411 protein-coding genes, 3 tRNA genes, 1 other RNA gene and 6 pseudogenes are annotated in these 450,975 nt (G+C 43.5%); 188 read left to right on the top strand and 233 right to left on the bottom strand.

Going from position 1 to position 450,975, the window contains the following annotated elements; genetic code table 11:
* Positions 1 to 654: 654 nt before the first annotated feature.
* The 12 genes from BLT07_RS12015 to BLT07_RS11960 all read left to right on the top strand — a co-directional run bounded on the left by BLT07_RS12015 (position 655) and on the right by BLT07_RS11960 (position 12,577).
* Positions 655 to 942 (top strand): helix-turn-helix domain-containing protein, encoded by a 288-nt coding sequence (locus BLT07_RS12015; protein ID WP_091868953.1) that lies wholly within the window; start codon positions 655 to 657, stop codon positions 940 to 942.
* A 161-nt stretch (positions 943 to 1,103) separates the two neighbouring features.
* Positions 1,104 to 1,343, top strand: coding sequence for a hypothetical protein (locus BLT07_RS12010; protein ID WP_175455324.1), 240 nt, complete (start codon positions 1,104 to 1,106; stop codon positions 1,341 to 1,343).
* A 22-nt stretch (positions 1,344 to 1,365) separates the two neighbouring features.
* Positions 1,366 to 1,818, top strand: coding sequence for a helix-turn-helix domain-containing protein (locus BLT07_RS12005; RefSeq protein WP_091868952.1), 453 nt, complete (start codon positions 1,366 to 1,368; stop codon positions 1,816 to 1,818).
* Positions 1,819 to 1,823: 5 nt separating this feature from the next.
* Positions 1,824 to 2,486: a P-loop NTPase family protein gene (locus BLT07_RS12000; protein ID WP_139205141.1), complete on the top strand. Its 663-nt coding sequence runs from the start codon at positions 1,824 to 1,826 to the stop codon at positions 2,484 to 2,486.
* 389 nt (positions 2,487 to 2,875) lie between these two features.
* Positions 2,876 to 3,445, top strand: coding sequence for a BfmA/BtgA family mobilization protein (locus BLT07_RS11995; RefSeq protein WP_091868948.1), 570 nt, complete (start codon positions 2,876 to 2,878; stop codon positions 3,443 to 3,445).
* Positions 3,446 to 3,766: 321 nt separating this feature from the next.
* A complete protein-coding gene (locus BLT07_RS11990) occupies positions 3,767 to 5,407 on the top strand; it encodes a type I restriction-modification system subunit M (protein ID WP_091868947.1) in 1,641 nt (546 codons plus the stop codon).
* A gap of 75 nt (positions 5,408 to 5,482) precedes the next feature.
* Positions 5,483 to 5,707, top strand: coding sequence for a virulence RhuM family protein (locus tag BLT07_RS21025; protein WP_175455323.1), 225 nt, complete (start codon positions 5,483 to 5,485; stop codon positions 5,705 to 5,707).
* An 86-nt stretch (positions 5,708 to 5,793) separates the two neighbouring features.
* Positions 5,794 to 6,678, top strand: coding sequence for a virulence RhuM family protein/type II toxin-antitoxin system death-on-curing family toxin (rhuM, locus tag BLT07_RS11980; protein ID WP_245726529.1), 885 nt, complete (start codon positions 5,794 to 5,796; stop codon positions 6,676 to 6,678).
* A 138-nt stretch (positions 6,679 to 6,816) separates the two neighbouring features.
* A complete protein-coding gene (locus BLT07_RS21645; RefSeq protein WP_091868944.1) occupies positions 6,817 to 7,281 on the top strand; it encodes a GIY-YIG nuclease family protein in 465 nt (154 codons plus the stop codon).
* 81 nt (positions 7,282 to 7,362) lie between these two features.
* On the top strand, positions 7,363 to 8,568 hold the full coding sequence (locus BLT07_RS11970; protein ID WP_091868942.1) for a restriction endonuclease subunit S: 1,206 nt from the start codon (positions 7,363 to 7,365) through the stop codon (positions 8,566 to 8,568).
* On the top strand, positions 8,565 to 11,567 hold the full coding sequence (locus BLT07_RS11965; protein ID WP_091868940.1) for a type I restriction endonuclease subunit R: 3,003 nt from the start codon (positions 8,565 to 8,567) through the stop codon (positions 11,565 to 11,567). The genes BLT07_RS11970 and BLT07_RS11965 overlap by 4 nt, the downstream gene beginning before the upstream one ends.
* A gap of 170 nt (positions 11,568 to 11,737) precedes the next feature.
* Positions 11,738 to 12,577 carry a GIY-YIG nuclease family protein gene (locus tag BLT07_RS11960; RefSeq protein ID WP_091868938.1) on the top strand — a complete coding sequence of 280 codons (840 nt, stop codon included), beginning with the start codon at positions 11,738 to 11,740 and terminating at the stop codon, positions 12,575 to 12,577.
* Between the two features lie 305 nt (positions 12,578 to 12,882).
* Here the strand turns inward: BLT07_RS11960 and BLT07_RS11955 are convergent, their stop codons facing one another.
* The 6 genes from BLT07_RS11955 to ssrA form a co-directional block, all read right to left on the bottom strand.
* Entirely contained in the window at positions 12,883 to 13,827 is a 945-nt protein-coding gene (locus BLT07_RS11955) for a HipA domain-containing protein (protein WP_091868936.1), read from the bottom strand.
* Positions 13,828 to 13,980: 153 nt separating this feature from the next.
* Positions 13,981 to 14,301 carry a HipA N-terminal domain-containing protein gene (locus tag BLT07_RS11950; protein WP_091868934.1) on the bottom strand — a complete coding sequence of 107 codons (321 nt, stop codon included), beginning with the start codon at positions 14,299 to 14,301 and terminating at the stop codon, positions 13,981 to 13,983.
* Positions 14,273 to 14,515: a helix-turn-helix domain-containing protein gene (locus BLT07_RS11945; protein ID WP_091868932.1), complete on the bottom strand. Its 243-nt coding sequence runs from the start codon at positions 14,513 to 14,515 to the stop codon at positions 14,273 to 14,275. The genes BLT07_RS11950 and BLT07_RS11945 overlap by 29 nt, the downstream gene beginning before the upstream one ends.
* A 149-nt stretch (positions 14,516 to 14,664) precedes the next feature.
* On the bottom strand, positions 14,665 to 15,474 hold the full coding sequence (locus BLT07_RS11940; RefSeq protein WP_091868930.1) for an endonuclease/exonuclease/phosphatase family protein: 810 nt from the start codon (positions 15,472 to 15,474) through the stop codon (positions 14,665 to 14,667).
* A 273-nt stretch (positions 15,475 to 15,747) separates the two neighbouring features.
* Complete coding sequence (locus BLT07_RS11935; protein ID WP_091868928.1) at positions 15,748 to 16,980, bottom strand: site-specific integrase; 1,233 nt, start codon at positions 16,978 to 16,980, stop codon at positions 15,748 to 15,750.
* 234 nt (positions 16,981 to 17,214) lie between these two features.
* Positions 17,215 to 17,614, bottom strand: a transfer-messenger RNA (tmRNA) gene (gene ssrA, locus BLT07_RS11930).
* Positions 17,615 to 17,742: 128 nt separating this feature from the next.
* Between ssrA and BLT07_RS11925 the strand changes: the two genes are divergently transcribed.
* Complete coding sequence (locus BLT07_RS11925; RefSeq protein ID WP_091868926.1) at positions 17,743 to 18,948, top strand: NAD(P)-dependent oxidoreductase; 1,206 nt, start codon at positions 17,743 to 17,745, stop codon at positions 18,946 to 18,948.
* Between the two features lie 11 nt (positions 18,949 to 18,959).
* Here BLT07_RS11925 and BLT07_RS11920 read toward each other — a convergent pair whose 3' ends face one another.
* From BLT07_RS11920 to kdsA, 3 genes are all read right to left on the bottom strand, one after another.
* Positions 18,960 to 20,078 (bottom strand): Sb-PDE family phosphodiesterase, encoded by a 1,119-nt coding sequence (locus BLT07_RS11920; RefSeq protein WP_091869028.1) that lies wholly within the window; start codon positions 20,076 to 20,078, stop codon positions 18,960 to 18,962.
* A 104-nt stretch (positions 20,079 to 20,182) separates the two neighbouring features.
* Positions 20,183 to 21,787, bottom strand: a complete 1,605-nt coding sequence (locus BLT07_RS11915; protein WP_091868925.1) for a sulfatase family protein — start codon at positions 21,785 to 21,787, stop codon at positions 20,183 to 20,185.
* Between the two features lie 272 nt (positions 21,788 to 22,059).
* A complete protein-coding gene (gene kdsA / locus BLT07_RS11910) occupies positions 22,060 to 22,881 on the bottom strand; it encodes a 3-deoxy-8-phosphooctulonate synthase (protein WP_091868923.1) in 822 nt (273 codons plus the stop codon).
* A gap of 75 nt (positions 22,882 to 22,956) precedes the next feature.
* Between kdsA and BLT07_RS11905 the strand changes: the two genes are divergently transcribed.
* On the top strand, positions 22,957 to 23,547 hold the full coding sequence (locus tag BLT07_RS11905) for a hypothetical protein (RefSeq protein ID WP_091868922.1): 591 nt from the start codon (positions 22,957 to 22,959) through the stop codon (positions 23,545 to 23,547).
* 268 nt (positions 23,548 to 23,815) lie between these two features.
* A complete protein-coding gene (gene typA, locus BLT07_RS11900; protein ID WP_091868920.1) occupies positions 23,816 to 25,615 on the top strand; it encodes a translational GTPase TypA in 1,800 nt (599 codons plus the stop codon).
* Between the two features lie 112 nt (positions 25,616 to 25,727).
* Here typA and ppgK read toward each other — a convergent pair whose 3' ends face one another.
* From ppgK to BLT07_RS11885, 3 genes are all read right to left on the bottom strand, one after another.
* Positions 25,728 to 26,477, bottom strand: coding sequence for a polyphosphate--glucose phosphotransferase (gene ppgK / locus BLT07_RS11895; RefSeq protein ID WP_091868918.1), 750 nt, complete (start codon positions 26,475 to 26,477; stop codon positions 25,728 to 25,730).
* 71 nt (positions 26,478 to 26,548) lie between these two features.
* The gene (locus tag BLT07_RS11890) at positions 26,549 to 28,030 is read right to left on the bottom strand and encodes a sulfatase (RefSeq protein ID WP_091868916.1); all 1,482 of its coding nucleotides are present in this window, start codon (positions 28,028 to 28,030) and stop codon (positions 26,549 to 26,551) included.
* A 169-nt stretch (positions 28,031 to 28,199) separates the two neighbouring features.
* Positions 28,200 to 29,015 carry an NUDIX hydrolase gene (locus BLT07_RS11885; protein ID WP_091868914.1) on the bottom strand — a complete coding sequence of 272 codons (816 nt, stop codon included), beginning with the start codon at positions 29,013 to 29,015 and terminating at the stop codon, positions 28,200 to 28,202.
* A gap of 402 nt (positions 29,016 to 29,417) precedes the next feature.
* Between BLT07_RS11885 and BLT07_RS11880 the strand changes: the two genes are divergently transcribed.
* Positions 29,418 to 29,606, top strand: a complete 189-nt coding sequence (locus BLT07_RS11880) for a DUF2188 domain-containing protein (RefSeq protein WP_091868912.1) — start codon at positions 29,418 to 29,420, stop codon at positions 29,604 to 29,606.
* A 28-nt stretch (positions 29,607 to 29,634) separates the two neighbouring features.
* Here the strand turns inward: BLT07_RS11880 and BLT07_RS11875 are convergent, their stop codons facing one another.
* Positions 29,635 to 30,375 (bottom strand): slipin family protein, encoded by a 741-nt coding sequence (locus BLT07_RS11875; protein WP_091868910.1) that lies wholly within the window; start codon positions 30,373 to 30,375, stop codon positions 29,635 to 29,637.
* Between the two features lie 141 nt (positions 30,376 to 30,516).
* Positions 30,517 to 31,200 (bottom strand): cell division ATP-binding protein FtsE, encoded by a 684-nt coding sequence (locus tag BLT07_RS11870; protein WP_091868908.1) that lies wholly within the window; start codon positions 31,198 to 31,200, stop codon positions 30,517 to 30,519.
* A gap of 257 nt (positions 31,201 to 31,457) precedes the next feature.
* On the opposite strand from BLT07_RS11870, the gene BLT07_RS11865 reads away from it, so the two are divergent.
* From BLT07_RS11865 to BLT07_RS21375, 3 genes are all read left to right on the top strand, one after another.
* Positions 31,458 to 34,478, top strand: coding sequence for a tetratricopeptide repeat protein (locus BLT07_RS11865; RefSeq protein ID WP_091868907.1), 3,021 nt, complete (start codon positions 31,458 to 31,460; stop codon positions 34,476 to 34,478).
* Between the two features lie 50 nt (positions 34,479 to 34,528).
* Positions 34,529 to 36,295 (top strand): porin family protein, encoded by a 1,767-nt coding sequence (locus BLT07_RS11860; protein WP_091868906.1) that lies wholly within the window; start codon positions 34,529 to 34,531, stop codon positions 36,293 to 36,295.
* Between the two features lie 116 nt (positions 36,296 to 36,411).
* On the top strand, positions 36,412 to 37,908 hold the full coding sequence (locus tag BLT07_RS21375; RefSeq protein WP_245726528.1) for a hypothetical protein: 1,497 nt from the start codon (positions 36,412 to 36,414) through the stop codon (positions 37,906 to 37,908).
* Positions 37,909 to 37,971: 63 nt separating this feature from the next.
* Here BLT07_RS21375 and BLT07_RS11850 read toward each other — a convergent pair whose 3' ends face one another.
* Entirely contained in the window at positions 37,972 to 38,760 is a 789-nt protein-coding gene (locus BLT07_RS11850; RefSeq protein WP_091868905.1) for an NIPSNAP family protein, read from the bottom strand.
* A 203-nt stretch (positions 38,761 to 38,963) separates the two neighbouring features.
* Between BLT07_RS11850 and BLT07_RS11845 the strand changes: the two genes are divergently transcribed.
* The 3 genes from BLT07_RS11845 (at position 38,964) to BLT07_RS11835 (ending at position 42,005) form a co-directional block, all read left to right on the top strand.
* On the top strand, positions 38,964 to 39,725 hold the full coding sequence (locus BLT07_RS11845) for an NYN domain-containing protein (RefSeq protein WP_091868903.1): 762 nt from the start codon (positions 38,964 to 38,966) through the stop codon (positions 39,723 to 39,725).
* Positions 39,726 to 39,845: 120 nt separating this feature from the next.
* Positions 39,846 to 40,268: a hypothetical protein gene (locus BLT07_RS11840; protein ID WP_139205140.1), complete on the top strand. Its 423-nt coding sequence runs from the start codon at positions 39,846 to 39,848 to the stop codon at positions 40,266 to 40,268.
* Positions 40,269 to 40,385: 117 nt separating this feature from the next.
* A complete protein-coding gene (locus BLT07_RS11835; protein ID WP_091868899.1) occupies positions 40,386 to 42,005 on the top strand; it encodes an amidohydrolase in 1,620 nt (539 codons plus the stop codon).
* 178 nt (positions 42,006 to 42,183) lie between these two features.
* On the opposite strand, the gene BLT07_RS11830 is transcribed toward BLT07_RS11835, so the two are convergent.
* A complete protein-coding gene (locus BLT07_RS11830; RefSeq protein ID WP_091868898.1) occupies positions 42,184 to 42,729 on the bottom strand; it encodes a DUF2911 domain-containing protein in 546 nt (181 codons plus the stop codon).
* Between the two features lie 283 nt (positions 42,730 to 43,012).
* Between BLT07_RS11830 and asnB the strand changes: the two genes are divergently transcribed.
* Together asnB and gyrB are read left to right on the top strand one after the other, a co-directional pair.
* Positions 43,013 to 44,683 (top strand): asparagine synthase B, encoded by a 1,671-nt coding sequence (gene asnB, locus BLT07_RS11825; protein WP_091868896.1) that lies wholly within the window; start codon positions 43,013 to 43,015, stop codon positions 44,681 to 44,683.
* Between the two features lie 126 nt (positions 44,684 to 44,809).
* A complete protein-coding gene (gyrB, locus tag BLT07_RS11820) occupies positions 44,810 to 46,828 on the top strand; it encodes a DNA topoisomerase (ATP-hydrolyzing) subunit B (RefSeq protein WP_091868895.1) in 2,019 nt (672 codons plus the stop codon).
* A 117-nt stretch (positions 46,829 to 46,945) separates the two neighbouring features.
* On the opposite strand, the gene BLT07_RS11815 is transcribed toward gyrB, so the two are convergent.
* A complete protein-coding gene (locus BLT07_RS11815) occupies positions 46,946 to 47,320 on the bottom strand; it encodes a hypothetical protein (protein WP_175455322.1) in 375 nt (124 codons plus the stop codon).
* Positions 47,321 to 47,589: 269 nt separating this feature from the next.
* Between BLT07_RS11815 and BLT07_RS11810 the strand changes: the two genes are divergently transcribed.
* Both BLT07_RS11810 and secDF read left to right on the top strand, forming a co-directional pair.
* Complete coding sequence (locus BLT07_RS11810) at positions 47,590 to 48,516, top strand: malate dehydrogenase (RefSeq protein WP_091868893.1); 927 nt, start codon at positions 47,590 to 47,592, stop codon at positions 48,514 to 48,516.
* Positions 48,517 to 48,837: 321 nt separating this feature from the next.
* On the top strand, positions 48,838 to 51,828 hold the full coding sequence (gene secDF, locus BLT07_RS11800; protein ID WP_091868890.1) for a protein translocase subunit SecDF: 2,991 nt from the start codon (positions 48,838 to 48,840) through the stop codon (positions 51,826 to 51,828).
* Positions 51,829 to 52,161: 333 nt separating this feature from the next.
* Here secDF and BLT07_RS11795 read toward each other — a convergent pair whose 3' ends face one another.
* From BLT07_RS11795 to folE, 6 genes are all read right to left on the bottom strand, one after another.
* Positions 52,162 to 53,397, bottom strand: coding sequence for an ATP-binding cassette domain-containing protein (locus BLT07_RS11795; protein ID WP_091868888.1), 1,236 nt, complete (start codon positions 53,395 to 53,397; stop codon positions 52,162 to 52,164).
* A gap of 239 nt (positions 53,398 to 53,636) precedes the next feature.
* Positions 53,637 to 54,119, bottom strand: a complete 483-nt coding sequence (locus BLT07_RS11785; protein WP_091868884.1) for a DUF192 domain-containing protein — start codon at positions 54,117 to 54,119, stop codon at positions 53,637 to 53,639.
* A gap of 159 nt (positions 54,120 to 54,278) precedes the next feature.
* Entirely contained in the window at positions 54,279 to 55,244 is a 966-nt protein-coding gene (gene lgt / locus BLT07_RS11780; protein WP_091868882.1) for a prolipoprotein diacylglyceryl transferase, read from the bottom strand.
* Positions 55,245 to 55,395: 151 nt separating this feature from the next.
* On the bottom strand, positions 55,396 to 55,617 hold the full coding sequence (yidD, locus tag BLT07_RS11775; protein WP_091868880.1) for a membrane protein insertion efficiency factor YidD: 222 nt from the start codon (positions 55,615 to 55,617) through the stop codon (positions 55,396 to 55,398).
* Positions 55,618 to 55,645: 28 nt separating this feature from the next.
* Positions 55,646 to 57,127 (bottom strand): cysteine--tRNA ligase, encoded by a 1,482-nt coding sequence (cysS, locus tag BLT07_RS11770; RefSeq protein ID WP_091868878.1) that lies wholly within the window; start codon positions 57,125 to 57,127, stop codon positions 55,646 to 55,648.
* 15 nt (positions 57,128 to 57,142) lie between these two features.
* Positions 57,143 to 57,823: a GTP cyclohydrolase I FolE gene (gene folE, locus BLT07_RS11765; protein WP_091868876.1), complete on the bottom strand. Its 681-nt coding sequence runs from the start codon at positions 57,821 to 57,823 to the stop codon at positions 57,143 to 57,145.
* Positions 57,824 to 58,098: 275 nt separating this feature from the next.
* Between folE and BLT07_RS11760 the strand changes: the two genes are divergently transcribed.
* Positions 58,099 to 59,535 carry a T9SS type B sorting domain-containing protein gene (locus BLT07_RS11760; protein ID WP_091868874.1) on the top strand — a complete coding sequence of 479 codons (1,437 nt, stop codon included), beginning with the start codon at positions 58,099 to 58,101 and terminating at the stop codon, positions 59,533 to 59,535.
* 82 nt (positions 59,536 to 59,617) lie between these two features.
* Here the strand turns inward: BLT07_RS11760 and BLT07_RS11755 are convergent, their stop codons facing one another.
* Complete coding sequence (locus BLT07_RS11755) at positions 59,618 to 61,135, bottom strand: OmpP1/FadL family transporter (protein ID WP_091868872.1); 1,518 nt, start codon at positions 61,133 to 61,135, stop codon at positions 59,618 to 59,620.
* A gap of 116 nt (positions 61,136 to 61,251) precedes the next feature.
* Positions 61,252 to 62,580 carry a hypothetical protein gene (locus BLT07_RS20755; RefSeq protein ID WP_139205139.1) on the bottom strand — a complete coding sequence of 443 codons (1,329 nt, stop codon included), beginning with the start codon at positions 62,578 to 62,580 and terminating at the stop codon, positions 61,252 to 61,254.
* Between the two features lie 93 nt (positions 62,581 to 62,673).
* On the opposite strand from BLT07_RS20755, the gene proS reads away from it, so the two are divergent.
* The 4 genes from proS to rpsT all read left to right on the top strand — a co-directional run bounded on the left by proS (position 62,674) and on the right by rpsT (position 64,888).
* Positions 62,674 to 64,149: a proline--tRNA ligase gene (gene proS / locus BLT07_RS11740; protein ID WP_091868865.1), complete on the top strand. Its 1,476-nt coding sequence runs from the start codon at positions 62,674 to 62,676 to the stop codon at positions 64,147 to 64,149.
* 156 nt (positions 64,150 to 64,305) lie between these two features.
* Positions 64,306 to 64,377, top strand: a tRNA-Glu gene (locus BLT07_RS11735).
* Positions 64,378 to 64,461: 84 nt separating this feature from the next.
* Positions 64,462 to 64,533 (top strand) — tRNA-Glu (locus tag BLT07_RS11730).
* A 103-nt stretch (positions 64,534 to 64,636) separates the two neighbouring features.
* The gene (gene rpsT / locus BLT07_RS11725; protein ID WP_091868863.1) at positions 64,637 to 64,888 is read left to right on the top strand and encodes a 30S ribosomal protein S20; all 252 of its coding nucleotides are present in this window, start codon (positions 64,637 to 64,639) and stop codon (positions 64,886 to 64,888) included.
* A 102-nt stretch (positions 64,889 to 64,990) separates the two neighbouring features.
* Here the strand turns inward: rpsT and BLT07_RS11720 are convergent, their stop codons facing one another.
* The 5 genes from BLT07_RS11720 to rho form a co-directional block, all read right to left on the bottom strand.
* Entirely contained in the window at positions 64,991 to 66,190 is a 1,200-nt protein-coding gene (locus BLT07_RS11720) for a glutamate-5-semialdehyde dehydrogenase (RefSeq protein ID WP_091868861.1), read from the bottom strand.
* A 38-nt stretch (positions 66,191 to 66,228) separates the two neighbouring features.
* Complete coding sequence (proB, locus tag BLT07_RS11715) at positions 66,229 to 66,999, bottom strand: glutamate 5-kinase (RefSeq protein ID WP_091868859.1); 771 nt, start codon at positions 66,997 to 66,999, stop codon at positions 66,229 to 66,231.
* Between the two features lies 1 nt (position 67,000).
* Positions 67,001 to 67,807 (bottom strand): pyrroline-5-carboxylate reductase, encoded by an 807-nt coding sequence (gene proC / locus BLT07_RS11710; protein WP_091868858.1) that lies wholly within the window; start codon positions 67,805 to 67,807, stop codon positions 67,001 to 67,003.
* Positions 67,808 to 68,886: 1,079 nt separating this feature from the next.
* A complete protein-coding gene (locus BLT07_RS11700; RefSeq protein ID WP_091868854.1) occupies positions 68,887 to 69,636 on the bottom strand; it encodes a hypothetical protein in 750 nt (249 codons plus the stop codon).
* Between the two features lie 418 nt (positions 69,637 to 70,054).
* The gene (rho, locus tag BLT07_RS11695; protein WP_091868852.1) at positions 70,055 to 71,704 is read right to left on the bottom strand and encodes a transcription termination factor Rho; all 1,650 of its coding nucleotides are present in this window, start codon (positions 71,702 to 71,704) and stop codon (positions 70,055 to 70,057) included.
* Between the two features lie 194 nt (positions 71,705 to 71,898).
* Here rho and BLT07_RS11690 point away from each other — a divergent pair, with 194 nt between their 5' ends.
* The 3 genes from BLT07_RS11690 to BLT07_RS21575 all read left to right on the top strand — a co-directional run bounded on the left by BLT07_RS11690 (position 71,899) and on the right by BLT07_RS21575 (position 73,553).
* Positions 71,899 to 72,309 carry a DUF4293 domain-containing protein gene (locus BLT07_RS11690; protein WP_091868850.1) on the top strand — a complete coding sequence of 137 codons (411 nt, stop codon included), beginning with the start codon at positions 71,899 to 71,901 and terminating at the stop codon, positions 72,307 to 72,309.
* Positions 72,310 to 72,477: 168 nt separating this feature from the next.
* Positions 72,478 to 73,296, top strand: coding sequence for an SDR family oxidoreductase (locus BLT07_RS11685; protein WP_091868848.1), 819 nt, complete (start codon positions 72,478 to 72,480; stop codon positions 73,294 to 73,296).
* 128 nt (positions 73,297 to 73,424) lie between these two features.
* Positions 73,425 to 73,553, top strand: coding sequence for a hypothetical protein (locus tag BLT07_RS21575; protein ID WP_262503249.1), 129 nt, complete (start codon positions 73,425 to 73,427; stop codon positions 73,551 to 73,553).
* A 69-nt stretch (positions 73,554 to 73,622) separates the two neighbouring features.
* On the opposite strand, the gene BLT07_RS11680 is transcribed toward BLT07_RS21575, so the two are convergent.
* Positions 73,623 to 74,123, bottom strand: coding sequence for a metallophosphoesterase family protein (locus tag BLT07_RS11680; RefSeq protein ID WP_091868846.1), 501 nt, complete (start codon positions 74,121 to 74,123; stop codon positions 73,623 to 73,625).
* Between the two features lie 160 nt (positions 74,124 to 74,283).
* Between BLT07_RS11680 and truA the strand changes: the two genes are divergently transcribed.
* Together truA and BLT07_RS11670 are read left to right on the top strand one after the other, a co-directional pair.
* Positions 74,284 to 75,036 carry a tRNA pseudouridine(38-40) synthase TruA gene (gene truA, locus BLT07_RS11675; RefSeq protein WP_091868844.1) on the top strand — a complete coding sequence of 251 codons (753 nt, stop codon included), beginning with the start codon at positions 74,284 to 74,286 and terminating at the stop codon, positions 75,034 to 75,036.
* Positions 75,029 to 76,798, top strand: a complete 1,770-nt coding sequence (locus BLT07_RS11670; protein ID WP_091868842.1) for an ABC transporter ATP-binding protein — start codon at positions 75,029 to 75,031, stop codon at positions 76,796 to 76,798. Before truA ends, BLT07_RS11670 begins: the two co-directional genes overlap by 8 nt.
* Here the strand turns inward: BLT07_RS11670 and BLT07_RS11665 are convergent.
* Positions 76,795 to 77,583 carry a diadenylate cyclase gene (locus tag BLT07_RS11665; protein ID WP_091868840.1) on the bottom strand — a complete coding sequence of 263 codons (789 nt, stop codon included), beginning with the start codon at positions 77,581 to 77,583 and terminating at the stop codon, positions 76,795 to 76,797. The genes BLT07_RS11670 and BLT07_RS11665 overlap by 4 nt on opposite strands.
* Positions 77,584 to 77,697: 114 nt before the next feature.
* Positions 77,698 to 78,531, bottom strand: coding sequence for a dihydropteroate synthase (gene folP, locus BLT07_RS11660; protein ID WP_091869023.1), 834 nt, complete (start codon positions 78,529 to 78,531; stop codon positions 77,698 to 77,700).
* Positions 78,532 to 78,626: 95 nt separating this feature from the next.
* Between folP and BLT07_RS11655 the strand changes: the two genes are divergently transcribed.
* The 5 genes from BLT07_RS11655 to BLT07_RS11635 all read left to right on the top strand — a co-directional run bounded on the left by BLT07_RS11655 (position 78,627) and on the right by BLT07_RS11635 (position 82,423).
* Positions 78,627 to 79,163: a DUF1599 domain-containing protein gene (locus BLT07_RS11655; RefSeq protein WP_091868838.1), complete on the top strand. Its 537-nt coding sequence runs from the start codon at positions 78,627 to 78,629 to the stop codon at positions 79,161 to 79,163.
* A gap of 107 nt (positions 79,164 to 79,270) precedes the next feature.
* Positions 79,271 to 80,365, top strand: coding sequence for a BT_3928 family protein (locus BLT07_RS11650; protein WP_091868837.1), 1,095 nt, complete (start codon positions 79,271 to 79,273; stop codon positions 80,363 to 80,365).
* Between the two features lie 144 nt (positions 80,366 to 80,509).
* Positions 80,510 to 81,259 carry a triose-phosphate isomerase gene (gene tpiA, locus BLT07_RS11645; RefSeq protein WP_091869021.1) on the top strand — a complete coding sequence of 250 codons (750 nt, stop codon included), beginning with the start codon at positions 80,510 to 80,512 and terminating at the stop codon, positions 81,257 to 81,259.
* Between the two features lie 33 nt (positions 81,260 to 81,292).
* The gene (prmA, locus tag BLT07_RS11640) at positions 81,293 to 82,123 is read left to right on the top strand and encodes a 50S ribosomal protein L11 methyltransferase (protein ID WP_091868835.1); all 831 of its coding nucleotides are present in this window, start codon (positions 81,293 to 81,295) and stop codon (positions 82,121 to 82,123) included.
* A 24-nt stretch (positions 82,124 to 82,147) separates the two neighbouring features.
* Complete coding sequence (locus BLT07_RS11635) at positions 82,148 to 82,423, top strand: ATP-dependent Clp protease adaptor ClpS (protein WP_091868834.1); 276 nt, start codon at positions 82,148 to 82,150, stop codon at positions 82,421 to 82,423.
* A gap of 127 nt (positions 82,424 to 82,550) precedes the next feature.
* Here the strand turns inward: BLT07_RS11635 and BLT07_RS11630 are convergent, their stop codons facing one another.
* The 5 genes from BLT07_RS11630 to hisC all read right to left on the bottom strand — a co-directional run bounded on the left by BLT07_RS11630 (position 82,551) and on the right by hisC (position 88,461).
* Positions 82,551 to 83,450, bottom strand: a complete 900-nt coding sequence (locus BLT07_RS11630) for a flavin reductase family protein (protein WP_091868832.1) — start codon at positions 83,448 to 83,450, stop codon at positions 82,551 to 82,553.
* A gap of 180 nt (positions 83,451 to 83,630) precedes the next feature.
* The gene (gene fahA / locus BLT07_RS11625) at positions 83,631 to 84,869 is read right to left on the bottom strand and encodes a fumarylacetoacetase (RefSeq protein ID WP_217633318.1); all 1,239 of its coding nucleotides are present in this window, start codon (positions 84,867 to 84,869) and stop codon (positions 83,631 to 83,633) included.
* Between the two features lie 79 nt (positions 84,870 to 84,948).
* On the bottom strand, positions 84,949 to 86,109 hold the full coding sequence (gene hppD, locus BLT07_RS11620) for a 4-hydroxyphenylpyruvate dioxygenase (protein ID WP_091868828.1): 1,161 nt from the start codon (positions 86,107 to 86,109) through the stop codon (positions 84,949 to 84,951).
* Between the two features lie 92 nt (positions 86,110 to 86,201).
* Positions 86,202 to 87,368, bottom strand: coding sequence for a homogentisate 1,2-dioxygenase (locus tag BLT07_RS11615; protein ID WP_091868826.1), 1,167 nt, complete (start codon positions 87,366 to 87,368; stop codon positions 86,202 to 86,204).
* Positions 87,361 to 88,461 carry a histidinol-phosphate transaminase gene (gene hisC / locus BLT07_RS11610; protein ID WP_091868824.1) on the bottom strand — a complete coding sequence of 367 codons (1,101 nt, stop codon included), beginning with the start codon at positions 88,459 to 88,461 and terminating at the stop codon, positions 87,361 to 87,363. Before hisC ends, BLT07_RS11615 begins: the two co-directional genes overlap by 8 nt.
* A gap of 151 nt (positions 88,462 to 88,612) precedes the next feature.
* Here hisC and BLT07_RS11605 point away from each other — a divergent pair, with 151 nt between their 5' ends.
* The gene (locus tag BLT07_RS11605; protein ID WP_091868823.1) at positions 88,613 to 89,101 is read left to right on the top strand and encodes an Lrp/AsnC family transcriptional regulator; all 489 of its coding nucleotides are present in this window, start codon (positions 88,613 to 88,615) and stop codon (positions 89,099 to 89,101) included.
* A gap of 240 nt (positions 89,102 to 89,341) precedes the next feature.
* On the opposite strand, the gene BLT07_RS11600 is transcribed toward BLT07_RS11605, so the two are convergent.
* Entirely contained in the window at positions 89,342 to 90,202 is an 861-nt protein-coding gene (locus tag BLT07_RS11600; RefSeq protein WP_091868821.1) for an MBL fold metallo-hydrolase, read from the bottom strand.
* Between the two features lie 362 nt (positions 90,203 to 90,564).
* Positions 90,565 to 92,961, bottom strand: coding sequence for an ABC transporter permease (locus BLT07_RS11595; protein ID WP_091868819.1), 2,397 nt, complete (start codon positions 92,959 to 92,961; stop codon positions 90,565 to 90,567).
* Between the two features lie 315 nt (positions 92,962 to 93,276).
* On the opposite strand from BLT07_RS11595, the gene BLT07_RS11590 reads away from it, so the two are divergent.
* Positions 93,277 to 93,780, top strand: coding sequence for a hypothetical protein (locus BLT07_RS11590; protein WP_175455321.1), 504 nt, complete (start codon positions 93,277 to 93,279; stop codon positions 93,778 to 93,780).
* A gap of 87 nt (positions 93,781 to 93,867) precedes the next feature.
* On the top strand, positions 93,868 to 95,853 hold the full coding sequence (locus BLT07_RS11585; RefSeq protein ID WP_091868817.1) for an amylo-alpha-1,6-glucosidase: 1,986 nt from the start codon (positions 93,868 to 93,870) through the stop codon (positions 95,851 to 95,853).
* A 268-nt stretch (positions 95,854 to 96,121) separates the two neighbouring features.
* Here the strand turns inward: BLT07_RS11585 and BLT07_RS11580 are convergent, their stop codons facing one another.
* From BLT07_RS11580 to BLT07_RS11565, 4 genes are all read right to left on the bottom strand, one after another.
* Complete coding sequence (locus BLT07_RS11580) at positions 96,122 to 96,661, bottom strand: tyrosine-type recombinase/integrase (RefSeq protein ID WP_175455320.1); 540 nt, start codon at positions 96,659 to 96,661, stop codon at positions 96,122 to 96,124.
* Positions 96,662 to 96,663: 2 nt separating this feature from the next.
* On the bottom strand, positions 96,664 to 96,996 hold the full coding sequence (locus BLT07_RS11575; protein ID WP_139205138.1) for a hypothetical protein: 333 nt from the start codon (positions 96,994 to 96,996) through the stop codon (positions 96,664 to 96,666).
* A gap of 311 nt (positions 96,997 to 97,307) precedes the next feature.
* On the bottom strand, positions 97,308 to 97,643 hold the full coding sequence (locus BLT07_RS11570; protein ID WP_091868812.1) for a hypothetical protein: 336 nt from the start codon (positions 97,641 to 97,643) through the stop codon (positions 97,308 to 97,310).
* 26 nt (positions 97,644 to 97,669) lie between these two features.
* A tRNA-Arg gene (locus BLT07_RS11565) sits at positions 97,670 to 97,743 on the bottom strand.
* Positions 97,744 to 97,818: 75 nt separating this feature from the next.
* On the opposite strand from BLT07_RS11565, the gene BLT07_RS11560 reads away from it, so the two are divergent.
* Both BLT07_RS11560 and BLT07_RS11550 read left to right on the top strand, forming a co-directional pair.
* On the top strand, positions 97,819 to 98,331 hold the full coding sequence (locus BLT07_RS11560; protein ID WP_091868811.1) for an adenine phosphoribosyltransferase: 513 nt from the start codon (positions 97,819 to 97,821) through the stop codon (positions 98,329 to 98,331).
* Between the two features lie 778 nt (positions 98,332 to 99,109).
* Positions 99,110 to 100,048, top strand: coding sequence for a calcium/sodium antiporter (locus BLT07_RS11550; RefSeq protein WP_091869017.1), 939 nt, complete (start codon positions 99,110 to 99,112; stop codon positions 100,046 to 100,048).
* A gap of 18 nt (positions 100,049 to 100,066) precedes the next feature.
* Here the strand turns inward: BLT07_RS11550 and BLT07_RS11545 are convergent, their stop codons facing one another.
* Positions 100,067 to 100,753 (bottom strand): hypothetical protein, encoded by a 687-nt coding sequence (locus tag BLT07_RS11545; protein WP_091868809.1) that lies wholly within the window; start codon positions 100,751 to 100,753, stop codon positions 100,067 to 100,069.
* 152 nt (positions 100,754 to 100,905) lie between these two features.
* Between BLT07_RS11545 and BLT07_RS11540 the strand changes: the two genes are divergently transcribed.
* Complete coding sequence (locus BLT07_RS11540) at positions 100,906 to 103,815, top strand: PEP/pyruvate-binding domain-containing protein (RefSeq protein WP_091868807.1); 2,910 nt, start codon at positions 100,906 to 100,908, stop codon at positions 103,813 to 103,815.
* Complete coding sequence (locus tag BLT07_RS11535) at positions 103,815 to 105,074, top strand: serine hydrolase (protein ID WP_091868805.1); 1,260 nt, start codon at positions 103,815 to 103,817, stop codon at positions 105,072 to 105,074. Before BLT07_RS11540 ends, BLT07_RS11535 begins: the two co-directional genes overlap by 1 nt.
* Here BLT07_RS11535 and BLT07_RS11530 read toward each other — a convergent pair.
* From BLT07_RS11530 to htpG, 3 genes are all read right to left on the bottom strand, one after another.
* Positions 105,061 to 107,880, bottom strand: a complete 2,820-nt coding sequence (locus BLT07_RS11530) for an Npt1/Npt2 family nucleotide transporter (RefSeq protein WP_091868803.1) — start codon at positions 107,878 to 107,880, stop codon at positions 105,061 to 105,063. The two genes, BLT07_RS11535 and BLT07_RS11530, sit on opposite strands and share 14 nt — an antisense overlap.
* A gap of 42 nt (positions 107,881 to 107,922) precedes the next feature.
* Entirely contained in the window at positions 107,923 to 108,840 is a 918-nt protein-coding gene (locus BLT07_RS11525; RefSeq protein WP_091868801.1) for a serine hydrolase, read from the bottom strand.
* Between the two features lie 299 nt (positions 108,841 to 109,139).
* Complete coding sequence (gene htpG / locus BLT07_RS11520) at positions 109,140 to 111,029, bottom strand: molecular chaperone HtpG (RefSeq protein ID WP_091868800.1); 1,890 nt, start codon at positions 111,027 to 111,029, stop codon at positions 109,140 to 109,142.
* Between the two features lie 414 nt (positions 111,030 to 111,443).
* Here htpG and BLT07_RS11515 point away from each other — a divergent pair, with 414 nt between their 5' ends.
* The 4 genes from BLT07_RS11515 (at position 111,444) to BLT07_RS11500 (ending at position 115,047) form a co-directional block, all read left to right on the top strand.
* Positions 111,444 to 112,109, top strand: a complete 666-nt coding sequence (locus BLT07_RS11515; protein ID WP_091868798.1) for a TetR family transcriptional regulator C-terminal domain-containing protein — start codon at positions 111,444 to 111,446, stop codon at positions 112,107 to 112,109.
* A 17-nt stretch (positions 112,110 to 112,126) separates the two neighbouring features.
* Positions 112,127 to 113,440, top strand: coding sequence for an ABC1 kinase family protein (locus BLT07_RS11510; protein ID WP_091868796.1), 1,314 nt, complete (start codon positions 112,127 to 112,129; stop codon positions 113,438 to 113,440).
* Between the two features lie 173 nt (positions 113,441 to 113,613).
* The gene (locus BLT07_RS11505) at positions 113,614 to 114,621 is read left to right on the top strand and encodes a 3-oxoacyl-ACP synthase III family protein (RefSeq protein WP_091868794.1); all 1,008 of its coding nucleotides are present in this window, start codon (positions 113,614 to 113,616) and stop codon (positions 114,619 to 114,621) included.
* 66 nt (positions 114,622 to 114,687) lie between these two features.
* Positions 114,688 to 115,047 (top strand): CoA-binding protein, encoded by a 360-nt coding sequence (locus BLT07_RS11500; RefSeq protein ID WP_091868792.1) that lies wholly within the window; start codon positions 114,688 to 114,690, stop codon positions 115,045 to 115,047.
* A gap of 115 nt (positions 115,048 to 115,162) precedes the next feature.
* On the opposite strand, the gene BLT07_RS11495 is transcribed toward BLT07_RS11500, so the two are convergent.
* Positions 115,163 to 116,629 (bottom strand): sodium:solute symporter, encoded by a 1,467-nt coding sequence (locus BLT07_RS11495; protein WP_245726527.1) that lies wholly within the window; start codon positions 116,627 to 116,629, stop codon positions 115,163 to 115,165.
* A 502-nt stretch (positions 116,630 to 117,131) separates the two neighbouring features.
* On the opposite strand from BLT07_RS11495, the gene BLT07_RS11490 reads away from it, so the two are divergent.
* The 7 genes from BLT07_RS11490 (at position 117,132) to BLT07_RS11460 (ending at position 126,127) form a co-directional block, all read left to right on the top strand.
* Entirely contained in the window at positions 117,132 to 120,278 is a 3,147-nt protein-coding gene (locus tag BLT07_RS11490; protein WP_091868790.1) for a SusC/RagA family TonB-linked outer membrane protein, read from the top strand.
* 30 nt (positions 120,279 to 120,308) lie between these two features.
* On the top strand, positions 120,309 to 121,844 hold the full coding sequence (locus BLT07_RS11485; protein ID WP_091868788.1) for a RagB/SusD family nutrient uptake outer membrane protein: 1,536 nt from the start codon (positions 120,309 to 120,311) through the stop codon (positions 121,842 to 121,844).
* 228 nt (positions 121,845 to 122,072) lie between these two features.
* Positions 122,073 to 122,693 (top strand): recombination mediator RecR, encoded by a 621-nt coding sequence (gene recR, locus BLT07_RS11480; RefSeq protein WP_091868786.1) that lies wholly within the window; start codon positions 122,073 to 122,075, stop codon positions 122,691 to 122,693.
* Between the two features lie 50 nt (positions 122,694 to 122,743).
* Positions 122,744 to 122,995, top strand: coding sequence for a type II toxin-antitoxin system ParD family antitoxin (locus tag BLT07_RS11475; RefSeq protein ID WP_091868784.1), 252 nt, complete (start codon positions 122,744 to 122,746; stop codon positions 122,993 to 122,995).
* Positions 122,988 to 123,287 carry a type II toxin-antitoxin system RelE/ParE family toxin gene (locus BLT07_RS11470; RefSeq protein ID WP_091868783.1) on the top strand — a complete coding sequence of 100 codons (300 nt, stop codon included), beginning with the start codon at positions 122,988 to 122,990 and terminating at the stop codon, positions 123,285 to 123,287. The genes BLT07_RS11475 and BLT07_RS11470 overlap by 8 nt, the downstream gene beginning before the upstream one ends.
* Before the next feature lie 72 nt (positions 123,288 to 123,359).
* Complete coding sequence (locus tag BLT07_RS11465) at positions 123,360 to 124,772, top strand: dihydrolipoamide acetyltransferase family protein (protein ID WP_091868781.1); 1,413 nt, start codon at positions 123,360 to 123,362, stop codon at positions 124,770 to 124,772.
* A gap of 83 nt (positions 124,773 to 124,855) precedes the next feature.
* Entirely contained in the window at positions 124,856 to 126,127 is a 1,272-nt protein-coding gene (locus BLT07_RS11460; RefSeq protein WP_091868779.1) for a DUF481 domain-containing protein, read from the top strand.
* Between the two features lie 21 nt (positions 126,128 to 126,148).
* Here the strand turns inward: BLT07_RS11460 and BLT07_RS11455 are convergent, their stop codons facing one another.
* Positions 126,149 to 126,562, bottom strand: coding sequence for a response regulator (locus BLT07_RS11455; protein WP_091868777.1), 414 nt, complete (start codon positions 126,560 to 126,562; stop codon positions 126,149 to 126,151).
* A 201-nt stretch (positions 126,563 to 126,763) separates the two neighbouring features.
* Between BLT07_RS11455 and BLT07_RS11450 the strand changes: the two genes are divergently transcribed.
* The 14 genes from BLT07_RS11450 to BLT07_RS11385 all read left to right on the top strand — a co-directional run bounded on the left by BLT07_RS11450 (position 126,764) and on the right by BLT07_RS11385 (position 141,493).
* Complete coding sequence (locus BLT07_RS11450) at positions 126,764 to 130,114, top strand: chemotaxis protein CheB (RefSeq protein ID WP_091868775.1); 3,351 nt, start codon at positions 126,764 to 126,766, stop codon at positions 130,112 to 130,114.
* 51 nt (positions 130,115 to 130,165) lie between these two features.
* Complete coding sequence (locus tag BLT07_RS11445; RefSeq protein WP_091868773.1) at positions 130,166 to 130,942, top strand: 3'-5' exonuclease; 777 nt, start codon at positions 130,166 to 130,168, stop codon at positions 130,940 to 130,942.
* 72 nt (positions 130,943 to 131,014) lie between these two features.
* The gene (locus BLT07_RS11440; RefSeq protein ID WP_091868771.1) at positions 131,015 to 131,626 is read left to right on the top strand and encodes a fumarylacetoacetate hydrolase family protein; all 612 of its coding nucleotides are present in this window, start codon (positions 131,015 to 131,017) and stop codon (positions 131,624 to 131,626) included.
* 48 nt (positions 131,627 to 131,674) lie between these two features.
* The gene (locus tag BLT07_RS11435; protein WP_091868769.1) at positions 131,675 to 132,013 is read left to right on the top strand and encodes an Hpt domain-containing protein; all 339 of its coding nucleotides are present in this window, start codon (positions 131,675 to 131,677) and stop codon (positions 132,011 to 132,013) included.
* Complete coding sequence (locus BLT07_RS11430) at positions 132,013 to 133,263, top strand: competence/damage-inducible protein A (RefSeq protein WP_091868768.1); 1,251 nt, start codon at positions 132,013 to 132,015, stop codon at positions 133,261 to 133,263. Before BLT07_RS11435 ends, BLT07_RS11430 begins: the two co-directional genes overlap by 1 nt.
* 229 nt (positions 133,264 to 133,492) lie before the next feature.
* Positions 133,493 to 133,738: a 50S ribosomal protein L28 gene (gene rpmB, locus BLT07_RS11425; protein ID WP_091868766.1), complete on the top strand. Its 246-nt coding sequence runs from the start codon at positions 133,493 to 133,495 to the stop codon at positions 133,736 to 133,738.
* A gap of 12 nt (positions 133,739 to 133,750) precedes the next feature.
* On the top strand, positions 133,751 to 133,933 hold the full coding sequence (rpmG, locus tag BLT07_RS11420) for a 50S ribosomal protein L33 (protein WP_091868764.1): 183 nt from the start codon (positions 133,751 to 133,753) through the stop codon (positions 133,931 to 133,933).
* Positions 133,934 to 133,943: 10 nt separating this feature from the next.
* Positions 133,944 to 134,096, top strand: coding sequence for a DUF4295 domain-containing protein (locus BLT07_RS11415; RefSeq protein ID WP_091868762.1), 153 nt, complete (start codon positions 133,944 to 133,946; stop codon positions 134,094 to 134,096).
* Between the two features lie 105 nt (positions 134,097 to 134,201).
* Positions 134,202 to 135,155, top strand: a complete 954-nt coding sequence (ftsY, locus tag BLT07_RS11410; RefSeq protein ID WP_091868760.1) for a signal recognition particle-docking protein FtsY — start codon at positions 134,202 to 134,204, stop codon at positions 135,153 to 135,155.
* A 3-nt stretch (positions 135,156 to 135,158) separates the two neighbouring features.
* Positions 135,159 to 136,841, top strand: a complete 1,683-nt coding sequence (locus tag BLT07_RS11405; RefSeq protein ID WP_091868758.1) for an amidase family protein — start codon at positions 135,159 to 135,161, stop codon at positions 136,839 to 136,841.
* 176 nt (positions 136,842 to 137,017) lie between these two features.
* Positions 137,018 to 138,397: a 30S ribosomal protein S12 methylthiotransferase RimO gene (gene rimO / locus BLT07_RS11400; RefSeq protein WP_091868756.1), complete on the top strand. Its 1,380-nt coding sequence runs from the start codon at positions 137,018 to 137,020 to the stop codon at positions 138,395 to 138,397.
* Positions 138,398 to 138,450: 53 nt separating this feature from the next.
* On the top strand, positions 138,451 to 139,458 hold the full coding sequence (locus BLT07_RS11395) for a sugar kinase (protein ID WP_091868754.1): 1,008 nt from the start codon (positions 138,451 to 138,453) through the stop codon (positions 139,456 to 139,458).
* Positions 139,455 to 140,096, top strand: a complete 642-nt coding sequence (locus BLT07_RS11390) for a bifunctional 4-hydroxy-2-oxoglutarate aldolase/2-dehydro-3-deoxy-phosphogluconate aldolase (RefSeq protein WP_091868752.1) — start codon at positions 139,455 to 139,457, stop codon at positions 140,094 to 140,096. Before BLT07_RS11395 ends, BLT07_RS11390 begins: the two co-directional genes overlap by 4 nt.
* Before the next feature lie 398 nt (positions 140,097 to 140,494).
* Positions 140,495 to 141,493: an SMP-30/gluconolactonase/LRE family protein gene (locus tag BLT07_RS11385; protein WP_091868751.1), complete on the top strand. Its 999-nt coding sequence runs from the start codon at positions 140,495 to 140,497 to the stop codon at positions 141,491 to 141,493.
* 94 nt (positions 141,494 to 141,587) lie between these two features.
* Here BLT07_RS11385 and BLT07_RS11380 read toward each other — a convergent pair whose 3' ends face one another.
* Positions 141,588 to 144,050, bottom strand: a complete 2,463-nt coding sequence (locus tag BLT07_RS11380; RefSeq protein WP_091868750.1) for a M14 family metallopeptidase — start codon at positions 144,048 to 144,050, stop codon at positions 141,588 to 141,590.
* Between the two features lie 198 nt (positions 144,051 to 144,248).
* On the opposite strand from BLT07_RS11380, the gene bshC reads away from it, so the two are divergent.
* Positions 144,249 to 145,850, top strand: coding sequence for a bacillithiol biosynthesis cysteine-adding enzyme BshC (gene bshC, locus BLT07_RS11375; protein ID WP_091868748.1), 1,602 nt, complete (start codon positions 144,249 to 144,251; stop codon positions 145,848 to 145,850).
* 66 nt (positions 145,851 to 145,916) lie between these two features.
* Positions 145,917 to 147,287: a pyridoxal phosphate-dependent decarboxylase family protein gene (locus tag BLT07_RS11370; protein ID WP_091869013.1), complete on the top strand. Its 1,371-nt coding sequence runs from the start codon at positions 145,917 to 145,919 to the stop codon at positions 147,285 to 147,287.
* A 145-nt stretch (positions 147,288 to 147,432) separates the two neighbouring features.
* On the opposite strand, the gene BLT07_RS11365 is transcribed toward BLT07_RS11370, so the two are convergent.
* The 4 genes from BLT07_RS11365 to BLT07_RS11350 all read right to left on the bottom strand — a co-directional run bounded on the left by BLT07_RS11365 (position 147,433) and on the right by BLT07_RS11350 (position 153,589).
* Positions 147,433 to 148,485 (bottom strand): hypothetical protein, encoded by a 1,053-nt coding sequence (locus BLT07_RS11365; RefSeq protein ID WP_139205137.1) that lies wholly within the window; start codon positions 148,483 to 148,485, stop codon positions 147,433 to 147,435.
* Positions 148,486 to 148,540: 55 nt separating this feature from the next.
* Positions 148,541 to 150,940 (bottom strand): DUF4280 domain-containing protein, encoded by a 2,400-nt coding sequence (locus BLT07_RS11360; RefSeq protein WP_091868744.1) that lies wholly within the window; start codon positions 150,938 to 150,940, stop codon positions 148,541 to 148,543.
* Between the two features lie 51 nt (positions 150,941 to 150,991).
* Positions 150,992 to 152,785, bottom strand: a complete 1,794-nt coding sequence (locus tag BLT07_RS11355; protein ID WP_091868742.1) for a type VI secretion system Vgr family protein — start codon at positions 152,783 to 152,785, stop codon at positions 150,992 to 150,994.
* Positions 152,786 to 153,043: 258 nt separating this feature from the next.
* A complete protein-coding gene (locus tag BLT07_RS11350) occupies positions 153,044 to 153,589 on the bottom strand; it encodes a pyridoxamine 5'-phosphate oxidase family protein (RefSeq protein WP_091868740.1) in 546 nt (181 codons plus the stop codon).
* 970 nt (positions 153,590 to 154,559) lie between these two features.
* Between BLT07_RS11350 and guaA the strand changes: the two genes are divergently transcribed.
* Genes guaA through BLT07_RS11325 form a run of 4 tightly spaced genes read left to right on the top strand, consistent with a single transcriptional unit; the run spans position 154,560 to position 159,261 of the window.
* Positions 154,560 to 156,092: a glutamine-hydrolyzing GMP synthase gene (guaA, locus tag BLT07_RS11340; protein ID WP_091868736.1), complete on the top strand. Its 1,533-nt coding sequence runs from the start codon at positions 154,560 to 154,562 to the stop codon at positions 156,090 to 156,092.
* Positions 156,093 to 156,142: 50 nt separating this feature from the next.
* Entirely contained in the window at positions 156,143 to 158,323 is a 2,181-nt protein-coding gene (locus tag BLT07_RS11335; RefSeq protein WP_091868734.1) for an amino acid ABC transporter substrate-binding protein, read from the top strand.
* A gap of 12 nt (positions 158,324 to 158,335) precedes the next feature.
* Positions 158,336 to 158,740, top strand: coding sequence for an OsmC family protein (locus tag BLT07_RS11330; RefSeq protein ID WP_091868731.1), 405 nt, complete (start codon positions 158,336 to 158,338; stop codon positions 158,738 to 158,740).
* A gap of 8 nt (positions 158,741 to 158,748) precedes the next feature.
* A complete protein-coding gene (locus tag BLT07_RS11325) occupies positions 158,749 to 159,261 on the top strand; it encodes a DUF922 domain-containing protein (RefSeq protein ID WP_245726526.1) in 513 nt (170 codons plus the stop codon).
* Positions 159,262 to 159,413: 152 nt separating this feature from the next.
* On the opposite strand, the gene BLT07_RS11320 is transcribed toward BLT07_RS11325, so the two are convergent.
* A complete protein-coding gene (locus BLT07_RS11320) occupies positions 159,414 to 159,965 on the bottom strand; it encodes a hypothetical protein (protein ID WP_091868729.1) in 552 nt (183 codons plus the stop codon).
* Between the two features lie 103 nt (positions 159,966 to 160,068).
* Entirely contained in the window at positions 160,069 to 160,938 is an 870-nt protein-coding gene (locus tag BLT07_RS11315; RefSeq protein ID WP_091868727.1) for a hydroxypyruvate isomerase family protein, read from the bottom strand.
* A gap of 72 nt (positions 160,939 to 161,010) precedes the next feature.
* On the opposite strand from BLT07_RS11315, the gene BLT07_RS11310 reads away from it, so the two are divergent.
* The 3 genes from BLT07_RS11310 (at position 161,011) to yidC (ending at position 164,950) form a co-directional block, all read left to right on the top strand.
* Entirely contained in the window at positions 161,011 to 161,253 is a 243-nt protein-coding gene (locus BLT07_RS11310; protein WP_091868725.1) for a DUF3820 family protein, read from the top strand.
* Between the two features lie 47 nt (positions 161,254 to 161,300).
* Positions 161,301 to 162,938 carry a CTP synthase gene (locus tag BLT07_RS11305; RefSeq protein ID WP_091868723.1) on the top strand — a complete coding sequence of 546 codons (1,638 nt, stop codon included), beginning with the start codon at positions 161,301 to 161,303 and terminating at the stop codon, positions 162,936 to 162,938.
* A gap of 158 nt (positions 162,939 to 163,096) precedes the next feature.
* Positions 163,097 to 164,950 (top strand): membrane protein insertase YidC, encoded by a 1,854-nt coding sequence (gene yidC, locus BLT07_RS11300; RefSeq protein ID WP_091868721.1) that lies wholly within the window; start codon positions 163,097 to 163,099, stop codon positions 164,948 to 164,950.
* A gap of 511 nt (positions 164,951 to 165,461) precedes the next feature.
* On the opposite strand, the gene BLT07_RS21730 is transcribed toward yidC, so the two are convergent.
* Positions 165,462 to 165,599 (bottom strand): fasciclin domain-containing protein, encoded by a 138-nt coding sequence (locus BLT07_RS21730; RefSeq protein ID WP_217633314.1) that lies wholly within the window; start codon positions 165,597 to 165,599, stop codon positions 165,462 to 165,464.
* Positions 165,600 to 165,975: 376 nt separating this feature from the next.
* Positions 165,976 to 167,385 (bottom strand): fasciclin domain-containing protein, encoded by a 1,410-nt coding sequence (locus tag BLT07_RS11290; protein WP_091869009.1) that lies wholly within the window; start codon positions 167,383 to 167,385, stop codon positions 165,976 to 165,978.
* Between the two features lie 294 nt (positions 167,386 to 167,679).
* Here BLT07_RS11290 and mnmA point away from each other — a divergent pair, with 294 nt between their 5' ends.
* Both mnmA and BLT07_RS11280 read left to right on the top strand, forming a co-directional pair.
* Complete coding sequence (mnmA, locus tag BLT07_RS11285) at positions 167,680 to 168,870, top strand: tRNA 2-thiouridine(34) synthase MnmA (RefSeq protein ID WP_091868717.1); 1,191 nt, start codon at positions 167,680 to 167,682, stop codon at positions 168,868 to 168,870.
* 96 nt (positions 168,871 to 168,966) lie between these two features.
* On the top strand, positions 168,967 to 169,908 hold the full coding sequence (locus BLT07_RS11280; RefSeq protein WP_091868715.1) for an NAD(P)H-dependent flavin oxidoreductase: 942 nt from the start codon (positions 168,967 to 168,969) through the stop codon (positions 169,906 to 169,908).
* Between the two features lie 139 nt (positions 169,909 to 170,047).
* Here BLT07_RS11280 and BLT07_RS11275 read toward each other — a convergent pair whose 3' ends face one another.
* From BLT07_RS11275 to BLT07_RS11250, 6 genes are all read right to left on the bottom strand, one after another.
* Entirely contained in the window at positions 170,048 to 170,926 is an 879-nt protein-coding gene (locus tag BLT07_RS11275; RefSeq protein ID WP_091868713.1) for a sugar phosphate isomerase/epimerase family protein, read from the bottom strand.
* A gap of 321 nt (positions 170,927 to 171,247) precedes the next feature.
* Complete coding sequence (locus BLT07_RS11270) at positions 171,248 to 171,790, bottom strand: ferritin (RefSeq protein WP_091868711.1); 543 nt, start codon at positions 171,788 to 171,790, stop codon at positions 171,248 to 171,250.
* Between the two features lie 315 nt (positions 171,791 to 172,105).
* Positions 172,106 to 173,509, bottom strand: coding sequence for a TolC family protein (locus BLT07_RS11265; protein WP_317040755.1), 1,404 nt, complete (start codon positions 173,507 to 173,509; stop codon positions 172,106 to 172,108).
* Positions 173,506 to 174,855 carry an HlyD family secretion protein gene (locus BLT07_RS11260; RefSeq protein WP_091868710.1) on the bottom strand — a complete coding sequence of 450 codons (1,350 nt, stop codon included), beginning with the start codon at positions 174,853 to 174,855 and terminating at the stop codon, positions 173,506 to 173,508. Before BLT07_RS11260 ends, BLT07_RS11265 begins: the two co-directional genes overlap by 4 nt.
* 3 nt (positions 174,856 to 174,858) lie before the next feature.
* Positions 174,859 to 176,523, bottom strand: coding sequence for a peptidase domain-containing ABC transporter (locus BLT07_RS11255; RefSeq protein WP_091868708.1), 1,665 nt, complete (start codon positions 176,521 to 176,523; stop codon positions 174,859 to 174,861).
* Complete coding sequence (locus BLT07_RS11250) at positions 176,516 to 177,202, bottom strand: TetR/AcrR family transcriptional regulator (RefSeq protein WP_091868705.1); 687 nt, start codon at positions 177,200 to 177,202, stop codon at positions 176,516 to 176,518. Before BLT07_RS11250 ends, BLT07_RS11255 begins: the two co-directional genes overlap by 8 nt.
* Before the next feature lie 210 nt (positions 177,203 to 177,412).
* Here BLT07_RS11250 and BLT07_RS11245 point away from each other — a divergent pair, with 210 nt between their 5' ends.
* Together BLT07_RS11245 and BLT07_RS11240 are read left to right on the top strand one after the other, a co-directional pair.
* On the top strand, positions 177,413 to 177,784 hold the full coding sequence (locus BLT07_RS11245) for a hypothetical protein (RefSeq protein ID WP_245726525.1): 372 nt from the start codon (positions 177,413 to 177,415) through the stop codon (positions 177,782 to 177,784).
* Positions 177,785 to 177,834: 50 nt separating this feature from the next.
* Positions 177,835 to 178,452: an MCP four helix bundle domain-containing protein gene (locus BLT07_RS11240; protein ID WP_091868703.1), complete on the top strand. Its 618-nt coding sequence runs from the start codon at positions 177,835 to 177,837 to the stop codon at positions 178,450 to 178,452.
* A 60-nt stretch (positions 178,453 to 178,512) separates the two neighbouring features.
* Here the strand turns inward: BLT07_RS11240 and BLT07_RS11235 are convergent, their stop codons facing one another.
* The 7 genes from BLT07_RS11235 to BLT07_RS11205 form a co-directional block, all read right to left on the bottom strand.
* On the bottom strand, positions 178,513 to 180,987 hold the full coding sequence (locus tag BLT07_RS11235; RefSeq protein WP_091868701.1) for a TonB-dependent receptor: 2,475 nt from the start codon (positions 180,985 to 180,987) through the stop codon (positions 178,513 to 178,515).
* Positions 180,988 to 181,071: 84 nt separating this feature from the next.
* Positions 181,072 to 181,881, bottom strand: coding sequence for an AraC family transcriptional regulator (locus BLT07_RS11230; RefSeq protein ID WP_091868699.1), 810 nt, complete (start codon positions 181,879 to 181,881; stop codon positions 181,072 to 181,074).
* 507 nt (positions 181,882 to 182,388) lie between these two features.
* Entirely contained in the window at positions 182,389 to 184,356 is a 1,968-nt protein-coding gene (locus BLT07_RS11225; RefSeq protein ID WP_091869003.1) for a heavy metal translocating P-type ATPase, read from the bottom strand.
* 19 nt (positions 184,357 to 184,375) lie between these two features.
* The gene (locus tag BLT07_RS11220) at positions 184,376 to 185,581 is read right to left on the bottom strand and encodes an efflux RND transporter periplasmic adaptor subunit (protein WP_091868697.1); all 1,206 of its coding nucleotides are present in this window, start codon (positions 185,579 to 185,581) and stop codon (positions 184,376 to 184,378) included.
* Positions 185,582 to 185,584: 3 nt separating this feature from the next.
* Positions 185,585 to 189,928, bottom strand: coding sequence for a CusA/CzcA family heavy metal efflux RND transporter (locus BLT07_RS11215; protein ID WP_091868695.1), 4,344 nt, complete (start codon positions 189,926 to 189,928; stop codon positions 185,585 to 185,587).
* 147 nt (positions 189,929 to 190,075) lie between these two features.
* On the bottom strand, positions 190,076 to 190,387 hold the full coding sequence (locus tag BLT07_RS21725; protein WP_394331313.1) for a DUF6660 family protein: 312 nt from the start codon (positions 190,385 to 190,387) through the stop codon (positions 190,076 to 190,078).
* Between the two features lie 35 nt (positions 190,388 to 190,422).
* Complete coding sequence (locus tag BLT07_RS11205) at positions 190,423 to 191,346, bottom strand: LysR family transcriptional regulator (RefSeq protein ID WP_091868691.1); 924 nt, start codon at positions 191,344 to 191,346, stop codon at positions 190,423 to 190,425.
* 116 nt (positions 191,347 to 191,462) lie between these two features.
* Between BLT07_RS11205 and BLT07_RS11200 the strand changes: the two genes are divergently transcribed.
* The 3 genes from BLT07_RS11200 to BLT07_RS11190 all read left to right on the top strand — a co-directional run bounded on the left by BLT07_RS11200 (position 191,463) and on the right by BLT07_RS11190 (position 195,742).
* A complete protein-coding gene (locus BLT07_RS11200; protein WP_091868689.1) occupies positions 191,463 to 191,774 on the top strand; it encodes a hypothetical protein in 312 nt (103 codons plus the stop codon).
* A gap of 87 nt (positions 191,775 to 191,861) precedes the next feature.
* Entirely contained in the window at positions 191,862 to 193,346 is a 1,485-nt protein-coding gene (locus tag BLT07_RS11195) for a proton-conducting transporter transmembrane domain-containing protein (protein WP_091868687.1), read from the top strand.
* The gene (locus BLT07_RS11190; protein WP_091868685.1) at positions 193,346 to 195,742 is read left to right on the top strand and encodes a DUF2309 domain-containing protein; all 2,397 of its coding nucleotides are present in this window, start codon (positions 193,346 to 193,348) and stop codon (positions 195,740 to 195,742) included. Before BLT07_RS11195 ends, BLT07_RS11190 begins: the two co-directional genes overlap by 1 nt.
* Positions 195,743 to 196,014: 272 nt before the next feature.
* On the opposite strand, the gene BLT07_RS11185 is transcribed toward BLT07_RS11190, so the two are convergent.
* Entirely contained in the window at positions 196,015 to 196,668 is a 654-nt protein-coding gene (locus tag BLT07_RS11185; protein WP_091868683.1) for a metal-dependent transcriptional regulator, read from the bottom strand.
* Positions 196,669 to 196,829: 161 nt separating this feature from the next.
* Here BLT07_RS11185 and BLT07_RS11180 point away from each other — a divergent pair, with 161 nt between their 5' ends.
* A complete protein-coding gene (locus tag BLT07_RS11180; RefSeq protein ID WP_091868680.1) occupies positions 196,830 to 198,695 on the top strand; it encodes an Nramp family divalent metal transporter in 1,866 nt (621 codons plus the stop codon).
* On the opposite strand, the gene BLT07_RS11175 is transcribed toward BLT07_RS11180, so the two are convergent.
* The 5 genes from BLT07_RS11175 to BLT07_RS11155 all read right to left on the bottom strand — a co-directional run bounded on the left by BLT07_RS11175 (position 198,692) and on the right by BLT07_RS11155 (position 201,950).
* Complete coding sequence (locus BLT07_RS11175) at positions 198,692 to 198,904, bottom strand: hypothetical protein (RefSeq protein ID WP_139205136.1); 213 nt, start codon at positions 198,902 to 198,904, stop codon at positions 198,692 to 198,694. The genes BLT07_RS11180 and BLT07_RS11175 overlap by 4 nt on opposite strands.
* Before the next feature lie 75 nt (positions 198,905 to 198,979).
* On the bottom strand, positions 198,980 to 200,143 hold the full coding sequence (locus BLT07_RS11170) for an MFS transporter (RefSeq protein WP_091868676.1): 1,164 nt from the start codon (positions 200,141 to 200,143) through the stop codon (positions 198,980 to 198,982).
* A gap of 74 nt (positions 200,144 to 200,217) precedes the next feature.
* On the bottom strand, positions 200,218 to 200,430 hold the full coding sequence (locus tag BLT07_RS11165) for a hydroxyisourate hydrolase (protein ID WP_091868674.1): 213 nt from the start codon (positions 200,428 to 200,430) through the stop codon (positions 200,218 to 200,220).
* A 145-nt stretch (positions 200,431 to 200,575) separates the two neighbouring features.
* Positions 200,576 to 201,355, bottom strand: a complete 780-nt coding sequence (locus tag BLT07_RS11160; RefSeq protein ID WP_091868671.1) for a TrkA C-terminal domain-containing protein — start codon at positions 201,353 to 201,355, stop codon at positions 200,576 to 200,578.
* A gap of 82 nt (positions 201,356 to 201,437) precedes the next feature.
* Complete coding sequence (locus tag BLT07_RS11155; protein WP_091868669.1) at positions 201,438 to 201,950, bottom strand: DUF3124 domain-containing protein; 513 nt, start codon at positions 201,948 to 201,950, stop codon at positions 201,438 to 201,440.
* A gap of 126 nt (positions 201,951 to 202,076) precedes the next feature.
* Between BLT07_RS11155 and BLT07_RS11150 the strand changes: the two genes are divergently transcribed.
* On the top strand, positions 202,077 to 202,586 hold the full coding sequence (locus BLT07_RS11150) for a GreA/GreB family elongation factor (RefSeq protein ID WP_091868668.1): 510 nt from the start codon (positions 202,077 to 202,079) through the stop codon (positions 202,584 to 202,586).
* An 82-nt stretch (positions 202,587 to 202,668) separates the two neighbouring features.
* Here the strand turns inward: BLT07_RS11150 and BLT07_RS11145 are convergent, their stop codons facing one another.
* Positions 202,669 to 203,376, bottom strand: coding sequence for a hypothetical protein (locus BLT07_RS11145; RefSeq protein WP_245726524.1), 708 nt, complete (start codon positions 203,374 to 203,376; stop codon positions 202,669 to 202,671).
* Between the two features lie 344 nt (positions 203,377 to 203,720).
* Between BLT07_RS11145 and BLT07_RS11140 the strand changes: the two genes are divergently transcribed.
* Positions 203,721 to 204,776 carry a sugar-transfer associated ATP-grasp domain-containing protein gene (locus tag BLT07_RS11140; protein WP_091868666.1) on the top strand — a complete coding sequence of 352 codons (1,056 nt, stop codon included), beginning with the start codon at positions 203,721 to 203,723 and terminating at the stop codon, positions 204,774 to 204,776.
* 36 nt (positions 204,777 to 204,812) lie between these two features.
* Here BLT07_RS11140 and BLT07_RS11135 read toward each other — a convergent pair whose 3' ends face one another.
* The 4 genes from BLT07_RS11135 to BLT07_RS11125 form a co-directional block, all read right to left on the bottom strand.
* Positions 204,813 to 205,655, bottom strand: a complete 843-nt coding sequence (locus BLT07_RS11135) for a universal stress protein (RefSeq protein ID WP_091868664.1) — start codon at positions 205,653 to 205,655, stop codon at positions 204,813 to 204,815.
* Between the two features lie 78 nt (positions 205,656 to 205,733).
* Positions 205,734 to 205,934 (bottom strand): helix-turn-helix domain-containing protein, encoded by a 201-nt coding sequence (locus tag BLT07_RS21640; protein ID WP_317040760.1) that lies wholly within the window; start codon positions 205,932 to 205,934, stop codon positions 205,734 to 205,736.
* A gap of 30 nt (positions 205,935 to 205,964) precedes the next feature.
* Positions 205,965 to 206,510, bottom strand: coding sequence for a Crp/Fnr family transcriptional regulator (locus BLT07_RS21635; protein WP_317040754.1), 546 nt, complete (start codon positions 206,508 to 206,510; stop codon positions 205,965 to 205,967).
* Positions 206,511 to 206,632: 122 nt separating this feature from the next.
* Positions 206,633 to 206,956 carry a sensor histidine kinase gene (locus tag BLT07_RS11125; RefSeq protein ID WP_262503251.1) on the bottom strand — a complete coding sequence of 108 codons (324 nt, stop codon included), beginning with the start codon at positions 206,954 to 206,956 and terminating at the stop codon, positions 206,633 to 206,635.
* 232 nt (positions 206,957 to 207,188) lie between these two features.
* Here BLT07_RS11125 and BLT07_RS11120 point away from each other — a divergent pair, with 232 nt between their 5' ends.
* Both BLT07_RS11120 and BLT07_RS11115 read left to right on the top strand, forming a co-directional pair.
* On the top strand, positions 207,189 to 208,598 hold the full coding sequence (locus tag BLT07_RS11120; protein WP_091868660.1) for an MBL fold metallo-hydrolase: 1,410 nt from the start codon (positions 207,189 to 207,191) through the stop codon (positions 208,596 to 208,598).
* A gap of 38 nt (positions 208,599 to 208,636) precedes the next feature.
* Positions 208,637 to 209,008, top strand: a complete 372-nt coding sequence (locus BLT07_RS11115; RefSeq protein WP_091868658.1) for a rhodanese-like domain-containing protein — start codon at positions 208,637 to 208,639, stop codon at positions 209,006 to 209,008.
* 30 nt (positions 209,009 to 209,038) lie between these two features.
* Here BLT07_RS11115 and BLT07_RS11110 read toward each other — a convergent pair.
* Positions 209,039 to 209,683 (bottom strand): annotated as a pseudogene (locus BLT07_RS11110) (sterol desaturase family protein); the annotation flags it as partial.
* Positions 209,684 to 209,835: 152 nt separating this feature from the next.
* Entirely contained in the window at positions 209,836 to 211,161 is a 1,326-nt protein-coding gene (locus tag BLT07_RS11105; protein ID WP_091868656.1) for an ATP-dependent 6-phosphofructokinase, read from the bottom strand.
* 345 nt (positions 211,162 to 211,506) lie between these two features.
* On the opposite strand from BLT07_RS11105, the gene BLT07_RS11100 reads away from it, so the two are divergent.
* Together BLT07_RS11100 and BLT07_RS11095 are read left to right on the top strand one after the other, a co-directional pair.
* Complete coding sequence (locus tag BLT07_RS11100) at positions 211,507 to 212,229, top strand: energy transducer TonB (RefSeq protein ID WP_091868654.1); 723 nt, start codon at positions 211,507 to 211,509, stop codon at positions 212,227 to 212,229.
* Positions 212,230 to 212,268: 39 nt separating this feature from the next.
* Positions 212,269 to 214,536, top strand: a complete 2,268-nt coding sequence (locus BLT07_RS11095; RefSeq protein ID WP_091868999.1) for an inorganic phosphate transporter — start codon at positions 212,269 to 212,271, stop codon at positions 214,534 to 214,536.
* Positions 214,537 to 214,548: 12 nt separating this feature from the next.
* Here the strand turns inward: BLT07_RS11095 and BLT07_RS11090 are convergent, their stop codons facing one another.
* The 9 genes and pseudogenes from BLT07_RS11090 to BLT07_RS11055 form a co-directional block, all read right to left on the bottom strand.
* Positions 214,549 to 216,339, bottom strand: a complete 1,791-nt coding sequence (locus BLT07_RS11090; protein ID WP_091868652.1) for a Na/Pi cotransporter family protein — start codon at positions 216,337 to 216,339, stop codon at positions 214,549 to 214,551.
* A 249-nt stretch (positions 216,340 to 216,588) separates the two neighbouring features.
* Entirely contained in the window at positions 216,589 to 217,389 is an 801-nt protein-coding gene (gene ppk2, locus BLT07_RS11085) for a polyphosphate kinase 2 (RefSeq protein WP_091868998.1), read from the bottom strand.
* Positions 217,390 to 217,689: 300 nt separating this feature from the next.
* Positions 217,690 to 217,776, bottom strand: a pseudogene (locus BLT07_RS21365) (transcriptional regulator); the annotation flags it as partial.
* 130 nt (positions 217,777 to 217,906) lie between these two features.
* Complete coding sequence (locus BLT07_RS11080; protein ID WP_091868650.1) at positions 217,907 to 218,713, bottom strand: universal stress protein; 807 nt, start codon at positions 218,711 to 218,713, stop codon at positions 217,907 to 217,909.
* 165 nt (positions 218,714 to 218,878) lie between these two features.
* The gene (locus BLT07_RS11075; RefSeq protein WP_091868648.1) at positions 218,879 to 219,625 is read right to left on the bottom strand and encodes a succinate dehydrogenase/fumarate reductase iron-sulfur subunit; all 747 of its coding nucleotides are present in this window, start codon (positions 219,623 to 219,625) and stop codon (positions 218,879 to 218,881) included.
* Positions 219,626 to 219,732: 107 nt separating this feature from the next.
* Entirely contained in the window at positions 219,733 to 221,736 is a 2,004-nt protein-coding gene (locus BLT07_RS11070) for a fumarate reductase/succinate dehydrogenase flavoprotein subunit (RefSeq protein WP_091868646.1), read from the bottom strand.
* Positions 221,737 to 221,752: 16 nt separating this feature from the next.
* Entirely contained in the window at positions 221,753 to 223,387 is a 1,635-nt protein-coding gene (gene pckA / locus BLT07_RS11065) for a phosphoenolpyruvate carboxykinase (ATP) (protein ID WP_091868996.1), read from the bottom strand.
* Positions 223,388 to 223,464: 77 nt separating this feature from the next.
* The gene (locus tag BLT07_RS11060; protein WP_091868643.1) at positions 223,465 to 224,250 is read right to left on the bottom strand and encodes a universal stress protein; all 786 of its coding nucleotides are present in this window, start codon (positions 224,248 to 224,250) and stop codon (positions 223,465 to 223,467) included.
* A gap of 198 nt (positions 224,251 to 224,448) precedes the next feature.
* Positions 224,449 to 225,027 carry an HdeD family acid-resistance protein gene (locus tag BLT07_RS11055; protein ID WP_091868641.1) on the bottom strand — a complete coding sequence of 193 codons (579 nt, stop codon included), beginning with the start codon at positions 225,025 to 225,027 and terminating at the stop codon, positions 224,449 to 224,451.
* A 322-nt stretch (positions 225,028 to 225,349) separates the two neighbouring features.
* On the opposite strand from BLT07_RS11055, the gene BLT07_RS11050 reads away from it, so the two are divergent.
* The 19 genes from BLT07_RS11050 to BLT07_RS10965 all read left to right on the top strand — a co-directional run bounded on the left by BLT07_RS11050 (position 225,350) and on the right by BLT07_RS10965 (position 243,008).
* The gene (locus BLT07_RS11050; RefSeq protein ID WP_091868994.1) at positions 225,350 to 226,402 is read left to right on the top strand and encodes a response regulator; all 1,053 of its coding nucleotides are present in this window, start codon (positions 225,350 to 225,352) and stop codon (positions 226,400 to 226,402) included.
* 149 nt (positions 226,403 to 226,551) lie between these two features.
* Positions 226,552 to 227,187, top strand: coding sequence for a universal stress protein (locus BLT07_RS11045; protein ID WP_245726522.1), 636 nt, complete (start codon positions 226,552 to 226,554; stop codon positions 227,185 to 227,187).
* A gap of 9 nt (positions 227,188 to 227,196) precedes the next feature.
* The gene (locus BLT07_RS21360; RefSeq protein WP_245726521.1) at positions 227,197 to 227,391 is read left to right on the top strand and encodes a hypothetical protein; all 195 of its coding nucleotides are present in this window, start codon (positions 227,197 to 227,199) and stop codon (positions 227,389 to 227,391) included.
* A 247-nt stretch (positions 227,392 to 227,638) separates the two neighbouring features.
* Positions 227,639 to 228,484 carry a universal stress protein gene (locus BLT07_RS11040; protein ID WP_091868639.1) on the top strand — a complete coding sequence of 282 codons (846 nt, stop codon included), beginning with the start codon at positions 227,639 to 227,641 and terminating at the stop codon, positions 228,482 to 228,484.
* A gap of 114 nt (positions 228,485 to 228,598) precedes the next feature.
* Positions 228,599 to 228,802 carry a hypothetical protein gene (locus BLT07_RS11035; RefSeq protein WP_245726520.1) on the top strand — a complete coding sequence of 68 codons (204 nt, stop codon included), beginning with the start codon at positions 228,599 to 228,601 and terminating at the stop codon, positions 228,800 to 228,802.
* An 8-nt stretch (positions 228,803 to 228,810) separates the two neighbouring features.
* A complete protein-coding gene (locus tag BLT07_RS11030) occupies positions 228,811 to 229,656 on the top strand; it encodes a universal stress protein (protein WP_091868638.1) in 846 nt (281 codons plus the stop codon).
* A 226-nt stretch (positions 229,657 to 229,882) separates the two neighbouring features.
* The gene (gene hemN, locus BLT07_RS11025) at positions 229,883 to 231,244 is read left to right on the top strand and encodes an oxygen-independent coproporphyrinogen III oxidase (protein ID WP_091868636.1); all 1,362 of its coding nucleotides are present in this window, start codon (positions 229,883 to 229,885) and stop codon (positions 231,242 to 231,244) included.
* 149 nt (positions 231,245 to 231,393) lie between these two features.
* The gene (locus BLT07_RS11020; protein ID WP_317040753.1) at positions 231,394 to 232,221 is read left to right on the top strand and encodes a universal stress protein; all 828 of its coding nucleotides are present in this window, start codon (positions 231,394 to 231,396) and stop codon (positions 232,219 to 232,221) included.
* Between the two features lie 121 nt (positions 232,222 to 232,342).
* On the top strand, positions 232,343 to 232,720 hold the full coding sequence (locus tag BLT07_RS11015) for a hypothetical protein (protein ID WP_139205135.1): 378 nt from the start codon (positions 232,343 to 232,345) through the stop codon (positions 232,718 to 232,720).
* 114 nt (positions 232,721 to 232,834) lie between these two features.
* On the top strand, positions 232,835 to 234,904 hold the full coding sequence (locus BLT07_RS11010; protein WP_245726519.1) for a TonB-dependent receptor: 2,070 nt from the start codon (positions 232,835 to 232,837) through the stop codon (positions 234,902 to 234,904).
* A gap of 114 nt (positions 234,905 to 235,018) precedes the next feature.
* Positions 235,019 to 235,873 (top strand): hypothetical protein, encoded by an 855-nt coding sequence (locus BLT07_RS11005; protein WP_091868630.1) that lies wholly within the window; start codon positions 235,019 to 235,021, stop codon positions 235,871 to 235,873.
* Between the two features lie 257 nt (positions 235,874 to 236,130).
* The gene (locus BLT07_RS11000; RefSeq protein ID WP_091868628.1) at positions 236,131 to 236,637 is read left to right on the top strand and encodes a c-type cytochrome; all 507 of its coding nucleotides are present in this window, start codon (positions 236,131 to 236,133) and stop codon (positions 236,635 to 236,637) included.
* 51 nt (positions 236,638 to 236,688) lie between these two features.
* Positions 236,689 to 238,644 (top strand): Sec-dependent nitrous-oxide reductase, encoded by a 1,956-nt coding sequence (nosZ, locus tag BLT07_RS10995; protein WP_091868627.1) that lies wholly within the window; start codon positions 236,689 to 236,691, stop codon positions 238,642 to 238,644.
* 157 nt (positions 238,645 to 238,801) lie between these two features.
* Positions 238,802 to 239,413: a hypothetical protein gene (locus BLT07_RS10990; protein WP_091868625.1), complete on the top strand. Its 612-nt coding sequence runs from the start codon at positions 238,802 to 238,804 to the stop codon at positions 239,411 to 239,413.
* Positions 239,414 to 239,472: 59 nt separating this feature from the next.
* A complete protein-coding gene (locus BLT07_RS10985) occupies positions 239,473 to 239,907 on the top strand; it encodes a nitrous oxide reductase accessory protein NosL (protein ID WP_091868623.1) in 435 nt (144 codons plus the stop codon).
* Positions 239,908 to 239,917: 10 nt separating this feature from the next.
* The gene (locus BLT07_RS10980) at positions 239,918 to 240,142 is read left to right on the top strand and encodes a hypothetical protein (RefSeq protein WP_091868621.1); all 225 of its coding nucleotides are present in this window, start codon (positions 239,918 to 239,920) and stop codon (positions 240,140 to 240,142) included.
* 46 nt (positions 240,143 to 240,188) lie between these two features.
* Positions 240,189 to 241,460 (top strand): nitrous oxide reductase family maturation protein NosD, encoded by a 1,272-nt coding sequence (locus BLT07_RS10975; RefSeq protein WP_091868619.1) that lies wholly within the window; start codon positions 240,189 to 240,191, stop codon positions 241,458 to 241,460.
* 62 nt (positions 241,461 to 241,522) lie between these two features.
* Positions 241,523 to 242,233 carry an ABC transporter ATP-binding protein gene (locus BLT07_RS10970; protein WP_091868617.1) on the top strand — a complete coding sequence of 237 codons (711 nt, stop codon included), beginning with the start codon at positions 241,523 to 241,525 and terminating at the stop codon, positions 242,231 to 242,233.
* Positions 242,226 to 243,008 (top strand): ABC transporter permease, encoded by a 783-nt coding sequence (locus BLT07_RS10965; protein WP_091868615.1) that lies wholly within the window; start codon positions 242,226 to 242,228, stop codon positions 243,006 to 243,008. Before BLT07_RS10970 ends, BLT07_RS10965 begins: the two co-directional genes overlap by 8 nt.
* A 340-nt stretch (positions 243,009 to 243,348) precedes the next feature.
* Here the strand turns inward: BLT07_RS10965 and BLT07_RS10960 are convergent, their stop codons facing one another.
* The 4 genes from BLT07_RS10960 to nirK form a co-directional block, all read right to left on the bottom strand.
* Positions 243,349 to 245,901 (bottom strand): adenosylcobalamin-dependent ribonucleoside-diphosphate reductase, encoded by a 2,553-nt coding sequence (locus BLT07_RS10960; protein WP_091868614.1) that lies wholly within the window; start codon positions 245,899 to 245,901, stop codon positions 243,349 to 243,351.
* Positions 245,902 to 246,184: 283 nt separating this feature from the next.
* A complete protein-coding gene (locus BLT07_RS10955; RefSeq protein ID WP_091868612.1) occupies positions 246,185 to 246,889 on the bottom strand; it encodes an SCO family protein in 705 nt (234 codons plus the stop codon).
* Between the two features lie 6 nt (positions 246,890 to 246,895).
* Complete coding sequence (locus BLT07_RS10950; RefSeq protein ID WP_245726518.1) at positions 246,896 to 247,672, bottom strand: formylglycine-generating enzyme family protein; 777 nt, start codon at positions 247,670 to 247,672, stop codon at positions 246,896 to 246,898.
* Between the two features lie 10 nt (positions 247,673 to 247,682).
* Positions 247,683 to 249,140, bottom strand: coding sequence for a copper-containing nitrite reductase (nirK, locus tag BLT07_RS10945; RefSeq protein ID WP_091868610.1), 1,458 nt, complete (start codon positions 249,138 to 249,140; stop codon positions 247,683 to 247,685).
* A gap of 470 nt (positions 249,141 to 249,610) precedes the next feature.
* Between nirK and BLT07_RS10935 the strand changes: the two genes are divergently transcribed.
* Complete coding sequence (locus tag BLT07_RS10935; RefSeq protein WP_091868606.1) at positions 249,611 to 250,819, top strand: hypothetical protein; 1,209 nt, start codon at positions 249,611 to 249,613, stop codon at positions 250,817 to 250,819.
* Here the strand turns inward: BLT07_RS10935 and BLT07_RS10930 are convergent.
* From BLT07_RS10930 to BLT07_RS21630, 3 genes are read right to left on the bottom strand one after another with little or no spacing between them, the layout of a single operon-like run.
* Positions 250,810 to 251,142: a 2Fe-2S iron-sulfur cluster-binding protein gene (locus BLT07_RS10930; protein ID WP_091868604.1), complete on the bottom strand. Its 333-nt coding sequence runs from the start codon at positions 251,140 to 251,142 to the stop codon at positions 250,810 to 250,812. The two genes, BLT07_RS10935 and BLT07_RS10930, sit on opposite strands and share 10 nt — an antisense overlap.
* Before the next feature lie 33 nt (positions 251,143 to 251,175).
* Positions 251,176 to 251,457, bottom strand: coding sequence for a hypothetical protein (locus tag BLT07_RS10925; protein WP_245726517.1), 282 nt, complete (start codon positions 251,455 to 251,457; stop codon positions 251,176 to 251,178).
* Positions 251,458 to 251,476: 19 nt separating this feature from the next.
* Positions 251,477 to 252,259: a hemerythrin domain-containing protein gene (locus BLT07_RS21630; protein ID WP_317040751.1), complete on the bottom strand. Its 783-nt coding sequence runs from the start codon at positions 252,257 to 252,259 to the stop codon at positions 251,477 to 251,479.
* A gap of 58 nt (positions 252,260 to 252,317) precedes the next feature.
* Here BLT07_RS21630 and BLT07_RS21020 point away from each other — a divergent pair, with 58 nt between their 5' ends.
* Entirely contained in the window at positions 252,318 to 252,455 is a 138-nt protein-coding gene (locus BLT07_RS21020; RefSeq protein ID WP_175455319.1) for a hypothetical protein, read from the top strand.
* A 10-nt stretch (positions 252,456 to 252,465) separates the two neighbouring features.
* Here BLT07_RS21020 and BLT07_RS10910 read toward each other — a convergent pair whose 3' ends face one another.
* The 11 genes from BLT07_RS10910 to BLT07_RS10860 all read right to left on the bottom strand — a co-directional run bounded on the left by BLT07_RS10910 (position 252,466) and on the right by BLT07_RS10860 (position 262,666).
* A complete protein-coding gene (locus BLT07_RS10910; protein WP_091868600.1) occupies positions 252,466 to 252,813 on the bottom strand; it encodes a DUF488 domain-containing protein in 348 nt (115 codons plus the stop codon).
* A 4-nt stretch (positions 252,814 to 252,817) separates the two neighbouring features.
* Entirely contained in the window at positions 252,818 to 253,168 is a 351-nt protein-coding gene (locus tag BLT07_RS10905) for a cupin domain-containing protein (protein ID WP_091868598.1), read from the bottom strand.
* Positions 253,169 to 253,233: 65 nt separating this feature from the next.
* Complete coding sequence (gene acnA / locus BLT07_RS10900) at positions 253,234 to 256,029, bottom strand: aconitate hydratase AcnA (protein ID WP_091868986.1); 2,796 nt, start codon at positions 256,027 to 256,029, stop codon at positions 253,234 to 253,236.
* A 136-nt stretch (positions 256,030 to 256,165) separates the two neighbouring features.
* Positions 256,166 to 256,891: an iron-sulfur cluster repair di-iron protein gene (ric, locus tag BLT07_RS10895; RefSeq protein WP_091868596.1), complete on the bottom strand. Its 726-nt coding sequence runs from the start codon at positions 256,889 to 256,891 to the stop codon at positions 256,166 to 256,168.
* A gap of 7 nt (positions 256,892 to 256,898) precedes the next feature.
* Positions 256,899 to 257,192 carry a cupin domain-containing protein gene (locus tag BLT07_RS10890; protein WP_091868594.1) on the bottom strand — a complete coding sequence of 98 codons (294 nt, stop codon included), beginning with the start codon at positions 257,190 to 257,192 and terminating at the stop codon, positions 256,899 to 256,901.
* Between the two features lie 331 nt (positions 257,193 to 257,523).
* Positions 257,524 to 258,429, bottom strand: a complete 906-nt coding sequence (locus tag BLT07_RS10885; protein ID WP_091868593.1) for a tryptophan 2,3-dioxygenase family protein — start codon at positions 258,427 to 258,429, stop codon at positions 257,524 to 257,526.
* Positions 258,430 to 258,648: 219 nt separating this feature from the next.
* Positions 258,649 to 259,071, bottom strand: coding sequence for a cytochrome C (locus tag BLT07_RS10880; RefSeq protein WP_091868591.1), 423 nt, complete (start codon positions 259,069 to 259,071; stop codon positions 258,649 to 258,651).
* On the bottom strand, positions 259,061 to 259,345 hold the full coding sequence (locus BLT07_RS10875; RefSeq protein WP_091868589.1) for a hypothetical protein: 285 nt from the start codon (positions 259,343 to 259,345) through the stop codon (positions 259,061 to 259,063). The genes BLT07_RS10880 and BLT07_RS10875 overlap by 11 nt, the downstream gene beginning before the upstream one ends.
* Before the next feature lie 10 nt (positions 259,346 to 259,355).
* Positions 259,356 to 260,369, bottom strand: a complete 1,014-nt coding sequence (locus BLT07_RS10870; protein WP_091868587.1) for a cbb3-type cytochrome c oxidase subunit II — start codon at positions 260,367 to 260,369, stop codon at positions 259,356 to 259,358.
* A gap of 12 nt (positions 260,370 to 260,381) precedes the next feature.
* Positions 260,382 to 262,130, bottom strand: coding sequence for a cbb3-type cytochrome c oxidase subunit I (locus BLT07_RS10865; protein ID WP_245726530.1), 1,749 nt, complete (start codon positions 262,128 to 262,130; stop codon positions 260,382 to 260,384).
* A gap of 101 nt (positions 262,131 to 262,231) precedes the next feature.
* Entirely contained in the window at positions 262,232 to 262,666 is a 435-nt protein-coding gene (locus BLT07_RS10860) for an RrF2 family transcriptional regulator (RefSeq protein ID WP_091868585.1), read from the bottom strand.
* A gap of 139 nt (positions 262,667 to 262,805) precedes the next feature.
* Here BLT07_RS10860 and BLT07_RS10855 point away from each other — a divergent pair, with 139 nt between their 5' ends.
* The 4 genes from BLT07_RS10855 (at position 262,806) to BLT07_RS10840 (ending at position 265,097) form a co-directional block, all read left to right on the top strand.
* The gene (locus tag BLT07_RS10855) at positions 262,806 to 263,012 is read left to right on the top strand and encodes a hypervirulence associated TUDOR domain-containing protein (RefSeq protein WP_091868583.1); all 207 of its coding nucleotides are present in this window, start codon (positions 262,806 to 262,808) and stop codon (positions 263,010 to 263,012) included.
* Between the two features lie 52 nt (positions 263,013 to 263,064).
* Positions 263,065 to 263,655 (top strand): Crp/Fnr family transcriptional regulator, encoded by a 591-nt coding sequence (locus BLT07_RS10850; protein ID WP_091868581.1) that lies wholly within the window; start codon positions 263,065 to 263,067, stop codon positions 263,653 to 263,655.
* Positions 263,656 to 263,724: 69 nt separating this feature from the next.
* Positions 263,725 to 264,603 (top strand): pirin family protein, encoded by an 879-nt coding sequence (locus BLT07_RS10845; RefSeq protein ID WP_091868579.1) that lies wholly within the window; start codon positions 263,725 to 263,727, stop codon positions 264,601 to 264,603.
* 29 nt (positions 264,604 to 264,632) lie between these two features.
* The gene (locus BLT07_RS10840; RefSeq protein ID WP_091868577.1) at positions 264,633 to 265,097 is read left to right on the top strand and encodes a type ISP restriction/modification enzyme; all 465 of its coding nucleotides are present in this window, start codon (positions 264,633 to 264,635) and stop codon (positions 265,095 to 265,097) included.
* Positions 265,098 to 265,212: 115 nt separating this feature from the next.
* Here the strand turns inward: BLT07_RS10840 and BLT07_RS10835 are convergent, their stop codons facing one another.
* The 10 genes from BLT07_RS10835 to BLT07_RS10790 all read right to left on the bottom strand — a co-directional run bounded on the left by BLT07_RS10835 (position 265,213) and on the right by BLT07_RS10790 (position 275,398).
* Positions 265,213 to 265,602, bottom strand: a complete 390-nt coding sequence (locus BLT07_RS10835) for a group III truncated hemoglobin (protein ID WP_091868574.1) — start codon at positions 265,600 to 265,602, stop codon at positions 265,213 to 265,215.
* Positions 265,603 to 265,623: 21 nt separating this feature from the next.
* Positions 265,624 to 266,136: a GTP-binding protein gene (locus tag BLT07_RS10830; RefSeq protein WP_175455318.1), complete on the bottom strand. Its 513-nt coding sequence runs from the start codon at positions 266,134 to 266,136 to the stop codon at positions 265,624 to 265,626.
* 27 nt (positions 266,137 to 266,163) lie between these two features.
* Positions 266,164 to 266,868, bottom strand: coding sequence for a sulfite exporter TauE/SafE family protein (locus BLT07_RS10825; RefSeq protein ID WP_091868572.1), 705 nt, complete (start codon positions 266,866 to 266,868; stop codon positions 266,164 to 266,166).
* An 88-nt stretch (positions 266,869 to 266,956) separates the two neighbouring features.
* Positions 266,957 to 267,400 (bottom strand): FixH family protein, encoded by a 444-nt coding sequence (locus BLT07_RS10820; protein ID WP_091868570.1) that lies wholly within the window; start codon positions 267,398 to 267,400, stop codon positions 266,957 to 266,959.
* Between the two features lie 101 nt (positions 267,401 to 267,501).
* A complete protein-coding gene (gene ccoG, locus BLT07_RS10815; protein ID WP_091868980.1) occupies positions 267,502 to 268,920 on the bottom strand; it encodes a cytochrome c oxidase accessory protein CcoG in 1,419 nt (472 codons plus the stop codon).
* A 172-nt stretch (positions 268,921 to 269,092) separates the two neighbouring features.
* A complete protein-coding gene (locus tag BLT07_RS10810) occupies positions 269,093 to 269,998 on the bottom strand; it encodes a cbb3-type cytochrome c oxidase N-terminal domain-containing protein (RefSeq protein ID WP_091868568.1) in 906 nt (301 codons plus the stop codon).
* 44 nt (positions 269,999 to 270,042) lie between these two features.
* Complete coding sequence (locus tag BLT07_RS10805; RefSeq protein WP_091868566.1) at positions 270,043 to 270,213, bottom strand: CcoQ/FixQ family Cbb3-type cytochrome c oxidase assembly chaperone; 171 nt, start codon at positions 270,211 to 270,213, stop codon at positions 270,043 to 270,045.
* A gap of 122 nt (positions 270,214 to 270,335) precedes the next feature.
* Positions 270,336 to 272,534, bottom strand: coding sequence for a cytochrome-c oxidase, cbb3-type subunit I (ccoN, locus tag BLT07_RS10800; RefSeq protein WP_091868565.1), 2,199 nt, complete (start codon positions 272,532 to 272,534; stop codon positions 270,336 to 270,338).
* A gap of 94 nt (positions 272,535 to 272,628) precedes the next feature.
* Complete coding sequence (ccoS, locus tag BLT07_RS10795; RefSeq protein WP_091868563.1) at positions 272,629 to 272,874, bottom strand: cbb3-type cytochrome oxidase assembly protein CcoS; 246 nt, start codon at positions 272,872 to 272,874, stop codon at positions 272,629 to 272,631.
* 127 nt (positions 272,875 to 273,001) lie between these two features.
* Positions 273,002 to 275,398: a heavy metal translocating P-type ATPase gene (locus tag BLT07_RS10790; RefSeq protein ID WP_091868562.1), complete on the bottom strand. Its 2,397-nt coding sequence runs from the start codon at positions 275,396 to 275,398 to the stop codon at positions 273,002 to 273,004.
* Between the two features lie 119 nt (positions 275,399 to 275,517).
* Between BLT07_RS10790 and BLT07_RS10785 the strand changes: the two genes are divergently transcribed.
* Both BLT07_RS10785 and BLT07_RS10780 read left to right on the top strand, forming a co-directional pair.
* Positions 275,518 to 276,219 (top strand): Crp/Fnr family transcriptional regulator, encoded by a 702-nt coding sequence (locus BLT07_RS10785; RefSeq protein ID WP_245726516.1) that lies wholly within the window; start codon positions 275,518 to 275,520, stop codon positions 276,217 to 276,219.
* Positions 276,220 to 276,411: 192 nt separating this feature from the next.
* A complete protein-coding gene (locus BLT07_RS10780; RefSeq protein WP_091868560.1) occupies positions 276,412 to 277,314 on the top strand; it encodes a universal stress protein in 903 nt (300 codons plus the stop codon).
* Positions 277,315 to 277,466: 152 nt separating this feature from the next.
* Here BLT07_RS10780 and BLT07_RS10775 read toward each other — a convergent pair whose 3' ends face one another.
* Positions 277,467 to 277,691, bottom strand: a complete 225-nt coding sequence (locus BLT07_RS10775; RefSeq protein ID WP_091868559.1) for a hypothetical protein — start codon at positions 277,689 to 277,691, stop codon at positions 277,467 to 277,469.
* Between the two features lie 418 nt (positions 277,692 to 278,109).
* Here BLT07_RS10775 and BLT07_RS21015 point away from each other — a divergent pair, with 418 nt between their 5' ends.
* Complete coding sequence (locus tag BLT07_RS21015; RefSeq protein ID WP_175455317.1) at positions 278,110 to 278,253, top strand: hypothetical protein; 144 nt, start codon at positions 278,110 to 278,112, stop codon at positions 278,251 to 278,253.
* A 301-nt stretch (positions 278,254 to 278,554) separates the two neighbouring features.
* On the opposite strand, the gene tal is transcribed toward BLT07_RS21015, so the two are convergent.
* Entirely contained in the window at positions 278,555 to 279,649 is a 1,095-nt protein-coding gene (gene tal, locus BLT07_RS10770; protein WP_091868557.1) for a transaldolase, read from the bottom strand.
* Positions 279,650 to 279,923: 274 nt separating this feature from the next.
* Here tal and BLT07_RS10765 point away from each other — a divergent pair, with 274 nt between their 5' ends.
* A complete protein-coding gene (locus BLT07_RS10765) occupies positions 279,924 to 281,387 on the top strand; it encodes a Gfo/Idh/MocA family protein (RefSeq protein WP_091868555.1) in 1,464 nt (487 codons plus the stop codon).
* Positions 281,388 to 281,582: 195 nt separating this feature from the next.
* Here the strand turns inward: BLT07_RS10765 and BLT07_RS10760 are convergent, their stop codons facing one another.
* A complete protein-coding gene (locus BLT07_RS10760) occupies positions 281,583 to 282,320 on the bottom strand; it encodes a DUF3891 family protein (RefSeq protein ID WP_091868553.1) in 738 nt (245 codons plus the stop codon).
* 136 nt (positions 282,321 to 282,456) lie between these two features.
* On the opposite strand from BLT07_RS10760, the gene BLT07_RS10755 reads away from it, so the two are divergent.
* Entirely contained in the window at positions 282,457 to 283,734 is a 1,278-nt protein-coding gene (locus tag BLT07_RS10755; protein ID WP_245726515.1) for an APC family permease, read from the top strand.
* Positions 283,724 to 284,488 (top strand): DUF4397 domain-containing protein, encoded by a 765-nt coding sequence (locus BLT07_RS10750; RefSeq protein ID WP_091868551.1) that lies wholly within the window; start codon positions 283,724 to 283,726, stop codon positions 284,486 to 284,488. The genes BLT07_RS10755 and BLT07_RS10750 overlap by 11 nt, the downstream gene beginning before the upstream one ends.
* A gap of 194 nt (positions 284,489 to 284,682) precedes the next feature.
* Here BLT07_RS10750 and BLT07_RS10745 read toward each other — a convergent pair whose 3' ends face one another.
* The 8 genes from BLT07_RS10745 to BLT07_RS10710 form a co-directional block, all read right to left on the bottom strand.
* Positions 284,683 to 286,452 (bottom strand): SLC13 family permease, encoded by a 1,770-nt coding sequence (locus BLT07_RS10745; protein ID WP_091868549.1) that lies wholly within the window; start codon positions 286,450 to 286,452, stop codon positions 284,683 to 284,685.
* A 166-nt stretch (positions 286,453 to 286,618) separates the two neighbouring features.
* Positions 286,619 to 286,960, bottom strand: a complete 342-nt coding sequence (locus BLT07_RS10740; RefSeq protein WP_091868548.1) for a YtxH domain-containing protein — start codon at positions 286,958 to 286,960, stop codon at positions 286,619 to 286,621.
* Positions 286,961 to 287,123: 163 nt separating this feature from the next.
* Positions 287,124 to 287,465, bottom strand: coding sequence for a DMT family transporter (locus BLT07_RS10735; protein ID WP_091868546.1), 342 nt, complete (start codon positions 287,463 to 287,465; stop codon positions 287,124 to 287,126).
* Between the two features lie 19 nt (positions 287,466 to 287,484).
* On the bottom strand, positions 287,485 to 288,669 hold the full coding sequence (locus tag BLT07_RS10730) for an acetate/propionate family kinase (protein ID WP_091868544.1): 1,185 nt from the start codon (positions 288,667 to 288,669) through the stop codon (positions 287,485 to 287,487).
* Between the two features lie 88 nt (positions 288,670 to 288,757).
* Positions 288,758 to 290,851 carry a phosphate acetyltransferase gene (gene pta / locus BLT07_RS10725; RefSeq protein ID WP_091868542.1) on the bottom strand — a complete coding sequence of 698 codons (2,094 nt, stop codon included), beginning with the start codon at positions 290,849 to 290,851 and terminating at the stop codon, positions 288,758 to 288,760.
* A gap of 102 nt (positions 290,852 to 290,953) precedes the next feature.
* Complete coding sequence (locus BLT07_RS10720) at positions 290,954 to 291,715, bottom strand: sterol desaturase family protein (RefSeq protein WP_245726514.1); 762 nt, start codon at positions 291,713 to 291,715, stop codon at positions 290,954 to 290,956.
* A gap of 60 nt (positions 291,716 to 291,775) precedes the next feature.
* On the bottom strand, positions 291,776 to 293,266 hold the full coding sequence (locus BLT07_RS10715) for an acyl-CoA dehydrogenase family protein (protein ID WP_091868538.1): 1,491 nt from the start codon (positions 293,264 to 293,266) through the stop codon (positions 291,776 to 291,778).
* A gap of 565 nt (positions 293,267 to 293,831) precedes the next feature.
* Complete coding sequence (locus BLT07_RS10710; RefSeq protein ID WP_245726513.1) at positions 293,832 to 294,629, bottom strand: acetyltransferase; 798 nt, start codon at positions 294,627 to 294,629, stop codon at positions 293,832 to 293,834.
* 235 nt (positions 294,630 to 294,864) lie between these two features.
* Here BLT07_RS10710 and BLT07_RS10705 point away from each other — a divergent pair, with 235 nt between their 5' ends.
* From BLT07_RS10705 to BLT07_RS10700, 3 genes are all read left to right on the top strand, one after another.
* Positions 294,865 to 295,911, top strand: a complete 1,047-nt coding sequence (locus tag BLT07_RS10705) for a helix-turn-helix domain-containing protein (RefSeq protein ID WP_091868536.1) — start codon at positions 294,865 to 294,867, stop codon at positions 295,909 to 295,911.
* 145 nt (positions 295,912 to 296,056) lie between these two features.
* The gene (locus tag BLT07_RS20745; RefSeq protein ID WP_139205134.1) at positions 296,057 to 296,212 is read left to right on the top strand and encodes a lmo0937 family membrane protein; all 156 of its coding nucleotides are present in this window, start codon (positions 296,057 to 296,059) and stop codon (positions 296,210 to 296,212) included.
* Between the two features lie 234 nt (positions 296,213 to 296,446).
* On the top strand, positions 296,447 to 296,674 hold the full coding sequence (locus tag BLT07_RS10700; protein ID WP_091868534.1) for a hypothetical protein: 228 nt from the start codon (positions 296,447 to 296,449) through the stop codon (positions 296,672 to 296,674).
* Positions 296,675 to 296,996: 322 nt separating this feature from the next.
* Here BLT07_RS10700 and BLT07_RS10695 read toward each other — a convergent pair whose 3' ends face one another.
* The 5 genes from BLT07_RS10695 to BLT07_RS10675 form a co-directional block, all read right to left on the bottom strand.
* Positions 296,997 to 297,374: a cupin domain-containing protein gene (locus tag BLT07_RS10695; protein WP_091868533.1), complete on the bottom strand. Its 378-nt coding sequence runs from the start codon at positions 297,372 to 297,374 to the stop codon at positions 296,997 to 296,999.
* Positions 297,375 to 297,399: 25 nt separating this feature from the next.
* Entirely contained in the window at positions 297,400 to 298,788 is a 1,389-nt protein-coding gene (locus BLT07_RS10690; RefSeq protein WP_091868531.1) for an FAD-binding oxidoreductase, read from the bottom strand.
* Positions 298,789 to 298,889: 101 nt separating this feature from the next.
* Positions 298,890 to 300,017, bottom strand: a complete 1,128-nt coding sequence (locus tag BLT07_RS10685; RefSeq protein WP_091868529.1) for a nickel-binding protein — start codon at positions 300,015 to 300,017, stop codon at positions 298,890 to 298,892.
* Between the two features lie 319 nt (positions 300,018 to 300,336).
* On the bottom strand, positions 300,337 to 302,493 hold the full coding sequence (locus BLT07_RS10680; protein ID WP_245726512.1) for an ATP-binding protein: 2,157 nt from the start codon (positions 302,491 to 302,493) through the stop codon (positions 300,337 to 300,339).
* Between the two features lie 51 nt (positions 302,494 to 302,544).
* Positions 302,545 to 302,991, bottom strand: a complete 447-nt coding sequence (locus BLT07_RS10675; RefSeq protein ID WP_091868525.1) for a response regulator — start codon at positions 302,989 to 302,991, stop codon at positions 302,545 to 302,547.
* A 284-nt stretch (positions 302,992 to 303,275) separates the two neighbouring features.
* On the opposite strand from BLT07_RS10675, the gene BLT07_RS10670 reads away from it, so the two are divergent.
* The 3 genes and pseudogenes from BLT07_RS10670 to BLT07_RS10660 all read left to right on the top strand — a co-directional run bounded on the left by BLT07_RS10670 (position 303,276) and on the right by BLT07_RS10660 (position 305,143).
* Complete coding sequence (locus tag BLT07_RS10670; RefSeq protein WP_091868523.1) at positions 303,276 to 303,599, top strand: hypothetical protein; 324 nt, start codon at positions 303,276 to 303,278, stop codon at positions 303,597 to 303,599.
* Positions 303,572 to 304,012, top strand: a pseudogene (locus BLT07_RS10665) (glycoside hydrolase family 88 protein); the annotation flags it as partial. The gene BLT07_RS10670 and the pseudogene BLT07_RS10665, both read left to right, overlap by 28 nt.
* A 666-nt stretch (positions 304,013 to 304,678) precedes the next feature.
* The gene (locus tag BLT07_RS10660; RefSeq protein WP_091868520.1) at positions 304,679 to 305,143 is read left to right on the top strand and encodes an Hsp20/alpha crystallin family protein; all 465 of its coding nucleotides are present in this window, start codon (positions 304,679 to 304,681) and stop codon (positions 305,141 to 305,143) included.
* A gap of 188 nt (positions 305,144 to 305,331) precedes the next feature.
* Here BLT07_RS10660 and BLT07_RS10655 read toward each other — a convergent pair whose 3' ends face one another.
* Entirely contained in the window at positions 305,332 to 306,165 is an 834-nt protein-coding gene (locus tag BLT07_RS10655; RefSeq protein WP_091868519.1) for a patatin-like phospholipase family protein, read from the bottom strand.
* A 220-nt stretch (positions 306,166 to 306,385) separates the two neighbouring features.
* Here BLT07_RS10655 and BLT07_RS10650 point away from each other — a divergent pair, with 220 nt between their 5' ends.
* Together BLT07_RS10650 and BLT07_RS10645 are read left to right on the top strand one after the other, a co-directional pair.
* Entirely contained in the window at positions 306,386 to 307,159 is a 774-nt protein-coding gene (locus BLT07_RS10650) for a sigma-70 RNA polymerase sigma factor region 4 domain-containing protein (protein WP_091868517.1), read from the top strand.
* Positions 307,160 to 307,170: 11 nt separating this feature from the next.
* The gene (locus tag BLT07_RS10645; protein ID WP_091868515.1) at positions 307,171 to 307,569 is read left to right on the top strand and encodes a hypothetical protein; all 399 of its coding nucleotides are present in this window, start codon (positions 307,171 to 307,173) and stop codon (positions 307,567 to 307,569) included.
* Positions 307,570 to 307,697: 128 nt separating this feature from the next.
* On the opposite strand, the gene BLT07_RS10640 is transcribed toward BLT07_RS10645, so the two are convergent.
* The 4 genes from BLT07_RS10640 to BLT07_RS10625 form a co-directional block, all read right to left on the bottom strand.
* Positions 307,698 to 308,462: an exodeoxyribonuclease III gene (locus BLT07_RS10640; protein ID WP_091868513.1), complete on the bottom strand. Its 765-nt coding sequence runs from the start codon at positions 308,460 to 308,462 to the stop codon at positions 307,698 to 307,700.
* Between the two features lie 163 nt (positions 308,463 to 308,625).
* On the bottom strand, positions 308,626 to 311,130 hold the full coding sequence (locus BLT07_RS10635) for a cation-translocating P-type ATPase (RefSeq protein WP_091868511.1): 2,505 nt from the start codon (positions 311,128 to 311,130) through the stop codon (positions 308,626 to 308,628).
* A gap of 281 nt (positions 311,131 to 311,411) precedes the next feature.
* Positions 311,412 to 311,804: a hypothetical protein gene (locus tag BLT07_RS10630; protein ID WP_091868509.1), complete on the bottom strand. Its 393-nt coding sequence runs from the start codon at positions 311,802 to 311,804 to the stop codon at positions 311,412 to 311,414.
* A 29-nt stretch (positions 311,805 to 311,833) separates the two neighbouring features.
* A complete protein-coding gene (locus BLT07_RS10625) occupies positions 311,834 to 312,217 on the bottom strand; it encodes a carboxymuconolactone decarboxylase family protein (protein ID WP_245726511.1) in 384 nt (127 codons plus the stop codon).
* 747 nt (positions 312,218 to 312,964) lie between these two features.
* On the opposite strand from BLT07_RS10625, the gene BLT07_RS10615 reads away from it, so the two are divergent.
* The 19 genes from BLT07_RS10615 (at position 312,965) to BLT07_RS10525 (ending at position 331,521) form a co-directional block, all read left to right on the top strand.
* On the top strand, positions 312,965 to 313,567 hold the full coding sequence (locus BLT07_RS10615; protein ID WP_091868505.1) for a TetR/AcrR family transcriptional regulator: 603 nt from the start codon (positions 312,965 to 312,967) through the stop codon (positions 313,565 to 313,567).
* Between the two features lie 62 nt (positions 313,568 to 313,629).
* Positions 313,630 to 314,904 (top strand): TolC family protein, encoded by a 1,275-nt coding sequence (locus BLT07_RS10610; protein ID WP_091868970.1) that lies wholly within the window; start codon positions 313,630 to 313,632, stop codon positions 314,902 to 314,904.
* 21 nt (positions 314,905 to 314,925) lie between these two features.
* A complete protein-coding gene (locus BLT07_RS10605) occupies positions 314,926 to 315,813 on the top strand; it encodes an HlyD family secretion protein (RefSeq protein ID WP_091868503.1) in 888 nt (295 codons plus the stop codon).
* A gap of 51 nt (positions 315,814 to 315,864) precedes the next feature.
* Positions 315,865 to 316,353 (top strand): hypothetical protein, encoded by a 489-nt coding sequence (locus BLT07_RS10600; RefSeq protein ID WP_091868501.1) that lies wholly within the window; start codon positions 315,865 to 315,867, stop codon positions 316,351 to 316,353.
* A 7-nt stretch (positions 316,354 to 316,360) separates the two neighbouring features.
* The gene (locus tag BLT07_RS10595) at positions 316,361 to 316,819 is read left to right on the top strand and encodes an OsmC family protein (protein ID WP_091868969.1); all 459 of its coding nucleotides are present in this window, start codon (positions 316,361 to 316,363) and stop codon (positions 316,817 to 316,819) included.
* Positions 316,820 to 316,825: 6 nt separating this feature from the next.
* The gene (locus BLT07_RS10590; protein ID WP_091868499.1) at positions 316,826 to 317,728 is read left to right on the top strand and encodes an ABC transporter ATP-binding protein; all 903 of its coding nucleotides are present in this window, start codon (positions 316,826 to 316,828) and stop codon (positions 317,726 to 317,728) included.
* Positions 317,725 to 318,459, top strand: a complete 735-nt coding sequence (locus tag BLT07_RS10585; protein ID WP_091868497.1) for an ABC transporter ATP-binding protein — start codon at positions 317,725 to 317,727, stop codon at positions 318,457 to 318,459. The genes BLT07_RS10590 and BLT07_RS10585 overlap by 4 nt, the downstream gene beginning before the upstream one ends.
* Before the next feature lie 149 nt (positions 318,460 to 318,608).
* Entirely contained in the window at positions 318,609 to 319,715 is a 1,107-nt protein-coding gene (locus BLT07_RS10580; RefSeq protein WP_091868496.1) for an ABC transporter permease, read from the top strand.
* Positions 319,716 to 319,826: 111 nt separating this feature from the next.
* Complete coding sequence (locus BLT07_RS10575) at positions 319,827 to 320,948, top strand: ABC transporter permease (protein WP_091868494.1); 1,122 nt, start codon at positions 319,827 to 319,829, stop codon at positions 320,946 to 320,948.
* The gene (locus BLT07_RS10570; protein WP_091868492.1) at positions 320,948 to 321,712 is read left to right on the top strand and encodes an LOG family protein; all 765 of its coding nucleotides are present in this window, start codon (positions 320,948 to 320,950) and stop codon (positions 321,710 to 321,712) included. The genes BLT07_RS10575 and BLT07_RS10570 overlap by 1 nt, the downstream gene beginning before the upstream one ends.
* Positions 321,709 to 322,116, top strand: a complete 408-nt coding sequence (locus tag BLT07_RS10565; protein WP_091868490.1) for a hypothetical protein — start codon at positions 321,709 to 321,711, stop codon at positions 322,114 to 322,116. The genes BLT07_RS10570 and BLT07_RS10565 overlap by 4 nt, the downstream gene beginning before the upstream one ends.
* Before the next feature lie 49 nt (positions 322,117 to 322,165).
* Entirely contained in the window at positions 322,166 to 322,354 is a 189-nt protein-coding gene (locus BLT07_RS10560) for a hypothetical protein (protein ID WP_091868488.1), read from the top strand.
* A 171-nt stretch (positions 322,355 to 322,525) separates the two neighbouring features.
* Positions 322,526 to 322,819 (top strand): hypothetical protein, encoded by a 294-nt coding sequence (locus BLT07_RS10555; protein WP_091868486.1) that lies wholly within the window; start codon positions 322,526 to 322,528, stop codon positions 322,817 to 322,819.
* A gap of 94 nt (positions 322,820 to 322,913) precedes the next feature.
* Positions 322,914 to 323,582: a response regulator transcription factor gene (locus tag BLT07_RS10550; protein WP_091868484.1), complete on the top strand. Its 669-nt coding sequence runs from the start codon at positions 322,914 to 322,916 to the stop codon at positions 323,580 to 323,582.
* Positions 323,579 to 324,952 carry a sensor histidine kinase gene (locus BLT07_RS10545; RefSeq protein WP_091868482.1) on the top strand — a complete coding sequence of 458 codons (1,374 nt, stop codon included), beginning with the start codon at positions 323,579 to 323,581 and terminating at the stop codon, positions 324,950 to 324,952. Before BLT07_RS10550 ends, BLT07_RS10545 begins: the two co-directional genes overlap by 4 nt.
* A 293-nt stretch (positions 324,953 to 325,245) precedes the next feature.
* On the top strand, positions 325,246 to 329,580 hold the full coding sequence (locus BLT07_RS10540) for a CusA/CzcA family heavy metal efflux RND transporter (RefSeq protein WP_091868480.1): 4,335 nt from the start codon (positions 325,246 to 325,248) through the stop codon (positions 329,578 to 329,580).
* 2 nt (positions 329,581 to 329,582) lie between these two features.
* A complete protein-coding gene (locus BLT07_RS10535; protein ID WP_091868478.1) occupies positions 329,583 to 330,746 on the top strand; it encodes an efflux RND transporter periplasmic adaptor subunit in 1,164 nt (387 codons plus the stop codon).
* Positions 330,747 to 330,797: 51 nt separating this feature from the next.
* Positions 330,798 to 331,286, top strand: coding sequence for a hypothetical protein (locus BLT07_RS10530; RefSeq protein WP_091868476.1), 489 nt, complete (start codon positions 330,798 to 330,800; stop codon positions 331,284 to 331,286).
* The gene (locus BLT07_RS10525; protein ID WP_091868472.1) at positions 331,267 to 331,521 is read left to right on the top strand and encodes a hypothetical protein; all 255 of its coding nucleotides are present in this window, start codon (positions 331,267 to 331,269) and stop codon (positions 331,519 to 331,521) included. The genes BLT07_RS10530 and BLT07_RS10525 overlap by 20 nt, the downstream gene beginning before the upstream one ends.
* A gap of 118 nt (positions 331,522 to 331,639) precedes the next feature.
* On the opposite strand, the gene trhA is transcribed toward BLT07_RS10525, so the two are convergent.
* Positions 331,640 to 332,278, bottom strand: a complete 639-nt coding sequence (gene trhA, locus BLT07_RS10520; protein WP_091868470.1) for a PAQR family membrane homeostasis protein TrhA — start codon at positions 332,276 to 332,278, stop codon at positions 331,640 to 331,642.
* A 155-nt stretch (positions 332,279 to 332,433) separates the two neighbouring features.
* Between trhA and BLT07_RS10515 the strand changes: the two genes are divergently transcribed.
* Positions 332,434 to 333,303 (top strand): universal stress protein, encoded by an 870-nt coding sequence (locus BLT07_RS10515; RefSeq protein WP_091868469.1) that lies wholly within the window; start codon positions 332,434 to 332,436, stop codon positions 333,301 to 333,303.
* Positions 333,304 to 333,688: 385 nt separating this feature from the next.
* The gene (locus BLT07_RS10510) at positions 333,689 to 333,871 is read left to right on the top strand and encodes a hypothetical protein (protein ID WP_091868468.1); all 183 of its coding nucleotides are present in this window, start codon (positions 333,689 to 333,691) and stop codon (positions 333,869 to 333,871) included.
* Between the two features lie 301 nt (positions 333,872 to 334,172).
* On the opposite strand, the gene BLT07_RS10505 is transcribed toward BLT07_RS10510, so the two are convergent.
* The 4 genes from BLT07_RS10505 to ppsA all read right to left on the bottom strand — a co-directional run bounded on the left by BLT07_RS10505 (position 334,173) and on the right by ppsA (position 338,614).
* Positions 334,173 to 334,562 (bottom strand): DUF302 domain-containing protein, encoded by a 390-nt coding sequence (locus BLT07_RS10505; protein WP_091868466.1) that lies wholly within the window; start codon positions 334,560 to 334,562, stop codon positions 334,173 to 334,175.
* 953 nt (positions 334,563 to 335,515) lie between these two features.
* A complete protein-coding gene (locus BLT07_RS10500) occupies positions 335,516 to 335,908 on the bottom strand; it encodes a SpoIIAA family protein (protein ID WP_091868967.1) in 393 nt (130 codons plus the stop codon).
* A gap of 124 nt (positions 335,909 to 336,032) precedes the next feature.
* On the bottom strand, positions 336,033 to 336,194 hold the full coding sequence (locus tag BLT07_RS21010; RefSeq protein WP_175455316.1) for a hypothetical protein: 162 nt from the start codon (positions 336,192 to 336,194) through the stop codon (positions 336,033 to 336,035).
* Between the two features lie 11 nt (positions 336,195 to 336,205).
* Positions 336,206 to 338,614, bottom strand: coding sequence for a phosphoenolpyruvate synthase (ppsA, locus tag BLT07_RS10495; protein ID WP_091868464.1), 2,409 nt, complete (start codon positions 338,612 to 338,614; stop codon positions 336,206 to 336,208).
* A 329-nt stretch (positions 338,615 to 338,943) separates the two neighbouring features.
* On the opposite strand from ppsA, the gene atpD reads away from it, so the two are divergent.
* From atpD to BLT07_RS10450, 9 genes are read left to right on the top strand one after another with little or no spacing between them, the layout of a single operon-like run.
* Entirely contained in the window at positions 338,944 to 340,410 is a 1,467-nt protein-coding gene (atpD, locus tag BLT07_RS10490) for a F0F1 ATP synthase subunit beta (protein ID WP_091868462.1), read from the top strand.
* Between the two features lie 21 nt (positions 340,411 to 340,431).
* Entirely contained in the window at positions 340,432 to 340,824 is a 393-nt protein-coding gene (locus BLT07_RS10485) for a F0F1 ATP synthase subunit epsilon (protein ID WP_245726510.1), read from the top strand.
* 1 nt (position 340,825) lies between these two features.
* Positions 340,826 to 341,152 (top strand): AtpZ/AtpI family protein, encoded by a 327-nt coding sequence (locus BLT07_RS10480; protein ID WP_091868460.1) that lies wholly within the window; start codon positions 340,826 to 340,828, stop codon positions 341,150 to 341,152.
* On the top strand, positions 341,145 to 341,447 hold the full coding sequence (locus BLT07_RS10475; protein WP_091868458.1) for an ATP synthase subunit I: 303 nt from the start codon (positions 341,145 to 341,147) through the stop codon (positions 341,445 to 341,447). Before BLT07_RS10480 ends, BLT07_RS10475 begins: the two co-directional genes overlap by 8 nt.
* Position 341,448: 1 nt before the next feature.
* Positions 341,449 to 342,150 (top strand): F0F1 ATP synthase subunit A, encoded by a 702-nt coding sequence (locus BLT07_RS10470; RefSeq protein ID WP_091868456.1) that lies wholly within the window; start codon positions 341,449 to 341,451, stop codon positions 342,148 to 342,150.
* A gap of 50 nt (positions 342,151 to 342,200) precedes the next feature.
* Positions 342,201 to 342,470, top strand: a complete 270-nt coding sequence (locus BLT07_RS10465) for a F0F1 ATP synthase subunit C (RefSeq protein ID WP_091868454.1) — start codon at positions 342,201 to 342,203, stop codon at positions 342,468 to 342,470.
* 6 nt (positions 342,471 to 342,476) lie between these two features.
* On the top strand, positions 342,477 to 343,256 hold the full coding sequence (locus BLT07_RS10460; RefSeq protein ID WP_091868453.1) for a F0F1 ATP synthase subunit delta: 780 nt from the start codon (positions 342,477 to 342,479) through the stop codon (positions 343,254 to 343,256).
* A gap of 1 nt (position 343,257) precedes the next feature.
* Positions 343,258 to 344,808, top strand: a complete 1,551-nt coding sequence (locus BLT07_RS10455) for an alternate F1F0 ATPase, F1 subunit alpha (protein WP_091868451.1) — start codon at positions 343,258 to 343,260, stop codon at positions 344,806 to 344,808.
* Entirely contained in the window at positions 344,808 to 345,695 is an 888-nt protein-coding gene (locus BLT07_RS10450) for a F0F1 ATP synthase subunit gamma (protein WP_091868449.1), read from the top strand. The genes BLT07_RS10455 and BLT07_RS10450 overlap by 1 nt, the downstream gene beginning before the upstream one ends.
* A gap of 148 nt (positions 345,696 to 345,843) precedes the next feature.
* On the opposite strand, the gene BLT07_RS10445 is transcribed toward BLT07_RS10450, so the two are convergent.
* The 6 genes from BLT07_RS10445 to BLT07_RS10420 form a co-directional block, all read right to left on the bottom strand.
* A complete protein-coding gene (locus tag BLT07_RS10445; RefSeq protein ID WP_091868447.1) occupies positions 345,844 to 346,296 on the bottom strand; it encodes a pyridoxamine 5'-phosphate oxidase family protein in 453 nt (150 codons plus the stop codon).
* A gap of 208 nt (positions 346,297 to 346,504) precedes the next feature.
* Complete coding sequence (glgP, locus tag BLT07_RS10440; RefSeq protein ID WP_217633316.1) at positions 346,505 to 348,205, bottom strand: alpha-glucan family phosphorylase; 1,701 nt, start codon at positions 348,203 to 348,205, stop codon at positions 346,505 to 346,507.
* Between the two features lie 214 nt (positions 348,206 to 348,419).
* The gene (cls, locus tag BLT07_RS10435; protein WP_245726508.1) at positions 348,420 to 349,889 is read right to left on the bottom strand and encodes a cardiolipin synthase; all 1,470 of its coding nucleotides are present in this window, start codon (positions 349,887 to 349,889) and stop codon (positions 348,420 to 348,422) included.
* 35 nt (positions 349,890 to 349,924) lie between these two features.
* Positions 349,925 to 350,599, bottom strand: a complete 675-nt coding sequence (locus tag BLT07_RS10430) for an ABC transporter ATP-binding protein (RefSeq protein ID WP_091868445.1) — start codon at positions 350,597 to 350,599, stop codon at positions 349,925 to 349,927.
* A gap of 178 nt (positions 350,600 to 350,777) precedes the next feature.
* Positions 350,778 to 352,040 carry an ABC transporter permease gene (locus BLT07_RS10425; protein WP_091868443.1) on the bottom strand — a complete coding sequence of 421 codons (1,263 nt, stop codon included), beginning with the start codon at positions 352,038 to 352,040 and terminating at the stop codon, positions 350,778 to 350,780.
* A complete protein-coding gene (locus BLT07_RS10420) occupies positions 352,037 to 353,119 on the bottom strand; it encodes an efflux RND transporter periplasmic adaptor subunit (RefSeq protein ID WP_245726507.1) in 1,083 nt (360 codons plus the stop codon). The genes BLT07_RS10425 and BLT07_RS10420 overlap by 4 nt, the downstream gene beginning before the upstream one ends.
* A gap of 377 nt (positions 353,120 to 353,496) precedes the next feature.
* Here BLT07_RS10420 and BLT07_RS10415 point away from each other — a divergent pair, with 377 nt between their 5' ends.
* The gene (locus BLT07_RS10415) at positions 353,497 to 353,697 is read left to right on the top strand and encodes a hypothetical protein (RefSeq protein ID WP_091868439.1); all 201 of its coding nucleotides are present in this window, start codon (positions 353,497 to 353,499) and stop codon (positions 353,695 to 353,697) included.
* Between the two features lie 110 nt (positions 353,698 to 353,807).
* Here BLT07_RS10415 and BLT07_RS10410 read toward each other — a convergent pair whose 3' ends face one another.
* The 13 genes and pseudogenes from BLT07_RS10410 to BLT07_RS21350 all read right to left on the bottom strand — a co-directional run bounded on the left by BLT07_RS10410 (position 353,808) and on the right by BLT07_RS21350 (position 364,226).
* The gene (locus BLT07_RS10410) at positions 353,808 to 354,014 is read right to left on the bottom strand and encodes a YgaP family membrane protein (protein ID WP_091868438.1); all 207 of its coding nucleotides are present in this window, start codon (positions 354,012 to 354,014) and stop codon (positions 353,808 to 353,810) included.
* A 19-nt stretch (positions 354,015 to 354,033) separates the two neighbouring features.
* On the bottom strand, positions 354,034 to 354,339 hold the full coding sequence (locus BLT07_RS10405; RefSeq protein WP_091868436.1) for a hypothetical protein: 306 nt from the start codon (positions 354,337 to 354,339) through the stop codon (positions 354,034 to 354,036).
* Between the two features lie 61 nt (positions 354,340 to 354,400).
* On the bottom strand, positions 354,401 to 357,631 hold the full coding sequence (locus tag BLT07_RS10400) for an efflux RND transporter permease subunit (protein WP_091868434.1): 3,231 nt from the start codon (positions 357,629 to 357,631) through the stop codon (positions 354,401 to 354,403).
* A 239-nt stretch (positions 357,632 to 357,870) separates the two neighbouring features.
* On the bottom strand, positions 357,871 to 358,953 hold the full coding sequence (locus tag BLT07_RS10395; protein ID WP_091868432.1) for an efflux RND transporter periplasmic adaptor subunit: 1,083 nt from the start codon (positions 358,951 to 358,953) through the stop codon (positions 357,871 to 357,873).
* 84 nt (positions 358,954 to 359,037) lie between these two features.
* Positions 359,038 to 360,336 carry a TolC family protein gene (locus BLT07_RS10390; protein ID WP_091868430.1) on the bottom strand — a complete coding sequence of 433 codons (1,299 nt, stop codon included), beginning with the start codon at positions 360,334 to 360,336 and terminating at the stop codon, positions 359,038 to 359,040.
* Between the two features lie 189 nt (positions 360,337 to 360,525).
* Positions 360,526 to 360,720: a DUF6132 family protein gene (locus BLT07_RS10385; RefSeq protein WP_091868428.1), complete on the bottom strand. Its 195-nt coding sequence runs from the start codon at positions 360,718 to 360,720 to the stop codon at positions 360,526 to 360,528.
* Positions 360,717 to 360,854 carry a hypothetical protein gene (locus BLT07_RS21005; protein WP_175455301.1) on the bottom strand — a complete coding sequence of 46 codons (138 nt, stop codon included), beginning with the start codon at positions 360,852 to 360,854 and terminating at the stop codon, positions 360,717 to 360,719. The genes BLT07_RS10385 and BLT07_RS21005 overlap by 4 nt, the downstream gene beginning before the upstream one ends.
* A gap of 59 nt (positions 360,855 to 360,913) precedes the next feature.
* Positions 360,914 to 360,994, bottom strand: coding sequence for a YgaP family membrane protein (locus BLT07_RS21625; protein WP_394331314.1), 81 nt, complete (start codon positions 360,992 to 360,994; stop codon positions 360,914 to 360,916).
* Between the two features lie 107 nt (positions 360,995 to 361,101).
* Entirely contained in the window at positions 361,102 to 362,097 is a 996-nt protein-coding gene (locus BLT07_RS10375; protein WP_091868424.1) for a Tll0287-like domain-containing protein, read from the bottom strand.
* Between the two features lie 254 nt (positions 362,098 to 362,351).
* Positions 362,352 to 362,682 (bottom strand): annotated as a pseudogene (locus BLT07_RS21355) (TSUP family transporter); the annotation flags it as partial.
* Between the two features lie 191 nt (positions 362,683 to 362,873).
* Positions 362,874 to 363,512: a Crp/Fnr family transcriptional regulator gene (locus BLT07_RS10365; RefSeq protein ID WP_091868422.1), complete on the bottom strand. Its 639-nt coding sequence runs from the start codon at positions 363,510 to 363,512 to the stop codon at positions 362,874 to 362,876.
* Between the two features lie 66 nt (positions 363,513 to 363,578).
* Positions 363,579 to 363,758, bottom strand: coding sequence for a hypothetical protein (locus BLT07_RS10360; RefSeq protein ID WP_091868420.1), 180 nt, complete (start codon positions 363,756 to 363,758; stop codon positions 363,579 to 363,581).
* Positions 363,759 to 364,226 (bottom strand): annotated as a pseudogene (locus BLT07_RS21350) (universal stress protein). It abuts the gene before it with no gap.
* 134 nt (positions 364,227 to 364,360) lie between these two features.
* On the opposite strand from BLT07_RS21350, the gene BLT07_RS10345 reads away from it, so the two are divergent.
* The gene (locus tag BLT07_RS10345) at positions 364,361 to 365,317 is read left to right on the top strand and encodes an ROK family protein (RefSeq protein WP_091868414.1); all 957 of its coding nucleotides are present in this window, start codon (positions 364,361 to 364,363) and stop codon (positions 365,315 to 365,317) included.
* Between the two features lie 27 nt (positions 365,318 to 365,344).
* Here BLT07_RS10345 and BLT07_RS21720 read toward each other — a convergent pair.
* The 8 genes and pseudogenes from BLT07_RS21720 to BLT07_RS20985 all read right to left on the bottom strand — a co-directional run.
* A pseudogene (locus tag BLT07_RS21720) lies at positions 365,345 to 365,452 on the bottom strand (mechanosensitive ion channel family protein); the annotation flags it as partial.
* A 70-nt stretch (positions 365,453 to 365,522) separates the two neighbouring features.
* Entirely contained in the window at positions 365,523 to 366,362 is an 840-nt protein-coding gene (locus BLT07_RS10340; protein WP_091868412.1) for a universal stress protein, read from the bottom strand.
* 67 nt (positions 366,363 to 366,429) lie between these two features.
* The gene (locus BLT07_RS10335) at positions 366,430 to 367,278 is read right to left on the bottom strand and encodes a universal stress protein (protein ID WP_175455313.1); all 849 of its coding nucleotides are present in this window, start codon (positions 367,276 to 367,278) and stop codon (positions 366,430 to 366,432) included.
* A gap of 10 nt (positions 367,279 to 367,288) precedes the next feature.
* Positions 367,289 to 367,567: a hypothetical protein gene (locus BLT07_RS10330; protein WP_175455312.1), complete on the bottom strand. Its 279-nt coding sequence runs from the start codon at positions 367,565 to 367,567 to the stop codon at positions 367,289 to 367,291.
* Positions 367,568 to 367,654: 87 nt separating this feature from the next.
* Complete coding sequence (locus tag BLT07_RS10325; protein ID WP_091868408.1) at positions 367,655 to 368,494, bottom strand: universal stress protein; 840 nt, start codon at positions 368,492 to 368,494, stop codon at positions 367,655 to 367,657.
* 207 nt (positions 368,495 to 368,701) lie between these two features.
* On the bottom strand, positions 368,702 to 368,842 hold the full coding sequence (locus BLT07_RS20995; protein ID WP_175455311.1) for a hypothetical protein: 141 nt from the start codon (positions 368,840 to 368,842) through the stop codon (positions 368,702 to 368,704).
* Positions 368,843 to 368,908: 66 nt separating this feature from the next.
* On the bottom strand, positions 368,909 to 369,073 hold the full coding sequence (locus BLT07_RS20990; protein WP_175455310.1) for a hypothetical protein: 165 nt from the start codon (positions 369,071 to 369,073) through the stop codon (positions 368,909 to 368,911).
* Complete coding sequence (locus tag BLT07_RS20985; protein WP_175455309.1) at positions 369,066 to 369,242, bottom strand: hypothetical protein; 177 nt, start codon at positions 369,240 to 369,242, stop codon at positions 369,066 to 369,068. The genes BLT07_RS20990 and BLT07_RS20985 overlap by 8 nt, the downstream gene beginning before the upstream one ends.
* A 195-nt stretch (positions 369,243 to 369,437) precedes the next feature.
* Between BLT07_RS20985 and BLT07_RS10315 the strand changes: the two genes are divergently transcribed.
* Entirely contained in the window at positions 369,438 to 369,746 is a 309-nt protein-coding gene (locus tag BLT07_RS10315) for a hypothetical protein (protein ID WP_091868404.1), read from the top strand.
* Here the strand turns inward: BLT07_RS10315 and BLT07_RS10310 are convergent.
* Genes BLT07_RS10310 through BLT07_RS10290 form a run of 6 tightly spaced genes read right to left on the bottom strand, consistent with a single transcriptional unit; the run spans position 369,733 to position 373,144 of the window.
* A complete protein-coding gene (locus tag BLT07_RS10310) occupies positions 369,733 to 370,593 on the bottom strand; it encodes a universal stress protein (protein WP_091868402.1) in 861 nt (286 codons plus the stop codon). The two genes, BLT07_RS10315 and BLT07_RS10310, sit on opposite strands and share 14 nt — an antisense overlap.
* 32 nt (positions 370,594 to 370,625) lie before the next feature.
* Positions 370,626 to 371,474 carry a universal stress protein gene (locus BLT07_RS10305; protein WP_091868400.1) on the bottom strand — a complete coding sequence of 283 codons (849 nt, stop codon included), beginning with the start codon at positions 371,472 to 371,474 and terminating at the stop codon, positions 370,626 to 370,628.
* A gap of 3 nt (positions 371,475 to 371,477) precedes the next feature.
* The gene (locus BLT07_RS10300; protein WP_091868399.1) at positions 371,478 to 372,335 is read right to left on the bottom strand and encodes a universal stress protein; all 858 of its coding nucleotides are present in this window, start codon (positions 372,333 to 372,335) and stop codon (positions 371,478 to 371,480) included.
* A 10-nt stretch (positions 372,336 to 372,345) separates the two neighbouring features.
* Positions 372,346 to 372,495: a universal stress protein gene (locus BLT07_RS20730; RefSeq protein ID WP_175455308.1), complete on the bottom strand. Its 150-nt coding sequence runs from the start codon at positions 372,493 to 372,495 to the stop codon at positions 372,346 to 372,348.
* Complete coding sequence (locus BLT07_RS10295; RefSeq protein ID WP_091868397.1) at positions 372,492 to 372,845, bottom strand: adenine nucleotide alpha hydrolase family protein; 354 nt, start codon at positions 372,843 to 372,845, stop codon at positions 372,492 to 372,494. Before BLT07_RS10295 ends, BLT07_RS20730 begins: the two co-directional genes overlap by 4 nt.
* Entirely contained in the window at positions 372,842 to 373,144 is a 303-nt protein-coding gene (locus BLT07_RS10290; protein WP_091868395.1) for a cation-transporting P-type ATPase, read from the bottom strand. Before BLT07_RS10290 ends, BLT07_RS10295 begins: the two co-directional genes overlap by 4 nt.
* Positions 373,145 to 373,289: 145 nt before the next feature.
* On the opposite strand from BLT07_RS10290, the gene BLT07_RS10285 reads away from it, so the two are divergent.
* Together BLT07_RS10285 and BLT07_RS10280 are read left to right on the top strand one after the other, a co-directional pair.
* Positions 373,290 to 373,754 (top strand): Hsp20/alpha crystallin family protein, encoded by a 465-nt coding sequence (locus BLT07_RS10285; protein ID WP_091868394.1) that lies wholly within the window; start codon positions 373,290 to 373,292, stop codon positions 373,752 to 373,754.
* Positions 373,755 to 373,910: 156 nt separating this feature from the next.
* The gene (locus BLT07_RS10280) at positions 373,911 to 376,577 is read left to right on the top strand and encodes a cation-translocating P-type ATPase (protein WP_091868392.1); all 2,667 of its coding nucleotides are present in this window, start codon (positions 373,911 to 373,913) and stop codon (positions 376,575 to 376,577) included.
* 2 nt (positions 376,578 to 376,579) lie between these two features.
* Here BLT07_RS10280 and BLT07_RS10275 read toward each other — a convergent pair whose 3' ends face one another.
* Positions 376,580 to 377,224, bottom strand: a complete 645-nt coding sequence (locus BLT07_RS10275) for a YceI family protein (protein ID WP_091868390.1) — start codon at positions 377,222 to 377,224, stop codon at positions 376,580 to 376,582.
* 474 nt (positions 377,225 to 377,698) lie between these two features.
* Between BLT07_RS10275 and BLT07_RS10270 the strand changes: the two genes are divergently transcribed.
* The 3 genes from BLT07_RS10270 to BLT07_RS10260 all read left to right on the top strand — a co-directional run bounded on the left by BLT07_RS10270 (position 377,699) and on the right by BLT07_RS10260 (position 381,321).
* Positions 377,699 to 380,101: a PAS domain S-box protein gene (locus BLT07_RS10270; protein ID WP_091868389.1), complete on the top strand. Its 2,403-nt coding sequence runs from the start codon at positions 377,699 to 377,701 to the stop codon at positions 380,099 to 380,101.
* Between the two features lie 171 nt (positions 380,102 to 380,272).
* A complete protein-coding gene (locus tag BLT07_RS10265) occupies positions 380,273 to 380,488 on the top strand; it encodes a helix-turn-helix domain-containing protein (RefSeq protein WP_091868388.1) in 216 nt (71 codons plus the stop codon).
* 329 nt (positions 380,489 to 380,817) lie between these two features.
* Complete coding sequence (locus BLT07_RS10260) at positions 380,818 to 381,321, top strand: hypothetical protein (protein ID WP_091868386.1); 504 nt, start codon at positions 380,818 to 380,820, stop codon at positions 381,319 to 381,321.
* A 539-nt stretch (positions 381,322 to 381,860) separates the two neighbouring features.
* On the opposite strand, the gene BLT07_RS10255 is transcribed toward BLT07_RS10260, so the two are convergent.
* Positions 381,861 to 382,529: a BON domain-containing protein gene (locus tag BLT07_RS10255; protein WP_091868384.1), complete on the bottom strand. Its 669-nt coding sequence runs from the start codon at positions 382,527 to 382,529 to the stop codon at positions 381,861 to 381,863.
* 257 nt (positions 382,530 to 382,786) lie between these two features.
* Here BLT07_RS10255 and BLT07_RS20980 point away from each other — a divergent pair, with 257 nt between their 5' ends.
* Genes BLT07_RS20980 through BLT07_RS10240 form a run of 3 tightly spaced genes read left to right on the top strand, consistent with a single transcriptional unit; the run spans position 382,787 to position 383,781 of the window.
* Complete coding sequence (locus tag BLT07_RS20980) at positions 382,787 to 382,945, top strand: hypothetical protein (RefSeq protein WP_175455307.1); 159 nt, start codon at positions 382,787 to 382,789, stop codon at positions 382,943 to 382,945.
* A 25-nt stretch (positions 382,946 to 382,970) separates the two neighbouring features.
* The gene (locus BLT07_RS10245) at positions 382,971 to 383,369 is read left to right on the top strand and encodes a hypothetical protein (RefSeq protein ID WP_091868380.1); all 399 of its coding nucleotides are present in this window, start codon (positions 382,971 to 382,973) and stop codon (positions 383,367 to 383,369) included.
* Positions 383,370 to 383,424: 55 nt separating this feature from the next.
* Complete coding sequence (locus tag BLT07_RS10240; RefSeq protein ID WP_091868378.1) at positions 383,425 to 383,781, top strand: hypothetical protein; 357 nt, start codon at positions 383,425 to 383,427, stop codon at positions 383,779 to 383,781.
* 25 nt (positions 383,782 to 383,806) lie between these two features.
* Here BLT07_RS10240 and BLT07_RS10235 read toward each other — a convergent pair whose 3' ends face one another.
* Both BLT07_RS10235 and BLT07_RS21715 read right to left on the bottom strand, forming a co-directional pair.
* On the bottom strand, positions 383,807 to 384,043 hold the full coding sequence (locus tag BLT07_RS10235; RefSeq protein ID WP_091868376.1) for an exonuclease/endonuclease/phosphatase family protein: 237 nt from the start codon (positions 384,041 to 384,043) through the stop codon (positions 383,807 to 383,809).
* Between the two features lie 342 nt (positions 384,044 to 384,385).
* The gene (locus BLT07_RS21715) at positions 384,386 to 384,613 is read right to left on the bottom strand and encodes a BON domain-containing protein (protein WP_091868374.1); all 228 of its coding nucleotides are present in this window, start codon (positions 384,611 to 384,613) and stop codon (positions 384,386 to 384,388) included.
* On the opposite strand from BLT07_RS21715, the gene BLT07_RS20975 reads away from it, so the two are divergent.
* Entirely contained in the window at positions 384,587 to 384,781 is a 195-nt protein-coding gene (locus BLT07_RS20975; RefSeq protein WP_175455300.1) for a hypothetical protein, read from the top strand. The two genes, BLT07_RS21715 and BLT07_RS20975, sit on opposite strands and share 27 nt — an antisense overlap.
* A 320-nt stretch (positions 384,782 to 385,101) precedes the next feature.
* Here BLT07_RS20975 and BLT07_RS10225 read toward each other — a convergent pair whose 3' ends face one another.
* Positions 385,102 to 385,515: a universal stress protein gene (locus BLT07_RS10225; RefSeq protein ID WP_091868373.1), complete on the bottom strand. Its 414-nt coding sequence runs from the start codon at positions 385,513 to 385,515 to the stop codon at positions 385,102 to 385,104.
* 477 nt (positions 385,516 to 385,992) lie between these two features.
* On the opposite strand from BLT07_RS10225, the gene BLT07_RS10220 reads away from it, so the two are divergent.
* From BLT07_RS10220 to BLT07_RS10195, 7 genes are all read left to right on the top strand, one after another.
* Entirely contained in the window at positions 385,993 to 386,451 is a 459-nt protein-coding gene (locus BLT07_RS10220; protein ID WP_091868371.1) for a hypothetical protein, read from the top strand.
* A gap of 2 nt (positions 386,452 to 386,453) precedes the next feature.
* Positions 386,454 to 386,591 (top strand): hypothetical protein, encoded by a 138-nt coding sequence (locus tag BLT07_RS10215; RefSeq protein ID WP_245726505.1) that lies wholly within the window; start codon positions 386,454 to 386,456, stop codon positions 386,589 to 386,591.
* Positions 386,592 to 386,665: 74 nt separating this feature from the next.
* Complete coding sequence (locus BLT07_RS10210; protein WP_091868369.1) at positions 386,666 to 387,175, top strand: hypothetical protein; 510 nt, start codon at positions 386,666 to 386,668, stop codon at positions 387,173 to 387,175.
* 8 nt (positions 387,176 to 387,183) lie between these two features.
* Entirely contained in the window at positions 387,184 to 387,801 is a 618-nt protein-coding gene (locus BLT07_RS10205) for a CDP-alcohol phosphatidyltransferase family protein (protein ID WP_091868368.1), read from the top strand.
* A gap of 131 nt (positions 387,802 to 387,932) precedes the next feature.
* A complete protein-coding gene (locus BLT07_RS21570; protein WP_262503245.1) occupies positions 387,933 to 388,067 on the top strand; it encodes a hypothetical protein in 135 nt (44 codons plus the stop codon).
* 84 nt (positions 388,068 to 388,151) lie between these two features.
* Positions 388,152 to 388,679: a P-loop nucleotide/nucleoside kinase family protein gene (locus BLT07_RS10200; protein WP_139205133.1), complete on the top strand. Its 528-nt coding sequence runs from the start codon at positions 388,152 to 388,154 to the stop codon at positions 388,677 to 388,679.
* Positions 388,660 to 389,676: a hypothetical protein gene (locus tag BLT07_RS10195; RefSeq protein ID WP_091868366.1), complete on the top strand. Its 1,017-nt coding sequence runs from the start codon at positions 388,660 to 388,662 to the stop codon at positions 389,674 to 389,676. The genes BLT07_RS10200 and BLT07_RS10195 overlap by 20 nt, the downstream gene beginning before the upstream one ends.
* A 322-nt stretch (positions 389,677 to 389,998) precedes the next feature.
* Here the strand turns inward: BLT07_RS10195 and BLT07_RS10190 are convergent, their stop codons facing one another.
* The 14 genes from BLT07_RS10190 to BLT07_RS10135 all read right to left on the bottom strand — a co-directional run bounded on the left by BLT07_RS10190 (position 389,999) and on the right by BLT07_RS10135 (position 401,574).
* Positions 389,999 to 390,991, bottom strand: a complete 993-nt coding sequence (locus BLT07_RS10190; RefSeq protein WP_091868364.1) for an MlaD family protein — start codon at positions 390,989 to 390,991, stop codon at positions 389,999 to 390,001.
* A 4-nt stretch (positions 390,992 to 390,995) separates the two neighbouring features.
* Positions 390,996 to 391,796 (bottom strand): ABC transporter ATP-binding protein, encoded by an 801-nt coding sequence (locus tag BLT07_RS10185; protein WP_091868361.1) that lies wholly within the window; start codon positions 391,794 to 391,796, stop codon positions 390,996 to 390,998.
* Positions 391,793 to 392,563, bottom strand: a complete 771-nt coding sequence (locus BLT07_RS10180) for an MlaE family ABC transporter permease (RefSeq protein ID WP_091868360.1) — start codon at positions 392,561 to 392,563, stop codon at positions 391,793 to 391,795. Before BLT07_RS10180 ends, BLT07_RS10185 begins: the two co-directional genes overlap by 4 nt.
* A 410-nt stretch (positions 392,564 to 392,973) precedes the next feature.
* On the bottom strand, positions 392,974 to 393,417 hold the full coding sequence (locus BLT07_RS10175; protein ID WP_091868358.1) for a hypothetical protein: 444 nt from the start codon (positions 393,415 to 393,417) through the stop codon (positions 392,974 to 392,976).
* A gap of 86 nt (positions 393,418 to 393,503) precedes the next feature.
* Positions 393,504 to 394,790 (bottom strand): MgtC/SapB family protein, encoded by a 1,287-nt coding sequence (locus BLT07_RS10170; protein WP_091868356.1) that lies wholly within the window; start codon positions 394,788 to 394,790, stop codon positions 393,504 to 393,506.
* A gap of 82 nt (positions 394,791 to 394,872) precedes the next feature.
* Entirely contained in the window at positions 394,873 to 395,949 is a 1,077-nt protein-coding gene (gene glk / locus BLT07_RS10165; protein ID WP_091868354.1) for a glucokinase, read from the bottom strand.
* Between the two features lie 12 nt (positions 395,950 to 395,961).
* On the bottom strand, positions 395,962 to 397,062 hold the full coding sequence (locus BLT07_RS10160) for a class I fructose-bisphosphate aldolase (RefSeq protein ID WP_245726504.1): 1,101 nt from the start codon (positions 397,060 to 397,062) through the stop codon (positions 395,962 to 395,964).
* A complete protein-coding gene (locus tag BLT07_RS10155; protein ID WP_091868350.1) occupies positions 397,020 to 397,979 on the bottom strand; it encodes a 1-phosphofructokinase family hexose kinase in 960 nt (319 codons plus the stop codon). The genes BLT07_RS10160 and BLT07_RS10155 overlap by 43 nt, the downstream gene beginning before the upstream one ends.
* A gap of 21 nt (positions 397,980 to 398,000) precedes the next feature.
* Positions 398,001 to 398,690 (bottom strand): 2,3-bisphosphoglycerate-dependent phosphoglycerate mutase, encoded by a 690-nt coding sequence (locus BLT07_RS10150; RefSeq protein WP_091868348.1) that lies wholly within the window; start codon positions 398,688 to 398,690, stop codon positions 398,001 to 398,003.
* Between the two features lie 184 nt (positions 398,691 to 398,874).
* Positions 398,875 to 399,369 carry an NUDIX domain-containing protein gene (locus BLT07_RS10145; protein WP_217633313.1) on the bottom strand — a complete coding sequence of 165 codons (495 nt, stop codon included), beginning with the start codon at positions 399,367 to 399,369 and terminating at the stop codon, positions 398,875 to 398,877.
* On the bottom strand, positions 399,366 to 399,539 hold the full coding sequence (locus BLT07_RS21620; protein WP_317040758.1) for a hypothetical protein: 174 nt from the start codon (positions 399,537 to 399,539) through the stop codon (positions 399,366 to 399,368). Before BLT07_RS21620 ends, BLT07_RS10145 begins: the two co-directional genes overlap by 4 nt.
* 67 nt (positions 399,540 to 399,606) lie before the next feature.
* Positions 399,607 to 399,798: a putative PEP-binding protein gene (locus BLT07_RS21340; RefSeq protein WP_245726503.1), complete on the bottom strand. Its 192-nt coding sequence runs from the start codon at positions 399,796 to 399,798 to the stop codon at positions 399,607 to 399,609.
* Between the two features lie 207 nt (positions 399,799 to 400,005).
* The gene (locus BLT07_RS21335) at positions 400,006 to 400,677 is read right to left on the bottom strand and encodes a BON domain-containing protein (RefSeq protein WP_175455306.1); all 672 of its coding nucleotides are present in this window, start codon (positions 400,675 to 400,677) and stop codon (positions 400,006 to 400,008) included.
* Positions 400,678 to 400,905: 228 nt separating this feature from the next.
* Positions 400,906 to 401,574, bottom strand: a complete 669-nt coding sequence (locus BLT07_RS10135; protein ID WP_091868346.1) for a BON domain-containing protein — start codon at positions 401,572 to 401,574, stop codon at positions 400,906 to 400,908.
* 464 nt (positions 401,575 to 402,038) lie between these two features.
* Here BLT07_RS10135 and BLT07_RS10125 point away from each other — a divergent pair, with 464 nt between their 5' ends.
* From BLT07_RS10125 to BLT07_RS21560, 3 genes are all read left to right on the top strand, one after another.
* On the top strand, positions 402,039 to 402,464 hold the full coding sequence (locus BLT07_RS10125) for an arsenate reductase family protein (RefSeq protein ID WP_245726502.1): 426 nt from the start codon (positions 402,039 to 402,041) through the stop codon (positions 402,462 to 402,464).
* A 328-nt stretch (positions 402,465 to 402,792) separates the two neighbouring features.
* Positions 402,793 to 403,149, top strand: a complete 357-nt coding sequence (locus BLT07_RS21565; RefSeq protein ID WP_262503244.1) for a phosphoribosyltransferase family protein — start codon at positions 402,793 to 402,795, stop codon at positions 403,147 to 403,149.
* A gap of 4 nt (positions 403,150 to 403,153) precedes the next feature.
* Positions 403,154 to 403,432, top strand: coding sequence for a phosphoribosyltransferase family protein (locus tag BLT07_RS21560; protein WP_262503243.1), 279 nt, complete (start codon positions 403,154 to 403,156; stop codon positions 403,430 to 403,432).
* On the opposite strand, the gene BLT07_RS10110 is transcribed toward BLT07_RS21560, so the two are convergent.
* The 27 genes from BLT07_RS10110 to BLT07_RS09980 form a co-directional block, all read right to left on the bottom strand.
* Positions 403,429 to 404,088 (bottom strand): BON domain-containing protein, encoded by a 660-nt coding sequence (locus tag BLT07_RS10110; RefSeq protein ID WP_091868337.1) that lies wholly within the window; start codon positions 404,086 to 404,088, stop codon positions 403,429 to 403,431. The two genes, BLT07_RS21560 and BLT07_RS10110, sit on opposite strands and share 4 nt — an antisense overlap.
* A 288-nt stretch (positions 404,089 to 404,376) precedes the next feature.
* A complete protein-coding gene (locus BLT07_RS10105; RefSeq protein ID WP_317040757.1) occupies positions 404,377 to 404,565 on the bottom strand; it encodes an SHOCT domain-containing protein in 189 nt (62 codons plus the stop codon).
* A gap of 111 nt (positions 404,566 to 404,676) precedes the next feature.
* Positions 404,677 to 405,135 (bottom strand): hypothetical protein, encoded by a 459-nt coding sequence (locus BLT07_RS10100; protein WP_091868335.1) that lies wholly within the window; start codon positions 405,133 to 405,135, stop codon positions 404,677 to 404,679.
* 578 nt (positions 405,136 to 405,713) lie between these two features.
* Positions 405,714 to 407,198 carry a sulfatase-like hydrolase/transferase gene (locus BLT07_RS10095; RefSeq protein WP_245726501.1) on the bottom strand — a complete coding sequence of 495 codons (1,485 nt, stop codon included), beginning with the start codon at positions 407,196 to 407,198 and terminating at the stop codon, positions 405,714 to 405,716.
* 53 nt (positions 407,199 to 407,251) lie between these two features.
* Entirely contained in the window at positions 407,252 to 408,919 is a 1,668-nt protein-coding gene (locus BLT07_RS10090) for a sulfatase (protein ID WP_091868331.1), read from the bottom strand.
* Between the two features lie 41 nt (positions 408,920 to 408,960).
* On the bottom strand, positions 408,961 to 410,391 hold the full coding sequence (locus BLT07_RS10085) for a family 16 glycosylhydrolase (RefSeq protein ID WP_091868329.1): 1,431 nt from the start codon (positions 410,389 to 410,391) through the stop codon (positions 408,961 to 408,963).
* Positions 410,388 to 411,965, bottom strand: coding sequence for an MFS transporter (locus BLT07_RS10080; RefSeq protein ID WP_091868328.1), 1,578 nt, complete (start codon positions 411,963 to 411,965; stop codon positions 410,388 to 410,390). Before BLT07_RS10080 ends, BLT07_RS10085 begins: the two co-directional genes overlap by 4 nt.
* A 48-nt stretch (positions 411,966 to 412,013) precedes the next feature.
* Positions 412,014 to 413,984, bottom strand: coding sequence for a glycoside hydrolase family 127 protein (locus BLT07_RS10075; protein ID WP_091868326.1), 1,971 nt, complete (start codon positions 413,982 to 413,984; stop codon positions 412,014 to 412,016).
* Positions 413,985 to 413,996: 12 nt separating this feature from the next.
* Positions 413,997 to 415,430, bottom strand: a complete 1,434-nt coding sequence (locus tag BLT07_RS10070; protein ID WP_091868324.1) for a sulfatase — start codon at positions 415,428 to 415,430, stop codon at positions 413,997 to 413,999.
* Positions 415,431 to 415,583: 153 nt separating this feature from the next.
* A complete protein-coding gene (locus tag BLT07_RS10065; protein ID WP_091868322.1) occupies positions 415,584 to 417,680 on the bottom strand; it encodes a hypothetical protein in 2,097 nt (698 codons plus the stop codon).
* A gap of 98 nt (positions 417,681 to 417,778) precedes the next feature.
* Positions 417,779 to 418,420, bottom strand: coding sequence for a bifunctional 4-hydroxy-2-oxoglutarate aldolase/2-dehydro-3-deoxy-phosphogluconate aldolase (locus BLT07_RS10060; protein ID WP_091868320.1), 642 nt, complete (start codon positions 418,418 to 418,420; stop codon positions 417,779 to 417,781).
* Positions 418,413 to 419,363, bottom strand: coding sequence for a 2-dehydro-3-deoxygalactonokinase (locus BLT07_RS10055; RefSeq protein WP_091868318.1), 951 nt, complete (start codon positions 419,361 to 419,363; stop codon positions 418,413 to 418,415). Before BLT07_RS10055 ends, BLT07_RS10060 begins: the two co-directional genes overlap by 8 nt.
* The gene (locus tag BLT07_RS10050; protein ID WP_091868316.1) at positions 419,360 to 420,814 is read right to left on the bottom strand and encodes an aldehyde dehydrogenase family protein; all 1,455 of its coding nucleotides are present in this window, start codon (positions 420,812 to 420,814) and stop codon (positions 419,360 to 419,362) included. The genes BLT07_RS10055 and BLT07_RS10050 overlap by 4 nt, the downstream gene beginning before the upstream one ends.
* Complete coding sequence (locus BLT07_RS10045) at positions 420,786 to 421,955, bottom strand: mandelate racemase/muconate lactonizing enzyme family protein (RefSeq protein ID WP_091868312.1); 1,170 nt, start codon at positions 421,953 to 421,955, stop codon at positions 420,786 to 420,788. The genes BLT07_RS10050 and BLT07_RS10045 overlap by 29 nt, the downstream gene beginning before the upstream one ends.
* Positions 421,956 to 422,119: 164 nt before the next feature.
* A complete protein-coding gene (locus tag BLT07_RS10040; protein ID WP_091868310.1) occupies positions 422,120 to 423,421 on the bottom strand; it encodes a GntP family permease in 1,302 nt (433 codons plus the stop codon).
* A 255-nt stretch (positions 423,422 to 423,676) separates the two neighbouring features.
* On the bottom strand, positions 423,677 to 424,495 hold the full coding sequence (locus BLT07_RS10035; RefSeq protein WP_245726500.1) for an AraC family transcriptional regulator: 819 nt from the start codon (positions 424,493 to 424,495) through the stop codon (positions 423,677 to 423,679).
* A 104-nt stretch (positions 424,496 to 424,599) separates the two neighbouring features.
* Positions 424,600 to 424,938 carry an enolase-like domain-containing protein gene (locus BLT07_RS10030; protein ID WP_175455305.1) on the bottom strand — a complete coding sequence of 113 codons (339 nt, stop codon included), beginning with the start codon at positions 424,936 to 424,938 and terminating at the stop codon, positions 424,600 to 424,602.
* Positions 424,939 to 425,125: 187 nt separating this feature from the next.
* Positions 425,126 to 426,940 (bottom strand): DUF5060 domain-containing protein, encoded by a 1,815-nt coding sequence (locus BLT07_RS10025; RefSeq protein WP_091868308.1) that lies wholly within the window; start codon positions 426,938 to 426,940, stop codon positions 425,126 to 425,128.
* A 156-nt stretch (positions 426,941 to 427,096) separates the two neighbouring features.
* On the bottom strand, positions 427,097 to 428,119 hold the full coding sequence (locus tag BLT07_RS10020) for an L-rhamnose/proton symporter RhaT (protein WP_091868306.1): 1,023 nt from the start codon (positions 428,117 to 428,119) through the stop codon (positions 427,097 to 427,099).
* Between the two features lie 61 nt (positions 428,120 to 428,180).
* Positions 428,181 to 429,272, bottom strand: a complete 1,092-nt coding sequence (locus BLT07_RS10015) for a mandelate racemase/muconate lactonizing enzyme family protein (RefSeq protein WP_091868304.1) — start codon at positions 429,270 to 429,272, stop codon at positions 428,181 to 428,183.
* The gene (gene aldA / locus BLT07_RS10010; protein ID WP_091868302.1) at positions 429,273 to 430,727 is read right to left on the bottom strand and encodes an aldehyde dehydrogenase; all 1,455 of its coding nucleotides are present in this window, start codon (positions 430,725 to 430,727) and stop codon (positions 429,273 to 429,275) included.
* Positions 430,728 to 430,898: 171 nt separating this feature from the next.
* Positions 430,899 to 431,663: an SDR family oxidoreductase gene (locus tag BLT07_RS10005; protein ID WP_175455325.1), complete on the bottom strand. Its 765-nt coding sequence runs from the start codon at positions 431,661 to 431,663 to the stop codon at positions 430,899 to 430,901.
* 79 nt (positions 431,664 to 431,742) lie between these two features.
* Complete coding sequence (locus BLT07_RS10000; protein ID WP_245726499.1) at positions 431,743 to 432,933, bottom strand: glycoside hydrolase family 117 protein; 1,191 nt, start codon at positions 432,931 to 432,933, stop codon at positions 431,743 to 431,745.
* Between the two features lie 21 nt (positions 432,934 to 432,954).
* On the bottom strand, positions 432,955 to 433,971 hold the full coding sequence (locus BLT07_RS09995) for a zinc-dependent alcohol dehydrogenase (protein WP_091868297.1): 1,017 nt from the start codon (positions 433,969 to 433,971) through the stop codon (positions 432,955 to 432,957).
* Between the two features lie 18 nt (positions 433,972 to 433,989).
* Positions 433,990 to 435,129 (bottom strand): glycoside hydrolase family 117 protein, encoded by a 1,140-nt coding sequence (locus BLT07_RS09990; protein ID WP_245726498.1) that lies wholly within the window; start codon positions 435,127 to 435,129, stop codon positions 433,990 to 433,992.
* 226 nt (positions 435,130 to 435,355) lie between these two features.
* Entirely contained in the window at positions 435,356 to 437,002 is a 1,647-nt protein-coding gene (locus BLT07_RS09985; RefSeq protein ID WP_091868293.1) for a tetratricopeptide repeat protein, read from the bottom strand.
* 3 nt (positions 437,003 to 437,005) lie between these two features.
* Positions 437,006 to 440,377, bottom strand: coding sequence for a VCBS repeat-containing protein (locus tag BLT07_RS09980; protein ID WP_245726497.1), 3,372 nt, complete (start codon positions 440,375 to 440,377; stop codon positions 437,006 to 437,008).
* Positions 440,378 to 440,728: 351 nt separating this feature from the next.
* Here BLT07_RS09980 and BLT07_RS09975 point away from each other — a divergent pair, with 351 nt between their 5' ends.
* On the top strand, positions 440,729 to 441,313 hold the full coding sequence (locus tag BLT07_RS09975; RefSeq protein WP_091868291.1) for a transglycosylase domain-containing protein: 585 nt from the start codon (positions 440,729 to 440,731) through the stop codon (positions 441,311 to 441,313).
* A gap of 7 nt (positions 441,314 to 441,320) precedes the next feature.
* On the opposite strand, the gene BLT07_RS09970 is transcribed toward BLT07_RS09975, so the two are convergent.
* From BLT07_RS09970 to BLT07_RS09940, 6 genes are all read right to left on the bottom strand, one after another.
* The gene (locus BLT07_RS09970; protein ID WP_175455304.1) at positions 441,321 to 442,586 is read right to left on the bottom strand and encodes an FG-GAP repeat domain-containing protein; all 1,266 of its coding nucleotides are present in this window, start codon (positions 442,584 to 442,586) and stop codon (positions 441,321 to 441,323) included.
* Between the two features lie 515 nt (positions 442,587 to 443,101).
* Entirely contained in the window at positions 443,102 to 444,730 is a 1,629-nt protein-coding gene (locus tag BLT07_RS09965) for a RagB/SusD family nutrient uptake outer membrane protein (RefSeq protein WP_175455303.1), read from the bottom strand.
* Between the two features lie 31 nt (positions 444,731 to 444,761).
* A complete protein-coding gene (locus tag BLT07_RS09960) occupies positions 444,762 to 447,770 on the bottom strand; it encodes a SusC/RagA family TonB-linked outer membrane protein (RefSeq protein WP_175455302.1) in 3,009 nt (1,002 codons plus the stop codon).
* Between the two features lie 785 nt (positions 447,771 to 448,555).
* Positions 448,556 to 449,338 carry a carbohydrate-binding family 9-like protein gene (locus BLT07_RS09950; RefSeq protein WP_091868281.1) on the bottom strand — a complete coding sequence of 261 codons (783 nt, stop codon included), beginning with the start codon at positions 449,336 to 449,338 and terminating at the stop codon, positions 448,556 to 448,558.
* Between the two features lie 135 nt (positions 449,339 to 449,473).
* Positions 449,474 to 449,716, bottom strand: a complete 243-nt coding sequence (locus BLT07_RS09945; protein ID WP_091868279.1) for a beta-propeller fold lactonase family protein — start codon at positions 449,714 to 449,716, stop codon at positions 449,474 to 449,476.
* Positions 449,717 to 449,775: 59 nt separating this feature from the next.
* On the bottom strand, positions 449,776 to 450,975 hold a 1,200-nt coding region (locus BLT07_RS09940), incomplete at its 5' end, for an MFS transporter (RefSeq protein WP_139205132.1).

Raw genomic sequence — 450,975 nt, 5'->3', positions numbered from 1 at the left:
ATAGTTCTTTTTGCCTTGCATACCTTGAATTTACGGATTTCCGCGCATTGGTGAAAGCAAAAATTGATGTTTATCGGAGTTGTGCAACAGCCACGAATGTTTTATGGAATCAATGTGAGTACATTAAGCTATCCCATCTTCCCATAAGTAGTTCTTTTTAGATGTTTACTATCTATACGATACGGGAGTTAAGGAAGATATAAATTCATTTGTCCAAATTCTTGGTTTCCCAATAAATGAGGCAAAGTAATTAAAACCCACGATTATTTAGACTTTAACAAGTTAGTCGTTTTCCAGACTTAATGGGCCGTCTATTTTTTTACTTTCCTATTCGTAGGGCCATCAAATGGCTTCAAATATTAATTTCAGTTTACGATTGTTGATAACTCCGTAATTTCCAGTTTAATCATTATTTGGTCATCATTTATTTTGGTGCTATTTGGTATCAAATGGAAGCATATATAATTACTGGTTCGCAATCCCAATATTATTAATACGATTTTGGTTCAATTTATTGTATGTCAGTTATTTGTGAATAAATATCCAAGTATATTCTTCCGTCCGTTCAACTATTTTGATACCTTTATCCCGACACTTTATTGAAGGAAAACAAAAGCGCTTTTGTTCATTTCGTAACCCTAAAAAAGAAACAAAATGGACAATTTTTTGATACTTGAACGACTGGACCGTCTGGAAAGGTTGATCACCGCCAACAAGGAGGTACTGACCTTCGAGGAGACCTGTGACTACACGGAAATCTCGAGAAGCTACCTTTATAAGCTTACTGCTGCAGGACATATCCCGCATTCAAAACCCAATGGGAAACTGATTTTTTTCGAAAAGAAGAAAATCGTCCACTGGCTACTGCGCAACGGACGCCAATCCCCGCAGGAAATACAGGCCGAAGCTCCGGCTCATACTATGCGAAACGTCAAGGGGTAGATTACCCATTGACGGAGCCACTACTTTCCTAACTCTTGACCGAGGGCACGCCTCTGGCATAAAACAGAATTTCATGAAAAAGATACCCTATTTAAGGGTGGGCACCGCCTATTATAAGCTGGTACACGCGCCCATTATCGCGGGACATTAACGAAATACTGTTGCATTGGAACATCGAAACCATCCGCCGGGACCATGGCAAGGACTACCTGGCCAAGGTGCCGAAGAACGACGGCTTTACCTGCATTTCGAGCCATATCGATTACAGGAAGGAGTACAAAGGGTTCTACAACACCTATTCCCAGTTGACCGCAGGGCCATTGGAAGGAAGGATAGATATTTCGCTAACCGTGGTCAGATGTCGAGGAAAAGGCAAACGCACACTCGAGAAAACATCATAACGGCACCAAATAATCTAAAGCTATGAAAGCCGCCGATAGAAATTTTCAGGGCATATGGATTCCCAAGATAATCTACTTGAATACCGAAGTAAATTGGTACGCCAAGATTTTGTTCTTGGAAATACACAGCTTTACGGAAAACGCAAAGGAATGTTATATGTCGAACGGATATATCTCTTCGTTCCTGAATATCTCCGAACGGCAGGTTTCCCGATATATTTCTGAACTGAAGACAGTTGGCTGGATCGAGGAAATGGCCTTCGACGGGAGAAAAAGATATCTCAGAAGTATACTCCAGTTCAGTTTCCGTACGGTCGACCCAGATCGGACAGTTGTGTCTGGTCTGCATAGACGATCTTGTCGTAGCAGCGATGACAATAGTGTCCACCATAATAAACCAGTTACAAAACAAAATATAAAATCATCTACTTCTTTAAAAGAAAAATCTAAAAATCGAAGTTTAATATTAGAATGAGGGACATGAAAAAGGAATGGTCAAAATGGTCGGTAAAAACAAACGCAATAAAAGGGACGTTATGCGAACCCGATATTTTCAAAAAGGTGTTTTTCAGGGAGGCCCAGGAACATTATGCAAAATATGACTTTGACTTCGAGGTGGATAGTTCCAATAAAAATTTTCTGGGGCATTTCTGCAGGTATTGGAACCGGGATAAGGCCTTTGAGGTCATGGAAAATATTTCCTTGCAAAAAGGTATAATGGTCTTTGGTTCCTATGGTACGGGAAAAACATCAAGTTTTCGGATTATCCAAAACCTTTCCAAACATTATCAGGTACGTGAACTGTGGTTTCCAGCGATTTCGACCCAAGAAGTAGTTTCCAAGTTCAATGTTGAACGGAACAAGGAGGACGTAATCCAATACTATTCCAAAGGTGTTTTTCTGTTCGATGACCTGGGAGCCGAGATGGCCGGAAACAACATTTACCAGTACGGGAAAGAGGAAGTGTTCGTCCGCATTCTGCTTAATCGATACCGGAACTTTGAAGATCAAGGAACAAAGACCCATATCACGACGAACCTGGACCTGGGCCAAATCGAGAACCGGTACGGCAGGCAGATGGCGGACCGGTTTATCCAAATGTTCAATTTATTGAAATTGGATGGCCCGAGCAGAAGGAAATAATCGGGAAACCTATTATAGTGCCTACTTAGGAACGCAGGATTTTCAAGCCATGAAAGAAAGGTATTCTTGGCGAAGTGAAACGAAGAAAAGAATAGCAAGAGGGTAACGGGCTAACGCCCCGTTACGTTTTGCAAACATTTGATTTTCAATGAATTGTAAAATATTTCTTTTTGAGGTTTATGCTAAATTTGCGTCAAACGCCCCGAACGCCCCTGAAACACTGGAAAAATTTACAGTAACCAATTTTATCATATAAAATAGTCCATCGATTAAAATACTGTAATTCAATGGATTGTATAAAATTGCAAAACTCTCAAGATTTTATGATTAGGATAAATTTGACCAAAAACCCCCTGAAAGGCCTATAAGCACTATAAATTATTACTGTAATGGAAACAAAGACCACGCAAAAAAGTACTTTTTCGGCCATAAGTATTAACCGGATAACAGCGGAGCGATTTCGTGCCTATTCCAAGACCGTTTCCAGATCGCATTCAGAAACAATCGATACGATGATCGACTTTTTCGAAAAAGCGAAGATTTCACCAAAAAGCGAGGTGATGATCAGTTTCATCAAATTCCAAAATTACCTGATAGGACGATATGATTATATAGAAGAACTGTTACGCACAATGGACAGGGAGCACATAAAACCGACACATGATATGCTCAAAAGTCTTTTCGATGGAACTGCACTCAAAAAAAAGCAGCAACCCTTGCTTCTGGATAAGGCCTCTATCCAAATGACCAGGGAGGAATGGAACATGGAAGAAGGAAAAGTTTCTTTCAACAAGTACCATAGCGTCATAATGGCTAGGGGCAATGACCGACGGATTTTTTCGAAAATGCTAGATAGTATTGTCAAAGTAGAACCCACATTTGGAAAGCCCTATTTCAAAGTGGAAATAGAAGAAACTGAACTGGACGGAATTCGGCAGGAACTTACAGGGAGGGAATAAATTGATATTCCATAAGCATAAGCAAGATGCGCCCTATGGAATTTTTGCTTCACGCTAATCTGCCGGAATCGCTACAAAAATTCCACAGGATCCATGCGCAGGTAAGTATGGTAAGATTTGGGAGGGGAAATAACCCTATCTCCGGGAGTTACTGTATTTCGACAATGACAAGATTTTTTCAACGAGCTAGTGAACTAAACAACATCATAAAAAGTGAATTCCAAATTTCCTTATGGTATATATAGAAAGTAGTCCTATTTTTACAAAACCCTCTTATCTTACCATATACAGCAAATCCTATAAAACCAAACCAACTAGTACATGACTAAAAAGAAAACCGCCAAAGCGGATATCGATTTTGAAAAGGAACTTTGGGATGCCGCCAACGAACTACGCGGTGCCGTTTCTGAAAACAACTACAAAAACTACATTTTACCCCTTGTATTCCTAAAGCACCTGAGCGAACGCTTTGATATCGTTCACGATGAGCTTCAGGATATTCTCAACGAACCTTCTTCGGAATACTACACAACGGATAAAGCGGAAAAGGAATATGTACTGGCCGACCCCGACGAGTACCGGGCCCGCAACACCTTTGTCATACCCAAGACCGCTTCTTGGCAATACCTAAAGGACAATGCCGAGCAAGACGATATCAAGGTTAAGGTGGACGATGCTTTTGACGTGATCCAAGAACTGCTTACGACATACAACCCACAGTTGGTCAACTTGCTGCCCCGTATTTTTGTAAAAAGCGAGCTTTCCGCCAAACAGACCGGCGGCATTATCAACCTACTCTCGCATCCCAAGTTCTCCGAGAAAGAGAACCCGGAGAGCGATATCCTCGGACGCATTTATGAATACTATATCGGCCGTTTTGCCATGGCCGAAGGCTCCGGTGCAGGGCAATTCTTTACGCCGGGTAGTATCGTCCGTTTATTGGTCGAGCTTCTGGAACCTTACAAAGGACGGATTTTTGATCCCGCGTGCGGTAGTGGCGGTATGTTCGTACAGTCACTGAAATTTATCCGGGAACATGGCGGCGATAAAAGTGATATTTCCATATACGGACAAGAAATGACCGCGCAGACCTTGCGGCTCTGCCTGATGAACCTTCTTTTGCGCAATCTTTCCTTTGACATAAAGCTGGGAAACTCCCTTCTCGATGATAAATTCCCGGAACTAAAGGCCGATTTTGTCATTGCCAACCCGCCTTTCAATGTGAGCAATTGGCACCCTGAAGATCTGCCCGAAAACGACCCTCGCCTTTTTGGTCCACGGGAAGAATTTACTACGGATGGCAGTGCCAATTATATGTGGATGCAGACTTTCTGGAACCACTTGAGCGATATCGGTACCGCGGGAATCGTCATGGCCAACGGGGCCATGACCTCCAACACCAGAGGCGAAAAGAACGTCCGCCAGCACATGGTGGACAATGGCATGATCGATGCCATTGTGCGCCTTCCGGACAAGTTGTTTTTAACAACGGGCATTCCCGCCTGCCTCTTTATACTTAGCAAAAACCGGGATGGCAAGGACGGCGAACACCGCGAGCGAATGAAGGAAATCCTCTTTTTGGATGCTGCCAAAATGGGCAGCATGGCCAGCCGAAAACTACGTGTATTCTCGGACGAGGATATTTCAAAAATAGCGGACACCTATCACAACTGGCGCATCGACCCTTCTGTCACTTCGAGCCTTTCGATTCCGCGCAAGACAGGCTCCGTCGAGAAACCATACGAAGACATAGACGGCTTCTGCAAGGCGGCCATCCTAGAAGAAGTACAAAAACAGGATTATAAACTGACCCCCGGTATCTATGTAGGCACGGAGGCCGAAGAAGATGACGGTATTCCCTTTGAAGAAAAAATGGAGGACCTGAAAGCTACGTTGGTAGAACAGTTTGAAAAGGGAGAAGAATTAAAAAAGCAGATTTTGGCAAATTTTGAGAAACTATAGAATGCGGTGTTCAAAGATGAATTAAATAGGGAAGCCACTGTCGCAAAATAGGCGATAGTTTTGAATCGAAAGTATATGAGTGAAATACTGATATATAAAGCCAAGAACGACCAAATTGAAGTATCCGTTCAATTTGAAAAGGATACCGTTTGGCTAAATCGAAATCAACTCTCCGAACTTTTTAATAGAGATGTAAAAACTATTGGTAAACATATCAACAATGTTTTTAAGGAAGGTGAATTGGAAAGAAATCCAGTTGTCGCAAAATTTGCGACAACAATTTTTGAATTGATTAAATGAATAAAGGACAAATACTAATATATGGGGATAAACCCACCATTGAAATACGTTTGGAAAACAATACCATTTGGCTAAACCAGAAGCAAATGTCAGAATTGTTCGATAAAGATAGTGACACCATTGGTTTACATCTTAAAAATATCTTTAAAACCAAAGAGCTAAATAAAAAGGCAACTACCGAGAAATACTCGGTAGTTCAAACCGAAGGAAGTAGACAGGTCGAACGAGATATTCTGTTTTACAACTTGGATGCCATAATTTCAGTTGGCTATCGCGTTAATTCTAAACAGGGTACCCAATTTCGGATATGGGCAAATAAGATATTAAAAGATTATTTGGTCAACGGGTATGCCATCAACGAAAAACGCCTGGCCCAAAAAGAACAAGAAGTACGGGTATTAAAAGACGGTATTCATATCTTGACCAGAAGCGTAAGCAAAGTCATAGAAGAAAAAGCAGCAAGGGAAGACCTGTTGGAAACCTTTGCCAAGGGTTTAAGTTTATTGGATGATTACGACCACGAACAACTGGATGAAAAAGGCCTAACCAAAACAAAGGCCCGTTACCCAAGTTTAGAAGACTATCAAAAACTTATTGCCCGAATGCTGACCGAATTTGATTCAGCGGTATTCGGCAAAGAAAAGGATAAGGGCTTTCAAAGTTCCATAGCGCAAATTGAAAAAGGCTTCGGAGCAGATGATTTTTATCCTACGCTAGAAGAGAAAGCGGCAACGCTATTATATTTAGTAGTTAAGAACCATTCCTTTGTAGATGGCAATAAACGCATTGCGGCAGCGTGTTTTCTAAAGTTTTTGGAACGGAACGACCAACTTTTTACAACGGCAGGGCAACCGATACTTAGCAACGATACTTTGGCAAGCCTGACCCTTTTTATCGCTGCAAGCAAACCAGAGGAAATGGAAACCGTAAAGCGGTTGGTCATTAGTGTATTAAATAGGAACAAAACATAATCGAACCATAGCAACAGGGACTTCGAGTGACTCAGCCCTATAAGAACCAAATAGTAAAGGATAATCAAAACGAAAAAGGTAGGAGGCTGAGGGCGACCGAGCGATAGCGAAGGAAGCACTCTAAGCCCCGGCACAGCAATGGCAAAAGGATGCACCTATATACTAGAATGTTCCAACGGAAGCTACTATTCGGGAAGCACTAAGAATTTGGAAAAACGCCTGCAACAACACCAAAATGGTGAAGGCGCCAACCATACCAAAAAAAGGTTGCCCGTAAAGTTGGTATATGTGGAAGAATTCTCTAGAATTGACGAAGCCTTTTACCGGGAAAAACAAATACAGGGATGGAACCGTAAAAAAAAGGAAGCATTGATCAACGGTGAACATAACAAATTGCCCGAGCTTTCGTTGGCATATCGGGATATTGTCGCTTCGGGGGCATCGGGGACTTCGACAGCCCCCGAAGCTTCCGAGAAACATTTGAACACGGGGGCTTCGAGAACCTCAGCCCCCGAGAACCTTTCGAGCACGGGGACTTCGAGGATACTTCGACAGGCTCAGTGTGACACCCAAGCCCCCGAAGAACCAAATAGTAAAGGATAATCAGAACTAAAAAGGTAGGAGGCTGAGGGCGACCGAGCGATAGCGAAGGAAGCACTCGAAGCCCCGGAAAACAAAAACCAAATGCCCGAAAACTGGAAGACATATAAGCTTGGGGATCTTATATCAATCAGAGGTGGATTCTCTTATAAAGGAAAATATATCGGATCAGGAGACTCACTCCTCCTTGGAATGGGCTGTGTGTCTAATTCTAAAAGATTTCTAATTTCTGGAGCAAGACCCTATTCAGGTGACTGCCGTTCCGTTTTCTTTTTAAACCCAGGGGATATGGTTTTGGCTACGCGACAGCAATCAGACAATTTGCCAATTATCGGACTGCCTGCTATTGTTCCACAAGAATTTGAGGAGAAATCCGTTATAGGGGGCACGAACTTATTTCTGGTAAAGAATGAATCTGAGATTGACAACAGATTTCTTTATTGGTTGTTAAAAAGTCCGATGTATAAAAGGCATATGAAATCCGTCTCCAGCGGAACCACCGTAAGGATGATTACAAAGGATGCTGTGGAGTTATTTGAATTCGATTGTCCACCAAAGGAAGAAAGATTGGCCATTTCCAATTTCCTATGGCAGATTGATGACAAAATCGAAAACACTTTGGCCATGAACAAGACCCTGGAAGCCATGGCCATGGCCCTCTATAAACACTGGTTCGTAGACTTCGGGCCTTTTCAAGACGGCAACTTTGTCGACTCTGAACTAGGCTTGATTCCGGAGGGGTGGGAGGTGAAAGAGCTGCACCAACTTTCGAGATTTCGAAATGGTAAAGGATTGAAAAAAGAGCTAAAAGATGACTCAGGTCTGTACAATGTATTTGGCTCAAATGGAATTATTGGAAAGACTAACGAAACTATGTTTAATACCCCTGTTGTCGCAATCGGGAGAGTTGGTGCGAATTATGGTGAAGTACATTATTCAACAGACCCCTGCTGGATTTCTGATAATGCTGTTACTGTTCAACCTTCAGAACCTATAAATATATGGTGGTTGATTCAAACATTGAGATTAATTGATTATAGTCAATTTGCTGCTGGTTCTGCTCAGCCTTTAATAACTCAAGGTGCTATTAAGGAAGTCAAATATCCAATTCCACCTGACGAAATGTTTAAATCATATGCATCTAAAATTTCACCTTATTTCCTACAAATTCAAAATAATAATTCAGTAAACCTAACCCTCACCAATCTCCGCGACACCCTTCTCCCCAAGCTCGTCAGTGGAGAAGTCCGCGTAAAAGATATCGAGAAAACAGTAAGTGAAGTCTTATGAGCAGCATGGCCGAACATACCGTACAGAACGCCGCCATAGAATGGTTGGAAGATCTGGGCTATACACATATCACTGGCAACGTCCTGCAACGTGACCTAAAGAAGGTAGTGCTGGATACCGAGCTGCACAACTTTCTTACGCGAACCTATCCCGATGTTCCCAAAGGAGCCATTAACGAGGCTTTAGCCCAGTTTACCCAACACGAGGGTATGGATGTCGCCTACCGCAACCGGGACTTCCACCGTAAGCTGACCCAAGGCATCGATATCAGCTGGAAAGATGCGCAAGGCAACGAAAAGGCCAAGCATTTGTATCCCATCGACTATAAAAATCCCGATCGGAACAGTTTTATCTGCGCTGACGAGGTCAAGATCATCGGTAAGAACAGCCGCAGAACGGACCTGCTCATTTTTATCAATGGCCTTCCGCTGATTGTCTTCGAATTCAAGAACCAATTCGATGCCGAAGTGGGAGTGGACAATGCCCACCGCCAAATCGAAAATTATGTATTGGACATTCCGCAACTTTTCGACCATAACGCCCTTTGCATCATATCTGACGGCCGCGAGACCTTACATGGTATGTTCAGTTCGTCCATGGAATGGTTCGCCCCTTGGAAAAGCTTGGCCGGTGACGATATCCAACAAAATGAGGCCCTGCAATTAGAGACGTTGTTGCACGGTCTCTTCCCCAAGGCCACCCTTCTTAATTACTTACAGCACTTTATATTCCACGAAGACCATAACGGCAAAATCATTAAAAAAGGCGCAAAGTATCATCAGTACTGGGGCGTCAACAAAGCCGTGGAAAATGCTTTGGAACATATCAAACCTCACGGAGACGGCCGGCTCGGGGTCATCTGGCATACCCAAGGGTCGGGCAAGAGTATCAGCATGGCCATTCTTACGGGCATCTTGAGACAGCTTCCGGAAATGAAAAACCCGACCATCGTGATCCAGGTGGATCGCTCCGATCTGGATCAACAGCTCTATGAGAATTTTGTACTCGCCAAAGATTTGGTGGGCGATGTGCAGCACGCCGAGAACACGAATGAACTGCGCCAACTGCTCGGTTCCGATGGGGGAGGGGTAATTTTTACGACCATCGAAAAATTCCGGTTGAAAGATTTAGAAACAGGGAAAGAAGAGGTGCATCCGGTCCTGAGCGAACGTTATAACCTGATCGTGATGGCCGATGAGGCACACCGTACCCAATATGGTTTCGAAAGTGGGGGCTTTGCACAGAACATCCGGAGGGCCTTGCCCAATGCTTCCTTTATCGGTTTTACGGGAACTCCCGTTGACGGCAAAGATGCGGATACGCAATTGGTCTTTGGCCCCACCATCCACACCTATGACATCAAACAAGCGGTAGACGATGGTGCCACAGTGCCCATCTACTACGAACCAAAGATGGTCCCGCTCAACATTAAAGCGGAGTTCGACCAAGAGCTCGAAGAAGTACGGGAAACGGAAGAGGATAAGACCATAGGGGTATGGGCCGCCATTGAAGATGCGGCCGGTGCCAAAGATCGGGTCGATCGTGTAGCCAAAGACATCCTCGAACACTTCAATGCCCGGATCGAAACCTTAGACGGTAAGGCCATGATTGTCTGTATGAGCCGTAGGAACTGCGTAAAAATGTACGATGCCCTTACCGCTTTGGAAGACTGCCCCGAAGTTGCCGTGATCATGACCAGTAATCCGGGCAAAGATCCTGTGGCCTGGAATGCGCACATGCGTACCAAGGAAAACATGGAGGCCATCAAAAAACGCTTTCGCAATGCGGAGGATCCCTTGAAAATAGTCATCGTCCGCGACATGTGGCTCACGGGTTTCGATGCTCCTTGTGCCCACACTATGTATGTGGACAAAATTATGAAAGGCCACAACCTGATGCAGGCCATCGCACGGGTCAACCGCGTTTTTCAAGACAAACCGAACGGCTTGGTGGTGGACTTTATCGGTATCTCCGGCTTTCTCGCCGCGGCCACCAAAAAATATACGGGAAGTGGTGGTGCCGGCAAACCCACCATTGACATGGACGCGGCTGTGGAACTCTGTATCGAACAATTGGGCACGGTAAAAAGCCTCATGAGTGGTTTCGAATTGGAAGACATCAATGCCATGAGTGCATCCGAACGGATGAAATGGTCGAACGAAATGGTCAACGGCCTACTCAAAAACGATCAGGACACCGATGCTTTTTTGCATGAAGAACGAAAGCTTACCGAGTTGGTCGCCATGACCCACTCCGATAAACGCATCTGGGAGATTCAGGAAGAAGTGGGCATCATCCAAAAGATTCGGGCGGTCATCCGCAAGATCAAATATCCACCTGGGAAGTCCCGCGAAAAGAACGAGCGTATCAAAGATTTGATCAGTAAATCCTTGGAATCCCACTCCATCGTTGATTTGGCCAAAATGTATGATTTAGATAAGATTGATATTTCCATCGTAGATGATTCCTTTCAGGCCATAGTGAAGGAGAAAGGAGGCGAAAACATCAAAGTGGAACTGCTTCGGCGTATTATCAACGATGAGTTGAAAGTGCGGATGCAGAAGAACATCAAAAAGGGCCGTAAGCTCAAGGAAGAACTGGAGAAGGTTTTGGGCAAATACCACAAAAACAGTTTAGATAGTATCGCGGCTATCAAACACTTGCTGGACATCGCCAACGAGTTCAAGGAAGACGATAAGCGAACCAAAGAACTCGGATTGACGGAAGATGAATTGGCCTTTTACGACTTGCTTTCTGCCAATAGCGCCCTACTGAACGAAGCGGGACCGATTCAAGATTTGGTCCATACGGTCGTAGCTTCCGTAAAGAAAAACCTGCAACTCGATTGGACCAAGAAAGAGAATGCCCGGGCTGCCATCCGTCTAGCGGTAAAAAAAGAACTCCGGGGAAAAGTCCCCTTCTCGGAATTGGATAAGCTATTAAAAGAAGTCATCGAACAGGCCGAAGGGCAGTATTCGGAGTGGCCGTTGATGGGATAATAGGAATAATGTCTGGGCCAATTTTTTAACGATCAAGTTTTTTAAGCTTTGAACCAAATGGCAGGGTGAGTATTTGTTGGTTTATATTGTTGACAGGAGTAAGGCTACAACAGTAGATATCAGGGCCAATATTAAAATTCTATGAAACCTATCTAAAAAATTTGTCATAAATGCCAAGACCACAAACCATTCAAATTTTCCTCCCTGACGGTACACCGACTAGTATCCGTGAAGCTGAATTGACAAATCGATTAGTTAAGGCTGTCTTATTCCCAAGAAATAAATTGCAAGAAGTAGCAAAGCGTGAGTTAGTTCATTTTACAGGGGTCTATTTCTTGTTTGGTGCTAAAGAAGATGCTGCAAAACCTGTTGTTTATATTGGAGAAGGTGAGGATTGTTATAAACGAATACTTAACCATAATCGTATAAAAGATTTCTGGACTTACTGTATAGTGATAACCACCAAAACTAATGAATATACCAAAACCGATGTAAAATTTTTGGAACATTACAGTATTCAAATTGCCACTCAAATTGATAGATATCATTTGGATAACGACACGGGTTCAAGAAAGACTTCTCTGCCGGAAAGCCGCGAATATGACTTATTGGATAATTTTGATACCGCCAAAATACTCTTGGCTACCCTTGGCTATCCCATCTTTGAGGAAAAGAGAAAGCCGCAACAAACCAAAGAGATCTTTTTTTGCCAACGCGGTACGATAAAGGCAATAGGGGAGCTGGTTGATGAAGGTTTTTTAGTATATAAAGGAAGTCAAAGCGAGATTATTAATAGAAAAGGCATATCGACCTGGATTTTGAATCTACGTGAAAAATTAATAGCAGAAAGTGTATTACAAGAACAGGATGGTGTATTAATTTTCACATCAGACTATATTTTCAATTCTCCAAGTGCTGCAGCAGCAACCGTTCTAGCCAGTGCGGCCAATGGCTGGAAACGCTGGAAGGATAACCAGGGTAAAACACTCGATGAATTAAAAAGGGCTTAAGCCTACTTTAAGAATTGATTAACGTGATTTCAGGCTTGATGATGAAAATGACGTTCAAACAAATTGGCGTATTCCCAGTACCATCCCATCCATGACACAAACCATTTTATATCTCATATTTTAGTATATTTGAGACACAAAATAATTTGTGTAGCATACATAAGACACAACCATGAATCCGTATCAACCTAAAGAACTCCCGTTAAAAGATATTGCCTGGGATCAGCTTATAGACTCTACTTTTTTATTAATAAGCTTTGCATAATGCTGCGTAGTACTTAGCCCACTACTTTCAAGCGTCACTACTAATGCAACTGTAGCTGCTTCATTTTGGTATGTATTAAAACACCTAGATTCTCTTTGCTATCTTCCTTTAAAAAACTAGTATGGATTAAAGTTGTCCATTTGCTTGTACCTTCTGCAATTCGTCTCCAAAGATTTTCAATCGCTTTTTTTGGGATATGCGCTCTGATCATGGCGGTATCAAAATCGGTTTGGGTTAATTTTCTTTTTTTTCCATTCAGCGTAAGTGCCAATTCCTCGGGGTCATCAGGCAGTAACAATTGTGCCGAAATCATATCGTAAGCAGGGCTAAGTGCATGTGTTATTCCATTATAGGAAATCAATGAGAAATTTTTCAGGTGCATGTCGTTATTCCCAATCAAAAAAGAAACGATGACTTGTTCGTAAAATCGTACTACATCAAATAATGGGTTTTGCGCATAGTTGATAATAGCTTTCGCAATCTGCTCGTAGGAGCCTCTGTACTTGTGTTCGGTTAGGCGTTCTGTGAATTGGCAAGCATCTTCGATGGCAAATTTGTTATCCTTTGCATCTCGGTCTATTCTTCGGGTCAGGTAAGCCAAATGCCCATCCTTCAATGGTATCAACAAAAAAGGTACAGTATCGATACCACATGCCTGCGCCAGTAGCATAGATAAGGCCTCTGTTTCCGGCATTTGTGGATATTCGGAAAAAGGTGGTTTTAAAATGTACCTACCGTTTAATGCACCACCAATAGTTAATCTGGAATTGCTTTCTTGGGTAAAGCCCAGTGAAAGTTTCGGTTGTACTCCGGTTACAATGATACGTTGGGCTACATTTTCTCTGGCCAGTTCCTCGATTTGTGAAAGTTCGTAATCCAATTCAAGTACAGGTGTGTCTTCTTGCCAAAATGCCTTTAGGCAATCCGGATGATATGTCGCCTCTTCCGAGGTAAGTGGTTTTTGACATGCTAGGCAGTTACTCATTTTTCCAATATATCAGTTTGACCATAAAATTGCCTACCGAAAACAAAATTGCTTTTTTGTTCTATGCCGCCGTGAATGATTTGCATAGCCTGAGCTAAGGAAATCTTGAAGAAGAAAATAGAACGGAAAATGAATGCGTTTGAATGGGTCATTTTATGGTCTAAGTGGTATTATACTTATGTTGCCGATACAGTCTTTACAGGTGGCCAGTAGAAGTCCCATACGGTCACGAGCATTTAGTTTCCAATTTTTTTGGGCAATATCCAGTAACCATCCTTCTGGAATCAATCCATCGAAAAAGGGAAATAAAAAAACGGAATGAAAAACTTCCTCTTGCAACGGCAATGTCAAGGAAACTGGAACTGCATTTGCCAACAATAGGTATTCCGAGGAGTAGGTAAAATGATAGCCCTCCTCATCTTCTGTCAAGATGCCTGCTAAGTCTCTATTTACCCAAATCTCGCCTTGTCGCATGACTTATCGGTGTTGGGGTTAATTCGTGGCCAAAGAACAATAAGACTTGATTGATTTTGTCCGTCATCAAGTTGGATTTTCCTTGCTCCAATTCACGTACAAATCGAAGTCCGACTCCAGTTGTGTCTGAAAGCTCAACTTGAGTAAGGTTAAGCTCTTTCCTTCTTTTTCGAGTAAATTGAGCGATAGGATTATGTCTATTCCACTCTTTCATTAGTATACCTTTTCGGGTACAATATAGGCGAAATAAATCAAATTATACCTTTTTGGGTATAAAATGTCGATTTTAATATAAATTATACCTGAAAGGGTGTAATTATTAGGGAAGGCTACAGCACCTTCTGTTTTTTTAGATTTCTCCGATTACAAACTGAATTCAAAAAACACAGGCAAATGGTCTGAGAGCATTCGGGCATTAGTCAAATTTTCACAGAGCATAACAAAATCCGAGGCGCTTCCCTGTAACTTAAGAATGTCGTGGGAATAGAAAATATTGTCAATTGCATAGTTTAAGTAATTGTTTTTGTCACATGATAATTTAAGGGTGGTTCTTTGGTTGGACACCGCAGCCCTAAAACCCAAATTTTTTAGATTATCAAAGACTGGTTCTTTTTCATCGACATTAAAATCCCCCACCAGTAATAAAGGCGTGTGCCTATAGGATTTCTTTAAATAGTCCGTTATCACGGCTATTTCCGATTCCGGATTTTTATCGTGTGGCCGTGAGTGAAAATTGATTACAGATAGTTTTCTGCTATTCTTATAAAAATCGATAAAAAAAGGTTCGCGATCTACCAACGAGTCTAATTCACTGATAAGGTTACCTCTTTTTTTAACCTTGATACGGCTAGTTTTCCAAAGAAAAGCGTAGCGTTCGGTTGCGTATTTAGGACTTTTGGTAGGATTGCTGACGACATAGTCCCATTTACTCCCTTTTCTATTAAGTATATCGGCAAGATGTGCAACGGCCTGTGCACCCCCGGGTCCCGCTACGACTTCTTGAAGGGCAACAATATCTACATCTCTTACAATATCGGCTATTCGGTCCAGTTCCTCTGTATTTTTGGTCTTGCCGAAATCCCGAATGTTCCAAGAGATAAAACTGATGTTATCTTGAGAGAATGTGAAAAAATGAATGAGGAAAAGGAAAAGAAATAGTTTGTTTTTAAGCATAAATGGGCTGTTCTTGAGGGATGATGACTAAAATAGATTTGCTCTTCGACTATTTGTAAACATCTCAAAATCCAAAATATTGTGATATTTTTATCTCAATTACAATTGTACAGGTCAGGGGTGTGGGGATTTTGCCAACTGAAAAAATTTAAACGAGTTCTATACCAATGACAAGTGTTGCGAAATATTTATATATAATTTTTGGCTGCTTTTTAGAGGTTTCTTCATAGTCTTCATTTTCGATTAAATGAAAATTTGAAATGTATCCTTTCATTAAAATTTCTTAACTTTCATCTCCGCCAACTTCCCCCTCAAAATCGCCATGTCCTCCTCAACTTTGGAATCAATAATCTTGGCATAATGCTGCGTGGTCCGCAAATTCTTATGCCCCAACATTTTCCCAACCGTTTCAATGGGCACGCCATTGGTCAAAGTAACCGTAGTAGCAAAGGTATGGCGGGCTAGGTGGGTGGTGAGGTTCTTTTTGATATCGCAGCGGTCTGCAATTTCTTTAAGATAGGCATTGGATTTCTGATTGCTCAGTACTGGTATGACACAATCTTTATTAACCACTTTGGGGTGAGCTTTATATTTTTCGATAATGGCCACCGCAGTTGGTAACAACGGAATTGTAAAACCCGTATCCGTTTTAGATCGTTTTGATTTTATATAAAAACTACCATCTTCGTTTTGGTGAATTTCTTCTGGCTTTAGGGTCTTAACATCTACATAGGCTAAACCGGTAAAGCAACAAAGCACAAACATATCCCGAACGATGCCTAGGCGCTCTCCGTCAATGTATTTGTCAATTAGACGCTGTAACTCTTCTTTGGAGAGAAACTCACGTTCTACGGTCTTGAATTGCACTTTATAGTTATAGAAAGGGTCTTTGGTAAGCCAATCATTGGCAACGGCAATCCGAACTATTTTTTTAAAGTTGTTGACGTACTTTAATGCGGAGTTATGATTACAGGCCTTTGTTACCTTTAAAAAATACTCAAAGCCTTTGATAAACTTTAAATCGACGTCCCTTACCGGAATATCTTTTTTTCGATATTCAGATTGAAGGTACTCGGAAATATGACTTTTGGTGGTGTGATATCGCTTCCAAGTACCCAGAGCGAATTCAATTCCCACCAATTTTTCCATTTGCTGGTTGTGTTCACCAAAGAGCTGTACAAGCATTTTGATTTTCTCTCCTTTGCCTACATAAAGATTTTTTATGTCCGATGAGTTGAAGGGTCTGTCTTCGTCAACAAGTCGCGCATGAATTTTGTTTATTTTGTTTCGAACAGCATCCAAATACGAATTCAGTTCGTTCGCCTCGAGGTTCGTTCCCCGCATTTTCCCCGTCCGAGCACTCCATTTTTCGGGGTCGACTTTACGTGAAATACTTAGTTCGCTCCTTTTTCCGTTTACGGTCAATCGTAAGTATATCGGGACTTTCACATCTTTTTCGAAGTGTTTTCCCTTTAGATAAAATAGCTGTGAGAAAGAATGGCTCATTTTAGGTATCTTTTTAACACTAATAAAAGTACAAAAAAGAAAAATACCATTTTTATAATTAACATATTTTCAGTTAATTACATCGAAATCGGTGAGTGTTTTTTAAGATAAAAAGTACTCACCGAATATGTGACTTTTTATTTGATATCAAATGGATTCAAATGAATACAAAATAAATAAAAAACCCTGTGAATCATACGATTACAGGGTTTTTGATTTGTTTTGGTACTGTTTCAGTGGAGCCGGAGGGATTCGAACCCTCGTCCAAACAAGCAATTACAATGCTTTCTACGTGCTTAGTTTCCGATTGGTTTTCGATGCACGCCTGACCGGAAACGGCCTAACGTACACTTAGCTTCTTTAAGTTTTGGTGGCAGCGCCAAAGCGAACGCTACCCTTGTGTTGACTTTTATGGTGCCCCGAAATGAACCGCCGTCAACAAGGGCTGTTCAGGGACATCTCGCTTTCCGACCTTGTCGGAACGAGGCATAATCCTACTATAATTCGGATTACGCGGCAAGAGCGTAATTAGATTCGCCAATTAAAAGTGTGAAGTATGATATTTACGAGCTGTACCCCAGCGCTCGGCATGCTTACATTGCCATTGGTCTCGCTGTCAAAACCAGTCGGCCCCGTAAAAGGACTGCAAAGTTAATCAAATTCCCCGTTCTACATAAATTTATCGAACAGAGAACTTGTCCAAACCCACATTTCGAGGTACTTTTAGGGTAAATAATGTGACGAAAACAAATAATCCCTTCAATGAAATTCGGAATCATCCGCGAACGCAAAAACCCACCCGACAGACGTGTGGTACTCTCCCCGAAAGCCTGTCAAAAAGTACTTTCGACACACAGAAATGCCGAAATTATCGTCGAGCCTTCCCCTATTCGCACCTATACCGATGCGGAGTATAGGGCAGCGGGAATAGTCGTCGGCCCGAAAATGGAGGATTGCGATGTGCTATTAGGAGTAAAAGAGGTGCCCATCGATGACCTCATCCCGAATAAAAAATACTTCTTTTTCTCCCATACCATCAAAAAACAGCCCTATAACCGAGAACTGCTACGCGCGATATTGGATAAAAATATCGAGCTCTACGATCACGAGGTCATCACCAATGCCAAAGAACAGCGCCTTGTCGCTTTTGGAAGATACGCCGGCATCGTTGGTGCCTACAATGGCTTTCGAGCCTACGGTCTCAAATATGACCTTTTCAAATTGCCAAAGGCGGAAAAGCTTCCGAATCAAACGGCACTAATCGATGCCCTTAAAAAAGTACCCTTACCAAATATCAAAATCCTGTTGACAGGTAGAGGCAGAGTGGGGAATGGTTCGCGGGAAATGCTCGACGGTATGGGCATGCGACGGGTCAATGTAGCCGCTTACCTGTCCGAAGAGTTCAAAGAACCGGTCTACTGCCAAATCGATGCCGGTGAATACAATAAGCGTAAAGACGGCGTTCGCGGCAACAAGGCGGACTTCTTTCAAAATCCCGGGGAATATAAATCTGATTTCTATCGCTTCGCCGAAGTAACCGATTTTTATATTGCCGGACATTTTTATGGGCAGGGCGCACCCTATCTGTTTACACGCGAAGATGCCAAGCAGACGGATTTTAAAATAAAGGTCGTGGCCGATGTGAGCTGCGACATCGATGGGCCGGTTGCTAGTACCATTCGGCCCTCGACGATTGCCGACCCTATTTATGGCTACGATCCCAAAAAGGAAAAGGAAACTAATTTCAAAAACAAATCTGCCATTGCCGTAATGGCTGTGGATAACCTGCCCTGTGAACTACCCCGCGATGCGAGCGAGGGCTTTGGCGAAGCTTTCTTAAAAAACGTGATTCCCGCTTTTTTCAATGGGGATAAGGATGGCGTACTCCACCGAGCACGCATGACGCAAAACGGGAAGCTGACCGAGCGGTATTCGTATTTGCAGGATTATGTTGACGGGAAGGAGTAGGTAGTGGTCGTCTAATTTATCCGAACCTCCCATTCAACCACTGGCTGTACCTTAGGCGCGGTAAAACAACCTAAGGCCTTCAACTTAAGAGTAATGGAGGACTTTTTCTCCAAGGTCTTGATCTGCAAAGTTTCCGTCTCCCCAGCGGGGATTTCGAATACGGGTGAACTGTCATAAAAAGTAAACTCCATTTGGTTTTCGAAAAGCAGATCGCTACTTGAAACGTTCTTCAGTTCAACTTCTAAAACTTGGGTCTTGGGGAGATATTCCGCCTTGACGACTTCGATACTGGCTTGAAGTAAAGGTGTAAGAAACTCTTCCTTGCCAACTAGCAGGTCGTTGTAGACCGCCACGGTACGGCCTGCAAAGAGGGCTTCCCGAAGACTTTCGATGCTTTTATTTTTGGCGAATACCAGGGTTATCGGGCGGTGGTTTCCTTTTTCGGTGTAGTCCCAATCGATTAGGCCGTGAATGTCGCTGGTGCCCATTATGGTCAGGTTTTGCTCTAAGGCCAAGGTCAAGGCCTCCTGAGAATAATCAACCGAATTTATGACTTCGATACCATGCAGTTCCCCATTTTTAATACGGGCTTTTTGAAAATCGCTTAAAACGGGCAGACCTTTCGGACGTTGTGCATGCCAGGCCGGATGGTTCCAGAATACAAAAGCATCCTGTTTTTTTGCAGCGACAAAGGCGGCTTCGGGCTCGTCCTGTACCAATGGGTTTGCATCGGTAATAAATAGGGCGTTGCTGTGGCCAACAGGTTCGGAACGGGTAATTTCCGAGCCATGGACGATTAGCAATCCGTGTTCTTCTGCCTCATCCATAGCTTTGGCCAGTTCAAAGGAACGATTGCGGTCGGGGTGGGGAATATCTTCCTTATGGGGCTGGTATTCCAAATGTTCGGTCAGGGAAATGGCATCCAGGTTTTCGCGTATAGCTTCTTGTACCCTAATTGTGGGCCAAACGCTCCCATCCGAAAACACGGTGTGCTGGTGTAGATCGGTCTTGAGTGTTCGGTATCCCTCGATATCGGGATAATTGAGCGGTTGGGCTCCGGTGTGGGAATGTTCTTGGGCAATGCAGATTGCACAAGAAAATAACGAAAATAAGAGGCTCAAAAGCTTCATGGTCTGTGGTTTTACCAAAAATAGTGATTTTAGGGGCTCAATATCGACAAGGATCAAACGATTTGGTTAATAGAAGAACTTCTCATGTATCTACCCATTCCCAATCACTCAATCAAGCCTTTATCCTTATAAATGTCGATATATTGTTCGCTTAGGGCATCCGAATCCTTATATTTTTCTCGGATGGAGGTCAGCTTTTCCTTCATTTGGGCAAGGGTTTCCGCGTAGGTGGGGTCGTCGTACACATTGTTCATTTCCAGGGGGTCTTTTTTGCGGTCGTAGAGTTCCCATTCGTCGACATCATAATAGAAATGGATGAGTTTAAAATTCTTTGTCGCGATGCCATAATGCCTTTTTACGGCGTGTTCGGCTGGGTACTCGTAATAGTGATAATAGACGGCATCCCTGTCCCATTTTTCCGTTTCGCCTTTGAGCAGGGGCATGAGGCTTTCCCCTTGCATATCATCGGGCGCTTTCACACCGGCGACCTCCAAAAAGGTCTGGGCGAAATCGAGGTTCTGTACCAACTCCTCAGAGGTGGTTTTGGGGGTTATCACATGCGGCCACCGGATCAGCAAAGGCGTTTTGAACGATTCGTCGTACATAAACCGTTTGTCGAACCAACCGTGTTCGCCGAGATAGAAACCTTGGTCAGAGGTATAGACGACTAGGGTATTTTCTGTGAGACCTTCTTCGTCTAGGTAGTCCAACAGCCGTCCGACGTTTTCATCTACGGCGGCTATCGTACCCAAATAGTCCTGCATATAACGCTGGTATTTCCAGACCATTAAGGTGGAGTCGTTCATGCCCGGATATCGTTTTTTGAAGTCCTCGTTGATCGGGCCGTAAACGGAATCCCAAGAAGCGCGTTGTTCCGGGGTCATTCGTTCGATCGGGTTATAGAGTTCCCGGTCATCGATGTTCAGGGCTTTGACGATTTCGGGATATACCTTATTATCGTAATTGTAGGTCATGTGTTTGAGGATGTTCATTTCGGCCGTCGCAGCTGCTGTACCTCGGTTCGCATAATCGTCGAAAAGTGTTTCTGGAAGCGGGAAGGTTTTTTTCGTAAACTCGGTATAATGCCTTTTTGCGGGAAGCCATGAGCGATGGGGTGCTTTGTGCAGGTACATTAATAGGAAGGGTTTTGTAGTGTCCCTCCGCTTTTCCATCCAGTCCAAAGTAAGATCGGTCGTAATATCGGTCACATAGCCCTGAATGGTCGTATCGCCTTTTTGGGTAATAAACTTGGGATTGTAATAGTCCCCCTGTCCCGGAAGGATTTTAAACTCATCAAATCCCTTGGGATTATTACCAAAATGCAGTTTCCCGAACATGGCCGTCTGGTAGCCCGCTTTTTGTAAAATCTGCGGAAAGGTCACATTGGTCGTATCGAAAGGGGTAAGGTTATCGATCTTTCCATTGATATGGCTGTGTTTTCCAGTGAGGATGACCGCACGGGAGGGTGCGCAAATCGAATTGGTCACGCTGGCATTGGTGAAAAGTATCCCTTCATTGGCGATCCGGTCGATATTGGGCGTTTGAATCAGTTTGTCGCTGTACGCACTAATGGCCTGATATGCGTGATCGTCGGACATGATAAAGACAATATTCGGGCGTTTGGTTTCTTTTTCGTTGGATTTTTCATCCGTACAGGAGAAAATGGAAAGCAGTAGAATTAGGGATAGCAGGTTAAAACCGGATTTCATTTAGGATAGTTTTTCGTTAAACATCCAAATTAGTGAAAAAGTTTAGGAGTTTAGAGGTTTATGACTTTATAAAAGGGATGCAGTGCTATTTGAGGCTTATCGAATGAAATGAAGCAAAAAACTCAAGCTTTGTATCCATTACATGATAAGGGTTCAAACCTGGCCTTCGAGGGCTTCAAATTCAGTGAATAGCACACTTTGAACAGCTACACCATGGCGATTGAATTCCTGTACCGAGCGTAGTCATACGTTAAATGTTCTGGGTAGGTTCTCTATTTCAGCTGGTTCACTGTATTCCGTAGCGCGGTCAAATTCGTCAACAATGATTCCAATCGGTCCAAATGCAACATATTCGCCCCATCACTTTTAGCGTTGGCGGGGTCAAAATGGGTCTCTATAAAAATACCGTCGACCCCGGCGGCAATACCCGCCCTTGCCATGGTGTTAATGAGTTCGGGGCGGCCGCCGGTGACTCCCGAAGACTGGTTGGGCTGTTGTAGCGAATGGGTGACATCCAAGACCACAGGGGCATAGTGTTTCATAGTGGGCACGCCCCTGAAATCAACAATCATATCCTGATAGCCGAACATGGTCCCCCGGTCGGTGATACACACTTGTTCGTTACCGGAATCGGTCACTTTGATCACGGCGTGCTTCATGCTTTCGGGACTCATAAACTGTCCCTTTTTAAGGTTGACCACTTTTCCCGTTTCGGCGGCGGCTACCACTAAATCCGTCTGACGCACCAGAAAAGCTGGGATCTGGAGTACATCCACATATTCCGCGGCCATGGCGGCATCGGAAGCTTCATGGATATCCGTCACGGTCGGTACGTCAAAGGTCTCGGATACCTTCCGTAAAATCTTCAACGCCTTTTCATCCCCGATACCCATAAAGGAATCCACACGGCTGCGGTTGGCCTTTTTAAAACTTCCCTTAAAAATATAGGGAATTTTTAATGCGTCCGTTACTTTGACGATATGCTCCGCTATTCGCAAGGCCATGTCTTCGCCTTCGATGGCACAGGGTCCGGAAAGGAGAAAGAAGTTATTGCTATCGGCATGTTTAAGTTTGGGGATAAGCGAAAGGTCCATATCTTAAATTTTCGTCAAATATACTCCAAAACTGTGATTTAGTATTTAGATTCGGTGTATACCAAACCGCTTCAGATGAAAAAATCAACGCTGTTCATCATGTGCTCTTTCGTTCTGCTTGCTTATTCGAATGTATTTGGGCAAGATGAGCAAAGAACAAAAACCTTCGATCTTATTAATTTAGAACGCCATCAATTCAAGTTCGATCTGCTCTCTCCCGGATTGAGTTACGAATTGGGACTTTTCAAAAACCAAAGTGTCTCGACAAGTTTGGGATTGGGACTCGCCACGTATCAAGAAGGATACGCCTATGGTTTGGCGATGAACAATCGATACCGTTATTATCATAATTTCAACCGACGGATCGACAAGGGCAAGAACGTTTCTGGTAATTCGGGAAATTATATCGCCGCGGCACAGGCCATTTTCTTTTCCCAGGTTCGGATAAAGACCAATATTGAAGGACCGAGCGATTTCAACTTGGGTTTTTATGGAATGGTATATGGCATCCAAAGAACCTATCCGAAAGGCTTCAATTTTAATGTGGAATTAGGTGCTGGCTATTATCGTGGCGACGGCATACCCTCAGGTTACGGACCGCTTTTTGGCCTCAACTTTGGATGGGTGGCGACTAATCGAAAATCTAGAAAGCCGACTTTCGAATAATCTGTACCATTTTCCTGAAATTACTGAAAGTTTCAGACCGCGGATACGGTATACCGTGTAGGCTCGTGCCATCATTTCTATAACCTTTAAATGCCTTGGGTTCATTGGCTGCTAACCCATCGGAGGTAAAATTATCCCCCTAAAAATCAGTAAAATAAAAATAATACGGCTTTAGTCGAATCAACTAAAATTAGCCGTATCTTTGCACGCCCGAAATAAAGACCTATTTCATTACATAGAAGAGGCAGAAATAAATTAAAAAATACAAATGTCAACTACAAAGAACATCGCCATTATTGCCCACGTAGACCACGGTAAGACTACCTTGGTCGATAAGATTATGTACCACTGCCATCTTTTTCGCGACAACGAAAATACGGGCGATTTAATTCTGGACAATAATGATCTCGAACGGGAGCGCGGTATTACCATTACTTCTAAAAACGTTTCCGTAGTCTATAAAGATACCAAGATCAATATCATCGATACCCCTGGTCACGCCGATTTTGGGGGTGAGGTCGAACGTGTTTTGAACATGGCCGATGGAGTGCTTTTGTTGGTCGATGCCTTTGAAGGCCCGATGCCACAGACGCGTTTTGTTTTGCAGAAAGCTATTGATTTGGGATTAAAACCCTGTGTGGTCATCAATAAAGTGGACAAAGAAAATTGTACGCCCGAAGAGGTGCACGAAAAAGTATTCGACCTCATGTACGAGCTAGGGGCAGAGGAGTGGCAGTTGGATTTTCCCACGGTCTACGGTTCCGCCAAGAACAACTGGATGAGCGACGACTGGAAAAACGAGACCGACAATATTGAACCTTTACTGGATATGGTCATCGAACAAATTCCAACTTTCGAACCCAAAGAAGGAAATACCCAAATGCTTATTACGTCTTTGGACTTTTCATCGTTTACCGGGCGAATCGCGATTGGAAGATTACAACGCGGCAGCTTGAAGGAAGGCCAGCAGATTTCTCTGGTAAAAAGGGATGGTAGCATCGTAAAATCGAAAATCAAGGAATTGTTTACGTTCGAAGGGTTAGGCCGTAAAAAAGTGCAGGAAGTGGTCACGGGCGATATCTGCGCCATTGTCGGTCTTGAAGGTTTCGATATCGGTGATACTATTGCGGATCTCGAAAATCCGGAGGGTCTTAAAACTATCGCCATCGACGAGCCTACGATGAGCATGTTGTTCACGATCAATGATAGTCCGTTTTTCGGACAGGATGGTAAATTCGTTACCTCCCGCCACATAAAGGAGCGGTTGGAGCGAGAGCTTGAGAAGAATTTGGCCCTAAGAGTCAACCCGACGGATAGTGCGGATAAGTTTTTGGTGTTCGGTCGGGGCGTTTTGCATTTGTCCGTATTGATCGAGACCATGCGTCGCGAGGGCTATGAAATGCAAATAGGTCAGCCACAGGTTATCATTAAAGAAATCGATGGCGTCAAATGTGAGCCTATTGAAGCATTGACCATAGACTTGCCAGAGGAAGTTTCCGGGAAGGCCGTGGAAATGGTATCCATACGAAAAGGCGAAATGACCAGTATGGTAGCTAAAGGCCAACGCATGATCTGCGAGTTCTTAATTCCTTCTCGAGGAATTATAGGCCTACGTAACCAATTGTTAACCGCTACTGCCGGTGAAGCTATCATGGCACACCGCTTCTTGGAGTACCAACCGATGAAAGGCGATATTCCACAGCGTCAGAACGGTTCATTGGTTTCGATGGAAAAAGGAAAAGCAATTCCCTATTCCATTGACAAGCTACAAGATCGGGGTAAGTTTTTTGTCGATCCGGGCGAGGATATTTATGAAGGTCAGGTTATCGGAGAGAATTCTCGTGGCGATGATATGACCGTCAATATCACCAAGACCAAAAAAATGTCCAACGTACGTTCTTCAGGAGCTGATGACAAGGCAAAAATAGTTCCTGCCATCAAATTCTCTTTGGAAGAAGCCTTGGAGTATATTCAGAAAGATGAATATGTCGAGGTGACGCCAAAACATTTGCGACTTCGAAAAATTTATTTGACGGAGAATGATCGTAAACGAAATAAGATTGCTTAGACTTTTTTAAGTTAGTTTTCCGAAGAGTCTAATTATTTGATAATACAAAAGCCCTAATCGATATTTTATCGATTAGGGCTTTTTTAATAGATATATCCGGTCTTTCCGTGAATCAGTCCATTGGAATTTTATGGATGGCCGCTGCCGCTGCGCCTATAATACCCGCATGGTTTTGAAGTTCTGCAGGCTTTACAGGCGTATCGATAGTGATATATTTCTTGAATTCATCAAAATCCTTTGAAGTACCGCCGCCCAAAAGAATAAGGTCGGGCGCAACGATCAAATCGACATATTTAAGGAATTTGTTGAAACGCTTGCCCCATTTTTTATAGGATAGTCCCTCACGCTCCTTGGCAGAAGCGGCCGCCCAAAGTTCGATTTTTTTGTATTTTTTATAGGGCATCTGTCCCAATTCGAAATTAGGAATCAGTTTTCCATCGTAAAAAGCGCCACTGCCCAGTCCGGTTCCAATAGTAATCATGATCACTAAACCTTCTACTCCTTTTCCGATACCGTATTCCATGGAAGCATAACCGGCAATATCGGCATCGTTGACCACCGTAAAATCGAGTCCCGTTTTTTCTTCGAACAATTCCTCGATATTGACTCCCAGCCAACTCTCATCTAGGTTTCCTGAGGATTTGCAGATGCCTTTTTTGATGACGGTAGGAAAGCCGCAGCCCACTTTTCCCTTGTAATCAAAGTGTTTGACGATTTCGGCGATGACCTCCGCCATCTCTTCCGGTTTCCGAGATTCGGGGGTGGGAATACGGTACCGTTCCGAAATCATCTCACCGGTTTCAATATTTACAATACCTCCTTTCATGCCGGAACCGCCGACGTCAATACCAAGAACTTCCATTTATATCTGTTAAATTTTAGGAAGGTAAAATACGAAAAGTTTTGATGGTAGGGTAATGTTTTCTGATAGTTCTATTCCCTATCATACAGTCCCGTGTTCCCTTTTTCCAAAATCGGCATAAGTTGATCTACGATTTCCGGCCGTTCGCTGGCAACATTTCTATCTTCTGGGTTATCACTCGTGTGGTCGTAAAGTTCAATAACCGGTTCTTCGTCCCTAAAATATTTCGTCAATCTGTAATCCCGCGTTCGCAGGGTAATGCCGTTTTTGAAATACCCGTACGCTTTTCCCTGATCTTTCAAATTGTCCGAGACCATTAGTGGCAGTAAGCTTTTACCATCGATTTTATGGTTTAAGGGAATGTCGGACAGTTCCAAAAGGGTAGGGTAGAGGTCAACACTTTCTACGATGGCATCTACATTTTTGTGCCGATGTTCGGCGAAGGGTGTTTTAATGATCAAGGTGCTTTTCAGGGCGTTTTCGAGGAGAGTATGCTTGCCCCAGACCCGTTGATCTCCCAGATGCCAGCCGTGGTCGCCCCATATAACGACAATAGTGTTTTCATCCAATTCCAATCTTTTGAGTTCTTGCAGCAATTTTCCGATTTGCGTATCGATATAGCTTATGGAGGCTAGATAGCCGTGCCGTAATTTTTTGGCGTAGGCTTCGGAAACGGAGGCGTCTAAACCGGCCTTTTCGTCTCCTAGGGCGTATTGGTTGAACTCCCCGCTTTCGTGCAGGCTTGCCCGATTGATGTTTTCTGGGATTCCTGGATTGTCGGACACCGGAATCTCTGCCCGATCGTAAAGATCCCAATATTTTTTGGGAGCGTTGAAGGGCAGATGGGGCTTAAAGAATCCAACGCCCATGAAAAAGGGTTCTTCGTTATTCTTAAGTTCTTTTAATTTGGATATGGCTAGGTTAGCGGTCAGGCCATCCGGATACCCCTCATCTTCTACCTCCCCCGCTTCATAGGGCTTGACCTGTTTGTTGAGGCTCTGCCGATTTTCGCCGTTGGCATAGGCAAAGAAGGCGTTCCATCCGGTCTCCCATTTTCCGGCATTGAAAAGCAGTTCGCTCCAGCTATACGGCAGTTCCCTTTTGTCGGATACCGGTTCCTCGTATCCGTAGACATAACCATCCGCGGAATGGCTTATTTTTCCGATGCCGACCGTGTGATAGCCTGCTTGTTTAAACCGATGGATAAACGTTTCGGGAATGGAATCCTCAGCCTTTCCCGAAAGTTCTTCCACAATTGCGTTATTTGATAAATGGATGCGTTTAAAGGGACGGTATCCGGTTAGAAGCGCATGCCTTGAAGCCCCACAAGTAGGCACCTGAGCATAGTGATGGGTAAAAAGCACCCCTTCCGAGGCTAGAGCATCCAAATTAGGGGACTTGGCAATGCTGCCGTAAGCGCCCAATTCGGTGCGAAGGTCGTCAACGGCAATAAAGAGGATATTGGGGCGGACCTTCTTTTCGGATGGGGTATTTTCATCCTTACATCCCAATACCAGCAAAAACAGCAGTACAAAGCGAAAATAATATAACATAATCCTTGTTTTTTTCTGTGGACCTCTTCATTCTGTGAACCTTTGCACCATCTCAATATATTTCCGTGGAATTCGCTTTCGCTCTTACAGCCTAAAGGCCAATGAAGAAGTAATTCACGGGTAACCGCAAACCTGCCTCCCACCGAGGCAGGGATTCACGGGGATACTGTTATTCCAATTGTCTCTTTTCCCTCAAAAAATCAAAAATCAGCATATCGACTTCCGAGACCATGTGCCTATCCTTATAATTGAGCCAAACCATTTCCGCTATTTCCATAGCCGGTTGCAATTCCCCTTTGTAGGATGCCGCGTAGGAAGTCTTCTGCACTAAGACACCTGGTTTATGGCCGTCTGCCTGTGCCTCGAAAATTCCTATAAAGTACAAGCTTGAAATTTCGATATCTACGCCCAGCTTTTCCTTGATTTCCCGAAATAGCGCCTTTGCATCGCCTTCACCGGGCTCACGTTTGCCACCGGGAATATTATAGTTGCCACGGCCCTCGGTGCGGGTCATCAAAATACGGCCGTCCACGATATGGATCCACGCCAATTTGTCGATAATCTGATCGGAAGGTTCTATGTAATAATCTATGGAGTTCAGCGAATGGTTCGGGTCGATAACATCAAGAAGTTTATCGATCCAGTTGCCGAATCCGGTCAAAGTGCCGAGTTTTTTGTTCCGCCCCAAGGCGCTGGAAATGGTCTCGTCGCGGTTTCCGAAATTATAGCGTCCCTTTTTGACCCAAAGCGTGTTCAACAGGTGCTGCATCATAACGTTACCTAACTGGTCTACCGAAATGGCGATTTTCAGTAGATATTCGCCTATTCCCTTAAATCCCTTTCTGAAAAGGCTACGGAAAAACCCATATAAAAAACCCAGTGGCCCTGTAACTGCCAACAGCACAATGGAAATTAAAAACAGTAGCACCCCGATAAACGGATTCACTTTTTTATCGGCTTTATAGACGCGTTTTTTTTTGATCATAGGCCACTGGATCGAGAAATGCAAACCAAGCCTTCAAAGCTATGGAATAATTATTCTAAAAATAAAGGTATCAGTTGTTAAACGATTTAACTTGAAATTCGAAGTTTGCTTAGGCAAAGGATATAGGTATTTTCAATCACGATTATTGTCCCATAAAAGGATACTTTACGAACTTTTGACAAACACCGTTCTACGCGACACTCTGGCTAAAGATTCTGCGTTATGGGAAAAATGTACCGTAGAATGGCCGTATCGGTTGCAGAGACGGTTTGTGAGTAAGATATCGACTAGAGTTGGCTTTTTTTTATAGAGCCTTCAGGAGAACCTTTAAATATGTTACCATCTTCGCTATTGGGCTACAAGAAGGGAATATCCGATTAAAATAAATTGTAACTTATCGCTATGGATAAAACGGGTAAATGGACTTTTGAAGGCTTTAGCCCCCGATTGGATAAATTAGATTCGCGAATCAGGGAAAAGGCCATTGAAATTGCGAATGGTTTATTGGAAACTGAAGATATTTCGGAAGCAGCGGCCATCGAACAAGGAATCGTTCGGGCCGAGCAATGGTTTTATGACCTCGAGGCCTAAGGGCGGTCGAAAGGATTGTAACCGGCTCTTACTCTTTTTTAGGGTTTCTGGGCAAAACTTCTTCGGGGAACGGAAAAAGAATGGTAGAGTTCTTTTCGGCGGCTATGTTCGCCAAGGTCTGGTAGAGCCTTAATTTTATGGCGGAAGGGGACTGGTCTATCAGTTTACCCGCTTCAAGTAATTTTCCTGCGGCCTGTTCCTCGGCAAGGGCCAAGATGATTTGTGCCCTTCTTGAACGTTCTGCTTCGGCTTGGTTGGCCATCATCCGCTTCATGTTTTCAGGCAATTGTATGTCCTTGATCTTGACATCTATGATATCGATGCCCCAGACCACGGTTTCCTGCATCACTATTTCTTTGATATTATTGCCCATTTCTTCGCGTTTGCTCAAAATGGTATCCAATTCTACCTTTCCGCAAACATCCCGGAGTGCCGCTTGGGACAATTGTGTGATTGCAAACCGGTATTCCTCTACTTCCAAGACCGCTTTTTCAGGATCCAATATTTTAAAGAAAACCACCCCGTCGATACTGCAGGGCACATTGTCTTCCGTCATTACCTCTTGTGAGACAATGTTGATGGTTATTACACGGATATCTACGCTCTGTACCGTTTCTACTAAAGGAATAATCCATCTAAGACCGGGCTGCAAGGTTTTGATATACTTTCCGAACCTGAACTTTAATGCCCTTTTGTATTCAAAAATAATGCGGATCCCGGAAAGCAGAAACAATACGAAAAGAACTCCTAAAACGAACAATGGATACATAATAGATGGATTTTAGTTTGGCGGGCTAACACTATCAAATACCGCCTTAGGAAAGGTACGGATATTTAAGGTAGAAGACAAAATATTAACGTCAGCTTAGTTACTTTTAAACGCTGATAGTGAAGAAATTATCACTCTGGTTCAGACAGCCCTTTGCACCACTTCAAAAATCTTGTTCCCATCACACTTCAAGGTCTTCGACGGATATTTTAAGATTAGCGCATAATCATGGGTGGCCATCAAAATGGTGCGGCCCGATTTATGGATTTCCTGTAGTACTTTCATGACCTCTACACTTGTCTGCGGATCGAGGTTCCCGGTAGGTTCATCGGCCAAGATCAATTCAGGGTCGTTGAGCAGCGCGCGGGCGATAGCAACACGTTGCTGCTCGCCGCCGGAAAGTTCGTGTGGGAACTTAAAGCCCTTGGTCTTCATACCGACCTTGCCGAGCACATCTTCGATTTGGAGGGCCATTTTATGAGTGTCTTTCCATCCCGTAGCCTTTAAAACGAAGGCCATATTATTGTTGATGTTCCGGTCGGGGAGTAGCTTGAAATCCTGAAAAACGATACCGAGCTTTCGGCGTAGAAAGGGAATATCTTTTTCCCGGAGTTTGGTCAGATCGAATTCCACAATACTTCCCGTACCCTGCTTTAGTGGAAGATCACCGTAGAGCGTCTTCATAAAACTGCTTTTTCCGCTGCCCGTTTTTCCGATCAGGTAAACAAATTCCCCTTTCCTGACGTCTAGATTAACCTCGTTCAGCACTAGACTTTCCTTTTGGAAGATGGCGGCGTCTTTAAGTTCTAGGATGGTTTCGGACATATTTAATAATCAATTAGCATTAATTCTTCCTTCAAAAGTAATACTCTTTTTTTCTTTGCACCTGAAAAACAATGTGCCATTCGTTAAATGCCATTCGTTAAACGCTTTTCGCTAAGCGCGATTTCACACTAATACTGGCGAAAGGTGTTTTTCGAAAAGCGAAAAGCGCACCGCGGATATACTTAGATGCAATATTCGCCGTTATTAAAATTAATTAAGGTAATCCTATTCTCGGCTTAACGTATCACTTGGACACTATGTTAAAAAAAATCACCGCTTTCCTCCCTATTTTCTTGGGAATCGTCGTTACGGGCGTATCCCAAGAGACCAAAATCTATACCCACGATCAGAAAAACTATCAAGATGCCCTGGCGCTCTATAACAACGAGCAGTACCAGGCGGCACAATCTATTTTTTCGAAGGTCAAGGAGAATACCGATAATTTAGAGACCAAAGCTAATAGCGCTTATTTCGAAGCCAATGCCGCCGTTCGCCTGAACCAATTGGGCGCGGATCGCCTGATGGAAAGTTTTGTGGAAAATTATCCGACCTCCACCAAGCGCAACTCCGCTTTTGTCGATGTGGCGGAGTACTATTTCGAGACCGGAAAATACCCCTATGCCTTGAAGTGGTACAATAAAGTGGACCAAAAGGCCCTTTCCCGTGGGGAGATGGACAAGTTCAATTTCAATTACGGCTATTCCCTTTTTTCCTCCGGGAAGCAAAAGGAAGCGGAAAGCTATTTGCAAAAGGTCGAAAATTCCCCGAAATACGGTTCACAGTCCAAATATTACCAAGGGTATATCGCGTATCAACAAGATGATTACGATGAGGCCAACCGACGTTTCGATCAAATCAAGGATCCCGAGATTTTGGAAGAGAAGATGGACTACTATCAAGCGGATATGAATTTTAAGCTTGGTAAATTCGACGAAGCGATTGCCTTGGCGAAAAAGCAGATGGCCAAAAATGACCGGAAAGAGAAGTCCGAATTGAGCAAAATCATCGGTGAGAGCTATTTCAATATGGCGCAGTATGCGAACGCCATTCCCTATCTACAGGATTACACGGGAAAAAAAGGCAAGTTCAGCAATACGGATTATTATTTATTGGGATATTCCTTCTACAAGCAGGGCGATTATACCAACGCCGTGCAGCAGTTCAACAAGATTATCGACGGTAAGAACAGTGTCTCCCAGAATGCGTATTATCATTTGGCGGAATGCTATTTGAAATTGGATAAAAAACAGGAAGCGCTAAATGCCTTCCGAAATGCATCCCAAATGGATTTTTCCCCTGAAATTAAAAAGGATGCCGACCTGAACTACGCGCGGTTGAGCTATGAGATCGGTAATCCCTATGAACCCGTCCCAAAAGTAATTTCCGACTATCTGGCCAAATATCCCAACGAACAGCACACGCAAGAGATGCAGGAATTGTTGGTGGATTCGTACATCACGTCGAAGAATTTCGAGGGCGCTATGGAACTTTTGGAAAATAATCCAAAATACGCCAGCAAGGCCACCTATCAGAAAGTGGCCTACTATCGTGGTATAGAACTGTTCATGGACGGCGATTACGCCGCAGCGACGAACAATTTCAAAAAATCGTTAGACAGTGCCGAAGACGCTCTGTTTAAAGCGCGCGCCAATTATTGGAAAGCGGAATCGGAGTATCTCTTGAACCGTTTCGACGATGCGTTGGTCGACTACATCCAATTCCAGCAAAATCCCATGGCGAAATCCACAGCCGAAAATAAGGAGCTAGATTATAATTTGGCCTACACCTATTTCAAATTGAAGGACTATGACAATGCCATAGCGTATTTCAACAATTCCACAAGTAAGGGAGGCGAGGATGCCCAAAAAATGTACGATGCGTATCTGCGTTTGGGCGATAGCTATTTTGTGACGAGCAAATACTGGCCGGCCATCGAAACTTACAATAAGGCTTTGGCGCTTACGGGTACAGACAAGGCCTATGCCGCCTTTCAAAAGGCCATCAGTTACGGCTTCGTCGATCGGCGCGACACCAAGATCGAGGAACTGCGCACGTTCGCATCGGCATATCCGAATTCGAGTTTGCGAGATGATGCCCTTTTCGAACTGGCGAACACCTTGATTTCCGCCGGAAAAGAGCAACAGGGCCTTCAGGCTTACGATAACCTGAGGCGCGAGTATGGTACTAGTCCGCTTGTACCTCAGGCCATGATACGCCAAGGACTGGTACACTACAATTCGAACCGAAGTGAGCAGGCGTTGGGGGAATTTAGGTCCGTCGTACGTGATTTCCCGAATACCCAGGAAGCGATTCAAGCCGTTTCTACCGCAAAATTGATTTATGTTGATTTAGGCCGGGTGGACGAGTACGCCGCTTGGGTCGAGAACCTCGATTTCGTGGAAGTCACCGATAGGGAACTGGACAATGCCACTTTCGAATCCGCCGACAAGCAGAATATGGAGGGTAAAAAGGATGCAGCCATCAAAGGCTATGAAAACTATATCAAGCAATTCCCGAACGGGGTCAATGCGGTGAAGTCACATTTCAACTTGGCACAACTGTATTTCGGTAGGGGACAAAAAGATAAAGCGCTACCACAATACAAATATGTAGCCGAGAAATCCGGTGGCGAATACGCCGAGCAGTCCCTGACCCGGGTCTGTGAAATCTACATTGGAAAAGATGATTATGTGACGGCCATTCCGTTTTTAGAGCGCTTGGAAAATCAGGCGGATATTCAGCAGAATCGCGTTTTTGCACAGTCCAATCTGATGAAGGGTTATTATGAGCAGAAAAATTACGAGAAGACCTTGGCCTATGCAGATAAGGTTTTGGCCGTGCCGACCATTGACAACCGTATCAAGAGCGATGCCCAGATTATGATTGCCCGCGCTGCGATTGAAACCGATGATGAGGCCAAAGCGGAAAGCGCCTATCAAGACGTGCTGAAAATCGCAACCGGAGGCACCGCTGCCGAAGCCCTATACTATGATGCCTATTTTAAGAACAAGGCGCAAGATTTTGAGGCATCGAACGCCTCCGTTCAAAAATTAGCGAAAGATTATTCCAGCTATAAGGAATGGGGCGGAAAAGGCCTGGTCATCATGGCCAAGAACTTTTATGCTTTGGGCGATGCCTATCAAGCCACCTATATATTGGATAACGTGACGACCAATTTCAGCCAATATACCGAACTGGTCTCCGAAGCGAAAGCCGAGCTGGCGATTATCAAATCTAAGGAAGCGAAGAGCAATTCGTCGATTCGAACGGATAATTAGATTTGAGACCTACAGAAGTAAAGAACACGGAAAATAGAACAACACTTCATATGCATAAAAACATAAAACTACTACTGATCCTAATTTTCGGATTTTCGCAGATCACCTTCGCCCAAGATGACGAAAACGATGAGGAAACCGATGATATCGGCACGGAATCCATAACGGTAACGAAAGCGTATACACCCACGATTTCCGATGCGTTTAAGATAAAATCAGTTCCGACCTTGAACGATTCCATAGTCCTCCAGAAGAAAAATATAGAATACAGTATCTTTTCGGTACCGGTGGCCTCGACTTTTGCGCCTGCGAAGGGTACTGCCACGGCCGTCAAAAAAACACCGCCGCCCTTGCTGTACAATTCGTACGCCTCTGCAGGTGGTGGAAACCCCGCCAATTTTATGGCCAAATTTTATACGAGCCGTGCCATTGATCGGGAATCCGGATATACCGTGGGGCTGGACCACAATTCTTCCCGTGGCGACCTTAAAGGGGTAGCCCTGGATAATGTGTACTCCAACACTAAATTGGATGGTGCTTACGTTAAACGGGATCGCGATTTCGATTGGGGGTTTGATATGGGCGCCCAGCATCAGCTTTACAATTGGTATGGAATTCCTGATGGGGTCTTTACCGAAGAAGTGGTCAATTCCATTGAAGAACGCCAAAATTATTTTATGGCCGAAGCGGGAGCCCATATCAATGTTCAGGATTCGTATTTCGAAAATGCGGAACTGCAATACCGCCGTTTTTGGGATGCCATAAAATCGGGCGAGAACCGTGCGATATTTAAAACGGGCTTTGCTTTTCCCGTGGCCGATGAGTCCTTCGGCATAAAGGCAAAAGTGGATTTTGTCAACGGCACTTTTGAAAATTCCGGCCTTAACGACGCGACCAATGCTATTGGTATCAAGTACAGCCATTTGCAAGCCGGTCTGAACCCGAATTTGACCTTGCTGAACGAAGATTTTTCCCTGAATCTGGGCGTCAACTTGGTCTACGGTATAGATATGGAGAACAATGACGGCAATTTTTATATTTATCCCGCGGTGACGGCATCCTATCGGCTGCTTGATCAATTGGCGATTGTCTACGGGGGCGTAAAAGGCGGGCTTCAACAGAACTCCTATTACGGTTTTGCAGAAAGCAATCCCTATGTATCCCCAACCTTGAACATTATCCCTACCGACACCAAATACGACGGCTATCTCGGCTTAAAGGGCCAACTGCTACCGACTCTGAGCTACAACATAAAAGCCTCTTACACAGCAGAAGATCGCAGTCCCCTTTTCAAATTGAATCCGCAGAACACCTTCCGCAACGATGAAAAAGGCTATTATTACGGCAATTCGTTCGAGGTATTCTATGACGATATCAAGACCGTTGGCGTATTCGGAGAACTGAACGTTGACGTGAACCGCAACTTTACGCTGGGAGTTAATGCGGAGTATTACAACTATTCCACTGAAACCGATAATCCGGCGTGGAACCGTCCCGATTTGAAAGGTTCGCTATTTATGGATTATCAGATCGGCGAAAAATGGTATGCCGGGGCGAACCTGTTTTTTATAGGCGAGCGAAAGGATGTCGCCACGATAGCCGATCAGACGGGAATTCCCTCGAATTTTGCGGCGGAAATTGTTACTTTAGACAGTTTCTTCGATGCCAATGCCCACCTAGGCTACCGTTGGAACAAGCAACTTTCCATTTTTGTGAAAGCGGCCAATATTGCCAACAACAACTACCAGCATTGGTCCAATTATCCGGTTCAGGGCTTGCAGATTTTGGGAGGTTTAACCTACAAGTTCGACCTTTAACACGAAGCTTAAAAAATCCAATCCGCTAAACGAGTTTCCCCGTATATCATCAGTAACTATACCCCATTTTCATGGGTATTCCCTACTTTTGCAAAGTCTTGAAAAAAATAGTTGCTATGCTATATTTTATGCTGAACCCTTTCAACCGTGTTTTTAATGGTTTGGGATATTTCAAAAATTTTACGGCAAAGAAAAGTATCGGTTTCTTAATCATAGTATTAGCTTTGGCTTTTGTAGGCTGTAAATCCGACAGTACCGAAACCGATCCCATCATCGATGTCGACACCGATGGCGATGGTATTTCGGATACAGACGAAGTATTGAACGGCAGCAATAAGAACAATCCCTGCGACCCGAAACTGGCTTCCGGATATTCCGGTTACGATAAGGCCAATACGATTTGGTTAGGAGCGGATTGCGATACGGATGGGATAACGAACGCCCAAGAACTGGTGGACGGCTCCGACCCGTTCGTCGATGAACTAAAGGATGGGGATGGCGATGGTATTCCCGATTTCCAAGAAATCGTAGCCGGCACGGATAAAGATAGTGCCTGTGACCCCGTTCAGAACGAGGATTATACGGGCTATGACGCATCCAGTTCGATATGGGCGAATTCCGATTGCGATGGCGACGGCGTGAGCAACGGCGATGAGGTCGCTGCCAATACCAATCCCTACCTTGAGGACTTGGAAGAGATGGTTTTTGCCAAGGCGGAATTCCTTCCCACATTATCCGAAGTGCAATTGTTCAGGGGAAATCCTTCCGAATTAGTAGTCAGTAGTACCACGCTCGAGTACAGTCTGATTACCCCCTTGTATTCCGACTATGCCCATAAATTCAGAACCATATCCCTTCCCGAGGGAACGCAGATGACCTATAATGGGGAAGGTCTTTTGGAGTTTCCTGATAACACGGTCATTAGCAAGACCTTTTATTATTTTAGGGACGAACGCGATCCATCTCTCGGAAAAAAACTGATAGAGACCCGTCTGCTTATAAAAAAGGATGGGGTCTGGAACTTGGGCAACTACCTGTGGAACGACGAACAGAATGAGGCCTTTCTTGGTACTGCCGGCCCTATCGTACCTGTTCAATGGGTCGATATGTCGGGCAATAACCGATCGGCAGATTATCAGGTGCCCAACGCCTTTGCCTGTGTACAGTGCCATAATAAAAGTGATACCACTATACCTATAGGGCCCAAGGCACGGAATCTGAATTTTACGTTCAACGGAAAAAACCAGCTGCAGAATTTTGTGGATCTGGGATTACTTGCGGATGCCCCTGAAATGACCCAAATAGAGACAACCCCAGATTGGTCGGACAACTCTTTGAGTTTGGAAGAGCGCACCCGGGCGTATATGGATATCAACTGCGCCCACTGTCATCAACCCGGCGGCCAGCATGATGCCAGCATCGCCGATCGCCCTGATTTAAGGTACGAAACCTCGTTTGAAGCCAGCCATATTTCCGATTTTGGCGAAGATATCAAAAACCGGGTAGGTACACCCCCCGGCCTTGGTACGTACTCGATGCCCCAGTTGGGCGCCACTCAATTGCACACTGAAGGCGTGGCCTTGATACAGGCGTATATCGATTCGTTGGAGTAATACCTGATCAATGGTATGGAATGCTTCCGAAGCGGCAAGGAAGCAGAATAGAAGCTTTCGTGATTAGTAATCCGAATACTCCGTAGGATAAAGAAACAGTTTATCCGCTTTGTTCACATTGTTCTGGTATTTAGGATCGGTAGAAAGTTCGCCCCATTTTTCCGACCCAAAAAAAGATTCCCAAACGGCATCCCGCTTTTCCATATTCGGATACGTGGTCATATACATGAGGTTTGGCATTCGATCTCCCGAAAGTACTTCCGCATAGAAAACGGCATTGGCGCCCACCGATTCAAAAAGTTCTATTTCACCGCCCTTGATGAACATGTCTACTTTGTTTTGATACTTCGCCTCCGTCGGCGATTCGTAGCTGCGCAGTTCGTAGACTCGGTCTTTTCTATCCCCTTGTACTTCGGAAGGTTTCATTTGGGGCATTCCGGTAAAGGCACGCATCAAGACTGAGTTGATACGCTCGTACGGCGGCTCGTCAGATTTGGCATTAATATAGTCCGACCCAGCAGCGATGTACGCCTTGTCCTGCGCCAACATATCGTCCAAAGTTTCGAACTGTTCAAAAGAAGCAAAGGGAATCAGGACAAAAATTTTATTGGCAGTCAAGAAGTTGTTGGGGCGATACTTGAACACGCCCACCTTCTCGATTCCGGCACGTTTTAAGGCTGGTAAGTAGGCATCCTTTAAATAGGAATCCATTACGCTGTCCTGCTTTTCATTTTGAAGGGTGTAGGTCTTTAACTGGTAGTATTCCCGTTTTTGATCTTGGGAATACCCGTCCGTGGCGAAAGCGGAAATTAAGATAAGGGTCAGAAACAAAACAAGCGGATGTTTTTTCATAGAGATTTCGATTGGTACCTCCCAAACTTAGCGAACTTCTGGCATATAAACACAATTGTTAGTTGATTTTTCTATTTAAAGCATCCTATCAAAACAAATTCCACGTAAATTGCAGCCCGTCAATATCAACCATAAATTGGCAAGCCACTAGTTCATTAATCCAAAAGCTCACTGATTTTTAATCCACTAACTCCTCATCCCAAATGGACCTAAACCTAGCAGTACTCATAGACGGCGACAACATCCCTTCCGCCTATGTCAAAGAAATGATGGAAGAGATCGCCAAATACGGTAACCCGACCATCAAGCGTATATATGGGGATTGGACGAACCCGCGATTGGGCAAGTGGAAAAACATCCTCTTGGAAAATGCCATCACGCCCATTCAGCAGTACGGCTACACACAGGGAAAGAATGCGACAGATTCGGCCATGATCATCGATGCGATGGATATTCTGTATTCCGGAAAGGTGAACGGGTTCTGCATTGTAAGCAGCGACAGTGATTTTACACGCTTGGCGACACGGCTTAGGGAAGCGGGCATGCAGGTGTATGGTATTGGCGAAAAGAAAACGCCCAATCCGTTTATCGTGGCCTGTGATCGGTTTATCTATATCGAGATATTGAAAAAGCCGGAAAGCCCTACTTCCACTGATTCGAAAGACACAGCTACCTCAAAAAGTGGTGTTGAAAAAATAACGCCTAAAGACCTTCGGTTTATTGCCACGACCATTGACGATGTGTCCGACGACGATGGTTGGGCCTTTTTGGGCGATGTGGGCAGTCTTTTGCAAAAAAAACAGCCCAATTTTGATTCGCGGAACTACGGCTTCCAAAAATTGACGCCGTTGCTTTCGTCCATTCCCCATTTCGAGATTGAGCGGCGGGAAGATTCAAAGGGCCGAAAGAAACTGGTCTATGTGAAAATCAAGGAAAAGCAGCGTAGCGGCCGAAACAAAAAATAGAGCGGGTATATTCATAAGGGGGTATACGAAAATCCGAATTTTCATAGTACCTACCCTTTAGGCAGAAACTAGTATATTTACAAGACGAATAAAAAGTAAATACTTTCAACTATGAACATTATGAAGCAAACCATAATCAAAAAACAAATAGCCCTATTTATTGCCATACTATGTCTTCTTGCGGTATCACCAGTGATGGCCATTTCGCAGCATACGACAGATACCTCTTCCAGTCTACTCGCCGATAAGTTCGTCGGCGGCTGGAGCTATACCGTTGAAGGCGCGCCCGAAGGCTATAAAAAAGGACTTCTGGTCATCGTTAAAGAAGGCGATAGTTATAAAGTGCAAGTGCAGACCGGCGGGGGTACAATTTTGGGGGATAACGTAAAGGTTAGTGGCAGCACCATCAGTTTCGACGTCATGGTCGAGGGCGGTAAAGTCGCCGTAAGCTTGACCGCTAAGGGTGCTACGATAACCGGTAAAAGCACCTCTTCGGAAGGTTCTTATACCATTAAAGGTGAGAAAACCATTTCGATGGATTGATTGATAGCTGTCAAAATGGATTCTAATTCTAAAGGCCGGAAAAAATAATTATTTTATCCTTTCGGCGCATGTGCTTTGGCAACCCGGTAGGGATGGCAAGCGGTAAAGCTCCAAGAAATGAAAAAGATACTGCCCCTATTTTTACTTTTTCTTACCGGTTGCGAATACGTAAAGGACAAAGTGGACCTTGTCATTGTAAACGCCAATATCTATACCGTGGATGAAGGCTTTTCAAAAGCGGAGGCCTTTGCTGTCCATAAAGGAAAATTTATTGCGGTCGGTACCACAGAAGAAATACGTGACCAATATACTAGCGACCAATTGGTCGACGCCGATGGGCGCACCATCACACCCGGACTCATCGATGCCCATTGCCATTTCTATGGTTTAGGTCTTAACCAACAGGTGGTCGACCTTAGGGGTACTACAAGTTTCGAAGAGGTATTGGAGCGTGTGGTACAATTCCAACGCAAAAATCCCAAGGATTTTATTTTGGGCCGGGGATGGGATCAGAACGATTGGGAAAATAAAGAGTATCCTACCCGAAAAGAACTCGATGCACTTTTTCCAGATACCCCTGTGGTACTCCGTCGTATCGATGGGCATGCCATGCTGGTCAACAAAGTTGCGCTGGATTCTGCGGGCATCGACTGGAGCACCAAAGTCGATGGCGGGGAAATTGTCAAGGGAGCCATGGGCAGCATTACCGGGGTGCTGATCGACAACCCCATGCAGCTTATCGGTTCCATTACTCCCGGGCCTGACCTTGAAGCCAGGGTCGAGGCCTTAAAGGATGCCGAACGCATTTGTCTGAACCACGGGCTGACCACGGTCAACGATGCGGGGCTTGACCGCTCTACCATCGAACTTATCGACAGCCTGCAGCAGGCGGGTGAACTTTCCATACGGGTATATGCCATGGTGAGCAATACTCCTGAAAACGTAAATCATTATATCTATAAAGGTCCGATCAAGACCGACCGCTTGAACGTTCGCTCCATAAAAGTATACGCCGACGGGGCTCTGGGATCAAGGGGTGCCTATCTCAAGAAACCGTATTCCGACAAATGGGACCATCATGGTGCCATGGTCACGCCCATCGAAGACATCGAGGATCTGGCTAGGCGACTTGCCATTTCGGAATATCAGATGAACACCCATGCCATTGGAGATTCCGCCAATGCTGTGGTGCTGCGGACCTATAAAAATGTTCTAAAAGATAGTTCCGACCGCCGTTGGAAGGTAGAGCATGCACAGGTCATCGATTCCGTCGATTTTAAATATTTCGGAAAAAATATAATCCCTTCCGTACAGCCCACCCACGCTACTAGCGACATGTATTGGGCAGAAGATCGTTTGGGCGAAGAGCGGATGAAAGGGGCCTACGCGTTTAAAAAACTGTTGGACCAAGCTGGAATTATCGCCTTGGGCACCGATTTTCCCGTGGAAGATGTGAGTCCGTTCCTGACCTTCTATGCCGCTGTCACCCGAAAAGATCTTGAAGGAAATCCCAAAGAGGGATTTCAGATGAAGGACGCCCTAACCCGTGAGGAAGCCTTAAAGGGAATGACCATTTGGGCCGCCTTTTCCAACTTCGAAGAAGATGAAAAAGGAAGTATCGAAGTAGGTAAGTTCGCCGATTTCGTTATCTACGACAAAGATATGATGAAGGTACCGGTACAAGAGATTCCTACGATTATGGCCGAGCAGACTTTTGTGAATGGGGTTACGCGCTAGAATTAGCCGCAAAAATAAACTGATCGGCAAGGAGAATGAGCGAGGCACAAGTTATACATGTAGGTCTAACCCGAATCGGTTACGGACCTACAAGATAACCCTTTCTACAGCGCAGGGCCAGAACAAAAAAAACCGACGCCAAAGACGCCGGTTTTCCGATTATAGGTGTTTCAGGAAATTACATTTTCATCATGATCGGCACAGCGACACGTGTCTTGTCCCATCCCATGACCATTTGGGCACCCCCGTCAACCTCTTTAAAGGCGATGGAGAATTCTTCCAAGGACTTGCCATCGGAACTGCTCGGAACCTTGACCCGGGCAACATCGGCACCTTCGTCATAGGAAAAAGCACCCCATTGGTTGAGGTTTTTGTTCAGGGCAACGGTCCACTCTCCTTGCCCGGGTATAGTGAAAAGTGAATAGGTACCCGCCTTGATATCCTTTCCGCCGAAATTGACATCGCTATAGAACGTAATTTCCGGCGCCTCGTTGGCACCGGTTCGCCAAACCTTTCCTTCAGGGGCAAGTTCTTGCATAGACCTTCCTTTGAGTTGGGGTCTGCTGTAAACGATGCGAATCGTTTTATTCGCTTCTTTATAACTGGTTGGGAAAGCCGCCATATCCATAGGGCTCTTATCCAATCCGCTAAATTCCTGTGCATAGGCCTCCGTCGAAAAGGCCAATGTGAATACCATAAAGGTGATAATAGATACTTTTTTCATAGTTGTGTTTGATTCACCCTGAATTCATTTCCGGGTCATTAAATTATTAAATTTTATTCCTGCTAAATCTAATTGGATTTCCCCATTTTCTATACTAAAAACTCGTTAAATTTCACGCTTCTTACAAATCATTCCAAAATATCGTATTCAAAGTTACTATGGGTTACAAATTTCTATAATAAGAAATGAATAATGGATGATTAGTAATTAATAATAGAGTATGGGTTTGATATCAGAAGCATAAACAACATCTTTGCCTAGAAATTAAAATAAATAAAAAGTCATGTGTGGAATTGTATGTGCATTCGATATAAAACAAAGTAGTGAGGTCTTACGGCCACAACTCTTGGAAATGTCAAAAAAAGTAAGGCACCGTGGTCCGGATTGGAGCGGAATCTTTGCCGATGAAAAGGCGTTAATGGCCCATGAACGTCTGGCCATTGTGGATCCGGCTTCCGGAAAGCAGCCTTTGTTCAGTCCGGACAAAAAGTTGGTCCTTGCCGCGAACGGTGAAATTTATAACCACAGGGAATTGCGAAGGCAGTTCGAGGGCAACTATGATTTTCAAACGGAATCCGATTGTGAGGTCATTCTCGCCTTGTACCAGAAAAAAGGAGCTGATTTTCTCGATGAGATGAACGGTATCTTCGGTTTTGCCATTTACGATACCGAAAAAGAGGAATATTTCATTGCCCGTGATCACATGGGTATCATCCCATTATATATAGGATGGGATAAGCACGGTACCTTTTACGTGGCTTCTGAATTGAAGGCTTTGGAAGGCACCTGTACCAAAATCCAGCTTTTTCCTCCGGGACATTATATGCACAGTAGCGATGGGGAATTTAAAAAATGGTATTCAAGAGATTGGATGGAATATGATGCCGTAAAAGATAACGAGACCAGTATACAGGAAATTAAAGAAGCCTTGGAAGCCGCCGTGCACCGTCAGCTGATGTCCGATGTGCCTTATGGGGTGTTACTTTCCGGTGGATTGGATTCTTCCGTCACCTCGGCCATTGCCAAAAAATATGCCCAAAAGCGTATCGAATCCGATGATACTGCGGATGCCTGGTGGCCGCAATTGCACTCCTTTTCCGTAGGCTTGGAGGGTTCGCCCGATTTGGCCGCGGCACAAAAAGTGGCCGATCACATCGGCACAGTGCACCACGAAATCAAGTTCACGATACAAGAAGGTCTGGACGCTATAAAGGATGTCGTCTACAACTTGGAAACCTATGATATCACCACGATCCGCGCTTCAACACCGATGTATTTGATGGCGCGCGTCATCAAATCCATGGGTATAAAAATGGTACTTTCCGGAGAGGGTGCGGACGAGCTTTTCGGGGGATATCTGTATTTTCACAAGGCCCCGAACGATAAGGAATTCCATGAAGAGACCGTACGGAAGTTGAGTAAGCTACACATGTACGATTGCCTGCGGGCCAACAAATCCTTGGCCGCTTGGGGCATCGAAGGCCGCGTACCCTTTTTGGACAAGGAGTTTATGGACGTTGCCATGCGCATCAATCCGAAGGACAAATTAATCAACGGGGAGCGTATGGAAAAATGGGTCGTGCGGAAGGCTTTTGAGGATATGCTGCCCGAAAGTGTGGCCTGGCGCCAAAAAGAGCAGTTCTCCGACGGTGTGGGCTACAGTTGGATAGACACCTTAAAAGAGGTCGTCAAAGAAGAAGTGTCCGATGAGCAAATGGCCAGCGCCAAGTTTCGCTATCCTTTACAGACCCCGACCTCAAAAGAAGAATACTACTACCGTTCGATTTTTGAATCGCATTTCCCCTCTGACGCCGCTGCCTTATGCGTACCTCAGGAAGCCTCGGTAGCCTGTAGTACACAGATTGCGCTGGAATGGGACGAAGCTTTTAAGAATATGAACGACCCATCGGGTAGGGCAGTGGCCAAAGTGCATGCCGATGCCTATGAGAAATAGCTACTTTTTCCACATTTTTTGTTGATAACTTCGAAGCTATTCGATATCCCAAAACCCTATGTTTCATAGGGTTTTGCGTATATTTGTAGGATTGCAGAATTTAGTGTGAAACAACCTTAAAATCCTATGAGCGAAGAACCGAATAACGAAGAAGAGTTGAACGAAGAAAATGGTTCCGGACAAGAGCCCCAAGAAATTTCCGATAGGAACGAAATTATACTACCCAAAGAATATTCCGCAGATAGCATTCAGGCCCTTGAGGGCATGGAACACGTGCGCATGCGCCCTTCGATGTATATCGGTGACGTAGGCGTTCGCGGTTTGCACCATTTGGTCTACGAGGTGGTCGATAACTCCATCGATGAGGCCATGGGCGGACATTGTGACACCATCAGTGTCATTATTAATGAGGATAATTCGATTACCACACGTGATAACGGCCGTGGTATCCCAGTTGACCTACATAAAAAAGAAGGGATTTCCGCCCTTGAAGTGGTTATGACCAAAATCGGGGCCGGCGGTAAATTCGATAAGGATTCCTATAAGGTTTCCGGTGGATTGCACGGTGTCGGGGTATCCGTTGTCAACGCACTTTCCGATAACCTGAAAGCAACGGTCTATCGCGATGGTAAAATTTGGGAGCAGGAGTATTCAAGGGGAAAGTCCCTATATCCCGTAAAAAGTGTGGGTGAGACCACCGAAAGAGGTACGGAAGTCACTTTCCATCCCGATACGGATATTTTCAAACAGACCATAGAGTATAGTTACGAAACCCTTTCCAATCGTATGCGCGAACTCTCCTTTTTGAACAAAGGTGTCACCATTACGATAACCGACCGGCGTCAAAAGGAAGATGATGGCGAATTTGTTTCCGAAGTTTTTTATTCCGATGAAGGTCTAAAGGAATTCATCCGGTTTTTAGATGCTACCCGAAATCCCTTAATAAAGGAAGTCATCGCGATGGAAGGGGAAAAGAACGATATTCCCGTCGAGGTCGCCATGATCTATAACGATAGCTATGTTGAAAATTTGCATTCCTATGTCAACAATATCAATACCCACGAAGGCGGAACCCACCTTTCGGGTTTTAGAAGGGGATTGACGACTACCCTGAAAAAATATGCCGATGCCTCTGGTATGCTTGATAAATTAAAATTCGAGGTACAGGGCGATGATTTTAGGGAGGGCCTTACTGCCATCGTATCCGTGAAAGTAGGGGAGCCCCAATTCGAGGGCCAGACCAAAACGAAATTGGGCAACCGCGAAGTGTCCTCGGCGGTCAGCCAAGCCGTTTCGGAGATGTTGACCAATTATTTGGAGGAACATCCCGATGATGCCAAGGTCATCGTACAAAAAGTGATTTTAGCGGCGCAGGCACGGCATGCGGCCACGAAGGCCCGCGAAATGGTACAGCGAAAAACGGTGATGAGCATCGGGGGACTGCCTGGAAAACTCTCCGATTGCTCCGATCAAGATCCCGTCAATTGCGAGGTGTTTCTCGTGGAGGGAGATTCCGCGGGCGGTACTGCAAAAATGGGACGCGACCGAAAGTTTCAGGCCATTCTTCCCTTACGGGGAAAAATATTGAACGTCGAAAAGGCCATGACCCACAAGGTCTTCGAAAACGAGGAAATCAAGAACATCTATACGGCCCTGGGCGTGACCATCGGTACCGAAGAGGACAGCAAGGCCCTCAACCTCGATAAGCTACGCTATCACAAGGTAGTCATCATGTGTGATGCCGATGTCGATGGTAGCCATATCGAAACCTTGATCCTGACCTTCTTTTTCCGCTATATGCGCGAATTGGTGGAAGGCGGACATGTGTATATCGCTACTCCGCCCCTTTATTTGGTCAAAAAGGGAGCCAAAAAACGCTACGCCTGGTCTGACAAAGAGCGCGACGAGATTGCTGACAGTTACAGCGGCGGCGTCAGCATACAGCGCTACAAAGGTTTGGGGGAAATGAACGCCGAACAATTATGGGACACCACCATGGACCCCGATTTCCGGATCTTGCGCCAGATTACCATTGATAACGCTACCGAAACCGATCGCGTTTTCAGCATGTTGATGGGTGACGAGGTACCCCCACGAAGGGAGTTTATCGAGAAAAATGCAAAGTATGCGAATATTGATGCGTAGGTAAGCCAATTCGTTTACTTTCAAAAGATAGGAATTTAAAAAGCCGAGGTCTAAATGACCTCGGCTTTTAGCGTATTTGAAAATTAGGACTTGACTAGGGTCCTGTGTAAAGTAATGTTATTCTCTTGTGGCCATGACATTTCCTTCGGTATCGGCAAGCATCGAAGCATCATCGCCACTTTGCATGGATACTGTTTCTTCTTCCATATCGGTGCCGGGATACGTAATGGTATAGGCGTCGTTTTCATATGTCCAACGAAAATCCGTTTTGAAGGTGATGCTGCCATTGGTTTTTTGATGGTACCGACCCAAATAGGCATCGTTAAAAATCCATTCTTGTCGAAGGGTCTTTTTTTTTGCAGCCGTTGTAGCTTCCGACACTTCCACATCGGACCAAATCCCGATGATGGGATTGTTGTTTTCGGGAATTCGGGAACAGTTACTGGCCAAAACGATACCGATAATGGCCAATAGGGAAAAAAGCTTTTTCACTGTGCAGGTTTTTTGGGGATTTGGACATTCATATGAAAAGAACGCCTAACAGCCGTCCGCTATTGCTTAAATTCGATGTATGGTTCGTAGGTTGGACCATTATTCGTTGAACGGTAAATTTCTTTAACAACTGCTGCAGTTCATCGAACAGCATTTAAAATCTGAAAACAGAATTATGGGCATTTCATCGGACTTTTAGAAGGAGAATGATTATTTTTGGAAACCTCGATTTTAAATAATCAGTTCATTAATAACTATAACTCATACACATGAAAGTAACCGTAGTAGGGGCAGGAGCCGTAGGCGCAAGTTGCGCGGAGTATATTGCCATCAAGAATTTTGCGGCCGAGGTCGTTTTGTTGGATATCAAGGAAGGCTACGCCGAAGGTAAGGCCATGGACTTGATGCAGACCGCATCGTTGAACGGGTTCGATACGAAAATCACTGGCGTTACCGATGACTATTCCAAAACGGCAGATAGTGCCATTGCCGTAATCACCTCTGGTATCCCCAGAAAACCGGGTATGACCCGAGAGGAATTGATCGGAATCAATGCGGGCATAGTAAAGACTGTCGCCTCGAATCTTGTAAAGTATTCTCCCGACGTTACCCTGATCGTAGTGAGCAATCCTATGGATACGATGACGTATCTGGTTCATAAGACAACCGGACTTCCTAAAAACAAGATTATCGGCATGGGCGGCGCTCTTGATAGTGCTCGTTTTAAGTATCGATTGGCGGAAGCCATGGAGGCGCCGATATCGGATATCGACGGTATGGTCATTGGTGGACATAGCGATACGGGAATGGTGCCGCTCACCTCGCACGCGACCCGAAATAGTATTAAGGTATCTGAATTTTTGTCGGAAGACCGTTTACAGCAAGTGGCCGAAGATACGAAAGTAGGCGGGGCGACCTTGACCAAGCTTTTAGGTACTAGTGCCTGGTATGCGCCCGGGGCGGCGGTGTCCGGCTTGGTACAGGCCATTGCCTGCGACCAAAAGAAACTATTTCCCTGTTCCACCCTATTGGAAGGGGAATACGATCTTGACGATATCTGTATCGGTGTACCCGTGATTTTGGGCCGCGGGGGTATCGAAAAAATCGTCACTATCCCACTTAGCGATGCCGAGAAAGCTAAAATGCAGGAAAGTGCGGAAGGGGTTAAAAAAACCAACGCACTTCTAGAGCTGTGACAAGTTAACATCCTTTATAGTCAATACCCTTTAAAATCATTATCCTTTAAAGGTAACATCCTTTTAAAATAACATCCGCAAAAGAAGCAATTCGCTGCGGATGTTTTCATTTTCAACCCTTGCTGTTTCCCTGTATAGCTAGATTTTTTCGAGATGCTTGGCATGAGTCCTGCTTCTAATGGCAGATTCACCGCGCTTGTCAAAGTGCAGCGGTCTATGATTTTTCCTTTGCAATAACTCCCGAATATATTGCCCAATCCGTTTGGAAAATCCATATATTTGCACGCTGTAAGAAAAAGTACCCACAAATTTACACAACCAATGCAAAATAAAGGACTTATAAAGCTTTTCGCCCTTTTGTTCGGGCTAGTGAGCATCTATCAATTATCCTACACATTTATCGGCGACAAGTTTGAAAGCGATGCCAAAACCTACGCTATTAATAGCGTTCCGGAAAGTGAGGAAGATTATGTAACCAAGCGGCAAGAACTGGAAACCCGGTATTTGGACTCCATCGGAGACCAGACCGTTTTTGGGTTTACGAACTACAACGAGGCCAAGAAAAAGGAGCTTAATAAAGGGCTCGATCTTAAAGGAGGTATCAACGTTACCCTGCAGATTTCTGTAAAGGATATTTTAAAGGGATTGGCTAACGGCTCTAAAAATCCCGTTTTCAACAAGGCTTTGGCCGATGCGGATGCGGCTTCTAAAAATAGTGATGATACCTATGTAGAGCTGTTTTTCGAGGCGTGGGACAAGATCAAAGGCGATAGCAAATTGGCCTCCCCCGATATTTTTGCCAATAAGAGCCTGAGTAGTGAAATTAACTTTCAAATGGGCGATGAAGAGGTCAAGCCTATCATCCGAAGAAAAATCGATGAATCCGTGGTGTCCGCTTTTGAGGTATTGCGTGAGCGTATTGACGGTTTCGGGGTGACCCAGCCTAATATTCAGCGGGAGGGCAATTCAGGTCGAATTTTGGTCGAACTACCAGGTGCCCGGGATATTGCCCGTGCACAAGACCTGCTTTCAAGTACGGCGGAATTGGAGTTTTGGGAAACCTATCAGCCAACTAACCAAGAATTACAAGGCTTCTTTTTTCAGGCCAATGAAAAGTTGAAATCAATGGTCGACACTACGGCCACGCAACAAAAGCCTGCGAAGCAAGAATCCGAGCTTGATTCCCTATTGTCCGACGTATCCCAAGATTCCTTGGATGTCGCACCTGGGCAGAACCCGCTTTTTGACAAATTTCAGCTCGGCCAGACCGGAAGTTATGCCGTAGGTCTTGCGGCAGTGCAAGATACAGCGGAAGTCGGTGCATTGCTAAGAAAAAGGGAAATCCGCAGATTGCTTCCGGCAAGCCTGCAATTCGTAAAATTTCTATGGGAACGACCTTCGGAAGGTTCCGAGGTCGCCTCGCTATTCGCCGTAAAATCCAATAGGGAAGGTACCCCGCGTATGGGCGGTGATGTGGTGACCGATGCCAGGGACGAATTTCAAAATGGACGGCCCATCGTGACCATGGCCATGAATACCCGCGGTGCCAAGGAGTGGGAAAAGCTCACCGGAGATTCCTTCAATAATCAAACCGGTATCGCTATTGTTTTAGATAATAAAGTGTATACTGCGCCAGGTGCAAGGGGCGTCATATCAGGTGGTAGAACTGAAATAACCGGTTCTTTCACGGTCAACGAGACCAAAGATATCGCCAACGTACTGCGCGCCGGTAAATTACCAGCTTCGGCAGATATCATACAGTCGGAAGTTGTTGGTCCGTCGCTAGGTCAGGAGGCTATTGATAGCGGATTTACGTCCTTCGCCATCGCCATGATTTTCGTATTACTTTGGATGATTTTTTATTATGGTAAGGCGGGTGTTTTTGCTGACATTGCCCTCTTGTTGAACATCCTTTTAATATTCGGGGTGTTGACCAGTTTGGGCGCCGTGCTTACGCTGCCCGGTATCGCCGGTATCGTCTTGACCATTGGTATGTCGGTAGATGCCAACGTACTTATCTTTGAACGGATCAAAGAGGAGCTGGCCAAGGGCAAAGGAAAATCCCAAGCGGTCGCCGACGGTTTCGGCAATGCGCTTTCTTCTATTTTGGATGCAAACATTACCACGGGACTAACCGCGATAATCCTTTTCGTATTCGGATCGGGGCCTATAAAAGGTTTCGCGACTACTTTGATTATTGGTATACTAACTTCGCTGTTCACCGCCATCTTTATCACACGTTTATTGGTAGACTGGTATATCGGCGGAAAATCAAAGCGGTTGGATTTCTCTACGGCCATCACCAAGAACTTGTTTAAGAACGTCAACATCGACTTCTTGAGTAAAAGAAAGATTGCCTACGTATTCTCCCTAATCATGTTGGCTATTGCCGTATTCTCGTTGGCGACCAATGGCTTGCAGCAAGGTGTTGACTTTGTAGGCGGTCGTTCGTACCAAGTGCGTTTCGAGAAAATAGTGAACCCCTCTGAAATCGCTTCGGAACTGAACGATGTTTTCGGTAGCGGTACCAATGTCAAGACGTTTGGCGATGCGAACCAGATAAAGATTACTACGCCATACAAGGTCGATGTGGAAGGTATTGAAGTGGACAATGAAATTCAGTCCAAACTCTTTAATGCGCTACAAAAATACTTGCCCGATGGCACTAGCCTACAGGATTTTAAAGTGGGAAGCAGTGGAAAGTCGATCGGTATCCTACAATCGATAAAAGTCGGTCCTACGATTGCTGACGACATTAAGAACAATGCGTTTTTGGCCATTATTGGATCTTTGGCCGTAGTGTTCTTTTATTTATTGCTGCGTTTTAGAAAGTGGCAGTTTTCCCTTGGGGCAGTAGTTGCGGTTTTTCACGATGTGGTAATCGTATTGGGTATCTTCTCATTGTTCGGAACGGTAATGCCCTTTAATATGGAAATCGATCAGGCCTTCATTGCCGCAATACTAACCGTAATCGGATATTCGTTGAACGATACCGTGATCGTCTTCGACCGTATTCGTGAAATCGTGGCTGAAAAGGGATGGCGTGCCGGTGAGAACACGAATTTAGCCTTGAACAGTACGTTGGGTAGAACCTTGAATACCTCGTTGACCACTTTGTTCGTTTTGATAGCCATATTCATTTTCGGTGGCGAATCGTTGCGCGGTTTTATGTTCGCTATGATTGTGGGTATTGTCGTAGGTACCTATTCTTCGCTTTTCATTGCGACTCCGGTCATGTACGATACCTTGACGAGCGCGACCAAGATAGGGGCCACCAAGAAAGTAGAATCGAAAAAAGCGGTAAAGTCATAGCATATCAAAAGGGCATTAGATTTTTATAATCCGTTGGAACTCATATAAAATAGGGGCTGATAATTTTCAGTCCCTATTTTTTATGACCCGATTGAGTGTTGTGTCGGTTAAGCCGCCGTTATTTTTTACCAGATTTAGGCAAAAAATTATTGCATAATCGTAGCTACGGAGTCATTTTTAAAGCAGAACTGGTGAAAAAGAACAAGGCTTGGACCGGCTAAGGCAGGCTTAACACAACACTAGATAATGGCTCAGATCTTTTCCCTCAAAGCTTGCATTTTCATATGATTTTTGTGAACGATATCCTATTTCCGCTTTTATAACTTTCAGTAGCTACAATTTTTGGCCTATGGATCCTTCTTTCGTCATTTCCAACTGATAGATATGGTGGGGTTCGAGTCCCGGTTCTTTGCGGTGGGATACAAAAATAGTAGTGGTTTCACTTTCCTTGGCGAATTTGTTGACCAGGGCTACGAAGAGTGCTGCGCTAGTATCGTCGAGACCGGCGGTGGGCTCGTCCAAGATGAGTAGGGGCGGATGTTTGATCATAGCCCTGACGCACATAACCAAGCGCTTTTGTCCCATGGAGAGGTCATGGTAAAGCAAATCCTTGATTTGCCATAGGCCTATCAACTGTAACCACGCTTTGGCGAGTCGCAATTGTACTTCGGTCGGTTTAATATACAGCCCAATAGAATCGGTAAGTCCGGATATGATCATATGCTCGACGGAATGGTAGCCCGTAAACTTGTCCGTCATCGAGGGTGTGAAATAGCCTATCTTTTTTTTAATGTCCCAGACACTCTCGCCACTGCCTTTTTTACGGCCGAAAATATAGAGTTCCTGTCCGTAGCCTTTCGGGTTTTCGCCCGTTATCATGGAGAGGATTGTGGTTTTTCCGCTTCCATTTTTTCCGCGGAGCTCCCAAAAATCACCTTTTTTTATAGTCCAAGCTATATCTTTTAAAACAGATTTATTGCCATAGCAAACATTCACTTTTTTAAGTGCTATCAAGACATCCCCATCAAAATCCATGGGATGTAAAGGAGGGGGGATTTCTTGCTCGAATTGATTTATTGCCCCGAGATTTAAAAGTGCTTTTTCATTGTCAATACAAACCAATTGTTCTCCTTCGAGTTGTGCAAAGTTTTCAATGAAGGGTAAAAGGTCTAATTTTCTACTAGCTAGCTGTACGATTACTATTTTCTGGGAAACCGCTTCCAATCGGATTTTGAGTTCCGCTTGCGTGTCATTGTCCAGATTGTCGAAAGGATTGTCCAAAACAATGAAATCACAATCTGAGGATAGGATGTATTTGAGCAAGGCTTTTTTCTGTTCGCCGCTGGACATTGATTTTAAGGATTGCTCCGTATCCGAAGTCAATATTTTAATACCGTGGCGATCTTCTTCGTCGATATACCGCTCTATCGCAATTTTTGAATATAGAGCACCCTTGGCACCCTGTAGACCTTGAAAATTTTCTGGTGGATTTCCCTGTAAAAGTAAATCGATGAGGTAGCCTTTTTTCGAAGTGTTGTCGAGAAAAATGGCCCAGTGTTCTAGCTTCATAAGAGGCGGCTTAAAAAGGCGTTTATGCCACCCAAGTTTTTTTCGTAGGGTTCGAAAACCCTTTCAAATTGCTGATGACAATCTTTTTCAGGGTTTTCGGGCCATCCTTTCCAAAATTCTGAACTTCTGGGGTTTTGGTGAAAAGGTAGCCAATCATGATCGTGTGAGGTAAGAAGCTTTCTGAACATTAAAGGCTGCGTTTCTTCGCCAGATAGAATTAGGTTCATGGAGATTTACCGTTATTGATACGAAATGCTGTCCCCGACTTTCAGCCCCCACTCTGACACCAATCCCGCATTGACCTCCAATACATATTTTACCGGCACTTTTGATGACAGGCTTGTTTCATTCAAGGGTTGCGCGTTCTGCTGAAAACTAGCCACGCTCATGTCGCTTTTGATAAAGATGAGATCCAGGGCGAACTCCGTGTTCTTCATATAAAAAGAATGCATGGCCTGATTTGGAAAAACGAATAGCATGCCTTGGTCGTCTTGCATTCCTTGACGGTACATGAGTCCCGTTTCGGTCTCGTAGTCGTTATCGGCGATTTCGATGCTCAATTTGCTCAACACCGAATCGGTTTTGGCCTTGAAAAGGGTCAGCTCACCTTCCTTTTTAAAGGCTATCGGTTCGGTCTTGATGACTTTTTTAGGTTCATCTTTACAGGAATGGAGCAAAATAGCTCCCACAAAAAAACAACATACTAATTTGAGCAATCTCATGGCAATAAAAAATTTATGGGTTTAGAAAAGGTTGACCATTAATTCTAATTGAGTTCAAAATCACAACAGTCGACCATTCCATTTTTAGCGCTAAAAATAAACCCAAAGTAGGGCCTGAACGAAGTCAAAGGGTTCCCAAAGAATGCCTACTATCTTGTACTATCTACTGCCTACTGAATTGGGTTTGAACATAAAATAAAGGCCGATCAAGATAAATGGAATACTTAACCATTGCCCTGTTGATAAAAGGCCTAGTGATTCTTCGAAACCACCTTGGCTTTTTTTGACGAATTCTACAAAGAACCTAATGGTCCATAGTAACACCAGAAACAGGCCGAACAAGAATCCTCGGTTGTTCTTTTTGTCGGTTTTCCAATAGAGAAAATATAGGATAATGAATACAAAAATATAAGCGACCCCTTCATACAATTGCGCAGGATGACGATAGGGGATATCTGCCAGATATTGCGAAAACTGCGGATTATTTTCTATAGCATCATAAGCGGCATTTACCGTTTTTTCTTTAGTGATCGCCAATGCCTTTGCGGGATGCATATCATCGGAATCTCGGATAAACTTTACAGCAAAAGCGGAAGAAGCATCGGTTATCTTTCCGTTGATCTCGGAATTGAAGAAATTCCCCAACCGTACACAGAAAGCCCCTATTGCAAAGGGAATCACCATACGGTCTAACAACCATACCATCGTAAAGCCTTGATGTTTTCTGGTATATAGGTATACTCCGATAATAACGCCAATAATGGCGCCGTGGCTTGCTAGGCCTGTGAAGCCGGTGAACTCATAGCCGTTGATAAACCCGAACAGCGCACTGTCGGCACTTTCGCGGATCGGGAGTAAAATCTCCAATAAATGATTTTGATAATAAGGCCAATCGTAGAAGATAACATGGCCCAAACGCGCGCCGAGCATAGTGGCGAGCACCGTATAAATAAAAAGGGAATCGAGTTGCTCGACCGTTTTTTTCTCGTTGAGGAAAATCCGTTTCATGATAGCCCAGCCCAGCGCAAAGGCGACAATCCATAAAAGGTTGTAATATTTAATCTGTATCGGGCCGAGCGTAAAAAGCGTTTCGTTCGGATTCCAAATAATTCCCAAGAAATACATGTGGTTCAGTTTTGAAGCGGCTAAGATACAAAAATGGGTTTGGGGTTTGGCGTTTTTCCGTTTGTTGTTTTTAAGTAGCTGAAGGAGGAAGGGAGTGCGGGATATTATGATTTAAATAAATCTATTTGAATTTGTCTTTGATATTTACATTTTATGGTACCGGGTCGTACCCGTCACCGCCCCATGGGTTGCAACTTAATATTCTTTTCAGGGAAAGCCATCCGCCTTTAAAAAGTCCGTATTTTTTTAGAGCTTCCAAGGTGTATTTCGAACAGGTGGGGGAGTAGCGGCAGGTAGCAGGCGTGTAGGGAGAAATCGCGACCTGATAGAACCGGATCAAAAGAACGAAAGGGGCTATCAGAATTTTTTTCATTGTTGCGTGTTCTTTGAGGAACTGACGTTCAACTCACACTAAAAGTCGTTCCTTCCTTACCATCTTTCAGTTGAATGCCCAGTTCCGCCAATTGGTCGCGAATCTTATCGGAGGTAGCGAAATCTTTGTTCTCCCGAGCTTCTTTTCGGAATTGGATCAACATTTCGACCGCGCCGGAAAGTTTTTCGATATCTGCTGCATTCCCCGCCTTCTGTTCAAGGCCGAGTACATCGAAAACAAAGTTGTTTACGGTATGCTGCAGGGCTTCCTTGTCCGTTGCGGTAATACTTTCCTTTCCTTCCTTGATCAGATTGATATGGCGGACGGCCTCAAAAAGGTGGGCGATGAGAATCGGCGTATTGAAATCGTCGTTCATGGCATCGTAGCACTGCTGCTCCCATGCCTTGACATCAAAATCACTTTTGTTATCGGTTTTCAGTCCACTTATCGCATCAAAGGCTTCCATCAATTTGGTAAAGCCTTTTTCGGAGGCTAGAAGCGCATCGTCGCTCAGGTCCAAAATACTGGCATAATGCGCCTGCATCATAAAGAACCTTACTACCGATGGCGAAAACGGCTTGCTAAGCAATTCATTTTCACCGGTAAAAATTTCACCGGGCAGAATATTATTGCCCGTAGATTTGGCCATTTTCTTTCCGTTCATGGTCAGCATATTGGCATGCATCCAATAGCGGACCGGCGATTGGCCGTAACTGGCTTCCGCCTGGGCAATCTCGCATTCGTGGTGCGGGAATTTCAGGTCCATTCCTCCGCCGTGAATGTCAAAGGTCTCCCCCAGATATTTGGTGCTCATCACGGTACATTCCAAATGCCATCCGGGGAAACCGTCGCCCCATGGCGATGGCCAGCGCATAATATGCTGGGTTTCGGCCTTTTTCCATAGGGCAAAATCCTGTGGACTTTTCTTATCGTCCTGGGCGGTGAGCTCGCGGGTGTTGGCAATCATATCCTCTAACTTCCTACCGCTTAATTTTCCGTATTCGTGGGTCTTGCTGAATTTCGCGACATCGAAATATACGGAGCCGTTGGCTTCATAAGCATATCCCTTTTCAAAAATATCCTTGATAATCTCTATCTGTTCTATAATATGTCCCGTGGCGGTAGGTTCGATGCTGGGGGGCAAAAGATTGAATTTTTCCAGCGTATTATGAAAGTCAAGGGTATACCGCTGCACGACTTCCATGGGCTCCAATTGTTCTAAACGGGCCTTTTTGGCAATTTTGTCCTCACCGTCTTCCGCATCGTCTACCATGTGTCCGGCATCGGTAATATTGCGTACGTAGCGCACTTTATAGCCTAAATGTTTGAAATACCTAAAAATCATGTCGAAAGACATAAAAGTACGGCAGTTGCCGAGATGCACGTTGCTATAGACGGTAGGGCCGCAGACGTACATGCCGATGTGGCCTTCGTTCAACGCTTCAAAAACTTCTTTTTTGCCCGAAAGGGAATTATGGATTTTTATGGATTGGTTTTGGTAGGCTTGCATATTGGACGAAGAGGTTTAGAAATTGGTATCTAAATTAATATAATCCAAAAACTCCCGGCGAACCTCCTCATTTTTGAATTTTCCGCCATATTCTGCGGTGACCGTACTGCTTTCGATATCGCGAATGCCCCTTGAATTAACGCAAAGGTGTTTAGCGTCGATGACACAGGCCACATCGTCTGTGTCCAGAACTTGCTGAAGCTCGCGTACGATCTGTATGTTCAAACGTTCCTGTACCTGCGGGCGTTTCGCGAAATAATCAACGATACGGTTCATTTTTGATAGTCCGACTACGGTTCCGTTGGAAATGTAGGCGATGTGGGCTTTGCCAACGATGGGCAACAGATGGTGCTCGCAGGTGGAGTAGAGGGTAATGTTCTTTTCCACCAACATCTCGCCATATTTATACTTGTTGGCAAAGGTCGACGATTTGGGTTTTCTGTCCGGATGTAATCCTCCGAAAATTTCTTGGACGAACATTTTGGCCACCCGATCCGGTGTACCTTTTAAGCTGTCATCTTCAAGATCAAGGCCTAAAGTCATCATGATTTCCTGCACATTACCGCGAATACGCGCTATTTTTTCAGAATCCTCCAAAACGAAGGCATCCCCACGCAGAGGGGTTTCTTCCGATGCGGAGGCATGGTCGTCACCCATTTCTTCGTACTGCTTTTCTAAAGTGTTGTCTATTTTCATAAGTATCCTAAACTAAAGCCTTTTTAAAATTCGCATTCTATCAGCTGTAAAACGGATGCAAAGATATGCATAATATGGCACTTTATGCGCCCTGAGCACCTTTACGCAGCATAAATTGATGTTAACCGAAAAGCAGTATATTTTTTTCTCTGCCCAACGACCCACTCTAAACTCCCTTCCTTCCTGTCATCGATTAACTGCCAATTTTCCCCGTTGAAACATACTAAACAGGGTCTTAAATAGTTATAGATAAAAGCATTTTTAGCCTGACTCTTATGCGACCTACTTTATATGCATTCTGTGCCCTATTCCTGCTCTTTAGTTTGGGAATACACGCACAAAATTCCCCCGATTGCCGAACCGCTATCCCCGTATGTGCCGATGCGCCTATCATGGGTTATGCCGATGGTAGCGGGGATATCGATGATTTTGATCCAGAGGTAATTCGGTTATATGATTGTCTTGAGAAAGGTAGTGTCAGTTCTGCCAACATCGAAAATAATGCGTCATGGTTTGTCTTTCGTGCCGGTACGGGCGGGCAGGTCGGTTTTGATATCGAGGCTTTGCCGGTCGGTGGTTCGGGCACCCCGACGGCAGAGTGGGATTTTATCGTCTTTGGTCCGGATCCCGATTGTAGTGCGATCAGTAACGGGACGGCACCTGTGGCCGCCTGTAATTACGAGGTCAACAACACCAACTTTACGGGTATCGGGGTGAATCCCGTAAGCGGACAGGAAGGCGGTGTTTTTGTGGATGATGTTACGGAAGGGAATAACAATACCTACGCCCCATGGTTGGAGGTTTTGTCAGGGGAAATGTATTACATCCTTATAAATAATTACAATACCAATTTCGATGACGAGGCCGAACATTTTATGCTCACGTTTACCGGTAGTTCGGTGGATGCGGATCAGAACAGTGCTTTGGACTGTACCTTAAGGGACGAGTTTTTAGGATTGGATATCGTGGCTTGCGAAGGCGACCCCGATATTCACTTGAGCGCACTGAATTCTCCTGCGGGACCTGATATTCTAAACGTTACCTGGTCTGTCGACTACGATGACGATGGTACAATCGATGCGCCGTTGGATTCGAGCCCCTCAGCTACTGAAATTATCGTAGCCAGCCCCAATACGGGACGCTATTTTGTCGACATCACTACTAGTTTTGGACAGGTGACCGATGATATCTTAATTACTTTTTTTGGTATTCCCGTATTAGATAGGGTCGAACTTTTAAATTCCAACCTCTCCTTGAATCCGGATAGGAACACTATCGAATTTTTTGTGGATGGCGACGGGGCTTACGAATATGCCGTCAATGGTGGTGATTTTCAAGATGACCCTGTTTTCAATGACGTGCCACCGGGAATCAACACGGTCATCATCAATGATAAAAATGGATGTGGCAGTACCGATCCGCTAGAATTTTTGGTCGTCGGTTATCCAAAATTCTTTACCCCGAACAGCGACGGCGCGAACGACTCTTGGAACATCAGGGGTATAGAAACCTTGACCGATCCCTCGGTATTGGTTTTCGACCGATACGGAAAGTTCCTGGCGCAGTTGGGAATCAATTCGGATTGGGACGGTACCTTCAACGGTTCTCCGCTACCTTCTTCCGACTATTGGTTTCGATTGGAGTATGGAGGACAAGAGGATGGGGTGTTGGTTGCGAAATCGACACAGACGCATTTTACGTTGAAGCGCTGATTTCACTAAGCGCTGAACGCGTTTCGCCTTATTTTTAAAGCGAAAGGTGTCAGCGAATGGTGTCAAGCGAATCGCGCGCTCCCTAGAAGTTTAAGGTATATCCCAAACTATACGTCATATTGATTTTGTTAACGACGGCAGGCGTGTTGATTCCGGTCTCTGCTAAATAGCGAAGTACGTCTTGCTCCATACGATTAACTGCAAAATCCAATCGGCTTCCACCGAAGTTAAAACCGAGTCCCCCCGAAATACCGTTGAGATCGCCTATGATGTTTCCATCTGCATACGGACTTTGCTCGTAGCGGTATCCAGCCCGTAAGCTGAGCCTTTCGATTCGGTATTCACCACCGACCCTAAAGGAAGAAACCGCGCCTAGTCTCTCCGAAATAAAAGAATTTTCAGAGGCGAAAACAGCATCGCTGGTAGGGCGTAATTCGGCCTTCGAGAAGTCCTGATAACTATAATCGAAACTTAGAAGTCCGTTTTGGCCGAACACAGCGGCAATACTTCCTGTCAATTTACCGGGGGTCTTGATTTGGTAGTCAAAGATGGTTGTGCCCAAAAAAGGTGATCCATCGATTAAATCTCCCCTATTGCGATAATTTGAACTGATGCGTTGCGCCACGTTATCCGTCAATCGGTACCAGGTCGGTGATTGATAACTTGCGCCCAGTCGTATAAAGTCGTTCAACTTTCCAATGGCACCTAAACCTAAAGAGAATCCGCTACCTTCGGTCTGTAACAAATTTTCAAAAGTAGTTCTACGTACCTCGGAATTGGTATCCGAATACTCCTCTTGATAGCGGTTCAGCCTATCGAACAACACATTGTGAAAATTCAAGGAAGCACCGAATTGGAGGAAATCGCCATATTGTGTGGCCGCGTTCACGGTAAACTTACTGTTTTGTCCTGATACCGTCTGGCGAAAATTCTGCGAAAGATTGTTGTAATCTGCATTTGAAATATACGTAGTTTCATTCGGATCATCGGGATTTGTAGGATCGATAATACCGGCCTGAAAACCAAGAAATGCCTGTTGCGCGGGGTATCCAAGACCATCAGTGGCGCCTATGTCCAAATAGGCATCGTTCAAAGTTTCATTGTCCTGTGTTTTTATATCCTCGGCCAAGATCCCATCCGCAAAATCCAGGAAATAAGTATCGATACCCTCGTTGCTTAAGCCAGACACATAGATACGGTCGTCAAAATTTTGCACCATATCATAATTGAAGGCAGCGGATATCTTTTTCCATCTAGCATCAGGGTCTTTCGACTTAAAAATCATAGCGCCACCCACCTGATTGATGTCCAATGAATTCGAATTTTCGTTGGTTTGAATTCCTTGATAGTCCGCTTTGGCGCGACGATCAAAATAGGTGCCTGTAAATGTAAATAGGCTATTATTGAAGACCGCACTACCGGCCGGGTTGGTGCTCAGTGCCGAAAGGTCGCCCCCCAAGGCTCCGAAAGCGCCGCCCATACCTTGAAAGCGGGCCGTTCCCTGAAGGTTCTCGTTGCTGTACCGCAGCACATCATCGATGTTCTGGGCACTTGAAATAGCGCATGCGGATAACGCGATGAAAGTCAAAAGTCTTTTCATTCTAAGCAATTTTTAAATCAATTTTGGATTTGTTTATAAAGGCATGACTCGGCAATTATCATCGACCATTCATTCAAATTTGAAACTTGACCCCTATGGACGAGATGATTCTTATTCTAATTGCCTCTTCTTCCACCCGATGAAGAAGAGCGCGACGAACCGCTAGAGCTTCTAGAGGAACTTCCTGAACTTCTAACGCTGCCCGACGAGCTTCTTGAACTACTTCCAGAACTTCTGTAGCTACTACTAGGACTCGAACTGCGACTACTTGATGACCGATAGCTGCTATTATTGCTATTACTTCGTGGCGAAGAACTTCGGTAAGTGCTACTACTCCTCTGGGTTCTTGTGCCCGAGCTGCGGTACGTTGAACTTCTGGGGGTCGCGCTTGAACTGCTTCTATAGGTGCCATTGGGCGAAGCACTTCTAGCGGTTTGACTACTTCTCGAAGAACGATTGTAGTTAGGGGCAGCCCGCGTACTTCTGCTTGTGCGGTACGATCGATTCTGGTCAACACCTACAGTTCTTCTCGATGTGGCCGAGCTATTTCTGTCACCGCTATAGCTTCGCGAGCTTCGTGCGGCAGAGCTTCTATTGGTACTTGCCCTTGCACTACCCGTATTATATCGTGGCGTTGATCTGTTCCGATTGACGTTCGAACTGCTATTTGAAGCATATCTTGAAGTACCTCCCGTAATGGAATTGGTGTTGCGGTAGTAGCCCCTGCGCGTTGAATTGTAAGCATAGCTTCTCTGTCCGTAATTGGTGTTGAAACCATAGTATCGGTTGTTGTAACCGCGGTAGTAGCCAAAAGGCGGGCACCAAGTGCCGTAGCCTCCGTACCCATAGCCACCATAATACCCTGCATATCCACCATAGCCATAATAACCACCGCCCCAGCCCCATGGGCTATAGCGGTATCTCCATGGGTTGTAATAACCGCCACCCCATCCGAAGCCATACCCGCCCCAGCCATACGAGTTGTAAAGCCAAGGTGAACCAAAGCCGAAGCCACCGAAGCCCCAGCTATTGTCATATACATTGATGGTAACGCCGGTGGAATTATCTCCCCAACCGGCATAGCCGGCATAGTCGTTACCGTTGTCGTAATAATCGGTCAATTGGCCTTGCGGAACACTGTCGTTTTCCATTTCGGAGTCGCTACTATACGAGTTGATATCTGTAAAGATTTCGCCATCTAGCATCTCTTCATATTGCGCGGCCTGCTGTCCGAAATAGTTCGTATAAGCCTCATTGCCGGTTTCTTGCTTTTTCGCTTCTTTTCGCTGGGGTCTTTCAGCAGTGACTTGATTGTCACTGGAGTAAATACCATCGTTGTCGTAATAGGAAGCGGACTGATATGATCCACAAGAGGCCAATACGATGCCCGAGAGTGCGAAAAGGGCCGAAATACGGATTTTTGGAACGGGTATAGAATATATCATAGCAGTAATTTTATTGTTGAACTTAGTAAAAATAAGTAGTTTTACCCAATTATTTTAGTTAATAAGAGCAAGATTTATGCCAAACTACAACACATGGGTAAAAGGTTAACGAAGCGAAACGAAGATTATTCCAAATGGTACAACGAATTAGTGGTAGGAGCCGATCTCGCCGAGAATTCCGGGGTTAGGGGCTGTATGGTCATTAAACCTTATGGTTTTGCCATTTGGGAAAAAATGCAGGCGGAATTGGACAGGATGTTCAAGGAAACGGGGCATGAAAATGCCTATTTTCCGTTGTTTATCCCCAAATCCTATTTGAGCAAAGAGGCCAGTCACGTAGAAGGTTTTGCCAAGGAATGTGCGGTCGTCACCCACTATCGGCTGAAAAATGCAGAGGATGGCAGCGGTATTATCGTAGATCCGGATGCCAAGCTCGAAGAAGAACTCATCGTAAGGCCTACTTCGGAAACCATTATTTGGGATACGTATCGAAGATGGATACAGTCGTACCGCGACCTACCCCTGTTGATCAATCAATGGGCCAATGTTGTGCGATGGGAAATGCGCACGCGACTGTTTCTCCGTACCGCGGAGTTCCTTTGGCAAGAGGGCCATACGGCACATGCTACTGAGCCGGAAGCTATTGAAGAGGCCGAAAAGATCATGAACCTGTATGCTGATTTTGCCGAGAACCACATGGCCATGCCGGTAATTAAGGGGTTAAAAACAGAAAGCGAACGTTTTGCCGGTGCGGTCGAAACTTATTGTATAGAAGGAATGATGCAAGACGGTAAGGCATTGCAGGCCGGTACATCCCATTTTCTAGGCCAAAACTTTGCCAAGGCGTTCGATGTGAAATTCGCCACCAAAGAAGGTAAACAAGAATACGTTTGGGCTACCTCTTGGGGCGTTTCGACGCGATTGGTGGGCGCCCTGATCATGACGCACAGCGATGACAACGGATTGGTGCTGCCGCCCAAGCTGGCGCCGATACAGGTAGTCATTATTCCTATCTATAAAGGATTGGAACAGTTGGATGCCATATCCGAAAAAATAAAGCCTCTAGTGAAGGAGCTTCGGTCAAAGGGAATTTCGGTTAAATTCGATAATCGGGATACCCATAAACCAGGATTTAAATTCAACGAGTATGAATTGAAAGGCGTACCCGTGCGCTTGGCCGTCGGACAGCGTGATCTTGAAAACGGCACCTATGAAGTCGCCCGAAGGGATACCCTGACGAAGGAAGTCGTGCCCATGGATGGGGTAGTTGCCAAAATTGAATTTTTATTGGAGGATATCCAAAAAAACATCTATCAAAAGGCGCGCGATTTTAGGGATACCCATATTACAAAAGTGGATACCTATGAGGAATTCAAAACCATACTTGAGGAAAAAGGCGGATTCATTTCCGCACATTGGGACGGGACCCTGGAAACCGAAAACCGTATCAAGGATGAGACCAAGGCCACTATCCGTTGTATTCCCATAGATGACGAACGGGAAGCAGGCCTTTGTATGGTCACCGGAAAACGGTCGGAAAGACGGGTGTTGTTCGCGAAAGCGTACTAAACCGACCACAATTCCGAAAAATATTTGAGAGGTCTTGCGATAGTGAAAAATAATTGTATTTTTGCATCCGCAATTACAGGTACGAAGTTAGAAGTACGACGAACGAGGTATGGTTTTTTATTTCGCATCACGTATTTCTAACTTCGTTTCTTGATTGGCCCGTTCGTCTAGGGGTTAGGACGCCAGGTTTTCATCCTGGTAACAGGGGTTCGATTCCCCTACGGGCTACTGGAACAAGGTAAGAGTGCAGCGTTAAGAATTATGAAGTGTACCAACTAATAGCTCTTGACTCTAGACTCATAACCAGCGAAAGGCCCGTTCGTCTAGGGGTTAGGACGCCAGGTTTTCATCCTGGTAACAGGGGTTCGATTCCCCTACGGGCTACTATAAACAAGTTAGGGTTATAAGTTGTGTGTTGTGAATTGATCGTTGTTAATTTCACACCGGAGAAACGAATGACCAAGTAACGCAATAACTATTAAATAAGATGGCAAATCACAAGTCGGCTTTAAAACGAATCAGAAGAAACGAAGCGGTACGTCTTCGCAACCGGTATCAGCATAAAACTGCGCGTAACGCAATCAAGAAATTGCGCGGGGCGGAGAAGAAGGAAGATGCATCGGCCTTGTTGCCAAGTGTCTACAGTATGATCGATCGTTTGGCAAAGCGCAATATCATCCATGACAACAAAGCGGCGAACTTAAAGAGCAAGTTGGCCAAGCACGTCGCGGCTTTATAGTCAAGAGAATAATTTTGAATATATAGAAAAGCCCCAACGGATAAATTCCGTTGGGGCTTTTTCAGTTGGGGTTAGGTGAACTGATTTTGTAGTGTCACCAGACTAAACCCTCACTTGGCCATCGCCGTATACATAGTATTTGTTGGTGACCAATTGTTCGAGGCCCAACGGACCGCGATGGTGCAGCTTGTCGGTACTTATGGCCAGTTCCGCGCCTACTCCCATGGCACCGCCATCAGTAAACCGGGTGGAAGCGTTATGGTAAACAGCGGCCGAATCGACTTGTTCCATGAATTTTACGGCCGCATCTTTGTCCGATGTCATGATGGATGTCGAATGTCCCCCGGAATAGGTATTTATCTTTTCGATAGCATCCTCCAGACCATCTACGGTACCAATGCAACATTTCATGGCCAAGAATTCTTCCTTCCATACCGACTCATCGGTAATGATGGATCTTTCCCCTAATACGGAACCTGTTTTTTCATCCACTAAAATGGATACTCCATTTTTGGTTAAAAAGGTATCCAATTCTTTTAGTTTTTCGGGATAATCGGGAATAGCGCTATCGATCAGAATTTTGTCCAATGCGTTACAGGCCGATATTTTTTGGGTTTTGGCATTGAGGATGACATTCAGGCTTTTTTTCCAGTCTGCAGTGGCATCCACATATAAAAAATTATTACCACGTCCACTCACCAGCACGGCGCATTGCGCGTGTTCTTTTACGAAGGCAATCAGTCTTTCACCGCCGCGGGGTACAATAAGATCCAATTTTTCGGGCGGATTTTTCAAAAATGCCTGCGTTTGTTTCCGATCCATAATGAGCAGTCGAATCCAATCCGTATCCAATCCGTTTTCCTCCAAGGCGCGATGCCAGCAGGCTTCGAGAACCTTATTACTATGATAGGCTTCTTTCCCTCCTTTTAAAAGTATTTTATTGTTCGCCTTAAAAGCCAGCACGGCAGCTTCGATAGTAACATCGGGCCGAGATTCGTAAATAATCATAATGGTGCCGAAAGGGGCGGTCTTGTTCTTGATCTCGAGTCCGTTTTCCAATGTGCGATTGGATTTTAATTTACCGACCGGATCTTCCTGACCCATCACTTCTTTCACCGATGCGATCATGTCATCTACTTTTTTGTCGGTAACGACGAGCCGATCATAAAGCGCTTGGTCGTCTTTTTTGAAAAGATCCAAATCCTTTTTATTGGCTTCCACTATTTTGTTCCGATCTTTATCCAAAATCGAAATCATCGATTTCAAAACGTTATTTTTTATTTCAGTATCCAGTATTTTCATGTCTTTTGTTATTTTTAAAATTATACTCCGACATCCTCTTACGCCATTATTCGAGTACCCACCTTTTTGCCTTCCACGATATCGAGTATAATATTATCCCGTTTTCCGTTGGCGATAAAGGTAGGAATGTTTTTCGCGGCGGTCTGCTTGGCGATACTAAGTTTCGAGCCCATACCGCCACGGCCTTCGGCCTCTCCTTTTTTGACTTCTTTGACATATTTCTCCACATTTTCGTCGACACCGACGTTTTCTATAACTTCGGTATGTTCATCATCGGGGTGCCCTGTGTAGAGACCGTCGATATCAGTAAGGATAATGAATTTGTCGGCTTTGATCAGCTCTGCGACCAAACTTGCCAGTTCATCATTATCGCTGAACATTGAATTGGTCACTGAAACTGCGTCGTCTTCATTGGCGATGGGCACGATTCCTTCGGACATCAATCCCTCGTAACAATTGATCATGTTTTCACGGTGTATCCCGGGGTTGAAGTCCCTTTTAGTAGCAAGTACTTGGGCACATTTCATTCCGTAATCCCGAAAAATGTTATAGTACAGCCGCATCATACGGGGCTGACCCGTGGCCGAATATACCTGTCTGCGAATGGTTTTGTCCTTAATTTGACAATCTCCCATGACTTCCATGCCGGCGATTACCGAACCAGAAGAAACCAAGACCACCATGATATCGTTTTCGTACAATTCGGCGATTTGTTTGACCAATCTTTTTAAAATGGGTCGCACGATCCGATTATCCTTGTTGGTCATTACGTTCGTGCCGACCTTAATTACTACTCTTTGCTTGTACATATTATTTTTCTTTACCAAGTTCTACGGCCCTGTTGAATGCCGCATACGCGGCTTCTTCAATGAGGTCCTTAACATTATTGTCATCCATAGAATCGAGTGCTGCCCGGGTAGTGCCGCCTTTCGATGCCACTTTATCCATCCAGGAATTGGGCGAAAGATCGGACTGGTTGAACAGTTCGACCGCGCCTTCAAAAGTCTGGCTGACCAGTACTTTGGAGTCATTTTTAGAAAAGCCCATTTTTAAGGCAGCCTCCATCATGCTGTGCATAAAATAAAAAACGTAGGCCGGTCCGCTTCCGGAAATGCCGGTAGAGGCGTCGATATAGTTTTCCGATTGCACGCGAATGGATTTCCCGGTCGTGTCCAATAGGTTTTCTACGGTCAGTAATTCGATACGGCTAATTTCATCCGAAGCCATATACGATGTTATCCCTTTTCCGACCTGTGCCGGTAAATTGGGCATGGCCCGAACCACTTTCTGGATACCCAAGGCATTTTTCATAGCAGCGATCGTAATTCCTGCCATAATTGAAATAATAATTTGCCCCGGATTGATCAGTGATTTCATCTTAGCAAAAAGATCTGCGCTGTGGTACGGTTTTACGGCAATAAAAATTAAATCGGCCTCTGGAAGGCAATCCTCCATATTATCAAATACATCGAAATGGGAAATTTTTTGAAGGGATAGAATTTTTTCGGGAGAGTTGTCCAAAATCATCACGTTCTTTTTCTTAAGCAGTTTCGATTTTGACATGGCCTCGGCATAGGTCAATCCCATATTGCCAGCTCCTATAACTAATACTTTCATTTTAAGTTTTTTAGGTTTTGTTACTTATTCAACACCTAATGGAACAATAACCGTACGAAAACCCGGAAAACAGGATAAAGTTTGCTATTTTCTTTGGCGAAATATATGATTTTCAATCCAATGAGCGCTTAGCACCTATTACTAAGTGTTTAAGCCAGAATAGGCGTCTTTTATAAATGAAGATGGATAATCTAAAGATTTGCTGTTATAAGGCAATACCCTGTAATATTGTCGATTTTGGACTGCAATACTGTCAGGGATGAAAGCAAATTGCATTCCTATTTTCGAAATTCAAGTACTCAAAAAAAAGCCCCACGCAAATTTCAATGGATATTTTTACATTTCGACAGCTCTGCTAAGGGGTCGCCTCATTCGAATGAATCCAACAATAAAGAGTATGTACATTGCAAATATAAGGATCAGATGTATGCTGCGTATCCAAGGACTTTCGCTGAATCCATATATGAATTTAAAGAACCAGAAAATTTTTATGGGAAGATATCCGATATAAAATAGGGTAAGTCCCAGACTCATCCAGAAAAGAAAGTTTTGTTTAATTATAAATTGCTGTGGAAGCGAAATAAAATACCGTAGATAAGAAATGGTACAATATAACAAGAAGCATCCGCCTACCAGATAAGTCAAGGTTTGTGAATCGGATGCAAAACTTTGTAAAAATACATTGATGATGCAGGATGTTAAAAAAATTAGGGCCGCATACCGAATGTTTCTTAGAAAGCTGTGATCCTTTGAAAAAGACCAAAAGACATAATAATAGTACAGATATGAAATAATAGTGTACAGATTGTAAATAATACTATTATCCGCCAGGTCGCTGAAAATTAACGCTATATTTTCATCAGATATTATTAAAGCGCCAAGCAACTCATTTAAAAAGGTGTAAAGAAATAGTATGGGTACAAAGCGTAACGGGGTATCGAAATAGTTAGGATACCGCCATAATGCGACCGCAAGAGTAATGGCATAAAGTGGAATGTATCCCATCTCCAGTATCGTACGCATTAGGCTTTCCTCCATGATATTTAGCTATAATGAGGGTGTTCTAGGGCCACTATCGATTATCTGGGAGGATTTCGACTGCCTTCATTGCCTATCACACTCTGCTCCGCAAAAAAGAGAGATGGCGTGGGCGTATTGGTCCAATTCGGTAATAGGCTGGCCTCATTCGTATTCTTTGGAGTTTCTAGACTGCTTGTCGGGGCCGGTTTATTTGCCCTTACGAAAGAATCGGAAAGTAAATAAGGTCTTGGTTTGCCCTCTTGTCCCTCATCCGAAATATAATAGGCAGATTCATTCCCATCTATAGCGATGGTCGGCACGAACATTACCGTATTTCTTTTTTGCTTGTCGAAATCTGGATTATCTGCGGAGTAGTTCGCAAAGTAAATGCGTATGGTCGATATATCGGCACCTGCTTTTTTAGTCTCTTGTTCTATAAATTTTAAGTACTTTTTGAATTCATCATATTTATAATAGGTGTATTGCACAGGTACAAATCCTTTTTCGTCCGCTTGCATACCCGCCTTATCTTCTTCTTTTTTGCCTTGCTTATATTGAGGGTTTCGAGAAAGGGAGTCGCCTATTTTTCTGCCGTTATCTTCATAAATTTTAATGATTTTACCGCGATATTCGCTGTAATTATCGAACTGTGTTTTCGCTTGATTGTCGGAAATGATTATGTCTTTGACATCATCCGCAGTGACAACACTCTCCTTAGCCGATTTATCAAAACCATCACAACCGACAATCCCAAATAATAGAATTAGGGCCATAGCAAATTTGAATACGAACTTTTGAGCATTTTTCATAACATACGATTTTAAGGTTAGATTTTAATATACTAAGGCTACCTGCGGGGGACGGGCAGGTTCGGGGGAACCAAAAATCGGGGGAAGAAATTTGTCTACGTGGTAAATATATTTGAAAATAACGAAAATGTCATGACAAATCGTAAAGAATCGATTTACAATTTAAAGAGAAATACCGGTTTTCAGGAAGTAGGGTTTTCAAACCTGCTTTTGGAAACAACAGGCACTCGCCAATCACATAATGGATAAAATGGAATATGGTAATACTACGATACTACATGGGTGAATAACTAATGCTATTTGTGTTCGATATCTGCCCCAAAAAATCCCAAACTCCCAACCGAGCGGTTTGGAATTTGGGATTTGGCACCTCGATTGCACTCGGGGTGATACCTTTAGGCTTAGCCGCAACAGCGGTCTATTGGTTCATCGTCAACAAGAACTCCTCGTTATTCTTGGTCTGTTTAATGCGTTGTTCAATGAATTCCATCGCTTCTACCGGATTCATATCCGCCAAGTATTTGCGAAGGATCCACATGCGCTGAATAGTATTGTCATCCAACAAAAGGTCGTCTCTTCGTGTACTTGAAGAAGTAAGGTCGATGGCAGGGAAAATTCTTCGATTCGAGATCTTACGGTCGAGTTGAAGTTCCATATTGCCAGTTCCCTTGAATTCCTCAAAAATAACTTCGTCCATTTTTGAGCCGGTATCGGTCAATGCCGTAGCTATGATGGTCAGTGAACCGCCACCCTCGATATTCCGGGCAGCTCCGAAGAAACGTTTCGGTTTGTGCAGGGCATTGGCGTCCACACCACCGCTCAATACTTTTCCGGAAGCGGGCTGTACCGTGTTATATGCTCTCGCCAAACGGGTGATGGAATCTAATAGAATGACCACATCGTGGCCACATTCCACCAATCGCTTGGCCTTCTCTAAAACGATATTGGCCACGCGCACATGTTCGGTAGCTTCCTTGTCGAAGGTAGAGGCGACCACTTCACCACGTACGTTTCGCTGCATATCGGTAACCTCCTCCGGGCGTTCATCGATCAATAATATAATCTGGAACACCTCGGGGTGATTGGCCGCGATGGCATTGGCAATGGCTTTCAACAGCATGGTCTTTCCCGTTTTTGGTTGGGAAACGATCATGCCCCTTTGGCCTTTTCCAATGGGGGAGAACAAATCTATAATCCGTGTGGAAATATTGCTTTGACGATCGGCAAGATTAAATTTTTGTTGTGGAAACAACGGGGTCAAATGCTCAAAGGAAACGCGATCGCGCACAATTTGTGGGTCGATTCCGTTGATCTTATTGACCTTGATAAGCGGAAAATATTTCTCGCCTTCTTTCGGCGGGCGAACATTACCCAAAACCGTATCCCCGGTCTTCAAGCCGAACAAACGAATCTGCGACTGCGATACGTAAATGTCATCGGGCGATGAGAGGTAGTTATAATCCGAAGAACGTAAAAAGCCGTAGCCGTCTTGCATAATATCAAGAACCCCTTCGCTTTCAATAATACTGTCGAATTCGAATTCCGGCGCTTTATAACGGTTCTTCAGATCTTTATCGTAGTTACTTTTATCGTAACTGCTTTTCTGATGCCGCGGATTTTTATTAGGGGTGTTCTGGCTCTTGTGGTTCGAGTTGTCTTTTTGATCTTTCTTGGCCGAAGGGGCCTTTGCATTCTGTGGACGCGGTCTTGGCTTTTTGATTTCCTTTGTTGCCGTATCCGAATTCTTGGAGTCTTTTGCATCCCTAGAATCCTTAGAGGAAGGCTTCGGGGAAGCATTGGACGAACTTTTGTCGGTATCTTCCTTAGTTGTTTTTGCCTTCGGTGCCCGTGGTTTAGGTTTCGGCTTCGGTTTCGGCTGATTCGCTTTCTCGGTATTATCCGCAGAAGCGACTTCCGAGGTGATTTTTGGATTAGACGCCTGTAGGTCTAGAATCTGGTAGACCAGGTCCAATTTTTTCTGGGTCCTGTATTTGGGAACATTAAGGGTCTTAGCTATTTCCTGAAGCTCAGGCAGCTTTTTTGCTTTTAAATCTGAAATTTCAAACATTAAGTATGATATAAATTAAGTGTCTAAATAAGAATAACAAGAAGTGAATATTCGATTGGATGTTATGCAGGAAAGATTTCCGTTGAGGTAAGTGTTGTAACCTATAACGTTACAATATTACAAATTATTTTCAATACCTCGACGTTTTTTTTCAAAAAGCCTGTATTTTTGTCCGTCGTAACCTAATTCGTTCCATGATCCAAAGAATTCAGACCGTTTATTTGTTTTTCGTGATGCTCATCTCGGGTATACTGCCGTTTTGGGTAAACCTATGGTCCGATGCCGACGGAACCGCTATCTTTGCAAAGAACGATATTTTGGTTTCAGGTGCTTTTTATTTATCGGCATTTTTGGCCTTAATCGCCATAGTTATTTACAAGAAAAGAAAAAATCAGTTTGTGCTGAACAGGCTGAACCTCATATTGAATCTTTTTTTATTGGGATTTTTCGTTTACCGATCGCTAAATCTATCTGGAGAGACCACGGTCTCGGAGAAGGGTATTGGGATGCTGATTCCTATTATTTCTATCGTTTTGTTGGTTCTTGCCAATAGGGCCATCAAGAAGGATGAAGATCTCGTGAAATCTGTGGATCGTCTACGATAAGACCAACATCTACTTAGTAGTATTAGTGTGTATGGCCCGGGGGTAGTTTCCCGGGCCTTTTTTGAATGCATTTGCCGAAAATTTTGTTCCAAACGGATATTCCAGCTATAGGATGATTTTTTTATATACATTTATGGAATAGGAAATAAAAAATAGGAAACAGGAAACATGCAGAAACCGAATAAACGACTAGAAAATCAGACCTGTATCATAACAGGTGCCAGTTCAGGTATCGGGAAGGCAGTGGCCAAGGCGATGGGCACGGAGGGTGCAAACATAGTTGTCAATTATCATAGCGGTGCGGCCGAAGCTGAGGAAGTCGCCGATTGGATATCCAAACATTCCGATTGTGGCGAGGCGATCGTTTTTAAATGCGATGTCAGCAAGGAGGATGATGTAGAGGCCATGTTCAAAAAGACCATATCCCATTTTGGCACCGTGGATGTATGTGTCGCCAACGCTGGTATTCAAATCGACCACCCTCTGCATGAAATGCCGCTAGATGCCTGGCAGAAGGTGTTGGATGTGAACTTAACGGGACAGTTTTTGTGCGCCCGTGAATCCATCAGGGAATTCTTGAAAAGGGGGATGCGCAAAGAGATATCCAAATCATTGGGTAAAATTATCCACATGAGTTCGGTGCATGAGGTGATTCCGTGGGCGGGCCATGCCAACTATGCGGCGACCAAAGGCGCCTTGACCATGTTGATGCAAAGTATTTGTCAGGAGTACGGATCACAAAAAATACGCTGCAACAGTATTGCTCCCGGTGCGGTAAAAACAGATATCAATAAAGAGGTGTGGAGTACCAAGGAAGGTGCCGAGGACATGTTGAAATTAATTCCGTACAAGCGCATCGGGGTGCCCGAAGATATCGGTAGCGTGGCCAGTTGGCTAGCATCAGACGAGTCCGAATACATTAACGGCACTACGATTTTTGTGGATGGGGGAATGACTTGCTATCCCGGTTTTACGACTAATGGTTAGTTTTTGGGCATTCGACATAGGTAATATCATCCGATATCGTTTTAGTGAAAAACCAAGTGAAAAAGAACAAGGCTTGGGCCGCCTAAACAGGGGTAACACCACACTGAATTAAACTTTAAATTGAGAAAATGAAAAAAATACTACGAGCCTTATTGGCCGGCTGGGGCGCTAAAAAGTTAAGCGGTGGAAAATGTGGCTGTTTTGCCCTGATTGCATTCATTGTGCTGTATTGGTTATTAGGCTATGTGTTCAACTAACACCAATATAACCTGCTATAGGGCAGTTCTTTTTGGTATTTTTTTGTTCCCTTCCTTTCATATGGTGTCTCACCCGCCCCGCTTTCCGAGTTCTACAATCTCCAGATCTTTGATCTCCTTCCCATCGATAACGAAACGCAACATGGTCCGAACTTGGTGAAAACCATGCTTGCCACAGGCACCGGGATTCATGTGCAAGACGCCTAGTTTTTTGTCCCACATCACCTTAAGAATATGGGAATGGCCGCATATAAAAAGTTTAGGCGTATTTTCTCCGATCAAGTCTTTTGCACGGGAATTGTATTTTGGAGGATAGCCTCCGATATGAGTCATCAGAACATCGACCTCCTCGCATTTGAATCGGTTGTTCAGAGGAAATTCCATTTGAATGTCCTTATTATCAATATTTCCATAAACGGCTCGGACCGGCTTTATTTTTTGAAGGACATCGGTCACGGCCAAGCTTCCGATATCGCCCGCATGCCATATCTCATCCGCTTGACGGACATATTTGAGGATATTTTCGTCCATGTGGGAGTGGGTATCGGAGAGGAGTAAGATTCGGGTCATTCTTTAAATATGAGTTATAAGTTAAGGAGTGGCTAATAAATTGTACCATTGGCACGATGTCCGTAAAATCCTTTATTCCAATTCAAACATCGAGCATCGGGCATCGAGCATCCAACCAATCTTCAGTATCTTTGCATTTCCACAAAACTAAAGAATCGATTTGAGATACTTCATCCAATTTTCCTACTTCGGGAAACTCTACCATGGCTGGCAAAAACAGCCCAATGCGATAACGGTGCAGCAGGTGCTGGATGAAGCTTTATCCACACTTTTAAGAAGGCCTATCGAAACGGTAGGGGCGGGGCGCACCGATACGGGGGTACATGCCAAACAGATGTTCGCCCATTTCGAAGCAGAAACAATAAAAAAGCAGGCAAATCTGGTGTACCGCTTGAACGCTTTGCTTCCCGAAGCCATTGCGGTCGGGCAGATCTTCGAAGTATCTGATAATGCCCATGCCCGATTCGATGCCGTTCAACGAACATACGAATATTGGGTAGTTCAAGAAAAAAATCCCTTTTATTCCGACCATGCCCACTATATAAAACATCCTTTGGATGTACAACGAATGAACGAAGGGGCAGCAGTGCTATTTGAGTATAAGGATTTCGAATGCTTTTCAAAGTCGAACACCGATGTCAAGACCTATCTTTGTACCATTAAAAAGGCCGTTTGGGAAGTGAAAAGCGACAAGCTGGTCTTCACTATAACCGCCGACCGCTTTTTACGCAATATGGTGCGGGCCATTGTCGGCACCTTGTTGGAGGTCGGTCATGGCAAACGCACGGTCGTTGATGTTAAAAGGATTATAAATAGTAAGGACCGGTCGCAAGCAGGCACATCAGTACCCGCAAAAGGCTTATATTTGACCTCGGTTCGATACCCCGATGAGATTTTAGAAAAGCATGGATAATAAGGATACCGGAAAAGCATTCGATCTACGACTCTTCAACCGCTTGTTGGAAAAGACACGCCCTTATCGATTGACATTCTATGGCGTCGCCTTGGCCGCCATACTTTTGTCCGTCTTTGCGGTGCTGACTCCCATTATCTTGCAGCAGATTATCGACGATGCCATAAAGCAGGCCAACGCCGATAAATTGCTATACATGACTTTGGCCATGCTCGGGGTACTTCTGGGCCAAGTGGTCAGTCAGTTGGGCTTTAATTACTACGCCAATTGGTTGGGCGAATCGGTCATTAAAGATATTCGGGTCAACCTTTTTCAGCACATGTTGGGCTTTCGCATGAAGTATTTTGACAACTCGTCCTTGGGGGTGCTTGTCACTAGGGCCGTGGCCGATATGCAGCGGATCGGAGAAATCTTCAGTCAGGGCTTCTTTCAAATCGTAGCCGATTTGCTCAAAATGTTCGTTGCCGCTGGCGTAATGCTTTACATGAATTGGAGATTGGCTTTGATCGTGTTCGTGCTTCTTCCTATAATTATGTATGCCACCCGACAGTTCCAAAAGGCGATGAAAGTTGCCTTTACTGAGGTCAGGGCACAGGTCTCCAACCTGAATTCCTTTGTACAGGAGCGTATCACGGGCATGAAAATCGTACAGTTGTTCACCCGTGAAAAAATCGAGAGCGACAAATTTAGGTCCATCAATGAAAAGCACCAGAACGCTTGGCTGAAAACGGTGTGGTACAACTCCATCTTTTTTCCTATTGCCGAAATCGTTTCTTCCATTGCCGTAGGGCTTATCGTTTGGTATGGCGGTCTGCTGAACGTCTCCAACTTGGCCCGGGAGGATTTCGGAACCATTTTTGCCTTCATTCTGCTGATCGACATGCTCTTCCGCCCCTTGCGGCAGATCGCCGATAAGTTCAATACCCTACAAATGGGTATGGTCGCGGCCAATCGGGTATTCCGTATTTTGGATACCGATAGTAATATACAGGATGTCGGTACCGTAGATAAGGAAGAAGTTCGTGGCCATATCAAGTTTACGGACGTCCATTTCGGATATCTGGAGGATGAGGAAGTCCTTCACGGAATCTCTTTCGAGGTAAAAGCTGGGGAGACCGTTGCCATAGTAGGAGCCACGGGTGCAGGAAAATCTACGATTATCAACTTGCTCAGCCGATTCTACGAAATCAATTCCGGATGCATCGAAGTAGACGGGGTCGATATCAAGGATTTTAAATTGACCTCCTTACGTTCCCATATTGCCGTGGTATTACAGGATGTTTTTCTGTTCGCCGACACCATTGCGAACAATATTTCCCTTAAAGACCCATCTATTAGTTTGGAAAGTATTGAAACCGCTGCCAAAGAGATTTTGGTCGATGAATTCATCGTCAGTCTTCCCGGTGGATACCAATACAACGTCAAGGAGAGGGGCTCCATGCTTTCAAGTGGACAGCGCCAATTGATCGCTTTTTTACGCGCCTACGTTAGCAATCCCAGTATTTTAGTGCTTGATGAAGCCACTTCTTCAGTGGATACCTATTCCGAACAGTTGATTCAACGCGCCACGGAAAAAATCACCGAAGGCCGCACGAGCATCATCATCGCCCACCGGCTGGCCACCATCAAAAAAGCCGACCGAATCATCGTCATGGATGCCGGAAAAATCGTAGAGACCGGCACGCACAAAGAGCTGCTTAAACAAGGCGGATACTACAGTAATCTTTATGAGGCGCAATTTTTGGCCGAGGAAGTAGCTTAATCTATTAAATCATCTTTCAACATAGAAGTCAGTTCCTTCGGCCCCTCATAGTCGACAAATTCCCCATTTTTAATGTACGAGATATTTCCCGTCTCTTCGCTAACTACCAGAACCAGTGCATCGGTTTTTTCGCTGATGCCGACCGCCGCCCTGTGGCGAAGGCCAAAGCGAAGAGGAATGTTGCGTTCGTTCGACACGGGCAAAATAGCCCGTGTTGCTACGATATAATTATTTTGGATGATGGCGGCCCCATCGTGCAGGGTACTGTTCTTGAAAAAAATACTTTCAATAATCGGTTGGTTGACCTCGATATACATTTGATCTCCCGAAGACTTTACGAAATCCAGCGAATTGTTTCGTTCTATCACGATAATAGCACCGGTCTTGGTCATGCTCATTTTCTCACAGGCCGAAATAATGGCGTCGACATTGACACTTGTGCCGATGCTTTCGGTTTTTAAAAATTTAAAGTGCTTGAGAAAATTTCGTTTGTTGGCGAAATTGGTAGAACCGACCATCAAAAGAAACTTACGGATCTCTTGCTGGAACACGATGATCAAGGCAATAAGTCCGACCTGCATAAAACCGCCGACCATGCTGCTGATCATCTCCATATCGAGTAGTTCGGTAAGCTTCCAAAAGGCCCAAATGATGACAATTCCGATAAATATATTGATAGCGACGGAACCGCGTACCAATTTGTAGATGTAGTATAGAAGAATGGCTACCAAGATAATGTCAAGGACATCGGTAATACGAAACTCAAGAAAATCAAGAAAATCCAATCCGTAGGGGTTTTTGTAAATTTAGGAAAAAGTTTATACTTCGACTGCGCTCAGCACAGGGGAGTTTATAGGTTTAGAACAAAAAGATTTTATGTCTCTGTAACTCAATACTGCCTACCATCGCATCTCTATCAATCGTTCTGCAAGTGTAATACATTCCATGGCTTCCTTGACATCATGAACCCGCAAAATAGTGGCCCCCTTCATGAGCGCAGCCATATTCAGGGCGGTTGTGCCGTTCAGCGCGTTTTCAGGGGTCGTATCCAAGACATTATAAATCATCGACTTTCTACTGAGTCCTACCAAGATGGGTAGGTCCACGTTTTGAAACAGGGCCAATTTTGAAAGCAGTTCATAGTTCTGTTCCAGGGTTTTGGCAAATCCGAATCCGGGATCGACGATAATATCAATAATACCGAGCTTTCTGGCTTGTGCGATGCGTTCGGAAAAATACTTTAGGATATCGACCAAAATATTTTCGTACTCGGTCTGCTTTTGCATGGTTTTCGGTGTGCCCCGCATATGCATCATACTATAAGGTACTTGGTGCTTTGCGATGATTGCGAGCATTTTTTCGTCCAGCTTTCCTGCGGAGATATCGTTGATCAAGGCCCCACCGGCTTCTAGACATTTTTCGGCCACCTTGCTTCTATAGGTGTCTATGGACAGAATGATTTCTGGAAATGCTTTGAGCAGCATTCCGACTATTGGAAGAATCCTGTTCAACTCGCCATCCTCTGAAACGGAATCCGCGCCCGGCCGTGAACTGTAGGCCCCCACATCGATAAAAGTAGCGCCCTCGTTCAACATCTTTTCGGTTTGGGACAAAATCGATTTTTCATCCTTGTATTTCCCCCCATCATAAAAGGAATCCGGAGTGATATTCAAAACGCCCATTACCTTGGGATGGGTCAGGTCGATGAGGTGGCCTTTGCAATTGATGGTCATAAATGATTTGGACATGACTTGATTAACAAACATTAAAACACGAACTTTGGCCGGTTCGGGAAAACGGACGAAATTTAAGCAATCCAAATTCATTTATGCAAAATACTTCCGGGCAATACGATGCGATGATGGAGATTTGTCGGGAGCTCTTCCAAAAAAAGATGGGAGATTACGGCAGCGCTTGGCGTATTCTGAGACTTCCTTCGTTGACCGATCAGATTTTTATCAAGGCACAGCGCATACGAGGTTTGCAGGAAAACAAGGTCCGTAAAGTGGATGAAGACGAGCGTTCGGAGTTTATCGGTATTATCAACTATTCCATTATGGCCCTTATCCAATTGGAAAAAGGCGTTGCCGAACAGCCCGACCTTTCTACCAAAGAGGCCATCCAGCTCTATGAAAAGCACGCAGCTGCCACAAAAGCTTTGATGGAAAACAAGAACCACGATTACGGCGAAGCCTGGCGCGATATGCGGGTCAGCTCGTTAACGGATCTGATTCTTCAAAAGTTGTTGCGGGTAAAACAGATTGAAAATAATAAAGGCAAGACTTCCGTTAGTGAAGGGGTCGATGCCAATTATCAGGATATGGTGAATTACGCGGTTTTTGCACTAATACATTTGAAAAGTTGATGAGTTTATGAGATTAGGGGTTTACACAGCCATGAAAAATCCGGTAGCACCCCACAAACTTATAAATCGTATAAACCCATAAACTATTCAGTAGGAATTTTAAAACAATGAAGTACATAGTAAACATAAGCAGAATCTTAGTCGGCATTCTTTTCATAATCAGCGGCCTGATCAAACTGAACGATCCCGTTGGTTTTTCGTTCAAACTTGGGGAATACTTTAGTCAAGGCGTGCTCGACCTTCCATTCTTGGAGCCGTATGCGCTGGCCATTTCCCTTTTTGTAGTCATTTTTGAAGTCCTGTTAGGCGTCATCCTCTTATTGGGTTTTCGGGTTAAATTTACGGTGTGGAGCCTTTTAATAATGATTGTCGGCTTTACGTTCCTGACCTTTTATTCCGCCTATTTTAACAAGGTCACCGATTGCGGCTGCTTTGGGGATGCCATCAAATTAACCCCATGGGAATCGTTTACCAAGGATCTTATTCTGCTGGTATTGATTATTATTTTATTTGTTGGTAGAAGATTCATAACGCCCTTGTTCCGATCGAATACGATTCGGGTCATCACCTTGGTCGCCGTTGTATTTTGCGTTGTATATGGTTACTATGTGCTCAACCATCTGCCCGTCATAGACTTCCGACCCTATAAGATCGGTGCCAATATCGAGGATGGAATGACCGTTCCGGAAGATGCGCCGAAACCGATTTACGATTATGCGTGGCGATTTGAGGTAGACGGCGAGGAGAAAATAATCGTGACCCAAGGGGATTACCCATCCGTTGACGGTGAGTTTATCGATGTGGAAACTACAGAGGTACAAAAGGGATATGAGCCGCCCGTTCACGATTTTACAATTGAACAGGAAGGTGAAGATTTTGCCCTTTCACTGTTGCAGGAGCCAAAATTGGTCATGGTTATCGCCTATGACTTGGCAAAGACCAATGAAGATATCTATTCGGAGGTAAAGAAAATAACGGACGTTGCCTTGAAGAAAGGGTATACCGTAATCGGGATGTCCGCTTCAAACGACCAGCAAACCTCAAAACTGATAAAAGATCATAAGCTGGACTTTGAATTTTACTTTACCGATGAGACTACCTTGAAAACGATAGTACGTTCCAATCCGGGAGCGTTGGTCTTGGAAAAAGGAACGATACGACAAAAAGTACACTACAACGATTTGGATGAACTGGAATTTTAACGAAAGTCGCTGCGAACCTATTCGCCATATACTGTAAAGCTTTGTAAATTCACAAAATAGTAATTTTATAGGATTTATAAAGAGTCTCAGATTAGCCTAAAGACGAGGCAAGGGATGCAGGAAGAAAACTTAAACACACAAAAAATGAGAAGTAAGATAGTAGCAGGAAACTGGAAAATGAACAAAAATTCGGCCGAAACCGAGGCGTTGCTCACTGAACTGGCCGCAAAATTACCGGACACCCAGGCAGAGGTCATGGTCGCCCCGACATTTGTGAACCTACAGTCGGCCGTTAAGCAATTGGAATCCTCGACCATAGAGGTGATTGCCCAGAACATGCATTTCGGTGAAAGCGGTGCCTACACCGGGGAAATCTCCGCCGATATGTTGTTGGATATCGGTATCGATACCGTTATCATCGGCCACTCCGAACGACGGGCCTATTTTGGGGAAACCGATGAAATTTTGGCCAAAAAAGTAAAAACCGCCTTAAAAAAGAATATGCGCGTCATGTTCTGTTTCGGCGAGGAACTCGATGATCGAAAATCCGAAAACCATTTTAATGTCGTAGAAACCCAGTTAAAAAACGCCCTTTTTTCTTTGGATGCGTCAGCATGGACATCCATTATATTGGCCTACGAACCGGTTTGGGCCATTGGTACTGGAGAGACCGCATCACCAGAACAGGCGCAGGAAATGCACGCTTTTATTCGCAAGACCATTACCGACGCGTATGATACTTCAATCGCTACTAATGTGTCTATTCTATATGGTGGAAGTGTAAAACCAGCCAATGCCGAAGAGATTTTCTCAAAACCCGATGTCGATGGCGGACTCATCGGTGGGGCATCCTTGGTAGCGGATGATTTTGTTGCCATTATTGAGGCAATTTGATTGCCCGCAATCTTTAAAATTCAACGAGAAACCTTGTCCACCTATATCGAATATAGCTTCCAAATTAAACCTTTGCAACCCGCATCCGACATTCTGATCGCAGAACTTGGCGAGGCGGGTTTCGAAAGTTTTGTAGAGAACGACGAGGGTATTCTAGCCTATATCCAAAAAGAGGAATGGAATAAACAGATCTTGGAAACGATCCGGATTTTACAAAGTGCCCAATTCGATATCTCACATACTTTCAAGGAAATCGCCCAAGAGAATTGGAACGAGACTTGGGAGCACAATTTCAATCCCATCCAAATCGACAATCGATGTGCCGTGCGTGCCCCTTTTCATACGAAATTCGATGTGGATTACGATATCGTTATCGAACCCAAAATGAGCTTTGGCACCGGCCATCATGAAACCACCCACATGATGCTGCAATTCATTTTAGACCATGATTTCCGAGGGAAATCCGTTTTGGATATGGGCAGTGGTACCGGCGTACTTGCCATTCTTGCTGCCATGAAAGGTGCGGCACATGTCGATGCCATCGATATCGATAATTGGTGCTATCTCAATGCCATGGAAAATGTAGCAAGAAACGATTGTTCGCAAATCAATGTTTACGAAGGGGACGCGAGCTTGCTGGGCAATATAAAATATGATTGTATATTGGCCAATATCAACCGGAATATTTTAGTGGGGGATATCCCTATTTATATCCAAAATCTAAGGGAAAACGGAACGCTTTATGTCAGTGGATTTTATGCGGAAGACCTCCCCATACTATCCAAAAAATGCGCGGAAAATGGACTCAAATTCGAAAAAAACCTCCAAAAGAACCATTGGGTTGCCGTAAAATATGTATTTTAGGGTATTCAAGGAAAATAATTTGTCATGAGTACGAGAGAGAAAGTATTGGAAGAAGTTCTTCTTAAGGAAGAAACGGTAAAACATAACGAAATTGTTGTTTTTAACGATGACGTCAACACCTTCGACCACGTGATCGAAACCCTTATGGATGTTTGCGAGCATACGCCCGAACAGGCTGAGCAATGCTCCCTAATTGTACATTATAATGGTAAGTGCACGGTCAAGACCGGGGAATATAAGGATTTGGAGCCCCGGTGCAGCGGACTTTTGCGCGCAGGTTTGAGTGCGGAGATTGTTTGAACTTCCTTTGTGGGAGTGTTATTTAAACGCTGTCCCCTTGGCATGAACCTGTAAATTAAGCGCTGTTCTTTAACGAGCCCTAATTTACCCACACTAAGAAACAGAGTATCAGTATCTCTGATAACGGTTATAATCCGTCGGAGAAAAGTGTTTTAAGCGCAAAATCTAAATTACCTTTTTGGAGATACCCTTTAGCAGTCTTGTGCAATTGCGCGATTTTTTCATCCTTGCCGCGTATCTTTAGAATTTGAGCAATACTGGATTTTTTTTGGAATTCATCTAGGTCTTCTTCGGAAGGCTTTTTTTCTGCATTGCCCAACCTGCCTATATCGTTTCCGGAAAATATATCCGTTTTAAAAATATGTTTTGGTAATTGATCCACCCCAATGCCCTTGTTCCGAATGGGTTTGGGTATTTCAAATAGGGACTGTTCCGTAACCCGGGTATACCAATTCGCTCCCATTCTGGCCACGTGATCCAGTTTTTTCGTTTCTAATCCCTTATTCCCGTCCAAGTATTTATTATCGATATGAATATATACTACTCTTGAAATAAGTAGATTGCCAGCACCTCCTTCATTTCCTAGTTCGACAATATTATCTACTACGCATTCAAAGGAAACCGGAGATTCCTTAACACGGGGCGGCCTCACTTTAATGGAGTCAATCGGGGTCAATCCCGATTTACTGAATTCATTGACGCCTTTGTCATATTCGGTACTTGCCAATGACATTTGCTCGACCATGGGATAGTTGACGGTATTGATAACAACTTCTTTTACTTCCCGAATATTCTCAAGGGTATGCTTTATAGTATTGTCCCTAACTCTTCGGACCGGGGAAAAAATCAAAATAGGAGGATTGGCACTGAAGACATTAAAAAAACTAAAGGGACTTAAATTTACGACCCCTTCTTTGTCTATTGTACTCGCGAAAGCTATGGGTCTTGGCGCAATGGCCGTTGTTAGCAGTTGATAGATTTCTGATGTACCAATTTCACTGACATCTATTGAAGTGATTTCGTTCATACTTTTTATGTGCTATTTTTTGGGAAAATCCCCGCTTTACTACTGTTTTGAAGTCCGCTATACGCTATACGCTTTACGCCTTTTGCCCTGCGCTTTACGCATTGTGCAATACGCAAAAAGAGTTTCGAAGGATTTGCGGATACCGCTTGGCCGGCCTCCCGATTTTTAGGTAAAAGTAGTTTAATTTAAAGCGGGCAATACCTGTGCCCTTACTTCACCAAATCCGACTCTGATGTTGTCTTTTTTACAATACCCTCTTAGGATTACCGTATCAAAATCTTCAATAAATTTTCTTTCTTCACCATTGGATAAGATAATGGGTTTTTGTCCGCCCCATGCCAATTCCAACATAGACCCGTAAGAATTCGCCTCTTTTCCACTGATAGTTCCTGATGCTAGCACATCGCCAACCTTCATGTTACATCCGTTGCAGGTATGATGGGCTAATTGTTGCGCCATATTCCAGTACATATATTTGAAATTGGATCTACTCACGATGTTTTCTTCACCATTCTTTGGCTTAATGCCCACTTCTAAATGAATATCGTAATTTTTTTGACCGCTATAGGTAAGATACGGTAATACTTCGGGTTCTTGTTCGGGACCTTGGACTTTAAAAGGCTCCAAAGCTTCTAAAGTAACTATCCAAGGAGAAATTGAGGACGCAAAATTTTTTCCTAAAAATGGCCCCAAGGGAACATACTCCCATTTTTGGATATCCCTAGCCGACCAATCGTTAAATAGCACTTTCCCAAAAATGTAATCCTCTGCATCCGAGGTTGTAATGGATTCTCCCATTCGGGAATTCTTGCCAATAATAAAGCCCATTTCTAATTCAAAATCCACTTTCGAAGAAGCTTGAAAAACCGGGGCTTTAGTATCGGGCAACAACACCTGACCTTTTGGCCTGTAAATATTTTGACCGCTGACCACGATTGAGGAAGCCCTTCCATGATAGCCAACAGGTAGGTGCTTCCAGTTAGGTAATAGCGCATTTTCAGGGTCCCTGAACATTTTTCCCACGTTAGTGGCATGCTCGATACTAGAGTAAAAATCGGTATAATCCCCTATACGAACGGGAAGATGCATGTGGGCTTCGGATTGGGGCACCAAAACTTGTGTTTGATCAAGTAACGAGGAATTTTTATCGGACAATAAGTCCTGTACCTTTAATCTGACCGCAGTGTTGACCGGTTTGCCAAGATTAATAAAATCGTTCAGATAAGTGGTAACAAAAGTTTTCTTATCTACTTTTAAATCCTCGAAATGCCCTAGTTCCGCAATAGCAGATACATCAACGATTTGGTCACCAATAGCGATGCCAATTTTTTTGTTGCCGTTTCCAACCGAGAAAATTCCAAAGGGAAGATTGTATATGCTGAAATCCGAATCTTTAGGAATGTCTACCCATGAAGTAATTTTTCTGGCCATGTTATTACTTTTCAAAATAGCCTGATTTTTATTTCAGGATTAACTTTTAATTAGAAAAAGTCCGTGTTTACAAAGTACCTCGACTGGCTTGTTCCCGTTCTATCGCCTCAAATAGCGCTTTGAAATTTCCTACTCCAAATGACTGCGCACCCTTGCGTTGAATGACTTCAAAAAACATAGTGGGCCTATCGACTATGGTCTTTGTGAAAATTTGTAATAGATATCCTTCTTCATCCCTATCGATTAAAATCCCATGCTTTTTTAATACCTCTACATCTTCATCGATTTCGCCTACACGTTCCAATAAATCGTCATAGTACTCCTCAGGAACATATAAAAACTCTACGCCTCTATCCCGCATCGCAGAAACGGTGGCTACAATATCATCTGTGGCAACCGCAATATGCTGAACTCCGGGGCCATTATTAAAGTCCAAATATTCTTCTATTTGAGACTTCTTTTTCCCTTCGGCAGGTTCGTTGATAGGGAATTTGACCCTGCCATTGCCATTACTCATTACTTTACTCATCAAAGCCGTATAATCGGTAGATATATCATCATCGGTGAAGGAAACAATTTGGGCAAAACCCATCACTTTACCATAAAATTTACACCATTGTCTCATTTCGTTCCACCCAACATTGCCCACGATATGGTCAACAAATTTTAATCCTACCGGGGCTGGGTTGTAGTGGGATTCCCATTTTCTATATCCGGGCAAGAAAATACCGTTGTAATTGTTACGTTCTACAAAAATATGGACGGTTTTGCCATAGGTGTAAATACCGGAACGAATCACGTACCCGTTTTCATCGGCTGTCTTAGTGGGCTGCATGAAGGGTTTGGCACCTCTCTTCGTAGTTTCTTCGAATGCTTTTGTCGCATCATCGACCCCAAGCGCCACTATTTTTACCCCATCACCATGTATATTGATATGGGCATTGATAGGTCCGTCTTTTTGAAGGGGAGTGGTCAATACCAAGCGTATATTATCCTGTCTTAAAACATAGGAGACCCGGTCTTTTATTCCTGTTTCCAAACCTGAATAGGCTTCCGATTGAAAGCCTAATGCCGTTTTGTAGAAATGAGCGGTCTGTTTTGCGTTGCCAACATACAATTCTATATAATCCGTTCCGTTCAAGGGAAGAAAATCTTCAGCTTCCTCAAATATTTTGTGTAATCCGTACTCGGTATTCTGTAAATCTTTTAAATGCTTTATGCCTGCCATAACTTGTGTTATTTAAGTGTCAATGCTTTCATCGAAACAAGAGGGGTGATACTCCCCAGTATCAATATTGATTACGTTCTCTTAGTTGAAGGTCAATGGTTTTCATCTAACCATGAGGTGTGATAATCCCCGGTATCAATAGTAATTGCTTCCTCCGTAACCATCAACGGCTTAAAGGTATCCACCATCACCGCCAACTCCTGGGTTTCCGTTTGTCCGATACTGCGTTCCATTGCCCCGGGGTGCGGCCCATGGGGAATACCTGCCGGATGCAAGGTAATCTGACCGATTTCGATGTTGTTTCTGCTCATAAAATCCCCATCCACGTAATACAAGACCTCGTCAGAATCGATATTGCTATGATTGTACGGCGCAGGTATCGATTGCGGATGATAATCATACAATCTAGGAACAAATGAACATATGACAAAGGCGCTGGTTTCAAAGGTTTGATGTACCGGGGGCGGTTGGTGGATTCTACCCGTTATCGGCTCAAAATCATGGATGGAAAGTGAATAGGGATAATTATATCCGTCCCAACCGACCACGCTAAAGGGATGGCCTGCATAGATATATTCATGTATCATATCCTGTTTTTTTACTTTTAAAAGGAAATCCCCCTTATCCGTAAAAGTTTCCAATTCACTGGGCGGATGCATATCCCGTTCACAAAATGGGGAATGCTCCAAATGCTGCCCGAACCAGTTGCGATAGCGTTTTGGCGTATAAATAGGATGCTTGGATTCTACAATAAACAGTCGATTATCTTCGGTATCAAAATCCAGTTGATAAATTATCCCTCTGGGAATAACGAGATAATCACCATATTTAAAATCGATATTTCCCAAAAACGTTCTCAGTTTGCCGGTCCCCCTATGCACAAACAGGACTTCATCCGAATCCGTATTCTTATAAAAATAATCCCGCAACGATTTTTTGGGCGCTGCTAAGGCAATATAACAATCGCTGTTGGCCAGTATAATTTTCCTGCTTTCCAAATAATCGTCCGTCGCGGCGATGTCAAAGCCTTTTAAGCTCATGGCTTTCATATTCTTCTCCACCGCTATTTTAGGCGCTACTCTATACGATTTCAATATTTCTTTGACTTGTGTCGGGCGATGCGTATGGTATAGCAGTGATGACATCCCTTCAAAACCAATGGTTCCGAATAATTCCTCGTAATAAAAATCACCGGAATCGTTCTTGAATATGGTATGTCTTTTATGGGGTATTTCTCCCAAGGTATGATATCTAGGCATAGGAATACGTTTTATGAATGGTCGCTATTAAGGCTCGATTGGCTTCGTGGGTACCGATGGTAATCCGAATGCCATTTGGGGCTCCGAATTTATCACAAGGTCTAACCATTATTCCTTCTGACAGCATTTGAGTAGTAAAGTCCTTTATGTTTGGCGCTATAAAAATAAAATTGGTCTGGCTGGGCCAATAGGTTATATCCAATGCATCGAATTCAGTATACAGCCATTTTTTTTCCGTTCGGATCAGATCAACCGTTTGTTTTAAGTGCTCCTTGTCCTTTAAGGCAGCAATCCCCGCGACCATCGAAAGGGTGTTGATTATAAAGGGTCTCTTTATATTTTCGATATATGAAATAATCTGCGGCGTAGAAATTCCATAGCCCAATCGTATCCCTGCCAAGCCGTATGCTTTTGAAAAACTATGAATGCCGATTACATTTTTCTTCTCTTTAATATAATCGTAAGCTCTTGGATAATCAGGGGCATCGACAAAGTGAAAATACACTTCATCATAAACCACGATAACATCTTCCGGTAAATTATCTATTAAAAAATCGATATCCTTCTTACCGGTATAAGTCCCAGTTGGATTGTTGGGATTTGTAATAAAAACAAGCCTGGTATTTTTGGTAACGGCCTTTAATATCGCATCGACGTTCAGGGTATAATCATCTGAATTTAAGGGAACATTTACAACTTTACTTCCCTCGTTTTCAATCATACTTTCATAGGCCACAAAGGTAGGATGACTGATAATACATTCTAACCCGGGACTTAAAAAGGCTCGGGTGATCAGTTCTAAGGTTTCAATACCACTATTCGCCGTTACGATATTTTCCGGAGTCAGATGAGGGTAGGTTTCACAAATAGCGTTCTTCAATAAATGGTCATCCCTAAACTTGTATTCATGTATATCTTGAAGGCTATTAATAATAGCCTGTTGTGCCAGAGGGGAAGGGCCCAGTGCATTTTCATTGGAAGATAGTTTCCATATCTTGCTGATATCCCTATCGGCAAGTACCTCTTCCCTGGTAATGCCACCGGCATAATCCTTCTTTTTGACGTATGACTTAAAGACTGTTTCCGTATCCATTCCTATAAAATTACTGTATAAACCCGACCTTATATATGTTTTCACTATTGATAGATTAAATTTTGGTTATATTCGCTAATAAATAGATGATATCTGTTTTTATAATCTATTTTTTGGTAGCGATTAGTTATCCGGCAAATAATTTAACTGTATGAAGAATGAATTGGATACTACGGACATTAGGATTTTAGAGTTGCTGCAAGAGAATTCTAAAATGACCGCGAAGCAAATTGGTGAGCGGTTGAACCTTTCCCAAACCCCCATATTCGAAAGAATTAAAAAATTGGAGAGGGAAGGGTATATAAAAAATTATATGGCCGTCTTGAACGAACGAAAATTGGGCTTAAAGCAAACCGTTTTTATAGGAATTACCCTAAAAGGCCATACCCGCAGCTACTTGGAAAAATTTCTTAAAAAGGTCAGTGATTTCCCCGAGGTTTTGGAGTGCTACCAGGTGGCAGGAAATTATGATTTCATACTCAAGGTGATTCTAGAGGATATTGAGGGATATCAGGTATTTGTTGAAACCAAACTATCCTTAATTTCTGAATTAAACACCGTTAACAGTTATATTGCCATTAAAAAAGGGAAGCAAACCAATAGGCTCGATTTAGGGTTTTTAAAGGATTCCGTTAAATAATAAATAAAAAGAATTGTTCATCCGGCGTTCTAAATCTATTAATCAACTCATTGAGAGGTTTTGCTTGGAACCAAGAATATTGGCTTTTGAGGTCAGATGAAGTCATTTTTTAATGGCATCGCAGGGCTACGGTTTTCAAAAATGCAGAAATAAAGCCTCCAAGGTGATATGCGTAGGTAAAAGTAAAAGTTTAAATGAGTTCACTGTGAAACTGCAGTAGTTGAACATTCAAACAATCTCTTAATCCGCCGACGTATAAATAAATTCCACGATTTTGTCCGCGTTGATAAAACCTTGTCCGTGGGTAGCGTCCCATTCTTTCGATAGGCCCATTTTTTGGGTCTTTTCCAACGAATTTCCTTCATCCCTTGCTTTCTTGACACGCTCGCGTAGCGTAATCAAAACGTTTTTATAATCCTCTAAATCCGCTTTTGAGGACATCTTTCCGTGACCGGGAATTATTTGGGTCGTGTCATCGACGATACCCAGGGCCATAGTTACGTTCGATATCAGGCCGTCGATATCGCCGCCCGAATCGATATCGATATAAGGGTAACGACCGCTGAAAAAATTGTCGCCCATGTGAATTACATTATCCTCCGGAAAATAATAATAGGTATCCCCATCGGTATGTGCGGGGTTGACAGACATAGCATGCAGACTTTTGCCATTGCCTAAATACAGGGTCATTTTATCGTTAAAAGTTACGACCGGAAGTGCCTTCGTAGGACTGGGCTCGTCACCGGTTTCCATTCTATTGCGCACATTGTCATGGGCAAAGATCATGGCTCCCGCATTGCCTAAATTTTCGTTTCCACCGGTATGATCTCCGTGAAAATGCGTATTGAGTACAAATTTGATGGGTTTATCGGTGATTGTTTTCACATGGGTTGCGATTTTTTCGGTCAGTGGACCAAACTGGTCGTCGATGAGGTAAGCGGCATCATCACCGATCGCAAGACCTATATTTCCTCCCGCACCGAATAGCGTATAGATGTTGTCGGTAAGTTTTTCGGAGGTAATCTGCACATCGCTAAAGTCATCTTGGGCGGTGAGGAAGGTTACCATACTGCAACAGATAAGAATGCTAATTTTTTTCATTTCGACTCTATTTTTTTTTGAAAGGTATGCAAATACTATGGATATTTTTTCGAAAACTAGGATAGCCAAGGGCTATGTCGTTGGTCGCAGGTGGTCGCTCGTCGGATGAAATAGGGGAGTGAGCTCGATTTTTCTTTCCATGGATGCTTGATGGATGCCTTTTATTCTTTGGATACATTACCTGAACCAGAAACTTTGCTATCCAATTTTTTCGGATTGCCGCGGTATCGGATATTCCCCAAACCGGAAACCTTTGATGTAAGCGGTTCGTTTACAGTGATTTCGACTTCTGATGTTCTTTCGGATGTTCCGCCAATCGATTTTTAGGTTGTTTTTAAACAGGGTTCTTGTTTTTGCATAGATTATTCCGTCCGCAAACTTTTTACGGGATTGGCCATCGCCGCATTTATGGCCTGAAAACTTACGGTAAGCAAAGCAATGGCAACGGCGATTCCGCCGGACAGCAAAAACATCCACCACTTCAGTTCTATGCGGTAGGCAAAATCCTGTAACCATCGATCCATAATGAACCACCCAATAGGGAAAGCGATCAGGGCCGCGATGGCGACCAGTTTACCGAAATCCTTGCTCAACATAACGGTCACCGAGCTTATAGATGCCCCCAGTACTTTTCGCACACCGATTTCCTTTTTGCGCTGTGCGGCTATAAATAGTACTAAACCCAACAGACCAAAACAGGAAATGAGAAACGCTAGAATGGTAAAGATCAACGACAATTTTTCCTGCTTTTGTACAGCAAGGTATTGCCGGTTGAAATTGTCATCCAGAAAATGGACGTCCGCTTGGTTGTCGGGGTCGAATTTGTCGAAGGTGTTTTTTACAAAGGCGATACCGGCCGCGGCTTGGCTTTTTGCGATTTTTACGTATAGATTGTCCCGTTCCCCATCTTCGGGGGGCATTAGCATCACCATGGGCTCGATTTTATGCAGTAGCGAAGTGGAGTGGAAATCCTTAGCCACACCGATAACCTGGCGGTACACTGTGCTGTCGTTTCCTGTTTTATATTGCACTTTTTTTCCGATGGCATCCGAATAGCCGAGCGCTTCCATCTGGGTTTGGTTAATGATCACGGCACCATCCTTGTCCGTTGGCATATCCTTTGAAAAATTCCTTCCCTGTATCAATTCCATACCGTTGGTCGGTAGGAAATCCTCATCCATATAAAGAAAATTCGCCACTTGGGGCGTTTCCTGTACTTGACCGTTCACCTCAAAATTGAAACCAACTTTACCGATGTAACCCGTACCCATAGGATTACCGGCCGTTGCCGCACTTTCGACAAACGGACTTTTCAAGAGTGCCTCTTTAAATGCCTCGATCTCGCTGCGTAATTTCATATTATCGATATGGGATATCAGTATCTGCTCTTTATCGAAGCCCAGGTCTTTTTGGGAAACATACTGCATTTGCCGGTATATAATATAGGAGCCGCTGATCAGGCAGACCGTGATAACAAACTGTACCACCACCAACGATTTACGTAAGACAACGCTTGAGCGCATATTCCCCAGTTGCCCTTTGAGGGATGGAATCATCTTGAACCGGGACAGAAACAAGGCGGGATAACTTCCGCTGAGAACTCCTGTCAACGCCGTAAAAACCAGAATTGCCCCGATGGTGTTTACGATACCAAAACGCCAAAGGCCCAACTCTTTTTCGGCGAGTTCGTTAAAAAACGGGAGGGTCAATTGCACCAGAATATAGGCGACTACCGCAGCGATAAAGGTGACCAACAAGGCTTCGGAAATAAACAGTCCTATCAGGTGGGTTTTTCCGGAGCCTACCACTTTCCGAATCCCGATTTCCTTTACCCGCATGGTTGATCGGGCCGTAGAAAGATTCATGTAATTGATTACTGCGATCAACAAGACGAGCAGGCCGATTACAATAAACATATAGACTCGACTTAAGCTCCCGTTGCTGCTCAGTTCATAGTCCAAATCGGAATTTAGATGAATGTCGGTCAGCGGCTGTAGTTCCATTTGAAAATCAGTAACACCCATCTGTTGGGCAATATCTTTTTCGAGTGGGAGAAGCTTGTTTTCCAGGGATTTGATAGCGGTTCCCTTTTTTAATAGGATGTAGGTATATAGGAATATATCGTCCCAATTTTCACTTTTAAGATCATCCTTTTTAAAAGAACGGATGCCACTGAACTGTAGATGTGAATTTGGTGGCATATCGGGGATAACGCCGGTTACCTTGACCGGATATTTTCCGCTGCCGAAACCTATGGTCTCGTTAATGGCTCGAGAAGGGTCGGCAAACAATTTAAGAGCAAGGCTCTCGGTAATGACAATAGATCCCGGCTCGACCAAGGCGGTATTTGCGTCGCCGTACAAAAAGGGATGGTCGAATAGTCTGAAGAAGGAATTTTCCGCAAAACAGATGTCATCTTGCTTTATGGTATTATTCTCGTAGTGCATGACATCACCAGCCTCGATACCGATCCGTACGGCATCTTCCACTTCCGGAAAGTCCCTTTTCAAAGTCGATGCGTACGGGGGGGATGTTACGGCCATGTCAAAATTTCCGTCCTCCCAATTCGCATGTTGGGCGATTCTGTAAATACGCTCCGCATTGGAAAAGGATCGCTCATAGCTGAGTTCATCGGCGACATACAAAGCGATCAGCCAAAAAGCCGCTAGCCCGATGGCCATACCACCGATATTCAGAAGGCTGTAGCCAATGTGGCGTTTTATGTTGCGCCAAGCGATTTTCAGGTTGTTTTTTAGCATGTTCTATGGTTTTTTGACGATTATATCGTTTCGATCCACTCCATACCTTTTTTACGGAAATGGCGGTCAAAGATTAAGATGAGATAAAAATTCTACACCTATATCTATGCCAAAAACATAAATATCTTTTAATTAGACGATTAGGATTATTTGGAGTTTATATACATTTGAGAAGTGTAAAATAAATGTACAGGGTATGTCAAATATATGGACATAGGTTCGGCGACTTAATTGTTAAGGATTAGGTAAATAGAGGGAATTTTGATTTGTTTTGTACAGGTTTGAGAAGTATTAAGACTTTATATAAATATCGATTTGGAACAGGCCGATGGTACCGCATGGATGGCCATGTACTCCTTGAACATGCTTCAGATTGCGCTCGAAATTTCCATGGAAGACCCGACCTATGAGGATATGTGTACCAAATTCTTCAAGCATTTCGTGTACATCGCCTCCTCGCCAAATCGAATGGGAGATGATTGGCAAGACAGTTGGGACGAGGAAGAAGGCTTCTTTTACGATATTTTGGTGCTTCCCAATGATAATTATGTGCCGATTAAGGTACGATCACTGGTAGGCCTAATGACGCTGAACGCCGTACTGGTCTTGGAAAAGGCCAAACTTAGTAAGCTAAAAGGCTTTACCCGCGGCCTGAAATGGTTTAGAAATTATCGAGAAAAAAATGGATTGTACCAGATTGGTATCGGGATCCGCATTTTAAAGGCCTTATCCTGTTCTATGAATATTTTCATAGCGATAATGGCCGCGGGGTATGGGCTAGCCATCAAACGGGTTGGATTGGCTGTGTGGCTCAAATGATAGATGAATCATGCTGGATGTAAGTCTGGCCTGCTTTCCTATCCAGAGATGAACAGGGAAAACTATAGTGCTTAAATTTTAGAAGATATGAATCTGGCAAAAGAGAATATAGACACGTTATTCAACAAAGAATGGCTCGAAACCAACGGGATAGGCGGCTATGCTTCCTCTTCTATCATTGGGGCGAATACCCGAAAATACCACGGATTGTTGGTCGCTTCATTGAATCCTCCGACCGACAGAAGGGTACTGGTATCGAAAGTTGAGGAACGGATTATTGAAGAAAAGGCTACCCATGATATATCGGTAAACCAATATCCCGGTACCATTTATCCCCAAGGCCATCACTATTTAAAATCCTTTGAACGAAAACCGATTTCCACTTGGATCTATGAGGGCAAAAATTGGAAGCTTCAAAAGCAGATTTTTATGGTGCCCCAAAGCAACACTACGGTGGTCGTTTATAAAAACATTGGAGGTTTGGAATTCGATATCGAATTACACCCTCTTTTGGCCAACAAGGACTACCATTCCAATTTTCGAGAAAACGACTTCGATTTTTATTACGAATCCGGCAAGTCCGATATCAAAGTATATGCCTATCCCTACAGTACACCTTTGTTCCTGAATTGGTCGAAGGGAAAATTTACCGAGCATAGGGCGTGGTATAAGAATATTGAACTGCCCAAGGAACAATATAGGGGCCAAGATTCTGTAGAGGATTATTATCGTATCGGGTACGTTACCACTTCCCTAAAAAAGAATCAAAGTATATCATTGTTGATGACCACAGACGGGAATATGGTAGGCAAAAGTCTGTCCGGTCTTCAAAAGAAAAAGGTAAATCGGGTCAATTCATTAGAGGATAAGAATATAAAACATACGTTTTACAATGACCTATTGGTGTCGGGAAACCAATTTCTGGCCCATAGGGCCTCCACTGAATCCAAAACCATTATTGCCGGCTACCATTGGTTTACCGATTGGGGAAGGGATACCATGATCGCCATGAGGGGCCTGACCATCGCTACGGGGAATCAGGAAACATCAAAGTCTATCCTATCCACTTTTCTTAAATATCTCGACGAGGGTATGCTGCCGAACCGTTTTCCCGATTATGAGGGCCAGGACGTGGAATACAATACCATCGATGCCACTTTGTGGTTGTTCGTGGCCATGTACGAATACCATCAAAAATTTGGGGATATGACGTTTGTAGAGGATAACCTAAAAGCTTTGGAAAGCGTACTCCTGTTCCATGTCAACGGTACGCGCTTCAACATTCATTTGACCGAAGCGGGTTTTATCTGCGGAGGTCAGGAAAGTTGGCAGCTTACATGGATGGATGCCAAAGTCGGCGATTATGTGGTTACACCGAGAGAGGGATGTCCGGTTGAAATAAATGCCTTATGGTACAACGCCATGTGCATTTATGACCATTTCTGCGGGGGATGCGACATTAAACTTCATCAACGGATAAAGGAAGCTAAAGAAAAATTCCAACAAAATTTTGAAAAAAAGTTCCTTAACAAGCATGGCTATTTATACGATGTGCTGACTTCAAATGGAGATGCCGATGCGAGTTTCCGTCCCAATCAGATCTATGCGGTCAGCCTTCCCTTCTCCGTGCTAAGCAAAACCCAAGAAAAGAAAATCGTTAAACTTGTCGGCGATAAGCTATTGACAGACTATGGTCTGCGAACATTAGAAAAGGAAAATCCCCTCTTTATAGGGCACTATGGTGGAAACCAATGGGAAAGGGACGTTGCCTATCACATGGGTACGGTCTGGCCCTTTTTGTTGATGGAGTATTGGCAGGCCTATTTAAGGGTCAACGATTTTTCCGAAAAGGCCAAGTTGCAGGTCGTAAAGGCATTGAAGCCTTTGGAAAAACATTTCTACGAATCCGAGGGCATTCATTGTATCTCCGAAATTTTTGATGGGGAAAATCCCAAGGCTGGGCGCGGATGTATTCAGCAGGCCTGGTCCGTAGCCGCCCTGGTAAAATTATATACAGAACACCAACTTTATAAAGTCAAAACAATAAAAACCAGAAAAATCCCTGCGCAGTGAATGCATATATCAAAGACAGCCCACCGATTTTCCAAAGATCGACACCCCCCAGATGATCGAGGTGGATCGATTGATGATGGAAGAGTATCATATTGACCTGATCCAAATGATGGACGCTCTCTCACCATTCTTACCCAAGAACTTTTTTTGGTGGAGATGTAGAACCAAAAAATATTGTAGTAATGGCGGGAACAGTGGGTAATGGTGGTGAACACCTCCAATTAGAAATAAATATTACAAAATGATAGGGATAGATTATACGTAGCCTTTAAAACCCCACATCCGAATTTTTCGCCACTTTTAAAAGCCGCTTTTTTGCCAGTAGGTCGTAATGTTCGTCGTTCATCTTACTTGATTTGTGGCCGTTGATATTCGCCGCAAGTTCCTTTCCGTGTTCGTTAATTATCATTGTCGTGTGCAGATGTTTCAAAGAATAGAAATCCGCCGTAATACCTAGTTTGTCCTTAATATGGCGTTTCCAAAGCCTCGAAATCTGATCTCTATCCATCCGCTCTGCGCCGGGTACGAGCCTTGAAGAAAATAAGTAGTCGGTTTTCGCTTTGGCCATTTCCATAATCTCGATCCAAAAGATTAGCGCGTTGTTACTTAAAGCCCTCATTTCTTCCGAATAAACGTCGCCCTTTAATACCGTAATCTTGAAAACCCGCGCCTTTAGGTTTAAACCTTTTTTTTGTACTCCCAGCAATTCCATGGTACGGCATCCCGAATGAAAGAAGATTTCTATAAAGCGATAATAATCGTATTTCTTTTGCCTTAGCGTTTCCTTTACCTTGGCGACCTCCTCCACGCTCAGGGATTCCCGGATTTTCTTGATTGTCTTTTTCTTTGGAATACTTGCGACCGGGTTGTATACCGGTTTTGATTGGATTGGTTTTCGAGAATGGCGCGGACGTGCTTGCGCTTTATTTCTGAAATCTTGAAAAAATCATACCTAAGTTGGATTGCGGACAAAAGGAAATACTTTTTAGCGGACTTGATTTCCGTTAACGTCTTGGGCGCAAGTTCAATTTTATCGTACGCCGAATCAATGGCGTTGTAAAGTGGTGTATCCGGTTCGATCTCGTAAACTATTGGCGCGGACGGCGGATTGTATTTTCCCGTAATAGGTTTGTATCCTTCCACGCGCAACATTTGCAATTCACATCGATAATCGATTGCACCGGCTTTCTTCTTTCTTCCAAGTCCTTTATGCGGTTCATACCCTTGACGACCATATATTTCCCGTTGGGGTATCTATCCTTAAATAATGGATCCCTAAAATAGTATTGAACGTACCAAGGTTTTTTGGTTGATGCTTTGGAGGTTTTCCAGTTTGTAGGTTTAAGGGTTGGTTTGCTGCAATTGCAGCCGTTCGGTAATAGTATCATAATATGCTAACGTTTTTATTATTTTACCGATTTTCAGATGAGGGCTAACATTAAAAAAACCCCTGTTTAAGGGGCTTTCCAGGCCGTGATCCTGACAAGATTACCTTCGGTGTTCTTGGGGGCATCAAAGCTGCAAATGGTAAACCACGGGCTATCGCCGTGGTTCTCCGTTTTGTTCCAATGCTTTAAGCTGTCGCTTAGCATTTCCACAAAACAAAGAACCACGCCCAAAAAGGGGCGTGGTTTACCGAGTGTCGTGATCCTGACAAGATTACCTTCGGTGTTCTTGGGGGCATCAAAGCTGCAAATGGTAAACCACGGGCTATCGCCGTGGTTCTCCGTTTTGTTCCAATGCTTTAAGCTATCGCTTAGCATTTCCACAAAACAAAGAACCACGCCCAAAAAGGGGCGTGGTTTACCGAGTGTCGTGATCCTGACAAGATTCGAACTTGTAACCTTCTGATTCGTAGTCAGATGCGCTATCCAGTTGCGCCACAGGACCAATATTGTATTTTATTTCAGGCGGGTGCAAATATATTTCTTTTTAAATTTACCGCAAAATAACCGAGCCGTTTAAATGAACCTAAAATCCTTCATCCGCGATATCCCCGATTTTCCATCCAAAGGCATCATCTTCAAAGACATCACACCGCTACTAAAAGACCCCGCCGCCATGAAGCTAGCGATGGATGCACTGCTTGATTTGGTAGGGAATCAAAAAATAGACAAAGTTGTTGGCATGGAAAGCCGTGGTTTCTTTTTCGGTCCACTTTTAGCTTTGAATCTAAACGCCGGTTTTGTCCCCGTTCGCAAACCCGATAAGCTACCTGCTGAAAAGATCAGTGTCATCTATGACCTTGAATATGGCACCGACACTTTGGAAATACATAAGGATGCCATTCAAAAAGGAGATAAAGTGTTGATTCACGATGATGTGCTGGCCACCGGTGGCACGGCTAAAGCTACCTGTGAGCTGGTCGAACGTTTGGGGGGCGAAATCGTTCAGTGTAATTTTTTGATGGTACTCGATTTTTTAAATGGTGAGGAGAAACTTCGAGCGTACGAGATACGGACTTTGATTCACTATTAAAATAGTGTCGGAAAGCGGCTAACCTAATGCGTTCGTAGTCACATAATAACGCCAGCCGATAATAGCCATCTGAAATGTGGACGCGCTCGAAAGATTTAATTGCCTTTTGGTGTAGGAGGGTAGAACCGCCTTGTTCACTTTTGCCAAAAACCGAAAGAAAGCCTTTTTCATCCCATTGAAATCGACACAAATATAGCGAAATAGCTTTTGTTTTATCAACCTTAAAGGCATTTGGCCACGATGAGTCCGGCTAGGATGATGTCATGCCCGTATCATAATCAGTGATGCCATTAGCAATACCAAAAATTTAGCAATTGTAATCATAGTGCTCTGTTTTTAGAGTTTGTCCGCTATACTATCCAAAAGAATGCTATAAAGGCATGAGTAAATACTACTCGATAATCGGTTATTCAATCAAGATATATAAAAGAAATAGTCACCTCCTAATACGGGGATGCGATTTAATGGATTTGAATAGGATAGTATAAACAAAAAGATGATTTATATTCTTATTTTTCAATACCTGCCTTGGATAAAGTAATAAATAGAAGTAAAAAAGCATATTTAAGGTTTCAATATGTAATAATTGAAGGGGGTTTTCGAAGGTTTTTTAAATTGTCTAGGGGGGTTTTTAGAAGAAAAGTGCGGTTTTTTGGTATTTCCATCATTTTGGGATGGCTTCCCCCATTTGTGAAAAGGCAAAATCGAGCTTCTCTAAAAGAATCCCATAAATTTAAAATCTTCACATATATTTGTGCAAGTTCCCACATACCATTCCATGCAAAATCTTCTTTTTATAGTTCTCGGTCTTGTTCTTTTGATAGCAGGCGGCAACTGGCTTTTAAAATCCGCCGTGGCACTTTCGCTGCGCTTGAACATCCCCAAGATTGTCATCGGTATGACGGTGGTTTCCTTTGCCACATCGGCACCGGAGCTTATTGTAAGCATAAAATCCGCTTTAGATGGTTTTCCCGATTTGGCCTTGGGCAACGTGGTAGGCTCCAACATCGCCAATTTAGGACTCGTTTTGGGAATTACGACCCTATTGGGAAGCATCGAAGTCCAGCGTAGTTTTTACACGACGGATTGGCCTGTAATGATGCTGGCATCTCTCCTGTTTTTCGGATTTATCTATTTTGATGGGGAATTGGTGCAATACGAGGGTATCATCATGGTGGGCGCCCTATTTTTATTTTTGGTCTATCTGCTGCGATTCCAAAAACAGGCGGTCGTCGATGAAATGCCTGAAGACGATGTACCACTGCCGCTATGGAAGACGATGCTATTTTTGGGTATTGGGGGCGTTGCGCTCTGGGGCGGATCAGAACTTCTGATTGACGGTGCCGTAGGTCTGGCTACGGTTTACGGCGTCAGCGAACGGGTTATTGGCGTGACGGTAGTATCAGTAGGCACCAGTATACCCGAATTGGCGGCCTCGGTCATAGCGCTCATCAAAAAGGAAAAAGCCATTTCTTTAGGCAACCTGATCGGATCGAATATTTTTAACCTTTTGGCCGTTCTCGGTATTGCTTCCATCATAACCCCCATCCGTGTAATGGACCAAGGATTATTAAGCAGCGATATTTTTTGGATGCTCGGTATCTCGTTCATGATTCTTCCGTTAGTGTTCATCCCAAAAGGTCTCCGGCTCAATTGGCGTGATGGGCTGCTACTGGTCGCAGTATATGTGACTTTTGTATACTTTACGATTACCTGAACCACCCTTTGTAGAATATTAATCTTCCTCTGTTTCAAGGGTAGCATCAAAAGATTCCGCAAATTTAAGATCGTTGAACCAGTAGGTTGACGAAATGATTTCGAAAACTTGGTGGTTATCCGTAGGGGATTCTTTGGTATACTGCCAGATAATATCTTTAGCATCCTTAAAATCACCACCTTTTAATTCTTCATCAAAAAGTCGGTTGATCAACGTGTTTTTGGGCATTCCCTGTACTAAAAGTCGAATAAGGCCGGTTTCGGTATCCTTTTCAAATATTTCCATGCCCGTTTTTTCTTTGGATGTCACCTTCATTTTAAACCGCACCGCTTCCGGATGGGGAAATTTACCGTTGTACGCCTTGTATAAAAGCTGTGTCGCATTAAAAAATTCCTCGTGCATGGAAAGTTCGGCGTACTCTTCCCACACTTTTTCAGTTTCCATTTCATGGGATAGATTATCGATTTGGCCCTGGTTGAGACGTTCGCCGAAAACGTATGCCAAAACTAGCTTCGCCGCTTCATCAGGTTCGTTGTCGGAAATGGAAAGCAGGCACATCTCCTTTAATTCCTGTGAAGAAAGATCCGAAGTATCTCCGTATTCCGCGGTATCCAACAATTTTTTATAATCCTCGTCGTTCCATGCGTGGGGAAGTTCTTCAATGGTTTGGAATTTTATCGGTTCTATAGTATACTGTAGTTTCATATTTTGATAGGATTTTCTTTAAAGGATTTATTGATAGATAGGAATATAGCTAAAAGGATTTATGAAAGCTGTCTCATTCGATTATTTAATTTCCTATATAATTTGGCAGTACTTTTGATAACTGCAACCAAAATCATCCTATAAAATCTAAAATGACCAAATTTATCCTACTAGTGCTTACCGTATTGTTTTTTTCTACTGCCGCGATGGGCCAAAACAAAATCGACAACGCTCAATTGATAGCCCGGATTGCTTTCTATAAAAATGACATTCGGGGTCCTTATAAAGATATCCGCTGGTTTTGTACCGATGGAAGCGTTCGCGCTCCTAAAGATCCCTGTCCGTCTGAAATCGGACCGGGTGTACAACATGCCCGCTATAAAGACGATGTGGAAGCAATCGCAAAGGACTACCATATTTATTTGGGGCAACTTTTGGCCTACACGGATGCACCCGATTTCTGGGATGCAAAAAATGACCATTCCCGTTTAAAACAATATCAATTGGATAAATACCTGCGTTTGGTCGACAGCGGCTGGATCAATCAAAAGAGTCAATTTTACCGTGGTGCCGTACAGTCCGAAGATGAAGAGGCATGGGGAATCGCTTTTTATAAATGGATGCTACCTCAGGACGAAGTCCTAGCGGAGCGCTATTTTTTAGTTCGCCAGTCTTTAAAGGATGTACCCCACAGCGGTGACGACAATCTCGCACAGCGGATGCGGAGCGAATCAAAGGTCATTTCAGATGCCTACTTGCCCTTTATGGATTTACGTGTAAAAATCCACGGCCAACCGGAAGCCGCGGATATCGAAAAAGTAAAGGCGTTCCAAAAAAAGAACAGCGCCAAATTGATGGCTGCCCAGAATAAACAATTCGAAGGACTTATAGCTACAATGACAGATTTTTTCAGCCCAATAGACATCAAAAAGTTGGGCCAAAAAGCGGATTTGCTAAGAGGAACTCCCTTAGGAAAGACTTTGGATGATTTTATCGGCAAACATTCCGTCGCAACAAAATCTTCTGAATTGATTACCGCAACAGCGCAGGTATTGCTGGACATCCGAAAAGGGATTGGGGAAGAGAAACGCCCCATGGCCCGATTGCAATTGCTGGACATCTCGCTGAAACTGGAGGAAATCCTTTTCAAAAATGCTTCAAAATGGCAACCGGAAACGCTTAAGGAGCAGTTGCAAAAAATTCAGGCTCTAACTACCGCTGCGGCCGGAGCAGGTTATCTGGAGCTGTGGGAATACGAACAGATTCAGAACACTTTGAACACTTCGGATACCGAGAAAATGACCTTGGCCGAATTGAACCGCATTCTCGAAACCGCCCGCGGAGCAGTAGAGTGGAGCGCCGCCATGGTCAAAGCCAATTATCAGGATATCGTAGATGTTTACACCGGTTTTGAACCCAAAGCCTACGGTTTTATTGACGACCGTATCCGAGGTTCGATAGCCTTACATCTTGGAAAAAGCGTTGGCGAACTCGGAGATTTTATCGCCAAAGAATCTGACCTCACCAACAAGGTCATGGACATCTCCAACCAAAGTAACATACGCGGACTAAACCCCGGCTATGCCTTTGGGGAACTGGTCGTGGTCGCCAGTTCGCCCGATGATATTGAGGTGTCCTCCGACAAAATATATATTTTCATGCGTTCGCCCGCTGATTTAAAGCCCATTGCCGGCATCGCCACCGTGGCCGAAGGCAACATGGTCTCGCACGTACAATTGTTGGCGCGAAATCTGGGAATCCCTAACGCCGCCTTATCCGATGAAAACCTACAAAGCCTTAAAAAGTACGATGGCCAACGCGTGTTCTACGCCGTTTCGAACAAAGGAAACGTCATCCTAAAACCGGAAGCCCAAATGACCGCCCAAGAGCGGGACCTATTCGCAAAAAAAGAACGGAACACCGAAAAAATAGAAGTCCCCATCGCCAAAATCCGGCTGGACAATACCGATGTCCTAAACCTCCGCAGCGTCGACGCTAGCGATTCCGGTCAACTATGTGGCCCGAAAGCCGCGAATTTGGGGCAGCTGAAAAAGATGTTCCCCGACAAGGTAGTCGAAGGCTTGGTCATCCCCTTCGGTATTTTTCGGCAGCACATGGATCAGTCAATGCCCGGGCAATCTGTTTCCTATTGGAAATTTCTAAATACTATGTTCGCCGAAGCCGAAAAAATGCGCACCCAGAACATACCCGAACCCGAAGTAGAAAACTTCCAGCTGAGGCAGTTGGAAACCCTTCGCGCGGCCATCGCAAAAATGCCCCTAAAAGCGGATTTCATAGCCGAACTTGAAAAGGATTTTAACTCCATTTTAGGAAAAAGCTTAGGTGAAGTCCCCGTTTTCCTGCGCAGCGACACCAACATGGAAGATCTAAAAGATTTCACCGGTGCCGGACTCAACCTCACCAAATTCAACGTAGTCGATAAAGAAGCCATCATCACCGGAATTAAGGAAGTTTGGGCCTCGCCCTACACCGAACGCAGCTTTAAATGGCGTCAGAAATATCTGTTGAACCCCGAAAACGTTTTCCCATCCATTTTGGTGATTCCCAGCGTCGATGTCGATTATTCGGGGGTCTTAATTACCAAAGGTATTAACAGCGGCAATGAAAAAGACCTCACTATCGCCTTTAGCCGAGGTGCCGGCGGTGCCGTAGACGGGCAATCCGCCGAAACCTACACTATATATGACGATGGCGGCTATCGATTGTTGGCCCCCGCTCGTGAAACCTTCTATAACAATTTACCTGCTACTGGCGGCACCGGAAAAAAAATAGCAACCTTTGAAAAACCCGTGCTAAACGAAAAGAACATCGACGAGATTCGCGATTTTGCCAACACCATCCGCAAGACGCTTCCCAAAGAGACAAAATCCGATTATAAGGGTGCCTATGATGTAGAGCTTGGATTTCAAAACAACAAACTGTGGCTGTTTCAAATTCGGCCGTTCGTAGAAAACAAAAAGGCCCTAAGTTCCGCGTATTTGGAGTCGATTACGCCGAAAATCGATACCAAAAAGGAAATTTCACTTTTAAAAGAACTGTAATGAAAAAAACACTCGCCTTCTTGTTTTTGGTTGCTTTCTGCTCTGCATTCTCCGTAGTGAATTATTATCCCATAGACGGCTACGAAAAAACCGGCATCAAACGCCTAAAACGCCTAGAATTAATTAAAACTGGCGAAATCGTGGAAAAAACCGCTTTGCCGGCGGGCGCCATGAAGTCCTACTATGAAATCAAGCTCAACCTGCTCCCAAGGGCAGCAGACAGCGCAGCCGCCTTGATGACCATCGACGAAGACTTCCAAAAAGAAATCAATAGCCTTTTCAGGGGCTTGGACAAAAGCTATTCCCTGACCGTACTCGATATTTCCGATGTCAATAATATCCGATATGCCGAGCGAAACGAGAAGGCGGGCTACCAGCCAGGCAGCGTCGGCAAACTGGCCGTACTTAACGGACTTTTTACGCAACTAGCCAGAATCTATCCCGATTCCTTCGAAAAACGTACGGAACTATTAAAGAACAAATCCGTCAAAGCGGGTGTATGGGGCCTGACCGATGAACATACCATTCCCATTTACAACATTGAAAAAAACACATTGGTCAAACGGCAGGTCATTGCCAGCGACGTTTTTTCGCTCTACGAATGGGCAGATCATATGCTATCGGTCAGCAACAACGGAGCGGCAAGTATTGTATGGCGCGAAGTCTTGCTGATGGCTGCTTTTAAAGAAAAATATCCCAATCTGACCCAAGAAGAAGCAGATGCCTATTTCAAGGAAACCCCCAAAAAAGAGCTGACCGATCTCGGCAACGACGTCGTTAACCTCCCCTTACGCGATTTAGGAATAACCGCCGACGAATGGCGACTGGGCAGCTTCTTTACCAGAGGCGCCAACACCTTTGTAGGCGACAAAGGTGGTAGTATCGGGTCTCCATTGGGCCTGATGAAATTCTTGGTGCAATTGGAACAGGGAAAAGTAGTCGACGAACAGAGCAGCTTAGAAATGAAGCGCCTAATGTACATGACCGACCGCCGTATCCGTTATGCGCAATCACCCGCCTTGAAAGAAGCCGCCGTGTACTTCAAATCCGGCAGTCTCTACAAATGCGACCGTAGCAAAGGCGAGGCCTGCGAAAAATATATGGGTAATGTCACCAATTTCATGAACTCCGTTGCCATTGTAGAGCACCCGAACAATTGCACCTATATGGTTGTGCTAATGACCAACGTACTCCGTAAAAACTCCGCCAGTGATCATATGTATCTGGCGGGGAGTATCGATAAGATTATCCGGAATTAAGAATGCCCTCCCAAGCCTCTTGGGCAAACGTTCGCAGTTTAAGATCATCGTTTTTAATAAATTTCATGACAAGCGGTACATATTTCTCATCCTTTTGATGCTTTATCAGATACAGCACGGCGAGTTTTAGCTTTAGGTCGTTGCCATTCAGTAGTAGCTCGAAACACTCCATTTCCGTAGGTACTTTGTGTTTGATTTTTTGCAAAACTTCATCCGATGAGGTATCTAATGCAGATTCTTCGATGATGGGTAAAAGGGTGCTTTTCAGGTCCCCCGTAAGCAGATTGTCCAAAAATTCTATGGCGTTGGTTCGAGCTTCCTGTTTGTCGCTCAACAGGCCTTCATAGGCGATTTCGATGTCATTTTGGGCATAACGGAGTCCCAATAATTTAAAAATGCGCTCCAGCCCGGCATCCAGTCGGCGTTCTAGTAATTCCAACAGACTGGTGCGGGCGTCCAGCTCCTCCTCGCTGATTTCTTTTTTGGATTTTGTCCGATTTCTATAGGATATAATAATTTGGGTATGCATGGCAGAAAGGGTACGATGGTGCAGTTTGCATTCCTCATAGATCAAGGCGACAATCCTGTACTTGTCGAATTTGAGTCCCGAATGGTTTTTTCGGATTTCACTTAAGGCCCTTATACTTTCCAATCGCATGGACAAATCGCTATCTTCTATCAATTGGAACAGGCAGCGTACCGTTTCCTGAGAGGGAAAGTTTTGTAGCGTAGCGGGAATAAAGCGACAAGTTTCAAGGGGCGCTAGCCGTTCTAGCGCAATTTTGGTAAGTAAGGGAACCATCGTCCTCCCGTAACCTAACAGGGCTTCGATGACCTGTTTCCGGAATTTTTTCTGCGGCAATAATGAAATCAAATCCGGAATAAAGCAATCATCTTTGGCAAGGCCCGCTGCGAAAATGGCCGATGCTACGATTTCTGGATTTTCATCCTCAAAATATGGGTTCACAAAAGAAAAGTAACCAGGGATATTGGCCGCCCCGATAGTTTTTAAAAGGGACTTTAAAGTAGCTATTTCCTCTTTTCCGTCTGTAACTTTAGTGATTTGGTATTGGATGCGGTAATGAAGATTGTATGTACTTTTTAAGACCTCATCGTTTCTCGATTCCTTGGCCAAACAGTACAGGGCGGCGTTGGAAATATGGTTATTTTCGTTATCCAAATATCGGTCAAATACCAGCGAACTGTCCTTCTCGGCATGCAGCAACAGATATTCCAAAGTGGCAAGGGTCAGGCCTTCATCCTCGGATTTTAAAAGCGGGTTGACATTGGATACCATGGTCGACGTATTCAGAAAATAAAGATTTTGGATAGCCGCCGTTCTAACTTTTGTCGAAGGATGGTCCAATAGGAGCTGCACATCCTCTTGAAACCGCTTATCGTTAATTTCCATTAATTTACCCAGCATAAAAAGAATCTGTTCCTCAGAACCTGTCCGGAATACATTTCGCATGCCTTTTACCACCGATACTTTTTTTGCCATCGGTTTTGCAGCTCGTTCATTGCGTTCGGTCAGCTCTTCCAAATTACTCCGAAAAGTCTTATAATACTCCTGGCGCACCTTAAGGATGAAAAATACCCAAACCCCGACCAATCCTATAATGATGGCCGCAATATAATAGGAAGGCAAATCAAGGCCCTTCACCACGAAAATCAATAGGAAACCGGCAAGTCCCGTGGCTACACTATCCACTACCACATCGATAAATGACTTGGTCCTGTTCTTTAAATCAAAGGGAAGCGGTAACGATAAAAGTTCCGATGCACTTTTATGCACGGACTGTTTGAGCACACCGTCCATAGCCTTGATGACGATTACGGCGGAAAGTTCGGGAAGGATAAAAAAGAACATACTGCCCGCAAAAATACCGATGGGCAGCAATAGAAGCGAAAAACCTACCCCCCAGATGCCAACGATACGATGGGTGAAAAATAATTGGATGGTCAGGGAGAGCAGATTAAAGGTCGAGAACCAAAAGGCGAAAAAGGAGGTTAGCTCATCGGGGTCAGGTATAGCTGCGGAGGCAAAATCGCTAAAGAGATAGTCTACCAATTTGGCGGTCAAGACGCTGACCGTAACTATGCACGCGATATAGGTCAGGTGTTTGGATTTTATAATCAACTGCCAAGGTCTTTCAGCAGCATTTGGCATCCGTTTGGGGCGTTTCTGTTTTCCGAGTTTTTTAATACTGGAATTCCAAATTTTTTGCAACAACGGGATGCAGCATAAGAGAAGCGTTGCCGCGAGAAAAATCAGGTTATCGGTACCAATGATAGGGGCAAGGAGGGAGGTGAGATATCCCCCGAAAATCCCCCCCAAAATCGCGCCCGATCCGATGAATCCGAAAAGTCGTTTGGCTTCCCTCACCGTATAGACCAAATTGGCCAATACCCAGAATTGCGAGGCGGACAAAACCGCATAGAGGGCCACCCATACATAGAATAAATACAGCAACCAGCCGCCTACCCAGTTAAATTTCAAGAGCAATCCAAAACTGATCAAGACGATGGTAGAACCGAAAATAGTGAACTTGATGATTCGGTTTAGTGGAAACCGGGTCAACGCTCGGGAATAGAAGAACGAACTACCGATGGCCGTTACTGCGACCGCCAAAAATGCAAAGGGCAGCTGCTCGACGCCCAATTCCGATAGAAAAAGTGCGTTTATCGTAGGCTTGATGATCATCAGCACCGCAATGACCAAAAATATATAGGAGAGCATGTAAAAGGAAATCCGGAATTCCCCTTCACGGACATCGAATGTTTTTTGAATTAGGTTACGGAGCATTGATTAAAGGTTGACTTTGGCTATCTAAGAACTCATACTATCCTATTTTGTTGCCAAAGTTGTATCCTTTTTTAAGACCCTTTCAATTGGCCGTACCAAATCCCGAATTATCTGTTCCCCATTGGCATCATCAACAAGGGCAACGATAATATAGCGCCTATCCGGATTTTCGCCCCACACCAAAATAGAATCCGAATGATAGGTACGCCAAGAACCGGACTTGCGGAATAATCTGGCTTTGGGCGCAATCTGGTCTAACGTGTTCACAAACTTATGGTGTAATTCTGGATTTTCAAGTGCGGCCAACATTTCTTTCGAACGCTTTTCGTTGACCAGTTTTCCATTGGCCAACAAATAATAGAATCGGCACACTTGGGTGACCGAGGCCGCGTGGCTTAAATGTTTCAAGGGCTCACGGTTCGTAGTGCCCCCACTGCCATAACGTTTGCCGACCCAAAGTCCGCCTCCTTTTTCCTCATCGTAGAAATCATATTTGGGGTCGGTCATAACGGCCTCCAATTTATCGTAGCCCACGCGGTCGATCATACGCGTCGCGGCTTCGTTGTTCGATTTGCTAATCATAAGGCGCATGTCCTTCTTCACCTCGGGCGTTTCTTCGAGTTCCCCTTTGTCAATGGCATCGGTTGCCGCCAAAAGAATGGCGATTTTGGGAAGGCTGGCGGCATACATCATGTAGCTACCGTTCACTCGTGCAAAACGAGGTATTTCGGGATTGCTCAAATCAACGATGCCCACTGCCATTTTCTTTTGGGCAATCAGGGTGGCCCAATCCGCATGGCTGTTCAGTTCCTGTTCAAAACGGATCTGAAGCGAACTATCCAGTAATTGCCGCAGGGGTTTGATTTGCGTATCGTCAATTTGTATGGGAAGGTCATCTTGCGCGGATAAGTAGGTCGCGAAAATAAAACAAAAAATCAATAGAAAAAGATTGGGTTTCATGAATCAGATTTGGCTTTACGTTAATATCAAAGGTATACTATCCACTGATTCGTAGGGTGTTAAATTTTAGGATGTGCTGTTTAACGACAAGCTGAACAAAGTCCATGTGCTACTCTATTTTCTACATATGAAAAGTGTTAATTCTTTTGGGAATAAGTAATTTTTTTTAGCAGTAAGTGTACGAAAAACCGCCTTTCCTAAATTTCATTCAAGGAAAGGCGGTTTTTAACGCTGTTCATAAAATTCCCACAAAAGTTCACGCTTAGCGTAGATAAAATGCGGGAATGACCAAAAATTGATTATTTCACCATTTCGTAACTACGCTTGATAAAATTGGTCAATTCTTTACCTTTCAACAGCCCCTTTGAGAGCCGCGCCAAATCAACGGATTGATTGATTAAACGCTCCCGCTTTTTGGCGGTCTTGGTGTTTAAGATTTCACCGACCAACTCGTGATTGGTGTTGACTACCAGGTTGTACATCTCCGGCATACTGCCCATACCCATAATACCGCCGCCACCGGTCCGCTGCATTTCTTTCATGCGGCGCATAAACTCCGGTTCGGTGATGATGAAGGGCGAGGCGTCACTGTCCATAGCCTCGAGCTGAACCGTGTAGCTTTTATTTTCAATGGCTTCCTCTAAATTCGCCTTCAGCCGATCCTTTTCCTCTTCGGAGAGTTTACTGATGGCCGTATCCTCTTTTTTAATGAGGATGTCGATAGGGTCGGCATCGACACGGGCGAAGGAAATCTTCTCCTTAGAGCCTTCCAGTTTTTGTATCAAGTGCCCGATGATGGGGGAATCCAACAATAAAACTTCATATCCTTTGGCCTTGGCCGCTTCTATATAACTGTGCTGCGCCTCTTTGTCCGAAGCATAGAGGATGACCAGTTTTTCGTCTTTATCGGTTTGATTGGACTTAATTTTCTCCTTAAGCTCGTCAAAGGTGAAATACTTTCCGTCTACCGTGGGGTACAATGCGAATTTGTCCGATTTCTCAAAGAATTTATCCTCCGAAAGCATTCCATATTCGATCACGATCTTGATATCGTTCCATTTCTTCTCATAATCTTCCCGATTGTCTTTGACGAGGGAATTCAGTTTATCGGCCACTTTGCGAGTGATGTACGAGGCTATTTTTTTGACCGCGCCATCCGCTTGAAGATAAGAACGCGATACGTTCAATGGAATATCCGGTGAATCGATAACACCACGTAGCATCGTCAGGAATTCAGGCACGATGCCTTCGACATTATCCGTCACGAACACTTGGTTCTGGTAGAGTTGTATCTTATCTTTTTGGATGTTGAGATCATTCGTCAATTTCGGGAAATATAAAATGCCCGTTAAATTAAATGGATAATCTACATTCAGATGGATGTGAAACAAAGGATCTTCAAACTGCATGGGATAGAGTTCGCGGTAGAATTCCTTATAATCGGTATCCTCGAGATCGGCGGGCTGTTTCGTCCACGCCGGGTTGGGATTGTTTATGATATTATCGACTTCCTTGGTGGGAGCCTTATCCTCTTTTTTAGCGTCTTCGGGCTTTGGAAGGGTTTCCGTTTTCATGCCGAACTTGATGGGTATCGGCATGAACTTGTTGTACTTCCGCAAAAGGGTAGTAATTCGATTGTCCTCTAAAAACTCGGTAGAATCTTCTGCGATATGGAGAATGATTTCGGTACCGCGATTCTTTTTCTTTCCTTTTTTCAAGGTGAAATTGGGCGATCCGTCACAGCTCCAGTGCACTGCTTCGGAATCTTCCTTATAACTTTTGGTGAGGATTTCCACTTTTTCGGCCACCATAAAAGCGGAATAGAACCCGAGTCCGAAATGTCCGATGATTCCTGAATCCTTGGCACCATCTTCATACTTGTTCAAAAATTCCTCAGCACCGGAAAAGGCGATGTCATTGATGTATTTTTTGACCTCTTCCTCGGTCATCCCTATTCCCTGATCGGTGATGTGGATTTTTTTATTTTCCTTATCGACTTTGACCTCTATAATAGGATGACCGTACTCCACTTTCGCCTCACCGATAGCGGCGAGGTGTTTCAATTTGAGCGTCGCGTCCGTTCCGTTTGAAATTAGTTCCCGAAGAAAGATTTCGTGATCGCTGTATAAAAATTTCTTAATCAGCGGAAAAATATTTTCCACCGAAACGTTGATTTTACCTGTAGCCATAAAAATATATTTTTTTATGAATGGTCAAAAAAAGTACCATAGCCTATTATAGTGACAAACTGACACTTATTTCATGGTGAATAGCATCCTTCGTAATAACCCTAAGAAAAGTTTAACATTTTTTTGTTTAAACTATTATTGAAATGATTAAACATTTATATATCTTTGACTCGATTATGAAAGAATTGCTATGAGAAAGAGATTAGGTCATAATCATGTTTTGATTATTTATTGGTTAGGTTGTTTGAAAACGTGTCTTCACTTGGAGGCACGTTTTTATTAGCATCCTATTCTGAAACACGGTTATTTCGTAATCCGTTAACACAGTTTGCCGTAGATAACCTGTAAATTTACTCATCATTAATTTATCTCGAAGCCTATTCCCAAGGAATTGATAAACTATAGCATTTATATATGGCCACAAAGACGAAAGTAAAAGCGAAAAAAGTTACCGAAGACGACATCATTGGTATGTATATGAATTATGTTTTGGAACATGAAGCGATTCCTAAGTCCATTTACAAGTTTTGCAAGACGAATGGCATAGAGGAAACCGATTTCTATGGATTTTTCGGTTCGGTAGAAGGTATTCAAAAAGCGATTTGGAGCAAATTTTATACGAATACGGAAGCCTTGCTACTTAAGAACAAGGAGTATGTGGGTTTTTCCAACAAAGATAAGATGCTCACTTTCTTTTATACCTTTTTCGAAATGTTAACCTTGAATCGAAGTTATGTTCTCTTTGCGTTAAAGGAAGATGGCGGAATGATGAAGAACATGAAGCAGTTAAAAGGTTTACGAAGTCATATCAAAGGTTTCGCCACCGATTTGATCGACGATGGAAATGCCGACAAAAATTCAAAGCTTACCCAACATAACCCTAGCCTCTTCTCAGAGGGAGCATGGTTGCAGTTTCTGTTCGTGCTTAAATTCTGGATGAACGACTCGTCCGCTGCTTTTGAAAAGACGGACATCGTTATCGAGAAATCCATCAACACGGTTTTTGACGTCTTCGATAACACCCCATTGGAGAATATCATCGATCTAGGAAAGTTTCTTTATAAAGAGACCTTTGCTTAAACCCTGAACACCTTTCAATGAAAACCCTCGACAAGATACCTACCGGAAAAATCGAACGCGCCAGTAAATTGGTTACAACTGGTGCCAAGATCGGTGGAAATTATCTGAAATATTACGGAAAAAGACTGGTCAATCCCGAATTGAACAAAGACCAGCTTAACGAAGACAATGCCGGTGATATTTATGACGGACTCAAAACCCTGAAAGGTAGCGCGCTCAAAGTGGCCCAGATGTTGAGCATGGAGAAAAATCTTTTGCCGCGGGCGTATGTCGAGAAGTTTTCCCTTTCACAGTTTTCCGTTCCACCACTTTCCGCACCCTTGGTACGCAAGACTTTCAAGAAATATCTTGGTAAATATCCCGAAGATCTTTTTGATACGTTCGAAAGCGATTCTATAAACGCTGCAAGTATCGGGCAAGTGCACAAAGCGACAAAAGACGGGAAGGAATTGGCCGTGAAAATACAATATCCTGGCGTGGCTGAAAGTATCAGTAGCGATCTCGCTTTAGTGAAACCGATCGCCATCAGAATGTTTAACCTAAAGGGAAAAGATTCGGACAAATATTTTAAGGAAATAGAGAATAAGCTGGTCGAGGAGACCAATTACATCCTCGAACTAAAACAAAGTGTAGAGATTACGGAAAGCTGCAGTATCATTCCGAATTTGGATTTCCCGAAATACTATGAACAGTTATCCAGTGAGCGTATCATTACGATGGATTGGATGCACGGGCAACACCTCAGCGAATTCGCAAAAACGGATTTCTCACAAGAACTGGGCAACCAATTAGGTCAAACGCTATGGGATTTCTATATGTTCCAAATACATGGCTTACGCAAGGTACATGCCGACCCGCATCCCGGTAATTTTTTGGTCAGTGAAGAGGAGACCTTGATCGCTATCGACTTTGGCTGTATTAAAGCGGTACCCGACGAATTTTACGTGCCTTATTTCGAATTGGCAAAAAAGGAGAGTATAGAAAACGATACTATATTTACCGAAAAGATGTACGAATTGGAAATCTTGACCTCAACTGATTCCCCCGAAGAACTCCAATTCTTCAAGGCACTCTTTAAGGAAATGCTAACCCTTTTTACTTCGCCGTTTAATGAAGCACAATTCGATTTCGGTGCCAATGATTTTTGGACTAAAATTGCGGACCTGAGCGAACGTTACGCTAAAGACAGCCAGATTCGGAAAATGAACGGGAACCGAGGTTCCAAACATTTCTTATATATGAACCGAACCTTTTTCGGGCTCTATAATTTACTGCACGACCTGAAAGCACAGGTAGAGGTGAACGATTATAAGAAATATCTTTCCCTTTAAGTATATGGTTATTTCGGATTAGGGATTCTTTTCCCAAAAGTTGCTGTCAATTTCTGCCATCCTGTCGTTCTGAAATAGCTTAAATAAGCTGCTTTGTAATTCATGTCCATCAAATTGATTACTTTAGTTTCTTCCCTTTAATCGAATAGCATACTAATTCAAGAACCACTATCATGTACAACTCAAAAATTACCGGATTAGGGTATTACGTGCCCGAAAACGTTGTGACCAACGACGATTTGGCTAAAATCATGGATACCAACGATGCATGGATTCAGGAACGTACCGGAATCAAAGAGCGCCGACACGTCATCAAGGGAGATGACACCACCACTTCGATGGGCGTAAAAGCGGCAAAAATCGCCATTGAACGCGCGGGAATCGACAAAGAGGATATTGATTTTATCGTTTTTGCGACTTTGAGTCCGGATTATTATTTCCCCGGTCCCGGGGTGCTCGTTCAGCGCGATCTGGGCATCAAGACCGTAGGGGCACTCGATGTCAGAAATCAGTGCTCGGGTTTTATTTATGCCCTATCCGTAGCCGATCAATATATCAAGAGCGGGATGTACAAAAATGTATTGGTCATAGGATCTGAGCTACACTCCCATGGATTGGATATGAGTACTAGGGGCAGGTCCGTTTCCGTTATTTTTGGCGATGGGGCGGGGGCAGCCATTTTAAGTAGGGAAGAAGATAATGCTAAAGGAATCTTATCGACCCATCTGCATTCCGAGGGGCAGCATGCCGAAGAACTTTCGCTCATTGCACCGGGAATGGGCAAACGTTGGGTCACCGATATTATTGCCGATAATGATGCCGATGACGAATCATACTACCCGTATATGAACGGACAGTTCGTTTTTAAGAACGCGGTCGTACGGTTCAGTGAGGTGATTATAGAAGGACTGAAATCCAACGATCTGCAAGCGTCCGATATTGATCTTTTGGTGCCGCATCAAGCCAATCTCCGTATTTCGCAGTTCATTCAGAAAAAATTTAAACTTGGCGATGATCAGGTCTTCAACAATATAATGAAATACGGAAATACTACGGCAGCATCTATTCCCATTGCCCTAACCGAAGCTTGGGAGACCGGCAAAGTTAAGGATGGTGATTTGGTGGTTCTGGCCGCGTTCGGAAGTGGGTTCACGTGGGGCAGTGCTATTATTAGATGGTAAGAACAGAAGGAGTTTATAAGTTTAGAAGTTTATTTTTTTGAACATCGAGCACCCGGCATTTAATATATGAAAAAAACACTTGTTCTTGGAGCTTCCCTAAAACCGGAGCGGTACAGTAACCTGGCGGTAAATCGACTTTTGGATAAAGGAATAAAAACGGAAGCTTTCGGTTTACGGGTGGGTACAATACGAGAGGTCGATATTAAGACCGATTTCGAGGATTTCCAGGATATTCACACCGTTACCTTATATATAGGTAAAAAACACCAATCGGAATACATCAATAAAATACTACAGCTGCAGCCGGAACGCGTCATTTTCAATCCCGGTACGGAAAATCCCGAACTGTATGAAATCCTTAAAAAAAATGGGATAGAAGTCGAAGTGGCCTGTACCTTGGTGCTCTTGGGTACGGGGCAATACTGAATACTAGTTCGAGCATTAAGTATCAAGGTTAAGAAAGTTAGCGGTTTATTGGTTTATAAGTCTAGCAAAAACATCTTATTTAACTATTAACTATTAACTATTAACTATTCGCTATTCACGATTCAATAATCACTTTCCTTCGTATCAACAGCAATCCTAAAATCGTCAAAGTACCATTTACCGCAATACTGATAAACCCGAAATTAAAATCGAATTTTGAAGCACAGTACCAGCTCAGAAAATAGGTAAGAACGGGAGCGGAGATACATACCATAGGAACAAATCTATCCTTGGTTTTTACAGTCGTAAACATCCCGAAGAGAAAAAGGCCCAATAAAGGTCCGTAGGTATATCCGGCTACATTGAAAATCAAGGAAATCACATCCCCACGGCTTTCCGAAAAGGCCATAATGATGAGGAACAGCACTACTGAAAACCCGATCAACACCCAATTTTTATACTTCTTCTTTTCGTTTCCCGTTTTTTTAGAAATATCCAAAAAATCGTAAGTAAATGATGTGGTAAGCGCTGTTAAGGCAGAATCCACACTTGAAAACGATGCGGCGATTATCCCCAGTAAAAAACTTATTCCTGCAACTAGCCCCAAATGGTTCAGGGCGAGTGCGGGAAAGAGGGTGTCGGTATCCAAAAACTGTCCTTCTGGGCCAACGGGCAAGGTGATGCCATTATTTTCGGCATAGATGTAAAGTAAAACGCCCAGCCCCAAGAATAGAAACTGTGTTGCGGCCAAGATCATACTATAGGTCAAGGTATTCTTTTGGGCATCCCATTGATTTTTACAGGTCAAGGTCTTTTGCATCATGTTCTGGTCCAGTCCCATCATGGCAATGGCGATTAAGATACCCGCGATAAACTGTTTATAGAAGTTGTTCCCCGATTGTCCATCCCAACTAAATACCTGAAAATATTCATGTTCGGTCACCGCTCGAATCGATCCTGCAAATGACAGGTCGAGCGATTGTGTTATGCTATAAATGGTCACGACGGCCCCAGTTATGAGAAACATGGTCTGCATGGTATCCGTCCAAACAATAGTCTTGATACCGGTTTTGTTGGTGTATAGCCAGACCAGCAACAAGATGATGATAACCGTTATAAAGAAGGGTATGCCAACCCTATCGAAAAAGGCGAACTGCAGTATTTTCGCAGCTAACAACAGCCGTAATGCCGCCCCGAAAGATTGGGAAATCAAGAAAATAAGGGAGCCGGTCTTATACGTATATCTTCCGAAACGTTCGTTCAGGTACGAATAGATCGATACCAATCGCATACGATAATATAAGGGTACCAGTACAAATGTGATGAATAGATAGCCGACCACGTTCCCCAATACGAATTGAAAGAAAAACAGGAAGTTATTGCCTACCATGCCCGGTACGGACACGAAAGTTACGCCCGACAACCCTGCACCGACCATACCGAAGGCCACCAAGAACCAAGGCGACTCGCGATCTCCGGTAAAAAACGATTCGTCGCTACTGTTTCGGGAGGTAAAATACGATATGACCATCAATAAGATGAAGTAGGCAGCGATAACGGAAAAGACTAAGTATAGGCTCACAGGGTTGGTGTTTGGTGGGTCGAAGTTAAGGAAATGCATATAAATGCAATTCATAATTTTTAGAATGTAATCTTCGAAAAGAAGACGTCGAGTAAGAAGCTAGGTATTTCTCTTAAAATTTATTTAAGATTGCTATACTTAAAAAGAGGGTTTGGAAGTAAGGCGTAGCGGTATATGTAAAGTGTAATCCTTTTCTGTATAAATTACTTTTTGACGGAGAAAAGATACAAATTAACTGTAATTTAACATTATTTTAGTATTACTATATCGATTTCGAACTACTTTCATGCTGTTAAATTATGTTAAGCATTTGCTTGAAGGATGTACATTCTGAAAATCAGGGCTTTGATTAAAAAGCTTTGCGATTCCCCGCAATTTTGTTGATTACTTGACCACCAAAAGCGCTATTTAGCTTTTTGGGAAAGTTATGCGAGAATAGATTTTACGGGACCAACAATTATTTAAGCGATGCCTATGCTAACACTAACTTAAAACCATAACCATGAAGAGAACACTTATGAAAAGTTTGTTCTTGGTCGGGGCATTTTTATGCTTTGGCCTCGCGAAAGGACAAACAGTAAACGGAACAGTTTCCGATGGAACGGGCCCCTTGCCCGGCGCGAACGTTTTAGTAAAAGGCACCACGAACGGTACACAAACCGATTTTGACGGTAATTATGCCTTAAACAATGTAGATGATGATGCCACTTTGGTCATTAGTTATATCGGGTATAAGACATTGAATATTTCCGTTGACGGCAAGTCCCAGATAAACGCAACGCTCGAAGAAGACGCCGCCCAATTGGATGAGGTGGTGCTCATCGGCTATGGTAGTTCAAGAAAATCCGATCTTACCGGTGCGGTCGGGCAGGTCGGTACCGAAGAGCTGCAAGAAAGGCCGGCCCAATCGCTGAATCAGGCACTGGCAGGTAGGTTGGCAGGCGTAAAGGTCAACACGACCTCAGGTCGTCCGGGCGGCAAGACCAATGTACGGATCAGAGGTTTTAGCTCGATTAATTCGTCGAACAACCCACTTTATGTCGTCGATGGGGTGCAACTACCGCAAGGTAACTTGGACCAGTACAGTTCGGCAATCGATTTTTTGAATCCTAACGACGTCGTATCCATAGAAGTACTCAAGGATGCTTCCTCAACTGCTATCTATGGCGCCAGGGGCGCCAACGGTGTTATTTTGGTAACGACCAAAAGAGGCCAGGCCGGTCAGGGTAGGATAACCTATAATGTCGAATATAATGTTAAGGAATATGGTCCAAATCTGGCCGATGTACTCAATGCCGAAGAATATGCACAGGTAGAACAGACATCTTGGGAAAATACCCAAAAATTCGATCCCGAAGGTTGGGCCGCGGGAAATTATGCGCAATACGAACCCCGATTAAAAAGGCAAGATCCCCTAATAGCCCCATTGTTCGATAGCGATGGAAATGCAATTTATGATACAGATTGGCCTCGCCAGATACAGCAGCACAGACTTTCACAGAACCATCAATTGGGCTTTTCCGGAGGCAACGAAAGAACCACCTACGCCATCTCGTTAGGAATCAACGACGAACAGGGACTTCTCACGAACACCTATCAAAAACGCTATTCGGGCCGTTTTTCCATTGATGACCAAATCAAGGATTGGGTCAAGATCGGAGGTTCTTTAAGTTACAACTATCAGACCGAAAATCTGGCCGATACCAATGACCAAGTACCGCGTAGGATGGTGGAGGATTTCCCGTTCCTGCCCGTTCGCTACCCGGCCGGCCATCCGAGAGAGGGGCTTTTCGCCGATAATAGGGATTACCCCTTTGCAGAAGGTACCTATAGTTCCGTTCACCGGTTAGACGGACAAGAGTATATCTTGAATACCCAAACCGCTACCGGAAGTGTCTATTCAAACGTCAATTTTACGAAAGACCTTGAGATGCGAACCGTAGTCGCTGCCAATGTCATTACACAAGAAAATCCCGAATTCCGTGATGGAACACTGGCAGGCAACACTCAAGCCTTTGCTTCTATAAGTAGTAATAGAGAAATGTTCTGGTCCATCGAGAATTATTTCACCTATACCAAGGAAATCAACGAAAATAATTCGTTGAACGCATTACTGGGCCTATCTTGGCAACAATCGAATTCCCTTTACGTAAATGCGCAGTCAAATAACTTTCCAACAGATTATTTAGGATATAATAATTTGGGAGCAGGTTCGGATAATTTAGGAGTCAATTCAAGCGCACAGCGGGAAGCACTGAATTCCTATTTCGGTAGACTTAACTATAACCTGTACGGTAAATACTTGTTCACGTTGACCGGAAGGGCCGACGGTTCATCAAAATTCGGTGATAACAACAAATTTTCCTTTTTCCCTTCTGCGGCCTTTGCTTGGCGGGTATCCGATGAGAACTTCTTGAAAGACAGCCAAACTATATCAAATTTAAAGCTAAGAACCAGTTATGGTTTAACGGGTAACTCAGAGATACCTCCCTATGCATCACTTTCCCTACTCGGTTCCGGTTATCAGACCATTTGGGGAGGAAACCGTGTGGGAGGTACAGGATTGAACCGGTTGGCGAACCCGGATCTGAAATGGGAAAAAACGGCTCAATATGATTTAGGCATTGAACTTGGTCTTTTCGATAACCGTATAAGTATAGAGACCGATGTGTATTACAGAAAGACCACCGATATGCTGCTTGATGCGCCCGTACCACAATCCAGCGGGTATGCGACCATACGAAGAAATGTAGGTTCTATGGAAAATAAGGGACTCGAGATTTCGTTGAATACTCGAAATATTGTCACCGATGATTTTCTTTGGAATACTTCCTTTAATATTTCGATGAATCGGAACAAAGTGCTTTCGTTGGCTACACCATCTGATATTTTCGGAGTAGGGGGCCCCGGTATTACCAATGAGACGAACATCATACGTATCGGCGAGCCCGTCGGGGCATTCTGGGGTCTTACCCGTTTGGGAACTTGGAATACGGACGAGGCCGAGGAAGCCGCCAGTTTTGTAAGCTATCGAAACGGCCTCACCCTATTGCCGGGGGATATCAAGTACAAAGATTTCAATAACGATAAAATCATCAACGATGAGGACAGAAGCATCATCGGAAACGGTTATCCAACGGCCGAGGGAAGCTTCATAAATAGCATAACCTATAAGGGAATTGATTTCACCCTAGATCTCCAATATTCATGGGGTAACGATGTTATGGATATGAACACGCACTCCAGCGAGGATAGACAGGCACTTGCTAATAGCTATCGAACGGTACTGAATGCATGGACGCCCGATAATCAAGATACCCCGATAGCCCAGGTTCGTGATACCCGTGCCGGTTATGTAACTAACGTAGATACGCATTGGGTCAAAGATGGCTCTTTTCTACGGGGTAGAAACCTTATGGTTGGTTACTCGTTCAATCAGCAATTGCTTGACCGCCTATACCTCAATAAACTTAGGATTTATGCCTCGACCCAAAACTTCTTTTTATTGACCGATGAAGAACTTATTGGTGACCCCGAGGTTATACCCATTCGTGGGGGGGCGGGAAACAATGTATTTTCACAAGGAATGAAATGGCATGAGTACCCGAGATCTACCACTTTTGTGATAGGATTGCAAGTGGGCATTTAATTATAAGTTAACATTAAAAGTATAGAGATCATGAAAAATAATATAAGACAACATATAAACAAGATTCTAGGCTTGTCGGTGCTGCTGATAAGCACTGTGGGTTGTTCCGATTTTTTGGACGAACAGGATCCTTCGAACTTGCAACCCGAAAGCTTCTACACCACGGCTACGCATGCACAGGCCGCCATTGCTGCTGTCTATGCCGAAGCTAGGTTTGTCGGCGATGGTGCCGGTATTTTTTCTTCCAACTGGCAATTTTTAATGGCCCCAACGGGTACCACTACCACGGAGACCGCCCAAAATTCAGATTTAAACAATCTGTACTCCCTTTCTTTCGATGCCAATACACTTCACGTCAGAAACTGGTGGGGAGGTATTTATCAGGTCATTGCCAATGCCAATTTGGTATTGGAGAATGTTCCGGGAATCGATATGGATGAAGCGGAAAAAAACAGGATTTTGAGCGAGGCGAAATTTCTTCGCGCTTGGGCCTATTTCTATGCCGTCAGAATTTGGGGCGATGTGCCCTTGATAACGCTTCCACAAAGTGCCACTTCCGAAGATTTTTCCCCGGTAAGGGCACCCCAACAAGAGGTTTACGGCCTTATTCTTACTGACTTGACCGAAGCCGAAAATGGTGGTCTCCCTTGGACGGATGAAAGTGGAAGAGTTGGTCAGGCGGCGGTCAAAACCTTATTGGCCAAAGTATATTTGACTATGGCCGGCCAGCCGCTCAACGAAACGGGGCGCTATGCCGATGCCGCCGCAAAAGCGAAAGAAGTCATTGACAATGCCGGCCCTCTTCGCCTTTTTGATACCTATGGCGAATTGCATGACGAAAGCCTCAATAATACGGGAGAGCATATTTTCAGCTTACAGTATAATGATTTGGTCGCTAGTAACCCTATGGGCAATATGTACCCCAATTTTCAACCGGTAACCTACCGTGGGCCTTCCGGAACGGGCAGCACCATCCCCGATATCGATTTCTACAATTCCTATGATGATGCCGATTTGAGAAAGGTAAATCGAGAAGGCTGGTTCTACAGCAGTTACTATCGCGATGGTACCGGGGAACTATTCGATTTAGGAAAACCGTATATTTTTAAATATTTTAACCGCACCGCAGATGGTACCGAAGGTGTTCCCGGTACAGCTAAGGATAATTTGAATCTCATGATTTTCCGCTATGCCGAAGTACTCTTGATTTACGCGGAAGCGGAAAACGAAGTGAACGGACCTACTCAAGGCGCATGGGACGCTTTGAAAGCCATACGTGACCGTGCCACTCTCGATACGCCAGCTTTGGGTACGTTTAACGCACAATCATTCCGAGAGGCCGTATGGACGGAGCGGTGGCATGAGCTCGCTTTCGAAATGAAAGCTTGGTTCGATATGGTACGATTGCGACAAGTCTATAATGTTTCTACAGGCGGCTTTGATGCCTTTGTCGGTCATGTAAACCTAAACTCGGATCAGCCTTTGCAAGAGAAACACCTATTGTTTCCACTGCCTGAACAGGAAATTATCAATAGTCCGAATTTAACGCAGAACCCCGGTTACTAAGGTTTGAGGAACTTCGTTTAAATTCGTTTTATGTGAGTTAGCTGAAAAGCGGGGCATCGCCCCGCTTTTTTTGTATATGGTTTGATATATTCTTTAATATACCTCAGTGGTTTCGTTTTTAGTCCACCTGCAGACTTCTAAGGATGTCTTTTTTTTCCAATCGTACATTTTTTAAACCCTCTGGTGAATGTATTCGATAATTGCCGTAAAATCGTAAATTTGCGGAATATGGAATTCTCTTCAAAACTCCTGGAAAACGCCGTCTACGAAATGTCGCAGCTGCCGGGTATCGGTAAGCGTACCGCATTGCGTTTGGTGCTGCACTTGTTAAAGCAGCCTGAAGACCAAACCTCGAAATTGTCCGTTGCGTTGGATACCGTAAGAAAGGATATAAAGTTTTGCGCCAACTGTCATAATATTTCGGATGTTGACATTTGCGAGATCTGTGCCAGTCCCAAACGAGATAGGACTTTGGTCTGTGTCGTCGAGGATATCCGCGATGTGATGGCCATTGAAAATACGAGTCAATACAGAGGACTATACCATGTTTTGGGAGGAAAAATTTCCCCGATGGAAGGTATCGGTCCACATGACCTGACCATTTCTTCTTTGATTAAAAAGGCCAAGGAGGGCGAGATAAAAGAACTTATTTTTGCACTAAGTTCTACCATGGAAGGGGATACGACCAATTTCTATATCTTTAAGCAGTTGGATGGTCTTGATATCAACACCTCGACCATCGCCCGGGGCATTGCCGTAGGCGACGAGCTTGAATATGCCGATGAGGTCACGTTAGGACGGAGTATTTTGAACCGGATTCCTTTTGAGGGGTCATTGAAAGCGAACTGAACTTGATTGATTTACCAATTTTTGGTATATTTGGATAAAACAAGATTTTAATGAGCAAAAACACTTCTATATCACTGGGCAACTATTTCGACCAATTTATCAGTAATCGTATTTCGGAAGGAAGATTTAAAAATGTCAGCGAAGTCGTACGTGCGGGTTTACGGCTTTTAGAGGAAGAGGAGAGAAAAGTTAACGCTCTTCGGACGGCCATCCAAGAGGGAATTGACAGCGGAAGTGCATACGATTTCGACCCGAAAGAACATTTAAAATCGTTAAAAGCAAAAAAAAGGTCGAATGGCTGAATATAATTTGACTAATAAAGCGGTTGAAGATTTGGATAAAATATGGAACTATACTTTTGATCGGTGGTCTGAAAAACAGGCTGATGACTATTATGATATGTTGATTGCCAGTTGTCAAAAACTGGCACAGAATACAAGTCTGGGTAGAAACTACAACGGGATAACCGAAAATTTATTCGGACTAAGGACCAACAGACATATTATCTTCTATAGGATTATCGCAGAAGAGGAAATTGAGGTAGAACGGATATTATACGAACGAATGGATTTGGAAAGTACAATCCTGGAATAGATTTGCCGTGGACTAACCGTTACCGATCAGGGTTTGAAAAAACTCCGATAATTTAACAGATTACAAAAAAAAATGTCAAAATTCGAACTGAAATTACCGCGAATGGGGGAGAGTGTTGCCGAGGCGACCTTGACGACTTGGTTAAAGGAAGTAGGCGATACCATAGAACTCGACGAACCCATTTTTGAGATTGCTACCGACAAAGTCGATAGTGAAGTGCCTAGTGAAGTGGAAGGCGTTTTGGTAGAAAAATGCTTTGAGGTAGATGATATTGTCAAGGTAGGCCAGACCGTCGCGGTAATCGAGATTGCAGGAGAGGGTTCCGGTATGTCGGAAACAGGGAAAAAAAGTTCTCAAAATTCGGATATTGAAAATTCGGGCGAACAGGCTGCCACCCAAGTCGAGGAAACGATGAAAATTGCTAAGGAAACCGCAAAAGCTTCGGTAGGGCATCCTGAAAAATCGCATCAGGAAACCAGTATGGCTTCGGGCGCACTGCCCGAGAAATCCTATCAAGAATCCGAACGTTTTTATTCCCCCTTGGTCAAAAATATTGCCAAACAGGAAGGAATTTCTGTGGCTGAGCTGGATACGATTTCCGGTTCGGGAATGGAAGGCCGGGTCACCAAGAACGATATTTTGGAGTATGTGGCGAACGGCAAAAAAGATTCGAACAAACGGCAAAATGATATTCCGAAGAAAGAGGAGGTTCCCCAGCCCGAAAAAACAAGCGCTTTCAATGAAACGCAACCGATTTCGACCGTGTCCTCTTCCGACGGACATGAGGTCATCGAAATGAACCGAATGGGCAAGTTGATTGCGAAGCACATGGTTGAAAGCGTTTCCACTTCGGCTCATGTTCAAAGTTTTGTCGAGGTCGACGTGACCCATATCGTGAACTGGCGCAACAAGGTAAAAACCGAATTTGAGAAACGGGAGGGAGAAAAACTGACATACACGCCCATTTTTATGGAAGCCGTCGCCAAAGCCCTAAAGAAATATCCCATGATGAATATTTCTGTGGAGGGTACCACAGTCATCAAAAAGAAGAATATCAATATCGGTATGGCCGCCGCTTTGCCCAACGGCAACCTTATCGTACCGGTCATTAAAAATGCCGACCAATTGAACCTGGTCGGGATGGCAAAAGTGGTCAACGACTTGGCATCACGCGCCAGGGAAAATCGTTTAAAACCCGATGAGGTGCAAGACGGCACGTATACCGTTACCAATGTAGGTACCTTTGGCAGTGTTTTCGGTACGCCCATCATCAACCAGCCCCAAGTAGGGATTCTGGCTTTGGGAGCCATCCGAAAGCTACCGTCGGTTATCGAGACCAAAGCCGGTGATTTTATCGGCATCCGTAGTAAAATGTATCTCTCCCACAGTTATGATCACCGAGTCGTTAACGGGGCACTTGGCAGTATGTTCGTCAAGGCAGTAGCTGATTATTTGGAGGCTTGGGACCTTGATCGGGAAGTTTAATGGGTAACAAAACGGTCTCTTAAAAAATCGAAAACATTTTTTCCTTAGTTTTGCCCCTACCTTTAAAGTTTTCCAAACCACACATGACAAAAAGATGTACAGCACTTTCCTTAGAAAATAGAGGGAAATTGCTCTATTTATTTCTATTGCTACTCCCATTACTCGCTTTTTCACAGGAAACTGAAAGTGAAAAGAAGGCGCCAATGCGCTTGTACATCGATTGCAACTGTGACAAGAACTATTTGCGCCAAGAAATACAGTATGTAGGTCACGTTCGCGATCAATCACAGGCCAATATAAATCTTTTCATTTATGATATTGCCAACGGTAGTGGTGGCCGGAAATATAATCTGGAGTTCGAGGGCAAAGACGATTATAAGGATATTTTTGGAAAGTTGACCTATGACACGACCGCGAGCATGACCAGTGACGAGGTCAGAAAGGGATTGCTGGAAAAAGTGCAGTCCGGACTTTTGAAATACGTGCTCGAATCAGGTCTGGCCGATCAAGTAACCTACACAGTCAACAATGATGGAACTGGAGAGGTTCAGGAAGTCGATTTTACCGACCCGTGGAACAATTGGATTTTTGAAGTGTATGCCTCCGCCGAACTCGATAAGGAATCGAGCCGTAAGGAATTCGAGTACCGAGCCGGTTTCGAGAGCGATCATGTGACCGAAAAATGGCGTATACGCACCGATTTGGGCCTGTACCAAGCGAACAGCGAATTCGAACGGGAAGGGGAGACCTTTACCAGCGAAAGATACCGGTACTCGGGCAATGGCAGTATCGTCAGAAGCCTGTCGGACCACTGGTCCACCGGAATCTTTGCGGGTGCCCGCCACGATACCTTTACCAACCTCGATTTTCGCTATTATTTTGAACCCGCTCTCGAATACAACATTTTTCCCTATCGGGAGGTGCTGCGCCGGGAGATTACCTTGGCCTATAAAATAGGGTACCTTCACAACGATTATATCGAACAGACCATTTTCGGTAAATTCGAAGAAGGCGTTTTCAGCCATTCCTTAAACGTTCAGGTTCGCTATCGGCAACCTTGGGGCAACGTATCCGCCCAGTTACTGGGCTCGACCTTTTTGAACGATTTCAGCAAGAACAGGTTCCGTGTCAACAGCAGTCTATCGGTGAGGGTATTTAAAGGGCTTTCGGTTCGGTTCTCGGGCAGGTTCGAAATCATACGGGACCAGATCAACTTACCCGGTGGGGATGCCTCTATCGAAGATGTGCTGCTACAGCAAAAGCAGATCGCTACCGATTTCGAGCTGGGCTTTAGTGTAGGGTTGAGCTATACTTTTGGATCGGCTTTCAATAATATAATCAATACGCGATTGTAGTTTATAAAATTATCCACTACCCTAATTAGATTTCTCAAAGGAACCAACCATCTGCAAAGCTTTCTCTATTCCCGTCTTTATCTGGTCGAAGGTGGACGACTTGGTCATAAAATGGACGGCGCCGAGCTCTAAGGTTTCCTCCATGTCTTTATGGTGTGAAGAAGTGGTGGAGATGATAACGGGGATGTTTTTTAGTTCCCTGTCTTTCTTAAGCTCCCTAAGGCAAGTCTTCCCGTCCATTCGGGGCATATTCAAGTCGAGAAAAATTAGGTCGGGCAATTTCGTTTTGCCCTTGCGTAATTTTTGTAAAGCTTCTTCACCGTTCGTGGCGGTTATGCAAGCACAGGAGGCGTCGACTTCCTTAACCGCCTCACAAAAGAATTCCATGTCGTCTTCGTCATCGTCGACAATCATGATTTTTTTGGTTGTTGTCATTCGTTCAGTGGCATATTTAATGGAAAGATAGTAGATATTTTAAATTTTGATACCCATACCGGTCAAATATTTTTCCGTTTGAGAACAGCTATCCTCTTTATTTGTCTAAATTTAACGCAAATACTACTTTTGTATTATCAAATACCTAACAATAGGTAACCTACGATCTGAACCGGTTACGATACTCGGAACCTCCTGAAAATGACGATAGCTGCATCTTCCAAAAACTTCCCGATAGTCGGTATCGGTGCTTCGGCCGGGGGTATCGATTCGTTTAAAAAGTTTTTGGGGGCCGTTCCGGAGAAATCCGGGATGGCCTTTATTTTGGTGCAGCACCTTTCCCCTACGCACGAGAGCATCTTGCCCGAGATTTTATCCCATGCAACGAAGATTCCCGTTCATGAAATAACGGACGATTGCAAAATCGAGCCGAATCATATCTATGTCATTCCGGAGAACAAGATGCTGAAGGTCACCGACCATTCCTTAAAGTTATTGCCCAGGGAACAGGATACCCATCAAATGCCGATCGATGTATTTTTTACTTCCCTCGCACAGGTGCACAAAGCCTTGGCCATTGGGGTAGTGCTATCCGGCACCGCCCGCGACGGTACGGTAGGGCTCAGGAATATTCAGGAACAAGGCGGCATTGCCTTTGCCGAAGATCCCGACCGGGCCGCATGGCCGGGTATGCCCCAAAGTGCTATCGATGCGGGGGTAGTCGATTTTGTGCTTCCTGCGGAAGAAATCCCCGCTAAATTACAAGAGGTACTTTTCTCATACGCCAATGGCAATGGGGCGACCGAATATGAAGAAGATGTCGATAATCTGGACAAGACCCCATCCCACCAAAGTGCGATCAAGAAAATCCTTTCCCTTATCCTTCGTAACAATGGTGTGGACTTCAACTACTACAAAAAACCGACAATACTCCGCCGGATAGACCGTAGAATGGCCATCAATCAAATGGCCAAATATGAGGACTATCTCGACTTCCTTAGGGAAAACCGCGTCGAGCAGGAAGCTCTTTTTCAAGATCTGCTTATCAAGGTGACCTCGTTTTTCCGGGATGCCGAAGTTTTCGACGAACTTTGCGATACCGTGTTTCCCAAACTTTTGGAAAATCGGGCGAGTGACGACCCGATTCGTATCTGGGTTGCGGGCTGTGCGACCGGCGAGGAGGTCTATTCGCTGGCCATTTGTCTTTTCGAAGCTATGGGCGGCATTGGCGAAGGGGTGGAACACCCTCGTGCCAAAATCCAATTGTTCGCGACCGACCTTTCTGAAATTGCTATCAAAAAGGCGAGGGCCGGTGTATTTCGCACCTCGGAACTGGAAGCGGTATCGGAAAGCCAGCTCAACAGCTATTTTACGAAGACCGACGGCAGTTATCGGGTCAAAAAAGTGGTTCGCGACACCATCGTGTTCGCCGTACATAATTTTTTAAAGGATCCCCCTTTTTCAAAGGTAGACCTGATCAGCTGTCGCAATGTTTTCATTTATCTGGATCCATTTCTTCAGAAAAAGGCGTTGACCACCTTTCATTATGCCCTGAATGAAAATGGGCACTTGCTCTTGGGCATATCGGAAACCCCCGGAAAAGAGACGGATCTTTTCGCGCCTTTTTCAAAAAAAACAAAGCTATTCTCACGAAAGCAAGGTACCGGACGTTTTTTGCAAACTGCCCAAAACCCGGTAAAGCGCGAAAAAGTACCCAACGAAAAAAAGACCGCTTTGCCGGCCAATACCCGAACGGACTTCAAAAAAAGTGCCGAGTCGGTGCTGATTTCCAAATATAGTCCCGCGAGCGTTATCGTCGATGAACACCTAGCCGTGGTCAATATCGATGGCGATGTTGCACCTTTTTTGATCCATACTTCCGGCAAGCCCTCCCACGACCTGCTCAAACTGGCCCGAAAAGAACTCGCATTCGAACTGCGCAATGCGTTGTACAAGGCCAAGGCATCGAAAGAAACGGTGATCAAGGAGAGCATCCCCTTTAGTTATAATGGACAACAGTACGCAACTACGCTTGAAATTGTACCCCTTACCGATATTGTTGAACCGCATTATCTCATCCTATTTCAGAATAAATCCCCGAACACTTCCGTATTCGAAACGTTGGGCAAGAAGTTGAAGTCCACCTTTTCATCCTCCGAAAAAAACCAGTTGCAGCAGCGCAATACGGCCCTTGAAAGAGAGCTGGAACAAGTGCGCGAAGACGTAAGGGACATTACCGAGGAACAGGAGGCCCATAACGAAGAGCTACAGAGCGCGAACGAAGAACTGCTGAGCAGCAACGAAGAGATGCAGAGCCTCAACGAAGAGCTGGAGACGTCCAAGGAAGAAGTGCAATCGACCAACGAGGAGCTGATCGTGGTCAACCGCGAACTGATCGAAAAACAGGACGAGCTCAACGACACCCTCGATTTTTTGGATGCGGTGATCGCGACGGTACGAGAACCTTTTTTGGTACTCGAAAATGATTTTCGTGTGAACAAAGCGAATACCTCCTTCTTCCAACACTTCGGAGTCGGTGAATCGGAGATCGATGGCAAATCGTTCTTTGAGATACAGAATCAGCAATGGAACGACGGGCGATTGCGCGACCTACTCGAAAAAGTGCTGCCCCAGCATAAATGGATTGCCGAAGAAGAAATTATGTTGAAGAACGATTCCGAGGAGAATCGGATATTTTTGTTTAATGCCCGCGAAATTATTCGTAAAAAAGAGGATAGAGCGCTTATTTTACTGTCCATAGAGGATATTACCTCTAAAAAGAAAATAGAAAACGACCTTAAAACCAGTGTCAGCGAACTCCGCAAGACCAACGAACAACTGGATCGGTATGTGCATCTGGCCAGCCATGACTTGCAGGAGCCCCTTCGAAAAATCATGATATTTTCAGATCGGTTGATGGGCAGGGGCCATATCACGGATGAGGTCGATAAGACCATTATCGATAAAATAGAAAATGCCGCCCAACGCATGTCCGGCCTGGTCAAGGGCCTGCTCGATTATTCGCGGGTGGCGCACCATGGAGATTTGTTCGAGCCCATCGATCTGAACATGATTGTCGACGATATTCTTTCCGATTTTGAATTGCTTATTGAAGAAAAGGGGACCAAGGTAACGGTGGAAAAAATGTCCGAAATAGAGGCTATTCCCCTTCAAATCGGCCAATTGCTCCACAACTTGATCGGCAACGCCCTAAAATTCTCAAAAAAGGATGTCGTTCCGGAAGTACGGATTACCTCACGGCCCTTTGCCCAAGGGAAAACAGGCGACTTCCCTTCGCTATCATCGTCCCGATCATACATAGAACTGATTGTAAGCGATAACGGTATCGGTTTTAATCCCAAATACCAAGAGCAGATATTCATGATATTTCAACGCCTTCGCCAATCGCGGGAACACAAGGGTAGTGGTATCGGTCTCTCATTGGTCAAAAAAATTATCGAGAACCACAAGGGGGCCGTCTATACAGTCTCGGAAGAAGGTCAGGGTGCGGAGTTTCACGTGATTTTACCTCTAGTGCAGCCGGAGCGATAAAGTTTGTCAAAACTTCTCCAAACCGTATCTTTGTCCTAAACAACCCCAAACATGCATTTAAACCTCACCCGCCCTATCTGTTTTTTTGACCTCGAGACTACGGGTACGAATATTGCCAAAGACCGTATCGTCGAGATTTCTATATTGAAAGTGCATCCTAACGGCACTAGTGAAAGCAAGACCTGGCTCGTGAATCCGGGGATGCAAATTCCCGATGATATCATCGCCATCCATGGCATTTCCAACGAAAAAGTGGCGAACGAACCTAGTTTTGCAGTACTTTCCAAGGAAATTTATGGGATGATAAAGGATTGCGATCTAGGCGGCTTCAACTCCGACCGCTTCGATATTCCCCTTTTGGTAGAGGAAATGCTGCGTGCCGAGGTTGATTTCGATATGAAGAACATGGTCTCCATCGATGTGCAGACCATTTTCCATAAAATGGAAAAGCGTACGCTTGGCGCAGCTTATAAGTTTTACTGTGACAAAGAACTGACCGATGCCCACAGTGCCGAGGCCGATACGAATGCGACCTACGAGGTTTTGCTGTCCCAATTGGACCGGTATCCCGAACTGGAAAACAACGTCAAAAAACTGGCCGAATTTTCTACCCACCGCCAATTCGCCGATTTCGCGGGCTTTTTGGGCTATGACGAAGACGGAATAGAAATCTTTTCCTTCGGAAAGCACAAAGGCAAAAAAATACTCGACGTGTTGGAAAAAGAACCCGGGTATTTCGGATGGATGCTGAACGCCGATTTTCCGTTGTATACAAAAAAGGTTTTGACACAGATAAAACTGAGTCAGTTAAACAACAAGCTTGGGTGAAAAGTTGGGCAGAATCAAACCCTAAACCCATAAAGCTGCACGGGTGCATTGATTTATAAAAAAGGTTACCGAATGAAACTAATTTGCATCGGTCGTAACTACGCGGACCACATTAAAGAATTGAAAAACGAGCGGCCTGATGCCCCTGTCGTTTTTATAAAGCCCGACTCCGCCATATTGCCGAAGGATCAGAATTTCTATATTCCCGAATTTACCAATGACGTACACTATGAGGTCGAGGTACTTGTGAAAATCAAGAAAGTCGGAAAGCATATCGACGCGAAGTTCGCTCATACCTATTATGACGAAGTCGGACTGGGCATTGATTTTACCGCCCGCGACCTTCAATCCAAGTTAAAGGAAAAAGGGCTGCCTTGGGAAAAAGCAAAAGGATTCGACGGCGCCGCGGTCATTGGTAAGTGGTTACCCAAATCAGCGTTTAAAGATTTGAACTCCCTCGATTTTTCGTTAGAAAAAAACGGAGAGGAAGTACAAAAAGGCAATACCAAACTAATGCTCTGGAAAATTGACGAACTTGTAGCCTACGTATCCCAATTTTTTATGTTGAAAAAGGGTGATATTTTATTTACCGGTACGCCATCCGGTGTTGGCAAAATCATTACAAATGATTACCTTGTTGGCGTTTTAGAGGGAAATGAAATGTTCTCGGTCAGCGTGAAATAATTCCTTTTAAGTAGAAAACACCAAACACAATCCAAATAAACCTACTAGATGATTTACAATCTCGATAAAATAAATGAAATGGCCGAGGGCGATGAAGATTTCGTCAACTCCGTGATTTCCGTTTTTTTAGAGGAAGTGCCCCAAGACCTTGAGGACTTGGAAATCGCCTTAAATCAAAAAAATCACGAACAAGCCTACCAATTGGCACATAAAATCAAGCCGAACGTAGATTTGTTAGGGATGGAGCAGACCCGTGCAGCGGCGTTGGAAATTGAGACCTTGGGAAAACAAGGAGCGGACATATCGGCGATGGAAAAACTATTTCAGATGCTCAAAAAAGATATCTATCAGGTCGTCGGCGAGCTTAAGAATGATTTTCACCTGTAATGTACGCAGAGATAATCACCATAGGCGATGAGATTCTCATTGGCCAGATTGTGGACACCAATTCCGCATTTATCGCGAAAGAATTGACCAAAATTGGAGTATCGGTCTATCAAATCACGTCCGTACAAGATGATAGGGAGCATATTCTTCAGGCCCTTGAAGATGCCAAAAAGCGGGTAAGCGTCGTTATCGTAACCGGTGGTCTGGGCCCGACCAAAGACGATATTACAAAACATGTTTTTTGCGAATTCTTCGATGACACTTTGGTCGAAGACCCCGATGTTTTGGCACATGTAGAACATCTTTTTAAAAAATATATCACGTCGACCCCCATTTCCGATATCAACAGAAAACAGGCTATGGTGCCCTCAAAGGCGACCGTACTAAAAAACGAGTATGGTACCGCTCCAGGAATGTGGATGCTATCTGGTGAAACGGCCTTTGTGTCGCTTCCCGGCGTGCCTTTCGAGATGAAAAATTTGATAACGAATGCGGTCATCCCAAAAATTACCGAGCAATTCAAGCGTCCTTTTATCCTTCATAGAACTTTAGTCACTTATGGTCTGGGCGAAAGTGCGATTGCAGATAAAATAGAGGATTGGGAGAATGGCCTTCCATCCTATGTAAAATTGGCCTATTTGCCCAGTTTGGGAAGGGTAAGGTTACGGTTGACGGCCAAAGGCGCTGATCGAAAAGTATTGGAAGATACCATTGAAAGCGAGTTTGAAAAGTTGAATCCTCTGATTGGTGACATTATATATGGTATAGAGGATGAGGAAACGCTCGAGGAAGTCGTCGCTAAACTGCTTACCAAAAGGAAGATGACCCTGGCTACCGCGGAAAGTTGTACCGGGGGAAGAATAGCACAGCAATTGACGGCCTTGTCCGGTGCTTCGGCCTACTTTAAGGGTAGCGTTGTAAGCTATGCCACGGAGACTAAGGTAGATGTTTTGCAAGTATCCGGCGCAATGATCGAAAAGCATTCCGTGGTGAGCGCCGAGGTCGCCAAAGCCATGGCAGAAAATGTAAAAAAACTTTTGAAAACCGATTTTGCCATAGCTACTACGGGAAACGCCGGTCCCACAAAAGGAGATTCCGATGCCGAAATCGGCACGGTATATATTGCCATTGCCTCCCCAAAAGGTCTTTTCGCCGAGAAATTCAATATGGGCAATCATCGGGAACGGATTATCCAAAAGACGGTGAACAAGGCGCTTGAGATGCTGCAGAAAGAAGTTGAACTCGTTTAGACCTTTTGTTTTACCTGCGAATATCACATTTTGAGGCCATATTTCCCCATTTTTAATCACCGTAGCCCTGCTATGCTGCTAAAAAATGACTTCATCTGGCCACAAAAGCCGATATTCTCGGTTCCAAACAAAAGATCTAAATGAGTTCATTCTAAAAATGTAAACTATTGTTTTGTCCATCCATAAAAATGATATAAATTTGCACCCTGTTTAAAGAAAAATCAGCGCAATGTCAAAAGTTTGTGAAATTACGGGAAAGAGAGCCATGTTCGGTAACAACGTATCGTTCTCCATCAACAAGACCAGAAGAAGGTTCAACGTGAATCTTTCCAAGAAACGTTTTTATCTTCCAGAGGAAGACCGTTGGGTCGTTTTGAAGGTATCTGCAAAGGCATTGAAAATCATCAATAAAAGAGGTATCTCCGCTGTTATCAAGGAAGCAAGGGCACAGGGATTTGTAAAAAAATCCGCTTAAATATACTAGAAGATGGCAAAAAAAGGCAACAGAGTACAGGTAATTTTGGAATGTACCGAACATAAAGAGTCCGGTCAGCCGGGTACTTCACGTTACATTACGACCAAGAACAAAAAGAATACGCCGGGAAGGATGGAAATTAAAAAATTCAATCCGATCTTGAAGAAGATGACGGTTCATAAAGAAATAAAATAAGTACTACACCATGGCAAAGAAGACGGTAGCAACCTTACAGACAAGTTCAAAAAGATTGACCAAGGCCATTAAAATGGTCAAGTCGCCCAAAAGTGGGGCTTATATTTTCGTGGAATCGGTTATGGCCCCCGAAATGGTCAACGAATGGTTGTCCAAACATTAAATTGTATATTTAATACTATATAAAGCTCCAACCGATAGGTTGGGGCTTTTTTTGTGGACTTGACTTCTACTTTCTTATCTTTGGAACAATCAATCTAGTGTATCCATGAGCCTATTTAAGAATATTTTTTCTTCTCAAAAAAAAGAAACCCTTGATAAGGGACTTGAAAAGTCCAAGTACTCCTTTTTCTCAAAGCTTGGCAAAGCCGTTGCCGGAAAGTCCAAGGTAGACGATGATGTACTCGATAATTTGGAGGAAGTGTTGGTCACCTCGGATGTGGGGGTGAACACCACCCTAAAAATCATTGAACGTATCGAGGCCCGTGTTTCCAAGGATAAATATATGGGCACGGATGAGCTCAACGCGATTCTTCGCGAAGAGATTGCCGGCCTGCTTTCAGAGACCAATTCCGGGGAAGCCACGGACTATGATATTCCTAGGGATAAAAAACCCTACGTGATTATGGTGGTCGGCGTTAATGGCGTGGGTAAAACGACCACGATAGGTAAATTGGCCTATCAATTCAAAAAACAGGGACTTAAGGTAGTTTTAGGTGCCGCAGATACATTTCGCGCGGCAGCCATCGATCAATTACAGGTTTGGGCAGATAGGGTAGAGGTGCCCCTCGTAAAACAGAAAATGGGCAGCGATCCGGCTTCGGTAGCGTTCGATACGCTCAGCTCCGCGGTTAAACAAAATGCCGATGTGGTCATTATTGACACCGCAGGACGGTTGCACAACAAGGTAAACCTGATGAACGAGCTGACGAAAGTCAAAAGAGTCATGCAAAAAGTGGTAGACGATACGCCTCACGAGGTATTATTGGTGCTTGACGGATCAACGGGACAAAATGCGTTTGAGCAAGCTAAGCAATTCACCAAGGCGACGGAAGTCACAGCGCTGGCCGTCACAAAACTGGACGGAACCGCAAAAGGCGGAGTCGTCATCGGTATATCCGACCAGTTCCAGATTCCCGTGAAGTACATTGGGGTAGGGGAAGGGGTCGAAGATTTGCAGGTGTTCAATAAATATGAGTTCGTCGATTCTTTTTTCGGATAAAATATGCTTAAAAAAATTCTTTGCGTTACCGGTATTGCCCTATGTCTTTTTTCTTGTCACGAGGATAAAAAGGAAGCTGCGGCCGATGTCGTTCTCTGGAAACCCTACAACGATTCCGCCGAAGTGATCGCCAATCAAGATCATGAAATCGAACGGATGCGTTACAAACTGATTCAATCGAAAGTGTTGGATAAAAACGAGGTTTTCCGGCCCCTGTACGCTGAGGTTTCCAAATTTGATGATGAGGCGTATGAAGCGCTAAAGCCTTTGGTTTTGGAACAGGATATCCCCACGCTACAATCGCACATTGCATCCGGTAAGTTAAGTTACGAACGGCTTGTATTGTTTTATCTCTTCAGGATGTATAGGTATGAGCTGGATAATGAAACGACCTTGAACACCATTTTGGCCCTGAACGAAAATGTCGTTACCGAGGCACGAAAATGCGATGCCGCTGTAGTGGTGAATCCCAACGAAAAACGCCATCCTATTTTCGGGATGCCCATTTTATTAAAGGATAATATCGGGGCTTCGGGGATGAAAACCAGTGCCGGATCGATTGCTTTGATGGATAATACCACCGATGATTCTTTTATCGCCCAACGACTGAAAAAGAACGGGGCATTGATTTTAGGCAAGGTCAACCTGAGTGAATGGGCCTATTTTTTATGCGAGGGATGTCCCGTAGGCTATAGCGCCGTTGGCGGACAGACCCTTAACCCTTATGGGAGACGGGTTTTTGAAACGGGCGGTTCCAGTGCCGGTAGCGGCACCTCGGTCGCTGCCAATTATGCCGTGGCCGCGGTAGGTACAGAGACTTCCGGTTCAATTTTATCCCCTAGCAGTCAAAACTCGGTCGTGGGACTCAAACCTACGGTAGGACTTTTGAGCCGAACCGGCATCGTGCCCATTTCCAGTACCTTGGATACACCGGGGCCCATGACCAAAAATGTCACGGACAACGCCATCTTACTTTCCGCTATGACCGGTAAAGATGATACGGATTCTAAATCGGTAGCTGCGGATATCGATTACTTGAAATCCGTTACCGAAAGCACTTCATTAAAAGGTAAACGCTTTGGGGCTATGGTTACCCTTATAAAGGAAGATTCCATTTATAAAAGCACCGTTCAAAATATGAGGGAAGCGGGAGCGGAAATTATCGAATTCACACCTCCAGAGGTCAATATGGATGGTTTTCTAAGTATCTTGAACGTTGATATGCGCAATGACCTTCCAAAATATATCAAGACTCAAGTGAAAAATAAGCAAGCGGTTGAAATCCAGTCGATTGAGGACGCCATTGTCTTTAACGCTGCCGATTCCTTGACCCGTATTCCCTACGGACAGTCGCTGTTCGAAGGAATAATGGCTGATTCAACCACGGCCGAAGGTTTGGATAAAATCAAATCCACCTTAGAAAAAAACGGACGTTCGTTTTTTGATACGGCGCTAGATGAATACAATCTAGATGCCATCCTATCTATCAATAATTACCATGCCGGGTATGCAGCCGTCGCGAAATATCCGGCGCTAACAGTACCGATGGGGTATACGATAGATGGGGAGCCGATCGGTTTGACCTTTATCGCCAAATCGTTTCATGAAGAAAAATTACTACAGCTAGGAAAGGCCTTTGAAGAGGCTACCCACATACGAAGAATGCCATCGAGGTATTCGAATTGATATCGTTGCTAGTGTTCATTATTTTGAAAATTCTTTAAAGTTCCCCTTTCGGGCTTGCACGATAATTTCATGTTGATGTAGCTAGGTTTCGATAGCGATGCTATTGTCCGTTAATAAGATGGCGATTGTTCTAACGACCCGGTATTTATCGTATTTTTGCATCCCAATAAAAATGTATGCGTACAAAATCCCTCAAAACAAATAAAATCAACGTAGTCACTTTGGGCTGTTCCAAAAATGTGTACGACTCCGAAGTGCTCATGGGGCAATTGCGGGCCAACGATAAAGAAGTGGTGCATGAAGAGGAAGGTAACGTGGTGGTCATCAATACCTGTGGATTTATTGCCAATGCCAAGGAAGAAAGTGTCAATACTATTTTGGAGTACGTTCAAAAAAAGGAAGCCGGCGAGGTCGACAAGGTTTTTGTAACCGGATGCCTGAGCGAACGCTATAAGCCGGATCTGCAAAAGGAGATTCCTGATGTGGACGCGTATTTCGGCACCAGTGAACTGCCGAATTTGTTAGAGGCCTTGGGCGCCGATTACAAGCATGAGCTGATTGGCGAGCGTTTAACTACGACTCCAAAAAATTACGCCTATTTGAAAATTGCCGAGGGCTGTGACCGGCCCTGTTCCTTTTGTGCGATTCCCCTGATGAGGGGCAAGCACAGAAGCAAGCCGATTGAAGACCTGGTAAGCGAAGCTGAAAAACTAGCTGCAAACGGCGTTAAAGAATTAATTTTGATTGCGCAAGATCTTACCTACTACGGACTTGATCTTTACAAAAAACGGAACCTTGCCGAACTACTTGAAAACCTGGTCAAGGTAGAGGGTATCGAATGGATACGATTACATTATGCCTTCCCCACAGGTTTCCCGATGGATGTTTTAGACGTGATGAAGCGGCAGCCTAAAGTTTGTAATTATATTGATATTCCCCTACAACATATTTCCGATAGCATCTTAAAAAGTATGCGCCGGGGTACAACGGAGGCGAAGACTACCCAGTTGTTGAAAGAATTTAGGGCGGCAGTACCTGAAATGACAATCCGTACTACGCTGATCGTTGGATATCCCGGCGAGACCGAGGCCGATTTTCTGACCTTGAAAAATTGGGTGACGGCAATGCGGTTCGAGCGGTTGGGCTGTTTTACCTATAGCCATGAGGAAGATACGCATGCGTATCATTTAACCGATGATGTACCCGAAGAAATCAAGCAAGAGCGTGCCAACGAAATCATGGAAATCCAGTCCCAAATCTCATGGGAACTCAATCAAGAGAAAATAGGAAAGACTTTCCGTTGTATCATCGACCGAAAGGAAGGCAATTATTTCATCGGCCGTACGGAATTCGATTCTCCCGATGTCGATAACGAGGTGCTTATTGATGCTTCTAAATTCTACGTGAAGCAGGGGGAATTCACCGATATCAAAATCACCGAGGCTGCCGATTTCGACCTGTATGGAGAGCCTTGCGCGAATCTAAAACCGGAAGCCGGGCCTGAGCGACATCAAAGAAAACGCAAAGAAGTCGTAAGGTTTGCAAAGAATTCATAACAGGTTCCGCACTTTACTTTTTTTCCTTACTTTAGAGGAAAATCAACCAGTCAATGTCCTTTTCCACTTTTGGTGAAATCATGCTACGGCTTGTTCCCACGGGTCAGGCCGACCGGCTTAGTACCACGTCGTTATTTGCTGTAGATTACGCCGGATCTGAATCTAATGTGGCCGTATCTTTGGCCTGTTTGGGAAACAATGTCCAGTTTATCAGTAAGTTACCTGATAATCCAATGGGCCAGGCCGCTCGGCAATCCCTCGACCGGTTCCATGTATCCACCGAAAATATTCTCGAAGGAGGCCATCGAATAGGCACTTACTTTATCGAGCTGGGTAGTTCTATCCGCCCCTCGCGGGTGGTTTACGATAGGGCCGAATCGGCAATAGCTGGCATAAAAGAGGGGGAGTTCGATTGGGAGCATATCCTTAAAAATCAAAAATGGCTGCATGTTTCGGGAATCACGCCTGCCTTGTCGAAACAATGCGCGGAAGAATGCCTTTTGGCAGTACAAACAGCCGAAGAAATGGGGGTAAAGGTCAGTTTTGACCTGAACTATCGAAGAAGCCTTTGGGAAAATTCCGATACCGCAAAAACGATTTTTAATCGGATTTTGCAACATACCGATTTGGTTTTCGGTAACATTGGCGTACTAAAAGATGTATATGGTTTGACCTTCAACGGCAACAATCACACCGACCAGACCCTCGACGCCCTCCGAAAGGCAAGACATGTGTTTGGGGTAAAGCAGCTAGCGTTTACCATCCGTGATCACAGCTCCGCTTCGGTAAACCAAGTGGGAGGGGCCTTTATTTCAGGGGATGAACCCATAATTTCAAATACGTATTCCATCGAAATTACAGATCGCTTTGGTACCGGAGATGCTTTTGCAGCGGGTTTTCTGCATGCATTGGGGAACGGCTGGCATCAACAAAAAGCTATCGATTTCGCTACGGCCGCCTTTGCATTAAAACATACGATGATTGGTGATATCCATACCAGTAGCGAACAGGAGATCAATTCGATAGTCGAAGGAAATATTTCGGGACACGTCATACGATGATTATAAAACAAGACATAATCGACCGCATCCTCTCCGCTAAGTTGATTTCCATCATCAGGTTGAGGGAACAGGCTTCGGTAGCGCGGACGGTAGATGCGCTAGTGGCGGGTGGAATACAGGTTTTGGAGATTACGACCAATACCCCGGGTTTTGCCGAAGCGATCGAAAAAGCACGCAAGCATCATCCAGACGTCCTGATCGGGGCCGGAACGGTAGTTACCTCCGATTTGGCGAAACAGGCGATTGCAGGCGGAGCGCAATTTTTGGTGACTCCAAATACAAACAAAACAGTGGCGGAAGTAGGCAATGCTAACGGTATACCTGTATTGATGGGCGCCATGAGTCCTACCGAGGTCGCCGATGCGCTGGTCTATGGCGCCGATATTATAAAACTGTTTCCAGCGGGGGACTTGGGAATTTCATATTTTAAATCCCTCAAAGGTCCTTTTGACTCCGCTTCCTTTTTTGCGGTCGGGGGCGTTGACGAAAGCAATATGCGGGATTGGTTCGAAGCGGGTATCGATGGGGTAGGACTGGGAAGCAGTCTGGTCAAAAGCAATGTTACAACGGAGGCGGACTTTAAAAAGATTACCGCAATCGCAGAAAAATTCTTAAAACTCATCCCCAACGACCGATAAGCGATTTACACATAGAACTCATTTAGGGGTATTGTTTGGAACCGAGAATATCGGCTTTTGAGGTCAGATGAAGTCATTTTTTAATAGCATAGCAGGGCTACGGTTTTCAAAAATGAGGAAATATGGCCTCAAAATGTGATATTCGTAGGTAAAAGAAAAAGTCTAAATGAGTTCATAGAAAAAGTAGAGATATAAAGGTGCCGCCACGCGGGTTGTTCCTGTAAATAACCAATAAAAATGAAATCGTCGGTCGAAGAGAACCAAAGTTCGAGGGCAAGGCGGTCACGTTCGAAACCTGCGTCAATGAACTTTGACCTTAGCCTGTCGGCGATGACCATAATACTCCTGATCACTCCGACCGTGAATCAGTTTTTTAGCCAACAAAAAAAAGCAAAACAATGATGAAGTCCATCCTATTTTTAGCTTGTGCGGCGGTATCGGTCACGGTAGCTTCCCAAGAAAAGAAACATCAATTTTCCATTGAGATTTTGGAAGACGAGGCCCTCGAGCGTATCGACCCGAACGCTGAAATCGAGGTTATCGGTCAGGGATTTACATGGACGGAAGGTCCTTTGTGGATTGCCAATGGTGATTATCTGCTTTTTTCGGATATCCCAAACAACAAAGTATTTAAAATTGATGCCAAGGGAAAGACTTCCGAATACTTATATCCTTCGGGATATCTGGGCAAAGGTTCCTACGGTAATGAACCGGGTTCGAACGGACTTTTGCTGAGTCCCGATGGAGCCCTCGTACTTCTACAACACGGTGAACGTCGAGTAGTACAAATGAAAACTGCGGTCAACGATCCTAAACCCGAATACAAAACATGGGTCGACAATTACGAAGGTAAACGATTCAACAGTCCGAATGATGGAGTTTTTGATGCCGACGGCAACCTTTATTTCACAGACCCGCCTTATGGCCTGCCCAGACAAATGGATGACCCGACCAAGGAACTTGATTTTCAGGGGGTTTATTGTCTTAAAAAGACAGGGGAACTTATTTTGGTCGATACCCTAACGCGCCCGAACGGTATTGCCCTTTCTCCCGACGGCTCCCAATTGTATGTAGCGGTATCCGACCCGGAACATGCGGTGTGGTACCAGTACGATGTCACGAATCCCGGAAAAACGGTAAACAAGCAGTTATTCTTCGATGTCACCGATCGGATCGGTGAAGAAGGCCAACAAGGGCTTCCCGATGGAATGAAGATGCACTCAAAAGGTTATCTGTTCGCAACCGGCCCCGGCGGACTTTGGATATTCAACCTACAGGCCAAACCCATCGCGAGAATCCATACCGGCGAAGCGACTTCCAATTGTGCGTTTACCGCCGACCAAAAGACGCTTTTTATTACCGCGGACGATTATGTTCTGAAAGTAGGGTTGAAGTAATTTTTCTTTCTTTTTGATATTAATAGGTGTTTTCAAAATCCTATTTCTAGCTATACCAGTTTTGAGTTCCTGCAAGTAAAATCGCTTCTTCACCCTATTCCACCATAAAAAGGGCATTGGCAAAAAGCAGCTTCCCGCTTTCCCAAAAGCCGCGAAAGAGCGGGTTGTCGACCATATAAATGACCTGTCCGTCGCCGTGCGCTTCGACCCCGAATATGAGGGTGTCGCCAATTTTCTTCCGGGCCTCGCTTCCGGCAAATCCGGCAACGGGCTTGGTACTCTCAGCTTCCAAATAGACCACATTGCCCTCTTTTAAATACGCGTAAGCATTATCGCCTAATTTTAGGCTGAAATAGGTGTCGTCGTACCCAAACGCCAACGGATGCGTCGAATCTACCTTGGCCTTAAAAATAGCCCCGGTAATAGCGCTTTTGATCCGTTCACGTTCGTTATCCTCGTGCGGCTGTAGGTTGGTCGTACTATCTTTTTCCATTTCCTTGGCCTTGATCTTGAATCCGTTTTCGCCGGAAAGTCCTTTTAGGGCGTCGCCCATAGCAATCAATTTACCGCCGTTGCCTACCCATTCCTTGAGGTGCGTCAGTCTATCGGCATCCATAAAATCTTCATACCCCTCGCCATCGGGTAAAATAAGTACATCATACTCCGAAAGGTCGACTCTGGCCATATATTCCGTATCGATTACAGCTACTGGATAATGCAGCTGCTGTTCAAAGAAATGCCAGATTTCCCCAAATTGTAAGGTGGATGTCGGTTCTCCGGATAACACGGCTATCTTGTTATCACGAATCAGGGCAACGGCACTAGATCCGAAATCTTTTCCACCTTCGACGAAACCGGTGTTGGTAGCGTTCAATAGGATATGGTGCTTGGAAGCGATTTCGGAAAGATTTTTCAGAAAATCCAATCGGTTCTTATTATCGGCACGGGTGATGATCAAACTGCCTCGATCGTAGTCGACACCGTCCATCGTAAATGGTTTTTTGGCATAGCGTACCAGAATATCATTTTGCTGCAGTTCCGCTAAAAATTGCGCGTCGTTAAAACTGTTCCAATCGGTCAGGAAGGCATAGGCCTCCTCTGACAGTTTGGATGTCTTGACCCCGTTGTCAGATTTTCTATTTACTAATGTGGCATCCGTTTTATTTTCCGAAGCCACGGCATTAAGGCCATACGCATACGGTAGCGACCATGCGGTAATGTCGTACGTGAGTGAATCGCTGAGCATCGCGTTCGGCTCGAAAAGGACTTTGACCAAAGTGCCTTTTTTCTGTTCGGATGAAACCACGAGGCTATTTTCGGAGGTCTTTACGCTTTCATTTTTTTCGGTCAAATAGTTATATCCTTTGACGCTTCCATCTTTGCCCCATCCATATTCGATTTCATGTTGGTCCAAAAGATGGGTAAGGGCATCGATTTTGTCCTCATCCCCATTAAGCACATAACTTTTGTATTTATAATCCTTAGCCTGATAGAATTTTTTGAATTCAGTGTTCAATCTTTCGGCATTTTTCGAGGAAATTTCCACGGTCGATATTCCCGTGGTAAAGTGGTGCGCGATTCTATCCTTTAAGGTCAACGTGTCTCCGGTATTGGTTTCAATGGCCAAGCCGGCCTCGCCGCTACCGCCCTGTTCGTAGGTCATACCGATACTGCCGTTATAGGTCGGGAAGGTATCGCCATAACTGGGATAAAGAAGATCAAAAATTTCTTTGGTAAAATAAAACCAACCCTTGGCATCGAAATATTTGGCGTGGTTCTTACCGACGGTCACCTGAAATTCCCGCTGAAAATCGGTAATGACCTCGTGAAAAGGTTCCGCTGCCGGAGCAAAATAATATGGGGCATCAATACCCTGTTCGTGGAAATCGACGTGTACATGCGGTAACCATTGGTTGAACATTTTGATACGCTGTTGACTTTCAATCTGCGTCAGCCAGGCCCAATCGCGGTTGAGGTCGAACATATAATGATTGGCGCGGCCGTTCAGCCAAGGCTCGTGATGTTCCTTACTATTGGGGTCGGCGTTGTTCGGCGTATTTCTGTACTGATTGTACCAATTAACGTAACGCTCTCGCCCATCGGGGTTTACGCAGGGATCCATAAGCACGACCGTATTTTTGAGATAATCGCTTTTTTCGGTCAGCAGGGTGTAGACCGTCTGCATCGAGGCTTCGGTACTCACACTTTCGTTGCCGTGTACGTTATAACTCAGCCAAACGATGACTTTAGACGGATTTCCTTTGCCTTCGGTCGTTGCGATATGGGCTTTGCGGATGTTTTCAAGGTCGGAAATATTTTCTTTGGACGAGATGTAGGCCAATAGCAACGGCCGGCGTTCATTCGTCTGTCCGTATTCTTGTAGTTGCACTCGATCGGATGCCGCATGCGCCAAATATTCATAGTAGTCGACCACCTGATCATGCCGCGTAAACTGTGTGCCAAGCTCATAACCTAAAAATTCCGAAGGCGATTTAAGGTCTTGGGCAGTGGTCAAGAAGGATAGGGAAATTGTAATTATGAGTAAAAAGTGCTTCATATTCACATAGATTATTCGGATATCCTTTTCCTGTTCAAACAAATACAAATCAGCAATAGGGCAATGGAAAGGATTGTAAATCTAAGGATTATTAACCAACATCAACTCTAAATTCTACTATCGGCCGCAAATTGGGGCCAAAGTAATTAACGTATTTTTAGCAATCCTCCAAATTGAAGAGTTTTATATTTACCATCTATGAATATCGACCATCTTCCTTTCGACCGGACCGGTTATTTTACCGAATTTATCTGCGATTATCTTGCCGATAAACCAACTATTAGAAACCTTTACAATAGCTATCCGAAGTTGGAAAACTTTGAAGCACGAATTGCTGAAAAAGCGACCCACTTTCCTGATGCCAACCGCGAAATCCTGTACAAAACGTTACGGGCTCAATATAAGAATGTTGCCCTAAGTAGTGAAACGGAAAGCCACCTCAAAAAACTCAAGGAGCCGATTACTTTTACCGTCGTCACCGGCCATCAGCTAAACCTGTTCACCGGGCCGATGTATTTTCTCTACAAGATCATTTCGACCATTAACTTGACCAAGGATCTGAAAAAGGCCTATCCCAAGTACAATTTTGTACCTATATATTGGATGGCCACAGAGGACCACGATTTCGAGGAAATCAACTTTTTTAATTTCAAGGGAAAAAAACTGCAGTGGAACCGGAAAGCCTCCGGAGCGGTAGGTCATATGAAGACCGATGGATTAGCCGATGTTTTCGAAGCCTTTGCCAATGCCTTGGGAACCAGCAACAATGCCGAACAGTTGAAGGAACTTTTTCGGAATGCCTATCTCGAGCACGCTACGCTCACGGATGCTACCCGATATCTCGCCAACGAACTCTTCGGGGCATACGGGTTGGTGATTCTTGATGGGGATGATACAAATCTGAAAGAGCAATTGATTCCCTACGCCCAAAAAGATATTTTCGAGAGCGTATCTTATAAAAAAGTTTCAGAAACCGTTTCTAAAATTGAGGGGCTACCCGAAAAGTATGGTATTCAGGTCAACCCCAGGGAGATTAATTATTTTTACTTAAAGGATGGCCTTCGCGAACGCATTATCGAACAGGAAGGTACCTATTTTATCGACAATAGCGAACTCCGGTTTTCAAAGGATGAACTAGTGGCGGAACTAGAGCAGCATCCAGAACGTTTTTCACCGAACGTTATCGCCCGTCCGCTGTATCAGGAAGTCATTTTGCCCAATCTCTGCTATATTGGCGGCGGCGGCGAAATTGCGTATTGGCTCGAATTGAAATCCATGTTCGAGGCTATGGACGTACCCTTTCCCGTGCTGCTGCTACGAAATTCCGCCTTGGTCATCACAGAAAAGCAAAGTAAGAAACTACAAAAGATGAACCTTTCGGTAGCCGATATTTTTCTTAGGCAGAGCAGTTTTATTAACAAAAAAATCCGTGAAATCTCCAACATTGATATCGATTTCACGCCGCAGAAAGCGCTTTTGGAAGACCAGTTCAAAGCGCTCTACGACATGGCCGAGCAAACGGACAAGTCCTTCCTGGGCGCTGTAAAAGCCCAAGAGGTCAAACAAAAAAAGGGACTCGACAACCTCGAAAAGCGTTTGCTACGGGCCCAAAAACGAAAGCTCGAAGACCAAGTACGTCGCATGACCGAAATTCAGAACGCCCTCTTCCCCGGTCAATCCTTACAGGAACGCAACCTCAACTTCTCCGAACTTTATTTGGAGTTGGGGGAGGAATTGATTCCCACCTTGATGAAGGCTCTGGAACCTTTACGGTTGGAGTTTACGGTATTGGAATTTTAGGGTTTATAGAAATACTAAATAAAAGGAACAATGTCAAAGCATCCTACGTCGGAAAAAACAATATCCATGCATAATATTGATATGGAATTGATTGAAATGACGTTGGATGTCATGAAATACGCCATTCACCGTATTACCAATACCTCGTTGGAACTGGGCAGTCCCAAAAAAGAGGAAGAGCTCAGAAGGTTGGTAGGCGAGACCATAACTGATAGGGGTATCGGCGGCGAAAACGCGTTCCAACTTTTTAAGGATGTACTGATCAAAGCGACCGTGCCCATAGATCACCCCAGACATTTGGCTTTCGTACCCGCCGCCCCGACCCGTGCGGCAATCATGTTCGACCTTGTCACTGCGGCATCCAGTATCCACGGTGCCTATTGGATGGAAGGTGCCGGGGGTATTTTCTGCGAGAACGAGGCCATGAAATGGTTGGTGTCGCTCACGGGACTACCCAAACCTGCTTTCGGCGTCTTTACCAGTGGTGGCACGGCGGCCAATCTTTCGGCATTGGTAGCTGCACGGGAGTACTGGCGAAAAAATCCTGAACATCAAAATATAAAAGGACTCATCATTACTTCTGTTGGTGCCCACTCTTCCGTAAAGGCCATGGCAAAGGTCATCGATGTCGATTTATGGCTAGTCGAAACCGAAGATGCGATGTCGGGAGAGGCACTTCGAAGCGTTTTGAAAACTTTGGATGCCCAGCAAAGAAAGCGCCTTTTCGCAGTGGTCGGTACGGGCGGTACCACCAATGCTGGTATTATCGACGACCTTTCGGGAATCGCGGAAATATGCGAAACTGAAAAGTTGTGGTTCCACGTAGATGCCGCTTATGGTGGGGGTGCTTTGGCCGCCGATTCCGTTAGGCATCTGTTCAACGGTATCGAAAGAGCCGATAGTATTACTATAGATCCCCATAAATGGTTGTTTTCACCCTACGATTGCGGGGCGGTCATCTATAAAGATCCCCAACTGGCCAAGGAGGCCCACTCCCAAGAAGGCTCGTATCTTGATATTTTTAAGGATGAAGGCGCCCATGGTTTTAATCCTTCGGATTATCAGATTCAGTTGACGCGCCGCGTGCGGGGTATGCCCTTATGGTTTTCATTGGCCATGCATGGCACCGACAAATATAAATGGGCCGTTGAACAAGGTATTTTGTTGGCGAATTTAGCGGGTAGGCTTATAGAAGCAAACCCTGTCGTAGAACTTGTGCGCGAACCCAGTCTCTCGTGTGTACTTTTCCGACGCAAGGGCTGGACCCCCGACGACTATCGCGACTGGACCTATAAAAACCAGCGCGAGGGCTTTGCGCTTGTGACCCCAACGAAATGGAAACAAGGTGGTGCCTATGAGACCGTGGCGCGGTTTTGCTTTATAAATCCCGATACTACGGAGGAAGATATTGTTGCTATTTTGGGGACTATGGGGTAGGGGGTTACTTATCGATTATACAAAACACTCCCATTAAGCCAGATATTTCAATAATCCTGATGAAGTTTACAAAATCCTGTTGGTTACTGCATTTTGGTGCAATCAGTCGTTTTTTGTCCTCAAGAGCAACGCTTTGAAAATTATATTACCCCTTTTGCTCCATCTTCCAATTTTTATACTCTTCCGTTTCTTCAGACTTTAAAATATAGGGTTGTCCCTGTAACATATCACCGTACGAAATACTTTTGTAACGGCGGTCGGGCTGTTGTGCATCGCGAGGGCGAATCACATACATTCCACCCACCTGCTCGGGGAAAAGCTTTTCTGGCTTTTGTACGATAAATAGTACATCATTTCGACCGCCGTAGGCGGCGGGGATTTGGTAGAGTTTTAGGTCGGGATCTTCGAAGTCGCTGTACCGTTTTATTCTTAGCGTATCGCCCAAGGGCATGTACACTTCGAGATACCACCAACCTGCGGAATAACCACGTTTTACCAGACCGAATTTCTCTTCAGTGTAAAAGGTAGATTTATAATCTATCATTTTTATCAGACTGGTGTCTCTTTCTTTAGAACTTTTGTGATACCATATCGGGGCTAGATTTTCAAGTTCCAGCATGCGTGGTGGTTGTTCTTGTTTTGGGGGATAATTTTTTACAAAAGCATCGTTTACTAAATCTAAATTGTATTTGATGAAATACCATTCTTTATCAATCTTTAGGAAATAATTCCAAGAGGATTCGTATACATAGGATGCTTTATCATATACTTCTTTGAATTTTGCTAACCATTTTGCAGGATTTTCCTCGTCCGCTTTAAACGCATAAGGATCATTAATTTCCTCGTTGGAAAACGGATCTATATATCTATGTTTAATAGTATCACCATCTATAATCCAATTCGAATAGAAATCGAATCCATGCATAGAACCATCCTTCTCTATTTCAGCATTTGTAATTCCTTCACCAGTTATATCCCCCAGAATTGATGTTTTTACTCTATTGGATATGAATTTTTCTTTATCTGTAGGGTTTGTTTTTCCGTAAATGACAGCTTGTTTACTATGAGTATCAAGTTCAATTTTTTTGACTTCGAATTTTTTGTCGAATATTTCAACTATTTCATAATTTTCACTCCCTGCATGTTTATGGGTTTCCTGAAATAATGAATGGGCAACATTTGGTTTTTCAGGTTTCATTTTGCAGTTGGTTAAGACTAGAACTATGCTTATGAGAAATATGTTCTTCATTAACTCATTTTTTTAAAAATTGTTTTGTTTTGGTGACTGGGGTATTATCCCGTGTAATTTGGTTTTTTTTTAGCAACTCAACTTCTTCATCCGTGTGGCCTTCTCTGCGCAGTGATTTTTCAGTATGCCCGAACTTTTTTATTAAATTGTTGATTTTACCTTGTTCTCTATCAGTAAAGACTGGTTCTTCATATATTCTTTTTACCGCATCTGCATCTTTTTCAACATAGGCTTTGATAACGTTATTGATATAGGCTGTATCTGCTATGTTTGTTTTAATAACTCTATTTTTGAGTTTTCCTTCGATATCATCTTTTTCTTTGACCCGTTTTTGTTCGGGTGTTTTTTCTGAACCATCATCTACCCGATAAAACTTTCTCTCCCCAACCTTCTTAATCCGTTCCCAAATATTCTCATTCCCCAACCCATCCTCAAAATCCTTAGTCTTTAATATTTTATCGTTTAGGAGCAATCCAACGGGACTAAAATGCGCGTATAGATCTGCATGCTGTATACGACCATAATGGTACAACATTCTTTTGTGCCACAACGATAAGTTTAATTTTCTTCCCGCAAGATAAGGTGCGAAAAGGTCTTTCCACGTAAAGTGGTCCTCTTTCAATAGCTTTTTATAAGTAGCAAAAGCATTGCCCCAGTCCATGGCGATACTGCGGTAGTCCCCCCACTCCTTCAACTCTTCCTCGCCGGTCTTCTCGTTTATTTCCACCTCTATACGCGGTATGGCGGCATAGGGCGGTATAACCAGCTGGCCATTTTCCAAAGAAATGACCTCCTTTCCTTGTTCACCGGTATAATACTCTGGAATATCGACATTATGTGAGTAGAGTTCCAAACTAAATGTCGAAGTATCTCTTTTGGGATTACAGGCACTATCGATTTCGGGGATGTCACCATCCCTAATAACAAGGTCACCACGGTCGTTGGCAAAGGTAAACTGGACCGAACGCTCTTTTAAGGCGCCAAAATCGCTAATGGCCTGTAGATGTTCGTAAATTCCGCGTTTATTGCGAAGCTTATGGTACTCGGGACTAAAGAGTTCCGACAGGGCGTTGCTAAATTTGGCATGTACCCGTTTATCTTTTTTTAAAAAGGGGGATAAGGCGGCCCCGTCCCAAAAATCCTTGTCCACTCCATAGTACTTAACTTTGGTCTCAATAAATTTTTCATATTCCTCTTCCCAAAGGTTTTGCGGCTGGTGTACTCCAAGAAATATCAGGTTTAGCGGAATCTCGTCCCAGCCCAGTTCTTTGGCGTATTTCATGGCTCCCAGTGCAAAACCTACTCCCGGGGCGTTTCCTTGGCTGTGCATGACTATGGTGAGAGGTTTATAGGCGGGGGAATAGCTTTCGATGTACGTAACTTTTTCCTTGGTCTCGTCGACCTCTTTCTTGGAGATTATGCCCCATTGGTAATTTGCCCAATGATACCCTTGGGCGATGCCGTGGTCAAGACGGTGTGCGGCATTGGATCCCAAACCGTGCGATCCGTTTAGAAAATGCTGGTTACTGCCCGCATTGAAATGGTCGGCGTAGGTCTGGGAGCCCATAAATTTATTCGAAAATAAATTCCAATAGCCCCAGAATAATTCTTTCGTCTCTTTTTGGGTCAACAAGGATATCGGTTTGGCTTCTACGGGAATATCGATGGATTTCGACCCATCTTTGATTCTTGGTATCTTTACGTCGATATTGGGTAAAAAGGGAACTAACGGCGACATGGTCATGGGAAAGTTAAGCTGCGCATCCTCAAATTCAATTGTTGGATAGTGAACGGTAAACGCTTTGTCAATTCGGTCGGCCTCTATTTCATCACAGGTCATGTTGTCGGTTTCCTCATTTTCCCTTGATAATTGCAGATCCTGTGGGTTAGTTTTGTCATTCTCGTCAGCATTTAGACCTCTGTATCTTAAAGATTCATGCCCATCGGTGTCATTGTCGAACAGCGCGTTCATTACGCCACCCAAAGAGGAACTAAAGTATCCATTGGCAAAGATAATTTCCCCTTTCAGTTCGGCATATTTTTCGTCGAGTTCGCTTTCTTTTTTTCCGCTACCCACCAATTTCTGACCGACATCCTTTATAGTAACGAGACCCCCCTTCTCACAGGGCACCTTCGAATTCGCCATTAAAAAGGTCTTGTCGCCCATGGTGGAGCCCTTGCTCGTTTGTTGCCATTCTTTGAACACCGGAGAACAGGGTGGGTTGGGCGAAGAACAGGTACAGGAGCCAAAAAATGGGGGTTTCGGTATCTTATCTTCGCATGTAGCTTTTAACTTACCGCCGATTTTCACCTTTTGTTGAGAGGTTACAATCATCTCCCCAGGTGTCGTACCCAAGGTACATTCCAGTATTGCGCCTTCTACAACGTAGTCTCTTCTTGCCATGGTTTTTTAAAGGTTAAGTTTTTTATAGGGATTTAGTTTTCTGTAATTAGCCTAATCGCCATAATCGACCGCATCCTTGCTTTGTAGTGTTAACTTCCCGGTGCTATCGATCAACATCTCACCTCGTGTGGTCGTTAATAGGCTTTCGCCCGAAACCTGTTCCAGTCTTTTGCCGATATTGATTTCTTTATCGTCAAAAACTCTTTCAGTACTGTTTTTTGTATCCAGCTCATAGGTTTTCTTGATGGATTCCTTCTTGTTTCCTCCAATCTCAACATCCATATCCTCCTGCACATTAAAACGAACATTCTTCGCATTGAATTCCATATTGCCCAACGCTGTAAAGACCATTTTACCTTCGGAGGTTTTAATATGGATGCTATTGTTGTTTTTGTCCTTAATAGTTATCATCTCGCCGCCTTCCGTATCGTTCAGCTCTATGGTGTGCCCGCTCCTTGTCCGTATCGCCTTGATATTGTTCTGCCCATCCGCAAACCCGCTCTTAGCGGAAGCGTTGAAACCGCCGCCGATCACGTACGGTTTTTCCGGGTTGCCCCCCTCGAAGCCGACCAGAACCTCCTCGCCCTTTTCGGGCACGAAGTAAAAGCCCCTACCGCTTCCGGCGTAGGGGGTCGATGTCTTTATCCACGGGGTGGACTGCGAAATCTCCAGCTGCCACGGGAATTGTACCTTGACACGGCCCAGTCCTTCGGGGTCCGCGTTGTCGAGTACCAGCCCGCGCTGGTCGGCGCAGTTGGGGGCCAAGAAACCGTTGGAATACGGAGGATGGTCGGTATCCGCCGGCACGGCCTCGAAACGGTTTTGGTAATGGCCGCTGTGGTCGAAGCTGTGAACGATTTTTGTAATGTCGTAGTTGCCGAAAGTGTGTTTTTCGGTGGCGTCGGTAAAATTGAAGCCTTCAAGAGCGAGTATATCGGCGACCCGGAGATTTACGAGCTCGGAAATCCCCGTGGCGGCCACCATGCCGGCCGCCGCCGCCAGCACGCTTACTTTGGTGGCCCTGTCCATACCCATCTGCCGGCTGTACTCGTGTTGGCCAACGGTGTAGTCGTAGTTCCCTTTTTTGTCAAAGACGAAATCTGATTCCTCCTTTACCTGGCCGAAATAGGGGTGGCCCGAATTCGCCCCGAACGATGACGATGGGGTCTGCAGTAGCTCGTCGCCCATCCAGTCGTGGCCGCTGACCCCGAAGCGCTGTTCGCGCAGGTTCGTGGAGAGGTTTAAAGCCGTTACTTCGACGCCGTAGGTGCCGGCTATCTGTTTGCTGCCGCTGCGACCGATGCAGTAGTCCTGTCCGTTATGGTAGAACCAAAGACCGTATTTCCGGCAGAGCCTTTGCAGGAATGATAGGTCGCTCTCGTTATACTGAACAGTATAGGGCAGGGCGATGTCGGTACCTTCGCCCATAATAGCTTTCAATATTTCCTTGGAATGCCCCTTGAGCGTATCGGAGGCCACATGAGAAAGAGGCGTGCCCTGTTCATAGCTTAGGCATTGTACCGAATTTGCCAGAAGTACGGATGGCCCGTGGCCGGAAACGACAATCGTGCCGGCTGCGGCGGCTCCCTTCTGCAAGTCTACAGAGGTGATTAGCCCGGTATACTCCATGGCACCGTTGTCGAGCCCGATATACATACGCTTGCCTATAAATCCGATGGCGTTGTCCATCAGCGTGCCGGCATAGGTCTCGGTGGCGTTGGCGGGAAAGGAGATGCTGAAGACGCTGTGCCCTCCAACGGATTGTTCAACGGTGGCGCTATAGCCGTGCTTGGTAAGGAAATCCTTGCCGTTCAAAATGAGCTTGGGGATAATAATTTTTGACATGGGGATTGTAGGTTAAATAGAGTTGCTGGCTGTAGATTACAGGTTTGGGATTGTAATTTGGATTTTACAAGCCTTAAAAACCCAACGCTTAAATGTGGTAGTTTGGTATACCTAGAAGTTGGATGGAAGGTTTTTTCGTTCAAAAACCCAAAATCGGAAAAGGGACAATGAATTCCTAACCCCAAATGATAAAAGGGTTTTGTATATGCCGACAGAGAAATGGGGCCGTAGAAAGCGGGAATTTCATATCGAAGCACCCTAGGGCACCAAAAACTTGCCATCCCATTCCCCATCCTCCTTGGAAAAGAGTATGCGCAAATGGTTCGGCCGTTTCAATTTGAGATACTCGATTTTAAAAGGATCGATTTCTACAATGGCGAAATAATTCTTATCCTCCAGATAGTGCACGGTATCAGGGTTCGAAATGGGGCTTCCGGGGGCTGAGGTAGTGGTATAATCTTTTCTGCTCGCCGGCTGTACCCCGCTCCAATATTTTTTCAGTTGCTCGACGTCAGAGACTAGTGTTGCCCTGCCCTCGATTCTCAACTGTACTAATTTTTGGGGATGGTAGCACAAAAGGCTTACGCTATTGTTTTCTTTGATATGGCTGATTTTTTTGGAACGCCTATCCGTATAAAAAACTAATTTTAAATCTTCGGAAACCTGTCTCAACACTATGGTGCGCAATCTTGCAGTAGTACCTAGCCCCACTGTGCCCAAGGTACAATACCGAAAAGGGTGGCCTTTTTTAGAGGTTCCTTTTTTCAGTTCATCTTCTATTTCTTGAAAGAAAGCGTCGGTCATTGTTCGCATATGATTTATATAAAGATACAGAAAATAAGTCCACATGCTGAACGGATTAGATACAAGATCAATCGCGTCGCAATTGTTGATACCCCTCCCTATTTATTCGGCCACACCTATGAACTTTTGGCAATTAATCTTGTCGAAATAGTAAGGCTTAAACTTTTTTCTAAAATGAGGTAGGGTAATCCAGAAGTAGGTTGTTATATATAAAAATTGCCGTGAAAAAGTTTCAATAAGTTATGTGTTTAGGTTGGTTTTTTGATTTTGATTGAAAGTCCGGGTTTGGTAGCCCGGACTTTTGTATTTTAAGGATTTACCGCTACATCGATCCCTATTACTTTCTCCGTAATCTGTCACACTACAAAAATTCCGATTGTACCTTCTTCTTCCATCGTATGACGTGCAATACGATTGATTGTCTCCCATAAGCTCTCCTTCTTCGATAGTATGGATAAACTTATTTCGCCTCGTATTATTATTGCCTTCCAACAAGGGACATTGCAATCAAGAACTACTGGCCAAAGATCGGTGTTCATGAATAGACAACCATTTTTGGATATAGTGGGATACTTCGGAAGGGATTTAGCACTTTTATATTCTTGGAATAGTATTGAATCCATACTACTAATGTGCACTAAAACGGACATATTTAACGAATTTTAACACTTTGTAGGAATCGATTTAAAAAACTAAAGACCAGTATTATAAATGTGTTCAATTGCAGTATTGGTTATAATATCTAAAAATTTTGAATTTTACTACAGAAACAGAGTTTATCCGAGTTCATTTTTGACTTCAATCAGGTATGTTGGGAAAATTTTCCACCCCTGCATCTGCTCCTAATCTTGACATCTTCTTTTTTCTACTTTGTATCTTCCCTATGCTTTTTTTACAATGTTGTTAAAAACCTGATCATAAATATGCGCAAACACGCTTCCGGAAAATCCGTAATTCCCTATTTTTGCGCATGCTAAACAACGTCCTAATTCTTGACTTCGGTTCCCAGTACACCCAGCTTATCGCCCGGCGCGTACGCGAACTGAATATTTTCTGTGAGATAAAGCCCTATAACAAGCTGCCCGAAGACCTTTCAGGCTACAAAGCGGTCATTCTATCGGGTTCCCCTTTTTCGGTGCGTGCCGATGATGCCCCGCATCCAGATCTTTCAAATATCAAAGGAAAAAAGCCATTGCTTGCCGTATGCTACGGTGCTCAATATCTCGTTCACTTCAACGGCGGCAGCGTCGAAAAATCGAATACGAGGGAATATGGGCGGGCCAATCTATCTTATATAAAATCTGACGAACCCTTTTTTAAATCCATTTCCGAAGGTAGCCAAGTGTGGATGAGCCATAGCGATACCATAAAAACGCTACCGGAAAATGCGACGATTCTGGCCAGTACCCATGATGTAGAATATGCTTCCTATAAAATTGAAGGTGAGGATACTTATGGTATTCAATTTCATCCAGAGGTTTATCATACAAAGGACGGTAAAAAGCTGCTCGAAAACTTCTTGGTTACCATCGCTGGACTCGAACAAACTTGGACACCGGATGCTTTTGTAGACGTGACGGTTGCCGAACTGAAACAGAAAATAGGTACGGATAAGGTAATTCTAGGCTTATCCGGCGGAGTGGATTCCACCGTGGCTGCCGTGCTTTTGCATAAGGCCATCGGTAAACACTTGCACTGTATTTTTGTCAACAACGGATTATTGCGCAAAAACGAGTTTGAAGAAGTACTTGACCAATATGAGCATATGGGTCTTAATGTCAAAGGTGTGGATGCTTCGGCACGTTTTTTGGATGCGTTGGAAGGCGAAAGTGATCCTGAAAAGAAACGCAAAAGTATCGGTCGGGTCTTTATTGAGGTTTTTGACGATGAGGCACATCTTGTGGAAGATGCGAAATGGTTGGCGCAGGGTACCATTTATCCTGATGTTATCGAATCCGTTTCCGTTACCGGCGGTCCATCGGCAACGATTAAAAGCCATCATAATGTCGGCGGATTGCCCGATTTTATGAAATTAAAGGTCGTAGAGCCACTGAAAATGCTTTTTAAGGATGAGGTGCGTAGGGTAGGAAAAAGCATGGCCATAGGCGACGAACGTCTGGGAAGACATCCGTTTCCGGGACCGGGTCTGGCCATTCGCATCCTTGGCGATATTACCCGCGAAAAGGTGGCCATTCTCCAGGAAGTCGACCATATATTTATCAAAGGTTTACGCGATTGGGGACTTTATGACAAGGTTTGGCAGGCCGGGGCCATGCTTTTGCCCGTAAATAGTGTAGGGGTGATGGGCGATGAGCGAACGTATGAAAAATGCGTAGCTTTGCGTGCTGTAGAGAGTACCGACGGTATGACGGCCGATTGGGTCAATCTGCCCTATGAATTTTTGCAGAAGGTATCTAACGATATTATCAATAAAGTGCCGGGTGTGAATAGGGTAGTTTACGATATTAGCTCGAAACCACCGGCGACGATAGAATGGGAGTGATACACCTAGCAAAATTATCTTTTTAACACAATAATTAACGATTGGATTCAATGAACCGATTTTTTAGAAATATACTCGTCTTTTCGCTGTTGACCATTGCGTTGGCAAGCTGTAAGGCGCAGAAATTTACGACACACGCCGTAAAGAAAGGGGAGACCTTGACCGGTCTTTCAAAACAGTATAGGGTAGACACTGCTACCATTTTGAGATATAATAAAGAAATTAAACAGGGTGATGAATTAAAGGCCAACACTATTTTGGTCATACCTAGAGGGGAGAAAACACCCACGGCAACCCGGCCTAGCACATCTGACCAATCGAAGGATTCCGTAATCCAAGGCGATGAACCTATAGGTTTTACCTCACATCGGGTTAGAAAAAGGGAGACCTTGTACGGTATCGCCCAACGTTTTCGTATCACCGAAGACGAAATCAAAAAATACAATCCCGAATTATATTCTGCCCAGTTGAATAAGGGTATGACCTTGAAAATTCCGCAGTACCGCAGAACAAAAGCCGAACAGGCCGCCGGTAGCGATGAAGATTTGGAAACGTATACCGTGGCTCCCAAGGAGACTCGATGGAGTATCGCCAATAAATTCGGTATTACTATTGACAGTATGTTGGTTTTGAATCCCGAGCTTTCAAAAGCCACCGACTATCTGGCGGTAGGGCAGGAGTTGAAAATGCCCAGACCAGCGGGAAGTACTGTTGAAAACCAAAAAACACAGCTTTACCTGTCGTATACCGTTCCCCCGAAAATGAATTTTTATCAACTGGAGCAAAAATTTGGAGTGAAGTCCGATGAGATTGTCAGGTTGAATCCCGAGATAACAGAAAAGGGCGGTCTAAAAGAGAACATGGTCATCCGTATTCCCCAAGTAACGTTGGATGCGGGGGAAGTCAATACCGATAATTACAATTTTTATGAGGTGAAGCCGAAGCAGACGGTATTTTCATTGACCCGTAAACTGGGCCTTACCTATAAAGATCTGCTGGAACTGAATCCCGATTTGAGCGATGGTCTTAAAGCGGGCATGGTCTTGAAATTGCCCAAAGATCAAAAAGGAGATTTTGATGTACGTAACGCATTGGTTCTAGATAAAATCAATTTGTTGGACAGTATCGATGTGAAGAACGTCCCGAAAGTGGTGTTTATGTTCCCTTTTCGGATAGACAAGCTTGATTTGGCAAACAAGGAAGAGGTGACCGATATTATTGAGGATAGAAACAGTCTTAAATTCAGTCTGGGCCTATATTCCGGGGCTTTGATTGCCCTTGATTCCATAGCCGACCTAGGCATATCGGTCGACGTAGATAGTTATGATAATCAGTTAAGTCTCGCTAGAACCAAAGAAATTTTGCAAAAGGAAAATCTCAATACGGTCAGTGCCATTATCGGCCCTCTTGATTTGGCTTCCCTAAAGGAAACCGCGGTCCGGGCGAAAGGTTCGCAAGTGCCAGTTATAGCACCTATACCTGCAGAAAGTGATCTTAGCCTGTCGAATGTGTTTTATTCGTATACCCCGAATACGGTGCTTCGGGCCCGCATGCTCGATTTTGCCGAAGAAAAGTACGAAGGCCAGAACGTGGTCGTCATCGCCGATTCCATTCACGTTGTGGCGAGAGATTCCATTCTGTCCAGATTTCCCGATGCCAAAGTTGCCGAGGTCATCGAAGAAGAGAAAAACATCGGTATCGATATCGAGAAATTTAAAATGCTACTTTCCGATGAATTGGAAAACTGGGTATTTGTAGAGACCGATAACTTTAAGCTGGTGGCCAGTGTAAGCTCTATCCTGAATTCTTTTCAGAATACCCTTTTGGATATCGAGCAACCGGAACGTGAAAAACTGAAGCTACGAATGTTTACCACAAACAAGACTTCCGCCTTTGAGAACGATGTCATTTCGAGTACGCATCTTTCGAATCTGAGTTTTACCTATCCTTCGGTGTACAGAATACCTGAGAGCAGTGCCTTTTCACGGCGCTACGAAAAACGCTTTGGTAGTTTGCCCGATCGTTATGCCGTAAGGGGTTTCGATATAACCTATGATCTGTTGCTGAAACTGGCGTATAAAAATAACTTGATGGAGGTTTCGAAATATATCGGCGAGACCGAGTACGCGGGCACTAAATTCGATTATGAAAAAGATCCCGTCAAGGGCTATTTTAACCAAGCTTCGTATATTATGACCTTTGAGGATTTGCGGATCAAGCAGGTACAGTGATTAGATTTTGATATGACTTCAAAAATTACCTACAACGGCGAATTGCGGACTACCTGCGAACATATTCGTTCAGGAAATACCTTTATGACAGATGCCCCGTTGGATAACAACGGATTGGGGCAGGCATTTTCCCCGACCGATACCGTGGCCACGGGATTCGGAAGTTGCATGATTACCGTTATGGGTATAAAGGCTAAAAGCTTGCATATAGATTTGACGGACGCCACCGTAGAAATCACCAAACATATGGCTTCCGGCCCTAGAAGGATAGCCAAAATAGAAGCGAAGCTAAATTTACCCGCCGATGTTTCGGATAAGCACCGCAAAATCTTGGAAAACACGGCAAATACTTGCTCCGTTCACTACAGTTTACATCCCGATATCGAAAAGGTAATTACGTTTTCTTGGGAGCGTTGAGATTTTATTTGTCCATATTTTTCCTCTGTATAATAGGATTTGTTTTTTCACAGGAGGAGACTATCCCTTGGAACGCGGACCGCAAACTACAATGGTCCGATTTTAAGGGAAGCTATTTCAAGACCGAGTGGGCGGCGGCTACCACGGCAACCGGTATTAGTTATGCTTTTACGGCAAATGAGCAAAACGGACAGCAATTTTTGGGGATCGAGGTGAAGTGCGTATTCTTTCCTCAAAAATCATGGTACCGTCCCGAAATTTGCGACTCCATAATCTTAAGTCACGAGCGATTGCACTTCGATATCGCGGAACTGCATGCCCGTAAATTCCGTAAGCGCTTGGCAGAATTCCGATTCACCGATAATGTCAAGGAAGAAGTGAGGGATATCTACAAACAAATACTCAAAGAACTCCTTATTTTCCAAAACAAATACGATCGGGAGACCGATTTTTCAAAAGATTTGCAGCGTCAATTATTATGGAATCGAAGCATCGCCGAGGAGTTGGTCGTCGAACCATAAAAAGGAAGTCCCAAACCCCTTTGGAACCTTCCCAAGATTTGAATAGTTAAGCTCCTTAATGTAGGAAGCCGGGAAGAAATCACAAAAAAAAAGCCGTCTCGTTTGGTTAAGGGACGGCTTCTCGAAATTTTGAGAATTGAATGTGCAGTTTCCTAGAATCTAAAGGCTACACCAAGGGATAAAATGGATACCCCGTAACCAGCTTCGGCAAAAACTCCGAATTGTTCTGTAAAGTACCAACGGCCGCCTACAAAAACGGTAGCACTTGGTCTACTGTCCAGACCGCCAGAATAACCACTATCGATCGAAGCGATATTGTACGAAAGCATTGCTCCGCCGTAGACATCTAGGTTTTCGACATCAAGATCGATATAATGAAAAGCTCCACGTACCCCAATAATCGTATAGTTGTAATCATAGGTTGCACCGCCAAATCCACGATTCGATGTGTATGATTTATAGCCGAGATAGCCTCCAAGACTCACAATGCCAAAGTCTCCCGTTTCCCAAATTCCCCTTTCATAACTTGCATTCAGACCTATACTTTGAGAGGAATTACCCAAACCGCCATAATAAAAATTACCTCCAATACCGATACCGGCATTGATGACGTTTGTGCCCTTACTAAATTCTTGGGCGGAGATTGATTGTACTGTCAAGAGAGCGATAGCCGTAAGTGCTAAATAACTGATTGCTTTTTTCATTTTTCTTGATTTTGATGTTAAGATGATTCAATAGGTATTGATTGTTTACTGGTTCTGTGTCTTTTTTGCATCTGAGGGGTAAGGGGTAAAAAGTTTCAGCCTCTTACACATCACATATTGCAACCCCCTGCTTTAAGGCTGCAATCTTATCATCCCAAGACGGAACGAACTCTTGAGCCACATGGCCTTCGTACCCTGTAGCTAGTATCGCCTTCATGATAGCCGGGTAAAAAAGTTCCTGGGTCTCGTCGATTTCGTGGCGGCCGGGGTTGCCTCCTGTATGGTAATGTCCAAAATAAGGATGGTAGTCCTGAATAGTGCGGATGACATCACCTTCCATGATCTGCATGTGGTAAATATCGTAGAGCAATTTGAAATTTTCCGAGCCTAACTGCTTACAGAGCTCAACGCCCCATAGGCTGTGATCGCACATATAATCTTTATGGTTGACTTTTGAATTGAGCAGCTCCATCTGAATTACCACGCCATATTTTTCTGCCAAGGGTAGTATTTGTTCTAGGCCGTCAACGCAGTTTTGAAGCCCGACCTTATCGTCCATACCATTGCGATTTCCGCTAAAGGTGATGAGGTTGGTAAAGCCAGCTTCGGCCACTTTGGGTATAACATCGGTAAAGCTTTCGATCAATTCGGTATGTAATTTAGGGTCGTTCCATCCCTTTTCGATGCCAAGTCCGGCACCCCAGCACATTGCGGCATGAACACCGTGTTTTTTCAATAGCGGCCAATCTTCCGGACCGACCAAATCGATGGCCGTAACGCCAAGGTCTTTCAGGTTTCCCAAAAATTCATCTAAGGGTATGGGGTTGTAGCACCAAAAGCAGGCACTGTGGTTGATATTGTTCTTGAGTTCCAAGGGTTTGTTCTCTTTGGATGCCATGGCGTTTCCTGTCTGGGCGGCCAATACTCCGACCGATGCGGCGGCGGATGTGCCTATAAAAGTTCTTCGTTTCATTGTAAGTAGTTTGCTGTTTTTGTTTTCCCCTTTACCTAAAAGTAGGTTAAATATAGTATTTTTACTTTACAAATGGATGTTACTCCCGATAAAGAAAAGCTCATCGAACTGGCCCACTACCGTATGCCCTTTGGAAGATTCAAGGACAGATATTTGGTAGACCTTCCAGAGGCCTATCTGATTTGGTTCAAGCAAAAAGGCTTTCCGGATGGTAAACTGGGAAAGCTGATGGCCTCCATCCTAGAAATCAAGGTAAACGGACTGGAACCGCTCATCCATAAAATTCAAAAAGATTTTCCAAGGCGGTTACGTTGATTTCTCCCTGCCTTTTGTACTTTTGCCTCCCGTACAACGAAGCCACCATGTCAGACACAAAATACATTTTCGTTACGGGAGGAGTAACTTCATCCTTAGGAAAAGGGATTATTGCCGCCTCACTTGCCAAACTGTTGCAGGCAAGGGGATACAAGACCACGATACAGAAATTAGATCCTTATATCAACGTAGACCCGGGCACGTTGAACCCATATGAGCATGGAGAATGTTATGTGACCGATGATGGCGCGGAGACCGATCTCGATTTGGGCCATTATGAACGTTTCTTGAACGTGCGTACTTCGCAGGCGAACAATGTTACCACCGGCAGAATTTATCAAAGTGTTATCGAAAAAGAACGGCGCGGCGAGTTTTTGGGAAAGACGGTGCAAGTCGTTCCCCACATCACGAATGAAATTAAACACCGAGTTCAATTGCTGGGCAATAGCGGCGAGTACGATATGGTTATCACCGAAATCGGTGGTACCGTCGGCGATATCGAGTCATTGCCCTATATAGAGGCCGTGCGCCAGTTGTTGTGGGAATTGGGCGACAATAATGGTATCGTCATACACCTTACTTTGGTCCCCTATCTTTCCGCAGCCGGGGAATTGAAGACAAAACCAACACAGCATTCAGTAAAGACGCTTATGGAGAGCGGTATCAAGGCCGATATCCTGGTCTGCCGCACGGAACATGAAATTCCCGATGATCTGAAGGATAAATTGGCGCTTTTCTGCAACGTGAAACGTGAGGCGGTCATACAGTCGATCGATGCATCAACCATCTACGACGTACCAATCTTGATGCAAGAGGAAGGTTTGGATACCGTAGTGCTTAAAAAACTGGGACTCCCGAACAACACCGAACCGGATCTTACCCAATGGAACGAATTCCTGAACAGGCATAAAAATCCGAAGCACGAGATTACTATCGGACTTATCGGGAAGTATGTGGAGTTACAGGATTCCTATAAATCCATTTTAGAATCCCTGATCCATGCCGGGGCGGCCAACGAGGTGCGGGTAAATATCCGTTCGATTCATTCCGAACATCTTTCGGAAAAGAACTTGGTTAAAAAATTAGATTTGCTCGATGGGGTACTTGTCGCTCCCGGATTCGGAAAACGGGGTATCATTGGCAAGATCAGGGCCGTACAATACGCCCGTGAAAACGGTATTCCCTTTTTGGGTATTTGCCTGGGGATGCAAATGGCGGTCATCGAATATGCCCGCAATGTATTGGGATTAAAAGATGCCAATTCCACTGAAATGGATGCCAGCACCTCAGATCCGGTAATAAGTTTGATGGAAGAGCAAAAGAATGTTGTCAACAAAGGCGGCACTATGCGTTTAGGGGCCTGGGACTGTGAGCTGGCCGAAAATAGCATTGTGCGAAAAGTCTATAACGACGTAAGTTCCATTTCGGAAAGACATCGCCACCGTTATGAGTTCAATAATGCGTATAAAGCACCACTTGAAGAAGCCGGATTGATGGCTTCGGGAATAAATAAGGAAACGGGACTGGTAGAAATTATCGAATTAAAAGATCATCCCTGGTTTATCGGGGTGCAATACCATCCTGAATATAAGAGCACGGTGGCTAATCCGCATCCGCTTTTTGTCGGATTCGTAAAGGCGGCCTTGACCCAAAAATTGAAGCGAACTAGTGCCAGTTTGACATAAGTTCGAGAATTGGACATATATTTGTTAATTGGAATAATTATACCTGTCGGGCTTATGTTAGCTGGCAAAGTCGTACAGTTTGAATATTCGTACTATTTAATTGGAACGAAAACCTGACGGGTCTAGCCGACCAGGCCAAAGCCAAATTAAAATTTTACATGGAAGAGAAAAAAGTAGATATAAATTCTATTATCGGTTTTGTGCTGATATTCGGTATCCTCATTTTTATGTTTTATCAAAACCGGCCCACACCGGAAGAGGTCAAGGCGGAAAAGGCGAAACAAGAACAAATGGCGGAAGAAGCCGAACCGCAGGTAACCGAAGAAAAAGCAACTCCAGAACCCGCACAGATCAATCTTCAAGATTCGACCGCCGTAGCCGATTATAAGAGCAAGATCGGAGCCTTCGGTTTTACGCAAGCCTCGGATGAGACGAGCAAGCTGCAGAATGATTTGGTCTACTTGGAAATCAGCAACAAGGGCGGCCAGATTATCGAGGCGCGCATGAAGCAGTACCATACGTATGATTCCATACCCGTATACCTTATTAGGGATGGCAATGCTTCGTTCGGGTTGCATTTTACAACTTCCGATAATCGTGTGCTAAATACCGAAGACCTTTATTTTGAGCCCTCATTAAGCGAAAGCAATGGTAATCAAGTCCTTACTATGAAGGCCAAAGCGGGTCCAGATAAATTCTTGGAATACCGCTACGAAATGAAACCGGATGATTATCTGGTCGATTTCACCGTGCGCTCTCAAGGCCTGAACGGCGTAGTCAATAGCAGCCAGCCTATAACTTTGAACTGGAAATTAAAAGGTATCCGACATTCGAAGAGTGTAAAATATGAGAACAGGTACACCGAACTTACTTATAACAATGAAGGCGGGGATATCGATTATTTATCGATCAGTAGCGATGATGATGAGAAGGGCCAAGACGTCAAATGGGTATCTTTTAGACAACACTTTTTTAGTTCGATATTGGCCGACAAGAGTAATTTTAAAAGTGCCGATCTTACCTCTACAAACTTGGTGGAAGAAGAAACCCATACCCAAGCCTTCACCAAAGAATTTGGTGCATCGATTCCCTTGACGATGGATGGCGGGGAGCTTTCGCAAAACATGTATTGGTTTTATGGTCCTACCGATATCGATGTTTTATCAAAATATGGGGAATTGGGTCTTGACGATTCCATTCCCTTCGGGTGGGGTATCTTCGGATGGATCAACCGCTATGTCTTTACTCCCTTTTATTCCTTCTTAAGTTCGTTTCTGCCTTTTGGAATTGCCATTGTCATCATGACCATTTTGGTGCGACTGGCCATGTCCCCCGTTACTTATAAGTCTTATCTATCACAGGCCAAGATGAAGGTGCTGAAACCGGAAATCACCGAGCTGGGGGAGAAGTATAAGGACAATGCCATGAAAAAGCAGCAAGAGACCATGAAGCTGTACGGTAAGGCGGGGGTCAGTCCCATGAGTGGATGTGTACCGGCCTTATTGCAGATGCCGATATTCTATGCGCTGTTCATGTTCTTCCCGACCTCGTTTGCGCTGCGTCAAAAACCCTTCTTATGGGCCGATGACCTTTCCTCTTACGATGTGGTCGCTAATTTGCCTTTCGAGATTCCGTTCTATGGAGATCACGTGAGTCTTTTCCCGATTTTGGCGTCTATAGCTATTTTCTTTTACATGATGATGACCACAGGGCAGAATATGCCCACACAGCCGGGCATGCCGAACATGAAGTTTATCATGTACCTGATGCCTTTGATGATGCTGTTCTTTTTCAACAACTATGCTAGTGGCCTAAGTTTGTACTATTTTGTGTCAAATTTGATTACCATAGGTATCATGTTGGTCATTAAGAACTTTATTCTCGATAACGACCGGATCCATGCCCAGATCCAGGAGAACAAGAAGAAACCAAAAAAGGAAAACAAGTTCCAACGCAAAATGCGCGAGATGATGGAGCAGGCCGAGGAGCAGAAAAAAGTTGGAAAGCGATAGAAAAAAACCATTGCTATTTAGTGGCCGGGTTTTCAAACATCTGGATAGCGTAGTGCAGAAAACAAAAGACCCCAACATTCCTGTCAGGGTCTCAAGCATCAGGTTAGGGTTACCCAAGAGCATTAGACAAATGAGCCCGACATTCCCGTTAGAGTCTCACACATAAGGTTAAGGTTATCCAGTGCATTAGACAAATGAGCCCGACATTCCTGTAAGGGTCTCAAATATGAAGTTAGAGTCAGCCTAATGCATTAAGAAAAAGACCCCGACATTCCTGTCAGGGTCTCAAGCATCAAGTTAGATTGGTTTGGTAAGATTTGGGAGGGTAAAGATGCGGGTTACGTCCCATTTAAAAAAATGGAAGTTGTCAAGCTCCTGTTCTTGTATGCCAAGGATGGCAATTTTGATGTTTGAATTTTCTATAAGTAAACTACCACGATGGTTCAATAAAATAACTTTCCTAGAATAGGTCTAGAAAGGTTTCATTAAATTGGAAGAGTCATCCCATTAATTAATGTGAAGGCGGATTCAAAATAGTCAACACTTCTTGTTGCAGTAATACCTTATCGATAACATGAACGATACCATTGCTGGCTTCTGCATCGGCTTGCAAGACTTGAGCATCATTTTCTGTTACATCTGACCTCAAAATCCTATATGCTCGGTTCCAAAGGATGCCTCTAAGAGTTCATAATAAATAGCTTTAGATAAAAGTTTAATAAATGATTTACTAATCAAAAAACCAGACTTATTTAAAATCATCCATTATTTTAACAATTCGGTTTGGTTGATGGTAAAATATATGCTTAGTAGTTAAGGCAACTGACAATTTATTATACAAGTAATCTGTTTAACATTAGGTTCATAATATAAAACAAAAAATGTTTTGGAGGAAGCATTTAAATTTTATACTAATTTTAAAAATCAGTAAAATGAATTGATAGCTAAATGGATGTAATAGTATTTATAAAAAATAAAAAAGCCGCTAACAAATAGCGGCTTTATGATATTAAGTATGAATAATGCTAGTTATCCAAGTTGGGAATCATCATTTTGTCAATCGCATGAACAACACCGTTCATGGCCTGGACATCGGTTACGATTATATTGATATCACTGTTTCCAGCTCCATCGGTAATACTAAAACCGTCACCAGCTGCAGTAAAGGTCAAGACATCGCCTTCCAAGGTAGCCGGTGAGATCAAGCCATCGGTCAGGTCTCCGGCAACGATATTGTTTCCACCAATTACATGATGTTGCAATATTGCGGTAAGTGTCTCGCCGGTAGGCACTTCGGCCAATGCTTCGAATGCGCTGTTGACCGGTGCGAATACGGTGAAGGGCGCAGGGTCTGTACCGGTCGGGGTACTAAGAACACTTACAAAATCGGGTTGTCCCTCTGCGGTCAAAGCACCAATAAGGGAGGAAAAGTTTTCCGTGTCAGCTGTGGCAAACGTCACTACGGTAGGTAAATCGATAACTGTATCTACCGCATGTATGATACCATTGGTAGCCACTATGTCCGGTATGGCTACCGTGCTGATACCGTTTAGCTTTACTCCGTCGTCGGTATTGATATAAATACTCAATGCATCTCCGTCGACATTCATAGCAGCCGTTTTGGCGTATGAATTCGAAAGATCTGAGGCAACCAATGCACTCCCGGCAATTACATGATTCGCAAGTATCATATTGATGTCATTACCGTTAAGGTTCTCAAACGCAGTGAAAGCGTCGTTGACCGGTGCAAATACGGTAAACTTTTGGTCTGTTGAACTCAAAAGGTCTGTGAAGGTAGTATTGCCATCTGCTGTAAGGGCACCCACTAAACTGGTTAACGCACCGTTGTAGATCGCATGGTCTACGATATTCGGAAGACCAATAACCTGATCCACGATATGCACAACTCCGTTTGAAGCTGCAACATCTGCAGTGGTCACTGAAACACCGTTAATTTTTACACCATCAGTCGTATCCACATAAAGGCTTAATGCTTTTCCGTCGACTCCGGCAGTGGATGAAGAACTTACATAACCTGTTGCCAAGGTAGAAGAAGTATTTTCCCCTGCAACTACATGATTCAATAACACTTGGGTAAGGACTTCCACGGGTATGTCGTCCAAACTGGCAAAATCATCGTTGGCATCCAAAAATGCCTGAAAGGCTTCATTGGTCGGAGCGAATACCGTAAAAGGACCGTCTCCTTGAAGGGTTTCTACTAAATCGGCTTTTTCTAGGGCCGCTACCAAAGTACTTAAATCTTCAGTCGCTACCGCTGTCTCAACAATACTCATAGCCTCTTCCGTAGGGGGAGTTGGGTCTACCGGATCCGGAATCGTCGGAGGGGTCGCGCCATTATCATCGTCACTACATGAAAAGGCCATAAAAAGAACCAGCGTTAATGCCGATAAGGTTTTAAAATTAAAATTCTTCATATTAAAGGGTTTTAAATTAGTAATTAAGCCGAACAAAATGTGCTGCAATTTTAGTTTAAGGCTAAAGTATGGAAAAAACATAAAAGTCAATTTTGTTTAACGTTAATTAAATTATAATAAACAAAATAAATTGTTTTTGTAGTGGGTGGTTAGCTCTACTACGCTGATAAATCTCTGCGCCATTGAGCGAAATAAAAACTTGCGTCTATCTTGAAATCTGTGCTATTTTAGAGCTTCGGCTACAATAATATCCTTTGATGAATTTCGTATTTTTGCGATTCAATTAGTAAAGGGATGAAAAAAGTGGTCATCGGATTGTCTGGCGGCGTAGATTCAAGCGTGGCGGCGTGCCTTCTTAAGGAGCAAGGTTATGATGTCATCGGCCTTTTTATGAAGAATTGGCACGATGATTCCGTGACAATTTCCGAGGAATGTCCGTGGTTGGAAGACAGCAACGACGCGCTTATTGTCGCCGAAAAACTAGGGATTCCTTTTCAGACGGTCGATTTGAGCGTGGAATATAAGGAGCGTATTGTCGATTATATGTTCGCGGAATATGAAAGGGGGCGCACGCCCAATCCCGATGTGCTCTGCAATCGTGAAATCAAGTTCGATGTCTTCCTTAAAATTGCGTTACAGCTTGGTGCCGATTTTGTGGCGACCGGCCATTACTGTAGAAAGGGTATATTGAAAAATACGGACGGGTCGGAAACCTATCAATTATTGGCGGGGAAGGATACCAATAAAGATCAATCCTATTTTTTATGCCAGCTTTCCCAAGACCAGTTGTCAAAAACGCTTTTTCCCATCGGTGAGCTGACCAAGCCGGAAGTCCGTCGAATTGCGGGGGAGAATGATTTGATAACAGCGGATAAAAAGGATTCCCAAGGCCTTTGTTTTATTGGGAAGGTCAGGTTGCCCGATTTTCTGCAACAAAAACTGAAGTCTAAAAAGGGGGTTATCGTCGAGGTGCCTTCGGATGTTGTCCACTATCAAAGAATTTTGCCGAAATTTAATGGTAAGGCCGACGAATTGGCCTATTTTTCCCAAAAACCGCAATATCAAATTAAGGATGGTAGGATAGTAGGCGAGCATCAAGGCGCCCACTATTTTACGAAAGGCCAGCGCAAGGGATTGGATGTCGGCGGCACCAAAGAACCACTTTTTGTTATCGATACCGATGTGGAAGAAAATGTAATCTACACCGGACAGGGCAAAGCGCACCCGGGACTGTATCGCAGAACGCTCTTCGTAACGGATGATGAGATCCATTGGGTGCGTACGGATCTGGCCTTGAAAGTGGATGCAGCAATGTCCGTCATGGCCCGTATCCGCTATCGCCAGCCTTTGCAAAAAGCAACTTTGTACAAGGTTGACGGAGGATTGTATGTTGATTTTGAAGAGCAGCAATCCGCCATCACCGAAGGGCAGTTTGTTGCTTGGTATGTTGAAGACGAGTTGATCGGGTCGGGCGTGATTTCGTAGCCTACAAACCCTAGAGGAAGGCAAGCCTCGCTCCTGCATAACATTTTATCTTGATGTTCCTTAACTATTTTAATCCTTTTAAAATCCAATAATCCTTTGCAGAATAAAATCACGGAACTTTTTGGTGTGCAATATCCTATTGTTCAAGCGGGTATGGTCTGGGCGAGTGGGTGGCGCTTGGCATCTGCGGTTTCCAATGCCGGGGGATTGGGACTTATCGGGGCAGGTTCCATGTACCCAGAAGTTTTACGCGAACATATAGAAAAATGCCAACAGGCTACGGAATTTCCGTTCGGTGTGAACGTACCTCTTATGTATGCTGATGTGGACAAGCTTATGCATATTATTGTAGAACTCAATGTGAAAATCGTTTTTACCTCCGCCGGGAATCCTAAAAAATATACCTCCTATTTAAAGGAAAAAGGAATTACCGTAGTTCAGGTGGTCAGCAGTGTAAAATTTGCCTTAAAGGCTCAGGAGGCAGATGTCGACGCCATAGTTGCCGAAGGGTTTGAGGCAGGTGGACATAATGGTCGGGACGAGACCACTACCTTGACTTTGATTCCCGCAGTAAAGGAAAAGATTCATGTTCCCCTTATCGCCGCTGGAGGAATCGCAACGGGCCGCGCCATGTTGGCCGCTATGGTATTGGGCGCAGATGGGGTACAAGTCGGCAGCCGGTTCGTAGCTAGCCATGAAGCTTCGTCCCACGACCTCTTCAAACAAAGAGTAGTGGACGCTGGGGAAGGGGATACACATCTGACCCTAAAGGAACTGGCACCCGTGCGTTTGCTAAAGAACAAGTTTTACCAAGATATTCAAAAAGCCTATGCCAATGGAGCGACAAACGAAGAATTGAGCGAACTTTTAGGACGCGCCCGCGCCAAACGCGGTATGTTCGAAGGCGATATGGAAGAAGGCGAGCTGGAAATTGGGCAAGTATCCGCCCTCATCCATGAGATTAAACCTGCCGCGGAAATCGTGGCGGATATGATGGAAGAGTTTGAAAGGGCGAAGGCAGCGGTTTCCAATTTATAAAATGCGAAAACCGCTGATCGCTTAATTCACTTTCAATATGATGACCTGTTGAATAGAGATTCAACTATGAAAACCCCGGAAGTAATTGAGTCTTGTTCATTGAGCTTAACCGAAAATTATTTCTTTCAGACGGCAATTGCTACTCAAATCCAAATTCCTTAATGCCCTCGTGGCTTATTTTTATAGCTTCCAACGGTTTCATACCGTCGAAGGTCCGATCCTGTTCCACCATATAATATTCCATGCCCGATTGTTCTTTTTTATCCAGAATACGGGCGAAATCGATATGGCCTTTTCCTACGGGGGCAAAGCGGCCTTGGTCGTCCATATCCTTTACGTGCCAGATTTTAAAACGTCCGGGGTATTTTTCGAAATAGGCTAGGGGATCGGCGCCCGCTTTGACGACCCAATAGAGATCCATTTGAAAGTTGACATAATCGGGGTTGCAGTTTTCCAAGAGGTAATCGATAGTAACGATGCCATCGGCATCTTTTTTAAATTCAAAATCGTGGTTGTGGTAGAGCAATTGGAGACCCGCTGCACTTGCCTTTTCGCCCAAGGTATCCAAAATTTCCGCTAGATTTTTGGCACCGCCGGCCATACTCATCGTTCGGGTTTTGTCGTCGAATTTGAACAGGCCCATCGGGGGTACCGGTATCACAAAATATTCGAAGCCGGCCGCTTTCACCTCGGCCATCATGGCCTCTGCATTTTCTAAGGTTACACTGCCTTGATGGGTGCTGATGGGCGTAAGCTGTAGTTTTTTCAAGAGAGATTTGAATGCTTTGGGTTTCATGTTGTAGAACTTTCCGTCATCATATCCCGCGGCTTCGATGTTTTTATAGCCTGCATCGGCTACGGCCTTCAAAGTTGCCTTGGCATCGGTACCCATATCGTCGCGTACGGTGTACAGTGCCAGTCCCCCGAATTTCTCTTGGGCGTAGGTGTTGAAACTCGCTAGGGCCAAAAGGACTATAGCAGTGGTTTTAATCCAATTTTTAATTCCAGTTTTCTTCATTACATTAATTTTAATGTTCTCGTTTTAAATTATCCGATAAATCTACGAAAAAGAAGATGACGCAAACCCCAGTTTGCCTAAAGCTTCCCATGAAGTAGTATTTTTCTTGAACCTTAAAACGTTTATCCCTCTTTAAAAATCAAAATCCATGGTTGTTCATAAGAAAAACTACCGCATTCCGATTGGTCTTCTAGTATTTAAAATGGTATTTTATATAGTATCGGCAATCGTTTCCACACCTTCGACCGGCCATTGGTTCATGCGCTAGGGGACGGTGTTGAGTTTTGTTTTAATGGTCGTCCTACTTATTTCAACCAATTTTTAAAACTTTTCCTCCCGTGGCATATCGCCTTCTTGTGAATGTCCTGCCAAATCACGATCCATTTCGTAGAGGCTGTTATTGTCGCTGGTCTCGTTGGAAGCGAGATTGTATTTGTCGATAATTTCGTTTACCAGGCTCTCTTCCTCGATTTGTTCTTTTACGAACCATTGGCCAAAATTGAAGGTGGCCCAATCTTTTTCTTCGTGCGCCAGGTTAACGATTTTATCAATATCCTTGGAGTTGTCCATTTCGGCCTTCAGCACCTTTTGGAGGCAATCGCCGATATTTTTTGGATTTGCGGGTGGAGCCTTGATGGCTTCGATTTGTGTCTCCCCGCCGCGGTCGTTAATGTATTTGAGGATTTTGAACATATGTTCCCGCTCTTCGTGCATATGGCCGTAGAGAAAGGTTGCTATTCCCGAAAAACTATTTACTTCCGCCCAAGAGGCGTAGGAGAGGTACACTTGCGCCTGATAGGCCTCGGTAGTCATCTGGGTGTTCAATAATTTTTCCATTTTATCGGAGATGCGTTTTGATTTCATCTTTTTAATGATTTTTAGTTAATAGTAATAATGTGTAGAAAGATATTGCTTTTTTAGAATACGCTGGTGTTGTATTCCATTGGTTTTTGCTTCAAATCACCATCCTCAACCTAGATTTTTTGCATTTCAACTTTTGACTCTCAAGTCATTTAGACCTTTTGTTTGGAACCGAGAAATTAGGCTTATTTGGCCTAATGGTCTGATTTTTCAGTTGCATAGCCTAAGCTACGGAACTTAAAAATGATAAAATTAGAATGAAAAATGTGAATACCGCAGGTAAAAGTAAAGGTCTAATTGATTTCTCTATTAAAACAATCAGTTCATAGGATTAATGGCCAAACTTTTGAAAAGTTTTGCTTTCGATGTGAAATATTTGTTCTGCATCCTATTCCTTTTCAATTGGGCATCGATAAGTTTGATTTCCCGAGCGTTTACCAAAAACAGGGAACTCTCCCCAAACCTGAATTTTCGTTCTTCCGCTGCCAAAAGGATGTCGTAATTACCGACAATCTCTTCGATAAGGGCCGTTTGCACCTTTAAGCCTTCCAGTTCGTTAAAAAGCTGTTCGATACTATTTTTTATCTGAATTTCAGTATTGTCGAATTCGAACTCCGCATCCCGGATTTTAATTTTTGCTAACTTAAGATCTCCGCGTTCCTTTCTTAAAAATAGGGGCATACTAAAGGTAATTTTGCCCTTATATGCTTGAGTCTCGAAGGAGTTGATGTACTCGGGGGTTTCGGTCAAGAAGTTATATTCAACGTTAATCTTGGGAAGCAGTTTATTGGTTTTGAATTGTTTGTCTACCTCGAGGCCGTTGAGTTTAAAGCGTAACGATTTCAGTTTCGGATGGTTTGCAATGGTAAAAGTGTCTAATGTGTTCCCCTCGATTTTCAAGGTGATATCTATCTCATCTATCAATGTGGTATCGGGTAAGGTACTCGCTTGCAGTTCCATGGGAATGTTGTCGCCCATCCAAAGGAAATTGGATAGTTCAAGCCCGGTCCGCATCAAGTCCAGTTTCGCCTGTTCTAGCTGTAGTTTACGGTCTTGCACCGCGATTTTCGCCTCGACGGTGTCGATAGCGGCGACTTCACCTGCATCGGCACTTGTTTTGACCCCCTCGAACCGTATTTGTGCATTGCCCAGAAAATCGCTAAAAACACGTAGGTCGAGATAGGCTTTCAGCCATTCGAAATAGGCCAACGAGGCGTCGAACAATACTTGGTTAACCCTGATATCGCGATCGGCCAAAGTTTGATCATTGAACAATTTAGCTTGTTTTAAGGTGGCCATCCGTTCGTTCATCCATAGGCCTTCGCCAAGGGATACCGACACCCCGGCACTATACAGCCCGTCTGTAGGTGTTATTTCGGATGGGTTTAGAAATTCCCCGTCATTCTGTTCAAAATTCCCCTTTAGGTCAACGCCATACCAAACGGGTACTTTGAAGGTTGCGTTGAGGCGGTCGTAATATTCCGTGCCCTTGAACGCCTTCCGTCCATAATCGACCTCTATTTTAGGATCAAAGCCTCCTCGTGAGCGCATAAGGTTTGCCTGGGCAGCGTCAATGCCCAGTTCCGCCTGTTTGGCGATGGGGTGATATTGCTTTACATAGCCTATGAACTCGCTGAATTTCAAAACCGGCGTATCCGGGTGCTGTGCAATCGCACCGAAGCCGAGTAGTAAGAAGTAGGCAAGCGAGAATCGTCCCATCATTTTTTATCCCTTGAGGCCGTGTTTTGGGGTTGGTAATAGTTGGGTGGGAAACCGTTCAACTGCCGCCAAAGTTCATACCAAATCGGTACATCTTCCAGTAACGCAATCGTATTGGCCCCCGAACCTACCCGAATATCTTTCGGCCATGGATGGTCTTCGGAATCGGGGGCCAATAGCACCCTGTATTTTCCGTTCTCACTTATAAAATTTTCGATGGCCACTACTATTCCGCCGTAAGTACCGTACGATACGTTCGGCCATCCGCTAAAGACTATAGCAGGCCAACCGTCGAATTGTATCCGTATTTTTTCACCCGTATGCACCAAGGGCAGGTCGATCGGCTCCACAAAAGTTTCCACTGCCATATCGATATTAGCGGGCATGATACCGACTAAACGATCTCCTGCCTTGAAGGTTTCCCCGATTCCGCCCTGAATGGCTTTATTGATGTATCCTTTTTGTGGTGCCCTGACATAATACATTTCTTTCCGCATAGCGTAATTTGTATAGGAATTCTCCAGTTTCGTTACTTGGGCTTCGGAGTCGAATTGGTTGGATTGTGCCGTATACATATCACTTTGGGCTTTTGAGATCTTATCGGTGTATTCGGCTCGAATACGCTGAATTTCTACTTGCGCGTTGAGTATTTCGTTGCGGGCCGCCAGTAGTTTATTTTCCTGTGAAATAAGTTTGGCCTGGGTTTCCTGTAGCTTTAGACGCTTTTCCTCTACATCGGTCATGGCCTTAAGGCCTTCTTGTTGTAGTTGCTCCGTACGTTCATACTGCCGCTCGGCAATTTTGAGATTCGTTTTTGCCGCCTCAAGGTCAATACTGTCGCTCTGTACCTTTAATTTGGATTGTAGGAGTTTATTCTTGGCCTGTTCTGTCTTTAGGACCTGTTCCTCCTGCACAGCCCTGATCTGCTGGTTTAAGGCATTGACCTTGGCTCCGTAGGAGATGACCGACGATTCTTTATTCTTTATTTGTGCGCCGGTACGCTCGACCAGCTTGGGATCGAAATATTCCCCCTTGATTTCGGAAATAAATAGGATAGTATCTCCCTTTTGAACCACATCGCCTTCTTGTACGTACCATTTTTCTATTCTGCCGGGAATGGGCGATTGTATCGTCTGGGGGCGTTGGTCGGGAGACAGGGTCGTAAGAAATCCTCTTCCCCTGATATTCTGGGTCCAAGGAAGAAACAGCACGATAAAGCCAAAAATCGCCGAGCCCAGCAAAAACCGATTGAAATGTTTATAGTGCCGTTGATGAAAGACCATATCCGTCGACTTGAAACCGGTAAGGTGCACGGTTTTGTTCACAGGATTTTTTGAGATGTTCAGCATAGTTTAGTTTTCAGAAATGATTTTACCTCCGGCTATAGTTACGATGCGTTCACAATGGCCCAACCACTTTTGATCATGGCTAACAACCAGTAAGGCCCAAGGATTGTTGGAATCGGTCAGAAACTTGATAATCCGTAATGCCTCCATTTCGTCAAATCGGTGTAGGGGATCCTTCAGGATCAATAGTTTTGGTTTTCGAATGATACTACGGGCCAGAATGATTTTTTTCATCACCGTATGTGGTATCTGCTGACCTTCGGGATATAACATGGTGTGTATGCCGTTTTTCTGCTCCTTGACGAACTGCTGCAAACCGGTCTTTTCCAAGGCCCAATGCAGATCTTTTTGTGTTATACGGGTATCCCCGAAGGTGATATTCTCCAAGAGCGTACCCTCAAAAGGAGTTTCTTCAGTCAGCGACTGGCCTAAAAACGATCGGTAATGGTTCGCATTGATGCCATCCAAAGAAATATCGTTAATAAAGATGGTGCCTTTGGTGGGTTCGATAAGACCTGCGACCAAGCGCAGGAGCGTGGACTTGCCAGAACCGCTGGCACCTAAAATCAACGTATGGCTTCGTGGAGGTATTGTCAGGGATATATCTTGTAAAATTGGGTTTTGCTTTTGAAAACCGAAAGCCACTTTCTCAAGTTCTACCGTAAACTCGGTATTTTCCTCAAAAGGTGTTTCGCCCCCTTGGTTTTCCAGGTCCTTGTCCACGACCTGGCCCAGTTTTTCGAGCGAGGTCAAGAGATCGTAAAATGTATCCAGTCCGCGTATCAGTTTTTCTACGGATGTAATTACCAAAAGGATGATGATCTCGGCGGCGACGAACTGTCCGATATTCATTTCTTGGTTCAGCACCAACAATCCGCCGATCAATAGCAGCCCAAGGGTCACCAAAACTTTAAAGCCTACCATTTGAATGAACTGAATGACCAAGACCCTAAAATGGCTTTCGCGGGCCTTGAGATATTCGGTGACCAGAAGATCGTTTTTGTTCACCGCTAGACTTGTTTTTCCAGAGAGTTTGAAACTGACCAGCGAACGCGCTACCTCTTGCACCCAATGTGCGACCCTATACTTACTTTTCGATTCGTCAAGACTAGTATTCATACCCTTTTGTACTGTGAACTTGAAGACCACATAGATCAAGAGCAACAACAATATGCCATAAATAATAAAGAAGGGATGATAGAAAGAGAGTAAAAGTAGCCCAAAAATTATCTGTAGGACGGCTGCCGGAAAATCTATTAAAATCTTTGAAACTCCCTTTTGAACAGTCAAAGTATCGAAGAAGCGATTGGCCAATTCAGGAGGATAATAGTCTCGAAGTTCGCTCATCTTAATTTTGGGAAACCGATAGGTAAATTCGAAGGATGCCCTAGTGAAAATTTTCTGCTGTAAATTTTCAATGATTCGTATCTGCATCAATTGCAGAATACCGGCGAAAGCCACACCGCCGGTAACCAAAACGACGAGAATGATCCAAGAGGTACTAATTTCTGCGCCCTGAATCAAATTGATGATCGCCTGAATCCCCAAGGGCAGGGTTAGGTTCACCAAACCTGCATATATGGCATAGTAGAAGGTCTGCAATATGTCGCGTCTGTCTAGTTTAAGCAGCGCAATCAACCGTTGCCACGCGGTGAGAACAGATTTAGACATTGGGTTGGTTGTTTAATCGATTAAAGACCAGATCGGTAAAATATTTGGTCGGTTGTTCGTCTTTATGACAGTCGGTCAGCGATGAAAAATGCTCCTTTAAGAAATGTTGATGTAAAGAACCCTCTAAAATGGTGCTGGCCAAACTTAAAGGATACCCATAATGATTGTCGACCGCCTTGATCATTTCACTAATTCGGGTGATTAATCTTTTATATATACTGAAGTAACCTTCCTTGTTTTTGGTGTCGACCTCTTTGGTGAGATATGATTTAGAAAATTCATTGATGACGATCTTGTTCAACAGCTCTTCATTAATATGCGCGAACACCCAATCTTTGACCGTTGTCTGCGTAACGATTTCTATAGCCTTGGCCAATTTAGGCTCCGGATCGGGAATGCCGTTGGTGGCAAATACCAGCCGATATTCGAGCCATCCCCAATACCAAGATGTCAAATACAGCAATAGCTTTTGTTTGCTCTCAAAATACCGGTAAACGGAACTTTCGTTTGATTTTATTTCTGCTCCGAGTTTCCTGAACGTAAAATTTTCAAAGCCCATGTCGTTAATCATCAGAATGCTATGCTCGATTATACGTTTGCCCAAGTCGGAAGATTCGGGATCTTTTATATATAATTTATCGTTGACGGTAATTTTGATGGACTCTAAAAGTCTTTCCATTGGAATCGGATTAAATCTTTGCAAATATAATAGTAACACTATTAATAATTAATAGTTTAACTTTCAATTAACAATAGTGATTCTACTATTTTTGGAGGAGATTGGTATTTTTGTACCGTTCTAAGGATGGTTTTCAGCGGTGTCCGTTTAACGGAAACGCTTTTACTAAAAAGGATGTATTGAATCATTAATTTCAAACGAAGGTTGATTATGAAGAATATCTTATTTTTTTTATGGATTGGAACCTTTGCTACTACTTTGCAAGCACAGGTCTCACCAGTGATGGATGAAAAGAATTGGGAAATACCAGTGGTGGGAGCAGTTTTCGAAATTGGTGAAGCCTCAGCGCACTACTATAAGCACATTCAATTTCCAAGAGCCAATTTCATTATAAAGCGTGGTGGTTTTGCGAATTATCAAGCGATGGAAAACATTCAAGTAGTTGTTGCCTCCTTAAAAGTAAGAAAAGAGGGAACTGCAAAGGTGTATTTGAAACGTGCTGACGGCAAGCGCTTTTTTGGAAGCCACCTATACGTTGCTGCGAATGTAAAACAGGCCCTCGCATCGGGTGAGTTGCGCTGATTCAGGTTTGCATTGTACCTGCTTTAAAATATTTCATAACCTAAAAAACTATGGTTAAATCATTAAGCTTATCACACAAATTTCAAGCTGGTCTTGCCTTGGCCATAGTTTTTTTATTGGTTTTGGCAACAAACCGGCTAGACCATCGACATTTTTCGACGGTACAGAACACGGTCAATTCCGTATTCGAGGATCGGGTAGTGGCGCAGGACTATATCTTTCGCCTCAATAATCTGTTTCAAGAGAAACGATTGTTTTTAGGGGTTCACGATTCGCTGGCAGACGGTTCTAGGGAAAATGCGCATATCGATGAGCTGTTGATGAAATTTGGGAAAACAAAGCTTACTGCTAAAGAGTCTTTTTATTTTAAGCAGTTGCAGAAAAACGTCGAGGAACTCTCGGCTTTGGAACAGTCAATCAAAAATAGTGCGGAAGGAATGACGGAAAACGCGCGTGGGAAAATAGAGTCGTCATTACAAAGGATAATGGAAGATTTGAACGATTTAGCCTTGACGCAACTGACAGAAGGCCGTCAACTGACAGAAATGGCTAGAAAATCATTGGCTACCAACAACCTGCTTTCCAACCTTGAGATTATTTTTCTTATTGTCATTGGTATGATTGTGCTGGTGATTGTTTTTTATCCGACCAGGGGACTAAAAAAATAAATAGGAAGCGGACTTGCCGGATACGGAGCTATGACAAGTTCTAGGGGTTGTATTCTCGTCTTAAAATTCACGCTTCCCGAACTCGCTGTCGATGAATTTCGATTTGTCCTTGTTCTTGTTAAAGGTATAGGACAGGTTGAGAATGATCATATCTACCTCGTACACATAATTGGTCGTGGTAAAGAACTCTCCCTCGCGAAAGGTAGTTATACGCTGTTCGTTGGTATCCAAAATCCCCATATCGATGTTCTGCCATTGCAGGATCGCGACAAGGCGGTCGTCGCAAAAGGTCTTGCGCAACGTAAGGTTAGGGGAATAGAAACGGGAATCCTCGCCCTGGGCGGTATTCTGCGCCGAAACATAGTTAAAGGTAAACTGGGCCGAGGCGGTCTCAGAAAAATCGAACGTACTGATGGCATTGATTGAATAGACAAAGGCATCGCTATCTACACTTCTTCCTTCATAGACCCCTTCGATAGTATAATTATAAAAATTTGCCCCGATAAAGTTCGACCAGTTCTTGGTCGGTTTTAATTGGGTGCCGAATTCAAGCCCTAACGAACGGCTGTCCCCCACATTGGAATAGATGCGGTTCAAGATGGTATCGTTGTAGATTGTGTTGACCCGGTTGACCAGGTTTTTGACATTGCGGTAGTAGGCAGTGGCATAAACGGAATTACCCCCATCAAAATTCTTGCTTACGCCCATTTCGAAAAGGTCGATGAATTCTGGCCGTAGCGTGGGGTCGCCCTGCTCTAACGTCTCGGAATGTTCCCGTTCAGGAAAAGGGTTCATCTTAAAAGTGGTAGTACGCTCCACCCGTTTGCTATAGGCCGCCTTTAACTTGGTATTGTTCTCGAAGCTATATTGGACAGAGGCAGAGGGAAAAGGTTTGATGTAGTTGTAGGTGTAGGTGGTATCTATCTCGCCAAGTTTATCTTGTAGGTCAAAGTTACGGTCCATGCCCTCAATGCGCAGACCTGCGGCATATTCCCATTTATCCTTTTTGGCCGTGAACTGGGCATAGGCAGAATGGAGGTCTCGTACGAGATCGACCTCGCTCGAAAATTCTGGCACCAATTCGAATTCGCCTGTAGCGTTGTTGCGCCTTTCGTAGACGAAATCCCCTTGGTGGTTCAGGTTGCGGTATTGGTACCCGGTTTCCAACTGTCCAAAGGAAAACGGTTTCCATGTGTAGTCCAGTTGAAAGCGGATGCCGTTCAAAGGGTTGTCGTTGGTATTGTATTCCTTTTGATATATAATAGCGTTATCGGGAAATCCCAGATTATCACTTTCGGTTGGTCCGCCCAATAGCGTGTATTCATATAACAAGGAAGTGGAGAGTTTCGAACTATTTTTAAAAACGTGTGCGTAATCAAAACTGCCCAATACGAAATCGCTTCTTCGCGTACGCAGGTTGTGGTTGAAATATTGGAAAGTGTAGACCCGCTCGCCGTCTTCCGCAGGGGTAATGGCGTGGTTGTCAAAGTAGACGATATCGGCCAAACGGTCCTTTTGACGCTTACCCGCATAAAAGCCCAACGAATAAGTGTTCAGGGTATCGGGCGTAAAATCAACGGTAAACCTTCCGCTGTAGTTGACCTCGTCAAAACTGCGTTCCCCGTCGGATGGGAATTGGGTCAAAGTATCGTTGATGATAGTAAAAATATCGCCTTCGCGTCTACCCCCCAAATCGTTACGTTGGTAATTACCCCCTAGGGAGATGTTCCAGTCCCCCTTTATGATATTATAGGTGGCATCGATACCGTAGCGCTGGTGCGTTTTGTCATTGTCGTATGGTTCGATAGAGGGAAAACCACCGCGTACGTTGATCTGGGTAAAAGCTCCATCGGCAGCTCCCTTTTTGGTAATGATGTTCAATATCCCTGACTTTCCTTCGGGATCGTATTTGGCGGATGGCGCCGTAATGACCTCCACCCGATCTATGGCATTTGCCGGAAGCTGGTTCAACAGCGTAGATGCATTACCTTGCACGGGGTTTCCGTTGAGCAGCACCACAAAACCTGTACTCCCTCGGACACTAATCTCGCCCTGTCCGTCGACACTGACCGAAGGGATATTCCTGACCATATCGGTAGCGCTGCCGCCCTGGCTGTTCTGGAACTTCTGGGCATCGAATACTTGTCGATCTATCTTGTTGATGACCGTTGCTCGTTCCCCTTTGACCACGACCTCGCTCAACTGGTTTTCACCTATGGAGAGTTCGATGGTACCAACATCCACAGGTGTATTTCTATTGTGCACGTTAATGTCCCTTATGATCTTAGTCTGAAAACCAATAAAGGAAGCCTCAAGATAATAGGTGCCTTTCTTTACATCGGGAATGGTAAAAACGCCTTCGATATCGCTAATTACCCCTGAGGCCAGTTCACCGTTTTCTTGAAAGTAGAGCGCCGCGGTTGCGTATTCCAAGGGATAGTCATTGGTGCCATCGGTAATGGTTCCGGTTACCTGACTAAAGGTCAGGGCCGAAACGAAAAGTAAGGATAATAGAAAGGAGGTGCGTAAGTTCATCAACAACAATTTTTTGGCTTTAAAAAAAGTTGAATTTACGCTTAAGGAAAACCGGATTATGGTGTATTTGAAAAAGTTAAGGTATCATTGCCTCTTTTTGAACTGCATGGGAGTCTCTCCCTCATACCGTTTATAATATTTTACAAAATGGGAGACATCCTTAAAAGCAAATTTATAGGCGATTTCGGTAACGGAAAGGTCAGTAAAGCGTAATAGGCGTTTGGCTTCCTTGACCATCTGTACGGCAATGACCTGTGAAGCCGTTTTGGAGTACCTCCCCTTGCAAAGTGAGTTCAGGTTCTGTGCGGTGGTGTTGAGCAGCGCGGCGTAATGGGATACCTTGTTCTTGAGTTCTTTGCCCAAGAGCCCGTCGAACCGGGATAGGGTGTCCCCCATATTGGATGTGCCCTCCATATTGGCATAGCCTATGATTTTAGCTAACAGGGCCTTTAACGCACCTTCGACCACTTCATTTAGCCCTGCCCGCTTTCCCTCCATTTCGTTGCATAGAATTTCAAATAGGCTGTCGATCGTAACGTCGGTCTGTATCTCGATCTTCTGTTGGAAACTGAGTTGCTGGAGCTGTAGGTTAATGTTTTTATCTAAGGTCGAGTCCAGAAAATCCTGTTTGATGAGTATGACGAATCCTTCCGGGACGGTATCGATTTTCCAATGATGCACTTCGTCCTTCTTGATCAAAAAAATTATGGGCGGTTCTATTGCATAGCTCTGCTGGTCCATATAATGGAATCCCGAACCTTTTCTGAAATAGACCAGCTCTAGATACTTAGTATGCCGATGGGGTCTAGTGTAGCGTTTGTTGACATCGAACGGCTCAATTTTTATATCCGCCGTTGGCGTAATCTTGGTATACGTTTCTATTTGGTTTTTCATCAACGGACAATAGGAATATGGAGTAAACCACTGTTTGATACGCCCTATTTACTTCAGTTGTAAAAATAGTAAACAAAAATGCTCGAAACGAACTTAAAATGCTGCATTTATGCGATTACAATTTTAAAATTCCGATGATTGTCTATATAGGGAAAGGATAGAGAAACCTTCGGCCTTTGTAATGGTTCAAGGCTTAAAAAAAGGGTAATGGACTAGTTTGGGAAAACGAGGTTTTTTTTGAACATTCTCGATTATCTCGGGCGTTACAAATAACGTTCTTATACCCGTAATTACATTTTGCTATTCTCCAGTTTATTTATATTTGATTACCATGGCCAAATTTAAAAAAGGGATATGGATTAGGATACTCGAAATAAAGAATTCTAACATTTACTTTTCCGGTCTCGGCCCGTTCTTTCCATACGAAGTAAATTGTTTTTATCAACAACAAGACATTTTGAACTAATTTCAAAGACTGCCTTTTCATGGCCCTGTAACCTTAGAAAATTACTGACTCCACTTCATCTTTTGCAACCGAACCGCATTTAAAATAGCCAACAAAGCTACCCCTACATCGGCAAACACCGCTTCCCACATGGAAGCCATACCAGCGGCACCCAAAATCAAAACTACAATCTTCACACCAAATGCCAACGCAATATTCTGCCAAACGATCCGCCTTGTAGAACGTCCAATTTTAATAGCTCTTGCAATTTTGCTCGGTTGGTCGGTTTGAATAATGACATCTGCCGTCTCAATAGCCACATCGCTGCCTAGGCCGCCCATCGCGATACCGACATCACTAGTCGCCAAAACAGGCGCATCGTTGATTCCATCGCCGATAAAGGCTACTTTGGTATTGGGCTGTTTTTTGAGTTGTTCCACCTCTTTGAGCTTGTCTTCGGGCAACTGTCCGCCTTTTGCCCAATCGATTCCCAGTTCTTTGGCCACTTGCTGCGTAATGGAATCTTTATCGCCAGAAAGCATTATTATTTTAGAAATACCAGATTCTCGAATAGCTTTGATGGCTTGGTGGGCATCATCCTTCAGTTCATCCGCAATGGTTACATAACCAGCAAACTCGGCATCGATACCTACCATAACTATCGATTCAATGATGGTGTCTGTTTCCGAAGGTACTTCTATGCCATTACTGGTCATTAATTCTTTGTTTCCCACCAGAACTGTCTTACCGTTCACGCTGCCCTTCAATCCTTTTCCCGCCACTTCGGAAACTCCGGTGGCTTCAAAATTTCCCCCATCGACTTTGTACTCTAGTATAGCCTTGGCAATGGGGTGGGTAGATTGTTGTTCCATCGCCATTAGGTATTTCATAAATTCCTTTTCCTCGTGGGATTTCGCATTGACTTCCTTGATTTTGAAAACCCCTTTTGTAACGGTTCCCGTCTTGTCCATTACCACGGTGTTTACCTTGGTCATACTATCGAGAAAGGATGCGCCCTTGAATAAGATTCCATTGCGGGATGCGGCCCCCAACCCCCCGAAATAGCCCAATGGAATGGAAATGACCAGGGCACACGGACATGAGATGACCAAAAAAATAAGGGCGCGGTACAGCCAGTCGCTAAATACATAATCTTCGACAAAAAAGTAGGGGAGTAGCGTAAGGCCTATGGCCAAGAAAACCACAATAGGCGTATATATTCTGGCAAACTTCCGGATAAACAATTCCGTTTTTGATTTTCGCGCCGTGGCATTTTGAACCAGATCGAGAATACGGGCGATGGAACTGTCCTTGAATTCCTTCGTGGTTTCAATTTCAATTACACTCTCCAGGTTGATGCTTCCGGCAAAAGCGGATTCGCCTTTTACAAGGGTATCCGGCTTACTTTCACCGGTTAATGCGGCGGTGTTGAACGACCCTTTTGCTGAAAGTAGAATACCGTCTAATGGTACTTTTTCGCCTACGCGCACCTGAATCTTTTCACCGATTTCAACCGTTTCCGGGTCAACGGAAACATACTCGCCATCGCGATATACTAGGGCTTCATTGGGCCGTACATCGAGTAACGCCTTGATGTTGCTTTTGGCGCGCTTGACGGCGGCACCCTGAAATAATTCGCCAATGGCGTAGAATACCATTACGGCAACGCCCTCGGGATATTCTCCTATGGCAAAGGCACCCAGGGTTGCGATGGACATCAACAAAAATTCAGTGAAGAAATCACCGTTTTTTATACTGTTCCAGCCTTCCTTCATTACCGGAAACCCTACGGGTATATAGGCGACTATATACCAAACGATTTTGACCCAACCCTTAAAAAAGGGAACGACCTCGAAATAGTCGATTGCGATACCCGTAATTAGCATTACAAAACTAAAAATAGCCGGCAGATACATTTTAAACTTAGAAGGGCTATTCAGATCGGTAGGGTTGTGGCCGTCATCGTGGTTATGTTGGCCAGAATGTTTTTGGATGTCGATATCCCTTAAGTTTAGTTTTTTCTTTTTCATAATGGTCTTTTTAGCTGCATCAATGGGGATGTTCCGCATCGCCTTTTTTCATTTCCGCCATCAGGTAGTAGGCATTGTTGAAGGCGTACTGTGTATTTGGCGCTTGATCGGTAAGAAAGTCAATGGTGATCCATTCCCCATCGGTTATATTTTTTTTGATTTCTACCGGGGTAAAACTCCAATCGTTACCTTCTTTTTCTGCGGTAAAGATAAATGACTTAGTGCCATCTGAGGCTATGGCGCTCTCGGGTATTGCCTTTGTCAGGGAATTGTCGGTTTGAATCCTTCCCTGAATGTACATCCCCGGTATCAGGTTGCCTTGCTTGTTCTCAATTTCTGCATGTACGTGCAATGCTTTGGGGTTTTGCTCAAACGTTTTTCCTACCGAATAGATTTTGGCGGTCAGTTCGTTTCCTGAAAGGGACTGGACATTGAAGCTAACCGTCTGCCCTTCTTTAACTTTGTACGCATCCTTTTCAAAGACCATCAAGTCGGCATGAACGTGATGGGTGTCCACGATTTCAAAGAGATCGGTCTGCGGTTCTACATACTGCCCGGTTCTTACTTCCACCTTTTGAACGAAGCCTTCTATGGGGCTTCGTAAGGCCACACGCTGATAAATAGTACCGTTTCTAACACCTGATGCGCCAATGTTCAACTGTTGCAGTTGCGCTTCCAGTCCTTTTGCCCTACTTCGGGATGCCTGATATTCCGCTTCGGCCTTTTGAAAATTGGCTCCGCTGCCCACCCCGGCATCATACAAGGTTTTTTGTCGGTCAAATTCCTTTTTAAGAAATTCGCTATTACTGTAGGCGTTGAGGTAATCGGTCTGTTTTTGAATGATATTGGGATGCGACAAATATGCCACCGTTTGACCTTTTTCGACCTTGTCGCCCTCTATCACCTCAATGGAAACCACGTTCGCACCTACGACCGTAGTGATGGTGGCCTCGTTCTGTGGCGGGACTTCCAGTTGCCCGTTCGCTTCCACATAGCCGCTCATATTTCGCATGGGCACGGTGTCGATTTTGATCTGTAGCGCGTCGAACTGATTTGCCGTTAGCATGACTTCCTCAGCTCTTGTTGCTGTATGCGAAGCCTCCATTTCCATTTGGGAATTCTGAGCCTTGCTTTCAGCGGTATGGGATTTGGAATCGCCGCAGGCCGTTAGACCTAAAAGCATTGGTAATAACGCGACAGCTTTGTATTTAGATAGCTTTTTCATTTGTTATTGTTTGAAGTAGTGTAATTCGAAAACTGATTTTAGATACTTATCGAGAGCGTCAAGCGCATCAATTTCGGTCTGTACGGCATCCCGTATGATTTGAGTGAACGCTGCATAGTCCACCGCTCCTTCCTTATAGGCAAGCAATGCGCCCTTGCGCTGTTCTTCGGCAAGCGGCAGAGCCTTGTCCCTATAAAAATGCCAAGAGGCTTCCCATTTTTGATAGGCTATTGCGGCCTGCCGATATTCGGATTGCAGTTGACGTTGGGTAAAATCCGCATTCGCCTTTGCGATTTCGCCATCGATTTTCGCTGCCTTGGCACGGCTGCGTTCCAAACCTGAAAACAAGGGAAGGGAAATACTTGCCTGATAGCTGTAAAATCCGCTGTTGCCGTTTACTTTTTGGAGGCCTCCTTGTGCATTGAAATTGGGCAGCAGATCGGAACGGGCAGCAACATACATGGCTTCGGCCTCGGCCACACGGTTTTGTGAAAGTTCGAGTTCGGGGTGCGTGCTTATTTCCGTAAACAGTGTCGATACGGCGAGCTCGCTTTCGTCGAGCCTATCGGGAATGGAATAATAGGTTGCAGAAACCAACCAAAGGTTGAGTTTTTGCAGGGCAATGGCATAATCGCTTTCGGCCTGATGCATTTTGTTGCTGATCTGTAAGGCCTGATTTGTGGCTGACGCATATTCCAAGCGTGAAATGGCTTCTACCTCAAAGTTAAGTTGGATGGCCCTTGCGAATTGGGAATAGATGGAATCCAGTTCGCGGTACAGTTCAAACTTTTGTCTTTCCCGGTAGGCTAGCGACCAAGCCGTTTTCACTTCCTGTTCCACTTGAAGTGCCGATAGGTCAAAGGAAGTCTCGGCCAAGGCTACGCGTTGTTTTTGCAAACGCTTTTTTGCGCCTATACCGAATAGATTGATGTTCTGTTGACCTACACCAACCAAAGTGTAGACACCCCCATCAACCGAGATTTCCTCGCCGCCTGTGAAAACTTGGGTTTTGCCAAAGTCGTAAGCGGTGCCCTTCAGCGTGTTTTGTCTCTGAATCTCCAATTTTTTCGTTTGCAATAGCGGATAGTTTTCCTTTGAAATCTCTACTGCCTTCTCCAGTGAAATAACGGGTAGGGAACCGTTCGGTCGAAACTCTTGAGCTTGTGTGAGACCGCATGTAAACATAAGACAGACTACCGCTGTGGCAGTTACAAATTTCGGATCGGGTTTTGTCTTGCGTTCGGAACGCTTCTCGACCCATTGATAAAAAATGGGAAGGATAAAAAGTGTCAAGAGCGTAGAAGTGATTAGACCACCGATAACAACGGTTGCCAATGGTCGCTGTACTTCGGCCCCCGCCGATGCTGAAATGGCCATGGGAAGAAAACCTAAAATATCGGTCAAGGCCGTGAGCATTATGGGGCGTATCCTACGTTTTGTACCTTCTATAATCCTTTCTTTTAGGTCGGTCACGCCTTCCTCCTTCAGTTCGTTCAGGCCACTTATCATCACCAATCCGTTGAGGACCGCTACCCCGAAGAGCACAATAAACCCAACGCCTGCTGAAATGCTAAAAGGCATATCCCTAGCCCATAGGGCAAACACACCGCCTATAGTGGCCATCGGAATGGCTAGATAGATCATCAAGGTCTGTGGAACGGATTTTAATGCGAAATAAATCAGGATGAAAATAAGTACTAAGGCTATGGGAACTACCGTTTGCAATCGGTTACTGGCACGTTCCAAATTTTCGAAAGCACCTCCGTACCGGATATAATAGCCTGTGGGCAAGTCAAATTGCGCTTCCAATTTTGCCTGAATTTCTTCTACGACCGATTTCACGTCGCGATCGCGCACATTGATACCCACATACGTCCGTCGATTGGTATTGTCCCGACTTATCTGCATCGGGCCGGGTTCGAAACTTACGTCCGCAATTTCCCGTAACGGTATCTGCGAACCGTTGGGCAGATTGATGAACAGGTTTTGAATATCCTCGATACTGTTCCGATTTTCCTTTTGCAGTCGCACAACCAGATCAAACCGCTTTTCACCCTCGAAAATCACACCTGCTTTTCCACCCGCAAAAGCAGCCTGTACCACACTATTGAGTTGGTTGATGTTCAGACCGTATTGGGCCAGTTTATTCCTGTTGTAGTCAATGGTTATTTGTGGCAACCCATCGGTAGCCTCTACCTTCATGTCGGCAACCCCGGGAACCGTCGCTATGAGCTGCCCCATTTCCTCGGCCTTGCTCGCCAGAACATCAAGGTCTTCCCCGAACAATTTGATGGCAACATCTTCACGAACACCCGTAAGAAGTTCGTTGAATCGCATTTCGATAGGTTGGGTAAATTCGAAATTGACACCCGGAAGAATACTAATGGCTTCCTTTATTTTTTTGACCAATTCATCCTTGCTTCCGGCCGATGTCCACTCTTCGTTTGGTTTAAGGATGACAAAAACATCGGCAATATCCATCGGCATCGGATCAGTAGGCACGTCCGCCACACCAATACGGCTTAATACGGATTTGGCCTCCGGAAATTCCGCCTTGATAATACGTTCGATTTTCGTGGTGGTTTCGATAGTTTCGGTGAGGGAACTACCGGGCTTCATAATGGCATGAAACGCAATATCGCCTTCGTCCAATTGTGGGATGAACTCGCCGCCCAATCTAGTAAAAGCGAAAATGGCAATCGCAAAAAGGGCAATGGCAATACCTATGATCACTTTTGACTTGGCCAGTGATCGGTTCAATAGCGGTTCGTAATTTCGTTCTATCCAATGTACAAACCGATCTCCATACGATTGTTTTTCCGATTTTGCCGGTCGTAAGAACAAGGCCGAAATCATAGGAACATAGGTCAAACACAACAGCATTGCCCCGATCATCGCAAAGATGAAGGTCAACGCCATAGGCTGGAACATCTTGCCTTCTACACCTTCGAGTGCCAAGATGGGTAGAAATACAATTAGAATGATTAGTTGGCCGAAAAAGGCCGCATTCATCATCTTTTTCGAGGCTTTGGCCGCAATTTCATCACGGGTCTCCCCATTTACGGTTTTCTTTTTTACGACATACGAGTACATCAAAAAAACGGTACTTTCCACAATAATGACCGCGCCATCTACGATGATGCCGAAATCGATGGCTCCCAGGCTCATCAGGTTCGCCCACACGTCGAAAACGTTCATCAAAATAAAGGCGAACAATAACGAAAGGGGTATCGTAGAGGCCACGATCAGACCCCCTCGCCAATTGCCTAAAAGCAAGACCAGAACAAAAATTACGATAAGGCCACCTTCCAAAAGGTTTCCGGTAACCGTTCCCGTAGTTTCCGCAATCAATTCGCTTCGGTCGAGAAAAGGTTTAATGCTAACCCCATCCGGGAGGGATTGCTGGATCTGTTCCATTCGTTGGGTAACCTTCTTTATAACTTCATTGGAGTTTGCTCCTTTTAACATCAGGATCATCCCGCCAACGGCCTCTCCCTTACCGTCTTTGGTCAACGCACCGTAGCGTACGGCACTTCCCAACCTCACATCTCCTACATCCTTTATTTTAATGGGTACCCCGTTGACCGTTTTGACGACCATATTTTCAATGTCCCCAACGGTTCTTGCCAAACCTTCCCCACGAATGAAATTGGCTTGATGGTTGCGTTCGATATAGGCACCGCCCGTATTTTGATTGTTGTTTTCCAAAGCTGCAAACACGTCCGAAATCGTAATACCTATGGCACGAAGTTCGTCGGGGTCAACGGCTACTTCGTATTGCTTCTTATTTCCACCGAAGGCATTTACTTCCACTACGCCCGGCACCATCGCCATCTGTCTGCGGACTATCCAATCCTGCGCCGTTCGCAGATCCGTGGCGGAATATTCACTTTGGTGTTCGTCGTCGACCTCCAGTGTGTATTGATAGATCTCGCCCAGTCCCGTTGAGATGGGACCTATCGAAGGCTTCCCAAAACCCATAGGAATCTGTTCTTGCACTTCTGACAGTTTTTCGGCCACAAGCTGTCTGGGCAAATAAGTTCCGACCTTGTCATCGAATACAATCGTAACTACGGAAAGTCCGAAACGGGAAACCGAACGAATTTCCTTGACATTCGGGAGATTGCTCATCGCAACCTCGACCGGATAGGTTACGAATTGCTCCATATCTTCCGTTCCCAGATTGGGCGCTTGCGTGATGATCTGTACCTGATTATTGGTAATATCGGGTACGGCATCGATGGGTACCTGTGTCATACTCCATATGCCAGTGCCAATTAGGGCAAGCGTAAAGAGACCAATAATAAATTTGTTATTGATTGAAAAATCAATGATTTTGTTAATCATAGATCGGGATATTAATTCAGTTGAACAAAGAGCTGCACTTTTGCCCCAGTGCCTGTCGTATGGGTAGAAAGGGGTAAGTGCCATGATGATATTCCCATCATCGGGATATATCAAAACAGGATATAGCTATCCTATAGAAAAACTGAATTAGGCCCTGGGAGGCTGTAGAAGTGAATGCGAAATATCTTTGCCAAAATTATCGAAATGGGCAAAGGTTTTCTCAAAGCTCATTAGAACCAAGGGATTGAACGAAAGTATATTGGATTCAATGGTATGGATATGACAACAATGGCAATTACAAAAAGGGGAACAAAGATCAGATGCCCCATGGTCATGGTTTGCAACCATGGCACTTATAGTTTCGATACCAGATTCATCACCTAACAGTTCGCCATCATTACAGGGAATGAAGTTGAGTGCCAAAAAAAATAGTGATAAGAGTACTGCTATCAATTTCACAGTGCAAAGATAACAAGAATCGCAGGCAATCCAAATCAAAAAGAATCGATCCAAGCGAATTTTTTCTTGATGATCGCTTCTTTTTCAGTGGATATAAACTCGAGATACGCCGTTGCGGCAGGGGATAGCTTTTTGGATTTTAACCAAATCAGGTTCCATGTGGTATTTATGGGTAGCCCTTTAACGGGTACAATCTGTACCTCCTTGTTCTTCAGTTCATGTTTTATACCGATCAAAGGCATTATGGAACAACCTAGTCCCGAAACGACCGCCTGTTTTACCGCTTCGTTGGAGGTCAGCTCGATTTTTTGTCGTACCGAGAATTTATTTTTTGAGATAAAGGTTTCCATGGCATTTCTAGTGGCCGAACCTTCCTCCCGATAAATCAGCGGTAGGCCTTCGAACAATTTTTTCTTGGTCGGGGTGGTTTTAAACTTTAAGTCCGTATTGGCAACGTAGAAAAGCCGATTTGGCATGAGTTCTACCCGGTTCACCTTTAGCTTTTTAGGCAATACAGAAACGAGTGCAAAATCCACTTCGTTACGTTCCAAGCTTTTGACGACTCTTGATTTATTGGTCACATCCATAATAAGTTCCACCCCGGTGTTGGCTTTCATAAAATCGGATAAAAAATAGGGCATTACATATTTTGCCGTAGAGACAACCGATACGATGAGCCGGCCCGAAAGCTGGCCTTGATAGGCCAAGGTCTTGTAATTGATGCTATCCACTTCTGACAGAATTTTTTCCGCTGCCACAGCGATTTCCTTCCCAAAATCGGTGACATACAGCTTTCTACCAACGATTTCAGTCAGTGGAATCGGGAATTGATCCTGAAAATTTTTAAGCTGGATCGATACGGCAGGTTGGGTCAAGTGAAGCTCTTCGGAAGCTTTGGTAACACTCTGTTTCTGAGTTATTTTGAGGAATATCTGAAGTTGTCGCAAGGTGTAATCCATAAATAATATTTATATGTAACATAGCAAATATAAATAAAAATAAATGATTGATTTGCCGCACCTTTGTCCACGGATTGGATAGACCATCCCAAAAATTAATCCTAAAAGCAAAAGCAATGGAAACCAAAGAAGTAGCAAAAGAGGTCAAAACAGGGCAAATAATTCAGTTGATCAAAGGGGAATTCAGTCCTTCTGAAGCATCTCTCATCATCAGTACGCTGATAGACCAAAAAATCAATTTCCATAAAATGCAACGCCTACAGCACTGGGAAGGAAACCACGGCTTCGAAACTAGCGAACTTGACGGGCGGATCAAAGAATTGGTCGAAGAAAAGCGAACGGCAAAAGAATTCTTCGCCGCTATCAAAGGTGAGAAACGTAAACTTAAGATCGATGGTGTCATCAAAATTGAAGATGCGGATAGCTAGTATGCGCCGGTCTTCGCAGTTGATTACCGGCATTTTCGAACCTATTTTAAATATACTCCTAACTTAAATAGCCTAAATAATTATATAATGATTCTTGACACTACTCTTCAAGACCCGGCTCTTATAAAATCTAATGATCAAAACGATACCTACACCGCCCCAATACTTTCAAAAATAGTTGTTTGGAGCCTATGGTTTTTGTTTATCGGCAATCTGAGTTATCTACTATACTATATTACAGCCTCCTCGGAAGCGTATCAAGGGCGTTTTTTTAGGATAAACGGCTTTACCATTTTAATATTTACTACTGTCACTTTTTTTAGCGCTTTGATCGGCAGTTATGCCAAAAGCTATTTACACGGGTTTAGATATCACACGCGCTTTATGCTGCTCTGTCTAAGCTTCACGTTATCGGTCATGCTGTTTGTCGCCTCGAATCATGTCGCCTTAGTATTACTGAGTTGGTGGGGCATGGGATTTTTAATGTCGCGCTTGATCGGTGTCGACTCCGATTGGGGAGAGGCGCGTGAGGCATCTAAATTTACACAGCGGTATTTTCTGGCCGGCACTTTATTTTTGAGTGCTGGAATACTTCTGCTGGCCTATGGAAGCAAAACCTTTGAAGTAAATGTCATAATGGCTTCCATACAGGATTTACCCGGCGAAATCGTCTTTATTGCCGCGCTTTGTATTATAACCGCTTCCATCGTACAATCGGCCATCTATCCATTCCATCGATGGTTGCTTTCGGCGATGACTGCCCCGACTCCTGCGTCGGCCCTGATGCACGCCGGCTTTGTAAACGGGGCGGGTATTCTGCTGGCCTTGTTTTCCACAGTATTGTTCGCGTCGAATACCTTGAACCTGCTATTGGTTATCGGTGGGTCGACGGCCATTATCGCACAGTTTACCAAACTACTTCAGGTCAATGTCAAGCAAAAACTGGCCTGTTCGACCATTGCCCAAATGGGTTTTATGATCATGCAATGCGGACTGGGATTTTTTAATGCGGCTGTGGCACACTTGATACTTCACGGCTTTTACAAGGCCTATCTATTTTTGGCTTCGGGAGAGGAAATAGCGCATTCAAGGCCCGAAAAACCGGTACGTATTAAAATCAAGCCGTTGCAAGCGGTCGTTGTGCTGTTTTTCGGGATTCTCGGAGCCATCCTGTTCGCGGTGATGACCGGCAAAGGAACGGAGCTGAACAGCGGAATCTTTCTGACCCTGATCGTGGCGATTACCGTGGGGCAGGCTACTTATAATATCGTAAAGGAACATAGCCTCTCGATACTTCAGAAAATAATTTTGCCGCCCCTGCTGTTTTTGGCAGGTATCGCTTCCTATGCCTTGATTTACAACGGTGTGACCAGCCTGATGTCCGATATGCCGATGGTCGCGGTGCCCCTTCCGCTTTCAACGGTACAGATGGTTTTCGGTATCGTTTTCTTGATTGGTTTTTTCCTCATGAAGTTGGGTACCTACCGCAAGGTTCCTTGGCTTTATGTGAAGTTACTGAATCTATCCCAACCTCATAACAAATCCATTCTTTTCTATAAATCAAAATTCTAATGATATCACAGCACGTTTTAAAAAGTATCGATGCAGCATCGAAGGTCATCGGCAAAACATGGCCCTTATATTCGTTCGTCACCTCGAATCCGTTATCGGGTTATGAAAAACTGTCTTTCCCGGAGGCGGTGGAATATGCCAAGGCCCATTTGAATGCCCATGTCTTCCCTAAAACCCATGTATATCGCGAAGCGTTTGCAAACGGCGAAATCGATGTTCAGGTTTTGGAAGGGCTGCTCAAGGAAAATGGATATTCCGAAACCCCGGAGGTCTACCTTCGGAAAATGAATGCTTCGGATGGCCGGGGTGAAAAAAATGAAAACCATGCTCTGGATCGGATTATGGTAAAGTGGCTTTCCTCATTTTTGGACGAAGGATTGGCCGAGTGGCAGATGCCCGGTAAAGAAAAGGGATTCTATAAAGCATGGCGGGCACTGGCAGTGTATGATGACGAATTGGGCGTGAACATGTCCAGTGAGATTCCGAAAAATAGTTCCGAGGTTTTGTCGAATGTGTTATCGGAGTATCCCGAACAGGAGTATACAAAGATATGTACCTACCATTTGGCCGCTTTACCGGGATGGACCGGTTACATCAACTACCGAAGGGAAGCCGATTCGCTTTGGCAGCGGGAGTACCCCATTAGTTTGGAAGATTATCTAGGGGTACGTCTTTGGATAGCCCGAAAGATAAATGCGCAAATCGTGCCAAAGATAAATGCTGCCCGTCGGGAAGGAGATATGGCAAAGCTTCAGTATATCTGGCTACAAGCTTGGGAAAAAAGTTGGCAAAACACTTTTGTCAAGACGTTAGGGAAGGCATCATTAAAGTCCGATTTCTCTACAAACGGCGCTACTTTTTCTGATGCGCAGCTGGTTTTTTGTATCGATACCCGATCGGAAGCCATACGAAGACATGTAGAGGCCAAAGGCAATTATGAGACTTTTGGCTACGCCGGTTTTTTCGGTATTGCGATGGATTATGCCAATCCGAATGATGGCACGGTGCGAAAATCCTGTCCCCCCATAGTGGCCTCGGCCTATACCGTTTCGGAAAGTCCACAATCGGGTAAAAAGGAGGATGTTTCGGTATATGAACGAAAAAATGAAATCCGGAAATTTGGGCAATATTTTCTTAAAAGGATGAAGAACATGCTCCCTTCCGCTTTTGGATTTGTAGAAGGGTCAGGTTTTTATTACGGCCTATCTCTATTGGCCAGGACTTTCACGCCGGGCGCCCTTTACCGCGTTAAGGCAAAGAACACGTCATCATACGAAAGCTTACATGAGCCCGAAATCAATGCGGCTAAGGTTCAGGAAGATGCGGTTAGCGGTATTTCTTTGGATGAAAAAGTGGCCATCGTAAAATCCGCCTTTGACCTTACGGGATGGAAAAAATTCGCGCCCTTGGTACTTTTTGTAGGCCATGGAAGCCACTCCGCGAACAATGCGTTCGGCTCCAGTCTAGATTGTGGCGCCTGCGCCGCGACTCCCGGAAGGCACAACGCCCGGATGTTTGCAAAACTGGCCAACCTGCAGGAGGTCAGGATGGTTTTAGCCGATAAATATAACCTCCGAATTCCTGCGGATACCGTCTTCATCGGTGCAGAACATAATACGACCACCGATGAAATTGAAGTGTTCGATTCCGAAGTCCCCGATTCCCATCGCGAGCGATTGCAAAAAGTAAAATTGCATTTGGCAAATGCCCAGCAAACCGCTACCCGAGAACGATTGGGCGAGGGACACAACGGTGTGACGTTAGCCCAGGGAAAGGCGAATAATTGGAGCGAGACCCGACCCGAATGGGGCCTCGCTAAAAATGCGGGTTTTATCGTGGCCCCTAGGGCACTCACCAAAAATGAGAACCTTGATGGCCATTGCTTCCTACATTCCTACAACTGGGAAATGGATGTTGAGGGCAAAGCCCTGGAAGGTATTATGCAAGGCCCGATGGTCGTCACCCAATGGATCAACAACCACTATTATTTCTCAACGGTCGACAATGATAAATTCGGTGGTGGCTCCAAGATTACCCATAACATCACCGGTAAATTCGGAGTGGTGCAAGGCAATGGAGGCGACTTGAAAATAGGACTTCCCCTGCAATCGGTAAACCGATGCGATGATGGCATGTACCACCGGCCTTTAAGGCTTTCGGTACTGATACAAGCCCCATTAGACCGGGTTGCCGACATCCTATCCCGCAACGAAAACCTAAAAGCATTATTGGACAATGAGTGGATCTATTTAATGGTCATGGACCCGAAACAGAAAAATAACATCAAGCAGTATCGGAAGAATATGGAATGGTTGATTATCAGTGGAGAAGGTATGGATGGAAAAATTCACTCTAAAACTTTCAAGGTTGAAACTGTAAATGAGGGTGTCGGGTAAGGAATGGATTAAGAGGTTATGGATTTTTAAATGGAGTTCGTGTAGGCCACGTCTACCCGCGAAATAAAAAATATCGCTCCTTCAACTCCTTAATGGCGGTTTCCTTATACCTAATAGCGCAGCGCCTCGTCAGTAAACTCTTGTACCTTATCGGTCAGCGAAACAATATTTTCCGAAATCTGGAGTAAGTTGTTCTTTGTAGCTAGGTTTAGCACCGTTTTTGCCTGTACCTTTTGTCAATTTGTATGTTCGGGATAATCTATCTGATTTTTTCACTGCTCGACATAAATATTATCCGTAGCGGTTTTCGAAAGTTGAACTTCGTTATCTTCGATGCGTACCGTCATGCTCTCATCGAATTTTTCAATGTTGATGACCTCTACTGACGTGCCCAAGCCGATCTGTAATTTGGCCAAATACTTTAAAAAGGGTGATGAAGCGTCGTTAAACCCTTTGCAGGTGCCGCGGTCGCCTTTTTGTAATTGTGATAACTTTTTCTTTGGAATCTCGGGTATATTTCCCTTCGCATCGGGTATCGGATCACCGTGGGGATCATAGGCGGGTCGACCCAAGAAAATATCGAGTTCCTCTACCAACTTATGTGATTTTATATGTTCTAGCTGTTCTGCTACTTCATGGACTTCGTCCCAATTAAAATTAAGACGGTCTACAAGAAATGATTCCCATAAGCGGTGTTTCCTGACCACGGCCAAAGCGTGTTCCTTTCCAGTTTCGGTTAATTGCACGCCGTAGTACTTCTGATAATCCACCAAATTTTTTTCTGCCAATCTCTTTACCGCTTCGGTCACGGAGGCAGCCTTGGAATTTAGGTGCGCTGAAATGCTGCTCGTCGATACGCCACCATCCATTTCCTGCTGCAAATGGAATATAGCTTTCAAATAATTTTCTTCGGATTGGCTAAACATAAATTTCAAGTATTATACAAATATAAGTTATATTTTTATAAAAAATTATTAGCTTTGCCTAAATATTGAGAAGATTAATTATACATATTCGCTTCTTTATCTGAATTCCCCCATATCTTAAAAACTATCAAACGGGTAGAACCTATATTTAACTATAATTCATGTCTTCAGAATCATTAAGCGAAGTACATTCTTCGGTCGAGACCGAAAAAAAGGGATGGCGCAAGTTTTTGGCCTTTTTAGGGCCAGCGTATTTGGTGAGCGTCGGCTACATGGACCCGGGCAACTGGGCGACCGATATTGCCGGGGGTTCTCAATTCGGTTACCAACTGATCTGGGTGCTCTTGATGTCGAATCTGATCGCGTTGTTGCTGCAATCGTTAAGCGCACGGTTGGGCATAGTAAAGGGCTTGGATTTGGCCCAGGCCTCCAAAAACGCCTATCCCAAATGGGCCAATATTCCCCTGTACATTCTTGCGGAAATTGCCATCGCGGCCTGTGACCTTGCGGAAATCGTGGGTATGGCCATCGGTTTGAACCTGCTGTTCGGGCTACCGCTGGTCTGGGGCATTTGCCTGACCGCCTTGGATACCATTTTGTTGCTTTTTCTGTTGCGGCGCGGCATGCGTACGATGGAAAGATTTATTATCGGGCTGGTGTTCATCATCGGCATATCCTTTGTAGTCGAAATGATCATTACCGGTCCCGTTTACGGAGATGTGGTCAAGGGCTTGGTTCCTTCGGCCCTTAGTGGCGATGCGCTCTATATTGCCATCGGTATCATCGGGGCCACCGTCATGCCGCACAATCTGTACCTACATTCCTCTTTGGTGCAGACCCGTAAGATCGACCGCTCGTTCAAGGGCATTAAAAAGGCGATCAAATATAATTTTATAGATACGGTCATCGCGCTGAACTTGGCCTTTTTCGTCAACACCGCTATTTTAGTATTGGCGGCAGCGGCGTTTTTTGTTAATGGATATTACAACGTAGCCGAGATACAGGATGCCTCCGAACTGCTCGAACATTTGTTCGGAAGCGTGGCCCCGACCTTTTTCGGAATTGCCTTGGTCGCCGCCGGGCAGAGTTCTACCATTACGGGAACACTTGCGGGCCAGATCGTTATGGAAGGCCATTTGAACCTGCGTATACAACCGTGGCTCCGCCGTTTGATTACGCGCCTATTGGCCATTATTCCCGCGTTGTTCACTATTCTATACTTTGGGGAGGACGCCTTGGGCAGTCTGCTTATTTTGAGTCAAGTAGTGCTTAGTCTACAGCTAGGTTTTGCCGTTATCCCCCTTATCCATTTTAATTCGGATAAGAAGATGATGAAAGAATTCACCATAAAGCTTTGGGTCAGGATTTTGGCCTGGATGAGCGCGGCGGTCATTGTGTATTTGAACATCACCTTGGTCATCAACGAAATTGAGGGTTGGATAAAGGCCTCCTCGGGAGAAAATACCGTGCTTATCTACGCCGTGGTCATTCCTATTGCCCTGGCCTGCTTCGCACTGCTGGTCTATGTGTTTATCCATCCGATGCTTAAGTCCGTACCAAGGGAAAGACACCAATTACCCCATGGCCATGCCGAGAATTTTACAGAAGGAACACGCATTGTTTATGAACATATCGGGATTACCATCGACTTCTCCGGAAACGACCAACGTGTCATACAAAACGCATTGTCGCAAGGTGGGAAGTCTTGTAGGTACACTTTTATCCATATTGTCGAAAGTGCTGCTGCCCGATATTTGGGTACTAATTCCGGGGATTACGAAACCCAACTAGACGTAGCCGGTCTGCAACAGTATGAGCGGCGATTGGCCGTATTGGGCTACACCACCGACCATAAAATCGGTTTCGGGGACGCCGCGTTGGAAATCGCAAAAATTGTAGAGACCGAAGGCATCGATTTTATGGTGATGGGTGCCCACGGCCATAAAGGGGTAAAGGACCTGATTTTTGGGACTACTTTGGATGCGGTGCGGCACAGGATAAACGTGCCTATATTAATCGTCAATTAAGCGAGATTGTGGTATTCTAGCTGCAGCTTCTTTATCCCTTCGAGCAGTTTACCCGTGGCAGGTCCTTTTACTACGATATTCGCAACGATTTCATTAATAGGATTGAAGCGGATGGACACCTGCACCGTGTCAAGCCATTCGTCGAGCTGTTTTGCTGAACTCAAATCTTCGATGGTGACCAATTTACCCAAACGTGCGCGGCGGCACACATCGGGCACTGTTCGCCGACCAAGCCCGGCACCTTTGTCTTGCGGATCAATATCGTGCCATGCGGATTGTATTTTTCAAATTGTTCGTTTTCTAAAAACCAAATGTACAATGGCTATAATTACAGAAAGGGAAATCCCCAATACCGATACCCCGATCCACTTAAACTGATCCCAAGCGTAAGCCCCTAACGAGGTGCCCAATGCGCCGCCGATGAAAAATCCTACCATATAAATAGTATTGACCCGATTTCTGGCCTCGGGATTTTTCGAGAAAATGATATTTTGGTTCGTGATATGTAAAGCCTGCAATCCCAAATCGACCAGAATTACCCCGATAATCAATCCGATGATGGAATTTCCAGAAAAAAGGAAAACTACCCACGAAACGATCAAGAGCAGCGCCGCATACCATATAATTTTATCGGCATCCATTTTGTCGCTTAGTTTACCTACATAAGCCGCGGCCAAGGCACCGGCGACACCAAAAAGACCAAAGGCACCCGTGATATCACTGCCGTAGCCGAAGTTGTCTTCCATGAGAAAGACCAACGTGGTCCAGAAAGCGCTAAGGCCCGCAAAAGCCAGTCCGCCACGAAGCGCCGCAAGGCGCACCGAGGGTTCTGTTTTGAAATAAAATCCGATGGATTTGAGCAAGCCTACATAGCTTCCTTTGTATTCCGGTACGAGTTTAGGTAATTTGAACTGCAATAAAATAAACAGGGGTACCATTAAAATCGCCGCTACGTAATACATCATCTGCCATCCGAAACGCTCGCCAACAAGGCCGCTAACGACCCGGCTCCCTAAAATACCGATCAATAGGCCACTCATGACGATGCCGATGGCCCGACCCCGGTTTTTTTCATCCGCAAGTTGCGCTGCCATAGGAACGAAAAGCTGGGGTATGGCCGAGGAAAAACCGATAAAAAAACTGCTGATTGTCAGCCACAATAGCGAGGTAGAACTTGCCGCGGCCACTAGTGAGGCGATGATGACCGAAAAGTCGTATTGTAAAATCTTTTTGTTGGATATCTTATCGCCCAAGGGAATAATGAACAGCAACCCTAAAGCATAACCCAACTGGGTGAAAAGTGCAACATTGCTCACCGCGGCTTCTGAAACCTTAAAAGTGACCGATATCTGGTGCAACAAGGGCTGATTGTAGTAAAGGTTCGCTACGATCAGCCCCGCGGACACACTCATCAAATACAGAACGGAATTTGAAAGTTTTGGTTTCATCACAAATTGAAATCAACGATATGAAAAATGAATCCGAACGCGATAGAAGCACTCCGGGTATTTAGTAAATAAGCTTAGGGTTCTATTAGGTTAACTACCACGGTAAGTGGAGTATCTGAAAGCGCAATGGGTACATGGTAGTGGGCATCATCCTCTATTTTGAAAGCGACCTTCACAAAGGGATAGAAAGTTTCAAGTTTTTTTTTCTTAGAGTCCAGTTCCACATAAAAAGTAAGTCGATAGATGCCGGGAAGTATGCGTAAAATGAAGAATATTTTTGAATTCATAAATGATTGTAATGAGCGATTGGAACTGTTACAAGTGTTACATTGTGGAATATCTGCAAGGTAGCCTGAACGATGGGGAGAAGCCTTGTTCGATGCCAAGGTTTTTTACCCCGTTTAACTGAATACAACGACGTATCGAACTCGATTACTTTTCGATGCTATCTTCTTTTTGTCTTTGTTCTTGGACTAGCTGCCGCGTTGTTTCCTGTCTAACATGTTCGTTGTGCTCATGTTCGGCTTTGTAGTTTTTCTTGCGGTTGTAAACACTTCTTATCCCATCGGCCTTTCCATAAATGGTCACCACGTCATCGGGCAAGATCTCGAACTCTCCCGAGGGCGATCCGAAATACTCATAGTTATTGCGATCGATACCTAGCACGGTAATGCCTTCTTCCCGTAGGTTCAGCTGTAAAAGCGTCCGGTTGGCCATCCAATCATCCGGGGCAATCCGTTTTTCACTGATTTTAAAATCGTCCTTCAAATGCAATATGGCGGCAAAATCCTTAACCTCCAAATCGGTATAGCGCACTAACATCCTATTGATTATTTTAGATAATCTCCGGTCGATCCACTTACTTTTAATGGCCCACCAGATAAGGCTCATGCCCACGATAACGATCAGGAGGCCGTATAATTTTGTGGCCAAGGTATCGGGCAATACAAAGGTCAAGATCAGGGACGACATCACCGTAACGATACCGGCATTACCTACCAGCATTAGGGTGAAAATGATTTTGCGGCGCACGGGATGGTTCATGATTTTTTCGGATTCGTTCGATGTGAATCCTGCCCCGGTATAGGCCGATCTCGCTTGAAAACGGGCGATGTCGGTCGAAAGACCCGTATGAATCAGTGCGATCGCCGCTATTTTTGTAATCAGGGCAGAAAGAGAAACAACGAGGAATAATGTTATGGCTGCAATCATAATCTATAATTTAAAAACCTGAAATCCATAAATGCATTTTAGGGAGGTAGTCGGAGAATACATGGTTCGGCCAGTTCGGAAGTTACTTGATACGTTTCCCCTCGGTTACGAAAGAAAGGCCTTGCGAGCCATAAGTATTAATCATTACGGCTTCGAAAAGAGGCTCGTTGCTGTTTCGTTTTTTTTGCCAATCAAAAATAAAATTGGCACCTGTACCGCCTTCCTTATCGATACCGTCGATAACGATCTGTACGGTTTCCATAGGCTTTATAAAAATAGTTTGGTCGAAATAAGTACGGATTGCCTCTCCGTGGGTGTTGTAATAAACCGCTTTATCGATAAAAACATCTTCGTCGCGGTTCGGGTTGTGCAGACTGACAGTAACGGTCAAGTCGGACTGCTCTTGATCGTTGCGCATGTAAATGGAGGAGTAGATCGATAAAAAGGTGTGCCCGGTATCCAACGTATCAGAAATGGGACTAGTCATCCTTCTTTTTTCCCAATTGATAGGATTGGTCGAACTTAGTTCCCGAGGCTGGTCATTGCACGCGACAGCAATAAAAAAGACAGCAACTGTGGCGAACGCATATTTCATCGGTATCCGTTTATTGGAATTAACAATTCGGTGTTAAGATAAGCAAAACCAACCCAATGTGACTTTCTTTTTCTATATTATTCTTATCTTGAGAATGGGATTGAAAATTAATCTAAGTAAACGAATATGAGTAGAGGATTTGTAAAGGAGGATGATCAGGAAGAAGTGCCGATGGTACCCCCAAGGGCCGATTTGCCAGCAGGGGTAACCAATTATGTCACTCCTAAGGGAATGGAAGCTCTAACGGATGAAAAAACACTTCTGATCAAGGAACGGGAAGCACTGGATACTGCCAACGAGAACGAGCGTCGTATTGCTTTAAACCATATCAACGCTAAACTGCAATTGCTCAACACTAGGATCCTGAGCGCGAAAGTGGTCCATCTGAACATCCAACCTAAAGATGAAGTCCGCTTTGGTGCCTTTGTTACCCTTAAGATCGGGACTACAAATAAAATAGAAAAATATCAGATTACGGGCGTAGATGAAGCGGATATATCCAAAGGAAAAATCTCTTTTGTTTCGCCAATCGCTAAATTATTGACGAACAAAAAAGTGGGAGAGAAGGTTACATTAAAACTCGCTAAGGAATATAGGTTGTTTGAGGTTATGGATATTGCGTACGGTCAAAAGTGACATTGAACACGGATATAAAAAAAGGGCCGGAACATCGTTCCGGCCCTTTTTAAAAATACTTTGCAGCGCTCCAAATATCCTATTAGTTATTAGTTTCGCGATCGATGATATTCTCCGCTTCGGAAGCAGGCAAAAATATCTGGATACCAATATTCAATCCGATGCTATTTTGATAACTTGTGTCCCCGCCACCGGCCAAACCGTTGTATTTCAAGGTAGTTTCCAAAGCAACATTATCGGTAATGAAGTACGAATAGCCAGGTCCGAATCCAAGGGCAAAACCATTAGTGGAAGGGCCATCTTTAATATTGACGCCCGAAATACCACCGTTGGCCTCTACGAAAAAGCGACCTCTTTGTAACAAGTTTTCGACCCCAACTTCCCCAGGAAACAAATAGTATCTTGACAAGGCCTGAATGCCGTATACCGTAGATTTGGCCGACACACCGTTGACCTCGGGAGATTTAGTGAACCCGAGATTGGTGGAGACACCGATCAAAAAATTGTCCGCTATAAAAAAACCGACTTTGGGGCTAAGACCTACGTTGTACCCTGCACCGTCGTTTAGACCGAAATTTAAACCAAAAAGACCATTATTGCTGGTACTGACCAGCCCGCTGCCAAAATCACTTCCCAACATCACATCTCCTTTGCTTAGCTGTGCGTTCGAAATACCCACTGCCCCGAATACCATGGTGACGGCTAGTAACAAAGCGTTTCTTGTTGTTTTCCCAGTACGTTTATTTCCAAGCTGGGCCTTATTGGAATTCCCTCGATAAAGATTTTTCATTTGTATGTTTTTTAGATTTAATATGCAAAGCTATTCATCAACCTTTGTGGGTATTGACGTTATTACAACGATTAGTATAACAGAAAAATGGGTTCATAAGGGTTTGCGCCAATATATCATTCTAAGGCCCATTAACATTGATGTTCCGCGGGTTATCAGCACGATGAGCGTACGTTTTTCATAGGGATTGGATATGTCTTTTAACACAATCGATTGAAATACAGGTCTATCCAAATTTTTATTTTACGAACGTTCCTATAAAACTTTATATTTTTAAGAACTGGAAACTTTCTAAATGGTTAATTTAGGGCGTCAGACTTTATGACACCTTACTATCTAATGGTATGCGCAATTTTAATAATATTGGGAGAGTTAAGGTTTTTATCAATGACCCAAATAAAAAGAGTTTTTTCAAGATAATTAAAGAGGTATTCGTCATTATTAAGGCCAAGAGGGAAATTCCATTTTATTATTTTAAGTACTTATACAGAAAGGAAGTCAAAAATTATTTGGATTATTTAAGCACTGGAGAAATTAACGCGATCGGAAATAGTAAACTTTTGCACAAACCTGCTTACCGATCACTATTGGACAACAAATTATTTTTTTCGCTGTTATTGGAAAAATCTTCACTTCATACCCCAAAGTTAGTCAGCTATAATCTTGGAAACAGTTTCCATTACAACAATACGAATAGGCAAATATTTGGTAAAGCTGAACTTATCGAGTTTTTTGAAAATGTCTTTAAGGCAAATAAGTTAGAAGGTCTATTTCTTCGACCGCTATCCGACTATGGCGGAAAGGGCTGTTTTAAATTGACCCGAAACCATCTGAAAAAAGAAATAGATGCTATAATCGATTTAATATTCAAAGGGTCTTACGTTCACACGAAGATCATAAAACAGCACGAAGAAATCGATAAAATCCACAATAGGTCGGTATCTACCATGAGAATAATATCATTGATAACTTCTTCAGGCCAAGCTGAAATTATTGGTGCTGCTATGAGATTTGGGGTTGGTAGTAGTGTTGTCGATAATGCAAGTTCAGGAGGTTTTGTAGTTGGAGTGAACGTTGCTAGTGGCACGTTAAAACGGATGGGACGCTATTTTCTTGATTACGGCGGAGGTGAGATTTATGAACACCCCGACAGTGGGTTTAAACTTGAAGGTTTTAAAATACCCTATTTTAAAGAAGCTTGTGAAGAAGTCCTAAAGGGCGTTACGGTGATACCGGATCGATTTATAGGTTGGGATGTTGCAATCACTCCAAGTGGTCCTACCCTTGTGGAAGCGAACGCGGCCCCTCATTTACCTTCGTTTGAAATAGAGTTTGGTGGGTTATTGCGCAATCAACATATCAAACAACTCGTAGCGGAATTGAAAGGACAAAGGGTTTAATCAAGGTCTATGGACTTAAAAAGTTCGGACCATTCGCTACTCGTGCAATACCAAAAACGGCACTTGGGTGTAGTAGCTGATTTTCTCCACGTCTGGGCGAAATAATATCCGTTGAAAAAAGTTGAGGTTTTTGGCGACCATGGCAATCATGTCGATATCACGGCTTTCGATAAAGGCCTGAACTGCGGTTTCGAGTTTGAGTTCTGTGAGGGAATGAAAACTATGATCGATATCGACGAGATAATCATCTAGAAAATCCTTATGTTTTTGTTGCTCTTCGGTCAGATTCTTCCCGTTTTTTGAAACATTCATGATACGGATTTCTGCCTTGTTCATGGTGGCTATTTCAATAAGGGTGTCCAATACCTTTATGTCATAGCCGATTTGAAAATCAGTAGGAAAAGCGATTTCCTTTAGGGTAGTGTATTCCGCATTTTCCGGAACGGCCAATAACGGATGTGCCACTTTCGTGATGACATCGCCGGTATTGCTTCCTATAGTAGCTTTTTTTAGTCCCGTTGCCCCCTTGGTACCCATTATAATCAAATCGATTTTTCTGGTTTCTGCCTCCCGTTTTATGGCATCCACGAAAAAATCGTAGAAAGCCAAAGGGATAAAGTTATGTTTTGGATTAAGCGGGATAACTTTGTGTATACGATCTGTCAATTGCCGTAGTTCTAGTTTGCTTTGCTTTAAAAGGGAGTCTCTAAAACCGGGATCCGAAGAACGCAGGGAGGTGCCCGCACCGGAATAGGCCGGAATTGGGTTGACGTGAACCAGATAAAACGTACATTTCGTTTTTTTGAACATTTCAAGGCCGTAGGTAATGGCGTTCCATGCATTTTCGGAGAAATCGGTGGGAATAAGGATGTGCTTCATGCCGTTCTTAATTTTGGATTAAAAACGTAAATTTAGAGCGGTTCGACCGGACAGGAAATGATATTAATCATATCGCTGTTATTTAACCCGATTCAGGCCCTCGAAATTTAAGATTCGAATACTCCGCTCCTCGATATCGATAAGACCTTCTTTTTTAAAGCTGGAAAGCGTTCGTATCAATGTTTCCGTCGCCATACCCGCGACACTGGCCAAATCGCTACGAAGAATATGAAGGTTTTCCTTGGAATCCATTTGAATTTTTTCGGCAAATTTCAGAATGGTACTTGCCGTTTTTTTCCGAACGGAACCCTAGGCCATTTTCAATAGTTGGGTCTTGGCGTTGGTGAGATTTTCCGATAGAAATTGGATTAGCTTTAGGATTAGGTCGGGGTTTTGTTCCAAAAGACTTTTAAGCGTTTGGGCCGGGATGCCGACCACAACCGTAACCACCATTGCGGTGGCGTAGTCGCTGTGTGAGCTGTTGGGAACGAACGAACCAAATCCGAAAAAATCATCTGCACTGAATATACCGGTAATCAGTTCTTTGCCATTGCGGTCTAATTCATGCCTCTTTACGATGCCATGGGTCACTAAATATGTATTGGAATACGTGCCTTCGCGGTATACGGTTTTTCCTGATTTAAATTCTTCCCTTTGTCCGTTGTCATCGATACAGTTTGTGAGGTCGTGTATCGTTTTTTTGGAAATTGCTGTGGGTAAGTTCTTATTAGGATTATCGTTCAGAATCGCCATTTTGGCCAGACGGCTCTCAATGGCCCCATTTAGTTCCGACTCTTCGAAGGGTTTGGTCAGATAGTCGCCCGCACCCATAATCCCATGAAATGCCGTTTGCACCTCATGATCGGAAAGTTTTAAAAGAACTGCCGTGTTTTCAAGTAGGATGGGGTCATCTTCTATAAAGAATATTTTTTTGCCATAATTCGAATTACATTACTTTTTTACCGGAACTGCATAGTCTAGTTCCTCAACGGCAATTCTACCGAAAAGGTAGTCCCCACATTCTCTTTACTCATAAAATTTATTTTCCCTCCCAAATTCTCTATATGTCCTTTTACGATGTTCAGGCCGATACCCGTGCCTTGGGCCGTCAATACATTTTCGGCCCTAAAGTATCTATCGAAAATGTATTTTTGTTCTTTTTCAGGGATACCGATGCCCTGATCTTTTACATGGAAAGCGATTTTGTCGTCCGTAAGATGCACCTTTAAATCTATTTCGCGGTCTTCGGGGGAATATTTTACGGCATTGCCTAAAAGATTGGTCAAGATCAGACCGGTTATTTTTTCATCTTGATAAATGTCGATATCGTCGATGTTTTGCGTTCTAGACGGTGCCGTTTCGACTCGACACTGGGGGTGCCGATTCTACAGCCGATCCGCTTTAAAAATAAAGTATCCGACCTTTTCAACTCGATACCTATGTCTTTGAAATTTATGATGCGATGAATGTTTCAGGGTAAGCTTTGTTACAAATACGATATATTTGAACACGCAAAGTAAAAAATAGAGAGTGATGAAAATCGAACAATTGTATACCGGCTGTCTGGCACAAGGTGCATATTACATTAAAAGTAGGGGCGAAGTCGCTATTATAGACCCCTTGCGCGAGGTCAAGCCGTATATCGATCGCGCTAATTCGGACAATGCAAAGATCAAATATATTTTTGAGACCCATTTTCATGCCGATTTTGTGAGCGGTCATGTCTCGTTGGCCAAGGAAACGGGAGCCTCTATTATTTATGGACCAAACGCGAACCCATCTTTCAAAGCCCTTATTGCCAAAGACGGTCAGCAGTTTAAAGTGGGTGACATTACGATTGTTACCCTGCACACCCCGGGACACACGATGGAAAGCACGACGTTCTTACTTCGGGATGAAAACGGAAAAGATCATGCGATCTTTAGCGGCGATACGTTGTTCTTGGGAGATGTCGGCCGGCCCGACCTGGCACAAAAAATGGGCGTCTTGACCGAAAAGGACCTAGCGGGATTTCTATATGATAGCCTCCGCGAAAAGATTATGCCTTTGGCCGACGATGTCATCGTCTACCCTGCCCATGGTGCCGGCTCGGCCTGCGGAAAGAATATGATGAAGGAAACCGTCGATACCCTCGGCAACCAGAAAAAAATGAACTATGCCTTAAGGGCCGATATGACCAGGGATGAATTCATAAAAGAGGTAACGGACGGATTGTTGCCGCCCCCGAAATACTTCCCCTTGAACGTCAAAATGAACAAAGAAGGCTACGATGATTTCAACGAGGTATTAGCAAGGGGCACCCACGCTCTTGCGCCCAGTGCCTTCGAAGCCGCCGCGAACGAGACTGGAGCCGTAGTACTTGACGTACGCCATCAAGACGATTTTGCCAAAGGCCATATTCCGCGTTCTATTTTTATTGGCCTCAATGGAGATTTCGCTCCATGGGTCGGCGCCCTGATCGCCGATGTGAAGCAGCCCATACTCTTGGTCGCTCCGAAAGGAAGCGAAGAAGAGGCCGTAACAAGACTCTCCCGTGTCGGATTTGACCATACCTTGGGTTATTTGGAAGGCGGCTTCGACGCATGGAAGAAGGCCGGAATGGAATATGATTCGGTCAGTCAAATGAGTGCCGATGGTTTGAGGGAAGTATTGGAAGAAGATGAGGCACCGGTTTTCGACGTTCGAAAGGAAAGTGAATATCTATCCGAACATGTACTGGAGGCCAATAACACCCCGCTTGATTACCTGAACGATCATTTGGCCGAGTTTCCCGACGATAAACCCTTCTTTGTGCATTGCGCTGGCGGATACCGTAGTATGATTGCTTCATCCATTTTAAAAAGTAGGGGTATTCACAATCTCATCGATGTTACCGGTGGATTTGATGCCATCAAGGAGGCAAAAGTGCCCGTTTCGGAGTATGTTTGTCCGACAACGATCTAACTCTGAATGTGTAATTATATTGATTGAATATTTAAAATATGAGAAACCTAATCATTTTACTTTTACTTGTTTGTACAACTTCGTGCACTTCTCAGAGCAACGGCCAGGTTATAAGTATCGATATTGAAACCGTCAAGACCGAAGTAATCGGGAAAGATGTGCAACTCGTTGATGTCCGTACCTTGAAAGAATATGATGCCGGACATATAGGTGATGCGATAAATATTGACTTTTTAGACAATCCCGCGTTTACCGAAAAATTCCAAAATCTTGATAAAGAGGAACCTGTTTACATCTATTGTCAAATGGGCGGTAGAAGTAAAAAAGCAAGCCAGAAATTAAAAGAGATGGGATTCAAGACCATATTCGACTACTCCGGGGGGTATGGGGAATGGAGCGCACAAAAATAGAATAGAGCCAAATTTTATTTCTTAGAAGTCTTAATACTTATTTTTCCTTTTGAAACCGTGGGTTATTTGTCCGAAAAAATCCTTGGGCAAGCGTTCATCGCCAGAATACCCCAATTTGATCTTTCCACCGGTCTGGGGAATATAATTCGTTTTGAAGAGGTAATCCCAAAGGCTAAGGCTGATCCCGAAATTGACGTCGTATTCGCTTTCTGGCAAATCGTATGCGTGATGGTATAAATGCATGACAGGATTGTTCAAAAATAAACTCTAAAGGCCCCCCAGGTTATCTTAGTGATCGAATGATTAAAATGCGCAATGGCGATAGCAAAGAAATGGACGAGATAGGCCTGCTCGGGTTCAAAACCACCAAAAATTATAACCCCAAAAGTCTTTAAGGGTTTGTAAAGGATATTTTCCATCCAATGATTGCGAAGATGTGCCGCAAAACCTATTTCCTTAACGCTGTGGTATACTTCATGAAATCGCCATAGAAACTGGTATTTGTGCAGTAAAATATGGGTAAACCACTGTACGAAGTCCAGTATGATAAAGAAGACCAGGAGTTGCCCCCACATCGGTCAAGCTTCGATATCTATCAGGGCCAGGCTTTTTGTCGTGATTCCCACATCGCTGGAAAGCACCATCTAAAACACTGTAGAATCCGCTGATAATGAGGAATCACGAGGATTGTACAACGGCCAACCCCATATTTAATGAGAGTTGCTAACTCGTGTGCCACAGGCCGTAGCGAAAGCAAGAAACGGGGTTAAAGTTTCCAATTATTAATAGATAGTAAAGCGATATTATGGAAACTGGTATAGTATTCTTTACTTCATCGAGAAGGGCTGACCTGTACTCTGAAGGACAGCAAACCAAAATTCGCCCTCCATATCGATTTTTTTACGTTGGTTCACGACTTTTGAAATGGGAATGTATACAAACCTGTTGTTGAGCCGGCCTATTACAAATTTCGTCTTTCCTGCCATTGCCCCATGTACGGCATGGTGGGCAAGCCTATTGCAAAAGAGACTATCGTTTGCATTGGCTGGCGCACTGCGAATAATATAACTTGGATCAATATATTTAATGGTGGTTTTGGTCTCGATAGTATCAAAATACTGTTTTATCCGATGCTTTAAAAATAGGCCGATATCTTGATGTTTTATGTTTCCGGACGCGTCGTGTACTTCTTCCGTTCCGGTCTCGAAAAGATTTTGTCCTGCTCCTTCGGCCACTACGATTACCGCATGGTGTTTGAGATTTATTCGCTTTTTTAAGGCTTCCAGAAAACCATTTGGTCCATCTAGCGCGAAGTGGATCTCAGGGATGAGCACAAAATTGACCACCGGCATAGCTATGGCGGTCGATGCTGCTATAAAGCCACTGTCCCTTCCCATTAATTTTACGATGGAAATGCCATTAAAAGCTCCGGTAGCTTCGTTGTGTGCATTTCTGATGATGGGGCTTGCGACATCGAAGGCCGTCTCGAACCCGAACGACTTATCGAGCAAGTCGATGTCGTTGTCTATCGTTTTAGGAATTCCGGCAACGGCGATTTTCAAACCCCGTTTTTCGATTTCCTCCCCGATAGCATTTGCACCTTTGAGGGTTCCATCGCCACCGATGGTAAACAATATGTCGATTTTATTTTTTTCAAGGGCATCGACCATTTCCGGGACGGATTGCGCTCCGCGTGATGAACCCAATAGGGTACCTCCGAACTCATGGATGTCTTTTACTATGTCTGGCGTAAACTCCAAAAAATCATGCCCATTTCCAGGTATCAGTCCTTCATATCCATACCGAATTCCGATGATTCGCTCAACCTTGTAAAAATAATGTAACGCCATGAACAGACTGCGGATTACATTATTGATCCCTGGGCAAAGTCCACCACAGGTAACAATTGCCGCCGTAGTGCTCTTTGGGTCAAAAAATAGCGCTTCACGCGGTCCGGCTTTTTCCAGACAATTCGGTTGTGTGTTATTGCGGATACACGAATTGAAATCTGCCAAAGAGACATCCATAAGCATTCTATCGCTGTCCTCTACAAAACTGAAAATCTTCTCCCCGGCAGTTTTACTTAGATGTATGGGCGAAGGAATCGACGCGTTGCCTAGAGAAACTATGTCAAACGTATTTTTAGAAGCCATGGGATGTGATGATTTGAACGTATTGGAACTTAAATGAAAAAGTTAGCTAACTACAGCATTTTGATTTGTGAAAAGTATCATTTTTATACTGGACTGGGATAACATCCGCAGCAATATTGTCTAAAAATATGAAATGCGTCACTTCAGGGCAACGCTACCAAGGTGTCCCAATTGAAAAAACCCGATTTGGGACCAACCAAAACTTAAGCATTCAAGTTTCATTTAGATTACTGATGAACAATAGATTAGTGTTTCGCTAGATAATGATGTAACTGATAAATATCATATGAATTCCAAAAAAACAGAATTAATTTTAAGAAAGTAATCCGTTCAAACCCTTCTGTCATGCAAATTAAGAAAAATCCGAAAGTCGACCTGAATCGAAACAGTGGTCTTTACTTTGTAATTGGCCTGAGCCTTGTTCTTTTCTTCACTTGGAGAGCCTTGGAATATAAGACCTACGAAAAAGAGAAATTTGTTGTGGAAGCGATGAACGTGTCCGACGATATACTGGAAGACGTACCTATAACAGAGCAAATCAAGACACCGCCGCCGCCGCCGCCGCCGTCAGCACCGGAAGTCATAGAAATCGTGGAGGACAATGACGATATTGAGGAAACGATTATCGAAAGTACCGAAACAAACCAGGAGTCGGTTATAGAAGAGGTTATGAAGGTCGAGGATGTTGTAGTCGAAGAAGAAGAAGAGGAGGTATCGGTGCCATTCTCAGTTATTGAGAACGTACCTGTTTTCCCTGGTTGTGAGGATAGTATGACCAATGAGGCGAAAAAAGTTTGTTTCCAAAAAAAGATTCAGGAGCATGTGGCCAAGGAATTCAAGTATCCCGAAGTTGCAGTGGAAATGGGGGTGCAAGGCAGGGTGTTCGTACAATTTGCCATAGACAATAAAGGATACATCTCCGATGTTAGGGTAAGGGGTCCCGATAAAAATTTAGAAGCGGAAGCAACGCGCATTGTTGCGGCAATACCGAGAATGACCCCGGGTATGCAAAGGGGTAGGCCGGTAAAGGTACCCTATAGTATTCCCATTACCTTTAAATTACAATAATTCGGCTTGATTCGTCTATTGGTTGGAACGGTATTGATTATGGATAACATTTACTTTTTGATGATAGTAGCCTTGGCCTTCTTGGCTATTGCAGACCTTATTGTAGGGGTTAGCAATGACGCCGTCAACTTTTTAAATTCTGCGATAGGTTCGAAGGCCATTTCATTTCGAACCATTATAATTGTTGCCAGTTTGGGTATCGCCTGCGGTGCCCTGTTTTCAAGCGGGCTGATGGAGGTTGCGCGAAAAGGCATTTTCGTGCCTAGTGAGTTCATGTTCAGTGAGATCATAATCATCTTTATGGCCGTAATGATTACGGACATTTTATTACTCGATTTTTTCAATACATTAGGTATGCCGACCTCAACTACGGTATCTATTGTGTTTGAATTGTTAGGTGCCGCCGTAGCCATGGCCCTGATAAAAATCGGTGCCAATGATGGTTCTTTTTCCGAAGTTCTGAATTATATCAATACTATAAAAGCTACGGAAATAATTCTAGGAATTCTGCTTTCCGTCGTTATAGCTTTCTCTGTTGGCGCAGCAGTACAATATGTTTCCCGTGTCTTACTGTCTTTCAACTTTGAAAAGAAAGCTAACTGGGTGGGTGCCGTCTTCGGTGGTATTGCTTTGTCCGCCATCACCTATTTCATTTTTGTAAAGGGACTACAGGGCTCGGATTTTTACACGGAAATCGAGCCGCTAATAGAAGGTAGAACGGTCTTGATCGTAACGTTCAGTTTTATTATTTGGTCGCTCTTATCCTATTTGGTCATAACGGTATTTAAACAAAATATATACAAGCTCATTATTGCTGTGGGCACCTTTGCGTTGGCCTTGGCTTTTGCGGGCAACGATCTGGTGAATTTTATTGGCGTTCCTATTGCCGCTTGGCAATCGTATGAAGCCTGGGTGGCTTCGGGTATGCCGGCTACCGAGTTTGCAATGGATGTCTTGGACGAAAAGGTGCCTACCCCCACAATTTTTCTTCTGATCGCCGGTTTGATCATGGTGCTGACCTTATGGTTTTCAAGTAAGGCAAAGAAAGTGGTCAAGACCTCTATTGACCTTTCGAGTCAGGAAGCGACCCAAGAACGTTTTAGTCCAAATTTTTTGTCGCGGAACTTGGTGAGGTTTACACTGCTTGCCTCAAAATATACCAGCACGGTGATTCCAGATTCCATCCAAAAGAAAATAGATAAACAATTTGTAAAACCTTCTATCGCGCTTTCCAGGGGGAAAACGCATGACCTGCCCGCCTTTGATTTGGTACGTGCCGCGGTCAATCTGATGGTTGCCAGTATGTTGATTTCAATAGCGACCTCAATGAAACTACCCTTGTCGACTACCTATGTTACCTTTATGGTGGCCATGGGTACTTCCCTTGCAGACAGGGCCTGGGGTGCCGAAAGTGCTGTTTACAGGGTTGCCGGGGTATTGAACGTCATAGGGGGATGGTTTTTTACGGCCATTTGCGCGTTTGTGGCAGCTGGTACGGTTGCGTATTTGATCGATCTGGGTGGTGGAACAATGATTGCTGTATTGTTGCTTTTGGCCATTTTATTGTTGACAAGAAACTACATTAAACATGTAAAGAAAACAAGGGAGGTTAGGGCCGAAGACAGCTTGATTAAAGCGGAAAGCAATTCTATTCACGGTGTTATTGAAGAAACTGCGGATAACATCTCTAAGTCCCTAAAAAGAGTTGGAAAGATAATTAATAACACTATGGTTGGACTGATCAATCAAGACTTGGATGCCCTTAAAAAAGCGAAGAACATGGTGGTCAAATTGGAATCCGAAATAGAGGAATTACAAAATGATATCTTTTATTTCATTAAAGATTTGGATGATTCTTATTTGAATGCCAGTAAATTTTACATCGATGTCATCGGAAGCATACAGGATGTGGCCCAATCGTCAAGTTTTATAGCAAATGTCAGTCATAAACATGTTAATAACAACCATAAGGTGTTAAAGAAAAAACAGGCCGAGGAACTTTTGGCCATCAATCACAGGCTTATTAAACTTTTCGACCAAATAAGGGAAGTTTTCGAGACCAGAACGTTCGATAGAATTTTTCCCCCGATTATGGAAGAAAAACAGGCCCTGCTCGAAAGCGTTCAAGAGTCCATACAAAAACAGGTCGAACGCACTCGGACCGAAGACTCTAGTCCTAAGAACACCACCCTTTATTTCAGCATACTCCTTGAAACCAAGGATTTGATTATGGCCAATATGAACATCCTAAATTTATATTACGAGGAACATCAACGTTCAAAGGAGCTTCTTGACCTAGATGAGTAGCTCACAGAAATTTCAAACGAATCTCGCCTCCGCAGTATGATATTGTTTGCCATTCTCCAGTAGAGAGTCTTTTTCTACATAGAGAAGTTCTGCGACCGAAATCAAGTTTTTAATGATATCGTTCAGATTATCCTTGTCATTTACTAAGGAAGAGGCCATTTTGGCGTCGATCAGATTTTCCCTTATAAGGCTATTTATAGATTTATTGGTTTTATGCTTTCGCTCTTTCGCCTTCTTTCTCAGTGCCAAAAGTTTATTATAATGCTGTTCTTTATCTTCAAGGGTCCTGAACAGGTAAATGACACGCAGCACCTTAATGATTTTTTTCCGAAACTTAGTGTACTGATCGACCATGTGAACATTCTTCGAATCTCGATATAAGTCAACATTTATACTCATTTCCAGAACTGCTTTTATTATTTCCACCATCTTACGATTGGCAACGACTATCTCGGAAATTCGGTCGATCTGATTTTTGCCCAGGTTTAAAGTGCCTTGAGCCGTGGTGGCATACCTTATTATTTCACCATAGATAGTTTTTACCTTATTGTAATATAGATTGCGGACATCCGCATTCAAATCCATTTTAGATTTTTCGACGATTTCTTTGGGACTTAGCTCGGATATAATATCCGTTCTATGAATATTTAGGGCGTGCGCGACGATTTCAAAAACTGCATTTTCATATAAATATTTAGATTCTTTCACAAGTGCGGAAACCGTCGTACCCGGAAACTGCAGGATGGTTTCGTTCAAATATTTGGGTTCTTCGATACCTTTATCATCCTTTTCAACGAAAAACCGCATCAAGAACTTCTGAATCGTTTTCATGAGCGGTAGCATTACGATTACGCCCAACACGTTGAAAAGCGTATGGAACATCGCCAATCGAAGCATAAAATTACCGCTTGAAATGCCGACCGCATCGGAAAGATACTTCACCAGGTCAGCAAGCGGATATATGAAGGCTATGGCAATAATCCCCGTAACCACATTGAATATCAAGTGCGCACCGGCAAGTCTTTTCCCCGCCATGTTCGAACTTAGGGAACCTAAGATTGCAGTGATTGTAGTACCAACATTTGCACCTATGGCCAGTGCCAAGGCATTCTCATATTCAATTTGTCCGGCTGCCAAAGCAGTTAAGACCAACGCCATGGTCGCTGCGCTTGATTGCAAAATAGTAGTTACGACAATACCTATTCCTGTATAGACCACTATCCCTAAGAACCCCGGAATCGCATATTGATTAAGATCGATGTATTCCTTAAAAACATCAAAACCTTCTTTCATGTAATGGATCCCCAAGAAAAAAAAACCCAGTCCTGCCAGAACATTCCCGATTCCCCTTAGCGAAACCCTTTTCTGTACTGAGAAAATTATGCCGAATACGAGCATGGGCATTGCCAGTGTCGATATATTTATATTCAGACCGAAACCCGCGATAAGCCAAGCTGTGGCCGTACTTCCGATATTTGCCCCAAAAATGAGTCCCATTCCACCGGTGAGGCTTATTAAGCCGGTACTTATAAATGAAATGGTAATTATCGACAATAATGAACTTGATTGTATCAGGGCGGTGACCAAGGCTCCGGCAGCAATACTTTTGTACAATTTCTCCGTCGCTTTTTTTAAAATGTTTTGGAGAGGACCTTTAGTGAAAACCTTAAATCCTTCCTCTAACATGATCATGCCGAAAAGTAAAATGGCGACTCCTGCGAGAATTGGCTCTAAATCGGGGTAAAAAACCAAAACAATGGCAAGCACAACTAAGAACGAATAAAAAAATGACTTTTTTATCATACGACAAACAGGTAGAATGATTGTATCAGGTTCCTTCTATACTTATTTATGTAAAGTAATGTAAATTAATAGCAAATTACTTTGATATTTTTAAGGATGAAAGAGGAAATAAGTTACCAGATTTTCTTGACTAATTTGAGTTAATAAACATATTCTTTCAGGGATGAATTTTATATTGAATGGATAATATTAAAAATACCCAAATGGGTGTTACGTCGCTATACAAATGTGTGCAACAGGGTATCAAAGTCAGTACTTTTCAGGTACGAAGGTCTGATATTTCATCGGAGGGCGCACATAACTAGTTTTTCTGGGCAAGGGAAGCAGCTTTATGGATGGGAAATCCATTTTTTCATATGGAATCTGACTCAAAATATGGCTAATGCAGTTTAATCGTGCTTTTTTCTTATTGTCGGCATTCACTACGAACCAAGGTACCTGTTTGGTATCGGTATGGGCAAACATGTCGTCTTTAGCTTTGGAGAATTCCAACCATTTGGAACGCGACACCAAATCCATAGGACTAAATTTCCATTGTTTCAAAGGATTTTTTATACGGCTCTTAAAGCGCTTCTCCTGTTCTTCGTCACTCACTGAGAACCAATATTTCAGTACGATTATACCCGATCTGGCCAGCATGCGTTCAAAGTACGGACAAGAGCGCAAAAACTCATTGTATTCATCCTCAGTGCAAAAACCCATTACTTTTTCCACTCCTGCCCGGTTATACCAACTTCGATCAAAAATCACCATTTCACCTGCTGCCGGCAAGTGTGCCACATACCGCTGAAAATACCATTGCGTCTTTTCCCTTTCCGTAGGTATGCCTAGAGCGACCACTTTACATGAACGTGGGTTTAATGGAGCAGTAATTCGTTTTATTACGCCGCCTTTACCTGAGGCATCCCTTCCTTCAAAGATAATTACCACCTTCAGTCCTTTTGATTTTATCCATTCCTGAAGCTGCACTAGTTCTTTGTGTAAGCCCTTTAGAACATTTGCGTAATTATTATTCTTACGCTTACCAGCTTTTAATTTGGATGCTCCCATAATCAAATTTAAGAAAAAAAAAGGCTTAATCGAGTGGATGACACTGCCAATGCGAAACTCAATGGTATTCCTATTTTCGACTAAAATCGAAAATAAAATTTCCGTATTCAATTTTCAAGCAATGACCGAGCTTCAAACAGTACCATCGATGAACTTGATAAAATCAACAACATCCGCTTGTTGGCCCACATGATCCGAAGTATGAATTTCGGCAAGGGTTACTTTTGGTCTTTCCTCTTTCGTCCCCCCTTTTTCTGCATAAACCGTAATGCTGAAAAGCTTTATTTCGAAAAGACGTTACAAAATGGCCACTCTCGCAGGATGGCCAAAAGCTTTGGAGAACAGAGCTATTTCATTTTGAAGGTCGGTAAACCTCTCTGTCTTTGCTGATCTCGTTTTTCTCCTTTATTAATCGTAAAATTGCGATTAAGTTTTGGTGCCGCAATTATTTTTCTGGGTTATTTCGAGGTTCCGTTCGTTGTAAAGTAGGTATGGGATAGTGGATGAAAGAACTAGGTTATTCTACGATTGGAAGCACCATAAAAGGTACTTCCGTTCGAAAGGCCATATTTCGAACTACGGGTTCCCGTAATAATTTTTGAAAGTATCCATGCCTTGTCCTTAAAAGGGCGAGCAAACCGATTTCGGTTTTTTCCCGTTCAAAATTCCGCAAGGTGCCGGCAATCGTATCTTCCATTTTTATTTCCATGAACTTTGATTTTATTGGTTTTAGACCCTGTTTGAGCAGTTCCTTATTTTGTTTTTGGTCGTCGTTCAATTCCTTTTCGGTATGGACGTGTACTACGGTCAATCTCGAATTCCAAATTTTTGTTAGAATAATCAACGGCACCAATTCATGTTTTTCGAAACGATGCTTAAAGTCGGTGGCGAAGACGATCTCCTCCGGTAAACCGTGGTCATGCCCTTCGGGAACGGTAACTACTGGGCAGAAGACAAGGTGTTTTAAAACATCGGTAGTGTTGCCACCAATCAATATCTCACGCATGGCCGACGATCCTTTGGTGCCCATAAAGACAAAATCCACACCCTTATTGATGACCGTTCTGTTAACCAAGTTGATTACGGAATCGGTTTCCATAATCGTTTTAAAAAGGTGTTTCGAATTGTTTTTGGCCTCTAAAGTTTGCGCCAGCTGTTTCAAATCTTCTTTGGCGGTCATTTTATTTCCAGTTGCAGAGGGCACATTAAAATAGGCATGCAACAGATAAAAGGTACATGTTTCCTTTTCAAAAAGGTAAAGTGCATAGTCGATAGCTTTTTGGGCATTATCGGAAAAATCGGTGGGCAATAGAATCTTTTTCATGAGTCCGGATTTTTATTTTTATTCCAATGAACCTGCAGACCGGGACTGGGGACAGGAGTCGGGTAGGGAATTTTTCATACTTCTAAGGATTAAAGATAATTACGAAAAAATCCTTTTAATATGACGAAGGTCATTTGGGGCACAAGAAGAAAAATTCAAATTATTTTATCTGCTTAGACTTGCTTTTAGGTATTCCCTGTTCATTCGGGCGATATTTTCAAGAGATATTTCCTTGGGGCATTCCACCTCACAAGCCCCGGTGTTCGTACAATTGCCAAAGCCTTCGGCGTCCATCTGTTTTACCATATGGGCTACCCGTTCGCCGGCCTCTATTTTTCCCTGCGGCAACAGGGCAAATTGGGATACCTTGGCAGCGACAAAAAGCATGGCCGAAGCATTTTTACAGGTCGCTACGCAGGCCCCGCAACCTATACAGGTCGCGGCATCGAAGGCATTGTCAGAAACCGATTTTTCTATGGGTAGGGTATTGGCATCTTGCGGATTACCGGAAGTATTCACGGAAATATAGCCGCCTGCTTGCTGTATCCGGTCAAAGGCGGAACGGTCCACGACCAAATCCTTGATGACCGGGAAAGCCTTGGCCCTAAACGGTTCAATATAGATGGTGTCGCCGTAATTGAACCTACGCATGTGCAATTGGCATGTGGCGATTCCCCTATCGGGACCGTGCGGCCTACCGTTGATAAAAAGGGAGCACATACCACAGATACCTTCCCTACAATCATGGTCAAATGATACCGGGTTCTCTCCTTTTAAGATAAGGTCATAGTTGAGCGTATCCAACATTTCCAGAAATGAATCATTGGGGTTGACATCATTTATACGGTATTCGATCAACTTCCCTTTGTGTTCCGGACTTTTCTGTCGCCAAATTTTTAATGTTAGTTTCATCCGTTGATTCTTATTGATTTTTATAGTTCAGATGTAATTGGCCAATAATCGTCTCGGTGGGTATGAAGAATTAATGTGGCTCATTTCAAACCTGCTATTTTCATGGGCTATCTGTAGCTTCGCTGCTTCACTTCAATGTTTTCATAGACCAGTTTTTCTTTATGCAACAGGGCATTTCTGGGTTCGCCCTTGTACTCCCATGCAGCAACATGGGCGAAATCTGTATCGTTGCGTAGGGCTTCGCCGTCGGTGGTACGGAATTCCTCCCTCATATGCGCGCCACAGGATTCTTCTCTGAAAAGGGCATCTTTGGCATACAGTTCGGCCAGTTCCAAAAAATCGGCCAGACGACCGGCCTTGGCCAGTTCTTCGTTGAATTCTTCGGCCGTTCCGGGAACGATCGCGTTTTCCCAGAATGCTAAGCGAACGGACTTTATTTCTTCCATTGCGGTTTCCAATCCTTTTTTGTTCCGGTTGATGCCACAGTACTGCCACATGATCGTTCCTAATTTTTTATGGAAATAATCCACGGGATGGGAACCTTTGTTGTTGATCAATCGGTGTATCCTTTCGGTAACTTGCAATTCCGCCTCCTCAAATTCGATCGTTGTCGTCGGAATTTTTCCAGTGCCGATATCCTGTGAAAGATAATCTCCTATAGTGTAGGGGAGGATAAAGTAACCGTCCGCAAGACCCTGCATCAAAGCGGAGGCGCCTAGACGATTGGCGCCATGATCTGAAAAGTTGGCCTCTCCAATGGCAAATAGCCCTGGCACGGTGGTCATCAAATTATAATCCACCCAAAGTCCGCCCATAGTATAGTGGGTCGTCGGATAGATCATCATGGGGGTTTTATAGGGGTCTTGATCTATAATTTTCTGGTACATCTGAAAAAGATTACCATATTTTCCCTTGATGACTTCCTCGCCCAAACGCGTTATCAAGCGATCATCATCAGTGTCAAGTCCTTTTATGCGAGCCTGTTCTTTTCCGAAGCGATATATGGCGGAATGAAAATCCAAAAATACGGCCTGCCCGGTAACGTTGACCCCATAACCTGCATCACAGCGTTCTTTGGCGGCCCTTGACGCTACATCCCTGGGGACTAGGTTACCAAAGGCGGGATATTGTCTTTCCAGATAATAGTCCCTGTCTGCATCGGCGATATCGTTCGGTTGTTTAACACCTTCACGAAGGGCCTTGGCATCTTCTTGATCTTTTGGCACCCATATGCGCCCGTCGTTGCGAAGCGATTCCGACATAAGGGTCAGTTTCGACTGATTCGGGCCACCTACGGGAATGGCCGTGGGATGGATTTGGTTAAAACAGGGATTGGCCAGAAAAGCACCCCGTTTGTGGGCTTTCCAAGCGGCGGAAGCGTTGCAGCCCATGGCATAAGTGGATAGGTAGAATAGGTTTCCATAACCACCAGAGGCAATGACAACGGCATGGGCCGAATGTCGGTCTATCGCTCCGGACACCAAATTTCTGGAAATTATACCACGGGCCTTGTCGCCTAATAAAACTACATCCAACATCTCGTGCCGATTGAACATTTCGATTTTTCCGCGGGCTATCTGTCGGTTCAGGGCCGAATAGACCCCCAGCAACAACTGTTGCCCCGTTTGACCCTTGGCATAAAAGGTACGGGATACCTGTACGCCCCCAAAGGAGCGGTTGGCCAAAAGCCCCCCGTATTCCCTCGCAAAGGGCACGCCCTGGGCTACACATTGGTCGATAATGTTGGAAGACACCTCGGCCAAACGGTACACATTGGCCTCACGTGAACGGTAGTCGCCTCCTTTGATAGTATCGTAAAAAAGACGATAGACGGAATCGCCATCGCCTGTATAGTTCTTGGCTGCATTGATGCCTCCCTGTGCCGCGACCGAATGTGCCCGACGTGGCGAATCTTGAAAACAGAAGGCTTTTACGTTATAACCCAATTCCGCCAAGGTCGCCGCAGCGGATCCTCCTGCCAGACCCGTACCAACCACTATAACATCCAGCGAACGTTTGTTCGCCGGACTTATCAGGTTGATACTATTTTTATAAGTCGTCCATTTTTCCGCTAAGGGGCCTACCGGAATTTTGGCATTCAGTTCACTCATGGCACCGCTTTTAGAATTACATATGGTCCATAATCTGGTGCGCGTCGATCAGGGGCGCCCCGTGCATAATCTCATCGGAGGCTTGGTTGATGAACTTGTCAAAATTCAGGTGAAACGAATGCGCCAATTGAATGGCTTTGCTGACATACGCCCCTTTTTGCAACCAAGTGTTCATGGGGTCCAGCATTTCCGAGGGTACGTCTTTACAATACTTGGGCATGTGCAGCCCAAAAATAGGATGCTGTTCATAATCCACTTTTTCAAGTTCGCCTTCCAAGATCGAGGAAATCATGGCCCTTGTATATTTTAACTTGATCCGAGATCCTACACCGTAGGGTCCGCCTGTCCAACCCGTGTTGATCAGCCAAACGTTGACCCCTGCATCGGTCATTTTCTTGCTCAGCATTTCAGCATATACGGTCGGATGCAAAGGCATAAAAGGTTCCCCGAAACAGGCCGAGAAGGAGGGAACCGGTTCATTAATGCCTGCTTCGGTGCCCGCTACTTTGGCCGTATAGCCCGAAATAAAATGATAGGCCGCTTGTCCGGGAGTCAGTTTCGATACCGGGGGCAATACCCCAAAGGCATCACATGTCAAAAAGAAAATGTGCTTCGGATTTTTTGCGAAGGAGGGTACCTGTATGTTGTCGATATGTTCGATGGGATAGCTTACCCGAGTGTTCTGGGTAATGGAACTATCGGAATAGTCCACTTCTCTGGTACCTTCTTTGAAAACGATATTTTCCAAGAGCGCCCCAGGTCGGATGGCCCGGTAAATATCGGGTTCGTTCTCTTCGCTGAGGTCGATGACCTTGGCGTAGCAGCCTCCCTCGAAATTGAATATGGTGTTGTCGGCCGCCCAGCCGTGTTCGTCGTCGCCTATCAATTTTCGGTCAGGATCGGCGGAAAGGGTCGTTTTTCCCGTGCCGGATAACCCGAAGAAAATGGCGGTATCGCCTTTTTCCCCGACATTTGCTGAACAGTGCATCGGCAGTACGTTCTTCTCGGATGGAAGAATCAGGTTCAAGGCCGAAAAAATACCTTTTTTTATCTCCCCGGTATAGGCCGAACCCGCAACTAATGCAATTTTTTTGGTAAAATTAAGGATGGAGAAATTACCGGCCCTAATACCATAGGATTCCGGGTTTTCAGCTTCATATCCCGGAGCACAGAGTACCATCCATTCTTCCTCGAAACCCTCAAGTTCAACTTCTTCCAAACGGAGGAACATGTTCTTGACAAAAAAATTGGACCAGGGATACTCGGTAATCGTACGCACGTTCATCCGATATTCGGGATCGGCGCAGACATAGGCATCTCGAACATAGACTTCCTTTCCGGACAAATACGAAGCCACTTCATCGTAAAGACGATCAAAGTTTTCAGGGCTCAAGGGTTTGTTGGTACGGCCCCACCACACCTTGTCCTTGGTGTAATCGTCCTTGACTAAAAAACGATCCTTGGGCGACCTTCCGGTAAATTTTCCGGTGTTGACACAGAGCGTCCCATTCTCGGTCTCGGTGCCCATTCCTTTTTCTACGGTCAGTTTTTGGAGGGTTTCGCCGTTAAGGTTCCAATGGGCGGAAACATTTTTAAGTCCGTATTTACTTAAGTCGTTATGCTTGGATGTTTTCATTAGTGTTTCTTCCATGATTAGTTCCTTGGTTTTCATTTATTTCAATGCTTATGACGAATGGGAGGGCTTCTATTTAATGGTTTTATCACATTTCAATCAATAGCCAATACGGCTACTGTCGAATGCAGGGTCAACAACTGGGTCAACTGTCCTGCCGAAGGTTCGCTTCGTTTTGCATGGTTTCTAGGTAGGATGGCAACAAGGTCAATGTCATGGTTTTCGGCATAGGCCAAGATACCATCGACGACATCTTCGTTATTGATAAATACACGTTCCGAATAGAAATTTTCGAGGTAGTACTCTATAGCCTTCTCGTTCTTCTCCTCTTCTTCGGAATAGCCATAACTGCCCGGGCGGTTCTTTATCGTTACCACATGTACTTTGGCATTGAATCTTCGGGCGACCTCTAACAAGGCCCCTAAATCTTGGGTATCGTCTATTTCCTCTTTTCCAAGAACTAGGGCGATACGCTTCATTTGAAAATCTTGATAGCCCTTTGGGACCATTAGAACGGGACAATCGGCCTCCATAACGAGCTTTGAGGTATTGGTCTGTTCGGCACTGTCCTCCTTATTGGTGCCCAAAGTGCCCATGATCACAAGGTCTATTTTTTTTGTTTTTTGGATGTCTAAAAGGGCTTGAGTCACCGATCCGCCTTGAATGGTCCATTCCAGTTTTTTTCTGAGAGCCCTGCCGTATTTTTCGGCCAACTTTGTGAAATTTCCGGGATCCAACTTAAAATTACCATGTCCGGAGATATGGGCCAATACAATTTGAATATCGTCATCGCGTCCTACGAAGGCTACGGCGTATTCCAATGCCCTTTTGGCACTTTTTGAAAAATCGAAGGGCACGAGAATGGTCGAAATTTTATTCATGACATAAATTTTTTAACGTTCTGTTCAAAAGTAAGTAACAGTTTTGAGGCAAAACATGACGGCTGTCATTCCGGGTTAAAAAATGACATCCTTCGGAAAAGAGGAAATTAAGGTCTAAACCTACCGATGCAGATCGTGATAGCTATTGTAGTGTCTACAAACAAGAAATTCAGCAGTAGTAATGAACATGAAAAAAACTCAAACCGAATTCCCAACCCTTTTCCGCAAACCACCCAAATGGTACGCGACCGAAAAATTGAACATCCCCAAGGCCAAAAAGGCCAAAGCCATGGCGTAAACGATGCTCAATCCTCCCAGTATCGGATATACGATGATTAAGATTGCGAAAATCAATGTTCCGATTCCGGTAGCCAAAATCCATCCCCATCCCCCGATACTATAAGATTTTAGGCGAACGGAAACCCATACCGCCCTAGATCCCCTGTAAAATAGCCAAAGTGCTAAGACATATGTTATTAGATCCATGGTCATTACCGGATTGAAAAGTAAAAATCCACTGACAAGCAGCTCCAAAACCCCGCCCATAAAATGAAATCCCCAGTATTTGGTTTCCTTTCGGTAGAGCACCGAGGCAATAATTTCGAATGCTCCGGTTATCGCTAAAATTAGCGTAAAGAAAAAACTCAGCGACATATAGCTCGCCGAAGGGGTTATGAAAATCCAAATGCCCAGCAGCGCAAAGAGAAAGCCCAAACTCAGGTGTTTCCACCATTTTTTTGGTAATGGCACTATATTTAAATGGAGGGAATGTTTCATATGAGGCCAAAATTATTAAGGAGAGGAGGAACGTGAAATGATTTTTGTCATAAGAAAACGGTATTGGGCCGTTCCGGCCGCAAGTTTTATAGCTATTACGATCAATTCCGCAATAATTTTTACAAATCGTGTTTTAAGCATTATATTGGGGATGTGGGAAATACGCCGGCTTCTAACTATAAATACAGGTTAAAACAGGGGTTAGCATTACTATGGAGAAGGGATCATCATGGTAAAAGTCATTATATTTATTGCACAAAATTTAGTCGCCAGACCGGTCTTTCTGCTTCATTGCCGACCAAGCGGCGCGAAGAACGCACCTATGAAAAAAATACTACTGATTGAGGACGATACGATCTTGAGGGAAAATACCGCCGAACTATTGGAGCTTTCAAACTTTGAGGTGCGGACGGCCTCTAATGGAAAACTAGGTGTGATCGCGGCCAAAGAATACCTTCCGCATGTTATTCTCTGCGATATCATGATGCCGGAACTTGATGGTTACGGAGTATTGGATGCCTTGTCAAAAACCGAAGAGACCAGGGGTATTCCGTTTATTTTCCTATCCGCCAAGACCGAGCGCGAAGACATTCGCAAGGGCATGGAAATGGGTGCCGACGATTACCTGGCCAAACCTTTCACAGAGTCCGAACTTATCGGGGCAATTAAAAGTCGATTAGCGAAAATGGTGATCCTGAAGGATGTGGAGGACAAAAATTCCATATCCGGTACCATTTCCGAAAAACGAATAAAATCACTGCAACAATTCAAAAACTATATTAAGGATAACGGCGGGGAATATTCGTTCCAAACAAGGGAAACCATCTATTGCGAAGGTATGCATGCCAACATCATCTATCTGATACTCAAAGGAGCGGTAAAAATCCATAAACTGGACGAAAAGGGCAAAGAACTTATAACCGGTATCCATAGGCCCGATGATTTTTTCGGTTTTAGTTTTTTTACAAAAGACATTGTACATACCGAATATGCAACGGCCCTGGAGAAAACCGAACTGGTCGGCATTTCTTCGCAAAAGCTTCGACAGCTCCTCGAAGGCAACGATTGCCTGGCCATTGAGCTGATGCAGTTTCTATCCGAAAACCTATTCGAGGCCAAAGAACAGCTATTGGAAATGGCCTACGGTTCCGTTCGCAAAAAAACCGCCCGCACCATCCTCAAATTCGCCGAGAAGCTGCAAAAAGATTCCAAAGGAAATCTCCATATTCTCCGCAGCGACCTTGCTAGCGTGGCGGGTATGGCGACCGAGACGCTTATCCGCACCCTTTCGGGCTTCAAGAAAGAAGGGCTCGTTCAAATAGAGGGCCGGAACGTCAAAATTTTGGATATGGACAAACTTAGTCGGGTGTATTGAAGGGAAAATAAGGATTCATTTCCCTACCCGCCCAGAAACTTCGGGTAGGAGGGGAGCCAAAAAACTTTCCAAAACAACATGACCGTAATCATTTTGTGCGGCGTTCGGGTATCCTAATTTTACAAGATTGGACAAAAGCCGATCTTGACATGCAACAGCTACTTATTCCCACCGATTTTTCCGAAAATGCTTGGAATGCCCTCAAATATGGGCTGGAACTTTTCAAAAAGACCGAATGTACCATTCATCTGCTGCACGTAAATTCGATTCCGCCCTATTCCGGTGCGGGAACCTCGGTTCAAGCGGCGGGCGAAAACTTTAAGGATATTCTTTTGAAGGAGAGCAAAATAAGCCTTCAGGAACTTTTGGTCCGTATCGAAAAATTACCTGCCAACGATAGGCATACCTTTGTTCCGATAGCGCTCTATGATTATTTTGTGGATACCGTTAAGAGGGAGTCCGAAACGAAAAAGATAGACCTTATCATTATGGGTACCAAAGGCGCATCGGGACTCAAGAGAGCGACAATAGGGAGCAATACGGGCGATGTCATCGTGAAGGTCAAATGCCCGCTCTTGGCGGTTCCCGAAGATGCCGCGTTTTCCCCGCCCGGAGAAATTGCCTTCGTTACCGACTTTCATATCGGTTACGACCCAAAAGTATTGGATACCTTGATCAACATGGCGGTTTTGCACAATTCCATTATTCGGGTACTGTACATTTCAAAAAAGGGAGAAGAACTCTGCGACGAACAAGTAAAGAACAAAGATTTTCTCGACGATTAGTTGGTCGATGTGGAACATGGTTTCCATTCCCTGACCGGTACAAAATTGGAGACCGCCGTGCAAGCCTTTACCGAAAGTAGGGATATCGATATGATCGCGATGGTCGCCAAGAACCTGAACTTTTTTCAACGGATTCTTTTCCGCCCCGAAGTGGAAAAGATAAGCTACCATACCAAAGTGCCGTTTTTGGTCCTGCATGAGTAAAAAACGTATACTTCGGTAGGTTCGATTTCGGTGGCCGCCTATCTGATTTCACGCTTATGAATGGATCTATAAATGGACTAAGAAGTGTATTTGAAAATTGTTTTTGAATTTATGATCTTTTGAAAACTTCTTTTCATTGCTTACTGTCTGTAGCACAAATTTAAACCAAATAACAATCCCTCAAACTGACGAATATCATGGTTTTTGCATACCATGCTGTTTACTTTTGTCACAAAATGGAAGTAGCATGCGAAAAGTATTGATTCCCACCGATTTTTCGGAAAACGCCTTTAATGCATTAAAGTATGCCTGTCAGGTATTCAAATATGAGAAAAGCGAATTTTATATAATTCATGCCTATGCCGATGAAGTGTATCGGGAGGATATCGCAAAAGAGCGCAGTACTCTTGAAACGTTGAAGGCATCCGCTCTGGAGCGTTCGGACGGTAAATTGAAACAGACCGAAGACCAGCTCAAGGAATACTCGGCCAACCCCAAGCATACCTATACCTTCGTTTCGGTATTCGCCAACTTGATTGATGCCGCCAACGACTGGGTGGAACATGAGGATATGGATATCGTGGTCATGGGCACCCGTGGTGCGACAAGTGATGGTAAAATCGTTTTTGGAAGCAATACGCTGCAAGTGATGAGGTACGTGAACTGCCCGGTTTTGGCCATTCCCGAAGACTATGAATACCAACCGCCCAAGCAGGTTCTTTTTGCAACCAATTATATGGTACCCTACAAAAACCGCGAATTGAAATTATTGGGCGAAATGACCGGGTCTTTCTGTTCGACCGTCCATATGTTGTATATCGATCCGATAAATACACTGTCCCTAAGGCAAGAGGACAACCGGGAGTTTTTAAAGAATTGTCTAAGCAAACCGAAACTCCGTTTTGAGACCACGCCCGAAAAGGAGAAGACGTTTGCAATTACCAAATACATACTGCATAATGACATCGATATGCTAGTCATCGTAAATTCAAGGCATTCGTATCTAGAGGATATGCTTTACCAATCATCTATGGATAAACTGGGCTTGCATCTGAAAATTCCGTTTATGGTGCTACAGAATATTGCGCGGTAAAAACTGCAAGTGTCGATCCTGTCCGTCGTAGCAGGGTTCGAACCTTGATTTTAAAGTGAAACTGAAACCTGACATAACTAATACGATCTACTAAGTACTTCATACTACAACGATATGAAAAAAATAATCCTGCCCACCCATTTGTTCCACGACTTGTCGAGCCAGAAGGTCATCACGGCAATCAACAATTTTCAGATGAAGAAGCGTATGAACCTTTTGGCCATGGTACAGAACAAGCATACGTTTATAGAGCCGACGATCAAAAAGATAGGATTTCATGTAACCATTCCGTTTATGGTCATTCCTCACACAACATAACTGATACTATGCAAAATATTTTGGTACCTACCGATTTTTCGAATAATGCAAACCATGCGCTTTCTTATGCCTCAAAACTTTTTGGAAATAGAAAGTGTACATTTTTTTTATTGAACGTATATAATGAAAAGAAAGGTTTTAATGGCAAACGTAGCTATGATGATGTAGCGCATGTTTCCGATACGTTACGGGAGAAGTCCAAAGCCCGTTTGAAACAAACCTTACGAAAAATAAAAAAGAAAAATCCCGATTTAAAACACAGTTATGAACTGATTTCTAAGCCTGCCGATTTGATACAGGCAGTCGACGAGTTAGTGGAAAAACTGGAAATCGATTTGATCGTAATGGGCAATAAGGGTAAAAAGAGTAGTATTCCTGTATATTTGGGAAGTAGTGCTACGAAGACTTTGGCATCGATAAAAAAATGTCCGGTCTTATTGGTTCCGAAAAACACCGACTTTAATCCGACGAAGAGAATTGCGCTTGCAACGGACTATAAAAATTGTTTTAATACCTCACTGATCGATCCGATGATTTTTATAGCCCAACTTTGGGAGGCCTCCATTAACATTCTACATATCGATACGAAAAAAAAGTTGGATGATCTTCAAAAATCAAACTTGAAGGCACTTAAGACCTGTTTGAAATCCTTTTCAATTTCATTTGACCGGATGCCCGATTTTATCAGTAAAACAAAGTTAATACAGCTGTTCTTAGAAGATTCGAACATTGGCTTACTAGTCATGGTCAATAACGAACATGGCATTTTTGAAAAAATGTTGCGCGAGCCGATCATCGAAAAAATGGTGTTCAATATTGATATTCCCTTTTTGGTTATTCCTGAAAAGCCATAAATACGCGATTGTCGACATTCTCTGAAAGTAATTGGATTTTGGAGACTTACCATAACTTCAAACACAAGGGGTTTCCGGTCAAGAAAAATTCGGGTAATTATCAGTATACCATACGGTTTACGTTTTGGAAATCCTCGAAAATGATATCATCTTTCGGCAATACCTGATAATTATCATATTTATCCTGCCAATGGCATAGTATTTTTGTACTAAATACAATGAATCTATGTGCAGTCTAATCCAAAAATATAACGTTGCTGGTCCTCGCTATACAAGTTATCCCACCGTTCCGTACTGGAATATGGATACGTTTTCGGGAAAAAAATGGGAAAGTACGGTACGGCAAAGTTTTAATGAGAGTAATGCAGTTGAAGGCATTAGTCTTTACATCCATTTGCCCTTTTGCGAAAACTTGTGTACTTTCTGTGGATGTCATAAGCGCATTACCAAAAGACACGAGGTAGAGACGCCCTATATCGCATCCGTTTTAAAGGAATGGAAACTGTATTGCGAGCTATTTCCCGATAGGCCTAAAATAAAGGAACTGCATTTAGGCGGCGGTACCCCTACATTTTTTTCCCCCGAGCATCTGCAACTGCTAATCAACGGAATTTTCAAAAAGGCTGATAAGGCAGAAGATTACGAATTTAGTTTTGAAGGACATCCGAACAATACGAGCCGAGAACATCTTCAGGCCCTGTACGATGTTGGCTTTCGAAGGGTAAGCTACGGGGTGCAGGATTATAATGAAACCGTACAGAAGGCCATTCACAGGATACAGCCTTTTGAAAACGTAAAAAGAGTTACAGAAGTTGCCCGCGAGATTGGGTACACCTCCGTAAGCCACGATATTATTTTCGGATTGCCCCATCAGACTTTGGAGCATGTCGAAGAAACCATTGCGAAGACGAAACAACTGATGCCCGACCGCATTGCTTTTTATAGCTACGCGCATGTGCCTTGGCTCAAAGGTAATGGACAAAGGGGCTATAAAGATGAAGATGTGCCCCAAGGCGAAGAAAAACGCAGGCAGTACGAAGAAGGCAAAAAACGATTGGCACAAGCGGGATACAAAGAGATCGGAATGGACCATTTTGCACTGACTTCCGATAGCCTGTACGCTTCTATGAATACAGGCCGATTGCACCGGAATTTTATGGGTTATACCGCATCAAAGACCCTTTTGATGGTCGGTCTCGGCGCATCGAGCATCAGCGATAGTTGGTACGGTTTTACCCAAAACGTAAAAAGTATTGAGGAATATGCACACTTGGTAGACCATGCCATTATCCCCATATATCGCGGACATATCTTGTCAGAAGAAGATCAGATCGTTCGAAAGCACATTTTGAACTTGATGTGCCGATTGCGGACTTCATGGGCAGATGACGCTATGTGTTTTCCCGATTTACCAAGTATTATCGAAGGCTTATCCGAAATGGAATCGGACGGTCTCTTGGAGATAGGCATGCACGACATAAAAATAACCGAAAATGGACGGCCGTTCGTCCGTAATATTTGTATGGCTTTCGATGTCCTCTTGCACCGAAAAGCACCCGAAACGAGATTGTTTTCGATGACGGTTTGAGGCAAAAAGTTCAAACTTCAGGCAGGCTCAGTAACCATAAGTTTATGGGTTTAGGAGTTTTTTTTTAAAATCTACAGCCCAGCACCCGTTGCTCAAGTTGACGTTTACATTCTTTTGGGCAAATTAGTTTAACCTATTAAATTAGCATCATGATGAAAAAGATTATCGTACCTGTAGATTTTTCAAAACAGTCTGAATACGCCCTGAAAACAGCGGCGTCATTGGCCCTGAAACACAATGCCGGGATTTTGGTAGTGCACATGTTAGAGCTCAACAATAGTCTGAACCCTACGCCAGAGGTAGTGAATCAAGAATACACTGTATTTTTAATCAAAGCGGCCGAAAAACGGCTCAAGGAGTTCTTGGACAAACCTTATCTAAAAGGCATCAATGTGACGCCGATTATCAAGCATTACAAGGTGTTCAGCGAGTTGAACGAAATTGCTGAAATGCACGATGCAGATTTAGTGGTCATGGGTTCACATGGTAGTGACGGTCTCAAGGAAATATTCGTGGGTTCGAACGCCGAGAAAGTGGTACGCCATTCCCTTATTCCCGTTCTGGTCGTCAAGAACGATTATAAAGATTTTAAGATAGACCGATTGGTTTTTGCGTCGAATTTTAAGCTAAAGGGAATGAAAGCCTTTGAAAAAGCCAAAGCGTTCGCCGAATTGGTTTCTGCTGAACTCGATCTTGTATATATCAATACGCCGTACAGTGATTTTTTAAGTACCGAAGATGCCGTTACACGAATCAACAAGTTCTTGGCAAAGGCGAACCTCGTCGATCAGGTTGAAATCTATAATGATTACAGTGTAGAGATGGGCATTTTAAACTACAGCAAGGCGAATGCAGCCGATGCCATCGCTTTATGGACACATGGGCGAAAAGGCCTAGCCCATTTTTTCAGTGGTAGCATCGGAGAAGACGTCACAAACCGCGCTAAGATTCCTGTCATTACTTTTAGGATAGGGTAGTTGATTTTGTGTACGCCCAAGTTTAAAGGGAATCCTGTGAGGAATTTCCTTTTTTTGTATGTTTGCCCACAAACTGATTTAAATCATGTTTCGGCTCTAGCTTCCACTCTACTTTTGCTCAATGAAACAGTTCATAGTTTTGTCCGTTACCTTTGTTATGCTGGTCAAGCCCTTTTGGCCGGTAGCGGAGTATATTATGAACTACGACTACATCATAAACGTGCTTTGCGAGAATAAAGACAAGCCGCAGATGCATTGCGACGGCAAGTGTTATCTTGCCAAACAATTGGCGAAGGAAACCGAAAAGAGCGACAAAAATCCGTTCGGTGAAAATCGGTCCAAGACCGAGATACAGCCCATGGTGTTTTTTCAAGCCTTGCTTCAAATGGATTTTGCTGTTGATATCCTAAACAAGGGGCTCGATAACTTCAAGACTGACCAAGAGTTTATCTCCACACTTTTTACTACCGATATTTCACATCCGCCCGAATTGGCCTGATTCCAATATGCCCATATAGAATGGGTAAATGTACCGATATTTCTTTGGATGGATTTTTCGTCTAGAATATTCGCGTACGCTTCAAACTCTTGAATTAGGTTAAATCACGATCAGATGAAAATTAAAATAATGGGCTCGCCACATTGTACGATGCTGGCCGGGCCGAAACAATTGTCCTTGCTCTTTGGGATGCTCTGCTGCCTATCGCTGGCGACGCATGGCCATGCCCAAGAACGGAAAGTGGAAGTCGAACAAGATTCAGTTCTCCCTATCGATTTGTTGGAAGTCATCGTTATCTCTTCCCATAAAAAAAAGTTAGAGCACAATGCGCATACGAAACCGCTATCGACCTTGGACGAATACTTGGAAGCCTCGCAAAAAGTCAACATGATCAAGCGCGGAGCCTATGCCTGGGAGCCGGTCTTGAACGATATGTCGTCCGAACGGCTTGCCATCACCATCGACGGCATGCACATTTTAGGGGCTTGTACCGATAAAATGGATCCCATAACGTCGTATGTCGACGTATCCAACCTGTCCGAGGCTCACGTATCCAGCGGACAACAGGGGGCCGAGTACGGCAATACGATTGGTGGTGCCATTGATCTGAAGGTCGAAAAAAGTAATTTTAGGCCGACGGACTGGGTAGGTTCGGTCGAAATGGGCGGCGAATCGGGTAACAACGCCCAAATCATCGGTGGGGAACTCAATTATTCCAATGAAAGGTTTTACTTCGACACGGATGTCATCTATAGAAAGTCCGAAAACTATACGGCCGGTGGGGGGGAGGAAGTCCTATTTTCGCAGTTCGAAAAGTACAATGTTTCGGCGAATGCAGGATATAAGTTCAGCGATGACCAAAAGTTGTCCGCCAGCATTATTTTCGACGAGGCGCAAGATGTAGGCTACCCCGCTTTGGCGATGGATGTTTCGCTGGCACGCGCCTTCATCGGTTCGGTAAGCTGGCTCCAAAATGATTTTTTAGGAAGGTTCACGGATTGGGAAACCAAACTCTACGCCAACACGATCACCCACATCATGGACGATACACAACGCCCTAGTGTGCCCATACATATGGATATGCCCGGATGGAGCGACACCTATGGCTATTTTTCACAAACAAAGTGGAAAAACGAAAGGCACCAAGTCCTGTTGAAATTGGATGGCTATTACAACCGGTCCCTCGCCGAGATGACCATGTATCCGAACGACCCGAACGAAAACGAGATGTTTATGCTTACCTGGCCCGATGTACGCACATTCAACTCTGGATTTTATGCAGGGGACGTCATACAACTGAAGGGAAGTTCGATAAAGCTCGCCACACGATTGACCGTTCAAAATTTCAATGTTGCCGACGAATTCGGGCTGAACAGCTTACGGATCTTTTATCCGGAAATGGCACAACACCAAACACGGTTCTTAAAGAGTGTTTCGGCACAGTACCAAACGAACTTGAAGTCATGGCATTTCAATGGTGGGCTATCTTATGGTGATCGCGCCCCATCGGTTTCCGAAGGTTTCGGATTTTACCTGTTTAACAGTTTCGACAACCACGATTATATCGGAGATCCCGACCTCAAGAATGAAAAAGCCTTGGAAGGCAATGCAAAAATAGCCTTTAAGAAAGCGGACTTTAGCCTTGGGTTGGAGGGTAACTACTTCCACATGACCGATTACATCATCGGAGAGATCGATCCGATCTTGAGCGTGATGACCATCGGCGCCGATGGCGTCAAGATTTACAAGAATCTTGAAAATGCCGATCTGTACAATGTATCCTTTGACGGCGAATACAAAATCCTTCCGGCATTGAAATGGTGGGGCGTCGTTTCGTACCATCGCGGTACGGACCAAGAAGGGCGCAACCTTCCATTTATCAGTCCCTTTGCCTATGGCTCGAACGTACGGTACAGCCATAAGACCTTTACAGGGACTTTAGCGATGCGGGGTGCCGGGCAACAGGTCAATTTCAATCCCGAATTCGGCGAAGACAAAACCGATGCCTACACGGTCTTTTCGTTGACCCTGGGGAAACAGTTTTCCTTTGGTCTAGATGAGCTGTACGTGAAATTGGGCGTTGAAAATATTTTCGACGCATATTATTCCACCTATTCCGATTGGAAGAACATCCCAAGAATGGGAAGGAACTTTTTCGCTACCGTTTCGTATGCTATTAATTAAAAAACGATAACAAATCAATTCAAAAAGTTCCCGTCGAAATTTATCCTGAGCATTTCGATTAGCACCAATATAAACTTAGCCTAAGGGCGGGAATGACAAAGAAAATAATTAATCATGAAAAAAATAAAATATCTATTCGCAACATTGGCGCTTACGGCTGCCATCACCTCTTGTTCAAATGAGGATGAAAATCCACTTGTACTAGAAGAAAACCCTTTGGCGGACTATACTATGCTTACGAGCTTGACCGCCAATGGCCATGATATCGAAGTATATTCCGATCAAGATGGATTTACGATGGGTTATAACGAACTTTTCATCCGAATAAAAGACGGTACTACAGATAGCTATATTAAGGATGCGGAAATCACGTTGATGCCCGTGATGCAAATGGCTGAAATGATGCATTCCTGTCCAAAATCTGAAATTTACAAGACCGAAAATGCCTCCGTATACAAAGGGTTCGTAATTTTTCAGATGCCTGGAAACGCCGATGAGTATTGGGAGCTTAATTTGGAATACACGATAAACGGAGAAACCTTCAAAGCCGCGGAACGTATTGAGGTTAAGGCCCCTGCCGACGACAAAAGAACGGTCACTAGTTTTATGGGAAGCGACGATATCCGTTACATCGTAGCTATGACGGCATTTGACCCTGGGGTAAAGGTTAACGATTTTTCGGCCATGGTATTCAAGATGGAGAACATGATGAGCTTTCCCGCAGTAGAAAACTATAAGATAGCCATCGATCCAAGAATGCCCGGTATGGGTAACCATAGTTCGCCGAACAATGTTGATTTAATATACGATGCGACCTCAAAAATGTACAATGGAAAATTATCCCTGACCATGACGGGTTACTGGAAGATCAACCTACAATTGATGAACGAGGCCGATCAAGTTGTAAAGGGCGAGACTGTTACCGATGAAAACGAAAGCAGCAGTCTCTTTTTTGAGATAGAATTTTAAAAGTTATTTTTTTTAGAAAGGCCATCCATCGAAATAAGGTTGGCCTTTTACTTGTAATTAAATTTTTCAGTGCCGTCCTCCCTTTTTCCATGCGATGTGGTACTATAGGAGACAAGGAGTGTCTGCCACCCTCAGGTTCAAAACTTCTATCCATAAACACAGAATAAATGACAATTTTGTCCGAAACATGACGAATATCATGTTTTATTCTCATCTTTGCCCATATTTTTGTGTCACAATTTAAAACAACTGAAAAAATGAATTTAAAAATGAAAAGTGTAGCGGTACTCTTTTCCCTAATGCTTATGGCCTGCGGGGGAAAGGAAGAAAAGAAAAAAGAAGGTTTTAGCGTTGAGCGCGCAAAGACGACTACTGAAAAACCCCAAGAGGCTGCGGCAGATACTGGAACGCCGGCATCAGAAAGAGTAGAACTCGAAAATAAGGGAGTCGGTCCGATAACTTCCGTAGAACTCGGTGCCGAAATAGACCAGGCATTGGCCGATAAGGGAAAAGAGGTCTACGACCAAATGTGCGTGGCCTGCCATAGACCGGATAAAAAGTTTATCGGTCCTGCACCTAAAGGCATTTTGGAAAGACGTAGCCCAGAATGGGTCATGAACATGATATTGAATCCCGAAGTGATGATCAAGGAAGATCCGTTGGCAAAAGATCTTTTGCAGGAATTTAACGGAGCACCCATGGCCAACCAGGGGTTGACCGAAGAACAAGCGAGATCTGTTCTCGAATACTTCAGGACTTTATAGCATAAAATCACAAAAAATTCAAAAGGAGTTCAATCCAAAGATTAAGAAAGCATGAAAACATACAGCTATTTAACAATGACATTTATAGTGCTTGCCACTGTCATCACCGGTTGTAAGGACCAAGGTGAAAATTCTAATGGGGCTTTAACCTCCAATGCGGCGGAGAGGGTATATGTCGAACCCGGCAAATTCGACGAGTTCTATGCTTTTCTATCTGGAGGATTCAGCGGCCAGTTGGCAGTGTACGGTATCCCTTCCGGTAGGCTTTTAAAAGTAGTTCCGGTCTTTTCTCAGGATCCCGAAAAGGCCTACGGATACAACGAGGAGACCAAACCGATGTTAAATACAACCCATGGCTTTATCCCTTGGGACGATACGCACCACCCCGATATGTCACAGACCAAAGGGGTACTTGATGGGCGGTGGGTCTTTATGAACGGCAACAATACCCCAAGGATTGCGCGGGTAGACCTTACCACCTTTGAGACGGCCGAAATTATCGAGATTCCCAATAGTGCCGGGAACCACAGCTCCTCATTTGTTACCGAGAATACGGAATACGTTATCGCCGGTACTCGTTTTGCGGTGCCGATTCCCCAAAAGGATATGCCCATCAAAGACTATAAGGGGAATTTCAAGGCGAGCCTTTCGTTCTTGAGCGTTGATCAGGAAAGCGGTGAAATGGATCTCTCCTTTCAGATACGATTACCCGGCTTTGCTTACGACCTGGTTCATCCGGGCAGGGATAAATCCCATGGTTGGGTGTTTATCACTACCTATAATACCGAAGAGGCCCATACGCTTCTTGAGGTGAACGCTTCCCAAAACGATAAGGACTTTATTGCCGCCGTCAATTGGAAAAAAGCGGAAGAATATATAAAACAAGGTAAGTTCAAGACCGAAAAAGCGGAATATGCGCATAATATATACGATGAGGATACCCATATGGCCACTTCGACCATTAAGAACGAGGTTCGTGTGCTCGATGCCTCTGAATTGCCCGGTCTGGTCTACTTCTTGCCGACCCCTAAATCTCCGCACGGCTGCGATGTAGACCCTACGGGAGAATACATTGTGGGTAACGGAAAACTATCCGCAGATTTAACAGTTCATTCCTTTACGAAAATGCTTGATGCCATCGAGAACAAAAAATTCGACGGTGAGGCCTACAACATCCCCATTCTGAATTTCGAGGATGTGTTGGGCGGTACGGTAAAGCAGCCAGGTCTTGGCCCGTTGCATACGGAGTTTGACGGTAAGGGCAATGCCTATACCACCTTTTTCATCTCCTCGGAGGTCGTAAAATGGAAATTAGGCACTTGGGAAATTTTAGATCGAAAGCCCACCTACTATTCCCCGGGCCATCTGAGCATTCCGGGCGGAAATTCCCGAAAGCCCTGGGGTAAATATCTATTGGCAATGAACAAGATTACGAAAGACCGGTATCTACCCACAGGGCCTGAAGTGTCCCAATCTGCCCAGTTGTACGATATTACAGGCGAAAAAATGGAACTACTTTCTGATTTCCCCACAATTGGCGAGCCCCATTATGCTTCTATGGTGCCTGCGGAATTGATACAGTCGAAATCCAAGAAAATTTATAGGCTTGACGAGAATAAGCATCCCTATGCGACCACTTCCGATGCCAACGTTAAGGTGGAACGGGAAGGCAACGAGGTCCATGTTTACATGACCATGATCCGTAGCCACCTGAATCCTGATAATATAGAAGGGGTCAAAGTGGGCGACAAGGTTTATTTTCACTTGACGAATTTGGAGCAAGATTATGACGTGCCCCACGGGTTTGCCGTAATAGGGGCCGAAAATTCGGAACTGTTGGTCATGCCCGGGGAGACCGAAACTACGGTCTGGTATCCTAAAAAAGTAGGTGTATGGCCATTCTACTGTACGGATTTCTGTTCGGCACTTCACCAAGAGATGTCAGGATATATCCGGGTATCCCCCGCCGACTCGAATACAGAGCTTACTTGGTCGTTGGGCGATTAGTCCCCCCTTAAAGATTTCATTTTTTCAGACGAAAAGCGGGTTGTGTTTTAGAAGCTTCCCGCTTTTTTAATAGAACGGAACTACCTGTCGGATTAATTTTAACAATAGATTTCTTCCTTCGCTTCTACTTGCGCAGGAATGATAAAAAATAATAGTGATGAAAAAAGCAGGTCTATTAATGATCATCGGTTCCTTGCTTTTGTTGGGACTTTTCAAATTTCCCCTTTGGAACATCGAGTTGGAGGCACCACAGTATCCCGATCCTTTGGGTATGAATATCTATATCCAGGGAATCGAGGGGGAGGAGGAATTCGATATTCAAAATATAGATGGTCTGAACCACTATATCGGCATGCGTACCATTCCCAAGCCAGAAGACATGTGGGAATTCGGGGTTTTCCCCACCGTGATTATCATAATGGTCGCCCTAGGAGTGCTGATAGGTCTTCTGGGTATTTTCGAAAAGGTAAGTTATAAATGGTTTATGGGCTGGTTCATATTGATGTCCGTTCTAGGTATTTTAGGCATGTACGATTTCAATGCCTGGTTGACCGATTATGGCAGTAATCTTAATCCTAATGCCATTATGAAGCTGACCCAACCCGATGGCACCCCCATGACCTATAGTCCACCTTTACTGGGTCACGAGAAAATGTTGAATTTTGATGTCACTTCTTTGCCCGCCACCGGGGCCTGGATGATGTTCACAGGGATGATGTTGACGATCTTTGCATTTTTGGTAGGATGGACAAAACGAAAAAAAGTATAGCCTGGGGATAATAGGTTAAAGGGTAAACAATGTTATTTACATAAATGAAATAACGAAAAATGAAATACACTAGCATTTTGCTTATTTCCCTCTTGATTCTGGGAGGATGCAAAATAGATTCCGACCCCATTAATTACGGTTCCGACGCCTGTCATTATTGTAGCATGACAATCGTCGACAAACAACATGCCACGGAATATGTGACCGATACCGGCAAAGCCTTTAAGTTTGATGCCATAGAATGTATGATGAACGATCTCAAGGATACCAATGACACTAAAATAGCGCTTTTCTTGGTCAACGATTTCGAGAATCCCGGTCAATTGATCAATGGCACCAAGGCTACCTATCTCATTAGCAAGAATATCACCAGTCCTATGGGCGGGAACTTGTCCGCTTTCGAAAATAGGGCAGCCGCGGATAGCGTTCAATCCGAATTGCAGGGTGAACTGTTTACTTGGGAAGAGCTTAAAAAACGGTTAACAAACCAATAAACGTAAATAGATGAGAGCGACGGACGGTGAAAACACCACTATAAAAAATATGGAAACGTCGGAATGTCTAGAATTATTGGAAGCCGAAGGCGTACAGCGTACCTTAGCAAACAGAAACGCAGAGTCCCCGAAATTCATACCTAAATTTTCAAGCCGCTTACAAGAACGAAAAATTCCGATTGTTTATCGCATTAATAGCATGGATATCATTGGGAAGTTTAGGGAAGACCGATGAAGTTGGCAGATGTAGTAGGATATTATCACCTTCAACCTATAATTCAATGAAATATTGGCAAGGAATTTTTTTTATGGTATGCCTGTGCCTAGGCCATTCGCTTCACGCACAAACTATAACGATATGTCCATCCTGTGAAACTAAATCCATAAAAGAGGGTGTAGAAATAGCCGTCGATTATGATACACTTCTCATTAAAGCGGGCACCTATAAGGAATTCAACATTCATATTGACAAACCCTTGACCCTAATCGGTCAGAACCTTCCCATAATCGACGGTGAGGATAAGGGCGAGATAATTACCGTTACCGCCGATGGGGTCATACTCGACGGACTGAAAATCATAAATGTAGGCACCAGCTACACCAAAGACCATGCGGCCATCCGTATGATCAAGAATAAAAATTTCGAGATCCGTAACGTGGTGCTTGAAAAACTGTTTTTCGGTATTTATCTCGAAAAGGCGTCCCATGGCAAGATTATCAACAACAAGATTAAGGGCGATGCCGTCGACGAGTTTGGCTCCGGCAACGGCATCCATCTTTGGTACGCCAAGAATATCGAGATAATCGGCAACGAAATCCGAAACGTAAGGGACGGTATCTATTTTGAATTCGCCGACAACTGCACCGTCAAGAACAACCATAGCCACAATAATGTGCGTTACGGACTCCATTTTATGTTCTCGAACCACGATGTTTATGAAAACAATGTCTTTGAGAACAATGGGGCAGGGGTGGCCGTAATGTTCTCAAAATTCATCGATATGCGGCACAACATCTTTCGGGAAAATTGGGGCACGGCATCCTATGGCCTATTGCTAAAGGAAATCAACGATGCCGAAATCATCGGAAATACTTTTGAGGAAAACACAATTGGCATCAGTATAGAGGGTACCAACCGAATAGCGTACAACAAAAATAATTTTATCGGTAATGGATGGGCATTGCGTGTGAGGGGCGCGATTTACGGCAATACCTTCACGAACAACAATTTCTTGTACAATTCCTTCGACCTATCGTACAATAGCAACTTGAACGACAATGTTTTCGATAAGAATTATTGGAGCGAATACACGGGCTACGACCTCGACAAAGACGGTATCGGCGACGTGCCCTATCGCCCCGTAAAATTGTTTTCATATATCGTAAACCGTACTCCCGAAACGATAATATTGCTGAGAAGCCTTTTTATGGATATCATCGATTTCTCCGAAAAAGTGTCGCCGGTCTTTACGCCCGATAATCTCTTGGATGCGAATCCGTTGATGAAGAAAGCAGGCAGTAAGGAGCCTCAATTGGCCGTAAAAAGTAAGTAGAAAGCAGTCGCGGTCGTCAGTGAAAATAAATACGGGGAACTAACTACTTTGTACATTAAAAAATGATAGTAATACAAAAGCTACATAAGAAATTCGGTAAGAACGAAGTCCTGACAGGCCTCGACCTGAATATCGAAATGGGCGGCATTTTCGCCGTCCTCGGCCCCAACGGTTCGGGCAAGACCACCTTGATAAAAGGGATTTTAGGCATGGTAGTACCCAACAAAGGCAACATCTCGATCGATGGACATTCCATCAAAAACAAATGGAAATATCGCGAAGGCATCAATTATCTGCCCCAAATCGCGAATTTCCCCGGTAATTTAAAAGTAAAGGAGCTGATTCGAATGATCAAGGACCTTCGGCAAAAACCGAGCGACGAAGAAGAACTGATCACGCTATTCGGCCTAGAACCTTTTTTAAACAAAAAATTGGCGACCCTTTCGGGTGGTACCAAACAGAAAGTGAATATCGTTCTTTCTTTTATGTTCGACAACCCTTTGATCATTCTCGATGAACCTACCAGTGGGCTAGACCCCATGGCCATGATCCGATTAAAGGAACTGATCCAGAAAGAAAAGAAAAAGGGCAAAACTATTTTGCTCACCTCACACATTATGCAGTTTGTCGAAGAGATTGCTGACGAAATCGTATACCTTTTGGAGGGAAGGATTTATTTCAAGGGTACTATCCCGGCATTGAAAAAGCTAACCGGCCAAACTACCGTAGAACGCGCCATCGCGGCCATAACAACCACCCCAGCCAATGTTTAAGATACTCAAATACAGTTTTTATGACCTGATTCGTAGCCGGTGGAGCTATGTCTATTTTTTATTCTACCTAGCGTTGGGCTTTGTGCTGTTGTTCTTGAACAACGATGTTTCAAAGGCGGTCATTACCCTGATGAATATTATTATCGTATTGGTACCCTTGATCGGAACGATTTTCGGGGTCATGTATTTTTACAATTCCAAGGAGTTTACGGAACTTCTGCTGGCGCAGCCCGTTAAGCGTTCGTCCATTTTCTTGGGCCAATATTTGGGCGTGGCCGGTTCGTTGACCTTAAGCCTCGTTCTGGGCCTTGGCATTCCCTTCGTCCTCTACGGACTTTTCCGTAGCGATGCCATTTTCGATTTTTCGTTGCTGCTGGTCACGGGAGCGTTTTTGACCATGATCTTTACGGCATTATCGTTTAACATTGCGCTTTCCAACGAAAACAAAATCAAGGGTTTTGGGTACGCCGTATTGCTTTGGCTGTTCTTGGCGGTCATCTACGACGGACTTTTTCTAATGTCGCTGATTGTATTTGAGGAATATCCTTTGGATACCTTTTCGTTGGTGGCGACGATGTTCAACCCAATCGATCTTTCCCGAACCTTGATTCTTTTAAAATTGGATATTTCCGCCCTTTTGGGATATACCGGAGCCGTTTTCAAGCAATTTTTTGGTACCAACCAAGGTTTTCTCGTCTCCATGTTAATGTTGGTTCTTTGGACTGTCTTACCCATCTGGCGATTGATTCATAAATCGAAGCAAAAGGATTTTTAGGCCAGATGACTTCTTCCGATGCCGTAGGGTCTCCTCGTCCGACTTCAACAATAGAAGCGTATCGCCACAAATTTACCGGGGAAAATCCTTAGTTTGGAAAGCGGTCGCTAAAATTCCTCGATATTTTTTGAATTTCAGACAAAGATCATATGCTCACCCATAGCGGAGATTTACCTTTGAAATTAAAGATAAAAGGAGCATTAATTGCTGATAATTCTTAACAATATCCTATCAAAAAAATAAGCATGCGCTTTCTTTTTATCCCCAAGTGGTGGTAGCCACAAAGCCTAATTGTTTCTGGTTGGCCGGGCAGTGGGTTTTTTGAAAGCAAAAACTTCCCCTATCCACATTTTGAAGATCCACAATCTTTACAGGTCAGACAACCTTCTTGATAAATCAGGTTCGTCGACTTGCAATTGCTGCATTGTTGCCCTTTTGCTGAGGCACCATCGGCCACATATCGTTTTAATGCCCGGGCCACTCCGTTTTTCCAGGTGTTGATTTGTTCGCTATCGAGTTGCAAGCTGCCGATAAGGTCAACAACCTTTTCGATGGGCATGCCGTGCCGTAGGGTGCTGGATATCAGTTTGGCGTAGTTCCAATATTCGGGGTCGAACTTATGGGATAATCCTTCGATCGTGGTTTTGTAACCTCTAGCGTTCTTGTATTGAAAATCATAGCGGGAGGTTCCGTCCTCGTTCCGGTTTTTGATAATCAACCCCTTATCCACCCAACGGGGAATCAAGATACCGTCTTCATCATCGGCCAGCCCGGTAAAGATTTCATAAGGTTGGTCTTCGATAAGTCCGATAAAGGCGATCCATTTTTCCTTATTGTTCTGAAAACGAACTACGTCGGCCCCAAGGATCTGTGGCCGCTTGGTAGGGAAGGCCGTCAGAGTGTCCTTGCCTTCCTCTTTTTGACCATCGTTAGATATAAGAACCCCCGAACGGGATCCATCTCGATAGACGGTCACGCCCTTGCAACCGGCTTTCCAAGCTTCGAGGTATAATTGTGCCACCAGTTCTTCCGAAACATCGTTGGGCAAGTTGATGGTAACGCTGATGGAGTGGTCTACCCACTTTTGCACCGCACCCTGTAAACGCACTTTGCTCAACCAGTCCACATCGTTCGAAGTAGCCTTGTAATAGGGTGACTTTTTTACGATGGCATTGATTTCGTCTTGGGAATATTTTTTATCGGTATCGTAACCTTTGGCCGTCATCCAGGCCTTGAACTGGTGATGGAAAACCAGATATTCTTCCCAAGAATCGCCCACTTCGTCCACAAAGTCCACCCGGGCCTCCTTATCGTTCGGGTTTACTTTTCTACGGCGTTTATAGACGGGAAGAAATACCGGCTCGATACCCGAGGTAGTCTGTGTCATCAAACTTGTGGTGCCCGTGGGGGCGATGGTCAACAGCGCAATATTTCGTCGGCCGTGTTCGAGCATTTCGTAGTACAGTTTCTCGTCGGCTTCCTTTAACCGGAGGATAAACGGATTTTCCTTTTCCCGTTCCGCATCGAAAATCTCGAAGGCACCGCGTTCCCGTGCCGTGTTTACCGATGCCCGATAGGCTTCCAAGGCAATTGTTTTATGTACTTCAACGGAAAATTCATTGGCCTTTTTACTGCCATAGCGCAAACCAAGGGCCGCCAACAAATCGCCTTCGGCTGTGATGCCGATACCTGTACGTCGGCCTTCTTGGGCTTTTTTCATGATGTTCTGCCAAAGTTGGTATTCCACCATTTTGGTCGCTTCCTCTTCAGGATCGTCGGCGATTTTATTTAGGATGGCATCCACTTTTTCGAGCTCCAGATCGATGATGTCGTCCATAATGCGCTGTGCCGCCGCAATATGCTTTTTAAAGAGCGGAAAATTGAAGGATGCCTTTTCGGTAAAGGGCGCATCTACATAAGAAAAAAGGTTGATCGCCAACAAACGGCAGGAATCGTAAGGGCAAAGGGGAATTTCACCGCAAGGGTTCGTGGAGACCGTTTTATAGCCTAGATCGGCATAACAATCCGGCACCGATTCTCTAATGATCGTATCCCAGAACAGAATTCCCGGTTCGGCGGACTTCCAGGCATTATGGACAATTTTTTCCCATAATCGGGAGGCCTCAATCTCTTTTGAGTATTTGGGGTCGGCACTATGGATAGGGAATTTTTGCGTGTAAGTGTCTTCAGCTTCGACCGCTTTCATAAAGGCATCGTCCATCCGTACAGAAATATTGGCGCCCGTTACCTTGCCTTGTTCCATTTTGGCGTCGATAAAATCCTCCACATCGGGATGGTTGATCGAAACGGACAACATCAGCGCGCCCCTTCGCCCATCTTGCGCCACTTCGCGGGTAGAATTTGAATAGCGTTCCATAAAAGGCACCAGCCCGGTCGAGGTCAAGGCCGAATTCTTTACCGGGGAGCCCTTGGGCCGGATATGTGAAAGGTCATGCCCGACCCCGCCACGGCGTTTCATCAATTGTACCTGTTCTTGGTCGATCTTCATTATGCCGCCGTACGAATCCGAGGTGCCATCGGTACCGATCACAAAACAATTGGAAAGGGATGCGATCTGAAACGGATTGCCGATACCCGCCATAGGGCTGCCTTGGGGGACTATATATTTGAAATTTTTTATCAAATCGAAAATTTCTTCCCCGTTCATCGGATTCGGATATTTTGCTTCGACCCGAGCGATTTCGCTTGCGATCCTTTGGTGCATATCATCGGGAGTCCGTTCGTAAATATTCCCGTCCGAATCTTTAAGGGCATATTTGTTGACCCAAACACGGGCGGCCAGGTCGTCGCCTTTGAAATAGATCAGTGAAGCTTCAAAGGCTTCTTTTTGGGTGTAGTTGGTGGTGGGGATCGGGAATGTTGTAGGGTGCATTTTAAATTCTATTTTGGTTTGAAAAGGCGCTAATTATGTACTAAAATTAGTCAAAAAGAAAGTAACATTTTTATGACAAAAATCATAAAGTGTACAAAAAATAGATATAAATAATTGATAATGAATACATTTAAAATTTATTAACAGAAAAAGTTAACAAAATATTCAACCTTGAGAATGTTCGTTAATAAATTTGCCAAATTTTGGAAGATGGGATAAGAACTTAGGGAATGGATTTAAGAAGGTGGCCATTTCAACGAAACGGTTGGTTATTTAATACTTTTTAGTTCACTAATTCCAAAATTTTTGAGACCGTCGCCTTGTGGTTCACTCCAAGCCCTTCTTTTTGGTAGGCCAATTCACCTTTTTCATCGAAAACGCTGATGATGTTAGAGTGCGAAAAATCCATCGGGGAAATCTGTTTGTAGTTTACCGCCAGCACGGCGGCAAATTCACGGGTGTCCATTTCGGAACCCCGAAGTAAGACCCATTGATTGGAATCCAGTTCATTTTCAATGGAGAATTCCTTGAGCCGTTCGGGGGTATCGGTTTCAGGGTCGATACTGACCAATACGAATTTCACTTTATTTTTTTGGGCTTCGGGAATCTGTTTTTCGATGCCCCGCATATCGGCCACCAACCTTGGGCAGGCCGCTTGGCAAGAGGTATATATCATGACCATGACGACTACTTCGCCCTTGAGTGTCTTGAGCTCGATCTGTGAATTGTTCTGGGTCGTCCACTTTGAGGGCAGGTTGTAGATTGATAGGCCTGAAATTTCATCGGTTTCCTCGATTTTTGTTTCTACAGGCTGTAAATCCATTCTGCAGACCAAGCACGTGCCCGGTTCGGCGAAAATCTTGTCCCCTTCACATTTCATGGGGCATTGATATTCGACCATAGCGAGGTCGTTTTTCTTTTTGGTATAGCAAGAGGATAAATTGGCCACAGGCAAAATGAGGAACAGGATGTAGGTTATTTTTTTCATTTCAATTTAGATTTTAGGGATGTCCTTGGCACAACGGAATCCCAGGTTCTTTACGGAATAGTTGGCCTTCATGCTGCCCCTAAAGGCGTAGCGCATAAAGGCAGCATAGTTCATCAGGTCCGATGCCCCGACGGCCGCACTTCCACAGAACAGATTACTGTCTTTGTCCACGTCTTTTCTCGATTCCCCCGAGATCAAAACGGAGTTGAAATCCATCGTCCACTCCCAGACCAAGCCGTGCAGGTCATAGATGCCCCAATAGTTTTTAAAGGTAGAGCCGATTTCGTTGTTGAAGGTTTTGGGAGCCTCGTACCAGTCTAATATCTTTTGGTTATAGGATTCCTTCTTTCTGGCATCGGCGGTTTTTTCATCGGCCATCGCCGCAAATTCCCATTCATCGATGGTGGGCAGCCTTTTTCCTTGGCATTCGCAGTATTTTTTGGCGGCGAACCACGAAACGTTCGTTACCGGGGCATCGGCCGAAAACCGGTTTGGGTACGAAAGGTCGCTCTCCCAAGCGTTTAAATAACTGCCATCGGCGAACAGCGGTTTGACCTTGCTTTTTTGCCATTGCGGGAATTCCTGGACAAATTCCAGATAATCGGCGTTGGTTACCGGATAGACATCCATCGAAAAATCATCGATGGTTACGGCCGTGGAATCCACACCGTAAAGGGGAATGTAGGTTCCTCCCCGGACCATGGCCATATCATCCTGTGCAAAGACCGGTTGAAAAATGGCAATGCATAGCGAAATAAGTATGATTTTGAGGAAGGAATCCATAGTTGCTATTTTATTTTTCGGCCCGGACGGATTTTACCATCGCCGGCGTCACTTCTTTTTTGGAATTGCCCCAGCTGTTATAAACGTAGGTCAGCACGTTGGCAATCTCATCGTCGGATAAGGTCTGGGCGGTCATAACGCTGTTATATTTCTCCCCGTTGACGGTAATTTCGCCGGTTTTACCGTGAAGAACGATACCTATCGCCCTTTCGGGATCGGCATTCAGGTAATCGGATTTTGCCAAGGGCGGGAAAGCGTTCGGTACTCCTTGGCCCTCGCCCTGGTGGCAGGCGAAACAGGTCTGCATGTAGGTTTGCTTGCCGAATTCCAGCATTTCGGCCATCGATTTGGCGGGAATTTCGGATTCCAATCCTTCCGCTATACTGGGCATACTCTGAATGCCGCCACCTTCCGGTAAATAGATGTCATCTCGCAATTCGCCGGAATAGATGTTCTTGTTTTCATCGCCCTGCACTTTCAACATTCCAAGGGCACCTTTGTTGAAGGCCCTGAAAATGGAGTGGTCGACCAAAATAAATGTGCCTGGCACCTCTACTTTGAATTCAACGATAGCTGCACCACCGGCGGGTATCAAAGTAGTTTGCACGTTTTCGTTAATGCTGTTTCCTCCTTCAATGTGCACCCGATCAAAGATTTCCCCGATTACATGAAAGGAAGATACCAGGTTGGGGCCACCGTTGCCCACATAGAGGCGAACGGTTTCTCCCACATTGGCCGTAATGGCGTTATCGCCGGTTAGGGCGCCGACCTTTCCGTTAAAGACTATGTAATCGGCATCTTCATCGATCGCTTTCTGCATGTCGAAGGGTTGAAGGCCGCGATCTCCGTAATTGCCCTTCGTATAAAAATCACCTTGCATTACATAATATTCTTTGTCCACATCGGGTAGACCAGCTTCGGGCTCCACCAAGATCAGGCCGTACATGCCATTGGCAATATGCATTCCCACGGGAGCAGTGGCACAATGGTATACAAAGAGTCCCGGATTTAGCACCTTAAAGGAGAACACTTTTTCATGTCCAGGAGCGACAAAAGAAGATTCCGCTCCACCTCCTGGACCGGTTACGGCATGAAGGTCGATGTTGTGCGGTAATTTATTGTCGGGATGGTTTTTGAGGTGGAATTCCACCTCATCGCCGACCTTGGTACGGATAAAACTTCCGGGCACCGTACCACCAAAGGTCCAATACATATATTTGACCCCATTGGTCATTTCGCCTTCCTTTTCGAGGATTTCCATATCGACGATCAGCTTTTTGGCCTTTCTTTTTCCCGTAGGGGGCGGTACGTGGGGTGGCGAGGTTAATGTGGCCTTCATTTCTACCGTGGCCGGTATGTCGACACTTGCGATTTCCTTGTTTTCATTGTTATCCTTACAGGACGAAAGAAATAGCACCAAGGCTGCCGTGAATAGCATTGCTGCTGATTTAAGTCGATTGGATTTCATTTTGGTATGGATTTTGGTTGTTTTCAAACATAAAAGGACATTTTTTATCCTTTATAATGGTTAAAGGTAGCATAGCCATTTATTCCAAAACATGACACTTGTCATGTTCTATTCTCATGTTGTGGCAATTTCAAGTCCTTCAATTTCCAGGACCAATGCTTCCAAAGGATCCTTACCAAAAAGAAAATCATATAGAATTCTCGCTTTAGAAGATTTGAACACTTTTGTGGAACTCGTGAAAAGTGCTTCGTAATATGCGATTCCCGCGTGTTCTAATAGAAAAATCAGCAACGCTGTTATCAGGGTCGGGTGCATGCTGAATTTTTGCAATTTTCAGTTACAAAATTCAGAACAAAAATCTCCTTAGAATTTGATATTTGTTAGGTTTGTCTTAAATAGTTGCCGATGGGTTTTAACACACCAAATTGAAAGTGCTATGTCCCTTTGTTTATTTAAATTGCGGTGGCAAAATGATAGATTTAAAACTACATATTAGAACGGCTTTCGCCTATTTTTTGATGGCGGCATTGCTGGGTTTGGTATTGAGATCGTATGCATCCATCGAAATTCCTGTCAACTATAAGTTTATCGTCCATACCCACTCACATATAGCCCTTTTGGGTTGGGTTTATATCGCTTTGACAACTTTGATTTATAAGCTGTTCGTAGCAAGTCCGTTGAAGGACAAGAAGTACCGACGCATTTTTTGGTTTACACAGCTGAGTCTTGTGGGAATGCTTTTAACTTTTCCATTTACCGGTTATGCGCTTTTTTCCATCGTTTTTTCAACGCTTTTCTTGTTTGCCTCATACTGGTTCTTTTGGTTTTTTAGGAAGCACGGCATGCGTGAATTTAAAAAAACGAACGCCTATGCCTGCATTACGGCCGCACTTTGGTATTTGGTACTTTCCAGTTTGGGGCCTTGGGCGTTGGGTGCGGTCATCAGTCTTTTGGGATCTGAATCGATTTGGTACCGTTTAGCCATCTATTTTTATCTGCATTTCCTCTATAATGGATGGATGATTATGGCCTTGTTCGGCTTGTTTTTGCATCTGCTTGAACACCGCCAGATCAAGCCTTCAAAAAGTAGTTTCAAAAAGTTGTTTTGGAGTCTTAATACAGGGATAATCCTGTCCGCTTTTTTATCGACGCTGTTTACAAAACCCCCGATACTAGTGTATATTATCGGTGGGGTGGGAGGAGTTCTTCAGCTTTTTGCCCTGATTTTGTTGCTTTGGTTTTTATTTCCGCTTAGGGGAAGAATGAAGACCATATTCTCAAAATGGCAATGGAACCTATTACAAACAGTGGCGGTACTGTTGTTCGTAAAAATGGTATTGCAGTTGCTTACGGCCTTTCCTTATTTTGCCAACTTGGCCGCAACCTTTCTCGACTTTACCATCGGATATTTGCATTGGACATTTCTGGGGGTGGTCACCATCGCCCTGTTTTTCTTTTTGGATTGGTTTAAACTGATGCGGATTTCCAGCAAAGCCTATGTGTTTTACTTCACAGGATTTGTGATTACTGAACTATTGATTTTCTATAAGGGATTGGCGGCGTGGCAAAGCCTCCCTATTTTCAAAGGCTATTTTGAAGCTTTGGCGATAGGAAGTTCCCTGATTCCTTTGAGTTTACTTTTAATGCTGGCCTTCAGTTGGAGGGGCGGTCAAACCTGATCATCCTTCAATATCCTGAAAATAACCCCGTTCAACTCGCTATTCACCGGAATCTGACAGGCCAAGCGACTTTTTTCGGAAGTATTGCGGATTTTAGAAAGGGTGTTTTTTTCATCAACACCCATTTTTTCGGAAACGCTACCCTCAATAATTTGTATGTGACATGTGCCGCACCATGCCCGGCCTTTGCATTCGCCCCAATCTTCGATGTATTTATCGAAGAGCAGCTCCATCAGGCTATGGTATTCGTTGGTCTTGAAAGTGGCGTCGCATTCTTCGCTGAACTCGTTGAAATACGTAAGGCTGTAGGTTTTAAGGGCCATTGTAACCTAATTTGAAACGGCTTTTTCCGTGGTTCAAAATAAATGGGCAATGATAACGATGCAACTGAAAACTACGCTCAGTATCAATAGATTAAACGTAGTCTTGGATTTTAGTTGTGCCAAAACTGCACCATTATAAGCCATGCAGAACATGGTAACCATAAATAACAATATCAGGTTGGTCGGAGTTAAACCGCTCAATAATAGCATCATTGCCGCTACAGCTCCGATGCAGCTTTGCGGTATGATGGCAATCGAGGCGTAACCCGTTTGTTCCCTTTTAAATTCGGCCAACAAATTATCGTACATTTTCATAAACCCATTGATTTTACTTTTATTTCCAGAATTCGTCATCGGTATTGTCGCTGAATTTTTCATCGGTATGTATTTTTGAAATTAATTGTAATTGCGCTTTGGAAGCTACTTTTTGAATTTCGTTAAAAAGTATCCGTTCCTCAAAGCGGATATGTTTTTCCAGTTCTTCCTCGATCAAACTGAGAGATTTCTCGATATCGTCGGTATCGTTAAAAAGCCTACTCAGCCTACGATGTTCCGCCAAGGCTTTTTTAACCAGTTCGTTATCGTTTCCCAAAATGGGAAAGAGGTACTTTTCTTCCATTTCAAAATGAGGTTGGATATGGTGTTCAAAAAACCAGTCTATATAGTGTTTGATCCTATCTGCTGCCACTCCTTTTGAAAAGCCCGTTCTGATTTTCCAACTAAGCAATAAGCTATGGTGGTGATCGCGACTGAGTGCTTGAAGGTCTCTATTTCTTTTGATCGGCTTTTTTGTTTCCATGTTATTCATTGGTTTTTCTAGTGGTTCGCACCTTAAATCGTCTTTCAGTGGCTCTTGATGACCACAGGTCGGGCATTCCCTGATCTCACCTTGTTTTAAATGTATTCCGTCAATATATTCGACCATAAATTTTTGGACCTTCATATAATGGTCGCGATGGTTGTTGACATCTATTTGTTTGTCCTTGAACATCTGGCGTATCTTGGCGTCGTATTGCTGATAGCCCCAGCAGATAGGACATGTTCCTTCGGGCGTCATGCCTTCGGTCTCCTTTTTCGGCTTTTTAAAAAAGTGTGCCAAATTTTCAATGAGATCCATCTTTTCAGTATTTAGGTTTCCTATTTTGTTTCCCAACCTGGGTTTAAGCTAAGCTAAAATGCCGCAACATGTGATCGTGGGTTTTATGTCAGCCTTTGGCAGAAAATCCTTAGATGGTTGTAGCTATAAAATTAGTTTTAAACGCCGTGATGCCGCAAAAGACGTATTGGATGATGCGACCATTTTGGATAATTAGCATACGGGTTTTATAACTTCAGCACTTTTTGTAATACTACGGCTTGATTGTGTTCGGTATCTTTCGCCCCGAACAGCACCGTGACCTTTTGTTTTTCTGCTTTTTTTCGGATTGCTGTCAAATCTTCCTTTTTGTCGTCCAGCTCTTTGCGATATTTTTTGGCAAATTCATCGAACTTGTCCGGATCATGATCGAACCATTTTCTCAGTTTATCAGAGGGAGCGATATTTTTGTTCCAATCGTCGAGTTTAGCATCTTCTTTCGACACGCCCCTAGGCCAGATGCGATCTACCAGAATACGGTAGCCATCATCATCGGACGGGTCTTCGTAAATTCTCTTTGTTTTTATCTCCTCCATCCAATTATCTTTGGGAATTTTTTGCTACGTCTTCTACCCGTTTAACCGTGTCCGCACTATTTAAGCTTAGCCTCACGATACTGTCCTTTAAGGCTGTAAGGTCATGGGGCACATTGCCTTCCAGCGCAATCAGGTCTCCTTTATTTAGGGTATGTACCTCTCCGTTGACCCCAAAATCGATGCTTCCTTCAAATATTTCTACGACAATGGGAAAGGGTGTTTTATGTTGCTTCATTATTTGACCTTCCTTAAACGCGATCCTAATTTCCTTTCCGGTTTCCGATTCCAGTAAAACCTGTAGTGTGGGTCGACTTTCGTGGTATTCAACGTTCTTACTTAATGATGCTGTTTTCATTAGTTATGTTTTTGATTTATACCTTAAAATTTCTTAGAACCTGTTTAATACAACGCTCCCAGGTTTTACTGATTTTCCTTTTCTAAAAACTGTCGGAGTACGTATTGCAATATGCCCCCGTTGCGGTAATATTCGATTTCTATCAGGGAATCGAGCCGGGCAATGACATCGAATTGAATTTCTTCGCCCGATTCTTTCTTGGCGGTAACCTGAACTTCCTTTAGGGGTTTAATGTCGTTGGATATACCGATTATTGTAAAAATTTCCTTGCCATCGACCCCCAATTTTTCGGCGCTGTCCCCCTCTTTATATTGCAGGGGAAGCACGCCAACGCCTACTAGGTTGCTTCGGTGGATGCGTTCGTAACTTTCTGCCAGTACGCATTTGATTCCCAAGAGCAAAGTGCCTTTTGCCGCCCAATCCCTGGAAGATCCGCTGCCGTATTCCTTGCCGGTCAACACCACTAATGGGATTTCGTCATTCCGGTATTTTACGGAAGCATCAAAAACGGATAGCTCCTCTCCCGTAGGAAAATAGCGGGTGTAGCCGCCCTCTTTATCGGCGAGTTTGTTTTTGATGCGCACGTTCGCAAAAGTGCCGCGTACCATCACTTCATCGTTGCCGCGGCGACTTCCGTAGGAGTTGAAATCTTTCTTGTCTACGCCTTGTTCGATCAAGTATTTCCCAGCGGATGAATATTCATTGAAAGATCCCGCAGGCGAAATATGATCGGTGGTAATGCTGTCGCCGAGCACCAATAGGGCGCGGGCATTACTAATATCTTTTAAAGGCGGTGCCTCGGCCGAAATATCGCGGAAAAATGGGATTTCCTTGATATAGGTGGAATTCTCGTCCCATTGGTATAATTGTCCTTCGGGAATTTCCAGGTTCCTCCATATCTCGTTGCCCTCGAAGATTTCGCCGTAATTCTTCGCAAAGTCCTTGGGGGAAAGTACGCGGGCCAGAATTTCATTGATCTCGGCGTCCGTGGGCCAAATATCCTTTAGGTAAACGGGCTGCAGGTTCTTATCATAGCTAATGGGATCGTTGATCAAATCGATATCGACCCTGCCGGCCAAGGCGTAGGCGACCACCAACATGGGCGACATCAAAAAGTTCATTTTTACCTGAGGATGCACCCGGGCCTCAAAGTTACGGTTGCCCGAAAGTACGGAGGCGACCACCAATTCGTGCTCGTCGACCGCCTTTGCGATCGCAGGGGGCAAGGGACCGGAATTACCGATACACGAAGTGCAACCGTAGCCAACCAGGTGGAACTGAAGGGCTTCAAGATCTTTCATCAGATCGGCCTTTTCTAAATAATCGGTAACCACCTTGGAACCCGGGGCCAGGGAGGTTTTTACCCAGGGTTTTACGTCGATACCATGTTCGCGGGCCTTTTGTGCCACCAGACCCGCCCCGATCATGACGAAAGGGTTGGAGGTATTGGTGCACGACGTAATCGCGGCGATGACCACCGAACCATCGGAGAGCATAAAGGTGGTATCGTCCCTATCGATCCAAACGGTCTTGAGTCCGTCTTTTTCCTTGGTTTCGACCGTGCCTTTCCGTTGCGTTTTTGCGGGTTCGTGTACGGGCTGATTGCCTCCCTCATCTTTCCATCTTGTCTCTGAACGTAACGTTTCACGGTCTTTCTGTTCGATATATTCCCGACCGAAGGATTTGCCCAGCAGGTCTATGAACTTGGGTTTGAAATCCTTTAAAAGTATCTTGTCTTGAGGGCGTTTGGGGCCGGCCACTGTGGGCTCGATGGTCGATACGTCAAGTTCGAGAACCGAGGTGTAGGTAATATCTTCCTCATTTTCCCGCCAGAGCATATTCGCCTTGCAGTACCTTTCCACGAGTTCGATCTGTTCTTCGGAACGATTGCTTTTTCGCATATATTCCAATGTCTTGTCGTCGATGGGAAAATAGGTAATGGTACATCCGAATTCTGGTGACATATTGCCGATCGTCGCCCTGTCGGGTACCGAAAGATGGTCGAGCCCGGGACCGAAGACTTCAACGAATTTACCGACAACCCCTTGTTTACGTAACAGATTGGCGATGGTCAACACCAGATCGGTGGCGGTGGAACCCAAGGGTAGTTTTCCGATAAGTTTCAAACCGATGACCTCGGGCATGATAAAATAGAGCGGCTGCCCCAAGATTGCCGCCTCGGCCTCTATACCCCCAACGCCCCAGGCTACCACCCCGATGCCGTTGACCATGGGCGTATGGCTGTCGGTACCTACCAAGGTGTCGGGAAAGAGCTCGCCGTTTCTTTCGATGACCCCTTTGGAGAAATATTCCAGATTGACCTGATGGCAGATGCCCATTCCCGGTGGCACTACCCTAAAATCGGTAAAGGACTTTTGCGCCCATTTCAGAAACTGGTAGCGTTCTTTGTTCCGCTTGTATTCCTCTTCCATATTGCGATCGTAGGAATAGGCCGTACCGAAATAATCTACTTGTACGGAATGGTCGATGACAAGGTCAACTGGCACCAAGGGATTGATTTTTTCGGGATTTTTTCCTTTTCGGGCCGTTTCGGCGCGGAGCGCCGCTATATCAACCACGGCAGGAACTCCAGTGAAATCTTGCATCAGCACTCGGGCGGGTTTAAAGGGAATGTCCTTGTCCGAGGCCTCGGGCCGCCAGTTTAAAATAGTTTCAATATTTTCTTTGGTCACGGCAAAACCATCGTAGTTCCGCAACGCATTTTCCAATAAAATGCGGATGGAGAACGGAAGTTTGCTTATTCCATGCCCCTGTTTTTCAAGTTCGGAAAGGCTATAGTAGCCCAAGTTTTTTCCAGAAACCGATAACTTCTTTCTTAGCTTATAGGGGTCTTTGTCCATGGTATACATTTTAATCTGCTTATTTGTTTAGAAACCTAATCATCAAATAAGATCAGCACGTAGGCAGGTAAATCTTATTTGAAGATTAGGTTGCGGATAATAGGTATCCGCGCAAAGGTTGGATTGGCGATTCGGGTCAAGCGTTCAGTTTCGATTCCAGTACCTCTGCTTTAGGAAATAGGATATTGTTCTCTAAATGGATGTGTCGATGCAAGTCTTCCTCAAATTCCCGTAACAGTGCAAAGCTTACCCGATAGGTACTGCAGGCGTCATTAGGTGGCGTATAATCATCGCTTAACCGGGCAATATGTCGAAATCGTTCACCTTCATTCTCGTGTTCCTGCATCATGGTCTGTATGGGGTTGCGCACGGTACCGAAACGTGGTTCGCCAATGGACTCGTTGTTTTGTTCGGATTTCACCATTTTACGAATCCAAGGGAAGAGCACCAGTTCCTCTTTTTTCATGTGCATGGTCAGTTCTCCGGCGGACAATTCGAAATGCTCCTGTATTTTCAAAAGTTCCGGATGATCATTACCGTGAACCTTACAGAGCTTGGTAAGATATTGTTTCAACACGGGTATGCGTTCTTCAACATAGCGATGGTGCTTCTTTTCGATGTAATCGGCGAGCAGATCTAACGGCCATGATTTAAAGTCGGTGGTATCGTTGTTTTCTTCCTCCTGTACCGCTTCCAGTTCCTTTAACAGATCGTCGATTTTCAAGTTATTCTTTTCGGCCACTTCGGCGAGACTGCGGTTTCCCTTACAGCAAAAGTCTATCTTGTGATTTTTGAATACTTGGGCCTTTCGATAATCTTCCGCTACCATCTGGCCAATGGTTTGTTGCATAGTTTCTTCCATGGTATTTCTAAATAAAATTGATTTGTGAATCGGTAGCCATAATCGCTATGGCCTTAAAATCCGTTTGAATAGTTAAGGTGTGTTCTTTTCCTGCGGGAATTATAAAGGTAGACCCCTCTTTTAGAAGGTGTTCGCTCTCGGGCATTTTCAAGAGGGCCTGGCCTTCCTGTACCACGATAACGGCTTCTTTAGTACTGTGGTGCGGGGGCATTGTCATTCCGGCCAGACCCTTTACCAGAATTGTTTTCATTGAATCGCCCATTGCTAAACGGATCAATTCGGGTTTGTTCAATACTTCCATGATTTTTCTTATTATTGGAATTTACTTATTTTCAAATTCGCACTGATAACAAATGATATTCGGATAATAATATCGCAAAATGCAACTCTGTCTTTCTGAATCTGAAACAAAGATAGCAAATATTTTTAATTCGGACAAAAACATCCGAAATAAAAATCGATTGAAATAGCTTATCCCTAGAACCTTCGTTGGCATAGGGCATTTCATATCAAATCTAATAAAAGGATGGCTACAAAAAAATGTGGCTTAAGATTACACTGCCAATAAAATAGCTACGTAATGGCAAACAGCGTCCGCTTGCACAAAAAAAATGCCATACCGCATAAACGGCCTACTCCGATGCTCCCCAATTCCGTTTCTCGGCTTCCGACCAAAGCGTCGGAAAGAATTTGCGTTGCTGGTATTTCGGATGTAGGTATTTTTTCCAGTGCGAACCGCCGGTTGCGGCTTTATTCTCGCCCTTGCTATTCAGATAATGGTCCGCGGTGCGTAGGTGTACGAGAGGCCATTCGATATTGTACAGGCGGTCGAATTCCTTTAGTTTTTCAGTAAGTTCTTTGGATGGATTCTGTATTTCCAGCACTTTATTCTCAAGAGTTTTACCCTGTACTTTTTGGGCCAGACCGATAAAACTATCCAGATATTTTTTTTCGAACTGCTGCATCGTCAGGGTCTTTGTGCCCGTTTTGCGATCTAGGCCTGCATCTTTCCAATACATCTGTTCGAAATACTGTTCCACGGTGGGGTGGGAGGGTAGCCTTTTTTTGCCTGCATTGTTGATGAGGTTTTCCAGACGGGTGCAAAGAATTTCGATATAGCGGAACTGGGCGCTTTGGAAGCCGCTTGCGGGAGTCAAGGTTTTCCTGAATTCGTTATAATCATCATAGTCCATACCGTCCTTCATGATATCGAAAGAAGTGATCAGCATAGTGGTATAGCGGTTCAACCTGCCTAATTTGGTAAATAAGAACTTTTCGGTAACCTTTTCCTCTTCCACAATCTGTTCCAGTTCGTGGCGCATCATTTTCAGCAACAGCTCCGTTACCTGATGGTACATAATAAAGATGGTCTCGTCTTTAAAATGGGTTCTGGGCCTTTGAAGGGAGAGCAAGGTGTCGACCTCAATGTAATCCCAATAATTGATAGGCTTAGCGTGAAGAAGACCCTCAAGATAGGTTTCGGGGTTTTCTCCCAGTTTTTCATATTTCTTTTTGATCTTCTCCCCGGTATCGGACATTCTCTAGGTTTTAAAAAGTTTGAGGCCTATTTCCCACCATGAAGTAATTGGGTATTTTGAATAATCTACCCTTTACTTTACCAAGGACAAAATTTAAGTAGAGCCATGGCTACGGTCTAAAATTTTCAAGCCGACAACGTGAAAAAAGAGACAAAAATCCGAATTTGCAAGTGGTGGGGCTTACGAAGGCAAGTTATTTAGACCATCTTCACTCCGTCATCAAAAAAATGATTTATACAGTTCAGGCTTCCAGTACATAATGACATAGAACATCGCAAAGCCAACGAACGATATAATCAAGGCCCAGACCCATGCGGGAATGGCCTGTGGGGTCTCTGATCCCTTGATTACGAACGAATCCTTGGTTTCGCTACCATATGCATTTATGGTTATGGGAATTTGTGTATCGACTACCTCGTTTTTCTTTAGCCCGACCACTGAAATCTCAGGACCATTGCGTACTTCAAAAGGGATGGTGCGCACCCCTTCGACATTGCTCGAAGATCGGGCAACGATTTTCAGCGTATGCTTGCCATCGGGAATTTTGGTGGTATCGAGTACGAACTTGACCGGCGGCGAAAACTCCGCGAACGGTTTGGGCTCGTCATCCAGATAAACTTTTACGATTCTATTATCCTCCATGCTCGCTGAAATTTTTGTCCCATACGATGTTCTTGATATGGCTGGGATTGTTTTCTTTGGGACGTATCAAATATTTGACGCTGAAAAACAGGGTTAATGACACCAGAATTACGGCCGACCAGATAATTACGAAATCCCAGTTGCCCGAAGGTCCCGCGCCGTGTGTAATGTTCTCCAAACCTTTAGGCTGGTTCTTTTTACAGAGGTCACAAGCCAATAGGGCAGGCTGATACGCCAAAATAAAAAGGGCGAATAAGATGGTACGTGTTTTCATTTTAGATAATTTATTGCATTGCTTCCTGCTCCACAAAATCCCGTATTTTCTTAACGTCCTCTTCTTTTACTTCGGGTGCGTCGTTGCCCCAACTACTTCGTTCGTGGGTCGCAATGGCCGCAATCTCGACATCGGAGAGTTGGTCGGCGAAGGGCTGCATCACGGCATATTCGCTGCGGGCATCGTAGCCCTGCAAGATGATCTTGATCATCATTTCGGGATCCTCGTTGTTGACAATAGGGCTTCCCGCCAAGGGTGGAAACGCACCGGCGACCCCTGTGCCATCGGCTTGATGACAGACCGCGCAGACCTGTTGGTAAAGATTACCGCCATCGGGCCCCGTGCTTTTGGTGCCACCTTCCATTCCTTCGGTCTGTATTTTTTTCAATGCGGGAATAAACTTTTCGACTTGGCCATCGGGCAGTTCGGTTTGTTTTAAGGATTTCAGATAGGCCACCAATTGGAGCGCCTCGTCTTTGGCTATCACCGTTGTGCCCGATGGCCCGGCAAAATTCTCGGGTAGGTTGACGACCACATCTTCTTCTTTTACCGAACTACTATCTACCACATCGAAAAGCCAAGGATACGAAGGCATTACCGATGCCCCGACCACCGACCTTGGATTGTACAGGTGCAGCAAATGCCAATCCGGACTGGATTGCCTTTTGCCGATATTGGTCAGGTCGGGCCCGGTGCGCTCGCTGCCCAAAAGGGAGGGCGATTGCCGCCAAACGTCTATCCGTTGCTTGCTGTAATAATAATCGGATGGGATGGAGGGGCGATCTCCCCAGACATTGTCCATTTCGATGTTCCGTACCTGTTGGGTATGGCAGGTCACACAACCTTGGCTGATATAAACGTGCAAGCCTTCCCGTTCTTGGTCCGTTAATTTGGCTTGGTCGGGCAATGGTGCCACATCCTGCATCTGATAGGCGGGGAATACCGCAACGATAAAGCTTAACGTCACAAAGCCTACAAGGGAAGCAAGGACCAGTATTTTATGATTTTTATGAAAATCGAACATTCCGTTTTGTTTTTAATTGTTCACACGTTCGAGCACGGGAGCATCCAAGTTCTCGATCGGTTTCTTGTTGTTCACCATATAGTAAAAATTATAGGCGAAGATAAGATGGGAGATAAACATCGCGGTCCCTCCGATGGCGCGCCAGACCCAATAGGGTTTCATCAAAATGACCGATTCTATGAACGCGTTCCCGTCTATCCAGCTCAATCCCTTGTAGGTGCCCCCCACCATTAGGGAAACCATATAAGCGAAAAGGCCAAGAAAGGCTATCCAAAAATGGGCGCCGACAAAAACTTGTGGAGGTTCCTTGCCCGTCAGTTTGGGCAAAATGGTATACATACAGGCCCATAGAATAAAAGTGATGATCCCGTACATGGTCATGTGCGAGTGCGCCACGTTAAAATCGGTAAAATGCCATACATAATTCGTAAACCGGAAGGCCTGCAGGCTTCCTTGGGTCGAGCCCACAAAATAGAAAATGACACCGACCAAAAAGAAGGGCAGTACGTAACTTTTGGAAATATGGTTCCAACTGCCTTTCATGGTCATCAAAAAGTTGGTGGTGCCTGCGACCACGGGAATGAACATGCCCGCACTAAAGACGATGGCGGTCGTCTGCAACCACCAGGGCAGGGGACTGAACACGAAATGGTGCGTGCCGATCATGGTATAGAACAGCATCTGCGTCCAAAACGCCAGTACGCCAAGCGAATAGGAATAGATGGGCTTGTTCAGGGCCGACGGCAGGTAGTAATAGACCAGGCCGAGAGTAAAGGTCATAAACCACATACCTACGCCTTGGTGCATATAATAGCCTTGCGTTACGGTCTCGCCAAGCCCGTCCTGATAAAAGGGCAGGTATCCGATTATGGCCAAAACGGTCGTCCAGATCAAGGCCGCAAGAATGTACCAGTTGGACACATAGATATCCGAAATTTTTCGGCTGGCCACGGTCTTGTAAAAGTTCCAGAACGTGATGACCAGGGCGATGGCGAAAAGCAGCATGACCGGCCAAATATATTCCCGGTACTCGCCGCCTCCGTTGTTGATACCCGCCATCAAGCAAATAGTGCCCAAGATTACCGTTAGGTTGATCAAGATCAACGCCCACCAAGCTGCTTTATAGCTATATATTTTGGTATTCGACGTACGTGCGATCACAAAATACCCCAGGCCGATCATGGCCAGGGAGGCCCATCCCCAGAAAACGGCATTCGTATGTACGGGACGAAGCCGGCCAAAGGACAGCCATGATACGCTGTCCATTTCAGGCCAGACGAACTTCATGCCCAGATATTGACCCACCAACGTGCCGAATACGAGCCAACATACCGCCGCTCCCAAATAATAGATTACGATTTTTTTCAGCGGTTCGGGAGTTTCGATGGCGAGGGGCGTTTTTTTCTTTTCGTCGACCATGGGATTCTCCGGTTCGTGGGTTACCCGGTTTACCAGTCCCTTTTCGTCCACCACCCGTTCGTTACCGCCCAGTTCGTTACCGGTCAGTTTGTAGTTCAACGCTTTTTTCCGTTTGTCAAGAATGGCGTCTATTTCCCCTTCTTCGAGGGCCAACAATTCTTCATCGAAGGCCATTTTTTTCTTATCGATTTGCCTCGTCCTTAAATTGTCGACGTAGGCATTGAGTTTGGCCAAGAAGATGATCGCCGCAACGAAAAGCACAATGAATATCAAGATCAAGGTGCCGATAATTCCCGGGCTAGTGACCCAATTTTCAGAGGATACGGGTTCTGCCTGGGCCATGACAAATTCCGGCAAAGCCAGTATCAAGAAAACCGATGTATATTTCCCAAGAACCATTAATCTGGATATTTTCCCCATTTTATCTTAATTGTTTTGAAATTTTATCTTTTCAAATAGGTTAGTCCCACTTCCAAACCTGTTGCTAATTCGAACAAACTGGTGTTTTGTAGCATCTGTTTCAGTTCGTCACGGATGACCACGAACTTATCGTGTACCGGGCAGGGTTTGTTGGCGTTGCACCTGTCAAGCCCTAGGCCACAGCCTTCGTAGATTGATTCGCCATCGATGGCAAAGACGATATCGGCCAATTTTATGTCATCTATTCGTTTCTTTTCGATTTGAAACCCCCCTGTCGGTCCTTTCGTAGAATCTAGAATATCGTTCTTGGCAAGTTGATGTAGTATTTTAGCTGTAAAGGCTGTGGGGGAGCCGACTTTTTCTGCGATTTCCTTTAAGCTCACCCGTCTGCCCTGTAACGATTGCAGGGCGATATAGATGGTAGCCTTGATTCCGTATTCGCACGCTTTGGAAAACATTCTTTGGGGAAATTTTGGACAAATATACTATTTTTTTAATTCGGACAAAAGTATCGCAATAATGTTTTGCCTCGGAAAATTTTTCGCATTACATTAGTGATGAAATACGTTAGAAAAAAGAATCGAAAAGTTAAGTATCATGACAAATTTTAAAGTAGGTGACCATGTAAAATGGAACTCGGAGGCCGGTCATGTTTCCGGCAAAATAATCAAGGTCCATCATTCGGATTTTGATTACAAGGGCTATACGCACCACGCCAGTAAAGATGATCCGCAATATGAAATCAAAAGCGATACATCAGATCATATTGCCGCGCATAAAGGGAGTGCTCTTTCGAAAGTTTAATGTAGGTCATCCACTGAGAAAAACGCATTTTTAAAATACGGGAATTGAAAATATGCACGAGAATTTTAACAAATACCTCAGGGATAATTGGGGCATGACCGATGTGCAGGTCGCACAATTGACGCCCTTTATAAAATCAAAACAAGTCTATAAGGGCGATTTCCTTTTGAGGGAAGGCGAAGTTTCCACCCTGACATTTTTTGTTGAAAAAGGTTTGCTCCGCCTATACGGGCTAAACGAGGACGGCAAAGAGAACATACTACAGTTCGCCTCGGAAAATGGGTTGGTAAGCGACAGGGGAAGTGTATACTTCAACGAACCTTCCCATTATTGCATCGATGCCATTGAAGAATCCACGGTAATATCGATAGACAACGCTTTTATCGATACGGTTTCCGGTTTAAGTCCCGATTTCAGAAAAAAGAACGATAGGCTGTTGCACAACCATGTGCGTCACCTGAATAGAAGGATTGCACTTTTGTTGGGGGCAACGGCGGAACGGCGGTATCTCGAGTTTATCAAACTTTATCCCGATGTGATGCTCCGCGTGCCCCAATGGATGGTCGCATCCTATTTGGGCATCACCCCGGAAAGTTTAAGTCGTGTCCGCCGGGAATTGGCACAAAAGAATTTTAAGCCGTAGTTCTTACCATACATCAATGCGGATACTTTTTTTTCGTCATAGATTTGTTCCTATCAATAATAAAAAATCATGAAAACAAAAACTGTAGAACTGGTAGCAAGCCCAAGGGCACCGCATTTTGTCGGCGACGGGTTTCGGGTACATAATTTCATTCCCAGCGGATTTCGGCTGGATATGCAACGAATGAGTCCTTTTATACTATTGGACTACAATTCAACCTACACATTTCCGCCTTCCGATACACCGAAAGGGGTGGGAGTTCATCCCCATAAAGGTTTTGAAACCGTAACGATAGCCTATAAAGGCAAGGTCGCCCATCACGATAGTAGCGGCGGCGGCGGCGTAATATCCGAAGGCGACGTACAATGGATGACCGCTGCAAAAGGGGTGCTGCACAAGGAATATCACGAAGCGGAATGGAGCAAAAAGGGCGGCGAGTTTCAAATGGTTCAGTTATGGGTCAACCTTCCTGCAAAAGACAAACAAAGTAACCCTAAATACCAAGCCATAAAATATGCGGATGTCAACCGTTACGAACTACAGAACGGGGCAGGGAACATCGAAGTCATTGCCGGCGAATATAAAGGTACGAATGGCTCTGCTTCAACTTTTACGCCCTTACATATGTTCAATGCCAAGTTGAACAAGGGCGGAAAAGCCGATTTCCGGTTTCCTGCCAATTATAATACGGCGCTTCTTGTTCTGGAAGGGCATATTTGGGTCAACGGAAAAGAAGAAGTGCCCACCGACCATTTAGCATTGATGGCAAATGATGGAGAAAGCTTTGAAGTCGAAGCGACGGACAATGCGGTAGTATTGGTTTTAAGCGGAGAACCAATCGACGAACCCATTGCGGCGCAAGGTCCTTTTGTGATGAACACCAGGGAAGAGCTGGCCGAAGCCTTCAATGAATTCAATACAGGGAAGTTCGGGTATTTGGAAGATTAAATAGGCTCTAATGTCAAATCAAAACCACAATGTCGTTACATAAAAAAAGCAGGGATTCTACCGAAGGACCTATTTTTTTGGATGTCTTGGGAAGCATCCCTGACTTGGATAAGGAAGCCATTGGAAAAATCGAAGAAAAATTAAGAATGACGTTTTTATCCGAAAAAGAGGAAGCTGGCAATGTATGCATGGCGCACAGTCCCGAAGTCCGCGACGATTATAGGGATACCTTTAATGCCAAACACCTGTTAAATTTTAGGTATGCGGTATTGCATTCACCGCGCTTTCTCGGGAAATACAAGGATTTGTCAAAGATTGATGCTGTTGAATTCCATTGTCCCCACAAACGAGTTGTGTTTTGGAAATTGGCACGTCTTGGTGCACAGCTGCGGCAACTGCATCTGTCGGCATCCCCCAGCGTTAAAAAAAACAGTGGTGAAACTACGGAAATCATGAAAAAGATAGCCGAAATCGAAATTGAGGAGCGTTTATAATGATACCATTTAGATAGGTTGGTCGCATAAAATCATTCAATAAGATCCACGGTAACCAAGCGGTAGTTTTTTTTAAGGAACTACGATTATCCGAAGGTCCTTTCCGAAGTAATTTTCACTGTGATCGATGCTGAAAGATCTGCATAAACAACATGGTCGACATTTTCTGCGCCCGGTTCTTGGCGATCCAGGCTGTTTCCCCTTCGAAGATCTCATCGATGGTCGCGAACCACAAATTAAGCCATAGGCCGAAATGTTCTGACGTGATTGTGTGATTCATTTTGTCATCTACTGCTTGATGGGCGGTAACCGGGTTTCCGTAATACTTGCGTTTGAGGAAAAGTTGGGTTTCCCAGAAATCAGTCAATAACGTCAGGTGGCTTTCCCAATCGGTTATAATTGTGTTGAAAATGGGACCAAGGACTTTATCCTTACGGACTTTTCCGTAGAATGTGTCTACCAAAAGCTGTACGTCGTCCCTGTTTTTGAGTTCTTTTTTTTCCATGTGGTACTTTCCTTTTAAAATTTATCGGTCAAGAACTTCGTTCATAAACGTATGAAGCTCTTGCATCTGGGGTTTTCCTTTATGCCTGCCCGCACGTCCAAAGGCATACAGAATGGACCAAAGTATCAGCATAATACCCATGAGGCCCAATTGAAGCCCGTATGGCCGGTCTAAGGATGCGCTTGAATACGCCCATATCCCCAAAATTATAAAAATAGTGGCGACTCCGAAATGCAGAAATATGAAAAACGTCCATAGGGTGGGGTTGGGGCCGAACATGCCGTAGAGTTTACTACCTTTTTGCTCATTGACTTCCAAATGCTCTTCCAAATCGTTGATTTCAAGATGTAGTTGTGGCGACCAAAAATGGTTCTTTTCGGGATTGAACTTGATAAAAACATGGTCGTCGATGCGGTTGACCAAGAATGGCTTTTTTTCGGAATTTTCGAAGGCCTTAAGTAGTGTTTCCTTAGCATCGGGCAAGTTTAGCTGAAACCTTGGTCTAAGTACGATTTCATTGGGAAGGGCTTTCATTGGTCAAGGCTTTCTACGAGCGTAAAATCATTCATGGCATTCCATTTGGCTGGATACCACTTCAACAACAGGTTTCGGGGATATATAGGGGATGCCCAGTCCCCATCCTCTGAGGATAAAAAGCACGCCGACCACTACCACAAAAACGGGAATCAATCGCTGCACTTTTTGCCGCATGCCTCCTTTTAGCAATCCACTAAAGTATATGGCGGTCGTCATTAAAGGGACGGTGCCCAACCCGAAAAGCACCATATAAAGACTGCCTTTGACCGCACTGCCCATGGCAATTGCTCCAAAAAGGGCCATGTAAACAAGGCCACAGGGTAGAAATCCGTTCAAGAAGCCGATGGTCAAAAACGTATCGGGAGACTTCTTTTTAAGTGCTAGGCCCAGCCGGTTCTTAACTTTGGAGATAACTTTGTAAATAGGCTTGGAAAGGTTGTACCGGTTAAAGGTTTTATAGGGAATCAGTACCACGAGAATCATCAGCACGCCAATGGCGATGGACAGCTTTTGTTGCATCCCAAAGACATAGAGCCCTTTGCCGAGCAAGCCGAACACAAGTCCGATGATGCCATAGGCCATGAGGCGACCGAAGTGGTAGATGAAGATCTGTCCGAATTTCCTTAGACTGTTTGATTGGTCCACAGGAAGCATAAAGGCAATAGGCCCGCACATGCCGACGCAGTGAAGGCTTCCCATTAAACCTAGTATGAGGCCGGACCAAAACATTTTTGAGATTTTAGAGGTTAGATTGAAAACGTTTGATATGCGGTCGGTGGTTGAGGACTTAATGGTCTTTGAAGCCTAGGTCAATTGTCTAATACATAAGGCTCTCTTTATGTAAATACTTTTCACCCTCGTATTCCCAAGTGACTTTGATGTTCCAACGCCCATCCAACAAACGGCTGGCAGGTATGAGTAGATGGGTATTGGACAGGCTGATGGGTATCTCAAAATCCAAGTTTTTGTTGGATGGTCTGTAGAGGGACACGAGTCCCTTTATTGTTTCGAGATTCAAATTTTCCGGAAAGGTCAATTGTACCCCTTCTGAAGATTTTTCTACTTTCAGTGGTGCCTTTGAATTCGCATTTTCTTCGGCATCGATTTCCTCTTGGTATTCGAGTGTTGCCTTGTAATAATCTTCGGTGACGAGGTCATGATTGGCGCGATAATCGGTGTTCATGCGTACAACGAAGAAAAGAATGAAGCTTATAAAAGCTACAAAAGCAATGACTATTGATGTTCCCCAGTTTAGTTTCATGATATGTCTTTTTTTTAACTTTAGATTGACCTGACCTTAAAGGAGCCCTCCGGTGTTGGCATCACCTTGCAGGTAAAGCTCTTTCAATGGCGCCTTGCCGGTCACTTATAACTCCTCGGCCCCATAAACATCGTATGGGTGGTTTCAATCAGTTCATCGCCGCTGTAAACGCCGATTTTCAATTTTTCCTTATCCGTTTTAAGTGCGGCGTTGTTTATTTCTACGAACAGTGTGCCTTCTGTCAATTGTTCTGCCGGTACCTTGAAATCACCGTGGCGTACCAAATCTATTTTCCCTTTATGCGAAATGAGCTTAAAATGCACATCGGGGATGTCTCTCGTGGTTTTGTTGACCAATTTATAGGTATAGACATTGCTGATAATGTTGCCGTCTTTATGTTCGTACAATTGTCCGGGTAGTCTAAGTATGTTGGCCTCGATATCATTGCGCAGAAAGAGCATACCGATCAACAGACCGGTCAATATGGTCAATACTGCGGTATAACCTTTGAGTCTTGGGGTAAACTCGAATTTTTTCTTTTTTACGATTTCATCCTCGCTGGCGTACCGAATCAGGCCCTTGGGTAGGTTTACCTTTTCCATTATTGTATCGCACTCGTCGATACAGGCGGTACAGTTCACACATTCCAGTTGGGTACCGTTACGAATGTCGATACCTGTTGGACAAACGTTCACGCATTGAAAGCAATCGATACAATCGCCATGGCCCAAGGCTTCCCGGTCTTCATTTTTACGGAATTTCTTTCGGCCGTTTTCAGCCTCGCCGCGTTTATGGTCGTAGGCCACCACGATGGATTTGTTGTCGAGCAGTACGCTCTGCATTCTACCGTAGGGGCAGGCAATGATACAGACCTGTTCCCGAAACCAAGCGAATACAAAATAGAATACGGCCGTAAAGATTAAGAGCGAGACCATAATACTGAAATGTTGCAGCGGTCCGTCCATCACATACTGGATCAGTCTGTCGCTACCGATAAGGTAGGCGAGAAAAACGTTGGCGATGAGAAACGAAATAATAAAAAATACGAACCATTTCAAGCTGCGTTTTTTTATTTTTTCGGAGTTCCAGGGCTGGCGGTCCAATTTGATCTGTGCCCCTCGGTCGCCGTCGATCCAATATTCTATCCTACGGAAGACCATTTCCATAAAAATGGTCTGGGGGCACATCCATCCACAAAAAATACGCCCGAAGGCTACCGTGAACAGGGCGATAAAAACTACCCCTATAATCATAAGGACCACGAAAAGATAAAAATCCTGCGGCCAAAAAGGAAGACCGAAAACGTTGAAACGGCGTTCCAGTACATTGAACATCAAGAACTGGTTGCCATTGATTTTCACGAACGGGGCCGCGAACAAAAAGGCCAGCAGCATATAGCTGACATATTTACGGTATTCATACAATTTACCACTGGGTTTTTTGGGAAACACCCAAGTACGCTTGCCTTCTTCGTCAACCGTGCCGATACTATCCCTAAAATGCTCTTGGTCTTGTGCCATATTATGCCCTATATTCCCATCGGGGAATTCCCGGGATTTTTTAAATGATACCTTATATCGCCTGCAACAATTCCACCTCATTGAGAAGCACCACGGACGTGTTTTTTTGGGATGCCAAGGTCGTGGAATCGGTCACTATCGAGATCGACTCCCAGTGCTGTTCGGATACCGTTCAGTCTCCTTCGGCCCCTTGCAGGCCCGTATTGTCATCCACCCAAATATCACCTTGAGGCTCTTTAGGGTTTGCGGGAGTTGTACCCTCAAAGGTAAGCACGTAGCTGGCCACCTGGGCCATCTCCAACGGTTTAAGATTTTGTTTCCACGCGACCATACCTTTACCGTCACGGCCTCCCTCGGAAATCGTATGGAAAACATTTTTGATTCCGCCGCCCAGGATCCAGTTCGCATCGGTCAGGTTGGGGCCGATACCACCACCCCCGTCGGCCATGTGACAAGCGACGCAGTTGGTTTCAAAAATGGCTTGTCCGGCACTGAGGTCGGACGCATCGGTCAATAGTTCTACCGTGTTAACATCTACCATATCTTTGGCCGTTTTTTTGTATTCCTCGATTTCGAGCTGGGCAGCGGCCACTTCCTGTTCATATTCCATAACTTGGTCATAGTCGTTGAACACATGAAAGCGCACCATATAGGCTACCCCAAAAATGATGGATGCGTAGAACATGTATACCCACCAAGGCGGCAGTTTGTTATCCAACTCACGAATACCATCGTAATTATGGTCCAAGATAATTTCGCCTTCGGCTTCCATTGGCTTTGAACCCAAAAGTTTGCTGTAGGTTCTTTTGCCCCATTCCCATTCCCATTTTTCGTTCTTGGCGGCCAAATAGCGCTCTTTGCCTTCTTCTGAAAGGGTTTGGAACATTACGTTTTCAATGGCCGCCAGTATCAACTCAATAGCGATGATCAGCAAGAGAATGAACAGCATAAAAGCTTGTGCCATCGGATATTCGAGAATGGCCAGCTTGTTTCCGGAATCGATGAAGAATTCCATCAGGCCCAATATAAGGAAGAATGCGATGGGAATGCGAAGCCACCAAAGTCTGTTATTTTCCATATTTTAATGTTTTTGCATTTTAGTTGGTTTTTACTCTCTATCTTCTAATCCTCCTCCAAGGGCATTTCGCTCATTTCCTTAATATGCCCTTTTGAGGCGGTGAACACCCACCAGAAAAGGATTACGAAGAACACGAAAAAGATCAGCAACGATATCATGGGATAGGTGGCGACACCCTCTATACTTTCCATGTATCCCTTTACGAATTTTAGCATTTTTTAAATTTTAGATGTTAGCCTACGAGATCTTTTTTTGAAGTTTAAGGTTTAGTTGGGCCTATACCGGCCTTGATCTACAAGGAAGTCGCTTAGCCAGCAACCTCTTGCAGTTCGACGATCTACTTTTCCGATATGACCTCTCCGGTTTCCTTTATTTTAATATCTGTACCCAAACGTTGCAGGTAGGCGATCAACGATACGATTTCACGGTCCCGCATCTCTATGAATTCCTCCCCGTTATCGGCGGCATATTTTTTGTCCGCTTCATACCCATTGGCAAAATCGGGGTCGGTATACAGGTTCTTTTCGATTTTTGTCGCCTGTTCGGCCATGGAAGCTACTGCGTTTGCAATATCTTCTTCAGTATAGGGTACGCCAAGGGTAACCATGGCCTTCATTTTTACTTCTACGTCACTGCGATCATGCCTGTCGCGTATCAACCAGGAATACGAGGGCATGATTGAACCCGATGAGGTGCTCTGCGGGTCGTACATATGGTTCAAGTGCCAGTTATCGGAATATTTTCCGCCAATGCGATGCAGATCGGGACCGGTACGCTTACTGCCCCATAGAAAGGGATGGTCATATACATATTCCCCCGCTTTCGAATATTCCCCATAGCGTTCTACCTCGCTACGGAACGGCCGTACCATCTGCGAATGACAGCTCACACACCCCTCGCGAATGTAGATATCCCGACCCTCAAGTTCAAGTGGGGAATAGGGTTTGACACTTGATATGGTCGGAATATTCGACTTGACTAAAATGGTAGGAACGATTTGAATGATGCCCCCTATCAAAATTGCTACGGTCGCCAAGATGGTCAACTGTATCGGCTTACGTTCCAACCACGTGTGGAAAGTTTCGCCGGCAGTCCTTCTTTTAGATACTCGTGTCAATGCAGCGGCTTCGGCGAGTTCATCCTCGATTTTGCTTCCCAAACGAACGGTGACCACGACGTTGTAAATCATCACACAGGCACCGATAATATACATACTGCCACCGATGGCACGCATCCAGTACATGGGCATGATTTCGTTTACGGTCTCCAGGAAGTTACCGTAGACCAAGGTGCCATCCGGATTAAAATCCTTCCACATTAAAGCCTGAGTAAATCCGGCCACGTACATGGGCAGGGCATATAGGATGATTCCTAACGTACCGATCCAGAAATGGAAGTTCGCCAATCCAACGGAATACAATCTTGATTTCGTCATTTTCGGGACCAACCAATAGATCATCCCAAAGGTTAAGAATCCGTTCCATGCCAAGGCACCGACATGTACGTGCGCAATGATCCAATCGCTAAAATGGGCGATGGCATTTACATTCTTGAGGGAAAGCATGGGGCCTTCGAAAGTAGCCATACCATAACCTGTAATCGCAACGACCATAAATTTCAGAACGGGATCGGTACGCACCTTGTCCCATGCGCCACGGAGGGTCAACAGGCCGTTAATCATACCGCCCCATGAAGGCGCCAACAACATTATGGAAAAAGCGACACCCAGATTCTGGGCCCACTCCGGCAATGCGGAATACAGCAAGTGGTGTGGCCCGGCCCAGATATAGATAAAGATCAAGGACCAAAAATGTACGATGGATAGTTTATAGGAATAAACAGGTCTGTTCGCCGCCTTAGGAACAAAATAGTACATCAGGCCCAAGAAAGGGGTAGTCAAAAAGAAAGCCACCGCGTTATGCCCGTACCACCATTGCACCAGTGCATCCTGTACGCCGGCATAAACGGAATAACTTTTCAGCACACCCACCGGAATCGCGAGACTATTGAAAATATGGAGTACGGCAACGGTTACAAATGTGGCCAGATAGAACCAAATGGCAACGTATAGATGCCGCTGTCTTCTTTTGAGCATAGTGCCGATCAAGTTCCATCCGAAGGCTACCCATACCAACGTAATGGCAATATCTATGGGCCATTCCAATTCCGCATATTCTTTGGTGCTCGTATAGCCCAAGGGCAAGGTGATCGCCGCTGCGACAATGATTGCCTGCCAGCCCCAAAAATTGAACTTGCTCAACGCATCGCTGAACATACGGGCTTTGAGCAATCGCTGGGTGGAGTAGTAGACTCCCGCAAAAATGGCGTTGCCTACGAATGCAAAAATAACCGCATTGGTGTGCAAGGGGCGCAAACGGCCAAAGCTCAACCACGATATACCGTCGGTGTAATTTGGGAACATGAACATAAAGGCCAGCATAAGGCCAACGGACATCCCCACGATTCCCCAGAACATCGTTGCGTAGAGAAACTGTTTTACGATCTTGTTATCGTAATAGAACTGTTGTACTTCCATAGTATTGGTTGTTATTAAAAGAAGGAAAAAAGAGAATAAAGAAATGCGTCATTAGCTTCAATTTTATCTCTATTCTTTTCTCGAGGTCTCTTTTCTATTCAGTTGGATTATTCTTATTTGTTTTTAAATGGGTCAAGGTATTTTTCTGCACTTTTTCTTGGGATTTTCCGTCCGTACCGGTCCGAAGGGTAGGTTTGACAAGTTCGTCGTCAAAAAGCATGCGTACCGAGGGCGTGTAAGAGTCATCATACTGTCCGCTTTTGACCGAAACGATAAAGGCAACAAAGAAAATGAGCGCAACGATAAGGCTGATGGCCAACAATACATAAATTACACTCATACTTTTTTTAATTTCGGGGTAAAACTACATTCGGGATATTTCACGAAATATGATATTTATCAGGTTTTCTGTTTTTTTATAAATCATTGGCTGTTCAAGACCCCGATTTCCACAATCCTTTCTTCCCTCACCTTAACTTCCTTCCCAATATATTCGTCATACCCGTTGCGAATGCCACTACGCTAATTGAGCTCAATGGCATCAGAATGGCAGCTACAACAGGCCGTAGCTGTCCGGTTACGGCGAAATAGAGGCCGATTGCGTTGTATAATAGAGATAGGATAAAGCAAAGTTTGACTATTTTCATTGCTTTTTGGGATGCCAGAATGTACTGGTAAAGCTGCTGGAATTTGGAAGCATCCAAAATACCATCGCATGCTGGCGAAAATATGTTTACGTTTTCCGAAATGGCGATTCCTACATCGGCTTGGGCCAAGGCGCCGGCATCGTTCAGTCCGTCGCCGAGCATCAAGACCTTTTTGCCTTTTTCTTGCAACGATTTTATAAAATGCAGTTTGCTTTCCGGTTTTTGGTTGAAATGGAGCGGCGTATTTTGAGGAAGCAGTTGCTGTAACCGCTCTTTTTCGCCTTCGTTGTCCCCCGAAAGTAGGGCGAGGTCCAAAAATCCGGACATCCCCTGAAATAATTCGCTAACCCCCTCACGATAGTGGTTGTAAAACACGTATTTGCCCCTGTACGAATCGTTGCTACTGATATGCACCGAAGTGTTGAGGGCGTCTTTCGGTTGCCGATTGCCTACAAAATCCATCGAACCGATTTTCATATGGTCGTTGTCCTTTGTGCCTTCCAAGCCCTTGCCCAGATGCTCTTCGTATTCATCTAAGGTATAGATATCCTGTTCGGCGAGCATGTTGTACAATGTGCGGCTAAGCGGATGGTTCGAAGCGCGGAGGGTATTTTTTAAAAGCGATTCTTCTTGAGCGGTCAGGGGCATGCCCTCATAGGTGGCCATACTTTTTTGGGATGTTGTAATCGTTCCCGTCTTATCGAAAATGGCCGTGTCGATAAGGGCGAGCTGCTCGATGGTTTGCGTATCTTTTAGGTAGAATTTTTTACGGCCGAAGATGCGGAGTAGGTTTCCCAAGGTAAAGGGTGCCGCGAGAGCGATGGCACAGGGGCAAGCAATGATGAGCACAGCGGTGAAGACGTTCAGCGCCTTGCTCGGGTCGAGGTAAAGCCAGAAAGCTGTAGAAATAAAAGCGATGGACAGCACGGCAATCGTAAACCGCCTTCCGATGCTGTCGGTCAACGTACGGAATTTGCTCTGCGTATTGTTTTGGAAAACGGAATTGCCCCACAATTGGGTCAGGTACGATTGCGAGACGGATTTTAAGGCCTCCATCTCGATGGCGCCCTGCAATTGTTTTCCTCCCGCATAGACCTTATCCCCCGATTGCTTGCTTATAGGTTCCGATTCTCCCGTAACAAAACTATAGTCGATTCGGGCAGTTCCATTGATCATGATACCGTCGACCGGAATCAGTTCTTCGTTGCGGATCAACAAACGATCGCCGCGTTCAATTTCATGTAACTGTGTTGTGATTTCTTTTCCTTCGGCTGTAATCCGGGTTATTGCAATTGGGAAGTAGGCCTTATAGTCCCGCTCAAAAGAAAGGAAGTCATAGGTTTTTTGTTGGAAGAATTTCCCCAATAATAGGAAGAAAACCAATCCCGTTAGAGAATCGAAAAACCCGCTTCCCCAATCGAAAATGATTTCTACCGTGCTTCGAAGAAAAAGTACCAGAATGCCCAAAGCGATAGGCACGTCGATGTTTAATAGTTTACTGCGCAAGCCTTTGTAGGCGGAGATAAAATAATCCCTTCCGGCATAAAAAACAACGGGCAACGAAAAGGCGAACATCATCCACCGAAATAAGGTCTCGTATTGGTTGAGCCAGAATTCACCACCTGACGTACGGCTCAATGACATATCAAAATAATCGGGAAAAGATAAGAACATTACATTGCCGAAAGCAAAACCCGCCACCGCCAATTTGTAGATCAGGTTGCGGTCGATGTCCTTCTTTTTATTGTCAAAATCATCCAAGGAAATATAGGGCTCGTAGCCAATTTTCGAAAGTAGGATCACCAGTTGCTTTAAGGGGATTTTTGAGGGATTATACGTGACCCTCACCGATTTTTTTGGAAAATCAACCTGCGATAAGCTGATGGCCGGATTCAATTTGTTCAGGTTTTCAAGTACCCAAATACAAGAACTACAGTGAATATGTGGAATGTAGAGATTGATAATCTGCAGCTCGGTGTCGCTGAATTCCGTCAAGCGTTCGATGATAGCCTCGGTCTCTAGATAATCATATTTACCCTCGCTCGTTTTTGGGGTCGCACCCGCGGCCGATTGCAAATCATAATAATAGGATAGGTCGTTCGTGTCGAATATTTCGTAGACCGTCTTGCAACCGTTGCAGCAAAATTCTTTTTCGTCGAAAATAATTGGCGCGGCCCCACAATCGTCCCCACAATGATAACAGTTGACCGTTTCCATAGCTATTCTAAATACCGGTAGCAAAGATGCCGACAATAGCCGTCCGAGAATATGATAATTGTCATGTTTTCTCTTTTTTGTAATCTGTATTTTTACACCGTTGAGAAAATATCGAGCGTATGATAGATGGTATACAGACCCGTTGTGAAAGTTGTATCGTAAGGCAGTTCAATGCCTTGCGGGCAATGAGTAAAGAAGAACTGAAAAAAGTTTCTGATGCCAAAACCGTCAAAATAGTCAAGAAAGGACAGCCGATTTTTGAGGAAGGCGAAAAATTGCCAGGGGTCTATTGTGTGCGAAACGGAGTCTCAAAACTGTCGAAACTGAGTGCCAACGGGAAGAACCAAATTGTGAAATTGGCCGCCAAGGCCGAGGTATTGGGCCAGCGTTCCGTTATTGCCGAAGAAGTCACCAACCTAAGTGCCACCGCTGTCGATGACATGGAAGTCTGTTTTATACCCAAAGAGATTATTTCCACTACGCTGAACGGAAATCCCAATTTCACTATTGAGGTGTTGCGCCATATGGCCCACGATCTCAAGGAAGCCGATGACGTTATCGTGAACATGGGCCAAAAAACGGTAAAACAGCGCATTGCCGAGGCGTTTCTGTACCTGAAAACAAACTTTGGGGAAGATAAGAACGGGTTTTTATCCTTGACCCTTTCCCGAGAAGATATTGCCAATGTGGTCGGTACCGCAACGGAATCGTGTATCCGGATAATTTCAGAATTTAAGAAAAAGGGATTTCTGAAAACCTCCGGTAAAAAGGTTGCCATCGTTGACGAAAAAGGACTTCAGAACGTGATCGACGGATTTTGAGAAGACTATCCGGCATGACTAAAATTTGGAGACTACTGTAGCAAACTTCCACTCAGGCTATGTTTTGATTATTTGTTGTGACGTCACGTAAAGTAAGAGTAGTTGAACAAATCGCAGAAAACCTGATAAATATCATAGTTTTCGTTAATGGTCCCCTATACATTTGTTGCCATATTCCCAAGCACAACACTCATGAAGAACATTTTGATACCTACGGATTTTTCCGAAAACGCATGGAACGCCGCAAGATACGCTATGGATCTTTTCAAGAACGAGAAATGTATCTTTCATTTACTGAACGTATACACACCGGCCATAGCCAGTAGTCGTTTTATGGCCGCCAATTTTGACGGGGCGGCGTTCGAAGATGGTGCACATCTGCATTCCGAAAGGGGACTCAAGACATGGGTGGAGCGGATAAAAAAATGGGACAACAATCCCTATCATCACTATAAAACCATTTCATCTTTCAGTTTTTTGGTGGACGAAATCAAGGATACGGTCGAAAACCACAATATCAACTTGATCGTGACCGGAACCAAGGGGGCATCGGGCATGGAAGAGGTTTTTATGGGAAGCAATGCCGTACGCATGATCAAATCCATCAAAAATTGCCCGGTATTGGCCATTCCACAAGATTTCGATTTTGTGACTCCTACTGAAATCGCTTTTGCAACGGACTTTAACCGTTTCTATGCGCAATCTGAGCTACAGCCGTTGATCGAGATGGCGAAAGCCTTTGGGGCGGCTATCCGCATTGTTCATGTACAGTATGAAATCATGGCATTGACGGAGCTTCAGCAGTTCAATCTAGGCATGCTTCGTAAATATTTAAAGAACGTTGAGCATTACGTGCATACGGTTTCCGAATTGAATTCCGTCTCAAAAACCTTGGAGGCCTTTACCAACGAACTCGATATCCATTTACTGGCCATGCTCAACTATCAACACAGCTATATGGAGCGTATGACCCGTGAACCGGTAGTCAAGCGTGTGGCTTTCCACACCCAAATTCCGCTATTGGTCATTCCCGAACTGGGTATGGGGCTCGCGCCCAAACGAAAATCTTCTGGGCAAAACGCGGTGTCAAATTGAGGCTAGGAAGTGGCATGGCTAAACCCTTATTACAATTATTCCAAAATTTAGTCGGCGAAGCTTATTGTTTTACTCCGTATGCCGTAGAGCCAATAGAAGCGTAAAGCGATTTGCGTTCGGCGTAATGCCTAACCGTCAAGCCTGGCGCTAGGTTACTCCTGCCGCCCTATGGGATGGTCTTCATAAAAGTCGGCAAAGGTTTTATCGGTGGTATAGTTGTCCCGTAACACCCTATAGACCATAAATACAATCATTATTTGCCCTAATACGGTGATATAAAACACCCAATTGAAGGCAAAGTTCATAACCGACATGATTGTAACTGTTATCAAAACAAGGGTGGTGGCTGCCACCCAGAACATAGCTGAATCTTTCATTATTTTTTACAACAATATAACGAAAATTGATCTCCGGTGCTGTTAAGACGATCTGAAATTTGATAGTCTGTCCCCTTTTTATACTAACTATTCTGAACCGATTTTGCTTTAAGGTCATAGATAAGCCCTTTTGGGTCAATAGATCCGTCAGTTACCTCCTAACTTGGTAATATGGGTTAAGGTAGTATTATTTCTAAAAATATCTGGATATGATATATTGTTCGCCTTGCAAAGGAAATAGGTCTTGATGCCATGCTGATGAACTACAGAATACCTTGAACGAAGAACAGGATTCGGATGGAAAGTTGACCGCTGTGCCAAAAGATTACTTGAACCAAAATACCATAGCCAAGGCTTGATACTATAAAAATAAGAAACGGGAATTATCCCATAAACGCTAATTTTAAATACTATTATTATGGATAAAAACAAGAATAAAATCGAAAAAGGAAAGCAAAGTATTGGTGAGCAGGCCATCAATCACAAAGAAACCGATGGCAAGAAAATAAACCAGCAGGAAAAACAGCGGCAAGAGAAGCACCAGCCTAGAGATAATGCGTAAGGTCTTTTCAACGCCTTTAAACTAAAAAAAACCAGCCCTAAGCTGGTTTTTTGTATTTAAATCCAATGATAACTCCGATGACAATCACAGCGTAATGCCAATGAGCGTAGTGCCACGTTCCCTAAAAAAGAGCGTTAAGAAAAATTACCACGATGTCAGGGTAAATAAAAGGACTATCGCATAAAGTGTGTAAATAAAATGTATAGCAACAGTTAAAATAATCATAATTTAAAGGCTACTTTTAGAGAGCATGGCCGCATCATGTATGCTATGCTTATTCTAAGCTTCATCAACCGAAAGATTAAGAAACCGCCTTTTGTTTTTGTGCCTCGATCCCTTTTAAAAGTTTGTCGAACGGTGTATTGAATTTTTCGATACCCTCGTCTTCCAGGTCTTGTGTGACCTTGTCGATATTGATTCCTTTTTCCTTTAATTGGTGTAGCACCTTATCCGAGTGATCGGTATTTTCGGTCAGCTCGTTGGCCACTTTACCATGGTCGCGAAAGGCTTCCAAAGTATCTAATGGCAGGGTATTGACGGTTTCCGGACCGATAAGGGCCTCTACGTATTTGACATCGCGGAACGAGGGGTCTTTGACACTGGTACTGGCCCAAAGTACCCTTTGGGGTTTTGCCCCTTTCTTCCTTAATTTTTTAAAACGATCGCGGGAGAATACTTCCTGATAGATCTGATAGGCCTTTTTTGCGGAGGCAATGGCCACCTCGCCTTTTAAATCTTTTAGGCCTTTTTCTTCCAACATGGGATCGACCATCACATCAATACGGCTCAGGAAAAAGCTGGCTACGGACGCGATTCCGTCAATGGATTTACCAGCGTCGAGCCTGTCTTCCAGACCGCTGATAAAGGCTTCCGTTACTTCCTTGTACCGGGGAATACCGAACAAGAGGGTCACATTGATATTGATGCCTTCGCTGATGCATTTTCGTATGGCAGGCAATCCTTCTTTGGTACCGGGAATCTTGATCATCACGTTTTTGCGGTCTACTTTTTTCCAAAGCTCCCTAGCCTGTGCTATCGTGCCGTTGGTATCCCGAGCCAAAAATGGGGATACTTCAAGGCTGACGTAACCGTCCAGGCCTTCGGTCTCTTCGTAAATGGGTTGAAAGATATCCGTGGCACGTTGAATATCCTTTACGGCCAGGCCGAAAAAAATAGCCTCGTTGTTGTTCTCGTTTTTGGCGAGCGACGCAATATCTTCGTCATAGTCGGAACTGTTGCTGATCGCTTTTTCAAAAATGGCCGGATTCGAGGTAATGCCCCGCAGCCCGTCATCATCGATCCAAGATCTCAATTTGCCAGAATCCATCATTTTTCGATCCAAAAGATCTAGCCAAATGCTCTGTCCTTGTTGTAGTACTTCCAATAGTGGGTTCATAATACTATGTTTTGCTTTAAAGTTAAGGTAAGGCGCGTTTGAAAACAAACAACGGCCGGTTTGAATCAACATTTGCTTGTATTGAACCAAAAAAATTAAATACTGAGGCAGGCTGCGGGTCGCGGAATGGGAAAAACGGAATTATTTCCCCGAAATGAACAGAAAAAAGTAGATTTATACGTAAATTAATCGTGTTTTATTTTGAGCGCAATTGTACAACTCCCTAGTATATTAAAATGCGCTTGGATAAGACATTCATTTTAAATCGAGAAACATGTCAAAAAAATCAAATGTGCCTGCAGGATCAAGAAGGAATTTTATTAAAAATACGGCGATAGCGACCGCTGGAATATCGATAGTACCGCGCCACGTGTTGGGCGGCCCTGGTTTTATCGCCCCTAGCGATAAACTGGTAGTAGCCGGCATTGGGGTAGGTGGCAAAGGGAAAAGTGATATCGCCAATTTTGCGAAAACGGAAAAGGCCGATATCGCTTTTCTCTGTGATGTTGACGAACGCAGGGCGGCGGATTCCGTGGCCCGTTTCCCCAAAGCCAAATATTATAAGGATTGGCGGGAACTGTACGACAAAGAATCCAAAAATTTCGATGCCGTTTCCGTTTCCACTCCCGATCATACTCATGCGGTAGCGGCATTACCGGCCATGGAAATGGGGAAGGCGGTCTATGTTCAGAAGCCCTTGACGCATGATATTTACGAGGCACGGCAATTGACCGAGGCCGCTAAAAAATACAAGGTAGTGACCCAAATGGGCAATCAGGGCGCCTCTTCCGATGGTTCTCGCCAAGTACGCGAGTGGTACGATGCCGGGGTCATCGGAAATGTACACACGGTCTATTGCTGGACCGATAGGCCTGTATGGCCGCAGGGCATTCCCTGGCCCCAGACCAAGGCGGAAGTTCCCAAAGAACTCGATTGGGACCTGTGGCTCGGCACTGCGCCCTATAAGGATTTTATAAACGGGCTTGTACCCTTCAACTGGCGGGGTTGGTGGGACTACGGTACGGGTGCCCTAGGCGACATGGGCTGCCATTTGGTAGAGTCCCCGTTTAGGACCCTTGACCTGAAATATCCTAAAGACGTTCAATGTAGCGTGGGTAGCGTATATGTCGACGAGTTTCAACGCGGATATTTTCCGGATAGCTGTCCACCTTCGAGCCACGTAACGATGACCTTCCCTAAGACGGATAAAACCGATGGCGAGGTCGAACTGCACTGGATGGACGGTGGCATACAGCCCACACGGCCTGAGGAGCTGGGCCCGAACGAGACCTTTGGCGATGGCGGAAACGGCGTGCTTTTCATCGGCGATAAGGGCAAGATGATGTGCAGCACCTATGGCGAGAACGCGCGGTTGTTGCCTACCTCGAAGACTGATGAAGTCAAGGTGCCTCAAAAGTTGGCAAGGGTGCCCGGTAGTACCGATGGCCATTATGGCCAATGGGTCGAGGCCGCCATCGCGGGATATGGTAAAAAGGAACTGAGCTCACCTTTCGAGATTGCCGGGCCGCTGACCGAAACCTTGTTGATCGCCAACCTCGCCATTAGGGGCGTAGACATCAGAAAGGAAATGAAAAACGACCAAGGAAAAACTTATTTCGATTATCCCGCCCGAAATATTGAAATGCTCTGGGACGCCGAAAAAATGCGCGTTACCAATATCGATGAAGTAAACCAGTTCGTTAAACGTGACTATCGGAATCCTTGGACCTTAGGGTAAGCCTGAAAGTTTTCTAAAATGGACCGATACCGGTCAGGGTTTGCGACCAGTATCGGTTTAATTTTGGCACTGTATTTAAATATTTTGGGGAATTGATTCCTATTGATTTAAATATTTCTGCAAGGGAGTTCCATCGATTTCTGCGAGTCGACTTCCTGTTGCGATGAGAGCGGAAATGGCGGCTGGTCCTTAAAATCAACGTTCAAAACTATAAGACCGATAGGTTCGATCCGTATTTTCCAATATCGCTTGAAATTCTTTTTGATTTTTGAATTTCGGTTGTTCAAGAAGGGTTTCCTCGACGCTCACCTCAAAATCCGATGCTTCGAAGCACCAGGGATTTACGGAAATCTTTCCGTTTTCTTTTTCCCGTATGAAATACGTTTTCTGCTTGATGGAGGTATTTATCTCCAACTTTCGAAGATTGCCGGGTATCTCGTCTTTACATAGAATTAGGGAACATCGGTCACAAAACCGTAGAAGTTCATACGCCGATTCCGCCTTTTTTTGGCTGATTCCGAAATGAGCTATCATCTCGTTTCGAAAAGTATCTTGTGATTCTAGAAATTGCTTAGCTTTTTTGCTTTCTTCCCTGAGATTCCCATAAAGAAAATCAAGATGAAAAGATACCAACATAGCTGTCCATAGTGACTTACTTTTCGCTTGTCGAACCACCCGTTCGGCCCTTTTCAGAATTTTATCGGTACTGACATCATCCTCGGTAAAATCTAAGGGAATACCAAAATCTGACAAATATTTCTTTTCCTCAAAATCGAGCTGGTGGTCATCGTGTTCGACGATGGCAATCAAGGTGTCGAGCCAGCGATCGGTTCGGTAGTCCAGTTTCAGGGCCTGGGCGATTTTTCCGGCAAGCAATCCGTGAGCTGCCTGATAGATGATGTGAAGCCCTTTAGATGATTTTCTAACGATCATTTTATTCCGTAATTTTTATCAAATTAATAAATAATTTTTTGCAGCAAAGAACAGAATTGCTTTCGGGTTAACTATTGGTTTGTTTGGGGTACTTTTGGAATATGGACTGCATACAACATATATAAAAGGAACAATCGTGGCAAAAAAGTTACATCCTATATCGGTATGGGCCTTGGCTGCAGGTGGTATGGTCGGGGGTGGCATCTATACGGTACTCGGAGTGGTTATCGCGGTTTCGGCCCAATGGGCCTGGTTGGCCTTTTTGATTATCGGTATTTTGGCAGTTACCGCCGCCTATAGTTATGTGTTTCTCTCCAACAAGTTCGATGATAGTGGCGGGGTCTTTGCCTTTCTAAAAGAGGTAAACGATAAGGCTATGGCAGGCAACCTTGCTTGGTTGCTTATCTTAGGATACGTGTTTACCATTTCTGTTTATGCCTACGCATTTGGCCACTACGTTTCTTTTGCCTTTCACGGTAGTGCGTTTGTCATACGGATATTGGCGGTAGGTATTATCGCGGCCTTGATTTTGTTGAATTTGGCGGGAGTGGGAAAAATGACCAAAGTGGAAATCGGTATTGTGTGCGCTAACCTTGCCGTGCTTTTGGCCTTGGGTATTTACGGCCTCACAAAATGGGATGCCGTACAATTGGTTGCTGGTATCGAGCCTCGACCCGTGTGGTCTGCACTGGTCGGGGGCGGGGCGATATTTATGGGGTATGAGGGCTTTCAACTTTTGAGCTACGAATACGACCGCATCAAGAATCCCGCTAAAAATTTTATGCCAGTTATGATTAGTGCCGTGGTCTTTGTGGTGGTGCTTTACATTATTGTTGCCTTAGGCGCCACATTTATCGGGGGCGCCGTTTCGCTAGTGGATTTTAAGGCCATCGCACTATCCATCACGGCACAAAAGGCCTTTGGCCAGACCGGGGTAATCATCATGACGGTCGCTGCGGGTTTCGCTACGGCGGCCGCCATCAATTCCACCCTCTTTTCCACGGCCAACCTGACCAAAAACATCGCTAAGGCCAACGAACTCCCGAAATGGTTTAAGCACACCAACGGGAAGGACATACCCGATAGGGCTATTATCGTGCTGGGTTCCTTGGCCGGCATAATGGCCATTGCAGGTTCGCTTACCGCCTTGGTCGAGGCCGCAAGTTTGATTTTTGTAATCACTTTTGGAACCGTTAATTGGCTATGTTTTCGCGAGAGCGAAAAACTAAAATGGATACCGGCCATTGGAATTGTGATAGCCGTCATTACCGCATGTACACTTTTGTTTCGCGTAGCTATTTCCAAGCCGGTAGCCTTCGGCGGACTTCTTTTTATTGTACTATTGGTAGTATTGGGAAGACCCTTATTGCTGCAGCATAACAAAAAAATGAAAACCGGTACGGATGATAATTAGGATTAAAATTTTGGTACTGATGATGATGGTCCCACTTCTTTCGGGTTGCTCACCCAAGGAAGCCGCACCGGCCCAGTTTCGGGTAGGGCAGTTTCTGTTTTCCACTCAAAATGCGACCATTACCTTGTACGATGGAAAGCAAGAAAAGACTTCGCTAAAACTTAAATATGGGAAACTTTCAAACTATACATCCCTCGAAGCCAAAATCTATTTTATAAAGGTTTGGGCAGACGGAAAGCTACTTTTGGAAAAGAAAATCGGTATGGGACGTGATGGCCGATACACCTTGGTATTGACCGGGATTCCCGAAAAAAACCAACCCGTCAACAGAAAAAGTACGATGCAAAAATTGCATACCATTGTTGAAGGATCCGAGGGTATTACCGCCAACGATTATCTGCCCCAATTGATCGTTCAAAACGATTTTTATATCGCTGAAAAAAACACGGGAAAAATAAGAGTGATGCATCTGATGCCCGGTGCCGTACCATTTTCGCTTGATTTTATGAACAACAAGGGGAAAAAGGAGGTACGTTCCACGGCCTACCCAAAAAGTAGCGAAACCATAGAGGTGGATACCGGCACGTACAACGTGCATGTGCATTTTGATGCTAGTCTACAAACCGTAGCCTTGCAAAAAATAGAGATAAAAGAAAGCGTGCTCCATTCCTTATATGTAATTCCCGCCCCAGAACGTTACCTTACAGATCCGATACTTGTGGTGGGGTCTTCTGATAAAGAGAAATCGCTATAGATCACTACGTTTCTTAGCGGTAGGTGTTTAATTTGCCATGCAGGCAACAAATCGTTGAAATGGGAATTGGTCGCCAACAATGCCGAAATCGAAGACGATGGAACCTTTAGATGGACTGTACCTTGGGCTTAAATGGATGTTAAAGCCTTTTTCTCATCTATCGGTCTCCTGTGGATCATCCCAAATGTTCCAATTCAAAATGGAAAAAAATAGGGAATAACAAAAGACGCCGCCACCCAGGTAATAAGGTTCAGGGGCGTTCCGAACTTTAGAAAATCGTTGAACTTATAGTTACCTGGAGCATAAACCATGGTGTTCGTCGGATAGCTCATAGGCGTCATAAAGGTCAGGGAGCAGGCAAACATGACCGCCACTAAAAAGGGACGGTAACTGACTTCCATGGCCGCGGCAAGGCTAATGACCACCGGGGCCATTAATGCGGCCGTCGCCTTGCTGGAAATCAGGTTGGTTGATATGAAAGAGACCAGATAGATGATGCTCAATGTGATTCGTGCGTCGTATTGCCCCAGATTGGTCTCGATAAACTGGGCGATCAGCTCCGCGCCCCCCGTTTTTTCTAGGGCGGACCCCATGGATAGTACACCGGCCATCATGAAAATAACTTTCCATTCCACAACTTTATAGGCTTCGTTAGGTGTCAGCACCCCCGTCAATATCATAAGCAGGGCACCGACCATGGCGCTGATCAAAATTCCGGTCAGATTGAGCGAGGCGACCAAGATGACGCCTATGCCGATGAGGATGGCAGGAATCGCCTTCCTATAATTCGTCTTTTTTTTCTCGTATTCCGAAAGGGTGACGATTAATTTTTGCGATTCGAGACGGTCGATGGTTTCCTGTTTCCCGAGTACAAGTAGCATATCGCCTTCCCGAAGGGCTACCCGAGCGAGTTTGTCAATGATAATTTCATTTCTATGGCGGATAGCCAATACCGATAGATGGTACTTTTGGCTGAACATCAACGTTTGTAACGAGCTTCCGGTCAATGGCGAGCCAAAGGGCAGGATGATTTCATACAAGCGATACGTCTCGTCCTTTTGGTCGGTTTCCGCACGCTTATCCCCTATAATATGGTAGCCTTTGGCATCCAAAAGTCTATTAAAACTCGAAGGGGGCACAATGACCTTTAGAATATCACCTTCTAACAAAATAGTTTCAGGTCCTATATGGTGATTAAGTTTGCCATCCCTTAAAATCGAAAGAATACGGACGTCAAAGTTTTCGACCAGTCTCGATTTTACGACCGTGCGGTTGCTATCGGGGGAATCCGTTGCTACTTCTAGCTCGGTGATATACTCCTCCGCCTTTTTGGTCAAGTGCAGGTTATCTTTACTATCGGGAAGCAAAAACGGACTGACCAAAAACAGATAAACAAAGCCTAAGACCAAAAGGCAAAGGGCCGCGCCACTAAACTCGAACATGCCGAACTCTTCCAACCCGAATTTTTTGGCATAGCTGCTGACGAGAATATTCGTTGAGGTTCCGATCAAGGTACAGGTACCTCCGAAAAGAGCGGCGAAAGAGATGGGCATCAACAATTTTCCAGGGCTGATACCCGTTTCCCTGCAAACGGTCAAGGCTATCGGCAAGAGCAGGGCGACTACGGCAGTGTCATTGATAAAGGCCGAAAACACGCCTGAAAGCAGGCAAAAGGTCACCAATGCCACCGAGTAATGAATCTTGGCCAATTTGACGATGCGGTGGCTCAAACCATCCAAAATTCCGGAATGGAATACCCCGCCACTGACCACAAAAATACAACCCAAAGTCAAGGTGGCCGGATGGTTGAACCCCGAAAAACCCTCTTCGGGACTCAGTACGCCCGCTACTATAAAAAGAGCCATGATCAAAATCGAGGTCGTATCGATCGAGAAATAGTCCTTTACAAAAAGAAATACCCCGATACCGATGATACAAAACGTAAGGATCAAGTCGATGCCCATAGAAAGCCATTGGTTGAGTGTACTAAATTAAGTGTTTTGATTTTGTTCGATGTAAAAATAAATGGCTGCCGGTTGTAGGCTCTCGTAATTTATTGGGGGATACGTTAACTAAAAAGGGCCCCGAAATGTCGGGGCCGATTGTAAGCTTTATAAAAGTCGCCATGAATTATACCTTGACCTTTTTCTTGTTGATTTTACGACCTTTTTTTTTGAGTTCTTCCAGTTTCTTCTCTAGCAGGGGAATATACTCTTCAGAATTTTGATGTAAATGCGAGGAAATTGCATTTAAACGGGATTCAAAATTGTCTTTCCCTTCGTAAAATTTTTCTTTGGTACTATTTTTAAGTTGCTCTCCGGCTCTTAGAAGTGCATCAGTGGCATCTTCCGTGCTTTTAGCAATTTTTTTTCTGGTTTCGGACCCTCGGGCTGGAGCAAATAAAATTGAAAATGCTGCACCCAAAGCAGCTCCTGTGATAAGCGCCAATCCGATGTTTGAATTATTTTTCATTAGTTGAATTTTTAAGTATTAAATGTAAAACTAGGTGATTACGCTTAGGAAATTGATTCTTAACGATGATGTTTTTGACGCTATTGCCAAGAGAAGCCACGGGATTATAATTGATTTTCTTGGTTATGTTTCGATCTGCCCCCTCAAGATGTGGCGATTTTCGCTATCCTTGGCTACTCACGATTTGCAGCCCGACCACCGAAATCACCAAGGTAGAGAGAAAGAACAGCCGCCAAAAAGTCACAGGTTCCCTAAATAAAATAATCCCCGCAATGACCGTACCGATGGCACCGATTGCCCCCCACACCGCATAGGCCGTACCAACTGGAATAGCGTTTTGACCCCCTATGGCCTTAAAAAGAAGATACATGCTTATGCTCACACTGATGGCAAAGGCTATGAGCCAAAGCCACATTTCCTTTCCTGAGGTATGATGCGCCTTCCCTAAACTTATCGCGAACGCCGTTTCAAAGAGACCGCCGATGATCAATAGGATCCAATTCATAAGCATATTGATTTAATCGTCAAGTTACCAAACTAAAAACCTGCTTTGCAATCTCCAACTCCTCATTGGTTGGAATAACCAAGATTTTCACTTTTGAAGTCTCTGTGTTAATTTCTCGAAAGGCGGTTGACCGAATTTCATTTTTGTAATCGTCTAGCGTGATTCCCAGATAGTCCATATCGGTACAGACCATTTTCCGTATCGTGGCTGAATTTTCGCCGATACCGGCTGTAAAGACGACCGCATCCAATCCGTTCATGGCAGCGGTGTAGGCTCCAATATACTTTTTAATGCGATAAGCGTTCATGTCCAACGCCAATTGGCAGCCCAAATCTCCGTTTTCCGCACCGGCCTGAATGTCTCGCAGATCCGTAAAACCGGTCAGACCGAGCATACCGCTTTTTTTAGTTAATAGGGTGTTCACCTGCTCAGGGGTATACCCTAAAGTATTGATAAGATAAAAAATGATAGAATGGTCGATATCCCCGCTTCTAGAGCCCATGATCAATCCGTTAGATGGCGCGAATCCCATACTGTGGTCCCTACTTTTACCGTTGACGACAGCGGTCATACTGCAACCGTTTCCCAAATGGATGGAAATGATTTTCGAGGATGTATTGCCCAAATACGACTTTGCTTTTTCGGAAACATATTTATGGCTCGTACCATGAAATCCGTAGACCTTGATTTGATGTTCCGTAAAGAATGTATCGGGAAGGGCATATTTCCGGGCCGTTACCGGCATAGTCTGATGGAAGGCAGTGTCGAATACCGCCACTTGTTTGGCCTTGGGAAATAGCTTTTCGGCAACCTTGATGCCTTCCAGGTTATGTGGATTGTGCAGAGGTGCCAAGGCTGAATATTCCAGGATTTCCGCTTTAACTTTTTCCGTAATCAGCGTGGTTGCTGAGAAGGAATCCCCACCGTGAACTACTCGGTGGCCGATGGCATCGATTTCTTGGAAATTCTTGATGGAACCTCTTTGCGGATCTAGCAGAAATCCAACGATTTTTTGTAAGGCTTCATTATGGGTCGCAATGGCATCTACCTCTTCGATTTCGAACGTATCCGATCGGTATTTAAGGATGGCATCATCCGAACCGATACGTTCTACCATGCCTGAACAGACGACTTTTTCATCAGGCATTCGAAGTACCTCGAATTTTATGGAAGAGCTGCCAGCGTTGATGATGAGTATATTCATTAAATAGGTATCGGTTAAAAGTTAATCGTGAACATTAGAAGTTCCTTTTTAGAATTTTAGCGACGAGACTTTGGAGGTGATTTGAAATTTAAATTCCTTGTGCCTGTATTGCCGTAATAACCACCGTATTAAAAATATCGTCTACCGTGCAGCCGCGGCTCAGGTCGTTTACCGGTTTGTTGAGGCCCTGCAACATGGGGCCGATGGCTAAAGCTCCAGTTTCCCGTTGTACGGCTTTATAGGTATTGTTGCCCGTGTTGAGATCGGGAAAAATAAAAACGGTGGCTTTACCGGCTACTTGGGAGTCAGGCAATTTGCTTAGGCCTACTTTAAGGTCAACGGCGGCGTCGTATTGAATTGGTCCCTCGATTTTGAGATCGGGCCGTTTTTGTTTTACTATTTTCGTAGCCTGTCGTACGCGATCTACATCCTCGCCGATGCCCGACGCACCCGAAGAGTAGGAGAGCATTGCAATTCGCGGTTCGATGCCGAAAGCAGTGCTGGTGTCCGCAGAAGATATCGCAATTTCCGCCAGCTGTTCGGCGGTGGGGTTGGGGTTGATAGCACAATCGCCAAAAACAACTACCCGATCCGGCAAGCACATAAAAAATATGGAGGATACCAAAGAGACATCCGGTTTCGTCTTTACAAACTGCAATGCGGGCAAAATGGTGTGCTGTGTCGTATGGACCGCTCCGGAAACCATTCCGTCGGCATGGCCTTGATTGACCATCATCGTGCCGAAATAGGAAACATCTTCCATCAGGTCGCGCGCCATGGTAAGGTCGACGTTCTTATGCTTTCGCAATTCGAAAAGGGTAGTGGCGTAGGCCTCAAAGTTTTCGGAGGCTACAGGGTCTATGATATGGACTTTCTTCAGGTCTAGGCCCAGTTCTAATTTTTCGATCTTGTCGGTAATCTGTTTGAGGTTTCCCAATAAAGTGATGGCAACGGCATCTATATCGGTCAATAATTTGGCGGCCTTCAAAATGCGTTCATCCGTGCCTTCCGGCAGTACGATATGCTTTTTATGGGTCTTTGCCCGTTTTAAAAGATTGTATTGAAACATTCTGGGGGTAATACCCTCCGCCTGAAATGTAATCAGGTTCTCTGCCAGAGCATCCGTAGAGACGTATTTATCAAAAGCGCTGATGGAAGTTTTAATTTTTTCGGTGTTCTCGGCATACATCTGTGACTTGATGGCCCCGATCTGATTGGCCATGGCAAAAGTGCCGCCAGGTACCGAAATGATGGGAACTACTTCAGAGAGGCCCTCAATCAACTTTTGAATGGGTTCTTCGGGAATAATTCCGCCGGTTAAAATAATACCGGAAACCGCAGGATAGTTCGCTGAAATATTAGCCTGTAAAGCCCCTAAAATAATGTCCGCTCTATCCCCCGGAGTTATAACGAGTCCGTTTTCCTTGAGATGAACGAGGTAGTTGCGCAACTGCATGGCTCCCACGCTGAATCCGTCCACCTGATTATTGATATAGGCTTCCCCAAAAAGGATTTCCCCGTTTAGGGTGTCACAAATTTCCTTTACTGACGGGTTTGCCAAAACCGGATTTGTAGGAATGGCATTGACCAATACTGAAGCGGGAAGTTTTTTCCGAAGTCCCTCTACTACAAGCTCGACATTTTCGGGTAGTACTTTATTCCCAATGACGGCGAGTACTTTTACACCTTTGTCCTTAAAGGTATCATACGCGATCTGCAGATTGCCCACTAACCCCTCTAAAGTTTTGCCCACACCACTGGCCAGTAAAATCGCAGGAATGCCCAGGTTTTTGGCAATGACCACATTAATGTCAAATTCGATGATTGTGCCTTCCCCAGAAAAACTGGTGCCTTCCACTAAAACAAAATCAAACCGCTCTTCGACCGCCTTATACTTTTCGATGATTTTACCTATAATCTCGTCGTCACGGTCCTCATTTTTTCGTTGGATGACTTCACTGCGGGTAAAGGCATACGCATCGGAAAACGGAATATCGAGATTGAAGTATTGGGTTATGGTATTGATATGGTTGTCGATACCGCCCGGCTCGAAATCATCGATAATCGGCCTAAAATACCCCACTCTGGCCGCCTTGCCCAACAGCAATTGCATCAAGCCCAAAGATAGGATAGATTTGCCGCTATCGGGTTCGGTAGTGGCGATGTAAACAGCTTTGCTCATAAAAGAGATTTATCGATGGCAAAGATAAGGGTCTGACATTTATACGGCAGCGGATTTTGCTTATTTCTGGGTTTTTTCGGCCTTAGTCAAGCCCTTTCGGACTCACAATTCCGTTTTCATAAGTCTGTCCCAAAACGTAAAATAAAGGCCAAAGTGTTTTTTAGAATTCCGGTGATGATAGTCGTGATGCGTCGCACCGATAATATATTTGCGGAAGAGACTGGAATTTTTGTTCGATGGATAAATTTCAACCCCTGCATGGTTGATTATCGCCGAAATGGTCATAAGCGCAAGGGTAATCATGATGGCGATTACACTCATGGGGATAATGAAAAGTAAGACCGGAACTATCAATGCTTGAAGGAAGGACTCTACAGGATGGAACGAAAAAGAAGTGAATACCGTAGTGTCCACGCTTTTATGATGTTCCATATGAAAACCGCGAATGACCCTTGATTCGTGCATCCATCGATGTAACCAGTAATAATAGGTGTCATGTAATACGAGGTAAAGCAATATGCTAACAGGTATGTACCAAAGCGGGTATTCGCTGATATCGGAATAAATAGTTGTATATCCTTTTTGCCAGAGTATCAAGAGCACCATTCCTATAAAAGTGAAAATCAATGCGCTATAAACGGAAAGTAAAAGTTCTCTTTTGATCTGTCCGACCTTTGGGTCTTGCTTGGACAACATTCTTTTCCTAAACTTTCTTCTGTATACTACCAAGAAAATCCAATAATAGACACCCGATAAAAATAGATACCTTAAAAAAACGATTAGAAAGATGAATACGAACGATATCAAGAAGGTCTTGTAATCCGTAAAGTCGAAGCCCTGTATCATTTGTATCTGAGAATTCATGGCCGGAGGGAAGTAACCAAAATGGTTCTCCTTGTAAAGATACCCATACTGTTTCTACATCTACACAAAATCATACCAAAAACTATTTTCTTGATAATCATCGATCTGTGTGACGGTATTCTTATTTTGAAACGAATCCACCAATTTCGAGACGTCCCCTTTTAAAATTTCGACACAGTTAGCTATCAAATCCTTCCTAAAGCCCTTTTCTTCCATTTCGAGCACGAAATTCAAAGCAATAATTTTTGAGAATATTTTACCCAAATCGACTAATTTTCTTTGTTTTAAGCCTGGAGTAAAACTAAAATTTATAGTGTTTTTGAAGTGGGGATGCGATTTCTCCGTAAGGCTGAAACCTTTTAGAAAACCATAAACGTCATATTCGTTTTTACGTTTCATGAGCTTACCTATTATTTCGGCAATCTGGGTATAGAGCATTTCGTTGGAGCCCTCGAATATTTGAAATGCCCTGGAGTCCATAATTCCCCTGCCCGCAACATTGTCCATCTTAAAACCCGTCGAGCCGTATAACTGGGTTGCTGTCTGCGCCGCTTCTTGCATAAGGTCGGTCACGAAGGCCTTCATGGTATTCGCTTGTACGCCGGCATCCGAAAGATCTTTATCGATACCGCTATATGTACTGCTTCTAAAGCACATGGCCGAAGCGATGGTAAAGGCGCATTGCACCCTAGAAATCTGATATTGGACCATATCCAGTTCGATTAATTTTTTGCCGCCAACGACTCTTTCCGTACACTGTTTAATGCATTCGTCCAGCATCCTTTTAATGAAACCAAGTGCCATCCCGGGAAATTGCATTCTACTTCTGTGCAATATATCCAGCATCATTTTCACACCCGATGTTTCGGGTTCCAGTTTGAACTGGGACGGGACCCGAATATCTACCCTGTTTTTCCCATAGGGAATCATATAGAGCCCAAGATTGTCAAAGTATTCCTCTACCACAATCTGTTGGCCGGGTTGGGTAACATCGCAGATAAAGAAATCAATATCCCTGTTCAGGTTACCCTTACTATTTTTTTCACGCGAGGCGATAAGCCAAAAATCGGCCATTCCCGTTAAACCTTGCCAGTGCTTTGTTCCCTTAATGATGTAGCTGTCACCGACCTTTTCATTATAGGTCTCCATGCCCAGGGCATTGCTGCCATAATCCGGTTCGGTTATCATAAGGCCTCCCATATTCCGCTTTTCCAAAAAGCGCTTGAAGATTTCCCCTTTTACGTTCGCATTGGCATATTTTGCGATGGGTTCCAAGAATAGGGCAATATTTATTCCGAAAGTCAGGGACAGTGCTAAGGATTCGTACGAAGCTGCCGATAAGAGTCCCAAACACTCCTTTACCTTTAATCCACGACCCCCAAAATCTTGGGGTATAGCTACCGATAAAGGGGATTTGTCCATGATATCGCGCAGAGCGACCGCGGGGATGCCCCTTACTTTACTGAATTGGTCAATATCGTACCTTTCGTGAAACACATTCTTTAGAACATGGTCAAACGCTGTGATGTACTCCGAAAAATTTTTATGCATCCTGTAATTTAAAAAGGGGTTAATGGTTGCAGATCTGATTTTTAAATACGCAAAACTACTATATCCAAATCGAAAAAAAACTGACATTTCTCAGTTTTTACTTTAGCTACTACATATTTATGGCTAGTGCCACAATTAGGGTGCTGAGTAAAAGGAAGAGAATAAATAAATTGTAAAACTTTCGCTTGCGGCTTTTTTTTGGGGACATCATATACGCTGTGATTAGTATTTTATTTATAGATAACGGATGCGAATTGAAGTTTGTATAATTCCACCGGATTTAATTCGTATTCGGAAGGGGACTAATTAATGAATGCCGAGGTTATTGCGAATTCGACAAGGGTTTTGAGTCGGAAAACAATAGGCATTTCATGCCAATTCCTTCTAGCAAAGAAGATGTCTATTGTCTTTTTTGAAGGGCTACGGTATTGAAATGCACAGGTCAAGAACAGTTTCGCTACTACTACTACTACTACTACTACTACTACTAAAGATGTTTCACCAAAAATACGGTTTATAATGCCACAGGAAAACGCAGGTGGAAATAGCCAATCAATGTGAGAAATTAATTTGGATAATTGGCTTCTGTTGCAACTATTATCCCTGAATGTTCAGCTAAGATGGCATCTCCCTTTAAATAGGGGTCGCATGCGCTCCGATTTCGTATAAAACGGGCAGGGCATCCATAGACCACCGAGCGGGCACCTACATTTTTGACTACCAATGAACCTGCACCGATAATACTGTGTTCGCCAATGCTAATGTACTCGATAACGTTCGCTCCAAGTGATATGGCCGAAAATTGGCCCAATTTGAGATTGCCGCCAGTACGTGCGCCGGAGGAGATACTGGAAAAACGTTCCATGGTCCCGTCATGGCCGAGCGACGAATTGGTATTTATAATACAGAATTCCCCGACCTTGGAGTTGGCGTTCACAACGGCTCCCGGCATGATTACACTGCCCGCGCCGATCTTAACGTTTTTACCGATAATGGCGGAAGGGTGTATTGCGCTTATAAAACACAGCGAAGGTGCGATGTTTTTGACCTTGTCAACCATACACTTCCGGGTAAAATTGTTGCCGATAGCCACAATGGCGCCTTCTATCCCAAAGGTATCCATCAAGAGCGGTAGTTCATTTTCTGAACCCAAAATTTGATAGCCGTTATGATACGATCTCTTTCTTTTAAAGGAATCGACGAATCCCACTACGGCATATTTTCCCTCTTTTTCCAAACAGTCCAAAATCATAGTGCCATGTCCTGAAGCTCCAATAATAACGACATTTTTCATCTCTTCGGGGGAAATTAACTGTTCGGTAATCCATTCGTATTGACAATACAAATCGTATTGACAATACAAAATCGTCGGTTGAGCACAATCTCTATGTCATTCATTGTCACAATTTAAAATTTTGCGACGGAGTGTATGCATATTAAAATCAAAATTCCATAAATTTAAATCATTTCGATAATCGAAAAAAATCAAATAGTGTCTCTTTTAATAATAGGGGCTCCGATTAATGTAAAAAACAAAACCCCTCTTTTAATTTTTTTAAAACAACTTTACATTATCTTGTCCATAAACACAGTGCATTATGCTAGCGATTGAAGTAAATTCCCTTCCCATAAATGAGGTAATGCAAGATATTTCAAAAGCTTTTGGTACGACTTTCAATGAAAGCTGCGGGGAATATTATCTTGCTATTCCTGATCATATCGGGAAGGGAAATATTCGGGGGATCAATTTTGATGCGGGCTTGGCAATTATTCAATACGATTGTCTGTTTCATGAAGATGTGGAATTTCGGTTTACGGTCAACGAAGTGCATCCCCTGAAATTTTTGTATTGTTTAGAGGGTGCTTTAAAACATAGTTTTGAAAATTCGGAGCAGATGCATACTATCGTTCAATATCAGGAGGCAGTTGTAGCCAGCGATTTGTTCAATGGCCACATCCTACGTTTTAGTACACAAACACGTACGGTTGTCAACAGCCTGGAAATCAACCGAAAAATATTCCAGCAAAAGATACGGTGCAATCTGGTCACTATGGCTGATACCCTACAAAACCTTTTCAATGATACAGAAGCTAAAAAAACCTTTTACCACGATGGTTTCTACAGTTTAAAATTGGCCGATCTCTTTCGGGAAATGCAGTCTTTCGACGGCAAGGATTTTTTGCGGCAATTATTTTTAGAAGGTAAGGCCTATCAAATGTTGACCATGCAAATACTTGAGTATGAAGACGATTTGTCGGATATAGATAACCGGAGTATTCTTCGCCGTTCAGAAGTCGCGCAAATCGAGAAAGCCGCAAAATTCATACAGCATCAAATTTCAGAATTGGAAACCATAGACCGACTAGCGCTTGAGGTTGGATTGAATACGAACAAACTTCAAGAAGGTTTTCGGGAGCTGTATGGGCTTACCGTAAATCGTTTCATACAAAATGTGCGTTTGGACCGAATTAAAGTGCTCATCTTGAATACGGACCTTACTATGTCGGAAATAGCAACTATGGTGGGGTTGTCGAGTAAAAGTTATCTGTCCAAGATTTTTAAGGTGGAATACGATACCACGCCTTCGGAGTACAGAAAACAATTTTTAGATTCCCTTCTCAAAAAAAAGCAACTGAATAAATAAAAGGAGAGGTAGCGTGGCGTAGTGCACATATTAACGCTTTACCGTATTTTTTTAACATTATAAGCTATGATATGCCCATGGTTCATGACTGGATTATAAAATAAATTATATTCATGCCACATTCAAAAACCTAAATTCAAAAATTATGAGAGACATTGTTTGGATTATTGTAGTAATATTGGTTATCGGCTGGCTGGTCGGCTTTTTGGCATTTCCTAACGTTGGAGGTATCATCCACCTTATTCTGGTGGTGGCCGTAATTTTGATAATTTACAAACTCCTAACCGGTAGAAAAGTATAAAATCGTATGAATAGGTCGATTTTGGACCGACCCTAGTTTTAGGCCCACAATTTTAAAAGCAGATGCTCTGCCAAGAACAGCTGCTTTTTAACTCCGATAGCATTCACTTTCAGTGCAATTGAGACCGTATATCCATCGAATTTCAACTACTTTACTATTTTAATAGTAATTCAAGGAAACAAAATATTTAACCCTTATCTTTGAACTGATTTATTATATAAAAGTGGATTTATTATGAAAAAACAAAATAATAGAAACTGGTTGGCCCTTCTGGGAATAGGTGCAGGTGCATGGGCATTTTGGAAGTATAAAAAAATGCCACAAGAAAAAAAGGATGAATTAAAGTCCAAATTGAGCGATGCCGGAACTAAATTGAAAGATACCGTTGCGGATATTGGAGCGGAGGTTAGCGACGGTTATGAGCAAACAAAAAATAAGCTGAAAACCGAAATTAAAAAATAGTGGACCCTAGCGATTTGATGAGGATTCACGCCCTTCAAGACCCCCGCTATCATAATAAAGGTTTCCGTTTTAATTTGTGAATATTTATATTTTTGTAAGCAAGCTCCTAGGAAATCTGTTTCCTAAGATGTTGGCTTTCATCCTCGTTCAAATAGGTCCATATTTTCTAATCCACATCGCTGTTCCGAGAGCAGAACTAGAATCCACATATACGGTACTTCGGGTCATCTTAAAGAAATTCTTTTCCGAGAATAAATAGATTGAGTCTTTGATCAGGCGCGTTTGAATTGCTTTTTTGGAAGCTTAAATTGCTGCCTTAAATTTATTGTGCCAGGTCCGCCATTTTTTTACCGACATGGGTTATTACTTCGGTGTATTCTTTACTTGGACTGAATTCCAAAAATTTTATGTCTTCCTGTACTATCGCCGTATGGCCTGCTGGCCAGTAAAAGACCTCTCCTGCATTTATTTCTTCCTTTGTGCCGTTATCATATATAAGTAATATACTTCCTTCCAGCACATAGCCCCAATGCGCACTATGGCAACTGTCATTACTCAACCCTTTCAATAATGGGGTGAAATCTGTTCCTTTGGGCAGTTCGTTAAATCCTACCGTGATGCCGCCACAATTCGGTAGTGCTCGCATAATTGTGTTGGGAGCTTTCATAATAACGGGAATGTCTTCTTTTTTTACTTTCATGATGGTTGTTTTTAGAATTTGAAATTTATTCAGGTAGTATATTCTGATTGATTTTGAACAGGTTATTCGGATCATATTGTTTTTTAATTTGGCGTAAACGATTGTAGTTATGCCTGTAACTCGCTTGTACACGTTCTTGTCCTTCATCCATCATAAAATTGGAATAGGCTCCTCCCGAAGAATATGGGTGTAAGGCTTTCCAATAATCTTTGCACCACGTTGTGATTTTATCGTTTTTGGCCGGATCTGGATCGACACCAACAATTACCCCTGCATATTTGGCATCACGATACGCCCAAGGTGTTTCTTCAGCTTCAACCCTGCCTGCGGCTCCACTGATGGGATATAAATGCATTTGGGAAAGGGGAGTGGGTATCTTGGAACCGAAAGTTAAATGTTGTTTCCTTATTTCAGGGCCTAACTCGTTAAAAAAATCTGCACGCCAGTACCATTGCAGTCCCGGAGGAAGAAGCCCGTCAAATAATGTCTGCATGGCAGGATAAGGCATTTCGCCCACATGTTCGAATAGGGGATTTTTTTCCAATATGGGCTTGAAAACTTCTTTTGCTTTGTTCATATCGCCAGTGTAACACCATACAATACCGCAAAATTGTTTGTTATGTAAATGCTGGGGAAATGGAGGACCGGGAATAATTAGGGTTGCAATGAATCCATTTAAATCATCATTAGCGTTATCGATGAATTTGTGGTACCATTCCATTATTTCCTCGGTTTGTTCAATAGGCCATAGCGTGGGGCCACCGAAAATAGTTTTTACCGGATGGGCCTGAAATTTGAATGAAGTTACAACACCAAAATTTCCGCCACCGCCACGGATGGCCCAGAATAAATCTTTGTTTTTTACTGCGTTTACAGTTACAAAGCTTCCATCCCCCAAAACCATATCCGCCTCCAGCAAATTGTCAATGGTCAAACCATATTTTCTGGACAAATAGCCAACACCACCCCCAAGTGTTAAGCCTCCGACCCCAGTTGTGGATATAATTCCTGAAGGAACAGCCAGACCAAATGGATGCGTAGCATGATCCACTTCCCCCCAAATATTTCCTCCTCCTACCCTTACGGTTTTATTTGAAGTATCGACCCTCACAAATTTGATACCTGAAAGATCTAGTACCAATCCGCCATCGCATAGACCTAATCCGCCCCCATTATGCCCGCCCCCCCTTATGGCTAGTGTAAGGTCGTTTTCCCTGGCAAAATTGACTGCGGCAATTACATCGGCAACATCCCTACAAATAACAAACATACCAGGATGTTTGTCGATCATTGCATTGAATACCTTTCTGGTCTCATGATATTGTGTATCCGTTGGCATGACAATATCACCTTTGAGTCGTGATGCCAAATTTTCAAATAATGCTGTGTCCAAGTCCTGAATTGAATTACCCATGATTTTGAGTTTTTTCTATAAAAACCAAAATTAGGTATGGATAAAACGAAGCTTATCTACATTTCATTCAAAAAACAGTAATTTCCGTTCATGAAGTATTTTCAGGCATTCAAGTTTAAGTGGGAGGAAGGATACATCGATTTTGTATATACGGAGGGAAGCATTCCATATGCTTTTCGAAAGCATTTTGAAAAATAGGCAGGCGTATTAAAACCAGTTTCGTAAGCTATATCGGAAATATTTCCATTTTTTTGGTTCAATCGTTCCAGTGCTTTATTTAACCTATATTCCTTTATAAAACTATGGGGCGACTTGCCGGTTAATAAAATCATTTTCCTGTACAGTTGAGATTTACTATATCCCAAACATTTACTGAAATCATTGGCGTTTAGAGAGGTATTCCTCCACTCCCTCTCCGTATAGTCCATTAAAAGGTTTAGAAATTTTTCATCAATAGAACCCAGTACGGTTATATGTTCCCTGTTGATAGCCATATTGAGGTTCTCGCTCTCGTACAAATCCTTAACTTCGGAGGATATCGTAATTTCTCCACTAACTACGTCACATAAGCGTTCGGCCAATAGTATAGTGTCCTCAAAAATGCCTTCTTTAGAGGTCACGGGGACTCCGGCACTTAAGCCTATATTAATTTTTAGAAAGGAATCGAAATTGAGTTTAAGCCAATCACCCTTTTTGATTTCCAATGCACATCCTACCGCATCGGTGACGGAATCAAAGGAAATTAAAATGTAACCGCTTTTATGTCTTACAATCCTACCTTTGAATTTAGCTGCTGTTTCATTTATGGATATATTGAGGTTGTCCATATGTTCTTTTACAGATTTTTCTGTCGGGGCTTTTAAGGACAAATTTTTTATTCCCGCTACCATGATGGTCCTGAAAGCAGGATCATTAATAATATTCAACGCTGTGTTTTGTGATTTTTCAGGGTCTTCTATACGTCCTAAAAATGATTCCACCACAGCACTATCTACTTCGATAATTCTATGAGGAACTGCTCCGTGTGCCTGGTTATGCATTTCTTCAATGGCTGTCTTATCAGGAGCTTCCACTAAGCAAAATGCGGTTTTTCTTGTATCATCGAACCAATAAGTCAATCCCTTACAATTAAATTTATGCTGTATCTTTAAGTCCTTTTGGTGTAAATCCGCCACGATTTCAGCTGTTACTTGTTCCGAAACATCGTGACGATCCATGTATATGGGCATAACTTTTATTTTTGGTGGTATTACTTATTGGATCTTTCGGGGAATGCCAAGCAAACAGATGGTGGCAGGATGAATTTTTTCACCTTTCCGATAAATTCTTTTCTAGTTCACTTGCGCCAAAATTTAATAATGGCCTTAAATATTCACAAAATACGACATTTCCAGACTATTAGGTGCGGTTCTTTAAAACATTTGATATGTAAAAGGTTGAACGAAATGACCTTGGAAAGGATAAGGCTATGCACAAGTTTAATGGGATTTATCCACACGGTATGAAAATCAATCAGGGTTAGCTTAGAGGATGTAAAATGGATTGACGTTAGGCAGGTAAGTAGATGACAAAGACAGACCCTTTGCCAGGTTCGCTTGTCGTATAAATAAAACCATAGTGGTTTTCGATGATTTTTTTGCAGATAGCAAGACCGATTCCCGTCCCCGAATATTCTGATTTTAGGTGCAGACGTTGAAATACTTCAAAAATTTTCTCCGCCTTATCTTGCTCGAACCCAATACCGTTATCGGCAAAAGTCATTTTATAAAAATACTTGGCCGTCTTATAAAAAGTATGAGGTATCTGTTCACAGTCCACTTTTTCCGACTGGATGACAAGATGGGGCGTCACATTTTGGGAACTATATTTAAGGGCATTGGAAATAAGGTTGTCGAACAACTGTTCCATCTGAAATGAAATACCGTTGATTACAGGTAGTTTATCCACAGCCAGAGTCGCCCCGGTCTCATCGATACGAACAGAAAGATCTTCCGTCACTTTGGCCAAAACGATATTCAAGTCTATTTTTTCAAAATTTTCATGTTTGAAATCAATTCGTGAATAGTTCAAAAGATTATCGATCAAAGACCGCATACGAATGGCGGAGTTCCCGATTTTTTTGAGGTCTTCCCCATCGTTTCTTGAAAGCGCGTTGTTGCCAGCGATACGCGAAATAAACATTTGAATTTTCCGCAGGGGTTCTTGCAGATCATGGCTGGCCACTTGGTTGAACGATTGGAGTTCGGCATTGCTGCGTTCTAGTTCCAGATTACGCAAACGCAAATCCTCATCTTTGGCAACTCGACTGGTGATATCTTGAACGACCCCAAAGGATACGGGCCTGCCCTCTTTTTCGACGTATTCCCCTTTTATATATAGATGCTTTATCTTCCCCTTCCTATCGATAACCCGATAGTTTTGTATAGTTGATTTTCCTATTTCGACCGTTTCCTCGCCAAGCCTGTCATAGATTTCAAGATCATCAGGGTGTATGAATTTACGATAGCTTTGGTAGGATACATTAAAACTATCGGGTTCATAACCTAAAATACGGTACAAATTATCAGACATTGTTGCACTGCCGTCATCAAGGTGCCAAATATAACTTCCAATGCCGGCCACGATTTCGGCATCTTTAAAGATGGAGTTTTGAATTTGAAACTCTTGGTTCAATTTGAGTAGCTCATCATTCTGGTCTTTCAATCGCTCATTGAGCGAAACTAGTTCTTCTTTGACCTGTTCTTCTTCCGTAAAATTTCGGATGGTCACTAGAATACCATCGGCCATAGGGGTAATTATCGACTCGAACCACATTTTACCGGCCTGGGCCAGAATTTCCCGGTCGAGAATAAGTTTGCGGTTCTCTTCATAGCATTGTATCAATTGTTCAAACTCCCCGTTGAGCATAAGGTGTGGAAAAACTCGGGAAATCGGTTTACCAATAATCTTTTCGGGATCGAGGCCCAGATAAGACCGGTTGCATTCATTTGCATAGACAATATTGAAATCAATAATGTTTTTTTCGGAATTGAAAAGGGGTTCATAATAATTGACAATGTTATCGGTGGTGTCCAATACGTTCTGTAAGAAAGCTTGGGACTCGCGAACTCGTAGCTTGTTTCTATAAATCAGTAAAAAAGAAACAAGGAAAACAAAGAGGGCGAAAAACCCCAACAACAGAGTGGTCAGGGGGGCCAAGAACTTATTTGAACTGTACTCATTTTTTCTAGCCTGCATCAACCGTCGTTCCTCGGCACGCATGAGGTCGTTGATATTCCTGATTTGGAATAATGTACTTGAAATTTTTCGTGTCGGGAATGAGTGTCCTTTGACAATTTTGGCATTGCCATTGATCGAATCGCCTGCAAATACAAGGTTCTCATACAAGGTGTCTTCTAAAGCTTGAATATCATCCAAAAGCTTTAATTGGGAAGCATTGCCCCTGACCAGTCCGTGCAGGCTATCAAAAACGATGATGCCCTCGGCCATGTAGTCCTTCAAATTTTCCTCAAACCGGCCCTCCTCCAAAAGTTCTTCCCTGAAATCTTCCGATTCCAAACGGAAGTAGTGGGAAAATAGAGTGCCTATCGCGTCGCTAACCTGATAGGTGCGCGCTACCCTTTCCGCCGACCTTTGCATTCTTTTTATTTGGCTATAGGCCATACTTGCCGTAAAGATGAGTAGGGCGATTGCCAAGGTCAACAATACGATGTAAAATTTTGTGCGGGAATGAATGCGATTAAAATTCATCAGGGGCTACATGCGCAGAAGAAAAGTCTCCTTACTTAGGTTAGACGTATGCTTCTGCCAATCAATTTGGAGTACCCTTTCTACCGTTTCGCGAAGTTGGGTAAAACTACTGGGCTTTTTGATATAGATATTCGCCCCGCCCAGAAAAGTATCCTCGATATCCTTTTCAGAAGATGAAGTGGAGTAGATGGCTATCAATACATTTTTTAACCTCGGATCTCGACGTATCTCGCGAAGACATTCCATGCCATTCTTTCCGGGCATATTCAAGTCAAGGACTATAAGGTTCGGGAGTGTTATCTTGGGCAGGTTCAAAAAATCCATCAATTCCTGGCCGTTTTTAAAAAGGGAGAGCTTGACTTGAAGTGCCAGTTCTTGTAAAGCTTCCCCAAAAAACATTCGATCATCTGCGTCGTCGTCGGCAAGGGCTATATTGAAGGGGGTATCGCTCATTGTTCTAATAGATTTTTGCAATTAGGTCTTGCCAATAAGGAGGCCAATATAAGTAGAAATTGAAAAACATGAGATAAAATTTCTAACAAAAAGCAACTAAACTTTAGTACAAAGGCCTATTCTTTCAGCCATGGATATTCCGGCTACATTGAAATTGCTCTCAAACAAAAGAATCGAATCCGCTAAAACCATAAAAAAAACAGGAATGCATCCGAGCTTTATTTAAACGAAAGGTCAACGCCCAAAAGAATACCAAGCGCGGCGGTTTTGTAAAGGATGTCTATGTGAGAAACCTAGCCGTCGGCCAAGTCAGGGAAGCCATATTGAAAATCAACCTATTCTATGGTATTTATGACGTTCAGGAAGGAAATTACATGCCTGAGGTGAACAACATCTACCTTGAAAATGTTACGGTCAAGAAGGGTGGCCAATATGGCATCTGCGCCAAAGGATATGAAGAAAAGCCCATAAATATTACCCTCAAAAACGTAACCATCTCAGAGGTCGATTCAGCCTATACCCTATCTAACGTAAAAAGCCTACATTTCGAGAATACCTATATCAATGGAAAAAAAATGGAATCGATTTCAAATCCCGATATGAATTAGCGCAAACCAGTTCATTTCCGGATCCGACCCTTTTAGATTTTCAGGAAACGTCACGATGGAGCTACACCAACGGTCTGGTGCTTCAGGCCATGTCACGCATTTATGGGCGGACCGGGAACGAAAAAATCTACGATTCTATCTACGACTATGCGAATCGGAAGATCGATGAAGACGGTAGTATTCAAACCTACCGATCGGCCGATTACAATCTGGATATGATTAAGTCCGGCCATGTTATATTTTGGTTGCACCGGCAGCATCCTGAACCTCGATTTAAAATGGCGATGGACAGCCTGCACAAGCAACTGAAAGGGCAACCTACAACATCACAGGGAGGATATTGGCATAAGAAAAGATATCCAAATCAAATGTGGATGGACGGACTGTACATGGCCGAGCCTTTCCATACCAAGTATGCCATTACTTTATGGAAGGAGACGCGACGAACGAAGTACTGCAAAGATGGCCAGCCCCTGTCGTATGACAAGATTCCCGATTTTGAGGATTATGGTCTAGGATGTTTTTTATTGGCGGGTAGCGAAGTATATAAAATGGATTAGCAGGGTTAAAGAAGATACTATGCCATAAAGCGGCAGCTAAACGGGAGAAAATGCGAGGTAGGAAGGGAGAGACTAGCCCCCCTTTTCTAATTCACATGAAGCCGTTATTCTTACTGATCCAGATATCTCAAATGTTTACGGATGATATTTTCATCAAATGTTACCTCACTGATTTTTGAAGTAAGCCTTGTCTTCGATGACCTACGATTTAGCGGTACGAATTTTTCAATTCCTAGGTGAATTTGACCGGATCGTCCTCCTCAATAAGGCTGGTTTCCCATACGTTTACCCTTAGTAACCGCGATGCAATGCCCAAAAATCGACAACTGTTGTGGGATAACAAAAGTTTATTCGGATGAAATAATTGAGATGAATAGGGGCTGGGTAGCGTTAACATTTGCTTGTCTATATATTTCGCCAAAACAATCCATCGAACTGATGTAGGTCATTTTGCAAAATATAGCATGGTTGTACTTTCGGGATATATTCCAATAATTGTTAACCTAAAAATATAACGTTATGTCACTAGTAAAATTTAGAAGAAAGCCTTTTGGAAATCTAATTACCCAAGATTTTTTCGATATGGATGATTTTTTTGATAACCGCAATTGGGTCGGGAATATGCTGCCCGATACTTTTTGGAACGGAAAAACAGCGGAACCGGCCCTTAACATCATGGAGAACGAAGGCAATTTCGAGATCGAACTTGCCGCTCCCGGTTTTACTAAAAAAGATTTTGAGATAACCATCGAAGATGGCTGTCTGAATATCAAGGCCGAAAAAGAGACCAAAGAAGAGCAAAAAGAGGATAATTACACCCGTAAGGAATTCAGCTACAACTCTTTTCAACGTTCATTGCAATTGCCAGAAACCATAAAGCAAGAAGATATAAAGGCCAAGTATGAAGGGGGCATCTTGAGCTTTAAGCTCGTTAAAAAAGAAGAGCCCAAAAAATTGCCGCCTAAAAAGGTTGAAATCACCTAAACATCTTTTGTCCAAGAATGCCCTTGTCCCGAAATCTAGATGCGTCCATTTAAATAGGTTTGGCTTGAGGGCATTGTCCTTTTTTCGTGTCGTTAAGGGCGCCGCGAAGAATTCCACGCCTTGTTGCCCTGTTCAATAGATTACTCACTTTATTAGAATGACAAATTGTTATAGTCCGTTAATTCGCATCATTCTTCACGACTTTCATCGCAAACCCGTTCATGGCTTCCAATTCGGCCCTCTCTGCCTCCTTTTCTTGTAAGGTATGCCAATTTTGCAAAGCCTTTTTGGTGGCACACATAACCCACCTCGAAAATAGCATCCATATTCTTTAGGGAAAACGTACTGTAATTCGTAAGGTCTTTGGGGGAAATGACCTGATGGCACTCTTTGAACTTATCCAAAGAATCCTTTGCCATACGTATTTTATAGGCGCGTTCCATAATGGTATAGGAATGTCTCAAATCTTGGATCTTCACTTTTTCAAAGGGATTTACGTACACACCTATCAATTGGTGACAATACATTCTGATGAGGTCGGAAGGGAAATTGTTCAAAATACCTACATCGGAATAATAGCCCTCATCGATCTTTTCGGGGGCAAAAACTCCGGGAAAAGCGGCCGAGGCCAAGACCGGCCGAATCAGTTCACCCTGGTGGAAGACTTTCAAGGTGCCGTCCAGAATACGGGTCGCTGTGATATAGAGCGGTGTTTTGAGTGCCGCAAAATCGTCTACGGGCAAGTATTTGGCAAAACTGCCATGGAACTTTTCGGTATCAACAAAGCCCGGTTTGCTTCTGGCATATTTATCAATACTGAATAACTGCACCGTCTTAAAAAAATCGAGAATTTCTTGCCAACCGTGTCCCGCAGCATATAGTGCCCCAACAATTGCCCCTGCACTTGTACCTGCGAAATGGGTGGGATAAATATTCTTAAAAACGTAAGTGACTGTCGCACAATTCCGATAAACATCAATTTTTTTCGGAAACAGTATTTTGTCGGGATGTGCGATTTGCATTGCTTTGGTTTAAGATGTCATTCCATTCATTCCAGTCATTCCTGTCATTTCGCATAAAAATGGCTTGATGCATTACACCTCAAAATGACGCACACCAGTCTTGAATAATTTTAACCGTGGGTATAGCATCCTAAAAAATACCTACAACTGACCTACATCATTTTATCGATGGAATAAAGATTGGATTTTTGTGCCACCCATAAAATTAAAATCGATAACCATGAATAATAAAATAGTCTATAAGACCCGAAAAGAGTTCCACATATTTGTAGCAAGTACGTACCCCGATTTAAAAGAAATCAAGGATTTTGGAGATAAAAAAGCCTTTAATGAACTATTGCTGAAAGATTTGCCCCAAGTAAGGCGGTACATTACCAAAAGATTGAACACGGCATTATCAAAGGGAAACCTCCCAAGGGGAAAGTATCGCCCCGATGATTTTATAGATCAATTGTTCATCGAGGTCTATGACCATTTTGATGAAGTGGGAAACAAAGCGGATTTCTACCCATGGCTGTTCAAAAAGGCCGATGAACTCTTGGATGATACCATAATTGATGAGGAATTCGATGCGGTTTTCTTTGAAAATATCGATGATTTTTCAAGACCTGAATGGAACGAGATGGAGGAAAAATTCAGCACCGATGGTGATGGTGATTTGGTCATGCTAGAAGAGCTGGATGATATTTCATACCCTAAGAACGACTACATGCTGAACCATGTTTTCGTGGAAGACGACAAAAAGGAAATCATTGACAAACTGGACAAAGAATTAGGCGAGAAGAACATCAGAAGACATGCTGATATGGTATTGCACTATTTGCCTTTACCCATGCGAACCGTCTTTGAACTGGCCACACAATACCATTTTGATGTAGAGGAAATCGCCAAAATACGAAATCAGAGCATTCAAGAAATAAGAGAACTTCTAGAAAATGCCCGAAAAAGTTTGGAGACCAGTTTTTTAAACAGGCACTTTGCGGACAATACTTAAAACCAAATATCATGAATGCAACAACACCTAATCCGAAAAGGGAACTGTTATTGGGCGCAGGCCTTGACGTGCTGCACCAAGAAAGCCGCGAATGGTTGGAGACCATCGCGTTTTGGAAAGACGAGACCAAATTCTTCTTCAATCTTTTGGATAAAAAGGAAACCAAGGAATCGGAATATGGCCACATGCTGAAATATCTTGATACGATCCACGAGAATCTTTTTGATTACCTTGCGGACGATATTACCGACCACGAAAAACTATTGTCCCGTTTGGAAAAAAACGAAAAGGGCCTTTCGGATGCCGATTATAGGGATGAACACCAAAAGCTCAACGAAAGCATGGTGCTGTTCGAGAACGATTTCAAGGAATTCAAGAAGATGGTCTTTGGGTATGCGAAGAAACTTTAAATGGTTTCTAGGGTAAAGAGGGGCTAGCAACTCAAAGTATTTGCACACTTAATCCCACCGTCTTCTCTAGAGCGAATCCACCTCCCTTTAAAAAAGGAAGGAGCCTTTAAAACTAATCCATCTCCACTTTACAAATCAATCTCAAGCCCGATCGGGCAATGATCGGAGCCCAGAATATTCGAATAGATCCTTACCGACTTTACTTTATCCATTAGGGATTCGCTGATCAGAAAATAGTCGATTCGCCAACCTGTATTGCGTTCGCGGGCCTTGAAACGATAGCTCCAATAGGTATAGGCCACTTCTTCGGGATGTAGTTTTCGCCATGAATCCACAAAACCGGAGTTGATGAAGTTATCCATGCCATCGATCTCGATTTGGGTATAGCCCGCCGTTTTGTTGTAGTTCGATTTATCGTTTTTCAGGTCGATAGGGCGATGGGCCACATTAAAATCGCCACATGCGATTACGGGTTTTTTCTTTTCTAGGTTTTTAAGGTATTTCAAAAAGTCGGCATCCCATTTTTGGCGGTAGTCCAAGCGATCCAATTGCTGTCCCGAATTGGGGACATAGACATTTACAAGATAAAAATCTGTGTATTCCGCACATTGTATCCGCCCTTCGTTATCGTGTTCTGCAATGCCCATGTCGAGGGTAATAGACAATGCTTCCGGTTTGCTTAATATGGCTGTTCCGGAATAGCCCTTTTTGTCCGCTGAATTATAGGTGTTATGATAACCTTTCAAAAGCGACAAAGCCGATTCCGTTTCATCGTCCTGTGCCTTTGTCTCCTGTAAACAGAGCATGTCGGGATTAAGTTTTTCGATAGAGTCGAAAAAATCTTTTTTGACTGCGGCACGTATGCCGTTGACGTTCCATGAGATGATGTTCATTTCGGTATTTTTAAAGCTGTTAGGTTTTATATTGTACTCTCTTTTGTCGTTCCGAGGCACTTCTCTCTTTTGTAATTCCGACCCCCCCGATAGTTATCGGGAGAGGAATTTGTTGAACGGAGCAATTGTACGTGGAATTTTTCGCTATTCTCTAAATGACGAATTAGGGGGTTTTCTTTCCCCTTTTCTTCCATTTCACGAGTTCATACCAAATTACCGATAAAAACCCAATACCGATTGGGACAAGAATTTGATGCGCACCCAACTTTTGAAATCCAAAAAAGCGGGTCAATGGGGGAACAAAAAGTAGCAATGCCGTTAATACCACCGTCACCAAAATAATCAACGGCACCATATTGTTCTTATATTTTAGGGTGGTCCAAATAGAATATCGAAATGATCGATTGACCAACGTCAAAACGATATTGGCGGAAATTAAGGCCACAAAGACCATGGTGCGGGTAACGGCTTCGTCATAACCTTGGTACACGGCATATTGATAGGTCGATAGGGTGCCGACGGTAATCATCAACCCTTGGATGACACTTGTGGTCAATTCCCGCCAGTTAAAAAAAGTGGTGCTGATCGGACGTGGTTTTTGGATCATGGTATCCTTTTCCATGGGTTCGTTTTCATAGATGATGCTACAGGTCGGCCCCATGATCAATTCCAAAAAGATGACATGCACGGGCGTAAAGATATTCGGGAATGCCCAGCCTAAGACCAATGGTATGAACACCGTTAGGATAATTGGGATGTGAATGGAAATGATATACTGGATCGCTTTTTTTAGATTGGTATAAATACGCCTGCCCATGGCCACGGCATCGACCATTTTCGATAGGTCGTCTTGCAACAATATGATAGAGGCAGCTTCTTTGGCGATCTCTGTACCCTTTTTGCCCATGGCGATACCGATATGTGACGCTTTGAGGGCAGGGGCATCGTTTACGCCATCGCCAATCATTGCGACGATTTCGTGGTTCGATTTTAGCGCGTTGATAATCTTGAGTTTGGCCTCGGGAAACATTCGGGGAAAGACATTGGTAGTCTGTACCCGTTCTTGTAGTTCGGTTTCGGTCAGCTTCATCAGTTCATCGCCGGAAACACTTTTTTCATAGCCTCGAAAACCGATTTCTTGGGCGATGGCCGAAGTGGTTTCGGCATTATCGCCCGTAACGATCTTGACTTTTATTCCTGCATCGTGAAAAGCGTCGAAAACGGAATTGATGTTCTTTTTAGGGGGATCGTAAAAGGCGACGATTCCCTTAAAATCAAATTTAAAGTCCTGTTGTTTTTTAGGATAGTCGGTACCCTGAAAACGGGTTTCCCCAACCCCTAGCACGCGATAGCCGTCTTTGGCAAGTTCGTCGATGGCCTTATTGATCTGTTGTTTATCGCTTTCGGATAGATTGGAAACTGCCATCAGAGCTTCGGGAGCACCTTTGGCGGCAATAATCCGGTTTCCCGCAGCATTTTCAAAAAGATGCGTCATCATGGGCGGTTTTCCATCCAAGGGATATTCGTGTACCATTTTGTAATCGGGGCGTTCGTCTTTTGAATTCGTTTTTTGGTAAGCATCGTGCAGGGCAACTTCCATAGGGTCAAAGGGAATGGGCTCGCTTGCCCACATGGCCAATCGGATCAGTTCCATTTCCATTTCACCCAAAGAATTTTTGGTATCGGTTATTTTTTGAGCGGAAAGCGCAAACACCTTGGCAAGCGACATCTTGTTTTCGGTGATCGTTCCCGTTTTATCGGAGCAGATGACGGTTGCACTTCCCAAGGTCTCGACCGTTTTGAGCTGTTTTACGACAACTCCCATTTTTAGCAACCGATACGAACCCAAGGCCATAAAGGTGGTAAAGGCAACGGGTATTTCTTCGGGTAGAATCGACATGGCCAGGGTAAGGGCCTTGAGCAAACTGTCAAGCACATCACGGGAATTGTAAAAGTTGATGCCCCAAACAATCATAAAAACGATTGCCCCGGCGATGATCATTTTCTTGACAAAATTATTGATTTGCCTTTCTAGGGGTGTTTTTTCTTCTTGAATGTCCTCCAGACTTTTACCGATTTTTCCGAGCTGTGTCTCGTTGCCGATGGCGGTTACGGTGGCAATGGCGAGGCCGCTTGCTACGGTGGTGCCCTTATAGATTTTATTGTCCTCTTTTTCGGTATCCTTGTAAACGGAAAGCGATTCCCCCGTAAGAAGGGATTCGTTGACCGAAAAGTCGTTGGAGTGTACGATTCGGCCATCTGCGGAGATGATGGAGCCTTCCTCGACCATTAAGCTATCCCCCAACACGACTTCCTCGCTGTTGATCTCATCAAGCTCGCCATTGCGGATGACCTTGCATTTAGGCTGGGTAAAGTCTTTGAGCTTTTCAAGGGCGTTGCGACTCTTGCCATCCTGATACAGTGAAATAGCGGATACCAATACGATGGCGGCCCCCATAAAAATGCCGTCTCCAACGCTTCCGCTGATAAAATAAATGGCAGAGGCCACCAACAATAGAATGACCATTGGCTCTTGTGCCAGACTTTTGAGGGCATCCAAAAGCCCGTGGACTTTTTTTCCCTCTAAAAGGTTTTTTCCGTGAGTTGCCCTTGCTTGAAGTACTTCTTCGGAGGTCAATCCCTTGATTTTGAAATTTTCTTGTATCATATTCGACAGTTGGATCGTCCCACTAAAAGTAGCATTATTTATTGCTTAAACCGATCTGCAGATATTTGTTTTTAAACCGGATTCCGATTTTTGGAATTTCCTTGTAATCCGAATCAAAAATAACAGGTAGTTTCGAGAAATTTAATAGACTGTTTTGAAATGTAAAATGACCACCAAAAAGCCAAGAATAAGGGACAGCACAAACCCCACAGCACCTAATAACGGGGAATTCTATCATGTATTCGATGTGATAGGAACCGTACGGGCGGGCAGGTTTGCAATTACATATACTTGGTCAAAAAACGAAAAAATCCCTTTTTCAATTGTGCATAGATTTGGCGTTGGGTCTCCATTTTTTTCCTGAAATCCATATGTGTGTTTACGAGGGCGATATTCATCGATTCATCGCCCTTTTGGCTATGGCCCGCAATGCTTTCTTCGTGTTCCTCGATGGTTTCTTGCAAATCTTGGATTATACCAATATGAAGCGCAATTTCATTTTGGTAGTGCTCCAATTGTTTGAGTACCTCTTTGCTCGTATAGCGTGATACCAGTTCGCTCAAGCGATTATTGAAGGTTTTGAGCTCGTCTTTCCAAAAGTCCAGTTCCGACTTCCAGTTTTGGTGTTCAAAATGAAGGTTTTCGTCGTATACTACTTCTTTTGTTTTTTCCATGATATTTTTCTTTTTGATGTGTTATCGATTCAGTTTTTCTCCAATGCTGCAAATTGATCCAACGCCTCCATGGCTTCGCAACCATATATTACTGATGGTCCGCCGCCCATCATCACGGCCACGCCAATGGTTTCCATAATCTCCTCGGAACTGGCACCGGCGTTCAACGAATCGTGTACGTGAAAGGCGATACAGCCATCACAGCGCACGGTAATGGCAATTCCGAGTGCAATAAGTTCTTTGGTCTTTGTCGAAAGTGCACCCTCGGCGGTACTCGCCCTATGCAGATCTGTAAAACCTTTCATGGTGTCGGGTATTCGGGTGCCCAATTTCTTCATGGCCTTGGTCGAAGCGTTATAGTTTTTTGAATAGTCCCGTATCATCACTTTTCTGTTTTGGGAAGGGACGTTCATCCCCTTCGTTTCAATCCCAAAACTATGCGATGCGGATCAGCTTCAAAATGATTTAGATCATTCCACATGAAATCGCTATGGTTTTATTTAGCAAAAGGTTTTTTTGCTTGAGGGATTGCAGCGTTTACCCCTAGGACTTTATAGTTATTTTCGGCTCTGAGGGCCTGTTCAAAAATTACCTGTACATTTCTACTTATTCTTTTGATTGCTAACTGCGTTAAAGATTCGCGTAGTAGCTTGCCTATGCCTGGTTTTTTTGCCTTGTTAACCATCAAAATAACTGCCGTTAACCTGTACGCGGTATTTCTGAAAAGACCTAAAGGCCGAGGAGTAAGAGCGGAAAGCCCTACCCTTGTGGTCACGCCCAAACAATTTTTTACAATAATTCCTAAATTTTAAGCTAGGCTGGGAAATTTACCGACAATCCTATTGAAATTCTTCATATCGGTCGCTCCCTCGGTACTGTAAAATAGAATGTTGGACTGGGATGAAATCCCCAGAATCAGGTTCAAATTTCGCATATTGTCTTTTGTCATCAACACAATAAAACCGACCAAACCCCCGACCCCGAATTCCCCTGCGATTATTCTTTGGTCATTTTCGTTCGTATAGTGTAGATAGGGGTGTCGGTAGTTACATGCTTACCATAAATATATCTTAAATATTTAGTAGGTCTTTGACCTTGAAAATAAATGTAATATATTTGTTAACCATATAGTTAAATTATATGGTTTAACATTATAGTTAATGAAAGATTCAAGCACAGAGGAGAATATCTTAAAAGCGGCAACTTCGGTATTCCAAAAAAAAGGAATGGCGGGTGCCCGCATGCAGGAGATTGCCGATGAGGCGAAAATCAACAAGGCGATGTTGCATTATTATTACAGGAACAAACAACAGTTGTTCGAGGCTGTTTTTATGCTGGCCTTCCAAAAATTCGCACCGCACGTGAACGGTATATTCAATTCGGAAGCTTCCGTTTTTGAAAAAATCAAGGGATTTGCCGACAGTTATATCTCCTTTGTTATCGAGAACCCTTATCTGCCCACTTTCCTGATACAGGAAATCAATATTAATCCGGAATTTGCCGAAACTTTTTTTACGGCGAATTCAGCACCGGATCCTGCATTGTTCGAAAAACAGATTGCGGAAGAAATCGAAAAAGGTATTCTGAGACCCGTTGACCCCAAACAACTTTTACTGAACCTTTTTTCGCTCTGTGCCTTTCCTTTTGTGGGAAGCGGTCTGATAAAAGGAATTTTAAAACTCGATAAAGAATCCTTCAATACTATGATGGAAGAACGAAAGAAATTGGTTCCGCAACTAATTATCAACTCAATAAAGACATGATGCAAATCATAGGAAAGCATATTGGAAAAAAGGAATTTTGGGTATTATTAAAATCTGTCAAAATGCAAAGGATGTTGATTTTTATGGCACTAGTTTTGCCCTTCGTCGCATCTGCGCAACAAACGATTACGTTGGACGAGTGCTTTAACCTCGTGAGCGAGAACTATCCGCTGGCCAAACAATCCGGTTTACTTAACGATCAATCCCGTCTGGATATCGAGGCTATCAATAAGGGAAAATTGCCCAAATTGGATGTCAACGCACAAGCTACCTACCAATCGGATGTTACGAGTTTACCAATCCAGATTCCGAATGCTACTATTGAACCGCCCAACAAAGATCAGTACAGGGCAACGTTGGAGGCAACCCAATCTATTTACAACGGCGGATTGATAAACGCCTCTGCAAAAGTTGTAGAGGCCAAGGGCAAAGTAGGCCAACAGGAAGTGGAAGTCAATTTATACGGACTCAAAAATCAGGTCAACCAACTCTACCTGTCCGTATTATTAGTACAAGAAAACCGCACTCTTTTAGAGGCCAAGGAAAAACAATTGTTAACACGCTTGGAAGAGGTCGCCGCTGGCGTGAAATTCGGGATGTTGTTGCCGTCATCGGCCGATGCCCTTGAAGTGGAACTCCTAAAAATAAAACAGAGTTATGCGGAACTCGATTTCTCCAAAACAGGATTGCGAGAAAGGCTGTCGCTCCTGATAGGTAGGGAACTGTACGAAGATGTGGCATTGCAGCGGCCCGAAGTTTTTATGGAGGCCGACGCGGTATCCAAAAGGCCCGAACTGATGCTTTTCGACCTTCAAAAGGAACAGGTCGAGCTTTCCACCGAATTGCTTTCAAAATCGAAGCTTCCCAAGCTGAACGCATTTGTACAAGGGGGTTATGGCAATCCCGGACTGAACATGCTAGATAATAACTTCAATACTTTTTATATGACGGGATTGCGGTTGAACTGGAACGTTTTCGATTGGAACAAGAACAAGACCGAAAAACAGTCCCTACAAATCAACAAGGAAATCATCGACACCCAAAAAGAAACCTTTGAACTCAATAACCATGTTGAACTGGCCGGTCTACAATCCGAAATCGCTAAAATAAACGAACTGATTTCCTATGATGAAGCAATTATCACTTTACGGGAAAAAATGGCCAAAACAGCCGCATCACAGTTGAAGAACGGGGTCATCACATCATCGGGCTACATTACGGAATTTACCAACCTTTACGAAGCCAAGAGCAACCTGGCCTTGCATAAAACCCAAAGGCTATTGAAACAGATTCAGTATCAGATTACGAAGGGAAACTACGGAACAATCAATAACTGAAATTAATACTAGACGAAAACAATGAAAAATACTGGCATAATAATCTATACGGTCATTCTGGCCACCTTCTTGTCCTGCAACTCTAACGGCGACAAGGCGGACGGTTACGGCAATTTCGAGGCCACGGAAACCACGGTTTCTGCCGAGGCCAATGGCAAACTTCTATTTTTTAATATTGAGGAAGGGAATGAGGCTGAAGAAAATGAAGTGGTCGGGGTCATTGACACGATCCAATTATCCCTAAAACGCGACCAACTAATGGCAGCTAAAAACACCATTTTTTCGAAATCCCGCAATGTACTCTCACAACGGGAAGTTTTAAAAGAACAATTAAAAGTGGCCCAGAACGACCATTCCCGTATCGAAAACTTGATCAAAGAAAATGCCGCCACCCAAAAACAATTGGATGATATCAACGGACAGATAGACATATTAAAACAACAGATGAAAAGCGTCGAAACGCAGAACGCGCCCATTGTCAATGAGGTAAAAAGCATCGAGGTGCAGATACAGCAGATAGAGGATCAAATTCAAAAAAGTATCATCAAAAACCCGATAAAGGGAACCGTTCTGGTCAAATACGCAGAACCTAACGAGATTACCGCATTTGGAAAACCCCTATACAAAATCGCAGATCTCGATGAAATGGAACTTCGCGTATACATTGGCCAAACCCAATTGGCAAACCTAAAAACAGGACAAGAAGTAACCGTAAAAATCGATGATGCGGATGGTATGAAATCCTACGATGGACACATATCGTGGATTTCCGCTTCCGCGGAATTTACGCCTAAAATCATTCAGACGAAGGAGGAGCGTGTAAACTTGGTTTATGCCGTAAAAGTGAGCGTGAAAAACGACGGTAGTTTAAAAATTGGCATGCCAGCCGAGATGTGGATCAAGGGTTAGTGAACGGTTAAAAACACAGAGGGACACAGAGATAATTTATAAATAAATACAATGAAAAGAACAGCAATTTTACTATCGGTATTTTCCTTGATTATAATCAGTTGCAAGGAGATAAAAAAGGAAAATCCAACCGAGGCGGAAACTACCGTCAAAATGGTCGAACATGATTCCCATACTAGGGCAACCCAAGAACCGGACGATACTTGGGAAAACGATATGGTATTGAACAACGGTATCAAATGGCAAGCAAACAAAGAGACGACCGATGGGGTCAGGGCCATGTTATCGCTAATAAATGGAACTAAAGCTTCCACTATTGATGACTATAAAGAATTGGGCGATAAACTAAATGATGTTAAGAATACGGTCGTAGAGGAATGTACCATGAAAGGGCCTTCACATGACAATCTACATATTTGGCTGTACCCGCTAATCAAAAAAATAGAGCTTCTTCAGAACGCCGAAACCACTAAGGAAGGTGCTGAAACTTTAGCAAGCATAATCGATAATCTAAACGCTTACAATACTTATTTTAAATAAAATGGCTATGGAAAAACATGTTTACAACGTTGATATTAGTTGGACACAAGACCGAAAAGGTATGATGTGTTCACCAGAGCTGCGAAAAAATGAAACTAATGAAATCAACTGCATAGAGGTTGCAACACCCCCTGAATTTCCTAGTGGAATACCAAATATCTGGTCGCCCGAACATTTATTTACTGCCGCGGTAAGCAGTTGTTTAATGACCACTTTTTTAGCTATTGCCGAAAATTCAAAATTAGAATTCGTCAGTTTTAAATGTGGATCTAAGGGTGTTTTAGACAAAATAGATGGCAAGTTTGTAATAAGTGAAGTGTTGTTATATCCAGAAGTCGTTATTGCAGATGAAAATCAACGCGATCGCGCTGAACGTATTCTAGAAAAATCTGAAAAAGCTTGTTTAGTTTCAAATTCAATCACTTCCAAAATTACGATGGAAACTAAAATTCTAATTCAAAAGTAACGCAGCTTGGGTATTTCTGTCAAACATATCAGCAAATCCTATGACAAGGTAAGGGCCTTGGACGATATTTCCTTTGAAGTAAAACCAGGGGAACTGTTCGGACTTATCGGGCCCGATGGTGCGGGAAAGACCACTTTGTTCCGAATTCTGACCACCTTATTGATTGCCGATAAAGGGGAAGCTACCGTTGCCGGTTATGATGTTGTAAATGATTACAAGGCTATCCGAAACCTTGTGGGCTATATGCCCGGAAGGTTTTCCTTATACCAGGACTTGACAGTCGAGGAAAACCTGAATTTCTTCGCCACTATTTTCGGTACCACCATCGAAGAGAACTACGATTTGATCAAGGATATTTATGTCCAGATCGAACCCTTTAAAAATAGAAGGGCAGGAAAATTGTCCGGGGGAATGAAACAGAAACTCGCCTTGTCGTGCGCCTTGATACACAAACCCAAAGTCTTGTTTTTAGATGAACCGACAACAGGTGTAGATCCCGTATCCCGAAAAGAATTCTGGGAAATACTCAAACGCCTGCAGCAAAAAGACATCACGATATTGGTGTCCACCCCTTATATGGATGAAGCGGCACTTTGCGACCGTATCGCATTGATGACCGGGGGTCAAATTTTACAATTGAGCGCGCCGGAAGCGATTATCGCATCCTTCCCCAAGAAAATATTCAAGGTCAGAACGGCTGAAACCTATCGATTGATCCAAGACCTAAAGGTTTTTACCCAGACCCATAGTGCTTACCCCTTTGGGGAATATATGCATTTCACCAGCATGGAATCCGATTTTAAGGCGGAGGACCTCATCCGATATTTAAAGGGGAAAAAACATAAGAATATCGAAGTCCTTGAGACCGAACCTACTATCGAGGACAGCTTTATGGAATTGTCAAAATGAAAAACGGAAACATCATACACGTAAAGAACCTGACCAAAACGTTTGGAGACTTCACGGCGGTGGACAACATCTCTTTTCAAGTGGGCAAAGGAGAAGTGTTCGGATTTTTGGGCGCAAATGGAGCGGGAAAGACCACGGCCATGAAAATGCTCATCGGTATCTCAAAACCCTCTTCAGGCGAAGCGCAGGTAGCTGGTTTCGATGTAAAATCGCAGGCCGAAAAGGTTAAAAGAAGTATTGGATACATGAGCCAGCGGTTTTCATTGTACAATGATCTGACCATACGGGAAAACATCACTTTTTTCGGGGGTATTTACGGACTCAAGAAATCCGACATCAAAACGAAGTCTCAAAACCTGATCGATGAACTCGACCTGCATGATGAGGCCGATAAACTGGTCGGTTCGCTGCCTTTGGGCTGGAAACAGAAAGTAGCTTTTTCCGTATCGTTATTGCATGACCCCCAAATCATATTTTTAGATGAGCCTACCGGCGGGGTTGACCCTATTACCCGGCGGAAGTTCTGGGAAATGATTTATCGCGAGGCCCACAAAGGCAAGACCATTTTCGTAACTACACATTATATGGATGAGGCTGAATACTGTGATAGGGTATCCATCATGGTGGCAGGGAAAATAGAAGCGCTGGATACACCCAAAAACCTAAAGGAGAAGTATAAGGTTGAATCCATGAACCAAGTTTTTCTGAAACTGGCTAGGAATATTGAGTGATGAATTCAGTAGCAGTTGTCAGTTGCAGTTCGCAGTAACGAGTAAAATAATATCTAAAAAATGAATAGTAATCAGTAGGCCGTTATCATCTTAAAATCCATACCTCCAAAAAAACCTAATACGGACAGCGTATTAACCTTTAGATAAAAATGAAACGATTCATAGGATTTATTAAAAAGGAGTTTTATCACATTTTTCGTGACAAGCGCTCTTTGTTCATCCTTTTCGGTATGCCGATCGTTCAGGTCATGCTGTTCGGTTTTGCCATAACCAATGAGATAAATAATGTAGATATCGCCATACTCGACCATTCCAAAGATGCCAATACCAAACAAATCATAGACAAAATATCAGCCTCCAAATATTTCAGTATAAAGGACTTTTTGGACAATGAAAGAGATATAGAAACGGCATTCAAAAAAGGAGAGATCAAAGCGGTACTTAATTTTGAGAAAGATTTCAGCAAAAAATTAATGACCGAAAATCAGGCGACCGTTCAAATACTGACCGATGCAACGGATCCGAATACGGCCAACACGATTAGTAATTACACCAGTTCGATCTTAAGTAGCTACCAAGAACTTCTCAACAAAGACATATCCATACCCTATCAAATCGGTGTACAGACCCGAATGTTCTATAATCCCGAACTGAAAAGTGTTTTTATGTTCGTGCCAGGGGTAATGACGATAATTTTAATGTTGGTATCCGCCATGATGACCTCGATTTCCATAACCCGTGAAAAAGAATTGGGCACTATGGAAATTCTTTTGGTTTCGCCTTTAAAGCCCTTTCAAGTCATCGTGGGCAAAGTAGTGCCCTACATTCTGCTATCCGTCATCAACGCCATCGTTATTATACTGCTCAGCATTTTTGTTTTTAGTATGCCCGTGGAAGGAAACCTATTTTTGTTGGGAGCCGAAACCATCCTTTTTATCATGAATGCACTTTCATTGGGAATTTTGATATCAACAGTTTCGGCATCACAACAAACGGCGATGATGGTTTCGCTTATGGGGTTGATGCTACCGGTAATTTTATTGTCGGGCTTTATTTTCCCTATCAGTAGTATGCCGTTTCCCTTGCAGGTCATTAGCAATATCATTCCCGCTAGATGGTTTATCATTATTTTAAAAGGTATCATGTTGAAAGGTGTGGGCTTGGTATATCTATGGAAAGAAACCCTGATATTGGTAGGCATGACCTTATTTTTTATCGCTTTGAGCGTGAAGAAGTATAAGATTCGATTGGAATGAAAAAGAAGTACGAAATACAAAATAAGAAGTTAGAAATAAAAAACTGGACTCGTAGACAAATAAACCTTTTTTGTCCCGAAATTTCGGGGGCGCTTGATACTTGAACTTAAAATGAACACGATACGCTACATCATACAAAAAGAATTCAAGCAGATCTTTCGGAACAAGGCGATGCTTCCGATTATTTTTGTATTGCCCCTGATCCAATTGGCCATCTTGGCCAACGCGGCGACTTTTGAAGTTAAGAACATCAAGTTTGGCTATATAGATAATGACAAGACTTCCCTTTCGCGAGAACTGATTGAAAAATTCAATGCATCGACATATTTTAATGTACTAACGGATTTTCCTTCTCACATAATAGCCGACGCAGATATGTTGGAAGGTCAGGTGGACGTAGTTTTGGAAATACCTCTGCATTTTGAAAGAAACTTGTTAAAAGAAAAGAAGACCGACCTGTCGGTAAGAATAAATGCCATAGACGGGGCGGCGGCGGGAGTGGAAAACGTATATGTGAACCGGATTGTGCAGCAGTTCAACCAAAAAGTCCGAACGGAATTACTGTTGGTCGGCGAAAATATCAACAAACTCCAAAACATCGCCACTATTCCCTCATTTTGGTATAACGAGACATTGAACTATAAAACGTTTATGGTGCCCGGTATCTTGGTGCTATTGGTTACCATGATTACACTTTTCCTATCAGGGATGAATATCGTACGTGAAAAGGAAATCGGAACCTTGGAGCAGATCAACGTTACGCCTATAAAAAAATATCAGTTCATTATAGGGAAATTATTTCCATTTTTGATTCTGGGGCTGGTCCTTTTGACCGTTGGGTTGATTATCGCAAAATTGCTTTTCGATATTCCCATTGTGGGAAGTATTTTATTGATGTATGGCTATTCTATCATTTACATATTGGTCATTTTGGGCATGGGGCTCTTTATCTCCAATTTTACCGATACGCAACAACAGGCCATGTTCATTGCTTGGTTTTTTATGGTCATCTTCATCTTGATGAGTGGCTTGTTCACGCCAATAGAAAGTATGCCGAATTGGGCACAAGTGCTTACTGAATTCAATCCCATTAAATATTATGTGCAGGTCATGCGTATGGTCATGTTGAAGGGTGCTGGTTTTTCCGATATTTATCAGCAACTCTTAAAAACCTTGGCTTATGCTTTAATAATGAATGCGTTGGCAGTATATAGCTACAAAAAGGTTACCTGATGGAAAATAACAATCGTTTACAGACCGAGGAGTCCAAATTTTTACTTGGACCGATGTCCAGGTTCAAGGAACTGTTCTTTACCTTCAGGGTACAGCTCAGTTTCATCAAGGCCTTTCGAAAATTGCATTTTATCGGACCTTGCGTAACGGTTTTTGGGTCGGCACGGTTCGAGGCGGACAATACCTTTTACCAACAAGCAGAAAAAGTTGGCGCGGCCCTGGCAAATTTGGGATTTACGGTAATGACGGGCGGTGGCCCCGGAATTATGGAAGCCGCGAACAAAGGAGCTTATGAAGCGGGCGGATATTCGGTGGGCTGCAACATCATCCTTCCCTTCGAACAAAAACCGAATCCGTATCTGCATAAGTGGATAGACATTCGCTACTTTTTTGTGCGGAAGTTTCTTTTAATAAAATATTCTTACGCTTTTGTGGTCATGCCGGGGGGAATGGGTACGTTGGATGAACTGTTTGAATCGATTACCCTGATACAGACCAAAATGATACAGAATTTCCCCGTCGTCATTTTCGGTTCGGAGTACCATAAGGAACTCTGCCAACACATCAAGATCATGGCCGAGAACGAAAGTATAAGCCCTGAGGATATGAAACTGCTTTTCGTGACCGATTCCGTGGAAGAAATGGCGGAACATATCAAGACCCACGCCATCGAAAAATTCAAACTGACGCCAAAACCACAAAAACCAAAATGGTGGTTTGGCGAAAGTTTTGAGAAAGTAAACCCTATAAATCGAATAAGATGAAAAAGCGCAAAATATCGAGGTTCGTCACCCTATTTATTTTAACGGCGTTCGCGCTGTTGACCTTGTTTTTGAGCAGTTCGGTCATCTTTGATTGGTTCGGCATACGGGCCAAAGAAGGTAATTACGTACCCATGGTCGTCTGGGTGAATTTCATAAGTAGCATGCTTTATCTTATTGCCGCCTATGGATTGCTAAAGCTAAAAAAATGGACGGTCAAACCCTTACTGGTTTCTGTTTTCATATTAATCGGGGCAATGGTCGGCCTTTACGCGCATATAGATGCGGGCGGCCTCTACGAAACCAAGACCATCGGGGCACTGTTCATTAGAACCGCTCTGACGCTTGGTTTTTCCTTTATGGCCTATTTAATAACTATAAAATGGAAAAATCCGAAAGAAAAATAATTTACAAATACTCAGCTATGGCCACCTACCAATTTTTATTATTTTAGTATTGCAAACGGCCTACGCACAACAACCAAACTATAGCCTGCCCGACCTTTATCTGGCCAAAATAGTGCAGGTCAGCCAGAGCGACAGTTATATTACCTTCCCCACGGATATTGGCTATATTGAACCCCTGATGTTCGAGACCAACGTAAACCCCAGTTTAACATTCGAAAGTGGAAGGAATCGAACTTGATGACGGTTTTAACCTTGCAGATTACGTTCCGAATGTAAAATGAAGATTCGTATCCCGCGAAAACGCCCAGCTATATTCCCCAGATAACTTTTTACAACCTGACAGGGGATAAAAACGCAACCAACCATTTTACATTGTTGGGAAAGTTCGCCTACCATTCCAACGAGCAGGATGGCGACATTATTAAAGAATGGCAACTTTGCCACTAATTTCTTTGAACTGGAATTTATAAAAACCGGTTTCAGCAAAACGTTGAACGCCACAAAATTCTTCAAAAGTTCGTTGGAAGCGCTTCCCCGAAGTTGGATGCTGAACGAGCTCCATGGCAAGTATAGCGGCTTTTGCTGGCACAATGCCTTTTTTGCCTATAAGCTCCCCATAAAAATGGGGCGTCGCGGATCGGTAAAAGCCGATTTCTCGTTAAAGTCGGAAACCACATGGCTGATCGAAAACATTTTGATCTAATTCTGAAATAGGCGCTACGCAATGCACGTAAATTTTAAGCAAATCTTAAGAAAAACCCAATCTCAGCTTAACTTAAAAGCGTAACTTTTGTAGTATGAGAATTCTAATCGTAGAGGACGAACCTGGCATATTTAACTTTCTCAAACAAGGTTTGGAAGAAGAGTCTTATGCCGTGGATATTGCCGAAGAAGGTAAAAAAGGACTTGAATTAGCACTTTCAGGAGAATATGACTTGTTACTATTGGATTGGATGGTTCCAGGGGTAAGCGGTATTGAAATTTGTCGTCAATTCAGAAAAGATTTTAAAGAAACCCCGGTTATTTTTTTAACGGCAAAGGATACCTTGGACGAAACGATATTTGGACTTCAAGCCGGTGCGAACGACTATATTAAAAAGCCCTTTCATTTTGAAGAACTTCTTGAACGAATTAAGGTTCAATTGCGCCCAAAATCAGGGGAACATTCCGTTTTTAAACTGGGGAACATCACACTCAATACGGCAACACATCAAGTTCTAAAGGGAAACGAAGAAATAAGCCTTACGCAAAAAGAGTTCGCCTTGCTCGAATACTTAATACGGAACAAGGGTATGGTTTGCAGAAGGTCTCGAATTATCGAAAGTGTTTGGGATATTCATTTTGAATACAATACTGGTGTTATTGACGTATATATCAATGCGCTTCGCAAAAAATTGAAGTTGACAAAAGATGAAAATTATATACAGACGGTTAGGGGAATCGGCTATATCGCTAAAGAAGTATGAGCTTAAGTTTTAGAAATAGGATAGCGTTGCACTATATGACAGCCACCGCAATTATAATGGCGGTGGCTTTTACCGTTGTTTATTTTGTTGTGCAGGGAACGGTTTACCAAAATCTGGATAACGACCTTGCCTTTGAAGCAGTTAAGCATAGCGGAGAAATAAACATAGTTGGGGATAGTATCAAGGTTATTAATAAAATTGAATGGGAAGAAAGTGAACATCGCGAGGTGCAAGTCAACCCTGTTTTTATCCAAATTCTTGATAAAAATGGAAATTTTATGGATAAGTCTCCCAACCTTAAAGAAGACGAACTTGCTTTTAATCCGCTCGACAAATATGGAGGAAATTTCGATGGAACCCTAAATGAAAGGCCCATCCGTCAAGTTCAGGTTCCTATTGAACAAAATGGCAAAATAAAGGGTTTCATACTGACTGCAATGTCATTGGAATCATCTAAGATGGTATTGCTTAACCTAAGGAATGTTTTGATCGTGTCTTATTTATTTCTCTTGGTGGGGTTATATTTCATTTCTAGATACTTGGCAGGACGAGGTATCATACCGGTAAAGGTTATAACCGAAACAACAAAAAGAATTACCAAGAACAATTTGAATGACAGGGTCGTTCTTCCTCAAAACAGGGATGAACTCTATGAGTTGTCTTCCGGAATCAATGAGTTGCTTCAACGTATTGAAAATGCTATGGGGCGAGAGCGACAGTTTACATCCGACGCTTCCCACGAATTGCGCACACCTCTATCGACACTAAGAGGGACGTTAGAGGTACTGATTCGAAAACCGAGAGAGCAGGAAGAATATGAAGATAAAATTAAATTCAGCCTTTCAGAAATAGACCGTATGACCGACACAATAGAACAACTTTTGTTGTTGGCAAGGTTAGGTACCTCTTCAAAAATAGCATCTGAATCACTAATTTCTTTGCCTACTTTAATAGACGAAATTCTTTCGAGACACAAAAAGGCCATAATGCAAAAAGAACTCTCTATAGATTTTCAAGATGAGGTTCCGAATGAAAATATGGTTCCTTCGTATTACACGAACTTAATAATGGACAATATCATTGGTAACGCCATTAAATATTCCAAGAATGCCACCACGATTCATATAACAATAGAGCAATTGGAGTCTAAGATTGTTTGCAAGGTTCAAGATGAGGGAATTGGCATAAAAAAAGAGGATTTGGACAACTTGTTCAACCATTTTTTCAGGTCGGAAGCCTTAAAACATAAAAGTATTCCAGGGAACGGTTTGGGTCTGTCCATAGCCAAAAAGGCTGCCGACGCTATTAATGCACGAATAGTGGTTGATAGCGAATTTGGCAACGGAACGACTTTCACAATTCAATTTTAATCGAACCTTAAGATTTCCTTTGGCTAGTTTTTATAATGGATGGCTACTCTTATAACTTAATTAACAATGGCTCTCTTGAAAATGAAAATAGATTTCCCTCTTAACCTTTAAATGTTTCGGTTACTGTTTACTGATTGGTTGAAAAAAGTCTTGGACATTGTTCAGGGCTTTTGCAGTTTTAAAATAAGACATCATTGATGCACCCTATTTTAAGCAAATCTTAAGAAAGGGTTTAGAACCCTCTTAGATTCCAGTTCTACATTTGGATTGTTATTCATGTAAACAATCAAAAAATGTTAGAACGGATCATACAATACAGTATTCATCACAAGCTAATTGTATTGCTCTTTACGGCGGGTATCGTGGGGTTTGGCCTGTATTCCCTTTCTAATATCCCCATTGGGGCCGTTCCGGATGTAACCAATAACCAAGTGCAGGTCATTACAACTTCTAGAAATTTAGCTACTGAAGATGTAGAGAAATTTTTGACCTATTCCGTAGAACTGGAAATGGCGAACTTACCGGGCGTTAAGGAAATCCGTTCGGTTTCAAAGTTTGGGCTATCCGTAGTTACGGTTGTATTTGATGATGATCTAGGTACATACCTTCCCCGCCAGCTTATCGCCGAGAAAATAAAAAGTGCCGAAGAAAAAATTCCGGCAGGCTTTGGCAAACCATTTATGGGTCCCGTTTCCACGGGTCTTGGCGAAATCTATCAATATATTATCGATGTTGACGCAAAACACAAAGATCAATATTCGTTATCAGATGTGCGTACCATTCAAGATTGGGTGGTCAAACGTCAACTTTCCGGTATACCGGGAGTGGTTGAAGTAAATACTTGGGGAGGCTTCCTAAAGACCTATGAAGTAGCTATTAACCCTGAACGACTTCGCGCTATGGACGTTTCCATATTTGATGTATTCAGTGCTTTGGAAAAAAACAATAGTGTCGCTGGGGGCGGTTATATAGAAAAAGTAAATCAAAGCTATTTTATCAGGGGCGAAGGACTTGTGGGTTCGGTACAAGATGTTGAAGACATTGTAGTTACAAGCAAAGGAGACGTGCCGATCTATGTAAGAGATATTGCTACAGTAGGGTTTGGTCACGCCAATCGTTTTGGCGCAATCACAGGAAATGGCGAAGGCGAAAAAGTATTGGGGCAGGTGATGATGTTAAAAGACGCCAACTCTAACGCTGTGATCGAAGCTGTAAAAGAGCGTGTGGCCGAAATACAAGCCACATTGCCACCAGGTATTTCCATTAATCCCTTTTTAGAACGAAGCGAACTTATTGCCAAAACCACATTTACAATTGCCGAGAACTTAATATTGGGGAGTTTAATTGTGATTTTCGTTGTCGTATTGCTTTTGGGCAATCTACGGTCTGGCTTGGTCGTTGCCTCCGTCATTCCGTTATCACTGTTATTTGCACTTTCATTGATGTACATCTTCGGTGTAGATGCCAACTTGATGAGCTTAGGTGCCATTGATTTTGGGATTATCATTGATGGCGCAGTTATTATTGTTGAATTCATTGCCTTTAAAATTACAAGTCAGCGTACTAAGTTACTGGCTCTTCCTAAAAACGAAAGACAAGGATTAATAGATCAGATCACTTATCAAGGAGCGACGAAAATGATGAACTCCGCAGTCTTCGGGCAGCTAATCATAATCATCGTTTTTATCCCCATTCTATCTCTGGTCAATGTAGAGGGTAAAATGTTCCGGCCTATGGCATTAGTATTCTCTTTTGCCCTTATTGGAGCTATGGTCCTCTGCTTTACTTACATACCGGTAATGGCATCCATGTTTATCAAACCCTCGAATACCGAAAAACAAACTATTTCATCTAGACTAATCGGTTTTTTAGAAAGAAAATATCGGCCTGCCATTTCATGGGCCTTACGTAAAAAGAAATTGGTTTTGGGCATGGCCTTGGGCTTAATGGTATTTACCGCGTTTCTGTTCACTAGAATGGGAGGCGAATTTGTACCCACCCTGGACGAGGGAGATTTTGTGATTCAACCAGTTTTGAAAACGGGAACTTCTTTAAGCAAAACTATAGAGGCAACCACACGTATGGAAAAAATATTGAAAAAATTTCCGGAAGTAGAACAGGTTGTTAGCCGAATTGGCGCTGCCGAAGTACCCACAGATCCCATGTCTATGGAAGAAAGTGATGTTATTATAAAACTAAAGCCCAAAAATGAATGGGTTTCTGCGAAGACAAAGGACGAACTGGCGGATAAATTTAAGCAAGCCTTGTCCGAAATTGCCGGTGTGGATTATGAATTTACCCAACCCATTGAAATGCGTTTTAACGAACTAATAACAGGAGTCCGTGCAGATTTGGCCATTAAGGTTTTTGGGGAGGATTTGGACGTTCTCTACGCCAAGGCATTGGAAATTGAAAAAGCCATACAGAATGTTGAAGGGGCAGCGGATATTTCGGTAGAGAAAACTGTAGGCCTACCTCAGATGTCCGTGAAATACGACCGTCAAAAAATTGCCAAATACGGTCTCAATATTGAAGACTTGAACCGGCTCATTACTATAGGCTTCGCAGGAATGCCCGCGGGAACGGTATTCGAAGGGGAAAAGCAATTTGATTTGGTATTGCGATACGATGATGCGTACAGAAAGGACATCAAAAATATTGAAACTGCCTCCGTAACACTTCCGAATGGCAATAACCTGCCCCTTAGTGAATTCGCTAAAATTGGTTATACAAAAGGCCCTGCAAAAATTTCGCGAGACAATACCAAGCGTAGAATCGTGGTAGGGGTAAACGTGAGGAATCGCGATTTGGAATCCGTGGTAAAGGATGTTCAAACCATAATAGATTGGGATATTAAGCTGCCCTCGGGCTACTCTGTTAGTTATGGCGGTCAATTTGAAAACTTGCGAACCGCGTCGGCAAGATTAAAAATTGCTGTCCCTATCGCTCTAATCTTGATTTTTGTCTTACTCTACTTTGCTTTCGATTCCATAAAAGAAGCTTTGTTGATCTATAGCGCTATTCCTTTAGCTTCTATCGGAGGCGTGCTGTTGCTTTACGTACGGGGCTTACCCTTTAGTATTTCAGCTGGCGTTGGCTTTATTGCGCTATTTGGGATTGCGGTATTAAATGGGATCGTTTTGATCGAAGAGTTCAAGGAACTAAAGGCACATGGGATTACCAATATTAATAAGAGGATACTTATGGGTACGAAGAACAGATTAAGACCGGTTTTATTGACTGCCTCTGCCGCCGCATTAGGATTTTTGCCCATGGCCATTTCAACCTCTGCCGGTGCGGAAGTACAACGGCCTTTGGCAACTGTTGTCGTAGGCGGATTGATTACCGCAACGATATTGACCCTTGTGGTACTTCCTGTCCTATATGCAATGTTCGACAGAAAAGGACATCATAAAGAACCAAAGACCAAAGTAAATTTTAAGGCTCTTGGCATTATTGTCATTTTACTTTTACCGATGATGGGCAGAGCCCAGCAAAATCCGGTCAATGCCCGGACAGCGGTAGAAATTGCCATTAAAAATAATAAGGGGCTCCAAGCCAATGCTAAAAGGATCGACCAATCCGAACAGTTGGTGGGCAGTGCCTTTAATATAGACAAAACCCAGATTTACTATAGCTATGATCAAAATAATATTGCCGAGAATGGAATTCCTTTAAAGGTTTATGGGGTTACCCAATCCTTACAATTCCCGACGATTTATAGTGCACAGCGAAAAGTGGAGAAACAAAAAGTGGATTTGACCACCCAACAATACCGATTAAACGAAAGAGCCTTGACCAAAGAGGTGTACAAGGCGTATTATAATGTGGTCTACAACATTAATCTAGTACAACAATATACTTTTCTGGATAGCCTGTACGGCCAGTTTGCGAGGGCAGCGAACAAACGATATGATGTGGGAGAAACCAATTTATTGGAGAAACTTACGGCCGAAGCCAAACAAAAGGAAATTTCCATTTTGCTTTCCCAAACTAAGGAAGGCGTGGCAAAAGCATATACAACGCTTCGTCAATGGATGCAAGCTGATTCATTGGTCATAGTCGGGGAGAATGGTTTGCCCCATCTGCAATTACAAACCCAGGACCTTTCCGATCATCCTGGTATCCAATTTTACGATGCCGCGCAAAAACTGACGCGATCTTCCCTCACCTTGGAAAGACAACGTTTGCTGCCGGATTTGCACATCACGGCATTCCAAGGTGCCAATAATGGTCCGGAATCGAAGCGATACAATGGATTTCAAGCGGGAGTATCGGTTCCCTTATGGTTCGGGGCGAACAAAGCAAAAATCAACGCAGCGAAGACTGAGACTATGATAATGGCCGACGAATCTGAAAATTACAAGATACAACTGGAATCAAAGTATCAAGGACTGGTATCAGATTTGAAAAAATTTCAGGAGGCGGTCAATTATTATGAAACCACAGGTGGAAAACTTGCAAAACAATTGACTACAAGTGCCTCAAAATCATTTCAAAACGGGGAGATAGATTTCTTGCAGTATGTACAGCTCTTGGAAAGCTCCAAAAATATTGAAATTAGCTATCTACAGAACCTTAACGAATACAACACCACAGTTCTGGAATTAAACTATTTAACCTATTAATAATGAAAAAGACAAATTACAATATTACCGATCTTCATAGCTTTAAAGGCCTTCTCGTTCTCGTAACAATAGCATTGGCTTCCTGTAATTCAAAGGATCAATCTGAAGTTGTCAGTCCAGGTGCTATGGGGAATGATGACAAAGAGGTAGTTACCATAACCGAGAACCAGTTCACTTCGGGTGAAATGGAAATGGGCAAACTTTCCATGCACGAGTTTAATACCATAGTAAAGGCTAACGGTATGTTCGCAGTGCCTCCTCAAAACCATGCCGATGTAAGTACTTATTACGCAGGGTATGTAAAGGACATAACCCTCTTACCAGGGCATGCGGTTAAAAAGGGTCAGGTTTTGTTTACCATTGAAAATCCCGAATATATTCAAGTACAACAAGATTTCTTGGAAGCCAAAGGACGTTTGCGCTATCTGAAATCCGATTATGACCGTCAAAAAGAGTTGGTAGCGGATAATGTAACCTCCAAAAAGATTTTTTTAAAAGCAGAATCGGAATATACGGTGACCTTGGTACAATATCAATCCTTGAAAAAGAAGTTGAGCCTTATGAACATTAATCCGAATACCCTTACTGGAGAAAACATTCGGTCGGTCATTAGTGTTCCTTCGCCGTTATCGGGCTATGCGACTACCATAAATGCAAATAAAGGAATGTACCTAAACCCTTCGGACGTTGCGGTAATCGTAACCAACACCGATGACCTGCACATTGAATTGAAGATTTTCGAAAAAGACCTTCCTATGGTCAAAGTGGGTCAGCAAATCAATATCAGATTGCAGAACGACACAGAGAAAGTATATAAAGGTGTTGTTCATTTGGTCAACAAATCTATAAACACTCAAGATAGAACCATAGATATTCACGGGGATTTAGTGAATGAGGAAGAAGCTAAACTGTTCGCCCCGGGAATGTATATTGTAGGAGAGATCCTGACCACTTCGTCGGAACATCCCGCACTACCGACGGAGGCTATTGCCAATATTGACAATGACTATTTTGTTCTTGTCAAAGAAGAAAATCAAAATTTCAAAAGGGTGCTGGTCCAAGTAGGTACTACGAACAATGGATTTACCCAAATACTTAATGCAGCCGATTTTGAACCAAACACGGAATTTTTGACCCGAGGAGCATTTAATCTAATCACGGAGTAAACCATGGTCCAAAAATATTTAATGTAAACAAAGTAATGTAAAAACAATAGGATGAACGACGCACATTTTCATTTAGTAGTTAACCATCTTCCCATTGTGGGTGTGTTGGTTGGGTTTCTGGTATTACTGTCTGGTTATATCATAAAGAACCCTCAAGTAAAGACAACGGCACTAGGTATTTTTATTTTTAGTGCCTTGGCCGCTATCGCAGCTTTTTATACCGGAGAGGGAGCTGAAGATATAGTCGAGAATTTACCCGGAGTCAGCGAAACCTTAATCCATGAACATGAAGAGTATGCGGAACTCTTTTTTACAATGATGTTGATTTTAGGTGGTGCTTCGCTGCTGACCCTATTTTTCCAATTCAAAAAATCCCCATTGGTAAAATACGGTTTTGGGTTGGTTCTGATACTATCTTTGAGTTGTATAGTCATTTCAAAATATGTTGGTACAAGTGGAGGCGAAATAACCCATATTGAAATCAGAAACGATGATAATGTCATTCAATTAGATTCGAACAATGGCCGCCCTAACGATTAAAAGCATTGCGAAGTATTGTTCCGATATACTTCGTGATAAAAAATGCAAGAACCTACCCTTTCTTACTCTTGCACATACCCAAGAGGTGGTTGACAACGTCCTATTAATTTCTGATGCCGTCGGTATTCATCCAAAAGAAGCAGAATTTATAGACATAGCAACTTGTTTTCATGATGCTGGCTTCTCGGAAACCTATCAAGACCATGTGGAAGTAAATAAATGGATTGAGACATGATATCAGATTCGACTTCGCCGTTTTTCTAGCTTGATAATAGCCAAAGACAATGCCTAACAAGACCCAAATTCCCAAGGTAACGAAATCAATTTTTTTCAGGTCAAAAAATAACCACCTTTCACACTGCCAATAAAATGGCAACGTAATGACAAATAGCGGCGGCCAGTACGAAAAAATGCCAGACAGCATGGTTGTACGTATATTTTTCCCACAGGTAGAAGATAACGCCCAAAAGGTAAAGTGCACCCCCAATAAGGATCATGGTCAATACCGCAGTGGGAATAGTTTCAAAGAAAGTACGTCCGCCTACTAGCATAATGCATCCCATGGCTATGTAAAGGAGCGTCGATATAACCTTCCATTTGCCGGTAAAAAAAATCTTAAAAATAATTCCCAATGCGGTCAGGCCCCACAATACGGATAACAAAGTAATGCCAAAAGCATTGTCCATATAAATCAATAAAAACGGAGTGTAGGTTCCGGAGATCAAGAAATAAATACTGATGTGGTCAAGAATTTCGAATATGCGTTTTGCATGGGCGTGCTGAAACCCGTGGTAGAGGGTAGAAAAAGTAAAAAGTTGCAAAAAACAAAACCCATATATAGCTGCCCCGATAACCCCCGGTGTATTATCGCTTTTTATGGAAAAGGCTATCAGAATAGGAATACTGACGATGCCGAAAATAATTCCAAAGCCATGTACGATACTGTTTACGAGTTCCTGCTGAATTTGTGTATTTGCTTCTGGGGCTTTCATGAAAATGAATTGGGGCGGCTTATGCTTATATGAACTTTTGTAAAGTTACCAAAATCAGTATGGATATTAGACGGAAAACAGTTGAATGACCAAGGTCATTTTATATCTTTTGATCGGTCGCTAATTTTGGTTTCATATCGATAAAGAAGTGAGTCATGAAAACAATCCTCTATGCCACTGATTATTCCAAGAATTCCGTGGCTGCATTGAAGTATGCCCAAAAATTTAGTAAGACAATGGATTCCCTTTTGGTGGTCACGCATGTTTTTGGTTATGGCATGGTTACCGAAAGCGTGGTTCTAGATGACCCAGAACTCCGAAAAAATGCTTTAAAGGCCAATCGTACCCGATTGGAAGAATTCTGTAAGGAATATTTAGGCGAGGATCGGAAAAAGACGAACATACAGATTGTACCCATAGAGAATATGTCGATTGTTGACGGTGTTATCGGGGTCGCCAGCGAGTGGCACGCTCAAATAATCGTGGTGGGCACAAAGGGCGAAAGTGTCTTGAAGGAAATTTTCATGGGCAGTACTGCCAAACAGTTGATCGAAAAAGCCCCTTGCCCGATTATGACGATTCCTACAGAGGCCAATTATAAACCCTTCAAGACCATCGTCTACGCGACCGATTTTGAGGAAGAGGATGTATATGCTATCAAAAAATTGAGCGAATTCGCCGAGCGTTTCGAGGCCGAAATAAAAATGGTACATATCTCGACAAAAAAGGCATATTCGGGTGAAACACAGATGGAGTGGTTCAAGGATGCCCTACTGGAAAAAGTCGATTATGGCCCCTTGGAATTCCAACTGCTGTTGTCAGAGAATATATTCGAGGCGCTCAGGACCTATCTGGGCGATGTAGGGGCCGACCTTGTAGTGATGCTCGAACGTAAAAAGAGCGGTTTTCTAAAAAAATGGTACCATGCCGATAAGGTCAAAAAAATGGAAACCTATGGCAAAGTGCCACTGTTAAGCTTTAACGAAGGCAACCATGAAATTTTTCATTTTAGTGCCGAGTTATAATTGTCCTTGATTCCATGCATAACTTCAAAAAAGTTGACGAGTATTAAAATTTCATCTATTATGACAACCTAACTACTGCCTTAAATAGACGAATACTGTACGAAATTGCTATTGACGAGCAAGTGTTCGCAGCTTCCATTCCACAACATCGAACATATAAAGGAAGTGGTCTTCAATGACAAGGTCATTTGCAATTATGAAAGTTCCCGTAAGAAGAAAAAGAACCCATTTTGATTGCCGCATGGTTTCATGATTTCGGGTTTTAAAAAAAAAGTACGATGGCCATGAGTATATCCGTAAATCTAGAGCGGGGGAATACCTCAAAAAGGTGGGATACCCAGATGATAAAATAGAAACCGGCCTATCTTGTGTCTAGGCTATAAAAATGCCCCAACATTCTACCCATTTAAATGCCCGAGCGTTATGCGATGCGGATGTCGATGGTTTGGATTGTTTTTTAGGATGGTTCAGGAAGAACCAACAACGGAGCCTGGCTATGAAAGGCGACTTTCTTGACCACGGGTTCAAGGGTCAGTTTTTCCCTAAAGGTATGTTCGTAATGGATTAGTGCGAGCATGTCAGCTTCTTGTGCCCTGGCGAAACCATTTCTTTAATGGCCGATACCAAATTATCGGTTTGAGAAATTTTATCGAACGTATGCCAATTGTTTGTATGGTGATGTTTGAGATAGTCAAGCACTTTGTCCAGTCCCTGATTGGAATAGGCTTCCATAGATTTGTAAATGACCCCAAGCCGCTGCTTTCCTTATTGCCCATTTCGTTCTTGAGAAACTGCATGGCATACGAAATGGCGTTCTATTGTTCAAGGGTTGTACTTCAAGTTAATCTTTTTATACGTTTTCGGAAACTCTAAAGGCTTTCCACAGCCCTTTTCAACTTGTTCCGTACTTCATCCGCTATTCCGGCAAGAGCTTCGTTTTCGACGCCCATCATAGAAGCCACGGGATCTACTGCCGCCACTTCGATAGCTCCATTTTTGGCTTCACGTACAATAACGTTGCAGGGCAGCATGGTGCCGATCTTATCCTCGACCTGTAATGCTTTGTAAGCGAATGGCGGATTGCAGGCTCCTAAAATCCTATAATTCGGGAAATCGACATCCAGTTTTTTCTTCAAGGTACTTTTGATGTCAATTTCGGTCAATATGCCAAAGTCCTCTTTTTTAAGGGCTTCTGTGGTTCTTTCGATTGCATCGTCAAAAGTGGTATCGGTAAGGGTCTTGCTGAAATAGTAGTCCATTTTGTTGTTTTTATATTATATGATTAAAATACTCCTCCTTGGGAGAGATTATGGGACGCTAAAAATAGAAACGGGAGGCGATCTTGTTAAAAACTAATGCAAACCCTTCTAGTCTAGGTTTTTATCGTTTTGAGACCATAAAAACCTTTCCTTACTATGCTTTAGAAAAGGACGGGAATACCGAAATATTCCAGTCCTTTGGTTATTCTATCGTTCTTCCCCTAATTTGCCATTCGATGCGGAAACATACTAAGTTACGGAATTCATTTGGAGTGAAGACCAAGGAGATACTTAGAATACCACTTTATGGCCGCTATGGCATTGCTGCTTAGAAGCCTTATTTTAAAAAGAAACAGGAAACCGAAGTCTCCTGTTGCCCATGAAGTGCTTAAAGCTCTTCATCATAATCCCCGGCCTTTCGGCAATGGATTAATTTTTTAAAAGAATCCGGGATACCGAAATACCCCGGATTCCTAGAAGATGTTATTCGCCCCAATGACCTCTTATACTGGACCTTACTTGAATTTATCGCTAAACTCGTTCTTGACTCAAAAGGTTTAACGGGTGTACGTAACCTCTTCTTTAACTTTGGCTTCTTGTTTTCCCACGCAACAATAAACCAAACTACTTATTTTATCAAATAACTATTTTTCTTTCAATTATATCGCTAAGATAAGGTAGCGTACCGTTGTTCAAAATGACCTACGTCAGTTTGGGGTTTTTTTTCGTTTTTTTAACAGTATTTTTTTTAATCCATTGATATAACCTATCCTCGTCTTCTTTTTTGCAGATGAGCATTTTTCAGATTATCTTTTCGATTGTTCTTTTTTAATTTTTGTTTTCTTAAAAATTTAAGGGTATCGTCAAATTCATAGATAAAGGGAGTTCCGGTGGGTACTTCAATGTGCGGGACATCCCCATTTCATTTATTTTCATGTTGTTGACGGAAAGTTTCATTCTTTATGGTCAGGATTTACAAAGGCCATGGCTTCCTCCATTTGTGCAACGTCAAAATAGCGTTCCTGTCTTCCCTTACTTGCCCTTGCAAAGAAAAGATTGTCTATGGGGACCAATGCTTTCAAAATATTGGAATGAGCGACAATGGCCAGGTGTCCTAATTTCTTATAATTTCTAAGAGTCCATAACGTATCTTCAAAAAATGCTTTTGAACTGCTTTTTGAAATTTTCATTTCATCCAGCTTGACCAAAAGGTTGATTTGCTCGAATCCCTCTTCGATCTTTTCTTCAAAGAACTTTTGGCAGAGCTTTTCATCGGTTTCCGAAAAACCATCGATTACCTCAATGGCCAACACATTTTTTTTGAATTTTTCTAGTTGTTCTATCATGAGCATTATGTTTTATCAATTTTTAAAATTTTACTGCTATCATCTTTGAAATAACATTCCTTAAAATGAATTTGACATGATTTCATTTGCGCAAGTCGCGCCTTTATCAAATCGATCTAGATTTTCAAAAGTGGTCTTGGCTATGTTTTCTAGTGCCGTATTGGTCAAAAAGGCTTGTATCCAAAGCCATATAGGTGTTCAATATTTTCTGAGTGTTTTTGCCATCATCGGTATTTTCTAGATACTTTTTTTCCCAATTGTGGATATTGAATATGGCTATGTTCATTTTATGTATTTTTAATTGCTACTCTCTGCCATACCAAATTCCACGGTACTATCTTCCGCCTTGTTGATGTTCTCAATACCCATAATCAACGCATCCGGGTTAAATGAGATACTGTTGATGCCCTTTTCGACCAGAAACTGTGCAAATTCGGGATAATCGCTTGGTGCCTGTCCGCAAAGCCCGATCTTGGTGTGTGTTTTTTTTGCGGATGCAATGACCATGGCTATCATTTTTTTGACCCCTGGATCGTTGATGTCGAAGATGTCGCTCAACAGTTCAGAATCCCGATCTACTCCCAACGTTAATTGGGTCAAGTCGTTGGAGCCGATGGAAAAGCCATCGAAGAATTCGGCGAATTCCGCTGCCAAGATTACATTGTTGGGTATCTCGGTCATCATGTACAGTTCTAATCCGTTTTCGCCACGTTTGAGTCCATTTTTAGACATGACCTCGATTACTTTTTGTGCCTCTTTTAAGGTGCGGCAAAATGGGATCATAATCTTTACGTTATCTAGTCCCATATCCTCGCGCACCATTTTCATCGCCCTGCATTCCAGTTCAAAGGCTTCTTGGTACTTGGGGTGGTAGTAGCGCGATGCACCCCTGAACCCGATCATGGGGTTCGATTCTTCGGGCTCGAATTCCGTACCACCGATCAAGTTGGCATATTCGTTGGATTTAAAATCGCTGGTGCGAACGATGACATCCTTTGGATAAAAGGCCGCAGCAATGGTCGCAATGCCTTCTGCCAATTTATGTACAAAATAATCTGCCTTGTCGGGATAATGGTGCGTCATTTTTTCGATTTTTTCCTTGACGGATGCATCCTTCAATCGGTCAAAATGCTTCAACGCCATCGGATGGATCTGTATGGAGGTATTGATTACGAACTCCAAGCGCATCAAGCCCACACCCGCCGTAGGGTAGAACGAAAACTTAAAGGCCTGATCGGGATCGGCCAAGATCAGCATGGGTTGGGTCTTTGGTGTTCCCAAGGACGAAATGTCGACTTCTTTTTCCTCCCATTTCAAACGGCCATCATAAACGATGCCCGTATCGCCTTCGGCGCACGATATGGTAATTTCCTGTCCGTCTCTAATGACCTTCGTCGCGTTCAAACTGCCCACAATGGCCGCTGCGCCCACTTCTCGGGCAACGATGGCGGCATGGCTTGTGCGCCCGCCCTGATCGGTAATGATGCCAGCCGCTTTTTTAAGAATCGGGTCCCAATCGGGATCGGTGCGTTCCGTAACCAGAATTTCCCCCTTTTGCAATTTGTCGGATTGTTTGGGACTGTGCAAGATCCTCGCTTTTCCAGCCGATATTTTGTTGCCGAGGCCCATGCCGCGTGTCAGTTCGCTGCCTTTTTCCAATAAGGTATAGGTGTTGATCTTTAGTTTGTTTTTAATGGCACTTTGCACGGTTTCGGGCCGCGCCTGTACGATAAAAAGTTCGTTGGTTTGCCCGTCCTTGGCCCATTCAATGTCCATCGGACGTTTGTAATGGTCTTCGATGATCAATGACCATTGGGCTAGTTTGATCACTTCAGCATCACTTAACACAAATTGTTCCTGTTTTTCTGGGGAAGTGTCCAAGTTTACAATACCGCTTCCGGAAGTATCGTAGACCATGGTCTTCTCCTTACTGCCCAGTTGACGTGAAATAATCGGTTGCCGGATGCCGTTTTTCAGGCTTGGCTTAAAGACAAAATATTCATCGGGATTGATGCTGCCCTGCACGATATTTTCGCCCAATCCCCAAATGCTCGACACTAAAACCACTTGGTCGAAACCCGTATCGGGGTCCAAGGTAAAGTTCACACCAGAGGCCGCCAGATCTGAGCGAACCATCAACTGCACCCCGATCGAAAGCGCGACTTGGGTATGGTCGAAACCATTGTCTTCACGATATTTTATGGCGCGATCCGTGAACAACGAGGCATAGCACTTTTGACAGGCCTCGATCAGTCCGTTTTTGCCCTTTACGTTCAGATACGTCTCTTGCTGCCCCGCAAAACTGGCGTTGGGCAAGTCTTCGGCGGTGGCGCTACTACGCACGGCGAGCGAGAGTTCGCCCTTGTATTTTTTAGCTAGCGCATCATAACCTGCCTCAACGGAATTTTTGATGGCTGATGGAAAAGTGGCGTTAAGAAAAAGCTCCCGTGCCTTGGTGCCTATGTCCCGCAGATTTGAAAAATCTTTGGTATCAAGTTCGGCTAGCGTCTTGAAAAGTTTATCCTTGATTTTTGCCTTTTCCAAAAAATACCAATAGCCTTCAGAGGTAGTGGCAAATCCGTCCGGCACCTGTACGCCCTTCAGTGTCAACTTTTGGAACATTTCGCCCAACGAGGCGTTCTTACCGCCCACTAGTGGTACATCGTTTATGTCTATTTCATTGAAGTGTTTTATGTAGTTTATCATTTTCGTCTTTTTAAGAATTAGAAGGACAAAATTTCCGTGTTTAAATGTTTTTTACAATGATGTAGATCAGTTAGGGGAAAAGAATTGCGTCGTCATTAAAAGTATTGGACCTATATTTTTTATCAGGCCTTGATTTGAAAAAATGAAATTAAGGAAGCTATTTACTTTGGTTTGCTGCTTAAGTATCACTAACCCAACCAAAGACCCACTGATTTTAAACATATCCCGACGGTTTCATATCGAAATAAAAATTGACAATATGACGTGGGTCATTTTACTTAAGATATTATGGATATACTTTTATTTCTTAAAAATCCTAATAAAACATAATGGCGGGTACCATAAAGGATATAGATAGCAAACTTTTGTTGGGTAAAGTGGTCGCCGTACGCGGTAGCGTGGTCGATATTTGGTTCGATACTGATCTGCCGTCCATCAATACCTTGATCCATACGGGCTCCAATAACGAAATTGCTGTAGAGGTTCTATCACAATTGGACGACCATCGGGTGCGCGGTATCGCCCTGACCCCGACCCAGGGATTGGCGCGTGGAATGATGGCCGAAACGTTTGGAGATCAATTGACCGTTCCGGTAGGCAATGAAATTATGGGCCGTATGTTCGATGTGTTCGGAAATACCATCGACCACGGAACTCCTTTGCCCAAACTTCAACGCAACAACATACACCAACTGCCGCCCCCTTTGGCGAGACGTTCTACCAAATCGGAAATATTCGAAACGGGTATCAAGGCGATCGATGTGATGGTGCCATTGCAGCACGGTGGCAACGCAGGACTTTTCGGTGGGGCTGGCGTGGGCAAAACGGTGCTATTGACCGAGATGATCCATAACATGGTGGGGTACCACCAGGGCATCAGCATGTTCTGCGGTATCGGCGAACGCTGTCGGGAGGGCCACGAACTTTACCACGATATGAAAAAAGCCGATGTGCTGAAGAACATGGTCATGATGTTCGGGCAGATGAACGAGCCGCCGGGGGCCCGTTTTCGGGTGGGCCATGCCGCGCTTACCATGGCGGAATATTTTCGGGATACCGAACATCGCGATGTATTGCTTTTGATCGACAATGTTTTCCGTTTCATACAGGCAGGAATGGAAGTGTCGGGCCTCATGGGGCAGATGCCCTCACGATTGGGCTATCAGCCCACTTTGGGCACCGAACTTTCAAAGCTCGAAGAACGGATCGCCAATACCGATACGGGTGCGATTACCTCCATACAGGCGGTCTATGTGCCTGCCGATGACCTTACCGATCCCGCTGCGGTGCATACCTTCTCCCATCTTTCGGCATCGATTACGCTGTCGCGCAAAAGGGCCGGCGAGGGACTTTTTCCCGCGATTGACTTGTTGCAGTCCAGTTCAAAAATGGCCACCCCGGGCATCATCGGCGATCGACATTATTCCATTTTGCAACAGGTTCGGCAAACCTTGGCGCAGTATGAAGACCTGAAAGATATTATTGCCATGCTGGGCCTGGAACAGCTTTCCGTCAACGACCGAAACATCGTCAACAGGGCAAGACGCTTGGAACGTTTCTTTACCCAACCCTTTTTCACGACCGAGCAGTTCAGTGGCCTAAAGGGTAAAGGAGTACGGTTGGCAGATGCATTGAAGGGCTGTGAACGCATACTTTCGGACGAGTTCAAGGATCTGCCCGAAAGTGCCTTTTATATGGTAGGCACTTTGGAAGAAGTCTTGGAAAAGGCAAAAAAAGAACAGCATAAAGAGAATACGGCTACCGTCCAGACCGAAAAGCAATCGGTGGAGGCATAGACAAAATTGAAAACGATAACCATGATGGAACTATTCATTCTTCTTCCCTTCAAGGTGTTCCTGAAAATATCAGGGATACAGCGTATAGTGGTGGATACGAACATGGGTTCCTATGGATTTTTACCGCAACGGTTGGATTGTATCGCCGCCCTGATACCCGGTATTCTGACCTACGAAACACAGCAGGGCTCTATTCATTATATAGCGGTCGATGAAGGTATTCTGACAAAGACGGAAAATAAAGTACAGATATCCGTTCGCAACGCAATTGCCGGTGCCGATCTTGGAAAACTTCGCGAGGCCATTGAGACGGAGTTCAAGAACCTTGACGAAAAGGAAAGGGAAACCCGCAAATCGGTGGCCAAGTTGGAAACCGAATTTATCCAAGGAATCAAAAAACTGCGTCAAACCTGATATGGAACCCAAGAATAAGAAAAAAGAGTCGGAATTTCTAAAGGAAGTAGGAAACAAAGAGCGGCAAATGGTAAGGGCACAAAAGGAGGAGAAAAGAAGTGTTTGGGCCGGTCTTGGCACCTTTGGCATGGTGGGCTGGTCGGTAGCGGTGCCAACCGTACTCGGTACCGTGTTAGGGCTATGGCTCGATGGGCAATTCCCGCAGTCCTTTTCATGGACGTTGACCCTCTTGGTCGCAGGCCTGTTCATGGGCTGTGCCATCGCATGGCAATGGGTAGCAAAGGAAAATAAAGCGATGCACGAACATAAAGAAGATAACAATGAATGATTTGGGAATGACCCTATTGGTTTTGTTAGGAGGATCCATACTAGGGATTTTATTTTTCGGAGGACTTTGGTTCACGGTCAAAAAAGCATTGGTATCCAATAGGCCTGCACTTTGGTTTTTGGGTAGTTTGATCGTTCGAGTGGGGTTGACGTTATTGGGCTTTTATTATATGGGCCGTGGCGATTGGAAAAATATGGTTTTTTGTCTACTGGGTTTTATAATCGCTCGTTTTGCGGTATTGCGAATAACCAAAACCATGGAGGCAAAGGAATTACAACTGAAAAATCAGAACTGAAATGGACCTGAGTCCCGATGAGACAATTTACTGGCAAAATGGCTTTGTAACCATCAACCTGACCTTGGTGACCACTTGGGCCTTGATGTTGGTTTTGGTGCTTGCCGCCGTACTAGTTACCCGAAGGTTGCGTACGGATCTTAGGATTTCGAGGTGGCAATGCATCTTAGAAATGCTCGTTACGGGCATGAACCAACAGATCAAGGAGGTAGGACTGAAGCATTCGGAAAAATTCATCGGTTTTATAGGCACGCTTTTTATTTTTATCGCCTTTGCCAACCTATGTATTATTTTTCCGGGTTATGTGCCGCCCACCAGTTCGCTCTCTACCACGGCGGCTTTGGCCGTATCTGTTTTTTTGGCCGTACCCCTGTTCGGCATTGCGGAAAGTGGCATTTTGGGCTATCTGAAAACCTATGTGCAGCCGACCTTTATCATGTTGCCCATTAACATCATCGGCGAACTATCGCGCACCTTGGCCTTGGCCGTACGTCTGTTCGGTAACATTATGAGCGGTGGTCTTATCGTGACTATTTTATTGAGTATCGCCCCCTTGTTCTTTCCCGTATTGATGACCATATTGGGATTGATAACGGGAATTATACAAGCCTATATTTTTAGCATTTTGGCCACCGTCTATATTGCTGCGGCAACGGAGGAATCGGGTCAAAAAAGAGAATATAAAATAGAGAATAGAACTTAGACCAGAAACAAGACTTTTAAAAACAATACAACAACATAAAACAAATAATCATGGACAATACAACTTTAATAGCAATGGTCTCGATCATCATGGCCGGAATAACTACAGGAATCGGGTGTATGATCCCCGCTTTGGGACAGGGAAAATCCATTTCTACGGCCCTGAGCGCTATGGCACAACAGCCCGATACGGGTCAGACCATTACCCGAACGCTTTTTGTGGGTCTGGCAATGCTCGAATCATTGGCAATATACTGTTTTGTGATTTCCATGATCTTAATCTTTGCCAATCCGTTCTGGAACCATTTTATCGCTAAATAGATTAAAATGAAAATCAATTGGTTTACGCTGATCGCCCAGATCATCAATTTTTTGGTGTTGATGTGGTTGCTGAAACGCTTCCTCTACAAACCCATCCTGTCCGCCATAGATGAACGGGAAAACAAAATAAAGGTGCAGCTCAACGATGCAGAAATGCAAAAGACGGAGGCTACAAACGAACGTGAAGAATTCAAACGGAAGAACGAAACTTTCGATAAACAAAAGGATGGAATGCTTCAAAAAGCGGCCGCCGATGCCAAGGTGGAGGGCGACCGTTTGAAAGAAGAGGCAAGAACGGAGGCCAATGTGCTAAAAACCAAACTGGAGACCGCCTTTACCGAAGATCGTGCGACCAAAAACAATGAAATGACAAAACGCGTTCAGGGGGAAGTACTTGATATAGCGAGAAAGACCTTGTCCGACCTTTCATCGGCCGATCTGGAGGGGCAAATGGTGGAGCTTTTTATAAAAAAGATAAGCACCCTGGAGGCAGACTCAAAGAAAAAGTTCACAATCGCAGTATCGGCAAAAACTCCGATTTTGGTGCAGAGTGCCTTTGAACTATCGTCAGGGCAACAGACCGAGATCCAAAAATACATCAATGAGTTTTCCGATGGAAAGCATGTAGTTCAGTTTAAAGTGGATGCCGAACTTATCGCTGGAATCGTACTTATTGCCAATGACTATAAATTTGCTTGGAATGTTTCGGATTATTTAAAATCCTTAGAAAACAACATATCCGTCCTCAAATCAAAGGAAACCAAAATTAAAAAGAAAGTGAATTAAAATGGCAGTATCTGATTATAAAGGTTTATTAGACAGTACCTTCGACCGATTGGCGAAGGCCAGGGAAAGCCATGTGTACGACTTCGTACCCCAAGAGATCGGGAAGGTTACCAGCGTTTCGGAAGGGGTGGTCAAAGTATTCGGCCTACCGAATGTGGGTTACGAAGAATTGTTGAAGTTCCCCGGGGAGTTATACGGTATCGCCTTTAATATCGATGAAGATGAAATAGGAGTTGTATTACTGGGCGAGGATTCCGAACTCAACGCCGGCGACGAAGTGGAACGTACGGGCCGCGTAATGGATATTCCCGTCGGCGACGCATTGATCGGTAGGGTCATCGGTCCGTTGGGCCGACCTCTGGACGACAAAGGCGCCATCGCACATGAAAAAAGATTGCCCATTGAGCGCAATGCCACTCCCATAATGGATCGTGCCGCGGTTACCGTACCCTTGCAAACGGGCATCAAGGTTATCGATGCGCTGATTCCTATTGGCCGCGGCCAGCGCGAACTCATCTTGGGCGACCGCCAAACGGGCAAGACCGCCATTGCTGTCGATACCATCATCAACCAAAAGGACAAAAACGTACTTTGCGTGTATTGCGCCATTGGCCAGCGTGCATCTGCGGTGGCACGGGTTATCGCCAATCTAAGGGAAAATGGCGCGATGGACTATACCGTGGTCGTGGTTACGGAAGGGAACAACTCCCCTGGACTGCAGTACATCGCCCCCTATGCCGCCACGACTATCGCAGAATACTTTATGGAACAAGGCAAGGACGTACTGATCGTGTATGACGATTTGACCAATCATGCCCGTGCCTATCGGGAACTATCATTGCTTTTGAGAAGGCCACCGGGAAGGGAAGCTTTTCCGGGCGATATCTTTTATATCCATTCCCGCCTATTGGAACGGTCTACCCATTTGAGCGAAGAACTTGGTGGTGGATCGTTGACCGCTCTGCCTATTATCGAGACCGAGGCGCAGAATATTTCGGCCTATATTCCCACTAATTTGATATCGATTACCGATGGGCAGGTATATCTTTCGCCCAAACAGTTCGAGCTGGGTATTCTGCCAGCGGTGGAAGTGGGCAAATCGGTCTCCAGGGTTGGCGGAAAGGCACAGTTGCCAGCCTACCATACCCTTGCTGGAAATCTGAAACTCGGCTTTTCGCAGTTCGAGGAACTGGAAACCTTTGCCCGTTTTGGTTCCCATTTGGACGAAGACACTAAAAAGACCATTGAGCACGGCAAGCGAATCCGGGCCTGCCTCAAACAAAATGAACTGCAACCGCAATCTGTTCCGGAACAGATTGTGGTATTGCTCGCCTTGACAGAAGGTCTTTTTGATTTCGTTCCTTTGGAAAAAATGAAAGTCGCAGAAGCGACCTTGATCAAGACCGTTTCGGAACTTCCTGCCGAGACTTTAAAAAAAATAAATTCCGATTCCGTAATGGACACAGCGGAACTCCAACCGATTTTGGAGGCGGCCAAAAAGGCCCTTGCTAGTTTTCTGGAAACTTCCGAGTTACCAAAAGATCAGACCTAATGGATACCTTGGAAAGTTTAGGCCGACAGATTACGGGGGCTGGGGAACTGAAATCCATCGTCCGTACCATGAAGGCCATGGCAGCGGCAAACATCGGGCAATATGATATGGCCATGGGCTCCTTGGGCGATTACCAGACCAATATTACCCTAGGGATCATTGCTTATTTAAGGGAGGTCAGGGTCGAACGATGGACGGATGAAGAGTCCATCAAGAAAAATCCCGAAAAATCGGCTTGTGCCATTGTTTTTGGATCTGATCTGGGGTTTGTCGGGCAGTTCAACGATTCCCTAACGGAATTTGTATCAAAATCATTGTCCACATATCCCGGAAAGATTGAAATATGGACTATTGGCGCACGTATTCCCTTATTGCTGATGGATATTGGGCAGACGGTAACCCAACAATTTGACCTTCCGAATTCCATTAACGCCATAACGGCACTGATCGGTAACATTTTGGTGCAGGTGGAGGAAAACCATGAAAGTGGATACCTGAACGAATTTTATATTTTTCACAACCGCTTGGCAGAAGCTGGTTCTTACCGGCCCGAAAGCCATCGGCTACTGCCCTTGGACCAGCAATGGCGGCAAGAAGCATTAAAATTAAAATGGCCGACCCAAAAAATACCGGAGGTCATAGGGGATGGTGCGAAAATGATACGGCGATTGATCAGTCAATACCTTTTTATAACCCTCTATAAGGCCTGTGCCGAGTCATTGGCGAGTGAGAACTATAGTCGATTGGGTGCCATGCAGCGTGCAGAAAAGAATATAGAAGAATTACTTGACGATATTGGCCATACCTACCACCGATTGCGGCAGAGTGGCATAGACGAGGAGCTTTTTGATGTGGTTTCGGGGTTCGAAGCATTGAAGAAAGGTTAGAACTGGATGGAATTTCCCCCATTTGGCCGTTCAACATTTTTGTCTGAAGGCATGCAGCAGCGACGACAGCACGAATATGCGCCGTTCCAATTTCGGCAACCATTTGATTACGTAGAGACGGATTACCATGGTTGGACGGATTGCGGTTTTAGGCCTCCCTTCGTTTCCCCGTAATCTCAAGAATTTTGATCCGATACACAATGGGAATGCCCTTTGTATATAATTTGCTCGAAAACTCACTAATAAACTGAACCTCTTTGTGTTCTTTTCTATGGATCATACCTTTTATGCCTTCGGTAAATTGGTGCAATTTTTGCTTGGCAAGGCTGCCTTCCAGTTCTTCGAAGGTACCGTGTATTAAGGCGGACTCCCAATTGATCATCGATTGTACCTGTTCCGCCACCATTGAAACCGATGGATTTTTTCGCATAGCATCGATTTTATGTCCTTCCTTTGTATAGCTTATGATGCTATTATCCTCATGGTCAAAATAATAGGTAGTGGGAATTACAAAAGGTCTCCCTTGCGAGATATAGGCTAAGTGCCCCTTGTAGTTGTTTCTAAGAACATTGTTACTCTCGCTAATTGTTAAATCTGTCATCTTATTTTAAATTAGTTATACATGATTTATTGAAATAGTGAAATTGTATTGATTTTTTGTTTGTCCTAAAAACGGGAAATTCCAATACCTTTACCGCTGCCATAGTATCAGATTGTCTTCTAAGGGTACGGATATACCTTCGTAATTCGGAATAATCCGTACTGTATAATCACTGGCAGATCGGGTGGTGCTTATGTGGGCATGATACCTATAAATGGGCTCTTTTAGTTGACTCCCGTTCTCCATTTTGTCCATTTGCAAAAAGTTGTACCAAAATTGTATGGGGATTGATCCCGTTAGGCGATTCCGATATATTATACTGAAAACCACCCTCAACACAATCAATCGAAATTTCACCGAAATGAATACCCTTCCATTTGTTTCTCAAATCGTGTCTAAAGCTAACTATTCCCTTCCCTATATTACCATTTTTTGAGGCTCTTTTTAGATAATTTACGGCGGCGGGCAGGTAATGCTTCTCTGTGTATTCCCGAACGGCACGCTTGGCTGAAAACATTGGTGTCAATGTGGCCATGCTATTTCGCATTTTTGCAATCCACTCCTCGGGAATTCCGTCTTGGTTACGATTATAAAATTTGGGTACGATTTCTTGTTCCAGTATGCGGTACAGGGCATCCGCTTCCATGGCATCCCAGTTGGTACCAGTATCATACTCATAGGTATCGCCCAAGGCCCATCCCACTTCGGGATTGTAGGCCTCCGCCCAACATCCATCCAATTGGGATAAATTGATGCTCCCATTGACGAGTACTTTCATACCACTGGTGCCATAGGCTTCCCGAGGGCGTCGTGGTGTGTTGACCCATACATCTGCACCTTGTACCAGAGGTTCCTTCAAAAGCATATCATAGTCACTAAAAAAGACTGCGTGATGATATAGAATATGTTGTTGGATGAACTGTACCCATTGCCGGATCAGCGCTTTTCCCGATTCATCAAATGGAGGTGATTTTCCGGCGATAACAAGTTGTACAGGAGGGTCGGGGTCGGTCAATAATCGAATAAACCTTTCGGTGTCGCACAAGAGTGAATTTGGCCTTTTGTAGGGGACAAAATGCCAGGCGAAACCCAGGGTCAATGTATTTGGATCAAAGATGTTCGATGCGATATCGGCAACTTCGTTAGGTTCTGCGGTATCCCTTAAATGTTTTGCGAATCTTTGCCTTACATAATCGACCAGTTTTGCACGGGAAGTTTGGCGAAGTTGCCATAGTTCAGTATCGGACACCCCTGAAATGTCAAATTTCAGGGTTTCAAGATCTCCCCGCCAGCGATCTTTTCCACAGGCATCCGTCCAGATTTTATCCGCAGATTCAGAATCCCAGCTTGGCATATGTACCCCATTGGTCACCGACCCTACCGGTACTTCATCTTTTGGCCAGCGGGGAAACATATTCTGAAAAAGTCTACGGCTCACCTCTCCGTGCAAACGACTTACCCCATTCACGGCACCACTTCCACGTAGGGCCGAAAAAGCCATATTGAAATTTTCCGATACATTCCCCGAATCTTGCCTGCCCATTGCCAGGAAGTCATTAAAATCAATACCCAAATCATTTTTGGCGTAGGCGCCAAAAAAGCGCCACATCAGTGAAGGGTCAAAATGATCGAATCCTGCACCAACCGCAGTATGGGTCGTAAATATATTGCCTGCGCGGGTAGTGGCCAATGCTTCTTCAAAAGAGGTTCCTGTTGCCTTCATAAAATTAGCGGCTCGTTCCAATACCAGAAATGCGGCGTGCCCTTCGTTGATGTGACAAACTCCCGGTTCTATGTTCAGTGCTTTCAGTAATTTGCGTCCACCGATGCCCAGAATGATTTCCTTTTGAATGCGCAACTCAGATCCGCCACCATATACTTCACTGGTAATGCCCCTATGAACAGGAATATTAAGATACGAACAATGCTTACGAAATGATTCAAATCAGTTAATAGAAATAATTTTGGATGATTAATGTGGGTAATCTGATATCACAATGAAATGTCTTTTTGGGATGATTTAAATCATTTTGGATGAAAGTCCCCTCGAGTACATTTATCGATATGATTTTTTAGGGACTGTTTTGAAATAGGGTAACCAACAAAAGGACGAGATTTGAACATCATAATATCGGACTAAAAACCTTGGCAAACCCTTCCTTTAATTTATCGGGCCATGACCGTTTTTGATGTTCTTGGTAGGTAAGTTGACGGCTACCCTGGCTATCCTGTAAAAAATCTTCCTTTAACGCTGTAACGACTTTTGGGTCATAGATGATCGCGTTGACCTCATAGTTTTGTTCAAAACTGCGTACATCGATATTCGCGGTACCTACCGATGCGATGGCATCATCGCTAAGCATAATTTTACTGTGCAGAAATCCATCTGGGAAAAGATATACCTTGATCCCGGCCCTGAGCAAGGGTTCAAAATAGGAACGCACGCTCCAGTTGACTAATCGGCTATCGTTCTTTTCAGAGATCAACAAACGCACATCGACCCCGCTGAGGGCGGCCGTTTCCAGTGCGGTAAGAATGGATTGCCCGGGAATGATATAGGGGTTGGTGATATACAAATAGCGCTCCGCCGAATTGATGATCGAAAAATAGACCTGTTCGATGGCCGGAAAATCATCATCAGGCCCGCTAGAAACAATTTGAACCGTAGATTCTCCACCTACAAAAGATGCTGTTTTTCGAGAGGGCCGGATTTCTTGCCCGCTTACCAACTGCCAATCCACTAGAAAGACTTGGTTCAGTTCATCCACCGCCGGACCTTGGATTTTAAGGTGCATATCGTGCCATTTTCCCAAAATTGTATCGTCTTTCAGGTATTTGTCCGATACGTTGATGCCGCCGGTAAATGCCGTAACGCCATCGACTACGATGATTTTCCGATGGTTTCGATAGTTGAGGGATACCAAAAACCGCCCGAAACTAAAGGGCAAAAACGGAAAGACCTCGACCCCGATTTGCTTCAATTTTTTAAGATAGGGTCTGCTCAACGAAAAGCTTCCGATACCATCGTAGATCAAACGTATTTTAACACCCTGTAGCATCTTTGTCCTGAACAGTTCCAATAGTTTATCGGCCAATTCGCCTTCCTCGAATATGTAATATTGCAGGTGAATGTAGTCCGTAGCGGTTTCCAATGTGCTGAAAATAGTCTTGAAGGTCGTTTTGCCATCCTTTAGATACACCACTTCATTATTTTCAGAAGGATTAAAACCACTGTTCTGCTGGATTAAGCGAATTAGTTTCTTATGTTTTTCATTAATTTTAGGGGTTTCTGGAATAACAGTCCCGCCGTCCGTCCGAACGATCTCTTTAGACAATCGCTCCCACCGTTTCTTTCTGCGATTTCTGCCCACCATTAGGTATAACAAGATTCCCCCAACGGGAATCGTAAATATAGCCAAGAGCCATGCTAAGGTCTTTGAAGGGCGTACCCCGTTGACCAAAAGACTGATTACGATGGCAAGGGCAATGACCACATAAATGATGAAAAAAATGGTGTAGAGCATCTGGCGTAGCTTAATAAAGCGATGGCTAAAATAGGCTGTTTGCTTTGTAATGAATATGATATCGATCATACTATGTAAACTGAAATCAATAGGGCCAAAGTAATTTAATTTACTATTCGCCCATCCTCCATTTCGATAATACGATCTGTACGCTTGGCAAAATCTTCGTCATGGGTTACGACCAAGAGCGAAAGCCGTTGCTCTTCGGTAAGGCGTTTAAAGATATTGAAGACGTTTTCGGAGTTTTGACTGTCCAAATTCCCTGTAGGTTCGTCGCCCATCAAGATGGTGGGATTGTTGATCAAAGCACGGGCAATCGCTACCCGTTGTTTTTCTCCCCCAGAAATTCTTGATGCGCGTTGTTCGGTCAAATGTTCTATATGCAGCATTTTCAATTTCTCATGGGCATCATGTTCGATTTCTGCTTGTGACTTCTCGGCCAATTTTTTGGCGGGTAACATCACGTTTTCAAGTACGCTAAATTCCGTCAAGAGGTAATGGAACTGGAACACGAACCCGATATTCTTATTACGGATCCGAGAAAGTTCTTCATGGGGTTTTCCGGTTATCAATTGATCGTTTAGATACAAGTCTCCCGTATAGTCCGTATCCATAGTGGAAAGAATGTAAAGTAAAGTAGATTTCCCACAACCGGATTTCCCCATTATAGATGCAAACTCCCCTTCTTTGATTCCAAAAGAAATATCCTTCAGCACATGAAAATCCTTGGGCTTGTAAAAGTGTTTGTTTATGTTTTTTGTTTCCAGAACAAGTTTCATGTTTCAAAAGAGTTCAAGTTCATACCTAGTCTGCGCTCAGTTACCGTACACAAGATCCCCTAAAATTGTATGGCAAAAATTTATGGGTTTTATTCGGTTGGAGAAAATCTTTCTTTGATTAAGGATTACTGCCATTTAAACATTGCACTCATAAACTGTTACTTACTGCCAATATTTTTCAAGTACCCCTAATGATTTTTACCGGATCGATTTTTTTCGCCTTGTTGGCCGGTAAATATCCTGCAATAAAAGTGGATATCAACGCAAAGACGATTCCTATGGCATAATACATGGGATTGTAATTGATGGGGTAGGTCTTGATCGTCGGCAACGCCTCGGTCTCAAAGGGCGCATTGTCGATCATAACGGAAAGGCCGAAACCCATCAACAAGCCCAAAAGTCCGCCCATAAGACCAATGATCATCGCTTGGCTCATAAAGATCAATTGCACGTCGCGACCTGAAAATCCAGTTGCCTTTAAAATGGCGATGTCCTTCATTTTTTCGTAAATAAGCATGTTCAGAATGTTATAGATCCCAAATCCGGCCACAATCAACAGCGTAATCGAAACGGCGTAGGTAATCAGGTTTCTGATGTAGGAACCGGTTTCAAATTGTGCATTGGCCTTGTTGATATCGATGGCTTTGACATCGAATTGCCGTTGCAACCCTATCGCCATTGCCGGTGCCTGATCTATATTAAAGAGCTTTATGTTAATATCGGTAATATAGTTTTCCGGTTCGCCCAAAATACGTTGTGCGGTCTTTAGGTTCACGTAGCTCTGCACATTATCGATTTCGGCCAATCCACTTTGATAGATACCAACGATTTTTAAGGGAAAAATAGTCCCTGCTACGGTACTGACCTGCACACGGTCGTCCACCGAAAGGGACATTTTTTCGGCCAACCCCGCACCCAAAAGGATTCCGTTGGCATTATTTCGCAATGCTTCAGGTGTTCCTTCTACGATGTAGTCGTTAATGTTTGACAGGCGCGCTTCCTCGGTAATATCTACCCCTACCAAGGTACCGCCCAATTCTATTGAGCCAGAGATATAGAAAATTTGCGCCAGCAATTGTGGGGTCACCCCTTTTACGGCATCGTTGGCTTTAAGATAGTTTAAGATAGGCAGCGCATTGTGAATCTTTTTTTGGCTCTGTTTCGGTTTCACTGAGCGCACTACGTTGAAAGCATTCTCAAACTCGGCATATAGGGAAACTGGCTGCTTTTCGGAAGGTTCGATTTCGTTATACAATCGGATGTGTGGCGTTCGGTTGAGCGTCAGCCCATCGAGTAGATCGTTCAGCCCGGTCATAAACCCCGCCATGGTAATGTATGCCCCAATACCAAAAGTTACCCCGAGCGCAGCCGTAACCGTACTTTTCATCTTGGTCAACAAATGTGTCTTGGCAATGTTGAGTATGACTTTCCAATTGATCATTTCTCTGGCTTTAAGATAGGGGTGTCGGCATCAAGGCCTTCAAGAATTTCGACTTGGTCTAGGTTTTGCAGTCCGATTTTTACGGCTACCGATCCATTTTCGGTTTTTACTTGATTTCCATTGATAAGATAGGATTTGGGAATGGTCAACACATCCTCTTTTTGGGCGATGACAATATTGCCCTCCCCTGCCAGACCGGGATATAAAGTTTTTGGAGGATTTTTAAAACGTGCCTCCACCTTAAACGTCTGCGACCTTTCATCTTTTCGTGGATAGATCTTACTGACATCAGCGTCGAAAACTTCCCCTTGATATGCATCCAAGGTAACCAACACCTTTTGGCCGACGGTCAGTTTTACAATATCGACCTCATCGACCAGCATTTCAATGATAAAAACAGCATCACTGCCTACTGATGCTAGCGGTTCCATTGTGGTTGCGATTTCTCCTGGTTCCTTAAATAGCGCATAGACCTTTCCATTGATTTTGCTGGTAACAGTAAAATTTTCCGTTGCGATTTGGGAAGTTTTTAGAGTGTTGGAAGCTTGTAGCACCTGTGTGTGCAAATCGTTTTGGGTTCGGTCGTATCGGCTTCTTAGCAAGTTCAGATTGTTACGGGAAAGTTCGTAGGCCAGCTTACGGTTGTCGAATTCCACTTTTGAGCCGATCTGCTGTTCCCATAATCGCTTTTGCCGAAAGAAATTGATGGAATCGTTCTGAAATGTCAAGTTCGCTGCCTGTATTTCGTCCTTCAATCCTTTTAAAACTGCCGAACTTCCGCTATAGTTTTCCCATGCCAATTGCAATGCCAGTTTTGCGTTTTCGGTATTCAGCTTTGGCGTGTTATTGATGATTTGTAGCAATGGTGTTCCCTTTTCAACGATATCGCCTTCCTCGACCAAGTTATTATCCAAAATTCCCGCTACGGCTGCATACGCTTGGTATAGGCTATCCGGTTGAACGGTTACCGAAGAATAGACCGATTCGGTCAAGGCTGTTTTCCGGGGAAGGATTTTTTCCTGTTTCCCATCGCATGAAAGCCACAACAGCGTAACAAAAAATAGGATACTTTTTTTCAATGGTTGATGTCTTAGGTTGGTTATATTCCCAACAAAATTATCGAGAAAAGTTTGCAAGATTGCCACCATTCAAAACTCCAAATTATGTTGTTATGCAACAATGACTTTAATCATAAAAACTCTAGGATGTCTGTCATAACTTTGAGACCATAGATTTAAAGTACGAAAAATACGACCTTACCGATGGAAACAATCATCACAGAATACCCGTATTGGTCATCACAGAATAATTCCCTGATTTTGATCTCAAAAAAGTAGTTTTCGGATTCGAATTTTAGATTGAGAATGTACCGGCATATCACAAAGCCGTAATATTGTTCAATTCCCTAAAAACGGATGTTAAATTAGTGCATGTTAATCTTCCTGGAATCAACTTTATGAGCACCACCAAAATACAGGAAGAAATCGATAAATTTCTCAGGGTCGCCCTTCATGGCCATTTGCCCGACAATATAGAAGTGCACCAAATTTCAGATTATGCCGCAGAAATAGGATTGTACCCTTACGCAAAAAGATCCCTACGGACTTTAAAGGCCTTACCACTCAAGGCCGAAGCGGACTGGTACATTTTTTTGTAGTAACATCGGCGAAAATCTTGCCCACCATGTGAATTTGCCGGCAATGACTTTTAGAATTCAAATATAGAAACCTGTTTCCCGCCAATTCTTCTGTTTTACTAATTTTAACATTAAACCGTACAACTATCCCCTTCTTTCTTCACACCTAATTTGTGCAAGAATTTCTCCATTAAGCACCATTGAGTAAAAGAAGATTGTAATAGATTGGCACCCACGAAAAGGGTAAACCAAAGCCAGTTAATGTTGACGTACATCGCCAAAAGCACGCTGATGATAATGAAGATGCCCGCAATGGCACGGATATATCTGTTGATCATAATTGTTGATTTTAAGTTCTTAAATAGATTTTTCTATAGGAACCACCACCGCTTTTATGGGGTTGTTGGTTTCCAAGGTTGAATTAAATTCTTTAATCAGCTCGAAAAGGATTTCAATATTTCCATCTTCGGTAAAGGAAAAGAACAAACTTGATTCTACCCTACCTTTTTCACTAGGGAACCAACTTGCGGTTCGCACCATTGACGTATGATTTTTATACCCATCAATGTCCGAGCCGCTAAAGCTCTCGATATTCGCTTGTTTAAAGAGTCGCAAGATTTCTTTTTCGAATTGCTCTACGACGGTTACGATCAGTAGTTTCATAAATATTTCGTTTTAATGTCATTCCCGTAAACGCAGGAATCTTTTTCGTTATCTATATTTCTTAATCTTCATTTTGGTGTTTTGTTTCTTCAATCTCAATTTCCGGATACTTTTTCCTTTCGATCATATAATACACCAAGGGCACCACCAACAAAGTCAAGACCGTAGAGACAATCGTACCACCCATCAGCGAGATGGCCAATCCTTGGAAAATAGGATCGAACAAAATGACGAACGCACCGATCACCACTGTTCCCGCGGTTAACAAGATAGGAGTGGTACGCACTGCCCCAGCTTCGATTGTCGCTTGTTTTAATGGCACACCATCCGCTAATCGCAGATTGATAAAATCGATGAGTAATACCGAATTCCGAACCATAATTCCTGCCAATGCAATCATGCCTATGAAAGAAGTTGCCGTGAAAAATGCGCCCATAACCCAATGTCCTAATACAATTCCTATCAATGATAATGGTATGGCAACCATCATTACTATAGGTGCTTTAAAGTTTTGAAACCATCCTACGATCAAGATATAAATCAATATTATGGCGCCTAAAAAAGCGATTCCCAAATCCCGAAAAACTTCAAGGGTAATTTGCCATTCCCCATCCCATTTAACCGTATAATCATCTTCAAAATCAGGCTGGCCCAAATACATTTCTTTAAGGGCATACCCTTGTGGCAATGCAATTTCATTTAGTTTTTCTTCCATGCCGAGAATAGCATAAACGGGACTCTCCAATTCCCCAGCCATATCGGCCAAGACATACACTACCCGTTTTTGGTTTTTGCGATAGATGCTTTTTGCACTTGTGGTCTCCTCAATATCGGCCAGATCGCCAATCGTAACCATATTCCCTTGGTTCGATTTGACCTTTAATTGGGCGATATCGTTGATTGTGGATTTTTCCTTTTCGTCCAAAGCCAATAGCAATCCTATTTGGTCGGCGGCATCCTCATCGTATAGATTGGTTACCGCCCGTTCCGAAAGTGCCATGTTCATGGTCTGGGCTATTTGCTGCGGTGCGACACCGTACAACATCGCCTTTTCCTTATCGATAATGAATTGATATTCCTTCTGGTCATCCTCTACCATCCAATCCACATCCACCACATCATCGGTATTTTTTAGGATATTTTGCACTTGATTCGCAATGTCGATTTGTGTATCATAATCGGGGCCATAGATTTCGCCAACTATTGTGGAAAGTACAGGAGGCCCCGGCGGCACTTCTACAATTTTAATATTGGCGTTGTACTTCGCACCGATACGCTGTATTTCAGGCCGAAACAAACTGGCGATGCCATGGCTTTGTGCACTGCGTTCACCCTTATCTATCAGATTGACCTGAATATCGGCCATATTGCTACCGCCGCGCAGGTCGTAATGGCGTACCAATCCGTTAAAGGTTATCGGGGCCGAGGTGCCTACATAGCTTTGATAGTTGACGACTTCGGGGCGGGTTCGCAGGTATTGGGCGACCTCCTTGGTTACAACTCCTGTACGCTCTAAGGTCGTACCTTCGGGCATGTCAATGACCACCTGAAACTCGTTCTTATTATCGAACGGCAGCATCTTTACGGCAACGGATTTTGTAAAGAACATCGCCACCGAGCCTATCAATAGCAAGAAGGTAATCCCCAAGAACAGCCAACGGTATTTTTTGTTCTCAATCAAGGGGCTCTCAAACTTCTTGTACCAGTGGTAGATCAAGGTATCCTCCAAAGGTTTTTCAACTTTTTCTTTTCCATTCTTCTCCTTTTCCCGTAAAAAGATATAGCCTAAATATGGCGTAATCGTCAAGGCTACAAAGAGCGATAACAACATCGCGATCGAGGCACCAATGGGCATCGGCGACATATACGGACCCATCAAGCCCGATACAAAGGCCATAGGCAAGACCGAAGCGATAACGGTAAAAGTGGCCAAAATTGTTGGGTTGCCCACTTCATTGATGGCATACAGGGCCGCCTGTTTGAACGGCAATCGTTTCATTTTAAAATGGCGGTGCATGTTCTCGGCGATAATAATGGAGTCGTCAACTACGATACCGGTTACGAATACCAAGGCAAAAAGTGTAATCCGATTCAGGGTATAGTCGAGCATATAATAGCTCAGCAAGGTCAGTGCGAACGTAATCGGAACGGACAAAAATACCACCAATCCGCCGCGCCAGCCCATGGCCAGCATGACCACAAAGGTCACGGCGATAATCGCCCCGATCAGGTGCATCAATAGTTCAGAAACCTTGTGCGAAGCCGTTTCCCCGTAGTTTCGCGAAACTTCAACATGCACATCATCGGGAATCAAGGTCTTTCTCAAATGGTCTACCTTATCGATGATCACATCAGAAATCTTCATCGCATCCGCGCCCTTGCGCTTGGCGATGGAAATCGTAACTGCGGGGTATTCGGATTTATAAGTGCCTGCCTTTTGGCTGGCCTGCCCAAAGCCAAGGGATACATAATCCTTTGGGATTTCGGGGCCGTCCTGAACAATTGCGATTTGCTTCAAGTAAATAGGTCGGTTCTGCTGTATGCCCACAACCAAATTCTCCACATCGGAAACCGTTTTCAAGAATTTTCCCGTGGTGACCAAAAATTCCGTATCGTTCTTATCGAACGAACCGCCGCTCAACTGTTGGTTATTCACCCTGATCATCTCGGCGACGGAAAGAAAATCGAGTCCGCTTGCGGCCATTAAATCCTTGTCGAGCACCACGCGTAACTGTCGTTCGCGCCCGCCTATTTTTTGGGTGGCCGAAACATCGGTTACTTTTTCGATCTCGTCGGTCAGTTCCTGTGCAATCTGTTTTAGGCGGTAGTCGTCGTAATTTTCGCTCCACAGCGTGAGACCCAACATCGGCACATCGTCGATAGCACGGGTCTTCACGAGCGGAAAGGTTACGCCTTGCGGCATAATGTCCATATGTTTGTTAATCTCGTTGTACAGCTTCACGAACGAGCGTTCGATATCCTCGCCTACGTAAAATTGCACGATCACCATGCCCTGTTCCTTCATTGAGGTCGAATACACATATTCCACCCCTTTAATGTTCGAAATCAGTTTTTCCAAGGGTTTTGTCACGCGACTTTCCACCTCGGTCGGACTCGCCCCGGGGTAGCCCACAAAAATATCGGCCATCGGCACGTCGATCTGGGGTTCTTCCTCCCGCGGGATCAAAAACGAACTATACACTCCAATGACCATAAACACTATCATAAGCAGCACCGTTAATTTGCTACCTATGAACATTTTGGCAATCTTACCTGCTAAACCTTCTTTCATTCTTTCTAGTTATTTTGTTTGGCGTTTTGCTAATTTCTGCTCCTTCCCCTTTGTTGGGTAAGGTGGGGCCCGTTCGTCATATACGGACAGGGTCGGAAGGGGTAGAACATGAACTTTTGGGCTTGAACCCGAACTCAGAATTTTGGAGCTATGGTTGAGGCTTTCAACCCCTCCGTTTTTTTGCTTCGCTTAAGTCCACCTCCCTTCGTCTGAGGGGAGGAGCCGTTAAATACTTTCTATCATTGCACCGAAACCTTAGCACCATTGAACAATTTGCCTTCCGCCAAAACAATGTATTGTTCGTCTGCGGAAAGCCCCGCAAGCACTTCTACCTTATCCCCAAATGTTCTCCCCAAACGCAGCCAGCGCAAGAGGGCGGTGTTGCTTTGGCTAATGGTATAGACCCCAATTAACTGTCCGTTTTCGACAAGGGCCTGGGTGGGGACCATGACTGCACTGGTCGCTACATTCCGTTCCACAGGAAATTGTACCGTAGCGTACATACCCGATAAAATGTTGGTATCGGAATTTTCCAAAACTACTTTCACCAGATACTGTCCGCCTGTATTTTTGGCCGATGTGCTGATTTCTGTCACTTTTCCCTTGACTGTTTGGTCCGATGCTTTTAGTTGTACAGTTACTTCGGTATCGTTTATAATTTCCAGAATTTCCGATTCAGGCACCATCGCCAAAACTTGATATTTTCCGGGGGATTCCACTTCCAATAAGGGCATCCCCGGATTTGCCATATCGCCCGCATTGATGAACTTATTGGTCACGACCCCGCTAAAAGGTGAACGGATATTCGAGTACGACAGTTGCGCATTGACCTCGTTCTTCAATTGTGTAGCCGATTCCAATCTTGCTTTCGCCATGTCGTAATTGGCGGTCATATCGTCCAGTTCTTTTTGGGAGGCGCTGTTCTCTTGAAACAATGCGGTATATCGGTTAAAGTCTTTCTGGGCAATGTTAAAGGCGGCCTGGGCTTCGTCTATTCCGGCATTTACCTGCGCCAGTTTAGCAGAAACATCGGCATTGTTGATGCTCAGCAATAATTGTCCGTTTTTAACCTTGTCGCCTACGTGCACATAGATTTTATCCACATACCCCATCATTCGGGTACTGATGTTGGCACTTTTGATAGCTTCTACCTTGCCACTAACCGTCAAGAACGGATTGCTATTATCTTCGGAAACCGTACTCACTTGCACGGCCACCGCGGGGGAGTTATCGGCTACCGCTTGCTTATGTTCACCGCCACAACTTGCGAGTAGTAGCGTAATGGTAAGTACTGCCGCTAGTATATAATTTTTGTTTTTCATTTGTTTTAGTATTAAGTACTTAGTATTGAGTATTTAGAATTTTTTTTACGGTCGACTGCAAAGGCCTACCGCCCACTTTTTTCATTATTTCATCAAAAAATGCACGTACGCCAATGCGTAATTGTGCTGAAAAATAGTGTTGTAATATTCCAATCGTTTTTGGGAATATTGAGTTTCGGCCATCAACAGATCCGTTGTTTTTTCAAGTCCTTGTTCAAATCGATTAGTTCGGATACGCAGCGATTCTTCCGATTGTTGCAGGGCTAGTTTTGTCAATTTTAGTTTGTTCAGGGCATCTTCCAATCCCCGTTTGGCCTTGTTCAGTTCTAGTTGGCTTTCCGCCTTGTATTGTTCTAACTGGAATTTCGATTTGTCGTATTCCGCTTGGCTTTTTTGTATTTTTCCGATGCGTTGGCCTCCTTCGAAAATATTCCATTTAAGTTCCGCCCCGTACAAATAGCCGTTGGCAGCTCCTTGAAAAATTTTATCGTCGTGCAGCTCATAGGTGCCAAAGGCGTTCAATTTTGGCAAAAAGGACATCTGGTCGGCCTTGTGCATTTGTCGATAGGCCTCCGTAGCTGAATGCATTGCCAAAATGTCCTTTCGGTTTTCCGACAGGTTCTCTGTGGGTACGGTATTGTATACCACCGACAATGAATCGGACGGCCTTAAAATCTGATCGCTGTCACCATCCATCAAAACGGAGAGATAGTTGCTGGCGTTCAGAATATTGGTTTTCGCATATTGCAATTGATTGTCGATTTCGGTTACCCGAACCTCGACCGCCAACACATCTGATTTTTGTAGATAGCCCTGTTTAAAGCTGTTGTCCGCTATACGCTTGTTCTCCATTGCGGTCCCTTTGGCCTTTTTTAGAACTTCCACCGTTTTGTAGGCGAGCTGCAGTTGCATATAGGCCTTTTCGACTTCGAGTTCCAAATAGTCCTGTTTTCGTTCGGATTGCAGTTCGGCAGCGTTCCATTTGGCCTTGGCGGCTTTACGCTGAAAAATGCCATCGAAATTCAGTAAAGGTTGCTGTACTTCGACCCTAGTAGCGTAGTCTTCGATCTGTCTGGGATTGTTTAACAGATCGGGGTCGAAATCGGCCGCTGTCAAAATCTCTTGGTTCAGTTTTGTGCCAAACGCCATCAGCGGATTTGTGGTGGCGATACCCGTGTGGGACACGCTAATGTTGGGCAGCAAAACTGCATTGGTCCGATTAAAATCGCCTTTGGCGGCCAATACATCTTGTTGCGCCATTTTAAGCGTGTTGTTGCTTTCCTTCACTTTGGATAAAACTTCTTCCTTGGTAATAAGGTCCACCTCTTGGGCAATTCCCGAATAAAAGGCAAATAATAATAGCCATCCTAGTTTGTGCTTCATCGCATTAGTTTATTTGGGACAAAATTAGAGCAGGAAAATGGCCTGTACAGTAACCTATGTTACAGAAAGCGAAATAATAGTTTGAACGGGTATCAAATACGAAAAGGCACTTCCAAATTATGGAAGTGCCTTTTTTATCGACCGAACAAAACTTAGCCAGCCGAGAGGTAAATACGGTTTCAAATCTGCTCAGTTTTTTGGGGATTTTACGAACATACTGAACAACAATCCGCCCCAAAGTCCACCATATAAACTGCTGTTCAGAGGTTTTGACGTTATGGCACAGGTTCCGCTCGAACAGCCAATTTCAACGTAATAAATGTAGCCTGCAACTGCACCGACCACCACACCTATAATCGTTAGCAATATTGTCTTTTTCGTCACTCCTTTTTCTTTTTCCCGCCCGACATCATGGCGATTACGGTTCCTATAAGAACCGCACATACCAATGCGAAAATTGCGATCATCATGGTTCCGTTTCCCCATGAGACCAAGGGTAAAATCAATTTTAAGATCATTTATTTAAAGTTTGGGTTTAATTGAATTTGTTTTGAACTATTCCTTTCGGAAACCGGAATCACTCTTTGACCTTGCATGTACTAAGACCGAAAATGCTGTATAACGGACAAAAACTGATAAAATCGGTCACTAGAAACACCGAGGCCAAGGCCAAGAGTACGTATGCCAAAGTGTCTTTGACCAAATGATAATAAAGTATCGTTGAATGCCAAGAAATGCCGCCGATTAAGCCCAAAGGATTTATATCTATTCTACGCTTTCCTTATCAAAATTAATGGCCCAAAGTCCCCGTACTTCATTCTCCCCATAGCCAACCGCCTTATCCGCGGGGTAAAGATTTTTCAAGGCGGACAAGGTTGCCGGTTGAATCTGATCGTTGGGTTTTCCGTGGCATTGCAGGCACATGGCGTTGGTGGTAATGGGAAAATAAAAGTCCACTTCGCCATTTTCCGTTTTTACAACGGGCTTCGGTTGCTTTCCTGCGGCCGTTAATTTCTTGAAATACCTAATATAGCCCAACTCTTCCATATCTGCCGCGTTATCAGGATTCCGAGGTTTGTCCGACACCCTTTTGATGATTGCGTTTTTCATGATCGATATACTATCCGTTAAGGGCAACGCCTTCACATTACAAAACGCGACGGCCCCGACCGTCCCGTTTTGCTGAATGGCCTTCATCAAATTTTTGCCTAAAGCCCCTTTGGCGGCCAAGGCATATTCCATACCGATTTTAGCATATTTGTCTTGAGGTGGTTCCGCTGTTTGCATTTTGCGTTTTCCAATTCTCTTTCCTTTTCCGTGTACGGATTCGAAATGCGCATCGAACCAAACCGGCTTTTCGACTTCATAATCATAGAGATAATCCGCTACCTGTGCAATGGCATCATCAGGATAGGGTATGTAGGGCATGGCACCGAACCTTTTATGGGCTGCGGGTATCTTTGATTCCGTTTCAGGGTCGTTGACCCATTTGATAAGATCTTCCGTAAATTGATCTTTAGTTGTGTTCTCGGCGATATAGTGCCTTTTAATGACGATCATGGGCGGTGCGATCATACTTTCTTCGGATTCCTTCGGATTGTGGCAGATGTAGCATTCCGTTTCCAAGATCTGCTTTCCGGGATGGTTTTCTCCCGTTCGGGCGAATTCGTTTTCGGAGGTTGTATCGATGGGTACGGTTTTCGATTTATCCTTGCAACTGGCCAAGAATAGAAGTACGGATAAAAGGATGATCTGTTTCATTAAAACTAATTTCAAGGTTAGCTATGTAATGTTACAACCACCTATAAACCTGTACCGTAACAAAGGTTACAAAACTCGGATTTTGTTTTGGGCCGAGAAATGATTTATATCAGGTCGACCTTGAAAAGTCGACCGTAGGTAGTTGAAGCAGGCAATATAGAAATTCTATGGTTCAAAGGTATACATACTTGAAAATCTGTATCATAAGTTACTTCTGTGAAACGCTTTTCGCCCTGTGCAACTCTATGAAATGCGTCTTTCGTTACCAAAGAACTTCCAACAGTAAAAAGTTTCTCTGGAATGGCGGTCACCAAATACTTCCGCGTAACGTAAACAGCGATAAACGCGGGAATGGAAAAAACGATGGCCGTTCGAAAATCGACAAACCCCTTTTATATATTCCGCAAGGCACCAACTAAAGAAGAAACCCAGACCACAAAAAGCGAATAGGGGGTCGCGACTACGGGATTGATGTATAAGAGATACACTAAAACGGGAACGGTCAAAATGGAGCCACCACCCAACATCAAACCAAGAACGATACCGGTAACGAGGATCGACGTACCCAATTTCAATTATCCCCATAATCATCTTTACAATAGAGCCAGAATTAGGGCTAGAAAATACATGGGGCAGTAATATCGGTTACCTATAGAAGTTATGAGTTAAGTTAGGCAGCCAAATTGAAACGTGTCGATCAAGGCCCAAAAACGAGGTTTTCCGCTCCTAGTTGACACGACTTGATTCGACCAAGATAAAAGAACATTATTAAAACCCTACAATCCTAGATCGAGAATTTTGATGTGATTGCGGTTCAAGACAATTTTGCCCATGTTTTCCAATTTTTTTAACAAGCGGGAAACCACAACCCTCGAAGTGTGTAGTTCGTAGGCGATTTCTTGATGGGTACTGCGAATGATCATGCTTTTCGTTACCCGAGCCTTATCGCCCAGATATTTCAGCAAGCGTTGGTCCATATTCAGAAAGGCAATGCTGTCAAGGGTTTCCAAGAGTTCGTTCATTCTATTGTTATAACTCTGTAGTACAAAATTTCGCCACGAGCTATATTTGGCCATCCATTCCTCCATGTTTTGAATGGGCACCATGATCAATTTTGAATCGGTCTCGGCAATCGCCCTGATTTCACTTTTAGTGTGTGTCATGCAGCAGTTCAGCGTCATGGCACAGGTGTCCCCATTTTCAAGAAAATACAATAAAAGTTCGTCGCCGTTATCATCTTCGCGCAAAACCTTGATAACGCCTGATACCAAAAGGGGCATGGATTTGATATAGTCTCCTATTTCCATCAATTTGGTGCCTTCCGGTATTTCTTTAATAATGGCAACTTTGTTGATCTCGTTCAACAGATCTTGCTCGAAAATATGTCCGTAGTTTTCTTTAAGGTCTTGGATCATTGGCGGTGTTTATAATTGTATCACTATCTTTTTCAAAGATAAAAAATATGGTATGAATAGTATGTTCTACCTCAATTCCACCACATCCTTGTTTTTAACAAAGACACGTTCGGCATAAAAATTTTCGAGATAATACGCAATGGCATTCTCGTTCTTTTCCTCTTCCTCCGAATAGCCATAACTTTCAGCCCGGTTCTCGATCGTTACGACATGTACCTTGGCGTTGAACCTTCGGGCGACCTCCAATTAGGTGCCCAGCGCCTTGGTATCGTCTATTTCCTCTTTTCCAAGTACCAAGGCTATGCGCTTCATTTGAAAATCTTTATGGCCCCTTGGTACTACTAGAACAGGGCAATCGGCCTTCAGTACAAGTTTTGAGGTATTGGTGTGTTCGGTATCGCTCTCGGTATTGGTGCCAAAGGTACCCATGATTACAAGGTCTATCTCTTGGGTTTTTTGTATGTTCAACAGGGCTTGGGTCAGCGACCCGCCTCGGGTCGTCCATTCCAATTTATTTTTAAGTACTCTGCTATATTTTGCCTGTAACTTTGTAAAATTTTCGGGAAGCAGCTAAAAATTGCCATGTCCCGAAACATGGGCCAATACAATTTGTATATCATCATCACGTCCCGTGAAGGCTACAGCATATTCTAATGCTTTTTTAGCACTTTCAGAAAAGTCGAAAGGGACTAATATTGTCGAAATTTTGTTCATGACACGAAGTTTTTTATCGTTCTGAACAAAAATAAGTTTCCGTTTTAAGGAAAAACATGACCGCTGTCATTCCTGATTTAGAAATGATATCCTATTATTGAAGTTCAAAAGGATACTTCATAAATTAGCGGTATATGGATCTAGTAGCAGGAATAGACATAGGCGGCACCCAGACCAAGATCGGGTTAGTGGATAAAAAGGGCGTATGCCATGAAAAACTCTTTTTCAGGACACAGGAATTCGAGAATTTCGACGATTTTTTAGATAGGATAGTTGGTGGGATTTACGAACTGAAAGCGAAAATCAAATCGCCAGTAAACCTTATCGGCTGCGGTATCGGTGCGCCCAATGCATCGAGCAGAAACGGTACCATAGAGAACGCCGCCAACCTCAAATGGAAAGGTTCTGTGCCCTTATTGGAAAAATTAAAACAACGCATCGACCTCCCCATGCGAATCATGAATGATGCCAGTGCGGCCGCATTGGGCGAAATGCTCTTTGGCAACGCCAAGGGCATGAACGATTTTATCGTCATCACTCTGGGCACTGGTCTCGGGGCGGGCATCGTCGCCAATGGAAAATTGATCGAAGGCTATGACGGTTTCGCGGGCGAACTCGGCCATGTCGATATGACCTTGGGCGATGGCCGGTTGACCGGCCTGAACGTCAAGGGCGGACTGGAAGCCTACGTTTCCGCTACGGGCCTAAAACGCACCATACTTTATATGTTGTGCAAGTATATGGACGATAGCCGGTTTCGGGACATCGCCTACAACGACCTCCACGGCGAGGACATTACCAAAGCTGCCGAAGAGGGCGACCCCATTGCCCTAAAGGCCTTTGATTATACCGCTAAGACCATGGCATTGGCATTGGCGAATTTTACCGCGTTTACACAGCCCGAAGCCTTTTTTATAATGGGTGGCCTTGTCAATAGCGGCAAACTGATCTTTGATCCGCTTCAAACCTATTTCGAGGAAGATTTATTGGAAGTCTATAAGGGGAAGGTAAAGATCCTGACTTCGGGGATGGAAGGCAAGACCGCAGCCATTTGTGGAGCGGCGGCCTTGATTTGGGAGGGGTGGCGGTAGCGGAAAAAGAATAATAAAGTGCTATTCGTAATTAGCTATGTTGACCCATTCCCCAATTTCCATCATAGTGGTATATGTACTATCAATGTCGAGAACATCGCCTTTGACACCATTGATTTCGATTCGATCGCCTGGTCACGATATGCGCCTTTTCCTTATCCATCCACATTCCAATATTCATAACGTTTCATTTAGGATATTTCGATTAATGCAAGGCCAAGACAGGAACGGTGGCATCGTACCCGATTTCTTTGACCAAAGGTTTAGAGAATACATTACCAAAGAAGAAGTGTTTTCTGTTGATAAAGGCAATCATGTCGCTGTTGCGGCTTTCCACGAAAGAGGTTATTCCATCGGATACGTCTTTTTCGGTCAAGGTATGGAAGCTATGGTCGACGGATTCCAAAATATCTTCCAATAATTGCTTGTTGTTCTCTTGGTTATCGTTCAAATCAGGATTTTTGGCTACATACAAGACGCGAATGGCGGCATCGTGCATTTTAGCGACTTCAATGAGATAACTTAGCTCCCTGCGTTTAAAGGCCGACTTGTAGTCTGTAGGGAAAACGATTTCTTGGGGCGTTGAAAACCGTACATCTTCGGGTACTGCCAACACCGGACACTCCCTGATTTTTTCCATGGCATTGACGGTATTGCTTCCGAAGATTACACCTCTGGCACCCGTAGCACCTTGGGTTCCCATAACCACAAGGTCGATATCCTTCTTAGAGATAGTCTGTTTAAAGGCCTCCGACAAAAAGTTGTAAGTGCTAATCGTATGATAGGTATGCTTGGGATTATCATGGTGCAGCTTTAGCATATCCAAGAGTTTTGAAAAACTTTCTTCAGATTTGGTTTTTGCCGCCTCATACGGCGCACTGCCCGGTTCAGGAATTATCAATGTGTCGGTTGTATAACTATCTACTCGAAATATATTCAAAAAATAGAATTCACAATTCTGTTTTTTATATAGGTCTAATGCGTAACGTACAGCATTCAATGCGTTCTTCGAAAAATCCGTCGGTACTAATATTCTTTTGTCCATCACTTTGCTATTTTAGGGTTATTAGATTAAATTTATGGGGCATACGTATGATTGCCTATGACAAGTGTCAGTCTTGTTGCGGAAGAATCAAAAGCGGGGTCTCCGAATACATACTTACATCCATGATGACCGGTTCGCGGGTCAGTTTTTCAAATAAACTGTGTTTACGGTTGACCATGGCATAGAGATCCACTTCCAGTTTTTTCAAAAAGGCATCGATGACCTTGGCCTTATCGTCGAACGCCTGCATCCAATGAAAGCTGTGTTCGACACCTTCTAGGCAACTTTCCAAGAGTTTTCTTCGGGATTCCTGCTCGTTGTTCAAAATCTCTTCCTCGGTGATGTGCAAGACCCTAATTGAAGCTTTGGCCAACGAGGCCAAAAAAAGCAAGGGTTTCATAGTCTCATGGGCACAGCCTTTTTTGAAATCGGTAACAAATGCGATTTCCTTGGGCTGCTTAAAATCCATTTCTCCAGGAATCGCCAAAACCGGACACCGATTTATTTTTTTTAGGGCCCTAATGGTGTTACTGCCAAAAAAGATATCGGCGGCTTCGGTAAGGCCTTTATTGCCCATCACTACCAAGTCTATTTGTTTTTTTGAAAGGGTCTTGCTTATAATCGTTGTTAACATACCTTTTTCGGACAACGTCTCAAATCGATGGAGAGGATTGTCATTGTCCATCAATATTCTATGGGAGGTCTCGGTCAACCTTTCCTTTGATTCTATATACACCTCTTCTAGACGCTTCTTACTACCTAAGAGCTTTGGTTTTTTGCCGTACAATGGAGTAAGTTCATCAAATACATTAAGTAGATAAAAGGTGCACGGTTTGGATGCCAACAATTTTACGGCGTAAAAAAGTGCGCAGTATGCGTTGTTGGAGAAATCGGTCGCTACAAGTATATTTTTCATTGTCTTCATCTTATAATTGTGGAGTGACCATAAAAGGCACTGTTATATGAAACCCTATCTTCTTGATGACCGGTTCTATAAAGAGCCGTTCCATAAAGGTGTGCTTGTTCTGAACCATGACCAATAGATTGATTTTCGTTTTTTGCTGAAATTCGTTGACGGCCGCTATGATTCCGTTATCGGGATCGTCGTGAAAAAGAGCTATGTTGCCCAACAATTTTTTTAAATAGTCCTTGGAAAATTCCACTTTTAGTTCTTGGTCGGCATGTGAATTTACCAATGCGGGCAATTTGCGCTAGTTGGTTTGACTTAGTTCCAACAATTCTTTTTTTGTTTTAGGTCAAGGCCTATTTATGGTAATGCGGTTTAACCTTAGCTATTCATGAAGTACCAAAAAAGGTACTTTGGTATGATAACTAATTTTCTCGACGGTGGGCCGGAACAAAATCCGTTGCAAGAAGTTCAGGTTTTTGGCCACCATGGCGATAATATCGATATCCCTACTCTGGGTAAAGCACTGTACGGCCGTCTCTAATTTTTCTCCAGTTACTTTGTGGAAACTATGTTCGCTGCCGGCAAAATAATCCTCCATGAATTTTTGGTTCTTTATTTGTTGGTCCGTGAGTTCCTCTCCGGCCTTTGAAATATATAGAAAGCGAACGGCCGACCCGTGTATTAGCACCACCTCCTTCAGATCTTCCAGCACTTTTACATCATAATTCAAATGATAATCGGTAGGGAAAGCAATTTCCTTAGGTCTGTGATATTCAGCATCCTCCGGAACGGCCAATACGGGACATTTTACCCTGGTAATGACATCCCCTGTATTGCTGCCCAATGAAACCGCCTTGATACCACTGGCACCTTTTGTACCCATGATTATCAAATCAATGTTTTTATCATTGACCTCCTGTTTGATATAGTCCGTGAAAAAACCGTAATGGGCCAATGTGTGAAATGTATGCTTGGTGTTAAATGGCAAACGTTCAATCTCTTTTAGCAGTTTTTTTAGTTGTTCCTTATTTTCCTTTAAGATGCTTTGCTCCAAGATTTCTTGGGAGGCATACATGGCCGCTTCGCCGCCCGAATAAGCGGTAATGGGATGTACATTGATTATGTAAAACGTACATTTCGCTTTTTTGAAAAGGGCCATGCCATACCTTATGGCATTCCAGGCGTTCCCGGAGAAATCGGTAGGTATCAGTATATTTTTCATGGTTGTAATTCTATTGTTGATGATTTAAAAGTAATCGAATTGGAACACTGTCCCAATGACATATATCATATTGGAGGCGATTGGGTAACTCTATTTGGAAAAAAGGAATTCAAGGCCCTAAAAAAAGAAATCTTCAGTATCGCCGACCATGTTAAGGAAATAGGGAAGAAGGAGAAACTTTTACTTGACACGGAACACTCGAGAAATTCAAGGCGTACCTAACTTTCTTGCTTTTTGAATTTCTAGCCAAGCCAATGCAGCAGGTGCAAGCACCACATCAGAACGTGAAGCCTTCGAGAGCAAGACTTTAATCTTACCGCTGTATGCGTTGAAAAGATCACGCTCCATACACATCTTTATCAGTTTTAAAAGAATATCCCCGGCCTTGCTCAGCCCTTCGGATAAAATAAAGGCCTAGTCGAGATGGGCTACGGTGTTGGCCATTTTACTACCTAATATCTCTCCCGTTTTCTCAAATGCCCTTAGTGCTATACTATCCCCTTCCAAAGCTGCATCCGAACTATTCTCGCCGTTCGGTTCCTCAAAACTATTGGTGCGCATGCTTGAGTCTTCACGCATATTGGCCAAGAGTTTTAAGACCTTTCTTCTGATGGTGACCGGCACCTATGTGCAAAATGGGAGTTTTGGCATCCAACTTGGCCGTTAGCCCGTCGACTTCCTTTTTTAACCGTCGGATAAAATCTGAATAGGGTAGGTGGGCTTCGGTATGTAATATCTTTTTGTCCAATATTTTACCATCCCTTGATACCAGCCGAAATTTTTGTTAAGCTCTCTCCGATATCAATTCTTATTACAATTTCTGTTACGATGTGTCATCTTTTTTCACTACTATTTAAAAGAACATCACTTTATTTTCTTTTCAACTGATCTATATCATTTTATTCCACTCCCCAATTTTTTAATTTGCATAAAACCCAGTATCATGAAAGCACTAGCAACCTTAAAGAACGTGGACTCCCTTACGTGCAGAAAACTTATTAGGCGCAATTTGAGCCGAATCATGGATATTCGGATCATAGACATTGATATCGAGAATGGCCTCATTTGCTTTCTTTACAATGGTCAGAAAGCTTTCGATCAAGTGAAAAAAGAATTGGGCAGAATCGGCCACCCTATACAGAACTTTACCAACACTTTTCCTGAAGATACAGAGCGTCCGAAAACCTTCGACGCCATTAGTTTATCTTCAATTCAAAGGGCAAGGCGCCCCTATTATGCTATGGGACGATAAGTGGAAATATCAAGAAGGGAACTTCGGTATAAAAAGCTACCCTTTTAATTACATTTTCCTTCGTTAACTTCTCGAAAAAGCTGTGCCAATAATTGATCATGGTAATCATTCCTATATTTTCATGCTCTGTGGTATATGCCATAATCGCTTCCGAAATCTTGGCATGTCCGTTCACTTCAACAAAAGTATATGGCAATGCGTGCAACTTTTCGCTCAAAAGCTTCTTAGCGGTTTTTTGATGTGCCAACAATTCCTTTCCTTGTTCTGCATGAACTATGGTAATCTTTGAATCCCATAATCTTGCCAAATCGGTTAACGGAATTAGTTCGGCCTTGGAATATGTATGTTCAAAATTGGTAGCAAAGGCGATTTTATCAGGTATGTTAAAGACGTAGTTGGAGGGTACGGCGATAATGGGGCAGAAATCGATTTTTTGCAAAACATTGATCGTACTACTGCCTAAAAAAACTTCTTTGACCGCCGAAGAACCCTTCGTGCCCATAACTATGTACCGAATGTTCTTTTCGACGGCAATTCGACCGATGGCATTTACCAAGGAGTCGGCAACACAGTGGCTCTCGAACGTATGTAAGGGGTTCTCGTTCTTTGTCTTTAAGTCGCTTATAAGTCGATGGATACTTCTTTCCGATTCCCCTTTTATCGCACGGAATAAACGGGTATCCTTGGCCTTACTTCTTGTGCTTTCCAGACCTGAGGGACTAACCTGAAAGGCGTTCAGGATATGAAATCTACATGCTATTTTCTCAAAAAGGGAGAGGGCATAGTCAATGGCATTTTCGGCATTCGCCGAAAAATCCGTAGGTAGCACAATATGTTTAGTTTTCATCGCCTTTATTTTTTAAAGTCAAACACAAATATTTATCGCCTTTCAGGAAGCATCAGCACAGGTATATTTGAGTGGAACGCTATTTTTTTTACGACCGGCTCTTCGATGACTTTCTCCCAAAAAGTATGGTGGTAACGTATCATGGCCATTAGGTCGACGTTGTTCTGCGACACGAATTTTTCAACACTATGGGCCACGTTGCTTTCAAATGTAACATTGCTATAGGAAAAGTTTACGTCGCCCAAACGCTGTTGAAGAATATGGCGGTTCGCTTTTTGGGTGTCGTTCAGGACAAACTCAACGGCAACGTGTAAAATCTGAATTTGTGCTTTCCAATGTTCGGCCAGTTGGGTAATTGGCAAAAGTTCGAACTTTTCATAGATTCTTGTAAAATCGGTCGTAAAGACCAATATCTTGAGATTTTGGAAATTATGACCGGATGGCACTACCAAAACCGGACAGTTTTTAACTTTCTTCAGTACTTTTACGGTATTGCTTCCCATAAAAATTTCCTTGGCACCCGTTGCGCCCTGTGTTCCCATTACTACAGTATCGATGTCCCATTCCGATACTACATCGAGTACGGCGTTTTCCAAGGTATCCGATTTTGAAAATATCTCAAAACCGTGCCTTGGACTATGGTGGTTTTCCTTGAGATAGGTCAAAACCTTACTTAGTTCCTGTTTGGAATATTGCGAAAGCGAATCGTAAATGGTCCCTAACCGCTGTTGGCCTTTTCGGCTCAGCATATTCAAAGTTTGGGGCTCATAGGCATGCAGGAGATAAAATTGACAATCTACGTTAGCATAAAGTTTAATGGCTGTAAATATGGCGTTCCAGGCATTATCGGAAAAATCAGTGGGCAATAGTATTTTTTTCATGACCTATTGTTTTGGTTTTACCAAAGTTTGTGGCAGTGCCAAAAATGGAATCTTCGTATGGTAGCCTATGGAATCTATATTTGGCTTTACCAACAACCTATCAATGATAGAATGCTTTCGGTTCATCATGGCCAACAAACTGGTATTGTTTTGTTCTATATATTCGTGGATAGCGTTAGGCATCAATTTGCCCTTAACTTGTTCGAATGTCGGCTGAAGTGTCTTAAAAATGGCCTCCACAGACTTCTTGTTTACCTTTTGGCCTTCGGTCAGGTCATAATCGTCTTTTACGTTCAATACCTTTAAATGGGCCTTGTGCATCTGTGCCATATCGATAAGCAACTGTAACTCGTCTTTAGTGAAGGGCATAGCATAATCGGAGGGAAACAAAATGGATTTTATTTTCTCAAAAGCATACCCTGTAGGAATGACTAAAACCGGTATCCTTGACTTTCTAAGCACATGTACAGTATGGGTCCCCAAGAAAATTTCCCTGGCACCCGTAGCCCCTTGTGTGCCCATAACTATCAGATCAAAATCTTTACGTTCGGAAAGCTCCATGAGTTCATCCGTCAAAGTGTTAAATGCGGATAGTGTCTTGAACCGATGTTTGGAGTTTTTGAATTTCAGTTTGATATCTACCAAGGTCTTGTCCAAGCCCGCCTGTGCAACTTCAACTCCCATATCAGGTATGGCGCTATAGGTCGGGCCGCCCATCATATAGTCGACACGATAAAAGGTAGGTGTATAGGTATGCAATATGTGGAACTCACATTTTTCGTCCTTAAAGAATTCGAGTGCATATACCATGGCGTTCCAAGCGTTGTCGGAGAAGTCGGTAGGCAACAATATTTTTTTCATCGTTCAAGATTTAAGGGTTGAAAGAACCGTACGCTTTATCGGCAAAGGCGTGCAAAAAATAGAAATTGATACGTTCACATTTATAGAGGTCCAAAGCATAATCGATGGCATGCATCGCATTGGCGGAGAAATCGGTAGGGATCAGTAGGGTTTTCATCATGTTTCATGTTGATGTCTCAAAAATATCTCGTTGAAAACTGGGAAACTATGACATATATCATTCCGCAATGCTTTGTTCAATGGGGTATTGTGCTTATCCCTGAACGGACAGAAGCGGTATGGCCGTATCGAACTTACTTCTTCGACCGTGGTGTCCAAAAATTGTTTCTGTAGAAAATTGTAGTCCTTGGAGACCATTACGATAAAGTCGGCCCTTGAATTTTTGGCGAAATCAAGAATGGCATTCTCCACATTTTTATTGCCTAGCGTATGAAAACTGATGGGATTCGTTAAAAATTCGGTAAGGCGTTGCAACAAATTTTCTTTGCGGATTCGTTCCTCGACAGTCAAGGATTTGTCCGATTTCGCAACATACAGTACCTGTATGTGGGCAGTTTTTGAAAGTGACCTCCTCCCGCCAAAATACACACCAAAAAAAAGATGCAATCGCCGACATTTCCGCTGATAAAGTAAATATTGGAAGCTACCGCCAATAAAATGACCATGGACTCCTTGAATACGCTTTTCAGGACATCCAAGTAACTATATTCCTTGTTGTAGTCTAAGGTGTTTTTACCGTGGGTTTTTCGAGAGCGCAGGACCGCTTCATCAGAGAGTCCTTCTATTCCAAAATCGGCAGGGTTGCCCATGCGGTCAATTGATTGTGTTAGCGATAAAGTTATCCAAATTTAAATGGAAAGAAATTTAGCCGGACTGACCTAAATCATTTCATCCAAAGGTAGTTGGATGTACTTTCGGTGCAAGAAAATGTTTAACCCTTAATAACGTACTATTATGTCACTAGTAAAATTTAAAAGAAGGCCGTTTGGAAACCTGATTACCCAAGATTTTTTCGACTTGGACGATTTTTTCGATAATCGTGGTTGGGTCAGAAATATGATGCCCGATAATTTCTGGAACGGTAAACGATCGGAGCCTGCCTTGAACATCAAGGAAACCGATGATAATTTCGAAATCGAACTAGCGGCTCCAGGCTTTGCCAAAAAGGATTTTGAAGTAACCATAGAAGACGGTTGCCTGAACATCAAGGCGGAAAAATCTACTTCCGACGAACAAAAAGAGGATAATTATACCCGCAGGGAGTTCACTTACAATGCTTTCGAACGTTCATTGCAACTGCCCGAAAGTATTAAACAAGAGGCCATCAAAGCCAAATATAACGATGGCATCTTGAGCTTTAATCTTGCGAAAAAGGAAGAAGAAAAAAAACTGCCACCTAAAAAGGTACAGATAGCATAAGTCATTGAAAAGCAAGCTTTTCTTTTTCTGTAATACCCTCCTGCCTAAACCTAGTTGCGTCCATGTGAAATAGGTTTGGTTCGAGGGTATTTCTTTGTACCTTCAAAGGGGATGTTTTTCTATAAAACTACTGTAATACCCTAAATCCTTACTACCATGGTCCAAAAGCCATTCTCCCTTGAGTCGGCAGATGTCGCCGTACAATTGAACAGCAATATTGATAGCGGATTGACCGTATCCCGGGCAAAAGAATATCTTAAAACGTATGGGGAGAACCAAGTGCCGGAGCATCGACCCAAAAAAAGAATACGCATTCTTCTTGATCAATTGATAGATCCGATTATTTACATCTTGGTCGCAGCGGCCTTATTGGCCTTTCTTTTTCGAGACTGGTTAGAAGGTATCGCCATTCTTGTCGTAATTCTGATATCTACGGCCATAGGTTTTTTTATGGAGTTGCAGGCCGTTCGGTCTTTAGAAGCCTTGCGTAAAATGGGTCAGGCAATGACCACAGTAATCAGGGAGGACAAGATCAGCAAAATAACGGCATCGGAATTGGTACCAGGAGACCTTATCATGATGGAAAGCGGCGATGTCATCTCCGCCGACGCGCGATTGGTTGCGGTCGACAATTTAACGATAAAGGAGTCCGCATTGACGGGGGAAAGTGTCCCGATTCATAAAAAGACCATAATACTATCCGCCGACCTCCCAATTACAGCCCAATTGAACATGGTATTCAAGGGTACCATGGTCATGACGGGATTCGGAAGGGCAATCGTTACCGCCACGGGAAAACATACCCAGTTGGGAAACATACAGCAAATGGGTATCGATGCGCAAAAGCAAGCGACGCCTTTGGAAAAAAAACTAAATCATCTCAGTAAATGGCTCATTTGGCTTACCTTGATTCTTACCATTATAATCGTCATCTCGGGTTACCTAAATGGTAAAGATTTGGTCCTAATGATAGAAACGGGCGTGGCCTTGGCCGTGGCAGCAATACCTGAAGGTCTTCCTATTGTCGCTACCATTGCACTGGCAAGGGGAATGCTTCGACTTTCTAAAAAACAGGTTATTATTAAAAAAATGGAAGCCGTGGAAACCCTCGGGGCCACCGATATTATTTGTACTGATAAAACGGGAACCTTGACCGAAGATAAAATGGAGGTGCATACTTTGGTATTCGAGGACGGTTACCTAGCCGATATCCCACATAAAAATAGGGGCGAATTCGGGGGGTTAGGAAATACCCTAGCGTTCGATAGGATGTTGATGGCCAGTATATTATGTAACAATGTAAAATCTATTTCGTTGGAAGGGTATGGAGATTCGATGGAAGTCGCTTTGCTAAATTTTGCCAGCCGTATAGGATATACCCCAGAAGACATACGAAAAAAATTTCCCGAAATATTGGAACTGCCCTTTGATGCCGAACGGAAACTTATGGCGACCGCGCATCTATCTGAAGATGGTTTCCAAGTCTTTGTAAAAGGAGCCTTTGAAAGTCTGGTGGTCCATTGCGAAACAATTTTGAAAGACGACAAAACGATACCTTTTGACAATAAAGAAAAATGGTTCGGCCAAGTACATGAATTGGCGTCCCAAGGTCTCCGTACACTGGCATTCGCCCATAAATCAACAGAGAACCAACCTACCCTGGATACCCTTTTAAAAGACCTGACCTTTGTGGGCATTATGGGTTGCATTGACCCGGCAAGAAATGATGTCAGGGCCACCATAGACATCTACAAAAAGGCGGGTATCAAGGTGATCATGGTTACCGGAGACCATCCCGGGACTTCACAAAAAATTGCCGAGGAAATCGGATTATTGTCGTTATCTGCGGATAGGAGTAAAGTTCTACAGGGCCAAAATCTTGAACGCACAGAAGATATCGATGCTATTCAAACGGAACAATTGCTCAACGCCGTTGTTTTTGCTAGAACGACCCCGGAACAGAAACTAAGGCTGATACAATTATATCAAAAGCACAATCATGTGGTCGGGATGATCGGCGACGGTATCAATGATGTTCCCGCATTAAGAAAGGCGGATATTGGAATCGCCATGGGTATTAGGGGAACAGGTGCGGCCCGTGAAGCGGCCGATGTCATTCTCAAGAACGACAAGTTTACGGCCATAGAGATGGCCATAAATCAGGGCCGGGTGGTCTTTCAGAATATACGGCAGTTCGTGGTGTATTTATTATCCTGTAATTTGGCAGAAATACTCTCGGTGGGAATTGCAGCGCTGCTGAATTTACCCTCGCCATTGTTACCCCTACAGATCCTATTCTTGAACCTGGTTACAGATACATTTCCGGCTTTGGCCTTGGGGCTTGGGAAGGGTCAAAAAGATAGTATGGAACTACCGCCCAGAAATCCCAAAGAGCCTATAATGACACGAAACGACTGGTATGACACCGTGGTATATGGGTTGACTATCTCGATGTCCGTACTTGGTATAGTCGTGTATGCGGATACTGTTTTGCAACTAGATGCCGATACGATAAACAATATGGCATTCTACACCTTGGTGATGGCCCAGTTGTTGAATATTTTTAATATGCCGAAGCTTTCGCAATCGTTCCTTAAGAATGAAGTGACTACGAATGTTTGGGTTTGGGGCGCCTTGGTCTTGTCGTTGACCATTACCTTCGGTGTCTATTTGATTCCTCCTGTGGCCCGCGCACTCTCCCTAAAGACCTTTTTTTTCGAACAATGGGGATGGGCCGCCCTGTTCGCCTTAGGATCGTTGGTATTGGCACAATTGATAAAACGTTTGGGGACTATTTTTAAGGAAAAGGAGCTGAACCCTTAGTTTTATAGGGATTCTAGCTTGACAGGTATTTTCAAGACCACATCCACATCCGGCCATAGCTTGGAAATACCATCTGTGCCGGTATGTACTTCATAACATTCTTTATTCAGGGTTTTAAGTGCTTCTTCGCCGTTCCATAACAATACATCTATGTGGATAGAAAGCATAAGGGAATCATTTTTTATAGCATACTGGAGGGCCACATCATTTGAAGTGTCGTTCATTTCCAGTTCCAGTAAACCATTACCATCGCTGGCATCCAGAATTTTTGCAAAAATAGTATCCATTTTAAAGACATTGAAAAAGGAAGTCCGTAGTTTTGGGTCACGAATTTCATTGCCGGAATTTACTGACATAGTATTGATTGTCACTTCTGCATTCTTTAATAGTTCGTCTATCGGGCCAGAATCCGTTTTAAGCCGTAACCTCAATTCATCGAAAGTACCGCTTACGCCTAATTTATCCGTAAACTTATAGGCTGTCCATTTCATTGAAGTACCTGAGGTGTCTATGGAATAGGTGGTTTTCCCTAGCATTATTTTCGTCTCGGTCGAGTCATCGTCTTTATTCTCTTTCTTAGAAGTGTTACAGGATAATCCGAATAGGACTAAGATTAAAAACGGGATTGCTATTATAGTTTTTTTCATAGTGTGAAGATTTTATAGTAACGTCAGACTAGCGCAGTCGAAGACCATTTTAGTTTCTCGACATTTAGACTGCGTTCAGTGTGACAAAAAGGAAGAATTAGAACTATCCGTTTTTAAGTACCGCATCCAATACCTCCAGTTTTTTCAATTTCTTGGTGCAGAAAAACCAGTCGGTGCATTCCATATCTCCGTTTTTGGTCTATAGATTACTTTAATGTATTTATCAAAAGTAAACACGGCACCGGTCCTCTAAAATGACCTGCGTCATATTTTCTGGGAGGATGGTCTTCATATGACCGATATCATTTTTCCCCGAATGCTACTGTGATATATTTACCAACCAACGTATGAAATTACGTTGCCCGACCTTACCGACCGTTTTTCGAACAAAAGACCGATGAATGTGCCACAATTTATTTGTTCGCAGAACTATAGATTGGATATGTAATTAGTTGGTACCTAAGCTATGAGGTAATGTATGCATCAAAAGAAATAGAGAACAAGAATCTTTTCCAGTATTTGGATGCAGCTGCATCCATCTTTTTGGTGATCAAGGCCGACCACTCCATTGAACTGGTCAACCGTAAAGGTTGCGAAGTACTTGGCTATGAACGGGTGGAAATCATTGGAAAGAATTGGTTTCATAGGTGTATTCCAAAAAAAGAGAAAAAAGAACTGGCTTTTTATTTCGACCAGATTATTGCCGGTACCGAAGAGCCTCCCGATGTATATGAAAATTGGGTGGTCGCAAAAGGTAACAAAAGAAAATTGATACGCTGGCGAAACGCGTTATTAAAGGATGAAACCGACAAGGTAACGGGTTTGATTAGTTCAGGGGTGGATGTAACCGAGCAAGTCAAAACGCATCAAAAATTAAGATCCAGCGAGGAAAAAAATATTGCCATTTTGGAGGCATTGCCTGATATGATGACTATACTCGATAAAAAAGGGACGATTATGGAAGTTCAGGTACCCGACCCATCATACCTTTTTGCCCCGGTGGAGCAAGTAATAGGTAAAAATGTCAAGGATTTTTTACCCATTGAAACGGCAGATTTTTTGTTAAAAGCTTTTGAAAGGGTGGGGAGGATGCAAAAAATGGAAATAGTACAAGTAACCGCCCCGGTTGCAAAGGGGACAGTGCAGTATGAATGCCGCTTGGTTCCAATGGCCAAGGACCGAATTTTGAGTGTTGCCCGGAACCTTACCAAGACAAAGTCATTACAGCAAAATCTAGAGGTACACCATAGAGCCTTAGAAGCCGCCGGCAACGGCATACTTATCGTCGATGCGTGTCATCCCAATCTTCCTATAACCTTTTGCAACGAAGCCTTTACCAAAATGACGGGGTATACTAGGGAGGAGGTCATCGGGATTAATTGTCAGTTTTTGCAGAAAGATGACCGTGATCAAGAGGCCATCGCAACTATGGCAAAGGCCATAGGAAAGGGAGAGCCTTGTCATGTACTCTTGCGAAATTACAGAAAGGACGGCTCCCTGTTTTGGAACGATCTTACAATTACACCCTTGCACGATGAAAAGGGCGAGCTGATTCAATTTATAGGAGTTCAAAACGATGTTACGGAGATTCAAAGGGCCAGAAAACGGTTGGAGGACTATTCCGATGAACTTGAGAAAAAGGTAAAGAACCGTACCCGGGAACTGGAATCGACTGTTAAAAAATTGGTAGAAACCAATCTAAACCTAGAAGATCAGATACAGGTAACCCGTATGGCGGAGAGCAAGGCACAACGTAGCCAGGCACAGTTTGCCGCTATAGCCCAAAATTTTCCAAAGGGACTCATTGTGGTATTTAATTCCGACTTTGAACTGACCTATGTGGAAGGGGAAGAACTGAAACGCGTCGACCTGAACAAAATAGATTTTGAGGGCAAACGTATCGATGACATTCCTATATTCTCCAAGGAACAAATCGAAAAGATAAAAGAAGATATCCTAAAAACGATTGAAGGGAAAGGCCTTTCCTTCGAGATAGAATTTAAGGGTAATTGTTATGCTGTAAATTCAATGCCTTTACGTTCCGATATGGAAGCCATAGTTTGGGCCCTATTCGTTTACCATAACATTACCGACCAAAGAAAGATACAGGATAAACTGGCGAGTGCGCTAAAAACTGAGCAGGAACTGAACGAACTGAAATCACGGTTTATCTCCATGGCCTCGCACGAGTTTCGTACGCCCTTGAGCGCCATTTTGTCCTCGGCAATTCTTATTGGAAAACAGAATGCACCGGGCCTGGAAGAAAGACGTGAAAAACATGTGGCCCGGATACGGAAAAGCGTAAAAAATCTGGTGGTCATCTTAAACGATTTTCTGTCCTTGAGCAAGTTGGAGGAGGGCAAGGTACAGGTCGATCCAAAACGTTTTGAACTGATCCAGTTTTCAAAATTGTTATTGGAGGAAATGGAAGGGAGCAAAAAGGAGGGTCAATATATCGAACTGAATCATCCAAAAGAGGACATTATGGTCTATATGGATTCCAAACTTCTGAGCCATATACTGATCAATTTGCTTTCCAATGCCGCGAAGTACTCCGAAGAAGGACAAAAAATCAATATGGAAATTTCCCAAACCATTGAAGGGGAGGTAACATTTATCATCAAGGACGAGGGCCTAGGCATACCCCATGAAGAACAAAAGAACCTCTTCGAACGGTTCTTCCGGGCGGCAAACGTGACCAATATTCAAGGTACGGGCCTAGGCTTGCATATCGTCAAGCAATACACCGAACTATTGGGCGGTAGCATCAGCTTTACGAGTAACATCGGCAAGGGCTCATCCTTTAGTGTAAAACTGCCCTCGCAAAGTCCAATAAAAATAACCGATTTTAAAGAACACTTAAATGAAGCACGATAAAAAACATATTGCTGATCGAGGATAACGTCGATGTACCTGAAAATACCGCGGATATTCTGGAATTGGCAAACTATGAGCTACTGACCGCCGAGAATGGAAGACAAGAGATTATACGGGCCAAGTAATTTAAACCCCATTTCGTGGTCTGCGACATAATGATGCCCGAAATGAATGGAACTATACGACAAAGGTCATATCAAAGAAAAGCCCAATGGCGGCACCGGGATTGCCCGGGAAGATTTTGCAGGAATGATCGGTACGGCCACCGATACGGCCATACGAACTCTTTCAGACTTCAAGGACGAAGGTTTGATAACTACAGATCATGGCCGTAGAATTGTCATTCTAAAAAAGGAGGAACTCAGGGGCATATCCGATTTTGGGTAGATTTTAGTCCATAAATAGAATTTATTCCGCCCCCTCGATTTTCGGAGAGGAGCCGCTCATCTATTTCATCGAAAGCGCTGTATTGCTGTGTCATGTTCGTTCAAAAAAATGGCCCGATAATTTTCTTAGTAACGGTGCATTGAGCTTGTCCCTGAGAATATAAAGCAAAATGCTCACGACTATGTAGAAAATGCCGACCATTTCCTTTCAAAAATAATTTTATCGGAATCGATTTGAAATGATTTACGTCATGGTATAAGATTGAAATGCGTTTTAATTTAGTATTACGGGAATGCACTGACCTAACGACGAAATTAACATTCCTTACCATGAGACCAAAGATTCAAAAACAGACGAAAAAGCATTTTTTCATTAAAAGCTATGCTCATTTATGGCAATTGGAGGACGCTATAAAAGTTGCTCTAAAAGAAGGCTCGGAGCGGCTTTCGTTATCCGTATTGGGTAAATTAGCGGAACACTGTATTTCAGGCGATAGAAAAATCCTCGATTCAAAAAAACAGCTAAAGGCCTACTGGCGAGGTTCCTTGGGCCCTAATACCGATTTTGGACTGTTCTGCAACCCCGAGATCGGTACGTTGTTCATTGCGGGAAATTTGGTTTCCCAGTTTCTACATGACCTCGATGGCAAGGCGTTGGGAACCATGTCTTCGGGGCCGTATGGTATTTTAAGGGGATTGGGCCTACCAAAAGACGACGCAGCCCGCTATATCAAGTTATTGAACGAAGAACACTTCTTGCTGATGGCCAGGGGATATTGCTATCAATTGGATAGGCTAGGGGAGGAACTCGAAAAACTACAAAAGATGGAATGATTGTCAATGTACCCTATGTACCATTCCGTGAACCTGATTTCAAGATACCAAAAACAGAAACAGGAAGCCGAGGCCTCCTGTTTCCTATGAAAGGTTAAAATTTGTCCGCTCTTCCAATCAAGCCTTTACATCACTTTATCGCTAAAATGACCTAGAGGTCAATTTTGGTTCGAACAGCATCGCTCCCTTCACAATGATACATGCGCCTTGCAGCAACATGAACCAATATTGTAATTGATATTTCAACGAAACCGGGACACCGAAATGCCCCGGTTTCAAAGAAGGTATTGCATCTACCTGTTCCGCTTATAGTAATTTGCCGTATTTGCCTATCGCTAGACAAGTAGGCCAACTACAGGGTCTAAAGTATTTATTAGAACTTCCGTTGGGCCCTGGCCGTATTGCTACGCCTAGGCACCCGGATCTTTATGTTTTCCAAAGAACTTTTTTACTTTTGACTAGGGTGCTAACATAGGGCATCTATTTTATCCGTAAAATGACCTAGGTCAGTTGTTACAACTTTTTTCGTTTTTTTTCGATTAAACGAATTCAGGGGAATACTGTACCACAATATCATTTTGAACCAGACGCACTCCAAGACCTTTATAAGCTGCTTTTTCCGCTAGTTCTCGTTCCTTAAGCGAATGCACCCTGCCCTTAAGCTGTACCGTATCGCCATCTACCTGCACCCGTATACCATTGGCTTCCAGATTTGCAGAACGCTCTAAAGACTTGATAATTTGCTCTTCAATATTATCGGGTTGCACATCAGGAATAAGTTCTATATTATTAACGACTCCCTTTACGCCCAAAAGATTTTGTATGACGCGTTTGGCGGCTTTACGCTCATAATCCCAAACAACTTTCCCTGATAAGTAAATGTATCCGTCTTCAACAAATACCATTATCTTTTCTTTGGGAATCGCGGCATTCCATTCCAAAGCATTGACCGCAGCTTTTGCGATCTCTTTGTCGGTTTTCTTAAAATCGTCGCCATATTTGACCTCGATATCCTCGGCCACGGCTTTAACACCCACTATTCGTTTGGCAACTTTATTGGCAAGAACCTTTTTATGATAATCGTTAACCACGCCACTTAGCGTTACGACACCATCCTCTACTATGATCCCTATTTGAGTCTCGTCAATGTTGGGTTCAAATACGAGTTCATCCAAAATATCCTGTTTTATTTGTGCATCTGATTTCATCTGATTATTATTTTATTCCTTAAAAGTACCGCTATCACTTATCCTAAAAAATGACCCACGTCAGTCATAGTTAATTTTCAATATTGTTCCCTTATTCTTTATTATTTGTGTTGCTACTGATTTATATCATTTTATGCTTCAGGACAAGTTTGCATTTTTGGCATATACTTAAAAGCTGATTATGAAAGTCACAATTGATTAAAATAAACAATAGCGGGAGTTTCATGTATTGGTTGCAAGCACATTTGCCTAGACCAATGCAGACGGTTTTCGAACTTTTTACCGAACACCAGTTCGATCTGTCAGAGATTGCCAAAATACGCATCCGTACCGTAGAGGAGGTAGAAAAACTTTTGGATGCAACGCGAGAAAGTTTACACACCAGTTTGTTGCGTCGCCAGAACAATTCGGATTAATAGAAAAAAGTCAAAATGTATCACTATGAAAGCTAAAACTGCAAACCCCAAAACAGAACTATTATTAGGGGCGGCATTGGATGTACTGCATCAAGAAAGTCGCGAATGGAAGGACACCATCGATTTTTGGAAAGATGAGACCAAATTTTTTGCGGATCTCTTGTCAAAAAAAGAAGCTACGGAATCCGAATATGGAAAAATGTTAAAGAATTTGGACAAGATACACGAGAACCTCTTCGATTATCTGACGGAAGACATTATCGCACATGAAAAATTCCTTTCCCGTTTGGTAAAGGGAGAAAAAGGACTGTCCGACGGGAATTATAGGGAGCAACACCGAAAGCTCGGCGAAAGAATGGCCCTTTTTGCCCAAGATTTTAAGGATTTTAAACGGATGGTATTCGGATATGCCAAAAAACTTTGAACAATGGTTTCGATGAATTAAAAACAAGAAAACGAGATTTTAATAATCCACGATCATGAAAATCACCCTTTTTACAAAGGAATACCGGCATGCGGACAGTATCGCGCATTTTATGGATTTCTATTACAGCTTACAGTTAAGGCACCTTGCAAGTGATTTGTTGAATCAAGGCCTTACGCCTAAACAGATAAGTGATGCCGTGGTCAAGGCAATGGGTATCGGAAAGGCTTCGGGAATGGATCTTCGTCAACATTTTAGGCCGGTTTTCAGTGGAATCGAAAAGGAAATCATAAGTGATTGTAAACTTTCACATTTGGCCTATGGGTTGGTGTTGATGAACGCCGATACCGAACTTTCGATTGTAGGTAATTTTCAGGTTAGTGTATTAGCGCAATATTTAAGAAGTCAGTAATACCATTACAAATCGATTCGAAGACTTATAGGACAAATGATCCCAACCGTAGTAGTGTCACGTTAGAATCCTCGAAGGCGATGATTGGTTTTGTTTTTTCAAGATTCTTTAAATAGCTGAGAAAGTCGGCATCCCATTGTCTTCGGTAATCCAATGGGTTCAGTTGTTGGCCTGAATTTGGCACATAAACGTTGACCAAATAGAAATTTTCGAATTTCGCATATTGGATTCGGCCCTCAACATCATGGTCCAAAACACCCATATCATCGATTATGTTCAGGGGCTATGCTCTGGTCAACAAGGCCGTTCCGGAATATCCTTTTTTAGCTATGGAATTACTATAAATTTGATGCCCAGTCAGCGGAGATAAAGCATTTGATACTTCTTCGTCCTGCGCTTTGGTCTCTTGAAGTCAAAGAATCAGTACCTATTTTGCCGATGGATTCAAAAAAATCGTTCTTAACGACAGCCCTGATACCGTTGACATTCCACGAAATAAACTTCATCATATTAATTTTAGCAAACAAAGCCATATAAAAAACCCCGACGAAAGATATGCAAGTCGGAGCTGTTCAAAAAATGTCTAGATGGGTTTTAATCGAAGTCAAGCGTATGCGGGATAAAATTGCACTTTAAGCTTATTGACAACATTAAACACTCCAGGAGCCCTAAAGGCTGCCCTTTCCGCTTCTTCTTTCTCCTTGATGGAATGTACCTTTCCACTAAGGGTTACCGTATGACCATCTGTTGTGACAGTAATACCTTTTGCATGGATTCGTGCGGAAAGTTTAAAAGCTTGCCAACTGTGAGACAATGGAATCGAAATATACATGTGGGAATTGCCTTTGTCGGCTTTACACAAAATAATGCCAAAAGGAAGATTTTGGACGTGGACGGTTCATTGGTCTATCTTCCCAATCGTACCAACCTATATTTGGACCCGCCGGAATCCGTAGTAGAAAGCATTAGACAAATGATAGTCAAAAGAAAGAAACGATAACCCTGACGGGATTGGGACGGTTTGCGAATTTCAGAATTGGATACCTACCTCGGTTCAGTAATTGGTTGCTCTCGTTTACCGGTAATAAAATCAAAAGTGAAATCACGATGATCGGCGGTCAAAAAGTAGAGGAAAAGATCAAAGTCCAAAAGATACCTGATAAAGTACTCGCAGCGTCTGAAATACGGGTTTAGAACTTTTCTTGTGGCATTAAAGTCCGACCACATTAAAACGGAGTAGGGGCACTTTAATGTCCTTGACCATTTTTCTGACCATACCACTTTGAATGTATTTTTGATAAAAAGTATTTTTCTTTCGCTCTAACATGGCGAGTAGGTCAGCGTCTGAATCTTCCAAATACCAGACCAATTCTTCAAAAATTGTATCTCAAAAATTAAGTCGAAATCCAGTTTTTTGTAATCAATTTTATCATTTATAATTTCCTTGAACCATTCCATTTTTTCTTTGCCCGCATATTCCTTTTGTGTGGTAATATGTACCACACTGACTTGGGCATCGAATTTTTTGGCGATTTTGACCAGTCTTCGAAGCGCAAAAATATCGGCCCGTTCAAAATCGGTAGCATAGGCCACTTTTTTGAAATGAGTGCCTTTAACGGTTTTCGGTACGGCCAAGACGGAGCAGGGGGCTTTTTGAATTAGGGCCTTTGCCGTGGTGCTACCTAGGAGAAATTCCTTTACTTGGCTGGCCCCTTTTCGTCCGACAACGATCATATCTGCATCGTTTTAATGGCTTTTTCCAAGATACCGTTCCAAACGGAACCATCCTCGTCCACCACAAAACTAATGTTGGCAGCTTCCCAACTAGCACTTAGATGTTTTGAAAATACGCCTTCAGTTGTGCACGATTCTCACAAAAAGATTTTGCTCCTTGTTCATATAGCTTACGGATACGGGGCTTGCCAAAGAAATCGGAATGTCGAAAACGTGACGATCAATTTCATATTGAATTTTTGGGTCAATAGGTGTGCGGATTTTAAGGCGGCTATCGAATTTTGCGAGTAATCCGTGGCATAAAGAATCGTTTTCATCATCCTAAGCATTAAAGTTGATGTTGTAAATCTATATAAAGAGGATATAAGTAAAAATAACCTTGGTCATACAACTGGTGACATAGACATGATTTTGGTCATTTTTATTGACAGACCACTACTTTACATTTATATCGTGATATTCTGAAATAGGCAGCTCATGATCGATAAAAAGCATAATCAGGAACTTGATTTTTTAAAGGACGGCCCATGGGACGAACTCTATGTGCTGACCGGGCATTGGATATCCGATCTTGAATTTTATAGGGACGACCTACGTTTTTTGCACCATCTGATTGATAAATATTTGATGTGGATAAGCAAATCAGAAAATTTGGATATGGTAAATAAGTTAAAAAATGGATTGTTCGACCTTGGTGTAAATGTCAGGGATTTGTTAGAAAAAATTGGGAAACATCGTATACAGCTGGGTCAGATTGTAGAAAATTTCAATAAGGCCGATGCCAGTATTATACGCACGGAGCATGAACATTTAGAGGAAGAAATAACCTTGTTCGTAAAATCGTTCCGAAACAACCGCAAAGAGGTTTTTACCATTACCGAGTACGTTATCGATAGCGAGAAACTCGCCACTGTTATGGATGCTTTAAAACTATAGTTATGGAAAGTTTAGGAACCGTACTGTCGGAAATTGTACAAGTGACAACTATCATTGAAACGGAGCATCGGGAGCTTTATAAGTTCTTGGATGAGGACCCAATGACCCTGACTGCGGCCAAAAAGTCATTTGGATCTTGAAACGATGCAGAACTATTTACAAAGTTTAAAAGAACTGTTGAATACCTATTTAAAAACCCATAGTACGTAAGGAGATGAAAAGTCTGAAGAATATAGTATTGTTTACCATGTCTCTTATAGGAGTACTTTTTCTAGGTGCATTGTGGTATATGAATACCTATTCTATGGACGAGGCAAAAGCATTTGAGGTGCATTCCCCTAATCTCGAAAAAAAACTGTTGGTCGCCACCCAAGGCAGTGACTTCAAGAATTCAGTTACGGCCGGTATAGTGGAATACTATGAACAGGATTCCATTTACATCAAGGTAATCGATGTTTCCGATCTGGGGGATATAGACCCAAAAAATTTCGATGCCTTATTGATTATCCACACTTGGGAAAATCGGAAACCGCCTACATCGGTACAAACCTTTACCGACAAAAACCAAAATACCAAGAATAAAACGGTAATGCTGACCACCTCCGGTGAGGGAAGTTACAAAATGGGCGATGTGGACGCGATAACCGGCGAGTCTATCGTGGCCGATGCACCGCTTATTGTAGATAAAATAATCAACAAGCTAAAACCTTTGCTCGAAAAATAAAAGCTTTTATGCTCACATTTAAGAATTACAATATCGCCGATTGGTTTTCGTTCTATCGCATCGCAATGGTGCCCGTGCTGTTGGCCCTCATCCTAATGGAGGAACGACTAATATTCACATGGTTCCTTCTGGCAAGTTATAGCACGGATGCCATTGACGGCTTTTTGGCTCGAAAGCTAAAAATCTCCAGTCCTAGGGGCGCGCAACTCGATTCCATAGGCGACCAGCTTACTTTCGTAATGGGTCTTATCGGACTTTGGGCGTTTGAAAATGCGTTCATTCGCCAAAATTTACTGATTATCGCGGTGGCCTTCACGCCCTACATTCTGCAAATGTTGATCGCGTTTATGAAATACGGCAAGGCAACTGCCTTTCATACGTATTTGGCAAAATCTTCCGCTGTCGTACAAGGCACATTTATTTTATGGACGCTGTTCTTCGGTCCTATTTATTGGCTGTTCTATATGATGATGGTCATCGGCATATTGGAAACCATAGAGGAGATTACCCTGATATTTATGTACGATGACTGGGTGGAAGATGTAAAGGGCATCTATTGGGCGCTGAAAGACGGGCGGAGGTTAAAAGGAAGTACCGCCGATACCCCAACCGATACCACTACTTAAAAGTTCAATCAGCGAACTTTTAGAATATATTACGTAAGGGAAAGTAAAATTTAAGCCTATAAACTGGAAATTTCCCCGAATATGGAAGGAAGGCAATACCGTAGTAACCAGAATGTTCTTATATGGGGGGCATGCACAACATGTATTTCGAAAATATAGACCCCATACAGCATATTCTTCAGACCAAGGAAGAGGACAGCCCGGCCAAAGTTTGGAAGCATAAAATTTCAATAGCTAAAATTGATAATGGTCTTAACGAATATTAAAGATGAAATCATAGTTTACGGCGGAATTTTGAGCAGGATAATTGTTTGCCGGGCCAAATCATTTTACAACTACAGACAAAAAAGATGTCTAAAAATAGCAAAGGAAAACGTACTATGAACATAATGGTGTTTGGCCTTCCCGGTTCCGGTAAGAGTTATTTTGCCGAAAGACTGGCGGAAAAAATCGACGCCGAATATGTGAGCAGCGACCGCTTGCGAAAAGAGCTATTTCCAAGTCGAACGTATTCTGACCATGAAAAGGCCGCAGTTTATGATACTATGCTGAAAAAATTGGAAGAGACAAATACCAAAAAAGAGAACTTGGTGTTTGATGCCACCTTTTATAAAAAAGAAACACGGGAACTGTTTATAAAGAAAGCAAAGAATAACAGCCGTTTTATCGAGGTGTGGGCAGATGAACCGGTTATCAAAGCCCGTCTAAAAGAGAGCAGACCCTACAGCGATGCCGATTTTGAAGTCCATAAGCTGATAAAGCAGGAATGGGAACCTTTGGAGCGGCCCCATTTAAGGCTGGAATCCAGAAACGATAATATCGATGTCATGCTGCAAAAGGCTATGGAATATCTTAAAAATGAAAAGAAATCAAATTGATAAATTGCTTTCCAGAGGGATATTACCTGAAAAATCACTTCAACGGGATTTGGTCGAAACCCATATCTCGTGGGTAGTACTTTGCGACCGATTCGTTTATAAAATCAAAAAGCCGATCAAGTATTCTTTTCTTGATTTCTCCACTTTGGAACTTCGTAAACATTTTTGTCAGAAGGAACTGGACTTAAACAAACGCTTTTCCAAAAACATCTACCTTGAAGTACTGCCGATATTTCAAGTACGGGGAAGTTATACCGTGGGCGGGAATGAGGGAATACTAATCGATTACGCCCTAAAAATGCGCAAACTCGATCCCGAAAAACAAATGGACGTGTTGCTATCAGAGGATAAGGTGAGCGTATCCGACATCAAAAATCTTGCGGAAAGCATCGCCGGTTTTCACAAGAGCACAGAAGTTATTTATAAGAAAAACGTGTGGGACGTAAAGGAAAAATTCAACGCCCTTAATGAGGAAAAAGAATTTCTTTCCGAGCCTATTGGCTTGCAAAGCCAGCGTTTTATCGACCATGCCATACAATTTTCCAACACATTTCTAAACAAGAATAGCGCACTATTGGAAACAAGGTTGAATGCCGGTTTCTTTAGGGATTGCCACGGCGACTTGCACACTCGAAACATTTTTTTATTGCCCGAACCACAGCCCTTCGATTGTATCGAATTCAATGACGATTACCGACAGATCGATGTCTTGAACGAGGTCGCCTTTCTCTGCATGGACTTGGATGCCGCGGGGAGAAATGATCTTTCGGAAATATTCATTGCGCATTACAACCACCTTTTTCCGGCAATGCGCAACGAAGCGGAGCGCAGACTTTTTACCTATTACAAAAGTTACCGTGCCAATGTTCGGGCCAAGGTCAATAGTCTACGCGCTCAGAGCTCAACAGATTCTATTGCAAAAACGAAAGCCTTGGCCGAGGCGGGTAAATACTTGTTGTTGATGGAAAACTATATCAAATCTCTGGATGATTTTTAAAAGTGTTCGAATATGACTTTTGTCATTTCGGCAGAACCCATGTGCACCTACTTTTACGAAAAATAATATCATCATGAAGATAAATATGGGAAACACAGATCGCATTATCAGAACGATATTTCGAGCTTCTGGAGGCACCCACTAAAGAATTTTAGACTTTTGAAGACTCGGCGCATATTCCAATTATGGAGGAACCCAATAAAGTGCAACGAATTATGCAGGAGGATGTATTGAAAAAAGAAAACATAAAGGATATAAAGTAGCTATTTTCTTTGGGTCATAAATCTATTAAATGAAGTTTATAGTTAGCTACGACTATACTTTACTCTCGACTTTTGTTTTTCTCCTCTTTTTTCTCCTGTTTTTCCAACTTCCTAAAATAACCCCGGGTCAAAAAATTATGTTTTAGGGCCTCCATATTTTCATTAAAACGCTCGGTGCCCTGTTCAATGCTTTGCATGGTTCTGTCCAATTGATTGACCAAAACAGAATCTTTTGACAGGTAATTTATAGCACCGTCCCCATCTTTTATTCCTCGGATAATCGTATTCAAGTCTTGGATCGTTTTTTCGATTTTTAGGGATGAGGTTTCCAGATTTTGAACGATATTTTTCATCCTTCCCCCAGAAATGGTATCACTAAGTAAAACTCCGGCAGCACTTTCCTCAAAATCGATGTTATTTACCATTTTGTTCAACTGGGCCATAGTAGCATTGGCACGGTTACTTGCGTACTTGAGGTTTGCAATGGTTTCTTGAAAGTCGTTCGCTATGGTCGTGTCGTTTAGCAATCTGCCCAAAGTACCTTTGCCTTTGATTACTGATTGGGTAATCTTCAACAGGTCGGCGGTCAACAGAGCCGCATTTTCGTTGGTGGTATTCAAGGTATTCATCATGTCTTGGGTGGCTACTTTGCTATACGATTGTAGCTCGTCTCCAGGAACGATCAATGTGGCTTCGCCCTTCCCGGGTACGATGTTGATCAACATACTACCAACCAATCCATCGGACCCGATAGTGGCAATGGCATCTTTTCGGATATGCTCCTGCATTTTTTCCTCGATGATCATGTGTACCCTGATCGTCGTATCATTGACCATTTCGATTTTGTTGACAGTGCCCACGTTAATGCCCGAAAAACGAACGTTGTTGCCGTTTTGGAGTCCGCTTGCGTTTTTAAAGGTCGCGGTAATATCAAAGGTCTTCCCGAACATATTCTGCCGGTTACCTATAAGATAGGTTGCCAGAAGCAGCAGTATGGTACCTATGATTACAAAAATGCCCAATCTTAAATTTTCTAATGTTGTTTTTGCCATGATATTACTTTTTAAAGAACGCCTCTACTTTTGGGTCTGTGGATGCCGATAATTCAGCATAGGTGCCTTCGGCGTAGTTGATGCCATCCACCAGAAGAATCATCCGTTCCGAGATTACCCTCGCACAATCCACATCGTGGGTAATGATCAAGGAAGATGTATTGTATTTTATTTGAATACTTCGCATCAATTCTATGATTTCCTTGGCAGTAATAGGGTCGAGCCCGCTAGTTGGTTCATCGTACAAAATGATTTTAGGTTTCAATATGAGCGTACGGGCCAAGGCGATCCGTCTTTGCATACCTCCTGAAAGCTCTGCTGGCATTAAATCCAAGGTATGGCCGAGGCCTACATTTTCCAAAGCTTCCATTACCAGGGTAGTGGTATCCGATACCGCACCTAATTTCTCTTTGTGCCTCCGCATCGGAAATTCAATATTTTCCCGAACCGTCATGGAATCGTACAGGGCACTACCTTGAAAAAGAAATCCGATATCGGACCGTAATTCATCCAAGGTCTGTCTGTTCAAGGTCGCTATTTCCTTTCCCATCACTTCGATATACCCACTATCCGGAGCCATAAGGCCCACGAGGCACTTGATCATGACCGACTTACCGGAACCTGATCTGCCCATGACCACTAGATTTTCCCCTTCATGAAGTTCCATATGGAATCCGTTCAAAACATGGTTGTCGCCAAAACTTTTGCGAACGTCACGAATGCGTATGACCGTCTTTCTTTCTTCTGTAGTATCAGATTCGGATTCAGCGTTCTTGTTCTTATATGTAATCCGTTCGTCTGTCATAGTTCATAAAAAATATCGGAAACAAAAACGGCTATGAAATCCACTACAAATACCAATAGCGAGGCCATGACCACAGCGGAATTTGCCGCTACGCCGACCCCTGCTGTTCCTTTTTTACTATAATAGCCCTTATAGCAGCCAACCAAACCGATGACGAATCCGAAAAAGAAAGATTTAATGGTAGCCGGTATAATATCCCCAAAACCAAGGGCATCAAAAACAATATTAAAATAGAGTTGAAAAGACACATCCCCTTTCAAATTCTCCACCAATGCCGAACCGTATAGGGCAATCAAATCGCCAAAGACCACCAGCAACGGAAGCATCAATGTCGTGGCAAGAATACGGGTCACGACCAAATATTTAAAGGGATTGGTACCCGAAACCTCCATAGCGTCGATTTGTTCGGTCACACGCATAGAGCCTAGTTCGGCACCTATTCCAGAGGCAATGCGGCCGGCGCATATAAGTGCGGTAATCACAGGGCCAATTTCCCTAACTATGGAAATACCGGTCATATTGGGCATCCAAGAGACCGCACCGAATTGGATAAGGGTAGGCCTTGATTGTAAGGTCATGACCAGACCTATAATAAACCCCGTTACCCCCACCAAGACCAACGAACGGTTGCCCATTTGGTAACATTGTCGCAGTAACTCGCGAAATTCGAAGGGCGGGGTAAAAACCTCTTTGAAAAACCGACCTGCGAAATAGGACAGCTCCCCGATCTGGACAAAAAATTGCTTGATGCGGTCTACTAATTTCATTTTACCATTTGCGTAACAGACATTTCGGACATGTTCAAATATAGATTGGACAGGCTTTTCAAACAATGACCAATATCATACGCATCTTATGAGAATTATCATTTTTTAGCGGTTACGTTATCTGCTACTTTTAGTTTTCAGGACAATCGATAATATATACTATGCAAGACAAGGCAAAAAAGAAAGTACATCCATTTTATCTAAGCGAGTAACGCACTTTTCTCGATGGCCCCCGTAATCGGTTCAAAGAACTTTGGTTTACTTTTAAGGTACAGCACCATTTTATCATAGCCTTCCGAAAACTTCACTTAAAAGGGCCCTGTGTCACGGTTTTTAGGTCGGCAAGATTTGATGAGGATAATGCCTACTACAAACGAGCGAAGGAAGTGGGCAGTTCGTTTCCAAAATAGTCATTCTTCATCAACAAAAACTATTGCATCACAATTTTCATCTTCGACAAACGATTGAATTCCTTTATGTATTCGCATATTGTCAAGTAAATGGAAACTGCATTGTAAACCCTTGAAAACGGAATCTAGAAGTGCCTTGTTCCTTTCCGGTGTGGCCTCCAAGTACCGCTCTTTTTTACTATGTAAAATTTTGATTTCTGAATTGTGCGATTTCGTGATTACCAACATGTATTTCAGTCTTTCCTGATCAAATGCTGTTTCATAATCCGTTGGAAAATCGATTTTGTTACGGCCTACAATCCTGTGGCCTCCAGGAATTGCCAAAATAGGACACTCTGTAAGGTACTCCATCACAATAAGGGTATTTGACCCAAATAGGGTTTCCTCTTCATCGGAGGCGCATTTAGTGCCCATGATCAGTAAGTCGACATGTTTTCTGTTCATCACAGCAAGCAGTCCAATGTTTGGGTAAGCAATGGCCAACTCCACGAAACTTAGGCTTATTCTAATTTTGATATCTAAGGCTGCTTTTAATATGAAGGCAAAACAAAGGCAAGCAGTAGCCCAACAATAATAAGAATACCAAAACCTATTGCCAGTGCCGGGCGTATGGATTTATTGCCGAGTACGATGCCATAAATCATCTTCAGTAAATTATTACTTGTAGTGGCAATGATTATAGCACTAGTTATTACGGAATTTCCTATGTCCCATTTACTTTGAAATAAATTAATAATAAAGGGGTCGATATCGGTAACACCAACAACCAGGGACAAAACTTTTATTCCATTTTCGCCAAAGTTCTTGGTTACATAACCGGTTACTAATGCGAAAATGATGAATAGTGCGCCGAAGAGGAGGGCAGTTCTAAACTCAAGCGGATTGGTATAATTATTGGCAGAAACGATAATTTCTTTATCCGAATTCCTCGACTTTGAAAACCATTCAAAATAAATCGCGACGACGATGGACACCACAATAAGTATGACGAAGGAAGGCACTAATTTTAGGCCAATAGACCAATTGAAAAAAAAGGCCAATAGCAAAATACGGACATACATCATTGCCGTAGCCAGTAGAATGGCGGGCGCCACTTTTTGGGTTTCCCCTTGTTCCTTGCTCTTTCTTGCCAGAATAATCGTAGCTGCTGTACTACTATATAGCCCTCCTAAAATACCTGTCAACAGTATGCCCGACTTGGGAAACACGAACTTTTTCAGCAAGTAACTGAAATAAGAGATTCCGGAAACGGCAACTATGGCCATCCAAAATTTGTAGGGAGAAATATTGATTATAGTAGAGATGGGTTTATCTGGAAGCAAAGGTAGGATTACGCCAACAATGACAAGAAATTTTGCAAGGGAAACAAACTCTCCTTCATCGAATTTTCTTGTAAAATTTAAGAAAGATTCTTTTAACTCTGTAACCCATAGCACCGTAACAACAATCAGTATCACCAACCAAGAAGGTTGTTGGTATATCAATGGGGCCAAACAATAGGTTATTAGGGCAGTTACCAAAGAAGTAATACCGAACTTTTGGCTTGCCTTTATTTTTCCGTTATAGTATACCACAAGCAATGCAGTTATGGCGATTCCCCCGCCTGCAAAGAAAGCTAGGTTCTTTGGGGCTATCGAATAGAGGATATACCCAAAAATCCCTATCAGGGTAAATGTTCTGTCCGTACCAAACCTACTTTCAAACTGTTCATTCTTATGCTGGCTTCGTTGTTCTAAACCGATCAACAAGGAAAACACTGTGACCAATAGAAAATTCAGGAAGTCGAGCGGTATTTTATTCAGTATTTCTTTTAACATTCTTAAAATCGGCTAAAACACATTCAAAATAACAATCAATTTTAACTGGCTTTATAACAGTGGATTTACAATTCATTAAATTTCATTCTTTTATAAGCGCAGTAGCTCCATAGTAGGCAGCCCCCAGAAGCGCAGTTTTTTCATTTAGGATTACCTTAACCGGTACCATTTGCAGTAAAGAGTTCAAACGGCCGGATTGAACAAAATTCCCATAAAAGATTTCCCGGTTCATTCTTTTTATAATTTTTGGCAAAATCCCCCCGCCAATATAAACGCCACCTGTGGCCTTGAATTTTAGTGCTAGCTGCGCCGCTTCTATGGCAAGGAATCGAATAAAAAGTTCTAAGGTCTCCACACAAACCGAATCATTGTTTTCAAGAGCGGTTTCCGTAATAACTGCGGAAGGGTCATCTTTGGCCATTTTCCCCTTTAGCCATTGGGGTTCCTTTTCCCCACTAACTCGCCGCAGCAATAAGTAGATATCGTAAATCCCCGGGCCTGATATCAACCTTTCCCAGCTCACGTGCCCATATTTTTGTAGTAAATACTGCCAAATCTCGATATCCGAATCATTTCGGGGGCTAAAATCGCAATGACCGCCCTCGGTGGCGAACGGATGGTAATGCGAACCGTCCCAGAAAAGCCCGGCTTCGCCAAGACCTGTTCCGGGCGAAATCAGCGCCGCGTTTCCAGGTATATTTGGGCCGTATTTCAGCGTTTCAAAGTCTTTTTCCTGAAGTGCCGCCAATCCATATGCATTGGCTTCCATGTCATTGATTAGGGAAATGGATGGGATATGCAGTTCCTTGCTAATTTCTTCGCTATCGATGTCCCACGGAAAATTTGTGCCGTGTACCTTGCCCTGGGTTATGGGACCCGCTACACCAAGACAGACTCCATCTATGGAAGGCAAATCGCCATTCTGGAACTTATGGACGATTTCTACAAACGATTTATGTGTTTTAGTGGGGTAGGAATTCTCTTTTAACAGAATAAGTTCCCCATCTTTTATTTTAAAAAGAGCCAAATCTGTTTTGGTGCCACCGACATCCGCTGCTAAAACGACTCCTTTTTTATGTGGTTCAGAGGTATGTAAGAAAGCCAATGGGATCTGACCTTCATGGATGACCGGTAATGAAAAACTTTCAATTTTTTTCATGGTATGTTTCCTTTAGGCGACTGTAATAGTCTTGTCCAAATAAATGTCCTGAATCGTTTGAAGTAGCTTGACCCCATCATTTATAGGTCGTTGAAAGGCTTTTCTACCAGAAATTAATCCCATGCCTCCAGCTCTTTTATTGATTACGGCGGTACGGGCCGCGGCCGAAAAATCATCCTCTCCCGAAGCTCCCCCAGAATTGATGAGTCCCGCTCGGCCCATATAGCAATTTGCTACTTGATAGCGGGTAAGATCAATAGGATGTTCAGTCGTAAGTTTACTATATATTAGATTGCTGGTCTTACCAAAATTTTCAATAGCAAGGTAACCGCCGTTGTTAGTGGGTTGTTTTTGTTTTATGATATCGGCTTCCATAGTGACACCTAAATGGTTGGCCTGTCCGGTAAGATCTGCACTGAGGCTGTAATCTTTGTCCTTTTTGAAGGCATCATTTCTAAGATAACACCAAAGAATAGTGGCCATGCCCAGTTCGTGAGCGCGTTGAAAGATTTTGCTCGTTTCCTGTATCTGTCTATCCGATTCTGGGGATCCATAATAAATGGTCGCTCCAACAGCCACAGCACCCATATTCCAAGCTTGTTCTACTTGTGCGAAATAGATCTGGTCAAAACGGTTGGGATATGATAAGAGTTCATTGTGGTTCAGTTTGACTATAAAAGGAATTTTATGGGCATATTTTCTCGATACCGAACCCAATACGCCCAAGGTAGATGCTACGGCATTGCAGCCTCCTTCTATTGCCAGTTTTAAAATATTTTCAGAATCGAAATAATCGGGATTAGGTGCAAAACTGGCACCTGCAGAATGCTCCACACCCTGATCTACGGGTAGAATGGACAAGTACCCCGTCATCCCAAGCCTACCATGGTCAAAAATTTGCTGTAGACTTCCCAAAACCCTTGACGAACGATCAGAAATAGCACACACCCTATCTATAAAATCGCTTCCAGGCAAGTGTAGTTTTTCTTTGGGAATGGTATTGCATCTATGTTCCAAAAGGGAGCGGGCTTCTTCTTTTAATAACTTTTCAATATCCATATACTTATCTATTAAATTGATTTTACGGGAATGTTTTTTTGTCGTTTTATCCATTCATATAGTTTATCGGCATCATCCTTATTGCACAATTGTGTACCCTCATGCATAGTGGCCGCGGCACCACAGGCAACCCCATATTTTACCATATCGCTAAACGTTTTGCCTTGAAGTAGACTCACTATCATGCCCGCCACCATACTATCACCCGCCCCGATGGTGCTTTTTTGAAGTACGGTAGGTGTTGGAACATGTTCCATTTCGTACTTTGTGGCCAATAGTGCCCCTTTCGCCCCTAATGAAACAACTAAGGTCTCGCAATCATGTCCGTCCATAAACTTTTTGGCAATAGATTCGAGTTCCAAGGCCGAAATGGAATCGATTCCGCTTAATGTGCTTAGTTCGCCTAAGTTCGGCTTCATGATATAAATATTTGATTTCGAGGCCTGTATCAGAGCCTCTCCCGATGTATCTAAAACAAATCGTGCCTTTTTTGTTTGGGCAATTGCTGCCACTTGCGTATAAAAATCGTTGGGCATTCCGGGAGATAATTTTCCACTGGCCACTAGATAATCGCTTTCCTTAAGATATTGCTCCAACTGTTTCAGTATAGCTTCCCATTCCTCTTTTTCAACATGGGGGCCTGGCATTCCAAAACGATATTGTTGATTGTTGCTTGTGTCGGTAACTGCAAGGTTGTCACGGGTCCAACCTTTTATAGGCACTACCAACTGCTCAACACCTTCGTGGTCCAAAAGCTGTTTGAGATGATGCCCCGTGGGGCCTCCTGCCAAATACATACAAAGTGAATCACTGCCCAGTTTTTTTAGGGCACGGGAAACATTGATACCCCCGCCTCCCGGATTGTAGGTTGGTGCGGAACAGCGTAGTTTGGTATTTGGACTAATGCCCGCCACGGAAACACTCTTGTCAATTACGGGATTTACGGTAAGTGTAATTACTCTCATATGCATCGGAAAGGTTTTTTAATTGAGCTATTCTAAATGATAGTGTTGGGTTAAATTCAAATTATCGTCAAATTCATAAACATAAGGGGCTCCTGTGGGTACTTCTATTTTAGAAATCTTTGTTGGAGGAATATCTTCGATTTGTGCCTTAAGTGCCCGGATGGAATTTCCGTGCGCCGTGACCACTACAATTCTACCTTTTACCAGTTGAGGAGCTATACATTCAAAAAAATATTCTACGGCTCTTTTTCGGGTGTCTTTCAAAGATTCGCTAACAGGCAGAATGGCAGGGTCAAGCTGATTATATTTTGTATCGAATTTGGGATGTCGCCTATCATCTGTAGTTAGAACGGGTGGGGGAGTATCGTAACCTCGACGGATTTTCCAGAACATTTCTTCCCCAACTTCCTTCTTTACTTCGTCTTTGTTCCGACCTTGCCAAGCTCCATAATGTCTTTCGTTCAACCGCCAGCTATAGAGGCAATCGATATGCATCATGTCTGAAGTATCCAACATAATCCAATTGGTTCGTATGGCCCTTTTTAAATAGGAAGAGAAACAAATGTCAACCACTATTTTGTTTTTCCTTAGAAGTTCCCCGGCCTTTTTGGCTTCAGCTGTTCCTTCGGGGGCAAGGTCAACATCCGTCCAACCCGTAAAGATATTTTCTACGTTCCATAGACTTTTGCCATGTCGCACAAGTATCAGTTTCCCCATTTTTCATAAATTTATTAGCACAAAGGACGTATGTACCCCTGACATTAAAAATGATATAAATCATCCTTCCTTTGACTATGGGGTTTCACTAATGAGGCTTAAAAATTTTTGAGGAAAGAGGGGGAGCTTAAATAATTGTAGTCTTCATATTTTGATGTAAGATCTGTTATTCCTATACCCATTGCTAACCATTTACAAGTTTTTCCAATTCGATAAGGAAGGGCTGTTGACCGGGAACAATTTTTATCTGCGCCTCTGCGATGCTGAGCCAAGTCGCTTTATCGATTTCTGGAAACACTTTTTTATTACAGGATCTGGGTGGCCATTCCATTTCAAAAGTATTGCTTTTGATTTTCGAAGTATCGAAAGTTCCCCGTAGCGCCCCAGCATGTATGACTTTTCCGCTTTTTTGCTTTAGGAAAGTTAAGGGAATAAATCTGCCTTGTGCCTTTATTCCGGTTTCCTCTTGAGTTTCCCGTATGGCGGCTTGCAAGAGGTTCGCATGAGGTTCAATCTCCCTTTGGGAATGGACCAGGCACCCACCTCTTTTTTTACCCAATACGGTCCACCGGGATGCACCGATAATACTTCCATATTTTTGCGATAAAGCGATATAGTAGAATGCCTGCGCTGTTTTTGGGCATGGGTTTAAAAAGGTCGTTGCTATAATAATCTTCAATTACTGCTTTCCGCCATTCCAAAGCTTACCTTGCTTTCTTCGGCTTTGTTTATATTTTCGATACCTGAAATCAAAGCGTCGGGATTAAAGGAAGTCGAATTGATCCCAAGCTCGACCAAAAACTGGGCAAACACAGGATAATCGCTCGGGGCTAGCCCGCATAACCCTATTATTGAATGGGTCTTATGAGCCGAAGCGATGACCTATGAAATCATTTTTTTTACTCCAGGTTCCTTGTTATCGAATAGCACTCAGCAATTCGCAGTCTGTATCAACGCCCAAGGTCAATTGTTTCAGATCGTTGGAACCAATGGAAAATCCATCGAAGAACTTTGCAAACTCCTCTGCCAATTTTACATTGTTCGGTATCTCGGTCATCATGTAAAGTTCAAGGCCATTTTCGCCCCGTTTCAATCCGTTTTTCATCATTCAATGCAGGTTTACCACTTTTTCGGCTTCCTTCAGGGTACGGCAGAAGGGGATCATAATTTTTACGTTAGTGAAGCCTATATCTTCACGAACCATTTTCATGGCCATGCACTCCACTCAAAAGCTTCTTGATAGTTGGGATGATACTAACGGGATGCGCCCCTGAACCCGATTATAGGGTTGGATTCAACAGGTTAAAATTCCTTTTTATTCAGCATATTCCGAATAAAAATCTACCCTTAAATTGTTTTTTACTTCCACAACACCAGGAGAATTGAACGCTGCCCTTCGGGCATCTTCTTTTTCTTTAATGGAATGAACGGTGCCCGTCAACGTAATGGTATGCCCGTCAACCTGAATGCTTATTTTATTGGCATCAAGGTCTGCTGAGCGTTCAAAGGCTTTTGCAATCCTGTCATGTATTTCGACGGGTTTTATGGTCTGCTTTAATGCAATACTGTTCACAACGCCTTTTACGCCCGTTAAATCAAGTAATGCATTTCTTGCCGCTTCTTTTTGATACTCCCATTGAAGTTCGCCTGAAAGATAGACCCAACCCTCCTCAACTTTGATCATTACTGTGTCGTTAGGTATTGATGCGTTCCATCTCAAAGCATCCAAAGCCGCTTTGGCTATTTCCGCATCGGTCTTTTTATCGCGAATACCATATTGAACAACAATATCTTCGGCTACGGCCTTTACACCTTTAACGCTTTTTGCCGCTTTTTCAGCAGCCATTTTTTTCGCATAGTTGTCGACTACACCTGAAAGTGTTACGATGCCGTCCCTTACCGTAACACCTATTTGTGTTTCGTCGATACTAGGTTCCCAAGCCAACTCATCCTGTACATCCTGTTTAATTTCTGCATCTGTTTTCATGATATTCTAATTATGTTAACCATTAAATTAGTGGGCTAAATTTATACGGTTCAGTAAGAATCTAAAAAGGTGTAAATCAGCATTTACTTATCTTAGCAATAGATGTTCATATTTTTTCTTAATCCAACTCCTTTGAAATAGAAATATTTAATATCGGCCCTAGGCTACTAGACAATTTAGGGCCGATACCCAATAGAACCGAATTACCAGTTACTTCTGAACTATGTCTTATGCATACTCGGTATAGTATTGAACTTTCAGTTCATTTTTTACCTCGGTAACCCCGGGCGCGTTATAGGCGGCCCAACGGGCATCGTTCTTTTCTTTAATGGAACGTACGGTACCGGTGAGTTTTACCGTATGGCCAAAGACCTCTACCTTGATGTGGTTCGCATCGAAGTCGGCGGTACGTTCAAAAGCCTTGGTAATCCTGCTCTTGATGTCTGTTGGTACAATAGTAGATTTTAAGGTAATGTTATTGGCTACCCCGCGTACACCGGTTAAGTGCTGTAAAGCATTTTTGGCGGCATTTTTTTGGTATTCCCAAGTAAGTTCGCCGGTAAGGTATACCCAGCCATCTTCCACTTTAATCATTATCTTGTCGTCGGGTACCGTCATATTCCATTTTAGGGCATTAACTGCCGCTTTGGCGATATCCGTATCGTTTTTTCGGAACGAAGTACCATAAACGACTTCAATATCTTCGGCGACTGCTTTTACGCCATGTACACTTTTCGCCGCTTTTTCGGCGGCCATTTTTTTAGTATAGCTGTCTACAGAACCGGAAAGGGTCACGACCCCTTTATCGACCGTTACCCCAATTTTGCTCTCGTCGATTCCGGGTTGCCAGGCCAATTCATCCTGTACATCTTGTTTGATCTTTGAATCTGTTTTCATGATGTAATAATTTTACGTTGAACCATATTTTATAATACCGAAAATTACCCAGCTCTTAGAGCTTTTAAAATGATGTAGGTCAGTGGGCCATGAATTTAACACTAGAAATGAAAGAAAAGTTGGAAATACACAATATTCAGGAATGTGATTCCGCTGAAAAAACAATTTATGCAAGCATGGTATAGCATGTAATCATTATTCGACTTCTTTCAGAATAGTTTAAAAATCAATCTGCCGAACCATAAGCATTTTCATGGGAATGACCTACATCATTTTATCTGTGTATTTCAATGTTCACCTTTACATAAGAATTCATATCCTATTATCCGAATTGATGAGAAATACCATAAAATATGGAAAGCTATCTAAGGTGTTTGTTCTACAGGTTTCTGACACACTTGTAAATCTCATGGCATTAAAGGGAGGAGAATATGAATCCCTTAGTTTTGAAACCTGAGCCAATAGTGCAATTAGTAATAGGAATGGCAAGTACTTGTCTTGAAACAATTTTATGTACGAACATCATGGGAGAAATAGCGACATCGAACCGGGAAGTTATTTTATTTTATAATCCGAATTCAAACATCGCCAAGAAAACATTAGCCTATGCAAAGGCGGAAGGCTTTCCCATTCGGGATGTTGATATTTTTAAGACACCCTTTACCGGAACTCAACTGGAAGAAATTGCTAGTAGCCTTCAGATCCCTATTAGTGAATTGGCCAATCAAGATCACCCCGATTTTAAAGCACATTTTGGACATCCAGTTCTCTTGGATGATGACTGGATAAAAATTTTGCGGAAGAATCCACAATTGATTAAGGAACCCATTGCCATGCGGGGAAGCAAAACCATATTGGTCAAAACCCCAAGCGATATTATAAAATTATGAGCACGACCTTGAAGTATACGGAAATCAATATTCCCGTTCTAGACTTGCAATTAAAAAAACGATTATGAATCGCTGACCATCAAAAAGGATTGATACCATTTGCCCATGCCAATCCTGCATAATGTAAAAGTACCTACACTTTTGCTAGTCGGGGGCGATGATGCTGTTGTTGTTGAACTCAACAGGAAAGCATATATCCAACTAGGGAGTAGAAAAGAAATGAAAATCATTAAAGGTGCCACCCATTTATTTTCGGAACCTGGAAAGTTGGAAGAAATTGCCAGGTTATCGACGGATTGGTTTAACGGGTCATTAAATAAAAACAAAAATGAAACTCAAAGATAGAAATGAAGCCGGTAAGTTGCTTGCCCTTAAACTGGCAAAATATAAAAATGCCAAAGGCATAGTTTTGGCCGTTCCAAGAGGGGGTGTTCCTTTGGGATACATTGTATCAAAGGCACTAAAATTACCCCTAGAAATTATACTTTCCAAAAAAATAGGACATCCTATACACCAAGAATTTGCTATCGGAGCGGCAACTCTAAAAAGCCGCATTTTAAGTGATGCCGCTAGGGAGGTCTCTTCTGCATATATTGATAAAGAAACCATCAGAATCAGGCAATTGTTGCAAAAAAGGTATCGGGAATATTATGGGGGGGCGCAAGCCAACCCCACTCAAGGATAAAATCTTGATCGTTATCGATGACGGCATTGCAACGGGCAATACCATATTGTCTACAATACAGATGCTTTCAGACGAGAAGCCTAAAAAAATTGTGGTGGCGGTACCCGTTGCGCCTCCAATTGCTATACAAAAATTACAGGATTCTCCCTTTATTGATGAAATAGTTTGTCTGCTGACGCGGGCAAATTTCCAGGCCGTAGGTCAATTTTATGAGAATTTTGAACAGGTGGATGATAGGGAAGTCAAACGACTATTAAAGACAATGGAAGTGATAGTCCCTTAGGAATTAAATGCTACCTTAAGTTCATTTCTAATCTTGGTCACTCCAGTGGCGCGAAAAACAGCTCTCTGGGCATCCTCTTTTTCAGCTATGGAATGAACAGTGCCAGATAATTTTACTGTACTTCCTTCAGTGTCGACCTCGATGTTTTGGGCATCAATATCGGCAGCGCGATGAAAGGCTTCGATAATCCTGTTTTTTATATCGGAGGGCACTACTTTTTGTTCAATATCGATGTTATTCATTACTCCTTTTACGCCCATCATTTTTTCTACCACCCGTTTTGCGCCATCCTTTTGATAGGCCCATTCGACTTCACCCGATAGTTCTACCCAGCCATCCCGAACGGTAATGGCAATCTTTTCATAGGGTATTACGGTGTTCCATGCAAAACGACGCACAATTGCTTTCGCGACCTCTTTATCCGTTTCTTTGAACGCATCGCCATATTTGACTTCAATATCCCCAGCCATGGCTTTTACCCCTTTGACTCGTTTGACGGCTCTTTCGGCGGCTACCTTTTTGTAAAAATCATCTACAAAGCCAGTAAGCGTGACCACACCATTTTCGACAATGACCCCAATTTGGGTCTCATCGATTCTGGGTTCCCATGCTAGTTCCGCTAGTACATCAGTTTTTAGTTTTTGATCTGTTTTCATTCTTCTTAATTACTTTTTCCGATCCATTCTTGAATATTTGCCAGTCCTTTTTAACGGTGGTCTCAATACCTTCTCTCGTTTGCTTGGCAGAATTACCCAAATCTTTACTGGTCTCTTTCAGCGCATTGTACCTCTGAAATTTTTGTTGGACGCGAACCTAAGGAGGGGAAAGGGTTTATACACCAAGCATGGTCCGTGGCTGCAGTTATTCGTCTGTATACGAATTATGAACTCTTTGATTTTGACAAAGATTAGGCCATTTTTATCTTTACTAATATCCTGTGTTTTTCATCTATCAGAATTTAAGGTTTTCCTGGCTTCTTCATATTCGTCCTTTGAAATTTCGCCCCGGGCATATCGCTTTTTTAATATGTCTAATGGACTATCCTTTTGTGATTTTTGAAAGGGGATATTATAGGGTAAGATGAAAATCCAAACTAATAGTATTAGCCAAACAATCCACCAGATATAGTGCATTCCGCCGAAATGACCATCATAACCATGCATAATTCCTAATTTTTTTGGCAATAGCGTGGGGTAGGCTCCTAGTATCCATACTATTTTATAGTATACCTCGGTCACTATTGCTTACATCTTCATCTTGTTTTTACTCATCATTTTCATGCAAGACTGCATGCAGTCATTACTCATCATACCATTTTGATGCATCATTTGCATCATTTTGCCCATATTTGTACTATCGGCCATCATTTGATGCATCATGGAACGCATCATATTTTTATTTCCCATCATTTGCTCACGCATGTTTTTCATCATGATAGTGTCTTTCATCATCATCGGCATTCCTTCCCCGTGCATCATACTACGCATCATCTTGCGGTTGCCCTGCATCATTTTCATAGCATTTTCATTAGATTGCATTTCTCCCATGAATGCAGTCATATAATCCTTGTTGTCTTCTATAGCCTTAAAAATTGCATTTCTTGTTTCTTCATTTTGAAGTAAAGCGTTTACGTCGGGTTTTTGAGTACATCCATTTAAGATTGACAAACATGCTACTAAAAATACCATTCCTAGTTTTTTCATCTTCAAATACGTTAAGTTAAAATGTCCATTAAAAGTAGGTGATGATGAAGTCGCTTAAAATGACTTGGATCAGTTTCAATAAAATTTTTGATCTTGATTTCAGCTTGAACTCTTCTATCCTGTGCAGGCTGTCATTTCGCCAAAAGATTTTTAGGGATGTAGAATACTTGGGTCAATTCTAAACTTCGGAATTAACTTCTAGCATATCAGTATTTCCCTTAGGAGCAATAGTAAAGTCAATTAAATAGTATTGTGGTTTTTTACTTGATTAAATACAAAACATGTATTTGTAAAGGGAAGTGTTCCAGTACTTTCCTTTTTTGTTTTGACAATCTTGAATTCAATCTTCAAGAGATTCTTTACAAAAGAAACATAGAAAGCGGGTCATGTATTTATCAATTTTACCTTTCGATATCATTATTTTAACCAATTTTGAGTTTAATTTACCTTTTTGAGGTAATAGGATGGGCAATGAGAGAAGCTTTCTAGTTTTATAATGCGGTTTAATGACCGTTATAGGATGAAAGACCTAAGACCTGCCCAAAGGCGACAGGCAGGCGTATGCAAAATTCTTATAATTATTTTTTAGTTGATGGAAGTGGTGGAAGAACTAATTTATCAATTTCAAAGGTCTCATCGTAGCGTGGCATACCGCCGTTTTTCCAGAGTTCCTGGTCTTTCAATGAGTAAAACCATAAGGGTCGAACAAAGCTTTTGGTCCATTCTTCTGTTTCGGTAACCATTTTTTTAAGTCGTTCGGGATACTTCCCGCTCAAATTTTTCTTTTCGCCGAGATCCTTCGTGATGTTATATAGTCCCCATGGTTCATTGGCCATTCGTGTTATTTTCCAATCGCCTTGTCTTCCGCCGACATCATTATAACCTTCACGGTACCGCAAGGCATAGATCATACGATCTTTCAGCAAATCTTTGCCAGCTATCAAATCACCCATGATATCCTTGCCGTCCAGTATTTTGCCCTTGGGAGTGATTGTTTCTGCAAGATGAACGAAAGTGGGATAAAGATCAAGTGATGACACAGGAACATCGAACCGTTGTCCAGCCGATAACTTGTTAGGCCAATGAAAGAACATAGGCACCCGAAAACCACCTTCCCACGTATCACCTTTTGTCCCTTTTAGCGGATAATTGTCGGCTCCTTGATCGAAGTTTCCCCCATTATCGCTCAGGAAGACAATCAACGTATTATCGAATTGATCGGTATCCTTTAGCGTCTTTATGATTTCTCCTATTCCCCGGTCAACTGCATAAACCATAGCGGCATAGGTTCTTCTATCGGTATCCTTGATGTCGGCAAACTTTTGGAGGTCTTCGGCTTTTGCCTGTAGCGGGACATGCGGAGCATTGAAGGCCAAATAAATAAAGAAGGGTTTCTTTTCTACAGATGCGGATTTAATATTCCGGATAGCTTCCCTAGAAAAAGCATCGGTTAGGTATTCCGTTTCCTGAACAGGTTTGCCGTTGTGCTCCAGGGGATGCAAATAATCCCGAATTTCCTTGTTCCCTACCTTAAGTTGCTGTTGGTACTCTTCCCGATATTTTTCAGGGAAATAGTCGTGTCCCCCTCCGAGGAAACCATAAAAATCATCAAAGCCTCTCTGGTTGGGATGGTATTTGGGAGCTGCACCTACGTGCCACTTACCTATGGCACTCGTATAATACCCGGCCTCCTGTAGCACCTTGGCCATATAGGTTTCATCCAAGGGAACGCCCATATTATCCTTGTCTTCTTCGCTGCTATTGTGGAACAGGTTATAAGCTGTACCAATTGCTTGCGGATAACGTCCTGTCAATAATGCGGCCCGGCTTGGCCCACAGAAAGGATGGGCTACATAAGCCGAGGTGAAAATTGTCCCGCTATAGGCCAACTTGTCAATCTCTGGGGTCATAATATCTTTAGAACCGTTAAAGCCCACATCGGCATAGCCCAAATCGTCGCATAGAACGAACAGAATATTGGGGCGGGTTTCTTGTGCCCTGCTAAAAATGGTCAGGAGAAGTACGGCCGGGTAAAGAAGCATTCTTATTTTGAAGGGAATCATGATATTCATGGTTTTATGATGTATCGAAATTTTATTTATTAAAAGATACGGCCTTAATTTACTTGGGATAAGGGAGCAAGATTCCCCTTCCATCCTTTGTCGAATTGCTCCAAGAGTTTCGCAACAAGTTCGGGGTTTTCCTCCGCAATGTTTTCCGTTTCCGATGGATCGTTTTTATGGTCGTACAGTTCAAAAAAGATAGGTTTTGCCTGTGGGTCGGTATAATCTTTCCAGACGATAAAACGATAACTGTCCGTTCGCATGGAATAGCCCATAAGACGGTTTTCGAACAGGTCGCGATCCCATTTATCGCCTTGCTGTTTTTTTATGCGTTCTTCAACTTCCTCGATTAAAGGTCCGAAGGAAGTTTCGCGCATGCCTTTGGAAAGGGGATTGGCTGCCCATTCCCGTAATGCTGGAGTAGGAAACTGGCTAAAAACCGCCTTTTTCCATTCTTGGTCGGGGTCTGAGAGTAGGGGAGCGAAACTTTGTCCTTCGAGGTGTGCGGGCAGTGAAAGTCCGGCCAATTCACTTAAGGTTGGGTACATATCAACTAACTCGACCAGTGCATCCGTAGTTTTTCCTCGCATTTCCTTGGGCATGTCGGGAGTTGAAATAATCAAGGGAACCCTAGTGGCGATTTCGTAATTGGTCGCCTTGCCCCAAATACCCATATCGCCAAGGTGCCAACCGTGATCGCTCCACAGTATAATGATTGTATTGTCGCGAACCCCGGCTTCGTCCAAAGCGGCCAACATACGGCCAATTTGCGCGTCAGCATAACTGACGCAGGCCAAATAGGCATGTTTTAGGTCACGGGCCAGTTCTTTATCGATAGGACCTTTTTTGGGAATGTTCGCTCTGGCCCTCAATTCAAAGGAAGCATGCAGGCCCATGGCGGCACCATCTTTCGGGCCGTTTTCCTGTACGGCCAGTTTAATATTGTCTTCCTCATAGAGATCCCAGTATTTTTTTGGGGCTATCCAATCCAGATGCGGTTTTTTCATGCCCATCCCCAAAAAAAAGGGTTTATTCGGATTTTTTTCAAGCATATCCTTTAAGGTTGCGATCGCCAGATCGGTATTATGGCCATCTTCATAAGCGTTATCTGGAAAATCAGCAAACTCAAAAGCCGGGCCTTTTCCCAAGCCGTTTTGCAATGCATTTTCACCATACTTGGCCACCATGGCCGCACTGTTATCCTTTTGCATTTTCTGATTTTCGGGCAACTTAAACCCACCTGGTGTACTTGGTATCTGGGTTACACCAGTTGTATCCGCCTTTCTGCTCCAGGAAAGTTCACCATCACCAAACGCGCTGTTATGGTATATTTTACCGGTATATACGGTTTCATAGCCATTGGCCCAAAAGTGCTGGGGAAGGGTTACGATATCGGGATTTTTATCGCGAAAATAGGTGAAGTTCTCGATTACCTGAATAGTCTCGGGCCGTGCCCCGGTCATTAAGCTGGCCCTTGACGGACTGCAAATGGACTGTTGGCAATAGGCATTTTTGAATAACAGGCCATCAGCGGCAAGGCCATCGATATTGGGGGTGATGGCGATATCGGAACCATAGACGCCCAACTCGGGCCGAAGGTCGTCAATGGCAAGGAAGAGGATGTTGGGTTTTTTAGGATGTTCCTTTTGGACAGGTTCGGTTTTTGGCTTGCAACCGAATACAGAAATAGAAAAACAGAACAGAATAAATAGATGTCTCATAATAATACTTTCTAATGGGTTGAAGTAATCTCTCGTTTGCTTTATTTTTTAACAGGCCTAATGGCAATATCATCAATAAAAAATCGTGATGCTTTTTTTTCGGGTATGTCTTCCTTTCTCAGCTCGATTTTTAATTGGTCTATGGAACTTGAAGCGGACGATTTCGTGATTTTTTGCTCGATCGTTACCCATTTACGTCGTTCCAATCCTGTCAAATCAATAGGGATTTCCATTTTTGGATTTTCAAAAGACAGGTTTAATTTCGTGACAGCCCTTCCTTGGTCAAGCCAAACTTTCAAAGATAGCATATAGTCTCCCTTGGGGATGTTTACGGCCCCTTCTGGAGATAGGGCAACTACCTTATCGATTTCCAATTTTTCGTTTTTACCGAAACCGGCAAATTCAAGGCTATTTACCCCTGAAGCGTAATCGCCTTCAACAATGGAAAAATATTTCGCGGAAAGACTATCGATTTCCCAAAACTTCTGATAATCGTTCGGAACAGAGCTTTCGGGAACCATTTTCAGGGGCCGTGGATTTTCCTCGAATAAAATGGGTCCTTCGAAACCATAAAATTGCCGGGCCAACAAATTGTCCGTTGGTTTTTGCCAAACGCGCAGATATTCTATTTCAAAATCTACCGGTAGTTCTTCCTTATGGGGCATTCCCAACCAAAAGAAAATCTCGGAATCGAGCCAAATCTCCATGGGATTGTTGAGTACCCAATCGAGGCCGACATCGTCTTGCGTAAAATGGTGTATCAGCTTACCATCTATGTATAGGCTTAGATAATCCTCGCCCCAATCGGCACCATACACATGAAATTCGTCGGCCACACGGTAGGGTAGTTTTTCTACGTGCTGAAATACATTGGTAGGTCTTTCAGCCGGAGGGCTCCAATCATGGGCCGTAGACAATGAGCTTTTTTCATTGATTTTCTCGCCTTTTTTGGGGTTTCCCATTTGTTCATATACATCGAGCTCTTGTTCGTAGCCGATACCCCAAAAGGCACCGGTAATGGCTGCATTGCCCACTTTAGATTTTACTTCCATATAGCCGTTCAGAAACCGTTTTTTGGTAATGACGCCAGCAGTGGTCACCGGCATTGGCTTTTCTTTGTATTCCCCATATTTAGACGTGCCCATAGCACCATCGGTATAGGTGTCTTGAAGGAATTTATATTTAGGTTCCCAATTGGTTCTGAGTTTAAGCTTGCCGTCTTTTACACGTACGTTATGGGGAACAAATTGTGAAGGGGCCCGGCCTTGCCAGATGTAATAATCACCATTTTCCCCTTCAATAAACCATTTTTTTGAATCTAACTCCTTTCCCTCGAATTCATCGCTGACCTCTTCGTTCAAAACCCATCCGCCCTTATTTTCAGGGTCTGAAGCGGGATAGAATTTATCCGACTGACCCATACTGTTTTGGGTCAAAAAGAGTGTTATAACGCAAATTAAAATATGCTTCATGATAACTTTTTTTTAGGTGCTAAGACTAATTGAACTTCCTCTATGGTCAAGTTCTTGGTTTCTTTTAAATAGAAATAGAGAATGACCAAGCCTATGACCACTGTGATGGCGTAGAACAACAAAGTAGCACTTATGCCCATCGTCGCCAATTGCCAAGGGAAAAACTTCTGTACCAAATAACTAACGGTACTCGTTACCAATACGAAAAAGGGAATAGCGATCCCCCGATTTGAAATGGGAAATATCTCAGAAAACAGCACCCACATTACAGGGCCCACGGAAAAATGGAACGCCGCAATAAAACTCAAGATTCCAATTAAAATCAGAAGTCCGTTTATATTTGCAGCTTTTTGAAGCAGAAGTCCCGAATAGTCACGAGCATCGTTTTCACCGATGGTTTCTATTAGGGCTGTTTTAAAGGTAATATCACTTTCATACGAATTATCGACCAAGGTATTCAAGCGTTCCGAATTCGGAATTTCTGTCATTTCGGAAACCGCCTTTTTCGATATAGAATAGTTGGCGGTCTTAAATCCGTAGTAGCAAATACCTAAACTTAAAACTATCCAGACCATGCCCCAAATAATCATGGGCCTACGGCCGATTCTATCAACCAAAAGCAAACCTAGAACGGTAAAAACAATACTTACCAAACCTATGTAAATTGCTTGTGCAAAGGCGGCATCGGTACCTATACCCAATTGTTCGAAAATCGTAGGGGCATAAAACAATATAGCATTGATTCCGGTCGCCTGTTGCGCAATTGCGATGGTCATCGCAATTATCAGGGTCACGCGCATTGGTTTGCTGAAAATCTCTTTTAATTGTGCCAACATTGAACGGTCTTGATCGACGCTTTCAAGACTATGCTTCATTTCAGCGATTTGACCCGATACTTCGTTTTCCGGAATGACCTTTCGCAATGTGGCTTCCGCTTCTTCCGTTCTTCCCATAAAAACCAACCAAGCAGGACTCCTAGGAATGAAAAACAGTAAAATCAACCATATTAGGGCAAAAAGTACTTCTGTAGCCAACATCCATCGCCAAGTATACTCGTTGATACCGAGAGTCTCTACCCAAGAAGCCTGTGAATCTGCCAACCCTAGAATAAGGTAATTTATAAAATAGGCAGCAGACAGGCCGACCACGATATTGATCTGTGTCATCGACACCAGTTTGCCTCGCCATTTGGGCGGTGCGATTTCCCCAATGTACATAGAGGCCATTGAAATGGAGCTAAATGCCAACCCACCTAAAAAGCGGGCGGCAATCAAGGTCCAATATGACGGTGCAATGGCGGAGCAAATTGCGGAGACAAGATAAAAAGCCGCCGCTATGATCAATGCGGTTTTTCGGCCGAACTTGTTACAGGCATACCCCACGAAGAGTAACGCCAGTAAAACACCCATTGCGGGGGCACCCACCACCGAGCCCAATTCCAATTCGTTCAATGAAAAATCTCGAGTAATGAATTTTGTTGTACCGGATATAAGGGCGGCATCCAAACCAAAAACGAAACCACCCATGGCCACAATAGTCGCGTAAGTAAATGCATTTTTTTTGTGTGAATTCATGTGGTTTTATTTTTTGTAGGTGTATTCAAAAGAGTATTGCTTGTCGTTTTAATCCCAAATTATGGGCATAAAAACGGTCATTTCGCCTTGCCCTCGGTTGCTCCATGTGTAATAGGGTATTAATTGGGTGGCGAAGGTTTCTAATTTAGGTTTTCTTACTTCGTTGTACATGCTCTCTAATTTGTCTTTACGGATGAGCAAATCAGTTTCTATAGTGGTCACTCCACCGAATAATTCCGGTTTATGAACAGGTTTCAATTCTTTGGCACTTGAAATATAGGCATCAGTTATATTGGTTCCTTCCGGAAGGTCGGCCGATTCCAAAGTATATACAACAGGGCCTCTTTTGACTGCCACTTGATTGCGTACCTCTTCGATTCTCGGATGTCCTTCAATGAATTTAACTTCCATGGGCATCTCCAACGATATAACATCCCCGGCGGACCAATTGCGTTCGATTTTGGCAAAACTTCCGGCCACTACATTTTCAGCTGCTTGGCCATTGACTTTCAATAAACTTCCTTTCGCCCAAGCGGGAATTCGCAATAGCAGTTCAAAAGAATCTGCTTTACATTCTTCTATGGTTATTTGCACGGCACCATCCCATGGATAATTGCTCTTTTGGGATAGTTTGATCGTAGAACCATCCAGTAATGTGGTCTCTAATTTATTGCCGCCATAGAGATTCACTGCGATTCCGTTCTCGGTTTTGCTATACGCCCAAGCTGGGGATTTCGCAATGGTGCGAACCAAGTTTGGCGGACAACAAAAACAGTATAGATATGGTTGTCGTTCGGGGAATTCTACATTCATCTTATCGTAATCCAAGGCCCCATCGATTTTCCGTAAGGGATTGGAATAGTAATAGTCTTTTCCTTCGATGCCAATGCCTGAGATTCCGCTATTGTGTAGTACCAATTCCATAATATCGCCATGCCTTGATTCCCCGGTAAGTGTCAACATCCTATAATTGAACATGGCATTACAAATGTTCGCGCAAGTTTCATTATAGGCCGTCATATTGGGCATCATGTACGCATCAATAAAACCTTCCTCAATTTTATCCAAACGGGACGACCTTCCATAGTGGGTTTGACCAACAGCTCCGGTAACGTACATTTTTTTATGGGTCAGGTTGTTCCAGAGTCGGTCAAGGGCATCTATGAGTGCTTTCTCACCGGTTTCTGCATATACATCGGCGGCACCGGCATAGTAATAAAGTGCGAGCACGGCATGCCCAACGGCTTCCGTTTCTTCACGTAATGGAACCCGTTCTTGCACCATATCGCCAATGGGGTAACCTTCGGTGGTAACATCGTCAACTATATCAAAAGTGCCCCGAAGATCGATGAACTGTTCCGCCAATTCCAAATAGCGTTTATCATGTACGGTACGGTACAATTCTACCAAGCCCATGATCTGTGTTTGGTTGAAACCAAAACGTTTTAACATGTCCGTAATCGGAACAAAAAGTTGATATAAATAATCGGCATGTTTGACGGCAATATCCAAAAAATCGGTCTTGCCCGTCACCCGATAATGAATACAAGCGCTGGTCAATAAATGTCCACTATTGTACAATTCATGATACCTTCTGTTCGAAAACGGTTTGATACTTTCATCAATAATTGAGGGTGTTGACATGTAGCCATTGGTGCGCTGCGCTTTTGATATAATCGCAATAATTTCATCTAAATCGTTAAGGATCTTCTCATCTTTGTTGATGGCGTAGATGTACATGCTGGCTTCCATCCATTTGTAAAAGTCACCGTCGTGCCACCATTCGCCTTGGTGTTTTCCTTCTTTTAAACCTGCGGCGATCTTAAAATTATTCAAGCCATGACCGATATCCCCTTTTAGCAAATTGCCCATATAAGGCACCATCACCTTTTCTGCCTGTTTCCATTTATCGGCCCAAAAACCTTCGGTCCATTGGCAATCGCCCAAATCGATGCTTTTCAATTTTACATGCGGACTATTGGTAGTATTGATGATGCCGCGTGCATTGTTCTTGATCATAGGTATGCTATTTTAATCTTTGGATGTATTCTTTGGGCTATTTGGGTGCCAATAGGCATCCATACGCTCAATATCTTCTTTTTCGTATAGCTTTTTCAGCAGCCATCGCGGCCGTTCGAGCGTAGTTTCCCAAGCAAAAAGTTCTTTGTACATTTCTCGATATCGCTCAGGTTCGGAAGCCGACAAGTCGTTCAGTTCCTCTTCATCATCCGGAATATAGAAAAGTACTGCCGGACGGTCAGGAAAACGGATGATTTTCCAATCGTCCTTTCGCATGGAAGCCCGTGCATCGCGTTTCCAAAAGAGGGTTTCATGCGGGCGTTCTTTGTTTGCTTCAGTGATATACGGCAGCAAATCGACGCCATCTACATTGTTCAAGGTTTGGGGGTTTCCGCCCGCGGCAGCAAAAAATGTGGGCAAAAGATCAAAGGTGCTGATCGGAAAATTATAGGTGGTGCCTGGTTTCAGTTTTCCGGGCCATTTCATAATGAAAGGTACCCGAAGGCCCCCTTCCAAATAATTTGATTTTATACCGCTCAGAGGCAAGTTGTCGGAAGCATTTTTGTCGGAAGGACCACCGTTGTCATTGGTGAAAACCACGATTGTATTTTCCTCGATACCCAATTCCTTTAGTTTGTCCAATATCTTTCCTGCTGCCCGATCCAGGGCCAGGGTCATGGCCGCCACTATTTTACGATTTCCGGTCAGATTTGGAAACTTTTCCAGATCTTCGGGTTTGGCATCCATGGGAGTGTGCACCGCATTAAAGGATAGAAAGGCAAAGAACGGTTTTTTGGCTTCTGCATTTTGCTCCAAAAATATAACTGCCTCATCGGCCAGCGCATCGGTCAGATACTCTTTTGGCTCCTCAAAATTACCAAAACCACGCTCCATTTTGTTCATGGCATCATTCGGTTCTTCGGGATACTCAAAATAGCTTCGCGCCCCGCCGCGAAATCCGTAAAATTCATCAAAACCGCGTTTGGTGGGATGAAAACGATCCGCTCCGCCCAAGTGCCATTTGCCAAAGATGGCCGTGGTATACCCTTGCTTTTTAAGCTCATCTCCCATGGTAACCTCCTCTATAGGGAGCCCCATTTCTGCACCATCGACCGCCGATACCGCACTCATAAACCCGGGCACGTTGTTTTCTTCATAGCCGAATCGATATTGTGATTTTCCGGTAATGAGTCCCGCCCTTGAAGGGCCGCAGGTCGGATGGGTGACATAGGCCTGTTTAAATAGCACCCCTTGTTCAGACAATTTATCCAAATTGGGGGTCTTCATTACCGTACTGCCTTGAAATCCAAAATCGGCATAGCCGGCATCATCGGCGAATAGTAATATGATATTGGGTTTCGACTGGTTCGGCTCGGTACGTTTTTCTTGGGCGTGGCCATCAAAATGAAGACAAATAGCGAATAATAGTAGGATGAGCTTGTTCATATTAAACTATTTATAAGATCAAAAATATTCTAATTTCCCTGGGTGTTATTTGTAAAATTTATCCAGTTCTAGACTTAATTTACCCCATAACTGTAGATTAAACTCAGAATGGGATAAAATATGACAAATTAAATGTATTGATTATGTATACCCTTAATTCATGCTAAGGCTTACTTCAAAATGCCCACTTTTAACACTTCTATCTTTCATGGTAATACGGTAGCCATATCCCGGGATAGCGGTGCCGCCCTCTATTTTCTGCGTTACCGGACCTAAATTTGCCACTACTTCTGTGCCGCTTGAGAATCGGCTGCGTTGTATCTTAAAATCGGGACTTAGGTATTCATGGCTTTTCAATTCTGCAAAGAATGTTTCCTCGTGCACGGGACTCACCAGGTCCCTGGCCATCTTGATTATAGGTGCCATGCCCTCGAATTCATAGGGAGCGAAGAAAATGGTCGTTCCTCTACCAAAAAGCATACTTCGTAAGGCCTTGATCCTAAAATCGCCATTGGCCGTAACCTCGTTGTCAGGGTCTTGGATTTTTCCAAAATTCGCAATGGCTTCGTGGTACACCAAATTGAACAGGGGGGCAGGGTGCGAAAGTTCAGAAAGTGGATAACCCTCAATATACGTCATGCCCTCGAACATGTCGAAATATGGAATCCATTGCTCTTGGCCGTGTTCTGTGCCGTTGACCAAATTAAAGCTGTCGATGTATTTGGCCAATTCGATTCTGCCCTGTTTCCCATTTTCGCGGTATGCAGCAAAAGTGATGTCGGTAATGTCGGCTTCAAGACCGAGATAGGATATTTCTTTTCCAATGTTCTTTTCTGCCAAACCCTTTTGGAATTTAGGATCTACACGTGCCCAACGGCTTCCGGTATTCATTAGTTTGCCTTCGTCATCCCTTTGCATAAGGTCTTCTGTAAAATCAGGATCATTTTCGAGCATGGGCGAATAGGCATGGTATGAGGAGTAGAGATACCCGTACGATTTGGCCAAATCAACTGCCGCTTTCAGTTTTTCCGGTCCGCCCATGGCCTCGGTGATCGGCCAGTTGTGGGGAACGAAATTCGAAAAAGTGCCCCAAGCATGTATAAAGGCCTTGTCAACTTTCAGGTCGTCGTGAATGGTTTGGATACTATTTTTTAGTTCATCAAAATTAAACGCCATTCCAGGCATGTTTACATAGTGGGGATATCCGCCATAAATACCGAAGTAAATAGCTCCGGGTAGTTTATTGACATTCGGGTTTCTTTTTAGCTTTTCCTTAAGCGATACAAAATGCCCACGTTTGATAGCTTCTTTTTTATATTCCTTGGCCATATCGACATAATCGCCGCCAGGAATAAAATGGTAACTGATCTGTAATTTAGAATCGTCACCATCCAGTTTCCATACCGGATCTAAAAAAGCGACTCGTTGATAGGGTGACATCTTTCCTTGCTCGTTGAACAGATACTGCCCATTGTTATTGATGTTGTAGAACATTTCTGGGCGTGAGGCCTCGTCAACGATTCCCATAACCGCCGATTTTTTGTTGTACGTGCCCCACCAGGGCATGGTCAAGCCGGTACCGTTATTAAATAATGCTAGTGACCCAATCGACTTGTTATTATATGTGGCATCGTCCCATTTACAAAAGCGTCCTCCGTTCATGGGGAAGATGTAAGACGGACAAATAATGCCCTGTTTCTGGGGAATGACCGCCGCTCCCATGTCCTCGTCGGTCTTTAGGCTGAACTGTCTTGCAGGATAACGTAAATCTGAAAGTTTGTAATTTCCTGGTTGATGGTCGGTAATCTGAACATCCAACTTTGCGATGTTTGGATCAAGCCGCAATTCGGAAGCTACGACCACGCCCGATGCCACCGATCCATCTTCAAAGACGGGGTCTATGAACTTTATCGATATGGTATTTCCGTTTTTTTGTAGGACTTCGATTTTCTTGCTTTTAGACAGGTTAACGGTCTGTTTTTCGCCCTGGGTATCGGCAATGGTAAGTAGGCCGGCCGCATTTTCCCAAGGGTCGGAGTTCCATATTTGTCCAGACTTTTTTTCGGAAACCGTAAAACATCCACTTTTTTCGTCGATTGTGACTTTGAGAGTATCGTTTTCCAAAATTATCGGTTCAACAGGTGATTTTTCCAAATAATCATCCATTCTTGCAAAACCGTTAAGGGTGGTGAGGGAAAAAATGAACACTATTAAACCTGTAATCCGGATTTTTCTTCTCTTGTTTTTCATTTTTGATTCTCTTTAGGTACAATTTAGTAGGCTCGTTTGGAAGCTTTTTTCTAGGGAGACAACTAAATAATAGCGTATTATTTAAAATTACTTGATTGCTATATAAAAGCTTTTATTTCATTTTTTATTTTTAGGAAGTGCTTACCGAGGGCTTCGTAATTTTTGTCACTGATCAATTTCTTATTAAAAAGAGAACTGCCCATTCCTGCCCCGATTACTCCGGCCTCAAAAAATGATTTGATGTTTTCTTGGGAAACTCCACCGGTCGGCAACAACTTTATTTTGTTCAGCGGAGCGGACACATCTTTAATGAACTGAACTCCAAGCTGCGTCGCGGGAAATATTTTTACTGCCGAGGCGCCCAAAGACCAAGCTTTGTATATTTCGGTAGGGGAGTAGCCTCCCGGAAAAATGGGGATATTATTTTTTACGCAATGTTTAATTACCTCTTCATCGATAATGGGGGTAACGATAAATTGGACGCCTGAATCCAAAGCCGTTGTGAGGTCTTGTATGGTGCAAACCGTACCCGCTCCCACGTTCAATTCGGGAAAAATTTTTGCCAAGGTGGCAATCGTTTGGGTTACCTTTGGGGAATTCATGGTGATTTCAAGCGTGAAAAATCCGCTGCTCAAATAGGTGGGAACGATTTCTAAAACTTGTTCGGTCGAAAGGCCCCTTAAAATTCCTACTATAGGGTTTTGATGGAATTTCTCCCAGGAAAATAGTTGGTCAGGCATAGGTTTCTAATATTTTTCGTTGTCCGTTTAATAATGCGTTTTCTAATATTTCCGATTCGAAACATACCAAGCGCTTCTTAGGCAAAAAAGATTCCAATGCCAATTTATACAGTTCGTTGTTTGCACCCGTGGCGGCCAGATAGACAGTTTCACTTCTTTCTTTTAGGTCGGCCAACTCTGCACCTATCAATAACCCCGACAAAAAATAATAGTTCTGGAATTCAGAACGGTTATGAATCAAACTATTTGCACGAATGGAGAACAAAGAGGCCATTTGATGGTTCGCAATCCCTTTTTTGGCGCCTTCCAAGAACACTTCTTGAAAAGAGGAATCCCATTCGGTTGGATGCAACGAAGTCGCCAAAATACTATTCTTGCTTAGAATTTCAAAAAGCTCGCCGGTCATATAGGTGGTGAAACCTTCAAAACGCCGATCAGCAAAATATATATGTTTGCTGTGTGTGCCTGGTAATATTAGTATGCCCCGACTATGTTGCCCAAGTTGATCTGAAATGCCAACGGCCTGAACTTCTTCCCCACGCATAACATCGGCATCTGTTCTCACTCCCGACACAAGGATCATTTTAAGCTTTTCATCAAGTTGTATCGATTCACTTTTCAGTTCAGCCCCGGTAAAGGTGATGGGCATAGTAGCATAGGGCAGTTCTATCATTCCAATGGACGACGAAAGCATACCCGAGGCGAGGACAATGGTGTCCTGGTCCTTGGCGAAATCGAGTTTATCGATCTGCTCTTTTAAGTATGATGCAAAAAAATGGTCTTGTTCCAACCGGTGCTGCGCTTTGAATTCCTGAAAGCGTTTTTTGATTCCCATATCGGTCTTTACGTCCGAAAGCACCTGCAATGAACCAGTATCGACCAAGCGGAGCCTAAAATTGGAAGTGCCCCAATCACAACTTATAAAATGAGAGGGAGTGCTCATGCCGGGCTCAATGTTTTGGTTACTCTTTTTGTGACCAGATAATCGTCAAGTGCATATGTGGAGCAATCGAACCCGATCCCACTGTTTTTTACGCCACCGTGTGGAAGGTAAATATCATATTTTACCCCGTTTAATTGAACCTCACCAAACTCCAAATTCTCGGCGAAGAAGTTCAACGTGTCCTCATTTTTGGAGAATACATATGAGGCCAATCCGGCATTGGTATTATTGGCCAGACCGATAACTTCTTTTATTGTTTTAAAGGAAGAAATCAAGGCAACGGGGCCGAATATTTCGTGCTGAAGAATTTCCGCATTGTTATTGTTCAATCGAATGGCCGTAGGCTCAAAATAATAACCGGGTCCGTCGATAGGTTTCCCCCCATAAATCAACTTTCCACCTTGCTTCACGGCTTCCTTAACGATTCCGTGTACCTTGGTGACCGATGCGGCATTGGCAAGAGGACCCATATCGGGTTTGTTTTCACGACCGAAGCCGATTTTGGCGTTCTCAAACTTTTCTTTCATACCTGCCATGAACCGATCAATAACCGATTCGTGAATAAAAAAGCGGTTCGGAGCCACACAAATCTGTCCGGAATTTCCGATTTTTAAGGCTGCGCCTATGTTTACGGCAAGCTCCATATCGGCATCCTCACAAACGATGAAAGGTGCGTTGCCACCACACTCCATACTATACCGCTTTATGGAAGTTCGTGCACTTTGGGCAATGAGCTTTTGCGCGGTTTCGGTAGAACCGATCATGGTGATCAATCTCGGAATTGTACTCTCGCAAAGCGGAATACCCACTTCATGAAGGTCTCCGCACAACACCGTGACGACGCCTTTCGGAAAATTTATTTCCGCACAAAGCTCCCCGATGATATAGGCCGAAAGCGGCGAAAATTCGGAAGGTTTAATAATGATGCATGAGCCTGCGGCCAATGCGGGTCCCAATTTAAAGCCTAGATTCAACAAGGGAAAGTTGTAAGCTAAGAAAGCGACTGCCACCCCGAGAGGTTGCGAAACCATAAGATGTTCATGCGTACCTTCTTTATCTTCTATCGGAATGTCGTTTCTTTTCTGTATCTCCTCGGAATAATATTGCAACGAATTGGTTATACTGGTGAGGTCTTCTTCAGAGCCTTCCCAAGTTTTGCCCATTTCGTACATGATGCTTTCACGGAGCAAGTCGCTATTCTTGATAATCTTATTTCTAAGTTTATCTATCCAGTCTAAACGTTCGTGCAATGGTAGTTTTGACCAATGCTGAAACCCTTTTTGTGCGGATTGCAATGCCCTTTCGGTATCGTCATTACTCGCCCACGCAATGGTTGCCGTTGGTAATTCGTCGGCCGGACAGATGACCTCAAAGGTTTTTCCGTTTGAGGCTTCAACCAATTCTCCGTCGATATATAATTTCTTATGCCCGAATTTTAAAGGTGCTTTCATCAGTGTGTGTTTCTTTGTCCAAATATTTTTCTAATGCATCGATATCTACTTCAACTCCTAATCCTGGTCCTGAAGGCACATGAAGCAGGCCTTTTTTAACTATAATTTCGCTTTTGGTAACTTCATCGCGTAATGCGTTCTCAGTGCGATCCAGTTCCATTGTAGGCAAGTCGTTATACATCCGTCCAGGATTCTTGTCAAGATTGCCCACAAAATGTACTGCGGCACTAATGGCAATCCAAGTGCCCCAGGTATGGGGTACCACATCTTTATTATAGGCCTGAGCCAAAGTGGCGATCCCTTTCGCTTCGGTGAGGCCACCTGCGGCGCAGATATCGGGCTGGGCGATGTCTACGCACTCGTTTTCCAATAGACGTTTGAAGCCGAATTTTAGGTATTCGCATTCGCCGCCGGCAATGGGTATGCTTGTATTCTCACGAAGCCTTCGATATCCATCGTAATCTTCGGGTGAAACAGGTTCTTCGAACCACGAGATGTCATATTTTTCGACCTTCCGTGCAAGTTCTATGGCTTCCCTATAGCTATAGGCATGGTTGGAATCTATCATCAACCGCATGTCGGGGCCGATTGCCTTACGTATCGCGGCGACATATTTTATATCTTTATCAATGCCGAGACCTACCTTCATTTTAGTGGCCTTAAACCCTTGCGATTTGTAGAGCAATGCTTCCTCGACCAACAGTTCTTCGAGGTTGTCGACACGTGTAAAATACAGGCCGGTGGCATAAGGGGCAATAATTGGGTTTTTAATTCCGCCGAGCAATACCGAAACTGGCTGGTCGAGCAATTTTCCTTTTATGTCCCAAAGTGCCACATCAATGGCACTAATAGCAGCCTGAAACGAACCGCTACGAGCATAATCCAACGAGCGGCGGTACATTTCCTGCCATAGCACTTCATGTCCGAGGGCATCCTTACCCAGTAAAAAAGGCGTAAAAAATTCGATTCCCGCCTTGATAACACCAGCAGGACCATAGCCTTCACCCCAACCGTAGGTGCCATCGTCTAGCGTTATCTTTACGATACAAATTTTTCTGGTATCGTATTGCCATTGCGAGAAATAGAAGGGGGTATCTAGCTTATGGACAATTACATAAGGTTCAATTTTCGCTATTTTCATGTACTGAATTTTTTGGTTTTAAGGTTTGGCGAGTTGGGTTCGATTTGTTATTAAAAGGATGCGATGCATATCTTACAAAGGAAAGCGAATTTGGCTTGTTCTACCCAATACATTTTACCTTAGGCTTGCATTATTTTAACCCTTTTGAAATCGAAAGGGATATTTTAAGATCCAATAAAAAAGTAGATGAGAATTAGAACGAGACCACTGGACAGGGCCGTAATTGCGGAAAGCACGCTAAATGATTTGAGAAGCTTGCCTACCGGAAGATGGTGTACTTCTTTGAACAGCCAGAAAAAACTACTGTTAACATGAATTATGCCTAAAGATCCGGCACCGATAGCCGCAGCGGTGAATGCCGGGTCAAGGGTGCCGTTTGATACCAAGGGTGCTATAATCGATGAAGAGGTGATCAGGGACACGGTGATGGATCCGGTTACCGTTGTAAAAAGGAAACTAAGTAGAAACGGAATGACGATACCCATGGCCGCAAGATTACCGACATCTGAAAATAGGGAATTGACAATCTCAGTATCTTTGATAACTTGTCCGAAAGCACCACCAGTACCTGTAATTAGAATGACAATGGCACATTTCGCACCTGCCGACTGAAAATATCGGTTCAGGTCAGTAGAGAAATTTTTGGTACCGAGTAAGGGCAACGCAAATGCCACGCCTATCATCAAGGCCCAAACGGGATTCTTAATAAAACTGATTATAGGATTGTCTCCCGGGAATATAGTGCCGATCGACATTAGTAACAAAGGCACCAAAAGTGCCGCAAAGGGCAAAACCCTTTTGAATCCGGTTAATTTTTTCTTATCCGGAATTTCAGTTTCCGTTTCAGTAACCTCTGTGGTTCCCCAATTTTTTCTGTTCAGAAGAATCCAAAACAGGCCACCGGCAATTGCCGCTATGGCCACCAAAACGTTTAAAGGAATGATTTCACCGATATTGATTTCCAACAAGGCGGCCACGGCCAATGGACCTGGGGTTGGGGGTATCAGGGCATGCGCAACCGTCAAGCTCATTGCAAGGGAAAGACCCAAGACCAAAACTGAGTGCCCCGATTTTTTCGACAATACTAAAATAGTCGGTAGGAGGGTCAAATAAGCAACATCCATGAATACAGGAATACCGATTAAAAAGCCAATGACGGCCATGCTGAATGGTAAATATTTGGTTCCAAAAAGATTTATAATACTGTCCGCAATGACATCGGCACCACCTGTTTCCGCAAGAATTTCCCCAAGCAAGGTGCCGAAAAGAATGATCAGGCCTATCCATTTTAAAGTACCCCCGAATCCGCTTAAAAGGCTTTCCGTGACAGTATCAACCGATCCTCCGGTGGCAAGACCCAAAACAAGACCTGAAATAAGTAATGCCGGAATAGGATGCACCTTGAATACGGTAACTGCAACAATGAGCAGGATGATACAACCTAGTAAAATGAGAAGTCCGGTCATGGAAATAGGATATTATCTTGTCGCATCGTGCATAACTTGTGTTCTTCGACCCTTGAGCGTAATTTTCATGAACTGCGATAAATATAATGACTGAAGAAGCAATAATCTTCAAAACAATTCGGCGCAAATCTAATTGAAAAATAACAGGATTATTATATAGACATTACCAGTTCTCGGCACTATATTAACTATGTAATTTAATTGAGAAGAAACATAGTTGTATTAAAAAAGAAATGGTACTCAATAACAGGAAAGTTAATCCAATTCTACCTTTTTGTTATAAAGCTCCATGTATTCGGAAGGTGTAACATTCATAAGTGCCTTAAATTGGCGGTTGAAATTTGTAAGGGTATTAAAACCTGATTGATAACATACCGTAGCAATTTGCATATCGCCTTCGATCAATAGCTTGCAGGCATGTCTTATGCGAATTTCGTTGAGGTATTGTGTGAATGATTTGCGGGTGCGTTTTTTAAAGTAGCGACAGAAGGCATTGGGTGTCATATAGGCGATAGAGGAGACCTGTTCCAATTCGATTTTTTTATCGAAATTTTCGGTCAAATAAGAAATGACCCTTGCCATTCGGTCCTTTTCATTTTTATTGTAGGTAGTCGTAATCACTTCGGAACACAGGGACAAGTGGTTCTCACTTGCCGATAATATATCGAGAATCTTCAAGAGACCTGCAATGCGCGAAAGTCCTTGACTGCCCACCAAGCCTAAAATATGGTTGTGCACCAAATAGGTGACAGCTTTAGAAAATTTCAGGCCCCTGTTCGCTTGTTGAAATAGCAGTTGTAGTTTTTTGGCTTCTGGCAACTCCAAAAAATCTTTTCCCAAAAAGTTGCGTTCGAACTTGATTATGACAAGATCTACGGCCTCGTCTTCCAACTTATCCGCGTAATACTCGCGATGGTTTCTAAAAAGGTGGGGAACATCGCTTCCTATAATATAAAGTTCACCTGGACCGAAATTACCAATAGAGTTACCGACATATCGGGTGCCCGTACTTTTAATGAAATATATCAACTCCATTTCCTTGTGAAAATGCCAATCATGTTCTATACAAGGCATTCGATCTTGTCGTGCGAGAAACGAGTTTTCTGGTCTTTTTTCTGTTTGTTTATAGGTGAGTTTCATTGCCTTAAGGTTCTTACTATCCGTATAAAGATACATAATTACCCGAAACCAAGACGATTATTGGATTTATAGGTTAGTATAATGTAGGTGCTGGGGATGACAATGGTGATTTTGGAGCCTACTTCTTTTCTTAAGTCGGTCACCCAATCGACGATAATGGCAATGGATTTCCGTGGGTCAAAAAGTTCCTTGTCATCTTTGGTCTCAAATTCTGCGGGAGCTAAACGGAGCATTTTCCATCCTTCCTTTATACAGATTTTTGAATACTCTAACAGCTCTTCCTTGGTACGAAAACGAACAGAAGCAAAGCATTCAACGAAATCGCGCTGCTTTCCTCCCAACAATTCACAGACCGGAACGCCCAAGGCTTTTCCCATGATATCGTATAAGGCAATATCGATGGCCTAAATAGCCGCTGTCAAGACCTTGCCTCCTTCAAAATATTGCCCTCGTTAGAGTTCTTGCCAAATGGCTCCGATTTGACGGGCATCCCTACCGATCAAAAAGCTCTTAAAATGTTTGATAGTCGGGTGGTAGCGGTGGAAGGTTTCAAACTGACCTTTCTTAGGATTTAGTGACCCATATAACCCAATCCATTTCCTTTTCCTTTTTTACGGGGGGCAACCCTAGGGATTGTTTTCCGGAACCTGAAAGGGTCTTTATTTTTCCTTTTTGGAGTTCTCCGCCTTTTCTCGGGTTGTACCAGGAAACTTCATATTCACTATTGGAATCTCCCAAATCTAAAGTAGATTCTCCGCCATTTTTCAAAAATACTACATAGCTTTTTCCTGGTTTCGCCAATACATAATCACCTTCCGAGGAAATCAAAGAATCATCCGATTCCATTTCCCAAACTGGGATTTTGTTGTCGTTGAAAAAGTCTAAACAGATTTTTCCTTGGTCCCAAAATAAGTCTCGCGAACGAAAATCTTGACAGCTCAAATCGGAATGCGGATGTTTATAACCAAAATACCATTCTGTGCCCCAAGCACCCGCCATCATGGCACCCCAAAGTCCGTTTTTACGGGCGTTGTCGTGGGTCGGATTTTCTGTGTCGGTTATTAGGGCATGTTGGGCATCGCCCGGTTCGTCACAGGCTACCGCCCAAACTTTTCCCGCGGCCTTCGAATCGTTTAAAATGCGTAGTGTCTGGGAGTGCACCCTACTAAAGTCCTCTTTATTCGTTTGCAAGGAGGCACCCGTAAATTTGGTATTTGGTCCGTACAGCCCATCGAACCAATCCCCGTTATGAATTACGATATGATGGTTGTATGGGTCAATTTCCGAGAGATATTCCGCTAATCGGATTCGTTCGGGAACATCGATAGGGAAGGTCGGTGGTTTCTCGGTCCAATCTCCTGTCTCTTCGGCGAGATTCCAGTTCAAGGCGAGATGATGTCCGAAGCGAGCGATAAGTTCGCGGTAGTACAATTTGGTGTAAATACCTGTTCCCCCGTTGTCCAACAATCCTTGGTTTTCATGTTCCAAAGTCTTGAAATGCATAAACATGCCTAGTTTGTCCGCATGCTCAAAAAGCAACTCCCATTGATCGAGTTTTGAGGTGTCGAAACGGTCGTAGGTATCATAATCGACATAGGGGAACACATTCTGATCATCACCGGCAATGTTCATAGTTAAAAAAGAAAAGGCGTTCATTTCCTTGGAGGCCAGATAATTGATGGCTCCGACGATTTCCTTTCCTTTTCCGTTTTTCCAACTGGGGTCTCCTGCTGCCCAGTCCTGTAGATGTGGTTCCCAGGTTTTGACCAGATCGTCTTTATGGCCATCGTTTTGAAAAGTACCATCGAATTTATCGTAAGCCAAAAAGTTTTCAGGCGCGTCGGCACCACATTTTAAAAAATACTCTCCGTTCTGGAATTTCAAATACCTTTCGCCTACGTATTCGAGCATGCCTTTTCCTCGAAAGTCTCTCCCCGTTTTGTCCGTTTCGGCAATAATAAATTTTCCTGATGCACCATCCATATATTCCCCACTTTTCAATTTTGAGGATGTTCGTACAGAGGCCCACTTCCCTTTTTTGAAATCTACCTCATAGGTCCATTCGCCCGTTTCAGGAGGCGTAAAATGAACTTTCCAACTATGACCCTCTTCGGCACTGGTATTTCCGGCATCGCCATCGGCGGCAAAGTAACCGGGGACTACATATTTTTTATCAGTTCCCGAATGTGAAAAGGTAACGTTCAGTCGGTAATTCAAAAAAGGATTTTCTTCAGCTTGCTCAGAGGATTCGGGGCCTTCGAACTCCAAGGTAACTTTGTGCCATTTTTTGAGTTCGCCCTTAATTTCTTGGGCTACTGTGACATTCAGCAAGAATAGGAACAGGATAATAATGATATTTAATGACTTCGCCTTTTTCATTTTCTAAATTATTTAATTTGACTACCCTGGAATAGGGAGCTGTCTACTTCGAGGCCAGAAATTACAACACTTTTGTCAATTTTGCGCAGATAAAATGAATGGTAAATGGTTCATTTTGTATCAAAAATGGATAATTGCGTATTGAATCACCTTATGTTATGCCTGACCGTTGCCATAGGCTATGATTACAATACCGATAATCATACAGGTTAGTCCAGTATAGAGGATATTTCGTGCCTTCGGGGAAGCTCTTACCCACTCCGCTGTGATGATACCACTTACGATAGCTGTTGCCACCGATGCCGTATTGAAAATAGCATAGCCTACTGTATTCCCTGATGCCCCTAATTTAGAAGCAGCAAAGGCGAAAAGTGCGGATGCCGCATAATGGAATACCGCCATGATCAAAATCAGAATGAAGTTCTTACCTAATGAGGAAGTCTTAAAATCGCCCCATGCTTTCTTGGCGTTCAACTGCCAAAGAAAATACGCGGTCATCACGATTCCGCCACTAATAAAAATGGGGAACATCACGGCCACGGCGGTAATCCAATCGGCATTGCCATTTTGTTTAACGGCCTCGGCCAAATAAGGCCTGCCAACGGCATTGGCGTAACTGAAACCGGTGGCCAATAGTCCACCGATAACGGCTATCATTATGCCGGTCGTCATGGAACCTTTTTCGGAGGTCGTATTTTGCTCGGCATTCAGTTTTGCCTCGTCTTTTTCGCGCGTCAAACCTGCTTTTCCGTTGAGGATAACACCCAATAATACTACTAGAATACCTATTAGTACATAAGTCAGAACGTTGGTCGGGGGAAGGCCGTCAACAATAAAGGGCAATAATGACCCCACTAAAATAATCGTGCCGATAAAGATGGAAAAACCAAGGGAAAGACCGATATGGTTGATGGCCTTGCTCCACATCATCACACCGATTCCCCATAGGAAACTGGAAAGGCCCATTTTGATCCAAATATCGGTCGGCATGTTTCCGAAGATATCGCCAAAGCCTTGAATCAAAACCACGGAAGCGATAATGGGCACCACGAACATGGTCAATAGAAAAAATAGGCTCCAGGTATTTTCATATTTGAACCCTTTGGTAAATTTTTCGGGAAGGGCGTAGAGGCCCAACATCAATCCGGCGAAAATTGCCCATAATACTCCTTCGGTCATAATATTGTTTTTTGGTAGGTCATTGTAAAGGGCGTATACGCATCGGTCGATGCTCGGTAGCCTATAATTTGTAAGGCGCCAACTTCTCCCAATCAAATTCAACGCCAGTTCCGGGGATGTCGGGTGCTACGGCCCTGTGATTTTCAACGACCAATGGTCTTTTGGTATAGGTGTCAATGGGGAAACTATGTACCTCTAACCATCCTGCATTGGGTTGGGCCGAAATCAGGCTAACGTGCAGTTCTTGCATGCCGTGTGCACAGGCGGGAACCTTATGTTCATTTGCCAAACGGGCCGCTTTTAGCCAACCCGTGATTCCCCCACAGTTGGAGGCGTCCGGTTGTAGGAAGGAGAGTTTGGCCTGCTCCATGGCATATTCGAATTCGTGAACCGTATGCAGGTTCTCGCCCATGGCCAAGGGAAACCCTGTGGCTTCGGCTATTTCGGCAAAGCCTTTATAATTATCGGGAATAATCGGTTCTTCGAACCATGTGATGTCGTATTGCCGAAACCTTTCGATGGCCTTAATGGCCTTTTCGACGGTCATGGAATAATTGGCATCGACCATAAAGGTCACATCGGGACCGATGTATTCGCGCACCGCCTTGATGCGTTCGATGTCTTCATCCAGATTTTCGCGGCCTATTTTGATTTTTACCGCATTGAAACCCGCAGCCAAATACCCCTCCATATTCTTTAGAAGCTTGGGGATGGGAAATTGTAAATCAATTCCGCCACAGTAGGCCTTACAGGTCTTTCCAGTACCTCCGGCCATTTTCCAAAGGGGTTGCCCCGCTTTTTTACACTTGATGTCCCACAAAGCGATGTCGATTGTGGAAACGGCGAAAGAAACGATGCCACCCCTTCCAACATAATGCATATGCCATTCCATGAAATCATAAACTCCATCGACGTCGTTGCCATCCTTACCGATCAAAGCAGGGGCAATATCGTGGTCGACGATGGCTTTGATAGCGTGGCCGCCTTTGCCACCGGTATAGGTGTAACCCGTTCCCTCGCTGCCATCTTCTAGAAAAATGGTCGTGGTTACTAGCTCAAAATGGGTATGGTCGCCATGCTTGGCATCGTTCATTACTTCGGGTAATGGCACTCTGAACAGGGTACAGTTAATGGTTTTAATTTGTGCACTCATCTATGCTTTATGTCTAATGTAAAAAGTCTTTTTCTCCATGTATTGTTCGAATCCGTATTTGCCGTCTTCGCCACCACTTCCCGATAATTTATAGCCATTATGGAAGCCTTGATGCTGCTCGCCATGACCTCGGTTTACATAGATTTCGCCGTATTCCAGTTCATCATTGCATTTCATAATGGTATTCATATCATTGGTAAAAATCATAGCTGCCAAACCATATTCACAATCGTTGGCATAGCCTACGACTTCATCAAAAGTCTTGAATTTTAAGACCGGTAGAATGGGCCCGAAAGATTCTTCGTGAACAATCGTCATGTTTTGCGTAACATCAGTGAGTACCGTTGGCTCGAACCAATAGCCTTTCTCAAATTCTAAACCTTCGGGCCGTCTACCCCCAGTTGCCAAAGTGGCTCCTTCCTTTAAACTTACTTCTACCAAGTGTTCCATATGCTTTAATTCGGAAGCGTTCACCTTTGGCCCCATATCGGTATCGGCTAACATAGGATCGCCCACTTTTAAAGCTTTGGTCTTGGCTATAAATTTCCCCAAAAAGTCGTCATAGATTCCCTCATGTACATACATTCTTTCGTTACAGGTACAGACTTGTCCGCAATTGTCGAAACGGGAATGTAAAGCCGCATCGACTGCTTCATCAATATCGGCATCTTCGAATACGATGAAGGGAGCTTTTCCTCCCAATTCCAATTGTACATGTGTCAGATTTTGTGCGGCATTCCGTGCTATTTGTTGTCCCACAGGTGTTGACCCAGTCATAGTAACCATTTTGGTAATCGGATTTTCGACCAACGCATTACCCATCGCGCGACCCGGCCCAGTAAGTATGTTGAGTACTCCGTCAGGAAGTCCCGCTTTCTTCGCAAGATTTCCTAATTCTAAAGTCGCCAAAGGCGTTTCGGATGTCGGTTTGATAACTACCGTATTTCCGGCTACTAGGGCAGGGCCTAATTTTCGTCCTGCCAAAGCCAAAGGAAAATTCCAGGCGGTAATGGCAACAACCACGCCTCTTGGAATTTTTTGGATCCAGATCTGCTCGTTGGGATTATCCGAAGGAATAATATCACCTTCTATTCTTCTTGCACCTTCGCAGGCATATTCGATAAAGGATGCGGTCACGGCAACTTCCATTTTCGCAACTTTCAATAGTTTACCCTGTTCCTTTACCAAAAGCTCAGCCAAATAATCAGCATTTGCCTTGATTTCATCAGCTAGTTTATAAAGTATTTCGGCACGTTGGCGAGCCGGTAATTTCTTCCATGATTTTTGTGCGAGCTCTGCCGCTTCCAGGGCCATTTGGGCTTCCTCAATCGTGCCATTCTGTACTCTTGCGACTATTTCTTCGGTAGACGGATTTACGATATCAATGGTTTCACCAGAAGTTGAGGTAATCCATTTTCCGTCAATGAATAGTTGGTATTCTTTAATTTCTGCCATACTATTTTTTATTAAGAGTTTGATTTTACACCTCTTTTAATGCTAAAGAGAGTGGGATTCTTTTTAATTCTGCTGTCACTTTGAGCGTTGTCTAAAAGCTTTTAAGTTAGTAGTCCTTCTACCGCACTTCTACTGCGCTTAGTGTGACACGCTCAGGATGACATTAGATTATTATCTGCCCATCCAGCCGCCATCGACTAGCATAGTTGTTCCGTTCATATATGATGATGCCTCGGAGCACAGGAACACGACCGGACCGGCAAAATCCTCTGGTTTTCCCCAACGACCTGCCGGGATTCTTGAAAGAATAGATGACGAACGATCTGGATCGTTGCGTAATGCCTCGGTGTTATCGGTGCTGATATAGCCTGGAGCAATTGCATTTACATTTACACCCTTGCCGGCCCATTCATTGGCGAAAGCCATGGTCATTTGGCCGATGGCACCTTTACTTGCCGCATATCCCGGAACGGTAATTCCCCCTTGAAAAGTTAACAAAGAGGCTGTGAAAACTATTTTTCCTTCCCCACGAGCCACCATTCCTTTACCGATTTCACGTGTGAGAACAAAAGGAGCGGTTTGATTGACTTCTATAACCTTGTCCCAATATGCATCGGAATGTTCTATGGCAGGCGCGCGTAGAATAGTTCCGGCGTTGTTTATTAGGATATCGATTTTCGGGAAATCATTCTTAACCTGTTTGATGAATTCGTATAAGGATTCGCGATTGCCGAAATCGCAGGTGTAGGCTTTGAATTTTCTGCCCAGTTCTGTCACTTCCTTTTCGACCATACTGCCATGTTTTTCCAAGGAGGCACTTACACCGATAATATCGGCTCCGGCTTCTGCAAGTCCTATGGCCATCGCTTTTCCTATTCCTCTTTTACAGCCTGTAACCAGAGCCTTTTTGCCCTTTAGGCTGAATTGATCTAAGATGCTCATTGAAGTATTGTTTATGTGATTTCCGCTCTAACGGAAATCTGTTAATTTATTTTACGTTGTTCATATTCAAGTGTTAATCTGCATTTTTGACATAGGTTTCAAATCTCTTGATGTAATCCCATCCATTTTTATGGTCGAAACAAAGTCCCCATTCTATAGCCGCAAGCGGACTTTTCGCAGTATCCAACGACCGTACTAGACCAGCTGCATGAGGTGGGTTTGTACGACCGCCAATATGTGATTTTATTTCGAAATTGATTCCGTCGGGCGACCATTGTATGGTATTGTTCTCGGGCCCGTCGGAAGTCAGCATTGCTGCCATTCCCCCATTATAGGGCCAGACACAGACTTCATGGCCGCTATTTGTCACCGGATTGTAGGGAGATTTTTTGTATGGCCCTTGAATACTGTCAGCAATGGCCACGCCCCATTTAATTTCTCGGCCTCCCAAAAAATGCTCTTCGCCCATACGTTCCCCTTTGTAATAGAGATAGAATTTGTTCCTGTAGAACATTAAACAAGGGTCATGGACCTTATGGCTATCGAAATCACCCTTTTCGGACACCTTAAATCTGTTGTCTTCCTCCCCTTGCCAAGCACCCGTATCGGAAGGTGATAGGATAGGGGCCTCCAATTTTTTCCATGGTCCTTCTGGGGAATCGGCAATGGCCATGCCCACTTGATTTTTCACCCGATTGGAATACGGTGCCTTTACGGTCTGATAGACCAAATAATATTTTCCCTCGTGCGCTAGAACTTCTGGGGTGAATACTGCACGGTCATCGTACGATCCGGGTTCGCCCCGACCTACTGCCAGACCTACATCGTTCCAGGTAATTCCATCAGTTGATTTGGCGCACCATACCTCTGACAGGTCCCAAGGAAAAACTTTTTTAGAGGGATCTCCCGTGTCGAAACCTAAAGATTCCCCGAAACTTTTGCTGTAAAACACATAATGCGTGCCGTCTACTTGAATAACCGCGCTCGGATCCCTTTTGATTACACCTTCTTCGTAGCCCAAATTCCCTTTTATATCGGTAATTCGGAAGCTTGTCCACCATTGGGGACCGACATCGTAACCCATGGTAATGGCCCTTTTGGAGGCCGCGCTTAAACTATCCTTATTTGATATACCTAATTTTTTGATTAGGGCCTCAGAAATAGCTGGTTCGCCTGCAACGACTTCTTTTTTTTCTTCGGAAGTCTTACAGGAGGCTAGAACAATAAGGGCCATGGCAAATGCTACAACTGACTTTTTTATCACTAGGATTTACTTTTTTCGGTTTTAAGATTGACAATCCATAAGTACTTTCATGCCATCAGGATTCTTATCGATATTCTCGAATACTTGTTGAATATTGCTCAAAGGCTGAACGTCGGTTATCATTTCTTCAAAAGGCAGTTCGTTCGCGGTGATAAGGGCTATCGCTTTTTCATAGTCCTCTTTTTCGTAGACGCGTGCCCCAATGAGTTTTAGTTCTTTCCAGAAAAATTTAAAAAGATCTATTTCTTTTTTCTGTCCGTGGATGGCCACCATTACGATTCGCCCCCTGATGCCCGCCACTTCGCACATCACGTCGAGCGCGGGCTGCACGCCCGCCACTTCAAATACTACATCGGCCCGGCGACCTTCGGTCTGTTCTATTACGTACTTGACCAAATCGATTTTCGTCGGGTTAACGGCATTCAATCCTAATTCATTCGCTTTTTTAATTCGTTTTTCGTTGACTTCGGAGACGATAACGTTGGCCCCTGTCTCCTTGGCGACCATAGCTACTAATAGACCTATGGGTCCACCACCCAATACTACGGCGGTTTCACCGGCCTTCAATTCGCCCCTCCTTACATCGTGAACCGCTACGGATAAAGGCTCTATTAGGGCAGCCAATTTTAAATCGGTCTCCGGTCTCAATTTATGCAGTACAAAGGAAGGAACATTCCAATATTGTTGCATGGATCCAGGGCTATCGATACCAATAAACTTTAAGTCTTCACAGATGTGGTTGAAGCCTTTGTCCGAGGGTTTGACACCTCGGTCATCCAAAGGACGTACCACTATTTTTTCACCTATTGCAAAGCCTGAGACACCTTCCCCAATGGCGTCGATGGTACCCGACATTTCATGGCCGATGGTTACCGGTATGCTGACGCGTTTGTCCATCATTCCGTGGTATATATGCACGTCGGTGCCACATACGCCCGAGTAGGCTACTTTGATTCGTACCTCGCCTTTTGCTGGGGCTTCTACCTCTTTATGGATAACCGAAAATGTTTTATTTCCTTCGTAAATAGTTGCTTTCATTTGTTGTATTTTCGTTAATTATTTTTTTGAGGATTCTCCTTTCGCCGCATGGGATGTCTTCCTTTCCGAAGAAAAACGCATGATGCTTTGATAGTCGTAATTATTGTAAATATGTGAAAGCCCCCAACGAAGAATTTCTGTGGGTTCTTTTTCCGTATCGGCAGCTCTGTTTAATCCAATCGCATGGGCACTCACCCCGGGTATGACTGACATAATTTCAAAATTGATACCGTCAGGGGCCCATTGAATGGTGTTCTTTTCGGGCCCGTCGGTTGTGATCAAAGAGGCGATACCCCCGTTATAAGGCCATACACAAATTTCATGGCCACTGTTACTGATAGGGTTATAGGGGGATTTAACATAAGGTCCTTTCGGGTTGTCGGCGATGGCCACGCCATGACGGATCTGTCTGCCACCGAAAGTAATTTCCTCGCCCATTTGTTCACCTTTGTAATACAGATAAAATTTACCCTTATATGGGAGGATGCAAGGGTCATGTACCTTATGGCTATCAAAATCGCCTTTTTTCTCTACCATAAAACGGTTCTGCTCTTCACCTTTCCAGACCCCGTTATCCGCGGGACTTAAGATAGGTTCCTTGCTCTTGGTCCATGGGCCATTGGGAGAATCGGACCATGCCAGACCAACTTGGTTCTTTACCCTCACATTGTAAGGTGATTTTACGGTTTGGTAACAGAGGTAGTATATATCGTCCCACTTCATGATCTCGACGGTAAAAACGGAGCGATCGTCGTATTCCCCTTTTTTGCCACGTGCAACGGCAAGACCTTCTTCCTTCCATGTCCATCCATCTTCCGAGGTTGCATACCAGATATCACAACGGTCCCATGGAAACACCTTGTCTTTTTCAATATCACCGCCAAACCCTTGGGTTGGCCCAGTGCTTTTTGAATACCATACATAATACTTACCCTTTTCTTTGATCATGGCACTAGGGTCCCTGCGTACAACACCTTCCTCATAGGCAAAATCGCCTTTAAGCGGCTGCAAGTCGCTAAACTGAATGAACCATTCGTTACCCAGATCGGTGGGCCACTGCAACGCTCTTTTTGAGGCGGCGCTCAGATGATTCTTGTCGGTTATGCCCAAATAATTTAACTGTTCATCGGTAATAATAGGCTCTTGTTCGTCAGACATAGGTTTTATATTTTCTTCTGGGGAGGGGGTGGAATTACATGCTATTATTGTAATTATCAAGAATAGATTAAATAGAGGTTTAGTTGTTTTCATTGTTCGGCAGGTTGTTTGTCAAGGTGTAAAATCTGTTTTTTAAGGAACTTTGTTTTTTACAAACTCTAAAATAGGAGAATTGAAATTATCGCGTTGTACATTGTACTAGACAAATACTAGACAACAAATATTCTTAAAGTTCGGCAATAAAATCTTCTAAATTGACACTTCTATCAAGACCCATTTTTTTTCGGAGTCTATAGCGAGTTGTGTGTACCGATTCTACCGAAATACCTAGAAGCCTGGCCATTTCCTTACTGGAGAAATTCAATTTGATCAATGCACAAATTCTCTGATCGGATTGACTAAGATTGGGATATTTTGAGGTGACCGTATTGTAGAATTTTTCGTTGACCGCGGTGAACCTTAATTTGAATTCTTCCCAGTTATTGGCATTACTTATGGAGATGGATTTTAGAACCTTTTTGATTTCTGAGGTTTCAACATTACCTTTCAGTGCTTGTAATTTTTGCTTCATATTCCTTAAAAATTCATCTTTCTCGACCAGTTGTAGGGCAAATGTGGCCAGTTCTTTGTTTTTTAGTTCCAACAGCTCTTTGGCCTTTTGTATTTCCAATTCCTTATTTCGTCGGATCAACTGTTTTTCTGCCCTATGTTTGGAGCGGATAAACCTGAAATAAATCGATCCAATTAGGATCAAAAAAAGGAGTGATCCCAATAAGATGATCCGTTGTAAAAAGGAAATCTTTTCCTCCTGCTCCAACTGCTCCAAACGCTGTTTTTGCACTATTTTTTCCTGTTTTTCCCTTTCAAGCCTAAATTCATCCTTTATTTCCAATAAGGGCCGGTTGATTGAGCTTCTGCTATCAAAAAACTGGGCATCCAGTTCTTTTGCGATGTGCTGACTTGCAAATGCCTTTTTATAATCCCCCTTCTTAACATATATATCCGCCAGTTTTTCATGGACCAGTATTGAAAAATCCAAATGGCTATTATATCTATCCGAAATTTCCAAAGCTTTTTTATAGTATTCCTCACTTTTTTGCAGATCGGATAGGTCGCGATAGGTATCTCCCCATTGGGCGTATACAAGCACTAAGTAGGAAGGACGGTTCTCTTGAAACCAAGGTTCAACGGTCTGCAACAATTGCAGAGCCTTGTCACCTTTTTTCTCCTTTGATAGGATAAAGGCTTTTTCAAATTGCAGATACCGCAAATCATTTGGGATGGCAGTCTTATCGTAGGTCATAAAACAACTGTCAAGATATATCTTCCCTAGTTCCGGTTCTCCAAGTTCCCTATACGTAGCGCACATCAAATAATAGTCATGGGTTAACAGGGCTTTGTTCAACAACCCTTTTTTAACCAGACTTTTATTTATTTTCAGTGCAGCTTCAAGATACTTAAAAGCTTCATCCTTTCTTTTAAAATAGCTATAAAGTCTTCCAAGGTGTTGATATATCTGTGCCTTTAATTTTTCATCCTTTATGTCATCCGCTAAAAAAAGAGCGTGCCATAAGTTGTCATACGATTTGTCATAAGCGACACGTTGGCCATTATGATAGGGCATTTCCAATAAGGCTTTTACAGCTCGCAACGTATCGCCGCTATTTAAAAAGCCTTTGTGCGCTTTTTCAAAAAGTACCAAGGAGCTATCGGGATTTTGAAACCGTATTTTTTGAGCAGCGTTGTAGAGTTGCTCAGCCGTTGAGTTGTTTCCTTTCTCTGGCGTAACCTGAGCTTGCAGTATGGCTATGTAAAACAGTGGTACGACCAGATAGTTGAAAAAATAGGATGGCTTTTTTTCCTGCGGCAACATCGATTATTTTTTTCCTTGTTCGACCCTGAATAGGTCTTGTTTACCATTATTATTGGCAACGAAAATTAGTTTTCCGTTCTTAGATTTCACAAGTGCCATGTTGCGAACATCCTTATCAGCAAAAAAACCGGATTTCCATGTGGGAATATTTAAAAAATTGCCTTTGCCGTTACCCTTTAAAAAACATCCGATACCGGCATCTGCCCGTGTAGTTTCTATTTCGGATTGGTAGTTGTTACCTGCCAAAAGTAAATCATTATTTCTATCTCCATCAAGGTCATCAAAAACAATGCTATTAATGGGCGATTGTTGTACCGAATTTTCGAAAGCTTGAAATGAAAAGGAATCTTCCCCATTATTAATGAAAATACCCGATCGAAATTCTGTTGCTTCGTAAGACAGCGCATTTTCAATTTTGGGACCTAGGATTTCCTTTAAACTCATATTGGCGAATTGTTCATGGGTATCGATTCTATTTACTAAATAGGGCATTTGGCTGGCCAAACAAACCTTTCCCCTGACAGGCACTACCTTGCCATTAATGTTCTTTGCTAGAATGATGTCTATTGAACCGTTCTGATCAAAATCATCTGCATAAACCATCAATGGGTCTTCCTCGCTTGCCTTTAGTTTATGGTTCAAGCCCAAGTTACCAGCTATTATGTCCAGGTCGCCATCTTGGTCTATGTCAACCACAAGGAGACGGTTCCACCAACCCTTTGTGTTAGACAAGTTCTCAAATTGATTGCTTTTTTCGAAAATTCCTGCCTTATTAAGGAATAGTTGTATACCCATCCATTCCCCTGTTACCACTAAATCCAACATGCCATCACTATTCATGTCTACCCATTGTGCATCGGTTATCATGCCAACTTTTTCTAATTCGGGTGCCGAAGCTTTATCCAACATTGAAAATCTGCCGTTATCGTTACGTAAAATAAAGCTAGTAGGTGCATATGGATATTTTCCTGAAATGACCCGCCCTCCAACAAAGAGATCAATATCCCCATCATTGTCATAGTCGCCCGAAATAACGGTAGAGCCGGAGGAAGCTATTTCGGGCAATCCATTTTTAGATTTCGTAAAATTGCCCTTACCATCATTTAAGTACAACCGATCTTGTAGTAATTCGGTATTTTGATAAATCTCATAGCTACCGCTTACAACATAAAGATCTTGATCACCATCTCCGTCCGCATCAAAGAAACAGGCTCCTTGATCCTCGTACATTTTATCTGTATCAAAAGCTACAGAAGGCCTTAACGTAGCACCATTGTCGTTTAACCCGATCAGTTGACCGGGATGGTCGAGTCCACCACCAAGATAAATCTCCTGATCCCCATCATTATCAACGTCTGCAACCGCTAATCCCGGACCCGTTTGTGAAAGCTTGTGGGGCAATAATAATTGTAAATCAAAATCATTGAAGTAAGCATCTTCATGTGAGAATTCAAAAGGTTCTTTTATGAACAGTGGTTGATCAACTTCTTTTTTTTGTGCTGAAGGGGGCTTTCCTTCATTATAGTCAATACGAATGGATTGATTGATCTTAAAGTTAGTATATTCCCGTATGCTACTATCTGGCCATTCAACCGTTATTTTTGTTGGGGTACTATTTTTTACAAGACCAAAATGCAATGAGTTGGAAACGGAGGATAAAAAGCCACGCGTACTTATTAGTTGTTTGGTTTGTACAGAGCCATCTTCGTAGTTAAGAGTGACTTTGGAACCTACACCGAATTTGTTTTGTAGCGGACCATTCAGGTCTATTTTGATAAAACTTCCTTGGCCATGTTCAATAGCATTGTTCTTTAATACGGTCGCTAGTTCGTTTATGTTATTGACAATTATTTCAAGGTCACCGTCATTGTCCAAATCTGCATACGTTGCACCATTTGAAAGTGTAGGCTCGAGGTTTGCCCAATCATCTGTACTGTTGTTGAATGTGCGATTGCCGTTATTCTTGAACAAATAATTCTTTAATTTTTGCTTGGGCAACATCTTGGTGAATTCTAGAAAATCTTCATCGGTCGGTTTTCTGCCTCTAGCGCGGAGAATGTCCATTGTATTATCAATGACATCACGGTTCATTACATCCCTAAAAATACCATTGGTGATGAACAGGTCGTTAAGACCGTCTAAGTCAAAGTCGGCAGCGAGCACGGCCCATGACCAATCCGTATCCGCCATACCTGCCATTTTAGAAATTTCACTAAAAGTGCCATTACCATTATTCATTTGCAACATGTTGTGAACATATTGATGATGATAGCCTTGATCGACCATCATCTCAAATTGGCTAAGCGGCATCATTCCCATGTTCAACTTAGCTCTTTTATAGTCTTCAGGGTTCATGTCAAGGGTAATAAGATCAAGATACCCATCGTTATCCATATCCGCTATGTCGCTTCCCATACTATTGAAAGACATGTGTTTGAACATTTTGTCCCTAGACTCCTCAAATGTGCCATCTCCATTATTGATATACGCCAAATCTGGATAGTTAAAATCATTGCACACGTAAACGTCTAGCCAACCATCATTATTCAAATCGCCCACTTGGGGGTTTAGGCCAAAACCTATATCATTTTGTAGCCCGGCCTTTTCCGATATATCCGAAAAATGTCCCTTCCCATCATTTTGATAAAACCGATCACTTCCCTTAAGTGCTAAGGTTTTTGGGTCATTATGCACCTTATCTAAGTCTAATATCTGGGTTCGACCAGTTATATCGGGCGTATTTGAAACATAAACGTCGAGATCATTATCTCGGTCAAAGTCAAAAAAAGTTGCTTGAATTGTCCTATTGGCATCGGCAAGCCCCAACTCCTGGGCATTTTCCTTAAATTTCAAGTTGCCTTGGTTTATATAGAGAAGATTGGCAAATTTGCCATCCTCATCAAGCCATCCCCCGCGAGAAACGTAAATGTCCAGCAAACCATCCCCATTCACATCGGCCATGGTTACCCCTGTATTGAAGCCCGAAAGCTGCAATATGCCCGATTCTTCCGTTATATCCTTGAACTTTAGGTTGCCCAAATTCAAATAGAGTTTGTCAGGGCCAGAATTTGCAGTAAAATATAGATCCACCAAACCATCATTGTTGATATCACCAGTTGCCACTCCGGCACCAATGTATGTGTACATGTATTGGTAGTAGTTGGTCTTCTCTGTTTCCTCAAGTGTATTAACAAAGTTGATTCCTGTTTCACTGGAAGGGATTGATGTAAACAAATATTCCTTTTGGATAGTATCCTCGGCATTTTCATTGTTTTTTTTACGAGTATCACAAGAATTGAAACCGAATAGAAATGAAAGAAAAACGAGTAGCATAAATCGCGTTCGCGCCTCGAAATAGATTTTTGAAAGAATCATAAAAACTAATTAAAAGTATCAAAGTATTGGCATCTTGCAAAGTACGAAGTTTAAGCATATAGTTGCTAATAGGACTGGTTTTTCTAGATTAAAAAAGAATAAACATCGATGCTAAGCCCTTATATATGTACTAAATCTGAAATTTTGGATGAATCTTCGGACAAGCCAAAGGACGAACTCGAACGACTTAACACTATGCGCTGCCGAGGAACTATCTTTCCAAGCATTTATATGCTCATTCTTCAAGAGAAATTTTAGTATTTTTTTAGGGAAATGTCCAGTTGATTACCGTAAAAGAATTAGATTCGTTTCGCCAATAACTCATCGTATCCCAGAATTGAATTACTCAACATGACATTTAAAAAAAAGGTGCTAAAACTTATTATTTTGACGCTTATTATTGGTGTTTTCGGTTCTTTTATGGCCTACTATTATTTAAAAAATAGTTGGGATAGTTTTGTGACGGAAAAGGAGTTGACAGAATTTGTGACAAAAGTAAAGTTCGCAAAAGAATTGCCGGAACCGTTTTATCAATTGTATGAACAAGAACATCCTAAAATTTTATCCTATAGTTTGAATCAGCAGATAGGGAAAGGGTTGATTTCAAATGATTTCACCAAAAGTCCGAGTCTCTTGGCTGCCATGATTTCAGATTTTAGTCGTCAAGATTCGGACAGTACAAAGTTATCGAACCGTAAGGCTTATACTTTAGCTTGGAAGCTGGAAGAGGAAACCACGCAAAAGGAATGTTTAAATTGGGTCTTGGAGAACTACAAATTTGATCTATATATTCACGGAATAGACGAGCTCGCTAATTTCTATTACAGAAAAGGGGTGTCACAACTTAATGACCGAGAGTTAAGTGATATCATCGCCTTGATGAAAAAACCAAGTATAATCAATGTGCCAGATCGATCCAATGAGGAACTTCACTGACTAAACCCTACTTAATTCTATTCTCCAACCTCACCCAAGAGATTTTTTTTCTGTCGGATATATTTGATTCTTTAGGGCCAATATTGACATTAAAAGAACCTAAAAATATATCTAAATCACCATCTTTATCATAATCGGATATATCAAGCGTTTGCCATCTAAAATCTGGAAGTCCGCTGATATATTTAGGTTTAAATTGTAAATCTCCTTCATTGATCAACAGCTGAACACTTCGAAACTTTGGGTCAGTAAAATCGCCAAAATTGGAAATCGCCAAGATATCGGTATCCCCGTCCAGATCAAAATCTTCGGCCCTGATTTTGCTAACGCCATGAATTGGCAAAAAGTAGTCTTTAGAGAATTCCTTATCACCCTTATTTAAAAGGATCCGCACACCATGGAAATTTTTAAGCACCGTTGATAGATCCGAATTATCCCCATTGCCGATAATGATATCCTTTAGGCCATCCCCATCCATATCCCTTAGCTGAAAATCCACCGATCCAAAGGCCGGTTGAAATTGAACGGCTTTTTTACCGATAAAAGAATTATTTGCATAATCCCAAATCATGATCATTTCGTGCTCTTGGGCAAACAGGACCACAATTTCATTTTCCTCATCGGCATCCATATTTGCCATTTCAACCTTTATGGCTCCGGAATATGGATGAATAACCTTTTTCTTGTAGGTACCATCCTTTAAATTTTCAAACAAAGAAAAATCCCCAATTGTATTTCCATAGTTGCACAAGAAAACATCATCATATCCATCGAGATTTATATCATGTATCAAAAAATCTACCGGTCGGTTTAATCCTTCAATAGAATTATGACCGATTTTTAGCTTTCCTTTTGCTTCATCAGAAGGGTTTAGGTTACCGATGGTCAATAGGTAATCCAAAGAATCTTTAAATGCAATTTTTACCGGGGGGCTTTCTAATTTTTCATAATTTAGGACATCCCCCTTACTATCTAAAGTTAAAAGGGTATAATCGCTGGCATTTCCTAAAAACAAACTTCCGCTGTCTTCATCATAATTAGTCAATGTAATAATAGACAATGAATCATTCAAGAAAATATGGGGCTTGAACAGGTCGCTTTTTTCTTGGACTTGAATCGGGTATTTTGGAATACTGTTCTCAGATCGGTTTAAGTAATAGTGTACGATTTTATCCCAATCTTCTTGAGATATTGTCGGTTTTAAATTTTTGGTGGAATCAGGATTGCCATACGAATAAATCGGTCCATGGGACATCCCCATTTTTAGACCCATATCGGGTAGTATTTTTTCGCCCCATACCCTTCTTGGCAAAATTGAGGGATCAGGGAACAAATGACAAGAAGCGCAATTGGTTTTCGCTAAAATTTCACCTTCGGCATGTTTGTTTTCATTTGTACAACTTATTAAAAACAAAAAAAATCCGATACACCAAATAATTTGGGAAATAGCAATGATATTTTTATATGAATCTCGATTTAGCATCAAAAAAATTAAAACATAATAGCGGGTTCAATAGAATGTTGACAAAGTAGTATTAATTCTTAGACGATAGCTATTTATTTAATCGAAATTGTCGATTTCAGAAGTGGCATTGATTTCTTCTTCAGTTCGATTAATTTATTTTTTAGAATTTCAAATTGACTTGGTTCTGATAAAGCTTGTTTTTTTGGGAGAATAGGATATGAAACCCGAAATGAATCTCATCAAAATAACAAAGCGGCAAGATTTATTGCTAAATCTTACCGCTGTGCTCAAACTAACTCAAAACTAACTCAATCAACTATCGTTTAATTCCCCCCAAGATTAGGATTTTTTTCTATTTCTTGTTTCGGAATAGGCGCATAATAATTATCTGTTCCTAAAGAACCTAAAATGGGGTTTGAAGCGGTTGTCAAAGTTTTTGGGGAGCCAACACCATTTTCATCATATGTAGTACCTACAGAGACTTGGGGATTTCTATTACCCAAAGCTTCCTGAACTTTTTCTTTACGTACCAAATCGTTCCAACGGATAAACTCGCCTGCGAACTCCCATTTTCTTTCTGTAAATGCCAAATCCTGAATGTTGCCATCGCCTGCCGTAAGGTCACTCGCGTCTGGAGTATTAAAGTCAAGACCTCCAGCTCTTCTGTGAATCATATTCAAGGCTTCCCATGCATCGGCACCGGCCGAGCCAACTTCACCTGAAGCTTCGGCATATATTAATAATACCTCGGCGTATCTCATATAAAGGTCACTTCTTAAGGTTTGAAATTGATTCCAATCCCCATCGGCCAATTCTCCCACGATTTTTCTAAAAAGAGGATTTTGTTGATCTTTGAACTCTTCCCATGGAATAAGTTTATCTGGAGTATCCGCGGTTATGGTTCCATCAGCATCAACAGGGATGAAATCATAGTAAGTTGCGTCTTTTCTGGTGCCTTCCGGCATATCTTCAAAAAAGCGTATTTCGGCAAAGGTTTCTTGCCATCCTGCAAAATCTGAAGGCAGGCCTAATTTTCCCATTTTACGATTGGTAAGATTATCTCCGGTATTACCGTAAGCAATTGTAAAGACACCTTCTGGCGTAAATCTTCCTGCTAACGACCATAATTTGGCCAAATCGGGTTCCAGTCCGAAACCATGTGAGGCGGCATTATCAATAACTGATTTAGCACTTGATGCAGCTTCTGCATATTTGCTTGTATCATTTAATGGGAAGCCGGCCCAGTCCATATACAATCTTGCCAAAAATGCTCTAACTGTTCCATTACTTGGTGTTGTTGATCCTACAAATTGACTTTTAACAGGTAATCTTGATTCCGCTTGTAAAAGATCACTTTCTATTTGTTCAAAAACCTCTAATTGTGAAGCCAACACCGGTTGCTGAAATGGATCAACCTGTAAAACTAAAGGTATTCTACCATGAATACGCATCAAATGATTGAACATAATCGCCCTTAAAAAGTACGTTTCACCAACTAATCTTTCTTGCTTTTCAAGGTCTGGTTTACCCGTGTCCGCAACAAGTAATGTTTGGCCTTCTACACTTTGTAAGACTGTATTTGCTGCACGAATCATCTCATAAACGCCGTTCCAGTTGGTCAAAGTTCTAGAATTTTCAGGTGTAACAAAGCGTTGGTCATACTCCCTAAAATCTGCTTTATTACTGGCAACATGCGTTGTAATATCGTCGCCTGACCAACCGTTAACATAAAAGGTAGACATCCATGCCGCTTTGTTTAATTTGCCATAGATACCGGTAACCCCTAACTCTAACTGAGCCATAGAAGAATAGGTCACGACTTGCAATTGTGACGCAGCGGGATTTTCATCAAGATCGAACTGCTCGCAACTATTAAAACTTAATGCCAAAGCAACAAGGCTAAAGACTCCTAAAAGTGCTTTCAATGATTTATAAATTTTTATTGTTTTCATATTTTTGAAATATTTTTCTATTAGCATTTTTTTAGAATCCAACCTTTACACCTAATGTATAACTTCTTGGATTAGGATAGGCTCCAACGTTTATACCGGGAGCTACATCTGCATTTCCTTGATCCGTTCTTCTGGAGGATAACTCAGGATCATAACCACTATAATCTGTAATCAAGAATAGGTTTTGCCCACCCGCATACACCTTAAGTGTTGTATTTGCCAATCCGCCAAAATTCTCGAACGTATATCCTACAGTAAAGTTACTTAATCTAACAAAATCTCCTTTTTCAATATATCTTGAAGAATTGAACAACTGTACTGTTGCAGGTATGTCGGTTTCGTTGCTGGACGTCCATTGGTTTACTTGATCGGCCGCCATAAAACTTCTAGAATCCCCGGCGCCACCTGTAATACCAGCTTGCATCAGGTTGTAAATATCAAAACCGTGAACCCCATTTAAGAAAACATTTATATCCCAGTTTTTATAAGAAATGGTGTTGTTGAAACCCCATGTCAAGGTAGGTGTGCCATTACCGATAGCACCAAAAACAATCTCTCCGTCTGCATCCCTTTGATATTTAGCATCCCCAGGTTTTTTACCATAAGCTTCTGCCGCCGCAGCCTCCGAGTTTTTCCAGGTTCCCAAGAAGATGGCTCCGTTTAACTGTCCTAGCGGTTCTCCTAACTGAATAATGTTGACTACCCTTGCTTGCCCACCAGGTGCTTGGAATTGGCCATCAATTTGGTCAAGACCGCCAAACAATTGGGTTACTTCATTCTTGACCTGGGAGAGTGCCAAATTGGCATTCCAGTTGAGGTTTTCGTTCTGGATGATATCATAGCCGAAGGCAATATCAAAACCAAAATTTTCTACTTCGCCTATATTTTGGTTCACATTTCCACCACCGTTGGTACCAGAAACGGGCACATTTAACAGTAAATCCGAGGTTGTTTTTTTATAACCATCAATGCTAAAACTACCCCTGCCTTCATTAAATCCTAAATCAATACCGATATTGGTTTGCGTAGTTGTTTCCCAAGTAAGATTTTCGTTAGAAAAACTAGTAATGAACGTTCCCGGAGATGGTGCATCGCCCGTGTAGGAGTAACTATTGTTATCTAAATTCGCAAAGGTACCATAAGTATTGACACCTTGGTTACCTACCTGGCCCCAACCGGCCCTCAATTTTAGGTTGTTGATAAAACCAGAACTTTCAGAAGGGTTAATCAGGCTATAGCCAGCCGCAATAGATGGAAAGAGACCCCATTTCTTACCCGGTCTAAAAACAGAGGTACCATCGTAACGCGCAGTAGCCGTTAGAGATAAATTGTTAGCAAGAATATACTCCGCACGCAACATAAAAGACGAAAGCTCTCTCTCATCAAAATTGTTGCCTATAGTAAATCCATTAGCAGTTTCCGCAAAATAATAACCGTTGGGTAAAAGCAGGTTATCAGCATTATAGTTATTTCTAATGTTTTTTGAATTGGAATATTCTTGAACCCCTGTCAACTTTATATCGTGCGTATCATTAAATAGTTTTTGCCAAGTAAATATGTTACTAATTTGATACGATGTGAACTTGTTAGTATTAAAGTTTGCATCTGGTGTATCATCAGAACCTTCGACCGAATATCTCTGAACGTTATAATTGTTGATTTGGGTACCTGCAACTAGCGAGTAGCTAAAATTATCGGTAATTTGGTAGGAAGCGTTTAAGGCGGCACTTAGTCTTTCATCAACATCGCTGGCCTTCGTTTCTCTTAAGGTTAATACCGGGTTTAGGTTTAAGGAACCGATACCTCTAGTCGAGCGTCTGTTATAGTTGCCGTCGGCATCATAAATAGGCGTTGTTGGATCCCAAGTATTGGCCTTGTACATCAAGCTTCCCTGCCCGTTGCCCAAAGATTCGAAATTATTATTTTTCTCACCTCGACTTCCGTATATATTAAGACCCACTTTAAATTTGTCGCTAATTTGTGCATCTATATTGGATCTAAGCGATAATTGCTGATATCCGGTATTGATAACAATGCCTTGTTCATCTCTATAATTACCGGATAGGAAATATCGTATTTTACCCTCGGATCCACTTGCCGAAATCTGTAAATTTTTGCTAAAACCTGTTCGTAGAATCTCATCTTGATAATTCGTACCACCATTTCTATCGAAACCTGCGATCTCGGAATCCGTGAACGTGGGGTTTTGTCCAATTCTCAATTTTCTGATATTTTCGATTCTCGCAAAATCGCCCACATTATCCGCTAACGTAGGCAATAACTTTGGAACTTGAGATACAGAGGTAAAAAAATCGACATTGATTTTCCCTTTTCCCGAACCCTTTTTAGTTGAAACGAGAATAACACCGTTGGAACCTCTAACCCCATAAATGGCAGTAGCGGAAGCATCCTTCAATACATCCATAGAAGCGATGTCATTTGGATTAAGTGTGCTAAGGTCTCCACCCAGAACCCCATCAATAACCACTAACGGGTCATTATTTCCAGTAATTGAATTAACACCCCTAATCCGTACTTTAATACCTGCGCCGGGAGCTCCGTTCGCTTTTGCTACGGTAACACCAGCAGCCCTACCTTGTAGCGCCTCATCGACCCTTGTTACCGGTTGGTTTTCGAAAGACTCCGCAGAGACCCGTGAAACGGCCCCTGTAACATCCTTTTTCTTTGCTGTACCATAGCCAATAACGATAACTTCATCTAATTTACTGGCATCTTCGGCAAGTTTTACATTGATTGTTGTTTGGCCTCCAACCGTGATATCTTGGGAAGCATACCCTATATAACTAATTTCTAGAATGTCTGCTGGAGATGCCTCGATTGTGAAATTTCCGTCAAAATCGGTCTGGGTACCGGTGGTCGTACCCTGTATTACAATGTTTGCCCCGGCCACCGGACCTAGGTCATCGGTTACGGTTCCCGTTACGGTCTGCTGGGCATGCAATTGCTGGAAGCCCAACAGGGTTATGATAAGGCCCATGAGAAAGCCTCCCTTCAAAAAATTAAAAAATTGTTTTTTCATAATCATTTAGTTCAAGTTATATTAATGGTGATTTAGTTAAGAGGTGTAATGGTCGTTAAAAATTCATTTTTTTATTTCTACTCAATTTGCTAGATTTAAATCTTATCATTGGGGATCGAACAATTTCATAATCAAGACGAATTCCAAATCTGAAGTAATACAATAGTAGGTAAAATTAACTTTTGGTTAACGCAAAACGACTAGACTTTAACTTGACAACCCATTAAAGACCTTTTTTACGTAACTAGAAACCTTTTTCGATTAGCTGGTTCCTATCTGCTATCCGTTTTTTGTTCCATATCTGATTACCTGTGTAATTTGTTTCAGTGCCAATCCGAAATTTTTTGTAAATATTGACATTTAATCGGTCTTCTAATAAAACAAATAGTTCGGGAACAGCAACAAATTGGTTATTTATGTTCTTCAGTATTAAAAAACTACCATTTTTAATACGGAAAGAACTTTTTGGCACCAAACAAAAATTTCCATTACCGGATTGACGAAATTTAAATTACTCTATTACCTTTTACAAAAAAAATCTAAAATCGGGGTCAGTCATCGGCCTATTTTATCTTTTACTAACATTATTTTAACCTTTTATTGAGCAATTATTTTTTTGTTGGCACTATTTCCCCTAGAAGTTGCTTTTTTTTAAAGTTTTATGCATAAACTTTACGGACCGGATCGTTTTCTGTCGAGGTAGGTAATTTAAAAGTTTCACAGTGCTGTAACCGGTCTTAAGATTCCAAAAAAGTATGCTCTATTTCGAAGTCTTAGTAATACAACTACTTTGATTTAACAAATTCCATTAAGCCAAAACGATTGGCCTGATGTACATTCTTGGAAATATCGTAAATAGGGAATAGGGTGGAGGTGGATCTGCGCTTGCCATTGGCATCGTTGCGATCTTGGCGGATTGCGAGAAAGGCCCATCGGTTTCCTTCTTTGACAGGTACAATGGTGCCCAAAACACCAAAATTGGAAATCGGTATGGCCAATTCCATGGTCCACCCCTTATCAATATCGGAATTGTCGTTTATGGTGCCATCATAGGCAACCTCCACATTAAAATGGGGATTAAAGGCCTTGAAAACGGCATCTTCACCTTTGTAATAATCGTTAAAATATATAAAATCGTTAGAGGCCTTGTACAAATTGAGCTCATACCCAAAGTGAGTGTCCAGACTATCCGGCACTGGGATTAAAAAAATTTCGGCACAGTCATCCAAATAAGGTTCCCTGTCCCTTAACCTTTCTCTAGCCGTGATAAATCTATCATCCATTTCGAAGAAAACATAGAGATTTTTATTATCCCATAACATTCTAAAAGTAGTGCGTTGTTTATCGTCAGAGTCCTCTACGTTATAGAAATTATCGAGCGTTCTAGCTTCCGTCCTTTTCCAAACTTCCTCGTTCATTTTTCCGTCGACCAAAATAGGCTCGGAAGTGTTGGATACCTGAAAAACAGACTGTTCTCCAAGCGATAATCTTTTTTCTGTCTGTGCGACTGTGCCAGGAGAAGGTAGCGACAGCATCAGTACCCACCAAACGATCGATAGCTTTTTCATGCGTTTATAATTTGATTATGCTCAAAATGAGCGGTTTGAAAATAATTGCAAACATTAGTACGGTTAAATTTCATGTTCAAGCTCTGGGGGTAGGAAGCCTATCGGTCTGTTTCGGTCACCTATCACATTGAGGGATTAGACGAATTTTCCATCCTTGGAAACCGTCAGGTACGATGGATTCTTGATTCCGGCCGCTTCTGTCCCATAACTGAATTCGCCTGTTTCAATGTTGAACCGATAGACATAGATACCATCGCTTTTACCGGATTGGGTGTAGGTGCCGACCAAGAGGTTGTAAATCGTATCATTGACAGCGGTCTGCCGTTCGACAAGGATTGGAAAACATAATATTAGGCTTAAAAAAAGAGTCGTTTTCATGGGTCCTGATTTAAAGTGTTCTCGGATAATTCCAATACTACTTAGTGCGTACCTTATACTTATCTCAACTGATTTAGGTTTACATGTTGGTTTTTTCTTGTGAGTAAATGGATAATTGTTAACGCAAACAAATAGGTAAACCCACAGACCGTGAACAATATGTTGTATCCCGCTTCCAAATTTCCGATCGCTTTGTACTTATCCAACAGTACCCCGACAAGGATAGGGAATAAAATTCCCCCAACGGCACCTGCCATGCCCCCGATACCGACCACCGAACTTACCACTTCCTTGGGAAACATGTCCGAAGCCATGGTAAAGACGTTGGTGGCCCAGGCCTGGTGCACTGCCACCGCCACACTTATAAGTGCTACGGCCATCCATACATTGGTAGCGAACTGTGCAAGAATAATGGATATCTCAAGCAAGGCAAACAGCAATAATGCACCTTTTCTAGCTTTTAAAACGGGCATTCCACGTTTGATCAGCCAAGAGGAGAAGAATCCTCCTCCGATACTCCCGACCGTTGTAGCCCCATAAACGATCATTAGTTCAACGCTCGGTTTTGTAAGGTCCAGGCTAAATGTTGAGGCAAAGTAAGAGGGCAGCCAAAATAAAAAGAACCAAAAAATGGGATCGATCAATCCTTTTCCGACAATAAAGGCCCAAGTCTGTTTGAAAGTAAACAACTTTTTCCATTTAACAGCGATTTTTTGTTCATCCGCATTTTCCTCATCCTGTCCCTCTGTGATATATTTATATTCCTGAACCGTTAACCGTTTCTGCTTTGCGGGTATATCATAAAAAAACAACCAGAATATTAACCATATAAAACCAAATGAACCGGTAATCCAAAAAACTTCGTGCCAGCCATAATTGGTCAATATCCAAGGGGTTACCAGTAGTGCGAGTACAACACCGATACTGGTTCCCGAATTAAAAATACCGGTTGCCAGCGCACGCTCCTTTTTGGGGAACCATTCCGATACAGCCTTCATGGCCGCCGGGAAATTCCCGGCCTCACCTAAGGCCAGGCCGACCCGCGCCAGACTAAAACCAAATACGCTTCTTACTACGGCATGGAGCATGCCTGCCACACTCCAAACGGTTATGCTTATTGAATACCCCAACTTGGTCCCCCACTTGTCGATCAGCCACCCAAAAGATATGAGGCCGATGGCATAAGCTGCCGTAAAGGCCATTATTATATAGGCATAATCGGTTTCGGTCCAGTTAAATTCCTTTTCAAGAACGGGTTT

This window comes from Pricia antarctica (assembly GCF_900101815.1).
GTDB lineage: Bacteria > Bacteroidota > Bacteroidia > Flavobacteriales > Flavobacteriaceae > Pricia > Pricia antarctica.
Note: the sequence above shows the minus strand (reverse complement) of the source record. Positions and strands in the feature narration are given on the sequence as shown.

Bases quoted from the DNA above. Each gene is read 5' to 3' on its own strand.
- pckA (WP_091868996.1), bottom strand. From the start codon at position 223,387: ATGGAAGAAACACTAATGAAAACATCCAAGCATAACGACTTAAGTAAA.
- proS (WP_091868865.1), top strand. From the start codon at position 62,674: ATGGGTAAAAGGTTAACGAAGCGAAACGAAGATTATTCCAAATGGTAC.
- BLT07_RS10020 (WP_091868306.1), bottom strand. From the start codon at position 428,119: ATGACCGAAGGAGTATTATGGGCAATTTTCGCCGGATTGATGTTGGGC.
- BLT07_RS11505 (WP_091868794.1), top strand. From the start codon at position 113,614: ATGTACAACTCAAAAATTACCGGATTAGGGTATTACGTGCCCGAAAAC.
- BLT07_RS11265 (WP_317040755.1), bottom strand. From the start codon at position 173,509: ATGATGGGACGATTCTCGCTTGCCTACTTCTTACTACTCGGCTTCGGT.
- BLT07_RS11215 (WP_091868695.1), bottom strand. From the start codon at position 189,928: ATGATTAACAAAATCATTGATTTTTCAATCAATAACAAATTTATTATT.
- BLT07_RS10060 (WP_091868320.1), bottom strand. From the start codon at position 418,420: ATGCCTGACCAACTATTTTCCTGGGAGAAATTCCATCAAAACCCTATA.
- BLT07_RS10550 (WP_091868484.1), top strand. From the start codon at position 322,914: ATGAGAATTCTAATCGTAGAGGACGAACCTGGCATATTTAACTTTCTC.
- BLT07_RS10575 (WP_091868494.1), top strand. From the start codon at position 319,827: ATGAACACGATACGCTACATCATACAAAAAGAATTCAAGCAGATCTTT.
- BLT07_RS10265 (WP_091868388.1), top strand. From the start codon at position 380,273: ATGGAACTATACGACAAAGGTCATATCAAAGAAAAGCCCAATGGCGGC.
- BLT07_RS10285 (WP_091868394.1), top strand. From the start codon at position 373,290: ATGTCACTAGTAAAATTTAAAAGAAGGCCGTTTGGAAACCTGATTACC.
- BLT07_RS10835 (WP_091868574.1), bottom strand. From the start codon at position 265,602: ATGGAAAAAAAAGAACTCAAAAACAGGGACGACGTACAGCTTTTGGTA.
- BLT07_RS11690 (WP_091868850.1), top strand. From the start codon at position 71,899: ATGATCCAAAGAATTCAGACCGTTTATTTGTTTTTCGTGATGCTCATC.
- BLT07_RS11680 (WP_091868846.1), bottom strand. From the start codon at position 74,123: ATGACCCGAATCTTACTCCTCTCCGATACCCACTCCCACATGGACGAA.
- BLT07_RS11960 (WP_091868938.1), top strand. From the start codon at position 11,738: ATGCCAAGACCACAAACCATTCAAATTTTCCTCCCTGACGGTACACCG.
- BLT07_RS21005 (WP_175455301.1), bottom strand. From the start codon at position 360,854: ATGATCTTAAAATTGATTTTACCCTTGGTCTCATGGGGAAACGGAACC.
- BLT07_RS21715 (WP_091868374.1), bottom strand. From the start codon at position 384,613: ATGTATATTTCGATTCCATTGTCTCACAGTTGGCAAGCTTTTAAACTT.
- rimO (WP_091868756.1), top strand. From the start codon at position 137,018: ATGCGTACAAAATCCCTCAAAACAAATAAAATCAACGTAGTCACTTTG.
- BLT07_RS10580 (WP_091868496.1), top strand. From the start codon at position 318,609: ATGAAACGATTCATAGGATTTATTAAAAAGGAGTTTTATCACATTTTT.
- BLT07_RS11485 (WP_091868788.1), top strand. From the start codon at position 120,309: ATGAAAAATAATATAAGACAACATATAAACAAGATTCTAGGCTTGTCG.
- BLT07_RS11105 (WP_091868656.1), bottom strand. From the start codon at position 211,161: ATGGCTTCTAAAAATACGTTTGACATAGTTTCTCTAGGCAACGCGTCG.
- BLT07_RS11185 (WP_091868683.1), bottom strand. From the start codon at position 196,668: ATGTTTAGCCAATCCGAAGAAAATTATTTGAAAGCTATATTCCATTTG.
- BLT07_RS11905 (WP_091868922.1), top strand. From the start codon at position 22,957: ATGAAAAAATCAACGCTGTTCATCATGTGCTCTTTCGTTCTGCTTGCT.
- BLT07_RS10460 (WP_091868453.1), top strand. From the start codon at position 342,477: ATGAAAATCAATTGGTTTACGCTGATCGCCCAGATCATCAATTTTTTG.
- BLT07_RS10810 (WP_091868568.1), bottom strand. From the start codon at position 269,998: ATGGAAAATAACAGACTTTGGTGGCTTCGCATTCCCATCGCATTCTTC.
- BLT07_RS10335 (WP_175455313.1), bottom strand. From the start codon at position 367,278: ATGAAAAATATACTTGTAGCGACCGATTTCTCCAACAACGCATACTGC.
- BLT07_RS10300 (WP_091868399.1), bottom strand. From the start codon at position 372,335: ATGAAAAAAATATTGTTGCCTACCGACTTCTCCGACAACGCTTGGAAC.
- BLT07_RS10850 (WP_091868581.1), top strand. From the start codon at position 263,065: ATGCACGAGAATTTTAACAAATACCTCAGGGATAATTGGGGCATGACC.
- BLT07_RS11920 (WP_091869028.1), bottom strand. From the start codon at position 20,078: ATGAAGCTTTTGAGCCTCTTATTTTCGTTATTTTCTTGTGCAATCTGC.
- BLT07_RS11010 (WP_245726519.1), top strand. From the start codon at position 232,835: ATGAAAATTAAAATAATGGGCTCGCCACATTGTACGATGCTGGCCGGG.
- BLT07_RS11415 (WP_091868762.1), top strand. From the start codon at position 133,944: ATGGCAAAGAAGACGGTAGCAACCTTACAGACAAGTTCAAAAAGATTG.
- BLT07_RS10135 (WP_091868346.1), bottom strand. From the start codon at position 401,574: ATGAAAACAGATTCAAAGATCAAACAAGATGTACAGGATGAATTGGCC.
- recR (WP_091868786.1), top strand. From the start codon at position 122,073: ATGGAATTCTCTTCAAAACTCCTGGAAAACGCCGTCTACGAAATGTCG.
- BLT07_RS11355 (WP_091868742.1), bottom strand. From the start codon at position 152,785: ATGTCAAAAATTATTATCCCCAAGCTCATTTTGAACGGCAAGGATTTC.
- BLT07_RS11550 (WP_091869017.1), top strand. From the start codon at position 99,110: ATGCAAAATCTTCTTTTTATAGTTCTCGGTCTTGTTCTTTTGATAGCA.
- BLT07_RS10035 (WP_245726500.1), bottom strand. From the start codon at position 424,495: ATGCCTTGTATAGAACATGATTGGCATTTTCACAAGGAAATGGAGTTG.
- BLT07_RS11995 (WP_091868948.1), top strand. From the start codon at position 2,876: ATGGAAACAAAGACCACGCAAAAAAGTACTTTTTCGGCCATAAGTATT.
- ppgK (WP_091868918.1), bottom strand. From the start codon at position 26,477: ATGGAAGTTCTTGGTATTGACGTCGGCGGTTCCGGCATGAAAGGAGGT.
- BLT07_RS21335 (WP_175455306.1), bottom strand. From the start codon at position 400,677: ATGAAAACAGATGCAGAAATTAAACAGGATGTACAGGATGAGTTGGCT.
- BLT07_RS10790 (WP_091868562.1), bottom strand. From the start codon at position 275,398: ATGGAAACGGTCAACTGTTATCATTGTGGGGACGATTGTGGGGCCGCG.
- BLT07_RS21025 (WP_175455323.1), top strand. From the start codon at position 5,483: ATGAGTGAAATACTGATATATAAAGCCAAGAACGACCAAATTGAAGTA.
- BLT07_RS11315 (WP_091868727.1), bottom strand. From the start codon at position 160,938: ATGAAACGAAGAACTTTTATAGGCACATCCGCCGCCGCATCGGTCGGA.
- BLT07_RS10155 (WP_091868350.1), bottom strand. From the start codon at position 397,979: ATGCATATGAGAGTAATTACACTTACCGTAAATCCCGTAATTGACAAG.
- BLT07_RS10585 (WP_091868497.1), top strand. From the start codon at position 317,725: ATGAAAAACGGAAACATCATACACGTAAAGAACCTGACCAAAACGTTT.
- BLT07_RS11635 (WP_091868834.1), top strand. From the start codon at position 82,148: ATGAGTACGAGAGAGAAAGTATTGGAAGAAGTTCTTCTTAAGGAAGAA.
- BLT07_RS11115 (WP_091868658.1), top strand. From the start codon at position 208,637: ATGAGAAACCTAATCATTTTACTTTTACTTGTTTGTACAACTTCGTGC.
- BLT07_RS11950 (WP_091868934.1), bottom strand. From the start codon at position 14,301: ATGCGACAAGGCGAGATTTGGGTAAATAGAGACTTAGCAGGCATCTTG.
- BLT07_RS10180 (WP_091868360.1), bottom strand. From the start codon at position 392,563: ATGAAATTAGTAGACCGCATCAAGCAATTTTTTGTCCAGATCGGGGAG.
- mnmA (WP_091868717.1), top strand. From the start codon at position 167,680: ATGAAAAAAGTGGTCATCGGATTGTCTGGCGGCGTAGATTCAAGCGTG.
- BLT07_RS11245 (WP_245726525.1), top strand. From the start codon at position 177,413: ATGAAGAATATCTTATTTTTTTTATGGATTGGAACCTTTGCTACTACT.
- BLT07_RS10110 (WP_091868337.1), bottom strand. From the start codon at position 404,088: ATGAAAACAGATCAAAAACTAAAAACTGATGTACTAGCGGAACTAGCA.
- BLT07_RS11965 (WP_091868940.1), top strand. From the start codon at position 8,565: ATGAGCAGCATGGCCGAACATACCGTACAGAACGCCGCCATAGAATGG.
- BLT07_RS11785 (WP_091868884.1), bottom strand. From the start codon at position 54,119: ATGAGATTGCTCAAATTAGTATGTTGTTTTTTTGTGGGAGCTATTTTG.
- BLT07_RS11465 (WP_091868781.1), top strand. From the start codon at position 123,360: ATGTCAAAATTCGAACTGAAATTACCGCGAATGGGGGAGAGTGTTGCC.
- BLT07_RS10705 (WP_091868536.1), top strand. From the start codon at position 294,865: ATGCTAGCGATTGAAGTAAATTCCCTTCCCATAAATGAGGTAATGCAA.
- BLT07_RS10685 (WP_091868529.1), bottom strand. From the start codon at position 300,017: ATGCCCATATACATGGATCGTCACGATGTTTCGGAACAAGTAACAGCT.
- BLT07_RS11180 (WP_091868680.1), top strand. From the start codon at position 196,830: ATGTCTTCAGAATCATTAAGCGAAGTACATTCTTCGGTCGAGACCGAA.
- BLT07_RS10990 (WP_091868625.1), top strand. From the start codon at position 238,802: ATGAAAAAAGCAGGTCTATTAATGATCATCGGTTCCTTGCTTTTGTTG.
- rhuM (WP_245726529.1), top strand. From the start codon at position 5,794: ATGTCAGAATTGTTCGATAAAGATAGTGACACCATTGGTTTACATCTT.
- BLT07_RS11970 (WP_091868942.1), top strand. From the start codon at position 7,363: ATGCCCGAAAACTGGAAGACATATAAGCTTGGGGATCTTATATCAATC.
- BLT07_RS21020 (WP_175455319.1), top strand. From the start codon at position 252,318: ATGCCGCAACATGTGATCGTGGGTTTTATGTCAGCCTTTGGCAGAAAA.
- BLT07_RS20980 (WP_175455307.1), top strand. From the start codon at position 382,787: ATGCAGACGGTTTTCGAACTTTTTACCGAACACCAGTTCGATCTGTCA.
- BLT07_RS10480 (WP_091868460.1), top strand. From the start codon at position 340,826: ATGGAACCCAAGAATAAGAAAAAAGAGTCGGAATTTCTAAAGGAAGTA.
- BLT07_RS10025 (WP_091868308.1), bottom strand. From the start codon at position 426,940: ATGAAAAAGGCGAAGTCATTAAATATCATTATTATCCTGTTCCTATTC.
- BLT07_RS10105 (WP_317040757.1), bottom strand. From the start codon at position 404,565: ATGCACTATATCTGGTGGATTGTTTGGCTAATACTATTAGTTTGGATT.
- BLT07_RS11235 (WP_091868701.1), bottom strand. From the start codon at position 180,987: ATGAACTTACGCACCTCCTTTCTATTATCCTTACTTTTCGTTTCGGCC.
- htpG (WP_091868800.1), bottom strand. From the start codon at position 111,029: ATGGCTACAGGTAAAATCAACGTTTCGGTGGAAAATATTTTTCCGCTG.
- BLT07_RS21630 (WP_317040751.1), bottom strand. From the start codon at position 252,259: ATGGATCTCATTGAAAATTTGGCACACTTTTTTAAAAAGCCGAAAAAG.
- BLT07_RS10150 (WP_091868348.1), bottom strand. From the start codon at position 398,690: ATGGGGAAACTGATACTTGTGCGACATGGCAAAAGTCTATGGAACGTA.
- cls (WP_245726508.1), bottom strand. From the start codon at position 349,889: ATGATCGATATCATATTCATTACAAAGCAAACAGCCTATTTTAGCCAT.
- trhA (WP_091868470.1), bottom strand. From the start codon at position 332,278: ATGAAAGCCCCAGAAGCAAATACACAAATTCAGCAGGAACTCGTAAAC.
- nosZ (WP_091868627.1), top strand. From the start codon at position 236,689: ATGAAAACATACAGCTATTTAACAATGACATTTATAGTGCTTGCCACT.
- BLT07_RS11330 (WP_091868731.1), top strand. From the start codon at position 158,336: ATGACTTCAAAAATTACCTACAACGGCGAATTGCGGACTACCTGCGAA.
- BLT07_RS10430 (WP_091868445.1), bottom strand. From the start codon at position 350,599: ATGAAACTTGTTCTGGAAACAAAAAACATAAACAAACACTTTTACAAG.
- BLT07_RS09950 (WP_091868281.1), bottom strand. From the start codon at position 449,338: ATGAAAAAGCTATCGATCGTTTGGTGGGTACTGATGCTGTCGCTACCT.
- BLT07_RS10880 (WP_091868591.1), bottom strand. From the start codon at position 259,071: ATGGAGGATAATAGAATCGTAAAAGTTTATCTGGATGACGAGCCCAAA.
- BLT07_RS11035 (WP_245726520.1), top strand. From the start codon at position 228,599: ATGAAAAAAATAATCCTGCCCACCCATTTGTTCCACGACTTGTCGAGC.
- BLT07_RS11060 (WP_091868643.1), bottom strand. From the start codon at position 224,250: ATGAATAAAATTTCGACCATTCTCGTGCCCTTCGATTTTTCAAAAAGT.
- aldA (WP_091868302.1), bottom strand. From the start codon at position 430,727: ATGGCAGAAATTAAAGAATACCAACTATTCATTGACGGAAAATGGATT.
- BLT07_RS09945 (WP_091868279.1), bottom strand. From the start codon at position 449,716: ATGAAAACGACTCTTTTTTTAAGCCTAATATTATGTTTTCCAATCCTT.
- BLT07_RS11405 (WP_091868758.1), top strand. From the start codon at position 135,159: ATGCTTAAAAAAATTCTTTGCGTTACCGGTATTGCCCTATGTCTTTTT.
- BLT07_RS11335 (WP_091868734.1), top strand. From the start codon at position 156,143: ATGAACCGATTTTTTAGAAATATACTCGTCTTTTCGCTGTTGACCATT.
- BLT07_RS11670 (WP_091868842.1), top strand. From the start codon at position 75,029: ATGGATAATAAGGATACCGGAAAAGCATTCGATCTACGACTCTTCAAC.
- BLT07_RS11015 (WP_139205135.1), top strand. From the start codon at position 232,343: ATGAAACAGTTCATAGTTTTGTCCGTTACCTTTGTTATGCTGGTCAAG.
- BLT07_RS11435 (WP_091868769.1), top strand. From the start codon at position 131,675: ATGATTTACAATCTCGATAAAATAAATGAAATGGCCGAGGGCGATGAA.
- BLT07_RS11045 (WP_245726522.1), top strand. From the start codon at position 226,552: ATGCAACAGCTACTTATTCCCACCGATTTTTCCGAAAATGCTTGGAAT.
- BLT07_RS11360 (WP_091868744.1), bottom strand. From the start codon at position 150,940: ATGGCAAGAAGAGACTACGTTGTAGAAGGCGCAATACTGGAATGTACC.
- hisC (WP_091868824.1), bottom strand. From the start codon at position 88,461: ATGGATACGGAAACAGTCTTTAAGTCATACGTCAAAAAGAAGGATTAT.
- BLT07_RS11700 (WP_091868854.1), bottom strand. From the start codon at position 69,636: ATGAAAAATGCTCAAAAGTTCGTATTCAAATTTGCTATGGCCCTAATT.
- BLT07_RS11840 (WP_139205140.1), top strand. From the start codon at position 39,846: ATGAAGCAAACCATAATCAAAAAACAAATAGCCCTATTTATTGCCATA.
- BLT07_RS12015 (WP_091868953.1), top strand. From the start codon at position 655: ATGGACAATTTTTTGATACTTGAACGACTGGACCGTCTGGAAAGGTTG.
- BLT07_RS10950 (WP_245726518.1), bottom strand. From the start codon at position 247,672: ATGGATTCCTTCCTCAAAATCATACTTATTTCGCTATGCATTGCCATT.
- BLT07_RS20745 (WP_139205134.1), top strand. From the start codon at position 296,057: ATGAGAGACATTGTTTGGATTATTGTAGTAATATTGGTTATCGGCTGG.
- BLT07_RS11275 (WP_091868713.1), bottom strand. From the start codon at position 170,926: ATGAAGAAAACTGGAATTAAAAATTGGATTAAAACCACTGCTATAGTC.
- BLT07_RS11220 (WP_091868697.1), bottom strand. From the start codon at position 185,581: ATGAAAAAGCTATCTAAATACAAAGCTGTCGCGTTATTACCAATGCTT.
- bshC (WP_091868748.1), top strand. From the start codon at position 144,249: ATGAATATCGACCATCTTCCTTTCGACCGGACCGGTTATTTTACCGAA.
- BLT07_RS11255 (WP_091868708.1), bottom strand. From the start codon at position 176,523: ATGTCTAAATCTGTTCTCACCGCGTGGCAACGGTTGATTGCGCTGCTT.
- BLT07_RS11490 (WP_091868790.1), top strand. From the start codon at position 117,132: ATGAAGAGAACACTTATGAAAAGTTTGTTCTTGGTCGGGGCATTTTTA.
- BLT07_RS10955 (WP_091868612.1), bottom strand. From the start codon at position 246,889: ATGAAAAAAATAACCTACATCCTGTTCCTCATTTTGCCTGTGGCCAAT.
- BLT07_RS10980 (WP_091868621.1), top strand. From the start codon at position 239,918: ATGAGAGCGACGGACGGTGAAAACACCACTATAAAAAATATGGAAACG.
- BLT07_RS10160 (WP_245726504.1), bottom strand. From the start codon at position 397,062: ATGGATAAAACGACAAAAAAACATTCCCGTAAAATCAATTTAATAGAT.
- BLT07_RS11890 (WP_091868916.1), bottom strand. From the start codon at position 28,030: ATGTTATATTATTTTCGCTTTGTACTGCTGTTTTTGCTGGTATTGGGA.
- BLT07_RS11195 (WP_091868687.1), top strand. From the start codon at position 191,862: ATGATTCTTGACACTACTCTTCAAGACCCGGCTCTTATAAAATCTAAT.
- BLT07_RS10235 (WP_091868376.1), bottom strand. From the start codon at position 384,043: ATGGGTGTTTTGGACCATGATGTTGAGGGCCGAATCCAATATGCGAAA.
- BLT07_RS10855 (WP_091868583.1), top strand. From the start codon at position 262,806: ATGACAAATTTTAAAGTAGGTGACCATGTAAAATGGAACTCGGAGGCC.
- BLT07_RS11915 (WP_091868925.1), bottom strand. From the start codon at position 21,787: ATGAAATCCGGTTTTAACCTGCTATCCCTAATTCTACTGCTTTCCATT.
- BLT07_RS11100 (WP_091868654.1), top strand. From the start codon at position 211,507: ATGCAAATTAAGAAAAATCCGAAAGTCGACCTGAATCGAAACAGTGGT.
- BLT07_RS11595 (WP_091868819.1), bottom strand. From the start codon at position 92,961: ATGCTAAAAAACAACCTGAAAATCGCTTGGCGCAACATAAAACGCCAC.
- BLT07_RS10080 (WP_091868328.1), bottom strand. From the start codon at position 411,965: ATGAATTCACACAAAAAAAATGCATTTACTTACGCGACTATTGTGGCC.
- BLT07_RS21340 (WP_245726503.1), bottom strand. From the start codon at position 399,798: ATGATGAAAAACGGATTGAAACGGGGCGAAAATGGCCTTGAACTTTAC.
- BLT07_RS09990 (WP_245726498.1), bottom strand. From the start codon at position 435,129: ATGTCTGACGAACAAGAGCCTATTATTACCGATGAACAGTTAAATTAT.
- BLT07_RS11005 (WP_091868630.1), top strand. From the start codon at position 235,019: ATGAAAAAAATAAAATATCTATTCGCAACATTGGCGCTTACGGCTGCC.
- BLT07_RS21565 (WP_262503244.1), top strand. From the start codon at position 402,793: ATGAAACTCAAAGATAGAAATGAAGCCGGTAAGTTGCTTGCCCTTAAA.
- BLT07_RS10605 (WP_091868503.1), top strand. From the start codon at position 314,926: ATGAAAAATACTGGCATAATAATCTATACGGTCATTCTGGCCACCTTC.
- BLT07_RS10425 (WP_091868443.1), bottom strand. From the start codon at position 352,040: ATGATCAATTGGAAAGTCATACTCAACATTGCCAAGACACATTTGTTG.
- BLT07_RS11630 (WP_091868832.1), bottom strand. From the start codon at position 83,450: ATGAACGAAATCACTTCAATAGATGTCAGTGAAATTGGTACATCAGAA.
- BLT07_RS10095 (WP_245726501.1), bottom strand. From the start codon at position 407,198: ATGATTCCCTTCAAAATAAGAATGCTTCTTTACCCGGCCGTACTTCTC.
- folE (WP_091868876.1), bottom strand. From the start codon at position 57,823: ATGAAAATAGACAACACTTTAGAAAAGCAGTACGAAGAAATGGGTGAC.
- BLT07_RS10450 (WP_091868449.1), top strand. From the start codon at position 344,808: ATGGATACCTTGGAAAGTTTAGGCCGACAGATTACGGGGGCTGGGGAA.
- BLT07_RS10225 (WP_091868373.1), bottom strand. From the start codon at position 385,515: ATGATCGTTGTCGGACGAAAAGGGGCCAGCCAAGTAAAGGAATTTCTC.
- atpD (WP_091868462.1), top strand. From the start codon at position 338,944: ATGGCGGGTACCATAAAGGATATAGATAGCAAACTTTTGTTGGGTAAA.
- BLT07_RS11250 (WP_091868705.1), bottom strand. From the start codon at position 177,202: ATGGAAAGACTTTTAGAGTCCATCAAAATTACCGTCAACGATAAATTA.
- BLT07_RS11270 (WP_091868711.1), bottom strand. From the start codon at position 171,790: ATGAAATCAAAACGCATCTCCGATAAAATGGAAAAATTATTGAACACC.
- BLT07_RS11050 (WP_091868994.1), top strand. From the start codon at position 225,350: ATGAAAAAAATACTACTGATTGAGGACGATACGATCTTGAGGGAAAAT.
- BLT07_RS11155 (WP_091868669.1), bottom strand. From the start codon at position 201,950: ATGAAATATGCGTTCGCCACAGTTGCTGTCTTTTTTATTGCTGTCGCG.
- BLT07_RS10595 (WP_091868969.1), top strand. From the start codon at position 316,361: ATGGAAAAACATGTTTACAACGTTGATATTAGTTGGACACAAGACCGA.
- BLT07_RS11020 (WP_317040753.1), top strand. From the start codon at position 231,394: ATGATGAAAAAGATTATCGTACCTGTAGATTTTTCAAAACAGTCTGAA.
- BLT07_RS10365 (WP_091868422.1), bottom strand. From the start codon at position 363,512: ATGATCCAAGACCTTAAAGAAAACTACGGACATATTTTCGAGCAAGAT.
- BLT07_RS10415 (WP_091868439.1), top strand. From the start codon at position 353,497: ATGAGCACCACCAAAATACAGGAAGAAATCGATAAATTTCTCAGGGTC.
- BLT07_RS11940 (WP_091868930.1), bottom strand. From the start codon at position 15,474: ATGCTTAAAAACAAACTATTTCTTTTCCTTTTCCTCATTCATTTTTTC.
- BLT07_RS10210 (WP_091868369.1), top strand. From the start codon at position 386,666: ATGAAAAGTCTGAAGAATATAGTATTGTTTACCATGTCTCTTATAGGA.
- BLT07_RS10615 (WP_091868505.1), top strand. From the start codon at position 312,965: ATGAAAGATTCAAGCACAGAGGAGAATATCTTAAAAGCGGCAACTTCG.
- asnB (WP_091868896.1), top strand. From the start codon at position 43,013: ATGTGTGGAATTGTATGTGCATTCGATATAAAACAAAGTAGTGAGGTC.
- folP (WP_091869023.1), bottom strand. From the start codon at position 78,531: ATGACCATCAATTGCAAAGGCCACCTCATCGACCTGACCCATCCCAAG.
- BLT07_RS11830 (WP_091868898.1), bottom strand. From the start codon at position 42,729: ATGAAAAAAGTATCTATTATCACCTTTATGGTATTCACATTGGCCTTT.
- BLT07_RS10805 (WP_091868566.1), bottom strand. From the start codon at position 270,213: ATGCTAAAATTCGTAAAGGGATACATGGAAAGTATAGAGGGTGTCGCC.
- BLT07_RS10310 (WP_091868402.1), bottom strand. From the start codon at position 370,593: ATGAAAACTAAACATATTGTGCTACCTACGGATTTTTCGGCGAATGCC.
- BLT07_RS11380 (WP_091868750.1), bottom strand. From the start codon at position 144,050: ATGAAGCACTTTTTACTCATAATTACAATTTCCCTATCCTTCTTGACC.
- rpmG (WP_091868764.1), top strand. From the start codon at position 133,751: ATGGCAAAAAAAGGCAACAGAGTACAGGTAATTTTGGAATGTACCGAA.
- BLT07_RS10485 (WP_245726510.1), top strand. From the start codon at position 340,432: ATGATGGAACTATTCATTCTTCTTCCCTTCAAGGTGTTCCTGAAAATA.
- BLT07_RS11145 (WP_245726524.1), bottom strand. From the start codon at position 203,376: ATGAAAAATCTTTATCGAGGGAATTCCAATAAGGCCCAGCTTGGAAAT.
- BLT07_RS10275 (WP_091868390.1), bottom strand. From the start codon at position 377,224: ATGAAAAAAACTATAATAGCAATCCCGTTTTTAATCTTAGTCCTATTC.
- BLT07_RS11365 (WP_139205137.1), bottom strand. From the start codon at position 148,485: ATGAAACCTGAAAAACCAAATGTTGCCCATTCATTATTTCAGGAAACC.
- BLT07_RS11320 (WP_091868729.1), bottom strand. From the start codon at position 159,965: ATGAAAAAAGCAATCAGTTATTTAGCACTTACGGCTATCGCTCTCTTG.
- BLT07_RS11140 (WP_091868666.1), top strand. From the start codon at position 203,721: ATGCGCAATTTTAATAATATTGGGAGAGTTAAGGTTTTTATCAATGAC.
- BLT07_RS11055 (WP_091868641.1), bottom strand. From the start codon at position 225,027: ATGAAACATTCCCTCCATTTAAATATAGTGCCATTACCAAAAAAATGG.
- BLT07_RS10645 (WP_091868515.1), top strand. From the start codon at position 307,171: ATGAATGCAACAACACCTAATCCGAAAAGGGAACTGTTATTGGGCGCA.
- BLT07_RS11070 (WP_091868646.1), bottom strand. From the start codon at position 221,736: ATGAGTGAACTGAATGCCAAAATTCCGGTAGGCCCCTTAGCGGAAAAA.
- BLT07_RS11460 (WP_091868779.1), top strand. From the start codon at position 124,856: ATGACAAAAAGATGTACAGCACTTTCCTTAGAAAATAGAGGGAAATTG.
- ftsY (WP_091868760.1), top strand. From the start codon at position 134,202: ATGAGCCTATTTAAGAATATTTTTTCTTCTCAAAAAAAAGAAACCCTT.
- BLT07_RS10090 (WP_091868331.1), bottom strand. From the start codon at position 408,919: ATGAGACATCTATTTATTCTGTTCTGTTTTTCTATTTCTGTATTCGGT.
- BLT07_RS10190 (WP_091868364.1), bottom strand. From the start codon at position 390,991: ATGGCAAAAACAACATTAGAAAATTTAAGATTGGGCATTTTTGTAATC.
- ccoS (WP_091868563.1), bottom strand. From the start codon at position 272,874: ATGAGTGTAATTTATGTATTGTTGGCCATCAGCCTTATCGTTGCGCTC.
- BLT07_RS10540 (WP_091868480.1), top strand. From the start codon at position 325,246: ATGTTAGAACGGATCATACAATACAGTATTCATCACAAGCTAATTGTA.
- BLT07_RS11720 (WP_091868861.1), bottom strand. From the start codon at position 66,190: ATGAAAATACTGGATACTGAAATAAAAAATAACGTTTTGAAATCGATG.
- BLT07_RS10375 (WP_091868424.1), bottom strand. From the start codon at position 362,097: ATGAAACAGATCATCCTTTTATCCGTACTTCTATTCTTGGCCAGTTGC.
- BLT07_RS21575 (WP_262503249.1), top strand. From the start codon at position 73,425: ATGAAAAAAATACTACGAGCCTTATTGGCCGGCTGGGGCGCTAAAAAG.
- BLT07_RS11120 (WP_091868660.1), top strand. From the start codon at position 207,189: ATGAAAATCGAACAATTGTATACCGGCTGTCTGGCACAAGGTGCATAT.
- BLT07_RS11430 (WP_091868768.1), top strand. From the start codon at position 132,013: ATGTACGCAGAGATAATCACCATAGGCGATGAGATTCTCATTGGCCAG.
- BLT07_RS11475 (WP_091868784.1), top strand. From the start codon at position 122,744: ATGAGCAAAAACACTTCTATATCACTGGGCAACTATTTCGACCAATTT.
- BLT07_RS10445 (WP_091868447.1), bottom strand. From the start codon at position 346,296: ATGACAGATTTAACAATTAGCGAGAGTAACAATGTTCTTAGAAACAAC.
- BLT07_RS10220 (WP_091868371.1), top strand. From the start codon at position 385,993: ATGATCGATAAAAAGCATAATCAGGAACTTGATTTTTTAAAGGACGGC.
- cysS (WP_091868878.1), bottom strand. From the start codon at position 57,127: ATGCAAGCCTACCAAAACCAATCCATAAAAATCCATAATTCCCTTTCG.
- hppD (WP_091868828.1), bottom strand. From the start codon at position 86,109: ATGGCAGGCATAAAGCATTTAAAAGATTTACAGAATACCGAGTACGGA.
- BLT07_RS21570 (WP_262503245.1), top strand. From the start codon at position 387,933: ATGCACAACATGTATTTCGAAAATATAGACCCCATACAGCATATTCTT.
- BLT07_RS10640 (WP_091868513.1), bottom strand. From the start codon at position 308,462: ATGAACATCATCTCATGGAACGTCAACGGCATACGTGCCGCAGTCAAA.
- BLT07_RS10885 (WP_091868593.1), bottom strand. From the start codon at position 258,429: ATGTCCGATACCGGGGAGAAGATCAAAAAGAAATATGAAAAACTGGGA.
- BLT07_RS11390 (WP_091868752.1), top strand. From the start codon at position 139,455: ATGATTATAAAACAAGACATAATCGACCGCATCCTCTCCGCTAAGTTG.
- BLT07_RS10930 (WP_091868604.1), bottom strand. From the start codon at position 251,142: ATGGCCCTTAAAACCTACAGCCTTACGTATTTCAACGAGTTCAGCGAA.
- BLT07_RS09985 (WP_091868293.1), bottom strand. From the start codon at position 437,002: ATGTTGCCGCAGGAAAAAAAGCCATCCTATTTTTTCAACTATCTGGTC.
- BLT07_RS10525 (WP_091868472.1), top strand. From the start codon at position 331,267: ATGGCCGCCCTAACGATTAAAAGCATTGCGAAGTATTGTTCCGATATA.
- BLT07_RS10865 (WP_245726530.1), bottom strand. From the start codon at position 262,130: ATGGCCCAGGCAGAACCCGTATCCTCTGAAAATTGGGTCACTAGCCCG.
- BLT07_RS11615 (WP_091868826.1), bottom strand. From the start codon at position 87,368: ATGCCTAGATATCATACCTTGGGAGAAATACCCCATAAAAGACATACC.
- BLT07_RS11865 (WP_091868907.1), top strand. From the start codon at position 31,458: ATGTTAAAAAAAATCACCGCTTTCCTCCCTATTTTCTTGGGAATCGTC.
- BLT07_RS10515 (WP_091868469.1), top strand. From the start codon at position 332,434: ATGAAAACAATCCTCTATGCCACTGATTATTCCAAGAATTCCGTGGCT.
- BLT07_RS12005 (WP_091868952.1), top strand. From the start codon at position 1,366: ATGAAAGCCGCCGATAGAAATTTTCAGGGCATATGGATTCCCAAGATA.
- BLT07_RS10240 (WP_091868378.1), top strand. From the start codon at position 383,425: ATGAAAATCACCCTTTTTACAAAGGAATACCGGCATGCGGACAGTATC.
- BLT07_RS11200 (WP_091868689.1), top strand. From the start codon at position 191,463: ATGGAAACCAAAGAAGTAGCAAAAGAGGTCAAAACAGGGCAAATAATT.
- BLT07_RS10280 (WP_091868392.1), top strand. From the start codon at position 373,911: ATGGTCCAAAAGCCATTCTCCCTTGAGTCGGCAGATGTCGCCGTACAA.
- BLT07_RS10315 (WP_091868404.1), top strand. From the start codon at position 369,438: ATGAAAGCACTAGCAACCTTAAAGAACGTGGACTCCCTTACGTGCAGA.
- BLT07_RS11040 (WP_091868639.1), top strand. From the start codon at position 227,639: ATGCGAAAAGTATTGATTCCCACCGATTTTTCGGAAAACGCCTTTAAT.
- BLT07_RS10975 (WP_091868619.1), top strand. From the start codon at position 240,189: ATGAAATATTGGCAAGGAATTTTTTTTATGGTATGCCTGTGCCTAGGC.
- BLT07_RS11165 (WP_091868674.1), bottom strand. From the start codon at position 200,430: ATGAATTCAAAAATATTCTTCATTTTACGCATACTTCCCGGCATCTAT.
- BLT07_RS10325 (WP_091868408.1), bottom strand. From the start codon at position 368,494: ATGAAAAATATACTGATACCTACCGATTTCTCCGGGAACGCCTGGAAT.
- BLT07_RS10195 (WP_091868366.1), top strand. From the start codon at position 388,660: ATGAAAAGAAATCAAATTGATAAATTGCTTTCCAGAGGGATATTACCT.
- BLT07_RS10175 (WP_091868358.1), bottom strand. From the start codon at position 393,417: ATGAACAGAAAACATGTCGACTTACTGATCATGGGCACTAAATGCGCC.
- BLT07_RS10050 (WP_091868316.1), bottom strand. From the start codon at position 420,814: ATGAAAGCACCTTTAAAATTCGGGCATAAGAAATTATATATCGACGGA.
- proC (WP_091868858.1), bottom strand. From the start codon at position 67,807: ATGAAAGTATTAGTTATAGGAGCTGGCAATATGGGATTGACCTATGCC.
- BLT07_RS11000 (WP_091868628.1), top strand. From the start codon at position 236,131: ATGAATTTAAAAATGAAAAGTGTAGCGGTACTCTTTTCCCTAATGCTT.
- BLT07_RS10655 (WP_091868519.1), bottom strand. From the start codon at position 306,165: ATGCAAATCGCACATCCCGACAAAATACTGTTTCCGAAAAAAATTGAT.
- BLT07_RS10075 (WP_091868326.1), bottom strand. From the start codon at position 413,984: ATGATCAAGAACAATGCACGCGGCATCATCAATACTACCAATAGTCCG.
- BLT07_RS10245 (WP_091868380.1), top strand. From the start codon at position 382,971: ATGAAAGCTAAAACTGCAAACCCCAAAACAGAACTATTATTAGGGGCG.
- BLT07_RS11385 (WP_091868751.1), top strand. From the start codon at position 140,495: ATGATGAAGTCCATCCTATTTTTAGCTTGTGCGGCGGTATCGGTCACG.
- BLT07_RS11225 (WP_091869003.1), bottom strand. From the start codon at position 184,356: ATGAAAAAGAAAAAACTAAACTTAAGGGATATCGACATCCAAAAACAT.
- BLT07_RS09965 (WP_175455303.1), bottom strand. From the start codon at position 444,730: ATGAAAACAATAAAAATTTATAAATCATTGAAAGCACTTTTAGGAGTC.
- BLT07_RS10695 (WP_091868533.1), bottom strand. From the start codon at position 297,374: ATGAAAGTAAAAAAAGAAGACATTCCCGTTATTATGAAAGCTCCCAAC.
- BLT07_RS10255 (WP_091868384.1), bottom strand. From the start codon at position 382,529: ATGAAATCAGATGCACAAATAAAACAGGATATTTTGGATGAACTCGTA.
- BLT07_RS10215 (WP_245726505.1), top strand. From the start codon at position 386,454: ATGGAAAGTTTAGGAACCGTACTGTCGGAAATTGTACAAGTGACAACT.
- BLT07_RS10205 (WP_091868368.1), top strand. From the start codon at position 387,184: ATGCTCACATTTAAGAATTACAATATCGCCGATTGGTTTTCGTTCTAT.
- BLT07_RS11135 (WP_091868664.1), bottom strand. From the start codon at position 205,655: ATGAAGCACATCCTTATTCCCACCGATTTCTCCGAAAATGCATGGAAC.
- BLT07_RS10965 (WP_091868615.1), top strand. From the start codon at position 242,226: ATGTTTAAGATACTCAAATACAGTTTTTATGACCTGATTCGTAGCCGG.
- BLT07_RS10530 (WP_091868476.1), top strand. From the start codon at position 330,798: ATGAACGACGCACATTTTCATTTAGTAGTTAACCATCTTCCCATTGTG.
- BLT07_RS10830 (WP_175455318.1), bottom strand. From the start codon at position 266,136: ATGAAAGCCCTTCCCAATGAAATCGTACTTAGACCAAGGTTTCAGCTA.
- BLT07_RS10635 (WP_091868511.1), bottom strand. From the start codon at position 311,130: ATGATACAAGAAAATTTCAAAATCAAGGGATTGACCTCCGAAGAAGTA.
- BLT07_RS10750 (WP_091868551.1), top strand. From the start codon at position 283,724: ATGATAATTAGGATTAAAATTTTGGTACTGATGATGATGGTCCCACTT.
- BLT07_RS11655 (WP_091868838.1), top strand. From the start codon at position 78,627: ATGCAAAATACTTCCGGGCAATACGATGCGATGATGGAGATTTGTCGG.
- BLT07_RS10825 (WP_091868572.1), bottom strand. From the start codon at position 266,868: ATGTTTTGGTCCGGCCTCATACTAGGTTTAATGGGAAGCCTTCACTGC.
- BLT07_RS09980 (WP_245726497.1), bottom strand. From the start codon at position 440,377: ATGATTCTTTCAAAAATCTATTTCGAGGCGCGAACGCGATTTATGCTA.
- BLT07_RS11160 (WP_091868671.1), bottom strand. From the start codon at position 201,355: ATGATTGCAGCCATAACATTATTCCTCGTTGTTTCTCTTTCTGCCCTG.
- BLT07_RS10625 (WP_245726511.1), bottom strand. From the start codon at position 312,217: ATGAACGTCCCTTCCCAAAACAGAAAAGTGATGATACGGGACTATTCA.
- BLT07_RS11190 (WP_091868685.1), top strand. From the start codon at position 193,346: ATGATATCACAGCACGTTTTAAAAAGTATCGATGCAGCATCGAAGGTC.
- BLT07_RS10840 (WP_091868577.1), top strand. From the start codon at position 264,633: ATGTCGTTACATAAAAAAAGCAGGGATTCTACCGAAGGACCTATTTTT.
- BLT07_RS11870 (WP_091868908.1), bottom strand. From the start codon at position 31,200: ATGTCCGAAACCATCCTAGAACTTAAAGACGCCGCCATCTTCCAAAAG.
- yidC (WP_091868721.1), top strand. From the start codon at position 163,097: ATGGAAGAGAAAAAAGTAGATATAAATTCTATTATCGGTTTTGTGCTG.
- BLT07_RS10555 (WP_091868486.1), top strand. From the start codon at position 322,526: ATGGCGACATTATTAAAGAATGGCAACTTTGCCACTAATTTCTTTGAA.
- BLT07_RS10660 (WP_091868520.1), top strand. From the start codon at position 304,679: ATGTCACTAGTAAAATTTAGAAGAAAGCCTTTTGGAAATCTAATTACC.
- BLT07_RS10715 (WP_091868538.1), bottom strand. From the start codon at position 293,266: ATGCATAAAAATTTTTCGGAGTACATCACAGCGTTTGACCATGTTCTA.
- BLT07_RS11090 (WP_091868652.1), bottom strand. From the start codon at position 216,339: ATGATAAAAAAGTCATTTTTTTATTCGTTCTTAGTTGTGCTTGCCATT.
- BLT07_RS20755 (WP_139205139.1), bottom strand. From the start codon at position 62,580: ATGATATATTCTATACCCGTTCCAAAAATCCGTATTTCGGCCCTTTTC.
- rpsT (WP_091868863.1), top strand. From the start codon at position 64,637: ATGGCAAATCACAAGTCGGCTTTAAAACGAATCAGAAGAAACGAAGCG.
- BLT07_RS11305 (WP_091868723.1), top strand. From the start codon at position 161,301: ATGTCAGACACAAAATACATTTTCGTTACGGGAGGAGTAACTTCATCC.
- rpmB (WP_091868766.1), top strand. From the start codon at position 133,493: ATGTCAAAAGTTTGTGAAATTACGGGAAAGAGAGCCATGTTCGGTAAC.
- BLT07_RS10040 (WP_091868310.1), bottom strand. From the start codon at position 423,421: ATGACCGGACTTCTCATTTTACTAGGTTGTATCATCCTGCTCATTGTT.
- BLT07_RS10410 (WP_091868438.1), bottom strand. From the start codon at position 354,014: ATGATCAACAGATATATCCGTGCCATTGCGGGCATCTTCATTATCATC.
- BLT07_RS10475 (WP_091868458.1), top strand. From the start codon at position 341,145: ATGAATGATTTGGGAATGACCCTATTGGTTTTGTTAGGAGGATCCATA.
- BLT07_RS10845 (WP_091868579.1), top strand. From the start codon at position 263,725: ATGAAAACAAAAACTGTAGAACTGGTAGCAAGCCCAAGGGCACCGCAT.
- BLT07_RS11760 (WP_091868874.1), top strand. From the start codon at position 58,099: ATGCGACCTACTTTATATGCATTCTGTGCCCTATTCCTGCTCTTTAGT.
- BLT07_RS11510 (WP_091868796.1), top strand. From the start codon at position 112,127: ATGAAAACCCTCGACAAGATACCTACCGGAAAAATCGAACGCGCCAGT.
- BLT07_RS11600 (WP_091868821.1), bottom strand. From the start codon at position 90,202: ATGAAAAAAATTAGCATTCTTATCTGTTGCAGTATGGTAACCTTCCTC.
- BLT07_RS11455 (WP_091868777.1), bottom strand. From the start codon at position 126,562: ATGACAACAACCAAAAAAATCATGATTGTCGACGATGACGAAGACGAC.
- BLT07_RS11880 (WP_091868912.1), top strand. From the start codon at position 29,418: ATGGATAAAACGGGTAAATGGACTTTTGAAGGCTTTAGCCCCCGATTG.
- BLT07_RS20990 (WP_175455310.1), bottom strand. From the start codon at position 369,073: ATGCGTGAAGACTCAAGCATGCGCACCAATAGTTTTGAGGAACCGAAC.
- BLT07_RS11990 (WP_091868947.1), top strand. From the start codon at position 3,767: ATGACTAAAAAGAAAACCGCCAAAGCGGATATCGATTTTGAAAAGGAA.
- BLT07_RS10470 (WP_091868456.1), top strand. From the start codon at position 341,449: ATGGACCTGAGTCCCGATGAGACAATTTACTGGCAAAATGGCTTTGTA.
- acnA (WP_091868986.1), bottom strand. From the start codon at position 256,029: ATGGACAAAGACCCCTATAAGCTAAGAAAGAAGTTATCGGTTTCTGGA.
- BLT07_RS10630 (WP_091868509.1), bottom strand. From the start codon at position 311,804: ATGGAAAAAACAAAAGAAGTAGTATACGACGAAAACCTTCATTTTGAA.
- BLT07_RS20995 (WP_175455311.1), bottom strand. From the start codon at position 368,842: ATGGAGCGTGATCTTTTCAACGCATACAGCGGTAAGATTAAAGTCTTG.
- BLT07_RS10565 (WP_091868490.1), top strand. From the start codon at position 321,709: ATGAAAAAGCGCAAAATATCGAGGTTCGTCACCCTATTTATTTTAACG.
- BLT07_RS11240 (WP_091868703.1), top strand. From the start codon at position 177,835: ATGGTTAAATCATTAAGCTTATCACACAAATTTCAAGCTGGTCTTGCC.
- BLT07_RS21375 (WP_245726528.1), top strand. From the start codon at position 36,412: ATGCTATATTTTATGCTGAACCCTTTCAACCGTGTTTTTAATGGTTTG.
- ccoG (WP_091868980.1), bottom strand. From the start codon at position 268,920: ATGGCACAAGACCAAGAGCATTTTAGGGATAGTATCGGCACGGTTGAC.
- tal (WP_091868557.1), bottom strand. From the start codon at position 279,649: ATGAACCCACTATTGGAAGTACTACAACAAGGACAGAGCATTTGGCTA.
- BLT07_RS11560 (WP_091868811.1), top strand. From the start codon at position 97,819: ATGAACCTAAAATCCTTCATCCGCGATATCCCCGATTTTCCATCCAAA.
- BLT07_RS10545 (WP_091868482.1), top strand. From the start codon at position 323,579: ATGAGCTTAAGTTTTAGAAATAGGATAGCGTTGCACTATATGACAGCC.
- BLT07_RS20730 (WP_175455308.1), bottom strand. From the start codon at position 372,495: ATGATGAAAACCCTACTGATCCCTACCGATTTCTCCGCCAATGCGATG.
- BLT07_RS11500 (WP_091868792.1), top strand. From the start codon at position 114,688: ATGAAAAAAACACTTGTTCTTGGAGCTTCCCTAAAACCGGAGCGGTAC.
- BLT07_RS10065 (WP_091868322.1), bottom strand. From the start codon at position 417,680: ATGAAAAACAAGAGAAGAAAAATCCGGATTACAGGTTTAATAGTGTTC.
- BLT07_RS10015 (WP_091868304.1), bottom strand. From the start codon at position 429,272: ATGAGTGCACAAATTAAAACCATTAACTGTACCCTGTTCAGAGTGCCA.
- BLT07_RS10935 (WP_091868606.1), top strand. From the start codon at position 249,611: ATGATAGATTTAAAACTACATATTAGAACGGCTTTCGCCTATTTTTTG.
- secDF (WP_091868890.1), top strand. From the start codon at position 48,838: ATGCAAAATAAAGGACTTATAAAGCTTTTCGCCCTTTTGTTCGGGCTA.
- rho (WP_091868852.1), bottom strand. From the start codon at position 71,704: ATGTTTGAAATTTCAGATTTAAAAGCAAAAAAGCTGCCTGAGCTTCAG.
- BLT07_RS11650 (WP_091868837.1), top strand. From the start codon at position 79,271: ATGAAGTACATAGTAAACATAAGCAGAATCTTAGTCGGCATTCTTTTC.
- BLT07_RS11150 (WP_091868668.1), top strand. From the start codon at position 202,077: ATGAGTAGAGGATTTGTAAAGGAGGATGATCAGGAAGAAGTGCCGATG.
- BLT07_RS10340 (WP_091868412.1), bottom strand. From the start codon at position 366,362: ATGGACAAAAGAATATTAGTACCGACGGATTTTTCGAAGAACGCATTG.
- BLT07_RS10345 (WP_091868414.1), top strand. From the start codon at position 364,361: ATGGATCTAGTAGCAGGAATAGACATAGGCGGCACCCAGACCAAGATC.
- BLT07_RS11605 (WP_091868823.1), top strand. From the start codon at position 88,613: ATGAAGAATGAATTGGATACTACGGACATTAGGATTTTAGAGTTGCTG.
- BLT07_RS11290 (WP_091869009.1), bottom strand. From the start codon at position 167,385: ATGAAGAATTTTAATTTTAAAACCTTATCGGCATTAACGCTGGTTCTT.
- BLT07_RS10085 (WP_091868329.1), bottom strand. From the start codon at position 410,391: ATGAAGCATATTTTAATTTGCGTTATAACACTCTTTTTGACCCAAAAC.
- BLT07_RS10455 (WP_091868451.1), top strand. From the start codon at position 343,258: ATGGCAGTATCTGATTATAAAGGTTTATTAGACAGTACCTTCGACCGA.
- BLT07_RS11080 (WP_091868650.1), bottom strand. From the start codon at position 218,713: ATGAAAAAGATTCTATTGCCCACCGATTTTTCCGATAATGCCCAAAAA.
- BLT07_RS11935 (WP_091868928.1), bottom strand. From the start codon at position 16,980: ATGAGCCATTCTTTCTCACAGCTATTTTATCTAAAGGGAAAACACTTC.
- BLT07_RS11945 (WP_091868932.1), bottom strand. From the start codon at position 14,515: ATGAAAGAGTGGAATAGACATAATCCTATCGCTCAATTTACTCGAAAA.
- guaA (WP_091868736.1), top strand. From the start codon at position 154,560: ATGCTAAACAACGTCCTAATTCTTGACTTCGGTTCCCAGTACACCCAG.
- BLT07_RS10400 (WP_091868434.1), bottom strand. From the start codon at position 357,631: ATGAAAGAAGGTTTAGCAGGTAAGATTGCCAAAATGTTCATAGGTAGC.
- BLT07_RS10100 (WP_091868335.1), bottom strand. From the start codon at position 405,135: ATGAAAAAACTAGGAATGGTATTTTTAGTAGCATGTTTGTCAATCTTA.
- BLT07_RS11440 (WP_091868771.1), top strand. From the start codon at position 131,015: ATGAAACTAATTTGCATCGGTCGTAACTACGCGGACCACATTAAAGAA.
- BLT07_RS10185 (WP_091868361.1), bottom strand. From the start codon at position 391,796: ATGACAGACGAACGGATTACATATAAGAACAAGAACGCTGAATCCGAA.
- BLT07_RS10870 (WP_091868587.1), bottom strand. From the start codon at position 260,369: ATGTTCGATTTTCATAAAAATCATAAAATACTGGTCCTTGCTTCCCTT.
- BLT07_RS10535 (WP_091868478.1), top strand. From the start codon at position 329,583: ATGAAAAAGACAAATTACAATATTACCGATCTTCATAGCTTTAAAGGC.
- BLT07_RS11755 (WP_091868872.1), bottom strand. From the start codon at position 61,135: ATGAAAAGACTTTTGACTTTCATCGCGTTATCCGCATGCGCTATTTCA.
- BLT07_RS11535 (WP_091868805.1), top strand. From the start codon at position 103,815: ATGAAAAAAACACTCGCCTTCTTGTTTTTGGTTGCTTTCTGCTCTGCA.
- BLT07_RS10045 (WP_091868312.1), bottom strand. From the start codon at position 421,955: ATGAAAATAGCGAAAATTGAACCTTATGTAATTGTCCATAAGCTAGAT.
- BLT07_RS10675 (WP_091868525.1), bottom strand. From the start codon at position 302,991: ATGAGCGATACCCCCTTCAATATAGCCCTTGCCGACGACGACGCAGAT.
- BLT07_RS11925 (WP_091868926.1), top strand. From the start codon at position 17,743: ATGAAATTCGGAATCATCCGCGAACGCAAAAACCCACCCGACAGACGT.
- BLT07_RS10720 (WP_245726514.1), bottom strand. From the start codon at position 291,715: ATGAATTCTCAGATACAAATGATACAGGGCTTCGACTTTACGGATTAC.
- BLT07_RS10610 (WP_091868970.1), top strand. From the start codon at position 313,630: ATGCAAAGGATGTTGATTTTTATGGCACTAGTTTTGCCCTTCGTCGCA.
- BLT07_RS11310 (WP_091868725.1), top strand. From the start codon at position 161,011: ATGGATGTTACTCCCGATAAAGAAAAGCTCATCGAACTGGCCCACTAC.
- hemN (WP_091868636.1), top strand. From the start codon at position 229,883: ATGTGCAGTCTAATCCAAAAATATAACGTTGCTGGTCCTCGCTATACA.
- BLT07_RS11525 (WP_091868801.1), bottom strand. From the start codon at position 108,840: ATGAAACCCAATCTTTTTCTATTGATTTTTTGTTTTATTTTCGCGACC.
- BLT07_RS11230 (WP_091868699.1), bottom strand. From the start codon at position 181,881: ATGAAAAACCAAATAGAAACGTATACCAAGATTACGCCAACGGCGGAT.
- BLT07_RS10820 (WP_091868570.1), bottom strand. From the start codon at position 267,400: ATGAAACTAAACTGGGGAACATCAATAGTCATTGCTTTTGTAGCTTTT.
- BLT07_RS10500 (WP_091868967.1), bottom strand. From the start codon at position 335,908: ATGATAGAACAACTAGAAAAATTCAAAAAAAATGTGTTGGCCATTGAG.
- BLT07_RS11170 (WP_091868676.1), bottom strand. From the start codon at position 200,143: ATGAAACCAAAACTTTCAAATTCCGTTCTGTATTTGATGAGTGTGTCC.
- BLT07_RS11585 (WP_091868817.1), top strand. From the start codon at position 93,868: ATGAATCTGGCAAAAGAGAATATAGACACGTTATTCAACAAAGAATGG.
- BLT07_RS11835 (WP_091868899.1), top strand. From the start codon at position 40,386: ATGAAAAAGATACTGCCCCTATTTTTACTTTTTCTTACCGGTTGCGAA.
- BLT07_RS10905 (WP_091868598.1), bottom strand. From the start codon at position 253,168: ATGAAAACAGCATCATTAAGTAAGAACGTTGAATACCACGAAAGTCGA.
- BLT07_RS10745 (WP_091868549.1), bottom strand. From the start codon at position 286,452: ATGGGCATCGACTTGATCCTTACGTTTTGTATCATCGGTATCGGGGTA.
- BLT07_RS11530 (WP_091868803.1), bottom strand. From the start codon at position 107,880: ATGCTCCGTAACCTAATTCAAAAAACATTCGATGTCCGTGAAGGGGAA.
- BLT07_RS11370 (WP_091869013.1), top strand. From the start codon at position 145,917: ATGCATAATATTGATATGGAATTGATTGAAATGACGTTGGATGTCATG.
- BLT07_RS10505 (WP_091868466.1), bottom strand. From the start codon at position 334,562: ATGGACTACTATTTCAGCAAGACCCTTACCGATACCACTTTTGACGAT.
- BLT07_RS21015 (WP_175455317.1), top strand. From the start codon at position 278,110: ATGGATAAAAACAAGAATAAAATCGAAAAAGGAAAGCAAAGTATTGGT.
- BLT07_RS10690 (WP_091868531.1), bottom strand. From the start codon at position 298,788: ATGGGTAATTCAATTCAGGACTTGGACACAGCATTATTTGAAAATTTG.
- BLT07_RS11030 (WP_091868638.1), top strand. From the start codon at position 228,811: ATGCAAAATATTTTGGTACCTACCGATTTTTCGAATAATGCAAACCAT.
- BLT07_RS10730 (WP_091868544.1), bottom strand. From the start codon at position 288,669: ATGAATATACTCATCATCAACGCTGGCAGCTCTTCCATAAAATTCGAG.
- BLT07_RS10600 (WP_091868501.1), top strand. From the start codon at position 315,865: ATGAAAAGAACAGCAATTTTACTATCGGTATTTTCCTTGATTATAATC.
- BLT07_RS09960 (WP_175455302.1), bottom strand. From the start codon at position 447,770: ATGAAAAAACAATTTTTTAATTTTTTGAAGGGAGGCTTTCTCATGGGC.
- BLT07_RS21010 (WP_175455316.1), bottom strand. From the start codon at position 336,194: ATGAACATAGCCATATTCAATATCCACAATTGGGAAAAAAAGTATCTA.
- BLT07_RS10860 (WP_091868585.1), bottom strand. From the start codon at position 262,666: ATGTTTTCCAAAGCGTGCGAATACGGAATCAAGGCTACCATCTATATC.
- BLT07_RS10570 (WP_091868492.1), top strand. From the start codon at position 320,948: ATGGAAAATAACAATCGTTTACAGACCGAGGAGTCCAAATTTTTACTT.
- BLT07_RS10260 (WP_091868386.1), top strand. From the start codon at position 380,818: ATGAGACCAAAGATTCAAAAACAGACGAAAAAGCATTTTTTCATTAAA.
- BLT07_RS11470 (WP_091868783.1), top strand. From the start codon at position 122,988: ATGGCTGAATATAATTTGACTAATAAAGCGGTTGAAGATTTGGATAAA.
- BLT07_RS10650 (WP_091868517.1), top strand. From the start codon at position 306,386: ATGAATAATAAAATAGTCTATAAGACCCGAAAAGAGTTCCACATATTT.
- BLT07_RS11260 (WP_091868710.1), bottom strand. From the start codon at position 174,855: ATGCTGAACATCTCAAAAAATCCTGTGAACAAAACCGTGCACCTTACC.
- BLT07_RS10700 (WP_091868534.1), top strand. From the start codon at position 296,447: ATGAAAAAACAAAATAATAGAAACTGGTTGGCCCTTCTGGGAATAGGT.
- BLT07_RS11540 (WP_091868807.1), top strand. From the start codon at position 100,906: ATGACCAAATTTATCCTACTAGTGCTTACCGTATTGTTTTTTTCTACT.
- BLT07_RS10910 (WP_091868600.1), bottom strand. From the start codon at position 252,813: ATGGAGGAGATAAAAACAAAGAGAATTTACGAAGACCCGTCCGATGAT.
- BLT07_RS10970 (WP_091868617.1), top strand. From the start codon at position 241,523: ATGATAGTAATACAAAAGCTACATAAGAAATTCGGTAAGAACGAAGTC.
- proB (WP_091868859.1), bottom strand. From the start codon at position 66,999: ATGTACAAGCAAAGAGTAGTAATTAAGGTCGGCACGAACGTAATGACC.
- BLT07_RS11685 (WP_091868848.1), top strand. From the start codon at position 72,478: ATGCAGAAACCGAATAAACGACTAGAAAATCAGACCTGTATCATAACA.
- BLT07_RS10510 (WP_091868468.1), top strand. From the start codon at position 333,689: ATGCCCCAACATTCTACCCATTTAAATGCCCGAGCGTTATGCGATGCG.
- BLT07_RS12000 (WP_139205141.1), top strand. From the start codon at position 1,824: ATGAAAAAGGAATGGTCAAAATGGTCGGTAAAAACAAACGCAATAAAA.
- BLT07_RS10170 (WP_091868356.1), bottom strand. From the start codon at position 394,790: ATGTTAAAAGAAATACTGAATAAAATACCGCTCGACTTCCTGAATTTT.
- BLT07_RS10305 (WP_091868400.1), bottom strand. From the start codon at position 371,474: ATGAAAAAAATACTATTGCCCACTGATTTTTCCGATAATGCCTGGAAC.
- BLT07_RS11075 (WP_091868648.1), bottom strand. From the start codon at position 219,625: ATGAAACTAACATTAAAAATTTGGCGACAGAAAAGTCCGGAACACAAA.
- BLT07_RS10735 (WP_091868546.1), bottom strand. From the start codon at position 287,465: ATGAATTGGATCCTATTGATCATCGGCGGTCTCTTTGAAACGGCGTTC.
- BLT07_RS11885 (WP_091868914.1), bottom strand. From the start codon at position 29,015: ATGATCAAAAAAAAACGCGTCTATAAAGCCGATAAAAAAGTGAATCCG.
- BLT07_RS10270 (WP_091868389.1), top strand. From the start codon at position 377,699: ATGTATGCATCAAAAGAAATAGAGAACAAGAATCTTTTCCAGTATTTG.
- BLT07_RS10925 (WP_245726517.1), bottom strand. From the start codon at position 251,457: ATGAAAATGTACGATAATTTGTTGGCCGAATTTAAAAGGGAACAAACG.
- tpiA (WP_091869021.1), top strand. From the start codon at position 80,510: ATGAGAAGTAAGATAGTAGCAGGAAACTGGAAAATGAACAAAAATTCG.
- BLT07_RS10395 (WP_091868432.1), bottom strand. From the start codon at position 358,953: ATGAAAAACAAAAATTATATACTAGCGGCAGTACTTACCATTACGCTA.
- BLT07_RS09995 (WP_091868297.1), bottom strand. From the start codon at position 433,971: ATGAAAGCAACTATTTACGAAGGAAATAAAACATTTTCGGTTATCCAT.
- BLT07_RS11445 (WP_091868773.1), top strand. From the start codon at position 130,166: ATGCATTTAAACCTCACCCGCCCTATCTGTTTTTTTGACCTCGAGACT.
- BLT07_RS10405 (WP_091868436.1), bottom strand. From the start codon at position 354,339: ATGAAACTACTGATCGTAACCGTCGTAGAGCAATTCGAAAAAGAAATC.
- BLT07_RS11860 (WP_091868906.1), top strand. From the start codon at position 34,529: ATGCATAAAAACATAAAACTACTACTGATCCTAATTTTCGGATTTTCG.
- BLT07_RS11795 (WP_091868888.1), bottom strand. From the start codon at position 53,397: ATGAAGCTAGAACACTGGGCCATTTTTCTCGACAACACTTCGAAAAAA.
- BLT07_RS10055 (WP_091868318.1), bottom strand. From the start codon at position 419,363: ATGAGCACTCCCTCTCATTTTATAAGTTGTGATTGGGGCACTTCCAAT.
- BLT07_RS10070 (WP_091868324.1), bottom strand. From the start codon at position 415,430: ATGAACAAGCTCATCCTACTATTATTCGCTATTTGTCTTCATTTTGAT.
- BLT07_RS11955 (WP_091868936.1), bottom strand. From the start codon at position 13,827: ATGAGTAACTGCCTAGCATGTCAAAAACCACTTACCTCGGAAGAGGCG.
- BLT07_RS11205 (WP_091868691.1), bottom strand. From the start codon at position 191,346: ATGGATTACACCTTGCGACAACTTCAGATATTCCTCAAAATAACTCAG.
- BLT07_RS11450 (WP_091868775.1), top strand. From the start codon at position 126,764: ATGACGATAGCTGCATCTTCCAAAAACTTCCCGATAGTCGGTATCGGT.
- BLT07_RS10760 (WP_091868553.1), bottom strand. From the start codon at position 282,320: ATGATCGTTAGAAAATCATCTAAAGGGCTTCACATCATCTATCAGGCA.
- BLT07_RS10390 (WP_091868430.1), bottom strand. From the start codon at position 360,336: ATGAAGCACAAACTAGGATGGCTATTATTATTTGCCTTTTATTCGGGA.
- BLT07_RS11545 (WP_091868809.1), bottom strand. From the start codon at position 100,753: ATGAAACTACAGTATACTATAGAACCGATAAAATTCCAAACCATTGAA.
- BLT07_RS11395 (WP_091868754.1), top strand. From the start codon at position 138,451: ATGTCCTTTTCCACTTTTGGTGAAATCATGCTACGGCTTGTTCCCACG.
- BLT07_RS10985 (WP_091868623.1), top strand. From the start codon at position 239,473: ATGAAATACACTAGCATTTTGCTTATTTCCCTCTTGATTCTGGGAGGA.
- BLT07_RS11875 (WP_091868910.1), bottom strand. From the start codon at position 30,375: ATGTATCCATTGTTCGTTTTAGGAGTTCTTTTCGTATTGTTTCTGCTT.
- BLT07_RS10740 (WP_091868548.1), bottom strand. From the start codon at position 286,960: ATGAAAAATAATTCAAACATCGGATTGGCGCTTATCACAGGAGCTGCT.
- BLT07_RS10775 (WP_091868559.1), bottom strand. From the start codon at position 277,691: ATGAAAGATTCAGCTATGTTCTGGGTGGCAGCCACCACCCTTGTTTTG.
- yidD (WP_091868880.1), bottom strand. From the start codon at position 55,617: ATGAAAAAAATTCTGATAGCCCCTTTCGTTCTTTTGATCCGGTTCTAT.
- pta (WP_091868542.1), bottom strand. From the start codon at position 290,851: ATGAGCAAAGCTGTTTACATCGCCACTACCGAACCCGATAGCGGCAAA.
- BLT07_RS10290 (WP_091868395.1), bottom strand. From the start codon at position 373,144: ATGGGCAACCCTGCCGATTTTGGAATAGAAGGACTCTCTGATGAAGCG.
- gyrB (WP_091868895.1), top strand. From the start codon at position 44,810: ATGAGCGAAGAACCGAATAACGAAGAAGAGTTGAACGAAGAAAATGGT.
- nirK (WP_091868610.1), bottom strand. From the start codon at position 249,140: ATGAAATCCAATCGACTTAAATCAGCAGCAATGCTATTCACGGCAGCC.
- ric (WP_091868596.1), bottom strand. From the start codon at position 256,891: ATGGAAGAAACTATGCAACAAACCATTGGCCAGATGGTAGCGGAAGAT.
- BLT07_RS10960 (WP_091868614.1), bottom strand. From the start codon at position 245,901: ATGCACCCTACAACATTCCCGATCCCCACCACCAACTACACCCAAAAA.
- BLT07_RS11810 (WP_091868893.1), top strand. From the start codon at position 47,590: ATGAAAGTAACCGTAGTAGGGGCAGGAGCCGTAGGCGCAAGTTGCGCG.
- BLT07_RS11350 (WP_091868740.1), bottom strand. From the start codon at position 153,589: ATGACCGACGCTTTCTTTCAAGAAATAGAAGATGAACTGAAAAAAGGA.
- BLT07_RS11515 (WP_091868798.1), top strand. From the start codon at position 111,444: ATGGCCACAAAGACGAAAGTAAAAGCGAAAAAAGTTACCGAAGACGAC.
- BLT07_RS21645 (WP_091868944.1), top strand. From the start codon at position 6,817: ATGGCAAAAGGATGCACCTATATACTAGAATGTTCCAACGGAAGCTAC.
- typA (WP_091868920.1), top strand. From the start codon at position 23,816: ATGTCAACTACAAAGAACATCGCCATTATTGCCCACGTAGACCACGGT.
- BLT07_RS10765 (WP_091868555.1), top strand. From the start codon at position 279,924: ATGTCAAAAAAATCAAATGTGCCTGCAGGATCAAGAAGGAATTTTATT.
- BLT07_RS10780 (WP_091868560.1), top strand. From the start codon at position 276,412: ATGAAGAACATTTTGATACCTACGGATTTTTCCGAAAACGCATGGAAC.
- BLT07_RS10030 (WP_175455305.1), bottom strand. From the start codon at position 424,938: ATGGGAAAAGCCTTGGGCGTTCCGGTCTGTGAATTGTTGGGAGGAAAG.
- BLT07_RS10785 (WP_245726516.1), top strand. From the start codon at position 275,518: ATGATAGATGGTATACAGACCCGTTGTGAAAGTTGTATCGTAAGGCAG.
- lgt (WP_091868882.1), bottom strand. From the start codon at position 55,244: ATGTATTTCTTGGGAATTATTTGGAATCCGAACGAAACGCTTTTTACG.
- BLT07_RS10200 (WP_139205133.1), top strand. From the start codon at position 388,152: ATGTCTAAAAATAGCAAAGGAAAACGTACTATGAACATAATGGTGTTT.
- glk (WP_091868354.1), bottom strand. From the start codon at position 395,949: ATGAAAAAAATTGAAAGTTTTTCATTACCGGTCATCCATGAAGGTCAG.
- ppk2 (WP_091868998.1), bottom strand. From the start codon at position 217,389: ATGGGAGCATCCAAATTAAAAGCTGGTAAGCGTAAGAATAATAATTAC.
- BLT07_RS10465 (WP_091868454.1), top strand. From the start codon at position 342,201: ATGGACAATACAACTTTAATAGCAATGGTCTCGATCATCATGGCCGGA.
- BLT07_RS09975 (WP_091868291.1), top strand. From the start codon at position 440,729: ATGACATTTAAAAAAAAGGTGCTAAAACTTATTATTTTGACGCTTATT.
- BLT07_RS11850 (WP_091868905.1), bottom strand. From the start codon at position 38,760: ATGAAAAAACATCCGCTTGTTTTGTTTCTGACCCTTATCTTAATTTCC.
- ppsA (WP_091868464.1), bottom strand. From the start codon at position 338,614: ATGATAAACTACATAAAACACTTCAATGAAATAGACATAAACGATGTA.
- BLT07_RS11845 (WP_091868903.1), top strand. From the start codon at position 38,964: ATGGACCTAAACCTAGCAGTACTCATAGACGGCGACAACATCCCTTCC.
- BLT07_RS11095 (WP_091868999.1), top strand. From the start codon at position 212,269: ATGGATAACATTTACTTTTTGATGATAGTAGCCTTGGCCTTCTTGGCT.
- ccoN (WP_091868565.1), bottom strand. From the start codon at position 272,534: ATGGAAGTACAACAGTTCTATTACGATAACAAGATCGTAAAACAGTTT.
- BLT07_RS10875 (WP_091868589.1), bottom strand. From the start codon at position 259,345: ATGAAAACACGTACCATCTTATTCGCCCTTTTTATTTTGGCGTATCAG.
- kdsA (WP_091868923.1), bottom strand. From the start codon at position 22,881: ATGGACCTTTCGCTTATCCCCAAACTTAAACATGCCGATAGCAATAAC.
- BLT07_RS09970 (WP_175455304.1), bottom strand. From the start codon at position 442,586: ATGGGTCTAAAAATGGGGATGTCCCATGGACCGATTTATTCGTATGGC.
- BLT07_RS10890 (WP_091868594.1), bottom strand. From the start codon at position 257,192: ATGGAAGTATTGAACAAACCCGAATTGATCCGTTTAGCAATGGGCGAT.